Below are 461,373 nucleotides of genomic sequence, written 5' to 3'. Positions count from 1 at the left end.
CTAGATGTTGATAGAGAAAATATTAATTCGGTTCGAGCGGGAGGAATAGTAGGAAAACACGAAGTTATTTTTGGATTCCCGTTTCAGACCGTACGATTAATACACGAATCCATTTCGAGAGAAGCCTTTGGAAATGGAGTAATTTTTGTTGCCGAAAACTTAAAAGGAAAAGATAAAGGTCTTTATAATTTTGAAGATATTTTGACACCTTATTTTACGGTTTAGTTTTTTTAGTATGCCACAAAGGCACTAAGACCCAAAGCTTTTTGTCTCATTTTTGTCATTTCAACTGAAAGGAGAAATCACATGAGGAGCTCTACAAAAATTGACGACTCTCTTTGTGTAAGTACAAATGTGATTTGCTTTTCCTATTGGGTATTACTCGGGTCTCCTTTCAATCGAAATGACAAATCGTACCTAATTATTTCCTGAAAGTCAAAGCTTTCATATATTCTAAATTCATTCTAGCGATTGAAAGTACTGAAATTCCCTGCGGACATTCGATTTCGCAGGCTCTTGTATCAGAACAAGCGCCAAAACCTTCTAAATCCATTTGTTTTACCATTGATAGCGCACGTTTAGGAGCTTCTATTTTTCCTTGTGACAGTATGGCTAAATGCGTTATTTTAGCTCCTACAAACAAAGCTGCGCTGGCATTTTTGCACGAAGCAACACAGGCACCACAGCCAATGCAGGCCGCAGCATCAAAAGCTTCTTCGGCAGTTTCGTAAGAAATCGGAATACTGTTGGCTTCAGGCGCCTGTCCAGTCGAGGCGCCGATAAATCCTCCTGAAGCAATAATAGCATCAAATGCTTTTCGATCTATTTTTAAATCACGCAAAACAGGAAAAGCCTTCGCCCGAAATGGCTCAATATAAAGTGTATCTCCATCTTTAAAACTTCTCATATGAAGCTGACAGGTTGTGGTATTTTTTAATGGTCCATGAGCTCTTCCGTTAATCATAACACCGCATTGCCCACAGATTCCTTCACGACAGTCATGGTCAAACTCAATCACACGCTCGCCTTGCTGAATTAGATTTTCGTTTAAAAGATCCAACATCTCAAGAAAAGACATGTGTTCTGAAACTTTATCAATTTCATAATCCGTAATTTCTCCTTTTGATGTAGCATCAAACTGCCTCCAAATTTTCAGATAAAGTTTCATTTTTTAGTTTTTAGTTTGTTGTACTCCTTAGTTCTTAGTGCTTAATATTGAGCTTTTAGTTTAACTTTTGCAACTCATAACTTTTTATTTTTGACTTATTTATAGCTTCTTACAGTAAGTTCTACGGCTTCAAATTTTAAAGGTTCTTTATGTAGTTCGGGTTTGTTGTTTTGTCCTTTCCATTCCCAGGCAGAGACATAACAGAATTCTTGATCGTTTCGAACCGCTTCACCATCGGGAGTTTGGTATTCTTCCCTAAAATGAGCTCCACAGGATTCTTCACGTTGTAAGGCATCATAACACATTAATTCGGCTAATTCTATATAATCGGCAATTCTGCCTGCTTTTTCTAATTCACTATTCAAAGTATTATCGCCTGTAATTCTGAGGTCTTTTTCAAATGATGCTTTTAATTTTCTAATTTCGATAATGGCTTCTTCCAAATTCTTTCTGCTTCTAGAAAGTCCGCATTTCTCATAAAGTAAACGACCAATTTTTTTATGAAAATAATCAGCAGAAAGGGTTCCGTTAGTATGTAAAAAGCAATCTAACTGTCTTCTCACAGCGTTTTCGGCTTCTTCAAATGCAGGATGAGAAACATCGAATTTTGCTGTATTTAATTCACCTGCCAAATAATTCGGAATCGTATAAGGTGCTATAAAATAACCGTCTACACAAGCCTGAAGCAATGAATTTGCTCCGAGACGATTGGCGCCATGATCGGCAAAATTAGCTTCGCCCAAAGCAAATAAACCCGGAATTGTGGTCATTAATTCATAATCAACCCAAAGTCCGCCCATAGTGAAATGAGCCGAGGGCGAAATAAGCATGGGTTCTGTGTAAGCGTTAATTCCGGTAATCTTTTCATACATCGTAAAAAGATTACTGTATTTGGCTTCAATCTTATCTTTTCCCTGTGCTTTGATGGCATCAGAAAAATCTAAATAAATTGCATTTTTCATGGGGCCGACACCGTGTCCAGCATCGATTCTTTCCTTGGCTGCACGCGATGAAATATCTCTTGGCGCGAGATTCCCAAAGGAAGGATAACGGCGCTCTAAATAATAATCTCGTTCTTCTTCGGGAATTGAATTGGCATTTCTTTCATCATTTACGGTTTTAGGAACCCAGATGCGCCCATCATTTCGAAGTGATTCTGACATTAAAGTCAATTTGGATTGGTTTTCTCCATGTTGTGGGAGCGAAGTAGGGTGAAACTGAATCCAACTCACTCCAGCCATATAAGCGCCTTTTTTATGAGCTCTCCAAACGGCGGAACTGTTGCACCCCATTGCCAGCGTAGATAAATAATATACTTTGCCATAACCGCCAGAAGCTAGTACAACAGCATCGCCAACATGACGTTCTAGTTTTCCTGTTTCGAGGTTTCGGGCAATTATTCCTTTGGCTTTGCCATCAATAACAACCAATTCAAGCATTTCGTGACGAGTGTATAAAGCTACTTTTCCTAATGCTTTTTGACGTTCTAAAGCTTGATAAGCTCCCAACAAGAGCTGTTGTCCTGTTTGTCCTCTAGCGTAAAAAGTTCTCGAAACCTGAACACCTCCAAAAGATCGATTGTTGAGATAACCTGAATATTCTCGTGCAAAAGGAACACCTTGTGCAACGGCATGGTCTATCAATGCGGCAGAACATTCGGCTAGACGATACACATTAGCTTCACGAGATCGAAAATCGCCTCCCTTAATAGTGTCGTAAAACATTCTATAAGTGCTGTCGCCGTCATTTTTGTAGTTTTTGGCAGCATTTACACCGCCTTGTGCCGCGACAGAATGTGCGCGTCTAGGAGAGTCCTGAAAACAAAAAGATTTAATATTATAGCCTTGCTCAGCCAGGGATGCAGCGCATGAAGAGCCTGCGAGACCAGTACCAATGACTATAATAGTAAGCTTTTTTCGATTTGCCGGATTAACAAGTTTGGCTTTAGCTTTATAAGTACTCCATTTTTCAGAAAGTGGCCCTTCGGGTATTTTTGATTCCATCATTTTTAGTATTTAAAATGAATTCATACAAAAGCTTTAAAGTGAACTAAATTTAATATAAAATATTGATATTTAGTTGTTTTTGTATGAATTTATTTAAATGAAAATGAATTTTGCGTACCTAATAAGTGTAGGTTTTATTTCCCGATAATTTCTTTTCGATGTAAAGTTCCCCAGTCTTTTAAAGCGATTATTACGTTTGTTAAAGATCTGCTGTGTTCGGTTCGCGAATATTCTACAGTAGGCGGAAAAGTATCGTAGACTTTTCTGGTTACAAGTTTGTTGATTTCTAAGTCTTTAAGTTCTTTAGAAAGCATTTTATCTGTGATGCCGTTTATGTCTTTAGAAATTTCTTTGAAACGCTTTGGCCTGTCCGATAAAGCAATCAAAATAGGAAGTTTCCATCTTCCACTGAGAATTTCTAATGCATCTCTTACCGGTAATAATGCGGCCATGCATTCCTTCGGTTTGCAGTTTTTTTCGTCTATTTCGGGTATTTTTACCTCCGTTTCCATAAAAATATTGGGTTACTATCCTCAAGTATAGCGCTATCCTTGAGGATAGTACTATAAAATAGATAGCAAATGTAGATAAGTTTGTATCGTAAAACAAACATTATAAATTATGAGCCAGAAAATTCTAAAAATAATTACAAGTACCAACGGAGAGAGTTCTTTTAGTAATCAATTGTCAAATGCAGTTATTCAAAAATTAGCAGTAAATCAGCCAGATACGGAAATTCAGACACTTGATCTAACTCAAACGCCATTGCCATATTTGACTAATTCTCACATAAGTGCGGTTTATACTCCCGCAGAGGAGCATACGCAAGAGCAAACAGCTGTGTTAAAATATTCAGACGATGCAATACAGACTTTATTAGAATCAGATATTATCGTAATTGGCGTGCCTTTGTACAATTTTGGTATTCCTGCAGTTTTAAAAGGATGGATTGATCAGGTAGCGAGAGCAGGGAAAACTTTTAGTTATGCAGATGGAAGCCCAAAGGGGTTGGTTATCAATAAAAAAGTCTATCTTTCAATTGCTTCGGGAGCGATATTTTCTGAAGGTCCTTATAAAAGTTATGATTTTTCAGAATCTTATTTAAGAGCTGTTTTAGGATTTTTTGGAATGACAGATGTAACAACTTTTAGAGTAGAAGGAACAGCAATTCCGGATTTTGCGGGAAATGCATTGCCAAAAGCTTTGTCTACTGTAGAGGAATTTGCTTTTTAAAAATTAATTGAAGCTATTAAACAAATCTGCCAAATCTGCGCGCAAAATTATTTTCGCAGATTTCGCAGATTTATAAAATCAAATCAAACTCAAAAGATTGATATTACTTTTCGATTATCATAGTCACTCCCTGACCGCCTGCGGCACAGATAGAGACTAAACCTCTTCCAGAGCCTTTTTCGTTTAATAGTTTAGCCATTACACCAATAATTCTTCCGCCTGTTGCGGCAAATGGGTGCGCGGCTGCCAAACTGCTTCCTTTTACATTCAGTTTAGTTCGGTCGATGGCGCCGAGAGGTTTCTTTAAGCCAATTTCGGCACTCAATTCAGGACTTTCCCAAATTTTTAAAGTTGCTAAAGTCTGCGCCGCAAAAGCTTCGTGAATTTCGTAGTAATCAAAATCTTGAAGGTTTAATCCTGCTTTTTCTAACATTCTTGAAGCTGCAAATACAGGTGCCAATAAAAGATTATGTTGGTTTTTTACATATTCAATAGCTGCAATTTCTGCAAAAGTAATATAGGCTAACACAGGAAGTCCTTGTTCCTGAGCCCATTCTTCGCTTGCTAGAAGAATACAAGACGCTCCGTCGCTTAAAGGTGTAGAATTTCCAGCTGTCAAAGTACCGTTTACCTTATCAAAAGCAGGTTTTAATTTTGCTAGTTTTTCAAGTGTACTGTCTTTTCTAAGATTATTGTCTGTTTCTAATCCGTTAAAAGGTGTGATCATATCATCAAAAAAACCTTCGTCATAAGCTTTTGTCATGTTCAAATGACTTCTCAAAGCAAATTCATCTTGATCTTCTCTTGAAATTTTATAATGTTTTGCAGTAATTTCGGTATGTCCTCCCATCGAAAGACCGGTTTGGGACTCTTCATTTTTAGGTACTAATGGAGAAAAATCTTTTGGGCGAAGTTTTAAAAATGTTTTGATTTTGCTGCCTAATGTTTTTGCTTGTCTTGCTTCTAATAAAACTTTTCTAAGTTTTTCGCTCACTGCAATCGGCATATCACTTATAGAATCTACACCACCAGCAATTCCAGACTCAATTTGTCCGAGAGCAATTTTGTTGGCAATATAAACAGCACTTTCAATTCCGGTATCACAAGCTTGCTGTAAATCGCAGGCAGGAGTAGCAGGATCAAGGCTAGTTTTCATCACGCATTCCCTAATCAGATTATTGTCATAAGTATGTTTAATTACTGCACCACCAGCAACTTCGCCTAATAATTTTCCTTTTAGGTTGTATTTGTCAATAAGACCATCAAGAGCAGCAGTCATCATTTCTTGATTTCCTACCGTAGAATAGGCGGTGTTAGCACGTGCAAACGGAATTCTGTTATAACCCACAATGGCTACTTTTCTGATGGTATTTGATTTCATATCGGATTTTTATTAAATGAATTTGTTTTTGAAAGTATAAAGATAAAAATAGAAATCGGTCTAAGACTTAATGTAGATTAATATTTTATAAAGAAATAACTTAAGATTATTGCCCGACATATTTTTTTTCCTGCTAATTTATTTCAAAATGTTATATTTATTTAGAATGAATAAAAATAATTTGGAAAACCCGATATTTGAAATTACTTTTGTGCAACAATTATAAAATGAAACCAAATGAAAATAATTTTTAAGAAAAAGGTATGCTTTTTCGTATTGCTTTTGAGCTCATTGAACATGATGGCACAAGAGTTTGGAAAAGTTGCCGGTAAAGTTTCTTTAAGCGGTAATAAGCCAGCAGAAAATATTTCTGTAACCTTAAAAGGCACAAAATATTCGGATGTTACGACAGTTTCCGGACAATACGAAATCACTAGAGTAAAGCCAGGCAATTATACGATTGTAATTCGTGCTGTTGGCGTCGCACCAGTTGAAGACAATATTGTAGTTACAGCAAATAAGACTACCACGAGAAACTTTTCATTAAATGAAAGCCAAGAAGATTTAAATGAAGTAGTTATTACAAAAAATAAATACAAGCAAGACAAACCTTCAATGTCACTTCGTTTACAGACGCCGGTTCTTGAAATACCGCAAAACGTTCAGATTGTAAGCGGACAAACCCTAAAGGATCAGCAGATTACAAGTATGAGCGACGGAGTAATTCGTAACGTGAGTGGTGCTGTTCGTTTAGAGCACTGGGGAGATTTGTACACGAATATTACTATGAGAGGTTCTCAAATTCAGGCTTTTAGAAATGGTTTTAACGTAGTTTCTTCTTTCTGGGGACCATTAACAGAAGATATGAGTTTTGTTGACCATATCGAATTTGTAAAAGGACCAGCGGGATTTATGCTTTCAAGTGGTGATCCAAGCGGATTGTACAATGTGGTGACTAAAAAACCAACAGGAGTTACAAAAGGCGAGGTGAGTGCTATAGTAGGAAGTTATGATTTCTACAGAGTAAGTTTAGATCTTGACGGCAAATTAGACAAACAAGGAAAATTATTATACCGTTTTAACGGATCTGCTCAAAAGAAAGGATCTCATCGTCCGTTTGAGCACAATGACCGTTATGCAATTGCTCCGGTAATTTCGTATCAGTTTGATGACAAAACAAAATTGACATTTGAGTACAATTTTCAATATGCAAATATGACAGAAGTTGGTTCTTACTATGTTTTCGGACCAGAAGCAGGTGGTTATGCAACAATGCCTCGTAATTTTACGATGACACAGCCAGGATTACCAGATACTAATATTCAGGATCACAGTGGTTATTTGCAATTTGAACATAAATTTGATGACAACTGGAAGTTAACAGCACAGACTTCTTACTTTAAATACATTCAGCAAGGTTACAGCTCTTGGCCCAATACTGTTGGTTCAGACAAAAATGCTCTTGGTAACGGAAATATCATTAGAAATGTGGGAATTTGGGATGCAGAAAGCAATATGTACTTGGGGCAAATATTTGTAAACGGAAAATTCAATACAGGTGGCGTTTCTCATAAAATATTAGGAGGAGTAGATTTAGGAAGCAAAGATTATATGGCAGATTGGGGACAATCGCATAATTTAGACACAGCAGCCAATCCTTTCAATGTTTATAATCCAAATTATGGTACCCCGTCAAACGGTTTCCCGCAATTTGATCACGATACTCCTCTTAGCCAGAGAGCAGGCGGACTTTACGGTTCTGATTACGCAGCTGGATATATTCAAGATGAACTAGGTTTCTTTCAGAATAAATTAAGAGTAACTCTTGCTGCTAGATATACATGGATCAGTCAAACGAGCACTTATGATGTACCTCAAGAAGATAGTCATATTACACCAAGAGCTGGTCTAAGTTTTTCCATTACTGATGATTTGGCGATATATGGATTATACGATCAGGCTTTTACACCTCAATCTGGAATTACGAAAAATGGTGATGCTATCAGACCGCTAACAGGAAATAATGTGGAGTTTGGTATCAAAAAAGATTGGTTTGATGGTTCATGGAGTACTACTTTGTCTGCTTACAGAATTATAAAGAAAAATGAACTTACTGCTGACCCTTCAAATGGTCCGAATGATGTCTATAAAGTTATTTTGGGAGAAAAAGAATCACAAGGTGTTGAGTTTGATGTTAGAGGAAAACTTTTTGATGGTCTTAATTTAATTGCTAACTATGCTTTTACAGAATCTATTGTAACTGAGTCAAGAATAGGTAGCATCGCAGCAGGAAGTACCGTTCCGGGATTTGCAAAACATACTGCAAATGCATGGCTAAACTATACCGTTCAGTCTGGCAAATTAAAAGGATTTGGTGCTTCTATTGGTGGTACTTTCCTTGACGGACGTCACACGGATACTTGGAGTGAAGGCCTTGAGGGATTGCCAACTTATTTTAAACTTGATGGTGGACTATCGTATGAAATCGGAAAAGTAAAAGTTACAGCAAACGTATTCAATATTTTAGATAGATACTTATACAGTGGTTCTTACTACAATTGGCTTGAAGCTTATTACTGGCAATCAGAACCAGGAAGAAACTTTAGAGTTGGTGTATCTTACAAATTCTAAGAAGATTTGTTTTAGTTGAAAAAATACAAATCGAAAAAAAAAGCATCTGTTAATTCAGATGCTTTTTTATTTTTGTTGTAAAGAGACAAAGGCGCAAAGGTTCAAAGGTTCAAAGTTTTTTTGACTTTATGAGCTTATAATTTTCTCACTCAGATTTGCTTCGCCTATTCGCTATAGCTCGGGTTGCAGATTGAGCAGATTATTTGTTTAATTATTCTTTTATCTGCTTAATCTGCGAGAGATATATTTCTTTTTAAAATATATTAATGAGAAAAACCAAAAGATATACTAGTAATAATAATCAAAACAACGATTAATGTGATTGCAACATATAGATAATCCTTCTCTAATAAAAATGAAAACAACGAAAGTAAAACCCTTAAAACTGGTGTTAAAAACAGCAAAATAATTCCGGTAAAAATCAATGATTCTCCATTTCCATTAATTGCTCCGTTGTAAATTGCAGCGATGACTTCAAAAATATTTCTGTCATTTTCTTTAAAAACAGAATAATCTTCAATCTGATTTCCGTTATGCAACAAGTACACAATGCCGCCAATAAAAGCTACTGATAAAGAAATCCAGACTCCGTAGCGCAATAAATTTCCGACTATAGCCTGAAAGTCTTTTTCTCCAAATTTTTCTTCTTGTATCATATTAGATTTTTCCATTTAGTCCGTTGTAGATCATGTTAACTGCCAGAACAAAAATCAGGCAGGCAAAAAAGACTCTCAATTTTTTCGGATTTGTTCGTACCAAAACTTTTGCTCCAGCCATTGCACCAAATAAAACGCCAATTACGACTGGCATACAGATACCCGGTTCGATATACCCTTTTTGGATATAAATTACCGAACTCGCCATTGCTGTAACTCCCATCATAAAATTACTGGTTGTGGTAGAAACCTTAAACGGAACACGCATAATATTGTCCATTGCGATTACTTTAAAAGCTCCAGAACCAATTCCGAGAAGGCCCGACATCATTCCGGCAACACCCATCATGCTGAAACCACCGATTACGTTTTTGGTTCCGTAACGCACAATCTGTCCATCATGGGTCGGATAGGTTCCGTCAAGTTTTAACTTTTTAGCTAGTGGGCTAGATTCTAAAACGATATGTTCTTCTTTTTTGCGAAGCGAATTAATTGCAGAAAAAATCAATGTTAATCCGAATAATACAGCTATAAATGAAGTAGGGGCAATGGTCGAAAGAAGTGCACCGCAGACTGCTCCAATCGTAGTGGCAATTTCGAGAAAAATTCCCATTCGCATATTGGTAATTCCTTCTTTTACATAAGCAGCGGCAGAACCCGAGGAAGTTGCGATTACAGAAACCAGTGCGGCTCCAATGGCATAATGAATATCGACACCAAGAATAATTGTTAAGAGCGGGATAATTATGATACCACCGCCAAGTCCTGATAATGAACCGATAAAGCCTGCTAAAAAGGCACCCAGAATCATAATCAGGGTAAATGTAAGTATTGTCATTTAAGATATGTTTTTGTATTTGCTAATTTACGAATACAAATTTGTTCAGGAACTTAAATATAGCTTAAAAATTTTTTTAGTATTCAGTGTTCAGGTTTTTAGTATTCAGTCCTTAGTCCCTAGTTCTTAGTTCTTAGTTCTTAGTTCTTAGTTCTTAGTTCTTAGTTCTTAGTTCTTAGTTCTTAGTTCTTAGTTCTTAGTTCTTAGTTCTTAGTTCTTAGTTCTTAGTTCTTGGTTCTTAGCACTCAATAATCAATTTATTAATAATTAATCATTTAACAACCTATTCATTAGTGGTCAGTTTCTAAGTAATCGATAAAAACTGCGTCTGTCAGTTTTTGAACAATGAGTTCAGAACTGTCAAAATTTAAAACTTTGATAAAGGTTTTTAAAGTAAGCCACAACTGAACACTAAAAGTCTGACTACTAAATACTAAGAACTCCCCACTAAACCTTAAGTCTCAGCTTCGTAGGTGGATAACCGAAAATCCTTTTAAAGGCAATACTGAAATTTGAAACATTTTGATAACCCGAAAGATGGCTTATTTCCTGAATAGAAAGTGTAGTATCTGCCAGATATTGTCTCGCTTTATTCATTCTGATTTCCTGAAGATAACCAAAAACAGTATCACCGAAAATGACTTTAAAACCTTCTTTTAGTTTGGTTTGATTGACTCCGACTTTGCGAGCCAGTTCTACAATAGTGTACGGATTGTCAATATTTTCGCGTATTATCTGTGCAGCGAATTTGATTTTTTCAACATCTCCTCCTGCCATTTTTACGGCTTCTTTTTCATGGTCTAAACTATGATGGCTTAAAGCTATAAGCTCATAGATTTTAGATTCCATGTAAATTTTTCGGGTAAGTCCTTTATAAAAACAGTTTTTGATGTCTTGTATAACACCAAATATTTTGGCTCCGATTTTAATTTCGCCCTTAGAAAGTGCGGTACTGGTGTTTTTTTGAATATTATTCAGAAAATAATCCATCACTTTAGATTCTCCTTCATATTTGGTAAGGATATTTAAAGGAAGATGGATATCAAAAGTATTGTAAACGATGTCTTTTTTGAAATCAATTTTTGCATGATTGTCTTCGGCAGAAAGAAAAGTGATGTTTCCAGACATAGGAGCAGCAAAATCTTTGACAGAACTTGGATTGATATAACCTATTTTTTGATCAGAAAGATTAAAATGCATTTCAAGCAACGACGTTTCTCCATGACCAGAAATAGCCACATCGTCGTGCAGCTGATAATTTCCCTGCAAAATCGACAACTCTTCTGTAATGGTGTGTTCATGAAATAAAATGTCGCCTCTCGGAGTTACAAATTTTATATCCTTTTCACCTTCTAGTTCTATTTCTGTTAGACCAGAATCAAGTTTTTTCTCAGGTTCCAGAAAATCAGCAAAATCATTCGAATCAATCTTAAAAGCCATTTTTTATACTTCTATATTCATAATTAAAACTTCCATTTTCATAAAAGCATCCCTCACTAATCAAATACTTTTGCACTGGCAAATATAATTTATAATAAGTTTAAATAAAAACAGCTTGACATTTAAATTACACCTTTTATTCATGTTCTTAGCGGGTATTTTTTTCGGAAATGCCTGTCCTGTTCATATTCAAATTGAAGACAAACTTGGAAATCCGTTATCCAATATAACTGTTTTGATCGACAGTAAAGCGGTCGGAACGAGTAATAGTTCTGGTATTTTAGAGCTTTCGCTGAAAGAGGGGGTTTATCAGATTGAAGTAGTAAACAAAGCCGGAGTAAAACAGCAAAAGTCTGTTACTGTCAATTGTGACAAAGACAATCTTTTCAAGTTTATGTTAGATACTTCAAACCATGATTCGGCTGATTTAAAAGAAGTTTTGGTACAGAATAAAACCATAAAAACGCAGATTGAAGAATCTCCTTTCTCAGTTCAAGTCATTGATTTGAAAAAACAATACGATAAAGCAGGAGATGTTGGCGATTTTCTAAACCGTGCTTCGGGCGTAAAATTGCGAACAAATGGAAATGTTGGTTCTCAGGTTCAGATTAATTTAGGGGGACTTCAAGGAAAAGCAATCCGTATTTTTAAAGACGGTGTTCCGATTGAATTGTTTGGACACGGTTTCAGTCTCGGGACAATTCCGGTAAACATGCTCGACAGAGTAGAAATATATAAAGGTGTAATGCCAGTTTATCTTGCTTCGGATGCACTCGGAGGCGGAGTCAATTTGGTAAGCAGAACTTCTAATAAAAATTTTGGAGAAGTATCTTATGAAATCGCTTCTTTCAATACACACAGAGCAACGGCAAACTTTTATCTTCAAAACAAAAACAATTTCTACGGTGGATTTAATGGTTCTTTAAATTATTCTGACAACGATTATAAGGTCAACGTTCCGATTCAAAATGCTACAAATGAAGAATTTAAAAATGTAAGACGTTTTCATGATATGACCCGATCCAATTATGCAGAGGCATTTTTTGGAATAAAAGAAAAATCATGGGCAGACGATTTAAGATTGACGCTTATTTATTCTGATTTCTACAAACAAATCCAGAATGATGCACAGATGGTCAATGTTTACGGACAGGCATTCTCAAAAGAAAAAAACTACACGGGAATGGTTAATTACAAAAAGAAGTTTTTTGACGATAAACTAAAAGTAAGTTTCCTGACCAATTACAGTCATTTTAACACCAAATTTGTTGATACAACAACTGTTCGTTACAATTGGAACGGTGAAATTATTGGACGAAATTTACAGCCAGGAGAAATAAGAGCCGGCAATTTTCAGAAACTGAATTACGATTTTGTTTCTTCGAGATTGAACATGGAATATGAACTTTCTGAGCGCAACTTTTTAGAATTTAGTGAATTGTATCAGTACCAAAGAAGAAAGGGAAGTGATCCTTTGGGAGCAATTTCTATTATTGAAGGTGTTGATGTTATGACTGTTCCTGCTGTTTACCAAAAAGACAATATGGCGTTGGCTTGGCGCTCTTTATGGTTCGACAGCAAATTAGAAAGCATTGCTGCTGCAAAATACTACCATTACAATACCAACGGTTATACAACCGATAATTATGGTGCGGCTTGGAAATCGACTAAAGATGACAGTCAGTTTGGATATTTAGGAGGATTGAAATGGGCAGACAAAAACTATTTGATAAAATTCTCTTATGAATATGCTACGCGTCTTCCAGATGAATCTGAAATTTTTGGAGATGCCATCATGATTCGAGAAAATCTGGATCTTAAACCAGAAAAGAGCCAGAATTTAAACTTAAACGGAGAATATTCTATCCTAAACGAAAACAGCAGTCTTACTTTTTCGGGAAGTTTATTCTACAGAAATGCCAAAGACGGAATTTTTCTTCAATATGATATTCCCTTTAGTAGATACATTAATTATGAGCAGACTGAAATAAAAGGTTTTGAATTTGAAACCAATTATGCTCCAGCAAAATGGTTTAACACCGGATTTAATGTAACCTATCAGGATATTAGAAGAGTTGGAATCCAGGAAGCGACTTTTAGGTATCTAAACGATTCGAGAGTTCCAAATGTTCCGTTTTTATTTGGGAATTTCTGGGCCAATACTTATTTCAGAAACCTGTTTAAGGAAGGTGATAATTTGAGTTTTACATGGAATGCCAATTATACCCATCGATTTTTTTTGGTGGCGATTCCGAAAAATCAGGAACCTTCTTTGTTTGGACCTGTTAAGGATTTCCAAACATCCTTAATTATTCCGAAAGACGGAAGAACAGGACAGTTTTCTAATGATGTAGGGGTTTATTATCATTTTGCTTCTCATAAAACAACTGTATCAGCAGAATGCAGAAATATTGGAGATGTAAAACTGTACGATAATTTCAATGTTCAAAGACCTGGAAGATCTTTCCATTTCAAAGTAGTATATAATTTTTTTTAAATAAAACCATAAATCAGATCAATTATGAAAAGAAGCAATTCACTTCGTTCAGTACTGGCAGGAATAGCTGCTTGTATGATTTTATTTTCTTGCAGCAGCAATGACGATAACAACAGTCCAGACAATGGAAGCAACGACGATACTTTGCCAAAAAACGAAACTTGGATCATTTATAACGGCGCAGCCAACTGGAGCGGTGGTATTTATGCTTTAAAAGATAATAAATCTAGAGAAATCAATCTTTCTGGGTTGCCATTTCTTCAGGTAGCATCTTCTTTAGGAGGAAGAACGTTAGATAAAACACTTTTTAAAGTAAATGACGTATCTAATACAAAACAAGGAATCAACAAAATGGGAATTGATGCTACTGGTAAAATAGTAGATCAAGGCTTTTTGCCATCTTTGTCTAACGCTTACGAAACTAACTTTTTAATAGCGGGTCCAACAGAAGGTTACTATTGGGATAAAGTAAGAGGTGGATTGAAATTACAAAAATTCAACCCGACTACTATGGAAAGAACAGGAGAAATTGACTTTTCTTCACTTTCAGAAGGACAACCTTTAGAGTCAATCGGACAATTGATTATCGCAAAAAGAGAAAACAAATTGTATCTTGATTTATTGCTAGGAGATAAAGCAGCAGGAAACTGGCAAGTAACTCCATCAACTAATGAAGTAGCGATTGCAGTTTACGATTTGACAACAAACAAAATCGAGAATGTTACTAAAATGGGCGGAACTACTAACTTAGGAGTATTTATCGATCACGTTTTATGGAGCTTAGACGAAGTTACTGGAGATTTATATATCGGATCTGTTAGTGATATGAAACTACAGGCTTCTGCACTTTCTTCAAAAATCCTAAGAATCAAAAAAGGAGAAGTTAACTTTGATACAACATTTGCACTTGACATGAAAACGTATCAATTTCCTGCTGAGTTCAACAGACTTTTTGCTCACAACGGAAAAATTTATACTACAATCCCATCAAGAGCGGTTTCTTACTACGGTGGCGGACAGCACGGAGTTAGATACAGAGACGATGTTTGGTTTTGGAATGAAATTGATGTTGTTACTAAAAAAGCAACACGTTTAAACATGCCACCTGATAATTTCTATACAACACAAAATCCATTTTTCCATAATGGAGAGATTTATTTCTTATCAAATAGTACTTCAGATGGTTTCTCTGGTGTAAATCAGTATAACCCAGTTACAAAAGAAGTAAAAGAAACTTTCCGTTTAAAAGAAAGCGGAAGAATTATGGGATTCAATATTATCAAAGACTAATTTGATTTTAGTTTATAATGAAGATGGCGCAGCAATGCGTCATTTTTATTTTCTAGACGTTTTAATTTATAGGTATTGATTATATTTGAAAGTATATTAAAAAAATCGATATTGGTAAACAAAATCCTCACGTATTCATTGGCGCATCATAAAAGTCTGTTTTCTGATGTTTCGGGCAGAAATGAATATTTCTACATTCAGACAACAGATCATCCTTATATAAGCGAACCTTACCGTGCAGAAAGTTATGCAATCGAATTTCTAAGAAAGGGCAGCATCATTATGCAGACTCAGCTTGAAAAAGTTATTGTGGAAGCTCCGGCTATAATTACACTCGGTCCTTCTGTAATTCGGGGTTTTTCTAAAAACAGTGAAGAAATCTTAATTGATATCGTATTTTTTAAACCACAGTTTTTTCTCGAAAACCAAGCAGATGTTTTTTTCTTATCCAAATATTCTTTTTTTGAAAACAGTCAGGCGCACGTTTGCAAGCTCGCGGATGCGAATGAGCAAAAATTCGAACAGCTTTTTAATTTAATCAAAGAAACATCAAATACGCAATCAATGCATCAAGCTTCTATATTGCGAAGTTATTTGTACGTGCTGATTTATGAATTGGATACTATTCAACAGAAAATTGAAGCTCCAGAAAATCAAAATCCTTTATTCGAAAAATTTAAAACGACGCTTTTTAAAGATTTCCTGACGCAAAGAAGTGTGAGCTATTACGCAGATATGCTTAATGTAAGCCGAAAATATTTATCAGAAATAGTCAAAAAGAACAGCGGTAGAACGGCAGGCGAGTGGATCAATGAAATAATAATTCTGGAAGCCAAAGTCTTGTTGCAGAATAAGAGTTTGACCATAAGTGAAATTAGCAATCTGCTGCATTTTCCGGATCAGTCTGGATTTGGACGCTTTTTTAAAAATCATTCAGGTCTTTCTCCTTTAGAATACCGTAAGAATCTTTAGAAAAACGACTTTTTGCACAAAACTAAAGACATTCTGCACTTTTACACCTTTTTCAAACTTCTCAATTTTGTTTTTTAAATAGAATAGTTATGGAAAAATCAGCAAAATTTGTGGTTATTATAAATGATAATGTCTTTTGGATGGAAAACAAGGCCATTCAGTTTTACGTAAATTTGTTCGGCGAAAATCTAGGAACAAGATATGCGGAAGAAAAGCTTTCGCAGTCTGAGTTGTTTAAGATTCAGAATGATTTTTCGGTTGAGATTCTAATGGTTTATAATGGAGAAACGCCGCAGTCTTTCGCTAAACTCGATTCATCGAGATTGTCCAATCAAAATGTAGGCACTCTAAAGCCGATTAATTTAAGCGAAATAATCTATTTTGATTCGTCAGATATTAGCGTTCTTCTAAAACGCGCCGAAGAAATCGCCCGCCAACGCAAACAGGATTTGATTTGGATAAAAGCTTTTGCAGTTGACACCGATTTGGTAAAAACACTCAAATCACACAACTACGAAGAATTTAGTCTTGAAGCATCTGTTGAAAATCAATATGCCGAACAGCTTTATTTTAGAAAGAAATTAGCTTAAGGCAAACCTAAAACGAACAGAAGTAACCTTAAAATTACTTCTGTTTTTTTATATTCTGTTATCAACAGCAAAATAAGTCTTTCCGATATTAGCTAAAAGTAAAGCAGCAGCGGCGCTGGTCAAAACCGAATAATCAAAAGGAGCTTTTACAGAAACGGAAATTGCCATGGCAAATGCAAAAACCAGCATTAAAAACGTGGTTCCTAAAGCGGCAATTCTAGTTTTGAAACCGAAAAGCAGCAAAAGCGAGAATAAAATTTCAAGAGACGTTGCAATTCCTCCCAAAACTTCTGCTGTAGCTTTGTTGGCAAACGAATTAAGCGTTTGAGTGTAGGCTACAAAGTTGTCCCAGTTTCCCCAAACGACTCCATTTGAACCCGGAGGACCCCATAATCCGAAACGATCAGCCGTAGCCGAAAGCATAGTGATTGCTAAAACTATTCTCAAAATTAAGCCTGCTTCTAGTATGGTTATGTTTTTCATTAGTATTAAATGATTTGTATTTGAAGTCTTTATTGTTCTTATAAAGTAAGAAAGTTTTCATATTTTTTTATGAACGCATTTTTTTTGCAAAAATTGCCAGTTTAAAAACCTTCCTTCCTAAATCAAAATCATTAATTATGATGATTTACGCTCTTTTCTCATATTTTACATTTGGCTATTGAATAAAAACAACAGATTCTAAAAAGAGAAAATATGAGAGATTATCGTTCGTACGAAAGAGTAGAACCCATTTATTTTAGCGGTGAAATATTTTTTCCTGTCGGATTATTTTTAGCTGCAGCTATGGTTACTTACATACTGCTTTATTTTTTTGGTCTTGGCACAGCCATTTTTTTTAACGTAGTGATAGCCTGGTGTGGCTATTTTTACGTGTATTATTACGGAAAGCTTAATTCTAAAATTACAATTGAGTTTTTAAAAGGAGTTTCTCTGATTATTCTTCTTTTGCTTTTTGTAGATTACGGAGCGTATGCGCTGACAGTTTATCAAAAAACGGGTATTTTTGACGGATTGTATTTCGCAATCTGGATTTCGATTTTGTTGGGTGTTCCGGCTTTTTATTACATTCGTTTGTACAGTTTGCATTATTATAAAAAGAAAAGCCTTGCGGCTATTTATTTTAAATCTTCTTTTGGCGTTTATCATGACAGAGAGTTGCTCATGTATATTGATTCCATTGCATTTGTCAATTCTTCTCAGAAACTAATTTCGAATCTTAAAATTAAAAATCACAATTGTTTTTATTCAGATGAAGAATTAGCGGAAATGAATGCATATTCGAGAAATTATGATTTGAAAAAATCAGCTTTTTCGAGTTTGATCTACATTCCGTTTGATGCAGATCAATTTGAAATGTCTTGGTATTCTTTGATAGAAGACCGATATTATAAAGTAAATGTCAGCTTTCCGTTTCATAAAATTGTTTTGGAACAAGAAAAATACCCGCTGAATGAATCTGAAAGGATTAAAGGAAAAAAAGCCAAACGATTCTATCTTCAGTTGTACCAAAGAGGCGGTTTTAAGCTGTATAATGAAGATGTTGTTTTACTGGATTATGATTGTACTCCGCCTTCAATAATTCAGGACAGTGTAAAACAGGAAAAATTGGCAGATCACCGCAAACGCCATAAATATTATAAGGAACCCGAATATTTTTCAAAACTTATAGATGATATACGAACATCCAATAGTATTGAGAAAAGACAAACGCTTCAGGATAAACTATTGCCGTGGAATCTCAAATTCTCAGGACTTAATCTTGGGAATTACATCGAAACTTACGATGCTTACTTAAAAAATTACAGACTAGAAAAAGAAGATGCGGCACAATTTGCGCCTCGGTATTTGCCTAACGAAATTACTTTTGTTTACAGAGGTTCTTATTTATTTTCGTGGCTAACGATACACATCGATACTTTAAAACTCGATGAATGCATAGATTTTGTTAAAGATGAGGATTCTGATGAAATTTCGTTTTTGCTTCATTTTGATAATCCAGATGGCGAAAATTTAGAGTTTGTTGTTAAAGGCAACGAAAGACAAGTCAGTTTTAAAGACTGGGAAATCGTAATTGACGAGCGCCATAAAAAAAATATGGATGAAGAACAGTATGAAAGGCAAGAGGATGAAAAGAAAAGAGAACTCTTAAAAACGGCCTGGAATTTTGTTTTTGCAAAAAATTACAAAGAAGCTCAAAAAAACTGCGATGCCTTACTGGCAATGGATCCTAAATATGGTTTTGCCTATTTTTTAGAAGCCCGACTCTTATGGTACACAGAAGGTTTTGAGACCTGTTACAGTAAAAGAGATTATTTTTTTGCTAAAACAGCACACGAACCCGCAGCGCTAGCGCATATTTACAATAGTTTTGGCTGTATTTTAGATTTAGAAAAACGGTATGAAGAGGCAGTTGTGTATTTTAAAAAGGCAATCACAATAAATCCCAAAGAACCGATTTATATCTGTAATCTTGGTGAAATGTATTATAAATTAAAGAATCCATCAAAGGCTTTAAGAGAGGCGAAGAAAGCACAAAAATTAGGCTACGAGTCGGATATGTTGACGGAAATTCTCGAAAACAAAGGAAAAATAAGTTCTAAAGAGGAATAGTATAGAAACTAAAAATCACTAAAAATAGTGATGTGCAGTATAATCGATGAACATACTTTTGCCCGTATAAATACAAATTAAAAAATTATGGGACTAGCAGAAAAACGCTTAGCAGAATCTATTAAAACAGAAAAACTTCCAGCTTTTGAGGCAAAATTAAAAGATAAATCAGGTTACGATATAAATGTAGATATCGACTGGAACACATTTATTTCTTATGATGAATATCCGTTGTCAAGACTGGAAATTGTTTTTGATGACATCGAATCTTTTGTGAAAAAAATCTGCGCAGATGATATGGGAAAAGAAGCATTGCAGGATAAAATGGCCACAATTAGTTTGACTAATTCCGAAAACAATGATGATGTCAAAATGGAACTGAAAGACAAAACGTTGTTTCTTACTGTACAATTGGTGCAGTCTTCTTTTAATTCACAAACCGATTCACAGCTTGTTAATTATATAGAGCCCCTTTTATAGGCTTATTTTTGTTTTAAATATTTTGAGAGACGAAAAAGAGGCTGTCTTAAATGATTGGCTTCTTTTTTTTATTTTTTCTAAACAGAAGATTTGTCTTATAAGCTCCGAAGGAGCGAAATATTTATAGCAATATTTTTTTTATTTTATCTACGCAGAAGATTTGTCTTATAAGCTCCGGAGGAGCGAAATATTTATGATAAAAAAACAAACGAATACAATAAAAAGCTCCAGCGGAGCGACATGTTTGTAGTAGCGACATGTTTGTAGCGACATATTTATAGCAATATGTTTACGGTATTATTTGAAGATGTTCCAGCTTTTTCCCTACAAGCGTTTTTTCTCCAACGATTTTAAATCCGATTCTTAAATAAAGATTTTTCGCCAAAGGATTGTCTTTTTCTACTAACAATCCCAATGTTTCATTGTTTTTATGGACATATTCTTCAATCAGGAATTTTAAAATCTCAGAACCGATTCCTTTTCCGTGATGATTTTGGTTGACTCCAAGGGAATCGATATAATACTCTCCAGCCTTAGTTTCTAATTCTGGGTCAAATTCCGGATTAAAACACTTTCGGACATGTTCGACTATCGGTTTGCGCAAAACTTTCAAATCTGACCCTTTATAAACGTTTACAGCGCCAATAATTTCATTATTCGCTACAGCGACAAAACAATTTTGATAAGAATACTGGTTGTTTTCTTTTTCTATAAAATACTGCAGGAAATCTTTCGCGGCAGCGTAATCTTCTTTTTTAAGAAATTTATAAACGATATCTTCCATTGCAAGCAGCAAAAGAGGAGCGATATATGGAGCATCGGATTTTTTAGCTTTTGTAATAATCATCTAGATAGATTTAGTAATGCAAATTTACTTTAAATATAATTGGCGGGTTGAGTAGAATTTTGTGTTCGAATCGGGCAAAATATTTCGATTTGACTAAGCGATTAACAAGAAAAGAAGTATGCAGAATTTATACCAAGATAGTATAAAAATATACCATTTGTAAAAGCAGCGCAGCATGTATCTTTGTTTTTATAATTAAAAATAAACATTTATAGATATGAAAGCAATAGGATTTAAAACCTCGTTAGCGATAGAAAACCAAGAGAGTTTTATCGAATTTGAAACCGAAAAACCAATTCCAGGCGCAAAAGATTTATTGGTAAAAATAAGCGCCGTATCCGTTAATCCAGTTGATTTTAAAGTTCGTCAGAGCGCTGCAAAAGATACTGTTCTTGAAACTCCAAAAATCATTGGCTGGGATGCCGTTGGAGTGGTAGAGGCTGTTGGAGCGGAGGTGAGTCTTTTTAAAATCGGCGATGAAGTTTATTATGCAGGAGATATTACAAAGCAGGGAAGTAATGCCGAATATCAGATTATCGACGAGAGAATTGTCGGAAGAAAACCAAAATCGCTGACAATTGAAGAAGCTGCCGCAATGCCTTTAACAACTTTAACGGCTTGGGAAATCCTTTTTGACCGAATCAGAATCAGTGCTGACAAAGACAAAAGAAAAAGCATTTTGATAATTGGAGGCGCTGGAGGAGTTGGTTCTATTGCGATTCAGCTAGCAAAAAAGATTGCAGGATTAACTGTCATTGCGACTGCTTCTCGACCGGAAACCATTGAATGGTGTAAAGAAATGGGAGCTGATTTTGTGGTGAATCATAAAAACTTAACAGAAGAGGTTAGAGGTGTAGGTTTTCAATATGTTGATTTTATTGTCGATTTTGTAGATACCAATTTGTATTGGGATATAATGGCTGATTTAATTAAACCGCAGGGCCATATCGCTTCAATTACTGGAAGTGCAGAACCTGTTGTATTGAACAAACTTAAAAGCAAAAGTGTTTCTTTTTCTTGGGAGTTGATGTACACGCGATCAATGTTTCAAACTGATGATATTCAGGAACAGCATAATATTCTAAACAAAACGTCAGATCTTTTGGATAACGGAGTTTTAAAGCATACACTAAAAGAAACTTTAAACGGATTAACGGCCGAAAACTTTAAAAAAGCACATAAGCAACTGGAATCTGGAACAACGATTGGAAAAATTGCGATTAAGTTTTAAGGTCTTTCGCTACCGATAAATTTTCATATTTAAAACTGATTTTTATAGGTTTTTATTTTATTTAAGATATTGTTTTTTAGTTATTTATTGGCTTTATGTAATTTAAAACTTTAGGTTTTTATTCTGTTAAATTCGTGATATTTTGGTCTGCTTTAATTGAATTGTTTTAAGTTGTTTTTTTACCGAAAAGGCATAGAGACGCAAAGAATGAGATTTTACCGGATTTGTATATAGTGTAATGCTTTAGGTTAGTATTGTTAAGTAGTTTTAAAAGAATATTTTAATTGTTTTTTTATTAGTTTTTTTTGTTGTGTAAAACAAAACATCAAAACCAGTAAAACATATATTTTTAAAGTGATTTTTTTTGAAAGTCTAAAACGCAAAATAAAACGCAATTAAGTTTCGAAATAGGATGAAATAATAACAAAAAAGCACTATAAATTTTATTTATAGTTGTTGTTTATAGTGTTGATTATTAGTTTTTAAATTAGCTTTGTTTAAATGAAAAGATTAGCATTGGCGTGAGCATAGCAGATTTCTTTTTCTTTCACTTTTTGTCGTTGTTTGAGACGGAAAAGTTTTGAAAAAAAAAACAGTCGTTACGAATACTGAATTACGATGTTTAAAATGATTTTAAATAAGAATGTTGAGGGTAATCGAATTTTTGTATTTTAGTTGAGTTGCAAAAACAGCAATTTATAATTTTTTAAAAACCCAAAACCATTTTTTTTTATGATTTCAAAAAACACAGATTTCGGATTACTGCTTTTACGCATTAGCGTTGGAGGTTTAATGCTTTTTCATGGAGTGGCAAAAATTCTTCACGGCATTTCTTTTTTAACTGAAAATATGGGAGCATTTGGATATGCTGTATACATCGGCGAAGTTTTAGCGCCACTTGCAATTTTGCTTGGCTGGCGTACAAGAATTGCTTCTGTAGTCTTTGTGGTTAATTGTGTGGTTGCGATTGCGGTGGCACATTCTAAAGAAATTTTCTCAATAAGCGAGCACGGAGGATATGCCAACGAGTTGTTGATGTTGTATTTATTAGGAGCGGCGGCATTGTTTTTTACAGGTGCGGGAAAATATGCGGTTTCTAAAAACAATAAATGGGATTAAGGAATTGCGATTCCTTTTGAAATAGAAAAGCTCTGAAATGAATTCAGAGCTTTTTTTTTGCGATTTAATGCATTAAAAACTCAAAAAGCGCTAAGAATACTTGTTTGCTCTTTGTTTTGCTTAAAACGCAGATTTTTTATTTTATTTGATGTGAAAAACGATAACAAGAAAAAGAACTCGACTTTTATTTTCCAAAAAACGTGACAATCTGTTATACTTATCTCATTAACAAATCTCGTCCCGATTCAAGAATACCGTTTTCTCTTACATACGGACTAATTAATGTTTTGGTTTGTCTGTAAATTCATAAAATTGTCTTAAAGGAATGTTAATGTCGAAAAATGGCGTTTTTGCCTTGTTGTTTTTCTTTCGGTCTTTAGTTGCGGAATAATTTGAAAGGTTGATTTTTTTTGCTGTTTTAAGATGATTTTGAATGTCTTGAATTTCTAAGGTTTTTCGAAACCTGCTTTCTGGCATGGCGTATAAGCGATTTTTGTCTAGACTAAAAACTTAACATTGGCGAATTGTTTTTAGCCGTATCTTTGTTTGTGATTTTTTGATGTTAATTTAACAATTTGGTAACATTGAAAATTTGTTTAATTCAAAATTTATTATAATTAATTTTAAATATTAACATATCTATGGATAAAAACGTAGCCGCAAATGAAAACGGTCAGGAGCTGGAACAGCCTTTGGTAGATGTTGCCAACGAAAATGAGCAGCCAGAAGCTTCTCAAGAACAAAAAACAGATGTAAAGCCTAAAGCAAAAAGGACTTCAAAAAAAGCTGAAATTGTTTCTGATGCTGAAGAAAAAACAGAACAAGAAGAAGTTGTTTCTGAAATTCAGGAAGAAGAGGTTGCTGAAGAAAGTAAAACAGAAGCTGATTCTGAAATTAAAAAAAATAAAAAAATGAAAGAAAAAGAAAAAAAGCAGATTGCTGAGAAAAAAGAGAAGCTGAAAAAGAAAAAAGCGGTGGCAAAGAAAAAAGAAAAAGCAAAGGACAAAAAGAAAGAAAAGGCAAAGAAAGCAAGACTTAAAGCTAAAGCCAAAAAGAAAGACAAAGCGAAAAAAGCAAAGGCAAAAGCTAAAGCTAAAAAAATAGCCAAAAAGAAAGCGAAAAGATCAAAATCTAAGAAAAAATAAATAATCGCTTTGCGGATTGATTCCAATAAAAAATGAGGTCTAGTGCCTCATTTTTTATTTTATACCATTATGTGATTTTCTTTTCTAAAATCGATTTTTCAATTTTCTGCAGAAATTCAGGGTCAAATTCAGAATAGGCTCTTAGTCTGTATTTCTCGTCGCGCTGTTTCATTACCATTCTTATTTTCTGCACCATCAACCAGATGGGTTCGTAGCGTTTATGGCCCAGAAGGTATTGTATTCTTAAAATAGAAATTCTGCGATGGGTCAAAGTCATCAATTCGATGCAGATCATCCAGTATCGAATCGGAAGATTGGAATTTTCCATTACGGTTCCGGAACGCAGACTGATTCGGTTTTTGCATTTGCGACATTGAAATTTCAGGTCGATTCTCCTGAAAGAATGTTCGTTATGACCACATTTCCTGCAGACTAAACCGTTTTTCAGACGTTTGTTCTTAAAATCTTCTATACAGGCATCTTCATTAGGATACTTCTCAAAATAGGCTCGTAATTCCATTAATTCGATTCTCGGTTTGAGTGCTAAATATAATGTTTTTAAAAATACAGCAACAAAAAAAAGGAATATCCATAAGAATATTCCTTTCAAAACATGATGTAAAATAAAATTACAATTTGTCTGCGATTTCTTTTTTGTATTTATTCAGGATTGATTTTGTCATTCCTAGGTTTGCTTTTGTAGAATCAACCGCCAAATAAATAAAGTATTCCTGATTGTCTGAAACGTCAATAATATGAATTTGCGATGTTAGCGTAATCATAACATTGTCTATAACCTGACCGTTTAGGTTTAAAGCTTTGATAGCGTTCATTTTTGCTTTTACCACTTCAAGGTTGTAAGCAGATGCTAATTCCGGATCAAAATCAGAAAGTGCAGACTGAGAGTAGTAAGACATTCCGCTTTTGATTTCGGCAACAGAAACAGCAATAAAGCCAGGTACATTTTTCTTTAGATCTTCTCCAAATTGTTTTAAAAAATCTGACATAGTTATGAATTTAAATTTGTTTTTTAAGTATTCTATTTTCTTGGATGTGATGCAAAATTAGACATAGAAAATCATTTAATTATCCGCTATTAATACCTTTTTTGTCATTTTTGAAAAAAAAAGTAACAATATGCATTTTGAAGCCGTTGTGTGAAGTTCTTGATTCGTTTTTTAATTATTTTAAAAACAAAAATGCTTCCGAAAATCAGCTTTTGATTCATTCGGAAGCATTTTTAGTATGCGAAAATCGATTACTTTATTTCTGTAATAAATTCGTCTTGTGGTGTTCTTACTTTTTTCAGATTTACTAACCAGTCATTGTTTGCATCTCTGTAGCCAAGAGGAAGAACTAAAACACTTTTAAGACCAAGTTCGCTTAAGTTTAATAGTTTGTCTACTTCGGCCGGAATAAAACCTTCCATTGGAGTTGCGTCTACTTCTTGTTCTGCTGCTGCCGCGATTGCGATTCCGAACGAAATATAAGCTTGTCTCGCTGCATGATTTGCGTGCCATTCTTGTCCAAGAGGTTCGTACATTCCCCAAAGTCTGTTTTTATATTCGTCCATTGCGTCGGCAGGAATTCCTCTTTCTGCAATAGTTCTGTCAAATACAGCAGAAATTTTTTCAAGGCTGTAACCGTCCCACGCAGCCCAAACCAATACGTGCGATGCATCTGTAATCTGGCTTTGGTCAAAACCTACTGCTCTTATTTTTTCTTTTAATTCTGGGTTTGTGATTACAAAAATTTTATAAGGCTGTAAACCAGAAGAAGAAGGTGCAAGCTTTGCCGCTTCAAGTATATAGTCGATTTTTTCCTGCGGAACTGTTTGTCCGTTCATTTTTTTTGCAGCATAACGCCACTTTAATGCATCTATTAAGGCCATAATTTTTTTATTAATTAAATTCTGTTCAAATGTAAAAACTTTAAGTGTATTTTTGTCATCTGCTTACTAAAAGTAACTGTGACATTTAGGTAACTAACTAACATTTTATGATTGAAGAGCCCAAACATGACCGCATAACATGCAATAAAAACATTATGGCAGTGCACGACGCCATGGATATATTAAATGGAAGATGGAAAATCTCTATTATTGCTTCTCTCTGTTTTAATACTTTACGGTTTACTGATTTGCTTAGAGAAGTAGAAGGCATTTCGGGGAAAATGCTGAGCCGCGAGCTGAAAAACCTCGAAGAAAACCAATTGGTGACTCGAACAGTATTAAACACACAACCGATTACTGTCGAATACAAACTCACAGATTACGGTCATACGCTTAAAGAAGTCATAGATTCGCTAGCAAAATGGGGGTATAACCACCGAAAAAGAATTACCGGAAAAGAATAGATCAGCTTTTCAATTCCGCAGCTTTCTGAAAAAAGCTCTGGCGCTCCAGTTTTTGCTCCGTTTCCTCAATTGCCCTCAAAAGATTATTCTGATTGTCTGTGATTTCGGTTAAGGCATTTTGCATGATTTTCCACACGGGTTGCATTTTTGTTACGAGCTCTTTTCCTTTTACTGTGAGCAGAATAAGGCGTTTTCGTTCGTCTAGTTTGTCTTTTTTAGAACTAATGATTTTGTTTTTTTCCATTTCTTTTAGCAAGCTGATGGTGGAAGGATGGCTATAGCCGATTTCAGAAGCTATTTCGACCACGCTAAGAATTTCTTTTACATGAAGCGTATAAATTACCGGAAACCATTTGGGTTCAAAATCAATATCAAAAGATTTGTAGATCAAGGCGCCGTCTTTACGCAATTGCTCGCTCAAGCGTTGCAGTCTGGTTGAAATAGCCAATATTCCGATTTCGTCTATTATATTCATCTGGATGGGTTTAAATTCAGGTGGCAGAAAACCGTATCGGGCTTCATTAGTGGAAAATCTTTAGGAAGCTCTTCTTGCTCAATTGTCTTAAAATTATTCTTTTCATAAAAACGTAAAGCTGCCTTTAGAATAGGAACAGTTCCCAAATATAGGTCGCTTATTCCGTTTTCACGACTGAAATTGATTAATTCTTCCAACAGCTGCTGTGCAATTCCGAATTCTTTGCCACGGTATTCTTTTTTCACGAACATTTTTCTGATGGCGCCGGCATCTTTACTGAATCTAACCAAAGCAATAGTTCCTGCCAGTTTTTCATCTATAAAAGCTCCAAGAAAACAACCGCCTGGTTCGTAATAAAAATTTCGAATTTTAAGCAAATCCGGTTGGTCTTCCAAAGTTATCGGAACATTAAATTCTTTCTGTTGAATGTTCAGAATCAAATCGACAATTTGTTCTTGATATTCATTTTGTATGGGTTTTAATTGTACTTTCATATAAAAAATAATATAAGTACAAAACTACGTAGTTAGCTACATATATCCAAATAAAAAAACTGCCAAAACGGGCAGTTTTCTAGTTTTTTTATTCTTTACCGATAATGATTACCGCTTTGTAACCCGTTCCGACATTCCATTCGCTTGACGAAATCAGCAATCCTTTGTCATCAAAAACCTGAAATTCGGCTGTGTTGGGAGAAGCAAAACCTTCATTTAGCGCTTCAATGTCTATTTTGTTGATTCCGGGAACCAGATTTATTTTAACGCTTTTAAATTCGCCATCCAAACTCACTTCTGGTTCGATTACTTTATCATTTAAATACACTTTTATTTTATCACCGTCTACAAAAGCGGCGTCTCTGTAACGAATGGTAGATGTCTGGCCAGTTGTTTTAAAGTTTCCTAAAAACTGATTTCGTCTATAGAAAATTCCGGGAGTGTTGGCTTCCTGTTTGTAGATCTGAGTGTTTTTAAAAAGCTCTTCTGGATTTACAATTAATGGATCCGGCTTTTCAACCACAGCTGGCGGATTTACCTTTGGCGAAGGTTCTTTTGGTGGAATCACTTCTTTAACCGCAGGATCTTTTGACGGAATGGCTTTGAATTTATTGTTTAATTCTTGTGCATTACTGTGAAACGAAATTCCAATGATGCCTATTGCAAAAAATATTCTTTTCATATTCTAAAATGTTAATCAGCTTTGACTGATAAGATTAAATTTGTCTTAATTATATAAACATTTAAAGATTTGTTTTATTGTCTAAAACATAAACATTAGGATTTTCTTAAGGTCTTTTTGAAATGATTATTACAATTTATTTTTTAATGATGCATCTTTGCAAATCAAAAATTTATTTAATAATGATTACAATTAATACCGAATATTCGTTTCCCCTAGAAAATGTTTTATTTTCATTTGCGTTAGAATCTGAAGCAGGAACGGTTTTTAACGATTTTCGTACACTAATTACCGGAATCGGAAAAGTAAATGCGGCTTATGAACTTACAAAAGCCATTCAGCATAAAAAACCTTCGTTAATTGTGAATCTTGGCTCTGCGGGAAGCAATTTTTTTAGAAAAGGAGATGTAATCTGCTGTACGAAGTTTATCCAACGCGATATGGACGTACAAGGACTGGGATACGCTAAATATGAAACGCCGCTTTCTGGTTTACCGCCGGTTTTGGAATACGGACTTACAATGGACGATTTAAGCATCGGAATCTGTGGAACAGGAGATAGTTTTGAAATGGGCCACTCACAAGCTCCGTACAACGTTATTGATATGGAAGCTTATGCACTTGCAATGGTTGCCATGAAAGAGAAAATTCCTTTTTTATGTTTGAAATACATTTCTGATGGTGCAGACGACAACGCAGCAGAAGAATGGACCATACAAGTGCATAATGCAGCAACTGCTTTTGGCGGTATTTTAAAACTGCATAAAAAAGATGTTTTACTGTAATGATTGACCCAATGGGTAAATCATTATTTTTCAATTTTCTTACCAGTTTTGATTCAAATCTGTATAAATCTGCTTTAATCTGTATAAATCTGCGTGAAAAAAATCTATACACACAAGTATTTCACGCAGATTTTTAAAAGATTTTAGCAGATCAAATTAGATTTATCTGTTGTGTGAAACTTTTTCCACGGAAGCGCTTTAGTATAAATTTTAATTAATCAGATTTTCTGTGCAGACCACTGTCCGTTTTTTTGAGTTAGAATTAGTCGCAGTATTTCAGTATCCAAATTGTGCAAGATTACGAATTCTACTTTGTCTTTATTTTTAATAGTGTATTGCATTTCATAAACTCTTTTTCTCTTTTCAAGATTGTGATCAAAACTATATTTTTCTAAATTACTGTCAAAATAAGCGTTAGAAAATTCACCGCGTCCTGTTGTTCCGGTAATTACAACTTTGTTGTTTATGTGGTAAAGATCTTCAACCGATTTTTGTAAATCTAGAATCACCGGATTCATTTTATTTTCCTCAATCTGATCTAATTTCTTTTGGTAAGCTGTTCTAGAAAACCTTTCGTCGTTACCGCATATTCCAAAAACAGCCCATTTAATAACAAAAACAGTATCTTTTTCTTTTTCAGTTTTTGCTATTTCGGTCATTACCGTTTTTATTAATCCTTTAGAATTGACTAATTCAGCTTGATTTGGAACAAACAAATCTGTAGTTATAAAAATGTCGTAAGCACAAAATGAAGATAGAAGCAAAATAAAGAAAAAGTATAATAGGTACCTTACTTTTGCTTTTTGTTTTCTTGCTGCGATATTCCCGAATAGCTTTAAGTAACATGCGTTATATTTTTGATGGTTTTGCTAATTCTAATTTGTATCTGAAATTTGATTTTGTTTCTGAAGGAGGAGGAGTGTATTGTACCTCTCCATCAATTATCATGTCCAATTCGTATTTACCAAGAAAAGTGTCTTCAAAATCAAAATATCGGTCCATAAACATTAATCGTGTCGGATCATTTCCAAATTTATCCAAAAATTGATAATTCATAAGCTGTTTATCGTATTTCGCTAAATTTTTGCAGTTTATTTTTAACGGATAATTCTCTTCAATCCTAAACTTGTAATGTGTTACTAGTTGAAGATCCAAATTGGTGTTGTGTTCTGAAATTTCGTTGAGAAGCAAATCACAATCGCCATCAAAAGGAGTTTTGTCTTTTTTGCGGTACAAAATTTCATAATAATAGCTTTCCCAAAAACTGAACGGATCGCCTTTTTGAAGATATGCAGATCGGCTGATATTCCAATAAATTGAATTCTCTGTCATTAATAAATCACTTAAAGGTCTATTTCGGTCAAGGTCGTCAATCAAATAGGATCTTTCGGGATATTTATTACCCATACTCGGAAAATGAGTATAAAACAGATTAGGAAAAAGATCGTCTATATATTCTAAACCATATGGCGCAACAAGAGAGTCGATTTTTTTCTTTACTTCATTAAAAGACAAATCATAAGAGTTTTTAACCGATATTTTGACTTTATAATTGTCGTGAACCACAACAATACCAGAAAAAATGGTGTCGGTTTTGACTATTTCTTTGGAATAAGGACCATCATTGACCCAGGATTTTTGTTGTCTTTCTGTTTGCAGCCTGATATTTCCTTTGCAATTTAGCATAAGATTGATGCGTTGCGGAAAACTGTCTATTCTTTTGAATCCCTCAATTTCGAAATTTTTATGAGAAGCAAAAATGGTATTGTAATCCTCAGGCACTTCTTTGAAATAATAATATTGCTTCTTCTTATTGTATTTTGCAATAATTGGCTTTTTTTTATACGATTCTAATGTCACAAGGGCGTCGGGAACATTTAGTTCGTCACAGGCATCTTTCAGATAAACACGAACCAAATCGGATTGCTGCGCAACAGAAATAAAACCAGCCAGTAAAAAAATAAGTATAAATGCAGGACGACGAATCATGTTGTGATTAGTTTGGTTGCGTAAATGTAAAATCTTTTTTAAGAGTTTCCTTTTTGATATAGATGATTTAAGAATTGAAGAGGTTGGGAGAGGAACCGAAAATTTTTCAAATTTTCTTTTTTGGGTTATTAAAAATGTAAGCAAGTTTTCAAATTTTAAATTGGTTTGTTGTTATTTTGAGATGAAATTTTTGAATAAGTAAGAAAAAAGAACTGTTTGGCGATTTATATCTTTTTCAAAATAATTCATAATTAAATTATTGATTATTAATGTTTTGGTTGTTATTTTGATTGCTTTAATGCTGAATATTTTCATGAATCCTTTAAATAATTAAAAAAAAGTAATTTTAAACTTGACTAATTTGGTAGAATTAATATATATTTGCATCACAGAAAATTTCTGTAGTGATACTTATCCAGAAAGACTGAGGGAATAGGCCCATTGATGTCTTAGCAACCTGTTACCGAATAAGGTGCTAAATCCTTCCCGATTTGCGGGACAGATAAGAAAGATTTCCTCAAAATCTGAATAAGGTCATCATTATTAAAAACTATTATTTTTTTAAGATGAAAACCGAATTACTTTTTTTACATGCCCTTTCTCCACGTTTGAATTTTATTTTCGAAGAAGATAACCGCGTCATTTTCCGAATGCGCAGATACTAGTTTTCTCTTCTTTATTTCCTTTTTAAATAGAATTTGTTAAGGCCTATTAACCAAAGGCCGTGGAATTCTTTTGTCCAATTATTAAACTAAAACCAAAATGAAAAAAAACTTATTAAGCTTAATTTTACTGCTGAGCCTTCTTCCCGGCAGACTTTTAGCACAGGAACGAACGATCAGCGGAACTGTTAGGGATTCTGAAAACGGAGAACCTTTGCCAGGAGTAACAATTAGCGCATCAAACAGTAATAAATCTTCTATAAGTGATGCTGACGGCCGATTTTCTATCGTTGTTTCTCAAAATGATAAAGCTTTGACTTTGACTTATATTGGCTATAAAACATTAGAAAAAGGAGTTAATTCTTCTTTCGAAAATATTCGTCTAACTTCAGAAAATACGGCACTTAAAGAAGTTGTAGTAGTAGGTTACGGAACTCAGAGTAAAAAAGAATTTACAGGTTCTGCAGCTAGAATTACTTCGAAAACAATTAAAGATATTCCGGTTCAGAGTTTTGAGCAAACACTTATCGGAAAAGCTTCTGGTGTAAATGTATCGACTCCGAGTGGAGTTTTAAACGATCCTCCAGTTATTAGGATTCGTGGCGTGAATTCTATTTCCTTGAGTTCTTATCCTCTTGTGGTTGTTGACGGAATTCCGGTCAATACTGGAGATATTTCGACAACAAATTCGGTTGCGAATAATCCGCTTGCGGATATCAACCCTGCTGATATTGAATCTATTGATATTCTAAAAGACGCTGCTTCAACTTCAATCTACGGTTCACGAGCTGCAGGTGGCGTTCTTTTGATTACCACTAAAAAAGGAAAACAAGGAAAAGCAAAAGTTACGTATGATACTTGGGTTGGAATTACAAGAGCAACCAGACTTCCTGATCTTTTAGATGCTGAACAATATGAAACCATAAAAAACGAAGCGGTTTTAAACAGTAAAATACTAACAGGAAATGAAAATAATGCTTCTGTAGCATCGGCACTTTTCTTTCCGTCTTATAATGCAGACGGTTCACGTGTAAATACAAAATGGAAAGATCAGGTTTATCGCGATGCGGTTTCTCAAAACCATAATTTAGGTATTTCGGGAGGAACAGAACATACAAGATATTATTTCTCTACCAATTATTCTAGACAGGAAGGAATTACAAAAGACAATAATTTCGAAAGAAAAGGCGCAAGATTCAATATTGACCATGATGTAAACAAATGGTTGAAATTGGGAGGAAACCTTTCTTATAACAATACTTTCAATCAAGCACAAAATACAGGTTCATTAAGCAGCAGCGGTTTATTGCTTATTGGCGCGGCGCGTCTGGCTTTTGCATTGCCTCCAAACGTATCACCATATAACGCTGATGGCACATATAACTTGAGCTCAACAGGAACTGCAAGTCCAGGAAATAATTTATTCACCAATACTTTATGGCATCCGGGTGCGTTGTTCGAAAACAGTAAATATACCAGTACAAATGATCATTTTGTTGGAAATGTTCATGCAACAATTACCTTTTTTGAAGGTTTCAAATTTGATTCTAATTATGGAATTGACAGATTAAAATCTGAAAATATTACGTATTTAAGTCCAAACTTAGGATCATCTGCCTTTGCAACAGGAGGTTCGGCTACCAATATTGCGGCGACCAGAAACAACTACAATTTCACCAACAGTTTGTCTTTTGACAGACGTTTTGGAGCAAACCATCATGTAGCGGCTTTGGCAGGTTATGATGTTCAGAAATATGAAAACTCTTCTTGGGGAGCAAATCAAACCAATGTCTCTGATCCTTTCTTTGAAAATTACCAAGGAACATGGGGAACAATTCGTTCCTCTGGAAATGGTTTGTCAGAAAGACTTTTCCTTTCTTCTTTCTTCAGATTATCATATGATTATGGCGGAAAATACTTCATTACAGGAAACTTTAGAAAAGATGGGAATTCTGCTTTAGGCGTAAACAGCAAATACGGAAACTTCGGCGGTATTTCTGCGGGATGGTCTGTGAGCGAAGAATCGTTCTTTAAGAACAGCGGTATCGCAAACTATCTGAATTCACTTAAATTAAAAGGAAGTTGGGGTAGAGTAGGAAACGGAAATCTATCATCAGCCTATGCTTCACAAAATTTGTACAGTTCTTCTATTTACGGAACAGCAGCAACTTGGGCGCTATCGCAGGCAGGAAATGAAGATTTAGGATGGGAAACGAGCGACCAAACGAATATTGGACTTGAAGCAGGTTTCTTTAAAGACAGATTGCAATTTACGGCAGATTATTTCAACAATGACGTAAACGGTTTGATTTTAAGCAGTCCACAATCTCCTTCAAAAGGAATTCCGGGCAATTCAATTCTTTCCAACGTCGGTTCGATGTATAATCGAGGTGTCGAATTAGGTTTGAATGCTTCTATTATCAATAAGGAAGATTTTCAATGGAAAGCTTCTTTCAACTATACGCATGTAACGAATAAAGTTACGGCTCTTGCAGAAGGAAACACAGATATTATAGGATATACGCAAGTTACTACAGAAGCCAATAATATCACAAGAGTGGGCTATTCTGCGGGAAGTCTTTATGGAGCCGTATCAGCGGGTGTAAATCCAGAAAACGGACGTCGAATTTTCATTAATAAAAATGGAGAAAAAGTGCAATACAGTGCCGCAGTTCCGTCTGGACAAAGCAACTGGACGTATTTAGACGGGTCTACAGCCGCAGCTATTACAGTGGCAGATTATCAGGTTTTGGGTAATGCTCTGCCAAAATGGTACGGAGGCGTGACCAATAATATTCAATACAAAGCTTTTGATTTTACGGTTGGATTTACTTATTCGGGCGGAAACAAAGTAATGAACAATACCAGAGGAACTTTACTAGATCAGCGTTTTTACAATAATTCGACAGAAGTCTTAAACCGCTGGACAACTCCAGGACAACAGACTAACATTCCGAGATTGGTTTACAATGATGTTATTTCGAACGGTTCAAGCGGATTTGCAATTTCTGATAATGCCGAAAAAGCCGATTTCTTGAGATTGCAACAATTGACAATTGGTTTTTCTCTTCCGAAGAATATTTTAGAAAAAGCGCAATTATCATCGGTTAGAATTTATGCTCAGGCAACCAATCTTTTCTTGATTACTTCGTATTCGGGAACAGATCCAGAGACTTCATCAAACGGAGATTCAACCACTTCTATGGGAGTAGAGAAAAACTCTGTCGGACAAGGAAGAACATTCAGTTTTGGACTTAATGTTGGTTTTTAATAAATAAAATTATATCATGAAAACATATTTCAAATCATACAAAACATCGGTTTTAACTTTATTGCTGTCTGGAATTTTACTGACTTCCTGCGAAAACAATGAAGATCTGAATATCGCTCCAGAAACAACAGTTTCTGACAAGGATATTTTTAAAACTCCGGCAAGAATCGAAGGCTTGGTAAACGGAATTTATAAAGCATTTAAAGGTGCCAGCGTTTACGGAGGCCGAATTTTATTGTATCAAGATCAGCGTGGAGAAGATTTCATCAACATCACAGCAAATAATTTTACAGGTTACGAAAGCTGGAACAACTCTTATAGTTCAGGATCAAATGATATCAACAATCTTTGGGCACAGGCATATTCGGCAATTAATAACGCAAATATCTTGATTGAAGGTTTAGCAGTAAATCAGGGCGTAATTACAGAAGAAAAAGCAAAACAATATATTGGCGAGGCAAAGCTGATCAGAGCATTAGCTTATTATACTTTGGTCATTAATTTCGGACAGCCTTACAATAAAGATGCAGGAGCTTCTAAAGGACTTCCGTTACGCTTAAAAGCAGAAACCGGAACAGCCAATAATGATTTGGCAAGAAGTTCTGTAGCAGAAATTTATACGCAAATTTTGAAAGATCTAAACGAAGCTGAAGCAACATTGCCTCAGAGTTATACAACGGCTGACCTCAATACCACAAGAGCACACGTAAGTACTGCAATTGCTTTAAAAACAAGAGTTTACTTAACGTTGAATAACTGGCCAAAAGTAATTGAAGAAGCGGCAAAATTGGCTCCGCAGACGCAAGCTCCATTTTCTACTACGGCTAGCGAGGTTAAGCATGCATTGCAATCGGATATTACGTTGATTTTTTCTTCAAACTATGCTACAGTTGAATCTATTTTCAGCATTCCGATGAGTTCTTTGGATTCGTACACCGGACAATCGTCTATTGCTTATATTTACAATACCAATTTAGAATATTACCTAAATCCAACGGGAATTTTGGGCGATGCGCAATGGAGAACAACAGATAACAGACGTAATTTGACAAGAACCGTTTCGGGAAAACAATATTTTAAAAAATTTGCAAAACCATCGCCATTTTTAGATTATATCCCTGTAATTCGCTATTCAGAAGTTTTATTGAATTATGCTGAGGCAGCTGCCAAAACAGGAAATCTAACTTTAGCCGCCAATCTTTTAACTGCAGTTCATCAGCGATCTGATGCTTCGTACACGTTTGCATCTTCAGTAACTTCAAATCAGAGCCAATTAATCGAGGCAATCTGGAAAGAGCGCAGAATCGAATTGCTTGGAGAAGGTTTCCGTGGGCCAGATTTACTTCGTAATCTGCAGACACTTCCGGCAAAAGGCGACAACAAATTGCAAACTCAGGCGGTTTCGCCTTCGGATGCTAATTATGTTTTTCCGCCAGCAAACACAGAATTATCAGCAAATAAATTATACTAAAAACCAATAATAATTAACCACGAAACTTTGTCAAAGCAGTCACTTTGGCAAAGTTTTACTAAAAACAATTAAGATGAAAAAGATACTATTAGGTTTAGTTTTGTTTTTTGGGATAACAGAATCTCAGGCGCAAGAAAGTAATTTACAGTTAAAAGGAACTGTTGTAGATACCGTAGCACAATATGTCTATCTGCAGAAATTTCACAATAAAATGTTCACGACTATTGACTCGGTAAAAGTAAAAGACGGAAGTTTTAGCTTTAAAACCAAAGTAAAAACGCCTGAATTGTATGGTTTGAGTGTAAACACAGCTAATAATCCGCTTTATATTTTTTTAGAAAAAGGACCCATTACAGTTAAATTGAGTCCGCAAAAGTATTACAGCATTTCAGTAGTTGAAGGTTCTGCTGCTCAAGATTTGTTTGATGTTTATAGAAAAACAAAAGATGTAGAAATCAGCAAATTCATTACAGAACATCCAAATTCAATAGTTTCTGCATATGTTTTGTACAGAAATTGGTCGTACAGATTGACTCCAGATCAGATCACGCAAAATATTGCTTTGTTGGATAAAAGCCAGCAAAACTCCACTTACGTGAAAGAACTAAAAGAACTGGTAACCGTTTTAAACGGATTGGCTGTTGGTAAAAAAGCCCCTGATTTTACTGCCAATAATCCAGAAGGGAAACCAGTTCGTTTTTCTGAAAACTTAAAAGGATACACTTTAGTCGATTTTTGGGCTTCTTGGTGCGCACCATGCCGAAAAGAAAACCCAAATATTGTAGCGGCTTACAAAGAATTTCACGATAAAGGCTTCAATATTATCGGAATTTCTTTAGATAAAAAGAAAGAAAACTGGATAAAAGGAATTCAAGAAGACCATTTAGATTGGTTGCAAGTTTCGGAATTAACCTATTGGAACAGCACCATTGCTAAATTATACGGAGTTAGAGCTATTCCAGGAAATTATTTAGTGGATTCGAAAGGAGTAATTGTAGCAAGAAATCTTCGTGGAGAAGATTTACAGACAACGCTTAAATCGCTTTTGGATAAATAATTTGCGCTTTTTGTCATTTTCCGTAGATCGATGACAAAACAACATTTATAAAAATTAAAGAGAATAAAATGAAAACCAGATTATTTTTTTCAGCAGCAATGTTGTCGTTGATTATAGCAAACGCCCAAGTCAAAAGTGGTTTTAAAGGACAAGACCCTATTACGGCAGTTTCGACAGTAACGCGTCCTGTGGAGAAACAATGGAAAGGCGTTTTTGATAAAACAGGAGATGAGGTTTACTTCGGAAATGATTTCGCAGGAGCGCGCCTTAACGGAGTTGTAAAACTAGACGACAATACTTTCAGCGTTTTGATTACCCCAGAAAATGCGCCAATAAACGGAAGTCCATGGTATGCTTTTAAAGTTTGGTCAAAAACAGAGAAGGAAATTCAGATTCGGTTTGATTATCCGCCAAACGTAAGACATCGTTACAATGCGAAAATCAGTACCAACGGAAAACAATGGATAGCTTCTGAAAATGGCACTTTCGTGAAAAAGGAAAAAGATTCCAATTATGTTTTGAAAGTAAAAGTCAGCAGAGACACGACTTGGATTGCCGCGCAGGAACTTAAAACTTCGAAAGAAATAAACGAATGGATTTCATCCTTAAAAAATAAAAACAACACTGCCGAAGCTTCGATTGGTGTAACGGCAGAAGGAAGAAAAATTCCAGTTTTCAGTATCGGAAATCCTTCATCTAAAAATAAAATCCTGATTTCAGGACGCAATCATCCGCCAGAAGTTACAGGACATTATGCTCTTGAGGCTTTTGTAGAAAGTTTAACAGCCGATACACCATTGGCAAAAAAGTTCAGAAAGAAATTTGAAGTGTACGTCATTCCTCTTCTGAATCCCGATGGTGTTGATGGCGGTTTTTGGAGACATAATTCGGGCGGAATCGATTTGAATCGCGATTACAATGAATTCAATCAGCCGGAAACCAGAGCGGTTCGTGATTTTCTGAAAAATGAAATCAAAGATTCGAACAAACTTTGGTTTGCGATTGATTTTCACTCTACACATGATGATATTTATTACACAGTCGATCCTAATCTAAAAGGAAATATTCCCGGTTTTGTGCCCAATTGGCTGAATAAAGTAAAAGACGGAATTCCGAATTATACGCCACATGTAAAACCTTTGTATTTTAAACCGCCAACATTCACATTGTTCAGTTATTTGTTTGAAACCTACAAAACAGAAGCTTTGGTGTTTGAAATTGGAGACCATACGCCGAAAGATTTTATTAAAAAGAAAGGAGAAGTTTCGGGAGAAGAATTCATGAAACTGATTTTGGAAAATGTTAAAAATTAAAAGAAATGAAAAAAGTAAAAATTTATATCATTCTAGCGCTAATTGCTTCTGTCTGTTGTTTCAGTCAGCAAAAAAAAGAACTGATTCAGGTTACTGATCTTTTAAAAATCAGAACAGTGACAGATGTTGAGTTGAGTAAAGACGGACAAAATGCCGTTTTTACAGTAAAAAGCATCATCAAAAATCCAGAAAATGCTCTAGATTATGATTACGATACACAGCTTTGGATTACCAAAACCGCCAAAAACAATACACCAAGACAACTCACTTTTGGTAAAGAAACATCAAGTTCTCCTGTTTTTAGTCCAGATGGAAAACAAATTGCTTTTACCCGAAATGTAAAAGGAAAATCGCAGCTTTTTTTGTTTAAAGTGGATGAAGGAGGAGAGGCCGTTCAACTTACAGAATCGAAATACGGCGCTGGAAATCCAAAATGGAGCCCAGACGGAAAACAGATTTTGTTTACGGCATCCATTCAAATCAATGAATTAATCAAGGATTCGGTTTTAAATCCGAAGAAAGAATTACCAATTTGGAGTTTTGAAAAACCAGGATTTTCGGCAAACGAAAACCTGAATCCAAACAAAACCAAAGCCGATCCAAACGGAACTATCGAGGCAATCAGAGCTTATTTGGAAAACAACGAAAAAGATAAAAAAGCAAAAGTCGTAGACAAATTGCATTTTCAAACCGAAACCGCTGTAAGCAGCGAATTACGTTTTACACATATTTTTATTATCGATGCCAAACCAGGATCAAAAGAAAAAGCAGTCACAAAAGGATTTTATTCTCATTCAAATCCGTCATTTATAAGCAATACCAAAATAGCTTTCAACGCAAGCCTCAATGAAAAAAGGCATCCAGACAGGGTTATAGAAAACCGAATTTACACGATAAACACAGACGGAACTAATATAGCGGAGTTGTTGGGAGCAGAAAATACGGTATTCCAGCTGTTGGCCGTTTCGCCTTTGGGAAAACAGTTAGCATATCAGGAAAGCATCAGCAATAATTTATCGATTCCCGTGCTGAAAGTTTTCAATTTAGAAAATCCTTCTGGCAAAAGCAAAGTGATTGAATACGATCGAAATAACAATAATGTTCGTTTTTCTAAAGATGATAAGCAGCTTTATTTTACCTCTTCGAGCAATGGCGGTTATGTGCTTTGTACAGTTCCGCTAAATACTTTAAAAGTAGAAACACTAACTTCTTTCGACCAAGGAATTACAGATTATGATATCAATAATGGTGTTCTTGCTTTCGCGAAAGTTGAGGTTCAGAATCCGTCAGAACTTTATATTTCAGATTTAAAACTAAAAGAACCGAGATTGGTTTCCGAATTCAATACCAATTGGTTGAAAAACAAAGCACTAAGTTTTCCTGAAAAATGCACCTTTACCAACGAAAAAGGTCTTGAAATCGAATATTGGGTTACAAAACCAACTCGTTTTGAAGAAGGTAAAAAATATCCTTTATTAACTGAAATTCATGGTGGTCCGGCATCAATGTTTGGTCCTGGCGATGCCAGTATGTGGCTAGAATACCAGTTTTTTGCGGCCCAAGGTTATGGCGTTTTATATAGTAATCCGAGAGGTTCTTCGGGTTATGGCGAAAAGTTTTTACGATCCAATATTAAAGATTGGGGGCCAGGACCTTCAAGCGATGTTCTTACGGCTTTAGACAAAACTACAGCATTGGGCTGGGCAGATACTAATAAACTTTTTATCACAGGCGGTTCCTACGCAGGATATTTAACCACTTGGATCATCAGTCACGATCAACGATTTAAAGCCGCTTCTGCACAACGCGGGGTTTATGAATTGAATACTTTTTTTGGAGAAGGAAATGTGTGGCGAATGGTTCCGAGATATTGGGGCGGTTATCCGTGGGAAAAAGAAACCAAAGCCATTTTAGAACGTGAATCACCGCTGAATTATGCCGAAAACATCAATACTCCGTTTTTGATTATTCATGGAGATAACGATTACAGAACTGGTGTTACACAAAGTCAGATGCTTTATAAAATGCTTAAGGTATTAGGAAAACCCGTGGAATATGTAAGACAGCCAAATGCAAGCCACGAAATCACCAGAAGTGGCGATAATCGTCAGAGAATTGATCAGTTGCTTCGAACTTTTGAATTTTTTGAAAGATTCAATCAATAATAAAATAGTTAGTTAATTAAAAAGTGATAGGGAAATGAATGCTATTGAGAAAACAAAACCAGTAAGTTTAGAGCGTTATTTTTCTGAGTTCAGAAAAAATACAGTAGGGGTAAATCATAATTTTGAATCGGTTTACGGGCAGCAAGATCTGTTATATGCAGACTGGGTGGCTAGCGGAAGATTATACGGTCCGATTGAAGAGATTATGATCGATAAAATAGGTCCAATGATTGCCAATACGCATTCATTTTCAAGTCAGACGGGAAAAGCTTCTACTTATGCTTACCAATATGCGAGAGATATTATTAAAAAACATGTGAACGCTTTAGAATCTGATGTTTTAGTGACAACTGGAACCGGAATGACGGCTGCACTTTCGAAATTGCAACGCGTTATGTGGCTTCGAAAAAACTATGAAAATGAAAGTGATAAACCAGTAGTTTTTATTACACATATGGAGCATCATTCGAATCAAGTTCCGTGGTATGAGGTCAATGCTGATGTTGTAATTCTGCCAGCTGATGAAAACAATTTGGTCGACCCAGAAATTCTTTCTGAAGAAATAAAAAAATACAAAGACAGAAGTTTAAAAATCGGCTCTTTTACCGCTTGTTCTAATGTTACCGGAATTATTACGCCTTATCACGAATTAGCTAAAATCATGCACCAAAACGACGGACTATGTTTTGTTGATTTTGCAGCTTCGGCTCCTTATGTAAAAATCGACATGCATCCAGAAAACACAGAAGAATATTTGGATGCTATTTTCTTTTCGCCACATAAATTTCTTGGTGGGCCCGGTACTTGCGGTGTTTTGGTTTTTAATGAAAAATTATACCAATCTGATTTTCCTGACAACCCGGGTGGAGGAAATGTAAAATGGACCAATCCGTTAGGAAATTATTGTTACAGCGATGTGATAGAAGTAAGGGAAGATGGCGGAACTCCGGGATTTTTGCAAGTAATGAGAGCAGCTTTGACATTGCAGCTAAAAGACAAGATGAGCGTCGAAAAAATTGCCAAAAGAGAAAAAGAACTGCTGGATTTGTGTTTTTCAAAACTTCAAAAAATACAAGGTTTGTCTGTTTTGGGAGATTTAAAAAGTGAACGTATTGGATGTGTTTCGTTTGTAATTGAAGATATTCATTACAATCTAATTGTAAGACTTTTAAACGACCGTTTCGGAATTCAGGTACGTGGTGGCTGGTCGTGTGCGAGTACCTATGCTCACTACTTGTTTAATATCGACGAAAAGCGATCAAGAGCGATTACGAGTGAGCTTCTTCAGAAAAATCAAACTAATAAACCAGGTTGGGTACGTTTGTCGCTTCATCCAATTATGACCAATAATGAACTTGAATTTATTTGCGATGCAATCGAGCAAATAACGCTACATTATAAAAAATGGAAAAAAGAGTATACGTATAATGCTGCAACAAATGAATTTGAGAGTATTCAAATCAACGAAACAATCAAAGAGGATGTTCAGGAATGGTTCAATCTGGGTTAAAGAAATGTTTGTTATGCGTATGCTAACAAATTCAGAACCTTTTAAGAAATATCAAAAGAGAAGAAACCCGACAGGTTTAAAAAAAAGGCTGTCGGGTTTCTTTGTTTTAGGTTTTATAAAATCACTTTTTAAAAGCTATTTAAGAGATTCGATGATTTTTTCTCTGTGTGTAAGTCCCCAGTTTACCAAAGTTTCTGTAACTGGAAGTACTGATTTTCCATATTCGGTGATTGCATAAATTACCGTAGCAGGTTTCGTATCTTGTTCTGTTCTGCTGATTAGCAAATTGATTTCTAGTTCTTTAAGTTCCTTGCTGAGCATTTTTGCAGAAATGCCGCCAATTTCACGTTGCATTTTTTTAAAATGGATTGTCTGATGCGTTCTGTTGGTTAAAAACCTCAAAATCATAAGTTTCCATTTTCCGCCTAAGACGTCTAGACTGTCACGCATAGCCATAAGTTCTTCAGAACAATTGGCTTCGCGAATAACGCCATTCTCATTAATTTGTGCCATACTAGTTTCTCTTTGGTAACCGGTTACCTTGGGTAAACCCATAACAAAAATAAAATATTAGGCTGATACTTTTGTAAACTAAATGGATAAAAAATGAAAGCAGTAGTATTACAAGAAAATCAAAAATTTAAGCTGGCAACAGTCGCTGTTCCAGAGCCAGAATCGAATGAAATTCAGGTAAGGATTATGTTCGCCGGTTTTAATCCGATCGATTATCAAATGACAGAAGAGGGATCAGAAAGAAAACTGTTGCATTCTCCAATTCTCGGACGTGAATTTTCAGGAATAGTGACAGTAATTGGCGCTCAGGTAACCGAATTTAAAATTGGTGATGCTGTTTTTTGTGGTTCAGGAAGCATGGGTTCAAACGGAACTTATGCTGAATATATTTGCGTTCCGGAAGCAATTGCTGTCAAGAAACCTCAAAATATCTCTTTTGAAGAAGCTGCAGGAATTCCGTCAGCAGGACTTACTGCTTTACAATGTTTTAAAAGAATGAACGCTTCTTTATCAGATTCAATATTGATTACAGGCGGAGCTGGGGGAGTAGGAAAGATGTTTGTTAAACTGCTTATTGCGAAAGGTTTTTCCAATTTCATAACAACAGCAGGAAATGATGAGAGCATAAATTCTTTAATCGATATTGGTGTAAAACCAGAACAAATCATCAACTATAAAACCGAAGACATATACGAAAAAGCCCTTTCGTTAAACGGAAATAAAAAATATGATATAGCTGTAGATTTGGTCGGAAATCATATTGTGGCAATTGTAGCAAAGCTTTTAAAAATCAATGGTACTTATATAAATGTCACAAATTTTTCAACTCCAGAATCGCGAGATATTCTTTTTTCTAGAGGAGCGACAATTCATAACATTTCTAATTATGCATACGGACTCGAAAATCATTTTGAATATTATAAAAATAGTTTGAACGAGATAACAAAGTTAATTGAAGATGAAAAAATCAGTCCGCCCAAAATTTCGCTTATTGGGGAATTGAGTACTAGAACAGTCGAAGAAGCACTTTCTATGTTAAGAGAAAATAAAACACAAGGGAAAAAATTAATAATGCAAATACATACCAAATGAAAACAATTCCAAGACGAGTAGTAACAGGTCTAAAAAACGGAAAATCAATTATCGAACAAGATGAAATCGTTACCAATGTTTCAGAACATTTTCCGGGACTGATTATTTCGGATATTTGGTCAACTGACAGCACTCCTGCAAAATTTGATGAAAAAGTTATTGAAAATACCGCTTTTCCAAATACTCCAAAAAATGGAAGTTATTTCCGTTATGTACAAATTCCGCCCGACAAAGATTTAGGAATTGTTGCTTCCGAAGGCCAGCCACATCCGTTGATGCATCAGACAGACACATTGGATTATATCATCATTATTTCAGGTGAAATTTATTTGATTGTAGACGAAGAAGAAACGTTGTTGCAAGCTGGAGATATCGTCATTCAACGAGGAACGAATCATGCTTGGAGCAATCGCTCTGATTTGCCTTGCATTCAACTAGCTATTTTATTAGATGCAAAAAAAGACTAAATAGCATCTGTTTTGATAGAAAGACTAGAGCAATCGTTACAGTAGTCTATTATTTTGATAGGTTAATAAAAGTTTTAAAGATTTATGATTAAAAATTGAAATTAACTATTTAAATTTGCAGCATCAATGAGAAATAAAAGCCTTAATATGAAGAATTATTATATCAGCAATACAATGATGTGTTGTAATGTTGTTATGTAATTTACTGATTAGGCTTCTCTATAAAAACGATATTATTTATTTTAAAAAGCCTTTCATAACTGTTTGAAAGGCTTTTTTGTTTTGCAAATCTGAAAATAAAAATGATTGAATTAAAAAATGTAACCAAAACGTTTCGTCAGAAAGACAGAGTAGTTTTGGCCTTGTCTGATGTTTCGCTCAAGGTTCCGCAGGGGAAAATTTTTGGTGTTATTGGAACTTCCGGCGCCGGAAAAAGTACTTTGATTCGTTGCGTCAATTTGCTGGAAAGACCAACAATGGGAGAAGTTATTGTAGGCGGAAAAGCTTTAATGAGGCTTTCCGATTCACAATTGGCAATTGAAAGACGGCAAATCGGAATGATTTTTCAGCATTTTAATCTGCTTTCTTCCAGGACAGTATTTGAGAATGTAGCTTTTCCGTTGGAATTAGTCGGTACTTCAAAAAATGAAATCAAAACTCGTGTTTTAGAACTATTGGAATTGGTGGGTTTGGCCGAAAAAGCAAACGATTATCCGGCAAGTCTTTCGGGCGGGCAGAAACAACGAGTAGCGGTTGCGCGAACTTTGGCCAACAATCCAAAAGTTTTATTGTGTGATGAAGCAACGAGCGCACTTGATCCCGCGACAACCCGTTCTATTTTAAATTTATTGAAAGACATTAACAAACGACTGAACATTACAATTTTATTGATTACGCATCAAATGGAAGTTGTAAAATCAATTTGTGATGAAGTTGCCGTAATCAGTCACGGAAAACTAATAGAGCAGGGAAGTGTGGGTGAAATTTTCGCTGATCCTAAACATGAATTGACGAGAGAATTTATTTCTTCTTCGCTTCATATTGAGATTCCGTCTGTTTATCAGGAGAAATTGCAAAAGGAAGACAACGGAAGCTTAAATCCGTTATTGAAATTGGAAATGACAGGAAAATCGGTAAACGAACCTGTTATTTCAGAAGTTTCCAGACTTTTTGATACCGATTTCAAAATCGTAAGTGCACAAATGGATCAGGCAGGCGATGTAAATTTTGGCGTAATGCTGATTGAACTTTCAGGAAAACGCGAAAATTATGATGCTGCCATTCAATATTTTAATTCAAAACACATTAAAACAGAAATTTTAGGTTATGTCTGATTCTCTTATAGATTTATTGTTAAAAGGAACATGGGAAACCATTGTTATGACTTTTGTATCGGGCTTTTTTGGCTTTTTATTAGGGCTTCCAACAGGAATTTTGCTTTTTCTTACCCGTAAAAACCAAATTTTAGAACAGCCTGCTTTAAACAGAACCTTATCGGTTTTGGTAAATGTTTTTCGTTCCATTCCATTCATCATTTTGATTGTTTGGATGATTCCGTTTACCCGTTTCATTGTCGGAACTTCGATTGGAGTAAGTGCGGCTTTGGTTCCGTTGAGTATTGGTGCAGCGCCGTTTATTGCCCGTTTGGTCGAAAACAGCCTTTTGAGCCTTCCGTCAGGATTAATTGAAGCAGCAAGAGCGCTTGGAGCGACACCATTACAGATTGTTTACAAAGTATTGCTTCCAGAAGCGTTGCCATCCTTAATCAATGCAGCAACTATTACGCTGATTACGCTTATAGGTTATTCTGCCATGGGCGGTGCAGTCGGCGCAGGCGGACTTGGGCAAGTGGGTTATCAATACGGATATATTGGTTATGATGCCGTGACTATGAATTCGGTTTTAGCCTTATTAGTGCTTTTGGTATTCCTGATTCAGTTTGCGGGAGATGCGTTGTCGAAACGTTTTGACCATCGATAATTGATTTAAAAATAGAATTAAAAATTAAAACAGATACGATTATTATGAAACTAAATATTTTAAAAACAGCTGGAGTTTTGGCTTTGGCATTTGTTTTATCAAACTGCGGAAAAAGTAAAGACAACAATGACCCGCATTTTATTAAAGTCGGAGTGGCCTCTGGACCAGAATTAAAAGTGGCCGAAGCAGCGAAAAAAGTAGCAAAAGAAAAATACGGATTAGAAGTCGAGTTAGTCGCTTTTAACGATTATGTCGTTCCGAATGAGGCTTTGAGCCAAGGAGATATCGATGCGAATGCTTTTCAGCATAAACCTTATTTAGACGAGCAGTCTAAACAGCGCGGTTACAAATTGGCCATTATCGGAAACACCTTTGTATATCCGATTGCGGCTTATTCTAAAAAAATCAAAACACTTGCAGAGCTTAAAAACGAAAGCACCATCATTATTCCGAACGACCCGACAAACGGCGGACGTTCTTTATTGCTGTTGCAGAAAAACGGTCTGTTGAAACTAAAAGACGGTGTAGGACTATTGCCTAAAGTTACAGACATTGTGAGCAATCCAAAAAACTTGAAAATTTTAGAATTAGAAGCGCCTCAGCTTCCTCGTGCTTTAGATGACGAAAATGTTGCTATTGCCATCATCAACAATACTTTTGCTTCTCAATCTGGATTGGTTCCGTCTCGCGATGCCTTGTTTGTAGAAGACAAAGAATCTCCGTATGTAAACTTGGTGGTGAGCCGTGAAGACAATAAAAACGAAGAAAAAGTAAAACAGTTTTTACAAGCTTTTCAATCTGAAGAAGTTGCAAAAGCAGCAGAACGCGAATTTAAAGGCGGTGCAGTAAAAGGTTGGTAAAAGTTGTGTTATTTTGAAAATAAAAAATGCCTGTAAATGAAATGTTTACAGGCATTTTTTTAAGGAAAATTTATATATAAAATCAAATATAATTATGGCGTAATTATTTGAAGTTTAGTGATTAAGATAAAACAGGTTCCGCAGTAGTTACGGCTGTTTTAGTAGTGAAATTAAGCGTAAGCGGATCAAGATTTCCGTAGAAAAAAGTATCCAGAACTTCCTGAAACACTGGATCAGCATTTGATGTCTGAACAAAAAGACTCATCGAAGAGCGAAGTTTTCGAGCATCAAGTTCGCCAAGAATAGTTTCGGCCGACTTCTTTTTCATCGTTAAAAGAAGTTTGCAGATTTCGATTAAATGTTTAGCCAAAATCGGATGATTAAGAAAAGCCTCGGCTTCTTGTAAATCGGCAACCGCATAATAATCAGAAAGAGAGCTTTTTCCTAGTCCTTTGATTTGCGGAAATATAAACCACATCCAGTTTGTTTCTTTTTTTCCTTTTTTAATTTCAGAAAAGGCAGTTAGATAAAGCTTGTTTTGTGCATCTAAAAAGCGGATCAAATCATTTTTTGCGTAAGTCATATCTTGCTTTTGGTATTAAATGGTTCGTAATTTTTGAGAAAGCGTTTAAGAATTTCTTTGACCAAAAATAGATGCGAGGTCGAATTTTTTAGTTATAGAATTTTTGAGAGTTGTTATATAATTTTAATTGGGTGGAGTAATTTTAGATTTTGATAGTCTTGTGTAAATTACGCAGAGGTTCGTTTTAAATTATGGTTTTCCATAATTTACTTTTGAAATTATTGATGTTATTTGCTTTAAGATTAGTAGCTAAAATCTCTAATCTTATTGATATGTTTAATTTAAAAAATACATTAATGGAAACTATTAAAGCTATTAAACCTGGTCCAAAACCGAAAAAAGAAGATGGGACATTAGATGAACGAAGACGTGTTACTCCTGAAAAAAAGAAAGATTACCCTCCTTTAAAAGAACATGATCATAAGCCAAAGGATTAATGGATTAATTTTAAAAAGAAAGAGACAGTTTATGCTGTCTCTTTTAATAATAGTTGCAAGTTTTGCACATGTTTAATTTGGAATTATAGATTAAACTGAAATAAATTCCTTAATAATTCTTCTGATTTCTTCTTGCCATTTTTTTATTTCATCTTCTACATCAATCAAAATAATGCTACATATTTTATTGTCATGTTCTCCATCTTTTTTCAAATACACTCCAGCGCTACTATGTTTATTATCTCCAGGATAAACCAAAGCTACTTTATTGGCATTATAGTACTCATGATAAACATACATTTGACGTAAGTCATCAGGAGAAGGATTATAACCATTTAGATTTTTCCATTTGGTATCTAGGACAATATTTCCATTATCAGTTTCAATATAGATATCAGGTTTCATTGAAGATCTTCTACCATTTTCGGGCTTCCAGAAAAACTTAGATGTTTGTGCTTTTATTTTAATGAAATCAGTTTTGTTTCTCTTTAAAGTAGAATATATAAATTGTTCCCAAAGCAGATTCATGTCAAACATTAGAGCAAGAACATGGTTTCTTCCTTTGCTCACATCTGGATGATATTTCAATAATATTAGTTTAGCAATTTCAATGGCTTTTTTATAATGCTGGTTTTTTCTTTTATAGATTAATTTTTCAAAAGTAGAATTTGAAATTTTTATATCAGGCATTTCAGGAAAATGCAAAAGTAAAACACCAATTCTGCTGTGTAAATCATTATTGGTATTGAGCAGTTTTAATAATTTTATGGTTTTATAGAGAATAAAGTGCAAGATATGTTCAGTATCATAAGTTGAATGACGTACATAAAAACGTTCCTGATGGATTAGATTGTGTTGAATATGTTTGCTGAATTGTAAACTCCCTTTTAATGCAGTGACATTTCCTTCTTTTTTTTGATACTTTTTTACTAAACCATTGTGCAATAAATATTCTACTTCTTTTATAAATAACTCAAAATATAGATCGAGAATCGTATTATGTTTTATTTTTAAATTACTAGAGCTGGTAGATTTTATATCAAAACTGCCTACTGCTCGCAACATTCCAATTAGTAAATTACGCCATTTACTGTCTTCTGTTTCTGAATGTGGAATTTTGTCTGCCTTTGGTAAAACTTCAATTAGTGTATTTCCAACTTGTAAAACCCCAACATGTTCATTGAATTGAACACCATTATAAACTAATTTATAAAACGGTTTACCATTCCCATAATAACGTTCTAATGCTTCGAATTGCTCTTTAGTGATTTTTTTTTCACCTCGATCAAAACGAAGAATTTCATGTTCAAAAACAACGATATTTTCTTTTGTTTTACTCAAATTATTTATTCATTAAATATTGAATAGCTTGACCAAATTTCATTTTTTCATCAAGCTCATCTCTATAATCAATAATTTCATAAACATTTCTATCCTCAAAATCATTTTCAAAATCATCAAATTTGGCAAAGATATTTGATTCTTTATTCGATTCTTTCAAGTATACAAAGCCCTTTCCTAATACTAGACCAATTTTACTGTAATCTCCAAAGAAATATTCTTGGAGTAAAGGAATGATATTTTTATAAAAAGAATCTATGATAGAATCTTCATCTTTATTAAGTAAGTAGAAGTGACCTATTTTATGATCTTTATCTAATAGTTTTTCAATTCTTAAATTGATTTTTTCAAGTATTTCAAAAGCTTTATGACCAAAAATTTCATTTTGTAATCCGTTTAAATGATAAACAGGAGGCATTTCCTCAAAACAAAAACGTCTTCGTAAAGCGGTATCCAATGATTCAACACTTCTATCGGCAGTGTTCATTGTACCAATAATATACAGATTAGAAGGTACGCCAAATTTTTCCTTACTATATGGTAAAGCAACTTCTAAAGCTTCATCTTTACCTAGTCTTTTATCTTCTTCAAGTAAAGTTATTAACTCTCCAAATATTTGAGAAACATTACCACGATTTATTTCATCTATAATCAAGACAACAGGTTCAGCAGTTTTACCAAACTCTTTGATTGCATTTGTATATACACCACCATTAAATTTTTTTATTATTTCTTCAATATCATATTTTTCTGCTTCAACATCCTCGTCCAATACATCAGTGTCTGGTTTGAATTCTTGTGCTTCAAATTCTTTAAGTCCTTTAAAAATAGCATAAAATTCAGTTATTCTTGGACTTATTTCGACGGTTTCTCGTACTTGTTTTAGAGTAGTAATTTCAGCTACATTATTAAATTTGTCATAAAGTTTTTGTAGGTTTTCTTTTGTAAGCGGTGCAGGTTTTCTATTTGCTATTGAATTTTTTGCTCTTGCTTTTATAGAGTCATTACTATTTATTTCAATTATAGTCACATCTTTTCCTGTCAATGTTTTGTACACATGAGGTGTTTTCGCTTTTAGCGAATCTTGAATTTTTTCTATAAAAGCATCATACAAATCATCAAAGCTGTATCTAAAAGTTTGTCTTTTTGTTTTTTGATATTTTCTATAACATAAATATGCTGCGGTTGCACATGCTCTTTTAAAAAGACCTTCTTGAATGCTGTATTTTAAGAACGGATCATTATCATCAGGTTTAGCAGGTTTTATACCTTCAATAAAATCTTCGTAGCTCATGCTTTGATGAAACGTGGTAAAAACTACCTGTCCATTTTTAATATATTCATCAAACTTAATCTTTAATGTATCTCTTGTTTCAGAATTAATTTCTTCATCAGTTTTTGATTCCAAAATAGACAATGCTTTATTTATAGTATTATACGTTTTTCCTGTTCCAGGAGGGCCGTATAAGATTTGATTTAAGTTGTGTTTTCTTTGTGGTAAAGTTTGCATAGGAACTGTAATTTGATTTTTTTTATTTCTGTGTAGATTGATTTTAGCTATATTGCTAAGAAATTCAGATTCAGTATAAAAAAAGTCTTTTTCTAACTCAAAATTTATTATTGATTGATCAATTTTAGGTTTAATCTTTTTTAGAAAAAACTCTAAATTTTCTAAATAAGTTGTATTGTTTAACTGAAACATTGTTAGAGTATTTTCAATATCTTTTTCCTCCAAAGGTAAATTTGTAGCTCCAGATATGATTCCTTTTACAGTTTCATAAAAACGTCTTGTATCCGGGGTAGATTCTGATTTATAAACAACTTCAATCCAATTACTAATGCTTCCATCATCTTTAATCGTATAAACCAAACCAATTGTTTTAGTCTTATTTTTTGAGTCACCTTTTTTATAAAAGCTTAGCCATAAATATCGACCATCACCAGGAAACCAATATCCTTGTTCTAATCTGTTTTTATTGTTTTGGACACGTACACCGAATTTTAGCTTAGGATCTTTTTCTCTTTCATTAAGAAGGTATTCTAATAACTCGTCATTTAATTGTAAGTTATCCATAATTTTTTTTTTAATTCTAATCATATTTAAAGTCTAGCAAACATAATTAAAAGGATTAAAATAAAAGTAAGGAAAACCGTAATGATAAAAACTCAAAAGTTTTTATACGTATAAAAAACAAAAAATTCAATCTTTATCCAAGGACTAAGGAAAATTTTAAAAACAAACAAACCTTACTCCAAATCCAGATATGGTTTTAAAATCTTCCATTTAAACCCAATTACCCTAGCCCCGATAGAAGTGCAAATCTTTTTGTGCCACTCTCGATAGCTATCGGGAGGCACAAAAGATTGCAACGGATAGTGGGAATTTGCTTCTAAACAAAAAATTAAGCCAGTCCCCTGTCAACTTAACCCCTTATAGATTGCAGAAATCGTTTTACATTCCCAAAACTCTTCCTTTTTTCCGCCCCTTAAACTTAACCTCAGAAATAATCGTCGCAGAAAAAATCAAAGCCCCGCCCAAAAGCAAACGCCAAGAAAGATTTTCGCCTAAAATGAAGAAAGCTCCAATGGCTCCAAAAACAGGTTCAAACAAATAAATTACCGCCACACGTTCTGCAGATAAATAACGTTGTGAAATGTTGGATACCGTGTACATAAAAGCGGTCGAAAACAAGGCACAGTAAACGGCACCCATCCAAAAAGTATTGTTTTCTGGAAACCAAACGGCTTGGGAATCTGCAAGTGCCAGACAAAAAGTAAATAGGGCGCAAAACGAAAACATAGGCACAATCGAGTACAAAAGGTTTTTGCCAGCAGAATGTTTTTCAACCGAAATGAGGTAAACGGCAAAAGCAAAGGCTCCTGAAATCGTAAGCAAATCACCAAAATTGATTGTAAATTTATCTTTTATCGCAATTATAAACAAACCCGTTAATGCGGTGAAAGCGGCAATCCAGATTTTTAAAGGCGTTTTGGTTCTGTAAAGGGCTAATTTAAGTAGCGGAACAATAATTACTGTTAATCCTGCAATAAAAGAACATTGAGATGCATCGGTATATTTTAAGGCAAAAGTCTGCAACTGAATCCCTAAAAACATCGGAACGGCAAGTACGAAACCTGTTTTTACGGCTTCTCGATTGGTGTCTTTAACGTATTTCCAAAAAACAATACTCAAGACGATTACGGCCAAAATGAAACGGTAAAAAAGGAAAACGTTAGGCGAACTATCTCCAATCGCCATTTTAGTGACCGAATAGGAAATGCCCCAAAAAGCCGTGCCGAGTATCAGTAAAATCAATAAAAGTTGTCTTTTTTTCATTTTTAAGATTGTATTACAGAAGCACTTTTTTCATCATTAAATCGGTTTGCTCGTCGTCGCCTAATCTAAAAATATGAGTGTCAAATTGCACAAATCCGTTTTTGGTGTAGAAACTTACGGCTCTGAAATTTTTTTCCCAAACGCCAAGCCATATATATGTCGCTTTTAGTTCTTGGGCAGTCTGTTCGGCTTGCGCGTATAATGCTTGCGCCACTTTTTTTCCGTGAAATTCTTTGGCAACATAAATGCGTTCTGTTTCTAATGCGTTTTGATTTTCTTTTTCGGTTTGGGCGTCGGCAGTGTTTAATTTTAGATAACCGACAACTTTTTCGTCCAGAACAGCCAAATAAAAGTGCGAAGATGAATTGTGGAGTTCAGTTGTAAGCTTTTCGATAGCAAAACTTTCGTCCAGATATTTGTTCATGTTTTCTTCTGAATTTACATCCGAGAATGTTTCAGAAAAAGTTTGTCTTGCAATGGCTTGTATTTGCAGCACATCGCTAACGTATGCTTTTTTTATAATAAGGTTTTCCATATTTTTTGTTTTTTTAATGCGTAAAAAACGATTTTTATTCTTAATAAATGCGTAAATTGCATCAATGGATTTACAGCAAATTAAATATTTTCTGGCTTTGGCTCGCGAGCTTCATTTTTGGAATACTGCCGGAAAAATGAATATTACGCAGTCTGCGCTTAGCCGTCAGATTCAGTCTCTTGAAAATCAGTTGGGCATTCAGTTGTTTGAGCGCAACAAACGCAATGTAAAACTTACTGCAGCCGGCCAATTCTTAAAAGAAAAATGGGAAGTCGAATTGAATAAACTCGAGTTTATTCATCAATCTGCCCGTCAGATTCAGCTGGGAGAAAGCGGTACGATTACCATTTCGCATCCCGATTCGATTTCGGCTTCATTGATTCCTGAAATTTTATCACGTATTTCCGATGCTTTTCCGAAACTTAAAATCAAATTGGTTCAGGTTCTTTATGAAAATCAGCTGGATTACCTTCGTAATTACAAAATCGATTTAGCCATTTTAAGAGATATTAATCATGCCAAAGACATTCAATCCAAAAAAATACATACCGATCATTTAGCGATAGTTGTTCCCGAAGATCATCCGTATCAAACTCCCGAAGACTTAACCAAAGAGACGCTTGCTTCTCAAAAATTTATATTGCCAACAAGCGATGAAGGCAGCAGTTACAGCGATTTGATTCGACGATTATTCAATTCTTTTGAAAATGCTCCAGAAGTGCATCTTCATTCCGAATTTGGATCAACGATAATTGCTTTGGTTCGAAAAGGACTCGGAATTGCGGTTTTGCCTGATTCGTATCTTTTTCACGAAATACCCGGAATTCGATTTATCAAACTGCCTTTAGAAACTGATTTGTACATCAATTGGCGTTCGGAAGATCATAATCCGGTACTGGCCAATGTTTTAAAACTGATTGTTCCATGACGTTATGCTCTTAGCATTTCGATATGAGGAATTCCGTCTTCATCATAAACTTCGCCTTGTTCCACAAAACCAAGTGATTGGTAAAATTTGGACAAATGATATTGCGCCCCAATTCGGATTGGACTTTTTCCGAATTTTTCTTCACAGCCGGCAATAGAAGCTTCCATAAGTTTTACTCCCAAACCTAATCCTCTGTGGGTTGATGCGATTACAACTCGCCCGATAGAAATTTCATTATAAGATAAACCAGCTGGAAGCAAACGGGTTGCACCTGCAAATTCTCCGTCTACATAGTACAACAAATGAAAACTTTTCTGATCTTTATTGTCTAAATCCAGATAAGCACAATTTTGTTCTACAACGAAAATTTCGCTTCTTAATCGAAGCATATCGTACAATTCGTGATTGGTTAATTCATCAAAAGATTTAATTGTATAGCTGGATGTCATTTCTTTATTGTTTTGGTTTTTATTTGATGACAAAGATAGAATAGAGAATAATGTTGTGAAATGCTATTTTTTTATCATGTGATGCTAAAAATGCATTAAACACTAAATTAGATGATTAGTCAATTAGAAAATTAGAAAATTTGGTAATTAGATAATTAGAATTGGTATGTTTTCTTAATTATAAACACTTCCAAGGTTGAAACCTTGGTGTATGTTACTGTTGAATTCTTTTTTCTTTTTTTGAGTTAATCAAACAAACCTAATTGATTATTGTGGCGTATGATTTTGCTTTTTGGAGGTTTTGCATCGCCAAAAACTGTTTTTCCGCCGTATTTATACGATTCGGCTCTTTCTTTTTGTATTAATTCGTCCAAATTATCGTTGGGAGTAAACCCTTTTTCGGCATTCCTTGAAATTTCAGAAAGTTTTCGGATGGCTTCAATTTTATCATTATTTCCGATTTTGGCGCGATTTATTGCTTTTTGAAGCGTATTGATCGTCTCATCGTAAATGTTGATTGGAACAGGAAACGGATGACCGTCTTTACCGCCATGCGCAAAAGAAAAGCGTGCTGGATCTTCAAATCGGGTAGGCGTGCCGTATATTACTTCGCTAACTAAAGCTAATGACTGCAGTGCGCGTGGTCCCATTCCTTTTAAGAGTAAAAGTTCTTCAAAATCTTCGGGTTTATTTTCGTGAGTTGTCCAAAGCATGGCGCCCAGACGTTTCATATTGACATCTTCAACTCGTACATCATGATGTGTGGGCATGCTGAGATGCTGGATTTCTTTCATGATTTTTGTTGGAGATTCTTTGGTAAGTTCCAAAATTCCGGCTCTTGACTTTTCGGCAGTTCCCGCGGTTAGGTTCAGTATGGATCCTTGATTTTCGCCATAAATAAAAGTATGCGGTTCGTTAATAAAAGACTGTAAATCTTTAGAATGCCAATGATATCTTCTAGCGGTTTTAGAATCTGGATTCATTCCCTGCTGAATAACCGCCCATTGCCCTTTATTATCCACAATAAAATTATGTTGATAAAGCTGAAAACCGTCCTGAATTGCCGTATTATCGACTTTGGCAGTCAATCTACTGCAATTGGCGAGTTCGTTTCCATCCAATCCCGTTTTATTGCCCACAAACAAAAGTTCTTGTGGCGTTGCCATCGAATGTTTGCCTTTTCCTCCGCAGATGTAAATTCCAAGCTCTTGCGAATGCGGGTTAACCGATTTTTTTAAAGCACCCAAAACAGAAGTCGTGATTCCAGATGAATGCCAGTCCATTCCCATAACAGCTCCAAAACTCTGAAACCAAAACGGGTTGCTTAGTTTTGAAATTACTTCAGAAGTCGAAAATTCAAGAGCAATAGTTTCAACAATAGCAAAACCCAGTTTAGACATACGGTCGGCAAGCCATAAAGGAACATGGCCATAATGTAATGGAAGATCTGCAGTACCGGAACGTTTCATGTAATTTGGGTTTTATACAAAATTACGGAAAAATACAGAGAAGAAATGTTAACTGAAAGCTGCAGATGATTTTGATGGAATGAAAAACAACTTTGTCAAAGTTTTAAACTTTGACAAAGTTGTAAATAAAGTTTATGATTAATGCGAAACGGCTTTAAGTCCAATAATAGAACCAACCAAAGTGGTAAGGAAAAACAATCTCCAAAAAGCTGCTGGTTCCTTAAAGACAAGAATACCAACCAAAACAGTTCCGACAGCGCCAATTCCTGTCCAGACAGCGTAAGCAGTTCCTAGCGGTAATGTTTCTGTAGCTTTCATTAGTAAAAGCATACTTACGGTTAGCGAAATAAAAAATCCAATATACCAATAATACATTTCTGTTCCAGTTGTTGCTTTTGCCTTTCCGAGACATGATGCAAAGGCTACTTCAAATAAGCCTGCGATGATTAAAATAATCCAGTTCATATAGTTAAAAATTTGTGGTGCAAAGTTCCTTCATGAAATGCAGAAAAAATTTAACAAATGATAAAAAAATCTACTTTTATTAGCTTTAAATACTTTACGCGTAATGATTTTTTCACGCAGATTTACACAGATTTAATTTGAATGGTTAGCATTAAAAAAATCTAATTTAATCTGCTGAAATCTTTTAAAATCTGCGTGAAATACTTTTTGCGTAAGGATTTTTCACGCAGATAAAAATAGATCAAAGCAGATTTACACAGATTTAATTTGAATGGTTAGCATTAAAAAAATCTAATTTAATCTGCTGAAATCTTTTAAAATCTGCGTGAAATACTTTTGGCGTAAGATTTTTTCCCGCAGATTTATACAGATTAGCAGATTTTTAGATATAATTTGATGATTATAATTGAAAAAATCTTAATGGGTTATTTTAATTCTGCTCGAATTCTGCTTAAGCTTACTTGTGTAATGCCTAAATAGGAGGCAATATATCCTAATTGAACTCTTTTAATGATTTCGGGATGATCTTTCATCAACTCTAAATAACGTTCAGATGCATTTTTAAACTGTCTAGAAATCAAACGTTCTTCGGTTTTGATTAATTCTTTTTCGGCAAATTTTCGTCCCCAATTGGCGATGTGAACATCTTGGTCGAATAGTTTTCTTAAATTTTCAGTTTTAAGTTCATACAATTCGCAATCTTCCAAAAGTTCAATAGTTTCATAGCCAGGTTGCTCTTCTACATAACTTTTCATCGAAATTACGGTTTCGCCTTCTTTTCCAAACCAAAAAGTCACTTCGTTTTCTCTTTCAACAAAAGCTCTTACTAAGCCTTTTTTTATAAAATAAATATTTGATTCTATCTTGTTGGATTTTAGTAAAATATGTCCTTTAGAGAAAGCTATTTCGCTGACATTATTTAGCAAAGCCAATTTTGATTGTTCAGGAAGCTGGTATATGTAATCGAGAATTTTGGAAATATCCATCAATGGGATTTTAGAATTTTAGAATAAAGGTAAAAACTAAACGCAAAAGGAATAGTGTTTTAACAAAAAAATCCCATTTCAAAATAGAAATGGGATTTAAAACTGCCTCTGTGATGAGCTATTAAAATCAGAAACAATTTTTTGACCAACAATAACTAATTTATTCCTCCGCCTAAAGCTTTGTACAATAGGACCTGAGAGTTTGCATTTCTAAGCTGAATATCAACAAAATCAAGTTCTGCCTGTAGTTTGTTTTTCTGTGCATTAATGATTTCCAAATAATTAGCATAACCGCTCAAATACAAATCATTTGATACGTTTACGGCTATTTCGAGATGATCGATTTCTTTTAATTTGTATTTCAAAACATCTTCATAAGCTTCATTTCTGTGGAGTAAAGCACTTAATTCATTGAAAGCTGTTGTAACGCTGTTTTGATATTGAAGAAATGAAATTTCCTGTCTTCTGTTCGAAACATAAAATTCTTGTTTAATTTGCCCTTTATTGAAAACCGGAGCTGTTAACCCGCCTAAAATCTGCCAAGCAAAAGAGCCAACGTCAAAAATAGTGTTGAACGAAAACGAATTGAAACCTGCATATCCGCCTAAGTTTAAAGTTGGAAAAAACGCAGCACGAGCCGATTTTGCGTCGGCGTTGCTGGCCAATAATTCAAAATAAGCTTCAGACACGTCAGGTCTTTTGTGAATGATAGAATCGACACTTATTTTCTGATTTAAAACTTGAAGATGCCCTGATAAGAAATCGCTGCTTCTGTCGATTTTTCCGCCATATTCTCCTAAAAGCGTCAACAAAGCTTTTTCAGTTTGGTCGATGCTTAGTTTTAATTCTGAAGCTTCGGCATGAATGTTATTGTTTTGTGCATTAAACTGTTGTACAGCCAATTCAGTCGCTTTTCCGACCGATCTTTGAGCCGAAACGATATCCAATGCTCTTTCTTGCGTTTTTAAGTTGTTATCATAAATTGCGGCTTGTTTGTCTAATGCAATCAGTTTGAAGTACAAATCGGCAATATCGCTTAAAAGACGCGTCTGCAATAATCGCATTCCTTGCTGAGAAGCAAAATAACGTTGTTGCGCCGCTTTCTTACGATTGCTCAGTTTGCCCCAAATATCGGCTTCCCAAGATACTTTTCCGCCCAAAAAGAGATTAGGAGTAACATCTTCGTTGATTCTTTGTTTTTCGTTAATATTTTGAGAAAAATTGGTATCAAAGTTACCAACGCCATCCATGGTATATTTTCCATAACGTGTTCCAGAAGCATCTGCCACAAGATCCAAAGAAGGAAGTTGTGCCAGTTTTGCTACTTTTAAATGCGAATTGGCAATTAAAATTCGTTCCTGCATAATTAAATAATCAGGATTTTTGGCAATTGCTTTTTTTAGTAATTCCTCTAATTTCGAATCCTTAAAAAAGTTTTCTGTTTTTAATGGAATAAAATCATCCTTAGAAACTTCTTTTCGCTGTGCATCAAAATTCTCTGGGAGTTTTGCTGCGTCTAATTTACTGCTGACTTTTGGTGCAGAACACGCAGTCAAAAGCAAAACACCAGTTATTACAACGGCACTTTTGGTTGTCCTTAGAAACTGCACATCAGCATTTTTATATTGATTTAATATATCTTTCATTGTTTAATTTTATTTGTTCAATCTGTTTTTTTAAACACATAGAGACATAGATTTTTCTTTCTCAAAAAAGGTAAAGCGAAAGAAACTAGTTTCTAACACATAGGCTATGTGATTCTTATAAAAGTGAAACCCTTTTTTACGCTTTCCATCCCGATAGTTATTGGGACTATGATTCTATGTGTTTTAAAAAATCACGCATTAAGATTTACTCATTCGTTTTTCCAATTTCGCAAACAGTATGTAAAGTCCCGGAATGATTACAAGACCAAACACAGTTCCGATTAACATTCCGCCTGCCGCAGCTGTTCCGATCGAACGGTTACCAATCGCGCCCGCGCCAGAAGCGATACACAACGGAATCAATCCTGAAATAAAAGCAAACGAAGTCATCAAAATTGGTCGGAAACGAAGTCTGGCTCCTTCAATAGCCGCTTCGACAATATCGCGCCCGATTTTATTCTGTGCCATCGCAAATTCTACAATCAGAATGGCGTTTTTGGCAAGTAGACCAATCAGCATGACGAGTGCGACCTGAGCATAAATATTATTGTCTAATCCGACCATTAAAAGGGCAAGATAAGAGCCAAAAACGCCGACAGGAAGACTCAATAATACAGGGAATGGAAGCAATAAACTTTCGTATTGTGCTGCAAGTAATAAGTAAACAAAAAGAATACAAAGCGCAAAAATGTATATGGTTTGATTACCCGATAGAATCTCTTCACGTGTCATACCAGACCATTCCAATTCAAAACGGCTAGGGAGTTTTTCAGTTGCAATTTTTTCAACCGCGGCAATTGCGTCTCCGGAGCTGTAGCCTTCAGCAGGTTCACCGTTAATCATAGCCGACATGTACATGTTGTAACGTGTTAGTACTTCTGGACCGTAAACTCTTTCAAGTTTTATGAAAGTAGAGAACGGAACCATTTCGCCAGCATCATTTTTTAAATACATATCCAAAATACTTTCCGGATTTTGACGAAACTGTGGACTTGCCTGAACCATTACTTTATACATTTGAGAAAAACGAATAAAATTGGTCGCATAAAAAGAACCTAACATCGTCTGTAAAGTTGACATGGCATTATCAACCGAAATTCCTTTTTTGGCAGCAAGATCGTAATCAATATGAATTAAATACTGAGGGAAAGTCGCATCAAAACTTGAGAATGAGTTCTGAATTTCTGGTGAAGCATTTAATTCTTTGATGAATTCTTTAGTAACTTTATCAGTATTGGTAATGCTTCCTCCAGATTTATCTAACAAACGAAGCTCAAAACCACTGGTATTACCAAAACCAGGAACGGTTGGCGGTGCAAAAATCTCAATCTGTGCATCGGTAATGTTTTTTGTTTTTTCGGTAAGTTCTGCCATAAATTCGGTTACCGAAATATCACGTTCGCTCCAGTCTTTTAGGTTGATCATTCCCATTCCGTAAGAAGCTCCAGCAATTTCGGTTACGATACTGTATCCAGCAAGAGTCGTAACATTGTCAACGCCTTGAATTCCTTTTGCAATTTTGGTTACTTCGTCTAACGCTTTTTCTGTACGTTCTACTGTTGCTCCTTGTGGCGTTGTAACGCTTACGTAAACCATTCCCTGGTCTTCGGTCGGAATAAATCCTGACGCCAAAAATCTAGTTGTTCCCCAAGTTAATACGCAGAAAAGCACTAATAAACCAACCGTAACCGTATTGCGGTCAGCAAATTTCACTAATACTTTGATGTATTTTGAAGTAATGTTATCAAACCAATTGTTGAATCTATGGAAGAATCTGTCTAGTAACGATTTTTTTTCTTTATTTGGATCATGCGGTTTCAGCATAATGGCACAAAGGGCAGGAGTAAGCGTAAGAGCATTAATTCCAGAAATCACGATACTAATTGCCATTGTTAATGAGAACTGTCGGTAGAAAACCCCAACCGGACCACTCAAGAAAGCAACCGGAATAAACACGGCAGCCATTACAATGGTAATCGCGATAACGGCACCTGTAATTTCTTTCATCGCACTAATGGTAGCGTCCATTGGCGACATATGCTCTTCGGAAATTTTTACGTGAACGGCTTCAACGACGACAATCGCGTTATCGACCACAATTCCGATGGAAAGTACTAAGGCGAAAAGTGTCAATAAGTTGATGGAGAATCCCATCATCGACATAAAGGTAAAAGCACCAATAAGCGCAACAGGAACTGCTAATACAGGAATCAAAGTCGATCTCCAATCTTGAAGGAAAAGGAAAACGACAAATGCCACCAAAATAAAGGCTTCGACCAAGGTTCTTAAAACTTCATGAATAGAAGCGTCAAGGAAACGCGAAACGTCATACGCAATGTTGAATTCCATTCCTGGTGGAAAAGAAGAACCTTTTAATTCTGCCATTTTTTCTTTTACGCTCGCAATAACTTCAGAAGCGTTCGAGCCTGGACGCTGTTTTAGCATGATTGATGCAGAAGGTTTTCCGTCGGTTTTAGAAACCATTCCGTAGCTCATCGCGCCAAATTCGATTTTCGAAATGTCTTTTAATTTTAAAATAGTTCCGTCTGAGTTGGCTCTCAACGGAATTTCTTCGTATTGTTTTGGTTCGAAGAATTTTCCGCCGTATTTAATTACGTACTGCAATTGATTATTCATCTGCCCTGAACCTTCACCAACCTTACCTGGCGCAGCAGAAATATTTTGTTTTTGAAGTGAATTGATTACTTCATTTGCCGAAATATTATACGAAAGCATTTTTTCCGGATCCAGCCAGACACGCATCGAATATTCCTTTTGTCCCATGATTTCGGCACGACCGACACCATCAATACGTTTTAATTCCTGAAGAATGTTAATATCCGTAAAATTGAAAATAAACTGTTCATCCTGAGTTTTGTCTGTACTTGTAATGTTCAAGTACATCAACATACTGTTTACTTCTTTTTCAGTTGTAACTCCCGCACGAATAACCTCTTCTGGAAGTTCGTCCAGAATCGTGGTAACCCTGTTCTGCACGTTTACGGCAGCCAAATCGGGATCGGTTCCTACTTCAAAGAAAACCTGAATCAAAGTCAGACCATCATTGGAAGTTACGGTTGACATATACGTCATGCCGGGAACTCCATTTATGGCTCTTTCTAACGGAAGAGCAACAGCATTGGCCGAAACCTCTGCATTTGCTCCTGTATATTTTGCTGTAACGGTTACAGACGGTGGTACAATGTCGGGGAATTGGGTAATGGGAAGCTGAAACAACGCCAGCAATCCCAGAAGGACTATCATAACCGAGATGATTAATGACAATATTTTCCTTCTGATAAATAACTCTATCATTTTAAATTTTTTAGATAAATAATTAAATAACTGTTTTACAAGTCGATATGCAACATTTATTTCATGTTGATTTTATCGCCGTCTCTTAATGATTGTGTTCCTTCTTGTACAATTAGGTCGTCGTTTTTTAGACCGTCATTCAAGATATACACATCATCAAGAGTGGTTTCGACTGTAACATTCGTCATTTTAACTACTCCATCTTTGTTCACGCGGAAAACGTATTGTTTGTCCTGAATAGAAAAAACAGCTTTCTGCGGAATTAAAATTGCATTGGTTTTTGGCTCTGAAATAATCAGTTTTCCAGAAGTTCCATGTTTGATAAATCCTTGCGGATTGTGAAATTTTGCTTTGTATTGAATAGAACCCGTTTGTCTGTCGATTTCTCCGTCGGCGGTTCTTAATTCTCCTTTTTGGTCGTAAACCATTCCGTTGGGCAGAATCAATTTGATATCGCCTTGCGTATTTAGGGTTTTGTCTTCCATCATTTGGAAATAGGTATTCTCTGGAATTGAGAAGTAAGCGTAAACATCGTCTAGTTGAGAAACAGTTGTCAACAAGGAACCATTTTCGACTAAACTTCCTTCTTTAAACGGAATACGATCGATTGTTCCGTCAAAAGGCGCACGAATTGTGGTAAAATTAATTTGCTGATCAATAGCTTTCTTTTCTGCTACAGCGTGTGCAACTTTCGCAGAAGCGGCTTCATATTTTGCTTTAGATAATTCTAATTCTTTATCGGCGATTACTTTTTTATTGAAAAGCGTTTGAGCTTGTTCCAATTCTACAGAGGCAATTCTTAAATCGGCTTTTGCGTTTTTATAAACAGCTTCTGCTTTTAGCAATTGAATCTGGAGTTCGACATCGCTTATTTTAAAAAGGATTTGTCCTTTTTTTACTTTTTGTCCTTCGCTAACATATACTTTGTCTAATAGGCCAGGAATACGAACATGTATTTCTACATTGTTTTTGGCATGGACATCGGCAACAAATTTGCTTGATACGATGGTATCTTTTAGGGTAACTTTATATACAGGAACTGTTTTGATGTTATCTGAATTCTTTTTGTTTTTATCGCCACACGAGACTAAAACGAATAAAGCCAAGGTGCATAAAAGAAATGGATTTTTATAAATGCTCATCATTAGGTTTTTAATTTTGAATAAATTAGACGTTCTCCCTTTCTAACTAAATAGAGGGAGTCTGAATTTGGATTTTGAAAATAGATATGTTTACGGAAGCTCTTTTTAGAAGTTCCGTTTTTTAAGAGTATTTTGATATAAAATGATTTTCCCGTTTACTAGGTGAAGGCAAACGAGGAAACAGTCCAGATTTTTTTTCTGAATTAATTATATAAAAATAGCGAGAAGTTGAAATCTAGAATAATTGGTACAAATGCAGATAAGTATGCCTTTGTACCTGGTATATAGAAGCTATACCATAGATTAAACTCTTTTTATAAAGCTTAAAGTTGATCAGGTTGCTAAAATAAGGAGCTCTTATAGTGCTTTGCTCCAAAGTGGTAGCCCTAGATTTTATTTTCTTTTTAATGTTATAATGAACTTCCAGATTTTTGGAAGAAGAAAAGTCGGGAGTGTGTATAAGATTGTCATCTGCGGCAACACTATCGAGTGCAATGCAATGATTTAGATATGCCTGCTGCTGATATGTTTCGGTGCCTCTAAAAAAAGAAAGCAACGAAAGCAAAACAATATATACGAACTTTATAGGTTTCATTTTATACGTAGCGGCAATTATAGTATTACAACAGAATTAAACAGGTTTAAAGTGCGCCAAATATAATGATTTGAAAAAGAATGATTCTTAAAATTATTTAAAAACTGTAAAAAATTAAGAATATGATAACCTTAAATGCTGATTTTTCATGAAATAAAAAAAATAGCTACTTTATTTATAATTATGATTTTCAATGGAATAAACAAGCGCATAAATCTATCGTTAATTGTATAAAAGACATTACTAATCATGTAAAAAATACTCGATAAGAGGTTTTAAATTTGAAAGATACAAACCTTAAAAGTTATTTTCATGAAATCTTTAGTCAATATTAAAATGTTATCAATCATTACGATAAGCTGTTTTTTGTTTTCCTGCAAGAATAATAATGATGGATACAGCGACGAAATAGAAACAGTACAGACACCTGTCGACAGTACCAATACGGTCCCTGATACTACATCACTTGATAACGCTTCAAATCAGAATGAAGGCGGAAATCCAGACGATTCTAACACAGGAGCATCCTCGATAAGCAGTAATTCAAGTAATGCTTCATCTAAAAGTACTGCCGGAACCGGAAGCGGACCGGGAGAAAGCGCAAAAGACGGTGCAACTTATACCAACACAAAAGCTTCAGATTCTTTGAAAAAGAGTTATAAAAAGAAGAAGTAAGTAAAAAATCAATAAAAAAAAGAAGCTTTTTTCAGAGCTTCTTTTTTTTGTTTAAAATGATATATATAATTTTTAGGTATTTTTGATAAATGATTTTTTTGTGAAACTCTTTAAATTTTGATTATGAAAGCATTAGTTATTGGAGCAACAGGAGCAACTGGTCGATTTTTGGTTGACGAACTTTTAGAAAATCAGGATTATACTGCTGTTGCGATTTTCGTAAGAAAACCTACAGGCAGAAAAAATCCTAAACTTGTCGAGCATGTAATTGATTTTGCACAGATTGAAAACAGCAAAGATTTAGTTAATGGCGATGTTGTTTTTTCATGTTTGGGAACCACTTTAAAAGATGCCGGATCCAAAGAAAACCAGATTAAAATAGATTTTGATATGCCGCTTCAGTTTGCTGAAATCGCAAAAGCAAACGGAGTTTCGTCATTTGTACTGCTTTCGGCTTATGGAGCTTCTGCAAAAAGCAATGTTTTTTATTCACAGTTAAAAGGAAAACTAGAAGATAAAATTGCTGCGCTTAATTTTGAGCAATACATTGTTTTTAGACCAGGACTTTTGTTGCGTCCGGATTCTGATCGTTTGGGCGAAAAGATTTCAGCCGTAATTCTGAAATTTGCCAATTCTATAGGGTTGTTTCGAAAATTCAAACCACTTCCGACAGCTGTTTTGGCGCAAAAACTTGCAATTTCACCCAAATTATTTCCAAAAGCAGATTCGGTTGTAGAACTGGATAAAATTTTTGGACTGAATTTGTAACAAAACAGCAGAACTAGGGTCTAAATGTAAAAACATTTTGACTTGGTGATACTTTTGCTGAAAAGCAGTGCGAAAATGATGTTAAATAAATTAATTTTCTGTTATTTGTACTGGATTTTCTGCTAAGTTTTAAATGAACTTGTTCCTGTTTTGTATGGAATGATAAATGAAGGGAACACAATATTATGGGTTTCATTGAGTTTAAAAATTAGCGACCCTATTTCTGGTATGGACAATAAAAAGTTTATAAAAAGTTTAAAAAAAGGCACCGAAGCTTCTTTTAAGGAGGCCTATTTAAACTATTATGACAAACTAATCAGCGTTGCCAGACGATTTGATTTTTCGATGCTTGCTCCTGAAGATTTTGTGCAGGAAACCTTTGTCAGACTTTATGATAAAAGAGAATTATTAAATGAAGATGTTTTGTTTGATAAACAACTGTTTGTAATCTGCAAAAACATTATTATCAATCACTTAAACAGGGAAAATAAAATTGTTCAGCTTGATCCTCTTAAGATTGAGTTGGGAGAAGAAGAACCTGAAACCGGTGATTTTGAGGAAAGAAGCCGTCAATTGCATGCTTTTATTGAACAGCTTCCCGAACAACAACAAAAAATATTTACACTTCATAAACTGGAAAACCTTAGCTATAAGGAGATTGCAGAACTTACAGATCTTTCTGAAAAGACCATTGCCAATCATATTTACCTTGCCAATAAATTTATTCGAAAAAAAATCGAAAACCATTAGGAACTTTTCTGTTCTCGTTTGTTATAGATAAAAACGGAACATGAAAATGCGTATCGAAGCTTATAAAACAGATATAAAAACAAAGGAAGATGCAGGTTTTATTCTGCTTCTTCTGCAATTTGTTATTTCTGACTGTAAAATGAATTTTGATCTTAAAGATCAAGATCATATCCTAAAAATAGAAACCAGAAGAAATATCAAGGAATTAGTGTACGGTGTTTTTAGCAAACAGGGTTTTTATTGTCAAAAACTTAATACTTCTAAGGTATGGACGAAGAAAAATTAGACAAGGAATTGCAGAAAATCTGGGACGAAAGTCCTGTTTCTCATTCAGCCGAAACAAAAGAAGCTTCTTGGGAAGCATTTCGATCTAAAAATTTTACGCCTAAGAAAAGAAAACTCAAAGCGTGGCATTATTATGTCGCTGCAGCTTCTGTTTTGCTTTTTCTTTTTATAGGAACAGGGATTTACTTTACCGAAAGTCCAATTGAACGGGGAATTTCTACAGCATCAACTGTAATCGAAAATACAAGTTCTGAAGTAAAAACGATAGTGTTGCCCGATAGTTCTAGAGTTGATTTAAGTCCGTTTTCAAAAATAAAATACGCTTCAGATTTTACAGTAAATAGAAAAATAGATATTGAAGGTGAAGCTTATTTTAAGGTAAAAAAAGACAAGAACCATCCGTTTAAGGTTTTTTGCAATGAGACAACAACCACGGTTCTAGGAACTTCTTTTATTGTGAAAGAAGATAAAGATAGCAAGGTTACTGTAGAGCTTTACGAAGGAAGCGTGCAGATGAATGTCAAAGGACTATCTCAAAAATGGATACTAGAACCAGGAGATAAATTTATCTATGGCGATAAAATTGCCGAAGTAGAAGAATTTAACAGATTTACTGATTTTGAAAACCAAAAATTGGCAGGTGTCGGTGATTATATCGAAAAAAGTTACGGCTATAAAATAATTGTGCCTCAGGAATTCGCTAATCAAAGAATCACTGTGAGAATTAATAAAAAAGAAGATTTAAAAACGATTGTTCAATTAATATCAGAAATGTATGATTTAGACTTTGAAATAAACGAAGACTTGAAACAGATTACTTTTCAATAGAAAAGAAAAAGGATGCACTAGCCGCGAAACTACACATCCTCCTCATAATCAGGAAAGCAGGGCGCTTTCCGTATAATAATAATTCAAAAATACAAAATTTCATGAAGCATATAATTTCAGCATGCTTTTTTTTATTCAGTTTAAGTATCTTTTCCCAAAACGTTACGGTCACTGTAGATCAAAATATGACTCTTAAAGAGTTTTTTAGACAAATTGAAAACCAGACCGATTTAAAATTTGCATTTACGGATCAGATTGATACAAGCCAAAAATATTTCTTAAATAAAAAGACTTACACGAATACAGACATCAAAGAATTGATTAAGGAATTGAATAAAAATGCCTCTATTCAGTTCTCCATTGCCGGAAGTAATATTTTTGTTAAACAGAAATCGGCAAAAGCACCCAGAAAAAAAATCAAATTAATGGGGCATGTTTTTGATGAAAATAACGAGCCGGTTATTGGCGCAAATGTATATATCAAAGAACTTGCTTCAGGAGCTACAACAGATCAAAACGGTACTTTTTCGATAGATATTGAAAAAGGAAGTTATACGGTTTTGATCAGTTACGTAGGTTTTCAAAACAAAGAAAAAGAGATTACAGTTTCTGACAATGCCAAAATAGATTTTAAGATGGAAGCCGACAGTCAAGAGTTAGATCAGGTGATTGTGACTACTACAAAAGCGGTTGACATCAAAAATACTCAGATGAGTGTCAATAAACTTTCTATGGCAGAAATCAAAAAAATCCCGGCTCCTATGGGCGAACCGGATCCTTTAAAATCATTGCTTACATTGCCGGGAGTTACAAATGCTGGAGAAGTTTCTTCTGGTTTTAATGTACGTGGTGGAGCTGCCGATCAAAATTTGATTCTTCTAGACGGTGCGCCAGTTTATGGAGATTCGCATATGTTTGGTTTTTTCTCTGTTTTTAATGCAGATGCTGTTAGCAGTTTAGATTTGTATAAAGGAGGAATTCCTTCAAAATACGGAGGACGTGTTTCGTCTGTTCTCGATGTAAACCAGCAGACTGGAGATTTTGAAAATTATAAGGTAAACGGAGGTATTGGTTTGATATCAAGTCGTTTATTGGTGCAAGGGCCGATTAAGAAAGAAAAAGGGTCATTTATTGTAGCGGGACGAACTTCTTATGCGCATTTATTTTTGAAACTTACCGACAATAACAATTCGGCTATGTTTTATGATTTGAATGCCAAATTGAATTATCGATTTAATGATAAAAACTCGCTTTCTTTTTCAGGTTATTTTGGAAACGATGTTTTTGATATAAACGACCGTTTCGCCAGTACATTTGGAAATACAATGGGAATCCTAAATTGGAAACATAAATTTTCTGATGACATCAGCACCAGTCTTTCTGCGTTTTACAGTGAATATAGATTCAATTTAGGCATACCGACTGAAAATTTTGAATGGGACAATACCATTAAAGCTTATGGTTTAAAGTACGCATGGAATCATTCATTGTCTGATAAGCTCAAACTTAACTACGGAATCGACGGACAGTATTACAATTTTAATCCGGGAACTGTACAGCCAACAAGCTCAGAATCTCAATTCAATTACAAACAACTCGATAAGAAATATGCCTTTGAGTCTTCTGCTTATCTTGATTTTGAACATCAGATTACAGAGAAACTTAATCTTCGCTATGGACTTCGTTACAGTATGTTTTATCGTTTAGGAAGCGAAGAAATCAGTACTTACGAAGACGGAAAAGCGGTTGTTTATAATCCGTTATACAATAATTATGAAGAAGGAACCCCAACCGGAAGCATCACTTACGGAAAAGGAAAAACCATCAGTAAATTTGATAATCTGGAGCCTCGCGCGGCTTTATCATTTGCATTTAATGAAAATACCTCTGTAAAAGCGAGCTACAACAGAATGGCACAATACATTCATATGTTGTCTAATACGCAGTCGCCAATGCCTATGAATATCTGGACTCCAAGCGGGCCGTTTACAAAACCACAGCTTTTGGATCAATATGCTATAGGATATTTCAAAAATTTTGATGAAGGAGTTTATTCTTTTGAAGGAGAGTTGTTTTACAAAAATATTCAAAACCGTATTGATTATATAGACGGCGCAGACATTTTGGCGAACAACAATATTGAGCAGGTTATTTTGACTGGAAAAGCGCGTTCATATGGAATGGAATTGCTTTTTAGAAAAAACAAAGGTCTTTTTACAGGATGGGTTTCTTATACGTTGTCTAGAGCCGAACAAAAAACGCCTGGAAGAACGCCGCAGGAACCTGGAATTGCAAATGGTAATTGGTATTTGTCTGGATATGATAAACTTCATAATTTAAATATTGTTGGAAGTTACGAGCTAAGTCCAAAATGGTCTTTTAATGGTAATTTTTCTTTGCAATCCGGACAACCCGTAACGTTCGCAAATGGATATTATGAATTTGGAGGGATAAATATTCCGAATTATTCGCTGCGAAATGAAAACAGACTGCCACTTTACCATCATTTGGATCTTGCAGCAACGTATACGCCAAAACCTGATAAAAAGAAAGGCTGGCAGAGTTACTGGGTTTTCAGTATTTATAATATCTATAATAGAAAAAATGCGGCCTCAATAACATTTACAACAAATGACGATACAGGAGCAAATGAAACCAGAAGACTGTCTATTTTCGGAATGGTTCCAGGGGTTTCTTATAATTTTAAATTTTAATGAAAATGAGAATATTAAATAAAAAACTAATTACATTATTGAGTTTGTTCTGCATACTGCTTTTTTCTTCTTGTGAAGATGTTGTCAATCTAGATTTAGAAACGGCTGAAGCTAAAATTGTAATTGATGCTGAACTTATGTGGAAAAAGGGAACATCGGGCAACGAACAGGTTATCAAAATAAGCAAAATGGCTCCTTATTATAACAATAGTGTTCCAAAAGTTTCTGGCGCGCAGGTAAGAGTAGAGAATACCGACGGTGATGTTTTTATATTTAATGAAACTACGCCAGGTCAATATGTTTGCACTGATTTTGTTCCTGTGATTAACATGACTTATACCTTGTTTGTGACTGCAGAAGGGCAGACTTTTACTGCTGCAGAAAAACTTACCTCAGTAACGCCGATAGATAAGGTAGATCAGAAAAATATACCTGATTTTGGAGGTGAAGACATTATCGAAATGACTTTTTATTATAAAGATCCAGCAGATGAAAAGAATTATTACCTGACAGATTATAAAAGCGAATTCCTTTTGTATCCTGAATATGTACTTCTAGATGATGAATTGTTTAACGGAAACGACATTAGTACAAGATTTTCTGACGAAGACATGAAACCAGGAAATACTGTTGAAATTACACACAGAGGTATTTCAAAAAGCTTTTATAATTATATGAAATTAATCCTAGAAGTTTATGGAGGAAGTCCTTTTTCTGTGCCTCCAGGAAATATTCGAGGCAATATTGTAAATACAACCAATTCTGCTGATTTTGCTCTAGGATATTTTAGGCTTTGCGAAGCAGATCAGGTTTCTTATCTGGTAAAATAAATTTTTACAATAAATAGTCGAATGCATCTGAAATTAGTTTCCAGATTTCAGATGCAGTTTGGCAGTTTAGCAACATCCGGTAATATCGACGACTTTTTTAAGTTTATCCGAATATCTGATATACGTCATGTCTTCTTCACCTAAAAAGATAGAGAACAAAGGTCTTTTCTCATTTTGATATTCTAAAAACGCTTCATAATTCATAAAATCTTCCGAAGCAGTTCCTATAACCTGATTTTCCTTAATTTCACTTTTATTGCTTATATCCGTTAGCTTATCTGCGTTTAAAATCTCATTTGCTCTATTAATTATAAAACAGTTTACTTTTTTAGTTATCATGCATTTTAAATATACATAAGTTTTCAAAAGACCATGTTTTTTCTTAAAAATCTCTTAGGAATGAACCAACATCGCTGATTGGTAAAAAAAATGTGTTATCTTTAAAATTAGAGATATTCCTTTTGTCAGGAAATTTAGAATAATGCAATACAATTTAGAATGAGTAACAAAAAAAGCCTTAAAACAGTATCGTATGGCGAGGTCCTTTGGGATGTTTTTGAGAATGAAAAAAAAATCGGAGGCGCACCACTAAATGTCGCCCTGAGAATGAAAACATTTGGCTGTGACGCTGCTATTATCAGCTGTGTAGGAAACGACGCAGATGGAGATGCAATTATCGAACACATTAAAAATCTCGGACTTGATACCGAATCAATTATAAAATCTGAAGAGTTTGCTACCGGACTTGTTTTGGTGACCTTAGACGAAAGCGGCTCTGCATCTTACATAATTCATTATCCAGCGGCTTGGGATAAAATAAAACCGACTGCCGAAGCAGAAAAACTGGTTTCTGAAGCTGATGTGCTGATATACGGAAGTTTAGTCTGTCGAGATGAGGTATCGCGTACTACTTTAGAACGACTTCTGCAAAATGATGTTTACAAAGTTTTTGATGTCAATTTAAGAAAGCCTCATTACACTTACGAAATTATAGAAAGATTAATGCAGTCTGCTGATTTTGTTAAGTTTAATGATGAGGAAATAATAGAAATAGCAAAAGCGTTGCATTCTCCTTTCAAAACCATTGAAGACAATATTACGTTTATCTCCCAAAAAACCAATGTAAAAGGAATCTGTGTAACCAAAGGAAAAGACGGAGCAACCTTGTATTGGAACGATAAAATGTATCATAATGAAGGATATTCAGTTAAAGTAGCCGATACGGTAGGAGCGGGAGACTCTTTTTTGGCTTCGCTTATCACTTCATTGCTCAGTGGCAAAGAACCTCAAGATGCTATAGATTTTGCATGTGCAGTAGGGGCGTTGGTAGCAGCTTCGCCAGGAGCAAATCCTGAAATTACTCAAAATAAAATAAATGAGCTACTAAAAAAATAGTCTTTTTAAGACTAAAAAAAAGAATATGGAAAATTAACTAGGAAAACAGTTGTTTTTATAGAGAGAAAATTGAAATAAATGTGAAAAATGACATTTATTTTTTTATAAATTTGCTTTAGAGAAGCCACTTTAATCCTTCCAAATAAAACAATACAATCTAATATGAGCGCCAATCTGACTTCTTCAATATCGTCAAGTTTTCTTAGTGATTTAAAAACGCAAACTGCTGATTCTCATAAAAAATTAGAACATCTTCCTGTTTCTTCTTCTATTTTGTCTCCGGACATGAATATTGAAGATTATACGCATTATTTAAGTCTAATGTTGGATGTACACACAAGTACAGAAGAGCATATTTTTCCGTTGCTTTCCGATTTTATAGAAGATTTGGAACAAAGAAGAAAGAAACATTTTATAAAAGATGATCTTTCTTTTCTAAACTATACTAAAAAAGATTTTACAAACGTTTTTAGTACTACAGAAGTAAGCGTTCCCTTTGCTCTTGGAATATTTTATGTTATTGAAGGTTCTACTCTTGGAGGAAGATTTATTCTCAAAAATGTAACTAAAAATCCAAAACTTTCAGAAGAAAAAGGAGTGCGTTATTTTTCTGGTTATGGAGACAAAACCGGAAGTTTCTGGAAATCGTTTCTAGCTATGCTTGAAGCTTACGAACAAAAACATAATTGCGGAAATGATATAGTAGAGGGTGCAGTTTATGCGTTTGATAGTATTTATGAACATTTCCGGACTAAAGATAAAGAATGAAGATTAAGGATATAGTCAATCGTGACATTGTTACGTTAACCAACTGCGAGCATGAACCCATACACATACCGGGGCAGATTCAGCCGCATGGTTTTTTGATTGGGATTGATGTAGAAGGCAAAATAGAATTTTGTACCAAAAATAGTGCTGAATTTGTTGATGTTGCCTATACAGAAATGCTAGGGAAAAAGTTTTCGGATGTTTTTGGACAAGCGGGCGAAAAACAGCTTTTCGAATATATCAACGAAGATAAAATTAAGGATGCTTTTCCGCTTGAGATGGAACTTAACGGAAAATTATTTCAGATAAGCATTCACAAAAGTTTCGATATTTATGTTCTCGAAGCCGAGCTTTTGTTCAGCAGAGAAAAACTTGCCGATGTTTATACGCAGACGATACAGTTTGTAAATCAGATGAATAACACTAGGTCGCTGAAAGATCTGTGTGCGCTTGTTGCTGAGGCTACACGCGAAATAACGGGTTACGATCGTGTAATGATTTATCGTTTTGATGAACAGTATAACGGAGAAGTTTTTGCTGAAAGCTGCAGAGAAGATCTCGAACCATTTTTAGGATTGCATTATCCGCATACTGATATTCCTGCGCAGGCAAGAGAATTGTATATTAGAAACCAGCTCAGATTGATAGTAGATATCGAATATGAGCCGGTTCCGATTTTTACGATTGACGACAAGGAAGATAAAAACCTTGATTTAAGTCTTTCAATTCTAAGAAGCACATCACCCATTCATGTAGAATATCTTAAAAATATGGGAGTTGGCGCCACTTTGACAATTTCACTCATTCATCGTGATCGTCTTTGGGGGCTTATTGCCTGTCATCATTATTCAAAAAAGAATTTGTCTCCCGAAATAAGGCTGGCGGCCAAACTTCAGGGGCAATTCATCACTTCTCAAATTGATATCAGAGAATCTAATGATGAAAATGAGAATGCTCGAAATACGACATTGGCTCTTGAACAATTAACCAGTTTAGAGTTTCCGGTTTTAAAACAAGCTTTAATGAATATTATTGAAGCGCCACAGTTATTGCAGATTTGCAATGCAGCGGGTGTTTCCATAATAAGCAGGGATAAAATTTATAAAAACGGTTTAACACCTTCTGATGAAGAGATTATAAAATTACTGGATTTAATCGTTGATAAAAAGACGAATTCGACATTGGTTACCAATAAAGTAAAAAATGTTTTTCCAGATATTGAACTTTTCGACACAGCAGGAATTCTTTATCACGAGCTTGGAAACAGCGACCATATTATCTGGTTCAGACCAGAAACGGTATCGGAGATTAACTGGGGCGGTGATCCTGAAAAAAGCATCGTAAAAGACAGTAATGGACTTCATCCTAGAAATTCGTTTAATATTTGGAAACAGATTGTAAAAAATCAAAGCAGCAGTTGGAAACAATACGAAATATACGCTGCCACACAATATGCGCACGCACTCCATACACTGCTGATGGTTATTATGCTGAGCGAAGAAGAGGAAAAATACAGAACCCAAAGTGAAATACTGCGTGAAACCAATTCGGAATTGGAGAACATAAACTGGATCAGTACACATGATTTGCAGGAACCGCTACGAAAAATTCAGCTGATTACTTCTAAAATGATGTCTGAATTGGATGTTATTTCTATCGAATCTATTTCTTATTCTTTACAGCGTGTGCTAAATTCAGCAGACCGAATGAGAGTGTTGCTCGAAGATCTTCTTAAATATACCAGAATAAAGAATACAAGGGATACATTACAAAAAATTGATCTGAATCATATTTTGAAAGTTACGAAAGAGGAAATGAGTGAAATTATTTCTGAAGGTAATGCAGTAATAGAAAATGAAAACCTCCCTGAAGTTCATGCAATTGGTTTTTTGATGCGTCAGCTGTTTTCTAATATTATTCAGAATTCTTTAAAATACGCTTCGCCAGAACGAAATTGTGTTATTAAAATTACGGCTTCTCAGGAACCGGAATTGGTAAGTTATTCGGATAAAATTTATTGTCATTGGGTCCGCTTTTCTGATAATGGGATTGGATTTGAACAAAAATATGCTGATTCTATTTTTAAGGTTTTTACCCGATTACACAATCAGCAGGAATATACCGGGTCTGGAATCGGTCTTGCTTTATGTAAAAAAATAATGCAGGCAGTAGGAGGAACAATTCATGCAGAAGGGAAAACCGGTATTGGAACAATAATTACAATTTATTTTCCTTGTGACCCTCTTGATACGCTTTTGTAGTTTGGGAATTCTTTAATAATTAAACTCTAAATTAATTATTTAAAAATAAAAAAGAATCAGCAAAAAAACACCTTAGTCTTGTTGCATTTTTTGCTGATTCGAATAATAAACCAAACTTTGTTCTTATAGTTTTTCTATACATTTCCCATAAGGCACGCAGTTGCATTTTTATTTTTTCTCTTCATTATTCATCTTGTCATCCCATTCCGGTTCCTCGCCTTTAAATTTTTGAGTGTTAGAATCGTAATTTTTGTCATTTGTCAATACTTCATTATGGTCTTTGTATTGATGTTTTCTGGTATCTGTTCGATGGTCGGAACCGTTTCTTTTGCCGTTGTCCGGATTTTGATTATTTGTTTTCATAATTCATCGTTTTTAAGTTTTAATAAAATTACTTGAAATCTATTAGACAAAACTTATAAGATCACGAGTCGTTTTTTACAAAATACCATGTATAAATCGTTTAACATTCATCTAAACTATTTTTTTCAAGATTCAATTTCAAATAGTAATTAAGAAGAAAACAAGCATCGTAATACTTTAAAAAAATCTAAAAGAGTTCCTATCTCCCACAATAAAAACGTACCTTTAAGAAAGAAGCCTTTAAAGCATATCAAACCAGCGAAAAACATCGGTTTTATTTTAAAAATATTCATAATGAAATTACAATTAGAAACACTATATAAAAACAGAGAAAATGTCCATGAACACTTTTTGCAAGATGTTTTAGACGGACTTAATCAGAATCCTAAACATTTGCAGTCAAAATATTTCTATGATAAAAAAGGTGATGCTCTTTTTCAGGATATAATGGCAATGCCAGAGTATTATGTTACAAGATGCGAGATGGATATTTTTCAGAATAAAACGAAAGATCTTGCAACAGAAATACTTGCAGACGGAAGTGCGTTTGACCTTATTGAGCTCGGTGCCGGCGATGCTTCAAAATCATTACATTTATTAAAATACCTGCAGAAAACAGGAGCAAAGTTTACGTATATGCCAATTGATATTTCGGGAAATATATTGGAAGTTTTACATCAAAAATTACAAAGTCATATTCCGAATCTTGATATCAGGCTTCTAGAAGGCGATTACTTTGAGATGCTTCAAAAAGCTTCTAAAGTTTCTTCTCGTAGAAAAGCGGTTCTTTTTTTGGGCAGCAATATTGGAAATATGGAGCTTTCCGAAGCTTCCGATTTTTGTTTTGAATTGAGAAAAAACCTGAACAAGAATGATATTGCTTTAATAGGTTTTGATTTAAAGAAAGATCCGCATACTATTTTAAATGCCTACAATGATCCCAAAGGAATTACGGCTTCTTTTAATCTTAATCTGCTGGAACGCATTAACAGAGAGCTTGATGGTCGTTTTGACCTAGATAAATTTGAACATTTTCAGAATTATGATCCTTTGAGCGGTGCCTGCAGAAGTTATCTGGTAAGTCTGGAAAACCAAAAGGTGAATATCGGAATTCATTCCATAGATTTTAAGAAAGATGAAGTTATTTACATGGAAGTTTCACAAAAATTTTCAGTAGAAGACATTCAGAATTTGTCTGTTTCTAACGGATTTAAACTTAACAAAACAATTATGGACAGCAAAAAATGGTTTGCAGATGCAATCTGGACCGCAGTTTAAGACCATTATATTATGAAAGAAATTGAAACTTATATAGAGACAGGCATTTTAGAACAATACAAAAACGTACGTTCGCATTCAGAAGAAATCTGTCGCCCTTTAGAGATTGAAGATTATGTTGTGCAGCCAATCGTAGATGTAAGTCCGCCGAAATGGCATCTGGGGCACACTACTTGGTTTTTTGAAACCTTTATCTTAGTGCCAAATTTTGCCAATTATGCAGTATTTAATCCGCAGTACAATTTTGTTTTCAATAGTTATTATGAAACTGTCGGAGCGCGAGTGGTGCGTACAGACCGCGGAAATTTAAGCCGTCCGTCTGTAGCCGATGTTTACCGTTATCGTGCTTATGTCGATGCACAGATGGAAAAGTATCTGATGAGCGAAAATTTGAATGATGACATTATTTCGTTACTTGAACTAGGACTCAATCACGAACAACAGCATCAAGAATTATTGTTTTCTGATATAAAGTATATTTTGGGGCATAATCCGCTTTTTCCTTCTTATAGCGAAAAACCTTTTTTTCAGGAAATAAAGATTCCAAAAGGCGGATTTACAGCAATGTCGGCAGGAATTTATGAAATTGGTTTTAACGAAAAAGGTTTTAGCTTTGACAATGAATCTCAAAGACATAAAGTTTATCTTGAAGATTATGAAATTTCCAATACATTGGTAACAAATGCAGAATATCTAGGTTTTATAGCATCTGGCGGTTATTTAGATTTCAGACATTGGCATTCAGAAGGTTGGGATTGGGTAAACGAGCAAAATGCAAAATCGCCATTATATTGGCATTTTATAGACGATAAATGGATGTACTACACACTAAACGGATTAAAAGAAATTGATCTCTTAGAACCAGTATGTCATATTAGTTTTTATGAAGCCTCTGCCTATGCTTCTTGGAAAGGAATGCGTTTGCCGACAGAAGCGGAGTGGGAGGCAGCTTCCGATTTTTTTGACTGGGGCGAGCGTTGGGAATGGACAGGAAGTGCCTATCTTCCGTATCCTGGTTATAAAAAAGAAGCTGGAGCGATTGGCGAGTACAACGGCAAGTTTATGGTAAACCAAATGGTTTTAAGAGGAGCATCTGTTGCAACTCCTAAAAATCACAGTCGCAAAACCTATCGCAATTTCTTCCATCCCAAACATAGATGGCAGTTTACCGGAATACGTTTAGTTAAGTAATAGTAATTTTTAGATTGAATGAACTACAATTTTGATGAAATTATCAATAGAAGAAACACAAATTCTATAAAATGGGATGAAGCCGATTCTCCAGACATATTGCCAATGTGGGTTGCCGATATGGATTTTAAAACAGCTCCAGAAATAACAGCAGCGCTAGAAAATAGAATCTCGCACGGTATTTTTGGGTACAGCAAAACTCCCATTGCATTTTTTGAAGCTGTAATCATGTGGTGGAAAAAAAGACACGGTTTTTCGCTTCAGAAAGAATGGATACTTCCGGTTGCAGGCGTAATTCCGGCAATGTCTGCCGCAATACGTTCGCTTACAGAAAAAGGAGATAGAATAATAATTCAGCCTCCTGTATATAATCATTTTTACAGCACAATAGAAAACTGCGGAAGAGAAATTGTAGAAAATAACTTGATTTACAACGATGGCTTTTATACAATTGATTTTGAAGATTTAGAAAAAAAAGCAGCAGATCCTAAGACGAAACTATTGGTATTGTGCAATCCGCATAATCCGATTGGAAGAGTTTGGACAAAAGAAGAATTGAATCAAATAGCAGTAATTTGTAAAAAGCATGCTGTAGTCGTATTATCAGACGAAATTCATTCTGATCTAGTATTGAGCGAAGAAACGCATATTCCGTTTGCGTCGCTTGATCATTCGCTTATGGGAAATTCAATTACTTTTTCGTCAATAAGTAAAACCTTTAATCTGGCCGGACTGCAGGTTGGATATGTTTTTACAAATAATCAGGAGTTTTACGACGGTCTCAAATCAGTTTTGATAATGCAGGAGATGGAACTTTTAAGTCCGTTTGCCATTACGGCGCTTATTACAGCTTATGAAAAAGGGGAACCTTGGCTCGAAGCATTAAAATTATACGTTTACGAGAACTTTCTTTTTTTGAATGAATATATAGAACGCGAACTTCCTTCAGTAAAAGTAATGCAGCTGCAAGCAACCTATTTGGTTTGGCTAGACATTCGTTCATACAAATTATCATCAGATCAAGTTGCTCAAAAACTTTTTGACAATCAAAATCTTTGGGTCAATTCGGGAACAATGTATGGTAAGGCGGGAGAAGGGTTTTTGCGAATCAATATCGCTTGTCAGAAAAAAATAATGCAGGATGGACTGCAAAGAATAAAAAGAGAACTTTCGGGACATTAAACAAAATTGACCGCAGAAAACGCCAGTAAGTTTATCTGGTAGTTCTTTGCGGTCAAGCTGTTTTAAAATACTGTTTTTTACAAACAGAATTTAGCTTTTTTTACAAGAAAGCAGTATCGGTATTTCCTTTAGCTTTATTCTCCAAAGTATTATAGAATTCGCTATCTATATAAGTAGATTCTTCTCCCCAGCACATAAGTTGCTCTTTGGTAGATTGATAAAACTGCTCAACGTGTTTACGTTCATAATTTTCCATATACATTGGAGAATCTTCCGAAATGCGCACTTGCTGCTTCAAGTCTTGGTAATTTGCTGTTCTCATCGTGATATCTTTTAAATTTATATTTTTTGAACAAGTCTGTATCTATGTGTATGATGCAAATTTAGACTGAAGACCTTTTAAAGTTTTACACAATTTTCCTGAATAGTTATTTAATTTTCAGTTTGTTATATTTTTGATTAAAAGTTTAGATAAAATTATTGTTGTTATTTTATATAAAAATTAAGAAGTGAAAAAAACTATGAATTGATTTTTATAGATTTGTAAAATCTATGCACAATCCAAATTTAGTTTTGGAAAAATTATTAAATCAAAAGACAATGAAATCTGTTACTTCAATATTTTTATTTTTAATGCTGTTCACTAATTCATATTCGCAGCTGAGTTCAGATAAAATATTCGAAAGCTTCAAGCAAGGAGAACGAACAAATTGTTCTTCAATAGCATTTATTAAAGCAGCTTTAAATATATACGGTTTAGATAATCTGTTTGTTTCAGAAAAACAAGAAGATGCTACGTATAAAATAACATTAAAAAATAACGCATCATTTGATCTTAACAATGATGAGCTTAAAAGAGCCAGAATATCTGCCGGTTTTGTATTCATTAAAGACAACTGCGAAAGCGAAAAGATAATTGAGTATGCTGTCCTTACTTATGCGGTTATGGCAAAATACAAGCAAATTATTGACAAGGAATCTACTTTTGATAGGGCTTTGGACGATTTAGAAAGCGGTGAAGTATATACTCCTACAATTTATAAATATTTAGGATTTCAATTGGGAAAACAAATCCAAAAGCTAAAACGCCAGTCTGGAAGCGAATTCTGCGGTGTTGTAGCATGGTCGACAGCACATGCCGTTTTTGTCTGTGAAGATTTTATGGATTACTATGGCAACAAAAAAAGCTTATGGATTAAGTATCCGGGACGTTTTAGGATTATAAAATCGTAGAAACGCTATCACAGATAACATTGAAAAATGTCTTTTCTGTATAGTATTTATCATTCTTTAAGTTGTAAGAATTGTGTTATTTTGCTTACAAAAATAATCTAAAAGAAATAAAAACAATCTTTACAGTAAAAAAGAAATCAATAAAGTTGTGTTTTAACATTATTTACATATTTTTGTTTATATCAACCCAATTACATAAAAAATGAAGAGCAAGATTATTTTATTTAGTTTCCTTTTTATCTTGGCAACCGGTGCTGTTTCAGCGCAGGCTAAAAATGCCCCAAAAAGTATCATTAGTACAACAGCCCTAATTCGCAAATACCACGATCAAAAAGAATTAAGTGGAATGCAAAAAGGAGAACTTTTAGAATTGTACATCGAGCGTATTAAAGTTTTGGTTAAAACTCTTCCATACATCGCATTGGTTACAAAACCAGGTGTTACTATGGCAGATTTAGGTATTCCAGACGATAGTGAGCACAAAAAAGTATTAGATTTGCAAGCTACAGGAACTTCAACATTCCTTGACACTACAGTCGAATTTCAAAGAAAGATGATGCCATATTCTGACAAGGGTAATCTTGTTGCGGCTATCTTATTTTACGAAAACACATTAAAATCTTTACACGAGTTCAACGAATTGAACGAAATGTAAGAATTACTAAAATATTTAGAAACCTCCAAAGTATTCATTTTGGAGGTTTTTTTTATTTAAAATAATAATGAATCCGTTAATTTCGATTAGCACTTTTGGCCTGTCTGATTCCTTTTGGATCTGTCAAATTAAAACGATAAACGAAGCTGAGTCTGTAACGTGCAGCATTTGGTATGCTATTTTCGTTGATGACATAATCGGTTCCAGTAGTTGTGCTTTTGTTTTGACGAAGATTGAAAGCATTAGAAACATCAAACACCAAAGAAGTCTTATCTTTTAATAAATTTTTGCTTAGACCAAAATCGAAAGACTGCAAGGCATCATTTCTGGTTTGTGCATTCTGCTGCGGAGCACGAAAGTTGTAACGTCCCTGAAGACTAAATTTAGCCGGAAGCGTAATTTGTGTACTAAAGCGGCCTGTTATGGTTGCTCCATCAAAATCAAGATTATTTTCATTATAATTTCCCTTTTGTTTGAAGTGGAAAAGATTCATTTCTGTATTTATTTGCAACCATTTTACAGGATTAAACAAAAGAGAAAGCTCGACACCGATTCTTTTTTCGTAATCAATATTAATTGGAGTCGTAAAAAAGATAGCATCTTTTCGGAAAGTGAAATCCTGAATTCGGGCTTTTTCAAATTGGTAATAAACAGAAGGATTAAAGGTGATTTTTTTCCAGTTTTTTAGAAAAGCTATTTCAAGAACATCTGTAAAAGACGGATTTAGTCCAGGATTTCCAACATATTGTGCATTCAAATCAGTAACTTCGTTAAACGGATATAAAGCATATAAAGAAGGACGATTAATGCGTTTGCTGTAATTGAACTGCAGAGCCGAGGCATTAAACTTATAGCTCAAATTGGCAGAAGGGAATAATTTTGCATAATCTTTATGATCACTATATAAATTACTGTTGTCTGTAATAGAAACATTGGTGATTTCTGTACGCAACCCGAGCATATAAGAGAATTTCTTAATTTTGCTGTTAAACTGTGCATAAGCACCTGTGATATTTTCGTTGTAATCCAGATGATTGTCAATATCCTGATAGATTATCCAATCATCATCTTTTTGTTCCTCGGCTTTGTAAACACTAGAAACTTTACGGATTTCTGTTTTAATTCCAGTTTCAAATACCGAACTGCTGTCAATGGGCTGTATAAAATCACTTTTGGCCAAAAAATCTTTACTGCTTCCCGTCGATTTTGTTCTGATTCCAGGGTATAAGTTTTCGAAAGGATAAAATTGCTGCGTTGAGAGATTCCAGTTTTTAACACTGTTCCACCAATCGTATTGAACATCTATAGTCCATTTTTTTGAAGGTTCTTGGAATGTTTTGGTGTAATTGAATTCAAATTGGTTGTAATTCCGTTTTTCTAGTGATTTTCCTTCACGGAATAAAATGCTGTCAATCGCAGAACTCCTATAATCATACATCAAATGTGTCTTGTCATTATCATGTGTCGCATTTTTTAAGAAAGCAGCCGTAATGGTCTGATGTTCACTAATAAAATAATCGGCTCCCAGATAGAGAAGTTTGCCATCATCATGACGTTCTTCGTTCTGATTTCGATCCATATAAGATGTAGCGCCGTTATTGTTTATAGACTGATTTGTAGTGTAAAGTCCAACATAATCTGTTGAGCGTATGCTGAAATTAGAAAAAATATTGATTTTTTCTGATTTGTAATTAATACTTGGATTAAGCCTGCTGTCATTTGGAGAACCTGCAACCAACCTGACCTGGCCGTTAAATCCACTTTTTTTATTTTTCTTTAGAATGATATTAAGAATTCCAGCCGAACCAGCAGCATCAAATCTTGATGACGGATTGGTAATAACTTCTATTCGTTCTATTTGATCTGCCGCAATCTGATCAAGAGCATTGCTTTGTGCAAGTCCAGATTGACGCCCATTGATCAATATCCATACATTGCTGTTGCCACGAAGGCTAACGGTTCCTGACGGGCTAACGGATACGGATGGAACGCTGTTTAAAACATCGTGAGCAGAACCGTTCTGTGACAAAACGTCTTTACCAGGTTCAAAAACCTTTTTGTCCAATTTTAAACTGACAGCTGGCTTTTCATTAGTAATTTCAACAGTATTCAGTTCTACTGCATTTGAATGTAGGAGTATGATTCCGAGATCTATTTTGGATTTATCTGACTCTATTTCGACAGTTTGTACAAAATCTTGATAACCTATAAAAGTAAAGGTCATTGTTAGGTTTTGGACAGGAATTTTTTCGAGTTTAAAAATGCCGTGCTCATCAGTTACCGCGGTCATAATGATTTTCAGAGCGCTGTCTTTTACCGATATTGACACATATGGCAATTCTTCTTGAGTTGTGTGGTCTTTTACCTTGCCAGAAATCGTAAGTTGTTGCGCGCTGGCATAAAATGGTAAAAAAATAATAATAATGGTGGTTAGTAGTGTTTTCATAGCACAAGATTAATAATAAAATATAGTATTTTTCTTAAGGACTTGTCAACGGCTCTGGCGACTTCTGAAATGCACTTTCCATTCAATATTTAATTATATCTTTATCTTATGTATCGACATAGACTCTTTCTTATTTTACTTTTAGTACTTTTTACTTCGTGCAAGTACTACAAGGAATATGTTACATCTGATATAATTTATGATGTTGATTATGATCATCAACAATATGAAGCAGATAAAAATGGAAGTGGAGCTTTTAAGGTTGAGATAGAAATTGAATTGCTCAAATACGAAAATCAATCAGAACCGCTTGGAATGCAGATTAATGGTTTTGGAGCCTTTGATGTTTATTGGGACGGGGTTTTGGTCGGAAAAAATGGCAAGAGAGCGCAATCAGGAAGTGCCGAAAGTCCCGGAACAGAAACCACTTATTATCAAATACCACAGAAATTATCCGTTATTGGAAAACATAAGGTTACATTAGTTGGAACTCAAACTCATTTGCGCGAGGTAAATCGAGAAATTCATCTAAAACTTAAAGATTATCTGCAGCTTCATCGCGCTCCTCTTATCGTGATTTCTTTTATGAATCTTATGGCGGGGGCTTTTCTAATTGCGGCGGTCTACTATTTTTTTCTATATATAAACAGTACTCGAAATGAATCTGCGGTTTTGCTTTTCGGAATAATCTGTCTTCTTTTTTTCTGCTTATTGATTTTAGAATATGCAAAATATTACATTACGATTCCATATAACAATTTTTTTGTACGATTACAAATCATAGGCGGGATAACTTTTGCAATTTCAATACTTATTCCGTGGTATTTTCTGCTGCAGTTTGAGTTTAAAAATAAGAAATTGTTTTTATTTCTCTTATTAATAAGTTTAATCGCAATATACATTTACCATTACGGGCATTACGATATATCGGCAGCATATTTGACTTATGCGGCGCGTATTTTTTCTGTTGTTATTGCAATAATTGCTGTATTTAAGAAAGTCAAAGGCGGTCTGATAGTTGTGGCTGGTTTGCTTGCGGGTGCCGTCGTAAATTATTTTATGTTTTATGATTTCGGACTGTTCATTGCTTTTACGATTATTGTATTGTGTATGCTTTATCTTCATACTATAAAAGCCAAAGCGATTGAAGAAGCTCATAATGCGTCTTTGCTTTTGTCGTCAAGACTACAGCTTGAATTGCTGAAAAAGAACATTCAGCCTCATTTTCTTAGAAATACCTTGACTTCGTTGATTGATTGGGTTGAAGAATCGCCAAAAGAAGGCGTTCTGTTTATTCGTGCCTTGTCTGATGAGTTTGATATCATGAATGAAATTTCTGAAGATGCCCTAATCCCAATTCGCCAAGAAATAGAATTATGCCAAAAACATCTGGAAGTAATGTCCTTTAGAAAAGAGGTTTTTTATGAATGGAAAGAAGAAGGAATTGAGGAAAACGAAAGCGTTCCTCCAGCAATATTTCACACAATAGTAGAGAACGGCATTACGCACAGTGTAAAGCCAAAAAGAGGAAGTATTGTTTTCTGTCTGAGTTTTTTGAGGGAAAATGAATTTAAACAATATACAATGCTCACTATTGCTGAAAATCGAAATAGCAAAAAAGACGAACGCAAAGGCACAGGATTTAAATACATCAAAGCCAGATTGACAGAAAGTTACGGTACAAATTGGTCTTTTGAATCGAAAGCCGTAGAAGGCGGATGGAGGACTATAATTAAAATTTGGGAAAAAAGATGAAAATCCTGATTATAGAAGACGAGGCCAGAATTGCCAAGCGAATTGAGAGAATGACAAGGGATTTCTTTAAAGAAAAAGCAGAAATATTATTGTGTGACGCTCTAGAAAACGGATTGGAAACCATTCAACAACATGCAATCGATTTACTGTTGCTGGATTTAAATCTTAACGGTGAGGATGGATTTGATATTCTGCAGGCTTTTTTAGCAGCATCTTTTCAAACCATTATCATTTCTGCTTATACCGATAAAGCTATTATGGCTTTTAATTATGGCGTACTGGATTTTGTACCAAAACCTTTTGATAAAGACAGATTGGAGCAGGCTTTTTTACGTTATGCTGCAACAGAAAAACAGCCAGGTAATGCTACTCGGTTTTTGGCTGTTAAAAAAGCACGAGCCATCAAATTGATTCCTGTTGAAGAAATTTTATACATTAAAGGAGCAGGAATTTATACCGAATTGCATTTGGCAGATGGAAGAATAGAGCTACATGACAAATCGCTCGAAGCGCTTGAGAAACTGCTTCCATCTTCTTTTGAAAGAATTCACAAATCCTTTATTTTATCGTGGAATGAGGCAGATAAATTAACGGTTGAAGCGGGGGGCAAATACAATATGCTTCTTAAGAATGGAGAACTGCTTCCTGTTGGGCGTTCGAGATATAAAGAAATTAGATATAGGCTGATTTAGCTTTTGAATTAGTTTTCAATTTTCCTTTCGGAAGATTTTCTTGTTGAAAGCCAGCAAAGTACAGAACCAGCGCAAACCATCAATGCACCTTGCCAAAAAGACAATCCCAAAGATGCAGACAAAAGTACCGAAGAAAGGAGTGAAGACAACACGGGAGTAAAATAAGAAGCTCCTGCTAAGGCAGTAACATTTCCGTGTATGATTCCGATATTCCAAGCGGCGTAACCAAATCCCATTGCAGATCCGGCAAGTAAAAGGTAAATTATAGAGGAAAGATTAAAATGCATTTCAGATTGTTCATAAATCAGAAAGTATTTGATCCATAATACAACTGCCACCAGTATGAAAAATAAAGTAATTCCATTTACACCATTTGAAAAACGGATAGTTGCGACACAATATCCTGCCCATAAAAGCGCACCTAAAAAAGCCAATCCGTAACTCAGAGGATTTGTTTGAATGTTCAACAACATTTCGTCAACATTAAAACCTTTTTCACCACCCAAAACCCATACAATGCCCAACATTGATATGATGATGCCCGGAAGAATCAACCAGCCAGCCTTTTTCGAAGTAAAAAGAACCGTTGCAATCATTGTAAATGTAGGCCAAAGGTAATTTACCATTCCGACTTCTATTGCCTGTTTGCTGTTTTGTGAGTAACCTATTGACAAGGCCAGACATAATTCGTAAGACACCATCAACAAAGCACCGATAATCAGATATTTTTTTGGAAATTGTTTTATTGGTGTCCATTTTAAGCTGCAAAATAAAAATAGAGATGCTGTGGTGTAAATCATTGCTGCGCCTGCAGTTGCACCAAAAGAATGGCTTACTTCCTTAATTAATCCTACGATGGAACTCCATAAAATAATGGCACAGAATCCTATGGCGGTTGCTTTTGACTGTTTGGTCATGCTGTAAATTACAATTTTGCTTTTCGTTTAAAGCACAAAGTTTTCGATAAAAATCATAAAATCCAATGATGCAGGTCACACATCAGTCGTGATGTAAATCACAGTGGAGTATTAGAAATCCTGCTTAAAGTTTCCCGTGTAATTCCGAGATAAGAAGCAATAATCGATTTTGGAAGTCGTCCAATCAGCATAGGATACTGCTGTGTGAAAATTTCATAATGCTGTCGGGCATCATTAGAAAGCATAGAAACAAGACGTTTTTGAAAAGCGGCATAAGCCCCTTCGATTTTTTTGCGAAAAAAATAACTCATTTCGGGAATTTCTTTGCAGAGTTTTTCTCGATCGTTAAAAGAAAGAACCAAAACTTCGCAATCCTCAAGAGATTCTATAGTAAGTGTAGCAGGTTTATTTTTGAAATAAGCATCATAATCACTTACCCACCAATCTTCAACAGCAAATCTGATTATTTTTTCTTTTCCGTCTTCTAGAATGTATGAAGCTTTTAAACAACCTTTAGACACCCAGAATTCGTGAGAAACCAAATCTCCGTTGTCGATGATAATGCTGTTTTTTCTAATTTTTTTGGCTTTGAAAAAAGTAAATATATAATCAAATGTTTCTTCACTTATAGGTGATGTTTGTTCGATATGTTGCCTAAACTGCTCCTTCATTTAGTTTTCTATTTGTAAAGTTTCGGTTTAAATTTAATAAATATGTATAAGATAATTGCAATTGAAACTACTTGTTGTTTTTTATGGAAACAGATATGACAAATTACTCGGTTTTGATGCGTATATTTGGAATAGAAAAAAATAAGCCATTTATGAAAAAGATAGGATTTTTATCATTTGGGCATTGGTCGAATCATCCTTCTTACCAAGCTCGTACAGCAGGATATACGCTGCTCCAATCCATCGATTTAGCTGTGGCCGCAGAAGAAATAGGTTTAGACGGCGCTTATTTTCGTGTTCATCATTTTGCGCAGCAACTCGCATCGCCTTTTCCGTTGCTTGCTGCAATTGGCGCAAAAACGAGCAAAATCGAGATAGGAACCGGTGTAATTGATATGAGGTACGAAAACCCATTGTATATGCTGGAAGATGCCAGTGCTGCCGATTTGATTTCTGAAGGACGTTTGCAGCTGGGAATAAGCAGAGGATCACCAGAACAAGTTATCGACGGCTGGAGTTACTTTGGTTACGAACCTCAGAAAGATGAAACTGATGCCGATATGGGACGTCAAAAAGCATTGCAATTTTTGGAAGGACTCAAAGGCGAAGGTTTTGCAGAGCCAAATCCGTATCCAATGTTTCCAAATCCACCGGGACTGCTTCGAATAGAACCACATTCTGAAGGATTGCGAGAGCGAATCTGGTGGGGAGCCGCATCAAATGCGACAGCAGTCTGGGCAGCCGAAAACGGCATGCATCTGCAAAGCTCCACTCTTAAATATGACGAAAACGGCAAGCCTTTTCATGTACAGCAAGCTGAGCAAATCAGAATTTACAAGGAAGCATGGAAAAAAGCCGGTCATCAGCGTGAAGCAAGGGTTTCTGTAAGCCGTTCGATTTTTGCATTAATGAATGATCAAGACAGATATTATTTTGGAGCACAAGGAAAAGGAAGCGACAGTTTTGGTTATATCGAACGTGATAAAAGAGCAGTATTTGGAAAAAGCTATGCAGCCGAACCCGATAAATTGATTAAAGAATTGGAAGAGGATGAAGCAATCAAAGAAGCAGATACTTTACTGCTGACCATCCCCAATACTTTAGGAGTTGACTATAATGTACATATTTTGTCGTCAATTCTTGAGCATATTGCCCCAGCATTAGGATGGCGATAAGTTTTGTACAATAATCTTTAAAAGCCCTCATACACGAGGGCTTTTGTTTTTATCACAATTTATTTTAAGAATGTTCTTCGTTTTGTGATGAAACTGGGGTTAGAATTGCGCTAACTCAATCTTTTTAAGGAAATCCGTTTAAAATGGATAATCTGTCTATTCTTTTGATTGATCCGTCCATATACTGCATACGGGTTTATTTCTACTTTTATTTTTGATTAAAAGCTCAAATTTTCTTTTGATAAAACTTTAGGTTGTTTCATTTAAAAACAATCTTAGTGAGGATTAGTAAAGTTTGTTGAAAGTTAGAACACAAAATAAATTAAAAGGATTAGTTAGTTAGAGATTTTTGTTTGTTTTTATTAAAGAGGGAGGTTAATTAAATGTTTAATCTCCCTTCTTGTTTTTTAGCTTTTATGTTAAATGTGATAATTTTAATTTTTATGATATGAAAAAAATGACTCGTAAGATTAAGGACTTCAGTACCTTAAAAATTGTTTTCTCATTGGTTGCATTGCTGTTTATTTACTCAGTTAAAGGACAGGATAAAACCAATGAAAAAACAAAAAATGCAGCGTCAGTTATAGAAAGATTAATTGGTAATCGTGTCAATGAGTTTGAATTTACCATCATTGAAAGCAATAATAAAGATAAAGACTGGTTCGAGATTGAATCTACGGAAAATCTGGTAAAAGTAAAAGCTCCAAACAATACTACGCTTTGTTATGCTGCATATAATTTTCTTAGAGACATCGGCGCCGTTTTGGTAAGCTGGGAAGGAAACAGGGTAAATCTTCCTAAAACTTGGCCGAAATATGCTAAAAAAGGAGATACACCATTTGAATACAGGGAATATCTAAATGCCTGCACTTTTGGCTACACAACTCCATGGTGGGATTGGAAACGCTGGGAACAGGAGATTGACTGGATGGCTCTACACGGAATCAATCTTCCTACAGCAATGGAAGGGCAGGAAGCCGTTTGGCAGGAATTATGGAAAGAATATGGTTTAACCAATTTACAATTAGAATCTCATTTTGCAGGCCCGGCTTATCTGCCATGGCAACGTATGGGAAATATTAACAGTCTAGAAGGTCCGTTACCGCAAGAATGGTTTGTTAAGAAAGAAGCACTTCAAAAGAAAATCTTAGAAAGAATGAGAGCTTTAGATATGCATCCTGTTGTGCCTGCTTTTAGTGGTTATGTACCTAAAGCTTTCGCCGAAAAACATCCAGAAGCCAAAATAACCGAATTGAAATCATGGTCGGGAGGTGGCTTTGCAAGTACTTTTCTATTAGATTCCAAAGATCCTTTATTCAAACAAATAGGAAAACGCTTTATTGAGATTTACACTAAGATGTATGGAAAATCTAATTTCTATTTAGCCGATTCTTTCAATGAAATTGAGCCTCCAGTTACAGAACATAATAAATATGAAGAACTTTCAAATTATGGAAGCGCTGTTTACGAAACCATAAATGAAGCTGCTCCCGGCGCAGTTTGGGTTATGCAGGGATGGCTTTTTGGCGACAACAAAGAGTTTTGGACTAAAGAAGCTACAAGTGCATTTTTGAGCAAAGTTCCCAATGATAAAGTAATGGTTCAGGATTATGCCAATGATAGATATAAGGTATGGGAAAATCAGGAAGCTTTTTACGGCAAGCAATGGACGTACGGTTATGTACATAATTATGGAGGGTCGAATCCTGTTTATGGAGATTTGAATTTTTATAAAGACGAATTGACCAGTTTGTTGAAAAATCCAAATAGGGGAAATGTCGTTGGTTATGGAGCAATGCCTGAAGGTTTGAATAACAATTCGATTGTTTACGAATACATATATGATCTTCCGTGGAGTAAAGGTGAACAGCCGATAAACGATTGGTTGACGAAATACTTAAATGCAAGATACGGACAGACAACTTCAGAACCTGTTTTTCAGGCTTGGAAATTATTACTGGAATCGGTTTACAATGTTAAATATTGGGAAACACGCTGGTGGAATGACTGGGCAGGAGCGTATTTGTTTTTTAAACGTCCAACGGCAACAATTACAACATTTAAAGGAAATCCTGGAGATAAGAAAAAATTGAAAGAAGCTTTGGATGTTTTAAGTAAAGAAGCTAAAAAGCACGACAAAAAAAATCTTATTCAGTATGATTTAATCGATGTTGCAAGACATTATTATTCGCTTTCTATTGACGAAGATTTAATTGAATGTGTGAAAGCTTATCAGAATAAAGATATTTCAAAAGGAGATCAGCTTTTCAAGAAGATAGAAAAACAAGCTTTGGATATTGATAAGGCAATGTCTGGTCAACCATTAAACAGCTTAGATCAATGGGTAAAATCGGCATCTGATTATGGGAACTCTTCTGAGGTTTCTACATTATATGCAAGAAATGCGAAAACATTGATTACGCTTTGGGGTGGAGAAGGCCATTTGAATGATTATGCCTCAAGATCATGGCGAGGAATGTACAAAGGATTCTATTGGCCAAGATGGAAAATGTTTTTAGAAGCTTTAAAAAATGCAGCTGTAAATAATACTCAATTTGACGAAACAAAAGAAAGAGAATTAATTAAAAATTGGGAAATAAAATGGACAGAAATAAAATAATCTAATACTTAATTGCATTTAATACGTATATATACTGAAAATTAACTTATTTTTTTAATCTGAATTCAAATAATCCTAAAAAATATGAAATGACAAATTACCGAAATCGTTTTATTAGTAAGTTTTTAACTATAGAATTTTAGAAAAATAACTTCGCAAACCCTTATTATCACTGGCTTTATAGAAATTATCCATGTTTATGAATAACTTGTCCATTTGTTAACATTTCATTAGCACTAATTTCGTCAGTACTATTTAACCAATTAACCAATTTCACGATGGAAAAACTTAAACTTTTATTATTAGCCTTTTGCTTTGGCTTCTCAATGAATACATGGGCACAAAAAACAGAAGTGTCTGGTGTAGTTTTAGATGACAAAGGCATTCCACTGCCAGCTGCCAATGTACTGGAAAAAGGTACAACTAATACAGTAACTACAGATTTTGATGGGAAATTTAAAATTTCGGCTTCAAACAAAAATGCCACACTTATATTTTCTTTTATTGGATTTGAAGATCAACCAGTAAAATTAGACGGAACAAAAACAAATTATTCAATTCGATTACAGTCTACCACAACCAATCTAGAACAAGTAGTTGTAGTAGGTTACGGAAAAGGATCTCGTAAAAACCTGACTACTTCTGTAACTTCTGTTAAAGCAGAAGAATTAAACAGAGGGGCCATCAGCGATGTTGGACAGCTTTTACAAGGTAAGGTTTCTGGTTTGAATATCTCATCTAGTGGTGACCCTACAAAAACGGCTTCGGTAGTATTGCGTGGAGCATCTACGTTAAATAGTTCTCAAGGACCATTTTATGTAATAGATGGTATTCCGGGAGTAGATATTTCGGTAATTGCTCCAGATGATATTGCTACGATTGACGTTTTAAAAGATGCGGCTGCAACGGCTATTTACGGTAACCGTGCTGCAAATGGTGTCATCATGGTAACAACAAAAAAAGGAAGTAAAGGAAGAACACAGATTGCATACAATGGTTATGTGGGTTGGGAAGAAGTTTCAAATAATCTGGACATGATGAATGCAGACCAATTGAGAGCTTTTACAACTAAAAATAATTTGAATTTTACTCCAGAAAATGATAAAGGAGCCAACACTAACTGGCAGAAAGAGATTTTAAGACCAGGACGTGCGGCATCTAGCAGCCATAACTTGTCTATGAGCGGTGGCGGAGATCATGGAAACTATACAGCAAGTATTACTTCGTTTAATAAAGAAGGGGTAATGCAGAAAAGTGATTTTTCTCGTATCATCGCTCGTTTATCTGTTGAACAGTTTGCTTTTGATGATAAGGTTAAATTTGGATTAAATGTTACTAATTCTAGTACAAAATATCAAAATGTGCCACAACGTAATACGGTACTTTTGCAAGCAGCGAGTTATCTTCCGGTTTCTCCAGTTAGAAATCCTGACGGAAGTTTGTTTGAAAATTTTGTTAGTCCAGGATACTTTAACCCATTAGCTTTAATTCAGCATGGTACTGACGAAACAAAAACAGAAAACCTTGTAGGTAACCTTACTGCAGAAGTAAAATTACCGTTTGGAATCACTTATAATCTGAATTTAGCGCACCAAAGATTAACTGCATCTCACGGAGAATTTTATGATAGCTATTATTCGCAATACAATAGTGCCAACTTTTACAACAACCCAGATCCACCTTTGACAAAATCTTTAGTGAATTTTGGAGTAAATGGTTCTGCATTAAGAAATTCTTACGAGACTAGAAATAATATTATTGAGAGTTTCTTTACTTGGGACAAAACTTTTGGTTCTCATAAAGTAAAAGCTGTTGTGGGGTATTCATGGCAAGAAAATACTTTAGGAGATGGTTTTCAGGCTACAACAACTAATTTCCCAGTTGACAACGTAGGTTACAATAACCTTGCTCTAAGTAATTACACTTCTGTGAATGGTTATGTGGTAAATTTTGGAGATAGTAAAGCATATCAACAAACACGTTTGATTTCTTATTTCGGACGTTTAAACTACAACTACAAAGACAAATATCTTTTACAAGGATCACTTAGAAGAGATGGTGGATCTATGTTTGGAGAAAATAATCGTTGGGGATATTTCCCTTCTGTAGGTGGTGCTTGGAGATTAGACAAAGAAAATTTCATGCAGAATCAAAGCTTTTTTGGTGATTTGAAACTTCGTGGAAGCTGGGGGGTAACAGGGAACTCATCAGGATTTAATGCTTACACTGCTCAGTTTATTTCTGGAAGTTTAGGAACTTTCTACTACAACGGACAACAAATTGGAGCTTACGGACCTAATCAAGCAGCAAACCCTGATTTGAAATGGGAAAAAACGGCTACAGCAAACATCGGTCTTGATTTCTCAATCTTAAAAGGAAAAGTAACGGGTTCTGTTGATGTGTACGACAAGAAAACAACAGATATGATTTTTAACTACAATGTTAATCCGGTGTTAGTGCCAGTGGGAACAATTGTAGCCAATGGAGGAACAATGTCTAACAAAGGTATTGAGGTGAGTTTAAGCACAACTCCAATTAAAACAGCAAATTTCAGCTGGTCGACAAACTTGAATTTAGCTCATAACAAAAATGAGATTGTAAAATTAACTAGTCCGTTTTTTGTTGGTGGAGATTCTATCCGTCGTGTACAACCAGATGGAGGAGGGCAAACAGGAAGTACATTGCAGATTTTTAAAGAAGGAAAACCATTAGGACAATTCTTTACACTTAAATATGCCGGAAAAGATGCTAATGGAGTTTCTCAATATTATGACAAAAACGGTAATTTGACTACTACGCCTCAAATTGGAGTAGACTATCATTATGCAGGAAGTGCACAGCCAAAATTATTATTAGGATGGGCCAATAATTTTCAATACAAAAAATTTGATTTAAGTATTTTCTTCAGAGGAGTATTTGGCAACAAAATTTTTAATGCAACTCGTGCCGATTTATTCAGACCTAGTACAGCGATGACCAATAATATTTTGGTTGATGCTGGAAACGAGTCGCCAAATGACTTAAACTCATATAAATATTCAGATCGTTTTATAGAAGACGGAAGTTACTTAAGATTAGACAACATGACTTTAGGATACAATTTCGGCAAAGTCAGCAAGTACATCAGCAGTATACGTATTTATCAAACCATAAACAACGTATTTGTTATTACTAAGTACTCAGGAATTGATCCGGAAGTTGAACAAGGAGGAACTGCTCCTGGTGTAGATTCAAATAACTTCTATCCAAAAACCAGAACATACATGTTTGGTTTAAATGTGATCTTCTAAAAATTAAATGCTAAAAATTATGAAAAAGATATTAAAATATTTAGGTCTTCCAGTATTGATGGCTGGTTTAGTATGGTCTTGCGATGATCTTGATGTGCCTATTTCAACACAATTGACTCCTGAAGTATTTCCACAAAACTCAGCGCAGTACATTCAGACAACAGGCCCGGTTTATGCAGCCTTCCGAGGTGAATTTTCATTTGCTTGGTGGTGGTCGCAATCTTTAACAACAGACGAAGCCATTTTACCAGCGAGAGGAGGAAACTGGTTTGACAACAGAAATTATATTGCCATGCATTTTCATGACTGGAATGCAGACAATGGTATCATTGGAAGTCTTTGGGATTGGTCATCTAAAGTAATCGGAACGAGTAATCAGGCTATTTCTATTTTAAGACAAACAATGCCGGAGGGTGCAGAGAAAAAAACTTTGATTTCGGAGTTGAAAACAATGCGTGCGATTTCCTATTATATGTTAATGGATAGCTATGGAGATGTGCCATTAGACACTTTATATGGAGATTTTACTTCTCATGCTAAAACTCCAAGAGCAGAAGTTTTCAGTTTTATTGAAAAAGAGTTAAAAAGCGCTGTTCCAAATTTAAATGCGGCATCTGGAGTTACAACTTACGGAAGACCAAATAAGCAGACAGCCAATGCAATGTTAGCGAAGTTGTATTTGAATGCAAACATTTACACAGGAACATCACGTTACAACGAATGCATTGCAGCTTGCGATCAGGTAATTAATTCTGGTTTGTATGCTGTTGAGCCAAGAGCAACTTACCTGCAAATGTTTTATCCGACCAACGGTCCGGCTATGAAAGAATTTATCTTTGCAGTTCCTTACGATCCAGCAGCGGTAACAGTGGGCTATAACGGACAAATGTATCATGCACGTTATGATGTACCTCGCTCTGAAAGAGCTAAGTTCGGCCTTCCATTTACACCAAGCGCGCCAAGAAGTACACTTCCTGAATTTTACGCTTATTTTAATGATGCAAATGATATCCGCAACAGACAATGGTTGACAGGACTTCAATATATGAATGACGGTGTTACTCCAGTAACAGTTACGACAACCAAAAAAGGATATGATCAGTTTTATACAGGTGCAGACGGAGGAGCAACTTATACATATCAGGTGAATTTAACTCCAAACATTGTACCTCGCCAGAGTGTAACTTTATTTGATCTTGGAAATGATGAAATCGCCTGGAATATGGGATACAGAAATATCAAATTTTATCCAGATGCAACTTCGACAAACCGTAACCAAAAGAACGATGTTCCTTTCTTGCGTTACTCAGATGTGCTTTTAATGAAAGCAGAATCCATTCTTCGTGGCGGAACCGTTACTTTAGGACAAACTGCAGATGCATTAGTAAACATGGTTCGTTCAAATCGTACAACCTCTGTAGCTTTGAGCGGTGTAACGTTAGAAGATCTTTATAGAGAAAGAAGCCGTGAGTTTGCTTGGGAAGCTTGGCATAGAAATGATATGATTCGTTTTGGAAAATATGAAGGATCTTGGGGTTATAAAACCAATGCAGATACCTATCGTCGTGTTTTCCCAATCCCGACCAATGCAATGGTTTTAAATCCTGCTTTAACTCAGAATACCGGATATTAAAAACAAGAGTTTAGTTAAGTACGCATTTTAATTGTGAAAAGGAGAGGAGACTAAAATTCCTCTCCTTTTTAAAAAGACTGATTTCTTAGTTGCTCATGAAAATCAGTTCAGTTTATTTTTTGAATGAAAACAAAGCTTAATCGAATGTCGGTTTTGAAAATTTAAGAAAGTTTAAGCTTTGTAACATTCTGTTATACTTTGAGAATGTTTTTCAATAATAATTCTCGAATAATTCCTATGCCTTAATATTTTCGATTTAGCAATAAATCAAATACTCCCAAAATCCTTTCAAAAAACACATTGCCCCATCAATAAACAGAATAATGGAACTAAACAAAATCTCTAAAATAGGACGTATCGGAATAGGTTTAACGCTTATTTTTTTAGTGTCATGCAACGCCCAGAAAATGGTTTCTTCAAAAGAGAAGCAAATTTCAGATCTGGTTTATCCGTTGTTGGACACCGAAAATTCAAGATGGTTTTTCTTTTCTTCTGCAAGTCGTCCGTTTGGTATGGTAAACCTAAATCCTGATACTGAGATTAAAGGCGATTGGGGAGGTGGCTATAAATATACAACAGATACCGTAAAAGGTTTTAGCCATGTACACGAATGGCAGATGTCGGGCGTATCGGTAATGCCTGTGACAATTTCGACTCAAAACAAACAGACTGTTTTTAAAGACTTTTATTCTAAATTCAGTCATAAAACCGAAATTATAACGCCAGGATATCATTCTTTAAAACTAGACCGCTATCAAATAACAACTGAATTAACCAGTACACCGAGAGTTGGTTTTCATAAATATACTTTTCCTGCGAAATCGCAAAGGGCAGTTCTTTTTAATTTGAACACTGTTTTAGGGCCTTGCGACAATACCAATGGAAAATTAGAAAAGAACAATGACTTTGAGCTTTCTGGCTCTCTGGTTTTAAGCACCAATTTCAGACGTCCTAAGCCATTGACCGTGTTTTTTAAAGTTAAAACCAATACGCCTGTTACCTCTGTAGAAAGAGATAATGCAACAGGAAATTATTTGATTCATTTTTCTAAAACAAAAGAACAGTTGTTGATGAAAGTTGGTATTTCTTATACTTCAATTGAAAATGCCAACAACAACATTGAAAAGGAATTGGCTCACTGGGATTTTAATAAAACAGTTTCAGATTCCAAAAAAGAATGGAGCGATTTATTAGGAAGAATAAAAATTGAAGGAGGAACAGCAACCGATCAAAGAAGATTTTACACTGATTTATGGCATGCTCTGCAAGGGAGAAAAATGATCAGTGACGTAAATGGAGCCTACCCTGATAATACTGGGGAGAATTTTAGGGTGGGACATTTGCCTTTAAACGCAGACGGAAAACCAAAATTCAACCATTACAATTCGGATGCATTTTGGGGTGCACAGTGGACAATCAATAATCTTTGGGGTCTAGTTTACCCTGAAGTCATGGAAGAATTCGTATATTCTTTAATGCAATATTACAAAGACGGAGGCATGATTCCGCGTGGGCCTTCCGGTGGAAATGATACTTATGTAATGACAGGAGCTTCGACCACTCCCTTTATCGTCAGTGCGATTCAGAAAGGAATTGTAAAAGAAAATTTAGAGGAAATTTACATTGCACTTAAAAAAAATCATATGCCGGGTGGTATTATGGAAAAAGCAGGATATGAACACAACACCAATATTGGTGGAGGTTTAAAATATTATTTAGAAAAAGGCTATGTACCGTATCCGCTTCCTGATGGAAATTTCGGAAGTCACGAAGATGGAGCAAGTCAGACTTTAGAAAATGCCTATCAAGATTGGACTTTAGCTCAATTGGCTAAAAAACTCAATCATGAAAAAGATTGTCAATATTTCATGAAAAGATCAGAAAACTATAAAAATGTTTTTGATCAATCAGTTGGATGGATGCGTCCCAAAAATGTAGATGGAAAATGGCGAGAAAATTACGATCCATACCAATACGAAAACGGATTTATAGAATCCAACGGAGCACAATCAACTTGGTTTGTTCCTCATGATATCGATGGTTTAGCCGATTTAATGGGAGGAAAAGAAAATGCCGCAGCAAAATTAAATCAGCAGTTTGAAACCGCTAAAAAACAAAATTATACTTCTGGTACATCCCATGATGCAGAATTGCATCCAGAATTTAGCAGAATTCCAGTAAATTTCGGTAATCAGCCTTCTATGCAGACTTCCAATATCTTTACTATTTTAGGAAGACCAGATTTAACGCAGTATTGGACCAGAAAAGTAGTCAAAGCCACTTTTAGCGGATTGTCTCCAGCAACGGGATATAACGGAGACGAAGATCAAGGTTTAATGGGAAGTTTGAATGTTTTGCTAAAAATTGGATTATTTCAAATGAATGGCGGAACAGACAAAGATGCCGTTTACCAAATAGGAAGTCCGATTTTTAATAAAATCACAATAGATTTAAATCCGAAATATTATTCAGGGAAAACATTTGTCATTAAAGCCAATAATAACAATGCCGAAAATGTGTATATAAAAGACATTAAATACAACAATAAAGCAGTACAGAATTTTACACTCTCACATCAGGAAATTACGAATGGCGGTGAATTAATTTTAGAAATGTCGAAGTAAAGTTTTTGCCACAGATTTCACAGATTTAAAGGATTACTCGCAATCGTAGTAAAAAATCCTTTTAATCAGTAGCAAAAAAAGTTTTTTAGTTCTTAAAGAAATAAGTAATGAAAATATACAATAAAAACATATTTTTAGGAATATCATTTTTGTTTGCAATAACGATTAGTGCACAAAAAAACGTCCACCAATACGTCGATCCGATGATCGGTTCAGAAGGCGTGGGCAGGGTCTTCATCGGCCCTTCGTGCCCTTACGGAATGGTGAAGCCGAGTCCGGACTGTACCTCAAGCCCGAACAGCGGCTGGCTTCCGATGCCTAAAGAAGTCACAGGATTCAGCCAGGTGCATGTGAGCGGAACCGGTGGCGGGCCGAAATACGGAAACATCCAGATTATGCCATTTTCGGGAGCTTTGGATAAAATGGACCAGACTTCTTTCAGAGCAGAAGAAAATGTAAAACGGGGTTATTATGAAACCGTTTTCAAAGAAAACAATATTAAAACAGAAATTACAACTGGAGAAAAAGTCTCGTTTTACAGAATTACGTATCCAAAAAATAAGTCAAAAGAATTAAAAATTGACCCAGGATTTTTCCTTGGAGAAGAAAAAATTCCCGATGCCAGAGAAGCCCAGCAATTTGTAGGTTCTCAGATAGAAATTGTTTCAGATACAGAAGTAAGGGGCTACAGCCGAATTCGAGGAGGATGGAACAACGGAAGAGCGTACACGGTTTATTTTTGGGCCGTTTTCGACCAGCCGATTGCCAAATTTGTCACTTTCAAGGACGGCAAGTTTTACAATAATCAAAAAGCACAGTTTGATTCCGGAAAGAAGACAGGAGCTTTGCTTTCTTTCGGAAATTCAGGAAAAGAGGAACTGAATGTCAAAATCGGAATTTCATTTTTAAGCGAACTGAAAGCAAAAAACAATATAGAAACTGAAATCCCGCATTGGAACTTCAATGCCGTTTTGGCCGCTTTAGAAAACAAATGGGAAGATTTATTAAGCCGAATCAAATTATCGGATGATACTTCGGTAGAGTATAGAAAAATGTTCTACACAGGTTTATATCACACCATGATAATGCCGGTTGATAGAACAGGAGAAAATCCGTTATGGACAAATGACGAACCGTATTACGATGATTTTTATACGATTTGGGACACTTTCAGAACTTCAAGTCCGTTAATTACCTTGATAGATTCTAAACGTAAAGTAGACATCATAAACGCGATGCTGAACATCTACAAGCGCGAAGGTTATATGCCCGAAGGAAGAAGCGGCAACGACAACGGAAGAACTCAAGGTGGTTCTAACGCTGAGGTTGTAATTGCAGATGCTTTTGTGAAAAACTTAAAAGGAATTGATTATGAGTTGGCTTTACAAGCCATGATTAAAGATGCTACAGTGCCTCCGGGAGGAAATGAAGAAAGAGAAGGGCGTGGCGGACTTTTAGATTATCTGAAATTAGGTTACGTTCCCTACGGCACAGACCGAGCAGGAAACAGAACTATTGATTATTCGTATAACGATTATAATATTGCTACAGTAGCCAAAGGCTTAGGTAAAACAGAATTGTACAATCAGTACATGAAACAGACCGAAAGCTGGCAGAACTTATGGCGTGCAGATTATGAAAATAATGGCGCGAAAGGATTCATCATGCCGAAAGACAAAGACGGAAACTGGCTGGATGATGTCGTTTTCGGAGAATCCAAAATCCAAAAACCGACTTTTAAATATACACCTGTAATTATCGAATCGCCTTGGTATGTCTGCCACTGGTGCGTGTTTTTCTACGAAGGAACTTCATGGGAGTATTCATTCAGCCTGCCGCACGATATTCCGGAACTGGTAAAAAAATCAGGTGGAGAAAAAGCTTTCGAAAACCGATTGAATATTTTCTTTGATAATGATTTATTTAATGTTGCCAACGAGCCTTCATTCCTGACGCCTTGTCTGTATCATTGGATTGGAAAACCGTATTTAAGCAGTGACAGAATCAGAACCATCATCAAGAACAATTTCAATACGTCAAGAGAAGGACTTCCTGGCAACGACGATTCAGGAGCGATGTCTTCGTGGCTGGCTTTCCACATGATGGGATTGTATCCGAATGCGGGACAGCCTTATTATCTGATCAATACGCCTTTGATAAAAGAGACGGTTATGAAATTAGAAAACGGCAGAAGCTTTAAAATCACTACCAAAAAAATGAGTGATAAAAACAGATACATCAAAACCGCTTTGCTGAACGGAAAACCATACAATAAGGCCTGGATTTTACACGAAGATATTAATAACGGAGGAGAACTGATTTTAGAAATGGATTCGAAGCCTTCAGCCTGGGGGACAACAATTCTGCCACCAGCAAAATAAAAATGATGAACAAGATGAAAAATATATTTTTAATGATTCTTTTCTGCATCGTTTATCAGAAAGGAATTTCTCAGAATTACATTCCAACATTAAAAAACAATACCCAACTGCATTATGTCTGCAAGCTTCACGGGCAAACGAGAACTTTACAGCTTACGGCTGAAACTTCCAACAATGCATTGGCTTTTAAACTGGAAACAAGAGGCGTAAAAAGTAAAATAGTTATGCTTCCCGAAGCTGTAAAAAACGGAACCGAATTAAGTTTTAATCAGGGAGAATATGCACCGGTTCTGAACTTAAAACCGACAGAAACGTTCTTTATGATTTCGCAGTCTGCTTATCAGGATCTGATAAAAAACGGTTTTTTCGTTTATAACAATACGACTTATGTTCTGGATAAGAATGAAGACAAAAGCGGCGTATCGATTGACGGCAAAATCGTGGATGCATTCCATGTAGTGGCACAGATCGACGAAACCGAGATGTGGATCATCAAAAATCCTGACTTTCCTTTGATCTGTAAAGTAATCAAGAATCCTTTAGGAATCAATCCAATATTGGTAAAAGTAGTGAATTAGTAAAACTGGGGAGATTTTTTTAAACACATAGAGACATAGTTTTGATTGCGTAAAAAGAAGAGGGAAAGAAACTTAGTTTCTCACACATAGGACATGTGTGTTAAAACTTTGCGATTTAGCGACTTTGCGAGATTAAAACATTTTGTATCTCGCTAAAAAAGGAATTAGCTCGCAAAGGCGCAAAGACGCTAAGATTTTTATTAAAGTTTAAGAAAAAAAGGCACTTATTTTCTTGCTGGAGGACTATGTGCATTTATGCAAGTGAAACGCCTCTAACAAGCATTGAAATCTATGTTTAAAACAATTGAAGTAAAAGCTGTTTTTTCATTAATTTAATTTAAGAGAGTATTATGAAACATTCTATGAGCCGTGGAGAATTTATCAGATTAAGCAGTTTATCATTAGGGGGTGTTTTGATGAGTAATACTCTTTTTGCCAATGATTTTTTTGCAAATGGTACAGCCTCAAAAGAGGATCTTCAATTAATGAAAAAACTAGTTCAGAACAACGATAGCAAAGTCAAAAGTTTACTGAACCAGCCATCACAAGATCCTTCCATTAGACTCAATAATTTTCGGGGCATTGCAAATACTATAACTGTAATGTCAGCTTCATTATGCAATTCGGGTTCAGAATATTACAAGTCGCCTCTTTTAGTTGAAAAGATGAATGAAACGATAGCTATTTTGTTAAAAGACCAGTATAGTGACGGAACTTTAGATGCAGGCGGAAATAGACAATCTCCACCAGACACCGCTTTTATTTTAGAATATATATGTCCGGCAGCAGTATTGTTGAATAAAAGTAAACAACGAGATTTGACATTACTTCGCGAAAAAATAAAGCAATTTATTTTAAATGCAGGCGAGGCGATGATAACTGGAGGCGTTCATACGCCAAATCACAGATGGGTTATTTGTGCCGCTTTAGCGAATATTAATGCGCTGTATCCGGATGTCAGATATGTAAACCGAATTGACGAATGGCTGGCAGAAGGAATTTATCTTAACGAGGATGGACACTATTCAGAACGAAGCGGTATTTATTCGGCAGTAATAGATAAAGCTTTAATTACGATGGCAAGATTGCTGAAAAGACCGCAATTATTGGAAATCGTAAATAAAAATTTAATTATATATTTCTATTATACAGAAACTAACGGCGATTTGGTTACTGTCGATTCCAAAAGACAGGATCAATTTATGGCTTTGAAAGTGACGAAATTTTACTGGCAATATCGATATATGGCTATTCGTACTCAAAATCCGATGTTTGTTTATATGGTAAATACAATCGAAAAACTTCCAGAATTTACAAGTGATATTTTATCCGATTCGCTGGCCTTTTTTATGGAAAATGAAGAACTTCAAAAGCAAGTTCCCGCTGTTAGCAATATTCCAAATGATTTCGAGAAGTTTTTTGTTCTTTCGAATTTAGCCAGAATCAGAAGAGAGAAAACATCTATTACGCTATTTGGAGGAAATGATCAGCCGGTTCAGATTGTATCAGGAAGATCATCAAATCCTAATTTTTTAATGTACAGAAAAGGGGAGGCTATTTTAAAATACATGCGTCTTTCGACCTCGTTTTTTAGAATGGGCTATTTTAGCAGCAACGGAATTGTAAAAGAAGGAAACAAATATATTTTGACCGAAACCAAAGAAGCAGATTATTATCAGCCTCTTGCTACTGAATTTCGAAAACCCGATGGAGACTATAAATTATCAGAATCATCGGATGGAAGATTTTGGAACAAAATGGATTTTGAGTCGAGAGCAAAAAGCAATGTCAAAAAACAAATTACCGTAATTGAAATTACGGAGAACAATGGAGCATTAAGTTTGGATTTTAAAGTAGATGGTCCACCAAATGTCGAGGTAACAATCGAAATGTGTTTCAATGAAAAAAGCATTGTAAACGGAGCAACGGCAGATGAAAAGAAGAATTATTTTCTTAAAACAGGTTATGGAGAAGTTGCCACCGCAGGAGATGCCATAAAATTTGGGCCAGGAAAATGCGAGCATTTGAATGTCGAAAATCTGGAAAGCGAACAATACACCTATCATCAGGGAAGTTTACGCACCAATGGAGAGCATGTTTATATAACTGGATTCACGCCTTTTCATCATCAAATGACAATTTTTTGAGATTAGATTGAAATTCTTTACAAATTATAGAAAGTTGTTTTTAAATTTACAGAATTACACTTAAACTATAATATTTTAAATTATGAAACTATCTATTGTAACCTCTTTACTTTTTTGCTGTGTTTGTTTTGGACAAAATAATACGGACAACAGTTTGTATATGAAGTCGGACAAAATTACGTATCTAACAGATATCGGCTCAGAATCAGGAGATTTATATAAAACGATTGGACATCACGGGCCAGCGGTTGAAAACGAGTGGATGGCGTTGCGAATTTACTTTAGCGATAAAGTAGCAATCGACGTTTATTCTAAAGCAAAACCAGGTTTAGAATTAAGAAAAGCAAATTGGTATCCAACACCAGAACAGCAAAAAGAAGGTTGGGGAGCCGATTATTATAAAGTAGCTTCAACTGTTGGTTTAGGAGGAGTAAAACTTTGGGACGGAGATAAATTAGTTCCTTTAAATCCGGTAACCAATCGTTTAGCAAGAGTTGGAAAAACAGATACCACTTCCTGGATGGAAATGATTTCAAGGGGTGTGCCTTACAAAGGAAAAAAAGTGGATATTCTAGTTCGTGTAACGGTATTTTCTGGTAAAAGAGAAGCAAAAGTGGAAGCAGTTTCTTTAACTGGAGAAAAAGTACAATTTGCAACAGGAGTGAACTACTTTAAAGATTCGGCAACGAAAAAAGGAGCGAATTATATCGCAGTTTGGGGAAAACATCCAGAAGACGTTGCTGCCGAAATTGTTGAAGTTGGAGGAGCAATTAAATACAATCCAAAAGATTTTGAAAAAAATACAGATGATGGAACACAGTATTTGTTGATTTCAAAACCAGCAAAAAACATAGAAACAACTATTTTATCTTCATGTGCAAGAGAAACAGAACTAAACACTTTAGATAAATTGGAAGCATACATTAAAAAATAATTGAATTATCCTTTAAGCAAGGACGCGGATTAAACAGATTTACTTCATAAAGACGCGGATAAAAACGGATAATCTATTTATATTTTTAAAAAGATTAATAAAAATCCGTTTTTATCCGCTCCCGACCCTTCGGGATTGCTTTAGCGAATCTGTTTAATCCGCGTCTGATTTTACAGGTTTTCTATTTATAAAAATAGGACAAATAACGGATAATCATAAAATTAAAAATAAAATAAATGTTTAGAATATCGGCTATATTAGTACTACTACTTTCTTTATATTCCTGCAAATCACAGCAGACTACGAAAAAAGAAGTTCAGATTGCTTTTATAGCCGATGCTCATTTACAGGATATTTTTGCCCAATTTGAAGACAGCAATTATCGCGGAATTCCAAATCCGGTAACGGGCGAATATGCCAATATCCGAACCATGAATTCGCAGTTGCATTCTACGAGAATTTTCAATGAAAATTATTTCGCTTTTTTAGAAGCTTTGAATGATATTGTTAAAAAAGGCATTAAACAAGTAGTACTTCCAGGCGATTTCAGCGATGACGGTCAACCTGTTCACGTTCGCGAATTGCGAAAAATTCTCAATGAATATTCCCAAAAACACGGACTTTCTTTTTATGTGACTACAGGAAATCACGATGTAGTAAGACCATTTGCACAAGATGCTGTTAAGACTGATTTTTTAGGAAAAGATGGAAAAGAGCAGATTATCAGCAGTTCTTCCAGTAATTTCAACAAAAACAAAAGTGAATTAGAACCCATTATTACAAACGATATAAAAAACTGGGGTTACAAAGAAACCATTAACGAAATGCGTGATTTTGGTTTTTTTCCAAAGAAAACCGATTTATATTGGGAAACTCCTTTTTCTAACTACAGCTATGAAAATTACAATTTTGAAGAGGCTCAAAAAGAATCCGATTTAGAAAAAAGAACGTATCTAATAAAAAATACTAATTTGTATCTGCCCGATGCCAGTTATTTGGTAGAACCAATTAAAGGAATTTGGCTTTTGGCAATAGATGCAAATGCGTATGTTCCGAATGAAAAATTATCAGGAGAAGCCAATAATCCGCATGATTTTTCTGGAGCGAACACGGGTTACAATAACGTTCTGATTTATAAAAACCATCTTTTAAACTGGGTGAAAAAAGTTTCCGCGGAAGCGAAACAAAACGGAAAAACACTGATTGCTTTTAGTCATTATCCTATGATTGACTTTAATGACGATGCTTCGCCTGAATTAAAACAGCTTTTTGGTGCCAATAAAATGCAATTGCAAAGAGTTCCTGATGAAGAAGTCGCACAACAATTTGCAGATGCTGGAATTCAGGTTCATTTTGGAGGTCACATGCACATTAACGATACAGGCGTAAGAACATCTGCAAAAGGAAATACGTTGTTTAATATTCAGACTCCTTCGCTTGCCGCTTACATGCCAGCTTATAAAATATTGACCATTCATTCTAATTCTGATTTGGAAGTCGAAACTATTGTAATTAGCAAAGTCAATAAATTCAACAGTTTGTTTCCTTTTTATGAAGAAGAATATGCTCATTTAAAAGAAATTAAAAGCAAAGATATTTGGCAGAAAGAAATTCTGAATGCCAAAGATTATGAAGAGTTTACCAATTGGCATTTAAAAGAATTAGTGCGTTTACGCTTTTTACCGGAAGATTTTCCAGCCGATTTTTTAAAATCGATTGAGAATCTTTCAGGAAAGGATTTATTGTTGCTGAATACGAATAAAACTGAAATTGATTCTGTTTTGAAATCCAATTCTTTCACTATTTTCGATTTTGAATCTTGGACAGGATTTGATATGATTTTCGATTTTTACCGCTTAAAAAGTGCTGATGAACTGGCCTTTTCAAAAATTGGAAAAAAAAGACTAAAACAATACAAGCTGATATGCAGTCAGTTAAAAAAATCAAATGATCTAAAAATGGTTTTATGGGCTGAAATATTCAGGAAGACCATGAACGGCGAGCCTTCCAATTATTTTAAAATTGATTTGAAAAATAACAGGATTGATAATTTATCTGTTAAATAATTTTGATATTTATTAAATCAAAAAGATTAAATTGCATATATAATTTATTTCCATGAGACTAAAATTTCTTTTATTATTCCTGTTTTCTGCCTTTTTTTATCATTCTTATTCACAGAATATAAAATTTGCGCATTATAACGATAATAACGGACTGTCTCATAATTCGGTACGACATATTGTACAGGATAAAAAAGGTTTCATTTGGTTCGGAACGTTCTCAGGATTAAATCGTTTTGACGGTTATCAGTTCAAAAACTACATGAGTTCTACGCCTGGAAAAAATAAATTATACAATGATGATATTACGGCTTTAGAACTTGATGAAGATTCTAATCATCTATGGATTGGAACCCGAAAAGGGCTGACGCTTTTTGAGATGGATACTCATGTTTTTACTACTTTTTTTCATAAAAAAGGAGATCCAAACAGTCTTCCTGATGATGAAGTGAGGGCAGTTTATGTTGATAAATTCAAAAGAGTTTGGGTAGGGACCAAGACAAAAGGAATTTATATGTTCTTTTTGAAGGAAAAACGATTTGAGAAGATTCCGCTGAAAGGTTTTGAGTATGTAAAAGAAATTTTTGAAGACAAAAAAGGAAATGTTTGGGTTGGAAGTTACGAAAAGTCATCTGTTGCCAAAATAGCAATGGATGCTAAAGGAGCGGTTGTAAGCATTAATTATTACACGCTTTCTGTGCCAAATTCTAACATCAAAAATCCGTACATCAACTTTATTTATGAAGATGCTAAATCGGATATTTTTATCGGAACCCGAGAAGGTTTATATAAATTGGATAAAACCAGCAATCAGTTTTCTAATTTATATATTGAAAACAAGCAAGTTAGAGGTGCTTTAGGTCCTTATTTTCTTTCGGTTGCACGTGCGCCTGACGGAAAATATTGGGTTGGAACTTTGGGCGGATTATTGGTTTGCGACCAACTAGAAGACATTCAAAGCGGCAATTATAAATGGTATTATTCCATTCTTTCTGATGATACTTCGTTGGTCGATAATTTGATTGCCTCGCTTTATTTTGATAGATCAGGAGTTTTATGGATCGGTACCGAAGACGGTTTGGACAAGTATGATCCGTATGAAAATCAGTTTACTTTAAACAAAGACATTTCACGTTCTATAGGCAATCAAGCGCCTCGTATTAGAGGTTTTGCCAAAACGTATGACGAAAAAGTAATTGTAGCGACTTATCATAACGGACTTTTTATTTCTAACATAAAAGGTTCAACTCCCTTGCACAATAACGGAAAAGATATTGCGAGCATTTATTCTGACGACGGCAGGATTTTTTATTGTGGCCTTTGGGACGGAAATATTCTGGTTTACAATTATATGAATAATTCTTCTCGTGAAATAAAAGCAGGATTTGAGAAATCGCCCGTTTTTGCTTTTAGAAAAATTTCAGATGATAAAATGATTGTGGGGTCTTTTGGTGAAGGAGCTGTAATTCTGAATACAAAAACACTACAAGTTGAAACGTCTAGCAAACTTTTGCCCGATTTTCAGATTAATGCGATAGAAAGGGATGGCAAAAACAACGTTTGGTTTGCTACAGAAACCGGAGTTGTGAAATACAACATCAATACAGAAAAAATAGAAACCTATTCGTCACTTTTTATCAAAGAAAAAGGTGTGCCTCATGACGAAAATGTAAGTGATGTTTTAGTAGATGTAAAAGGAAAAATCTGGGCTTCAACGCGTTTTGGTTTGTGTTTATACAATCCGAAAAAGAATGAGTTTGAACCAATAAAAAATCTCAAAGAACTTTCCGGAAAATGGATTACAGATATTTTATCTGATGCTAACGGAAATCTTTGGCTCAATATCAACAACAATAATATTGCTTTTGTAAAATCTAATCTTAAAGATATTAGCATTTATCACGTAAACAGTGGTAACAGATTGGATGTTTTCAGTTCGAGCGGTTTCTTTTATTTCAATAATTCTAATATTTTTCTGGGAGGTAAAAACGGTATTATTTCTTTTTCACCGCCAACAATGAAGCGAAATAATTGGTCGCCATTGCCTGTGATTTCTGAGTTTAAAATTCAGAACGAAGAGGTATTTCCAGAAATGGAAATCAATGGTGAAGTTCCGCTTTCAAAAGATCTGAATTACGGTAAAGAAATAGAATTGTCCTATAAAAACCGAAATTTTTCGCTTCAGTTTTCGGCTCCGTCTTTTGCAAATGAGAAACTGAATAAGTTTCAATACATGCTAGAAGGTTTCGATAAACATTGGATTACGGCGAACAGTACTTCTAGAATTGTACAATATACTAATCTTTATCCCGGGAATTATACTTTTAAAATCAGATCCAGCAACAGTGATGGATATTGGAGTAAGACGGTTTCTTATAAAATAAAAATCCAACCTCCATTCTGGTTGACACCGACTTCCTTTTTGATGTTTTTTGCCATTTTGTTTGGAATTTTCTATTTCATTAGAAAAGAAATTAAAAACAGAATTCGTTTAAAACAGGAACTGCTTACCGAGAAAGTAAACAGAGAACATGATGTGAAGTTGAATAATGAAAAGTTGCGTTTCTTCACCAATATTTCGCATGAATTAAGAACACCTTTAACGTTGATTTTAGGTCCTGCCAAACAGCTTTTAGACGAAAATAGCAATGCAACTGATTATGAAAAAAGCCGATACAATCTGATTTATCAAAATGCGAGCAGATTATTGAATCTCGTAAACCAAGTTTTGGATTTTAGAAAAGCGCAATCTGGCGAATTAAAACTGAAAGTGACCAAGACGGATATTCTGGCGTACTCTAAAAATATCTTCGATTCCTTTAAGGAAATGGCTTATAACAAAAAGATTAAGCTCAATTTTATTACCGAAGATGAAGAAATAAAGGGCTGGGTAGACAATGATAAATACGATAAAATTCTGTACAATCTTTTATCGAATGCCTTAAAATTTACCAACAAAAACGGAAACGTTGATTTGTATATAAGGTTGAAAGATACTGTTGAAGACATTTTGGTAATTGAGGTTACCGATGACGGAATCGGAATTCCATTAAAAAGTCAGGAGAAAATCTTTAAACGTTTTTATCAAGCGACTAACAGTAAAGCCAATAACACAGGATCTGGAATTGGTTTGTCTTTGGTGAAATCTTTAGTAGCGATTCATAAAGGAACAATTTCTGTAGAAAGCACACAAGGAAAAGGAAGTACGTTTAGAGTCGAAATTCCGATTGATCGCGATGCTTACGAGCATAAAGAGGTTTTTGAATATGCTATTAAAAATGATAATCTGAGCATGCTGATTCCTGAAAAAGCAGCTAAGAAAATCATTCAGAATACAGACCTTAAAGAAAAAATAGTAGTAATTGAAGATAATAACGAACTCAGAAAATATCTAGTGGATTATTTGTCTGATTATTACAAAGTTTATGAGGCAGAAAATGGAATGGAAGGTCTAAAAATCTGCCGACAAATTAAACCAATCTTATGTGTTACAGACGTCATGATGCCAATTATGGACGGATTGGAATTTTGTCGCGAACTTAAAAATGATGAATTTATCAGTCATATTCCGGTCGTAATGCTGACGGCTCTTTCTGAAAACATGGACAAAGTAAAAGGCTATGACACAGGCGCCGACGGTTATTTGGTAAAACCTTTTGAACCTTTATTGCTTAAAACGGTGATAGAAAATATGATTAAATCGAGATTAGAACTGAAACAGAAATTCTCCGGCGAGGTGGAAAGCAAAGTCAGCATGCTGACGCATTCGCCAATCGATGAAGAGTTTATGGAAAAAGTAACCAATCTAATCAACAATAATCTAAGTGAGGTTGATCTTTCAACTGATTTTCTGTGTGATAAACTGGGCGTGAGTTCTTCTAAATTATACAGAAAAATCAAAGAATTAACCGATTTGGCTCCAAACGAATTTATTAGAACCATTCGATTGAAAAAATCTGCTGAACTGCTTAAAACTAAAAAGTATAATGTTTCAGAAGTAACGAATTTGGTTGGGTTTAATGATCCGCTTTATTTTAGTAGATGTTTCAAGAAGCAGTTTGGTTTTCCTCCTAGTAAAATTATTAATTAGTTTTTTTTCGCCACGGATTCACGAATTTTGACTTATATATTGGGATTTTTTCTTTGTTTTAAATAGCACAAATTTTGCGAGTTATTGATAATATAACCCGTGGTTTCAACCACGGGAACGCAACGTATATCTAGAACGCATATTCATAATCACGAATTTTTACAATCCAGCTCTGAAAGAGCCAAAAGCATCAAAGTAGTGCAACGCACTACGGAAGAATAATCGACATGCAATTCAGCCCTGAAAGGGCGAAAGCATATTTTGAGCATTGTGTATTGGGTTGTTATATTCGCAGAGTTGACCTTTCACCCTTTTTTTTGGGCATTCATCCCCGTGTTAACGGGTAGTGCGGTGCAGTACTTTGATGCTTTCACCCTTTCAGGGTGCTATTCATTCCGATGTTAAAGCCTAGTGCGGTGCACTACTTTGGTGTTTTCACCCTTTCAGGGTGTTGTTCATTCTGATTGTAATGCGTAGTGCGTTGCACTACTTTGATGCTTTTGGACTTTCAGTCCAATTTATATTCATGTTGTTTTCAATAATTATCTATAAAAATCTTACAATAATCAAAATTATCCATGTTTTTGATGTATTAATCCATTTTGAAAGAAGTATGTAATTCTATTTTTGTGTTAGTAACTTTTAACTATTTAACCATTATGAAAAAGCATATAGACACCGACAATCCGTTGAAAAATTTAGATGAGTGGGAAGATGATTTGTTAATGCGATATCCTGACCCTTCTGAAGAAAATGAAGAGGTAAAAGAAAAGCAGAAAGAAGAATTCAGGAATTATGTCGATTCGGAAAGAGTAGAAACGGTTAAGGAATTTTACAGAATTAACCATATCTATCAAACATATGACTTTGTATGCAGTAAAGAACAGGAATTTCTGCAATTTAATAGAAAAGAAATGTCAATCTGGGAAGCTGTTGAGTTTTTGAACACACTTGTAGATGATAGTGATCCAGATATTGACTTAGATCAGACACAACACCTTTTACAGACTTCAGAAGCGATTCGCGCAGACGGTCATCCGGATTGGTTTGTACTGACAGGTTTTATTCATGATTTAGGTAAAGTTTTATGTTTGTTTGGAGAACCGCAATGGGCTGTGGTTGGAGATACATTTCCTGTTGGATGTGCGTATTCGGATAAAATTGTATATTCAGAATTTTTCAAAGAAAATCCAGATTATACAGACGAGAGATTTAATACTAAATTAGGAATTTACACTCAAAACTGCGGATTGGAGAATGTAAAAATGAGCTGGGGACACGACGAATATCTGTATCAGATTATGAAAGATTATCTGCCGGATCCGGCTTTGTATATGATTCGTTACCACTCTTTTTATTCTCAGCATAAAGAAAATGCCTATGCACATTTAATGAATGAAAAAGACGTCGAAATGTTTGATTGGGTAAGAAAGTTCAATCCTTATGATTTGTATACTAAAGCTCCTGTTAAACCAGATGTAAAAGCATTGCTTCCTTATTATAAAGAATTAGTTGCTAAATATTTGCCAGAGAAATTGAAGTTTTAAAAGTTTATTTAAACACATAGAAACATAGTTAGTCGTATCGTGAAGATGTGTTCCACACAATCTTGTCATTCCGAGGAACGAGGAATCTTCGCGAGAAACTCCTCAATCAGAATCCACAATCTTTGTAGAGCTACTTGCGAAGATTCCTCGTTCCTCGGAATGACAAACTTTGGGGCTATGTGTTAGAAACTAGTTTCTTTCATTAATCTTTTTAAGAGAAAAAAACTATGTTCCTATGTGTTTAAAAAAATATCATCTAGCTATCTAAAACCAAAATAATGCAGAAAACCAAAATATTTTTTATAAGCCTTTTACTGCTTTTCTCGGCGGGTATTTCGGCTCAGGAAAAAGACCGTAACGATTGGGAAAATCCTCAGGTATTTCAAATTAACAGAGAACCGGCTCGTGCTGCTTTTCTTCCTTATGCAGATGAAACTTCTGCGATAATGGATAAATATGAGAATTCTCCGTGGTATTTTTCTCTAAACGGAACATGGAAGTTTTCTTGGTCGCCAACACCAGACGAACGTCCGAAAGATTTTTACAAGACAGATTTCAGTACACTGCATTGGAAAGACCTTCAAGTGCCTTCCAATTGGGAATTAAACGGATATGGTGTGCCAATTTATACCAATATTACATATCCGTTTGAGAAAAATCCGCCTTTCATTAATCATTGGGATAATCCGGTTGGGTCTTATAAAAGAGATTTTGTTTTGCCTGAAAATTGGAAAAACCGACATGTTTTTCTTCATTTTGAAGCAGGAACAGCGGCTATGTATATTTGGGTCAACGGCGAAAAAGTTGGTTATACTGAAAACACCAAAAGTCCCGCAGAATTTGATATTTCTAAATATTTAAAACCTGGAAAAAACAATCTGGCTGTAGAAGTGTACAGATGGAGCGACGGTTCGTATCTGGAAGATCAGGACATGTGGAGACTTTCAGGAATTGACAGAAATGTGTATTTGTATAGCACAGAAGATGTTCGTATTTCAGATTTCTTTGCAAAACCGGATTTAGATGCGAAGTATAAAAACGGAAGTTTAAATGTTGATGTGAGTCTAAAAAATCTGACTTCGAAAGCGGTAAACAATCAAAAACTTGTGGCGAAATTGGTTGATGCTTCTGGTAAAAATGTTTTCAGTAAAGAATTCAATGTCAATTTTGAAGCATCAAAAATTCAGAATATTACTTTTTCTCAACCTGTTTCAAGTCCGAAATTATGGAGTAGTGAAACACCGAATTTATATACGTTGGTTCTGACCTTAAAAAATGCAAAAGGAGAAATTGTAGAAACGGTTGGAACTCAAATCGGATTCAGAAAAGTAGAATTAAAAAGCGGACAGTTATTGGTAAATGGTGTCCGATTGATGGTTCATGGTGTAAATATTCATGAGCATAATCCTGTAACAGGACATTATCAGGATGAAGCTACAATGATGAAAGACATCAAAATGATGAAACAGCTGAATATTAATTCCGTTCGCTGCAGTCATTATCCGAATAATATTTTATGGGTAAAACTATGTAATAAATACGGTTTGTTTTTAGTAGATGAAGCCAATATAGAAAGCCATGGAATGGGAGTAGAGGGACAGCCTTTAATTTGGATGAATCCAAAAACGAATCCGGGGCATCTTCCAGAATGGAGAGAAGCACATTTAGACCGAATTTATAGCTTGGTAGAAAGAGATAAAAATATGCCGTCGGTAATTATTTGGTCATTAGGAAATGAAAGCGCTAACGGCCCTGTTTTCCACGAAGCATACAAATGGATTAAAAAGAGAGACAATTCTCGTTTGGTTCAGTTTGAACAAGCTAAAGAAAACGAAAACACAGATATTGTTTGTCCAATGTATCCAACAATTGAATACATGAAAGAATATGCGGCAAGAAAAGAAGTGAGTCGTCCGTATATCATGTGTGAGTATTCGCATGCAATGGGAAACAGCAGCGGTAATTTTCAAGAATACTGGGATATCATTCGCGGCAGCAAAAATATGCAGGGTGGTTTTATTTGGGATTGGGTAGATCAGGGCTATAAAAGAAAAGATGAAGCAGGTAGAGAATACTGGGCTTATGGTGGCGATATGGGAAGCCAGAATTACCTGAACGATGAAAATTTCTGCCATAACGGATTAGTGTATGCTGATAGAACACCGCATGTTGGAGCATTTGAAGTGAAAAAAGTCTATCAGAATATTTTATTCAAAGCGGTCGATATCAAAAATGGTGTAATCGAAATTAATAATGATTTCGGATTTACAAACCTGAATAAATACAATTTCAGATACGAAGTTTTAGAAAATGGTAAAGTAATAAAAGAAGGAATAATTAATGTTGCTTTAGATCCAAAAACAAAAAAACAATTCAAGCTTGATTTACCAAAAATAGAATCGAAAGAAGGAACAGAATATTTACTGAATGTTTTTGCTAACACAAAAGAGGGTTCAGAATTATTGCCGAAAAACTTTGAAATTGCCAAAGAACAATTTGTAATAGAAGACAGTAAATATTTCGAAAAATCTGAAAATACAAATTCTGCAAAAGTTCAGGATGAGAAAGATCAGTTTGTATTAACATCGGATAATGTTACAGTTAAAATCAGCAAGTCAACTGGATTGATTTCATATTATAGTTTGAAAGGTGAAGAATATTTCAAACAATATCCGGAACCTAATTTCTGGAGAGCGCCAACCGATAATGACATTGGAAATAAAATGCAGATTAGAACAAATGTCTGGAGAACGGCTGGGAAAAATACTTCTTTAGAAAGCATTCAGCAAACAGAAGAAAATGGAAAAAAATATATCGTTGCTAAATTAACACTAAATGATGTTGCTTCTGATTATACCATCAAATATGCATTAGGAAATAATGGAGATTTAGAGATAAAAGTTGCTTATAAAAAAGGAGCGAATCCGGTTCCGGAATTACCGCGTTTCGGAATGATTTTTACTTTAAAAAATAGCTTAGAAAATCTGGATTATTACGGAAGAGGGCCATTAGAAAATTATCCAGACAGAAAAACAGCATCTTTCAAAGGAATTTATACTAGTAAAGTTGCAGACCAATATGTGCCTTATACACGCCCACAAGAAAATGGATACAAGACGGATATACGCTGGTTTAAATTGTCAAGCAATTCAGGAAATGGCTTGGAAATAAAAGGTCTGCAACCTTTAGGTATAAGTACTCTGAATAATTATCCGAGTGATTTTGACGGAGGAATTTCTAAAAAGAACATTCACTCCAGCGACATTACTCCAAGAAATGAAGTTGTAGTTTGTGTCGACTTAACCCAACGCGGTCTAGGAGGAGACAACAGCTGGGGATTACCGCCTCATGAGCAATATCAATTAACAAAAAGTGAATACAGCTACGGATTTGTTATTAAACCAATTTTTTAAAAGTTTTCAGTGTTCAGTTTTTTAGTGTTCAGTTTATTATCAGTACCCAACAAAAAACGGTACTGATTACTAAAAACCTGACCACTGGCCACTACCATAAGACTGACCACTAAAAACCTGACCACTGACCACTAACTATTGACCACTGAATACTAAATAAAATGAGTAACCCTACAAATGGAAGACTAATCTCTTTAGATGTGCTTCGCGGATTTGTTATGTTTTGGATTATGAGCGGCGAACATATCGTTCATGCTCTAGCCAAAGCTGCGCCAATTCCTATTTTTATTTGGATGTCTTCGCAACTGCATCACGCGGAATGGAATGGAATTACATTTTACGATATGATTTTTCCTGTCTTTCTATTTGTTGCCGGAGTTTCGATGCCTTTCTCTTTTGAAAAGAAAATGAGTTTGACGGGAGTAAAAACACCACAGGAATTACCTTCAAGTGAGAAGCGTAAAATCTATTTATCAATGCTAAGAAGAACCTGTATTTTACTGGTTTTAGGATTTATAGTAAATGGTTTATTGCGATTTGACGGATTCAATCAGACCCGATTTGCAAGCGTTTTAGGCCGAATCGGATTGGCTTGGTTTTTTGCCGGAATCATCTATTTAAATTTTGATTTCAAAAAACAATTAATCTGGTTCTTCGGTATTTTGATCGGCTATTATGCTGCTATGAAATGGATTCCTGTACCCGATTTTGGGGCTGGAGTTTTAACCAAAGAGGGGTCGTTGGAAGGTTACATAGATCGTTTGTTTTTGCCAGGAAGATTACACAGTACGGTTTACGATCCAGAAGGCATATTTTCGACTATACCAGCCATTGCAACAGCTTTATTAGGCGTTTTTATTGGGATTTTTTTAAAAGCAAAATGTCCGTTTTCGATAACAATAAAACTGCTTTTGATGGCTTTAACAGCGGTTGTTTTAATTATTACAGGTCTAATTTGGGATATTAGTTTTCCAATCAACAAACATTTATGGACCAGTTCTTTTGTTTGTTTTGTCGGCGGATTCAGTATTTTGTTTTTTGTGTTTTTCTATGTCATAATTGATTTGCTTGGCTTTAAAAAATGGGCATTCCCACTGATTTTAATCGGTTCTAATTCTATTTTGATTTATATCGCAGCCGAAGGTTCTGTAGATTTTAAACATACCGCAGATTATGTTTTTGGCGGACTTATACAATATGCGTCAGTTATTTGGCAGCCTTTTTTCGCTGCTTTATCCGTAACGATAATACAGATTGTTTTACTATACTTTTTATATAAGAAGAAATGGTTTCTCAAGATTTGATGACATTCCCTGAAGGGGATAAAGCACCACCATAGTACAAAGCACTATGACTATAATACATCTTACTATCTAACCACAAAATAACCACACAATTATGAATGTATTACAAACCGCAGATTACATTGTATTCTTTATTTACTTTGTCATAGTCACGGCTTATGGAATGTATATTTATAGAAGCAAAAAAACGGCTGCAACCAGTTCCAACGAATATTTTTTGGCCGAAGGCTCATTGACCTGGTGGGCAATTGGAGCTTCTTTAATTGCTTCTAATATTTCAGCAGAACATTTTATCGGCATGAGCGGTTCTGGTTTTGCCATCGGACTTGCGATTGCTTCTTATGAATGGATGTCGGCCGCCACTTTAATTATTGTGGCAATGTTTATCCTGCCGATTTATCTCAAGAATAAGATTTTTACCATGCCTCAATTTTTAGCCAAAAGATACAGCGGCACCGTAAGTACTATTATGGCTATTATCTGGCTGTTGATTTACGTATTTGTGAATCTTACGTCTATCATTTATCTAGGTGCTTTGGCGATTTCGTCTATTGCGCCTGTTAGTTTTCAGTTTTGTGTTATTGGTTTGAGTTTATTCTCGGTTATTGTAACTTTAGGTGGCATGAAAGTAATTGGTTATACGGATATGTTTCAGGTTATTGTATTAATTCTGGGTGGATTAGTGACGACTTATTTGGCTTTGACCTTACTTTCAGATCAATTTGGTTTTGGGAAAGACATTTTAAAAGCACTTACGATTATTGCTGATGAAGCACCGGGACATTTACATCTGATTTTAGACGAATCCAATCCGCATTATAATGAACTGCCGGGAATGTCGGTTTTAGTTGGTGGTATGTTGATCAATAATCTGGCGTATTGGGGATGTAATCAGTATATTGTTCAAAGAGCTTTAGGTGCTGATTTGAAAACGGCACGAAAAGGAATCTTGTTTGCTGCTTTCTTAAAATTATTAGTTCCAATTATTGCTGTTTTACCGGGTATCGCCATGTTTGTAATGCATGAAAACGGAATGTTTCAGCAGGAAATGGTGGATGCAGCAGGAGTTTTAAAACCAGATCAGGCCTATCCGACTTTAATGAATTTATTGCCTGCAGGATTAAAAGGAGTGGCTTTGGCTGCTTTAACGGCGGCAATTGTAGCTTCTTTAGCAGGAAAAGCGAATAGTATTTCGACTATTTTTTCTTTAGATATTTATAAAAAATATTTTAATTCTCAAGCATCAGAAAAAAAATTGGTTCGTACCGGAAGATGGTGTGTTGTAGTTTGTATGATCATTGCTGCTTTTGTAGCTCCAGCATTAAAATCATTAGATCAGGCGTATCAGTTTATACAAGAATATGTTGGATTCTTTTCGCCGGGAGTTTTGGCTATTTTTTTGCTGGGAATGTTCTGGAAAAAAACAACTCCGGCAGCTGGATTGGCAGGTGCGTTGTTAACAGTACCACTTGCAGCGATTTTAAAATTCCTGCCAATGTGGACAGAAGGTGCTTTCCCGGATTATCCTTTCTTAGATCGTATGACTATTGTTTTCTTTATCATCGTATTGATAATGGTTGGAATTAGTTTAGCAAAACCAGTTTCTGAAGAAGAAGCTGAAATTCATAAAATAGAAGTCGATAAATCGATGTTTAAAGTATCATCAGAGTTTATCGTTGGTTCTTTTATTATCAGCGGAATATTAGTTGCTTTGTATACTGTTTTCTGGTAGTTTTTGTTTTGCCACGAAGGCACAAAGGCTCAAAGTTTATTTAAAAAAATTAAATTGAAAATTGCTCGCAATCCCGATAGCTTTCGGGAGCAAAAGCGCAAAGTTTTTTTTACCATATAAGTAATATAAGATAATTTAAGTTTTGTCTTAATTGACCTTATATTACTTATATGGTTCACTTTAACTTAGTGTCTTTGTGGCATAAAAAAAAATAGAAATGAAAAGAAATTTTGTAATTGTACTTTTTATTTTTTGTGTTTCCTTAAGTGTATCTGCACAGAAAGTATTTGATGTTAAAAAATACGGCGCTGTTGGAGACGGAAAAACGTTGAATACAAAGGTAATCCAAAAAGCAATTGACGCAGCCAATAAAAGTAAAGGGGGAAAAGTCGTTTTTTCTAAAGGAACCTTTCTGTCGGGTAGTATTATTTTAAAAAATGATGTCGAATTATTTTTTGAAGAAGGAGCTGTTTTGTTAGGAAGTACGAATCCAGATGATTATCCAAAATACGAAGGAATCAGAGCTTTTATTATTGCCAATGAATCCAAAAATATAGCAGTAAACGGAAAAGGAATTATAGACGGACAAGGAAGAGAACTAGCATTGGCAATTGATTCACTGCATCATACGGGAGTTCGAATTGATCCAAAATACAATTACAGAAGAATGCGTCCTGAAGACGGAAGAGGAAAACTGATTTCGTTTGTAAAATGTGATTCGATTACCATGACTCAAATTACTTTGAAGAACAGTCCGGGCTGGACAATGTGCTTTAGAGCATGCAGAAACATTGTCATTGATTTTATGAAAGTAGAAAGTCGCGCGTATTGGAACAATGATGGAATTGACCTTGACGGCTGTGAAAATGCCCGAATTACCAATTGCAATGTAAACGCTGCCGATGATGGAATTTGTTTAAAATCGGAAGTTCCGGGATTGCACAATAACAATATTTACATCGGAAATTGTACCATTAGATCAAGTGCAAATGCAGTAAAATTTGGAACGGGTTCTTATGGCAGTTTCAAAAACGTAACTATAGAAAATATTAAAGTTTTTGATACGTTTAGATCGGCGGTTGCTATTGAATCTGTTGATGGAGCTGAAATTGAAAATATCAAAGTTTCGGATATTACAGCCGTAAATACAGGAAATGCAATCTTGATTCGTTTAGGTCATAGAAATGGAGATAAACCTGGTTATATTAAAAATGTATCGGTAAAAAATGTAAAAGCTCAGATTCCGTTTGGACGTCCTGATATTGATTACGATATGAGAGGACCGGAAGTTGATTATTTCCACAATCCGTTTCCGTCTTCTATTGCTGGAATACCGGGACATTCAATAGAAAATGTGACTTTAGAAAATATTGAAATCGTTTATCCAGGCAGAGCTTCAAAAGGAATGGCGTATCATCCTTTAAGCCGATTAAAAGATGTAAAAGAAAACATCAACGGATATCCTGAATTTACCATGTTTGGAGAACTGCCATCTTGGGGATTTTACGTACGCCACGTAAACGGAATCGAAATGAAAAACATAAAACTGATATTGGATAAGGAAGATTTTCGTCCTGCTTTCGTTTTTGATGATGTAAAAAATCTGACCATGAAAGCTATCGATATTCCATCAGATAAAAATAATCAGATTGTTTTTAAAGATGTTTTATCAAGTAATTTGGACAGCGAAGCTCTAAAAAGAAAAATCGAACCAGAGCAAAATAAATTTGAATTACCAGCACATTAGTAGTTAGCCACTAAGACGCAAAGACGCAAAGTTTTTTGCCACAGATTATAAATTTTGTTTCACGCAGATCTTGCAGATTTTAGCAGATTTAATTTGATTTCTTAAAAAAAATCTGCAGAATCTGCTCAAATCTTTTTAAATCTGCGTGAAACAAAAAACTTAGTGCCTTTGCGCCTTTGTGGCATAAAAAAAAAATTAAAAAATATGAAAAAGAAATCTATAATCGCGCTCATCATTTTCTGCCTTTCGTTAACCGTTTCCGCACAGAAAATTTACGATATTAAAAAATATGGAGCAAAAGGAGACGGAAAAACCAACGATGCAGCAGCCATTCAGAAAGCAATTGATGCCTGCAGTAAAACAGGTGGAAGAGTTTTAATTCCGGCACCTTTTACCTTTTTGGCCGGGCCAATTGATGTAAAATCAAAAGTAGATTTACATATTGAAGCAGGAGCTAAATTATTAGCAAGTCCTGACGAAAAGCTTTATACCAAAAGCGCTTTCAGAACTAATCCGGGAGAAGGAACAATTTGGATTGGAGGAGAAAATATAGAAGATTTTACCATTAGCGGAAGCGGAAAAATAGATGGAAACGGAATTTCTTTTATGGGAGCAGAAGAGGAAGATGCTTATGTTTTAAAGCCATTTAATGTATTAGATCCAAGACCTCACGTATTGACAATCATTGGCGGTAAAAATATTAGAATCAAAGATGTTCATATCGGAAATTCGGCCTATTGGACAGTACATTTGATTGGTTGTAATGACGTTGTAATCAGTGGGATTACTTTGCTGAATAGCTTGAAAGTACGTAACAGTGACGGAATTGATTTGGATCATTCTAAGAATGTCAGAATCAGCGATTGTTATATCGAAAGCGGAGACGATTGCATCTGCTTGAAAAACAGAAGGGAGTTTGAAGAATTCGGAGCCTGTGAAAATATTACGGTGACCAATTGTACGATGACCAGCAGCAGCTGTGCCATTAAAATTGGTTCAGAAAATATGGATGCGATTCGACAAGTAGTTTTCAATAATTGTATTATTAAAAACAGCAATCGCGCATTAGGAATTCAGAATCGTGATGAAGGAACGGTAAGCGATGTGATTTTCTCTAATATTATTATAGAAAGTAAATTAAACACCGATACTTGGTGGGGAAAAGCAGAACCGATTTATGTAACGGCTTTCAGCAGAGCAAAAGGAAATCATAAAGATGCGAACTGGCGTTTTCCAAAAGGCGCGACAGAAGGAAAAGTCGGAGAGATTAAGAATATTTATTTTACTAATATTCAATGCACAGGAGAAAATGGTGTTTTTGTAAGCGGCGAATCAAAAGATAAAATCAAGAATATTGTTTTTGAAAATGTGAGTGTTTTTATGGACAAAACAACTGCTTTTCCTGGTGGATTATACGACAGACGACCTGCAAATGTTGAAGGCTTTGTAAAAGGAAGCACTTCAGGATTTTATTTTGATACTGCCGAAAGTATAAAAGTTCAGAATTGTACCGTTCAATGGGGAAAAAACAAACCGGAATATTTTAAATATGCGGTTGAAAGTAAAAATATTGATGTTTTAAAAGTAGTCAATTTAGATGGGGAAGCGGCTTTTCCAAATAAGTATGAGGCCGTTAAGAAGTAATTTATTCTTGTAGAAAAGTTATAAGTGTAAAATTCACAATAAATCTTTATGGCGTGATACTTTATCATGGCCTTTAAAAGGATTAATTAATATATTGCAAGTATATTCTCAATATAAAAACAGTAAAATGAAAAGAAATGTAATTTCAACATTATTCATAGGAAGTTTGTTGTTAAGTAGCATTTATGCAAATGCTCAAAAAGCGACTTTGGAAGTTGATGCTTCCAAAACGATAACTAAAATTCAGCCAACAATGTTCGGGTTGTTTTTTGAAGACATCAATTTTGCGGCAGATGGTGGACTTTACGCGGAAATGATTAAAAACAGATCTTTTGAATTTGAAAAACCTTTAATGGGATGGGAACAGCCTAACACCAAAAGATCCTCTTTAAACAAAGAATCTGGTAGTGCATTGCCCATTAACATAGCGGCAAATAATACTAATTTTTGTAGAGTTGAGATTAATAACGATAAAGGTTATGCTTTAATAAATGAAGGTTTCAGAGGAATGGGAGTGAAGAAAGATGCGAAATACAATCTTTCATTTAAAGCAGCCAATCATAATGGAGCGATTAAAAAGATTATTTTCCAGCTGATCAATAAAGATCAAAAAGTATTTGGAGAAACCAGTATTGTTCCAAAATCAGATGATTGGACGAATTATACAGCACAATTTACGGCAACTGAAACTGAGGCAAAAGCAAAACTGAAAATCACTTTTCAAGGTACAGGAACAATCGATTTGGATATGATTTCACTGTTTCCGGAAGATACTTGGAAAAACAGAAAGAACGGACTGCGTAAAGATTTAGTACAGCTTTTATATGATGTGAAACCAGGATTTTTGCGTTTTCCAGGTGGTTGTATTGTAGAAGGACGAACTTTATCGGATCGTTACCAATGGAAAAAATCAGTTGGAAATGTAGAAGATAGAGAAACAAAAATGAACCGTTGGAATGTAGAATTCAACCATAAATTAACACCAGATTATTTTCAAAGTTTCGGTTTAGGATTTTTTGAATATTTCCAGCTTTCGGAAGATATTGGAGCAGAACCGCTTCCTATTTTGAGCTGTGGAATGGCGTGTCAATACAATACAGGAGAATTAGCTTTAATGAGCGAATTAGATCCTTATGTACAAGATGCTTTAGATTTAATTGAATTTGCTAATGGAGCAGTTACGACAACTTGGGGTAAAATCCGGTCCGATATGGGACATCCAAAACCATTTAATTTAAAATATATTGGAGTTGGAAACGAACAATGGGGAGTAGATTATATTGAAAGATACAAGGTTTTTGAAAAAGCCATTAAAGCAAAATATCCAAATATTATTATAGTTTCTGGAAGCGGTCCTTCTCCGGACGGAGAGCATTTCGATTATGCCATGAAAGAGCTAAAAGAGTTAAAAGCAGAATTGGTAGACGAGCATTATTACAAAAGTCCACAATGGTTTAGAGAAAATGCAGGCCGTTATGACAACTATGATCGAAAAGGACCAAAGATATTTGCAGGAGAGTATGCAGCGCAGAGTGTTTCGGGAGCAAATCCGAATAACCGAAATAATTGGGAATGTGCTTTCTCTGAAGCGGCTTTCATTACTGGATTGGAAAGAAATGCAGCAGTGGTTCAATTAACGTCATATGCGCCGTTAATGGCACATGAAGATGCTTGGCAATGGACCCCAGATATGATTTGGTTTAATAATTTAGAATCGTATGGTTCAGCTAATTATTATGTGCAGCAATTATTTTCAATCAATAAAGGAACTGATTTGTTGGATATTACTCAGGATGGAAAAGCTTTAATTGGTCAGAACAATTTATATGCATCGGCAGTAAAAGATGTAAATAGCAAAGAAATTATTATCAAATTGGTCAATACAGCTACGTCAAGTCAGGAAGTTAGTATTGATTTGAAAGGTGCAAAATTAGGCTCCAAAGGAAGTTTAATTAGACTCGTAAGTGCAAATTTACAAGATGAAAATACGTTTGCAGATCCTAAAAAAATTACGCCAAAACAAAGTGAATATAAAGTAACAAAAGGAAAACAGCAGTTGAGTCTTCCTGCGTATTCGATAACTGTTTTAAAACTGAAAACGACTTAAGATTGTATAAAATGAAAATAGAAAGGAACTGTCTAAAAAGATAGTTTCTTTTATTTTAAGCTTCGAAGAAGCTCAATATGTATGGCAAAGAATAAATTTTTACAGACTAAAGCTTCGTAGAAGCGAAATGTTTATAGCAACGAGTAAATATTTACAATATAAAGCTCCAGTGGAGCGACACATTTTTATAATCTATAAAATAATGTCGCTGCGCTGGAGTTTTGTTTTAAGACGTTTTTTTCTATTAAACAGCAGTTTTTAAAAGTGTTTTGTTTTCAAGCTCATCAAAAAGGTCAAGCGCATTCTTAAAAGCTTGATCCATACTCAGGTATTTATAATTGGCCAATCTGCCAACAAAATGAACATCAGTCAATTGTTCAGCATCTTCTTTGTAACGGGCGTATATTTCCTTATTTTTTTGAGTTGGAACAGGATAATAAGGTTCTCCTTCGTCTACGATAAATTCCTTTACGATTGTTGTTTTTTTAGATTTCTGATTACCAAAGTGTTTGTATTCAGTTATTCTAGTAAAATCTACATCAGTTCCTGGGTAATTGACCACAGAATTTTCTTGAAAATAAGATGCGTCTATTGTCTCGCTTACAAAATTAATGGAACGATATTCAAGTTTTTCGACCAAATTGTTTTTGAATTCAAAATAACGATCTATTGGCCCAGTGTAAAACATTTTTTCATAATTCTTATATTGATTTTTCACATCAAAGAAATCAGTATTAAGCAGTACTTCTATATTAGGATGATCGAGCATATTTTCGAACAGCTGTGTATAACCGCCGTCAGGAAGAGTTTGGCATTGTTCAGAAAAATAGTGGTCATCAAAATTAGTTCTGAACAAGATTTTTTCTAACAAAGTAATATCCATTTCTGCGGGATATTTATTCCATTGTTTTTTGATATAATTCTTAAAGATTTTTTCATACAGAACGGTTCCTACACGATTAAGAATTGCTTCTTCGCCATTAGACGGATTTACAATCGGTGTACGGTTTTGGCTAAGCCAGTTTTTCATTTCCGCTTCATCTTCCAAATTAAGATTAAACAGTTTATTTACGGTTGTAATGTTGACAGGAATAGGAACAGTTTTGCCATCTATTCGGGCAATTTCTTTATGTTCCCATGTATACCAGTCAGAAAAACGGTTCACATAATGCCAAACCGATTCGTCATTGGTATGAAATAAATGCGCTCCGTATTTAGAAACTAATATCCCGTTTTCGTCTATATAATCGTAACAGTTTCCTCCAATATGATTTCGTTTTTCAATAACGAGTACTTTTTTGCCAATGTTGGCATATCGTTCAGCGAGCACGGCACCAGAAATGCCAGCGCCTATAATAAGGATGTCTATATGTTTCATTTTGCGAAGAATTTATTAATGGATTTTTTATTTAATCGGCTGTTGAATCTCTTAAGATTTGTTTGAATATTCAGATTCACAGCAAAAAGGCTTATAGGATGCTAAAGACAACGATGGACATACTTGCATTGTAAAATGACTAAAGGCAGTTTTATTGTAGTATTGAGTCTGCCAGGATAACAACAGATATTTTATATCGTGGTTGTTTTGGTGTAAGTTGTTTATCATAAAATGTAGGTTCTTTTAATGAAATAGGCGGTAATTTTTATTTCTGATAAGTGGGTACTAAATCAAAAACCAACCTTAACAAATATATCTTTATTAAAAGGCTTATTCTTACAAATAAAAACATGATAGTTATATAATTTGCATTTTTTGTGGATTATCCAAATGTTTTTTGTTGGCTATAAGTAGTGTGATAATGTTATTTTGAAATATTTGTTTCGTTTGTTTAGACCTTTTAAAAGAGCAACGATTGTTATTGTAGAGAATTTCTTTAGAAATAAATCATAACTATTTTTTGTGGTATTGCTTAGATTATGGATATTTGCAAAGAATCAATCTAAATAAAAATAATATCAAAATGCTTTGTTTAAATGCCTTAAAAATGAATTTAAAATCCTCGATTTTCCTAATTGTTTTAATTTTTTTAACCCTTAGTTTAAATGCACAATCACTTCGATTAAAGATTGAAAATGAATCAAATAACCCTATTTCGAATGCTTCAGTTTCATCTGCTAATAAAGTGATTGGAACAACCAATAAGTCAGGCGAAGTCTCAATTTTAATTGCCGAAATAAAAAATCAAACAGTTACAATTACAGCTTCAGAATACGAGCCACTTTCATATGTTTTTTCAAATTTGAATGAAAAAAATATAATTACAATTGTTTTAAATAGCGAAAATAAGCTGCAAGAAGTTGTTGTTACGGCAGGCAGAAAGCAAGAAAATATAGCTACGGTTCCTTCTTCGATAACTATAATGAGCCAAAAAGAGATACAAGTACAAAGCAGTATTAATAGCAATTTATCTTCTATTTTAGGAAATGTTATTCCGGGATTGGGCACGACAACTAATAAGGCTACTAATTCAGGACAAACTTTAAGAGGCCGACAAGTTTTAGTTTTAATTGATGGAATTCCGCAATCGACACCTTTGATGAATGGTGCTCGTGACATTCGTGTGGTAGATGCCAATGCAATTGAGCGTATTGAGGTCATAAAAGGAGCTACTTCGATTTACGGAAACGGTTCTGGAGGAGGTATTATCAATTATATCACAAAGAAAAGTCCGATGGTTGACAGCTTTTCTGGAATTACGACAGTAGGTACGACTTTTAATCCCCTTCATAGTAAAGAAACTTTCGGTTACCGTGTTTCACAGTTCTTTAACGGAAGAAAAGACCGATTTAGTTATGTTATTGGTGGTGCTTTTGATTATACAGCACTGCAAAGAGATGCTGATGGAAAACCATTAGGACAAACAGATGGTTTATCTAATTCGTCTCAGTCCAATGCATTTGTAAAATTAGGCTATGATATTGACGAACATACTAATTTTAATGTAGTTTACAATTTTTACAACAGTACTCAAAATGCTAAATATATCAGTCAGGCTGGGGTTTACGGACAGACTCCTACAATTGGTGTGAGAGGCACAGAACCTGGTAAAAATGCAGGAACGCCATTCAACCACAATTTTATGTTTACGTTTTCAAAAAACAATTTGTTTAACACAACACAATTGGATATATCTGCTTATCTGAATTCCTTTCAGTCTATGAACCGTTATGTTGCCTCGGCAACGGCTTGGTATGGTCCGGGACAAACGATGATTAATTCAAATAAAAACGGAACGAGAATTAACTTAAATACGCCGTTTAAAATTGGTTCTGTTTCTTCTGAAATTACATATGGTATTGACGTATTAAATGATGTTACTTTCCAGGATTTAGTAGACGGACGTGTTTATATCCCGAAAATGGATATGTTGAATATTGCACCTTATGCGCAGTTAAAAGTTGATGTTTTAGAAAACTTGATTTTTAAAGGAGGAGTTCGTTATGAAAATGCAACAGTTCGTGTTGACGATTATAATACAATTGCTTCGGGACCTGGAAATCAAGGAAGTATTTTTGTAGAAGGAGGAAAGATTCCATACAATGCAACGATGTTTAATGCTGGTCTTCGTTTTAATAAATATGAAATATTTAATCCGTTTGTGAGTTTTTCTCAGGCATTTGCGATCAATGAGTTGGGAAGAATTTTAAGAAGCGCAGAAGAAAGTACTATTGCAAGTTTACAAACAGACCCAATTATTACCAATAATTATGAAGCTGGTTTCTCAAGTAAGTTTTACAATTTTAATATAACGGCGGCTTACTATATCAGTACATCAAAATTAGGTGCAAATTTGGTTGAAGTTGACGGTAGATTGGTTGCACAGCGTGAGCCTGAAAAAATTAAAGGATATGAAATAACACTGGATTATCGATTCTCTGATAAATTGAACCTTGGCGGAAGCTATTCGTATGTAGAAGGAGAAGCAGAGTTTGATGACGGAAGCACCGTTTACTTAAACGGATCTCGTATAGCGCCACCTAAGGCGACAGGATACATTAATTACAAACCAACTTCTGATTGGAATTTGCAGTTGTCTTGGGTAAATACAGGTTGTCGCAATCGTTTTGAACCGAATGCAAATGGAAGATACAACAATAGCGAAGGACCAATTTCGACTGTGAATCTGATTAATTTTGCGGGAAGTTATGCATTCAACAAAAACTGGTCGCTGAATTTAGGTGTTGAAAATCTATTAAACAACAGTTACTACACGACTTTAAGTCAATATCGTGCTGTAAATGCAGATTATGTAATGGGCAGCGGTATGACTACCAGTTTAAATTTACGTTATAAGTTTTAAAAATTTTAATAATAAATCATATAAAAAGCTTTGGTTATATTTGAAAACCATTTTTTGTAATAATAGAATAAATGAATAAAACGCTCAAGAAAAATATTGGCTTATTGCACCTTTGGCTCGGACTTACATCCGGGCTAATTGTTTTTATAGTTGCTCTTACCGGAAGCATATTGGTTTTTGAAGATGAACTTGATGAGTTCTTTAATCCTGAATTTTATAAAGTGGCGGCAATTGGCCAAGAAAAACTGCCGGTGGATGGTATTATTTCTCAAGTGCAAAAAGATTTTCATCTTAAAAAAATTGATCGAATTCATTCTTTTTATGATTCCGAAAGAACCTTGATAATTACGGCAACCGATTTAGACAAGACAAAACAGATTTTTTCTATTGATCCTTATAGCGGAAAAGTCTTAGCGTCTGTGCCTGCCAAAAAACGTTTTTTTTCAGTTGTTCTTGATTTGCATCGCCATTTGGTTTTAGGTGATTTTGGACAAGCGGTTACCGGAATCAGCTGTCTCATTTTTGTTTTTATGCTTTTGTCGGGACTTGTTTTATGGTGGCCAAATAAAATCAAAAACCTAAAACAACGATTAACCGTAAAATGGGGCGCTTCATTTAAAAGGGTAAATTGGGATTTTCATTCGACTTTTGGTTTTTATACTTTTTTATTGTTGCTGATTATTTCACTAACGGGTTTAACTTGGTCGTATGATTGGTTTGAGAGTGGCGTTTATTTATTGGCTGATGGAACTACAAAAAAGGGATCTACAAAAGTTGAAAACCCAACAAAGACTGATCCAGAAGGAGACAAAACTTTTTTCTATCAAAATATGTTTTCAAAAACAGACAGTATTTATAGCTTTAAAGGAGATACACAAATCAGAATTCCTTCTGATACCATAAATAGTATCATGGTTATCAAAATGAATCTTGAAAAAGAAATACCAAATATTGCCAGTCTTGCTTATTTTGATAAATATACGGGCAAAATCGTAGAAACAAAACCCTACGAATCGTTTAGTAATGGCGACAAAGTAAGACGCTTAATCTACCCAATTCACACAGGAAGTATTTACGGATATCCGACAAAAATATTGGCGTTTATAGTTTGTCTTTTTGCTGTTACGCTTCCAATTACCGGTTTGTTGATTTGGCTTGGCCGAAAAAAGAAAAAAAAATCGTAATTCTCCTAAATTCACAATTTATTAAATACAAATTGAACTCTAGAAAAGGACGCTGTTCTTTTTTAGAGTTCATTTTTTTTTATCACTAAAGGTTTTTGTTTCTTAAAGGCAGGATTGTATCGGAAATTACCATGAAATCAGGTATTTTTTTTTGTATATGATGTCAGTAAATTTGCCACTAATCAAAAAAAGGACAATGAAAGGCAACAGTATAGACAGTTTTTTAGTAGTGAAATCAGGATTTTTGAAAAATAGAACATCAGGTTTTGTAATACAGTTTTTTTGTGCAATGATGTTTCTTCCCTTTATTGCATTCGCTCAAAAAGCAATAGAACCTGGGCATAAAGATATTAATACGAAATACATCAAAGCTGAAAAGTCACTTTATACTGTATATTATGTGAAAGATAAAGATTGGAGAAATATGGGTTCTTTGACCTATGATATTGTTTCGTCCAATAATCAATTGACTTTAAACAATACTTTCACTCCAAAAGATAATGGAAAGCCTACCACGCGTATTAGTACAGCAGACGGACAGACACTAAAAGCTATCAGTTACGCTGACGAAACAAAGAACGCAAAACTAAATCTTAATTTTGGTGAAACGATTACAGGTAATTTCTATTCGAAGAAAACCAAAAAAGATAAAAAACTGAAGCTTAAGCCTACTGAAGAATATTTTGACTTCAATTGGACCGATCATTTAATCGGAACATTGCCATTAGATGTGGGTTATAAAGCTCGTTTTCCGCAATTTTATTATAACGATGAGTCAAATGTATTGGTCGAATATTATACCATCAAAGAGGTAAAAAGTTTCGTTTATAATTCTCCTCGAACGGGTAAGCATGATACATGGATTGTTTCTGTTTTGGAAGAAAGTACTGGTGGCGTTTATAATTATATTATTGACAAGAAAGACCGCCGTCTTTGGCAACGCGAAATGTCTATGGCCAAAGGAATGTGGGAAATAACAGTTAACGAAGAGTTGGATTATCAGCCAATAAAAAACAAATTCAATAAAGAAGAGGTTGTCAGACAGATTTCTAATGGAAATAGTGTTGTAATTGGTACAGCCTACGCAAGATCCGATTCTGGCAAGAGATTAGGTGGTTTAGTTAATACTGCTAAAAAACAATATGCTCCTAAAGGAACCGAGATTACACTTTTTCCAAGTTCAGCGTATTATGAGGAGTGGATTGAAGTCAACAAGAAAATTCGCAAACAGAAGAAGATGCCAGAAGTTCCTTTGAATAGTGATTTTGGTTATTCTGTAAAAAAAGCCAAAGTTTATGATGATCAAGGACATTTTGAGTTTTCAGATTTGATGCCGGGCACTTATATTGTTATGGTCAGTTTCGATTTTACAAATTCATATAATTATTCCTATGTATCTGGATATACAAATTATTACAATTATTTTGGTTATGCAGGTTCTACAACAAATTATGGTACAGCAAAGCAATCTTATACTGATAAAGCTAATATCGAGAAGCGTATAACTATTGATAAAGATGGCGATAAGAAAGAAGTGAACTTAAAGGAAATGTAATAGAAAGTTACGTAAACTGTGTGTTAGATGCGTCTAAAAACTCCGAGGCATCTAACACAACTAACTGTTTTCAAACATTCAAAACTTGATTTTGTTAGTGATTAATTCGGCTATTCACGAAGCGATGTTTTATCTTCGAGAGTCATTTTAGCAATTTCATCTTTTCGTTTAAAAGTTGCGCCATTATGTTTTTTGATGTATTCTAATAAATCTGATGTCGTTTTAACCATTTGAGGTGTGCCGCCAATTCGATCGTGAAAGCTGATAGAAAGTTGTCTGCGTTTGAATTCACTTTCAGCATAAAGCTGATCAAATTCTGCTTTTACTTGATTAAAGAATTGATCTGAAGAAAAGTTTTTTCCTTCAATCAAAACAATATCATTGCAGCGAATGGTGTACGGAACAACCGTAAAATCTTTTTTGTTGACTTGAATAATGAACGGTTCATCTCGGCTCAAATCGTCTATATGATACGTAAAACCTAATTCCTGAAGTATTTTCAATGTATTTTCGCCACGGCGAAGCCAATTTGCATTATACCCAACAGCAGTAAAACCGGTAACACTTTTGATAGCATCAACACCCGCTTTGATGAATTTTTTTTCTTCGTCGTAAGGCATGGCGTATTGCGAATTCCAGTTCATTCCGTGTGCTGCGGCTTCATGTCCGCGTTGTACAATTTCTTTTGCGAGCTGCGGATTTTGCAAAACTGCCGAACCCACCATATGTGAAGTCACTTTGATTCCGTGTTTGTCCCAATTGTCGAGCATTCTCGGAATTCCTTCTTTATAACCGTATTGATACCAAGTTTCAGCAGGAAAGTCATTGTATCCTTTCTGCATATTCTGTGGAAACGGACTTTCAGCATTTTGTGGCTGGCCTCCCGCTTCAAATTGCATAGAGACAGAAACCACTAATCGTGATCCGTCCAGCCATTTATTTGGTGTTTCTAATTCCATTTTTTCTTCTTTAATAGGATTTGAAAAAGTATCAACAGGATTTGCCATTATAGCAGCACCAGTTAATCCAGTCATTTTTATAAAATCTCTTCTTGTTGTCATTTTTTTGATATTTAGAAATCATCATTTTTTTAAACACATAGAAACATAGTTATGTTTTGTCGAAAAAGGCGTTTCACTTAATTTAAATGCACATAGCTATGTGTTAGAAACTAGTTTCTTTCAATATTCTTTTCTAACATACAAAATCTATGTTTCTATGTGTTTAAAAAATCGCCAATGATTTATATTAAAACTTAATCTGCGCCGTTACACCAGTAAAAAACATATTTTTTCCAGTTCCAGCCGCTTTAAGAAAATCACCTGCTTTAAACCAAGTTGCTTCAACTCTAAAGTAGAGATACTGATTAGGAGTATAAATAATCTCACTTTCCAATTGTTTTCCAATTTCTTTTGCTGTAGTCGAATCTCCTGGATAAATCATAATCGTATTAGGGCCGTAAATTCCATCTTGACTGCTGTATCTCCAAAACATATCGTAATCAATAACCCAATCGATATTTTTTGTCAATTCAAGACTTATAGAAGGATGAAAATCAATTAAGTTTGAAGGCCCAATAACAGAAGCCAATCCAAAATAAGCACCTCTAGGAAACAGCGGATTAAAAGTGTTTAATTGACTATCTCCATTTGTTTTATCACCGCTTATCAATTCGACTTTAAATCCAAATTCAGGATGCAGAACGACAGAAGTAAATCGGTATCCAGTGTTTAAAGAAACCGTCCATGCTTTAATATCTTTCGATTCAATACTTCCAAACTGGTAAAGCGCCTCAGCATCATAACGCCATTCGTCGTATTTTCCCCAGATTCGGGTTCCTACAGAATGACGCATTTCTTTTCCGATTGCATCATCAAAATGGGCGTTTTCTCTGTAATATCCAAGGTAATACAGATCAATATTTTTGATTGCCGGAATTTTATTAATCACAAAATAACTTCCCCAAAACTGTCTTTTTTTATTCGACTCATCATCAAAAATACCATCTTGTGCGACCACATAATGACTGTAGAATAAATCGGCTCGATAATTAATAAAACCTAAAATAGCTTTTACAGCATCAAAAGATTGACGATTATTTGGGCCGTCGCGAACGGCAACCAAACGCTGTGAACCATAACTCAATTCTTGTCTTCCGGTTCTAAAAATCAGTAATTTGTTTTTTTCCGAAATCAGATTCACATCAATAAAACCCTGATGCACTTCAAGCGGATCGCTATCAACCGGACTTGGATCAATTCTTCCGTTGGCATTACTGCTTTGCAATTGAATAAAAGCCCTGAAATATTTACTCGAATGAAAATCGGCATGAAGCAATAAACGATTTAAAATGTAGCCGTCTGGATCTTGTGGATCGTCTCCCCATTTTTCGTTTTTGGCATAGAAATATTGGTATCTGACTTCGCCTCCGAAACTCAGAAAAGTGTTTCCAGAAGAGGAGAGAGGCAGATATTTCATCGTTTTATACCAGCTCTTTTTGACTGTGTCGTGTTTTAAAACCGCATAGTTTTCGTCAAAGCGCAGTGGTTTAAATTCAGGATACGACTGCGCCTGAAGCTGTAAACAAAAAAGAAATAATAAGATGATTTTTTTCATGGCTATTTGCCTAAACTGTTTTTCTTGATATCGTTGTAAGCGTTCGGAATATTGAAATTGTAATGTAGCCAGTTAAAAAGTACATAACCTTTATCAAATTCTTTCATGGTCACAGTTTGCTTAACTTCTTCTAAAGTTTGACCTTTTTGAACCGCATCTTCGACATTTTTCTTCAAAGCATTGACATAGTCAATGGTGTATTTTATTCCTTGTTTATTGGTGATTCTACCATGCCCCGGAACCACAACATCATTTTCGCCAATCATGTCATAAATTTTCTGAAGATTACGAACAGGCTCTAGAAAGTAACCGTCAAACAGCCACGGAATCGTTGGACTTTCAGCAATAAAAGGATTTCCCGCCCACAATACATTTTTGTCCGAATCTTTCAGGAAAACAAACAAATCTGCAGGAGACTGCGCCGTGCCAACATTTAGAATTTCGACAATTTTCCCGCCTCCTAAATCAATTTTCAAACTTTGATTTAAAGCAATTGTAAGATCCGCAGGACGATACACACTTTGCTCAATCCCGCGGTCTTTTCCAAAAAGCATGATCATAAATTGTTTGATTCCGTCGTAATTCTTGGCTAGATTTTCTTTACAGAATTCGTTTTGTATCAAAATAGTTTCCTTTGGAAGCAAATAATTTCCAAAACAATGATCGCCGTGATCGCTTGTATTTACGGCATAAACAATAGGTTTTGGCGTAACAGAGCGAATCAGTTTATACAATTGATCATACAATCGTTTGCTCAGCATCGTTTCAATCAGCAAAACACCTTTATCGCCCACAATAAACCCCGCAGAAGTCGCCTGCGGAATCCCTTTTGTAGTTTCAGTTTCGGTCGTCGACGGCGAAACCGCATAAACATTATCCGAAATTTTGTGCAGTTGTAATGTCACTTTATTCGCATCCCAAATCGGAACTTCTGGAGGCATCGGAAATTGCGCATAAGTTTGCTGGACAGCAAGAAATAGGAAAGCCAGTATTATTAAAATATTTAGTTTTTTCATGGTTGTTTTTTTTATACAAATAGTCAGTATTTTTAGGAGCAACAACAAAAGGCATTTTTAGAAACATAGTTCCTGCTCTCCGTTATATCTTTGCTTTTTTAAAGAAAAAAAGCAAAGGATGCCACTACGATCAGGGCTAAAGAGAAACAATTTGCTTCCTTGGTTTCATTTCTTAATAAGATCCCAATAAAATAAGAAGAAAAAATCCGTTTTTATCCGCGTTTTCACGAAAGCAAATCCGTAAAATCCGCGTGCCATCATCTCTGGTATCCTCCAAAATATTTCACAGGAGACCAATCCGGAATTACAGCCGGAATCTCAGGATTCAAGTTTTTATATTCCGCGGAAGCGTAAACAATCTTGCCATTCACAACGGTCAAAACCGATTCAATTTTGCGAATATCATCTGGTTTAAGCGAAAAATAATCGTCAGAAATAATGGCTAAATCAGCATACATTCCTTTTACCAGTTTGCCTTTTTCTTTTTCCTCGCCCGAAAACCAAGCGCTTCCAGAAGTGTACAATTGCAGGGCTGTGAATTTATCCAAAATCTGATCTTTTGGCCAGAACTGCATTCCCCCAATTGTTTTTCCGGTAAGCAGCCAATGCAAAGACATCCATGGATTGTAAGTTGAAATACGAGTTGCATCGGTTCCCATTCCAACCGGAATTCCTAATTCCAACATTTTCTTGATAGGAGGTAATTGTGTTTTTGGCACGCCATACATTTTGTTGTACAATTCTCCCTGATAATACATTCTGAATTGAACTGCAATTCCGCCACCGAGCTTTTTAACACGTTCCAATTCAGATGGCGTAATCGTTTCAGCATGATCAAAAAACCAGCGCAAACCGTTAAAGGGAATTTCATTATTTACTTTCTCAAAAACATTCAACATTCTTTCAATCGATTCGCCGTAAGTTGCGTGAAGTCTGAAAGGCCATTTGTTTTTTGCTAATAATCGAATGATTGGTTCTAGATCTTTTTCCATTTCGTCAGATAAAACAATTCTAGGTTCTAGAAAATTTTCAAAATCTGCGGCAGAGGCGACGATATTTTCTCCTGCACCTTCTTCGACATAACCATTTGGAACCATTAAATTGTCATTTTTATTGATTTGCGTTTCGGCAACCCATTTCTCATAATCCTGTAATTCTTTACCCTTTTGTTGAGCGAATAAATAATATGAAATTCGGAGAGTCAGTTTGTTTTGTTTGGCTAATTCTAAAGAAGTAACATAATCAGCAGGAAAGTTTTGACTGCCGCCGGCAGCGTCAATTATACTTGTAAGCCCAAAACGATTAAGTTCGCGATTAAACTGCATGGAACTGTTGATGCGTTCTTCCGGACTTAATTTTGTGGTCAATCCCAGAGTGGTGTAAATCGCTTTTGGTGTTTCTTTGGCGTACATCAAACCCGTCAAATTTCCATTAGCATCTTGTTCCAAAAGACTTCCTTCGTATTTTGTATCTTTTGTGTATTTCAAAACTTCAATTCCCTTTTTGTTCAGGAAAGCTTTTCCGTATAAATAAGTGATAAAAACAGGTTTATCAGGAACTGCAGCGTTGATTTCGTCAATTGTAGGTTGTCTTTTTTCTTCAAACTGAAATTCGTTCCAACCTCCAATAACTTTAATCCAAACGCCTTCTGGAGTTCTTGCAGCTTGTTCTTTCAGCATTTCCATGGCACGTTTTAAGGTTTTTACACCATCCCAGCGCAACTCCGAATTGTAATTCAAACCTTCGCGAATCACGTGCATATGACTGTCATTTAATCCTGGAATTACCGTTTTTCCTTTGGCATCAATTAATTTTGTTGTAGAAGATTTATAAGAAGCCAGAATGCTTTTTTCCGTTCCAGTGTCCAGAATAATTCCGTCTTTTATTGCAATGGCCTGCACAAATTCGTTTTGTTTCTGCATTGTTGCAATTTTTCCGTTGTAGATAATCAGATCTGCTTTTTGCTGGCTATGAGATACAAACCCAACAAAAAGTAATACTGATAACAGTAGTTTTTTCATGATTTTAGTTATTTAATCTGTTGAGAGTTATTGTTTAAACACATAGAAACATAGGTTTTTGTAATCTGAAAAAGGCGTTTCACTTGTATAGACACACATAGCTCTATGTGTTAGAAACTAGTTTCTTTTAAAGTACTTTTCTATCAAATAAAATCTATGTTTCTATGTGTTGAAAAAAACAATTACACTCAAATGTTTATTTTATTTAGCAAGAAAGAATGCCAATAAATCTTTTTGAACTTGAGCTGTATTTTCCTGAACCAACCAGTGACCAGCACCTGCGATTTTTGATTCGGCTACATTTTCTGCAACCAATTTGGAATGATCTTTAAGGAAAGCAGCTGCGAAATATTCTCCGCCCATTGCTAATAATGGCATTTTTAGTTTTTTCTTTGCGAATACTAAGTTGTCTTTTCCATCTTGGTCAAATGCACCAAACCATTTAAAAGCTGCAGTTGTGCCACCTTCAACAGCATAAGCTCTAATAAATTCTGCTGATTCTTCGGCAGTAAAAGGATCTTTTACGTGACCTACAACTGGCCAGAAATTCGTTAAGAATTCTTTTTCTTTTCCTTTTACAATATCTCCAGATGCTGGCCAAGCAAAAAATCCAAACCACCATGCAGATCCTTTTACATTAGACCAAACAGGTTCTATTCCTGGCAAAAGTGCATCCATTAAAGCAACTTTTTTCACGCTGTCACCATACTGCGCTGCATAAGCATAAGCCACCATCAATCCGATGTCATGTCCAGCCAGATTAATACTTTTATACCCAAGCTGATCTACCAATTCATGTATATCAGTCGCCATCGTTTTCTTGTCGTAGCCGCTTTCTGGTTTATCAGATTCGCCAACACCTCTTAAATCAGGAGCGATAACAGTAAAATGTTTGGATAATTCGGGCAATAATCGATTCCACATATACCAGTTTTGTCCAAATCCGTGAACTAAAACCAACGGATCTCCTTGACCGCCAATCACGTAGTGTATTTTGATTCCGTTTACGGTCGCCGTAGCATGTTTAAAGTTTGCAGGAGGATTTGCCGGTGCGACTTGGGCTGTTTCGACAGGTTTAGCTTCTGTAGCAGGAGTTTCTTCCGTTTTTTTATTACAAGAAATTAAAGTCAATAATAAAATAGCAAAAGCGACAAGTTGCGCCGATTTGCTTTTTAGGTTTAAGAAAGTGTTGTTCAATAAATTTGTTTTCATGATTTTTGAAATTTTAATTAGTTAAAAAATAATGGGTTATTATGAATTTTGAATTGGAAGTTTTTCAATCCAGTTTTGGATATAAAGTGCGATTTCCTGCCAACCCGGCTGGTTTAAAACAAAGTGGTTTCTCTCAGAGAAAACCTTATAATCGGTTATAGAGTTTTTGTCTGAATATTTTTTGTAGTTGGAATAATTAAGAGATTCTGGAATTGTATGATCTATAGAACCCGCAATGAATAACAATGGCTTATGTGGTGCCCGAAAATCTACTTTTGCGGCTGAAGTTATAGTATCGCGAACAATCAATTTAGATTCTGGTATAGCCGAATCGCAATAGGCTTTTTCCTGCCATTCTTCGGGCATTCCGTTTGTAAATGCATATTGCCACTGACTAAAACTCATCATAAATGTTTTTTTAGGCGAAGTAAAAAAGCCAAGTGGTCCCCATCCGGCTTTCAAAAAAGAGAATTTAAAAGTCATAATTCCCTGTGGAGGAACAGAATGTATGGCAATTGCCGAAGTTGCAAGATTACGCTGTAAAAGAATTTGTGCTACAAGTCCGCCAATAGAATGCCCGATTATGATAGGTTTCTGAGGTAGATTTTTGGCAATATTTTCGAAATGTTCGATTAATTGCGTTAGTCCCAATCCCGCAACCTGCGAATCAGGATGACGTTTGCGAAGCACTTCAACGGGAGCATCTTTGTAAGGCCATGCAGGAGCTAAAGTTTTATAACCTTTGTTTTCGAAAAAAACTTTCCATTCGTCCCAGCATTTATTGCTTACAAATGCACCTGTAATAAAAAGAATTGTAGTAGGGTTTTCAGTCAGCATAATTACCTGTTTTAGTGTTATGCCAAACTGTAAACTAAAATCAAACCTTTTTTTTAAGTCGTTTGTTTCTAATCGTTTATGTGTTGTGTGCTGAATTTTAAAGAACTATATTTCGTCGTATAACGAAAAATGGGCAACGGAATAACGTTCTTTTTAGTTAGAAGTTAGAAGTTAGGAATTAAGAGTTAGAAGTTATTGGTTATGGAATGTTACTTAACTTTAAACTAAAAAATCTTAGCGTCTTTGCGACTTTGCGAGATTAAAATCGTAAGTTTTTTTAACAACAAGAAATTTGCTCGCAAAGTCGCAAAGACGCTAAGTTTTTATGCAATTTTTTTAAACGCATAACTCATAACTTCCTACCTTAAAAATGACTTCTTTTAATGCCGAGTTTTTGCATTCTGGATGCGAGTGTAGTAGGAGGAACTCCAAGAATTTCAGATGCTCCGCCGGCGCCTCTGATTCTTCCGTTACATTTTTCTAAGACATTAATGATGTGTTCTCTTTCGTTTTCTTGAATCGTTTTAAGATACCATTCGTTTGATTTATTGTTTATTTTAATTTCTTCAAAAGCAGGAAGCGGAATATGCTCAATAGTATCTGTTTTTGCTAAAAGGATGCTTCTTTCGATAAGATTTTCGAGTTCGCGAATATTTCCTGGCCATTGATAGGACAGGAGACTTTTTAAAGCACTTTCGGATATTTCCGTTACATTTTTCCCTGTTTTAGCACTATATACAGCAATAAAATGACGTGTCAGCAGTCCAATATCTTCTTTGCGCTCTCGTAAGGGTGGCAATTGAATTGGAAATACATTTAATCGGTAATATAAATCAAGTCTGAAACGGCCGTCTGCCACTTCTTTTTCCAAATTGCAATTGGTTGCCGCTATTATTCTAACATTTACTTTTACTGGAATATTTCCGCCCACACGTTCAATTTCTTTCTCCTGTATCGCTCGCAATAGTTTTGCCTGCATTTCCAAAGGCATATCTCCAATTTCATCTAAAAACAAAGTACCGTTATGCGCTTGCTCAAACTTGCCGATTCTTTTTTCTGTTGCACCTGTAAAAGATCCTTTTTCATGTCCAAACAATTCAGATTCTATGAGGCTTGGTGGTAAAGCAGAACAATTGATTTTTACAAAAGGTTCGTTTTTCCTGCCAGACAATTGTCGAATACTATTGGCAATACTTTCTTTGCCAGTGCCGCTTTCTCCTGTAATCAAAACAGTTGTATCGGCTGGAGCAACTTGCATAATGTGATCGAATAATTTTAAAAGCATTGGACTTTTGCCAACAATAGATTCAAAGCCAGATGTTTTAATGTTTTTCCCTTTTTGGTTATTTAGAGATGCAACGTTTGTTTGATCTAATTTTTTATCAGCATGAACTAAATTTTCAATAGCATAAATCAAAGGTTCCTGAAGCCTTTCGCACAGCGTAAGATGATTTTTATTGTAATTATCGGGTTGTCTGCTGAAAAAAGATAAATAAAGTCCGCCATTTTCATGAAGCGTTAAAGGAACGGGAAGCATTAAGTTTGACATCATGTTCATAGAATTTGCAATCATTTTTTTGATTGGCGTTTTTTCGCATATTCTTATAAAATCTTGGCCATTATAAAATGTTGCGTCTCTTTCTACCTTGCTTTTATTTCTTAATTCATTAATTTCAGATTCTTTTAAAGCAGTGATATTCTGCAGTTCTTCGATTCCTATTTTCTGATACTCATGCAAACCCGTACGTGCGTATCCGAGAACGCGATTTGATAATTTGCTGTCTATGTAAAAAATAGCCATTACAAGATCAAAAGAAATTAGAGATTGTAAAGAAGTGATGATATTTAAAACGCGGTCATCCCAAGTGCCGCTTTTTTTGACAATCGTTTTGAGCTGTTTTTGAAAAAGAAGTTCTTTTCTAATCGAAGATTCTATTCCATGTTCCTGATGGTATTCGGCGATTTCAATGGTAACTAGCAGATCCTTTTCTCTAAAAGGTTTAACCAAAAAACCATAAGGATGCGTCAATTTGGCTTTATTCAGAACTTCTTCGTTAGAATTTGCAGAAAGGTAAATAAAAGGGATATTGGATTCTTTAAGTATTTCAGCTAGTTCGATTCCGGTTTCTTTTCCCGAAAGGAAAATATCCAAGAGAACCAATTCTGGTTTTTCCTGTGCAATATAATATTTGGCATCAGATACCGATCGTGCCATTCCGGTAATAGAATGTCCGGCTTTTTTAAGCATCAATCGCAAATGATTTGCTTCTACAAACTGATCCTCTACAATTAGGATTTTTAGTGGTTTGGCCATTTTATAGAATTAAATTAATCAAGGTTACTTTCGTTAATAGTGAATTTTAAAGTTATTTTGGTACCGTTTGAATTAGTAATCAAAAATTTTCCTTCGATATCAGCAGCTAGTCCATTCATTAATTTTACACCTAAGGAAGGATTACTGTAAGGATCGAAATCGGCAGGAAGCCCGATTCCGTTATCGTGAATGATCAATACATAACTATTGCTTCTGTTTTTTTTAAGCGAAATATTGATGGTGCCATTTCTATGGTCTGGAAATCCATATTTGATTGAATTGGTGACAGCTTCGTTAAAAATAAGACCAATAGGAATCGAATAGGATAGAGGAAGATTAAAGCCGTCTATGTCTAGAAAAAAACGTATGTTGTTTCGTATTTCGAAAGAATCTTTTAGGTATTCTGTTAATTCAAAAATGTACGAAGGCATATCAATTAGCGATAAATTTTCGGATTGATACAATTTTTGATGAATTAATGACATCGCCTGAATTCTGTTTTGGCTGTTATTAATAGCTTGTACAGCTTCTTCATTTTTTAAAAATTCAGTTTGGCTTGCCAAAAGCCCAACCACCATGTGCAGGTTGTTTTTTACTCTATGATGAATTTCACGCAATAACCATTCTTTTTCGACTACCAGATTCTGAAGCGTATTATTCTTTTTATTGATTTCGTTCTGTTGTATTTCGAGCATTTTATTTGTTCTCTTCTTAAACCGGAAACTTTTGTAAAGCAGCCCAAGAATGATCAGTAAAAGCAACAAAAAAATCACCATTGAGTTTCGCAAAAAGACTTCATTCTTAAGTTTGCTTTGTTGCAGAAGCGTTTTATTTCTAAGTTTAACGATATCCTTGTTTCTTTTTTCTGCTTCGTAAATAATTTGCAGCCTAGATGAAATAGGCAGAAAGGACTCCTCTTTTAGGTTTGCTGCTTTATAATAGAAAATGGCCTTTTTGAGAAACTTTATCGAATTGTCAAAATCGGAGTAAGAAAAGTACAATTCGCTGATTTCTCTATAACAATCGCCGATTCTCCTGTTGTTGCCTGATTTTTCAAATAAAGAAGCAGCTTTGAAAATTGGATTCAATCGTTGTGAGATTGGCGAACTGGTACGCATTTTTGCAGACCAGACCATTACCCAAGACTCAGCCAGATCGTCTATCTGATTTGTTTTGTTTAATACCGCGATTGCTTTTCTGGCAATAACTTCTATCATTAAATTATCATTTTTCAATTGATACAACATGGAAAGCTGTAGATAACATTTTCCAGCGTAAATATCAGAATGAAGTGATTTGCTAATAAAAAGAGCATTTTCGGCATATTGGAAAGCCATTTCTAACGCTTTAGGACTATTAAAAGATTCCTGATACCAATCGCTTAATTGCAATAATATTTGTATTTTATTGATAGAAGCAGGTATTGCATCTAATGATTTTTCAGCTTTTATTACTTGCAGCTCGGTGTAAGGCGGTTCGTGCCAAGTATCGGTTGCTGGAACTAGAGTTTTTTCAACCGTATCTACTTGTTTTTTGCTTTTAAAAGGAGACAAAGCATTAACATCTCCAATTGTCAGGAAAACAAGGAGTATTAAAAATGTTTTGAAAGGGTTACGCAACATCTTTTTAAATAATTAATCTGGCTTTGGCTGTACGAAGGTATCGATAATTATGTATGTAAAATTAAAATTTCATAAAATTGATTGCCAACGATATTTCGTCGGAAATCAGTTTTTATGTATTGATGTCTCTTGGTATATAATTAAAACAGAAACAAAAACACATTTTATGGATTTGATTAAATGAAGATGTTAAACTGTTTATTTTCATTTAGTTAGTTTGAAGTCATTGCCAACAGTAATGATTTTGTGGCCAGCCAGAGCATCAAACTCAAAAAGTCAAAGTTATAAAACGTAGTAAGTGACTTCTATTGCCTATTTTTGTAACGAATGAAGTCTAATTTCTTAATATCTGAAAGTGAGTAATATATTTTTTGGCAACAGCCAAATTGGTGTCGTATCTACTTTCTCTGAGCTTGTAAATACCGATTTCAGGGGAGAAACTAATGCGTTATGTTGGTGCAGAAATTTGGATGGTGATTTTAATGAGATTGTAAAAAAACTTTGTTTAAAAGAAAATATTACAGAAGTTTACCCCGAAGATCTACTTGCGCTTCAACTATCAGAAAAGGGGAGTATAGCGAGGGAAATTATCTTAAAAGATTTACAATTATTAACTGATTTTGGAGCTTTGCCTTCTCTTAATTTGTTGAAGTGTTATGAACGTGATGATGAATTTGATTTCATATCCACCGATGTGTATTCCTTTCATGTTGATCGTTCTCCTATTGCAACCGATACTTTTTTATGTACCTACCACGGAGCGGCAAGTGATATTGTTGCTAATTCAAAGGCAGAACAGAAAATTTTAATTCCAGAAATTCGAGAAAAGCTAAGAGCATTGCATGATGGGCCAGACTCAGCATTCGAAAGCTTTTTAAAAGATAATTATTTTGATCTGCATTATCAGATTCATGCAGACGCAGAACCTATCAATTTAGGATTAATGCATCTTTGGCGTTTGGCTGTTGATCATCCGAAACAACAAGTTTTGCCTTGTATCCATAGAGCACCAAGGGAAAACGAAGGAGAATATCGATTGTTGTTGATTTGCTAAAAAATAAAGAAGCCGTTTCAGGATTAATTTTTGAAACGGCTTTTGTCAAAATGAGATTTATCTAAAATAATAAGGCTTTATCTTAGTTCACTCCCGTATTTGGAGATGCTACAATAACTTCATATTTATCTTTTAAAAGATGGGTTACCTGACTTCCAATTAAGCCTGTTCCTCCGATAATAACTATTTTCATTGTTTTGATATTTAGATGATTACATAGCAAAGTTATTTCGTATAAATGAGTAGAAACTTGAACTACTTCAAGAAATAGTTTTCGATTAGAATAACTACTAGGTTTTTGTTTGAATATTTCTTTTTGTACTTTCGTTTAGAAGATTAACTTAAACAAAAAAATAAATGCAGGATGGTCTCAAAGTCCCAAAGACTTTACACTTTAGCTCTTTTCGTTATATAAACCTCATTTATTCTATTCCGTTAATTTTCTTTTTTGTTATTGGTTTTGCAAAGCTTTGTTTTTATTTAGAGCCTATTATGCAAAAACAATTCCCAACATGGCTCTCTACAGTTGTTTACCTCTTTTGTCTTCACTTTTTTATGGTGCTTATTATAAAAGTATTTTTTATGCTGAATTTGCGCAGAATCAGCGTGCATATAGATCACGAAAGATTTATTGTAAATAATCAAGAAAATAAAAAGAAATATTGGAGTCAGGTAAAGTCTTATACATTTCCAAAAGACAAGTACGAATCCAGATCAAATTCGTCTGCTTCAATCGTTATTTTGTCTTTCGGTTTTATGAAGGTAAGTGTTATAAATTGTTCGACTTGGACCTTGTTTAGTAAAACGCGTCGACGTGAAGAACAAGATGCATTTGCCCAATTCAAGAAGGCTGTTGTCTATTTTTGCCACTAAAATCGAGCAGAAGGAATTGTTATTTTTGAGTTAATATTCTATCCAATAATTATCAGTCGTCATTAAATCTCTATTTTTAAAATGTTAAAATATAAGCCACAAATAATGATTAAGAAGTTTTTAAAAAGAACTGCAATTTTTATCGCCTCTCTAGTGCTTCTTTTAGTACTAGTACTCACCATTATTCCTTATTTTTTTAAAGATGAAATAACAGATAAAATAGAAAGCATTGCTAATGAAAATCTAAATGCAGAAGTACGTTTTGACGAAATCGGACTTTCTGTTTTCAAACATTTTCCGGCATTGATTGTCTACGCTAAAAACGTAAATATAGTAAACAAAAAAGCGCAATTTGCTTCATCTAATGTTGTTAAGGCAGAAGCTGCAGCCGTTGGAGTTAATTTTTATAGCCTCTTAAAAGGCAAAATAGTTTTAGATGCTGTTTATTTGGATGATGCCAATTTAAATCTTGAAATTGACCCAAAAGGGAATGCAAATTTCAATATTGTAAAACCTTCTAAACCCTCGGCAGATACTACTCAAACTGAATTTAAAATTAAGAAGGTTGTTATAAATAAAACGAATGTCTCATATAATGATAAAAGTACTCTTTTAAAGTTTAAAGTTCAAGAACTTAACTATAAAGGTACAGGAGATTTAAGTGCAGATTTTTTTGATCTTAATTCTAATGTAAAAATAAAGTCGTTTGATTTTAGCGTGGCGGGCGTCGATTATGTTCGCAGCAAACCAATAAACGCTGAAATTGTAACTTATATAGATACGAAAGCACTGAAGTTTAAGTTTGAACGAAACTCAATCCGTATTAAAAACTTTCCTTTCTCTTTTAATGGTCATTTTGCTTTCATAAAAGGCGGGTACGATTTTGATTTGCGCATGCATTCTAAAAATTCAACATTAGAAGAGATGTTGTCACTTGTGCCGCCTGCTTATGACGAATGGCGTGAACAAATGATTATTACAGGAAACATCAATTTCGGAATTTTTGCGCGAGGTAAATACATGCAGGATCAATCAGAAAAACCAGTAGTTTCGGCAGATTTACAAATTAATAGCGGTACAATTGCTTATAAAAAAATTAAAGAACCGGTAAAAGACATCAATATTTCGGCAAAAGCTTTGATTAGAGATTTAGATATCAATAAATTAAAATTTGATTTAGACAATCTTTCGTTTAATCTTGATAAAAAGAAAACAGTAATTAATTTTCATTCAGAAGGCTTTAAAAAATTGAAGATTAAAACGGCAATAAAAGCAGATTTAGATGCTGCTAAATTTAAAGAAGCTCTAAATCTGAATGAGAATGACATTCGCGGAGACGTTGCAGTTGACTTAAAAGCCGATGGAATATTTTTAAGAGATTTAGGGTTTAGTCCACGCTTGAATAAAGTTGATACGATAATTAAAAGTATTCCGAAGTTTCAGCTAAATCTGAGCTTAAAAAATGGCTATTTAAAAAATGCTAATAAAAACGAGGCTGTAAAAAATGTTAACCTAAATCTTAGTTTAACGGCAAAAGACAGTATTATACGTAATATTTCAGGTAAAGTAACCAATCTGAATGCAGAAGCTCTGGATAATTTTGTTCGAGGGCGCTTTGAACTTCATAAATTATATCCTTTTACAGTAGATACAGAATTAGAGTCTAAAATCAATTTAGCGACGATACATAAATTTTATCCTTTAGACAGTTTGGAAGTCAAGGGAAATCTGAACTTAAAAGTAAGTATGCATGGAATTTTAAACCGTAAGCAGAAGAAATATCCATCATCAAAAGCAATTGTAAATATTAAAAACGGCTATCTAAAATCATTAAAATTCCCGAATATTCCTATTGAGAACATCAATGTAAGTGCTGCAATAACCAGTAATAATGGTACGGGAGAAGATTTGAATGTAAAACTGCAACCAGCAGAATTTGTTCTAGCAGGATCACCTCTTAAAGTGCAGGGAGAAGTCAGTAATCTTTATGATTTAGTTTATAATATCAAAACGCAGGGAACATTAGATGTAGGCAAATTGACACAGATATTCCCAATTAAAGATGTTACTGTTTCTGGAATAATTCAGACCAATCTTATGGCAAAAGGTTCTAAAAAAGATTTGGATGCCAAAAATTATGATAATATCAAAAATGGCGGAAAACTCGAAGCTAAAAACATTGTAATCAAAAGCGCAATGTTTCCGGAAACGTTTCAAATTTCTAAAGGAACATTTAAGTTTTTTAAGGATAAGATGCGTTTTGAAGACTTTAACGCGGCATACGGTAAATCGGATATTGTGTTAAACGGATACATTCACAATGTTTTGCGATATCTTTTTAATAGAAAGTACTTGCATCAATCTAATGAAAAGCTTAAAGCTGATATTGAATTGTCTAGTAATCATATCAATGCGAATGAGTTTTTTGATATGATTGCAAAATACACAGACCAAAAAGCCGAAGAAGAAGCCGCTCAAAAAGCAGATTCTACTACTGTAAATACTGTTATTAAAAAAGACAATCCTAAAAATAAAAACTACGTAATAAGAATTCCGAATACAGCCGATTTAAAAATTACAGCCAAAGTTCATGATCTTCAGTTTGATACTTATAAGGTTAATGATTTTGTTGGAAATCTGATTGTTAATGAACGAAAAGTTCAGATAACTGAGGCAGGTTTTAATATGGCGGGAACCAAAATAGAAATGACGGGAGATTATAAAGCGCAGAACCGTGTGTTGGCTAAATACAATGCGAATTTTAAGGCCAGCAATTTTGATATTCAGCGCGCTTACGCAGAAATTCCAATCTTTGCAGAATTGGTAAGCATGGCAAAAGATGCTTATGGTCTAGTGTCTGTTGATTATAAACTTGGAGGAAGTATTGATCAAAATATGAATATTGATTTTAAGTCTATTGATGGCGAAGGAACATTGACTCTGGAAGATATTAAATTTAAAAACTTTAAAATTTTGAATCATGTCGCTCAAAAAGCAGATGCAGCCGATTTAGAAAAAGCTTCATTTAATAAGATTGCCATACATTCTGTCATTAAAAATAATGTAATGACGATTACGCCGACTACTATGAAAATGGCTGGTTTTAGAGGAAAGCTTGAAGGTCAGGTTACAATGGACGGTAAAATAAATGTCGGTTTCCGATTAGGTCTTCCACCAATGGGACTTATTAATGTTCCAATGAAAATTACAGGTACTGCAGATGATTTTAAAATTTCTACAGGTAAATTTAAAGAGGATGACACTTTAGCTGAGGAAAGCAATTTGAACAACTTACAGGTAAGAGAACGCAGACGATCTAGACGAAAAGATACTTTAAACATACCCGTTGATCAAAGAAAAGTTGATACACTGAAAAATAGATAGAAAGTTTTTCTTCTATCATCTAAAGCTTGAGCGTCAAAACTGAAAAAGCCGTTTCATGTTTAATTTTGAAACGGCTTTAGTCAGGGTATAATCTAAGTAAAAAAATAAACAATTATTTAGTTATGGCCTATACGCCTACAAAGTGGTGAGAAGAATAATTTAAAATCATTGATTTTAGATTGAAAAACAGAGTCGTTACCGAAGATTATTTTTTTCATTTTATTTGGAGATGTTTTTGATAACTTTTGCAGGAATACCTCCAACTATTGTATTATCAGGAACATCTTTTGTAACTACCGCTCCAGCTGCAACTATTGAATTTTCTCCAATAGTCACACCAGAAAGGATAGTTGCTGCGGTTCCAATCCAAGCATTTTTTTTAATATGAACAGCGCCCGGAACCAATGATTGTCTGTTTTGAGGACAAATAGGATGCCCTTCAGAAAGAATGTTGACTCTCGGTGCAATCAAAACATGATCTTCTATAGTTATGCCGCCTAAATCCAATAAAGTGCAGTCAAAGTTGATAAAGACGTTTTTTCCTATTCTGATATTTTTACCATAATTAATGTTTATTGGGGTAAATATGGTAGTGCTCTGGTCAATTTCACTCATGGTAATCTCATTTAAGATAGACCTGATTACTGAAGGATCAGTTGCATTATTTAAAATAAGAAGTTTCTTTTTTGTGGCAGAACATTCTTCGAGAAGGCGATGTGCTTGAGTATTAGATGGAGAGATGGTTTCACCATTCAAAAGCTGTTCAAAAATATCTTCTTTATCTTTTTTTGTATTCATTATAGTTTAAATTAGAAAACATTAAGGCCAACTATTTTAAATTATTTCTAAAAAAAGTATCCAATTTGTCAAATGGAATTTTTTCTAATTTATCGTATAAATCAACGTGAACAGCATCAGCTATGATTAAAAGTTCTTTTGGTTCGGCTGCAACTTTGTAAATATCTTCGCTAAAATATCTTGAATGAGCATTTTCGCCAGCAATAATCAATATTGGTCTTGGAGATATTTCTTTGATGTAGTTCAGTATTGGCATATTCATTAATGAGAAACCATTTGTCTTTGTCCAGGCAGCATTTGAGTTTATTGAACGTTTATGGAAACCTCGTTCTGTTTTATAATAATCATAATAATCTTTTATAAATTGAGGTTCATCACCTTTTATAGTATCCGGATTTGGACAATTTCCATATTCACTTCTACCAGCTTCTGCATCTTTCCAACGCTGTAAACTCATCTGTTCTACTATTTTGGTGCGTTCCTCTAAATTTAATTTATCATAATATCCTTTTGATGCTACTCGTGGTATGTCATACATGCTTGTTGTTGCTACTGCTTTTACTCGTTTGTCGATTGAAACTGCGTTCAATGCAAAGCCTCCGAATCCGCATATTCCAATAATGCCTATTTTGTTTCGATCTACATTTTTTTGTAATCCTAAATAATCTACAGCGCCACTAAAATCTTCGGTATTAATATCAGAAGAAGCAATGTTGCGAGGCTCGCCGCCACTTTCTCCTGTATAAGAAGGATCAAATGCCAAGACTACATATCCACGTTCTGCCATTTGATTGGCATATAGTCCTGAAGATTGTTCTTTAACAGCGCCAAAAGGACCACTTACAGCTAATGCTGGCAGTAATTTTGTCTGCGGATTTTTTGGAAGATATAAATCTCCTGAAAGTTCTATTCCATAACGGTTTTTAAATTTTACTTTTTGTCTCGATACTTTATCACTTAAGTGAAATGTATATTGATCTTGTTCTTTTCTCATGTTTTTTTTACTTTGAACTGATTCTTTTTTTTGTGCGAATGCCTGTCCTATAAATAGTAAAGACACAGCTATAAATACTGGTATTCTCATAATTAATTATATTTTAAATTATAGTACAAAAGTAAAACGGCACCTAATGGCGCCGTTAAAGAATATCAAACTAAAAATTAAGAATTTCAAAACTCGATGTCTCTTAGCGCTTTGGGGTTGGTTCCCGTATGTTTCTTAAAAAAATTATTAAAGTATGTAGGGTATGCAAAACCAAGGGCATATCCAATTTCAGCAATATTCCAATCGGTGTGCTGTAAAAGAGCTTTTGCTTCTGCTGTAATTCTCTCTGTGATATGTGTTGTCGTAGACTTGCCAGTGATTTCTTTAACGGCACGATTTAAATAATTGACATGAATATGCAGGTTTTGAGCATAATCCTGTGCTGTTGTCAGTTTAAGTGGATTATCAGCGCTTTCAATTGGAAATTGTCTTTCAAGAAGTTCCAAAAAGACAGAAGCAATCCTGGCAGTTCCATTTTTACTAACATTATAATTTTCTGAAGGTTGCAGTTTTAAAGATTCGTGAATTATTAGATTAATATAATTTCGTATTAATTCATCCTTGAAGGCATAATCACTTTTTTGTTCATCAATCATTTTTTGAAAAAGAGAATTGAGGAAAATTCTTTGTTCTTCTGATATGCTTAGAACTGGTGTTCCACCGATTTTAAAAAAAGGAGATTGTTGCAGGCTTTCTGAGCGTTCTGAATTTTTTAAAAAATCCTCAGAAAAAAGTATTGTGTAGCCTACATACTTTGTAGAAATAGTTTCCCATGAATACGGAATATTAGGATTGCCAAAAAACAGAATAGTTCCGTCTTGGTCAAAACTTTTATCTGCGTAATGTATTTTACTATGTCCTGTAGTGAGGCAGATTTTAAAAAAGTCTTTTCGACTGTAAACGCGGGTAGCATTGCTGTCATCCTCAATCTGAAAGGCTTTGAATCCTTTCAGTTTAAGTTCATTGTTAAACTCTGAAATTGGACGGGTTGATTTTTGATTCATGCAACAAAATTAATAAATTCAAATTTATTAGTTTGCTGCATTCTCGAAATTGCTAGATAAAATTAAACAAGATATCAACTTGAATTACAGAAATAATTTTGTTTCATTTAAGGTATTACTATAAAAAAAATAATAGCATTTATTTATTGATATAGTAAATAATAATTACAATGATGGCGTTTGCTAGTATATTTTACTTCTTTATAATTACCAGAAATAGGTTCTATCCAATCTTGTCTGATAATGTATAATCCTTTCATTGTTGGATAAAATACAGCTTCTCCTTCTTTATTTAAGACAAGTTCTTTTTCCCAGTTTTCAGGATTAAAAATACGAAGTTTGGTTCCTGCTTTTGAAGGTTTTCCATCCAAAAATGCTTTTACCGTAACTTTTCCATTTTCAAAAATAGAAATCAGATCAAGTTTCTGTACAGGAACATTATCAGAGACAATTCCGTTGCCAATACTATATGCAGCTGCTATATAATCTATTGGCAGCACATTTTCGCCGCCCGAAGCAGAGCGATCTATAACAGGATGTTTATCGTTAATTCCGATAATTCGATATTGGCCTTCACTTTTTGGAGTAAAAGAGGCAGACCAGCAGTCTTTTTGAAGTGTAAGATTTAGGTTTTGTTTTGTTCCGTCAGGATTTAGGATATAAATCAAAAAATCTCCAGCAAGCTTTAGCTCTTTTCCTATATCTCTATGTCTTACGCCATATTCATCCATACTGCCGTAACACAATTCAATTGTTACGGGAGCATTAATCTTGTTACTGCCTTTTACATCAATCCAATAAGCACTTGCCATTACTTTTGGGCTAAAAAGATAGAAGCAGAAAATACAAAACTTTATTAAAAATATATTTTTCATCTAAAAGAAAGCGGTTTAAATAGACTTAGGTAATTTTTATTTTTTTATAAGGAAAAAAGACTGCCCATAAGAACAGTCTTTAGTCTAACTAGTTATTAAGTAATAATTAGAATTTCAAAGCAAAACTGCCTAAAAATTGTGCTGGAGCCTGAGGTGTAAGTCTCACATTCCAAGCTTTTTCGCTAGTCAGGTTATTCACTTTAAAACTAATTCTGTATTTAGGCTGATCGTAATACAAAGCCGCATCTAAAAGAGTATATTCTGGAATTGTCACTTTGGTTGTTTGTGTATTAATAACGTATGACATGCTTCCGTAATTAGCGCCAAAACCAGCTCCCAATCCTTGGAATTTTCCTTCTGGGACACGATAGCTCAGCCATAAATTTACAGTATTAGCTGGACCAGAAAGGGCAGGGCGTAATCCATTAACAGAAGTATCTGCTTTGGTATATTTACTATCGTTGTAAGCATATCCTGCAATAATATTTAAACCATCAAAAGGGTTAGCCGTAAATTCAGCTTCAAAACCTTTGCTCTGCTGTGTTCCATCCTGGATAGAATAATTTGTATCATTTGGATCTTGTCTAAGCGAGTTTTGTACTTTAATATCATAATAACTGATAGTTCCCACTAAACGATGGTTGAAAACATCACCTTTAACACCAAATTCTAACTGGTTAGCTTCTTCAGGTTTAAAAGCGGTTCCGTCAAGAGCCTGTCCGCTTTTATTTAAAAATCCATTCATGTAGTTAGAAAAAACAGATAAATGATCTTTACTGATTTCATAAACAGCACCAAATTTTGGCGAAAGCGAAGTCTGGTTGTAAGGACCCGCAGAAGTACCGTTTGCACCAAGTCCGCCTGCCGTAACTCCAGTGGCAATATTGTAAACACCTAAATATTCATACCGGTCTACACGAAGACTGGCCATTGCTGATAATCTATCCGTTACATTAAAAACATCCGATACATAAACAGCATACGTATTGTCTCTGTTTTTTTCTTTACGTAATGTTCCGCTTCCAGATTCTGCAAGGTTGTCTACCATTTGTTTGTTAGCACCAGAATTTGCTGGGGGATTTGTAAAATCAAATGCAGGAGTGGTGATTGTTAAACGATCAAAATCGTTGTAATTGTTGTAATAATCTAAACCTGCGACAATTCTGTTTCTGAATTGTCCAATTTTAAAGTCACCAATAAAATTCTGCTGAATATCTGTTGCAATGAAATTCGTGTTTCCACTGATAACCTGAACTCTAGCTGTTGTATCACTTAAGGCATTAATAGCCGTAATATAACCGTCGATAGTAGAACGAGCTCTTGAAACGATAGTTTGTGAAGTCCATTCTTCTGATATTTTGTAATTGATTTGAGCAAAAATATTCAGCATCTGTGTATTGTAAACCAAATCATTACTCATAAAAGTTCTTTCGTAAGGAAAAGCGATATCTACAATAGATCTTGTGGTATTGCTTCTGTTGAAAGGATTAAAACGCACTACAGAAGTCCCTTTTTCCTGTCCAAATTCCACATCCAGTAAAAGAGAAAGTCTGTCTGTAATCTGATAAGAAAAACTAGGAGCAATGCTGATATTTTTATTAAAACCAAGATCCTGAAAACTTTTCTGTTGTGTTGTAGCTCCATTAAGTCGGAACAAAGCTGTTTTATCTTCGTTTACTGGCGTGTTTACATCAACTACAAGGCGGTTGAAATTATAACTTCCTCCGGTAAAAGATACTTCACCGCCAAAATCATTATACGGTTTTTTGGTTACACGGTTATAAACACCTCCATAACTACTAGCTACACTAGCACCAAATAGCGTTGCAGATGGTCCTTTGATAGCTTCAATACGCTCTAAATTCGCTGGATCAATAGAAGAGAATGCTGCTCCAGCAACACCATTTCGTGCGTTTGGTTCTGTTTCGAAACCACGAGAACGGAAAGTAACACGTCCTTGATTGGCAATCATTGGAATACCAGCACCAGGTACATTTTTAGAAATACTTCCAAGATCAACAGCAGATTGTTCCATGATTACTTCTTTTGAAACCGTATTATAAACCTGTGGATTTTCAAGGTTTTTCAGCGGTAAACGAGCAACATATTTACTTTCTTTTTTTGAAAATCGGTTTACAGAACCAGAAACTGTAACTTCCTGCAATGCCATAACATTTTCTTTAGGAAGCTGATAATCTACCACAGCAGTTTCTCCAGCATTTACAGTTGTTTCAATCTCTTTCTCAGCAGTTCCTAATGCCTGAATTTTGATTCTGTAATTTCCAGCGGGAATATTTTTGAAACTGTAGTTACCTTGTTCATCTGTAAGAGTAGAACGGTTTAATTCGATAATAGAAACTGAAGTAGAGGCAAACGGCTGACCGTCAACTAAGCTAATCTGTCCAGTAATAGTACCTGTTGACTGGGCATAAACAGAAGTGATGCTTACTAGAAAAAAGACTAGAAAACATTTAAAAATTCGATACATAAATTAAAATTTTGCGTGGATTATATTTGTCACGCAAAAGTAATTTATTATTTATATTTAATCTTAATAAATGGGTGGTGTTTTAAGAAAATCTTAAGCAAGCTAAATATGTGACTTGTTTTATTGAGGAAATTAATTCGAGATTCTTAAACTGGTTTGTAAAACAAAAAAATAATAATTAATTAACGCAACAAAGTTTCATTAATTAGTAAAAAGTATCTTAATTTACAAGATATTCAAAACAATCCATACATGAACAGGCGTAGATTTTTAAAAGGCACTACAGTATTAACAGGACTTTTTACCCTTAGTCCTTCGGTTATTCTTTCCAATGATTTAGAAGCGATAGCTAAAAAAGGCAAAAAAGCAAAAAATATAATCTTTCTGATAAGCGACGGAATGAGTTCTGGAACGCTTCAAATGGCGAATCTGTATTCTCAGAACATTTTAGGAAAAAATGGAAACTGGATGAATCTGTATGCCGAAAATAAAGTTTCAAGAGCTTTAATGGATACTGCATCGGCAAGTTCAGCAGTAACCGATTCGGCTGCCGCAAGTTCTTCTTTTGGAGGTGGGCATCGAGTTAAAAACGGTGTTTTGAATATTGGGCCAAATGGTGAAAAATACCTTCCGATATGGCAGAAATTTAAAAATGCAGGTAAAAAAGCGGGCTGTGTTACTACAGTAACGATAACACATGCTACTCCGGCTGGTTTTTGTGTCAACTCAGACAGCAGAAATGCCGAAAACGAAATTGCAGAAATGTACGCAGATCTGGGATTGGATGTTATGATGGGTGGTGGCGATGAGTTTTTTAATGCTTCAAAAAGAGAAGACAAAAAAGACATTTATAAAATTTATGAGCAGAAAGGCTATCAGGTTTTAAAAGAAAAATCAGATTTAGAAAGTATTAAAAAAGGACAGAAGACGTTAGGTGTTTTTGCTTCTGGTGCGCTTCCATATACCATTGACAAAAACAATATCGCTGAATTGCAAAATACGCCAACTCTGGCAGAAATGAGTGCTGCAGCAATCAATCAGATGAAAGATAACGAAAATGGTTTTGTTCTGATGATTGAAGGAGGAAAGGTAGACTGGGCAGCGCATGCCAATGATATTGCGGCTCTAATACACGATCAGCTGGCTTTTGATGAAGCAGTAAAAACAGCTATTGATTTTGCAGAAAAAGATAAAGAGACTTTAGTGATCATCACAACCGATCACGGTAATGCAAATCCGGGACTTATATACGGAAAAGAAGCAGTAGAAAATTTCAACAGCATTGCCAATTACAAATACACAAACGAATATATATTAAACGCTATTCATGCCGATTTTAATCTGCAGCAAATAAAAGACTGGATTTACCAAACCAATAAAATCAGCCTTACGGATGAAGAAGCTAAACATCTGTTAAGCTTCTATTCTGGGCTTGAAAAACAGGAAACAGGGCTTTACAATTATAAAAAACTGCCTTTTAAGGCCTATTCAGAAATTCAGAAAAAACACAATAATGTGGGTTGGATCAGTATGGATCATTCAGGAGATTATGTAGAACTGGCCATGTATGGTCCGGGTAGTGAACTTTTGAAACCTTTTGTACAAAACATAGAATTACATAATTTAATGCTTAATGCGACTGGAGTTATGGCTTAAGAATGGTGTATTTGAAGGCAAAATGTTCTGTAAAATAATTAAATATAGTTTAGCGCTATTATTAACATAAGTTTAAAAGGTACATTCTTTTAAATCCCAGCATTTTGGTGTACATTGTTTCATATTAAAGCAATGAAAAAATATAATTATGAAAGCAGTACGTTATTTTGGACATAAAGATGTGAGAGTTGTGAATGATTTAGAAAAACCAGTTCCTAAAGGAGATGAGGTTTTGTTAAAAATTGGCGGAGCAGGAGTTTGTCATTCTGATTTGCATATCATAGACGAAGGAACAGTTGGAGATCTTACGTTCACCCTTGGACATGAAAATGCAGGCTGGATTGAAGCTGTCGGAGACACTGTAAAAGATTACAAAAAAGGGGATGCCGTACTGGTTTATGGACCATGGGGATGCGGACATTGCAAACCCTGCCAGCAGTCAAAAGAGAATTACTGTGACCATCAAAGCGAATTAGGTTATGGCGGCGGACTTGGACTAAACGGTGGAATGGCCGAATATATGCTGGTACCATCCTCAAGATTATTAGTGCCTATTTTTGATTTAGACCCTGTAATTGCGGCACCATTGACGGATGCTGCATTAACGCCCTATTCAGCTATTAAAAGATCACTTCCTAAACTTATGCCAGATGAATATGTAGTAGTTATAGGAGTAGGCGGACTTGGACACGTGGCGATTCAGATTTTAAGAGAAACTTCGGGTGCTGCTATAATTGCTTGCGACGTAACAGAAGAAAAGCTGGCATTTGCTAAAGAATTAGGTGCTGCTTATACGGTTAATTCAAAAGATGCAGATGCTGCAGAACAAATTTTAAAAATTACAGGTCTGAAAAAAGCTAAAGTGATCCTGGATTTCGTTGGAGCTACACCAACCATTGAACTAGGAACAAAAGTTGTTGGAATGGATGGTGATCTTACCATTGTTGGTTTAGGAGGTGGCTATTATCAATACAGCATGAATGGACTGCCTTTTGGAGTTACCATGACTAATCCGTATTGGGGATCTCGTACCGAATTGATGGAAGTTGTAGGACTGGCAAGACAGAAAAAAATCCATATCGAAATTGAAAAGTTTAATTTGGAGCAGGCAAATGAAGTCTATGATAGAATGCGTAATGGACAAATCAAAGGACGAGCTGTTCTGGTTCCATAAATGTTCAGATTAAATTAATATAAATAGTATAGAAGGCGTCATTAAAAATGATGCCTTTTTTCTTTCTGATTTTTAAGGTTTATAATGCTGCTGTTTTTCAAATAACTAATTAAAATTTAATTCAAAAATGTTGTACATTTATATAAGTTCTATTGTGTTTTTTTTCATAAATAAATTATTCTATCTGTAGCATAAGTATGAAAATAGTAGCCGTTTCCAAAAGGTTTTTGAGTTCTTTTAAAGAAAGAAAAGGAATTTCTTTTTTACGTGAAAATGATAAAATTATCAGACAGTTTATACTCACCATTTTTTTTATAGGAGTTGGAATCTGGTTTATCAAACATGAAAATTCAGAATTAAAAGAGGTAAATAATGTATTGGCAGATACCAAAAGTTTTTGGGTTGTATGCGGTATTGCACTTGCAGCCTTTTATATTGTGCTTCAGGCATTAATGTATTTTGCTTCTTTTAAAGCAGTTCAGAGCGAAATTTCCTTTAAACAGGCCGTTATTCTCTTTCTTAAACGAAATTTCGTGAGTGTTTTTTTGCCCGCAGGCGGCATTTCTTCTTTAGCATTTTTTACCAAACCTATTGAAAAGAGCGGTGTTAAACCTACTCAAATTCATTTTGCTTCTCTGATATATGGTTTTGTAGGGATTCTTTCGGTGATTATTGTAGCCATACCGGCTTTGATTTATTCATTGTTTCAGGGAACTGTAGGATCTGGAGAATGGTACGCTTTTACAGCAATTGTGGGATTAAGCATTCTTGTTTTTTTTATTTACAATTCGATTATCGCGAAAGGAGCTATTTATCGTTTGATATTAAAGTTTTCTCCTTCAGCAGAAATATTTATTGATGATTTCAGAAACAACAAAATAATTAAAAGGAAGTTCCTGCAGGTTGTTTTTTATTCTGTGCTTATTGAGTTTGTTGGAATTGCACATTTATACGTGGCAATGATTGCACTGGGATTTGCTCCTTCATTAGCAGCAGCTGCAATGGGATATATTATTTCAGTTATATTTTTGATTGTTTCTCCTTTTCTTCGAGGATTTGGAGCCATCGAAATTTCAATGAGTTTTATACTTATTCAGTATGGATTTGAAAATGTCAACGCTATAGCGATTACTTTTTTGTATCGTTTTTTTGAATTTTGGATTCCGTTATTGGCAGGTGCATCACTTTTTCTATTCAGTGCAAACAAACTATTAATGCGAGTTGTGCCTTCTTTTCTACTTTTCATTTTAGGATTGATAAATATAGTATCGGTGCTGACTCCTGCAATTTCAGAACGTCTGCATGTCTTAGAAAATGTTATTCCTATTTCGGCCATTAAAGTGTCAAATTATTTTGTGATAACTGCTGGTTTATTTATGCTCGTAAATGCCGCTTTTATGCTCAAAGGATTGCGTACTGCGTGGTGGTTTGCAGTTTTCTTGACTGGAATTTCTATTATTGGAAATCTTACTAAAGCAATTGATTATGAAGAAGCTTCAATTGCCTTGTTAGTTCTTCTTACTTTGATTTTTACACGAAAAGAATATTATATAAAGAGCAATTCACATTTGCAAAGTATTGGCTTAAAAACGGTTTTAATCAGCATTGCAGCGGTGTTGGTATACAGTATTTTAGGTTTTTATTTTCTGGATAAAAAACATTTTAATATTGATTTTAATTGGCTTGAATCGATTCGATACGGAATGCAGAATTATTTTTTAATCGGAAGTTCTGATTTAGTGCCTTTAGATCGTTTTGCGAGACGCTTTTTACTCTCTATAAATATCTGCGGATTTGTGTCGTTAGGATTTTTAATTTTTGCATTGATCCGCCCTTATACAGTCAAGAAGCAAGTGGTTGAAGATGATTTTGTAACAGCTGATGAACTTGTAAAACAGTACGGGAACTCTTCTCTAGATTATTTTAAAACTTACGATGATAAACTTATCTATATTACAGCAGATAAGAAGTCTTTTCTAGCCTATCGCGTAACCGATAATTTTGCTGTTGTTCTAGAAAATCCTGTTGCAGCATCAAATGAAGAAATGAAACAATGCATCATAGAATTTGATGCTTATTGTTACGAAAACGGATTAAGAAGCATTTATTATCGGGTTCCAGAAGAAAGTCTGGCTTTGTTTCATTCACTGCATAAAAAAAGTTTATTTATAGGTCAGGAAGGAGTAGTAGACCTCAATACATTTACTTTAGAAGGTGGCGCTAAAAAATCACTTCGTAACGCCATAAGCAAAGTAAGAGAAAAAGGATTTACAGCGACAATTCATAATGCGCCTATTAAGGATGGATTGCTGCAGAAAATAAAAGCAGTAAGCGATGAATGGCTTGTTAATACAGGAAGACGTGAAATCATTTTTTCGCAGGGAAGATTTGATTGGGAAGAACTCAAACAGCAGACCATTATCACAGTCGAAAGTGCCGAAGAAAAGATTGTCGCTTTTATAAATGTAATTCCGGATTATGCCAATGGTGAAGGAACTTACGATTTGATCAGAAAAACAAATGATGCGCCCAATGGTATTATGGATTTTATTCTTTTGGAACTTTTTACGTACTTGAAATCTCAGGGCTGTACCTCAGTAAATTTAGGACTGGCAGCGATGAGCGGAATAGAAGAGGCAGAAACTTTTCCAGAAAAATCGATGAAGTTTGCTTACGAACGAATTAAATTCTTTTCGCATTATAAAGGCCTTCGAGATTTTAAGGAAAAATTTTCTCCAATATGGTACAATAAATATTTAGTGTATTCTCATGATTATGATCTGCTTCAGGCTCCATTAGTTTTAAATAAAGTGGTAAAACCATAATTAAAAACTGTGAAAAATATGAATGCAAAGCAGTTAAATTGGGCTAAGATGACAGCTGTATTTTGTATTATAGTTTGCATTGCTGATTTTATGATATTGTTTGTATTAGGAAATTATTATCCTGGATATAGTCAGTTAACAAATACGATGAGTTCTTTGGGAGCCTCGATAAGCCCTGTTTCCAATATAATTTCTTTGTGGTGGATAGCTATCGGAATTGTGTTTGTCTTTTTCGGATTTCAGTTTAGAAAAGCCTTTGACAATAATGCTAAAAATGTAAAAATTGCTTCAGGGTTGATTATGTTGTACGGATTGGGAGAAGGAATAGGCTCTGGTGTTTTTAAAGCCGATAGAATAGGAGGGGAAATGACCAGTTCTTTTATTGTGCATGATATAGCTGGCTCTATTGGTCTTTTGGCAGCATTGCTATTACCGTTGTTTATGCACAAGGTAATTTCAAGAAAAGAGAATCCGTTTTTTTATGGATTGTCATGGATTGTTTTTGTTACAGGAATCATAACCATGCTGTTGTTTACTATTCGTTTTTCTTCAGATGAAACCAGCCTTATTATACATTTTAAAGGATTGTGGCAACGATTGTTTCTGTTGAATCTCTATGTTTATTTTATCGCAATTTCCATTATAATGTATCATAAAAAATGTAGAATTTAATTTCATAATGCTAAAAAGTAATTAAGATGAACAAAATTGTAATTCTCACGCTTTCTATTTTTATTTCTTGTTTCGAGGCATTTGCATCAGCAGCCGATACTATCACAGTTGGAGCATTTGGTAAAGTCACTATCTATAAACCTAAGACAGCTCCAAATGCTGTAGTATTGTTTGTTTCGGGTGACGGAGGCTGGAACAGTGGTGTTGTAGACATGGCGAAAAATATTGTCGATCAGGGTGCATTAGTAGCAGGAATTGATATTCAGCATTATTTTAAAGCCATCAAAAAACAAAAAGTCAAATGTTATTATCCAGCCGGAGATTTTGAAGAGCTGAGCATGATTTTGCAGAAAAAGCTAAAAATGAACCAGTATCTAAAACCCATATTAGTTGGTTATTCTTCAGGCGCAACTCTTGTATACGGAATGCTGGCTCAGGCTCCTGCAAACACTTTCAGCGGAGCTATTGCTTTAGGATTTTGCCCAGACATAGAAACCGACAAAACATTGTGTGATGGAACTGGATTAACTTCTCATGTCTTAAAGGAAGGGAAGGCATATTATTTGGAGAAAACAGAAAAATTAACAGCTCCTTTTATTGTATTACAAGGAACTACAGACCAAGTTTGTAATTATGCCGATACAAAAAAATATATGGATGGACTAAAACAAGGAAAATTAATATCATTATCCAAAGTAGGGCATGGATTCTCAGTTACCAAAAACTGGTTGCCTCAGTTCATTGAAGCTTACAAGGAAGTCTTAAGTATGCCTAATTATGCAAAAAAACAATTGGAGCAGAATTCGTTATTAAAACAACAGCATCTTGCACCGCTTCCATTTGAAATGCCTTTAACTTTAATTCCGACTAAAAATAAGGACGAAAATTCGCCTGTAGCGTTTTTAATCTCGGGTGACGGAGGATGGACAAGCTTTGATCAGTCTTTTGGTGAAGCTCTGGCAGAAAAGGGAATTCCTGTAATAGCGCTCGATGCACAAAAATATTTTTGGAACGCCAAAACCCCATCAGAAACCGCCAATGCAATAGCAAAAGCAACAGAACATTATATGCAGCAATGGAATAAAAAGACCTTTGTACTAGTTGGTTATTCGTTTGGTGCTTCGGTTGTTCCTTTTGCAGCTGCTAATTTTCCAGAATCATTAAAAGAAAAATTAAAAGGTGTTTACGCTTTTTCTCCAGATGTAAAAGCTGATTTTGAAATTCATATTGCTGATATGCTGAGTTTAGAAAGTTCTAAGGATAATTATGATGTAATTTCAGAAATGAAGAAAATCAAAGCCTACAATCCCGTTTGTTTTTTTGGAAGCGAAGAAGATTCCGAAACCCGCAATCGTTTCTCAGAATCTGGTATTAAGACTATTGAAATACCTGGTTCACATCATTTCAATAATGACTATAATAAACTGGCAGAGAGCATTCTCAAAGAAATTAAATAAAAAATTGAAAAAAAAAAGCTCTAAATCACTGATTTAGAGCTTTTTTACGACTTATTTGCTTAAATGTCTTTAAACCAAACAGATTTATTTATAATTATAGAGCATCCCAAGACGCACTTGGATAATAAATAGAGCTTGTAACAGGAGCTTTCCAATATTCTTGGCTGCCTCCGCGGAATGTATGAAGGCTCACAGCATTAATATTACGTTTAGAGTCATTTGTTACCCAGCGAATTTTTTGATTTAATATTTCTGTTCCATTTACATAATATTTCACGTATCCATCAGTATTTGAACCCGTATTCATTTTAACCGATATTTGACAATTGTACGTTACGTTCTCTTGTATGTAGTATTTTTTTCCGAAATCATTACCATATTGTCCAGGCTGATCTCTGTAATAAACATAAGGCTGCAGATAAGCGCCGCTTCCTTTAGCACTGTTTGATCCATTTGGACAATACCACATAAATCTTGCACTACCGCCGTTTCCGTCCCATCCCGGATCACCGCCGGTATTTTGGTCGCCAATTAAGATACCGTAACCGCATTTACCGCCTCTGCTCCAGTAAAATCCAGAGTTAAATCTCATTTGGAACCAAACAGTATAAACTCCCGTTGACCAGACACCATAAGATGTACACAAACCGCCGGGACATGATAAGGTATTTGTCTGTAAAGTAATAGTTCTAGCTCCGGTACTGCCTTTTGCAGTGATGCCAGTTGATACAGCATCTTTTTCGGAAGTTTGCGATACGTCCTTGTCCGTATTTTCGAAAGCTTCTTTGTTAATGCTATATGTTTCATTCAAATCTTGTTCTTTTTCGCAGGAACTAAACGCCAGCACTGCGATAAATACTAAACTGGTAACTTTTAAGATTTTTTTCATTTTTTGAAATTTTAAGGTTAATGAATTGATAGTTAGTGAATAATAGATTAGTGGTTGCATCATTCACTGTGTAAAATTCATTAATTAAAATTTTTAGAGGGAGTAATTAAGTCCGTTTTTACGTACACAAAAATTCAGGTAATGTATTTTGTGTATATTTTTTAGAGTTTGAAAATAATTCCCTTTTAAGAAAGACACAAAAGGACAATGTATAATAATTTGAAAGATTTAGCTTGCTATATAATCTGTTTTCTAATTATTATAATAAAGAGATTCTTTTTAACCTGTTGGGTGAAATTGTAGTTTTTCTATTTTATCACATCAGCATAGATATAAATCTGCCTAAATCTGCCTAAATCTGTTTTAATCTTTCTAAATCTGCGTGAAAAATTAATGCTCAAAAGTATTTCACGCTCCTGATACCCATCTGGATTAAAGGATTTCTGTAAATCAAATTAGATTTTAATTTTTGAATGAAGTTATTTTATTCTATTTCACCCAACGAGTTCTTTTTATTAAATTTATATAATGTAATACCATATTATATAAATTAAAACTTTTTCCCAAGAGTAAAATATTTTTTAGAGCCAATAGTAAGCTTATAAGTAATTGTAGTTATAATGAGAGTTGTAAATAGATTTTGTCTATTACGGAAGTATTATTTGTGATTCACACTCTTAATTTTCTCTTTCATTAGTTTGTAATTTAGTAAAAAATAAAAAATTCAAATATGGACAATCAATCTAATGACATCAGCAAATGCCCTTTTCATAATGGGAGCATGGACAAGCAGGCAGCTTCAGGCACAAAGAATCGTGACTGGTGGCCAAAACAGTTAAAGGTAAATATCCTGAGGCAGAATTCATTATTATCAAATCCGTTGGATAAGGATTTTGATTATGCAGAAGCTTTTAAAAGCCTCGATCTTGAAGCAGTGAAAAAAGACCTACATGCTCTTATGACTGATTCACAAGATTGGTGGCCTGCAGATTTTGGACACTATGGAGGTCTTTTTATCCGAATGGCTTGGCATAGTGCAGGAACTTACAGAGTACACGACGGACGAGGCGGTGCAGGAGCAGGACAACAGCGTTTTGCACCTCTTAACAGCTGGCCTGATAATGTGAGCCTTGATAAAGCAAGAAGATTGCTTTGGCCTATAAAACAAAAATACGGACAAAAAATTTCTTGGGCTGACTTAATGATCTTAACGGGAAATGTTGCCTTGGAATCAATGGGATTTAAAACATTTGGTTTTGCGGGAGGACGAGCCGATGTATGGGAAGCAGATGAATCTGTTTACTGGGGATCTGAAACGGCATGGCTTGGAGGTGACGAACGTTATAAAGATGGCTCTGATGGCGTTCCTAAAGATCATGGAGTAGTTTCATCAGATGATGATCCAGACGGTAAAATTCATAGCCGAAATCTTGAGAAACCGCTAGCAGCAGTTCAGATGGGACTTATATACGTAAACCCTGAAGGACCTGATGGAAATCCTGACCCTATTGCTGCGGCGAAAGATATAAGAGATACTTTTGGTCGTATGGCTATGGACGACGAAGAAACGGTAGCATTAATTGCCGGTGGTCATACTTTTGGAAAAACACACGGTGCAGCTTCTTCAGACCATGTGCAGGAAGAACCAGAAGCAGCTGGTTTAGAATTGCAAGGATTTGGATGGAAAAATAGTTACGGTTCTGGAAAAGGAGCAGATGCTATTACAAGCGGACTTGAAGTAACTTGGACAAAAACACCAACACAATGGAGTAATAACTTTTTTGAAAACTTATTTGCTTTTGAGTGGGAGCTTTCTAAAAGTCCTGCCGGTGCACATCAATGGGTAGCGAAAAATGCAGAACCAATTATTCCAGATGCTTTTGACGCTAATAAAAAACATTTGCCAACAATGCTTACTACAGATTTATCTTTAAGATTAGATCCTGCGTATGAGAAAATATCGCGTCGCTTTTTAGAAAATCCGGACCAATTTGCAGATGCCTTTGCTAGAGCATGGTTTAAATTGACGCATCGTGATATGGGGCCGCGTGCACGTTACCTAGGACCTGATGTACCGGAAGAGGTATTGTTATGGCAAGATCCTATTCCAGCAGTAAATCATACCATGATAAACGAACAGGATGCGGCACAACTAAAAGATAAAATAGTAAATTCAGGATTAAGTGTGTCACAGTTAGTTGCTACAGCATGGGCTTCGGCTTCTACTTTTAGAGGATCGGATAAACGAGGTGGCGCAAATGGCGCCCGTATTAGACTTGCTCCTCAGAAAGACTGGGAAGTAAATAATCCTGCAGCATTAAAAACGGTTTTAGATAAATTAGAAAATATTCAGAGCGAATTTAATGCTGGACAAAGTGATGGTAAAAAAGTTTCATTGGCAGATTTAATTGTTTTGGCAGGAAGTGCTGGTATCGAAAAAGCGGCAAAAAATGCCGGAATTGCAGCAACAGTGCCTTTTACGCCTGGAAGAATGGATGCTTCTGCCGAGCAGACCGACGTAGAATCATTTGGATATCTAGAACCAAAAACAGATGGTTTTAGAAATTATAGAAAAACAAAATCGGTTGTAAAGACTGAAGAACTACTTATCGATAAAGCAAATTTATTGACTCTTACGGCTCCAGAATTAACCGTACTTTTAGGAGGACTTCGTGTACTCGATATTAATACAGATGGTTCTAAAAACGGTGTATTAACAAATCGACCAGGTCATTTGACAAATGATTTCTTTATAAACCTGTTAGATATGGACACGCAGTGGCAATCAGTTTCTAATGATAAAGAATTGTATACAGGAAACGACAGAAGTACAGGACAGCCTAAATGGATTGGAACACGTGCTGACCTTGTTTTTGGTTCAAATGCAGAGTTGAGAGCAATAGCAGAAGTTTATGCTTCAAGTGATGCCCATGAAAAATTTGTAAATGATTTTATTGCAGTTTGGACTAAAGTAATGAATCTGGATAGATTCGATTTAAAAGCATAATCCAACTGAGAAACATAAATTTTAAAAGACGCCCAGAAGGCGTCTTTTTTTATATATGAAAAATTAAATATTGGTTTTTATTCTTTGTAGTTCGGTTGGAGAGTGACCAAATTGTTTCTTAAATGCAAATGAAAAATGCGATAAATTTTCAAATCCAATTTCATAATAAACGTCAACTGGTTTTTTATTTTTTTCTATCAGTTGATAATAGGCCAATTCTAATCTTTTTTTGCTCAGCCAGCGCTGAGGTGTTTCATTAAAAGCTTTATGAAAATCTCTTTTGAATGTGGTCAAACTTCGTCCCGTTAAATAACCAAACTTTTCTAATGACATATTAAACATAAAATTCTTTTCCATAAAACCGATTAAATCAATTTTATGAGGTTCATCAAAGTTTGCTAAAATCGAATCAATGTCTCTATTAATTGTGGTAAGAATTGAAATGGCTTCATTGATTTTTAATGATGCAATGTTTTCAGGAAAGTTCTCCTGCATTTCAAAATACGGAATCAGAGAAGCCAGACAGCTTTCGAGCAGAGGATGTTTGTGAAAACTGAAAATTTTTGGTACCGTATTTTTGTATTTTATATTTTCCTGACCGTAAAATTCCCTAAGCCTTTTTGAAGATAAATGCATAGCAACAGCCTTGTGCGGCAGTCCGTCTTTAGGAATATTGATAATGGTTGCCAGCTGATTTCTAGGAATTAAAAAAGTACTTCCAGGACCAAATACAAAACTTTCATCTGCCTGAATGATTTTAGTTTCACCCGAAATTAACCACACGAGCAAATGATCATTAAATGCCGCTTCCGTTTTAAAGAGCTTTCCAGTATAATTAGAAAGTTTAATTTCAGGATTGATGTAATTTACTTGATAGTCCATAATGCTAGTGTGGTATAAAGATACAAATATTAGTTAAGATCAAGTTTGATTCCAGTCATCTCTTCACTTAATTTCCATAATTGTTTGGCATTTTTTTCGTCAAGCGAATAAGGTTTAATACCGCCTATAACAGCTGTATTTGAGTTTAAAGAGGCTATATCAACATTTTCGCAATAAACGCCTCCAATAGTAGCAAGCAATTTGCTGGTAGCAGCCCAAACCGTTGTCGCAGCGCCTTGTGGAATGGTTTTTAATGAAGCAGCAACTTCTGGCAGTATATTGCCTTCCGCATCGCAATAACCTAATTTTTGAAATAAGTCGATTGGTGCTTCTCTTGCCAACTCTGTTTCCCCAACTGCTCCCGGACACAAAGCATAACTACGTACCTTATGAGCTTTTGCTCTGTTGTCAAATTCCATAGAAAACAGATTAACAGCAGTTTTTGATTGTCCGTATCCCAGTAAAGTTTCATATTCTCGGTAAAAGAAATTGGGATCCTCAAAATTAAAATCAGAAAATTGATGGCCGCCAGAAGATACATTAACCACTCTTGCACCGTTTGCTTTTTTTAAAGCTGGCCATAATCTAGCCGTAAGCTGAAACAAAGCGAGATAATTGGTTGCCAATTGTGATTCAAATCCTCGATAATCTCTTCGCAATGGCACCCACATAATACCAGCGTTATTAATAAGTAAATGAAGCGGTTGGTTTGATCTCAGAAATCTTTCTGCGAAAGCATCAATAGAATCAGGCTGCATTAAATCCATTTTTTCTATAATTACATTTGCAATTCCGTTGAGGTTTCTTTTGGCTTTTTCTATGTCTCTTGCGGGTACAATTACAACTGCACCTGCGCCGGAAAGTGTTTTAACCGTTTCTAGACCTATCCCAGTATTACCGCCAGTTACAATAGCAGTTTTTCCTGTAAGATCAATTCCTTTTATCACTTCATTTGTTGTTGATTTGGCATTAAATCCAGAACCTGTTGGTTGCTGCAATGCTCCGTAATAATTATTCTGTTCCATTTTTTAAATTTTTAATTGTTATGATGAAGCAAAATTAGAGGGAATAAGAAACGGTAACTTTGTTTAAACGTCCTAAAAAGGTTTGTTTAAACGTCCATAATTGTAGATGAGTTTTTTAGAGACAGCTTTTTATACTTATTCCTTTGATATCAAAAAGTTTAACTGCATGGAGTTGTTTTATTGAATGGAAATAAATTTATATTAGCTAAGAAAATAAATATAAACAGAAACTATGATAAGAATATTTTTGATATCCCTTAGTCTTGTATTATTTTTTAGTTGTCAAAATAAGAGTAATCCTATGGTGGAAGATTCTGTTTCTAAAGAAATTGATTCCGTTAAAAGAAGTGGAAATAAAGAAACAATTACACCTCAGAAAGCAATAAAAACAGAAAAGAATGAGAATAAAATAAAGAAAGAAGATAATGAAGTTTATAAACCTGGTGAAGTAGATGTTTTACCGAAATATCCAGAAGGTATTCAAAAATTTTACGCTTTTATAAAGAAGAATTTTGTTGTTTCAGAGGAAATAGTTAAGGATGAAGCTTATGGAGCAGTTTTTGCAAACATGGTGATTGAAAAGGATGGAAGCTTATCTAAAATAGAAATTCTTCATGATTTTGGCTATGGATCTGGCAAGGAATTAGAGAGGGTTTTAAAATTATCATCAAATTGGATTCCCGCAGTCAAAGATGGAAATCCAGTGAGATGTTTGTACAGCATGCCATATTATTTGCAGCCGTAATTAATGACTTTCTTTTTTTGAAAATTTGGATTCTGTCTTTTGTAATAATCTTAAATTCCAAAACGATAATTTATCAGGGAGTCCATGATATTTATAATACTTTGTATAGGTAGTGTTTTTTGTTTTATCTTAAAATAATTGTTGTAATTTTTTATAAAACATATTTTTTTGTGTTTTTTAATTAAGATTACATAATTTGAAAAAGTTTGCTATATTTGAAGTGTTGTTGTTACACTTATTAATTCAAAAATAAAGTGTCAGCAAAATAAAGCAATACTTATAGCTTTAATGGAATCTAATCCATTGAATTAACTTTTTTTAAAAATGAAAATCGATTCATATACTCAATCAAATAAAAAATCATTTCGTACGACAAGTTTATTTTTAGCATTACTACTTTTCTCATTTCATGTAAATGCCCAGTTAAAAACTACAGAAAGTGAAGTAGGTTTAGGCTGGAGTAACAATTCTGTTAATACGGTTATTTTTAGAAATAGTGCACTGACCTCGTTTAAAGGAAATCAATATACAGCTTACTACGATCCGGAGGGCAGAATGGTTTTGGCAAAACGAAAACTAAATTCAAACAACTGGGATAAAGTAATTACACCTTACAGCGGCAATGTAAAAGATGCTCACAACGATATCAGCATTGCAATTGATAGCGATGGTTATCTTCACGTGAGCTGGGATCATCATGATACACGTTTACGTTATGCGAGAAGCAAGAAACCGTTTTCTTTAGAATTAGGTGAAGAAATAGCTATGACTGGTGTGGACGAGAATAAAGTAACGTATCCTGAATTTCATAATCTTTCTAATGGAAATTTATTGTTTTGTTACCGTTCTGGTGCTTCTGGAAGAGGAAATTTGGTTATGAAATCTTATGATGTAAAAACGCAGCAATGGACATCATTACAAAATAACTTGCTTGATGGTGAAAACCAGCGTAGTGCTTATTGGCAAATGTGTATAGGCGAAAAAGGAATTTACATTTCGTGGGTTTGGAGAGAAAGCTGGGATGTATCAACGAACCATGATATTTGTTATGCTTTTTCAGCAGATGGAGGAAAAACATGGCAAAAATCTACAGGAGAAAAATACACTTTACCAATTACAAAAGCAACGGCGGAACATGCCTGGGAAGTACCACAAAACAGCAGTTTAATTAACCAAACTGCAATGACTGTTGACAATCAAGGAAATCCATACATCACTACTTATTGGGACAATACTGGCATTCCGCAATATAAAGTCGTGTATTTATCTGATGGAAAATGGAATTTAATCAATACCGATTTTCATATTAAACCTTTTAGTTTAGGCGGAGGCGGAACTAAAAGAATTCCGATTTCACGTCCTGAGATTTTGGTTGATAAATCGATGCTTTATTTGCTTTTTAGAGATGAAGAACGCGACAATAAAATCACATTGGCTTATGCTGATTTAGGAAATAAAAAATGGCAGTTAACAGATTTAAGTCGTTTTACAGTCGGACAATGGGAACCTAATTTGGATAAAGAACTTTGGAAAGATAAAAAACAACTGCACATTTTTTCTCAAAATGTAAGTCAGGCAGATGGAGAAGGATTAGTAAAAGTAAATCCAGAACCTGTACAGGTTTTGGAAGTCAAAAAATTGCCTGTTTTGAAAAAATAATAATGGATTAAAAAGAATGGTTTTTTAGCATAAGTATAATTTTTTCGTTTAACATTTTTTGAATTAATAATTATGAATAATGTAAACTATCGCCTAATTAGCTCGCTTTTTGGTTGTTTATGCTGATATACCCCTTCTAATTTATTGTAGCGCCCCTCTTGTCTTATAGGTCGTTATCTAAATTTGTGAAGTTGATTTTTATTTCGATGTCGGACATCGATAGTCTTGGTCGAAATAAATTTTGGAGTATTAAATTTTAAAACCTTTGTGTAGTTAAATGAAAAAAATTGTATTAGCACTTGCTTTGTTTTGGAGTTTGCAAAATAATTTTGCCCAGAATAATGAATGGGAAAATCCTCAGATTCTGGACAGAGGAAAAGAAAAAGGCAGAAGTTCTTTCTTGTTATTTAGTAATGAAACGGAACTGAGAGCAAACAATCCTCAAAAATCAGAATTGTATCAGAGTTTGAATGGAAACTGGAAATTCAATATTGTTAAAAATCCTTCTCAAAGACCAATGGATTTTTATGCATCCAATTTGAATGATTCCAATTGGAAAAACATTCAGGTGCCTTCTAACTGGGAACTGCAAGGTTATGATATTCCAATTTACACTAATATTACATATCCGTTTCCAAAAAATCCGCCTTTTATAAATGGCGATTATAATCCGGTTGGAAGTTACAGACGCACTTTTCAAGTGACTGATTCATGGAAAGATAAAGAAATTGTTCTTCATTTTGCTTCTATTTCAGGCTATGCGAGAGTTTTCCTGAATGGAAAAGAAGTAGGTATGACGAAAGCATCCAAAACTCCGGCTGAATTTAATATTACTTCCTTTTTAAAGAAAGGAGAAAATCTATTGGCAGTTCAAGTAATCCGTTGGCATGATGGAAGTTATTTAGAAGATCAGGATTTTTGGAGATTAAGCGGTATCGAAAGAGACGTTTATCTGCAGGCAATGCCTAAAACAACCGTTTGGGATTATTTTGTAAAAAGCGATTTAGACAATCAATACAAAAACGGACTTTTTAATGTAGATGTCACTTTGAAATATTTTGAAAAAAATAAAATAAAAAATCCATCTGTAAAAGTTGAATTGTTTGACAATCAGGATAAAGTAATCTATTCTGAAAGCAAAAAAGTCAATGATAAAGCACAAAATGTAAGCTTTGAAAAAACAATCGAAAATGTAAAATTATGGAGCAACGAGACGCCAAATTTGTATCGATATACCATTACATTATTAGATAACAAAGGAAAAACATTAGAAATTATTTCTAAAAAAACAGGTTTTAGAAAAGTAGAAATTAAGAACGCCCGTTTGCTGGTAAATGGCAAAGTCATTATGGTAAAAGGAGTTAATATTCATGAACACGATGATGTAAACGGTCACGTTCCAAATGAAAAATTAACGCTGAAAGATCTTCAGTTGATGAAAGAACACAACATTAATGCCATCAGAATGAGTCATTATCCGCATGATCCTCATATTTATGAGTTGTGTGATCAATATGGTTTTTATGTGGTTGATGAAGCCAATATCGAAAGTCATGCAATGGGAGCAGAATGGCAGAATTGGTTTGACCAGAAAAAACATCCGGCCTATCTTCCAGAATGGGCGCCAGCACATTTAGACCGTATCGAAAGAATGTTTGCGGTAGACAAAAATCATCCTTCAATTATTGTTTGGTCTTTAGGAAATGAATGTGGTAACGGCCCTGTTTTTTATGATGCTTATGATTGGCTGAAAAAAGTCGATACTACACGTCCGGTTCAGTTTGAACAGGCAGGAGAAAATAGAAATACAGATATTGTAGCTCCTATGTATCCAAGTATTAAAAGCATGAAAAATTATGCAAACTCTGACAAAACGCGTCCGTACATTATGTGTGAATATGCACACGCAATGGGACAAAGCAGTGGTAATTTTCAGGAATATTGGGATATTATCAATAACAGCAAACGTATGCAGGGTGGTTTTATCTGGGATTGGGTAGATCAGGGAATCAAAACTCAAAATGATAAAGGACAAGTTTTCTGGGCTTACGGAGGAGATTTAGGAAGCGTTGCTTTACAAAATGACGAAAATGGTTGTGCCGATGGACTTGTATTCTCAAACAGAACACCAAAACCAGCTTTGGAGGAAGTAAAAAAAGTATATCAAAACATTGAAATTCTTTTGAACAGTAGAACGGAATTAATAATCAGAAATCATTTTAATTATACCAATCTGTCCAATTACAACTTTAAGTATGAATTGATTAAAAACGGTTCAAAGGTAAAATCTGGCGAATTTAGTTTTGATTTAGAGCCGGAACAAAGTAAAAAAGTAGCAATCTATTTAGGTGATATCGATGAAAATTCAGAATATTTTTTAAGTGTTTATGCCCTTTCAAAATACGATGAACCGTTAGTCGCAAAAGGATTTGAATTTGCAAGAGCACAATTTGAAATAGCAAAAGGAAATTATTTTGCATCGAACACCAAACCAAATAATGCCTCTAAATTAAAGTATTCAAAATCAAGCAGTATTCTTTCTTTTGAAACAGAAAATACTAAAGGAGAGTTTGATCTTAAAAAAGGAGAAATTCTGAAATATGCATCAAAAAAAGGAGAGAACGTGATTGCAAATTTCCCAACACCTTATTTCTGGCGTGCTCCAACAGATAATGATTTTGGAAGCGGTATGCCAAATAAATTGGGAATTTGGAAAGAAGCATCAAAAAATCCTACAGTTGTAAGCGTTGTTTTAGACGAAAAAAATACAGCAGGATTAGGAATAAAAGTCGCTTATAAATTAGCGCAAGCCGATGTTCCATATACAGTAGATTATTTGATTCAGAATAATGGTGAAATTAAAATCACATCTTCAATCGATATGACAGGAAAAGATTTACCTGAACTGCCTCGTTTTGGAATGCGTATGAAACTAAACGGATTATTTGATAATTTAAGTTATTACGGAAGAGGCCCTTGGGAAAACTATTCAGATAGAAATTCGGCCGCGTTTATTGGAGAATATTCAGATAAGGTGAGCAATCAATATGCAAGAAATTTTATTCGTCCGCAGGAATCGGGATATAAAACAGATGTCCGTTGGCTGACTTTAAAAAACAATGCTGGACAAGGTTTAAGAATTGATGGAGCACAGCCAATTGGTTTTAGCGCACTGAATATTTCGACAGAAGATTTGGATCCGGGAAAAAATAAGGAGCAACGTCATACGACTGATTTAAACTTAGATTCTAAAGAAGCTGTTTATCTGCATGTAGATTACAAGCAAAGAGGTCTTGGCGGCGATGACAGCTGGGGAAGTCTGCCACATGAGCAATATCGTTTGTTGGGCAAAAAATACAGCTATTCCTATACCGTATCATTGATTGATTAGTTAGTAGTTCGTCTTTTTGGAAAGAAAAACCTATGAGTATACATCATAGGTTTTTCTGATTTTTAAATATTTAAGAATAATGGCCTTTTTAAGGAATAAAATTTTACAACATATGCTTTTTTTAAAATAACAAACATCTATTTATAGATTCATCAAAAACTTAAACTAACCTAACCACGCACATTTTGAAAAATAGAATTCTATTATTTTTAATGCTATTAGTTTGCTTTCTGGCTCAACCACAGTCGGCTGGGGGATTATCTGCTTCTAAATTTGGACAGGAAAAATATACTATTCGCTACATCGGGATAAAAAACGGTCTTGCCAATAACGCTGTTACTTCGGTTTATAAAGACAAAAGAGGCCTGATGTGGTTTGGTACTTATGATGGAATAAGTCGATATGATGGTTATAATTTTTTAAATTTTAGAAATGAACCAAATGATTCTAATTCATTAAATAATAATAGAGTAGTAAGTATTTGCGGCACAAAAGACAAGATTTGGATTGGCACAAAAGGCGGAATAAGTGTTTACAATTATCTAAACAATCGCTTTAGTACAAAATACTATCTGAATGCAAAAACGTCTAAGACTGAACCGATAGATTTTGTGGTCAATAAAATCATGGATTATAAATCGGTTATGTATATAGGAACTGCTGGTCAAGGACTACTTTATTGTGCGGATCAGCAAGAAAAAATTATTCAGATTCCGCTGTATGTAAACGGAAAACTGCAATGGGATTACCATGTGCAGGGAATGGATTTTGATAAATCAGGTAAGTTTTGGTGTTTTGTGCAGGGAGTTGGACTTGTGACTATGGATGTAACAGCAAAAAAACTAGTTGTTGTTTTATCTGATTTCCAGCAGGGGAACTGTATTTTGTGCGACAAATCTTCAAATATTTGGGTAGGAGTTGACGGTGGTTTATTAAAGTACAATTCCCTAAATAAAACACATCGTATTTATGCAAATCAGGAATTGCAAAATCCTATTTCCGATTTGATGTGCAAACCAGACAAAAAAGAACTTTGGATTGCTACCAATGGGAACGGAATAGTAAAATACAGTTATGCATCGGATAGTTTTTCTTTGTTTAATGCCAATTCTGATGAGGAAAAATTGAATAGTAACGCTATTTCCTCGCTTTTTTCGGACAATGAAAATAGAGTTTGGGTTGGAACTTTAAGAGGAGGCGTTAATAAAATTGAGGAAAGAAAAAGTCCTTTTACGACCATTTCTAAAAATGAAAAGATAAAAAATACGATTCCAAGTGATTTTATTCTTTCCTTGTCAGAACAAGATAGTGAACATTTATGGATAGGAACAGATGGAGCGGGCGCAAGTTTGTGGAATAGAAAGACTAATACATTCACAAATTATTCTCATAGCTCCAATAATACCAATTCTATATCTAATAATTTTGTTTCCTCAATCGTAACCGACAGCAGAGGAACTTGGTTTGCGACTTATGGTGGCGGAGTTTGTTTGTTTAATTTACAAACTCATAATTTCAAAAAGTACACCTTTTTTAATCCAAAAGTGGGAGCAAATCAAAAGAATTTCTGGGTGCTTTTTCGTGCTAAGAATAATGTTTTGTGGGCAGCCTCTCCAGATGATGAAGGTTTATACCGTTATAATGAAACGCAGGATAAATTTGATTTTGTTGATGCAAAAATCAGAGGAATTATTTCTATTGCAGAGGATCAAAATGCCAATCTTTGGATAGGGAATTTTACGGATTTAGTCGAATTCAATCCAAAAACAATGCAACGTAAAGTCATTGGTCTCAAATATCCTGTACGATCTGTTATTGCTGTTTCGTCTGAAAAAATGCTTGTGGGAACAGAAGGAGGAGGGCTTTTGATTTTTAATCCGCAGACGCTGCAAAAGAAATTCCTAACCCAGAAAGATGGAATTCCAAATAATTCGGTATTAAATATTGTAAAGGATAATAAAGGAGATTATTGGTGCAGTACGTATAATGGTATATTTGTTTACAATACTCAAACGGGACATATTACAAGTTATCATGATGCTGATGGTCTTCAGAGCAATCAGTTTAATTATAATGCGGCGCTTAAACTTTCAACAGGCGAAATCCTTTTTGGCGGAATCAAAGGTTTTAATATCATAAACACCAAAATTAATACCCAGATTCATGATTTTCCAAAGCTGGTTATCACTACAATAAAAGTAAATAATAAGGTTTATGATCAATCTAACCTAACTTCTTTTGGAATCGATAAACTGAAATTGCCTTATGATGAATCCATGCTCAATATTGATTTTGCTGCTTTAGAATATAGTCTTCCTGAAAAAATTTCTTATGCTTATTTTTTAGAAGGATGGGATTCACAATGGCATTATGTCGATAATATTCGGAGTGCCAATTATTCCAAAATAACAGAAGGAGATTATGTGTTGAAAATCAAATCTACTAATGCTGAAGGAATTTGGAGTAAAAGCGCTATTTCACTTCCAATTACCATATTGCCTCCGTGGTACAGAAGCGGTTTTGCCTATTTTATATATTTACTGATTATTTGTCTTGGCATTTATGTAGTTGACAAATATCAGCGTCAGCAGGCCAAACTTAAATATGAAGTAAAACTTTCGCAGGATTTGGCAAAACAGGAAAAAGAACTGAATGAGAAAAAAATAACTTTTTTTACCAATATTTCCCATGAGTTTAGATCACCTTTAACCATGATTATTAATCCTTTAAAAGATATCATCTACGGAACCGACCAACAGATTGATCCCGGTGCTATTGAAATGGTTTACAGTAATTCAAGAAGATTGTTGAGTTTGGTCGATCAGCTTCTTTTGTTTAGAAAAACAGAAACAGAAACGGGAAAACTTAAAATTGGTCAAATTGATATTGTTGAATTGGCCAAAGAGGTTTTCAGCTGTTTTGTGCATCACGCCAAAGTCAAAAAAATAGATTACAGTTTTAGTATTTCTGAAGAAAAAGTATTGGTTTATGTAGACCGGGAAAAAATAGAAATGGCTCTATTTAATTTGATTTCGAATGCATTAAAATTTACAGAAAAGGAAAACGGAAGTGTTGCGGTTAATTTGCGCTGTACAGATAATGAAGTTATTATAAAAGTGATTGATAATGGCGAAGGAGTTTCAGATGCTGATAAAGAGAAAATATTTAATTTATTTTATCAGTCCAATACTAACATAAAAAACAACCGCAAGGGATTTGGAATCGGACTTTATTTGGTGAAACAATTTGTGAATCAGCATCATGGTGCTGTTAGTTGTTATGATAATGAAAATGGCGGATCTATTTTTGAAATCAAGTTACCACTTGGAAAAGAACATTTTGGAGATATTGAAATTAGGGAAGATTTAAGTGACAGAACCTTATTTTTAGAGGAAGCTATGGAAGATACCGTGATACAGGAAAATGTATTGCAGACTATTGAAGAATCTGAAACAGTCAGTGATTTGATTAAAGACGCCAAAAGTATTTTGGTTGTAGATGATAATGCCCAAATAAGAAATTATTTGAAACGAATATTATCCTCAAAATATCATATTACACTAGCCGAAAATGCTGAAATGGCTTTAACTCTAATTAGAAAAGTACAACCCGATTTGATTATTTCTGATGTTGTAATGGGAGAAATGAATGGAGTTGCTTTTTGTAAACACATCAAATCAGACGAAGAGTTAAAACATATTCCTGTAATATTGCTTACCGGAGGAACTTCCGAAGAGGTAAAACTCAAAGGAGCCGAAGTTGGTGCGGACGATTACATTACAAAACCCTTTGATAATGATTATTTACTGGCCAGAATAAGCGGTATATTAGCGAGACGTGACAGCGAACAGCATTATTTACTTAATTCAGTGACCAAAAAAGAAGCGAATCTAAAATTATCAGATGAAGATAAAAAACTCATTGAGAAGATTGCAGAGATAATTGACGCCAATTTAGATGTAGAGAATTTCAATGTACATGATTTGGCATTTCATTTAGGAATGAGCTATTCTTTGGTGTATAAAAAAATTAAAAAGATTACAGGTAAATCGGTTTCGGAATTTACCAGAAATGTGCGTTTGCGAAAAGTAGCGACCTTATTAATTACAACCGATTTACAGATTAGTCAGGCTGCTTCGATAGCAGGTTTTGGAGATATTAAGTATTTCAGGAAACACTTTCAGCAGTTTTATAATATCAATCCTTCCGAATTTAAGAAGAAGTATCAAAATGTGAAGGATAATAAATATATACTGAATGAAAGTTTTTGGAAATCAGCTTGATAAATAAAATAGAATTTAAAAAAAATAATTAAACATTAAAACTAACGGCTGGGTGCAATGATTTTAAACACATAGAAACATAGATTTTAGAAGATTAAAAAAGGCGTTTCACTAATTTAAATGCACATAGCTTGCCTATGTGTGGAAACTAGTTTCTTTTAATCTCTTTTTTCGACATAAAAATCTATGTTTCTATGTGTTAAAATTTATTTTTTAATTTCATACATCGAGAATACTACTATTAAACATTTAATTAAAAAAAATATAATAATGAAGTTTAGAAAATCAATTTTTATGGCAATAGCTTCTCTTTCACTTGGGGCAATTGGCTGTAAAACAGGAAATGCAAAACAAGAAAACGGGATAAAAGAATCTAAAAAAGAAGTTATTGCTGTCATCGATAAAGTAAATAACAATTGGCAAAGTACTCATCCAGAATTTGGAAATGCTTTTTGGCATGTTTCGGCCTATCATACAGGAAATATGGAAGCTTATAAAGTGACCCAAAACAAAAAGTATTTGGATTATTCATTGGCTTGGGCCGAAAAAAATCAATGGATGGGAGCGAAATCCAATGATAAATCCGAATGGAAATACAATTATGGAGAAACAGATCAATATGTATTGTTTGGAGACTGGCAGATTTGTTTTCAAACCTATATCGATTTGTACAATTTCACAGGAAAAAATGATCCTCAAAAAATTGCAAGAGCAAAAGAAGTGATGGAATATGAAATGAGTACGCCACAAAACGATTATTGGTGGTGGGTTGACGGCTTGTATATGGTAATGCCGGTCATGACAAAGCTCTACAAAGTTACGGGGAATGAAATGTACTTGGAGAAATTACACTCTTATTTGCAATATGCAGACAGTATTATGTATGATGAAGAAGCAAAACTATATTTTCGTGATGCCAAATATGTGTATCCAAAGCATAAAAGTGCAAATGGGAAAAAAGACTTTTGGGCAAGGGGAGACGGTTGGATCTTTGCCGGTTATGCTAAAATTATTCAGGATTTACCAAAGTCGGCTAAACATAGAAATGAATATATCAATCGTTTTAAAGAGATGGCTAAAGCTTTGGCAGATGCACAGCAGAAAGAAGGATACTGGACAAGAAGTATTCTAGATCCAGAACATGCACCGGGACCAGAAACTAGCGGTACAGCTTTTTTTACTTATGGTTTTATGTGGGGAATAAACAATGGATTTTTGGATAAAAAGACCTATCTGCCCGTTGTAGAAAAATCATGGCATTATTTAACCACTTTTGCTTTGCAACCAGATGGAAAAGTAGGTTATGTACAGCCTATAGGCGAAAAAGCGATTCCTGGACAAGTTGTCGATAAAAATTCCACAGCTGATTTTGGAGTAGGAGCTTTTTTATTAGCGGCGTCAGAGGTTTATCGTTATGTGAAATAATTAATTTCGTTTTAATTGTATTTGAAGAGGAAGCTGTCTTTTAAGACAGCTTCTTTTTTTTTAGCTTCGGAGAAGCAATATATTTATAGAAAAGAATCAATTTGAGCAATATAAAGCTAGACAAGAAGTTTCAAAATTGAATTTTATTTTGGAAAAGCTTCGGAGAAGCTACATATTTATAGCAAATAACAGACGTTTACAAAAAAGCTCCAGAGGAGCGACATGTTTTTCACAATCTCTAGTATATGTCGCTCCTCTGGAGCTTTTTATCATTTGTTTTATTAAAGTTCTACAGATATCTTACCCCGCTGGGGTATTGTTGATGACATAATTTTTATAAAGATTCTTTTTATTCAAAAAATATGTTTTGAAGTTGCCTCATTTTTTCATTTTCTAAAGTCATTTAAGATAAATGCTGAGAGATTATACCACATATTTATTTATATCCAGCTTTTAAATAATTATGTATCGTGCATTTTGAAGATGCTTTTTTTGCCATCCATATAAAAAAATCCCGTTTTGCCTCTAAAAATACGGATTTGCCCCTTTTTTAATGTTGTAATTACCCCCTTTTGCTTGCGTGTCTTGGTATAGATTTGTAATGCAAACTATTGATAATTACATGATAATGTGTGTTTAAAAAATTTTGAAAAAGAAAATTGTAAAAAATACACTTATAAAAGTCATTTCTATATTTTGCAGACTTATTAACTTAACATTTAACCAAAACTACAACCAAAAATGACAAACTTTATTAGGAAGATTAAGGCTCCTGATTATAGATCTGGATTTGATTTGAAAAAGAAACTCACACTTCTTTGTGTATTAGTTTCGCTGTCTCAAGTACATGCATTTTCTATTGAGTCGAGTAGCAGCATAGGAGCAGAAAAGGTACAGCCACAAAATAGTATAAGCGGTCAAGTTAAAGATAGTAAAGGTGTTCCGCTTCCGGGAGCTTCGGTAGCGATAAAGGGAACAAAAAAAGGAACTATAACAGATTTTGACGGAAAATTTACTCTAGAAGGAGATGAGAATTCGATACTAGTAATATCGTTCGTTGGTTTTATAACCCAAGAAATAACTGTAAAAGGCAAGACGAATATTAGTGTACAATTAGAAGAAAATGCTGCCTCTCTAGAAGAAGTGGTAGTAGTGGGATATGGTAAAATGAAGAAAAAGGATTTAACAGGATCAATTGTTCAGGTTAAGGCAGACGCTTTAGCAAATCAAAACCCACAAACCGTTCAGGATTTATTAAGAGGTGTTCCAGGTCTAAAAGTTGGCTATGATCCTTCGGCAAAAGGTGGGGGATCTTTGCAGATTCGTGGACAGACTTCTGTTTACAATCCTGATGGTGCCAATCATAATTCACCGCTTATTATTTTAGACGGAATGCAGTTTTATGGAGAACTTTCAGAAATTAACCCTGACGATGTTGGTCAGATTGATATCTTGAAAGACGCGTCTGCAACGGCAGTATATGGATCTAAAGCGGCTGCGGGAGTTATTGTCATTTCTACAAAAAAAGGAAAAACAGGAAAGCCTATCATTAATTTGACGACAAATATGACGATTGTTAACGAAAGTGCCTATCGCAAAGTATATTCTCCAGAAGGATATGTAAAATACCGCCAAGATTGGGAGACTGCTAAGACGTATGGCACCAATACTACAACAGGAAATTACGAGGCATGGATTACAGGGACTGCAGCTGGTAAACCTGGCTATTACACAAATCCTAGCCAATTGAGCGAATACGGTATTACAGAGGCGCAATGGTTGGCCTATCAGCCGGCAGCACAAATACAGGGAAAAAGTTTAAATGAAGTTTGGGGACTACGTCTGGGGATTACTGATGCTAGTCTTTTGAAGAATTTTGCAGAAGGAAAAACACACGACTGGTACAATAGCACTTTTAGAACAGGAATAAATCGCGACAACAATTTAAGTGTTTCTGGAGCAGGTGACAAAGTAAATTATTATATGTCTATGGGATATTTAACATCAGAAGGAGCCATTCAGGGTAATGATTATTCGGCTGTTCGTGCCAATATGAAAGTAGATGCTAAAATTACGGATTGGCTTGAATTTGGAGCAAACGTTAATTTTCAAGACCGTTCTGATGGAGATATATCTGTAGGTACAGGAACTAATTACTGGGATGCCAATATGTTAAGAAACAGCCCGTTTGCTAATTTCACAGAAGTAAATGGTGATTACGCTAGACAGCCAATGGGACCAACAATTGGCGGCTATAATTACTACTATGATCGCCAATATATGGATCTTGACAGAGGATATACAATCTTGAATACTATTTTTAATACAAAGGTAACTTTGCCTTTTGGCATTACATATTCGTTTAATGCAGCACCGCGTTATGAATTCTTCTACAATCGTTATTTTCAGTCGGCTGGAAATAAAAACTGGAATGCCGCTAATATTGGAGTGGATAGAGAGAATGGTAAAAAATTCACTTGGAACTTAAACAACACCATAACATGGGATCATACATTTAATAGTAAACACCATATTATAGCAACATTTGTTCAGGAAGCAGAAGATTTAAAAACATGGTCAGATCGTATTGATGCGAATAACATACAGCCATCAGACGCTTTAGGTTATCATAATATCGCCAATGCGACACTTGCCAATAGTACTTTTACAGCAACAGACACCCATCAGACAGGCGATGCATTAATGGCGAGACTTTTCTATTCCTTTGATGATCGTTATATGATTACAGGAACGGTGCGTCGTGATGGATACTCTGCGTTTGGAGCTTCATATCCTTATGCAACTTTTCCTTCTGTAGCATTGGGATGGAACTTTAATAAAGAAAAATGGTTTCATTGGGAGCCTTTAAGTACTGGTAAATTACGTTTGTCATGGGGTAAAAACGGAAACAGATCGCTTGCTGATCCCTATTTGGCTTTGGCAAATTTAAGTTCAGGTACGGGAGCAACAATGGGATATATCGATGCTTCGGGAAATATTGTCGATATGAAATATCTTGGAATAGACCGTATGGCGAATCCTAATTTGCAATGGGAAAAAACAACCGCTGCAAACATTGGTTTTGATCTTGGTTTCTTAAACGACCGAATTACAAGTACAATAGATATTTATAGATCGGTTACTAACGATATGATTATGAGTCAGCGTTTGCCTGAGTTTACTGGATTTTCTTCAATTGCAACCAATCTTGGAGAAGTTGAAAATAAAGGTATTGAGATAAGTCTTACTACTTTGAATATGAAGCGACCAAATTTTGAATGGACTACTATGGTTGCTTTTTCTTACAACAAAAATATAATCAAGGCATTGTATGGTAATATGGAAGATATTAAAGATGCCAATGGAAATGTTATTGGAAGAAAAGAGGCTGATGATAAAACCAATGGATGGTTTATTGGTAAACCGATTTCTCAAATCTGGGATTATAGAGTAGTCGGAATTTGGCAAAAAGACGAAGCGGTAGAAGCAGCAAAATATGGACAGCGTCCTGGTGATCCAAAAGTTGAAAATAGCTATACTGCTGATGACGTGAACGGAAAGCCAACTTATAATGAAAAGGATAGACAGTTTTTAGGACAAACAACACCACCAATTAACTGGTCGCTTCGTAATGAATTTATATTTTATAAAAATTGGAATTTGGCAATCAATATGTATTCGTACATGGGACACAAATCGCTTGATGGACGTTATATGAATACTTATAATGATGGTAGTTTATACACAAATAACTACAATCCGTTTGTAAATCCGTATTGGACACTTGACAATCCAACGAATGACTGGGCACGTCTTGATGCCAGAGGCCCAGCGGGAGCGGGAACGCAGAAATTATACGATCGCAGTTTTATTCGTTTAGACAATATTTCGTTGGCTTACTCACTTCCTAAAGATCTTATAAATCGTTTACACGTAAGGAATTTCAAAATCTACGCTTCTGTTCAGAATGTGGCAACATGGTCTGCATCTAAAGAATGGAAGTATTATGGTGATCCGGAAACTGGAGGGCTTGCTACGCGAATGTTTAATTTAGGATTTAACGTTTCACTTTAAAAATTAGTCAATAATGAAAAGATATATACAAAATAAAATTTCAAGAATAGTATCTCTAGTTGTGGTTGCTACTCTTTTTGTTTCTTGTTCAGAGGATTTTCTGGAGCCAGATCCGCTTTCGTTTTATGAGCCAGAAGCTACTTTTACTACTGAATCTGGTCTTCAGGCAGTTTTGGCAACAGCTGATAAAGGACTCCGTAATAATTATATTCACTTTAATGCTGCTTCTAATAGTGTGCCCATTGGTACAGAATACGTTTTCTCTGATATGGCAAAGTATGGAAAAACAGATAATACCAGTACTATTTCTGATTTTGCCAATACGATAGTTCCTACAGGAAGTTTTAAAAGAGATACAAACGATGATTTTTACCTAGGGTTTTACTGGACAGAAGCTTACACGGGCATTAAACATGCCAACACGGTATTGACCTATATTGATAATGTAACAAGTTTATCGGAAGAAGTGAAACGCAAATATATCGGTCAGGCTTATTTTCATAGAGCATACCGTTACCTTAATCTGGTATATCAGTTTGGAGATATTCCATTGATTACTAAGATTTTGGATGTTCCAAAGCAAAGTTATTATTCAACTAAAAAAGAAGCCATTATCGAAATGATTACAGCAGATATGGAAAAGGCTGTAGAGTGGGTGCCAGAACAATCAAAACTACCTTATCTAGGCGTAGTGAACAAAGGGGCATGTCGTCAATTATTGATTAAATGTTACTTGGCTTCTGGTAGATTTAAAGATGCCGAAAATCAGGCCGATTTATTGATTAATTCTTCTGGTTATTCTTTAATGCAGGGTTCATTTGGAACTTTTGATGCAGGAGGAAATCCAGCGACATGGACCATTACTAGAAATGTGATTTGGGATTTACACCGACCTGAAAATAAAGTTATTGCTGCTAACAGAGAAGCTATTTTGGTAATGCCAAATAGTGGCGTACAATCCTTTTTACCATTTGCATCGATGAGAATTTTTGGTCCAAACTGGAATTCAGGTACAGTTACTACTCCTGACGGAAAACAAGCAGCAAATCGTTTTGCTTCAAACAATGCCAATTATCAGGCAAATTATGATTATGCAAGAGCTTTAGGACGTGGTATTGCTACGATTAGTGCTTCGTATTATTCACAGCATCCTATGTGGGTGGTTAATGGTGTGGAAGACAAACAAGATCTTAGACATAATAGTACTGTCGGTAACTGGGTAAATATGGAGAATCTCAAATATAGCGACAAAACTTCTGCATTCTATGAGCAAAATTTTAGATTTAGAAATGGTGCTACTATTTTGTCGAAAGATACGCTACGCGAATGGTTTGATTTTCCGTTATACAAAATTTATTTACATGATGTTGCAAATGAAACTAATCCAAATGCAAATGACTTTCAAGGAGCCAGTACAGGAAGTAAAGCACATTGGTACTTATATCGTTTGGCTGAAACTTATTTGTTGAGAGCAGAAGCCCGTTTTTATCAAGGCAATGTTGGTGGTGCAGCTCAAGACGTAAATGTTGTTAGAGCGAGAGCCGGAGCATCACAAATGTATGGAACAGTAACGATTGGAGATATTTGTGCTGAAAGAGGAAGAGAGCTCTATCTGGAAGAATGGAGAAATGTAGAGTTGAAACGTATTTCGCATTGTCTCGCGCTCAGCGGACAAGCAGATGAATGGGGACAGACCTACAGTAAAACGGATTGGGATAAACAATCCGGAACGGATAATGGAGGCGGAAGTTATTGGTGGCAGCGAATTGTTCATTATACCCTTTACAACAAACATCCTAGCGGAATTGTAGTTCCAAACGGAACTAAGTTTTATACCATGGACAAACGTAATAACTACTGGCCAATTCCAAACAGTGCTATAACGGCCAATATCAAAGGAAAATTAAGTCAGAATTACGGTTATGATGGTTATGATCCTAGCGTTAAGGTTTGGGACAAATGGCAGGATGCTGTCGCAGATGAAAGCCAACTTTAATTAGCTTTATAATAAAAAGTATCTAAACTGCAGTGATTTAATTGGAATGGTTATTATTTCGCTGCAGTTTAAGATACATTCTTAAGGATTTAAAGATTCCATTTCTTAAATACTAATTTTTATAATTACCGACTGTTTAAGTATTATCCTCCATTACAAAAGAGGACAATACAAGCAGTCATTACAAGCCACATGAATACTATATTGTGCCTTATGATTTAAAGTATCAGGGTTTTAGCAATATAAAATACCACAATACATTTCAGTACAATTTTACCCGTTAATAAACGCGAAAGGAATTTTTTTGCCCATTTTTTAGGTTTAAAATCGGTGTTTTTGAGAATTTCCTTCGCCAATAATTTTGTCGGTTACCAATGAAAGCATTCAACAAAAATTTTAAAACAATTTTTAAAACAAATATTTCATATGAAAAAACTATACACATTTTTATTATTCTGGTTATCGGTTTTTGTATTCAATATAAATGCACAAGCTCCTAATTTGCCTGTAAAGACAATTTTAGCAACTACATTAAATGGGGCAAAGACTTTTACAAATGCTTCGACTTCAGATATTCTATCATTTCCCTTATCCAATCAAAGTGAATTTACTTTAGAAATAAAAGCCAAAGTCAATTCAGCTGTTGGAAGAGGATTGGATGTTGAAGTTAAGAACACAATCGGTCTCGGATTTAGAACTTCTTTGGATAAAACAACTTTTAATAGTACTACAATTTTATCAACGCCCGAAAATTTAAGTACTTCTGTAGATAATGCTCAGGAACAAACGTATCGATATGCGATAAAAGACGGTGTTGCCAATATTTATCAAGACGGACATTATTTAACTTCTAAAACGCTTGATTTTTTAAATGATACTTCAGGTACCGAAGTAGCATTTGGTGCTGATAATTTGTTAGGAAGATGGGCAGGAGTGACTGGAAATAATGCTGGAAAACCAAACGATTATGGTTGGGCAAATACTGCAGCAAGTCTTCCTTGGAATACCGCTAATTCAACGTCTGGCGTTCGATATTTAGATGTGACTTCTGGACATACTTTTGAATCGGATAATTCGGTTTACAGCGGCAGAATCATGTACATTCGTTGGGATAATGCCAGTTATTCAGGTGCGACCTACAGTTATCCTGTTAAGCTGGAGCAAGGTTTGAGGTATGAATTTTCATGGCTTTATGAATATATTTCCAATGCGACGGCAGGTGTCAAATTAAACGTGGCAATATCATCAGGTGCTGACGGATCAGGAGTTATTGCTTCTAAAACATTTACAACGGGAAGTGCCAATAAATTACGAAAGGGAGATTTATCTTTTGTTTCGAATGTTGATGGGAATTATTATCTAACCATCACAGGAGATTATGCACTTTTTGCTATTGCCGACTTAAAATTGAAATCTTCCAATTTAATCAATACTTGGGACGGTTATTACAATGATAATGCCGGAACTCCCGCTGCTTATGGATGGACCAATGTTGCTTCACCAAGTATTTTTAATACAGCCAACAGTACAAGTGGAGCACGTTTTATGGATGTAACTTCTGGGCATACTTTTGAATCCGATAATTCAGTTTACAACGGCAGATTAATGTACATCAGATGGGACAGTACTGCACTTGAAAACTCCGTTTATTCATTTCCAGTACAATTAGAAGCTTCAAAAGGCTATCAGTTTTCGTGGATATACGAATACATTTCAAATTTAAGTCCAGGTTCTCAAATGACGGTTTCGGTTTCTACAGCTGCAAACGGCGGAGGAACCGTTTTGGCAACTAAAAATTTTACGACAGGAGCTGTTAATAAGCTAAGAAAAGGAGATTTGTTATTTCAATCGCAAAGTGCAGGAACTTATTATATCAATGTTACTGGAGCCAAAGCACTTTTTGGAGTAACAGATTTAAAAGTCCAAGGACAAGAAACAGCCAATATTGTAATTGGTAAAAATTATGCAAGTGGCGCTGTAGATATGGCGATTACTTCGGTTACATTTGAAAATGTTGCTTATGCTCCTGATAAAGTAATTAGCCCGTCACTGCAAACCATAAATATTTCAAGCAATACAACTACAGGAGCTTTTGCGAAATCAAAAGTAGTTTTAAGCGGAACAGCTTCTTTGTATCTTAAAAATGGAAACAATCCATTAATTAACTCGACAGTCAATTTAACATCATTAGATAACAGTTTATATTTTGAAAATGTCAAACCAAGTGACGTCATCAGTTCACAGTTGCAATATGTTTCGGTAAACGGTGCTTTGGCAAGTAACGGTACAAATGTAAATGTTACCAATTATGGTGGGGGAACAGTTGTTTCTCCTTATGTTGCAGATTATCAGCCGTTACAGGTTTTTACTGAAGAAAACTTTGCAGGATCCTCAAAGCAGTATGTTACGGTAACTCCATTTGATAATTTAGGAGCTTTCGACAATGCCATTAAATCATTCAAACTAAAAAAAGGATATATGGCGACTTTCGCTACCAGTACTGATGGATCTGGCTATAGCAGAGTTTACATTGCAGAAAATGAAGATTTGGAAGTACCTGTTTTACCCGTTAATTTAAAAGGAACCATTTCGTTTGTTCGAACCATGAGATGGCATCAGGTTACTAAAAAAGGACTTGCTGGCGGAAGCACAGAAGCGATTAATTCAACCAATATTACTTGGTATTACAATTGGAATACAGGAATGGATACTACGCCAAATGTAGAATATGTTCCAATTCGTCAAACCCAATGGTGGCCTTCCTTTACGCCAGCTTATACTAAAGAAGGATACACTCATTTATTAGGCTTTAATGAACCAGATCGTCCAGATCAAGCCAATATGACCGTTGAAGCAGCCATAAGCAATTGGCCAGCTCTATTGAAATCAGGATTACGAATAGGTTCTCCTGCGACTTCAGATCCGTATAATCCTTGGATGGCTAATTTTATGACTCAGGCTGAAGCTAATAATTACCGTGTAGATTACGTAGCATTACACTGTTATTGGTACAAAACGGCGGCACAATGGAAAAACGATCTGCAATACATCTATGACAAATACAAAAGACCAATCTGGATTACAGAATGGAATATTGGGGCAAACTGGACGGCCAACAATTTCCCTGATGATGTGAATACGCTTACAGATGCCAATGCAACCAAACACAAAAATGATTTAGCATCGATTTTGGCTGTTTTGGAAAGTGCCGATTATGTAGAACGTTATTCTATATACAATTGGGTGCAAGATGCACGAGCAATGTATGTGACGATTAACGACGCTTTTAAAACTAGAAATCCAAATTGGCAAAATTACGTTTGGCTTCAGAGCGCACCAGTAATTTCTAGTACAGCGACCGATTATACAGTTTTAACTCCTGCGGGCCAATATTATGCTAAAAATGCATCGGCGAAAGCCTATAATTCGGCTAAAGAATATGTTCCGTTATGGAAAACAAAAGTAGAAACGTTGAGTTACACACTTTCTTCTGATTATAAAAATATTACCATAAAATGGACAGGAACCAATCAGGAGTTGGTAAACAAATATGTTTTGGAAAGAAAACTAACAGGAGAAACTGCATTTTCAGTTTTTTATGAAACAACAGACTACAATGTTCTTTCAAAAATAGATCTGGTTCGCACTCATGCCGAATACAGAATTAAAGTGGTTGGTAAAGACAATGTGGAGTCAGCTTATTCAGCGATATTGGTTTATGATCAACCTGCGATTCCTGCAATTCCAGAAGATTTTACAGGTGAGGCAGTATCATCGTCAGCAATCAATTTGAAATGGTCGCTTGTAACGGGAGCAGAATCTTATAAAATCAAAAGAGCCACAACTCTTAATGGTACTTATGATATTATAAACGCTTACGTAAAAGACACCATTTTTAATGACACTAATTTAGAAGCAAATACAGACTATTTCTACAAGATTGCATCAGAAAATGCAGGAGGAGAAAGTCAATATTCTGCTGCTATACAAGTTAAAACATTGACAGCTTCAGGTACTTTGAGTGCTAAAAACGCAAATGTAACAGACATAAATTCACTAGGAGAAAGCATTAAAATAATCAGCGCGTATCCAAATCCAAATTTTGGACAGTTTGATATTTTGCTGCCAGTAGACGAGGATAATACTGTAATTGGAATTTATACACTGGATGGCAAGCTGATTTCAACAGCAAACCATACAAACGTAAATGGCAGCATTCATCTGAATATCGAGAATCAACCTTCGGGAATTTATTTGGTAAAAATACAATCACATCCCGATGCAACAGTACGAATTATTAAAAAATAAAATATGAGAATAAATAAGTAAAGCGTAGTGCAATTATTTTTAAACACATAGTCCCGAAGTCTCGGGATAGTTTTTGCAACTGCGTAAAGGCATTTCATTAGCATCAATACACATAGTAAACTATGTGTTAGAAACTGGTTTCTTTCTGTTTTCTTTTTTAGATAAAGAACAACTATCCCGAGACTTCGGGAGTATGTGTTTAATTTAAAAGTTAAGTAAAGTTTGATTTTAATTAATGTAGAGTTGACGAGGGATCTTTCGGGATCCCTTGTTATAATAGAAAGATCTCAGAATTAACAGAGATTATTTAGGATTAAAAAATAGATATAAAATGAGATTTATCGGTAAGTTTTTGGCGTTGGGAATTGTTCTGATGTTGCTTTTTAGTTTTATCAGGTACAAAGAAAAAGTTTTAACCTCTGAAGATTACAAGTTGGTCTGGGCAGATGAGTTTAATACAGATGGCCGTCCAGATGAAAAGAATTGGAATTACGAAACAGGTTTTGTGAGAAATCAAGAAAACCAATGGTATCAAAAGGAAAATGCATTTTGTAAAGATGGTTATTTGATTATCGAAGCCAGAAATGAAAATAAACCCAACCCAGATTTTGTATCTAAAACGCATAAAGATTTTGCTAAAAACAGAGATTCCATAAAAGTGACCTCTTCCTGTTTAATTACCCGCGGAAAGCATTCCTGGAAATACGGACGTTTTGAAATGCGTGCTAAAATTCCAGTTGGTAAAGGAATGTGGCCAGCCTTTTGGAGTTTGGGGGTAAAAGGAAACTGGCCGGCAAATGGAGAAATTGACATCATGGAGTATTACACAGGAAAAATATTGGCAAATGCCGCATGGAAATCAAATGAACCCAATACAGCTTGGGATAGTGAAACATTTAAACTGAGTGATTTTAAGGACAAAGCATGGGCAGATCAATATCATGTTTGGAAAATGGATTGGGATGCGAATTCGATTAAATTATATGTTGACAATCAATTATTAAATGAAATTAGTGTTGGTAAAACCATATACTCAAAAGATCAAGAAATAATTCCATTTCAGCAGCCGCATTATTTATTGGTCAATCTGGCCGTTGGCGGAATAAATGGCGGGGACTTTAGTAAAGCAGATCTTCCGTCAAAGTACAGTATAGATTATATAAGGGTTTATCAAAAAAATAAATAAAAAATGAAATTAAAATTTTCGATAATTATCGGTTTTGTGTGTTCTTTTGTTTTTTCGCAAAACAATTATTTTGTTCCGGGAAAACAGTGGAAAGATACAGATGGAGTACATATTAACGCTCACGGTGGCGGAATTCTTTTTGATGCTGGAACGTATTACTGGTACGGCGAATATAAAACTTCGGGACGTTCAGGAAATACCTCATTGGAAGGAATTAGCTGTTATTCCTCAAAAGATTTGTACAATTGGCATAACGAAGGCATTGTGCTGCGAGTCGAACAAAATCCTAAATCAGAAATTACAAAAGGATGCGTTATGGAGCGTCCAAAAGTAATCTTTAATAAAAAAACAGGTAAATATGTAATGTGGTTTCATTTGGAACTAAAAGGGCAGGGTTATGATGCCGCAAAAGCCGGTGTTGCCATTAGTGATACTCCAAAAGGACCATTTAAATTTGTTAAATCCTATCGTCCAAATAAAAGTGTCTGGCCTTTGGATTATAAAGAAGAATTTAAAACGGCTTTGGCAAATGAAAAACAGTTAAAGTCTTGGAGTCCAGAATGGCTGACAGCTATTCATAACGGAATGCTCGTTCGCAGGGATTTTGATAAAGGGCAAATGTCTAGAGATATGACCGTTTATGTTGATGATGATGAGAAGGCGTATTTAATTCATTCTTCAGAAGAGAATTTGACGCTTCATATTTCAGAACTTACAACTGATTATTTAAATTTTAATGATAAATGGACAAGAGTAGCACCAGCAGGACATAATGAAGCACCAGCTATTCTAAAGAAAGATGGGGTTTATTACATGATAACATCAGGTTGTACGGGCTGGGATCCAAATGCAGCAAGATCTTTTAAATCAAAATCCATTTGGGGACCTTGGGAAACTTTAGGAAATCCGTGTGAGGGTAAAGATGCTGAATTGACTTTTCATTCACAAAGCACTTATATTCTTCCTGTACAAGGCAAAAAGGATCAGTTTATTTTTATGGCTGATCGATGGAATCCTAAAAATCCAATTGATGGAACTTATATCTGGCTTCCAATAGAATTTGAAAACGAAAAACCAATTTTGAAATGGTTGGATAAATGGAATTTAACTGCTTTTACAGAAAATCAATAAAAACAACGGAAAAGTAGTTTAAAATTAATACATTAACTCGTTGGGTGAAATAGAGTAAAATAGCTTCACTCAAGAATTAAAATCTAATTTAATCTGCTGAAATCCTTTAAAATCTGCGTGAAATTCTTTTATTTATAAATTTTTCACGCAGATTCATACAGATTAAAGCAGATTTAGACAGATTTATACATAAACTGATCTAATAGAGTTGAAAAAAAATAATTTCACCAAACGGGTTAATACATTATGAGTTGCTAACTAAACTCATTATTCTAAAAAATATCAAAATGAAAATACAGCAAAACTATTTGAAACAGAAATCACATCATGTTTTTTCAATGTTTATATGTTTTTTATTTTTTTCGGCAACACAGGCTCAGAAAAAGAGAATCGTTAAAGAAGCAATTCCTTTAGACTCTATTAGATTAAGCGATCCGGCAATTTTAGCAGATAAGAAAACCAAACTGTATTATATGACGGGTACAGGAGGATTGCTCTGGAGAAGCAAAGATTTAAAATCATGGAGTGGTCCGTATGATATTGTAAAAACTGATCCTAATTCTTGGATGGGACCCAATCCTATGATTTGGGCGGCAGAACTTCATTTTTATAAAAACAAATATTATGATTTTGCGACTTTTACCAGTAAAGGCAAAATAATAGACAAAGTTGGGGATAACAACATTGAGCGTCGTGCGAGTCATATTTTGGTTAGTGATAAGGCTGATGGACCTTATGTGCCAATGAAAGACGAGATTTATTTACCTGCAGCTAAACCAACGTTAGATGGCACTTTTTGGGTAGATAAAGACGGAAAACCGTATATGATTTATTGCTACGAATGGCTTCAGAATGGTAACGGAACAATTGAAAAAATAGAACTTAAACCAGATTTAAGCGGATCGGTAGGAGAGGGAAAACTACTTTTTAAAGCAAGCGAATCGCCTTGGAGCCGGGAAAAAGATGCGAATGGAAATGACAAACCCAATAAAGTGACAGATGGTCCTTATTTGTTTAAGACCGGAACGGGACGTTTGGGAATGATTTGGACAAGCTGGATTTATGATGTTTATACACAAGGAGTAGCTTATTCTAAAAGTGGGACTTTAGACGGTCCGTGGATTCAGGAAAAAGAACCTATTACACCTCCCAATTTTGGTCACGGAATGTTGTTTCAGACTTTTGATGGCAAGTGGTTGATGTCGGTTCATAGTCATAAAAAAGTTGATGGTAAAACAGTTCGAATTCCAAAATTATTTGAGGTCGATTTGTCTGGAGATCAATTGGTGGTAGTAAAACCTTATATCCCTTAGAACTATTTTTTGAAGAAAACGGATAAATATTTGAAATTAGAAATTAGAAAAAAAATAAGAATGAATAATTTGAAAATGTGGTTTTTAGCCACAATGTTTAGTCTGTCTTTATTTTCACAACAAAAAGAAAATGCTAATAACGTTTTTAAAATTGTTAATCCAGATTATAAGCTAAGTCCTTATACGGGAATGACAAAACAACATTGGAAAGATGCTGGACTTTATTTATTAGAAGGCGCTTTTAGTTACATTCATAATCTGGATGATCCGATGAAGTTCCCCAAACAGCCTGGGAAAAGTTATCCGCAGGATGAAGGCAGAGTACCGACAGAGAAACTGGAAGGATTGAGTAGAACGTTGTTTATCGCTTCTCCGCTTCTTAAAGAAAATCCGAATTTAGTCATCAATAATATTAAAGTTGCCGATTATTACAGACATCAATTCAGCAAATTAGTCGATCCAAAAAGTCCTTCTTATATTACGCCAAGACCTAAAAATGGAGGCCCAAGCCAGAATTTGGTGGAGTATGGAGCAATAGCCATGTCTTTGATTACCAATCCAGAAGTGCTTTGGAAACCCTTACCACAAGAACAGAAAGATGCATTGGCAAAATCGATGCTTAGTTACGGCGATGGTCCTACGGTATCTTCCAATTGGAAGTTTTTCAACATTTTTGTTTTAAGCTTTTTCAAAGAACAAGGTTATGCTGTGAATGAAAAACTACTGGAAGAATATCTGCAAAAATGTTTAAATGATTATAGAGGCGATGGCTGGTACAACGACAGTCCGGCTTACGATTACTACAGTATGTGGGGTTTTCAATTGTATGGAGCGCTTTGGTCTGAATATTTTGGAAATAAATATTATCCTGAATATGCGGCGAAGTTCAAAAGCAATTTTAGAGATCTTAATTCCAATTATCCTTCAATGTTCAGCCAAAATGGGGAGATGATTATGTTTGGACGAAGCATTAGTTATAGAATTGCATCGATTGCCGCTTTTCCTTTTATGGGATTAGAAAATGATTCAGCGGTTAATAATGGATGGTTGCGCAGAATTTCGTCAGGAGTTTTAAAACAGTTTTTAGAAAATCCTGATTTTTTGAAGGACAATGTACCAACACTTGGGTTTTATGGTGCATTTGAACCCGCCGTTCAAGTGTATAGCTGTAGAGGAAGCGTGTATTGGATGGGAAAAGCCTTTATGGGACTTTTATTGCCAGATGATAATCCGTTTTGGACTGCAAAAGAAAATGATGGAGACTGGGAAACTAAATTCAAAAGAGAGAATGTTTATAATAATTTTCTAAACGGTTCCAAGATTTTAATTACAGATTATCCGAATATTGGGGCTTCAGAAATCAGAGCTTGGTGTCATGAGAAAAAGAAAGACGACTGGCAGGGATTCAGATCAACAGAAAATTATAACCGACTTTCTTATAATAGTGCTTTTCTTTGGCAGGCTGACGGTTCTAACGGAGAAGTTGCCATGAATTATGTTTTTAAAAATGCCAAACAAGAATGGGAACCGCTAAGATTGTTTACTTTCAAAAAGTTTGAAGACGGCATTTATTACCGTAATGCAGTTTTAGAAACTAATGAGCGCATTCAGATGAATCTGGCAGATATTCCTTTGTCAAATGGTATTTTAAGGGTTGATAAAAACAGTAGTTCAGATGCTGTTGCTATGCGATTAGGACATTATGCTTTACCGCAATTGGACAAAGAGATTAAAACGACAACAAAGAATGTTGAAGGCAAAATAGTAACCATTATTGATAACGGAAAATACCAATTGGCTATGATTCCGCTTTTAGGTTGGGACAAAGCTGAGGTTGTCTCGTGTAAAGGTTTACATCCTGAAAGTGAAAACAGTAAAGTGATTAATGTTACAAATAACTTTAATCCGAATGATGCGAAATCCAACATTTATGCGACATTGCTTTTGTGGAAAAAATCAGGTGAAAAATGGGAGAAAAAAGATTTTCTTTCTGTAAAAAAATTGGAACAAAAAACGAATACTGTTATAATTCAATTTAATGATGGTACAAAAAAAGTAGTCAATTTTGATATGTAAATCAATATAATTCCCAAAAAGATAAACTTTGCTTTTATTTCAAAAAAAAGTTATTGTGTAATAATTTTCAAATAATAAAGCCAGTAAAAAAATACTGGCTTTTAATCTGAGTAATCTGTATTTTTTTCTCATGAATTTCTATACTCCTTAGGTGTCTTTCCTGTCTTTGTTTTAAACAATTTACTAAAATACTGTGGGTATTCAAAACCGAGAGAATATGCAATTTCTCCGACTGATGAATTTGTATTCATTAGAATACTTTTGGCTTCTTCAATAAGAGCGTAATGAATATGATCTTGTGCATTCATTCCAGTTTCTTTTTTTAATAAATCTGTTAAGTAATTGGGAGATAAATGAACTGCATCTGCTAGATATTTTACTGTTGGAAGCCCGTTCTTTTTTAAAACATTTTTGTTAAAATACTCTTTAATAAGCTCTTCCACTTTTGTCACAATATCTCGATTCGAATTTTTTCTGGTAATAAACTGTCGGCCGTAATAACGTGAACAATAATTTAGCAGGAGTTCAATATTAGACACAATTAAAGTCTGACTGTGATTGTCGATGTTTTCCTGAAGTTCGTTTTGAATCTTTAGAATACAGTCATACAATATCTGTTTTTCTTTTTCTGACAAGTGCAGTGCTTCTGATGTTTCATAAGAAAAAAAAGTGTATTCTTTCATTTTTAATCCCAGAGAAGTATTGCGAATAAGGTCGGGATGAAAAAAAAGTCCCCAGCCCATCATGTCGTCTCTTTTTTCAATTTCATTATCCATCGTCATTGTTTGTTTAGGAGCAATACAGATTAGGCTTCCTTCTTGAAAATCATAAGTCTGCTTGCCATATCGCAGTCCGTTTGCGCAATAATTTTTAAACATTATTGAATAAAAATCACAGCAAATGCGTGTGCCTTCTTCAACATATTCGTCTACTTTGCTAAAATCGATAACCGCTACAAGGGGATGATTGATATTACCCTGCTGCACAAACTTATTTATTTCAGAAATACTTTTTAGATTGATGATTGGTTTCATATTCTCTTCCTTAAAAAAATAAATACTAATTTACTTTTTTACTACTCAATTTTTAATTTTTTATGTCATCTAATTCTTTTACGATTATTTTGTAATAGGTATTGGCTCTTTCTTGTGAAAAATAATCGACAATTAATCCTGCTAAAGCAAAAAGTGCCAATCCAAGACCTAATCCCTGAAGAGTAGAACTTTTAGAGAACCAAAAAATCAGTAATGTTAAAGGAAAAAAAACGGCAGCCACAATTTTTGATATTGTATATCCGATTTGAAAATCCTCAACACGTTTTTTTTCGGTTTTTACAAAAGCATGATGGTCTTTTTCAAAATCCTGTTTATAGGATATTAATCGGTTATTGTTTGCAACAATCATCGAGAAACCAATTGCTGCATAAATTATTCCTACTACAATTAGAGGAACAATTAAACCTTTGGCATTTAATGTGGAGCCAAATTTTCCAAATAAAATGCCACCGATAATGGTGATAACGCCAAAGTTAACGATGAAATAAGCTTCAAATAATTCGCCTGTTATCCAGTTTAATGTATGATTGTAAAGGTTCATGATTTGTATCTGTGCCAAGTTACTGTTTTTCCTAATAATGATATTCCTAAATAACCTCTTAGATGAAGTTTTCCATCTTCAATCCATGCTTTACAGATATAGGTATCACCGCTTGGCGGATCATATATTTTTCCATTAATATACTCTTTTCCATTCCATTCCAAACCTGTTAGGCTAACTATGCCAAGAATGTTTCTGGCTCTTAATTTTACATCTGGGTTTTTGGAGTCTTTTTTAGAAGTTATGCCATCTTTTTCAACAACAAGATTTCCCCATAAAAGTTTGGCGGCATAATTAGCACCATCTTTAAAAAACTCCATTCTGACATCTTTTTTATCAGATTCCCAAACACCAATTACGCTTTTCTCATTAACTTGAGCCTGCATTTTGGAGGATACAGCGAATAGGAGTATAAATAGAATTTTAATCGTTTTCATCATTTTCATTTTATAATTAGAATTTACATTTGACTCATTACGATTTTATCAAATAGCTTATCTCCGAGATAGGTTCTCATCCAGACCATAGGTTTTGCAAATTTTCCAACTCTATAGCGTGTCTTTGGATTGTTGCTGTTTACAATTTTTATGATAGTATCAGAAATAACAGATGGATTGGAAGAACCATTTCCTTCTGCAGACTTTTTAGTTCCTTCAACTATTTTTTCCATCAAATTAGTATAAGCACTTCTTTTGGAGATTTTTGAGAAGTTGTCTAGTAAAACAGAACCAAATTCAGTTGCAATAAAGCCAGGTTCCAAAACCACAACCTTAATATTAAAAGCTTTCAATTCTAATCGCAAGCAGTCGCTTAGGCCTTCAACCGCGTGTTTGGAAGCGTGATACCATGCTCCCATAGGAAAGTACATTTTTCCTCCCATAGAAGATGTGTTGATAATTGTTCCTGAATTTGCTTTACGCATATGAGGTACGACCTTTTGGGTTACTGCTGCAATGCCAAAAACATTTACTTCAAATTGTCTTCTGGCTTCATCTAAAGACACATCTTCGACGGATCCATATAAACCGAAACTAGCGTTATTCCATAATACATCAATCTTTCCTTCTTTTTGAATGATTGTATTTATAGCAGTTTCTATTTCAGATTCATTTGTTACATCCATTTGAATGGGATATCCTCCTAATACTTTTAAATCCTGCATTTGATTAATTCGTCTTGCGGTTGCATAAACTGTATGACCTTGTTTAATAAGTGCTTTTGCTGCTTCTTTTCCCATACCAGAACTTGCCCCGGTAATTAAGATTATTTTTTTCATTTTTTATTTCGTTTAAAATTATTGGACAAAATTAGAATGATAACAGAGGTTAGAATTAATACGAATCCATGATAGTTGTATACTTTTCTAATATAAAAGCTTAAGAAGTTTCAATATTTGCATTTTGTATTTCTACACTTCGCCTTAGTTTTTTGTCGCAGAAAAGATATCAATTCCACATCTTTTGGAGTACTCTATGCAACTCCAAATCAATCCTATTTAAGTTCTCTAAAGAAAAATTATCTGTTTTTCTCATTATTATATTAGTAAAAAGATTAATAGTCTTTAAAATTTGGTTTAAATAGAATAATTATCTGATTTTAATTTATAATAAAAATAATTCATCTTTTATTTTCAAATTTGCAAGGTAAAAAAACTAAACATTGTCATCAAATGAAAGCGAACGTACAAGAAGATTTAAGAATAAACGAAAATCAGAATGTTGGAAATAACCAGAATACAATCAAGAATGATTTTGCATTCACATTAGAGAGCACTTGTTTAGATGAAAACTATCATCCCTCAAGTAAAACGCGTTTGACAACCAATTTTGCAAACTTGGCCAGAGGAGTTAATCGCCAACAAAACTTACGCAATGCCTTAAATATGATTAACAATCGATTCAATGCATTGGCTCATTTAGATAATCCAAAAGCAGATCGTTACCATGTGGAACTTGAAATCCTCACGGTAACGATGAATATTGACGGTAAGAATGGTAGTAATGATCTACCAATGATTGAAGTTTTAAAAACGAATATTATTGACCGTAAGACTGGCCAGCAAATCGAAGGGGTTGCCGGAAATAATTATTCTTCTTATGTTCGGGATTACGATTTCAGTATTTTATTGATTGAGCACAATAAAAATAAATCTACTTTTTCTATTCCTGAAAATTTTGGTGATTTACACGGAAAGCTTTACAAGTGCTTTGTGAATTCAGCCACTTATAAAGAGCACTTTAAGATATCACCGATTATTTGTTTAAGTGTATCGAGCAACAAAACTTATACTCGCACTGAGTATCAGCATTCAGTTCTGGGTTTTGAGTATCTGCAGAATGAGTATTCTCTCACTGATGAATATTTCTCTAAAATGGGCTTAAAAGTTCGTTTTTTCATGCCTGAGAATAGTGTGGCACCAATGGCTTTTTATCATTCCGGAGATCTGCTTGCTGATTATACTGATCTTGGACTAATCAGCTCAATTAGCACGATGGAGACTTTCCAGAAGATTTATCGCCCTGAAATTTACAATGCAAATTCAGTGGCGGGAAAAATCTATCAGCCTAGTCTTAAACACGAAGATTATTCACTGACTCGCGTGGATTATGACCGCGAAGAGCGTAGCCGACTGGCTATTGAACAGGGTAAATATGCAGAAGAACATTTCATTAAACCTTACAAAAGTAAACTGGAAGAATGGTCTGCTAATTTTACCCTTTAATTGATTATAATGCATAAAAATTATACTATTATGAAGAAATTATTATTACCAACTTCAATTGTTGGAAGTTTACCCAAACCTGCCTGGCTTGCACCACCAGAAAAACTTTGGTCACCATGGAAATTAGAAGGCGACCAGCTACTTGAAGGGAAACAAGATGCGTTGCGTATTTCTCTTCAGGAACAACAATTAGCGGATTTAGATATCATTTGTGACGGCGAGCAGACACGCCAGCATTTTGTAACGACTTTTATCGAGCATTTAAGCGGTGTAGATTTTGAAAACCGTAAAACAGTAAAAATCCGTAATCGTTATGACGCGAGTGTTCCAGTGGTTGTAGGTGAGGTTGCACGTCAAAAAGCAGTTTTTGTTGAAGATGCTAAATTTTTACGTAAACAGACTAACAAGCCTATAAAATGGGCATTGCCAGGCCCGCTGACAATGGTAGATACCTTGTACGACGACCATTATAAAAGCCGGGAAAAATTGGCGTGGGAATTTGCGAAAGTACTCAATGAAGAAGCAAGAGAACTTCAAGACGCAGGTGTAGATATTATCCAGTTTGATGAACCAGCATTTAATGTGTTCTTTGATGAAGTAAACGATTGGGGAATGGCAGCATTAGAAAGAGCTATTGAAGGTTTGCACTGCCAGACTGCGGTTCATATTTGCTATGGTTATGGAATACAAGCAAATACGGATTGGAAAAAGACATTAGGTTCAGAGTGGCGACAGTACGAAGAAATTTTTCCGAAAATTCAAAAATCTAAAATTGATGTGGTGTCTTTAGAATGTCACAACTCCAATGTCCCTTTAAATTTAATGGAACTTGTTCGCGGTAAAAAAGTAATGGTAGGCGCCATTGATGTGGCAACTAATACTATCGAAACACCAGAAGAAGTAGCTGATACTCTGCGTAAAGCTCTTGAGTTTGTAGATGCCGAAAATCTTTACCCTTCTACAAACTGCGGTATGGCTCCGTTATCTCGAGACGTAGCTAGAGGCAAGTTAAGTGCTTTAAGCGCAGGAGCAGCAATTATACGCAAAGAACTTGGGATTTAGTCTCAAAATATATTAATAATGGAGTCCGCCTCTACGGAGAAATAATATTTAAAAAACATTGAAGAAATTATTAGAAGTATTAAAAAAAGCAGGTTTCGACGGTTTCCTGTTAATGATAGCCACCATGATTCTGATGGCTTATTTTTTGCCAAAGCCAGGTATGGTCAAAGAACCTGTTTCGCTGGAGGAGATTGCCAATGCTGGCGTTTCCTTGATTTTTTTGTTTTATGGTATGCGACTGAGTGTTGAGAAACTAAAAGCCGGACTTTCCAACTGGAAAATGCACATTGTTGTCCAGTTGACAACCTTTCTATTTTTTCCGCTCCTTGTTTTGGCATTTCGCCCGTTGTTTATCAATAACGGCTTCGAGCTGCTTTGGCTGGGTGTATTTTTTCTGGCAGCTTTGCCGTCCACAGTTTCTTCTTCGGTGGTCATGGTTTCGATAGCTAAGGGAAACATTCCCGCAGCCATTTTCAATGCGAGTATTTCCAGTTTGATCGGAGTAGTCGTTACGCCGCTCTGGGTTGGGCTGTTTATAGCTTCTGCAACAGGCGATTTTGATGTTACTCATATCGTCATAAAGTTGATTTTGCAAGTTTTGCTGCCTGTCATTATTGGCATAAGTCTCAATTCCCGTTTCGGCGCCATTGCCGAAAAATACAAGAAACAGCTCAAATATTTTGATCAGGCAGTTATTCTAACGATTATTTACACGTCGTTTTGCAAGTCATTTTCCGAACATCTTTTCGAAGGTTTCACCGCCCTTGAACTTGCTGGACTCGCTGCCGGGATGATGGCGTTGTTTTTTGCCGTATTCTTTTGTGTCGGCCTACTCAGCCGCCTGCTTGGTTTTTCAGATGAAGACCGTATTACTGTCTTATTCTGCGGGTCTAAAAAGTCATTGGTGCATGGTACCGTTATGTCAAAAGTACTTTTTCAGCACAGTACTATCACTGGCATCGTATTGCTGCCACTCATGCTTTACCATGCCTTGCAATTGATTGCAGCTAGTATCATCGCTCAGGGTATAGCTCGACGAAAAGAAGTCTAATTTTATTTAGGACGCGGTCCATCATTCCCTGTGACAAATAGTGTATTTAGATTTTTATACTGTAAAAGTAAACTTTTTAGTATGTTGTATTTTTAATTTCTGTAAAATGAGATTTTTGTGTTATTTTTGATTATATTTTAAGAATTTTATTCTGTCTTAGAGGGAAATTAAAACCTGTTTAAAGTAAAAATATTCTATGGAGCAGATAGACGATGTTGATTTGCAGTTGCTAAATATACTTCACGATAATTCTAAATATACTGTAAAAGAGCTTGCTAAAATGGTAAATCTTTCGGCGTCACCTGTTTTTGAGCGGATTAAGAGGTTGGAAAACAGTGGTTATATTAAGAAGTATATAGCCCTGCTGGATGCAGAAAAACTAAATAGGGGATTCATCGTTTTCTGTAATATCAAACTTAAACAGCACGATCGTAATATTGGAAATCAGTTTGTTAGTGATATTATGAAAATAGAAGAAATAGTGGAATGCTATAATATCTCAGGAGATTACGATTTTTTAATGAAAGTTTCTGCCAAAGATATGAAGCATTATCAGGATTTTGTCTTTAATAAATTAGGTTCAGTAGAAAGCATAGGGAGTACCCACAGTACCTTTGTTATGTCGGAGATAAAAAATATGTACGGATAGTTCCATGATGGTTTATAATATTTTAGCTTTGGAGTATATTTCATATACATTAATTTTAAGTCATATCATATGCTGTATTTGCAGGAGCTACATACTGGAAATGATTACCGCCTGTATGATAAATATTGATTTGTAAGCCTATTCCTGCTATGGTTTCATTCATTGCCCCAGACCCTAAGACATATCTTACTGTAATAGGATTAGGAATATGCAAAGCCAAACGTATTACATTGATGGTATCTTGGGTGGCGACTAACATCTCTCCTACATTTCCTAGGTTAGAACGAATAGTTACGAGTTCTTCCATAGAGGCATTTCTCCCATAAGCAGCCCAACAAATAGCATTGATAAGGCAATTATTCTGACCTAATAATAAGACAGCTTGAATCTCATTCTGGTAGATACTAAGATGGTCTCTCTGTTGACCAGACCCACCTGAGCGTGCGGGTAAAAAAGAAGAGGAGGTTTTGCTGCCAAAAATAGAATGCATCGTACCTTTTCCTTGGCTACGTTCTTCCATTTTTGTGGAAAACTCCATAGGTGTTACCTCGGAATCCTTGAAAGTCCTTAGTCGGTCAGAAATTTGGGTGGCGGTAAAAATACCACCTAAAGCAGCTCGCTCGGAGCCAGATAAATCTGAAAAGTCATCTGTAGGAGAAGATTGGGTTAGATACTCGGTCATTCGTTTAGCCATTTTCTTTTTCTCTGATTCTGAATCATCACTATCTGACAACTCATCAGCCCAATTATCATAATCCTTTCCAACCTTTTTATGCTTCGGATAATCGCTTAAACGGTAGCTTACCATAGCCTGAGACAACTTATCAGTTTCTGAAGGACTGGTAAAAGCTTCATTACCTTTGGAAATAGTTTTGGAGCCAAATGGATAGTGAATTCTAATAGTTCTCGGGTCGCGTCCAAATGAATCTGCTATCATTTGTAGGGCATTTTGAGGCGAAGTATTGTAAGCTTTGGCTACAGCATTAACTGTAAACTCTGAAACTGAAGTAGAGAGGGCATTCACATTATACTGGCTTAAAATTGCGGTTAAGGGACTTGAAGTAGAGGTTGAAATCTCCTTAATAATATTATCGTGTCCTCGAACATTTATAAGTTTTCCGCCTACTTCAAATGAATACCATCCTCCGCCAGAAATTCCTTTTAATATACCTTGCGTAATAGTTGTAGATCCATTAGGTTTGATTTCATAGATTTTTTCAATGTCATTTTCATCCACTAGAATTAATTGCAATGCCAAGGAAGAAGGTTGAGATATCAAAAGAGAATTGGGAGAATAGGATTGCAGAGGCTGACTTTTTGCCTTAGATCCCATAACATCCGCTTCGTTCTCCAAAGCTGCATCATCATTCACATTCACTTTTCCTTTCATCTGCGTAGTTGGTTTTACCCGCCCTTGTTTTTGTTGAACAACATGCCAGGCTTCATGAGGCAAATGTTTTTCTTGTCCAGATGCAATATGAATATCCGTGCCTTGCGCATAGGCATGCGCCTGAAGTTCTGCTGGTTTATTAGAGTTATAATGTACATTTACGTCATCCATGCTGTAACCCGAAAGATTTTCTATACCGGATTTAAGATTGTCGGGCAAACCGGTGTTGTTTGCTTTTTTTTGTATAGGAACTGTATTATGTGTATTAGCTATTGCCTGCAATTGAAGGGCTTTTTTTACCTGCGGACTATTATCTGCTATTTTTTGTAATTGCATTTGAGCAGCAACCGATGATGGACCTGAATCCGAAATGGGTAAAACAACAGCTTCATTATTTTTTTTCTGTATACTGGCAGGAGTTTGCTGTTTCTTGTTTTCTTTGTTATTGTCCGCGTAAGTATTCATCGTTTGCATTTATTTTAAATTGATTATCACTTTTAGCCAAAAATCAACGCAGATAAAAGGAAAATAATAATTATATATAAATTAATGTAAAGTATTGAAAATAAAAAGGTTATGTGGGTATGTTTAAGTTTTGCTGCCTTTTTATTTTATGGGACTTCTCTAGGTTTTACAAGAGGGAAAATCAGAAATTTCATAGCAAGCAGACCAATAAAAAATCCGCCACCTAATATTTTTAAAACAGTTATAAAGGTGGTTTCGCATTTTCCTGATTCAGACAATCCAAATCCGGCAAATTCAGGATTAAGAAACAAGCATAATACTACACATATAGTGAGCAAAACACATAAAAAAGTTAAAATACCGTAAAACAGTTTACTTTTTTTCCAGTCATCACCTAATTGTTTTTTCTGTCTTAAACAATATAAAGCAATGATAATCAGTGCAACAAATAGTGTTTTTGTAATTATAATAATTAAGTCATCAGAAAACATTTGTTTTTTGTCTTCATTACTAAATTCACAAGGATGATTAAAAAGACATATATACAGTTCAATTTCTTCATTGATTCTTCTTCTCCAAAAAGCTATTCTTCCTTCTTTTACAGGTGGCGTTACTATTGTGGTTTTGATCTTGATGTACATGGTTTTGTCTATAAGGACATTCCACATCTCCGGCCTTCCGTCATCGGAACCCAGTCCCCATATGCCAATCCCTCGAATGCCTTTATTTAAGATAAAATCGTATTTTTCAGATATTGTCTGTACATCGTCAAACCATAATTGGCTGATAGTGTCTTTTTTGTTTTTTACAATATTTATTAATGCGCCATTGTTTTTATCATATAATGGAGTATACTTACCCAAATAATCTTTTACTATGGTATTGTAAAACTTAAATTCAGATCTTTTTGATTTATAATGCCATAGTATTCCATCGTATGTCAGGCAGGCGATAATTTTTTTTGGAGGTATGTTTCTATTCAGATAACGGTCAATACCGGTACCCAAGCTATAATTAGATCCTTTAAGAGGCGCTATTGGACCATAATTGTTTTTTTTTGAAAAGTCTATGATAAAACGATCTACAAAGGGTTCTATTTCTTCTACATCATAATTACGATATTGATCAACTACAGGAAGTGTAATGGTAATTTGATAGGAACGATTTGCATCTTTTAGGGTGTTATGAAACAGGCTTATAAATTGGGTGAAATTATAGCGATTTTGATCTCCGAAATTTTCGAAAAATATATTGACTCCATCAGCATTTTTTTCTTTCAGCAGAAATTTTGTTTCGTTAATCAGGCGTAATTGAGAGTCCTTGTTATTAAGAAATTCATCCAAGCTTTTTTGATTTTTATCGAAAATGCATAATAACACTTTACATCCCTCATTTTTAGCTTTGTTGATTACTTCTGCCGTATCCCAGCCGTTGAGCGTTTTGTAACCGCCTGTTTTTCCATTTAATTCATACCCATAATAGATTAAAGTATTCAAAGCTTTGTAATTGTAATTGAGATAATATTTATTCATCCAGTAAGGATGAAATCCATATACTTCGCTGTTTCGAGCTATTTTTTTCGTTATGATTTTAACAGGGATGTTATTTATTTTTGTTGTCACAATAATTCCGTTTGGATACTGCAGTAAACTGCGTATTTCCTTTATTCTAGCCTGTCTTTTTTCTTCTTCTTTTTCGAGGTCAATTTTTTTCTGAACCATCGGAAGAAGTTTGTCTACCAAATTGTTGATATCAATGTTTGAAATTTTAGTAGAATCTACAGAAGTTGTAAAATCCAAAAACAAACTGTCAATTTGTTTCTGTATCGTACTTATAGGAACATTATTATTTGTGATATAGGTATTGTTTATCGTAGTGTCTCTAGGTTGATCTGGTTTTTGTAGCCGGTTAATAATGGCTATAACGCGTTGTTCTTCGCCTTTTCTAAAATTGGCTCTGAATTTAAAAGCATCCGTAATTTTTTTAAGAAGTGATTTTTTTATTTTAACAGAATCTGCGGGAATCTCAGTACTTACATTTTTCTTACTTGTAGGAGCATTGCTTTTTTCCTGTGCAAAAGAAATTGTACAGGAAAAGCAGCAAAACACGATAATTATTATATAAATAAAACGCATTATTGAAGTAAAATTGTTTATTATTTGTTTTTGATGAATGTTTAAATTTTTTCAAAAATACGTTTTAATATCATTGTAAATTTGTAGTTATGTTATTTTTTTTATAATAAATTAACATGTAATTACTTAATATATTGTATATCAGTCATTTATAATTATTGAGTGTTATTTGTAAATAAAATATTATTTATTTTTTTTGATAAAAATTTTTTTTTTGAAAAAGAAATACTACGTTTGTTTAATATTTTAATTGTATGTATTTGATTTGTAATAGATTATAAAACTGTAAAATTTACTATGATTTACGAAGCTCTAACATGTCTTGCTGAAGAATTAAACGACTTCTTTAAATTAAAATTAAGCATCACCGAAGAGAAAGTCATATTGTCAGGGTTAATCAATGCCGATGGTGTAGTTGCAATTCCAGAAGAAAATAAAATAGTAGCTACACTTGTTAATTTAGAAAAAGAAACATCACAAATCTTACCCTCAAAAGCAGTAACAAACTCTTTTGGAAATCAGAATACACCATTACAAATTAATATTTACGTTTTGTTTTCGGCCTATTTCAGCAGCAATAACTATGGAGAGTCATTACGTTTTATATCGTTCGTTATGGCTTATTTTCAAGGCAAAAATGTTTTCACAAAAAGCAATACACCCAATATGGACCCAAAAATGGAAAAGTTAAGCATTGAGATTGTAGATCTGAGTATGGATGCCTTAAGTAATTTATGGTCGTTGTTAGGTGCTAAATATATGCCTTCAGTCTTATATAAAATCCGCATGTTGCATTTTGATGAATCTGTAGTAAGAGAGTTTAGACCAGGAGTATCAAAAATTGACAATCAAAGTAAAGCTAATTAAGAGATATAGTGATTGCTGAATACGAAATATTAACACAAGTAGAATTCAAGCATCGCTATTTTGTAAGCAGTAAGTTAGAATGTTTTAGCATACAGCCCGATTCTGAGACACATCATTTTTTTTTAAGGTCGGGTCTTCTGTTTAAACCATTCGATAATGGTTTTAAACTGTTCTTTAATTCATTCAATAATCAAGAAACGATTAAAAGAAACGATGTTCTAGATGATTTTGTTTTACGATTTCATATCATATTAAACGATCCTTATTTTTTTAATTATACAGATTGTGGAGCAAAAAAAGGAAATTCAGACTTTTATCACTTTAATAATTTCGCGGGCAAAAAGGAAAGATTCAATATTAAAAACTTACATAATGAAGAATTTGTATCAGTTGAAGATACTATTGAGGAGAATACGTTTGGGCAAAAGTTTTTAAGAAAACCGTTTGGAATTATAGAGCTACAATTGCGATATGATTTGCAAGCACAATATGTGGTACATTTTAGAGAAATAGAGAGTTATTGGCGTTATATAATTGTGGGGCATCATTTTAAAAGCTTATCCCAATTAGCAATTATAGGAAAAGATGTTGCATTTGAAGGTCCCGGAAATATTATTCTTCCGGATAATCGTGAGGGAATAAGCTTTGTTTCCGTATTACCAATCGGTCATAAGCAAAGACCTGACCAGTATTTTAAACTAGTTGATCATTATAAAGAAGACGAAAGCACATTTAATGTTTTAATTAAGGCGCTTCCGGTTCCAGACACGAAGCATATATCGTCAGTAATAGAGAATAAAAACGATAAAAAGTATTATTCAGAAATTTTTATTTACTAAACAAACACATATAATTTATGATAAACAATCCTATGACCCCCGGTGTCTATATTGATGAAAAGAACGCTTTTCCTAGTTCTGCAGTATCAGTAGAAACTGCTGTTCCTGTCTTTATCGGTTATACTGAAAAAGCCGAATGGAATGGTAAATCATTAGTAAATGTTCCAACCAGAGTTACCTCATTTGCAGAATATGTGGAGCGCTTTGGAGGAGGATTTAAAGCAAAATTTAAAATTGTTGATGCTAATCCGGCTATCAAACAAGAAACATTTTCGCTGGACGGCAAGAATAAAGTAGTTGAAATAAACAAAGACAATGTACTTTACTTGTTCAATTCTATTCGCTTGTTTTATGCCAATGGCGGAGGCCCTTGTTATATCTTAACTGTTGATACCTTTAAGGATAAAGAGACATTAGAGATTAAGGCCGATGATTTTTTGGGCTCTACAACAAAATTAGATCCTTTTGAAATTCTGAAAAAAGAGTTTGAACCTACACTTGTAGTTGTTCCAGATGCAATTGCATTAGGAGAGGCGTGTTACAATTCAATCTATACCAAAATTTTAAGCCATTGCGCTACTATGCAAAGCCGTTTTGGACTTTTTGATTTGGTAAAACAACTGCCTTCTGAAGACACAACACCGATTGTTACAAGTTTTCGCGAAGGTATTGGTATGAACGATTTAAAATATGGAGCTGCTTATTATCCTTGGCTTAAATCAGGAGTGGTACAGCCTGGCGAAGTAACTTTTGAAAATCTAGATGACAGTATAGATCTTGCCGCTATACTTCCCAAAAAAGAGGAAGCTGCTTTGAACATTATTAAAATATACAAAACCGCAATTGCGGCAGCAGAAGAAACTCCTCCAGCGGTATACAAAGCTATAAAAGATGTTGAAAAAGCCGAAAAAGCCTTGGAAGATGCAAAATTTGAAGAAGCCAACACCAAAAAAATAGCAATCGATAAGGCAAGAGCAGAATTGACAGCCGTACAAAGTGCAGATTCAGTTGATCCAGATAAGGTTAAAGAAGCCGAAAAAGCTTTGGCTGATTTAATCGCCGATACAGATCAAAGTGATGCTGTAAAAACACTAGAGACTGCAAAAAATGATGCTGAAAAAACATTGGCAGAAGTAAAAACAAATTCAGCAAAAGCCTTAGAATCAGCAAAAGCAGAATTAGAAACTGCAAAAAATGCAGCTACAGTCGATGCCGATAAGGTTAAAGCTGCTGAGAAAAAAGTGGTAAAAGCGACTAATGATCTTTCAGAAAAAGTAATTTTTCCATCAGAAAATGATAAACTGAATTATCATCAATCATTAAAAGCGACCAGCCCAACTTATACAAACATTCTTGAAGAAATCAGATCAAAATTAAATGAGTTGCCACCGAGTGCTGCAATGGCAGGTATTTATACTGCTGTAGACAGTAGCCGAGGTGTTTGGAAATCGCCGGCAAATGTATCTGTAAGCATGGTAAATGCGCCATCAGTAAATATTTCAAGCGAGCAGCAAGAGAGTCTTAATGTTGATGTTGTTGCAGGAAAATCAATTAACGTTATTCGTTCTTTTCCAGGTATTGGAACTTTAGTATGGGGTGCCAGAACTTTAGACGGAAACAGTCAGGATTGGCGTTATATTAACGTTAGAAGAACCTTAATCATGATTGAACAGTCTTTAAAACTAGCGACACGATCTTACGTATTTGAGCCTAACGATGCCAATACATGGGTAACGGTCAAAAGCATGATGTCAAATTTCTTGACCAATTTATGGAAACAAGGCGCTTTGGCAGGAGCAGCTCCTGAGCAGGCATTTGATGTTCAGATAGGTTTGGGCTCTACAATGACGCCTACAGATATTTTAGACGGGAAAATGCTAATTACTGTAAAAGTAGCAATCGTACGTCCTGCGGAGTTTATTATCATAACATTTCAGCAGCAAATGCAGCAATCTTAAATTATAACTATAACCAATTAAAATATATTTATTATGGCAGACGATGGTTCAAAACAATCAGCGGCCACCTGGCCTTTAGTTAAATTTTCATTTCAGGTAAAATGGGACGATGCAGAACTAATTTTTCAGGAGGTAACAGGTTTATCATCTGAGACACAGGTGATAGAATATCGCGGAGGCAGCAGTAAAGTATACTCTACAGTAAAGATGCCCGGAATACAAAAATTTGGAAATGTAACTTTAAAAAAAGGGATGTTTTTAGGCGACAAAGCGTTATGGGATAAGTACAATGCTATTACCATGAATACCTATAAAAGATCGACTATAACAATAAGCTTGCTGGACGAAACAAACGAAGTAGCAATGAGCTGGACTTTGGCGAATGCTTTTCCGGTTAAGATTACCGTTACGGATATGAAATCTGACGGAAACGAAGTAGCAGTAGAATCGATAGAATTGGCACATGAAAAACTAACTATAGTTAAGTAATTAAAAAATGGCATACGTTCCAAAAACACCACCATTTTTTCCTGCAGCATTTTCTTTTAAGGTAAATGTTGTAGGAATTACTGGTGTTTACGAAGGCAGTTTTCAGGAAGTAACAGGAATGGGAGCAAAATTAGGAGTAGAAACTATAAAAGAAGGTGGCGAGAACCGATTTGAACATCGTTTACCCAATCCTGTTAAATATGACAATTTAATTCTAAAAAGAGGAATGGTGTTAAATTCAGGACTTGTTTTGTGGGCAAGAAATTCTATCGAGTATTTTAATTTTATTACAAAAACCGTAATTGTTAATCTATTGGATGAAACAGGCGCTCCAATTGCCTCCTGGTCATTTAATGCCGCTTATCCTGTTTCTTTAAAAATATCCGATTTAAAGGCTCAGGACAATGCTATTGTTATAGAAACGCTAGAGCTTTCGTATAGTTATTTTACGAGAATTTTTTAATTATAATTTATATAAAATAAAACGAGGGTTATGCCAATTGAAATTCGCGAATTAGTTATAAAAGTTAATATTGTAGAAGACAACAAAGCGGTAGACGGTATAGAAACGCATAACTTATCGGATCTAAAAAGACAGATAATAAAAGAGTGTACAGAAAGAGTTATTGCTAAACTAGAAAAAAAATCAGAGCGATAATATGGCATTACTAAAACTAAAAATTGAAGCTTTTTCTGATCCCGAATGCACTAGTTCTGTAGGCGAACCTATAGAAGCCATGTTTAATCCAAACACGTATACCCGTAAATACAAGGCGCAGTATAATGCTCCAAAAGTTATTGGGCAAAACGATAGAACTCTTATTTTTCAGGCATTGGTAGGAAACGATATGACCTTAAAATTAGTTGCTGATGGTACAGGAGTCGTACCGTTGCCAAAAGGGATTTTAGACGTAGACGATTATATTAAAAAAATTAAACAGCTTACATATTCTTATAACGGTTTAAAGCACAGACCTAATTATCTGACCATAGTATGGGGGAGTTTGTCTATGATTTGCGTTTGTAAAGCATTAAATGTAAGCTATAATTTATTTAAAGAAGATGGTACAGCGCTCCGGGCTTCAATTGAGCTTATGTTATCCGGAACATCTGATTTTGTTACTGTTGCTAAAGAAGCTAAAAAGAGTTCGCCAGACTTAACGCACATTCGTACTGTTAAAGCTGGTGACACTTTACCTTTAATGACTTTTAGAATATATGGTGACAGTTCTTATTATATGGAAGTAGCCAAAATAAATAATCTTACCAGTATAAATGCCATAAAACCTGGAGACCAATTGTATTTTCCACCAATAAAAAAATAATGATAAATGCCAATAAAATCACCATTAGATATTTCCGATCCTACCTTAAGGTTGACGATTAAAGCAAATGGAAGCCCTATAAAAGATTCATACCCTGTAGAATCTGTAAATATTACCCATGAATTAAACAGAATATCATACGCCGAAATTTGTCTTATTGATGGAACAGTAGAGTCTACTGATTTTCCTATCAGCGATAGTGCGGATTTGATTCCAGGAAATACAATTGAAATTACAGCAGGTTATGGATCTGATGCCGAAATATCCATTTTTAAAGGTGTAATTGTAAAACAAGCCATCCGTATCAGCGATGGAGAACCTTTTGCCTTAATTATTACCTGCAAGCACAAAGCGGTTACCATGTGTTACAATAAAATGGAAGCACAATTTAGCAGTAAAACAGATAGTGCCATTATGAATGCTATTGCCGGAAATTACAGCTTAAAAGCAACAATCGACAGTACCACGCCAGTTTCTGAAGTGATGTTTCAGAAGCTTTCGACAGATTGGGACTTTATCCTTGCACGTGCTGATTTTAATGGGTTTGTTATTTCATTAGATGGTGACGATATCACAATTGGAAAGCCAAAAGTAGACGGAACTGCAGTGCTTCGCATTGGTTTTGGAGAAGCTATACTTTCATTTGATGCAGAATTATCTGCAGAAAGACAGCCAGTATCTCTACAAGTTAGCAGCTGGGATATCAAACAGCAAAGTTTATTGGTATCAAGTGCCACTGAGCCGGTTCTCAATGAGCAAGGTAATCTGAGTGCTAAAACATTATCAGGTAAACTCAATCAAAAAGAGTTGAAAATTACTTCAAATACACCTCTTACAAATGAAGATTTAACCGTTTGGGGAAATGCCAGTTTATTAAAAATCAGATTGGCTGCCTTAAGAGGAATGGTAAGTTTTATAGGTAACGCAGCGGTAAAACCCGATACTATAATCGAATTAGCAGGTGTGGGAGATCGTTTTAACGGAAATGCATACGTAACGATGGTCAACCATGTTTTAGAAAGCGGAACATGGACTACCAAAGTAAAATTTGGGCTTGATGAAAAGTTTGCCTACGAGAATAAAAATTTCTCTTATCCTAATGCCTCTGGTCAGCTGCCGCCCATTAATGGTTTACAGACCGCTACAGTAAAAAAAATATTTGGCGATCCAGATTCTCAATTCCGCATTTTAATCACATTGCCAAGTAATGCTGAGAATCAAGACGGAATATGGGCGAGAATGGCCAATTTTCATGCTACAAATACAGCTGGGGCAGGTTTTCTGCCAGAAGTTGGAGATGAGGTTATAATAGGTTTTTTAGAAAACGATCCACGTTATCCTGTTATTTTGGGTTCATTATACAGTACCTCCAAAGCCGCAGCAGCGACAGCAGTAGATAATAATAATTACATCAAAACAATTATTACAAAGAGTCAGCTCAAAATGACATTTGATGATGAGAAAAAGATACTCAAATTAGAAACACCGGCAGGAAATTATATCACTTTTAGCGATGATGCCAAATCTATAGAAATTAAAGACCAGCATACCAATTCTATTACAATGGACTCCAATGGTATTTCTGTACAAAGCTTTAAAGATATTGTTCTAAATGCGAAAGGAAAAATTTCTTTAACAGCAGTACAAAATGTCGAGATTGAGGCAAAAATGGATGTAAAAACTACTGGTTTAAATATAAACAATAACGCCAGTATAGGATTTGTAGCTAAAGGAGCTGCTACGGCAGAAATATCTGCCAGCGGACAAACCACTGTAAAAGGTGCGATAGTAATGATAAATTAATTTAAAATATAAATATATGGGAGCCCCAGCCGCACGAATAACAGATATGCACACTTGTCCAATGGTAACGCCAGGATTACCGCCAATACCACATGTAGGTGGCCCAATTGTAGCTGGTGCCCCGACAGTTTTAATAGGTTCTCTGCCTGCTGCAAGGGTAGGTGATATGCTTGTTTGTGTAGGACCTCCGGATAGTATTGTAAAAGGTTCGTCAACAGTGCTTATTTGCGGTATGCCTGCTGCCAGAATGGGCGATACAACAGCACATGGAGGTTCAATTGTACTAGGTTTACCAACGGTTTTGATAGGAGGATAAACAATGGAACTAAAATCATTTTTAGGAACAGGATGGAAATTTCCTCCTTCGTTTAGCAAAGAAACTAAAAATGTAATATTGGTTTCAGATGAAACTGATATTGCAGAAAGTCTTCACATCTTATTGAGTACAGATCCAGGCGAAAGATTAATGAGACCTGAATATGGCTGCAACCTTAGAAAATTTATGTTTGAGCGACAAGACACCTCCTTTGTTACGGGTTTAAATAATACCATTAGTAAGGCCATTTTAAATTTTGAAGCCCGAGTAGATTTTATTGATGCCAAAGTAGTAACTCGTAATGAGTTGGATGGGGTATTGCATATAGAAGTCAATTATAAAATAATTATAACAAACACAAGGCACAATATTGTATTTCCCTTTTATCTTCTTGAGGGAACTAATTTATAATAAAGAATATGAGTAGCGAGATATTCATGACATCAAATCAAGGGATCAGCCAGGCGCAACGCATGCTTGATACTTTGATGCCGGATTATTTTAAAATTGATTCAAGGGACATTCCGGAAATGATCAGTTATATTCATAAAATTGCGCCTCAGTTTAATTATTATAATGCACAAACAAACGGAATAGACGGAACCTGGGAAGATTTTCTATATAATGATCCTTATCTCGCTGTATTGCTTGTTAGCAGAATAAATGTTGTAGATATCAGTAGTCAGTTCAATACCATAAAAAAAAATATTGAATATGATAGTCACAGTAACTTGCTTTCTGAGCGATTAAACAGATTGACTGAGTTAATCGATTTTTTATTTGATGTAATTGCCCAATTATCAAAGCTGCAACATTTATTAAATTCTTTGCCTATGCCTAATGACATAGGAGAAGTATTGATGAACATTCAACCTATAAATGAAGAATCAGTCAAGTTAAAAAATTATTGTGAAGAGGCTTCTTTAGTATTTATCAGCTTCAAAAATCCTGATCCATCTCCAAAATTATCTGGGCATAAAAAAAAAGAAGATGTTAGTTTAGAGATCCTTTTAGAAAGCTCTAATAAGGAAAAAATAACGGGATCAATTCGTTTTTTAAATACCTTGTTTGAGTCTGTTATAGCTAAATTTAATATTTTAGTAAGGGCATCAAGATCATATATTTCAAGAAATAGCATAGCAGAAGCTCAATTTTTACCGCAGATTGCTTTATTAATAAGCTTTTTGGATTTGTATAAGTCGGCACAATTAAAAATTAATGATTTTAACCGCAGGCATCTTGAATATTATTATAAAGATGTATTGGAATTAAAGTCTAAAAATGGCCATCGGGACCAAGTTGACATAATTATTGAACCAGAAATAGGAGTAAAGCGACTAGAAATTATGCCTTCAGAATTATTAATAGCCGAGATTCCAAATGAAGAGCAGCCTATCATTTACGAGTTAAATAATCCAATCACCTTATCTGCCGCTAAAATAGTCGAAACAAAAACGATTTTTGTTAGTCAATTTGCACAAGTAGCTTCCAAGAATATTGAAATAGACAATATAATTGAAAATCAGGTTTATCAAGCTTCCCCAAAGGTGTTTTCTGTAGCAGACTATCAAAAAAACAAAGACAATTATATTTCGTGGCCATGTCTTGGTGAAGATCAGCAGGGAAAGTTGGGCAATATGCGAACGATGGAGAATGCTGATTTAGGAATATTCATTGCATCGCCGCTTTTGTATTTACCAGAAGGAGAGAGAACCATTAATATAAAAATTAAATTAGAGCCTAAAAGTTTTGAAGAAGTGCAGGCTTATTTTTCTTCATACAGAGATACCATTAATAACAACAAATATTATTATGGTGATAAAACTGATGAGGCTAAAAAAAGTGTAAAAACTATAGAAACGATTATTTATGAACTTTTATCAAGCGCATTTGTTATAACCTATACTTCGACAAAAGGCTGGGAAAAGGTAAAAAAGTATTTTGTAAAGTTTAATTCACCGCCTAATGGAGAAGAAGCGATTGAAATTATTTTGAGATTGAATGCTGTTGAAGAACCAATTGATAATTATAACCAAGGAATTCATGATCTTAAATTTGATTCAAAATTTCCAATAGTTCGCATTGGGCTAAATAATTTCAGCAAACATTATGCCTATAGTTTTTTGCAGGACATATCAATAGAACGTATTACAATTAAAAGTGAGGCCAAAGGATTCCGTTCGCTACTCTTGCAAAACAGTATTGGTCTGGTGAGTCCTACAAGTCCTTTTCAGATTTTTGGGCCACAGCCTATATTGGGTTCGTTTCTCGATATCAAGAACACCAATGTTTTTAATCGATACTTAACTGATTTCTCTATAAATATAAGTTGGCTGAACTTACCTAAGGAATATGGAGGTTTTGAAACGTATTATAAAGAATATCCGGACCCTTTTAGAAATAATTCTTTCGGTGTTAGCCTTAAGGCATTAAAAACGCAAAATTTATATTTAGACACTAAGAACCAGCAACAAAAAGAATTGTTTAGCATTAATAGCAATGGTTTTTTAAGTGATTTTACAGTAATCGATAAAATAGATTTTAGCAAGTTGGATTTTATTAATGAGCCGTCGTTGGTGGCTTCAGACAATAATAACCCATTTGCCGTAGATGGAACTTTAAGGTTAGAACTTTCTTCTCCACAAGAAACATTTGGACAAGAAGTCTTTACCAAAATTTTTCCTGAAGCCGTTATGAGCCAGGCTAAAAAAAAAGCACTAAAACAAGCTTTGCCCAACCAGCCGATTATCCCAATTATAAAATCGATAGCAATGGATTATTCGCTTGAGTACTCAGAAATTCTTGATGGAGCTGCAAATCGTGAAAACTGTAAAATCCAGCTTATTCATGATTATCCGTTTGGATATGATTACATCTACCCGAATAAGTATAAAAAGCAGACTAAGTTTATGCCTGAATTTTTAGATTACGATAATTTATGCATTGGTTTAAAGAATGTTGAGCCTAAATCAGAACTTAATTTGCTGTTTAGATTCGAGGACTCCAGTTTTCATTATACCTTAGAAAAGACAGAATTAATATGGAGTTATCTTAAAAACAATACATGGATTCCCTTTTCAAGCAAAGACATTATTTTTGATACTACCAATAACTTTATGGGGTCGGGCATTATTAGGATTTTTGCTCCATCCAGTATTCCATCAGGAAATACGATAATGAATCCAGATTTATTTTGGATTAAAGCCACGACTTATGATGGCGTTGCAACTAAACCTAATTTATTAGGGATTGCTTGTAATGGCGTTGTGGCAACGAGAAAATATTTACCCGAAAATTATACTAAAAAAGGAGTTTCTATTCCGCCATATTCCATTAAAGGATTCGAAAAAACAATTAAAGGCGTTAGTGCTTTATGGCAGTTGTTTAGTTCTATTAACGGAGAACCTCCTGAAAGTACCGATAAATTCTACACAAGGGTAAGCGAAAGATTAAGACACAAACAACGGCCGGTTCAAAACAGAGATATTGAACAAGTTGTATTAGAAAATTTTCCAGAAATAATGATGGTAAAAAGTTTTAATACAGAAATAGAGGGTTATGAAATTGTAGATGGAACCAATTTGCATTTAGTATTAATTCCTAAAGAATCCAGAAACAATCATCCTTTTAAAGATGTTCCAAGAGTGAGTTTGCTAACGCTTTTTGACGTAAAGGCATTCCTTGATAGACTTATTTCTCCTTTTATAACGATAGAAGTTGGAAATCCTATTTATGAAAGAGTAAAAGTAATTTGTGAAGTTGTTTTAGTAGATAAGGCAAAAGAAGATTCGGGAAATTATCTACGTAGACTAGCCAAGGATATCAATAATTACATAGCACCGTGGCTTTATGATAAATATGATGATTTCAAAATAGGAAATCGTATATACAAATCAGATTTGTTGCTGTTTATCAAAACACGTCCTTATATTGAGTATGTAAGCGGATTTTCGCTAATTCATTTTTACAAAGAAAGGCAATCGTCAGATGATGTTTCGGTTTCAAGAATGATTGATAGCGCCTCGTATGACATACAATATATAGAATGCTCGTCTCCAGCTTCAGTATTTGTACCTTCCGAATATCATGTGCTAAGAATGCTAGATAAACCAGTTCATAAACCAGCTATGCAGTTGGGTATTGCAGATTTTATAGTGGGCGAAGAACTTTTAATAGAAGAAGAAGTTACAAGAATACCAAAAACAGATTCGTCAAATTCTGAATTTGATGACAATGATGAACTTTTTAATTTTATAATTAATCCTAACATTTAAATAGCATGGCAGACAACGAGATAAAAAAACTACACGGAAGAGCTGAGTTAATAGAATATTTTAAAAATGGTAGAATTCCTAATGAAACACATTTTAAATCGCTAATCGATTCTGTAATCATTCAGCACGATGACGGAATATCTAAAGATGAGGAAAACGGGTACAGCATAACCTCTTTAGGAACATCGTCCAGATTAATTACTTTTTACAAAAACATTGATCGTTTAGAGCCTTTTTTCTTTGTAGAAAAAGATTTATTAGACAAGCCAAGTTTAAAATTCCGCTCAGATACTTTAAAATCTACAGCAACAGAAGAGGATAAAACATTTTACTTTCATAACGACGGAAGTTTAGGAATAGGAAATAAAAGCAAAAATAACTTTAAACTGGATGTCAATGGTTTCACCGCCTCTAAAGGAAGAACAGGAACCTACAATACAAAAAAAGAAATTCCGGCTAATGGAGAATGGCACGATATCACCCCAGAATTAGATAATTGCCAGGCTTTTGAAATCGTAGCCCGAGCAGGAATAAAACATTCTGGAAAGTTTTCTATTATGCATGCGACAGCGTTGAGCGCATTTGGAAAATCGCAGTCTAAGATTAGAAAAACCAGAGCGTATTATGGATCATTCTGGTCTATTTGGAATAAACTGAATCTACGCTGGCATGGCACAACACATAATTACAAATTACAAATGCGTTCTAACTCCAATTTTGGTTCAGGTGCCATGATTTATTATACGATATGCGAATTATGGGATGATGAACTTTTTGTACCTCTAAATTGTTATTATCCAAAGAAACAAGATGGTTTTGTTGATAAGCAAGACCAGAACAGAAGAACTTAATTACGACGCTAGAATATCTCATAATATGATTGAACCTCGGTTTATAAATAAAAACATAGATGCTGTTTCTGATTTTGAAGTCATTTTAAAACAGGCAATTGATTTAGTTCAGAGACTGACAGGACATCTATGGACAGACTACAATATTCATGATCCGGGAATTACCCTTCTAGAACAATTATGTTTTGCACTAACTGATTTGCATTATAAAACAACATTAAGTACCGAAGACATTCTAACCAACACAAGAGGGCTAATAAACAGAAATCAGCACGCCTTTTTTGAGAAAGAACATATTCTGACTTGTAATCCTGTAACGGTTAATGATTTTAGAAAAGTTATTTTAGACAAGGTTAAGGAAATAAACAACATTATGTTTAATCCAGTTCTATCTGTGCACAGTAATCATTACATAAAAGGATTGTATAGGATTGTGGTAAGAGCCAATGAGACTATAACCAATCAGTTTGTTACAGATAAGGAAGCAGAAGAAGAGTTTAAAGAAAAAATTAGAAAACTAACACTTTCTAAACGTAATATCTGCGAAGACATAATGGGAGATATTATTATCCTAAAATGTCAAAAAATAACAATTCATGCCAATATAAATATCAAATATACCTCAGTTCCGGAGGAAATACTGCTTAGAATCTACAATAAGATTGAATCTATATTGAATCCAAAAATCCGATTTTATTCTAAATCTGAATTGCTGGACATGGGCTATACTACGGAACAGATTTATAACGGTCCATTATTAGAGAACGGAGTACTATTAGAAAAAGAACTAAAACCAATTGCAACAGAAATAGATCCTATTGATGTTACCAATGCCATAACGATATTAGATGGTGTGAGTTATATTCAAAATTTGACAATAGAGGATACGGACGATTTTGATGTTGTAGATACAGAAGTAGCTGAGAAAGGTAAAGTAGAAAAAAAGGATAGTTTTCCGTTTAAATTGAGGAAAGATCACTTTGCCTATTTAGAGAAAGATACTTTTTTGAAAAATGTAAAATTGTACTCAGATGATTATCGTATTCCGATCAATGAAGCGCTTTTTTTAGAATTGTATGAGCATAGAGAGCCTCTAAAAACTCAGGTGCGAAAGGAGTACGCAAATAAAAAACAGGCTCGTAATATTAAAGCAGGTACTTACAAAGATGTAGGAACGTATTATTCTATACAAAATTACTTTCCTGCTATCTATGGGTTAGGACCAAACGGATTATCTAAATCTGAAACGAAAGAACGAAAAGCAGTAGCAAAACAGCTCAAAGCTTATCTGCTTTTCTTTGAACAAATACTTGCAAATTATTCGGCACAACTAGCAAATTTAGGCAATCTCTATTCGACCGATTTAAGCTCTAGTAATCAAAAATCATATTATATACAGGATCTTTACAATGTTCCTGATATTAGAGATATACTAAAGGAATACAATCAAAATGGAGATAATCGTGCTTCTTTTGTAGATGAAATGAAGTGGGAAAAATTTCAAAGCGATGAAGATAATGGCTATATGAAAGCATTGCTAAAAGCTGTAGAAACGCCGGAAATCTATACAGATAGAAAAAATAGAATATTAGATCATTTACTAGGACGCTTTAATCGTAAACTAAGCATATATCCTATACTGCAGTATTTTAATAGCTACATTGGAGGAAGTAGCTTAGAGCGTGATACATTTGTGCTGCAATGGAAAGCAAATATTTTAAATCATTTGCTCCATATAGACCAAGGCAAAATTAAAGGCTACGATTATTCTTCTCAGATAAATTTAATGTCGGGTTTTGAATATAAGATATCCTTATATCTCAATGTTAATCATCTTGAATATCCAAGTGTAACAAAATTCAAATCGAAGAAAGAAAGTCTTATGCGTCGCAGGCTGACAAATGCTTTTAATAATACAGAAAAAAAGTACACAATTACAGCAGTTAAGCCTACTTCTACGGTTCAAGAGGAACAAGAAATAGACATTATCGAATTTAATGATGAGAACCTTACTGTAGTGACCAATTCGGCAGAAAATATAGAACTGGCTGAAAATTTAGAGGCAGACAACATAGACCAATCCTATATATTCAGTTCGCAGACTATTTCGGTATTAGAGTTCGGAATCATGAGGGAAAATTATAAAATAATTCCGAAAGACGGTAAATATATTATTATATACAAACCACCTCAAAAAGACGCCATAACCCCAGAAGAAAAATGGCAGGTAATCGGTAGCTATAAAATAAAAAGCAAAGCAATAAGCGCGTTGAATGAAGTAATAGAATCTCTGAAGAAACTAAGTGTAGAATCAGAAGGTTTTCATTTGGTGGAGCATTTATTGATGCGGCCTAAGTTGGATCAGCATAATTTTGGCTTTAGCTATTATGAAAGTGCAGATAGTGTATTTTTTAAAAATGACGAGTGGACGAGTTTTGAAGAAAGGGAAAAACGTCTGACAAAACTGAAAAATGCAGTATTGAATTTAGGAAGAACAACTGCTGGTGACGATTTTGATTTCAAAGTCAAATTTATGGACGACAATCATTTCAGTATTGTAAACACATCCGTATTCAGTAAAAGGAAACAAGATTTAAATCCAAATCTTAAAAAAGTCATAGCCGAAATCAATAAAATGCAAGAAAACAAAATCTTCAGATATCCTCGTATTGAACTTAATGCAAAGCTATCAGGAAGAAAAGTCATCAATGAAAACTTTTATAGCCTGAAGGCAACAGTTGTTTTACCAGCATGGCCCGCCCGTTTTCAGGATAAGGAATTTAAAATGTTTACAGAAGATTTAATAAAAGCGATTGCACCGGGATATTTAATCTTAAACTTTAAATGGCTTGGCATTTCTAGGATGCAAAAGTTTGAAAATCTTTATTTTGAATGGCTAGAAGCAATTAAAACCAATTCAGATCCAAACGCGAGATTAGAATCATGTGAAGCTTTGACGAATTGGTTGCTGGAAACAGACATCAAAAAACAAAAATAAAATATGAAATTTTAATGAAGGCTCAGAAACACATCATACAACAGCAAATTGTTGAGGTAGAATTTTATGATAGATCTGCCACACAAGATGTGTTTGCCCAATTCAGCAGACTCTTTAAAACTAAATTAGGAGACATTACCAATACACTTTTAGATAACACCGTAAATGCTCATAATTTCATTAAGATAGACCAGTTGGAGTTACAAATAGGTACGTTGACATACCCATTTACCGATGATGAGTTTGCGGATCTTTATGAGCAGGCATTAGAAAAAGCTTTATTTGATTATGCTACACTCCATACCATAAATAATCCTGATGCAAAACTAGAAAACACTCAAAATTTCATGTTAAGCTGTATTGAATTGTTGCATTTTTTTTTGAGCAATGGGGCATTGCCATGGTGGGCAAGTGGTGATATATTTACAAAACCCGATAAAACTTTTTTAAGATTGTTTAGCGAAAATCCTGAGCAGCTAAAAGATTTGCTTTTAAAAACAGGAGTAGAGCAGCAGGTAAGAAAACGACTTTCGCATCAATTTAATGATGAAATAATTATAAAAATCATTACCCTTATACTACCATCGCAAGCCAATTTTATCAGCCAATACTTTGATAATGTATTAAAAATACAGAAACAGAAACAAATTGTTAAAACGCAGGAAAAAGTATTTGGACAAGCATTATGGTATTTTATTCTGACCTATCTGTTAGTAGATATGGGAACTTATTTTGAACGCAGGCTTTTTGTAAAAAGAACACTGACTCAAATGGCATCTCATTTTAATATATCGTATGAGGCTATCTTAAAATTATTGGCAGATGCCATTGAGACAAATCCTGATTTAATTCCATCAGATAAAAATTTTACGCTATTTATAAAAGAACTTAGAGAAGAAACAAAAACAGATTTAATTGTAAATGAGTCTTTAGATTTTGATGTGCATTTAGAAAAAGCAGTTAACAAAAATCATTTCGAAGCACTCCATTATTATTTCTTTTTTGGCTCATTGCCTGTGGAATATGGTTATTATCCCCCTGAAAAAATCAGTTTGTTATTAGATACAATTATCAAAAAACATCCGAAAGAGTTCATCAATGTATTTAGAAAACAGCAAAACATAACACAATTTACAGAGCGTTTAATGCTAGTGGCACCAGAAGCCGCTTTGTTGACCATAATTCGCATTATGGAACCCGTAAATTCTGATTTTATCATAAATTATTATCAAAACACTGTAAAAATCCAGAACAGAAAAAATGTTATTAAAACCAATGAAAGAGAATTAAAAAAAGCAATCCTGAAATTTATTTTTTCTTTTCTCTTTACTTCACATGGCAGTTTGTTTAGCGCTAAAATGTTTGTAGAAAATAATATCAAAAAGCTGGCACAACATTATAATATCGAGTACAAGACGTTATTGCTACTAATGGTTCAAGGTATGGCAGAAGCTCAGGCAATTGTAAAAGATCAGTCTTCGCTGTTCTTTATTTTTACCGAAATTCTGGGAGAAATACGAAACAGCACAACAAACAAACTAGCTGTAGAAACAAATATATTGGAGCAATTAGAGAATAAAGAAGGCACAAAAAAAAGAAGAAAAGAAAAAATAGACATTGCATACGCTGATAACATTTTATTACAAGATCTATTTCTGTTTTGGTTTACACAAGGTACTATACCGTGGTGGGCAAAAGAACAAAAAACAACCACCATAGCTGCATTATTTCAGGAACTGGTAAATGCAGAACCAACAGTTGCTTTGCTGGTTATCAAGCAAGCCGTTCAGATGGGTTTTAAAAAACAGGAAATACTTAACAGCATTTCAAAATCGGTATTACAACTTTTGACTATACTTCCCCAAAACGAAAATGTCTTAAAAATATGGAACGAGTTCCAGCAATTAGAGACAATGGCGGAAATGGGTATTTCGACAAATCGTTTTCGTAGTTTTTTACTAAAGTCAATATTGGAAGCCTATCATCAATTACAATTTAATTCGTTCGATACCCGACTTTTTTATGCAATTTTAATAAACTACCTAAAAAACGAAACAGGAACCTCAGAAGATAAATTAGAAAAATTCTTTGCAATACAATTTAAAGAAAACAAATTACCTCATCTAAAAAGTTATATAAGAGATAGTACTAATCAGAAAAACAGACTTTTAGATATTTATAAATCAGCTTTGTTTCTAGATAGAAATACATTGTTTACAACCAGCGATTTAGAGAGAAACGACCAATTCTCTTATCATGAATTTAAGCTATTGACGAAATCAAACGATATGCTAAAAATGTCATTGACTACGCTGATAGATAAGGCGTATGATATTGTAAAATATTATCTGCTTCACAACAAATTACCCGATGATATAAATATTGATAATCAATTGGTTATTTCAAAAATCATAGAGAGATTAATTATTGTAATTTTTGAACAGGATCAGAATTTGTTACATAACCTGATGCGTCAAGACAATACATCGGCTGTGGCCAAAATGACGCTGCATACTAATTTCTCAAAATACAGCAATCAGCAAGGGCGTAATATTGCAAATCTGCTTAGTGAATATGAAGAGAAGGATTTTTTAGTGTATATAAAACAAATCTGGAAACAAGATCAGGCATTTGTAAATCTAAACGAAATAATCTATTTTATTAAACACCAAAGCAGTGATCTTACACAGCAACAATTACATAAACAAGTACTGCAGTTAGCTAATACGACTTTGCATTATGCAACTCTTTACAAAGGAGCAGAATTTACTACGATGATAAAATCATTGGCAGACAACACCTTACATGATCTCATTACCAGCCATATTTATATCCTGAATTTAGCCATTAAAGATTCTTTCGAACGCGAAAAGATGTTATTGTATTTTAGAGAGTTCAGTTTTTATTGGGCATCACAAAAAAATACAGAAAATGCCAATCTGTTTTTTTATAGATTTCTAGCATTCTTAAATTATAAAAAAAACTGGGATATAAAACATCTCTATCAGCAGCTTATAAAGGTTTCAAATGCTATAAAACAGCTTAACAATATTTTATTAGAAAATACGATAGCAAGAATGCAAAATGATACGCAAATCTATCTTACTCAGGATAAATACAAACACGAAATCCTGTACAATCTTAAAGATGAGGTTTTAAAGAAATTTGATTTAGAAGAGCATGTTACGATAGAAGAAAAGAAAACGGAGTCAGAAATAATTTATGAAGATGAAACCATAAAGCTAAAAGAATGGGAGAAGATATATATCGAAAATGCCGGATTAGTTTTAGTACATCCGTTTTTGAGTACTTTGTTTGATCGTACCGGCTTAGTAAAAAATGGTGAATTTGTTAGTGATGAGGCCAAATTTAGAGCGCCACACTTATTACAATATATTGTTAACCATGAGCAGGAAAGCCCAGAACATGCTTTACTGCTTAATAAAATTTTATGCGGTATAGACTATCAGGAAGCTGTAACATCCGGAGTTGTCTTAACTGAAATAGAAATCAATACCGCCAATGAACTGCTTTATGTGGTGACACAACAGTGGGAAAAATTAAAAAACACCTCAATTAAGGGACTTCAGGAAAGTTTTTTGCAACGCAGTGGATCTTTATGTTTATCAAGCGAAGGATGGACTTTAGTTGTAGAAAACAAGGCTTATGATGTGCTGTTGCAAACACTTCCTTGGGGATTAAGTTTTATTAAAAATTCGTGGATGACCGAACCAATATTTGTAGAATGGAGTCAGATGTCTTAAAACAAAACGCCGATACGCTTACGGCAGAATTGCAATGGTTAGAAGAAATAATCAATGTGAGTATGAAATTGTATTGGAACGAGGAGTGCAATTATGAAAGTATTACAGAAATACTTCCTCCTGATTTATCCGATAATGATTCTCCATACGCCGGAATTTTAAAACATTATCAAATTAATTTTTCGGAACGCGTTATTTTGTTACTCGCGCTGTCCGTTCAAATACAGCCTAAATTACTGGATGTTTTTCTGGTAAAAAATGCAGCTTACGATAAAGGTTTTACAGAATTCGGAGGCTTAAAAGGGCAAAATTTTGGCGGTTTTTTGCCAACAGGAGAAACAGCAGTTTTTTTACTAGCTCCTAATAATCTTGAGAAAAGATTTAGAATTTCGGAGTTATTCTCCGATGATCATAAATTTAAAAAGTTCAATATTTTAAGTCTTGAATCGAGTCCTGCAAACGAACCTTTTTTAAGCGGTGCACTGACAATCTCATCAGAGTATCTAAGCTATTTTACTAAAGGAACTTCGCATAAACCCGATTTTAATGCTGGTTTTCCAGCTAAACGCATTACAACTCAGGTCATCTGGGAAGACTTGGTTATCGAAAAAACCACACTGACAGAAGTAATGGAAATTAAAGACTGGATAGTCTACGGGCAAACATTACTAAACGATTGGGGTTTGCATAAAAAGATTAAACCAGGTTATAGAACTTTATTTTACGGCCCGCCGGGAACTGGTAAAACCATGACAGCCTCATTGTTAGGAAAATCAACTGGATTAGAGGTGTATCGAATCGATTTGTCAATGGTTGTCTCTAAATTTATTGGTGAAACCGAGAAAAATCTCTCTAATATTTTTGATCAGGCAGAACATAAAAACTGGATATTGTTTTTTGATGAAGCCGATGCACTCTTTGGCAAAAGAACCCAAACCAGCAGTTCAAACGACAGATATGCTAATCAGGAAGTATCGTATTTATTGCAGCGTATCGAAGACTTTCCTGGAGTTGTTATTTTGGCAACCAATCTTAAAGCCAATCTTGACGAAGCTTTCAGCAGACGTTTTCAATCGATGATACATTTTCCAATGCCAAGTGCTCCACAGCGAAAAAAACTATGGGAAAAAGCTTTTGCCGAAAATATTATTCTGGAAAACGATGTTAATCTTGATGAAATTGCTCAAAAATTTGAACTGGCAGGCGGAGCGATAATAAATGTACTAAGATATGTATCGCTAATAGCAATAAAACGAGGAGATAACAAGGTTACGAAAAAAGACATTATAAGCAGTATTAGAAGAGAATTTGGTAAAGAAGGAAAAATAGTCCATTAAATATAAATTTTAAAATTTAAAATCAAAGAATATGAGCTTGATAAACATATTGCTTAAAATGGATCCATTACTAATGCTGGTACTATTTATGCTGCTATTTTCTGGAGCAGGAATAATAGGGACTTATCTGGTACGGAAATACAGCAAACTGGGAATTGGCCAATCGCATAACGAAGGCATCGCAAATGGTTTTGCTATGACAGGTGGATTGTACGGGTTATTACTGGCATTTGTTGTTTTTCTGGTTTGGGACCAGTACGACGAGGCACAACAAAACGCTGATATGGAAGCAAGCTTGTGTAAAGGACTTTACAGAGATATTAAATTTTATCCCGCAGATAACAATCACGATGCACTTTTACAAAAGAAAGAACTGACGGATTCTTATATGTTTTATTTAAAAAATGTCATTAGAGAAGATTCATTGCTGAATAACAAAGGAAAAGAATCTCCAGAATACATAGATTACCGATATACAAAAACGGTAAAATCATTTAATACTTTTTATAAAACGTTGGAGCAGATGCGCGACACCGTAAGTTATAGAAATGAAAGAATAGAAGCAATGTTCAAACAGCTTAATGACTTAGGGACCTACAGAAATTTAAGAAGCCTAGCAGTCGACTCCGAAATTGATTTTTATATTTGGGTACCGCTTTGGCTTGGTGGCATTATCATCATGTTGTTTGCTTACTTAATGAATATCGAAAACAAAACACTGCACATTATCATAAATGGATTAATAGGCGCCTTTATCGCACTGGTTTTTTACATCATCGTACTCTCAGACCATCCTTTTAATGGCAGAATGCGCATTGATATTGGTAAGAATTTAGAACAGATTATTGAATGGGAGCGAATAGGGATGATGGAATGATTTTGATTCGAATTCTGTAGAATATATGGTAAAATTATGTATTTATGTAAAACTTTGCAGTTCTCATTTTTTTTATTTCATCGTCAGATCGTAATGATTCATTTGTTCCGGAGTATAGAAATAGACATTTGTATCACTAGATAATTGTATAACAATGTGTCCAGAATACAATACATCCTCGTTTTTCTTGGCATTTTAAAATCCTTTTTACTTTTAATTACATTGCAGATGACTGTTGAGTTTTATTAAAGTCTTAAGCTTTTGACTTGTAAAAGGTTACATGAAGCGAGCTTTTGTTGCAACTTTAAAACTAAAAAATAACTCTGACCACTTTAATTCTGGTATTTAAGTAGATTAAAGAAAATTAAAAATTCTGATATTTATTTTTAATCGGTTTTAATTGTTTTCTTTAAAATTTAATTTCACTTTAAGCTTCCTCCGATTCAAAGCCTCATTATGGTTTAATCAAGTCGTGTCCCTACACTTGCAATGATGGATTGGGTTAGTTTTAGGCTGCTCAAATCATCCTCATTAAGTTTAGCAAGTGCATCGTAAAAAATCTGTGTTTCCAGCGAACGATTACTGCTTTTTGTTGAGTAGGCAACTTTGGCCAAAGCTTTCGCCTTTTTAAGTTTATCGTCGTCTGTGTTTTCGTCAAGTATGGCAGTTTTGATAGCTTTAACGCCACTAGGTGTACTAACCCAACGCGTGTGCGCACTCCAAGATTTATTCAACACACCGTTAAGCTCAACTGTGAGCAATTTCTTGGCGTCTATTAATTCTTCGGATGCTTCTTTACCACTTTTCCAGGGGATGAAATCTAAAACGGGACTAATGAAGTTCATAGCCTTCTTAGCAATATGACCAGGATACTCATCAATATCGATATTACGGCTAGCGACCTGAATCTCGATAATGGATTGCAGGCATAGCTCCGGGTGCAATTTTCGACCTTCTTTATTTAATTCTCCGCCGTTGTACACCATGGCGGGTCCTTTTGGAGTATACATTATTCCCCTGTATAAGGCTTCAAGTTCATCTTTAAATCGTGAGTGATCGTCGTTGTCCTTAATCGCCTTATCGAGTAACTCATACTTTGTACGGGCAATCATAAAACCCTGTCTCAGAGCTTTCATACGTTTATTAAAACTAGCCTCATTACGCAAGTCGCCTACGACAGAGCCGACAGATTCTCCAAGCTTTCCCATTTTTTTTTGAATCATCTCTTTAGCTTCTTCGTATTTTTCTTGTAGCTCGCCAATTTTGGAATAAACTTCGTATATATTTTGCACATCGTCAGAGGTGAGCTCGCTTAGCCAGTTGGACGACGATGTTTCATCCGGTTTCTCTTCTTCAATCGGTTTTTCTTTTTCCTTTTTGCCACTGCCCTCCAATGCCAAGCCTGCCAATTTCTTTCCACCTTTGCCCGCCAGGCCCAAGCCCTTTAATCCGAGCTTTGCACCATAGCCAATCATTTCGGATTTTTCTTTTTGGGTAAGGCTCTCCCAGTATTTTTTTAAAGCAGCGCGACGAATTTCGGCTTTATAATCAGTTTTTTCGCCCGAGAAAATGGTCGAGCCTTTCTCTTTACCCTTTTGGCCATACTTGGTTTCCCAATCTACCCCCAATTCCCTCATATTATTCAAAATCGCGACAGCCTCTTCCTTCAAGTCATTCATGCGTTGATCATGCGCAGGTCTTTTGCTCTTTTCCAACACCAACTGCGCCACTGGTCCGCTGATTTTTGCTTTGGCTTGCAAGGGTGTTTGAAAAGCGCTGGCCTGCAAAGCTTTTGCACCCATTACATCGGCCTCATTCTCCAAACCTGCATCATCATTAACATTTACATTGCCTTTCATCTGCAAAGTAGGTTGTACACGTCCTTGTTTTTGCTGAACGACATGCCAGGCTTCATGAGGTAAATGTTTTTCCTGTCCGGATGCAATATGAATATCTGTTCCCTGCGCATAAGCATGTGCTTGTAATTGGGCAGGCTTGTCAGAGTTGTAATGCACTTTTACATCATCCATGCTGTACCCCGAAAGGTTTTCAATTCCGGATTTCAAATTATCAGGTAAGCCGGTGTTATTTTCTTTTTTCTGTAGGGGTAAATCAAATCTGCCTTGTAAATGTTCTTCTTCGATACTTTGTTTTTGTATTGGAATAGCTTTCATCTGAAGCTCTTCTTCTTCAATGTCTTGTTTTTGTACTGTAATAGCTTTCATCTGAAGTTCTTCCTCTTCAATGCCTTGTTTTTGTATTGGAATAGCTTTCATCTGAAGTTCTTCCTCTTCAATGCCTTGTTTTTGTATTGGAATAGCTTTCATTTGCAGTTCTTCCTCTTCAATGCCTTGTTTTTGAACTGGAATAGCTTTCATCTGAAGTTCTTCCTCTTCAACGTCTTGTTTTTGAATTGGAAGGGAAAAATTAGCATTTGCTATAGTTTGTAATTGCATGGCTTGTTTTACCTGTAAACTATTGCTTGCCATTTCTTGTAATTGCATTTGAACTGCAGTTGCTGAAGAAGAAAAGGGAGCTTTAGTTTTATTTTTTTTCTGAACAGTATACTGTGACGTTTGCTTTTTGCTTTGCGGTGTTTTGTCGTTGTAAAAATTCATAGCCAGCTTTTTTAACTTTTAAGATTCTTTCTATTTAATAATCAATACTTATTGATGTTAACTGTTTCAAATATAGTACTTTATAGTTTATTTTAATAAGAAATTATAAACAAATTATATGCTACGAAGTTTTTTCTTTTTATTATAGAGTTAACACTCACTACTTGCTTTATATCGAATTCAGGCAGGAAGAAATTGATTGCGTGTTTATCGATTTGAAGAATATATTTTTACGAAATTGAACTCGTTGGGTAAACTTTTTTTTTCAATTCTATCATATCAGCTTAGATATAAATCTGTCTAAATCTGCGCGAAAAATTAATACTTTTGCAGATCAAATTAGATTTTAATTTTGATTGAAGCTATTTTATTCTATTTCATCCAACGAATGAAACTTAGTATTTTATAATAGGAATTTAAATGTTCTTGCCTGTGTTGCGTTTTCTATTTTTCATTCCAGAAATAAAATATTTTTTTTGTTTTAGCTAAATACTGTTGAAGTTAAATTAAATTTTCTCTTCCAAATTCTGCTAATTTTTGAACAATTGGAAGTGTTTTTAATCCCTTTTGTGTTAACGTGTATTCGACCTTTGGAGGAATTTCGGCATAGGCTTTCTTGTTCACTAAATCATTCTTCACCAAATGATTTAATTCCTGAATAAGCATTTTTTCAGAAATTCCCGGAATAGATCTTTTTAATTCACCATATCTAATAATCTTGTTATTAATCTGATACAATATTATTAATGACCATTTTCCACCCAGTAATGCCAATGAGGCTTTAACGGGACATTTCTCGTCTGACGAATCAAAATTTATTTCTTTGTTTTTCATTGATAATCAATAAATTTTACTTTTTAGTAAGTATCTTACCAAAATGTATGTACTTGTATAGTGGTAGGCGTCTTTATATATTTGATCAAATTTAATGTTTCTAATGTAATGATTATGAAAAATGCTGCTGCAGATTGGTATCTGCCATTAAAAAGTAAATATCCGCTGGTTTCAGATGAAGAATGGCTTTTGCTTAATAAATTTGGAAAGTTCAAAACTATTAAAAAAGGACATAATTTTTTGTCTTCGGGAGAAATCGCTCGCTATTCTGCATTTGTAATTTCAGGTCATTTTGCCTATACAATCATTGATGATGAAGGAAATGAGAAAATTATAAAATTTGGGTTAGCAAATGATTTTTTAGCGAACTGCCAAAGTTTTTACAATAAAACGCCCTCTGTGATGAGTATAATCGCCTTAGAAGATTCTATTATTTGTAGAATCAATATCAAACAGATGCAGCCATTATACAATATTCATATGTGTATAGCAGATGTCAATCTGGCAATTTATCAGGAAGCAGCACAGCAGACTTTCGAACATCAATATATGCTTTCTTTTAAAAGTCCATTAAAACGATATAAATTTTTGATGGAGAAAAGACCAGAAATCATCAGAAAAATATCAATCAAAAATATCGCTAAATATTTATATGTGAGTCGAGAAGCTATTAGCAGAGCTAGGCTTTCGCTTAAGAACAATGAAGGGCTTTTATAAAAATCTATTGGTCAAAAAGTCGTCTAGAATGCCATTAAATTTTTCAGGATGTTCCATCATTGGAGCGTGGCCACAATTTGAAATCGGAATTAATTCTGCATCTGGAAGCATACTTTGAAAATCTTTTGCGACATCAAAAGGCGTAATCGTATCTTCTTTTCCCCAAATAAGTAGAACTGGAATTTTTATTTGAGGCAGAAGTTCATTGACCTGATTGTGTTGCGCTTTTTTAGCTGTTTTGATAATCTTAAAACACTTGATATTGTCCTTGACAATTTCAAATACGTCATCAACAAGTTCTTTGGTTGCAACAGCTGGATTATAAAATGTATTGGCAGCATGTTTTTGAATATAAGAATAACTGTGTCGTCTTGGAAAACTTCCTAAATTATTGTTTTCATATAATCCGGAACTTCCTGTCAAAATCAGAGCTTGAACATTGGCAAGATTGCGATACGTATAGATAATAGCAACATGGCCTCCTAAAGAGTTGCCAACCAATATTACATTTTTTAGGTTTAATTGTTTGATATAATTTTCCAGCCACTGAACAAGATATTCGAGCTCGTCTTCTTTATGATCGTCAAATAAAGGAAGATTTGGTGCAAAAATATTATACGAAGATTTAAAGTAATCTGTCACCGTTTTCCAATTGCTTAACTCTCCAAAGAGCCCGTGAAGTAAAATAATGCTTTGTTTCATTTTTATATTTTTGACAAAGCTATTTCAAGCCAAAATCTATTTAAGTGATTACAATCACAAAATGAGTACAGAACAATAAATTTTGAATCTCGGCAGTTTTAATGTTTTTCTAATAAGAAACAAATGGTAGTTCTAATTTTTAATTCTAATTTGGCTGGCCACTTAAAATACCACTTTTTCATATCATGAAAGATAATCTAAAGGAATATATCTCGAAATACATTTCACTTTCAGAATCTGAAATGACCCATTTTTGCGACTTGTTTCAAAGTAAATCGGTCGGAAAAAAAAGTTTCTTATTAAAAGAAGGTGATGTATGTGATTTTGAAGGATTTGTGACAAAAGGACTTTTTAGAATATATCGAACCCATCCAAATGGTGTGGAGCAGATTCTGTATTTTGCCATTGAAAATTGGTGGCTAACCGATTTGGATAGTTTTACAAATGGGAGCTTTTCCAAATTGCATATTCAGGCATTAGAAGATAGCGAAGTTTTACTCATTTCAAAGAATGATAAAGAATATGCTTACGATAATATTCCGCAGATTGAAAAGTTATTCAGGATTATGACCCAAAAAACGCACATTGCCCTACAGCATCGTATGATGAATAATCTCAGTAAAACTGCAGATCAGCTTTATCTGGATTTTATCGAAAAATATCCGCAACTTTCTCAACGTCTAACCAATCTGCAAATTGCGGCTTATTTGGGAATAAGTCATGAATTTTTGAGTAAAATCAGAAAAAAACTATTCATAAATAAATAGGTCGCTGTATTTATTGAACTTGTTCAATGTTTTTAAAGTAAAACAGGATGCATATTTGCATAATGGCGATTTTAAGTTTTTAAGACTTGCCATTTATATAAATAGAAAAATCATGGACAAAAGAAAATTCTTAAAAAACGGATTCTTAGGTTTAGGTGCCATTGCAGTGATTCCATCAGTTATTTCTTCGTGCTCAAGGGACGAAAATGAAGAGGGAGAAGCAGAGGTAATAGCACCTCCCGTTAATGGACAAAGCTGTCAGGTTTCGCCTGTTGAAATGGTTGGACCTTTTCCCATTAAAACTCCTGCACAATTGGCACAGTCAAATATAATAGGAGATAGAACAGGAGTGCCTTTATTAATGAAGATTACCATTCAGGACCAAAGTAATGGATGTTTGCCTCTTGCAGGTGTTTTGGTAGACGTTTGGCAATGCGATAAAGACGGAAATTATTCGCAATATGGAGGAAATCAATTGCAGGCGACCAATTATAACAGTCAAAATTTTCTTCGCGGGAGACAAACTACCGACAGCAAGGGAGAAGTATCTTTTATTAGTGTTTTTCCAGGTTGGTATCCAGGCAGGGCGCCACACATACATGTTGAAGTCTTAACTGCTGGAGGAGCTTCGCTTCTGGTTACACAAATTGCTTTTCCTGTTACCGCATATTCAACAGTATATGCTTCAAATGGATATAATGGCGCGCCGGACAGATCCAATACTCAAGATTCTCTGTTTTCTGATAGTTTAAGCCGAAATATGGCAGATAGCGTAACAGGAAATATCAGTGATGGTTATACGTTATCAAAAGTAATAACGGTTTCTTAAATAGCACACTTATATTATAAATTGAGCAAAGATAAAAATGCTTTTTGTCTTTGCTCAACAAATATAATCTCAATTCGTATTTACTATTTATTATTTAGAAATCGTGAGATTTCAACCATAGTTTTAGCGTCATCTGGCCAACCCAGTTTCATCATTGTTACAATAAATTCTTCTCTGCGTAAAGCAGCATTCAAAGAACTGTGAGCTTGTTCTATAGCTTTCTTAATTTCTGCTAAATTTAATGAAGTAGAATAAGAGGGCTGTCCTGGCTGAAATCGATAGGATTCTTGCAGATTTCCTACATAATATGGGTCAAACCCAGTCTCTTCAATCAGCTGTTTTACAACTTTTGAACTATTTTCATCTGCTGCTGCAAAAGGAACAGCCAAGCGTTCTTGCATTCCCGAAGGATAACCATTGTTTTTTAGAACAGCTGCGCCAACAGAATTCCACGCCTTAGCGACTGGTAATCCAAGTTTTTCCGAAACCCAAATACTTTCTGGTTTACCTTCTAGAATTTCATCAATACTACCATCACGAACAGGGTAGTAATTACCTGTGTCAATAATGATGGTTCTTTCGTCAATATTTTCCTTTATTGTTTTAGCAATATTGTTGATCTGGCTGAAGGGAATCGATATAATTAAAACATCTTTATCAATTATTGCCTCTTTAGTTATTCCTGCCGTTGCTCCAAACGCCAAGGCTTCTCCTGAAACCGTTTCTGGTCCTTTAGAATTTGCAATTGTTACTTGATGCCCATTTGCACTTAGTTTTTTTGATAAAACAGAGCCAATTGCGCCAGCTCCTATAATCCCTATTTTCATTTTAAAATTATTTAAATTGTTGCGTTATGCATTTTAATCTTTCGATTCCATTCGAATGTCAAACAAAAGTAGAGGCTTTTTGTTTACTTTTATCACCTAGTTTCAAAAAGTAACAGTAACCTCAAGGTAACAAAAAAAATGGGTTGTATTGAAAGTGGTTTTAGAAAGGATTATAAAAAAGAAATGATGGCGGTTCAGGATTCCATGGATGTTTTAAATGGCAAATGGAAAATAACCATTATAACTTCTTTGTGTTATTACAGAAAAAGAAGATTTTCGGATATTCTAAATGATATAACAGGAATATCTAATAAAATGCTTAGCAAAGAACTTAAAGATTTAGAAATTAATAAATTGGTTAAAAAAATAGTTCTGGAAACCCGTCCAGGTACCGTCGAGTATGAACTGACTGAGCATGGCAGATCTTTACAGATTATTATCGAGAATCTAACAGAATGGGGAATGAGTCATCGTCGTCATATTATTGAAGGTTGATGAAGCTAAAAATCAAGGATAGATAATTCCGGTAACCTCTTCTGCATATTTCCATAGTTTTTGTGCTTCGATTAAGTCAAGCGCAAAAGGTTCTATGGCAGCTTTTTCGGGATAGCCCCGAATTCCTCCGTCTTGATCTGGACCTACTAGATCACCGCCATTTATCTCAGGACTTGCTGCAGCAAATAGAGATGGTAGTGCACCTTTCCAAGTAGGCATAAGCTCTCCATAAACTTCAATCATGTGATTATATTCTTGTTGTGTAATAAAACGGGAAAGATTTGTCTGGGTACCACCAGGATGTGAAGCAACAGATAAAATGTCTTCGCCGGCTTTTTCGATTCTGCGTTGCAACTCAAGAGTAAACAATAGATTGCCTAATTTACTTTGCGCATATTCTCGATTGGGATCATATTTTTTTTCGATTTTCAAGTTGGAGTAATCAATTTTACCAAGGGTATATACTAAGCTGCTAACCGTTATTATTCTTGATTGCGGAGTTGCCTTTAAAGTATTAAATAAATGGCCTGTAAAAGCATAATGTCCAATTACATTGGTTCCAAATTGAAGTTCAAATCCCTGCGCAGTAAAAGATGCTGGAGGTGCCATAACTCCTGCATTGTTGATTAGGATATCTAATTTCTGATATTTGCTCTTAAAAATTTCAGCAGCTTCTTTCACTGAATTGAGGTCTGATAAATCTAATTTAAGCACCTCTATACTGCCTTTATGATTAGTTTTTGATATTTCTTTTGCCGCGCTTTCGCCTTTTTTCTCATCACGGCAAGCCAATATAACATTTGCTCCTTTTTCATAAAGAGCAAGTGCAGTTTCATATCCTATTCCTACATTAGCCCCAGTGATTATAACTGTTTTTCCTGTCTGATCAGGGATGTTTTCTTTTGTCCACATAACATTAATATTTTAATATGGAGTTAAAGTTATTAAATAAATCTTATAGTAGAAAACGTAACGGGGGCAGGCTTTCCCTTCTTTTCGAGTTCTGATGAAGAAGTATTTCGATACGTAGGTCAATATGGTTGATTCCAAGATTAAGTTTCTAATCTTTCTAGTAAAAAAATGATTAAATGAGTTCATTTAACAATTCATCAAGCAATTTTATCCATTCGTCAAGAAAGTTTATTCAGCGAGCAACATGCTGATAGTTTTGTCTTCATTAATGTAATAAAAATTAAAATGAAGATAAAAAAAATCATTGCATACGCCTCGTTATGTATGTTGTCGTTAGGATTGCAGGCTCAGAAAAACATTTCAGGAAAAACGACCTATAATCAAAAGCCACTTTCGGGTGTAAGTGTTATTCTTCTTAAAGAAGATTCCAGTTATTTAAAAGATGTTGAAACAGATTCAACCGGAAGTTATACAATCGAAAACATAAAAGAAGGCGGCTATAAATTGTTGTTTTCATTGATTGGTTATAATAAGAAAACAATCGACATAAAAGTAGTTTCAAAAGACGTACAGATGTCTGAAGTTGATTTGGAAATGGAAACTTTTGTGATGAATGAAGTTACCGTAAAAGCAAAACGATTGGCGTTTAAAGTTGAACCAGGAAAAACGACAGTTAACCTTTCTGAGGCGTCATTGGGGTCTAACGGGTCTCTTTTGAATGCACTCGAAAAAATTCCGGGAATATTGATTTTGAATGATGGAACAGTTCTTCTTAACGGAAAAGCAGGTGCCAACGTAATGATTGATGGCAAACTGACTTATCTCACAGGAGAAAATCTGTTGAATTTACTTCGCGCTATGCCCAGCAGTGCTGTCGATAAGATAGAAATGGTATCGCATCCTTCTGCTCAATACGATGCTGGAGGAACTAGCGGATTTATAAACATTAAAAGCAAACAAAAAACAGACAATGGATTAAATCTTAATGTCTCATCAAACATTGAAACGGGAAAATATCTGAGACAGAATCAAAATCTTTCTCTGCAGCTTCATAGAAAAAAATATACTTTTTATACTAATTATGCATTTAATAACGGGCAAGATTTTATCTTAATCAATTCTTCACGAGAATATCTAAAAACCAAAACGGCCCATACAGATGCAGCAATTCTAGGTATGGATGCGGACAGAAAATTTAAATCACATTCGCATTATTTTAAATCTGGAATTGACTACCAATTTTCAGAAAAACTATCGCTAAGCTCAGATGTTTATGGAAATTGGTTTGATAAAAATAAGAATGAAACGGCTTTATCTGAATTTTTTCAAAGCTCTGGCTTGAAAGATTTTTCGCTTTATACCCAAAATGAACAATATTCAAATCATAGCAATTTAGGTAGTGGAATGAGTGTTTTGTATAAAATTAGTCAAAAAGTAAAATGGGAAAATGTTTTTAATTTTCTTGTTTTCGAACAAAAAGAAAAGCTAAATCAGAATAGTACAATGAATACTGCTTCAGAAGGTAATTCTGAAAATGGACTTCAGGGAAAAATGGGAGGAAAAATACAAATCTCGAATCTGCAATCTGACTTTAACTGGAAGATGTCTGATAAATATACCTTTCATTCAGGCCTTAAATATTCATCGATTACTATTGATAATAGGGCGCTGTATAATTCTTTTGAGTCTGGGGAATGGATAGAAGATGAAAAACTAAGCAGTAGTTTTTTGTATAAAGAAAATATACTCGCAGGCTATTTGCAGTCAGGACAGAAATGGTCAAAACGTTTTTCTACTGAAGCTGGACTTCGCGTAGAATTAACAGATACCGAAGCACGATACAAGACTGGGATAATGGACTCGACACTTGTTCGGAATTATGGAGGGCTTTTTCCGACTTTCTCAGCAAATTATATCGTTACGGAAAATAACACACTGGCATTTCAGTACGGAAGACGTATTGTCCGTCCAAATTATAGAGATCTTAATCCTTTCACAGAAGTAAATGATCGATATTTACAGGAAAGAGGAAATACAGCGTTACGACCTGAGCGGGTAAATAATCTAGAAGTTTCATGGCTTATAAAAAAGCAATATGTATTTAGCTTTTTTTATACCACACGTAAAAATCCGATTACCAAAAGTTATCTTACGGAACCAGAAAGTGATGTGACAATTGTAATGCCTCTCAATCTAAAGCAAAGTTATTCGTTAGGAGTAAGAGCGAGTCTTAATAATATCAAACCAATTGATTGGTGGATTCTGCATTTAAATGGATCATTGACTTATAAGGAATTCCATTGGCAGGAAATGGAGTTTATCTATAATAATAATCTCTGGACACCAACATTTCAATTTAACAATCAATTTGCTTTGCCAAAGGAGTGGGCTGTTGAAGCAACAGGATATTATTATGGAACAATGGCAGAGGGACAGGCTAAAATTGGTTCCATAGGTTCTGTGTCATTAGGTGCACGAAAGAGTTTCTTTGAAAACAAGTTGAGTTTATATGCGTATTTCAATGATGTATTTTTAACAAATCGCCAGAATATCAGTCTATTTAACAGCGTTATTTCTGGAGATTATAGAGAAAGGAGAGATACTCGTATGATAGGAATTACTCTTTCGTGGCGATTTGATTCTGGTAGTTCGTCAAAATCAATACGAAAAATTGATAATATGGAAGAAAGTAAACGTATCAATTAGTAAATTAGAACCATCAAAATGAGTGAAAATAAAAAAATAGTAATTGATTGGATTTATCCCGCCGTTTGGGGAACGCTGATGTATAATGTACTCAGAGCAGTTACCGATCTCACGCATCACGGTATTTTCTGGGAAGGCGAAATGAAACTTCACTTAACAGCATTATTGCTTTCTATTTTTACCTGCTATTTATGCAATTTTGTATGGAGGAGAAGACTTTACAAAACAGATGAAGTTAACAGAATGGGAAGAGATTACCTTTTTATTCTTGCAGAATTGCTATTTTGGCTTAACCTTTTATTAATAATCGGGCAGGCGATAGGGGTTTTATTTATGGGCTCCGGCTGGATAGATTATATGCTGATTAATGTAATCTATCTGCCCTTGCTGCTTATTTTTTACACACTGATTCGCAATACTATTACGGAGAAAAATGCAAATAAAAAAAATCTCATACTCGAAAAATTAAAAGTAGAAAAAAATGAAGCGGAGCTTGAGTTTCTAAAATCTCAGTATCATCCACATTTTCTTTTTAATGCCTTAAATACTATTTATTTTCAGGTAGAGGATAATAATGCCGAAGCGAAGAAAAGTATTGAATATTTATCAGAATTACTTCGATACCAGCTTTATGATGTCAATCAGGAAGTGATGTTTCATCAGGAAATAAATTATTTACGTTCTTATATTGCTTTTCAGCAGCTTAGAACAACCGATAAATTAAAAGTAAATATTGATATAGACGATGCTTTGAAGGAACAACGTATACATCCGTTATTATTTCAGCCTCTTTTAGAAAATGCATTTAAGTATGTTGGAGGATTGTATCAGATAGATTTTAAACTGAAGCTTAAAGAAGACCAGCTGTATTTTGAGTTAAGAAATTCGGTTTCAGATGCATTGGTTGCTTCAGCAGTAAAAGACAGCGGTATTGGACTTAACAATTTGAAGAGAAGATTGGAATTACTTTATCCAGGAAAACATCAGTTAGAAATCTGTAATTACAAAGACTCTTTTCAAGTAACGCTCATTTTATCATTTAAATAATAAAGATTATGTCACATAAAATACAAATAAGAGAATTCGATTATCAAGATAAAGACGAAGTCATGGAAATTTTTAAGCAAAATGTTCCAAGATATTTTGCAGTAAGCGAGATCAAAGAATTTGAAGATTATTTGGAATCCGATATTGAAAAATACTTTGTAGCAGAAATTGAAGGAGAAATTGTAGGGGCAGGAGGAGTGAATTTTGCAGATAATAAAACGATTGGACAAATGTCTTGGGGATTTATCAAACCAAAATTCCATGGATGTGGGTTTGGTAGTAAATTGGTAAAGCATCGAATAGATTATTTAAAGTCAATCATAACAGTAGAAAAAATTGCTTTAGGAACATCTCAACACACTTATAAATTTTATGAGAAAAATGGATTTGTATTAAAAGAAGTTCGCAAAGATTATTGGGCAAAAGATTTTGATTTGTACGATATGATTTATGATAACGAACACAAATAAGTATATTTTTTTGACTGAAATAGTAAGCAGAAATCCAATTGATTGATTTGTAAAAAGATAGAAAGAAGTATGAAGTTAAAGTGTATTATAACAGATGATGAACCCATGGCCCGTAAGGGAATTAGAGGTTATATTGAAAAAACAGATTTTCTTTCACTGGCGGGAGAATGTGAAACAGCAATTGAACTTAATAGTTTTTTGAAAAAAGAATCTGTGGATGTTATATTTCTTGATGTTGAAATGCCTGGGCTTACTGGTATGGAGTTTCTTTCGTCTGCAGTAAATCTTCCTAAAATCATTATAGTTTCAGCTTATGAGCAGTACGCTCTAAAAGGATATGAAATGAATGTTTTTGATTATCTATTGAAACCTGTTTCTTATGAACGTTTTCTAAAATCGGTTAATAAAGTGTACAATCAGCACGAAAAAGAACTTAAGAATGTATATGTAGATCACATCTTTGTAAAGGTTGAAAAGAAAACAAAAAAAATGATGTTGAAAGACATTCTTTTTATTGAAAGTATGGAAAATTATGTCGTGGTTCATACAGCAGTTTCAAAAGAAGTGGTTTACTGTACCCTAAAAACAATTTCAGACAATCTTCCGTCTGAAACGTTTTTTCAAACTCATCGTTCTTTTATTGTTAATACTGAACAGATTCAGGCAATTGAAGGTAATATTCTTGAAATTGGGAATCACAAAATACCGATATCCAGAAATTTGAAAGACGAAATCTACAATAAGTATATTTCTAAAAATTTTGTTTCGAGAAACAAAGAAGATAGATAGCTGTTATTTAGGAATAATAAATCAAAGATTAAAAAATAGAGTAACAAAAGAAAATAATGGTTAATTGTAAGAAAGAAATTCTAAAAAAACTGTGTTATACAGATCTTGTATAAGGAAGAATAAATAAAAAACTGAATCTACAACTTTTAAATAGCGAGATTGAAGAATTGATTTTGAATATTATATCAGAAACAGACTTTACTGCATTTGAAAAGACTGGAAAGAATTTTTATATTAGTAACTATGAAAGAAATACAAGACTGACCATAAATTCATTTACGTACAGAATAATTACAGCAGACAAACTGAATAAAATAAAAGAGAGAAAGTAGTTAGTTCAAGTATAATTAGTTCCAGTTGCGATTAGGATTAAACCATTTTTTTTGCCTCAGTTAAAACAATAATAATGTCTTTCTGCAAAATGTAATGCACCACGATTCTTCCATAAAATTTGAAATGGCAAATTGGTTGAAAATTCTCCGTTTTTTTGCGATATAAAAGGCATCAAGTCCAGCTTATTGCAAACTTAGATCAGCAGTTAATAATTTCTTTTAGAGATTTTGTAATCATACTTAAATTATTTTGTTTGTTTATACACCAAACCTCTTTGTGTTTTTTTACCGCGTTTTTAACAGCTTCAAAAGAATGTGCGGAATAAAAAACAATTGGAATTTTCTTCAATCCTTTAATACTTCGGAGCAGTTCTAGAAATTCGCTTCCTTCAATATAAGGCATATGGTAATCAATAAAAATCAAGTCTGGAAAATTATTTGTTTCATTCAATTTTCTAAGCACTTGCAGAGCATTATTTTCAATTGTGCTATTAATTTTTTCATCTACAGCCTTTATAGCCGTCATCAATAACTTCGAATCATCTGTATGATCAACCAGTAAAATATTTTTATATCTCATAAAATAAAAGCGAATTTAAAAGACAGGCAACAGGCTTGATTTATTTAATTTCAGAAAAAAAATACATAATTCCCACATTAGAAAATCGAACTCTCTACATTATATCTGGCCAACGTGACCATAACCGTTTTTATTTGGTTATGAAATTATTCTAGATGAATTGTTTGGTATAGGGCTAATAATCGCATTGATTATCCTTTTTTTTTGAAGAAAGTGATAATTTATTTTTTAGTTAAAAATAAAGAGCTTCTTAAAATTTGAGAAAAATGCAACAGTTTTCGATTGCAAGGTAGAAAAAGGGCTTTGAAGTTAGATATTATAACTTTTAAGAATATTTTACTCCTATGTAATCTTGGAATGATACAGTTAAATCAATCAAATTTGCAATCGTTATAAAAACACTTCTATTTAAGATGTTGATAGGCTTTTTGGGGGAAGTCTATGATTCTTTTTATTTAATCCTTCTTGAGGTTGAAGAATCAATATCAATAATCTAAAAGTCGTTAGTATAATAAAAAACTAACTGTCTTAATAGATATATAGGAATTCAATTACTGGCTTACATGCCAGTGATTGAAACTATAGATAACTTACTGATGCCGTCTTGGTCTCTGTGAAAGCATGTTTTTATCATTTGCCCTCCCTTGGCGAGTGGGACTTTCTGAGTTTTGAAGATCTAAATATAAATAAATTTTTAGTGTATAATTATCAATTTTCTTTAATGGCGGTTAAAAAATCCTATAAATCAAATATCTTTTTTTATGACTATAAATTCAAATTCACCTCCTGTTTTTTTATCAAAGTATAATTTACTCTCCTAATTTCAGCGAAAATGTAATCAATCGATTAAGATTATTTTAGAGTAAAAAACATCAAATTTATTTACCCACTAGTACTTATTTAATTATACGATATGAAAAAAAAATACTCATCAAATTTTATTCTTTTAATTTCTTTTGTGTTATCATGCTCTCTAAATGCTTATCCTGTTTTTGGCAAGCCTGTATTTCAAAACAATAATTATCCTATATCTCATTGTAATTGTATTCCGGTAGCTGAAAGACACCGAGTATGGCTTAATCTGACTAACAATCAGGGGCTTTTTAAGCAGCTTTTAATTGGCTATATGCGAGGAGCAACTAATGGTTATGATCATAATTATGATGCTGTTACTATGGATGCAAATAAATATGCTGATTTTTACAGCATTAACGAAGGAAAGAAACTGGTGATTCAAGGACGTGGCTTGCCATTTCTTCTTAGCGATACAGTTCCTCTTGGCTACAGGTCTGAAATTGTCGGAGATTTAAGTATTTCGATTGATCACGCAGATGGTGATTTAGCTGATTTGGACATTTATCTAGAGGATAAAAAGACTGGTATTATGCATAATTTGAAAGAAAGTAATTATACATTTTCAACAGAAAAAGGAGCTTTCTTAGATCGTTTTGTAATTCGCTATGCTGCACAGGTAAATTTAGAAAACGCTCAATTTGATAATAATCCTGAAAATCTAGTAGTTGTTTCAAAGAATAAAGTTATCACATTAAAATCTTATGGTAACGCTGTGGAGCAAGTTTCAATTTATGATGCAGCAGGTAGGCTTATTTACAATATTTCGGAGATAAAAACATTTGATTTAGAGATAGATGACATCCAATCCGGCAGTCAAGTATTATTAATCAGAATATTTTTTGAAGACGGGAGGAAGGCATCAAAAAAAATAATATTTTAATTTTACATCATAATCATATTTTCTAGCGGCAGTTTTTTTAAAATTCTGTCGCTTTTACGGTTTTATCATATCTGTTTAATAACTATTAACTTTAATTATATTTGACATGGATATTGATTGTTTGTCGACTTTAAGGTGCTGTTTTGCAGTTTCTTGACCAATATCTAATCATTTTGATTTACTTCAAATAATTACAACCAAAGGGTTTCAATTAAACTTTTTCAATTAGTTTGTGATTAATTTGAATTTTACAGGTTGAAAAAATATATTGGAATTTTTCTCAAAATAAATTCCATTTTCTTTTTTGTCAAATTTTACTTGGTAATTATGAATCAAGGTAGTTTGTGCAATCACATTTACCTGATAAGTATCTCCAATTTTATTTGCTTTGGATATATCCTGAACAATACCATTAATCACAACCGATTTAGGAACAATAGCAGTGTCATTTAATTCAAAACTAACGACATATCCTCTCTCATTATTCTTGTTATAATTTTTATAGGTTTGGTTTTGAATATCTAAAAGTTGTCTGGAACAGGAAAAAAGAAAAAAAAGGCCGAAATAAAATAAGAGAAAGAAGGTTTTAGGAATACTATTTTTCATAATTTTAGCGTTTTGCAACCACAAATTTAACTTAAATTAAACGATTGAAAAAATAATGAAATTAAAATATATTGTTAAAGCATTAATTATAGGATTGGTTTTTACAGCTTGCAGCAAGGATTCTGATTCTAATGAAAATACAACTACCGAGTCAAACGAGATTAATGACTTTGTTTGGAAAGCTATGAATTCCTGGTATTACTGGCAACCCAATGTTGCCAATTTGTCTGACAGCAAAATCGCTTCTACCGCAACATATAACAATCTTATTAACGGAAAAACTCCCGATGCGCTTTTTTATTCACTCCTATATCAAAGAGGAACTGTCGATAGATTTTCATGGATTGAAAACAGTAACGAGATAGTACAGGTTTCAAAAATTGCAGAAGTCGAAAAAAAAGGTGGTTTTAATTACGCAATCTACCCTAAAGATGCATCCAATACAAATATGGTAGCTTTAATTAACTACATTGTGCCTGGCTCACCAGCAGCTTTGGCAGGATTGAAAAGAGGCGACGTCATTACAAAAATAAATGGAAGCCAGCTTACTGCAAGTAATTATGACCAGCTAGAAAACACACAATTGACAATTACTTTGGCAGCAAGCGTGCAATTTTCAAGCGGTGGTTTAGTAACCACAGACAAAGCAGGAACTGTGAGTGTATCAAAAGCCGAAATTGATGAAAACCCAGTTGCTTATTACGAAAAGAAAGTTTATGGAGCAAAGAATATTGGTTATCTGGTTTTTAATGGTTTTAAATCTGATTATAATGATGAACTCAATTTGGCTTTCGCTAAAATGAAATCGGATGGAATTAACGAATTGGTTTTAGATTTAAGATACAATGGAGGAGGTTCATTAGAAACGGCAGTTGCCTTGGCTCAAATGATTAATGGCAGTTTTACCAATAAGCCTTATATTTACTTAGACTTCAATAATAAACATAATAGTGAAGACGGCTATGAAAATCTTTCCGAAAAAGTAAACATTTTTAACTTGGTTGATAACAAACCAACTTTTCAGAGAGAAGAAAGCATAAACAGCCTTACTTTGCCAAAAATATATGTGCTGGTAAGTTTTCAAACCGCTTCTGCCAGCGAGCTCACCATACAATGTCTAAAAAAATACATTAGCGTAATCACAATAGGAGAAGAAACAGTTGGGAAATTTGTAGGCTCAAACACATTATATGATTCTCCTGCTTATAATTATATATCCTATGCCAATCGAAACACTAAACACAAATGGCAATTGCAACCCATTACTTTTTCATATTACAACAAAGACAAAGATGCAAATCCAGAGAAAATTGTACCTGATTACGAAATTAATCCATATAGCACTTTCTTAAATCTGGTTGAATTTGGAAATGTAAAAGATCCTTATTTGAATAAAGCTCTCGAATTAATCACAGGCCAAACTATGCGAACTACAGCAAAAGACGCCAATCCTTCTTTGTCCTTAAGAATTGACAATCTTGCGGCATTCAATCCTACAAATACTGCTAAAGGTTTGTATATAGAGAATTTTAAAAGTTTGAAAAAACAATAAAAGGAATAAATAAGTTTTTGCCTCAGTTGAGGAACAATTAATAATTGAAAGGTATTAGTGCGGAAAATTCAAATAATGATGAGATGAGAAACTATTTAAACCGAATTGATTATTTATTAATGTAATTGGGATAATTACTTTAAGTTTATTTCCATGGCTTTAAAACTGTTTTATAAGGTGGAACGATGACAGCATCATCGTTCCATTCTTTTTTAATTGATGTATTCCTCATAATTATTGCTTCAATTTATTGAGGAATTTGTTCAATTAAAATTTCATTTCCTGCTTTGTCGAAATAAGTACAAGTCATTTTTTCCATACATACTGCCCATTTTTCAATACCCGATTTAGCACAATCACTGCAAAAAGTTGGATAGTCTGTTTTGCCTTGTTGATGTGCTTTGATATCTGTCTTAAATTGTTCAATATTTGAAACTTGGGAAATAAGTAAAGCATTATAACTAGCATTTGATGAAGTTTTATAGTTATTTATGCCGTAATAATCAGTATGTCCGTCAGATACAAACGTTTCATAATAGGTAACTCCTAAATTTTTGATGTCTTGAATGTACGCAGGAAAATCTGCACCTGATTTTACTTTACTATGCGCTGTTTTTACTTGTTCTACTGTAAACATTTTTTCTTGTTTTTTAATTGTTAAACGTTTTGTTGAATTACATGCAATCATAATGGTCAAAGTAGATGATATGACCGTCGATTTTAAAATTAATTTTACCATCCTTTTGTTTGCATTAAGATTACAATGCAAAGGTGCGATGGTGAAATATCCTGTAATTGTAAAAAATCGTTTTTCTACAAGAATCGTTTGAAGTTTTCAGGTGTATCACCAGTAAATTGTTTGAAATCTTTGATGAAATGTGCTTGGTCGAAGAAGTTGTTTTCGTAACAGATTTCAGTCAGTGTTTTAGTTTTATTCAGATTATCAAGAACTGAATTAAATCGAACAATGGAAGAAAATTTTTTAGGAGTTGTTCCAACTACTTTTCTAAAACGTTTTTCAAATGCACTTTGACTGATAAATAATTTTTCATTTAGCTCTTTTATGCGGACAGCTCCATTATTTTGGTAAATGAGTTTAATTGCTTCAACAATTAATCTGTCTGTTTGATTATCTTTTAGCTCCGACAACAAAAATTGTTCTATGATTTTTATCCGAAGTTTGTCTGTGTTCGCTATTGCCAGCTTTTCTTCAACTTCGGCTATAGAATTTTTATTAAAAATAGTATCAAGAGAAAGACTTAAATTAAAGAGTTCGTATGCAGGATGGGACGCAAAATGAGTAAAACCAATTTCAGTAAAATAAACTAAAACGGTACCTATGTCTGTCGAATTTTTGAAAATCTTGTAGCTGTCTGTAATTCCTGTAATCCCTGAAGAAGTTAGATTAGTTTCATTCTTTTCTTTTATTGTTTTAAGATGCCCTTTGTATTGAAAACCGATTACTAGCTCTGGAGACGGAAAAACTTTATATTCATTTTCCAATTCATTCTCCGATACTACAAAATACTTAATATAGGGCTTTAATTGTTCGGTCGGAAAATGCTTTTCAAATTTCATACTATTGCTTTTTGATTCAATAAAGTTATACAATACTAAATAAAAAATGAATACTTAGAATTATAGATTTACGGCAAATCAAAATTTATTTTGAAATAGTGAAAATTTGGGAAGAATAAAAAAGTAGAACTGTGAACCAAGCGTAGATAAGATGAATCAATGATTACCATGTTCAGCATTAGACGTTTAAATTTAGCCCAATGATAATCACAAATGAAAGAGAGAAAACCTCCAAAAATTAGTAGATTTTTTGGAGGTTTTTATTTTGAAGAATTCGCATAATTTTCATTCTACCATAAGGCTAGTAACTGTTATTACAGGTTTTGTTTGTTGTTTTTTGTGAGGTCAAAATTTAAATTAGTATTCAGTATGACTCCATTGTTATTCTGAAAAACATTTTTTCCTTCTATCTGTCTTCCCAACTGTAGGGTTTGATTGAGGTAACCGCCTTCAATTCTTATGTTTTTATTGAATCTATATCCTAATAAAATGCCAATTCTGTTCTGATCAAAAACATTCATATTTACATTTTTGCCAAATCCAATAAAAATTTCGTCATAAAAAGCTAGGTAAGGTGTTTTATCTTTAATATCATTTCCTTTTAAAGGAATCTGAACCCTGATCATATATCGAATTCTGTTTAATAAAGGAAACTCGTCTTCTTTTGTTTCGTCTGCTGCGCTGTATCTGCCTACAAATCTTTGCTCTAGCATAAATCTATGCGAAAAGTCAAAGATTCCTTCTTTATGATTCAGTTGCATCATTTCAAAAATTCTATGTTCGGTAAAGTCTTTTCCCATTCCATTGAGTGTTATTTCTCCATAAGGATAGGTTTCGATCCAGCCATAACCAGCCCGGAATTGAATTTTTGTGTTTAAGTTATAATTTATGCCAACCCTTAGTAGGCTCTGCTGCCATTGGGTAATCATTTCATTTCTTCTCCATTGGTATTCAGTATGTATTCCGAATTTTTCGGAGATCTTGAATGTCCCAAAAAAATTATACCATCCAATGCTGTTGTTTGTATTGATGCGATTATTCTGCCCGATTACTGCTTGTAAAACGCCTACTGAAAAAATGAAGGCTAGTATTTTTTTTTCATTCATAATTATTTTAAAAACTCAAGTGTTCCATCTGTCAAATTATAAAATACACCGACAATTTTTATTTCTCCTTTCTCTTCCATTTCTCTAAGAATTGGGCTTTTTTTGCGAATTTGATCTATAGTGTAGAGTACGTTATTTTCTGAAACGTATTTTACAAAACTATCATTTTTAGATAATTTTTCACCTTTAAAATCCTGGCTCATTGCTACAGCAGGTTTAATTTTTGAAAGCATGGCGGTAATATTGCCCAATTTTACATCATCAATTGCACCTTTAATAGCTCCGCAGTGCTGGTGTCCCATTACTAAAACCAATTTTGCTCCTGAAACTTTGCAGGCAAATTCCATACTGCCTAGTAAATCTTCATTTACAAAATTACCTGCCACACGACCCACAAAAATATCTCCTAGACCCTGGTCAAATACATCTTCAACTGGTACACGGCTATCAACACAGCTTAATACAACTGCTTTTGGAAATTGTCCTGGCGCTGATTTTCTAGCTTGCTTGCTATGATCACGCACCGTTGTGCTACCTTTTTGAAAACGTTTGTTACCTTCTATAAATTCCTGTAAAATTGCATCAGGGGTAAGTCTGGTTTGCTCTTCCTTAGTCATTACATGAGAAACTACAGGTTTGACATCATTTTGGGGAGAAGGTAGACTTGATTTTTCTGAATTTGTTTTGCCGTTGCAAGAAACCAAAAGTACTGCTGTGCAAAGCATTACCAATGGTTTAAACTGATTTTTCATATTTTTGTTTGAGTTAAGTCCGCCTACTTTGTAAATCGGTGTTCGGCATGTCCGTATATTCTAGCTTCAATATATAACAGGAAAACAGGCTTTTTCCCTACCGGAAAAGTTTCTTAGAATGCCCTTCGTTTGAAAAACAAGCGAATTAAAAAATCTTAAATTAATTTCAGATGAAGTTTAAATGCAATAGTAATTTCCGGATTTCGTGAATTTCTGACATCTCATGTCATTGAATTATAGGGGAAAGAAAGATGTCTATTATTGTCCATTAAAGTCAAACAATGTCCAATAAAAAACCCGCTAAAAGCGAGTTTCTGTTTGTTTTGAGAATTATTCATTCTTCAATTTTGTGACCCTTACTTAACAATTTACAAACCATTTTATGAATGATTTAAAGAAATTAGCCTGGTTTTAAGTGAATTTGTAAGATAATTATTTAGGTTTTATCAAGAAGTGGTTTGTATGTATCGTAGAGGTTTAATGTTCGTGCTACTCACGGCAAGGAATCCCTTAGCTGTTGTAGGTTGTTTTTTAACTTTTCTTAAAAATTTTGTATTTTGGTTTTTCGTAATCTGTTATGTCCAAAATAATATCATAAACACCTGTTAAAATTTCTATATTATCTCCTTTTGGAATTATTCCGTCGCTCATATCTTTTCCAAAATTTAAAGTCCAATCGTCATTAAAACGAAATTTAAACTCTCCTGTTTTTAAAGTCATATTTTTAATTGTCCAAATTCCTTTTGTTTCAGTTTCAACAAGTTTTGCATCAGGGCCATCCCAGCCTTTTTCTGTTGCACTTCCTGCAATTCCCCAGGAAGGAAATATTTTTTTTGCTTTTTTTAGTTGATTTCCTATATGAAAATTTAATGACTCTATTTGTGAAGTCTCGTTTCTTTCAAAAATTACATCACCCATTAATTCTTCAGCGTAAAATAAATTTTCTTTTACAGGATATAGAATAGTTGTGGGCCCGTTTCCACTTTGTAATTTTAATTTATTGTTTTCAACTGTAAGGTAAACTATAAAATTGTTTTCTACTTGATAAGTTCCCACATATTGCTTTAAAGTTTCTGAGCTTATATTGGCTACAATTGGAATTTTATAATCTTTATCGTATAAATTATACAAAGTTTTCATAATAGCATAAGTGGCAGTGTCTAAACCTCTTTCTGTATTTGTAAGCAGTATAATGCAAATATCATCTTCGGGAATTTGAACAAAATTGCTGCAAAAACCGGCTGCATAACCACTATGGCCAACTGTCATTTTTTTAAACATCGGCTTTGTAATCCAACCATAGCCATAATTGTTTTTGAAAGGTGTATATGCTTTTTCTAAACTTTCTTTGGAGATAATCTTGTAATTTTTTAGTCCATTATAATATTTATTTAAATCTTCAACAGTTGAGTATATTCCACCAGCAGCAAAAGGCATAGGCGGATCATAAACAATCGATGGTTTTTGTTCTTTTTCAGAAAAAATTTCATAGCCAGTGGTTTTATTTTCACTTTTTAGATTTTTAAAAGCAAAACCACTTTGCTTCATTTTCAATGGTTTAAATATGTATTTTTCAACTGCTTTTTCGTAACTTATTCCAGTAACTTTTTCAATTACATAGCCTAGAAAATAATATCCTGAGTTAGAATAACTCCAATCAGTTCCAGCAGGAAAATCCAAAGGTTTAGTTTTTTGAAATTCAACAAATGATTTTTCTGTTTGGTCTTTCATATCATTGCCTCTGGTATATTCATAAATTCCAGAGGTATGGGTTAGCAAACTTTCAATTGAAATAGTACTTGCATCAGGATAATCCGGATAGAACTTTGAAAGTTTATCCTGTAATGAAAGTTTTTTTTCTTCTACTAATTTTAAAATTACCGTTGCTGTAAAAGTTTTTGTAATGGAATATATTTGGAAAATGCTGTTAGAGTTATTTTCCTTTTTTAAATCTACATTTGATAATCCGTAACCTTTATTTAGTAAAGTTTCTCCTTTTTCAGAAATAAAAACAGAACCGTTAAATAGATTTTGTTGATTGTAAAATTCAAAAAGCTGTTCTAATTTTTCTTTCTTACTTTGCGTAAAACCCAATTGTGTTATAAATAATAAAATAAAAGTGATTGATTGAATTGATTTCATGTTTTTTTGACTTTTTATTGAATTCTAACTAGCGGTTAGTCCTTTGTGACAGTTGGGTAAAATTATAATAAAAGATTACAAATAAAAATGCCTTACTGAATTTCAAGCAAAATTGAGAGTACAAGTTATATTCATTCCTTCATTATAAAGCATTTTTGAGTCTTTTGAGGTGTAATTTTTCATTTGAGATTTTCATTGTCAAATTCCATAAAACTAAAATTATTGTTAACATAAAGATAAAAAAATTGTAAGTCTAATGTTTTACAGTGTTGAGGAGCGGTTTGAATCCAGTAAGGTCAACTCTACAGGAAAACCAAACCATTTGTTTTTAGAGGTGTTAACTGGTTAAATCGACATAAAAAGGTCAAAAAAAAATCCCATTTCGTTAGAAATGGGATTTTAAGTTTGTGACAGGGACAGGACAAATTACGACATCTTTTTTGGATGATTTAAAGATATTGGCTTTCTATATGTAGTGTCTGTCTTCCATTGGCTTTATAAATTTGGTTTAGATGTTCTGCTGGGGATAAATGTAAAATTTACTTTGTTTACCAAATAAATTTTATTAAAATGTTTGCAAATAACTATTAATTAAAATAGTAAGCATTAAATTTTAAAAGAGAAAGGCATCTTTTCTGTTTCTCCTTCCCTAATTAGGAAGGTGTTTTTTTTTGACCAATATCTGTTCAAAATATTTATCATATGACTTAAACTCCTCTTCCGTAAAGACATGGGGCTCTACATTAAACTCGTCAAGCAGTTTTTTAAAAGCATAATCTAAATTTACTAAATCTTAAAATACCCATTAAGATTTTATGAACGGTAAAGTCATGTGAAAAAGGAATTCTTGGACGAAAGTAAACTGTAAAAATTCTGAATTTGTATTTTTTAAAACTTTTTCCTCTTTTAAGATTTTTCGTAATTTATTAGATTCCTTTTAAGCTACATGGCCAATGTTTTTATAATTAATTTTTATATTTGATTATTAAATTGATTAAAAATGGGTGAAAAAAACAAACCATACGCCTTGATAACAGGCGCAAGCAAAGGCATTGGAAAATCTATTGCTTATGAATTGGCCAGACAGGGATGTCCACTTTTGCTTGTCGCAAGAAGCGAACAGGAATTAAAAGCGCTTTCTGAAGATCTTCAATTAAAATATGGCATCAATGCCGCTGTTTTACCCCTTGATCTTTCTGTGAATGGAGCATCGCAAAAAGTAGCCGATTGGATAAAAGCGAATAGCTGTAGAGTCGGTTTTTTGGTCAACAATGCCGGTTATGGAGTGTGGGGCGATTTCAGTAGGTCTGCTCTAATCGATCAGTTGGGCATGATGCAACTGAACATGAACGTGATGGTAGAACTTTCGCACTTGCTAGTGCCTATACTGTCACAGGAAAAACAAGCCTACATATTAAATATATGCAGCACTGCTGCCTATCAGGCCGTGCCTACATTAGCGGTTTATTCGGCTACAAAGGCTTTTGTTTTGTCGTTTACCCGTGCGCTGCGTTTCGAATTGGCTCCAACTTCAATTTCAGTAACCTGTTTTAGTCCAGGTCCAGTGGATACTGGTTTTGCTTCAAGAGCTGGTTTGGATGCTCTTAGCAAAATGGCTCAAAAATTTAATATGCAACCGGATGAAGTCGCAAAAATGGCAGTTAAAGCAATGTTCAATAAAAAATCAGAAGTTATTCCAGGTTTTGCGAATATCATTTCAGTGTATGCCAATCGCTTACTGCCAAAGGCTTTCATCGAAAAAACAGCAGCTGGGATTTATAAAGTTTAATTTTTTTTCAAAAAAAAATAAAAAAAATATTGATTGTAAAAGAAAAATTATAGTATATTTGTTTTAAATATCTACTAATTCGATAGAATATGTGTAATAAAAGAAATATGTTTAATTTTCCTAAAGGGCAGATGCACGCAATGCGAATGTGTTGTTGCTGTTGTTGTTGCTAAACTTTTAGGTAAAAATTCAAACTTATTTTTCATTTATTAAATATATAATATCATGGTATCTTCATATAAAACATTTACCCTAGCTGATCAATTGACTGATGAGCAGATCAGCTTTTTTAACCAGCACGGTTTTATCCACTTCAAAAAATTTATAAACCCAGAAACGGTTGCAGCAATCATTGATGCTTCGAAAGAAGTCGAGCAGAAATGGATTGAAAAGGATCTTCAAAAAGTAAACGGTGTTCCTATTAAATATGGAAAAGATTTAGATGGATCTCCTATAGTGCAGCGTTTTGCTTTTATCAATCAGCACCATCAAACTTTAAGCGGTCTATTGCTTGATCCGAGATTGGATGGTTTATTGCCATTGGCAGGCGATGGCGCACGATTGGGCACCGAAGAAAAAGACGGAATGGTTTTCAACCATTATATCAACGGGCCAGAAAGCAAGTTTGCTAAAATGGGCTGGCACACAGACGGTTTAAGAGATGTTTTTTATGGTACGAAATTAAACCCGATGCTGAATGTGGGTATTCACTTAAGCACTTTAAAACCAGAGAACGGTGGCCTTAAAATCATTCCCGGTACCCACAAGCAAAGTCTTTACCAGATGCTTTTTCGCAAAAAATACTTTTTAGACCATAAGGCAGATCCAGAGGAAGTTTCCATCAATCCGGAAGCGGGAGATTTAACCATTCACGACGGCCGTTTGTGGCACAGGGTTGCAGAATCGGCTGTACGCGGTGAAGAAAGCAGAAGAAGGGTTATTTATGTTCCGATAATAGCAGGAAAATATGCTCCTAAAAACGAGAACAGCCCAACGGTTTTCTATCAACGCTTTGCAGGAATTGTTAAATAGGCATGCTGTTTGTCCTTGCATTTAGTTATCTTGTTAGATCAGGTAAGCTAAAAACAACTACCGATTTTTTTAAGAATATGAAGCGGAAAATAAAACTAAAAATTATAAAACTGGAATTAGGCATGCTATAAAGGCTACCGAATATTGGGTTGATATGGGAAAAGAAATACAGTTTGAAGGCAAAAGTGCCCTTGCACAAAGGATATTTTCAGATCGCAAGCGAACCAACATTTTAAAAAGAGCTGAACAGTCAGCGATTGTATTTTTACTTCCAAAGCTGCCTGGATTCGTTTCGCCAAATTTACTTACGCTACTAGGAACACTTGGCTCGGGATTTGTTTTCCTGGCTTTTGTTTTAGGCGCTTATGCGGCAGAGTGGTATCTGCTATTCGGGATTATCGGGTTGGCTGTAAATTGGTTTGGCGATTCTTTAGACGGAAGACTGGCTTATTATAGAAATATTCCCCGACGCTGGTATGGTTTTGCCCTCGATATTATTGCCGACTGGATTGGTATTGCATTTATAGGTTTTGGCTACTATATTTATGCTGAAAATGGCACACAGATTATAGCTTTTGCTTTTGTGGCATTGTATGGCTGGTCGATCATCATCAGCCAGCTGCGCTACAAAATTACAGATGAGTACAGTATAGATTCTGGCTTTGTAGGCCCTACAGAACTCCGATTCATAATTGCTTTCATTTTAATTGCAGAAGTTTTATTCCATGGATCAATTGCCTTTCTGGCTGGCTTAATCACTCTTGTTTTGCTCATAATTAACATTGTAGACAGCATAAAGCTTTTAAAGCAGGGCGATTTAAAAGATAAAAACCAAAACTGATGTTTACAAAGAAAGCCATTTTGACTTTTCTAAAGGCGCAGGTTGCGGCATTTTTAGGTGGCATTGCAGATTATGGCTTAATGATTGTATTAACAGAAGCTTTTAAACTGCATTTTGCGTTTTCTATTTTAGTCTCCGGGACCGTTGGCGCCATTATCAATTTCAGCATCAATAGATTTTGGGTATTTAAGAATCAATCAGGTTACAGCATTCCCATCAATAGCCAGCTTTTAAAATTTGGGCTGGTGGTACTGGGAAGCATTTCATTAAAATCATTTGGTACGCTTTTTTTACAAAATGCATTTCAGATCGATTATAGAATTGGAAGAGTCATCACGGATCTTTTTGTTTCGTATGGCTTTAATTATCCACTGATCAAATATTGGGTTTTTAGGATAAACGAAAAACAGTCTGTAATCGAATCAAATTAATATATTTAATTTTGTTATGAAGAAATTATTATTTAAATATTCTACAAAATCACTAATCGTTATAACGATTTTAGCAGGCATAATTTCTGGTGATGTATCGGCTCAAACCGATAATCCGTCGCCATTGCATTTTCCTACGCCCAAAAATATAGATGATATGGTGTTTTACATACAGCGGGACCCAAATACAAATACAGCAGTTTATGCCATAAACTATCAGGAAAATGGAGAAATAAACAAAAGCAATCCTATAAAAGCATATTGGATTCGATACGCTGAGAAAGGAGAAAAAAAAGATTTTACTTATATACAGCGAAAATTTGCTTACGGATTAGAAAGCAAGGCCCTAAACAATGAGGAGTTTGATCTTCAATTCGTTTCCTATAAGAAGCTGCACCTAACCTTGAAAAAGATAGCTTCAGATCAGAAATATCATGTTTTTGCGCATGTAAATCAGAAAAGAATACAAATAGAAAAAATATTCGTGCGCATCGAAGGAGGTTCTTTTTGGCTGCCCAACGTAAAGTATGCCGAAGTTACCGGAATTGATGCTCTCTCGAATAAGAAAATTACGGAAAGATTGCTGTTAAAATAATACGACTCTGCAGCTTGAACAATCTTTCTTTAAATATTTAGCGCTTTGAATTGCCTCACTGATTTTACGCATCTCAAGATTTAATGCTGCTGGAACTAATTTTTTTATATAAAGAATAAATTCATTGATAACCGACAGACAAGTATTGATGATGCAGAAAGCAATGCAATTACGCTCAATAGGATTATTTATTTGGCAGACAATTGCTCTGGCATTTAGCATTTCCATGCTGTATTTAATGTTCTTATTGTTTAAGTTTTTGCGAAAAAAGGCTAGGTAGTTAAGCAGGTATAATCGGTAAAAACCTGATTTTGTTATATTTAGACCTTGTTTAGGCAGGGGCGGTGTTCTGATGAATTTTATCTTAATTCATTTGCTTAAAAAATAAATTTTATCATTACTCCCACTACAGCTGCTATTGCAATGATGACAGGCTCTTGGATTTTCTTAATATACAGTAAAGAAAGAATGACGAAAAAAGCGATCAAAGCAGTCGGAACATCTATGATGCTTCTTTTCGCAATTACAATTACCGATCCAACCAGAGCACCTAACACTGCTGCTGTGATGCCTTCCACAAAGGCCTTTACGCTTTTGTTATGGACTATTCTTTTAAAGAATGGAGCAAGCGAAATGGTGAATAGATAGCAGGGAAGGAAGGTTGCCATTGCTGCGGCAATAGCGCCTGCAACGCCATCTACTAGGTATCCTATAAAACCTACTGTTATGACAACTGGACCAGGTGTAATCATTGCGACAGCCACCGAATCCAGAAACTGCTGCTCTGTCAGCCATTCGTTTTCAACCACTACTACTGAATGCAGAAAGGGAACGATCGCCAATCCGCTTCCAAATACAAAGGCACCTGCTTTGGCAAAGAAAATAAAAATCTTCAAAAGTGTTCCGTTTTCAAAATCCCATATTCCGGATAAAAAAACAATGGAGATGTTTGCTGTTTTTGAAATTTTAGCCATAGGGCGGGCTTTGATCAGCATATAGATTAAACCGGCGGCAATGAATACCAGAATCTGCTCGCGTTCGGTTACATAGGTTACTGCCAGTAAGATAATAAAGAACAGCCAGAGCAACCATTTTTCCTTCAAGGATTCCAGGCTGAATTTTCCAATTGATTTGATTGTAAGTCTGTATGCGCTCAGGGTGATTATTCCAATAACGCCTGCACCTACACCATAAAAAACCGATTGGATCCAAAACAGTCCGCCGTAGAGCTGGTAGACAATGCCAAGAGCCAGCACCATCAGAAAAGAAGGCAGCACAAAAGCGAATCCGGCCAGAGTGGCACCCAGAAAGCTGTAGTGGACATAGCCGATATATATACCCAGCTGCGCAGCTAGAGGGCCAGGAGCAAGCTGTGCTAGCGCCAGACCTTCTTTGTATTCTTCTTCGGAAATCCATTTCCTGTATTCCACCAAATCTTGATGCATATAGCCGACAAGGGCGACAGGCTCTCCAAAACCGATTGAGCCCAGCCTTAGAAAATACAGAGTGAGCTCTCTTAAAGAATATTTTGATTTTTGAGTTATAACAATGATTTTAAAAAGAAATGCCAACTTGAAAACCGGCAGTAAAAGAAGCTGGATGCCCATTGCCAAAGCGCACGGGCAGAGGCAGTGCGAGAAAATAACTGCAGTTTGGGCCTTTAAGCACAATCTTGCTCAGAACCGGGGTAAAACCATATCTTCCCGAAGATTCGAAAGCGGCTCTTCCTGCAAAGGTATATCCTTTTCCCAAGGTAGCCAGAATTCCGGGATGAAACAGAAGATTGGTTACCTTGCTGCTTCCCTGATCATCTTTTATATTAGGTACAACTTCAAAAGAAAATCCGATTTTTTCATTTTTCCACAAGTTTACTCCCACTGGAACCCCCACTGCATAATAATCCCTGAAATTAAGCGTTGTTTCGTCCTTGTTTATGGTCACAATAGGATGCATGATCCCGACGTAGGCCGATATCTTATGAAAGCTGTTTTGTGAAAACGAAGAGGCTGAAAGCAGCAGCATTAAAAAGCACTGCAGATTTTTTAATGGCATTGGTTTTTGTTTTTAGAATATAAAAACAAAGCTACCGCTATCAGATGGCAGTGAATAGAACGTATCTTACGTTTTGTATATTGCTTACTTTTTCTGGATTTTTTTTCGGTGGGCAGATGGATTGTGTCCTGTATGAAGCTTGAAAATCCTGGTAAAATGGCTCTGATCGGAAAATCCTGTCATGTAGGCGATTTCAGTAAGGGTATAGTCTGTACCCTCAATGAGGCTGATTGCTTTTTCAATTCGCTGCTTTCTGACATATTCTCCAAAATTCAGATCTTCAAAGTGCTTGGAGAATTCCCGAGAAATATATGAAGGATTTAGGTCCAGTTCGCTGGAAATTTTTTTAAGGTCGAAAGCAAACTGCGCATCAATCTGGTCCTGGATCATGTTTTTCAATTCCTTTACCCAGGAAGGGGTTTTTGCAGATTTGCTGTCTTTTAAAAACTTGCTGTAGACTTCGTGCAGCAGCTTTTCAAACGGGCTGTTCTGCAGGTGCTTCTCTTTGTACATGTGCACAGCCCAGCTGTATAGCGCATCATAGAGGATCATGCCTGTTTCAAGCAATTGACCGTCATCTGAGATATTGTGGGCAAGTCCTGCAGAAATTGCCCAAAGCCCAGCTGACTCGGCTGCAATCTCATGCCGATCGGTATCGGCCCCCCGCACAATTGATGCAATTATTGACACGGCAGGATCGTTTATTGCATATTTTTTTATTATATAGTCAAAAGTGCACTGATCGTGGTAGTGCGTGAATTCTACATCTGGGATATCAAAAGGGACAGCATTCAAACGTGAGGCCTCCGAGATCACCTTGCCAAAAGGCACGAAAATAAATTCAGCATCAGCATCCACAAAGTTTTTGATAAGCCATGGACAGGCGATTCTGTCTATTTTAGGTCTTTCTCTTGTGATCCATTTCATAAAAAGTTCCGGTTTTAATCTGACGCATGCTAATTTACACTTTTATCATCTAATTCTGCCCGTCGGACCAGTTTAATGGATTTAGGGTAAAAACAGGGTCTGCAGAAAGGGCGGCTGACGGTATAGTTAGCTTAGGAAGACAGCAAAGACTATTGCGTAAAATTTATCGATGCATGCCGAATTATTTAATTGGTTTGCCTATGCTTCAAATTTATGGCATTAAAAGAGTAGGAAACCATCAGATAGCTCCAGAATGCGGTTTTGTCTGTTTCTTGTATTTTTGGGAGATTCTCCATGGAGCCTCTCGACTGGAAAATAGAAAAGGCGCAGTTAAGCTCTAATTGTTTTATCGGAATGTTTCGTTGAATAGTATTTTGTTGTAATAATTAAGATTAATTATTTGACAAGTATTATCATAAATTAAAGGATAATGAATTCTTTAATATGAAATGATTGTTTATTTTGCTAGTTTTTGCTTTAACTGTTTAATTTCTCTGTTTTTATTATTAATCTCATTTTTCAGGAAGCTATTTTGCTCTCTTAACAATTCTGATTGTGTTTCTAAAGATTTTATTAACTTGTAAATATTTGTATCATTTTCTATATCATTTTTCTTCATTTGATCAATCTTTACTTCTTTCTCTTCTCCAATTAATGTAGTTAAGTCAGTAGATAAAATAGTAGATATTTCTTTTAAAATTTTGATATCAATTTTATATTTATTGTTTTCAATTTTAGAATAGGTTGATTGGCTTATTCCTAACTTTTCGTATATTACTACAGATTTAATGTCTTTTGTTAGTCGTATTTTTCTAATTAATTCACCTATATTCATAAAATTTTAAAGAATTTTAATTTACATGTAATTTTTGTAAATGTATTAAAAATCTTAATATTCTTTTATTACTAAGGAAAAGAATTTTTTTAATTTTCATAAAGTTTTAACAAGAAATATAATTTGCCCAAACGAAGTATTTTTTATTCTTATTTGTAATATTTTATTTAGTTTAGGAATTCTATATTTTACTAATGAATAGATAGACAAGCTTTAAGTTATTATTTTTCATTGATTATTAATATAAATTTTAAAGTTATGAAAAAACTAGAATTAAAAAATCTTACAGTAAAAAAACTAAGTAAAAGTGAGTTAGAAAACGTAAAAGGGGGAGATCAGGGGAAAGATCCAACTTCTGGACCATGTAATCAATCTTCAACTTGGCCAGTGAAGTGTACTTCAAAAGCTTGGAACTGCACTACTAATTAAACAAGGAATAAAATTATAAAGAGTGATTTTCATAATTTATGAAGATTACTCTTTTTAATTACTGTGAATCAAAGTTTTTTATGATATGGATGAAGTGATATTTAAAATAGAGAGTAATATATGGGAATTAGTACCAGATGAAAATAAAATTGGCATAATGGATGGTTTATCTGGTATAGCTCTATTTTATTATAATCTATATGAAGTTTTTAAAAATGAGGATTATAAAAATAAATTATTAATAATTATCGATAAAATTAATAAGTTAATACATGAAGAGCACACATCAGCTACTCTTTGTAGTGGAATTGCAGGATATGGATTAATGCTTTTAAGAATAAAAAATAATTTTATTGATGTTGATGAAGAATATTTTACAAACATTGATTTATTTCTTCAATGTGAACTTAATGAGTTGACATCTGAAAATAAATATGATTATTTACATGGCGCAATGGGTATTGCTAAATATTTTTTAGAACGTTACAAAACTAATAAGAATGATTTAGTAATTGAAATTCTATATAAATTTTCACAAGAATTTATTGAAAAAATTAATACGAAGTTTGAAGATGTTCTACGAGAGCCTCTGTTTACTGATCAACACTGTTATTATTTTGGTTTAGCTCACGGAGTTGCTGGATATATAAATTTTTTAATTGATTTAAAAAGAAGTTTTGTGGAAATGAAATTAGATATTAAAAAACCATTATATATAATTTCAGATTTCTTAACATACTATAAAAGGGTACATAGTAGTTCAAAACAATTTTATCCTAATTTAATTATTTTAGAAACTGATCTTCAAATAGAACCTATTGTAAGTTGGTGCCAAGGAGATTTAGGTATATCTAACGCATTATTTAACTTAGGTCTCTATTTTAACGACAATTCTATAAGATGCGAAGCAATTGAAGCAGTTAGCAATGTGAGTCGTATTTTACCAGTTGATTCAGGAGTAAAAGATTATACGTTTTGTCACGGTTCAATAGGTGTAATTCTTCAGTATGATTTGGCTTTGTCTAATATGAATATAGATTTAAATGATTCGATTAAAGAATGGAATAATAATTTATCTCAACAGACAAATAATTTTAATGAGTTATTAACATATTACGATGGATCATATATGAAAGAAATTAACCTTTTAAATGGTTTAGCAGGTTTGGGTATGGGGATACTAACTTTACAAAAGCAAAGTTCATTCCAATGGTTGGATATATTTAATTTACATTAATAGTTATATACATAAATAAAACAAATATAGTAATCCAATAAGGCACATGATTTTTTTTGATAATATAGTAAAACGAGTTGCAAATTTTTCGATTCAATCATACGAAGAGAATAGAAAGAACAAAATCAACTTTTTTAAAACTAATGAGTTATTTAGACTTTCCATTTTAATCTCATCAAGAACATTATATGAAGATGTTATTAAAAGTAAGGATGATAAAATTAAAAAATCGTTATCTAAATATTTTATCAGGGCACATTTTAATCCTACACCATTTGGTGTTTTCAATAGTGTTGGAACTCTTAAATGGGGAAATTCAACCGTAATAATAAATGACAAGGTACTTGCATTAAATGTGAAGTATGACAGTTTGTTTTTTTCAAATCATTTAAATTCTATTTCTGGGAACGAATGGTTAAAAAAAATGTATTGTATTAATCCCTCGATACATTTTTTGAACAATTCAAAAATAAGTTTTTTTAAATCAGATATAAATAATGGTGATAAGGTGGAGCAACAACATGTTGAAATTGATTATGATAGTGATTTAGAATGGTTAATAAACAGGTTTAAAAAACTTACAGTTCTTGAAGATGTTTTAAATGAGATAATTTTAGAGGGGTTTGAAATAGACGAGGTGAAATCGTACTTGAAAAATGTTGTAGATTGCGGATTGATTATTGACTATTTTCTTTTTTATCCGTACGCGGAAAAATTATCAAAACCTAATAAATCCCTAGATTCAAAATTGGTGAGAAAAGATTTTTATATACTAGCAGAATCAAATGAAATTAAAAATTTTTCTCAGCAATACTTAGGTGAACAAGATCGTTTTTTTAAATTTGAAAATAATGAGGGTAAGTACTCGCATGCAGTCAATACATACGATAAAGAAGGAGGTACTTTAGATTTTGATTTTAAAGAAAAAATAGGACGCTACATTGAGTTTACTATTCAATACAACTCCCATACTTCTTATAGAAATGATACATTAAAAAAGTTTATTGGTAAAATAGGTGAGCGTTATAATGATGGATTTATACCAATAAGTAAAATTTTTAATCCATATTCAGGATTAGCATACACATCCCTTTTGGAATCTTATGATTTAAAATTAGATCAAGAAGTTCTACGAAAGATTTTAGCAGAGACAGAAGATGATATATATTTGAATTTGCCCTTAAATTCAAATAAAGAAAAAAAGACAAATAAACTGCCTGCTTCATTTAGTGTTATGGCTGAAGGATTAATTTGTAAAAAAACAAAAGCAAAAATCTTGTATATAAAATCATTAGGATCTAGTTCAGCTTTAAATTTAATAGCACGATTTAGTGATATTACAAATAGTATTTGCCAAGAGATTGTTGATTTCGAGAAAGAAATGAATAGTGAAAAAATTTTAGCAGACATTAACTGTATTGGTACTTTTAGAAGTATAAACGTAACGGCTAAAAAACAATTTTATGACTTCTCTATTCCAATCAATACATCATTCGATGGCGAAAATGCCATATTACTTTCTGATATATTTGTACATTTAAATGGAGGGGATTTAAGACTTGTATCCCAAAAATATAAAAAGGAAATTCTACCTAAAATAACCTCTGCATTAAATCCTATTCTTTCTGATTCAGAGATATATAGGTTTTTATGTGATTTTGAATACTACAATCAAGAAATGTATGGAGTTATTTTTAATTTTAATTCATATAGTTATTTTAAGCCTTATGTTCCTAGAATTTATATGGAAGAGAACGTGTTGCTTTCTCCTGCACAAATATTGCTGGTAGATAAAGATTATACATTTGTTGAGTTTATAAAATATTTATTAGAAAAGATTGAACATTATAATTTCTCAACATTAATTAATATTGTGGAAAGACAGGGAGTACTTGTGCTTGATACCGAAGATGAAGATGATATAAAATTTCTTTATGAGAAAATTAAAGAAAATAAGTTCACATATATATCTGAGTCATTGTATGAATCTTTTAATCCGCTTGTGATAGATAATGGTAATTCAAATTATTCTCATGAATTGGTAATAGGTGTAAAAAACACTAGTTATTTCAGAAATGTAGTTGCCTATGATAATATTGATGAAATTTCGAATAACAATGTAAATATTCCAATAATTTCTGATTGGTTATATGTTGAAATGTTTTCAAATTCTTATTCAAATAAAGATATTTTAAAATATGTTTATAATGAGATTCTTGAAAATACTGCAGTTAGTTTATTCTTTTTTGTTAATTATTACAATCCTGATAAATGTCTGAGGTTACGATTTAAAACTAATTCTCACGAAAATAAAGAAAATATAATCGGTAAAATACATGAGTTGAAAAATATAAATCTTATTAGTAAGTATCATATATCTCTTTATGACCAAGAGATACACAGGTATGGAGGTGTAAGGTTAATGGAATTGGCAGAAGATATATTCAATCTAGATAGTTTAAATCTTTTAGTCACAATTGTAAATGGAGAATTAAATGATGATTTAATTAAAGTGATGGCAATATTAAAGATAAAAAGCTATCTTGAATTGTTTGAATTCTCGCTGGATGAAATGATTGACTATTGCGAAGATTTAATTAATATGTTTCAAAATGAATTTAAGCTGACTTCAGATTTAAGAAAGTCATTTAATAAAGAATTTTTAACAATTAAATTTCTGATTAATGAATTTGAGTTCTCCAATTATTTAAATAATGAAAAGATTAAAAAGAGCATTGAAGTTGAACTAGATGATAATTTTGACAAGAAAAATTATGTCTCAATTTTGATTCATATGAGTATGAACAGGCATTTTGAAGACAATCAAAGGTTTAATGAGTTTAAGACCTATTATTTGACTAAGTCTTTTTTAAATCAAATGAAATTTACAAAAAAAGGACAATGAGAAAGTTAAGATTGCTTTTGTGTATCCTGTCTTTACAGATTGGGTATTCTCAAAATAATGTAAGTGAAGTTAAGAAGCTAATGACGACTGCTAAAGTTTGGGGTTTTTTGAAATATTATCATCCAAATGTTGCAAATGGAAGTAAACAATGGGATAATCAACTTATACAAATTTTACCTCAGATAGAAAAGTCAAAAACAGCACTTGAATTCTCAAAAATTATTGAAAACTGGGTAGATTCATTAGGAATGGTCAAGGAAATTAATATTGTTCCGTCTAAGGATGTTATTTATTATGATCGTAATTTTGATTTATCTTGGATAGTTCAAAATGAATTATTTTCTAAAGATCTTTCTCAAAAACTTAAATTAATAGAAGTTAATAGGTATCAAGGGGTGCCGTATTATGTTGGAAACACTGAAGCGGGAAATATATTTTTAATGAATGAAAAGTCAATTGATTTTCAGTGGAGTAATAAGAGTCTACGTTTATTAGCTCTTTTTCGATATTGGAATATTATTGAATATTTCTACCCCTATAAATATTTGATGGATAAAAGTTGGAGCAAAACCCTTGAAGACATGTTGCCTAATTTTTTAAATGTTAACAATGAAGACGATTTTAAATTAGCAATGTTAAAATTGGTTGTCCGTATAAATGATACTCATTCATCATTTTATTACACAATGTCTAAAAATATTGGGAAAATGAGAAAATTTCTTCCTATGAGTTGTGTCATTCTGGATCAAAAAATGGTGGTGACAGAAATTTTAAGCGATACGTTAGCGGAACATTATGATATTAAGATTGGTGATGTGATTAACAAAGTTGATGGAAAAACTATTGCGCAAATTATTAGAGACGAAAGACCATATATAAGTGCGTCAAATGAATCAGCATATGTTCTGAATCTGGTTTCTGAAATTTCTTCTGGTTATAATGATTTTATAGATTTAGAGTTCACGCGCAACAAAATTACCACTAGCAAAAGAGTTGAATGTTTTGACTATAATATATCACACAGTAATGAATTTAAAAAATCGAAAAAGGAAAAATTCTATGTGCTAGAAGATAATATAGGTTATGTAAATATGGGCAAACTCAAAATATCTGAAGTTCCTCTAATGATCGATAAGTTACGTGACACACAAGCCATAATTTTAGATTCCAGGAACTATCCAAAGGGGGCTAATTTTGAAATTTCTAAATTTCTAAATTCAAGCCCAAAACCTTTTGCTAAATACACAATTCCTGATCTCAGTTACCCAGGTAAATTTTATTGGCTGCAAGAATTATCTATTTGCGGGATAGAAAATAAAAATAATTACAAAGGTAAAGTGATTATTTTAGTAAATGAGAATTCGTTAAGTCAATCTGAATGGGCAACGATGTGTTTTCAAACCGCGGATAATGCTAAAGTAATAGGCAGTCAAACAGCGGGAGCAGATGGTAACACCAGCCATATAGATTTTGTTAAAGATTACGATGCGCCTTTTTCAGGAATAGGCGTTTACTATCCTGACGGTAAAGAAACCCAGAGAATTGGAATCGTTCCTGACATAGTTGTAAAACGTAGTATTTCAGGTATACAACAGGGAAAGGACGAAGTGTTGGATCGAGCAATTTTCTATATTAAAAATGATAAATAAAATTTTGGATATTAAAACGAGAATTGGAGAGGGAATAAATCGATTTTAAGTCCCAGTTGGGTTGTAATTAATAATCTTATATGTGAGAGTAATTTAATTAATGTAAGATGGACCGTTATCTAAATGAGATTCCATTATTAGTCTTTTAAAAAGTAGTTGAATGCAATTTAGGGGAATTTGATATTTAATTTTCACCTCTATTCTTAGTAGAGGTAGTAAAAAAATGGCGCCAATTGTCTTCAATTGGCGCCATTTGGCTTTGTGACGGGGACAGGACAAATTACAACATCATTTTTGGATGATTTGAAGAAATTGGCTTTCTATATGTAGTGTCTGTCTTCCATTGGCTATGTAAATTTGGTTTAGATGTCCTGTTGGGGATTGATGCAAAAATTATACAAACTCAATTGGTTTATGCCATCATAATAATATACAATTCTTCAAATATTATAGAGGATTTGAAAAGGTTGTTTTTGTTATGGTAGAATTGGCTTTCTTTGGCTTATTAGGACTACTGTCTTGGAATTTATATTAATGATTTTTAGGAGCTTTCCCGAGATTAAAAAAACAGATAGTTTTTTGGACGCACTGGATTTTCCCTATTAAATAGTAAATTACTACTTTCTTTTTCAATTTGTGTAATCACTTAAATCTATCATTAGATGATAGACGCTTTTTTGTTTGCCATGAGAACTTTTGGCTAAGTAAAAGGCAGTAACATTACTAAATTTTGCGGAAATGTCTTCCAAACCTCTTGTCTGGTCAATTTGCCAGCGTGCATCATAGGGGCAGTTAATAATGTCATTCTGATATGAGGTCCAGGTAGAATCAAAATTAGGCGAAGGCCCTTTGTAATACACAATCATATAGTAACTTTCAAGATACGTATTATATGTAAAACATTTGTTTATGTGTTTTTCCGTTAAGGCTTTGTCACGACCTGTAAGAACGAATGCCTCACATAATGCTATATTAGACCCATTGGATTGAAACATTACATCTGTTTCTCCGGAACCTTTTCCTGATGCAGATTTGCCTGAGCGTCCCTGATCGTGGCAGCTCCATCCCCAAATCTGGAACCGCAGTCGCAAAGTTGCAATAAGTAAGTCATTATATTTATCTTCATGAGGAATATTGCGGATAGCATCAATTTTTTCAAGCATAATTTTACCTGCTTCAATAATCTCATGCAGCACGAACTCGCTTAAATTTCTTTTATTATTTACATTATCAGGTGTAACTTTTGCTAAGTCTTGAGGGATAAGGGATTTAAGGTTGTTAAGACTTAGCTTGATAGAGGTAAGGGTTTTGTCATGTGTTGCCTCATTCATGATCTTTTCGACCTCAGGTTTTATTACTTCACCATTTTCAATAAGATAATTTTTAGCAGCAACACTGTAGCCGAATGCCATTTCATGAAGTTCTCTTTCGAGGTAGTAGTTATAGATAACAGGAATGAGTTCCTGATTAAATTTATAAGGGTTTGAGAGTGTATTTAAGGTCTGGTCAAATCTTGAAGCATCTTTGTTGGCTACAAAATGATATATATTGGTACTTGATATTTGTTCATCTATTTTTTGAAGAGCACTTTTTTCTTCATCGGAAAGACTTTTTAAGAAATCCTCCCATTCTTTGTTGGCATTATTTAATGATTGTATATTCATTTACTTTATGGATTTTAATGTTTCGGCATGATAGAGGTAATAGGCATAAGTAACGTTTTTGGGATCTTCTGAGAGAAGTCCCCTAAACAAAGTTGCGGCATTATCATAATCTTTGTCATTATAAAGCTTGAACAGGGCTTGGTAAAATTTCTTCTCCAGTTGTAAGTTCTTATCTACAGGGCGGATCGCATATTGGTTTTTAGGAATCTCCAGTTTGCATAATTCCGCAAAATCTTTTTCTTTGAAGGCGAGCAGCAGATTAATTCTAAAGATGAATTTTTCTGTTTCCGCAGGGCGATGTCTTTTCTTTTCAAAATGAAGCTTTATCTTTTCTATGAGAGGCTTTGCTAATTCCCAATGGGTATCGGAATTTATTGCTTCAATTAATGCATTTTCATATTCTGTAACCGTTCTACGGCTATCAATAAAATTATCTATATTGATATTGTCTATCAATTCCGAGATAATAGTACGAGTATGATTTGACTCTATGCTATTTATTGCGGAAAGCATTTTTCCTAACTCAACGCTATTACGATAAAGTTGCTTGATGAAATCTTCTCTTTCGCTAGCTTCAAAATGATTTAACGATTGATGAAGCAGGTCGTGAAGATCATGTTGGTACTGATTATATTTGAAGAAAATAAATGTGTCATCTAATACATCAATCCTGCCATTTGCAATATCGTTGGTGCTAAAGCTTAGAAAATATACATTTATGTATTCTTTTAATTTCCTAAGGACTTCACCAACAGGAAGACCTTCGAGTTCAAATTGATTTTTTTTGTTATTAATGGCCATGTAGGCGATGGTCACTGAAGTTAAGAAAATCCTTATTTTAATTTTTTCTTCACGATTTTCATCCTCATAATATTCCTTTTGAGGATTTAACGCTAATGCATTTTCAAAATTTTCTTTAAACAAATCAAGCAGGTCTTGCTTCTCAAATTGTAGAAAAAGATAGCCCCAATCAATTATTTCAAAAGCAAACGGATTGTCCTGACGATGGGCTGGGATTTTAACAGTTCCCGGCTGATCGAAATCTTGTCTTTCGATTTCCTTAGCTGTATAGAACCATGTCAAATGAGCATATAAAGCTTTAATCAAATCTTTGGATGACTCCTCCAAGATAGCTGTTTGTTCTGCCTTGATTTCAATTTCGGAAACGCGGCTGTTCATTAATCTTACAAGCTCAATGCATAAATCAAATACGCCGGATTTGAAACATAAATATGGAGACTGTGTCTGTATAGTTTCTCCCAGTTCAATAATGAAAAATTGCCTCATCTGCGGAATTAGATAAAACATCATCCTGGGTAAAACTAACGGTTGTGGATAACTGCGGAATGATGTTATTCTTTTTGAAGAGAGTTTTCCCAATGCTTTCTCATATCTTACACGATACATAGAATGTACTATTGCTACATTTGTACCTGTAGTATTATTAGCGAAAAGTTTGTTGGAGCAATCTTTCATAATTATTGCAAGTACTTCTGCCTGTTTTTGGTCTATTGAATGTAAAGCTGAGTAGTGTTCAAGCATCATATCAAACATTTCCAGCCATAAATGATTTTTGGCATCCCATACAGCTTTAGTCCTGTCATCATGTTTATAGGAGTTCTCCAACAGTTCCGGGTCCAATTCAATCTTGTCGATAAGTGAGAAAGCTAAAGCCGCTAAATCCTGGTGTGTCAAAAGGTAAGGAATTAACATTGGAAAAGCACGCGGGATTTCGCTATATAATGTCCAAATAAGAGCAGGCTTTTCCATATCTGTCAATAATCTAATGACATGTTCGTATGGTTTAGGATGCTTGTCAAAATCCATAATTATTTGCAAAAGAAGACAGGAGTAGCTTCTGGTCTTCTGATTATCGTTAATCTCTTGGAAGAATCGTCCCAACAAAGCAGTACTTTCTACAAAATTGTGCACACTATCATAATTGAAGTGAACTGCTGGTATCTTTTGTCCTATTTTCTTTCCTCTATAACTCTCGCTATCCAACCATATTTTTGTGAATTCAGTTTCTGATTTTTCGAAATCACGTTCAGTCTGTAAAATATTGAGAGCCAAGTCGCGGAGCTCTTTACCATCTTGCGGTGTAAGAAACCGATCTAGTTTATCTGCCCAAAGATCGGTCATTATAAGCAACTTGAAATATTTTTCCCTATAGTCAGGATTATTTTCCTTGAGCAGAATCCAAAGTGTTGATGCAATTTCATTTCTGAGATGCCGCAGTAGTTCGCTGCTTTTCCATGAAAATGTTGCAGTATCTTTTTGGGACAGAAGGCCTCTTTCAATAAAGTAGTTAATGGTTAGCTTTTTATTTGAGTTGCCCTCAACGATACCTTTAAGTTTTTTTGCATCGATACTAAGTGAGACATTTTTAAAACATTTCTCATAATAGATTCTTAGACAGGGAATCAGGTCAGAAAATTGTTTAGGGGTTTTAATTTCTTTTCCATTGCTTTTTTCATCATCTATATTCCAAAAAAAATAACGTACAACAGATGGCAAAACTATATCCCCCATGCTGGTTCGTATCAAATGGGACTTCTCAAAATCTTCATAGGTTAAGGCAGTTTTATGGGTTTGATTATATTTTTCGATTATAGCAATAAAAGTACCTTTAGTCCTGTCAGTATATTGAAGGTTCAAAATGATCTTACCAATTATAAGCGAGAGGTTATATTTGAGATTGTCTCCTGTAATATTTTGATCGACATAAGATTTATAAGCATTATTTCCGTGGGCTAAACTCGAAATACGAATGCTTAAGGAATTTAATTTGGTTTCTGCCGAAAATGAGTTTAAAAATTTCATAACCTATTATTAGTAATGCAAAGCACATTTTTCCTAGCAAGATACTTTATTTTTAGTTTTTTCTCTTGTCTTATTATTACTTATTTTTCAGATAATTCTGCTGATAGAGTCTCTTTTGTTAGACTTTGGTAAAGCTAGAGTATATTAAATTTAATAAATTTTTCAGGCTACTTGAAATTTTAAATAAGATACTGCTATTAGATACAGTAAAGTATAATTTTTTATTACATTTGTTTCATGGCAACAGCTGAACAAATAAAATCACTTTTACAATCTCACTATAAAAATGATAATGAGAGATTTACTTCCATTGCCCTGCAGTTAGCGGCTCATGAGGCAAGGCAGGGGCATCTTACAATTGCAAAAGATATTAAAGCCCTTGTTGACAGATCAAAGACTGATGGGTTTAAAGTCATTAGGATCAACCCTGATTTGAGTGACTTAGTTCTAGTATATTATCCTGAAAATAAGCTCAGCGAACTGATACTTTCCAATGATGTGAATGATAAGCTACAAAGAATCATCAAAGAGTACAAACAGCGAGACAAGATTCAAAAATTTGGACTTCAGAATAGAAGGAAAATACTTTTGTCTGGGCTTCCAGGTACTGGAAAGACGGCCACTGCGTCTGCAATTTCCGGAGAACTAAAAATTCCGCTGTATGTAATTATGATGGATAAGCTTATGACTAAGTATATGGGCGAAACTGCATCAAAATTACGTCAGATTTTTGATATGATGATTTCCAATCGAGGTGTTTATCTTTTTGACGAATTTGATGCTATCGGAGCTGAAAGAGGAAGAGACAATGAAGTTGGGGAAATGCGAAGAGTGCTAAATTCATTTCTTCAATTTATTGAGCAGGATTCCTCTGAGAGCATTATATTTGGAGCTACTAACAATATTCGCATATTGGATTCTGCACTTTTCAGAAGATTTGACGATATAATCAACTATACCTTACCGGGTAGGAATGATATTGAAGAGCTTATTAAATTAAAATTAAGCAAATACCTTGGTAATTTTTCATTAGATAATGTTATTGCAGCTGCCTCTGGCCTGAGCCATGCAGAAATAACCAATGCCTGTCATGATGCCTTGAAAGAAATCATTCTTACGGACAAAAACCTAGTAACACAAAAGTTGCTCATACAGATGATAAAAGACAGAAAGATAAATTTCAATCTTTAATTTCTGCCCATGAGCGACGACCATAAGCCACATCTATTTGTAAAAGATGTATTTACTTCCCAAAAGTTTACCACTACCCAAAAAGGAAATTCAAGCAAGGCACTTCCAGAGCGAGATCGTACAAATCACGGAAACAATCTTCTCTCAGCCATAAATGAGATATGGGATCAGCATATCTTTGAAAGCGCAAATAGAAAAGAAAAAGAACTGCCAAGTGCAGAAGGGGAGTATCTTACTTTCAAGAGCTCGGCAAATGATAATCTTAAATTGGAATCTCTTGACTCCAAAGGTGCAAAGCTTTTGAATGTGAAGCGTGACAGTGAAACTCATGAGCAAATTGCCACAATTTTCATTCCCGAGGATAAGATTGGTGGTCTTGTTAAGAAGGTCGAAGAATATCTTACAGAAAATTTTAGATATAAGGGAGAGGATACGGGAAAACCCAAAAATCAGGCACTTATAGATACTATTGATAGCGTACGAAGAGCTACAATAGAAAATCTTTGGAGCAGTTCAATTGAATTTCTGCCAAGGGATCAACAGATCTGGTGTGAGCTTTGGCTTGACACGGAGGAAGTGTCTGTAGAAAGCATGCTTAAAACGTTAGGTCGGGTAAATAAACTATTTGGAATCGAATCAACGGGCCAGTTTTTTACTTTTCCACAGCGAACTATTGTTATTGTTAGGGCAAATTATATACAGTTAGCGGAACTTATAAAATCATTTCCACTGATTGCTGAAATAAGAAAAGCAGAGGAGCCTAACAGCTTTTGGCTTAATGAAATTACAATTGCAAGAGAAGATTGGATAGCAGATGCACTCCAAAATACTGATTTTACAAATGAGAATAATTTCGTGACAATTCTCGATAGCGGTATCAATAACGGTCACCAGCTCTTAGAACCTATCTTAGCGGACAAAGACAGGCATGCTGCTGATGCTTCCTGGGGAATTTCAGATAATAATGGACATGGGACAATGATGGCAGGAGTAGTGGGGTATGGTAATCTAAATTCATTTTTAGAAAACCCTTATGCGAATTATGTCAGCCATCAGATTGAGTCGGTAAAGATACTTCCTGTTAATGGAAATCATTTTTATCAGTATCCGTTTGTGATGTTGGATGCCATCAGCACTGTACAGATTGTAAATCCTCAGTACAGAAGGATTTATTGTATGGCTGTCACAAGCGAGTACCAAAATGACTTTGGCAAACCTTCTACATGGTCAGCGGTTCTTGACAATATTATTTTTGGAGACGATGATCAAGATAAAAAAATATTTGTTGTAAGTGTAGGAAATGTGAGGGAAGAGGAGGATTGGAAAAATTATCCTGAGAGTAATCTTAATTTGGCAGTGGAAAGCCCTGCACAATCTTGGAACTCTATAGGAATAGGAGCCTTCACAGAGAAGGTTTTTCCTGACGGGCAAACTCTGGCGAGCCACTCAGAACTTTCTCCTTTTAGCAGGACTTCGAGTTCTTGGGATAATTCATGGCCCATTAAGCCTGATGTAGTTTTTGAAGGGGGAAATATTGAAGGATCGGCCATTGGCAACGTTGCATTGCATGATGATCTTGAACTACTGACCACTTCACGTGTTGCGGCAACCAATAATTTCACTACAATTAATGCTACTAGTGCCGCCACAGCGCTGGCTTCCAATTTTTTGGCAAAACTCAGGGATTACTATCCTGACGCATGGCCTGAAACCTGCCGGGCATTGATGATACATTCGGCACGATGGACACAAGGCATGTATGATCAGTTTGGATTTGAAGCCAGTAAGAAAAGCTCTGAAGCATTAAAAATGTTAAGGATTTTTGGCTATGGAGTACCCAATCTTGAAAGGGCGGTAAGCTGTAAATCTAATTATCTTACCTTCATTTCTGAAGAAGTGCTGCAGCCTTATGAGAAAATTGGAAGTGATATAAAAACAAAAGACATCCATTATTATGAATTTCCATGGCCAAAAGAAATTCTTGAAAATTTAGGAGATGCTTCTACAACACTTAGAATAACCCTTTCTTATTTTATAGAACCCAATCCGGGCGATAAAGGCTATTCTACAAAATATTCCTATCAGTCCACAGCACTGCGTTTTGTACTCATTAATCCAGGTGAGGATTTTGACAATTTTAAGCTGCGTACCAATAAAATCAACCAAGATGCCCTTAAGACTGAGTTAGGTATGGACATGAAGGAATCACTTGACTCTGGAACTATGGAAAAAGAAAAAGGTAGTGATAGGTGGTCACTTGGGGCAGACAATGTTTTCAAGGGATCAATACACAGTAATTATTGGACCGGAACTGCAGTAGAGATAGCTTCTTGTAACAAGCTGGCTATCTATCCTCAAGCTTCAGGTTGGTGGAAACAGCTTAAAAGGCAAGGAAAACACAATAGCACTATCAGGTATTCGCTTATAGTTTCTATTGAAACGCCTGAAAACTCACAAGATATTTATACGCCGATTGCAACAAGATTAGCGCTGGAGAACCATGTCAAAGTATAAAAAAAGATAACAAAAGTATTTAGGTGATCATTGGACTAATTATATTTTTGTTGCAGGATTGCGCGTAAAAATAAAACCTTTTTTAGGGTTGGGATAGAGCGTTTATACTTGATTTTATAATATGGACAAGGGACTTGGCTAATTCTTATGGGAACCTAGCACAGGATTTAATTTTTTAGCCAATTCAATTTCAAGTACCCCTATCAGGGTTTTCATTTCTTCTTCGAGAACTATGTAGTTTAATTTTAGATTGCCATACAGCAGGGTGTCGTACCAATAGGTCAATTGCAGGCTTCCAGTCTCGCCATTTACAGAATGACCCAAATGATTGACAAACCTGTAATGGAATTTATCTTTTACTTTACCAACATAAAGCGTACCACTGGATTCTCTTCGAATTTTCGGTATTTCCGCAATTTTTCTTTTTCTGGTAAGTCTACTAATGCTTTCCAGTGCATGCTGCAAGGTTTCATTTTTTAATTTTTCGGTATCGAAACTGAACCAATATAAGACCGGTTTATTTTTTGGCAGGCTTTCATATAAGGCTTTAAATTCCATGCATTTTGAAAACGTCTGGGTCTGCCTGAAGTTTTCAGCAAGATAAGTACTATCTATATCGATCGATTTGATTTCTAGGCCATTATTTGCAAGAGCATCAAGGTATGTGGATAATTTATTAATTTGATTACCAACGATGTTTTGTATAGTTTCTTTCATGCTTTTCTTTGTATATTGTTACTGTATGCAGTTTCCAAAACAGTCTTGCATTTTCTCATGCTATTTCTAATTTTGCCCTTTAACAGGATTTTCGTTTGTAGGTTGTGCTATATCGCTAAGATGTCTTTTAGACAGTCTTGTCAATATTTCAGTAAAACCAATACCCATTGTTTCTTCAATTGATCTTATCCAGCCTCTGATGAAAATGTCTTCGATTCCATCATCATTGAAATGTTGCCATTGTTTACAAATTTAAACAGTACTTTAAACAGTAGAAAATAACCCATTTATGCATTTTTTATATTGCTTGGCATAAAAAATAAACTATTTGTTTCTGTTGATCTAAGGAAACAGCCTCACAGTAAATAGTCAGACTGTAACCTTTAACCCATTTTTTAATACCTTAGAAGAAGACTTTAGAAATGGGATTTTTTTTTACATTATGCCGGCTTTTCAAATATTTCTTCAGCAGTAGTTCGAGTGAGTCCATTATCCTCTAGAAATCTTTTAACAAAAAAACGGCACATCCCACTGTATTCACTGCCTTTATTGGTAAGTGCTGACATTGCATTATAGTTTTCTTTAAAGATTTCTAGAGCGAAAGGGTCTTTTTCCGCATTATAACGCTCGAGCGCCTTCTGCGCCATACCGATGTATACTAATAAGATAACTAATTTGTCACTTCTGGATTTTACAAGATCACGTCGCTGCAAAACGTAGACATCTATTGATTTCAGACCCATATCGCTAATTCCTTTAATCAAGGCATATTTTTCATCATACTCGAAGTGCTCTTCAGGTTTATCAACGCAGGGATTTAGCAATAGTCTATACGGCTCTTCTTTATCTAATCTCTGTCGGGTTGAAGTAACTCTTTTTCTCGGGTTTCTCAACGGAAATTGGTCAAGTTTACCTCTGGAAATATTGTCATTCTCCAAGACTTGTCCTTGGTCATCAACAGTCTTGTTTTTTCGTGATTGGTTACAATGCTGGCAAGAAATCAGCAGATTGTCCCAGTCGTTTGCAAGCCAGTAATATCCAGGGGTTTCCGGTTTTTTCCCTTCCACTCTTCCTTTTGGCCTAAAGTGCTCAACGTCTCCATCGGAAACTTTAGCATAATCTGATTCGCAATATGCGCATTTGCGACCAAAGACGGCCTTTAATGCATTCTTAATTTCGGGGCTCCTATATTTTGTGAAATTAAAGTTTTTTGTCTGATTTGTGTGTTTATAGTGATTGATTGCACTTTTGGTTTCTTTATGCCAAACATTATCTGGGACAAGTAAACATGCGGGAGCTGGTCCTTTTTCAACAAATATCATAACCAATCAAGATTTTTTTCATTAATAATTTTTTGAACCTCCTCAATTGTATCCTGCTTTAATTTCTCTTTAGTTTGAAAACCATTTTTGATAATGTTTTTTGCATAGTTTTCATTTAATAATTTAAATAATGCCTGTATCTGAGGTGTTGAACCAATTAATTCATTATCATATAATGTCTTTGAAATGGAGTCGATTTCTTCGTTTTCAGCTTCGGTTCTGAATTTTTCAGGTTTTAGCAGCAGTCTATAGTAATATTGGAATTTAATTTCGGTTTCGCGTCCCGTAGTATCTAGAAGTCCAAATAAATCTGAGGTCAGCAGCTGATCAATTCTTAAGAGATTATGATCCGGAAGCATCTTACAATCTAAAGCTGTAACATTTCTTTTTTCGTCAGTTATAAGCACTATTACTTCACCATGATCTAAACCTCGCAGGCAGAGCGGTTCGTGCGTTGAAACAATAAATTGCAGTTTAGGAAAAGCCATACGCAGGGATGATACAATACGTAGCCTCCATTTGGGGTGAAGATGATTCCCGAGTTCATCAATCAGTACAAGGCCTGCTGTTTCATGAAAATGTGTCCTGTGCAGTGAAAGGCTTTGCATGATATCGCATGCCATTGCTATCATACTTTTATAGCCGTCGCTAATTTCAGATAACCTCACATTTCCCAGGAATAATTCAGAAGCAGATCTAATAAATTTTATTTTACCTTTGATATCAAGCAGATCTATTAAAACTGGGATGATCCTTTCTTCAAAATTCTCTTCACTCTGATCAAGTATCCATCTTTGCGCATCAACCAGTGAGAGACTGTAGTCAAACATATTGGCAATATTAACCAAGGAAGGTTCTGCATTATGCGGCTGCAAGTTTCCTTTTGGAAGCAGTCTGGTTGCGCCATACGCCAAAAGTATGGATGGTGCCGTTTCAGGTTTGCTGAAAAATGCATCTGCATCAAAATGGAGTTCGTAAGGATCTTCTCTTTCATATGAAAAGATTTTAACAAAACCAGGTCCCTCGGCATCACGTTTGTAAAGGTCTTTTGGGTTTAAATCTAGCCTTGCAAACTCTTCAGGTCCACATAGTGTCATTGCAATTGCCTGTAATATTGCACTTTTCCCAACACCATTATCTCCCAGCATCAATAGCCAGGACTCCCTGTCATTTAAATCATTGGCAGGAACAAAATTTAGGACTAGGCGCTCTATTGATTTAAAATTAGAAATCTCAATCGACTTAATAGTAAACCGGTCTATCTGTATTGATGAGTGTTCTTTTGATTTAATAAAGGATTCATCTGTAGGAATATGTTTTTCATTGATTTGTAATTCTATATAATATGGCTTTGGCAGCCAGCGGGAGAGTACAGTTCTTAATACAGCACTGTATTCATATTTTGAATATTCTGAAAATATCTCTTTGGTTTTAAGTAGAAACTCCTTTTTTAGATTTTGAGTCATAACATCAAAATTATTCATTTCGTTTGTTAATTCTCTTGCCGCATTACGTCTTGCCTCTACTAAAGGTTTCCTGTTAAGGTTAAGTACTTGAATTGTAATTTTCCCTTTATGATTGATTCCCATCACATATCCATCTTCTGAAAAATGCAAATATTCAGATGGGTTGTCAAAAAAAGGATCGATAAGTAAAGCACGTTCTTCTCGAAGTAATTCACCTTTTGTCATAATGGGAACTCTCTCAAAATGTTCTTCTATCGGAAAAATATTTCTTTTGTTTACTGAACAGATTTGACAGCTAGGGATAAGATTTTCCCAATCATAAGCAAGCCAAAAGTAGTGATCAGGAGAATATTCTTTATCAAGTCCGACAGCTCCGTTTTTAGGTCGAAAGTGATCAATCTGCATACTAGATGCTATTCCTGTTTTAGTTTCACAGTAAGCACATTTATTGTGAACAATGTCAACCAATATTTTTCTTAAAGGTGACAGCAACTGCGTATTATATTTAATTCGTGCCTGACTAGTGCTATAAATGAAATTTTCAATTCTTTCAATTTCTTTATCAATTTTTTTATAATAGAGAAATTCAGGCTTTTCCGGTCGATTTAATTTGATCATTTATGATGGGTATAAATTTTTATGTTTAAAGATTTTAAGCGAAATGAATTCCTTACAGGAAATTTTTGGCAACAGATAGATATAGATTTATATTTATATTATCTGATCTTTTAACTCATACTGTTCGTACACTTTCTCATAGTTTACGTAATAACAATTCTCAAAAGGGATTCCTCTGTAGCTGAATCTGCAGAAAATATGAGGGTAATTATAATATTCATCACCATCGATATCATAGCTAATAATGTCGGAGAAATTTATCTGACCAATTTTCCGAACCTTTACACTGTCTTTATCCGGATCGGAGTGCTTTTCCAATCTCCATTTTCCATCTGGTAATGGGCAGATACCGTATATACCAATTACAAATTCCATCCCTCTATGATAGAGCTGATGTATTTCTGCTGCAAACCAGGAATATTCATTAAATTGATCCGGCTCATTTGAATCAGGATATTGTGTACCCTGAAAGTCTCTTAAAAGCATTTTCGAGCTCAGCTTGCGGTTTTCAGGGGCATAATCCAGCCAACTGCTGAAATTTTTTTTTATCTGTTTTTTCAGATCTAAATCTCGGATAAGGATCTCTTCATCAGATTTTACATTTATTATGAAATTTGGGTAATATTTTTCCAATAATGATTTATGATTTAAAATTTTGGATTGAACGGTATTCCATCCCCAATAAATAATTTCAAAGCCTGTATTTAACTGTTCTTTTAGATCTTCGCAAAATTCATCAACATCTGGATGATCTTTGTAAGTAGACATGATGTACAGTTTAGTTATTCTTATTGCAAGGTTTTTTGAAATTACCGAGCTGACATCTTTTTTTATATCATTCAAGAGCTCATTCTTCAAGGTGCTTTCACGTCTGCTTAAATCCTTTTTCTTGCACTGGATGGCAGTATCTTTTTCAACAGAGAATACATCGATCCCTTTCTGCAGGTTGCCATGACCGCCAAATTTTTTATAAGTGTTGGTTGATTCAATTTTATTAAACAGATCGCAGATCATATTTTCAAATATTTCTGGATTATTGGGAGGGGCGAGCTGATGTGTGTCCATTTATTGTAAGGATATTTCTGTGTTTTCTTTCATCAAATATATTTAAAGTTTGTAGAAATCAAAGTGAAGAAAGCCTTTTATTTAAAGTATTTTACTACTTTAACAAAATGAAATTATTTGTTAGAAAAGGGAAAGTTAATTGATCTCAGAGTTCTGCTTGTATAATAAAAAATTACTATATTAAATCCTCCTGTTAAGCAAAAAGCCTTTCACGCTTAATTTCCTGAAATGAGTAAATGGGAATTTTTATGTTATGCAAATATTTTACTGGCAATTGATAGGATGAAATTACAATTGCAGAAACGGTATATCCATTTAAATCAACATTTATTTTTTTAGAAAGCTGCTCTAAGTTATCCGATATGAATCCACCTCTTTTAATATGCTTTGGCAATTGCTTTTCAAGATAGTTTTTAGAATCAAAATGAAAATCATACATAACTTTAGCCTGTTTGGTATTTTTGCACTCAATCAGATAAACTATTTTTTTGCTGTGATCAATAGTTAAAAGATCAATGTCGCCATAGTCTCTGTCAGCATTAGGGAAAACACTTTTTCTAATTTTAATTTCATTTTCGATAACCTGCAGGGAGGTGTTTTTAAACCATTGTAATACTTTAGTTCTAAATTCATTTGATTTTATATTTAGCCGCTCATTTAATAATGCCGTTATATTGGGGTGAACAAGTTCATCAACTTTTAATGTTCCATTGTAGAATATTGCCTTTAAATTATCTGATGCCATGACAAGGTGCCTTGCACTCCATAATAGCACCTCTGAATTTCCTTGTTTTAATTTTATTATGGGTCTTCGAATATAGGATAGTTTTCTGTTAAATCGCCAGATCCATGTTTCTTTAGCATGATGCCCCTCCGGCACATTTTCTATTTTGCCTCTGGATTCTAATTGCATAAAAGATAGAAATGCCTGAACTTCCGTCTTTGAAAGGTTTGAGTTTGAAATTACTAAATCTGTAAGTTCATTTTCGGTACAGCTCCACCAAGAACATTCCTTCGAAAAGCAGTAACCTGCCATGAATTCGGCAATCATGCCAATTTGATAAAAGTCTATTCCTAAATCTTTTTCGAACAGATTTGTAATTTTATCGTAATATGCCTCTTTTTCCATATCAATTTCAGGATTTGGCTCATCACTTTGAAAATGACTTTCGAAATCTTCGTTAATTCCCTGAATTTCATCTAAGATTATGGAGTCTTTGTAACCTGCCAAAATTGTATCGTGAAAATCGTGATCCATCCCCAATCGTCCAGATGGAAGCAATCCCATTTTTGGGTTATCAATCCCCAGAGAGATACTATCTCTGGTAGTTCCATAGAAAATGATTTCATTAATCATGGCCAATAAAAAATCGACATCATCAATATTTAGTATTTTGCTGCCTTCAGGCGATTCCGCGATAGTATATTCTATTAAACTTCTCAAAGAATGTGAAGATTTGACCACGTTGTTGTAATCTTCTTTATATTCCGTAATTACGTCCTGATATTTTTCAAAGCATTTTATCCGAGCAGGTAGATCTAAGTCCCACGAACTTGAACTTTGAATAATCGATTCATGCCTTAACATTAAGTCGACAAGGAGTTCTTTTGCGTTATAATCTTTTAAGCACTCCTTTAGTTTACGGGTCAAAGTATTTATCAATTCATTTAAGAAAGGAACTTTATCTATATCATTTATTTTTTCAGGAACCTGATACGAAAGATTCATCCATTTTATCTGGCTCTCAAGAACTACCGAGATATCAGCATCTTGTATATATCTTGGTTTGGGTATGTATTTGTCAAATCTTTTGAAGTCATTTTCTTTATGGGAAGTCAGCAGCATTTTTTTACTGTTTAGCGGCATTTGAGACACTAAGAATCTCTCTTTTTCTTCCGGAGTAAATTCTTTAAGCCCATAACCGCGCTGTAAAACATTGAATGATTTTAAAACGGCATCTATTAAAATCTGTTCCCCGTAGTTATCTTTTCTATGTAAAGCGGAAAATATTTCAATGGGAATTTTAAGCTTAATCTTTCGTAGGTATATGTCGGCTTCATATTTAACATTAATTTTTACTCCCTTTTCAATCTCAAATCCTGAAGACAGAATAGATTGCAGTCTTTCATCAAATGACAAAATAAATTCAATCGGAAGATTGCCCAGATTTTCCAGGTAAGGACTCAAAGTGCTGGCAAATTCATTTAGCCAGTAAACCATAGACTCAATAAAATTGCTGCCTACGGTCCCGACTCTCTGATCATAGCTGAACCAGATCGGAAAAGGGTAAGCTTCTAAAACTATTCGTAATTTTCTATTGTATATTTCTTCAGAAGTGTAAATTGGAGCATAGTCTTTTGTTTTAACCACCGGCAGGTTTCTAAGTTTAATTTCCGAATCATCTCCGATTTTATTTTCTACCTGCATAACAAAATGCCTGTCGGTTTTTTGCGCAGATTCAGCAATTATTTTCGCTTGAGTGCTAAAATCAAAGGTTACAAAGTTAGGTGCCGCATCATCTGTTGGAAAAAATGAGTCTTGATTTCTTTTATACCATTGAAAATATGATAATATAGAAAATATCGGCATCATTTTCATGTCAGCTTTGTCAGCTCTTTCTTCGGCTTTGGCATATTTCCATAAAGTTAATTCATCTGGTTTCCAATGATAGAATATGCGCTCAAGGTCAAAAAAGCTGAATGCTATTTGATATTTGGTTTCCTTTAGGTATTCGATAGGATACGAATGGACTTCATCTATTTCATGACCTGCAAAAATAGTTATTGAAAGAAACTCACTTTCTTTATTTTTGAGGTTAATTTTGGCTGCCGCAATAGTTGAGTCTGCCCTTTGTTTTATATCATTATCCTGATGTTTTGAAATAAATCTTACATACGCATATTTGTTGGCATCCATCTGCCACAATGATTCATTGCTTTGCAGTTCCAGACCCAAATCTACACTGTCCCACATAACATTGAGATATTTATAGGACTCATTTAAGACCATTTTGGCATAGCATGAATTTAATGCTTCAGTCTGGCCTTTCAATTCTATCTGCTTCCTAATGAAAATGTTTAAACTGTACATCTGCGCAGAAGGAAGTGCCAAATAAAATTTATCTTCAAGTTTAATAAAAGGCCTTCTTACTAGTACAGTGTCTTGTCCCTTATTTTTAATAAAATCTTCGCGTGTGGCAACAAAATGAAGTATGACATCCTGCTCAATATGGAGCTTTTCATAAATTTTATCAATATCTTCTCTGGTAAACTCAAACAGATCTTTATGATTTTTGAATACACTGCTTTCGGGAAAATAGATATCACCTTTCCAGTCATCTTCGAAAAGGTATCGTTTAAGCCCTATATTTTCTGCAATCATATTGTGAATAAACAGCATAAAGTATGCTCCGTCATGAATGGTTCGTTTCAATTCTGGAGATAAATCATTTTCCCAAGCAAATATTGAATTAAAAAGCATTTGGTTTATTAAAGTGCTATCTTTAGCTATTCCGGGAAATACAATATTGTTGCCATTGAAAAACATGAAATTTTCCGTTCCACATGCTTCGGCAGGATCTTCTCTATAATCTGCCGCATAGTCATTGCCGATTAATCGTTTTACAGAATCGTAATCTATTTCTTTGCCATCTGTTTTTAAGTGTGAACAGATTAAATCTTGTATGCTTTCCAATCTAATGAGTTTGGATTGGTTAATCGGTAACAGCTGAACTAGCGAAATCATCTTCAATAATTCAGAGGTATCATGTATTTTGAGGTAGTTTAGAAAAGTATCTGTCGAAATTGTCGATTCAGAGTTTATACAGCATTTTTTATATTTTTGACCACTCCCACATGGGCATGAATCATTTCTTCCAATTTTCATTTTGATTATATTAGTTAGTTCCTAAATTTACAATAAAAAATGAGGTTACTAACTGAATTATATTCAATTGCCTTAAAGATTGTTTATAAATTGAATTGGGTTTAAATATGAGCATTAAACTTCAAAAGGCTTACCAGTTTTTAAATCAAGTGAGTAAGTTTTATTGAGTTGAAAAGCAGATGTTTAGTTCGTTTCTAATATTTATGAGGCTACTGAGTTTTTACTTTTTTTATAAGCTTGCGCCACAAATCTGCTATGAAATCAACGAATAAATAAATGATCATTAGAATCGCCTGAGGTATGTGTGTAAAAAGAGGTGCTTAGTTCATTTCTGGATCTATCATTTATATAGAGTTTTTTTGCACTAATTTTAAAGAATAGCTATCTAAACAATACAATTATTTTTTTTCAGTCGTTTTGTTCTTCTCGATAAATTTTACAATATGAATATTTGCTATAAGTCGAAGAAAGTATAATATTTCTTCTGCCTGCTCAACTGTTACATTCATTCCTTCCTTTTTAAGCATTTTCTGTGCTTTTTCTGGAGATATTTTTCCCTTGTTTTGCTCATCTCTATAATTCATAATTTAGTTTTCTAGTGTTAAATTATTCTTAATATAAAAATAAGTTAAATGTTTTTATGTCTGTAAATCAACATGTTAAGTTTGGTTTAAATCCTGACTAGTCACCTCAACAGGATGTCTAAACCGTGTATTTAAGTAGGATAAAACGTATGAAAACTACATGAAAAGCATAAAAAAAACGCTAAAACCTAAGTTTTAACGTTTTTTTAGTAGTGACGGGGACAGGACAAATTACAACATCATTTTTGGATGATTTGAAGAAATTGGCTTTCTATATGTAGTGTCTGTCTTTCATTGGCTATGTAAATTTGGTTTAGATGTCCTGTTGGGGATTGATGCAAAAATTATAAAAACTCAATTGATTTATTGCATTAAACTAATATATAAATTTACAAAATTTATGGAGGATTTTAAAAGAATGTTTTAAGTTAAGGAAGGGTTGTCTTTCTTTGGCTCTATGAATTACTTTATGTGATTTAGGTTTTGTGGCACAAAAGTAATCCCTTTCAATCTATGCCATATCCTACATGCAAGAGCTGGTGCAGGTCGCCCACCAGATGAAAAACAATAAGTATTTTGGTTTTGATTTCCTCCTTGTTGAGATTTTTATTGTTTTAGAGCTCCTTTATAGTTTGATCTAGCATATAAATAATATTGCTTCCTGATGTCTCTAACACTTCCTGACCTTTGTCAATATTTGCCTAATGATAGGGCTTCATATAGTCATAGGTTTTATGGCCTTTGATATCATCCATCCAGTTGGTCGCATCTTCAATACTCATTCCGTCCAGGTAGCCCAAAATAATTTTCTTTGTAGTATCGTCCAGATAATTAAAAGCCACTTCTGCAACTAAAGAATGTCCTTTTTTGCCCCATGTTGCAGTTTTTTATGGCAGCAGTGAAAGGGTCACCATAAAGGCAATTGCTATATTTTTTTTCATAAGTATAAAGTTTTGGTTCATCGAAAGCAGAAAAAACGTACGTTTTTTTTTACTTAACTGTCTTAAAGTATTTAGTTTTTAAGATGATAAGATTGAAAATAATTGAGTATTATGTTTTGAAAATCAGGTACTTATACGCTGGTTCAATTCGTTGAAAATTATTTATTTTACAGGAAGTTTCCAAAATATCTGCAGCGGGTTTAATATTGAATACAACAACACAAAAGTACTATGGCACAAAGACCGACCTTTATTTTAAGAGGAAGAATTGTAAAGATGAACAACGATCTGACCGTTATCAATGATTGAATTAAATAACAGTTATTAAAACAGATAAGATGTCTTCACAAAACGGATAAAACTTATAATCTAAGAGGACTTTCGATTTAGATAATTTGATTGATAATTTCATGTGAAAATAATAATCAATTGTATTTTTTGAAAAAAAACTAAAAAAAATATTATGATAGAAGAAATTGACAAAAGAAATTTTTCAGCTTTCAAAAATGTTGAAGAAAGAGGGGAGCACTTCATAAATTACGCAAAATCAAAATCATTAGATTTAAATGGTGGAAATATAGAATCTTTACCGGAAATAAATACATGGACTGGAAATTTACTTTCAATAAGAACAGAACAGCCTATCTTTTTAGAAGGTAATCTTATTGAAAGAGCGTTGGGATATCTTCAAGAGCAGAAAGAAAGTTTCGGTTTTGAACCATCATCTGTAGCGGAATACTTTCCTGACTCTAACATAGCTGAAACAAGTACAGGATTTAAGATTGTAAATGTTCATCAATATTATAAAGGAATACCCGTATTCCTTGTTAATAGAGCAGTAATTTTTAATAAAGAGGGAGGATTGGAATCTGCTGTTGGTGACAGTGTTTCAATTTCTGAAGCTATTGATATCAATCCAAAGGTCAGCGTTATTGAAGCTATCAATATCGTTGTTGAACACATTAAAACAAATATATCTGAACCTGAAAAGGATTGGTTAGGAGAGCCCATAGAGAGTTCATTCGATATTTCATCAAATTTTGTTGCTAAAAAGTTAGTAGAATTTACCCAGCTCACATGTATTCCCACAGTTCTTGACAAAAGTATTTTTGCTGATTTCATCCGTGCAAATCTGGTGATATTTTACATTGGACCAAATGCAGAATTGGCATGGAGATTCACAATTACAATAGATGATCATGGACTGCAATTTGATGTAGTTGTATCAGCATCAGATAAAAGTAAAGTTGAAATTTTATATTTGAAAAAGATTTCGCTTCACGCTAGTTCTATAGGTTATGTGCATAAAAAAAATGGAGGCTATCCCAAAGAGCCAGTAACATTTCCTCTAAAAAGAAATGCTTATCCGATTCCCGAAAACGGAACTCCACAGAATTTTAAAGATTGGGTTGACAAACTTGAAACAAGAGGAGCAAATGTTGTTGCGTTCCAAGGCGATACTTTAAGCTATCTTAAAGGAATTGTTGATAATTTAAACCAAGTTGTATTTGAAACTGCAGATCCAAAAGAGCAACAAACTTTAAATATGTTTTATTTTTGTAATTACTTGCATGATTTCTTTTTTCTTTTAGGATTTGATTCTAAAGCAGGAAGTTTTGAAAATGACGATCCGGTAGTTGCTAGAGCATTTAACCAACCAATTTCTGGAACAGCAAATATGTCAACTCCAGTTGATGGATCTTCCCCTATAATGAATATGGGATTAGTAGGAAGCTCAGGACGTCATACTGCATTGGACTCAGATGTAGTTTTTCATGAATATGTACATGGTGTAACTAATCGTTTAGTTGGGGGTAAAATGAATGATAGGGCATTACAAGAAGATCAAAGCAGGGCTATGGGAGAAGGATGGAGTGATTATTTTGCGTTATCAATTAATAATTATTTTACTGATATTGAGAAAAATGTAACTGGCGATTGGGTAACTAATAGAGCAGCGGGGATAAGAAATCGCCCATATGATGATAATTATGATAGCTTTTTAACTTATGGTAAAATAAAAAATGTGTCAGGGGAGCATACTAGAGGAGAATTATGGTGTGCAACTCTAATGCATTGGACAAGGCATTTATCTAATACTATTGGAAAAGACAAAGCATATTACATCTGTTGGCAATCCATCGTTGATGGGCTAAAGTTAATAAACGCAAATCCAAGTTTTATAGACGCAAGAAACGGAATATTAAAAGCAATAGATTCTATTCAAGAAAATGATTTTATAAAAGCAACAGACAAAACTGAATCTATCAAACAATTTTGGAAATCGTTTGCAAAATTCGGAATGGGAGTGAAAGCTTCTAGCTCAGGTCCATGGGTAATTAATATAATTGAAAATTTCGATATAGTCTAGGTAAAACATAGAACAACAAGCAAAATGGAAACAATAATTATTACATTGCTTTTAGCCGGTATTTTAGCCGGCTTGATTCAGTTTTTTGTGGATTTTAAAGGCTTGCCAATATTTCAAACAGCATCCAATTCCACTAATTTTGATGTTGAGGAGAAACTTAGTTTTTTAGAAAAATTATACAGATTTGTTAAAGACCATTGGCAATTTTTCGGTTACTTAACCATTGGCACTGCAGGTGCGTTTTTAACACCTCTAATAAATGAAGCGACTAATAACCGTCTTGGCATTGATGTATTTAAAAATTATGCAGAATGTATTTTAAAACAAGTAGAAGGAAAGCCAGTTTGCTTGATGCCGAATGGATGGTATTACCTAATCCTTTTTGGCTATGGTATCGTTTTTGGCTACTCCAGTGTTCGAATCATTAGAAGTATTGGTTCTTTAGTGCTGGGCAATATTTCCTTTAAACAGGATGAGCAACAAAAAAAACTTGAAGAAGCGCAAAAGCAGATTAATGACTTAAAAGAAAAACTAAATACCTTAACTGTTCAAATACCTAAGCCAGCTGCGTTCGAATTTGCACCACAATCTGAAAACCCCAACCAACTTACGATTGACTATTTTAATGAAGCACAAAATGAATTAGATAAACGTTCATATTATTCTACTATTGACACTAAAAATATTGATTCTCTTTTTACGGAATTGAATCAATTATTAGAAAACACACATAAGGCAAAACTAAAATATCAACCTTCTCTTCACTTATATCCTATTGTTGATCGTTATCAAGATGGACAATTAAAAAGCATTTATTCAGGTAAATCTTTTTCTTTAGAGACTATTCTTTCAATGGATGCACAAGTTGACAAAGCTAGAGCCGAGGTCATTGCAAATTTTAGTGCCTTGGAATTGCCAACTGATGAGTTTGAGTCTAACTTAGAAGATAGTCTTCCTTATAATTGTGAACATGTTGTTCCACAATCATGGTTCAATAAAGAAGAACCTATGAGAGGTGATATTCATCATCTATTTACTTGTGAAATGAAATGTAATAGCTTTAGAAGCAATAATCCATATTTTGAATTTCCTGATTATGGCAGCAATTATGCCGAATTAATAAGAGACGAATGTGGAAAACTAGAACAAAATCGATTTGAACCCGAGATTAATAAAGGAGTAGTTGCAAGAGCAGTACTTTATTTTTTAGTTAGATATCCTGGAAAAATTAATGAAGGCATGGGCTATACCTTATCTGATGTTCCTATGTTGCTTAAATGGCACAATGATAATAATGTGACCATATATGAATGTCATAGAAACCAGATTATTTATAAGTCGCAAGGAAATAGAAATCCATTTATTGACTTTCCTGAATTGGCTGACAAAATTAATTTTAAATCGGCTTTTTAGATTAAGCAATTAGAACGAAATTTTAGTGATGATATGTTTAATTCAATTGAATAAAATAGGTAATAAGTATGAAGCGTATTTTATAATTATTCTTTTTTGAATTTGATTATTGGAACCTAAAAAAATAGAAAAATGAAACACAAAATTTATTTGTCTGCGACTGACACTGATGTTGAAACACTAAAGTTGCTTTTTGTAGTAAGGATGCCTGACAGTTTAAATTCGTTATTCAAACTTCTTTATTGATAAAGAAGATAAAGACGAATATATAAGACAGGGAATAGACCAATTTTTTACTTTAGTCAAGCAGCAGTTATAATTAAAAAAATGAGAACGTGAAATTCAAATAATTTTGAAATATTAAACCGTTTTAAAATAAGATTTCATTTTATGAGATAGACCGGTAATTAGAAAAAATTAGATGTTATAAAGTCATAATTTCTCTTTATTCTTGGTGTTCGAATCCTGTTAAGCTATAGAATGATAAATTAACTATTTGTTCTATTTTTCATATAATCTATTTTGATTTCTTTTATAATATTAAAGAGAGAGTCTGATGCATTAATATTTGCATAACCATAATAGCAGAATTATTTTGTTTCCATTACAACTTTTACAATAAATAGATTATCTCGAAAGTTTGATAATGATTTTACAAATTCTAAGTGCAAATTAAGTAAAAATACCCATAATTATCTGGTTAATAATTTGTTGTTTTACATATAGATTCCAATGTTTTTTAATTCTAACTTGCGGAAATTGTTTTTGTAAGGTGATTTTTCGAAGATGATTTTTGACGAAAATAGATATGTGGAGGCTCTACGTTCATAATAATTCTCATTATAAAGCATTTTAAATTAGTTTTCAGATCTAACTTGTTGAGAAATGCTGTTTGGAAGTGTAAATCTATAAAAATATTTTCAACTTAAAATTTATAAATTATGGCAAAAACTTTACGAATTAATCTTACGTTAGACGAGGTAGAGATACTAATACGTAGTATGGAAAGCTCTTCATCTCCAAGCGTTCTAAAGAAAAAAGATAAGCTAGCAGTTAAATATCTTGCACAAACAATACTATTAGATTCCGCAAATCTATCCCCATTTTCTGAAATTACGAAAGCTATTTCATTGCTAACAGGTAAATCTCAGGACAAAATTATTTTAACATCTAAACTTAGTAATCTAGGCCTTACACCTATAAAAATTGGACAACTACGTGCACATTTAAATGCATATATAAAAAAACAAGGAGGTAACTCTTTTATCACTGAGACAGAAATGAGTAGCTCTGTTACCGTTTCAGATTTAAATACGCTTGTAGAATCTAAAATTCCTTAAATATGATAAAAAATAAGTTCATTTTAATAAGCTTGCTGATTATCATTGGATGTAGCAATTCTTTTGGACAGGTAAATTCAGTTAATAAAGCCAATGATACAATCGCAAGTATAAGGTTATTGCAAGTAAAAGATACCACTTTTTATATTAAACCAAAAAATGACAGCATTGTGACAATTCTAATGCCCAAAGAAAAAAAAGTACAAATAACTTTAAAACATATTAAGATAGATACCACAAGTCCAGCATGGTATGCTAAATTATCTTTAAGGCAGTCTTTTCAAAATAAAAACGATAAAGCTGAACCTGCTTATGTTACACTTATATTTCCAAAAGATTCCGCATCCTCACAAAACTTTAGTTTTGCACTAGGATACAATGTATTAAGCGGTAGAGGAGAAATGTCTCTCAATCCATTTATTGAGTGGCAAAAGAATAATCTTAGTGATAAAGAGCAAAATGCATTTCTAGCGGGATTAAATTTCCAGACACCCTTATGGAAAATCTTTGATGTGGATATGAATAAAATTAAGGCGTGGACTGTATACACAATTGCAACTTTAAATTATAAGCATGATTCTGAGAAAAAAACGGAAGGAACTCAAGCTAGCTTATATTTTACGCCTTCTTTTGCTGGAAAAGATAAGGCTATTACTTTATTACCTGATGTTTTTAGCAATAATTCGGTACTAGATTACTATTATAATATCTATGGAGGATTTGAATATGAGAATCGATCGCAGGTATCAGATCCTTCGTATAAAGGTACAACTGGACGTTGGTATCTTCGAATTACAGGTACCTTTTATCCATTACCTAAAATACTAGACAAACGATTGGAAGTAGTTCCTGACTTTACCCATCGGAATGCTTTTTCAAATACCAGTGTAGTTGAAGAAAGGATTAATAATTTGACCAAATTATCAGTGAATTTTGTAATAGTGAGTAAAGAGAAATCGAAATTCGCAGATGTAAAACTTGGATTTGAATATAAAAAAGGTTGTGATCCTACGGTGGGATTTGATAAACAAAGAATAAATACGCTAGTTCTCAAAATTAAAATATAATCAAGTGTCATTATGATGATATTTTATCTAATATGAATTAACCTCATTAAATAAAAAAAATAAAATACGCATCGCGTTGTATATGATTAAGTTACTGCTTTTAGGTTATTTATAAACAGAAAGTATAACTGCATTATGATAAGGTGTATTTTAGCAAACCATTTCATATGAGATGTAAATGGAGAGGAGAAGAAGAATTGGTACTGACGAATGGTTATGTGATTAAAAGATAGTATACTTTTAATTGAATATATGGAATTAATCAAGTTCTGACAATTGTAAAGGTTTTAGAGGTCGTGCTCACGAAGCTTCCTGTTCCAGATGAGAATGTTTCCTGGCAGCAGATAATAGATTGCCGATCTGATCCTGATTCTGCCGCCAGATTTACAGCGCTCAGGGTCTGGATGCAGGATATCAGTCGGCAGGATTATACAAGACATGAAATCAGCGAACGAATTGATTACCTTCTCAATGAATATAAAATGCATTTAAAATTTCACAAATTAAAGTACGCCCATAGCGGCATGCGTATTTTTGTAGCTGCAGCGGCCGATATTATAGAGAATGTGGTTAAACTTAATATTGGCAAAATTGCAAATACAATGTTTTCGCTTAGTGAAAAAAAAAATCGAACTTTACGAAGCTGAAATGCAGGCGCCGGGAAGGGAAGTAGCATATCTTTCTGCAGCTAAAAAAATATAAAGAAGATGCTGCCGCTGTTGGCAGAATTGAGTTGTTTGTTAATATTGAAAGATTATTTGATGAATTTAGACCCGAACGAATTGAGTATCAGTTTTTTTGATGCTCTGGGAGGAGATGCAGTATGGATAAGATATCGTGGAAACGACCATTTATGGCATAATATCTTGATTGACGGAGGTTATATAGGATCTTACGAAGAGATATTTAAACCAGTCCTGGATGCTATTTCCCTATCGGGGGAATTTGTAGATTTATGGATAATTACCCATATTGATCTGGATCACATCGGCGCAGTTATTAGCTTTATTGCGGATAAAACTCATAATGAAAACCAAGAATTGATAAAGTTATTCTGGTTTAACCATGCAGAATTTAGAATGCCTTCACTAGACGGTAAAGTAGGTTATAAGCAGGGAATTGCGCTTCGAAGCTATCTGGAAAGTACGGGCAAACTGCTCAAAGAAAAAATTACCATTGAAACCGGAACAGTGGATTTTTACGGTCTGGAGCTTACCCTTTTGGGACCGACCTTAGAAAAAATTGCAGCTGCAGATCTGGATTGGAATAAAAGAGAGGTAAAGGGAGGAGCAAAAATTTCTCGTCGACAAAGTGATCATCATAAGAAAATTGAGGAGTTTACAGCAACCGAATTTACAGAAAATGCAGATATTGTAAACGGATCTTCCATCATATTTTTGCTGAAATTCAAATCAGTCCGCGGCTTGTTCCTAGCTGACGGACATCCTTCAGATGCGGTAAACGGACTTAAAACCCTGGGTTATACAAAAGAGAATCCCATAAAAGTAAATTTTGTAAAAGTGTCCCACCATGGAAGCAAGAATAATACAAGTCCCGAGCTATTAACTTTGATTGATACAGCTGTATACGTAATTTCTGCAAACGGAATAAGCAATAAGCATCCAGATAAAGAAACAATGGCAAGGATTCTACATCATCATCAGCAAAACGGCCGCGGTCTTGAATTTAAGTACACCTCGGGCACTGACCAGATCAGATCAATATTTAATTCGGATGAAAATCCCGAGCAGCGCTTTAATTTCATCCAGACCTTTATTGAAGAAGATCATCCGGCAATTATTTTAAATTATCCAGCTTTAAATAACAGCATATGAAAAAGGAGTTGTTTCAGTATGCCACGGTAAAAATCAAATGCAAAGAGGAAACGGGTACAGCCCTTTTGTATTCCCCAGGAGAGGCATTTGATTATATTTATGTTTTTACGGCCAAACATTGTCTTGTGGGGGAAAATTTTGATCAGGATTTCGTCAATGAGGATATAACGATAGAAAAGATTTTTAATCCTGCCGACAACACTTGGCATTCTTACACTGTTTCCCAAACTGATAAAATAGTCTGCACCAGCAGCAATGAACTTGATCTTGCTTTGATCATAATTCCAAAAACAAATATAGAAGAATTGTCGGGAGTAAAGTATTTTTTTCCGATAATTGACAGGGCATCTTTAACTGGGGAATGTCTTATCAGAGGATTTGCTGATTTCAACAGCGGACAGGAAGATCGTCCCTACGAGCTCAATTTCGAAGAGTATTCTAAAGACAATAAAAATTTGTTCAGCTTAAATTTTGATGGATCTCTTGATACACGATATCAGTCAGCGGTTTCAAATGTCCAGGGACTTTCAGGAAGCGGTGTGTTTACCTTGATCAAAGGCAGCCTGTATTTGATGGGGATACTTCATACTTATGAGGAAAAAAGCCGGTTTTTTGCTACAGCAATTATGACCTACAACCATCTTGTGCCGAAAGATTTTGAAAAATTGACCGCTGTAGATCCGGAGGAAAATGATGCGGTAATTGAGGCATTTGATAAAATAGAAGCAAACAGGTCGGCGGTAGATATTAAAACTCGCAGCACTATAGGCGAGGTTCATATTGCAAGAGATATGAAAAGGCCGCTGCAAATTCTTAGAGACTCCGGGATGCTGGTGCTTCACGGAAAAGCCGGTACGGGAAAATCGGCGATGGCTAAAGGTTTGATCTATGAATTAGAAAAAAGCGGCGACACCGCAGTTATTGTCTTTACCTCCGAGCAGCTTGCTGCGCCCTCGCTTCATGAAGCTATCCATAAGGCGGGTTATGGCGTCAGCATACAGCAGATACTGGAGAGTCCCCTGGCAGGGAAAAGAGCCGTTTTCTGGATTGAGAGTTTTGAGAAACTTGCAGAAAGCGGATTTGGAGGGGCGTTTACAGAACTTTTGGCCTTAGCCAAAAAGAGTCCGCACATTGTAATGGTGGTTACGATTCGCGATTATATGCTGCAGAAGTTTAAAATTTTTTACAACCACGAATTTCCGGGGTCAGATCTATTTTACCAGATTATTGAGTTTAACGAGCAGGAAATGAAGCAGATAGAAGCGTCTTTACCGCAAATCAGCCTGCTGCTTAAAAATAAAAAGCTGACCCATCTGCTTCGAACGCCATACTATCTTGATAAAGCGCTGCGAATCTACCCAATGGTTAAGGACGCGGAAAGCCTTGATGAGGCCGGCTTTAAAAAACTAATGTGGGAGGAGATCATAGAGGCGGGCGACAGCAAAAGAGGGACCGTGTTTGCCGCAATCGCCCTGAAAAGAGCCAAGGCTATGGAACTCTATACCTTTTATGAGCCTGACCACTACACGCAGGCGCTTGTAAAAGATAATATAATCTATTCAGAGCCGGGAGAACTTCAAAACAGGTTTTCTCCTTCTCATGATATACTGGAGGATTGGGCGCTGGTGCGCTACATTAAGCAGGAGCGGCAGAACGCACAAACCGAAGCAGATTTTCTTTCAAGCCTTGACGGCAGTCCTGCTGTGCGCCGGGCATTCCGGTTATGGCTTGAAGATTTTTATACCGAGAACCCTGCAGATGCCGATGATTTCAGCAGAGGTGTTCTAATGAGTGCGGCAACGGGAGATTCGTGGAAAAACGAGTTGACAGTCTATATATTGCGTTCGGGCAACGCTTCGGGGCTTTTTTACTGCTTGAAAGAGTATTTTCTTGAGGATAATGCCAGAGAGCTGCTTCATGTTATTTACCTGCTGCGAACATGCTGCAAGAGCATCAGAGAGGCAGGCGATCTTGAAGACCTTATCCCTTTAGGCTCCGGATGGGATGCTGCGATTGATTTTGCGGCCTCCAATAAAGAAACCCTTTACGAAATTCCGCAAATGCAGCAAGAACTTCTGGACCTCATTTTTGACTGGGCCCTTCAGCTTGCCGAATTCAACCCTGTGCTGCTTCCTTCCGGTTCACAAAGTGTGGCGGTTCTTCTGGAGGACTATTTAATAAAACATCAGGATGTATTTTCTGATTATTCAAGAAACACAATCCCTAAAAACAGCTTTAAAAAAGCGCTTAAAATTTTTCTAAAGCTTGCTTCAAAGGCCCAGCCGGGGGTAAAAAAACTGCTTGATGCAGTTGTGGATCCCCACGGCAATAAAAATGAGTGGCATCATAAAGGCATGCTGGAATATGCAAAAGAACTGATAATTGAAGATGTAAGCGGTGAGCAGATCTGCAGGTTTTATCCTGATATAATATTATCTGAGGCGGTGCAGACCTGGATTGAAAAGAAAAGGGAGTCGCATCCTGGCAGTCTGATCAGCATGCTGGAAATTGAACACGGGCCTGATTACTGGGGGTTAAGCGATGATATTGATTATGATTCTTCCAGTGCATACCGGACTTTTTTTTACTGGATGTTCCTCCATCATCCCGATAAGGCGGTATTGTTCCTGACAAGCTTTTTAAATGATGCCTTTAAAAAAAATTATCAAGCAAGGGCGCGTGATTCTGACCAGAGAAAGCAGATAGAGCTGCACTTTAAAGAACATGGAAGCAGAAGCTATTACGGAAGCTTGGAATACTGGACCCTTTACAGGGGATTTAATTCTTCTGCTATGCTGATAAGTTCGCTTCTAATGGGACTTGAAAAGGGACTTCTGGATTTGGCTTCAAATGGAAGCGAAAGCTGTAAAAAGGTTAGGGAACTAAATATACAGCTGGTGCTCAATTCAAATAACACTTCGGTTCTGGCTGTGGTAAGCAGCGTAGTACAGGCTTATCCCGGCCTTCTTGATCCGGTTACTGCTGTGCTGCTTGGGAACCGTCAGCTGCTGGAATGGGATTCCTCCAGATATGGCTCGGATCTGATGGGGCAGAATTTTTATTATGGTTCTGATCTGTTTTTGAAAAAAGAGAGGATTGCGTCCGATAAAAAACCGCATAGAACCGCCCACCGCCGTGGGTTGATTGGTTTTACAGGCAATTACATTTTCAGCTGCCAGACCATGAATCTTCAGATTTTTGAACAGCTGGATGTCTTATGGCAGGAGATTCCGCAGTGGGATGTTTCATGGCGCAAGGCTTTATTTGAAATGGATGTAAGGAAGTATAAATTCAACACTGTTGATGTGCCGGGATCAAAAGGAGTGATTGAAATAAGTCCGGGATATGACACAGAAGTTGAAGCGTCTATTAATGATATTCAAAACATGCCATTTCCAGAGATTGGCACGCTTTGGGCCTCAAAAGTGTTTGATAGGGACGAAACAGTGGACATTTCATATGCGTCGTGGAAAAAAGGCTACAATTACCTGCAGGGCAGAGAAGAGGAATTTGATATCATGACTGCACCGGGTAAAATGGCATGCCTGGGACTTCGCGATTATTTTAATGAGCTCAGTGAGCAGGAGAAAATCTGGTGCCATGGCAAATTAACGTCGCTTGGCAGGGAGCTGGCCCGGAATATTCCAGGATTTGCCCCGGATCTTACAACCAGTTTAATAGACCAGAAAGCGGTATTGTACGGCATACCGCTGCTCTTTAAGCTTGCCTTGGACAAAGAAGCCGAGAAGCAGGCCAGAGAGCTGGTTTTTCAGCTTCTTACAGCGCGCATTGAAAACAGGTTTAAGCACTTCCTATATATCAGCATAAGCGAAAATTTGTGGAAATTAAGACCCGAATTCTCTTTAAACTGCTGGTATGGGCTTTTTGGATATTTAGAGAAAAGCAATGCAGAATATAACAGTAGAAAGGGGCACTTTTTTGTGTACCAGGAAGAAAAAGTTCCAATCTGGAAGGAGCAACTTCAGAACGCTGTTACTGTAGATGAGCCTTTTACTGCTTCCTGTGTTATCCCGGAGCTGGATAATGCTTCCCGCTGGCATCTTGAAGGCATACTTGAAATGATTGCCTGCGATACAGAGATTCAGGAGCAGAAGCAGTTTATTGCCGAAATGCTTTCCCTGCATCTTTCCCAGCTAAAGGTTCAGCAGCGTGATTACGATGAGTTTTATGAATGCAGGGCTGTATTTAAAAAGTTTTATTCCAAGTTTCTTCTGCATTGTCCCAAAAAGTATTCAGAAGGGCTTTTTGTCCAGCTTTTGGACAAGACCCTTATTGGTCCTGAAAGAAAAGATTGCCTTAAGGATCTGCTGTTTATTAAAGATCTGCTTAAGCACCTGCCGCTGGAGGTAATTTCCGCAGATTCCGAATCGCATACAGTGAAGCAGTTCTGGTTTTTATGGCACAGGCTTCGTGACTGGATTTTATCAAACGGCCGTATATTCCTCATTTCAGTTCTCCTTCTGGATATAGGCTGGAACGGGCATATCGAGAAGTGGGACAATCTTAAAGGGGAAGAGCAGTTCTACAAAGATTTCATCATTAGTTGCGGCAGTTATGCCGTCAATGAATGCATTGATCTTCTTTCCGGGGCGGGCTTCAGGAATTTTATGCCACATTCGGTTTCATGGCTGGGGGCGGTTTTGAAAACTGATCTGTATGATGCCCCTATATATAGGAAACTGGAACGTTTTGTCCACAGGGCATTTTTCAATTACGCAGCCATGATAAAAGGAAGCGCTGTTTTGAGTAAAGAATTTCTTTACCTGCTCGATCTTCTTATAGCCAAGGGCTCTCCTAAAGCTTACATTCTTAAGGAAGAAATGATCCAGTACAAATAATTTAATGCAAAGCTTTAAATCTGCCTTAAAATTGATGTTCGAATCCTGTTAAGTTATCGAATGCTAAATCAACTATCCGTGCTGTTTTTTATATAAATATATACACTAGAGAAATTTTGCTATTATTCTTAAGAAGGAAAATAAAAGCAAAAATGACTCAAAGGCATTGTGTTTATTAGTATAAATAAAAAAATGGCGCCAATTGTCTTCAATTGGCGCCATCTGGCTGAGTGACGGGGACAGGACAAATTACAACATCATTTTTGGATGATTTGAAGAAATTGGCTTTCTATATGTAGTGTCTGTCTTTCATTGGCGTTATGAATTTGGTTTAGATGTCCTGTTGGGGATTGATGCAAAAAATTATAAAAACTCAATTGATTCATGGCATTAAACTAATATATGAATTTACAAATATTATGGAGCATTTGAAAAGATTGTTATAGTTAAGGCAGGATTGTCTTTCTTTTACTCTATGAATTATTTTTATGCAATTTAGGTTTTGTGGCACAAAAGTAATCCCTTTCAGGACGCAACCTTGCTACTGGGTTAAGAACGGGGAGGTACCAGTGCTCTTGAAATAAGACAGAAGCTTACGGCCTTTTGGAAAAAAAACGAATGAGAAGCCATAAGGATCGGATGCTGAAGGGATAATCAAATCCAATCTAATATTCTTATTCAAGTTTTTTTTTTTTTTTTATATATATAATACTGAAAAACAAGTATTTATACTTGTTTCTGGTTTTGTAGTTTCTATAAATTTACTGTGTGTATTACACTTGATTCGATCGCAGTCTTTGGGTTTTAATTAGCGGTCAGTATTTTCATTTATTAAGAAGCGTATTATAGGGATTATATTATCTATTTCTATTACTTGGATCATAAATTTTAAATTACCAATTAAAAATATTCATTATGGCGGATGATTATAAAAGTGAACTGGTGGATGCTGTTCAGAATGCCAAGAAAGAATTTCTGGATTTGCCCGGTGTTATAAAAATCGAGCAGGGATTTAGGTTTAAAAATGGATGGATTACCGATGAGGAGGTAATCTCTGTGGAAGTAGCGGAGAAAATGAATGAAAAGACACTGATGGAACTTGCAGTGACGTCTCTTCCTAAGAAATTTATGGGATATGGCATCGATGTGGTTCCGGCCGGATTCGAGGAGCAGCTTAAATATCTGGGAGTGGATACGAGCTTTTGGGCCGCCCCGAAACCGGGTGCATATCGTGAACCGCAAAGCTTGGAACTCCCTCGGGTAGTTGAATATATGGAAGCCATCTTTCACGTAAGCCCTGATTCCGGTTGGCCAAATCTGAAGAATTTTCTGGGAAGGGTCACCAACAAGCTTACCGCTACCATGTATGAATGGGAGGCCGAACATATAAGTAAGGCAATCTTCGAAGCGGTGCAAAATTGTAACGGCAGCCTTAAAATGGTGACCCAGAACGACGGCACGGATAAAGCAGTGGATAATATGAAAAGCCGTTTGGGAAGTAAATTTGAACATGTATGGTCATCGGTTGGAAAGGGCAAACTGATAGCGAGCGACTATCATATCAAAGTGGCGACGAGGGATGATGAAGAGTTCTGGTTAAGCAGCGGCAATTGGAAAAATTCAAACCAGGCAGATATCGATCCGGCAGGTAAGGATCAGACCATTCCGGAGCCACTTGCCAAACACAACCGAGAATGGAATGTTGTCATAAAAAATTCTACGCTGGCTACAATTTTCAGAAAGTACATTGATTGGGATTTTGAGGAAGCGCAGCGTGTGCCATTTGATGTGAAAGAGAAGCTTGCAAATACGTATGTTTATATACCTAAAGGGCTCTGTCCTCCGGTTCCTCCGGTCGTAAGATATTTTGATCCGCTGCCTGTCAACCGCGTACTTGATGTACAGCCTCTTTTGACTCCTGATAGGGATTCTGACAACCAGCGCATGTTTCTGCACCATGCAACAGAAATGATTAGAAGCGCAAATAACAGCATTGATATTGAAAACCAATCCTTTTCACTTCTCGAGACTAATGATCCTGTTTATGAAAGCTTTTACAGGGCTATCGTGGAAAAGCAGGACAGTGGAGTTGCGGTGAGAATAATTTTTAGGGATCCTAGGGAATTTGGCCCCAAAGGCCAGGCTGGTTTGGTAAAGACACTCACAAGGCTCAAAAAATTTGGATTCAATACCGGTAATATCAAGGTCCAGTGCAGATGCCATACAAAAGCCATTATAGTTGATTCCTTGGATGATGTAAATGCAAAGGTTTTATTCGGAAGCCACAATTTTACGACAACAGGGGCGATGTACAACCGAGATGCGAGCTTATTGATAAGGGACAGTGAAGTGGCACGCTACTTTCAGGAGATTTTTGATTTCGACTGGAGTGTGCTTGCAGTTCAGGAAACTCATGAAAGCATTACCACACTTAAGCTCGCCTTAGCATCAGAAGCGGCACCGGAAGGATTTCAGAAGGTCCTGCTTTCTGAAATTTTAGGGGAAGCTTAAATGCACGTGCCATTTAAAAATCTCAAATATCCAAAATATGAAAAAAGTTAGCATAGTTGTGAATAAAAATTGGGAGGTGGAACCAGTTCTGGCCTCGATGTGCAGTTACGAGTTCAGGCCGTCCGGGCTGCCGTTTCCGGAAGTTTTGCAGAGCAACAAAGACAAAGGTTATCGCGTTGATAATATCGATATGCTGACGTTCAATGAAAAGTCAGCTAGGGCAGTATTCCGATTTTATGAAAAGACTTTAAGTGCTAATAATCCTGAAGTAACAATGGAAGTTATGGTATGGTGCATACAGGATTTTATGAAGCCGAATGAAAACCCTTCCTCATCAGAGGAAAAAAATAGATTTCTTCCTGCATTACTTTCTGCAGCAGATGCTAATCTGGTGATTGCGGTGGGAACGGCAGGCTATCTCGCTGATGTTTCTTATGCTGGCTGTGTAGTAGTTGGGGGCAGGTTTTTTGTCCATGACGGCCATCCAAGTGAAGATGAGAATCCAGCCAGCAGAATGAGGTCGGAAAAGTTCGATAAGATTCTGCCTGTCACATTCAACGAAGAAATCTTTGGGCTGATAGACGGAGATTTCAAAAGAAAAGTTGAATCACGATTCCTGAAGGTGCCTATAAATCCTTGCGTACGTACAGCTTGTCTGGCATCAAAATTCTATACGGCGGTTGGAACCGTGAATGTTACAGATTATTCGGAGTATGCATGGAAAGACCACGAGACGATAGATGCGCTGCGCAGGATTGATAAAAACCTGCCGATCGGTTCTATGGAAACGACCCACGGGATAATCAGGATTAATTCCGGTGCCCCGACGATTTTTGTGTCGGCAATAACGGATAGGGAAGGGCATTTTGATCTGGAGGTCACGCCAGGACAGAATTACGTAGCTTCATTTAATGCCGGCATTGTTTTGAGCCACCTGATTGTTTCGCTTCACCAATTTACTTTACAGGGAAAGAAATTCTCAGTTTAGCGGGTTTATTCCGCATAGTATATAAGGAGTATATTGTCCCTGCTCCTTGCGGTGGGATTGAATAAGTTTAAATTAAACCAATAAAATCTAAGATTTTGCTGCTGTTTATGGCAGCTCCTAAATTGATTGGAATCTGAGTGGTAACAATCTTTTTCTTTTTGATTGGGACTTTTTCTATTATACCTTCTGCCGTGAATTGCGGACCTTCATATAAGATTCCGAGTAAAAATATACGGTATTTAACAAAATAGTGATTGTCGTTTCTGTCCAGATACTGGCCGATATTGTAAATCAGGATTGGCGATCCGCTGGATCCGGGTATAGATGCTGCATCTATTAAAAACTCCTCGTAACCGCAGTATGGCAATCTGGGATTGGTTGCGGTTATGCCTTTTCTTACGATTGGTTTGTTGTTATAGGTATCCCAGAGTGCGTCAGGATATCCGAGCATGATAATTTCCTCAATTGCGCAAAGGGTGTCAATTTCTTCTTGCGATGGAATAAGGCTGGCGTCGAAAGACCCATAAAAGAAATCTTCTTTTATTAGATGCCTAATCGATTTTATCGGCAAAATGCACAAATCAATTTCCGCATCAGGATGTGGTATCCAATGGGATTCAAAGTTCTCAAGAAAAATTGTAAGATGTTCAGTATTTAATGGTTCTCCGTTTTGATCTTTTTTTGTTAAAGTAAACTGCCCATTTTTAACCTCTTCAACTACATGCCAGTTGGTGACAATCGCTAAGCTGTCCAATGTTTCCGGAGTCTGCGGATTGAAATCGAAAAAGAAACCTGTTCCGGTTCCTCCATTTTTGTCGAAGGTTTCAATTTTAACAGTTGATGATGATATTAGATCACTGATTGACATATCTGCACTGGTTCTATCTGAGAGGTCTTTTCGCATTTTTTTATGTTTCCTGTTTGATTTTTTAAAGGTATAGATTATTTAGTGGCTGCTTAATTAACTTTGGAATATTTGATAAAAGCCTCTACCTCATGATACAGAGTAATAATTTCTGCGATGATTTTTGATTCCTTCGAATTCTGTTGTCCACGCAAATATCTCTAATGCATAGCTTATAAATTAAAGCGAAGCTTTTACGAATAATAATTAAATCTAGAATTCATATTTAAGTTGGTTATGCTAAAATGAAGTTGGAATCTTCAGCGAAAAAATCCTCACACCTTTTTTTTGTCATTCGATAGCCGCGGTCTCCGAAATAATAGTATTTTAAGCAATCTATCATAGTACTAGAGCCTCGCTTATCATATTCTTTAATCGATCTGGCACGAGTTAAATCTATATTTTGGGATCTTGATGCAGGGCTCCCACCTTTATGTAAAGGTGTAGATTTGTTTACCACCTCGAAATGGCCGAATTTACCGGTCGGAGGGTGAATAAGGTATTCCACTTCGTATTCTTCATGATTTTCCTTAGGAATTTTAATGTTTTTTATCCTTTCATAAATGTATTGAGCTTCCTGTTTAAGGGGGGGCGTTTTAAAAATATTTTTTTCATAAGACCAAATGAAATAATCTAAATCAGAGAATACAATCTGAGGTAGTGTTTTGCCTGTGTACTTTCCAATATTTGATGAAGTAAATACCATAACAATTTATCAATTTAGAATTTAATTTGTGAATATCATTAGTAAACGAAAATTAATCAACAGGTTTGGATTTCTAACTAGCTTTTATTTTGTTTGTTATGAGCGTGTTGGCGAATCTAGAAAAGTTGCTGTTTCATTTGCAACATATTCTACTTTAAATATACTTTTTATAAATTAATTACAAAAACTTTTTCATCATTATGTCCCTCTGCCGACCGTTACCTAATCTAAAAATATATCCGTAAAATTTTATAAAATCTAAATACTTTCTCAAATTGTGTTCTGTAATCCCTGATAAAAAGGTTTTGATTTAGAGAAATATTTCTTTGCAGTTCAAGCTCTCTCAAACTTGAAGGCCTATTTTTTTTTAGGAATTTTAAAATATGCAATTATGCACTTGCAAACTTTTCTAATTCAGAAATTTCTGCAGAAACGCTATCTAAAATTATCTTCTTTTTTTGTTCAAAATCACTCGAACTTATGAATGTTCTTCTTAAATAGATTCTTACCATTACGACATTCATATTCATGAACGAAAACTCTTTATTGACATTTTCCCATTTCGATTTAAAATCATATTTGCCGCTACTTTTTTGTGCTATCAAAATACATTTTAGATCCGAATCCTTAAAAGTCTTGTTTTGATAAATATCTGTTGTTGCATATATCTTGTTGGGAACAAGTTGAGTTAGTTTTTCATTAATAGTTTCCTTTAAACTTTTTATTTCATCAAAGTCACCGAACTTATCCTTGCTGAGTATGATTTTTACTTGATAGACCCTTTTGAATAGTTTTCTCTTCAATAAATCTTCTAAAACTTCTTTTTCGACTTCTTCTACGCTTACCTCTTTTTTAACAGTGTAATTTAAAAAAACTTCATCACTGTTTTTAATATAAAAATCCATTAAATACTGTATTGTTTCCTTTTTATCCAAGAGTTTTGTCCCCTTTTTTTTGCTTGAGTTACTTGCGTAGGCCAGCATTGAATTGGCTGATCTATTTGTCTTATGAAAATACACCTGGTTGTATAAATGAGATCTAGATTGGATAAATCTCAGCATTGAGTCCAATCCACTTTCTTTATAAGCTAAACATACATTTTTATCAGAATCGATAGTTGCCATGAAGGAGGAGAAAATCCTATTGATATCATAAATTCCGTAGGTTACTCCTGAAAAATAACTATCCCTTAAAAGATAATCCATTCTATCAGCATCAATTGGAAAAGATGTGATTATCCGGGAAAAGAAAGAAGTATAATTATTATCTTTTGAATCTGTAAGCTCTAGTAGATTTTCAAAATCAGGCTCGATCAGTTTTACTATCCTTTCAGCCTTTAAATTCTCAATGATGACCTTAGCTGACGGGGAAAATTTATTTACATCATTTATGTTTTCATTTTTTAATTCGTCAATCAAAATAAAGACAAATGCACATGATATAATTTCATGTTCCACTTTATTATTGTTGGCTACAATAAGCTTTTCAAATCCACTATAGTAGTTTTGAAGCACTGAAGAGTGATTTACAATCTTTAAAAAAGCATCCTTACTTATTGCAAATTCATCGAAAAGATGGGATAAAGGGCCATGGCCGATATCGTGAAGAAGTGCAGCCAGCCTTAGTTCTTGATAATAGATTTCTTCCCGTTCCTGTAAATTATTTAGATTAAAAAAACTAGTTTCACCTTTTATAGAATATTTTTCTTTTTTCTTCTGTCCCGTAGCAAAATTTTCCTTACAGGAATCAAATATTTTTCCTGCTAAATGCATTACTCCTATAGAGTGTTCAAATCTTGTATGGTTTGCAGAAGGAAATACATAATACAAAAATGTGTTTTGTTTTACTCTTCTTAATCGCGTAAAAATAGGCTGTTTTATTACCCATTTTTCGATTTCCGATAATTTAATATCACCATGCAATGGATCAAGGATGCTTCCGTAGTAATTATCTCTGTAATTGTCAATCATAATATTCTATTTACTTATAAAACTAACTTATTCTAAAAAACTCTACCAATACTCTTTGCATCATTTTTTGGACTCTATCCAGTGTAAAAATATAAACTTTTTTAGGGATGAGAGAGGGGGTTTATACTTGATTTTATACTATAAAAAAGAGAATGCTAATTCTTATGCGAACCCAACACGGGTCTTAATTTTTTAGCCAATTCAATTTCAAGTACCCCAATCAGGGTCTTCATCTCTTCTTCGAGAACTATGTAGTTTAATTTTAGATTGCCATACAGCAGGGTGTCGTACCAATAGGTCAGCTGCAGGCTTCCAGTCTCGCCATTTACAGAATGACCCAAATGATTGACAAACCTGTAATGGAATTTATCTTTTACTTTACCAACATAAAGCGTACCACTGGATTCTCTTTGAATTTTCGGTATTTCCGCAATTTTTCTTTTTCCAGTATGTCCGCTAATGCTTTCTAGTGCCTGCTGCAATTTGTAATCATTCAATTTTTCCGTTTCGAAGCTGAACCAATATAAGACAGGTTTGTTTTTTGGCAGGCTGTTATATAGGCTTTTAAATTCCGTGCATTTTGAAAACGTCTGGGTCTGCCTGTAGTTTTCAGCAAGGTAAGTGCTATCTATATCGATCGATTTGACCTCCAGGCCATTTTTTTCGATAGCATCAAGATAAGTGCTCAATTTATTAATTTGGTCGCCAATGATCTCTTGTATGGTTTCTTTCATGCTTTTCTTTATGTATTGTTGCTGTATGCTGTTTCCAAAAAAGTATCTAATTTCCTAATGCTATTTTTAATTTTACCATTTTTCTTGAGTTTCATTTGTAGCTTGTACTATATCCATAAGATGCCTTTTAGAGGGTCTTGTCAAAATTTGAGTAAATCCAAAACCCATTGTACCTTGAATGGACCTTGTCCAGCCTCTTACGAAAATGTCTTCAATTCCATCATCATTGAAATCCGCTCTAAATTGTTCCAATAATGAGGTTTCAAAGCCTTTTATTTTGGACTTTAAATTGCAAGTGTCAGAAGATGTTTAAATAATTCATTTAATTTATAATACTTCCTGCCTTTAAATAATATGAAAGCTATTTTGACTGTTTTGTAAGTTTATAGTGCTCTTTTAACTTAAAAATTCTCTCCAGTAAACTGGCAGCAGATTGGAGCGAAAGTGTCTTGATGATAAATATCCAAGGTAGCTGAAATGGCCGGCAAAGATCGAAAAGTCTTTTTCTTCCCATAATAATGTCTTTTCTTCCAGCATCTCCTCTCGGTATTTTTCAAAATCATCATATAGTTCAATGGAACACTTAGCATGTCCGCTTTTTCGGCTCATATTGTCTGTGAATAGAAAATCTTCTGAAGTGGATTCGGGAAACCAGATCTGCAGATTAATATTTGGATAATTTTCAGTTATTAGTTTTTTTACCAATTCATAAAGTTCAGGCTCTTTTAATATTACTGACCATTCCGCCAGCAGGGGAAGAAGCATTGACGAATTCGCTTCGGATCTGCTATTTCCCAAATGAATGTCTGCCAGTTCTTCGTAATCGGTCCTAAACAATGGAACAAATCCTTTCAGCCTGTAGCTGTCATTAAGTCCAATAACCAGAGTGGTTATCCAATTTTTTGCAAATTCCAGTTCATTTGCCTTTCCAAGGAGTATCAAAGCTAAAGAGATCTCTATCAGATGTTCGTCATATTCCGGGTATTTTGCAGGCGGATTATTAGCAATTAAAGATTTCAATCCTATTGCATATTCATTCACATTTGACTGGCAAACTTTGGCATAGTCTGTATTTTTGATGATCGCATGCATACGTGCTTCCGTAATTTCCGTTAAAGCAATCGTGCAGAGTATGCCAATCTGTTCCCAAACGGTCAATGAATATTCGAGCTGATTCCTGGAGTATCTGAACAGGGAATGTTTGACATACAAATGTTCCCTGGTCTTAATAAAATACTCGCGTCCGATATTTATTTTTATGGTGTGGATGTTATAAAATTCATCCAAAACATAATCATTTTCCAATAGATCATTTTTACGGATCCAATTCCAGCTCAACAATAAAGTCCTCTCGGAAGCGATAACCGCCTGTTTTAAATTTCCGGCATCTTTTGACCATTTAAAGACCATGCTGAAGCATACCCGTGCAATTCTCAGAACCTTAAGAACATTTTTTTTCTTATCGGCCTTGCTTTCAAACAGTTTTTCCAGTAAGGTGTAGTAATGATGGCAATCATAGTCTGCCAAATCGATGAAGGCAAGAGTCTTGCGCAGCAGTATCTTGAATTCGCTTGGGAAAAGTTGCTCGGCTAGCAGCTGTCCGTCAATATGCGATGCTATAGTATCAATGCCCCAAAAATCAAATTCAATTTTATCTGGCTGCGCGTACTCATCAATATAGCTGTTCCAGTTTAATTGAACCGTCTGTTCCAGTACTCCGTTGGTGGCTACGATAATTTTTTTCGGCAGTGCCCTTTGGCCTTTAGTCAGTATTTTGGGAATGTATACGTCAAGGACCTCATTTAAGGTCTGCCTTATGGAATTCGGGTTGCTGTCCCAAACGTTTCTTGTAATATTGCCTTGTTTGACGGCAAATAAAAATACTTTTTTGATTCCATCGCTATCTAAGCCCATAGCAGAAATATCGACCCCGTACTGCCTTCCCTTCTGCGGTTTGGAAATGGGAACGATATTCATGCTGAAAAGCAGGTCAGATAGCAATGAATCCAATTCCCCGTCTTCCTTCAGAAGTTCCAAATATTCTTTTAGAATGAATTTCATATTTCCCTTTTATAATTTCTGTAAATAGTCCTGATTTTTTCCTGGCCGATTGCATCTATATATTCCCCTCTCGGAAATTCTGCATTGTATTGGAATTTTGCCATTTCTGTTTTTCCCGTGTATTGTCCCCGATATTTTGAAAACATTCCTTTTCCGGTCCTAAGCTGTATGGTTGTGCACATGCTTAGGAAAGAGTTTTTGCCTTCGGAAACAGACTTATGTTTGCTTTGGAATTCCTTCTGGTATAAACTGTTATATAGCTTAAGCCTTTTTTCGGACGGATTGAATTCATTTATAAAATCCAGCTGATTTATTTTTTCAAAATAGTTTTTATTGGGTTCTATAATCTCATCTATTGCCTTCTGTACTTTCTTGGAAGAGCTTTTTCTTTCTTCCTCAAGATATTCTACAGTGGAGGGATAGTTGAATAGCACATAGTCGTTGAAAATATGCTTTATAAAAGCAACACATTGATCATCATCTATTCTAGCTTTCAGAATGGAGAAAACCGATGAGCGTATCAGTTCTTTAAAGTATAGGTAACCGACAATTTTCATGACGATAAATTGAATGTCCAGACAACTCAGCTGTGCAAGATAACTTTCGTCCAATTCCATATTTTCAAATTGGTAGTGCGGCAGTTCCATCAGCATTTTGCTGACAGCAGCATGCAATGCCGTTTCATTGCTGTTTAGCCACATGGTAATCATCTTTCGGAAATAGGCCTCATTTTCTTCGTGTAGCTGTTCGATGGTATCGTTAAAACTGATGATCTGCGCATCCCGGCCGCTATCAGCCAGCAGCCATTCTCTCAGGAATTTTTCAATAGCCTCAGGATTGGCCGCAATAAGTTTCGGAAGAACAGAATAGTTTAACTGGTTTATAACTGCATGCTGAGCAGGGGGAACTGATATGAGATTGGATAGGATATCTGCAAATAGGCCCGATTCCGTCTGGTAGTCCAATTCGTAGCTGAGAAGCCGCGTTATCTCAAATCTAACATCCTCTGACTCTGATTTTGACAATAAAATGAAATAGTCCCTTGCCTCAGGTATTATGTCGATAAGTTTCCCCAAGGCCATAACAATATGCAAATGGATTGGCGCTTTATTACTTTCAATATCTGATTTGACCAGACTGATGATGAAGTTCCTAAAATTGCCGCTTTGCTTTATCTCGTCTTTTGTAAGGGTGGACAGAAAAGCATATCCCTGGCTTTTTAGAGGCTGTGAATCGTTCTTTAATAGAAATTCCGTTTCCCCGAATTTATCGAACGCTATCCCTGACCTGCTTATTCCGGTTAAAGCTGACGGAATCAACTTCTGCAATTGCGGATTTTCATGAATCTTAAGCTTGCTGTAAAATTCCAAACCTTTATCTGGCAGAAATTCACAAAGTCTGTTTACCGCATCAAAGATTTGGTAGGACATGGCATTTTTTTCAATTTGTCTAAATATGTCTGGCAGGAGGACTATAAAATGATCCACATCAATATCTTCCTGATGCAGATTACTGCATAACGATCTGTATTCATTCCAAAACCCATTTGTGTTTAATGAGTTTTCCAGACTGGATAATATTTTACTCATAATTTCCTCGTGCTGAATTTAAGGTTTAATGCATTTTGATAAAAATGGTTTTCGATGATAGTTTAGACAGTAAGCTATCACTCGGTATTCGGTTTTTTTAGCCTAGTCGTCTAGCGGCTTATATTCATAATCCCAATCATCAAAATCATCTACGTTTATTTTAAGTAGGGTAGGCCTAAACGAATTCTCGTTTAAATAGTGGTAAAACAGTTTCATAAAAGCGGAATTGCTTTTGATTTTGTCTAACTCAATAATGTTGATGGCTGGTTTGGTCATACGTGCGATAAATGGCAAAACGGTGCTTAATGAGCTTAAATTGTCATAATCAAGATTTTCAAATTGCAATGCTCTGATATTGTAGGATTGCGTCTGGCCGTCGATTTCAAATTCATATGCATTCAGGTCCTCAGAACCTAGAAGCTCCATGCGAAATTTTGTGTTTCTGAAATTAAGATCGTTTTCATATTTCTCAATGCGTTCCCAAAATTTGGGTGAATTATTTTGAAGTTCTTTGACCAGGCGACTGCATTTAGAAAGAAAAACTACCTCGCCTGAAATGATTTGAAAACCCGGTCCCTCGGATCCGTCAGAAAATTGGGTATAAGTCTTTGAAAAATAAATCAGACTGCTGAACTTCTTATAAACTGTTTCTTTGAATGTCTCATATAAAGCTATCTTCAACATGGTTTGGATCAGCAATTTCTGAAGATCGTCGGGTAATATTGGAAATAGAACTTCACAGTGCGGTATATTGCGAAACTGTTTTTTAACTGGAAGATTTACAATATTATTTTTCAAGATCATTTTCTCCAGTTTTTCGATTTTTTCAAACAATTGGATATCTCTTTTTTTTGCCGGCTGCAAATGGGGGAAATACCTGTTCCTTACTGAAGGGCAGTACGGCAGCTGATTTTGAATGTCATCCCATGAAAATAATGTCACGTTTATTCCATCAGTTAAGCTGGCATTAATGCATGCCTGCTGCAATGTTATATCTTTTTTCAAGGTTGTTGCAAAAAACAGCTGTTCAATTGGAAATGGAAAATCCTTTATTTGTTCTAAAGTTTCCGCAAGTTCATTTAAGAGATCATTTACAACGGTCTTTTTATTTCGGTTGATATCTTTTTTTTTGGCCTGGATTCCGATCTTAAGCTTTGGGCTATAAATATCTATGCCATCCTGTTTATTGCCTTTTGAGCCATACTCCTCAAAAGTTTCTGTCGAATAGACTGCGTTAAACAGATCTTTAAGGAATGTTTGGAAGCCGATTTCGTCTCCTATAGGTTCGTATTGAAATTTCATTTTTGCTTTTTTAGTGTTATGGCCTCACATGTTTTCTGAAAGACCGGACAATCTCAAATATTCCTATGCTGACAAATATTCTGGAAAGGAAATCAAACAGCGCTGTCCATTTGCCCAGAGCACTTACTTCAGACATAAAATCAATCCTGTGCAGCGGATTGATAAACTGGGGAAAGAAAGGAAGCAATTCTTTGCAGAAATAGCCCAAGCCATTTAGGCTTGCATCCGCAACTGTCTCTTTAAGGCTAGCTGTAAAAAAAATAAAAAATAGGAAAGCAATGCCTGTGGTTGCCATACAAGCCCTTATCCAATCAGTACCATGGCCGCTGTAAAGCTGCGATACCGCAATTGCAGCACGCGATCCGATGTCGCCATCATTTACTTTTGATGAGTGCTTTAGATACTTAGAAAGATAATTCTGCGCGATTTTATAATAATATGCCTTATCCTTGCTGTTGTTCTGGCGTACTGCGGCCGCATACAAATCATTGTAGACGTTGTAATAATTCAGGTAATCGCCCTTCGCCTTAACATCAGGCATTTTTGCATGAAGGAGCTTGACGGCCGAAAGGTCAGAATTTATGATTTCAATCTGGTACTGGTCAAATAGTATGGATTTAAGCTCCAATATTCCAGGCGATGAGTTAAGTATTTGGAACTTTGTCTCAAATGTATCCAAATAAATAAGAAAGTCGGTGCAGTCACGCCTTTCCATAAATTTACGGAAACCGTATAGAGGAAAATTGCCGGTAAGCAGCTGCAAGGCTCCCATTTGAAAAGCCATCTGAGAAATGAACTGCAGCTCGCGCGCATCAGGCTGGGGGGAATTTCGGTATGCCTCAATGTGTGGAGACAGCGAGTTTTCCTTAAAACCTTGGACTCCGACAGGCATTATATTTGAAAAGTATATTTTGCCGCTATTGTTCAATTCGTAGATCGCTATCTTTTTATTTTTGATTCGGGTAAAATCTAATCTGGACGTTAGGTTCAGGTATCCCGTCAAATTGATAATGTTGATGCTGCAGCTTTTGGCAAACGTGGTTATTCCGGATTGTGAAATAACGGACAGCGTATGAATAAGAAGAAACATGCCAGTAAAAGAAAAACTTGTTTTTTCGTTTATGGGCTTAATGTCGAGAAGCCTTATCTGGCCGCCTTCAATCATAATTCCATTAATGGCTTCGATTCTATGGAAAATAAGATAATCTATAACGCAGTATTGAATAATATAGGCTTTTTCAAACTGGCAGTTTTCCAAGTTGAAATTGCGGGATTTTATGAAAATGATCCTAAAGTCTTTTGCGAAAGTGCATTGCTTGAATTCAACGGAATCTTCGAAACTCGTTCGGTCTATAATGATATCTTCAAATGTGCAATTTAGGAATGTGACGGTTTCCTTTACATTTATATCAAGTATAATTAAAGTGCCTGTTATGTTTTTATGGGCGATCAGCTTTGTCCCATAGACGGTCGTCGAGGAAATTTTCTTCGTATCACTGAGTAATTCTATAATTTCTAAAGCACTAATATTTTCCATTGGCCCCATCTGCTTGTTCTTTTTAAACATTCATTTTGAAACTTATCATAACTTTAATTAATATTTCAAGGCAATTATTTACGATTTTAAAATCACAAAAACTTAATTGAAAAGCTGATTCTTAAATTCTTTTGCAAAGTTTGCGCTGAAAAATATTAACGACTTATTTTCCGTATATAACTTGCTTAATCATTTCAGTTTATCATACCACAATTTATGATCTGATGCCGGTACAGCCATTTTTAAAAGAATCTGCGGTCTTGACAAGCCTACATAAACGATTCTAAGCTCCTCAAGATCTTTTGGCTTTAAAATCTTTGGATTCGATTTTATGATAGTGTCATAATTTTTGCCAGCCCTTTTTGCTAACAGCAGCAAAACAGCTTGAAAAGTTTTGCCTTTCACTGAGTGTACGGTGCCAAAATAGAATGGATAAAGCTGATCGCTATTTAAATCTTCACCAAAATAATCGTCAATATTTACATTTCCAAATTGTGCTTCAATTTCAAATTCAATATTAATTGAAGACTTTTTCAACGCATCATTCGCTTCTTTAATCCATAAAGCTATCGTTTTATCCTTTGTTTCTGGAAGAGCGTTTATAAATTTAAAAACTTCATTCCTATGATTTTTAATGCCTGCCACTGAAATTACATCTGCTAAAAACTGCGAGCTGCAGTAGAAGCGGTTATCATGGGGACGATTAAGTGCCTCGAAATACCCTTTTTCCATCAGTTTATATCCTTTGCTGAATGAGGCGTTTTCGTACATATGTTTTCCTTTAAGTATGTTTTTCACATGATAGTGGTTCATAACCCAAGGCAATGTTGCAAAATCATGAATATCCGAAGTAAGACCCAGATATTTTGAACTTGCAGTTCCTCTGTACAGAACGGCCGTATTTTCTTTGTCAATCGAGATATTATTTGCCTCACATTCCCGAAGGAAGTTTTTTAAAATTTCCTTGAAACTTTCCGCGCTTTCCTGAAAAGTAATAATTGTTTTGTCTTTTGCTGTTTTTTTCTTTGGCAAAATATAACTTTCAATGGATGGTTCCAGCACAGAATCTTTGACTTTATCATTTACCGCTTTTATATCTTCGAAAGTAGATAGATTCTTTATGAAATTGCAGATCAGCTGCGAGCTTCTGCGGTTTTCATCCAAAAGTATTTTATCCCATAAGGAATATTTCAAATCAAATAATTCGGGATGGGCATGGTTCCACTCAAATATGGACTGGTCGCAATCTCCGACAAGCATAATATTTCCAGCTCCATTTTGATTTAGCAAATCAATGATTTTCATCTGAACATCATTTGTATCCTGACATTCGTCAATAAGAAAGTGTGAAAATTTTTCAGCAAGATTCTGCGCAATTGCGGGATATTTTTGAAGCACCTTTAGGGAAATATAATTGGCATCAGATTGGTTGGCATACCCTTTTTTGAATAATGCATTTTTAGACCTGATAATCCCCAAGATGTTTCCGTTTACATTTCCATCCTTTCTGAAATAGCTCCAGATAAAATTAAACGCCTGATGGGGAGCAATCGGAGTAAGCAGATCGTTGGAGTCAAAAGTGGTCTTGTCAAAATATTGGTCATAATCTCTTTCACCCCTTCTGACACTCCACGCGCCATGAGGTTCGCCAACTAGTTCCGGCCTTGAGTCACAGCCCATAATGAGATGCCCGAATGGCAGAAATATAAAGGTATTTATAAAACTGTCAATTGTACCAAGAAAATGCGGATGTTTTAATGGCACTGGGGTAAAAAAGACCTTAGACAGCTTGTCTTCAATTTCCTGACAGGCAATGTTGGTGAAAGATATGATGCAGAGTCCTCTTTTGTCTTTGCCATTTTCCTTAAGGAGCCGCGATATGCGCGCTGCAATTGAAAATGTTTTTCCGCTTCCTGGGCACGCTTTTACTACTACAGTTCCTTTACCATAATTTAATATCTTTTTCTGCCCTTCAGATAAATTGCTGTACATAATTAAATTTTTTGGTCAATTACCCATCTAACGGCATTTTGGAGATAATTGGGAACGGAAAAATTCTTGCGAGTTGCTGGATCTTCATCTAAGGTGTATGAAAGATTTTCGGCAAGCTCAGATTTATCCTTATTGGATTTAAGCTTTTTAAGAATATCGGCAGCCAACAAAAATTTATCGGATTTTGCATCAACATAATTTGCAGAATGCATGCCATTATAAATAGCAGCAATAAGCGAAGCATTAAAATCAGACTCGGTTATAAGTTCATATTCAAAAGTGTGTTCCGCCAGTTCCACATGAAGGTTTTTGCCAGCCAGTTTTTGGGCTTTTAATGCCCGGTCAGAGAATTTGTTGAATTTAGTGGATAGAACACTTTTTATAAAGGCTTCTTTAGACTCATAACCTGCAATTTTTAAGGAGTCAGCGGGATTATAATTCAAAACTCTATTATTTTGATCGACCAAATTTAGAGTTTTCAGCTCATTTAAAATTGTTTGAGCCTGTGCCTTTGCAATAGTTTCAGCTTTGCTAATGAAATCTCCTGCTTTTATGATGCTTCTGTCATCGTCAGTTATGATAGCGCAGTAAGTGGCCAATCTCTCAATTTCTTTTGTGCTGTTGAAAAGATTTGCAAAAGGTTCAAATGCAACGCCGTTAATGTTGACAATTTCAATACCGTTTTTGTCCAAATCATAATCCGGTCCCATCATTGACGCAAAAACAGGAAGCAGCAACGCTTCAGAGATTCCTTCGACCAAAATGCAGCCGCTCGCGAAGAAGAGCTGTGATTTGGTTACGTCCAAAAATTTTCTCAGGTACGCCTTATTTGGTTTGGTGAGTTTGGAGTTTTTCGTGCTGAAGAACTCAGTATTATTGGATGTGTTTTTTTGGAGGATCAGTAGATTGTCTAGATCTGATTTAGCTGCTATTGTTGGGGAGTGTGAAGTAATAAATATCTGCACTCCGAGATCTTGAAGCGTATTCAGATAATTGAAAAATGTATTTTGCCTTTGCGGATGCAGATGCGCTTCAGGTTCTTCAATAAGGAGGGCGTAATAATGTTCAATTTTTTGATCTCTACGGCTCTTAAGATCACCCAATACGGCAGAAGCCAGAATGATATTATTGTCTCCCAAACCATTTTGGCTGATATCAAAGTATTTCTGAAGATGGATATCCTTTCCAAGTACCGTATCCGAATATACAGGTTTGCGGGTAAGAAATCCCTTTACTATGTTATCATATTTGTACTCTAATAGTTTTAAATGTATTTTCGAACTTTTCTTCTTGATATCGGCTTTGTCCAAATGCTCATTTATAAACTGCTGCCCGGTGTTTATCAACCCTGTCCAGTCATCGTTTTTAAGTACGCTCTCAAGTGCCTGCGAAAGCTCGTTCTTTTTAACTTCGGTTAGCGGAATTTTTTTTGTACCGGCGGGATCAGGTTTATCATAAGAGGTCAAATCTCTGAAAAGCGATGTTACCTTGTTGTTGGCCGCGTAAGGGCGTAACTCCTGTTCCGCATTTCTTAGGGGCTCGAGATAAGAATAATAGATCTGCTGGAGTTCAGACATTTCAACGGTTGCATTGTCGCCGCCAACAACTTTCCATTTCAGTTTATTGTTCCCTAAAGCATCTTTTTCGATTTCGTATCGAAAATGGATTCTTAACTTAATGTCGCTTGCATTTTTAGGATTTTGCCATAGCAGCGAATGAAATAAAATTCTGTCCTGGGCATCTTCAATTTTAAAATCCATTAAAAACTCGATCGGTTCCAGGACATCAGAAATAATTTTTTTATTGATATAGAAATCCTCGGGGTTTTTTATGCCAATGTCTCTCCATTGCCTGCCCAAGCTTAAACAAATCCGAACAGCATCCATTACAGTGCTCTTGCCTGCATTATTTTCCCCAATAATAATATTTATTCCTTTATTAAATTCAAGATCCAAATGTTCAATAGACCTGAATTTTGTGATTGATAGTCTTTCAATATACATGGTTAGGTGGTTAGTTTTAGGCCTTAAATATATCGAATATTGTTTTTAAGTTGTTACGGTTTTCCGTAAAGTCAATTTTTAATCCACAGCATTCTACATTTTAGATTCTGCCTAGTTCATTATGTTTTTATAAATGATGACAATTAAAATTTGCAAGTAAGTGCTGTTTTCACTTGAAACAGATAAAAATGGTTGAAAGGATAGTGTCAGCCATCTTCTGCATGCGCATAACTGACTCCTTTATCCTTCCGGCATCCCTTCAGAATTTAACGAGATTTTCAAGATGTAAAATAATCAAGTAAATGCAGCATTTTAAATGATTGATCCTTTTTGCTATAGATGTTTTTCTTTTTTTCACATTTCCCTAAGAATTGGTGAGAATCTGACTTAATCTTTTAAAGCCAATCTTCAAACTCGGCATTGTTATAGTTATGGTAACTTTAGAACTATAGATTTAAAAATAGAATTAATGTTTGTTAAGCTTGACTAAGTTTAGCAAATAAAATCCATAAACAAAATGCTATTTTTTTAGAAAAATATGCTATTGATTTTAAAGGTGTTGTATATTTTTTTATAGTTTATGGCGTTTTATTTAATACAACTATTAATAAGCACATATATTAAAAGCATTCAACAGTAAATCAAATAAATACAATAAATTACTATGAAGGCAGCCTATTTATATGTTCGTGTAAGTACGGACGAACAAAAAAGAAAAGGTTATTCCCTGCCGGAGCAGGAGGACAGGTTGTTGAAATATTGCAAATATTATGATATCGAGGTTAAAGGAATTTATCGCGAAGATTATTCAGCCAAGAATTTCAATAGACCGGAATGGAACCGATTGTTTTCAGAAATCAAAAAGAAATCCTCAGGAGAAGACAAAAATATATTATTTATCAAATGGGATCGATTCAGCCGTAATGTTGAGTATGCCTACGAAATGATAGGGAAGCTCCGGAAATACAAAGCAACTGCAAAGGCTATTGATCAGCCAATTGATTTCTCTGTGCCAGAAAGCACAGTAATGCTGGCTGTATATTTGGCTGTTCCGGAAGCAGAAAATGCCAGAAGGGCTCAAAATACGTCAAATGGTATTCGTCGAGCGAAGCTGATGGGACGACATCCCAGTAAGGCACCATTAGGATTTATCAATTTGACAATGATGGATGGTAAAAAAGGTATTGCTCCTAAAGAGCCTGAAGCTGAAATTATAAAATGGGCTTTTTATCAAGTTGCGAGGAACGATCACAAAATATCCACAATCATTAAAATAGTCAATGATAAAGGATTAGTATGCTCAAGATCACACTTTTTCAGGATTTTACATAATCCTGTCTATTGCGGGCTTATACCGGTAACACTTGACTCTGGTAATGAGGGAGTGGTAAAAGCATTACACGAGCCATTGATATCCGAGTCATTGTTTAATCAGGTTCAGTCTGTTATTAATACAAGAAGAAGAATTACTGCCAAGAAAGATGATTTACAATCATTATTTTTTCTTAGAAGCTTTTTAATATGCCCTGTTTGTAATCGAAAACTTTGCGGAAGTGTTTCAAAAGGCAGATCAAAAAACTATCCATATTATCATTGTCATAATGGATGTAGAACAAGAATAAATGCATTATTCCTTAATGACTGCTATTATAACAAGCTTCGAGAATTAATGCTCTCAAAGAATGCAGTTGAATTATTTAAAAAAGTTTTGGAAGACCAGAATATAAAAACACAAAAAGCAAGTTATTTATGCACCCAAAAGGTATTGGAGAGGAAAATAAATGAGGAGGAGCTGACCCTTTCTCGAGGCAGAAAATTATTTATAACTGGAATATTAAAAATTGATGACTACAACCAATTAAGAAAAGAGAATCAAGTCAGCACTAAAAATCTTAAAAAGGAAGTGCATGATATTGCCGTTAAATTAAAAGGGATTGATAGAAAAAATCAAATAGAAGAAAAAGCATTAGTTGAAATCTTTCAAAGATTTTCTGAATTTGAGGCTTCAGATAAAAGACATCTTGTAAACCTTATTCCACCGACGGAAATTAATTTTAAAACAGGAGATCTATCTTTAGGCTTAAATCAAGCATTTTTAAAAATATTATCAAAAAAGAGAAACCGAAAAAACAATAGAAAAAATGAATTTCATTGAGAAGAATGTTTCAGTAGAGAAAGCCGTTATTATTCTTTCCAAAAACGGCATTCAGGTAGATGAGAAGGAAGCTAAAATTATTTTGGAATTACTGTATTTAGTATCAAAAAATTACGACAAACCAAAAGAGAAAAAAATCCTATATCCTTAACGGGATTTCGAACCATCGTTCAGCTTCGATTAAATCTCTGATAGCGCCACTTTAAGACTGTTTATTTCAAACAGACTAAGAATTTCCTGTGAAAAATTCGAACCACAAATATTAGGCTGTGAAGGCTTGAAAAATCTATATGTTTGAGCATAAAAAAAGAGACAACTATTAACTAGTTGTCTCTTTTAGTGACCTCGACTGGATTCAAACCAGTAACCTTCTGAGCCGTAATCAGATGCGCTATTCAGTTGCGCCACGAGGCCTTATTTGTTTTCAATTCAGCTATTTTTTGTAGCTTTGTTGATTGCTTATTGCGGGTGCAAAGATAGACATAAATGTGAGATAAACAAGGGAAAAATAACATAAAATTGAAAAAAAATGAAGATTGAAAATTATATACGTGATATTCAGGACTTTCCTAAAGAAGGAATTTTGTTTAAAGATATTACTCCTTTACTAAATAACCCTCAGGCAAGAACTGAATGCCTAAAAATTTTAGTTGATTCTCTAAAAGGACAACAAATCGACAAAGTGGTAGGAGCAGAGTCTCGAGGCTTTTTTTTCGGAATGTTACTGGCAAATGAACTTAATGCTGGATTTGTTCCTGTTCGAAAACCTAAAAAACTTCCTCACGAAACTATTTCTGCTTCATATGAATTAGAATACGGCATTGATACTTTAGAAATGCATAGAGACGCAATACAAAAAGGAGATCGTATATTGATTCACGATGATGTTTTAGCGACTGGCGGTACCGCAAAAGCAGTTTGTGATTTAGTAACTGAATTGGGAGGTGAAATTGTACAATGCAATTTTTTAATGGAGCTTTCTTTTCTAAACGGAAGAGATAAATTAGGAAAATTCCCTATTTTCGCGGCGTTAACTTACTAAATTAATTTATGAAATTTTTCTACGTTCCAGTTTTACTATTGCTTCTAGCTTCATGCAATCAGAAAGAAAAAAATGATAGTGCCGCAAATAGGGATTCAATAAAAATAAAACCAGCTTCAAAGCCCACTGTAGTGCAATCAAAATTTAAAAGTGCGCTTAAACCTGGTGAAGATTTAGAAATACATAAAATTTACAGCGATGTTGTAGAGTTTGTAGACTATAATACTGATTTTGATTATTATTTTATTGATGTAAAAAAGAACGGTGAATTAATAGGATTAAATACAAATAGCGATGATATTGCATTTAATAGAGGTGACATTTTGGAGGTTAAATGGAAGATCGACAGCATTTTTATTGCAGGTGATGGAGGAACACTTGAATTTACAGAATGGCTTGTAGATGCAAAAAAAATCAAAGATGGCAATGTGACCTTGTTTAAGAAAAAGCACCCAAAGCCAATTAAAATTTACGAAGGAGAGAACGATAGTTTATCTGATAGTTATAAAAGTTATATCTACACTATTATCGAATATTATCTAGCAAACACAGATAATGAAGTACTAAAGGAAAATTTAAAAGATCCAATCATCAATCTTATTTATTGGATTGAAGATGGAGAAAAAAATGGAAGAAGCTATACAGTTATCAAGATTTCAGATGATTTGGAAAATCATAGCAACATCATTCAATCGCTTTATTTTGATAATGAAAGCAGAAAGTTGTACGAATATGATTCTTCAAACGATAAGTTAATTGAATTCAAATAGGTTACACAAACACTATTTTATGCTTTATAGCGTATAAAACCAATCCGATACGGGTTTTTATTTCGAGTTTATCAAAAAGAGATTCTCTGTAACCATCAATAGTTTTGGGACTTAGACACATTTCAGAAGCGATTTCTTTATAGGTCATTTCGGTACAGGCATGTTTGATAAAAACAAGTTCTTTTTCCTTGAGACTGATTTTTTTGTTATCGCTGTTGACTTTGTTAATGAGCATTCCCGAAACGAGCTCCGTAAAATAGAAACCCTTTTCGACCACGCATTCAATAGCTTCCTTAAAAATTTCTGGCGAGGTGTCTTTCAAAAGATATCCTTTTGCTCCATTGGTAATCATTTTGATTATGATTTCTTCATCGTCATTTACAGATAATGCGATTACTTTTAGGTCAGGTCTGTTCTCTTTTAGCCATTTCATTGTACTTAAGCCATCAAGAACTGGCATATTTACATCAAGTAGAATAAGATCAATTGTCTCAGAATTATGATTCTCTAGATAGTTGATAAAGACTTTTCCGTTTTCGAAACGTTCAATAACTTGGTATTCGCCAAAACTTTTAATCAGTAACTCGAGAGACTGAGAAAAAAGCAGATGATCGTCTACGATTATGATTTTGCTTTTTGAATTAGTTTTCATCACATTGTGTTAAGGGATATTCTAATGTTACACTGGTTCCGGTTTGGTCTGATGCTAAAATGAGTCTGGCTCCAATCAATTTAGCTCTCAGTTTCATATTATTGAGTCCTAAACCAGAAGTTGAGTTTTCAAGATTATAGCCAATTCCGAAATCTTTTAAGGTTAATCTAAAATTTTTTGATGTTGTTTCAATATGAACATCAAATAAATCGCTTCTTGAATGTTTTAAGCTATTATGAAGCGCTTCCTGAAAAATACGATAAATAATGAGTTCGTGCTCTTCGTTTATGCTAGGTATTTCTCCAATTTGATTGAAATTGTATTTGATTTTTTTCAGTTTTTTAATTCGTTCCAGATCTTGTTGGATAGCTTCCAGAAAATTGTTCTGAAGTAAATTGTCTTTGTTGATAATTCGAGAAAGAATCCTTAGTTCGTCCAGAGATTTGGCTAAAACTCCTTTAAGATCTTTAAGTTCGTTTATCTCAACATTTTTATTGCTGATAGAAATATTGAGTTGCATAATGGCAACAGAAATTATCTGGCCAATATTGTCGTGTAGTTCTTTACTGATTTCAGAAAGAGTCTGATCCTTAATCTCAATCCGTGTTTTGATTAATTCGGATTGAAAATACAGTTCAGATTCCATTTTATCTACTAAATAACTGTTCTTTTTCTTCAAGAAATAAAAGAAAATAATCAGCAGAATAACCAGTAAAGTAAAAAAAACAATGCCTAAGGAAATAACTAGTAATTGTATTTCTTTTCGCTCCATACAAATCCAACTATAAAACAGCCGTGCATTAAAAAATTTAAAATGAACAATACCAGGCTAAATATTGATTCATCTTGTTTTATTAAAAACCAGTTAATAGCAAGCATGAAGGGAACAAATGGAACGTGAAAAACCAAAATTCCCAAGATATACCAAAAAAAGACTGATTTTTTAAAGTTCAAAATTTTGTCCGAATTAAAAATTTCTACCAAATATAAGCAGGATAAAATCATTATCAGCAAAACTCCAATTGCAAAACTGTAAGTAAAAGATTGATTGATGTCTTCCTTAAAATATAAAAGGTTTAAAAAGAACGAAACGATAAACAGGATTAAAAATAGTACGGCAGAGATTCTGTTGTTAATTTTCGTGAGTAAAGATCTTATCAGCAGCAGATAGGCAATAAAACTGGCAAACGTATAAAAATTATAAACATAATAATTTAGCAAACCTGTCCAGTAAGTAAAATAATAGCCTATTATTTCTATCAATACTGCAAACCAGATTAAAATTACTAAAAATTTAGCTTTATTACCAGGGAGTTTCGGTAACGAAAGTATTCCGATTACCCCTGATAATAAAGCCATATAAATAATGTAAGATCTTAAAAATTCGAACATAGTTTTTATTAGTATAATAAGCTTGGCGGTCTGCCGATATTTCCGTAATTCATTGGTTCAAGGCTTTGTATGTCTGCAGATGATTCCTCAACTTCTACAAAATTCTGAATCTTTGCAGTTTCATTTTTTTCAACTTTTTTGCCTGTGGGAACCAAAAATAAAGTTGTCAAACCTGCTTTTTCGCCGTGTTTTTCATCATCAGGATAAACGCCAAAGTAAAATCGGATTCCGTCAACTGAATAGCCTTCTTCTGCTCCTTGGGTTTTTACATAATGAATGTATTTTTCTAATTCTTCGATAGAATACCAGATGGCATTGGCATCTTCTTTTTGCTTTTTGTTTGCAGTAAGTGAAGCTCTTTTGTTGTTGTAATTCACATTTAACTGCTTTGCAAATTCTTTTGAGATTAATTGACTTGGTTTTGAGGGAGGATTTTTCATGGGTTTATTAATTTGTTTATGGGTTAATTAATTAGTTAACTGTTCCTTTTTATATTGATTGTGCCGACAAAACTATAGGAAACATAAAATAACAACAAGGGGAAAAATACCCTTTTTTGACTTGGGTAAATGTATTTAAAAAAATGTTTCGAAATAACCTTTTCTTATATTTTGTAATAAATTACTCTTATATCTATGATGTCATTAGAGAAAAATATTTCAATTTTAGTTGAGTTGAAAATACCGATTCCATTAGATGTCTTTTCACTTCATCAATTATCTAAAAAAATCAAAATCATGAGAACTGTAAAACTAGGAGCAAAGGGATCTGAAGTTTATTATTTGAATGAGCTTCTTCTAAAGCTGAAATACAATGCTTAATCCGCAACAGTTCGTGAATTCTGAGGCAAAAGACATTTTATTTAAAATTTGTATGAAAATTTTTTTTTTATCGGTACTGGAGAATATCTTCGTTTAGAAAAGGCTAGAAATCTTTCTCAGGACAAGAAAGTTGTAGATGTGGTAAATAGTTCGGCTTCTTGGGGATTGTTTCAAATAATGGGATTTAATGCAGTTTTTCTGTGATACAAAAGCATTGATGAGTTTGTGAAAAAAATGAATAAAAGTGAAGGCGAGTATTTAAAAGCTTCTTGAAAAGAATAATTTGATTGCTCTTTTGAGGAATAAAAACTGGGCTTCGTTCGCGCTTAAATATAACGGCCCTGCCTATAAAACCAATAAATATGATGAAAAATTAGCGCGTGCTTATGCAAAATATTTTAAATAAATGGCCTTAGCAAACTTGTAAAATTTCGATTTGAAATGAAACAAAAAAACCTGACAAAATCCGAAAATATTTGTCAGGCCTTATTATTTGTTTTGAAGTTTTATCTCAAACTTGCTCCAAGCTCTGTTTCAAAAGTCTGTTGCAATTTAGACATGATTTTGTCAATCTGAGAATCAGTCAATGTTTTGGTATTGTCTTGAATTGTAAAGCTTAAAGCGTATGATTTTTTCCCTTCCGGAAGTTTATCGCCTTGATACACATCGAATAAATTAATGTCTTTTAAAAGTGCCTTTTCAGTTTGCTTGGCAAGATTAAAGATTTTTTCGTAAGTAGTGCTTTCATCAATAAGCAACGCCAAATCTCGGCGTACTTCAGGATATTTCGGAATTTCTGTATACTTAATTTTTCCAGTAATGATTTTTAAAATCAAATCCCAGTTAAAATCAGCGAAGTAAACATCTTGTTTAATTCCGAAATGCTTTAAAATAGGTTTTTTAACAACACCCATTTCAACTAAAATGTCATTATTGTAAGTAATGGAAGTTCCTTCAGAAAAAATATCAGATTGAACAGGAGCGTTCGAAACTTTCTCGATTCCTAAACGATTTAAAACCGCTCTTACATATCCTTTTAATAAAAAGAAATCTGTTCCTTTTTGAGGATTTGTCCAGCTTTCTTTGTTTCTGTTTCCTGAAATAGATAACGTCAAGTGTTTGTGCTCTTCGTAGCCATTCAAGAATTTGTGATATGATTTTCCGAATTCAAATAATTTTAGATCTGAATTTTTTCTGTTGATGTTGTACGAAACAGCTTCTAAAGCAGAGAACAGCAAAGACTGACGCATAACAGCTAAATCACTGCTCAACGGATTTAGCATTGTTACATTGTGTTCCTCTTTTAAAACCGAAGATAATTTTGCATAAGCTCCTGTCGTCAAAGAGTTGGCCATCATTTCATGAAATCCTTGAGAGTTCAATTGTGAAGCGATTGCGTTTTGTACTTTATAATCTTCTGTTCTTGGAGAATTTGATACTGTAGCATTGAATTTTTTAGAAAACTCAATATTATTGTAGCCGTAAACTCTTAGAATTTCTTCAATAACGTCAATCTCGCGTTGTACATCAACACGGTAAGCTGGAATTGTTAATCCTAAACCAGTATCAGAAACGCTATTCACTTTAATATCTAAAGAAACCAATATTTTCTTGATGGTATCTTTTGGAATTTCCTGTCCAATGATTTTATAGACATGGCTGAAATTCAATAAAACAGAGAAATCTTCTACTTTTTTAGGATAAACTTCAACTACATCAGAAGTTACTTTTCCTCCAGCAACTTCCTGAATTAAAAGCGCTGCACGTTTTAAAGCGTATTCTGTTATAGTAGGATCGATTCCTCTTTCGAATCTGAAAGAAGCATCAGTATTTAATTGATGTCTTTTGGCTGTTTTACGAACGCTTACAGCATCAAAATAAGCACTTTCTAAGAAAATAGAAGTAGTTCCGTCTGAAACTCCTGATTTTTTTCCTCCAAAAACACCAGCAATACAAAGTGGTCCTTTTTCGTCGCAAATCATTAAATCTTCAGCATGTAAAGTTCTTTCAACATCGTCAAGAGTGACAAACTTAGTTCCTGCAGGCAATGTTTTTACAATTACTTTTCCGTTGATTTTTGCCGCATCAAATGCATGAAGTGGCTGTCCCAATTCGTGTAAAACATAATTGGTAACGTCAACAATATTATTTTTTGGTGTCAATCCAATAGCTTTTAAGCGATCTTGTAACCAAGCCGGCGAATCCTGAACTGTAATTCCAGAAATAGTAACACCACAGTATCTTGGCGCCAATGCTGGTTCTTCAACATTAACATCAATTTTCAAGGTACGCATATCTACTCTGAAATTGCTTACAGAAGGCGTAATCAATTCAACGTTTACGCCACGTTGTAACATTCCTGCTCTTAAATCACGGGCAGTACCATAGTGGCTCATTGCATCGGCACGGTTTGGTGTCAATCCGATTTCAAAAACCTCATCATTAGCAATCTGAAAAACTTCTGCAGCTGGAGTTCCAGGAACAAGATCTTCGGCTAGAACCATAATTCCGTCATGACTGTTTCCTAGACCTAATTCGTCTTCGGCACAAATCATTCCGTGGCTTTCTTGTCCTCTTATTTTTCCTTTTTTGATGGTAAATTCAGCTCCTTCTTTGTCATATAAAATGGTTCCAATCGTTGCAACTGGAACTTTTTGCCCAGCAGCTACATTCGCAGCGCCACATACAATTTGTACAGGCGCTTCTAAACCAATATTTACAGTTGTAACTTTTAATCTATCGGCATCAGGGTGTTTTTCGCAGGTAAGTACGTGTCCTACAACAACTCCTTCCAAACCGCCTTTAATCGATTGGTATTTTTCAACAACTTCTACTTCAAGGCCCAGATCAGTAAGTAATTCTGAAGTTTGCTCAGAAGTCCAATCTGTTTTAATGAATTGTTTTAACCAGTTGTAAGATATTTTCATTTGAGTTTTATTCTTTTTATGAGGATACAAATATAAGGATTGCGCTGCTGAGTAAGAAAAAATTAATTATTTTTTTAACAGCATCATCTCCGCGGCATTTATGAAATTAATACTAAAGTCTTTAGATTAATTCTTCAACGTATTTTTTGATGTTTTCTGATATCTTTTTTGTTGGAAGATCATTCTCATCATTTCCAAAAGGATCTTCGATTTCTTCTGCAATAAGCTCAAGACTCGCCAAAACATAAAATATAAATACAACGACTGGCGCTACAAAATAACCTAGACTTACAGAATAACCAAAAGGAAGCGTCATGGTATAAAAGAAAATAAACTTTTTGATAAAAGCGCTATAAGAGTAGGGAATAGGAGTGTTTTTAATTCGCTCGCAGGCTCCACAGATGTCGGTAAAAGCGACTAGCTCTTCATTTAAAGTGATAAGCTGGTCGCCAGTAATCTTCTTAGCATCGTAAAGATCATTAATCTTATGATACATAATTTTTTTCAGCTGATTTGGCTTGTGTTTATGAAGGTCAATTTCTAAATCGACATCATCAAAAAGTTGCTTGCTGGTATCTTCGTCTTTTAAATGAAGCTGCAGAATGTCTGCATACATCGGAATATATTTTCTAAAAAACTTGCGATCGTTTTCATCTTTTAAAATAACCGAAAGCTTTATAGCCAGATTACGGCTACTGTTCATAAGGCCACCCCATAACTTGCGTCCTTCCCACCAGCGGTCATAAGCTGTATTGGTTCTGAAAACAAGTAATAAAGAGATTACAAAACCCAACATTCCGTGCATAAGTGGAATGTTGTGTATGTAATGATTTTTTGTGATTTTAAAATAATGAATTTCGACATAACCAACCGTTGCGGCATAAATCCCGATTGCAAGCATAATCGGAAGCAGTTTTCTAACCGTGTCAGATTTATGAAAATGAAATATAAATGTAAACCAGTCTTTGGTATTGTACGAAATCATTTAAGTTTGTTTTGAAACAAATTTAAATTAAAAATTAATATTTCCAGCTAATTCTTTTAGGGCAATTTCAGATAATTTTGCTTCGTATTGTGCATTGCTGTAACGTACTTTTGCATTGACATAATTAAGCTGTGCTGTTCTAAAATCGATAGTTGTTATGGTTCCGATTTTGAATTTGTCAAGCGTAATATCTAAGTTCTGCTTTGCAATGGCTTCATTATCTTCTTCTAAATCAATTAATTCTAAATTGGTCAGATAAGTTTGAAAAGCCGTGCTTAGCTGAGTATCCAAAATTAAATTCTGTTGTTCTATAGCAATCTTAGTATTTTCAATCTGCAGTTTGGCAACTTTCTCATTGCGATGCTGATTGAAACCGTCAAAAATATTCATTGAGGCATTAAATCCGTAATTTAAACCTCTATTAGACGTTTCACTTGTAAATCCTAAACTAGACTGACTTTCAGAGAAATTGTATCCACTTGTTAAACGTAACACAGGATAACGGTCGGCTCTTACCTGTTTTAATTGTAATTCGGCAATCCGTTTATTGATAATCTGTGCTTCAAGTGCTGGATTTTGTTTTTTTGCCAATTCCATTAAATCTACTAAAACCAGTTTATTGTCAACAGTTACTTCATCTGTAACCTTGAAATCAATTTTTGGGTCACGTGCGAGATATTGATTTAGCAGTATTTTAGCATTCGCATACGATTCTTTTTGTCTTAACAGCGCAACTTGATCAGAATTTAAATCGACCTGAGCATTTAGAACTTCCAATTTTGAAGCTTTTCCGATGCTAAAACGGTTTTGGGCCAAAGTAAGTCTTTGTTTTGAGATTACAATTGTAGTATCTAAAGCCGCTAATTGTTGTTGTTGCTGTACTAAATCGTAATAAGCAGAGTTTACTTGGCCAATTTTCACTAAAATGGTTCTTTTAAGCTCAGCATCTCCTAATTTTTGAAGTTCCTTCAACTGGTCATGTCTTGCAAACATTTTCATTCCGTCAAAAACAGTCCAGCCTAAACTTACACCATAGGTCAAGCTGTTGTTTTTAGCGTTGTCAAGTTTAGTAGTCGTTCCGTCCTGACGTGTTTGAGACGAATTCATGATACTATTATTATCAACAACATTTGCAGTTGCAGTTGGTAGCATACCAGAATTTCCAAACGTTACGTTAGTTTCGCTGATTTTAGTATTGTTTTTAGCAATCTTAATTTCAAAATTATTTTCTAATGCTATTTTCATAGCATCTTCAATAGTTAGAACTTCTTGGCCAACGATATTCGCCGAACAAAAGAAGCTCGCAATCAAACTAAAGAATAAAACCTTAATATTCATATATTTTTTGTTTGCCTTAAAAATTGTCTTTCAGTTAAATAGCAGAGCAAATTTAAGGTTTATAATTATTTACTTTCTCTTTCGTATTCATCAATTTTGTCAAATTCCGGATAATGTTTTCTGGCTTTTGACCACATAAAATAAATTGCAGGAATAACGAATAGTGTCAATGCTAGAGAAAATATAGTTCCTCCAACGATTACAACTCCCATACCGATTCTGCTGGTTGATGCAGCTCCAAGTGACATTGCAATAGGAAGTGCTCCCAAAGCAATTGCTAAACTAGTCATTAAAATCGGACGTAAACGCGCTTCAGAGGCTTCTAAAATTGCTTCCATTTTTGGCTTGCCTTGTTCGCGAAGCTGGTTCGCAAATTCGACAATCAGAATACCATTTTTAGTCACCAAACCAATAAGCATTACAGTACCAATCTGACTGAAAATATTCCAAGTCTGATTGAACAGCCATAATGAGAATAAAGCTCCTGCAACTGCCATCGGAACCGTCAAAATGATGATGAACGGATCGATGAAACTTTCAAACTGTGCCGCCAGAATTAGGAAAATCAACAATAAAGCCAATCCAAAAGCAAATGAAGTATTAGAAGAACTTTCGACGAAATCTCTAGATTCTCCACTCAAATCTGTTGTAAAACTTTCGTCAAGCACTTTTGCTTTAATTCGGTCCATTTCTGCAATACCGTCACTAATGCTTTTTCCTGGAGCTAATCCTGCAGAAACAGTAGCAGACATATAACGGTTATTGTGATACAATTGAGGAGGATTGCTTTGTTCTTCTACATTTACAACGTTATCCATCTGGATCAGTTGTCCTTTGTTGTTTTTTACAAACATTGAAGTTAAGTCTAAAGGCTTAGAGCGATCTTTTTGGTCAAACTGTCCTATAACTTGATATTGTTTTCCGTTTTTAATGAAATATCCAAATCTTTGTCCGCTTAAAGAAAGTTGCAGAGTTTGTGCAATGTCAAGGATTGAAATACCAAGACTTTCTGCTTTTTCGCGGTTAATGCTAACATTGATTTCAGGTTTGTTGAATTTTAGGTTTACATCAGAAATAGAAAAAATATCGCTTTTCCCGACTTCATCCATAAAAACTGGAATTTTTTCTCTCAGTTTTTCAAAATTCGGTGCCTGAATAATATATTGAATTGGAAGTCCGCCTCGTCTGTTTACAGCAATTGTAGGCTGTTGAATAACAGAAGTTTTAGCATCAGGATATTGTTTTGTCCATTTAGTAAGTTTATCAGCTATATCTTTTTGAGATTTTGCACGTTCATCTGGCTGTTTTAATGATAATCTGATAAAGCCAGTATTTGTTGCAGATGCTCCAAAACCAGGAGCTGTGATTACAAGGCTTACCTTTTTTTCAGGTATAGAATCGTCTACCAATTGAGAGATTTCCTGCATGAAACGATCGGTATATTCATAAGAAGAACCTTCTGGCGTTGTCATACGCATTGTTACAGAACTTCTGTCATCATATGGAGCTGTTTCTTTTGGCAATATGGTGAAAAACAAATAAATCAATCCAAAACAAGCAATAAGTATTGGAAAACTTAGCCATTTTCTATCCATAAATTTTGAAAGTGCTTCAGCATAACTGCTGTTCATTTTTTCAAAAAATGGTTCAGTTTTAATATAGAATTTTGATTTTTTCTGCTCACCGCCTTTCATCAAGTAAGCATTAAGCATCGGAGTCAAAGTCAAGGATACAAAGGCAGAAATTAATACCGCAGCACCAATTACTACACCAAATTCCCTAAAAAGCCTTCCGACGAATCCTTCAAGGAAAATTACGGGTAAAAATACGGCAGCCAAAGTAACCGAAATCGAAATTACCGCGTAGAAAATTTCATTAGAACCTTTAATAGCCGCTTCGATAGGAGACATTCCTTCTTCGACCTTTTTAAAGATGTTTTCAGTTACAACAATTCCGTCATCGACAACAAGACCTGTTGCCAATACAATTGCCAAAAGTGTTAATACATTGATTGAGAATCCAAAAAGCCACATTATGAAAAAAGTTGCAATTAAGGAAACAGGAATATCAATTAAAGGCCTAAAGGCAATTGCCCAATCTCTAAAGAATAAATAGATAATCAAAACTACGAGAACAATCGAAATTCCTAAAGTCTCGGCAACCTCCAAAACCGATTTCTTTACGAAAACCGTATTGTCAAGAGCGATATTTAATTTGATATCTTTTGGAAGGTCTTTTTTTAACGCCTCGTATTTTTTATAAAATTCGGCAGAAATGTCAAGATAATTTGCACCCGGCATCGGAACGATTGCAAGACCAATCATTGGAAGTCCAGATTGGCTTAGTTTGGTTTCAATATTCTCGGGACCTAATTCAGCGCCTCCAATATCGCTCAAACGTACAATTTTATCTCCATTGGTTCGGATGATAATATTATTGAATTCTTCCGGTTTTGAAAGATTTCCAATCGTTTTTACAGTCAGTTCGGTATTGTTTCCAGTTAATTTTCCTGATGGAAGTTCAACATTCTGCGCATTTAGCGCAGTACGTACGTCGGCAACCGTACATTTATAAGCTGTAAGTTTTGCTGGATCAATCCACAAACGCATAGCGTAGCGTTTCTGCCCCCAGATTTGGACACCACTTACTCCTGGAATAGTTTCAAGACGTTGCGAAATTACATTTTCTGCGTAATCGCTTAATTCTAAAGAGTTTCTAGTGTCACTTTGAACTGTCATCGAAATGATTGCGTCACTATCTGCGTCAGCTTTAGAAACAACTGGCGGAGCATCAATATCTTGAGGTAAACTTCTAATGGCTTGTGATACTTTATCACGAACATCATTTGCCGCTTCTTCCAAATCTTTATCAAGATTAAACTCGATAGTAATGTTGCTGCTTCCTTGATTACTAGAAGAAGTAATATTTCGGATACCGTCAATGGCGTTTACTGCTTTTTCTAAAGGCTCTGTAATCTGCGATTCGATGATGTCTGAATTGGCTCCCGTATAATTGGTTCTAATAGAAACCTGTGCCGGATCAATAGATGGAAATTCTCGAACACCTAAAAAGGTATAACCAATGAAACCGAATAAAATAATCAAAAGATTCAGTACGATGGTTAAAACAGGTCTTCTTATACTTGTAGTTGATAAACTCATATTGTGATTTAGATTTTAGATAGTTGATTTTAGATTTCTGATGTTTAATCTCAATCCTATCCCAAATAATGGGACTAAAATCTCTAATTATTTAACTTTAACTATAATTGGCGCTTCATTTTTTAAAGACATCACACCGCTAGTAATCAGCGTATCGCCAGCCTTTAATCCTGATAAGACCAAAATAGACGCATCTGTTCTTGTTGTTGCTTCTACCATTACTTCTTTGGCTTTGCCATTTTCAGAAATGTAGACTTTTTTACCGCTTTGTACCGGTATGATTGCCTGAGTAGGAATTACAATAGCGTCTTTTATGATATTTAATGGCAGTTTTACATCAGCAAATGTTCCTGGGAAAATTTTTCCGTCAACATTGTCTGCAATGGCGCGAATTTGAAGTGTTCTGGTTTCGACAGCGACTTCAGGCTCTATAGCATAAATTTTTGCATTATACACTTTTTCAGAACCAGAAACCGTAAAGTCTATGACAGAACCGCTTTTAACTTGCGATGCATATTTTTCTGGAATAGAAAAAGTAATCTTTAGTTTTCCTGTGTTTACCAATTTGGCAACTAATACTGTTGGAGTAATATATGTTCCTGGCGAAATAGAACGTAAACCTATTTTACCAGAAAATGGAGCTTTTACAGAAGTTTTAGCAATCTGTGCTCTTATCAATTGGCTTTGTGCCTGTGCAGAAGCATGATCTGCTCTTGCAACGTCATATTCTTCTTGGCTTATGGCTTCTTTTTGAAGCAGTAATTTGGCTCTTCTCTCATTTTCCGAAGTAAGGCTTTCTTTAGTAGTAGCTTGTCTTAGTTGGGCTTTTAACTCAATATCATTGACTTTAAAAAGGACTTGGCCTTTATTTACATAAGTTCCTTCATTAAAGAAAATCCCTTCTACAATTCCAGAAACTTCACTGTGAATTTCTATTTGCTCATTTGCTTCGATAGAACCCGATAATGAAAGGTTATTATCAAAGGTAGAAGTTTTTACCACCATACCAGTTACGGTTGTCGGCTTGTCTTTGTCGTTGAATTTTTTAGAATCATCATTCTTACTTTTATTTGATACTATTCTGTAAGTAATAAATCCTCCTATCACAATGACTAGCAGGGCGTAAATGAGATGTTTTAATTTCATAAGAAATAAGGTAATTAGGAATTTTAGGTTTTGTTTTAGTAAGCTTGCAAATTTAGCTTTTTGGGGCGAAATCGAAAGTGCTTAGCCTTTTATTTAACATTTGCGTGTACAAAGGCTTTCATTAGACTAAAAATGTTAGCAATGGTTTAATTTATATTTAATTTTTTTTGAACTTTTTTACTTAATCGTCTTTTTGTATGATTTTTTTATTCTTGAAACGTTCTTTTGACACTTAATCGCTTCTTCGGAGATTGATGTTTGCAAATTTAAACTTGTTAATTTTTTTGATTCTAAAATGACGAAGTCAAGCAAAGTCATGCGTTTAATATTTTTTTTGTTTTTTGTCTGATTTTTTTTGCACTTTATCGATATAATTTGTAACATTGATAATATTAAACAAAACCTAAAATTTTAAATGCTATATAACAGCTATATGTTGTTTTTAGTGTTAAATGAATGTTTGAAATGTGATGATTTAAGATTTTTATGTATTATAGGTTGTAAAAATATTAACAATTGTTTATCTTTTAAGGAGTGTTCAATTAAATGTTCTTTGCATGAAGAAAAAAATATTTTTAGGGTTATGGTTTTCATTATTATTCGCCGCAATTGCCTATTTATTCTGGCAAAACGAATTTCAATATAGTCTTCCGACTCCAATTCCGAAAAATCATCATAAAGTCGCTTTAGGTTCAAAAATTGAACTTGCTCAATGTTGTGTATTCGACAACAAGCCTGTATTTATTCACTTTTTTAATCCCGATTGCCCTTGTTCGCGCTTTAATGTGCCACATGTAAGTGACTTGATCAAAAAGTATAAAAATCAGGTTAATTTTAAGATTGTAGTGTTAAACAAAGAAAAGACTTTTACTATAAAAGAAATACAGGATAAGTTTAATGCAGAAATCCCAGTTTATTTTGATCAGGAGATAGCCGTAAAATGTGGCGTTTTTTCTACTCCCCAAGCTGTTTTACTAGATGCTGGCCATAATTTATATTATAGAGGGAATTACAATAAAACCAGATACTGTACAGATGCAGAAAGCAATTATGCCCAAATGGCTATTGACTCTTTATTAAAAAAAATTAATGCCCCATCATTTAATGCTTTAGCTCTTAGAGCTTACGGATGTTCGTTACCAAAATGCACTAAATAAATCTATTTTAACCTAAATCTTTAACCTATGAAAACAAAAGCCAGTTTGAATGAACAAGATTATCTGCACAATTTTATGTCGACCATGACGCAGAAATCGGACTCAATTATTAATTATGTGCTAGCTGCTTATTTTTTGCTTGGAGTTGGATTGTCTTTTAAATACGATACCTTCGAAATAGGAGCAGGAGTAGGAACGCTCAATTTGTTGGCCTACTATTCTGCAAAATTCTTTCTTAAGGAATCTAAGTTTTATCAGTATGTTTTATCGGTAGTTTTGGCTATTTTTATGGCGCAATACATTTATCAGATGCATGGTCTGTTCGAAATGCATTTTACAGTATTTATTGCGAGCACTATTTTGATTATTTATCAGAATTGGAAACTCCAGATTCCGCTTACGCTTTTAGTTGTCCTTCATCATGTTGGGCTCGCATATCTTCAGAATTTTGTTTACAATGACACAAATGGACTGCAAGTTTACTTTTCGCAAGTGAATTTTGATTTAGAAACCTTGATTATCCATGTAGTTTTGGCTGCAGTCGTTTTTTTTATGAACGGATATTGGGCTTACTATTTTAAGACTCACAGCCAAAATCATATTTCTAAAATTTCGGATGAATATGAACTAGAAAATATGAAACTTGCTTCTGCAAAGTACAGTTCTATGAGCGCTACTAAAGATTATAATGATTTTATCCACAGAACAACTTTAGATCTTAAATTGCCCGTGAGTTCCGTTCTAAAGCTCATTGATGTTTCTAAAGGGCATACCGACAATGATCAACTGCTTACTTATCTCGACATGATGCGTGAAAGTGCCAAAAAAATTGATGATTTGGTCAATGACATTCATGTAAAATCAACTGGTGCTAGAAGCTAATCCGTATCATTTTATGTTTAAATATGACTTACAATCGGCAGCCCCAATGCTGATTAGTTTGAGGAAATCTTTCGATGTTTTTTTGAAGAATGAAACTGTTGTGAATTCACTTGAAAAAGTTGGTTCAGAAACTGAATTCGGCAAAGAAGTGGCGCGCATTATGAATGAATACGGAGACAATCAGAATGTTAAAAATCTTGATTTTCAGTACAAAAAAATCATTCTGATAGCCAACGATATTCGTTACTTAAAACTGATTCACGACGAGACACTGCCTGACTGGCTTGAGGATGAATTGGAAACAGTTTTTCATAAAATAAAAAAGATTTTATTGGTTCTGGAAATAGAACTCAATTAGAAAGTTTACAAATTCGTTGTAACAAGAAGTTCAATTGTATAGTAATTAAAAATACCAAGATTATGGATTCTAGAATTATCCGCCCGACGCCGTCTGAGAGAGAAGTAGATTGGAATAAAAACAAAGTGCTGCTCAGCAAGACAGATAAAAGAGGTACAATTTTATATGCTAACGAAGATTTTATAGATGTTTCTGGGTATGACGAGTTTGAGTTAGTTGGGCAACCGCACAATATTATACGTCATCCTGATATGCCAAAGGTGATTTTTAAGTTTTTGTGGGATAGCATAAAATCTAGCGAAAACATTCATGTTATCATCAAAAACATGGCAAAAACAGGACGTTATTATTGGGTTGTAACAGATTTTAAGGTAATCGCGGATACAGATGGTGAAATTGTAGGCTTTTTTGGAACACGAAAAGCGGTGCCAAATGATATTATTCTAAAATTTATTGAGCCTTTGTATAAGAAATTAATTCAGATTGAAGAAGTAGGAGGGATTGAAGCTTCTGAGGAATATCTTGTTGGCTTTCTGGAAGAACGCAAAAAAACTTATACGGAATACATAGATAATCTGATTGCAACAGGAAAAGATGATAAGAATAAGGTAAGCAAAGGTCTTTTTAACGGATTTTTCGATAAGAAAAACAATCCGAAAAAGTAATTTATATACTTCATTGCATCTCCAGAAATATTCAAAATTTAAATTTGCCCCCCAACAAATCTAAAATCAAAAGCTATAAAACATAGTTGAATATTTTGTGCTTAAGTTGCTTAAGCCGATGTGATGAAGTTTTTTTAAAATTTTCTAGGCGGCTAAGCTTTTGAGGTGCTAAGGTCTTCGTTTTTGGTTTGAGGTTTGGAGTTTCATATTTAGGTTTAGAGTTAGCCTTTGTTGAAGCTTAGCGTCAGAAACTTAGCATCTCAGAAGCTTGGTGCTTAGCTAATGTAATTCCAGATATTCTTCTTTTTGGTCAGTTCGATAAAAATAGATTTCAAAATGGCATGTTCCGGTTTTTGAAGAGCCGGATCTTCTTTTAAAACTTTCATGGCATAATTTCTTGCCAAAGACAAGATATCACGGTCTCGAACTATATCTGCAATCTGAAGATTAAGGACACCGCTCTGTTGCGTTCCCATTAGATCACCTGGACCGCGCAGTTTAAGGTCAACTTCTGCAATTTCGAATCCGTCATTGGTTTTGACCATAGTTTCCATTCTGATTTTACTGTCAGAGCTTAATTTATGACCAGTCATCAAAATGCAATAGCTTTGCTCTGCGCCACGACCAACGCGTCCACGAAGCTGGTGAAGTTGTGATAGTCCAAAACGTTCGGCGCTTTCGATGATCATAACGCTGGCATTTGGCACATTAACACCAACCTCAATAACGGTTGTGGCTACCATTATATTGGTTTTTCCTTCCGAAAAACGTTTCATTTCTGCATCTTTATCTGCTGGTTTCATTTTTCCATGAAGAATAGAAATCGAATATTGAGGCAACGGAAAATCACGTGAAATGCTTTCGTAGCCGTCCATTAAATCTTTGTAATCCATTTTTTCAGATTCCTGAATTAACGGATATACAATATAAATTTGCCTTCCTTTTGCTATTTCGTCGCGAAGAAATTTCCACACTTTCAAACGATTGGTGTCAAATCGATGAACGGTCTGAATCGGTTTTCTGCCGGGAGGCAATTCATCAATAACCGAAATGTCCAAATCGCCGTATAGACTCATCGCAAGAGTTCTCGGAATTGGGGTCGCGGTCATGACCAAGATGTGAGGCGGAATATCGTTTTTCTTCCATAATTTAGAACGCTGTTCAACACCAAAACGGTGCTGTTCGTCAATTACGGCAAGACCTAAATTTTGAAATTTGACTTTATCTTCTAACAAAGCATGAGTACCGATTAAAACTTGAAGACTTCCATTTTCAAGCTCTTCATGAATAATCTTTCGCGCCGCAGTTTTGGTAGAGCCTGTTAAAATTTTGATGTTTAGGTTTAAAGTCTGTGCGAGTTCTGAAAGTCCTAAAAAATGCTGATTGGCCAAGATTTCTGTTGGAGCCATTAAGCAGGCCTGAAAACCATTGTCCAATGCCAGCAACATACTCATAAAAGCGACAATCGTTTTTCCTGAACCAACATCACCTTGCAGTAATCGGTTCATTTGGGCATTGCTGCCCATATCGGTTCTGATTTCTTTTATTACCCTTTTCTGCGCGTTCGTTAAACTGAAAGGCAGATGATTCTGATAGAATTCATTAAATAATTCACCAACTTTTGTAAAAGGATGCCCTTTAATTTTATGCTTTCGAATCAGATTTTTGGTAATGAGCTGTAATTGAATAAAAAACAATTCCTCAAATTTTAAGCGGAACTGTGCTTTCGCCAAAATCTCGGCACTTTTTGGAAAATGAATGTTGAATAAAGCTTCTCTTTTCGGAATCAGTTTTAATTCTTCAATCAAATAAGGAGGAAACGTTTCTGTAAACAACGCCTGTGTTTCAATAAAAAGCTGTTCCATCAGTTTATTGATGGTGCGATTAGAAATACCTTTATTGGTAAGCGCTTCTGTTGAAGGATATACAGGTTGCATAGCCGAACGAAGGCTTTTTTCGTGTTCGCTCAGCAGTTCTATTTCCGGATGCGCCATGCTGAATTGACTTCCGTACAAAGAACATTTTCCAAATATCACACAAGGTTCATTCAGCTTTAAACTTTCTCTGATCCATTTATGGCCCTGAAACCAATTTAATTCAATTTGCCCTGTATCGTCTACAAATGAAGCGACAAGACGTTTTTTATTTTTAGCAAACTCAACTGTTTTTATGTTGATTATTTTTCCGATAATCTGTACTTCTGAGCCCGTATTCTGTAATTCATTAATTTTGTAATAACGCGTTCTGTCGATATATCGATTCGGAAAAAAATTGACTAAATCTCCATATTTATGAATTCCTAGTTCCTTGCGAAGCAGCTGACCCCGAGTGGGACCAACGCCTTTTAAGTATTCGATAGGAGTTTCTAGGAGATTATTAGACATTAAATTATTTTAGATTTTAGATTGCTGATATTAGATTTGGAAAAATTGGAATTTGTAATTTATCAGTTGGAGTTTTATTTAAAAGCGAAGATAGATTTTAATTAGGAATTTTGAAAATCAATTATGAAGCTTAAGATTTTGAATGTTAAGTTATCGTTAGCATGAAAAAATAAACGCAACCATTTTAAAGATGTAAAATCTTAATAATAGTTAACCTTTAAAACTTTAAAAAAAATGAAAAGAATTACACTTTTAGCGGTATTGTTTATTTGCCTTGTTTCTTGCTCAAATGATGAATCTAGTGTCAAATCAGAAATAACACTAACCGATTATTATGGAAAATGGGTAAATGTTCAAAATGAAGCGACTTGGAATGATGAGTATGTTTTTAATACAGACGGTACTTTTACAAGAGTTAAAACCGTAAACAGTATAACCACAAATTTATCAGGTACCTTCGAAATTTTTGAAAGAGAGGGTAGAGCTAATTTCCAATTAACTTATTCTGCTGCTTCAAATTTGCTTTACAGCTGCAGTAATGGTTTTGGGGGTGACAAAGAGCTTTTGTATATTTATAACGGAAATTTAGAAAACGCAGGAAAAATGTGTGATTATGAATTAAGGTATAAAAAGGCAAAATAATACGAATGATATTCTTAAAAACTCCATTATAACTTAACGGAGTTTTTTATTTTTACGACAGTATTATTTTAATGAAAAAGATAATTACTAGATTTGTTAAAGCATTCAATCATAGTATAAGCCCCAAAAGATATGAGTAAAGAAGAAAAAGTTCCTTTTGAAACTATAGTGTTTTCAGGTGTTACATTCAAAGTAAAAAACAGACATCAAGCCCACGAAATTATCAGCAATCTTACCGATTTTAATAATCAGAATATTTACAATGTTTTTGAAGATACTTGGCGTTTTCCTGATTATGAAAAGAATCCTGTTTTCTTGTTGGCAGAAGATGATGTACAGATGGATATTCTTGAAATGGAATTCAGTACAGATGAATATCCGGATATTTTTATTCTTGGCTTTATCTTTAAAAAAGACCTGACAGTCAATAAATTGATAAGTGCTTACGATACAGACAACTCGCCAGCATTAATTGTATTAGGAAAAACGACAACAATCAATATTACCTTGTTTGGTAGTGTGCATTATCTTGGCGGAGGTTTGCAGTGTGACGTTCTTTTAGGAGAATACAATCACGGTGAGCTTTTTGTAAAAGGAGACGTTTCGGCATGGCTTATATACGCTGATGATATGAACATGCATTTTGAAGGTTTTAATAACGTGCAAGCTGTTATAAATGCAGGTCGTCCGGATATTTCAATCTGCAGCAGACTTACCGATACTGATGGTTCCATTATATTGATTGAAAATTATTTTCCGTCTACTCACAAATTATCAGACATCGTTGCCGATTCTTATCTTGAGCATGACGAAGTGTATGATAGAGAAACATTGGTTTCAGATTATTATGATACTGTTTTTAAGAAAGGAGATTCACTTATTGATCACAGCAAAGAAGAGCGTTATTCATACAATGGTTTTAGGGATGCTTTTATTGATATGATCCAAACATTGTCTGATAAACTCGAAACAGAAAACGAGGAAAGTTTGTTTTGCAATTACGAAGATACAGATTACAGTTTCGTTCATTTTGAATACGATAATAAACAATACAGTCAAATTTCGGCAACTATTGTAAACGGCTTCAATATCAGAATGCGTGGTTTATGGTGCATCGATACGCAGGAAATAATGTTGTTGCTGGAATATTTGTATGATGATGAAAGCACAAAATACCAATGGATGAATGATGAAACTGCTGAAGGAATTGAGTTTTATTCGATTAAACACGCTATCATTACAGCTTTTGAAGTTTTAAATAAAGATTACGAAGAATCTGATGAAGAAGAATATGAAGAAGAATATGAAGAAGATGCTGATGAGGAATTTTCTTTAGAGGAGTTTTCATCTCAGTTTGGTGCGTATAAAATTCCAGAGGATTTGGTGAAATTATGTGATTTTCAATCTCAGTATGGAGAAGAAACTTTTTCAGAATGTTTCTATCTTCATTCAATTGATAAAACCGGATTAAAGACTTGGTCTGAAGATGAAGCATTTTACGATAGTTTTATTGAATTTGCTCGTGCGAACGGTTCAGGCAGTTCTTACGCTTATTGGCTTGTTGACTCGGATTTGAATAAATGTCCGATTGTGGTTTTTGGAGATGAGGGAGGTATTCATGTTGTGGCTGAAAACACTCAAAAACTGATTTCGCTTCTTACTTACGATACAGAAATTTCAGTCGATCATGATAAGGCGTATTTTTATAAAGATGAAGATTATTATGAAGAAAGCGAAAATATAAATGAATTTAGAGATTGGGCAAAAAAAACTTTTAATCTGTCTGTTATAGAAACCGATGAAGATGCTGACGCCATTACCAATGAAGCAAAAAAAATCTACGGAAAGAAACTGAATGATTTTTTAACAAAATTTGATATCGAAACTTACGACGAAGAGGATATGTAAACAGGAAAGAAACCAGTTGGAATAATTATCTTTGCAAAAAATAAATTAAATGATCACACATTTGGCACTTTTAAGAGGCATCAATGTTTCGGGGCATAACATGATTAAAATGGAAGCTTTAAAAACAATGCTCGAAAATATAGGTTTTCAAAACGTTCGAACTTATCTACAGTCCGGAAATGTATTTGTGGATACCGAAGAAGAAAGCGCTTCAAAAGTTGGCTTTATGATCAAACAGGAAATTTTTAAAGTGTTTGGTCATGAAGTTCCTGTGATTGTAATTACAAAAGAAGATTTGGAATTGTGTTTCAAAAACAATCCTTATTTGAATGAAAAAGAGGTAGATACCAAAAAGCTTTATGTAGCATTTGTTTCTATTCCGTTAAAGAAAGAAAGCATACACGATTTAAAAATAAGCCAGTTTAAGCCAGATGAAGCTGCTATAGACGGAAATCGTGTTTTTATTAAATATGCGGTCGGCGCTGGAAAAACACGTTTTGATCAGAAATATATTGAGAAAAAACTAAATGTTACGGCAACCACCAGAAATTGGAATACGGTTACCAATTTGCTGAAAATGTACGAAGAATAATTTCAGATTAATCTCTTATCCATTTTTGCATTACGGGAAAAGCGTTTTTATTTTCTTTTAAGGCTCGTTCTTTGCCTAAAGCCAGTCCAATCCATTCTAAGAAAGGAAGCCCGATATAAGTTTCTGACGAAAAATTAGCAATAAGCCAATCTGAATCATTTTTGTATCCTGCGGGATGAAAAACAAATTCAAGAGGCAATTCCAAATAATTACATGCAGCAAAAGACCAAAGTATAGCAGCCATTTCTTCTCCGGCTGTTGGCCAATTCTTATCTATTTTGTCGGTTCCGATAAGATTTCTCATATTAGAAGAAGTTACGGCAAGATGTCCGGCTTCGTGTAGAATGTCTCCAGGGTATAAAAGTTTATCATAATCGATATAAATGCAGTTTGGACCAAGGTCAAGTCCTGGTAAAAAAGAATTATCAAGTTTTTTTTCGGTTATCTCGATTCCGATTTCTTGAATAAATTTTAAAGCTTTCTGTAGATTACGATCTTGTTGTACGCTCATTTTATCTAATTTGGATTGGTGTTTTTTTCAAATAAATAGTATCGGCATTATGAAGACTTCCTTTTCTGGCTCCTCCGCCAAATGGATTCATTACCTGAATAGACTGAGATTCATAACCCTCTTTTTCAATAGCTTCATTCACTATAACCGGCGGAGCTTCAAAACCAAAAAATGTAAATTGTCGGTAACGTTTTTCATTTAATGAAAAATAACCATTGTTTTCGCTCAAAGTCTCTCCAACCGTACAATTTTCAATCGGTTGTTTGGATTCTGCATCATAAATATATCCAACAATCTGCGGTCGTTCGCATCTGCTTACAAGACAGCTTTGTAAAGAAATAGAAATTGTAATTAAGAATGTAAAAAGTATAAATTGTCTGCGCATCATTTTTTTATTAAGTCACAATACCAAAATCCAAAATCGAAAGCACTTTCAGCATTGGTATCACAAGCTTTGTTGGTACTTTCAACGTTTTTTGGTTTTTCATATTTTCGGTATACGGTTTCGCCAATTTCAAAATCAATCGGTTTAGAGAAAAGAGGCCCGTCAAAAGTAAAGGTATGAAATTCTCCATTTTCCCCACATACATCAACGTTTTCGGGCAAGTCATTTAGAAAATCCTGATCAATGATTCTTCCCACAAAACTTTTATCCAGATAACGTTCGTTTACACAAACGACAATCGTTTTGAATTTCAATGAAATAAACTCCTCAATGAGTTCTTTGGTTGGGATTTTCCATAGCGTAAAAATACCTTCAAAACCAATTTTTGCAAGTTGTTCTTCACGATATTTTCGTAAGTCTTCCAAGAAAATATCACCAAAAACAGCATAATTAATTCCTTGATTTTTAAGGTCGGATAAAGTTTTGTTCATTACATCTTCATAAACTTCCATAGAAGGCATTTCTGGAATCTCCATAATTCTCAAAGGAAGTCCAATGCTTTGAGCTTGTGCTTCTAGAAGTTCTGTACGAATTCCATGCATAGAAATGCGTTGGTATTTTTGATTGACACTCGTTAGCAAATACTCAATTTTATAATCGGGATTCTGCTGGATTTTGTACAATGCCAAAGCAGAATCTTTACCGCTGCTCCAGTTAAATATAGCTTTTTTTACTGTTGACACTATTGTGGATTTTATGAATGTAAACTTACAAATTTCATTCGATTAGTTGCTAAAAGGTTTGTAACTTTGGGATTTCGCCTTTAATTTTACTTCAATGAGATATTTTCTTTTATTATTTACCTCTTTCCTTTTTGCACAACAATCTAAAAACGTCGACTTTAAATCTGTGACGGGACAATTGTCATTAAAGGCAAAAGAAAAAACAGTTTCAGGCTCAGTCGATTATCATTTTGAAATTTTGAATTCGTGTGATACCATTTCGCTTGACGCTAAAAACATGGAATTTTCAAACATAAAGATTGATGAAAAAGAGGCAGTGTTTTTAAATACGTCAAAACAGTTAAAAGTTATTTATTCTTTTCAAAAAGGAGAACACAAACTGACTTTCAATTATACTACAAAACCAAAACAAGCATTATATTTTGTTGATATTGAAAACGATAATGTACAGATTTGGACGCAAGGTCAAGGAAGATATACCAGCAATTGGTTTCCGAGTTTTGATGATGTAAATGAAAAAGTGATTTTCGGTCTCGGAATAACATTTGATAAAGATTACGACGTCGTTTCAAACGGAGTTTTAAAAGCAAAAACACCAAATGAAACCACAAACCATTGGCAGTTTCAGATGGAAAAACCGATGAGTTCTTATTTGCTGATGCTTGCAATCGGAAAATTTGATAAGAAGGAACTCAAATCAAAAAGCAAGGTTCCGCTTCAATATTATTATGAACCAAAGGACGAAAATCGTTTTGAACCCACATACCGTTATTCTAAAAAGATTTTTGATTTTCTTGAAAAAGAGATTGGTGTAAAATATCCTTGGCAGATTAACAGGCAGATTCCGGTACGTGACTTTTTGTATGCGGGAATGGAAAATACGACTTCGACTCTTTTTACGACTCGCTATGTGGTAGATTCGATTGGTTTTGCAGATCGAAATTATACCAACGTTGATGCGCACGAGCTGGCGCATCACTGGTTTGGCGATTTGATAACAGCCGAAAGCAGTACACATCATTGGCTTCAAGAAGGTTTTGCAACCTATTATGCGCTTCTTGCCGAAAGAGAAATCTATGGTGATGATTATTTTTACTCCAAATTGTATGATACGGCACAACAACTTAAGTTTGCTTCAAGAACCGATACTATTCCGGTTTTAAATGCTAAAGCCAGTTCTCTTACTTTTTATGAAAAAGGTGCTTGGTCATTGTTTTTTCTTCATCAATCAATTGGCGATAAAGCCTTTAAAAAGGCTATAAAAAGCTATCTCAATAAATATGCTTATCAAAGCGTAAACACAGAGAATTTCTTTGACGAAATCAGGAAAGTTTCGGATTTTGATCTTGAAAAATTCCAAAAGACTTGGCTAGAATCTACTGCTTTTGATACTCCTGCAGCAAATGCTTTATTGAGTGAAAATAAGGTTACTCAGAAAAGATTAGAAATAGACAAACTGAAAAAAATACCTTTTGCAGAGAAAAAAGAGATTTTTAAGGCTATTTTGGAATCGAATATATACGAATCGGTTAAAAAGGCAGTCATTGATCAGCTGGCTAGCGAAAAATATGAAGATAAAAAAGAGCTTTTGCTTTTGGCGCTTCAAACAAATAATATTCAAGTTAGGCAGAGTATTGCGGAGACGATGACTAAAATTCCAGAAGATTTTAGACTTTATTATGAAACACTTTTAGACGACAAATCATATCAAACGCAGGAAATAGCATTGTATTGGTTATGGCGCAATTTTCCGAATAATCGCAAGGAATATTTGGATAAATCACAATCATGGATTGGTTTTAACGATTTTAATTTAAGGACTTTATGGCTTTCTTTGGCTTTGTCGACATCAAATTACAGTCAAAATCCAGATGCGTTGGCAAACGAGTTGCTTTTGTTTTCAACTTCAAAATACGAAGCAGGGACCAGACAAAATGCTTTGGAAAAACTAATTGCTTTCAAAATTATTAACGACCAGGTTTTGAGTAGTTTAGTAAGTGCAACCACACATCATATGTGGCAGTTTTCAAAATTTGGAAGAGATACAATTCGCCTTTTGCTAAAAAATCCAGAAATGCGTGCTTCATTTGAGAGAATTTTAACTAATTTGAGCCCCGATGAACAGTTTCAGTTGAATCGTTTGTTGAAAGAATAAAAAATTAGAATTATACAAGACAGAAAATAGAATAGAGAAAATAGAATATAGAGTAAAAAGTAAAAGAGAAGATAGCAAATAACAAAATAGCCATTTACTCTATTCTTAAAAAAAAATAACCCCAAAAACTCACAACCTAGTAAAAAAATGAGAGCATTAGTTATTTCTGGTGGCGGTAGTAAAGGTGCATTTGCCGGCGGTGTTGCCCAGTATTTAATAGAAGAAAAAAAGCATGAATACGATTTGTTTTTAGGAACATCAACAGGAAGTCTTCTGATTCCGCATTTGGCTCTCGGGCATATTAAGAAAATCCATTCTGTTTACACCAATGTTACCATGGCCAGTATTTTTAATATTTGTCCTTTTGTGGTAAAAGTAAAAGACGGAATTGACATCGTCACCATTAATCACTTTAACGTTTTGAGACAGTTTTTCAAAGGCAAAAGAACCTTTGGAGAAAGCAAAGGACTAAGGAAATATATTCAGAATAATTTTTCGATTTCAGATTTTAATAAACTTAAAAAAATGGATAATGATGTGATTATTACTGTGACTAATTTTACTAAAAACGAATCTGAATACAAATCAGTAAAAGACTGTACTTATGAGGAGTTTTGCGAATGGTCTTGGATTTCTAGTAATTATGTTCCTTTTATGAGTTTGGTTGAAAAGAATAACTGCGAATATGGAGACGGTGGATTCTCTAGTTTGGTTCCAATTCGTGAAGCAATCAATCGCGGAGCCACAGAAATTGATGTAATTGTTCTTGAAACAGAAATAAATACCACAAAGACCGTTATTGGTAAAAATCCGTTTTCGCTTATGATAGATTTGTTTCGAATTGCTTTGGATCAGGTAGAGAAACACGACATTGCTATAGGAAAACTTATGGCAAGCAATAAGAATGTTAAACTTAACTTATATTACACTCCGATAAAACTGACCGATAATGCGTTGATCTTTAATAAAGATGTTATGAAAAAATGGTGGGAGCAAGGTTATGAATATGCTCAGAATAAATCGGAAGTAATGAGTGATAACAAGATATTGATTTGAAAAAAGTAGCTCTCTTAATTTGTCTTATTTTGAGTTCTGGACTGTGGAGCCAAAGTTTGTGCAGAGCTCAAATGCTGCCAAAAGAAGATTTGTTTTCAAAGAATGAATTAAGCAACTATTCTAGGTATGATTTTTCGAATTTATGGAATCAAACAGAGAATGACTTGGTTTTCGGTATTATTGGTGATAATTATGAGAGAATACTAATCAAGTTTTTTTCCATAAAAAAAAGCAAAGAAAAATCAAACGAGTATTTGGTTTCAGGCAAAACTAAAGTTAAATCAAACATTTGCAGTTTTAAAGGAAAGATAACTATCAAGAGAATCAATGAACTTAAACAACCAAAGTTTGGTGTCGATGACGAATATAAAAATGCCGGAATAAAAAAGCAGGGATTGTTAACGGCGGTTTATGAATTTGTTGAAGATGAAAAACAAAATGGTTCGGGCAAGTTTTCTGGAAAGCTAGAATCGATATGGTATTTGGATAAGAATGATTTGATTCAGTATAATAATATTGAAATCGATTCAGATAAATATTTCAATAATGCCTTTGTTGGAATTTGGAAATCTAATACTACTGGAAGAGAAAAAATATGCAATTGGGGAGATTACAGAGTTCCAAATGTAAATTGTTATTTTGATATTGGAGCTGCAGAAATAAGTGTTTCAGAAAAGTATCAAAAGAATGGCTGGTTGATAAAACCAAAAACGAAATGGTGGTTGTAAAAACAAACAGGATTTATTGATTTGTTTCAATAAATCCTGTCATATTAATTTTAATACCAAAGATCAGCAACTTCATTTTTTATAAAACTCAAAGCGGCATTACTTGGAGATTGTTTTTCTAGTAATTCGTTCAAAATAACTTCACGAAGTTTATCTGCATTTTCAATTTTATCGCTCATAGTCGCTTTACGAATCATTTGAATAGTAGCGTTTTTGGCAGTCGTGATAATAGTCCAGCATTCTTCAGACACATAAATCTGCTGGGTTAAATTATGTTCAAATTCCTGCTCTATATGGTCAATCAAGTAGTTTTCGTAATCGTGTTTGGCACTTGAAATCGGTGCTACTCTGATTAATAGTTTAGTAAGATTGATGCGCTCCAAAAATAAAGTCATACGCTCGTAGGCCTGAAGGCGAATAGGCAATGACTCTGTATGAGCTTGTTTGTTTAATAAAAAAGCACGTTTTTTATCATTGTTTTTGATGTGTAATTCAAAAAAACGGTAGGCAACAATTCCTGTTACCAAAGCTGGCAATGTGTAACTCGCTAGTTCGATTATTTTATTAAAATCCATTTTTATAATTTTTCAGCAAAAATATACTTTTTGTGGAGAAATACATTTTAAATTTTTATCAATAAACAAAAAGTAAGAGTTATTTTTGCGGCTTGTTTTTCTAAGCTTTGTAATACACATTTATGGATTCATCAATTATATTTTTTCTTTGTCTTGCAGCTTTTGCTGCAGGATTTATTGATGCTATTGTTGGCGGTGGCGGACTGATTCAAACACCAATGGGATTAATTTTACTTCCTAATCTTCCCGTTTCAACAGTAATCGGAACTTTAAAGATTCCGGCTTTCAGCGGTACTGCTTTTGCTGCTTTTCAGTATCTTAAAAAAGTGGTTATCCAATGGAAGCTGTTGCTGATAATGATGTGTTTGGCTGTTCCTGCAGCATTTTTAGGTTCAACTGTTTTGACTTTGGTAAGTAATGATTTTATGAAACCGCTTTTATTAGTTGTTTTGTCGTTATTGTTCATTTATACATACGCAAAGAAAAATTTTGGACAACATGTTGCTAAAGATCATTCAGAAACTAAGCAGATTATTTATGCTGTCGTGATCAGTATGATTGTAGGTTTTTATGACGGATTTATTGGTCCAGGAACGGGCAGTTTTTTTGTCGTTGCATTTATTGCACTTTTAGGGTTTGATTTTCTTCACGCTTCCGCGAATGCCAAAATGGTAAATCTCGCTACGAATTTTGGTTCAATCTGTTTGTTCATGATAAAAGGAAAAATCATCTGGGCAATCGCAATTCCGATGGCAATAAGCAACGGACTTGGAGGCTGGCTTGGCGCTAAACTGGCGATTAATAAAGGAAATGGTTTTATTCGAATTTTCTTTTTGATTGTTGTGGTTGGAACTTTAATCCGATTTGCTTATGATGTGTTTTTTAAATGAGATACTAAGATTCTGAGGCGCTAAGATGCTAAGTTTTTTAGTAGGTGTTGGTTAAAACCAAGTGACAATTCTAACTTTGAGTTAACTATATTTTAAATAGCTAAAACTATTAATTATGAATGAAATTATCGAAGATTTTGAAGATTTTTATAATGATTTGCCTGATGATACCATTCTTAAAGAGCTTCAGAAAAGTGAGGATGATATAAGAAACGGTAGAACTATTTATTATTCCGAGTTTAAAGAAAAGTTACAAAAGAAGTACAATACTAAAAATTGATTTTTCAAATTATTTAAAGAAGGCAAATTGTTTAAATCTAGCCCCGATAGAGGCGATATCCTCGTAGCGGAGCGAAGAGATAAAGCCGAAAGCGGGAAACCATGTCTTAAAAAAGCCAGTTCTTCGGCTTTAAAAAAAACTTAGAACCTTAGCATCTCAGTATCTTAGGAACTTTCTTTTTAAATTCTTAATTTTGCATAAAAGGAGAAAAATTACATGCAGAAATATATTGACCAGCTCAACGAAGCACAGAGAGCACCTGTTTTAAAGAAAGACGGGCCGATGATTATTATTGCTGGTGCAGGTTCTGGAAAAACCAGAGTTTTAACGATTAGAATTGCTTATTTGATGCATCAGGGAATTGATGCTTTCAATATTTTGTCGCTGACTTTTACCAATAAGGCGGCGCGTGAAATGAAGCACAGGATTTCGGATATTGTGGGAGCAACGGAAGCCAAGAATCTTTGGATGGGAACTTTCCACTCGATATTTGCTAGAATTCTTCGTGCAGAGTCTGATCATTTGGGGTATCCTTCGAATTTTACTATTTACGACTCTCAGGACTCGGCTCGATTAATTTCTTCTATTATTAAAGAAATGCAGCTAGACCGTGATATCTATAAACCAAAACAAGTTTTAGGGCGTATTTCGAGTTATAAAAACAGTTTGATTACGGTAAAAGCCTATTTCAATAATCCGGAATTGGTTGAAGCCGACGCTATGGCAAAAAGGCCACGATTAGGAGAAATCTATCAGCAATACGTGGAGCGCTGTTTTAAGGCTGGTGCAATGGATTTTGATGATTTATTATTGAAAACCAATGAATTACTTACTCGTTTTCCTGAGGTTTTAGCCAAATATCAAAACCGTTTTCGTTATATTCTGGTAGATGAGTACCAAGATACAAACCATTCTCAGTATTTGATTGTTAGGGCTTTATCGGATAAATTTCAGAATATTTGCGTGGTTGGTGATGATGCGCAGAGTATTTATGCCTTTCGTGGTGCGAATATCAATAATATTTTGAACTTCCAAAAGGATTATGAAGGAGTAGTGATGTTTCGTTTAGAGCAGAATTACCGTTCTACACGAAATATTGTGGAGGCGGCAAATACTGTGATGGAACATAATAAAACAAAACTGGATAAGGTAGTTTGGACAGCAAACGAATTTGGACCAAAAATTAAAGTTCATAGAAGTTTGACAGATGCTGAAGAAGGACGTTTTGTAGCCAGTACTATTTTTGAGCAGAAAATGCAGAACCAGCTTCATAACGGATCTTTTGCCATTTTGTACCGTACCAATGCACAATCGCGTGCGATGGAGGATGCATTAAGAAAAAGAGATATTCCGTACCGAATTTATGGAGGATTGTCATTTTACCAGCGTAAAGAAATTAAAGATGTTTTGTGTTATCTACGCCTTGTTCTAAATCCGAAAGATGAAGAAGCACTGATTCGTGTCATTAATTATCCAGCGCGTGGAATTGGAGATACAACCATAGAAAAACTAACTATTGCGGCCAATCACTATAAACGTTCCATTTGGGAGGTTATGGTGAATATTGATAAAATTGATTTAAAACTGAATGCCGGTACCAAAAACAAACTGAAAGATTTTGTTACAATGATTCAGAGTTTTCAGGTAATCGACCAAAATCAGGATGCTTTTTATATTACAGACCATGTGGCAAAAAAAACTGGTCTTGTTCAAGAATTGAAAAAAGATGCTACTCCAGAAGGAATGGCAAAGATTCAGAATATAGAAGAGCTTTTAAACGGTATTAAAGATTTTACAGAAGGACAAAGAGAAATTGACGGAGCTCGAGGAGCACTTTCTGAATTTATGGAAGATGTTGCCTTGGCAACCGATTTAGATAAAGATACTAATGACGATGATCGTGTAGCGTTGATGACGATTCACTTAGCAAAAGGATTGGAGTTTCCTCACGTTTTTGTGGTGGGTATGGAAGAAGATTTGTTTCCGAGTGCCATGAGTATGAGTACAAGAAGTGAATTGGAAGAAGAGCGCCGTTTGTTTTACGTTGCCTTAACTCGTGCAGAACATCAGGCGTATTTGACATATGCACAGTCCCGTTATCGTTGGGGAAAACTGACAGATAGTGAACCATCACGTTTTATTGAAGAAATTGATGGGCAATTTTTAGAATATTTAACGCCAGCCGAAACGAATTATCGCTATAAATCACCAATTGACGGCGACATTTTTGGTGATGTAGATAAATCAAAACTCCGATTAAATAAACCGGTAGGAGGAACTCCACCTAAACACATTACAGATAATAGCCCGAAACCAGATTTGAATATTAGGAAGTTAAAACCGGTTTCTGGTAATGCGCCAAGCAGCGGGAATTCAAATTTGTTTGACAGCAAATTAACAGTAGGAAATATTGTGATGCACGAACGTTTCGGAAAAGGAGAGGTAGTAAACCTTGAAGGCGTTGGTGCAGATAGAAAAGCTGAAATCAAATTTGAAGTAGGCGGAATTAAGAAATTGTTGCTAAGATTTGCTAAGTTAGACGTTGTAGGATAAATAAAGTTTCAAGTTTCAGGTTTTGAGGTTTCAAGTTTTTGAAGCGCATACTTGAAACTTAAAACAAATAAAAACTTGAAACAAAAAGAAAATGGCTGAATTTATTAAAATATATCCAGATAAACCTAGTGAAGCGGCGATTGCAAAAGTTGTAAAAGTGCTTCAGAATGGCGGATTGGTAATTTATCCAACAGATACTGTTTACGGTCTTGGCTGTGATATTACCAATTCTAGAGCTTTAGAAAAAATTGCAAAAATTAAAGGAGTAAAATTAGAAAAAGCGAACTTTTCGTTTATTTGTCACGACTTGAGCAATCTTTCAGATTATGTACGTCAGATCAATACTTCGACTTTTAAAATTTTGAAGAGGGCGTTGCCAGGGCCTTATACGTTTATCTTGCCAGGAAATAACAATCTTCCTAAAGAATTTAAAAAGAAAACAACCGTTGGTATTCGTGTTCCTGATAATAACATTATTTTAGAAATTGTTCGTCAATTAGGAAATCCTGTTGTTTCGACTTCTATCCGTGATGAAGATGATGTTATAGAGTACACAACTGATCCAGAATTGATTTTTGAAAAATGGCAGCATCTGGTTGATCTTGTAATTGATGGCGGATACGGAGATAATGTAGGATCAACAATAATCGATTTGTCTGAACATGAGCCTGTTATTGTAAGAGAAGGAAAGGGAGATATTGATATTTTGTAAAAAATTACTTCTATTGTGTAATAGTCTTGAAATAATTGACTAACTTTATTACCAGTTAAAATTTAGTTAGTTAATTATAAAATAACGCTATTCTTAATTTTTAATTAATTGGTTATTAAAAAATTAAGAATATAAAAAAAGCAGGTCGAAGGACCTGCTTTTTTATTTTATAATGTATTACAAGGATTATTTTGCTTGTTTTTTCATTTCTTTTTCAATCATATCATAGAACTGATCGATTTTTGGCATAACCACAATACGAGTTCTTCTGTTACGAGCTTTGTTCTCTGCAGAGTCGTTTGCTGCTAAAGGCACGTATGAACTTCTACCAGCTGCAATTAATTTAGCAGGATTTACACCTAGATCGTTTGTTAATACACGAACGATTGAAGTAGAACGTTTCACACTTAGATCCCAGTTGTCTAAGATAACTCCGTTGCTTTTGTATGGAACGTCATCTGTGTGTCCTTCAACCATACATTCGAAATCAGGTTTGTCGTTAACAACTTTTGCAACTTTAGCTAAAACAGACTTAGCTTTGTCGCTTACGTCATAGCTTCCGCTTTTAAATAATAATTTATCTGCAATAGAAATAAATACAACTCCTTTTTCTACATTGATTTCGATGTCTGGATCATTAATTCCAACTGAACCTTTTAAGCTTGTAACTAATGCTAAAGTAACACTGTCTTTTTTAGTTAAAGCATCCTGAAGTCTTGAAATTTTCAAATCTTTCTCTTTTAAGCTCTCTAGAGATTTTTCAAGATTTTCTGCTCCTTTAGTAGTTAAAACCGTTAAATCTTTAGAAGTACTTATAAGGTCTTGATTATGTTGCTTGTAGCTTTCAGCAGTAGCAGCTAATCCCGCTTTTTCTTCTAAACAAGTGTTTAGTTTAACAGTGCAGGAATTTAATAGATCTTGAATCTCTTTGTTCTTAGCTTCCAAAGCCGCATATTCTTTTTTAGAAACGCACGACGTTAAAGCCATTAGTACTGATAGTGCTATTACTATTTTTCTCATAAATTTAATTTTAATTAGACTTGATTACAAATTTAGTTTTAAATATTTTGAATACTGTTAAAGATATCTTTAAATAAGGTTATTTTCCTGATATAATAAAGGAAAACGATACTTTTTACGGTATAGTATTGCTGTATCTGAAAATCTTTTCGTTTTTTTAAATATTTTAAAGATAAGCAATAAAATGAAAAATGCGCCTTCAAAACAGCAAAAGTATGTCCGAATTTGCCTTGTGTAAGAAATCGAATACCTGCTATTCCGTCTAAAATCATTCTGAAGAAAATCACAAAAAACAATCCTCTTTTTGGCAGATTTTTAACCAACATTAATAATGAATTCCTAAAGTTCAAATAGGTCTTTTTTGGATTTCCCTGTTGCAAAGTTGCTCCGCCAACATGGAACACTTTTGATGCTGGATTGTATTTTATGATATGGCCTTCGTTTGAAGCGCGCCAGCACAAATCTATTTCTTCCTGATGCGCAAAAAAGCTTTCGTCAAAACCTTCAAGCTGATGATAAACATTTTTTCTTATAAAGAAACAAGCTCCGGAAGCCCAGAATAATTCACAATCATCATTATATTGTCCGTTATCTTTTTCTACAGTTTCGAAAATTCTTCCTCTACAGAACGGGAATCCGTATTTATCAATAAAACCGCCCGCTGCACCAGCATATTCGAAGTATTCTTTATTTTTATAATCAAGAATTTTAGGTTGAATAATAGCGGTTTGTTTTTCGTTCTCAAAAGTTTCTAAAATTGGTTTAAGCCAATTTTCGGTTACTTCAATATCTGAATTTACTAATGCGTAAATTTCAGCATCAATATGTTTTAAGGCATCATTGTAGCCTTTTGCAAAACCATGATTACCCGAATTTTTGACAATCTTAACGGTAGGGAATTTTTCTGTAACGAATTCTATTGAGTTGTCTGTAGAATCGTTATCGGCAACGTAAATGGTTGCGCCATCTGAAAATTGAATAACAGATGGTAAAAATTGCTCCAGCAATTTTACTCCGTTCCAATTTAAAATGACAACTGCTATTTTATCCAAAAGTATTGTAATTATTTATTTTTAATGGTTTTCTTTATAGTCTGGCAGGTTTCTTAAAAACTCGTATTTTTCGTTTTCAAAATCCATTTGACAATAAAAATGGTTTAGTCCGTTTGTGACATTCAAAAACCGTGCCTGCATTGTCATATTATAACGTGCAATTTGGTCAAAAGTTGCCTGAGATATTTTTACTTCTGGCGCTTTGCATTCTACTAAAATATGTATAGAACCGTCTGAATTAAATACTACTACATCATAACGTTTTCTTAATCCGTTGACAGTTAAAACTTTCTCTACGTTTATCAAAGATTTTGGGTATTTTTTTTCATTCATTAGATAATGAACTACATGCTGACGGACCCATTCTTCGGGCGTAAGAATTATAAATTTTTTCCTGATTTCATCAAAAATAGACACTTTATTTTCGCTATTTTTGAATCGGAAAGTATAAGCTGGAAAATTTAGTTTAAGCATAAAGCAAAAATATAAAATAGTTTCAGGTTTCAAGTTTAAAGTTTCAAGTTTTGAAACGATAACTTGAAACTTTAAACTTGAAACAATATTTAATGGACGAAGTAATAAAAATTGTTAACGATATAAAGGCAGGTAATATTAAGCCAATCTATTTTTTAATGGGTGATGAACCTTATTATATAGATAAGCTGTCTGAATATATTGAACAGAATGTTTTAGCCGAAGAAGAAAAAGGATTCAATCAGACCGTTTTGTACGGAAGGGATGTTTCTGTAGATGATATTGTTTCGACGGCTAAACGTTATCCAATGATGGCTGAACGTCAGGTTGTTATTGTTAAAGAAGCACAAGATTTGTCTCGAACTATTGATAAAATAGAATCGTATGTAGATAATCCGATGACGACTACAGTACTTGTTTTCTGTTATAAGTATAAAACGTTGGACAAGCGTAAAAAAGTAACCAAACTGTTGGCACAGAAGGGAGTCGTTTTTGAAAGTAAAAAATTATATGAAAATCAGGTTGGAGATTGGATAAAACGTATTCTGGCTGGAAAAAAATATACAATCGACCCAAAAGCAAATGCCATGCTGGTAGAATTTTTAGGTACTGATTTGAGTAAAATCAATAATGAACTAGAAAAACTGCAGATTATTCTACCGAAAGGAACCATGATTACGCCACAACATATTGAAGAGAATATTGGATTTAGTAAAGATTATAATGTATTTGAACTTCGAAAAGCGATTGGAGAGCGCAATCAGTTAAAAGCATACAAGATAGCTGAGAATTTTGCACATAATCCCAAAGAATATCCGCTTGTTATGACTACAGGTTTGGTTTTTGGCTTTTTTGTTCAATTATTAAAATACCATGGCTTGAAAGATAAAAATCCAAAAAACGTTGCAGCGGCTATAGGTGTAAATCCGTTCTTTCTCAAAGAATACGATTTGGCTATTAAAAATTACCCAATGCGAAAGGTGAGTCAGATTGTGGGGGCTTTACGAGATATCGATATTAAAAGTAAAGGCGTGGGTGCCAATGCTTTGTCTCAAGGCGATTTGTTAAAAGAAATGCTCTATAAAATATTTAATTAAATCGCCTAAAATTCACGATATTTGCATTTCGAAAAAATTGAACTACTAAAATTATACGCAATTATGGGAATGAATAAAAATACTGTTTTAGGATGGGCAACTTTTATTATGGTGCTTATGGGTTTTTTGCTTATAGGTCTCGGCGCTTTTAGATATAGCGATGTTTCCGGATGGGGATTTGGTGCTGTTGGAGTAGGTTTTTTAGCTAATGCATGGGTTTTTAATGCTTTAAAAGGAAGAGTTTAATTCGATTTCAATAAGAAAATATAAAATAATTTAATTAAAAATAAAAAATGTCAGACGATAAGAAAGTAATTTTCTCAATGCAGAAATTGAGTAAAACCTATCAAGGAGCAGACAAACCAGTTCTTAAGAATATTTACCTTAGTTTCTTTTACGGAGCTAAGATTGGTATTTTGGGACTTAACGGTTCTGGAAAATCTTCTCTTTTAAAAATTATTGCAGGTGTAGATAAGAACTATCAAGGAGATGTGGTTTTTCAACCTGGTTATACAGTAGGATATTTAGAGCAGGAGCCAATTCTTGATGATTCTAAAACGGTTATCGAAATTGTTCGTGAAGGTGCTGCAGAAACGATGGCAGTTTTAGAAGAATATAACCAAATTAATGATTTATTTGGTCTTGAAGAAAACTATTCAGATCCAGATAAAATGGACAAATTGATGGATCGTCAAGCGGCATTGCAAGATAAAATTGATGCTCTAGGTGCTTGGGAAATCGATACAAAATTAGAAATCGCAATGGATGCGTTGCGTACTCCAGAAGGCGATACTCCAATCAAAAATCTTTCCGGTGGAGAGCGTCGTCGTGTAGCTTTATGTCGTCTGTTGTTGCAACAGCCAGATGTACTGCTTCTGGATGAGCCTACCAACCACCTTGATGCTGAGTCAGTTCTTTGGTTAGAGCAGCATTTAGCACAATATGCTGGAACTGTAATTGCTGTAACACACGACCGTTACTTCCTTGATAATGTTGCTGGATGGATTTTAGAGTTGGATAGAGGAGAGGGTATTCCGTGGAAAGGAAACTATTCTTCTTGGTTGGATCAAAAATCGAATCGTTTAGCGCAGGAAGAAAAAGTAGCTTCTAAACGTAGAAAAACTTTGGAGCGTGAGTTGGAGTGGGTTCGTCAAGGTGCAAAAGGTCGTCAGACTAAACAGAAAGCGCGTTTACAGAACTACGACAAATTATTGAATGAAGATCAAAAACAACTAGACGAGAAATTAGAGATTTATATTCCAAATGGGCCTCGTTTAGGAACAAATGTTATTGAGGCTAAGAAGGTTGCAAAAGCATTTGGTGATAAATTGTTGTACGATAATTTGAATTTTACTTTGCCACAAGCTGGTATTGTTGGAATTATCGGACCAAACGGCGCTGGTAAATCTACTATTTTCAAAATGATTATGGGAGAACAAGCTACAGATAGCGGTGAATTTACGGTTGGTGAAACTGTAAAAATTGCTTATGTAGATCAGTCACACTCTAATATTGATCCGAATAAATCGATTTGGGAAAACTTTGCTGATGGTCAGGAATTAATTATGATGGGAGGAAAGCAAGTAAACTCAAGGGCTTATTTGTCACGTTTTAATTTTGGTGGCGGTGAGCAAAACAAAAAAGTTTCGATGTTGTCTGGTGGAGAGCGTAACCGTCTACATTTGGCAATGACATTGAAAGAAGAAGGAAACGTACTTTTACTGGATGAGCCAACGAACGATCTTGACGTAAATACACTTCGTGCTCTTGAAGAAGGTTTGGAAAATTTTGCAGGTTGCGCAGTAATTATTTCGCACGACAGATGGTTTTTAGATAGAATCTGTACACACATCTTGGCCTTTGAAGGAGATTCTGAAGTTTATTTTTTCGAAGGAAGTTTTACTGAATATGAAGAAAATAAAAAGAAACGTCTTGGTAACGACTTAACGCCAAAACGTATTAAATACAGAAAATTAATTAGATAATTTTAGTTAATTTACAATTTTTGAAAATCCCAAATTCCAAATTTATCGGAGTTTGGGATTTTTTAGTTAGGATTTGAAATGTATTCGAAAAGTAAACCCGACAGGTTTTAAAACCTGTCGGGTTGTACTAAAATGTATTAAATTGGAATTTGGAATTTTTAAATTGGAATTTAAAAATTTAAAGAAACTTTGATTTCAATTCAGTAGTGGGAAGCATGCAACTTTCTTTTTTGCCATACCAATTGTATCTATTTTTGGCAACATAATCATAAATTTTATCGCTAATAAAAATGGGTACAATTCTAAAAATCAAAAGCAGTTTCCAAAACCCGCCAAAATTTTTTGCTATTTCAATTACGGCCGAAGATTTATAGAAATAGGCAGTTCCTGGATTGTATAAAATTATACTATCCATTTTTGAAAAACTAATTCCTAAGTATTTGCAAATTTTCGTTCCTAATTCTGACTGTAATGCCACAAATCTGAAAACATCCTTTTTGTCGTGCTTGATAATAAACTGAACAGCAGAATCACAGAGATTGCAAACTCCATCAAAAAGAATGATTTTTTTATCTTTTGGAAGACTTTCCATTAAAAATAGAAATTTAGATTTAATATTTTAAGTTCTGGTATGTATAAAAATGACTAGAATGAACAATAAACAGAGTAAAAAAGATGATTATATTGAAAATCTATTGATATTTTGTTTTTAATAATTTTTGGATATCAAAATTGAGCTTCATAAATTAATTTTAATCTATTTTTAGAAATAATCAACCTAATTTATTATCTATTAAATTATCGTGCCTTAAATCGCTTTGTTTTAGTTTTGGTCTTTTTTTTACTGTTTTCTAAGTTAAGAATTAGCCTCTATAACTAAAAAATTACTTTTTTACAGCTTCGACTAATTCTAATTCATCCAAACTTACTTTCGAAGTAAAAATTCCATAATTTACAGTTGCTTTATTTTTTTCAATCAAATCGATACTTCCGACAGATCTTCCATCAAGCATTCTTACTCGATCACCAACTTTTAAAATTGGTTTTGGTTTTTCTACTACTGGTTTGAGTTTCTTTTCTTTTTTCTCTTTTCGAATCTCTTCTACTTTTACAGTTACTTCAGCAATAATTTCTTTTTGTTTTTCAACTTTTGCTTTTGTTTCTTTTGGAGTTGCCTTTTTGCGTTTAGAATTTTCAATCTCAACAATTTTCAAAAATTCACCAATAAGTTCTTTTTTGTTTTTGTTGTTGAAATATTTTTCAGCGATATCGTCAATTTTTTGTCCAATGTAAATTACTTTCTGATTGCTATCATATAATTCCTGATAGCTTTCTAATTTTTGTTGGATTTTGGTATTGATGTTTTCCATCTTTTTGCTTTCTTCACGAGCGCGTGTTTCTTCTTCTTTTAAATTCAAAGAAGTTTTTTCCAGTTTTGAACGTTCTTTCTGAAGAGTAGCAATGGTTTTGTCAAAACGAACTTTTCCAACTTCAATTTTCTTTTTCGCACGATTGATTAGTCCAAAAGGAATACCATTTTTTTGAGCGACCTCAAAAGTGAACGAACTTCCCGCTTGACCCAAAGCCAATTTGTACATTGGTTCAAGAGATTTTTCGTCAAACATCATGTTCGCATTTGTCGCGTATGGTAATTCGTTTGCGAGAATTTTTAAATTAGAATAATGCGTTGTAATAATTCCGAAAGCTTCACGATGATAAAATTCTTCCAAGAAAATTTCCGCTAAAGCACCACCCAATTCAGGATCAGAACCTGTACCAAATTCGTCAATCAAAAACATGGTTTTATGATTACATTTCTTTAAAAAGTAATTCATGTTTTTTAAACGATACGAATAGGTGCTTAAATGATTTTCAATAGATTGATTGTCTCCAATATCCGTTAAGATTCTATCAAATAAGAAAGTTTCACTTCGCTCGTGAACTGGAATCAAAATTCCCGATTGCAACATTAATTGCAATAACCCAACTGTTTTTAAAGAAATGGTTTTCCCTCCGGCATTTGGCCCAGAAATTACAATAATTCTGTTTTCTTGTTTTAGCTCAATTGTCTGTGGATGAGTTACTTCCTTCTTTTGTTTGTTGTTTAAATACAAAATCGGATGATAGGCTTCTCTAAAAAACAATCTTCTTTCTTCTGTGATTGTTGGGAGAATTCCATTTATGCGATTTGCATATTTTGCTTTTCCAGCAACAACATCAATGTCGCTTAAAAAATCCTGATATTCGATTAATAATGGAAGGTAAGGACGAATTACATTAGATAGATTTTTTAGAATTCTTGTAATTTCTTCTTTCTCTTCATATTCCAAATTGGCTAATTCTCTAGAATATTTCAAAGTCGCTTCCGGTTCGATGTAGGCAATGCTTCCAGTTTTAGAACTTCCTAAAATTGAACCTTTTACCTTACGGCGATACATAGCCAAAACCGCTAAAACTCTACGGTTTTGTACAAAGCTTTCTTTGATGTCATCTAAATAACCTAAGCTGTTGTACTGAGTTAAGGCAACGCCAAAACTTTGATTTACCTTGCCTCGAACCAGATTCATATTTTGGCGAATGCCAGCCAAAGCGGGAGAAGCATTGTCTTTGATTTCTCCATATTTGTCAACAATAGCGTCAATTGCTGTTAAGATATCTTTCGTCAATTCAACGCGGGAAGCTCTTGCATTCAGATTAGGATAATAATCATCAAACTTTTTTAAGAAGTTCAATAAGACATTTACTGTTGCAGAAAGGTTGGCAATTTTTCTAAAACTACCAACTTCAAGAAAACTGTCTTCGATTGCGAGAAATTTTATTTCATGAGAAATTGCATCAAATCCGTGGTTTGGAATTGCGTTGTTGTTTTGAAAAGAAGAAACATACTCTGATGTCTGCATCAAAGCCTGCATCAATTCTTCTTTATTTCTGAATGGTTTTATTTCTAAAGCTTTTTCTTTTCCAATATCTGTGTTACATCCATCTGAAATGGTTTCGAGTACGGTTGGAAATTGTAAGTCTTGTAATGTTTTTTCGGTAATACTGATCATTTAATAACTTTATGAAAGTAAAGGCAAAAGTACAAAAACATTATCATTGAAATCTAAAATTATAGTGCTATAAATATGATTTTTAGTATTAATTTCTGAAATTCGCAAAAAAAAAGTTATGGACGTAAAAATGCATTCTTCTTGGAAACCTGTTTTGAATGAAGAATTTGAAAAACCATATTTCAGTACTTTAATTGATTTTGTAAAATCAGAATATGTAGCAAATGTTTGTTATCCGAAGGGCAACCAGATTTTTTCGGCATTCGATCATTGTCATTTTGATGAAGTGAAAGTGGTCATAATTGGGCAAGATCCTTATCACGGACCAAATCAGGCAAACGGTTTGTGTTTTTCTGTGAATGATGGAATTCCATTTCCGCCTTCTTTATATAATATCTTCAGAGAAATTGAAACTGATTTAGGAAAACCTCTTCCCAAAACTGGAAATCTAGAACGCTGGGCCGATCAAGGTGTTTTTCTGTTGAATGCAACCTTAACAGTAAGACAGTCGGAAGCGGGAAGTCATCAAGGTAAAGGTTGGGAAAAATTTACAGATGCTGTGATTAAGAAAATTTCTGAGGAAAAAGAAAATGTAGTCTTTTTACTTTGGGGAGGTTTTGCACAAAAAAAAGCATCTTTGATTGATGCTTCAAAACATCATATTTTAAAATCTGGACATCCTTCGCCACTAAGTGCAAATAGAGGATTTTGGTTTGGAAATAAACACTTTAGCCAAACAAATGATTTTTTAAGATCAAAAGGATTGGAGGAAATCGAGTGGTAGTTTTTTAGAAGTGACAAAGGGGCAAGCTTTGCTTTTTTTCTCAATTTTGTCATTTCGACTGAAAGGAGAAATCGCACTAGAAACTCTACAAAGATTGAATTTTACTTTGCGGAAATTCTAGTGCGATTTCTCCTTTCAGTCGAAATGACAGAAAAACTATTTTTTTATAATTTCTTCTAAGACCGCTTTCTTTTCGTAATTAGTCACTTTTAAAATTATTTCTTTATTCGTGACTGTTTTTCCTTCAATTATATATAATTTTCCACCTTTAGACGGAACATTACTTTGATCAAAATCGACATCTCCGTAGGTCAGAGTGTTTTTGATGTCATCTTTATTGACCCACTTTTCATTTAAAACCTGGATTGCTTTAGGTGAATACTCAAATGGTTTTGTTCTTAGATTATTTAAAACTCGAGCATTTGGAAAATAGTTGCATCGGGTATCTTTTCCGATAAAAACCATAGAAACAACAAAACTTCCAATTACAAGACCAATTAAATAATAAGCAAAACGATGTATAAACTTCATGAAATATTTTTTTTGCAAAGGTACATTAAAGTTCCTTTAAAATACAAGTAAATTAATATCGTTATCAGGTAAATCAAACCAGTCGCCAATAGCTTTGTTTGTTAGGATTCCGTGATAAAGATAAATTCCGTTCTTCAGCCCTTTGTTGCATCTGATGGCACTTTCGATTCCGCCATCTTCAGCAATTTGATGCAGATAAGGAGTTAAAATGTTACTTATTGATAATGAAGCGGTTTTAGAATATCTAGAAGGAATATTGGGTACGCAATAATGTAGAACATTGTTTTTAATGAAAGTCGGTTTTTCGTGAGTCGTAACTTCCGAAGTTTCAAAACAACCGCCTGTATCGATGCTTACATCTACAATTACGGCGCCTTTTTTCATATGTTCTACCATAGTTTCGCTAACTACGATTGGACATCTTTCTTTTCCACGCATAGCTCCGATTGCAACATCACAGCGTCTTAACGCTTTTAAGAGACCTTTTTGTTGTATGGTTGAAGTGAAAATTCTCTGACTTAAATTATTTTGAAGACGACGAAGTTTTGTAATCGAATTGTCAAAAACTTTTACATTGGCACCTAATCCGATTGCGGTTTTTGCCGCAAATTCTCCAACAGTTCCAGCTCCTAAAATTACAACTTCGGTAGGAGGTACGCCTGTAATATTTCCAAATAAAAGTCCTTTTCCGAACTCATTTGTAATCATTAATTCGGAAGCGATTAGAATCGAAGCCGTTCCTGCAATCTCGCTTAAAGATTTCACAGCGGGGTAAGATCCGTCTTCATCTTTAATATATTCAAAAGCAAGAGCCGTGACTTTTTTCTGCGCTAAAGCTTCAAAGTATTCTTTCTTTTTAGTTTTAAGCTGAATAGCCGAAATAATAACGGTTTCGGGATTTATCATTTCAATTTCTGCCAAAGTTGGCGGTTCAACTTTTAAAAGAAACGGACAGCCAAAAACCTTTTTGGTGTCTCTTGTAATTTCTGCACCTGCATCACTGTATTCTTTGTCGGTGTAACTTGAACTTTCGCCTGCGCCAGATTCAATCATTACACGATGACCTTCATAGGTTAATGAATTAACAGCATCCGGAGTTAAACAAATACGACGTTCCTGATAACTTGTTTCTTTAGGGATTCCTATAAAAAGTTCTCTTTTAAAACGTCCCACCTCAAGCTTTTCTTCTTGTGGCAGCAATTGTTGTTTTGTAAACGGAGTTAAGGTTATTGACATGTGTGATGCAAAAAATTAAGGGTACAAATTACGTAAAAAGATTTAAAATTAATGCAAAAATTCTGCTAATACTGCAATCAGAATGTTAAGATATTTTTTTCTCCATTTTAATATCGGCTCTTGCATAAACTCCTTTTTCTAAAGGAATTTCATAAAAACCAAACTTCCTGTACAAATGAATCGCGGGAAGAAGTATTGTGTTCGAATACAAAAAGAGGGTTTGAATATTGTTCTCTTTGGCAACATTGATGCAATGTTCCAGAAGTTTATTACCAATTCCTAATCCTTGCGCTTTATCCGAAACGGCCATTTTGCTTAATTCGAAGGTTGAATCATTTACTTTCATTAATGATGCAGTTCCAAGAATTTCATCGTTGTATTTTGCGTAAAAAATCATTCCACCTTTATCGATTATTTCTTCCTGAGGATTTGAAAGTGTTAAGTGATCTTTTTCTTCTACTTTGAAATATTTTTCAAGCCAGGCAATATTTAAAGTTTTGATGTGTTCTTTTAGGTCCGGAGAAAAGGGGATTATGTATATTGTGTTATTCTTCGTCATTACATTCTGTGTTTTTTCTTATCCATTCAGAACCAATGTATTTTCTTTCAGCTTCTTCTCCGTATTCAAGGTCAAAAACTTGATTTAAAGAATTGTCTTTTAATACAAGTTGTTCTAATGCAACAATAATTGTGTTCTCAGTTGACGATTCGTCATCAGTCAAAAATATCCAATCGCCTTCATCATCATGATAAACTCTAATTATGGGTTTTCCGTCAAGCCATTGCTTTGTGGTAAAAGCGCTTAGATTTTTTGGTTCTAGAAATTTAAAATTGCTGTTTCTATCTAATAGAGGTTGTCTGTATAAAAATTCTTCTTCAAAATTTTCTTCCCAAGGGAATTTATCATTTCGATCTGTCCAAACAAGTTGAAGGGTTGGAAAATCATTTCTATCGTAAAAGTTTATTGCAGTACCAAAATAATCATCAATACTTTGTGTAGCAACTTTTAAAAATTGAGCTTTGCTATTGTCAAAAATTCTATCGAAATAGTTTTTTTCGGTTATAATAGATTCTCCGGCTTTAATTATTTCAGCAACATTATTTATTATTTTATGAAGGAGAGAAGTTGATAATCCAAAACAAATAATTTCTGGATGATTGTATTTTTGCCATAATCCTATACTATAAGCAAATGAAGGTAAGTAATCAGTTGCTTCAATCATTATGACTTGAAGGCCATATTTTTCAATATTGACTTCAATATCTTTTCTTAGTTCATCAGGGTCAATACAATTGTGTTTTTCTTCGGGAGTCATAAACCTTTATATTAATTCTAAATTTCTTTTTCCATCCTCTAACAACTCAATATTTAGGGTCGAATATTCTTCCGGAAGCAGATTTGCAATTTTTTCAGACCATTCGATAAAACACCAATTGCCAGAATAGAGATAATCATCAACTCCCATGTCTAGCGCTTCGGTTTCGTTTTTTATTCTGTAGAAATCAAAGTGGTATACTTTTTTACTGTCTGGAATTTGGTATTCGTTTACTAAAGAAAAAGTTGGACTGCTGGTGGCGTCTTTAACTCCTAAAGTTTTGCACAATTGCTTGATTAGCGTTGTTTTTCCAACTCCCATTTCTCCATTAAAAAGAATGATTTTTTTAGGGTTTGAAGCAATAATCTGCTCGGCGGTTTGTTGAATTTGGTCTAATGAAAAAATGATATTCATTGCTTTGTATGTTTTTGCCACGAATTTCACAAATTTTCACGAATTAAAATATACTTTTTGTGTAAAAATTTGTTAGTGTAAATCTGCCAAATTCGTGACAATCTTAAAATTATTTAGGATTGAATACCAAAAACGGAATGATCATTTCTTCTAGCGAAATACCGCCGTGCTGGTAGGTGTTTTTGTAATAACTTACATAATGATTGTAATTGTTTACATAGGCCAGAAAGAAATCGTTTTTGGCAAAAATAAACGAACTACTCATATTAATAGCAGGAAGGCCAAGTGTTTTTGGTTCCTTCACGACATACACATCTTTTTGTTCGTAGGTCAAACTACGTCCAGTTTTATAACGTAAGTTTAAGCTTGTGTTTTTATCACCCACAACTTTCGACGGATTCTTTACGTTTATCGTTCCGTGATCTGTTGTCAATATTAGTTTGAAACCCAATAACTGCGCTTGCTGAATAATTTCGAGTAAAGGAGAATTCTTAAACCAGCTTAAGGTCAATGAACGATACGCTTTGTCGTCAGAAGCTAGCTCTTTAACTACTTCCATTTCGGTTTTAGCGTGCGAAAGCATATCCACAAAATTGTAGACAACAGTTACTAAGTCATTTCCTTTTAAAGCTTTGAAGTTTTCTGCCAGTTTTTTACCGCCTGCGTAGTTTGTGATTTTAAAGTAATCTTCCTTAATATTTAAACCAAGACGTTTTAGCTGAGCTGATAGAAATTCGGCTTCATAAAGATTTTTTCCTCCCTCTTCAATATCATTTTTCCAATATTGCGGAAACTGTTTTTCCATTTCTAGAGGCATAAGTCCTGAGAAGATAGAATTACGGGCATATTGCGTTGCAGTCGGCAGAATTGAAAAATACGGAACCTCTTTTTCGAGTTTATAATAATTAGAAATAACGGTTTCAAACGACTTCCATTGGTCGTAGCGAAGATTGTCAATAACTACAAAAAGGACGGGTTTGTCTTTCTTTTTAATTTCAGGAACAACCAGTTCTTTAAATAAAGTATTCGACATAATTGGTTTTTCTGCTTTTGGAGCAAACCAGTCTTCGTAGTTTCGTTCAATATATTTTCCAAATTGTGAATTGGCTTCTACTTTCTGAGATTCCAGAATTTCGATCATCGCTGTATCGTTGATGTCTTCGAGTTTTAATTCCCAAAACAATAACTTTTTATACAATTCAATCCAGTCTTCATAAGAATTAACCATTGCCAATTCCATTGCAATTTTTCTAAATTCTTTCTGATAATCTAAAGTTGTTTTTTCTGTAATCAGTCTCGAATCGTCCAAGTTTTTTTTCAGACTAAGCAAAATCTGATTTGGATTTACTGGTTTAATCAAATAGTCGGCGATTTTAGAACCAATGGCTTCCTCCATAATGTATTCTTCCTCGCTTTTGGTAATCATAATCATCGGAATCGCAGATTTTTTCTCTTTCATTTCAGAAAGCGTTTCCAAACCGCTCATTCCGGGCATATTTTCATCCAAAAAAACAATGTCAAAATTCTCTTCTTCAAACAGTGTCACTGCGTCAAGACCGTTATTACAGGTAGTCACGCTGTAGTTTTTCTTTTCTAGAAATAATATATGTGGTTTCAAAAGATCGATTTCATCATCGACCCAAAGTATTTTTATCTTATCCATAAATTAATTTAATTTTACTGCAATTTAAAGCTATAGAACTTAAAAAGTATTAAAAATAGTATAAAATTATCGAAGATTTATGTCGATTTTTAGTTGAATTTTACTTTTTTCAGAAACACTCTCCTGAAAATCACAATTATTCGGTATCCTATTTTTAAACAAAAAACACCAAACTCTTTGTTGTTATTTACTTATATTTGTTGACCAAAAAAATAACCTAGTAGTGACGCAAATTAATAAGTTAAAAATATTCAATGATCCTATATACGGCTTTATTACGATTCCGAACGAGCTTATTTACGACTTAATCCAGCATCCGTATTTTCAGCGTCTGCGTCGTATTTCTCAAATGGGACTTTCGTATTTGGTGTATCCAGGAGCAAATCATACACGTTTTCATCATGCCTTAGGTTGTATGCATTTGATGCAGAAAGCTGTAGATACACTTCGTTTTAAAGGTGTTGCAATCTCAAGTGAGGAAGAATGTGCATTATTGATAGCGATTTTGCTGCATGATATAGGGCATGGTCCTTTTTCTCATGCAATGGAAAGTAGTATTGTAGAAGATGTTCATCACGAAGCGATTTCGCTTTTGTTTATGAATCAGCTAAACGAAGAATTTGAAGGAAGATTAAGTCTTGCCATTCAGGTTTTTAAGGGCGAATATCATAGGAAATTCATGTTGCAGCTGATTTCTAGCCAGTTAGATATGGATCGAATGGATTATCTAAAACGCGACAGTTTTTATACTGGAGTAGCAGAAGGAAATGTCAATTCTGAACGATTGATTCAGATGATGAATGTAGTAGACGATGTTTTGGTAATAGAAGAAAAAGGGATTTATTCTGTAGAAAAGTTTCTTCTTTCAAGACGATTAATGTACTGGCAGGCTTATCTACATAAGACTAGTTTGGTCGCTGAATTGATTTTGATGAAAGTTTTAAAAAGAGCAAAAGAACTTACTTTGAAAGGAATTGCACTTCCTTGCAGTGAACCGCTTTCTTATTTTATGAATAACAAAGTGACATTGGATGACTTTGATGCCTCAAAACTGGAACTGTTTTCGCAACTTGACGATTTTGACATTATAAGTGCTCTAAAAGCTTGGCAACGACAAGATGATTTTGTCCTTAGAACGTTAAGCAAAATGATCATTAACAGAGATTTACTCAAAATAAAAATGAGTGTCGAAAAAATTCCGATGGAAGAATCTCAGGCATTAAAAGAGGAATTTGCAGAAATGCATCATATTAGTCAATTAGAGGCGGGATATTTTATTTTTCGTGGGAAAATTAAGAACCAGGCGTATAGTAAAGAAGCCGAACCTATAAGGATTTTGAAAAAAGATAGGACAATTGAAGACGTTGTTGAAGCTTCTGACCAGCTGAATCTGAAATCGTTATCGAAATTGGTGACAAAATATTACATCTGTTTTCCAAAACAACTTATCTAAAATTAACATTTAAAACCTATTTTTTATATTTTTGTCGCGATGAAATTTACAGCAGAACAAATAGCAGGAATTTTAGAAGGAGAAGTTGTTGGTAATCCCAATGCAGAGGTTTCTAAACTTTCTAAGATAGAAGAAGGCGATGAAGGGTCGCTTACTTTCTTAGCAAATCCGAAATATATAAACTATATATATAGTACAAAAGCTACGGTTACTATTGTTAACGATAGCTTTGTTCCAGAGCAAGAAATTACAACTACACTTATTAAAGTTGAAGATGCTTATTCGGCTTTCTCTAAACTTTTACATTTTTACAATCAAGTAAAACTGAATAAAACGGGCATTGAGCCACAGTCATTTATGTCTGAGGGAACTAAATATGGAGAAAATTTATATTTAGGAAGCTTTAGCTATATTGGACAGAATGTTGTTTTGGGGAATAATGTGAAGATTTATCCAAACAGTTTTATTGGTGACAATGTAACTATTGGAGACAATGTATTTGTTTTTGCAGGTGCTAAAATTTATTCCGAAACAGTAATTGGTAATAATTGTACAATTCACTCAGGAGTTATTATAGGCGCAGATGGTTTTGGTTTTGCGCCAAACGAAGATGGAGAGTATGATAAAGTACCTCAGATTGGAAATGTTATTATTGAAGATAATGTAGATATTGGTGCCAATACCACTATAGACAGAGCTACTCTTGGTTCTACTATAATTAGAAAAGGGGTAAAATTAGACAATCAAATTATGATTGCCCACAATGTGGAAATCGGTAGAAATACCGTTATCGCAGCACAGACCGGTGTGGCTGGTTCTACAAAAATTGGCGAGAATTGCATGATTGGAGGACAGGTTGGTATTGCAGGACATTTAACTATTGGAAATAATGTTAAACTTCAGGCACAGTCTGGAGTGGGACGAAATATAAAAGATGACGAAGTTTTACAAGGCTCGCCATCACTTGGATACAGCGATTTTAATAAATCTTACGTTCATTTTAAAAACTTTCCGAAGATTGTTGCCGAAGTTGAAGAATTAAAAAAACAAATAATAAACCCAAAAAATGGAAATAATGGTTAAACAGAAGACCATCAAAAATGAAATTTCGCTAACAGGAGTTGGTTTACACACTGGAAAAGAAGTTACAATGACTTTTAAACCTGCTCCTATTAATAATGGTTTCACTTTTGTAAGAGTAGATTTGCAAGGCCAGCCAGTCATTGAGGCTGATGCTAATTATGTTGTTAATACTCAAAGAGGAACAAATCTTGAGAAATTAGGTGTAAAAATTCAGACTCCTGAACACGTTTTAGCTGCAGTTGTTGGCTGCGATTTGGATAATATCATTATTGAATTGAATGCCTCTGAACTTCCAATTATGGATGGTTCATCAAAATATTTTGTAGAAGCAATTGAAAAAGCTGGAATCGAAGAGCAAGATGCTAATCGTAATGTTTATGTGGTAAAAGAAGTTATTTCGTTTACTGACGAAGCTACAGGAAGTGAAATTCTTGTAATGCCAAGCGATGAATATCAAGTTACTACAATGGTAGATTTTGGTACAAAAGTATTGGGTACTCAAAATGCTACACTTAAAAGCATCTCAGAGTTTAAATCTGAAATTGCAAGCTCAAGAACTTTTAGTTTCTTGCATGAATTGGAATCTTTGTTAGAAAACGGCCTTATTAAAGGTGGAGATTTAAACAACGCTATTGTTTATGTTGACAAAGAAATCTCTGAGTCTACAATGGAGAACCTTAAAAAAGCATTTGGTAAAGATGAAATTTCTGTAAAACCAAACGGTGTTTTAGATAATTTGACTTTGCATTATCCAAACGAAGCCGCGAGACATAAACTTCTTGATGTTATTGGAGATTTGTCTCTTATCGGAGTTCGTATTCAAGGAAAAATTATTGCAAACAAACCGGGACATTTTGTAAATACTCAATTTGCTAAAAAATTAGCAAAAATTATCAAAATAGAACAGAGAAATCATGTTCCTGTATACGACTTGAATCAGGAGCCATTGATGGATATTCATAAAATCATGGCAATGTTGCCTCACAGACCTCCATTTTTATTAATCGACAGAATTATCGAAATGTCTGATCGTCATGTAGTTGGTTTGAAGAATGTAACGATGAATGAAAATTTCTTCGTTGGACATTTCCCTGAAGCTCCGGTTATGCCTGGTGTGTTAATCGTAGAAGCAATGGCGCAAACAGGAGGGATTTTGGTTTTAAGTACTGTTCCAGATCCTGAAAACTATTTAACATATTTCATGAAAATTGACAATGTTAAATTCAAGCATAAAGTATTGCCGGGAGACACTTTAATTTTCAAATGCGAATTGATTTCTCCTATCAGAAGAGGGATCTGTCATATGCAGGCAAATGCTTATGCAAACGGAAAATTAGTTACTGAGGCAGAATTAATGGCGCAAATTGCAAGAAAACAATAATAATTTATTCAAATTTATTGTTTAGGTTTGTTGCCCAAAATCAGACTATTTTAATCTAAAATATAAAATATACAGATGAATCAACCATTAGCATATGTTCATCCTGGCGCTAAAATCGCTAAAAACGTTGTAATCGAACCATTTACAACTATTCACAATAATGTTGTTATTGGTGATGGTACTTGGATTGGTTCAAATGTAACCATTATGGAAGGTGCCCGTATAGGTAAAAATTGTAATATTTTTCCAGGTGCCGTAATTTCTGCAGTACCTCAGGATTTAAAATTTGGGGGCGAAGATTCTCTTGCCATAATTGGAGACAATTGCACAATTAGAGAATGTGTAACTATTAATAGAGGTACAATTGCTTCTGGACAAACTGTTATTGGTAATAATTGCTTAGTAATGGCTTATGCGCATATTGCGCATGATTGTGAAATCGGAAATAATGCCATTATCGTAAACGGAGTTGCTCTTGCAGGTCACGTTGTAGTGGGAAATCACGCGGTAATCGGTGGTTTGGCAGCGATTCATCAGTTTATTCATATTGGTGATCACGCTATGATTTCTGGAGGATCTTTGGTTAGAAAAGATGTTCCTCCTTATACAAAAGCAGCTAAAGAGCCATTGTCTTACGTTGGAATTAACTCGGTTGGTTTAAGAAGAAGAGGTTTCAGCACTGAAAAAATTAGAGAAATTCAGGAAATTTATAGAATTTTATACCAAAAGAATTACAATACAACTCAAGCTTTAAGCATAATTGAAGCAGAAATGGAAGCGACTCCAGAAAGAGATGAAATTCTTGATTTTATCAGAAATTCTTCTCGCGGAATTATGAAAGGTTACTCAGGAAATTATTAATTTTAGAGTTTAGATTTCTGATTTTAGATTTCTGAACTGAAGAATAAAAAACATTAAAAAAGGTGTTGATTTTAAGTTTTTAATGAATCTAAAATCGACATTCTAAAATCTAAAATAAAAAGTACAAATGGCATCTACATCAGATATTAGAAACGGATTGTGTATTAAATTTAATCACGATATCTATAAAATTATTGAATTCCTTCACGTAAAACCTGGAAAAGGTCCAGCTTTCGTAAGAACAAAATTGAAAAGTTTAACTTCAGGTAAAGTTTTGGATAACACTTTTTCTGCAGGTCACAAAATTGATGTTATCCGAGTTGAAACACACACATTCCAGTTTTTATATCCAGAAGGTGATGAGTTTCACTTTATGAATACTGAAACGTTTGAGCAGATTTCATTAAACAAAAACATTTTGGATGCTCCAGATTTGTTGAAAGAAGGAACAAACGTAATGGTTCAGATTAATACAGAAACAGATTTACCATTATCAGTAGATATGCCAGCATCTGTAATTCTTGAAGTTACTTATGCAGAACCAGGTGTAAAAGGAAATACAGCTACAAACGCTACAAAAAATGCTACAGTAGAAACTGGTGCGTCTGTAAACGTTCCTTTGTTTATCAATGAAGGGGATAAAATTAAAATCGATACAGCTTCTGGTTCTTATATGGAGCGTGTAAAAGAGTAATTTTTTAATTAAGATAATTTGACAATGAGTCAATTAGATAATTTGTGAATTGACATAATTTTGTATATTCACATTCTAATTGACTCATTTTCTAATTAACATTTTTTTTAATTAAGATAATTTGACAATGAGACAATCAGATAATTTTCGGATTAACACAATTTGTGTATTGATTTTCTAATTGGCTCATTTTCTAATTGACAGTTTTTTAAATTAAGATAATTTGACAATGAGACAATCAGATAATTTTCGGATTAACACAATTTGTGTATTGATTTTCTAATTGGCTCATTTTCTAATTGACAAATTTTCTAATTATAACATATGAAATTTCAAAAGAGTCATTCTTTAAAAGAAATTGCTGATTTGCTTAATTGCGAATTTATTGGTGATAAAGATTTTCAGGTTTTAGGCATGAACGAAATTCATGTTGTAGAACCTGGTGATATAGTTTTTGTTGACCATCCCAAATACTATGATAAAGCTTTGCAGTCTGCCGCAACAATAGTTTTAATTAATAAAAAAGTTGATTGCCCAGAAGGTAAGGCGCTTTTAATTTCTGATGACCCCTTTAGAGATTTTAATATCCTGACAAGACATTTTAAACCTTTTCAATTTGCAAATGTAGCAATTGCTGCATCTGCAGAGATAGGAGAGGGCACTGTAATTCAGCCCAATACTTTTGTTGGGAATCACGTAAAAATTGGAAAAAATTGTCTGATTCATTCTAATGTTTCTATTTACGATCATACTGTAATTGGAGATAATGTGATTATACATGCTGGAAGTATTTTAGGAGCAGATGCTTTTTATTATAAAAAACGGCCTGAAGGTTTTGACCAGCTTGTTTCAGGCGGAAGAGTTGTTATTGAAGACAATGTCGGCATAGGGGCGCTTTGTACTATCGACAAAGGTGTTACGGGTGATACCACTATTGGAGCCGGGACAAAATTAGACAATCAAGTGCATGTTGGTCATGATACAGTTATTGGCAAAAAATGCCTAATTGCATCGCAGACAGGTATTGCAGGCTGTGTAATTATTGAAGATGAAGTGACATTGTGGGGACAAGTAGGAACTACGAGTGGTATTACAATTGGTGCAAAAGCAGTTGTAATGGGGCAGACCGGTGTTACTAAATCGGTAGAAGGAGGAAAATCGTATTTTGGTACTCCAATTGAAGAATCAAGAGAAAAGTTAAAACAATTAGCAAATATTAAGAAGATTCCTGAGATTTTAAGTAAATTGAAGTAATATGTCTATAAAAGAATTTGTTCAGAAATTTTATAAGTCAGATGCCTTAATTGATAGCGAAATTCTAAAAACATATCTGCATCCTGACGTTTTGCTGGATTGGAACAGCAGTAAAGGCTTTATTCAGATGGATTATGATGCCATTGTTGAAATGGCTAATGATTTGAGTCGTGCTTATGTTCGGTCTAAAGTTAGGATAAGCCACATATTAGAAGAAGGTGATTTGGTTTCGGTACGTTATTCTCATTTCGTTAAGACAATCGAAAACCCTCGAGAAGAAATGTTATTAGCACATTTTGCGACTATCTGGCAGATCAAGGATGATAAATTGTTTCGAGGTTATCAAATGAGTCAATTTTCTTAATATTTTTTTGACAATAAAAGGGCTAAAATCGATTACAAAACCTTATTTTTGCAACACAAATTTAAAAACTACATAAAATATATATCATGAGTGTTTTAGTTAATAAAGATTCCAAAATAATTGTTCAGGGATTTACAGGAAGCGAAGGAACTTTCCACGCTTCTCAAATGATTGAGTACGGTACTAATGTTGTTGGTGGTGTAACTCCAGGAAAAGGAGGTACTTTACATTTAGACCGTCCAGTTTTTAATACAGTAAAAGATGCTGTAGATCAAGCTGGTGCAGATACTTCTATCATTTTTGTTCCGCCAGCTTTTGCTGCTGATGCAATTATGGAAGCTGCTGATGCTGGAATTAAAGTAATTATTGCTATTACAGAAGGAATTCCTGTAGCAGATATGATTAAAGCAAATAACTACGTAAAAGAAAGAAATTCAAGATTAATCGGACCAAACTGTCCAGGAGTAATTACTCCAGGTGAGGCTAAAGTTGGTATTATGCCAGGTTTCGTTTTCAAAAAAGGAACAATTGGAATCGTATCTAAATCTGGAACTTTAACTTACGAAGCTGCTGATCAAGTTGTAAAACAAGGTTTAGGAATTACTACAGCTATCGGAATTGGTGGAGACCCAATTATTGGAACTACAACTAAAGAAGCTGTTGAATTATTAATGAACGATCCAGAAACCGAAGCAATCATTATGATTGGTGAAATTGGAGGTCAATTAGAAGCTGATGCTGCAAGATGGGTAAAAGCTGACGGTAACCGTAAGCCAGTTATTGGATTTATCGCTGGAGAAACTGCTCCTGCTGGTAGAACAATGGGTCACGCAGGTGCAATCGTTGGTGGTTCTGATGATACAGCTGCTGCTAAAAAACAAATTATGAGAGACAACGGAATTCACGTTGTTGATTCACCAGCTGAAATTGGTAAAAAAGTAAAAGAAGTACTTGGATAATCACCAAATATTCAAAATAATAAATTCCAAAAAAGTCTCAATATTTTGTTGAGACTTTTTTACATTTTTAAAAGACTGAGGTAAAATAGAATAATCAAGCATCTTAGAACCTCAGTGTCTTAGTAGCTTAAAAAAAAAATATGAGTAAAGAATTAGAAAAGTTTAAGGTAAGCAACAGTTTTACTTTTACGGTTGAAGATAGCTTAGAACAAATTTGCAATGCTCCTGATGGAAGCGCAGGGATTTTTGTGGTTTATGCTGTTGAAGGAAATGAAAAAGAACTAATTATGGTTGGTTCTACTGGAACAGTTCAAAATGATGGGACTTTAAAAACCAAAAACGGCGGTCTATATGATAAAATCGTAAACGGTCATCAATTTGCAAAAACAGGAAGAAAATATTCATGGCCGGCTCAAATGAAATTAGAAAATATAGCTGCTTTGGAAGTTTTTTGGTATGAAACTTTTAATGCAGATACAAAAGCGATTCCAACTTCTGTTGAGGGACGAGTTTTGCAGAATTTCTTAGATGAAAATGGTAAACTTCCGAGATGGAATGTTGCATTCTAAAAAAAAACATTTTTGAAGTAAATAGTTTGAGCCTTGCTAAAATTTAGCGAGGCTTTTTTTATTTCTAATTGGTTTTACATTCAAAAACTCACAATGTTTTAACAATGAGAATTTCAAAATTAAAGCAACGTTAATTTAATATTAAGAAAAAAAAGCATGTAGAAAGTGTTAAATTTGAAAAAGGAAGGCTTTTTTTGCGTTTAAATTGGTTTTTCAATTTAAGCTTTTATATATTTATCGAACAAAAACAAAAAAAAATGTTAAAATTTACGTTTTAAGCTAAATTAACTTTTGCTGCCAAAATGTAAATTAACGTTTTTTTTAGATATTCAACCTAGACGCGCAAGTTTATAGATGATTTACTTTAATAATCTTTCTATGCTTGGTCTTGTTTTTAAATCCATAAATTATGAATCACACTTTGAAAAAAAATGCGGTAGATGATTTTACTCTTTGGAGTAATTTGAAAAATGATGATCAGAGGTCTTTCTCATTGCTATTTGAGAGATATTACAGTGATTTGGTGAATTATGGAAATTCGCTTTCTCCTTTTTCAGAAAAGGTTCAGGACTGTGTACAAGATGTTTTTGCGGATATTTGGCTTTATAGAAATTCGCTTCAGGAACATGTTGTCGTAAAAGCCTATTTGTTGTCTAGTGTTAGAAAAAGAATTGCTCGTTTATTTGAGCGTGATCATATTTTTAGAAAAACAACTTCTACAGATGTTATTGAGTTTTTGTTTGATTTTTCTATAGAAAATGATCTTGTTGAAGACGAAGTAACCGCAGAAAGAGTTTTATACCTAAACAAGCTTTTGAATGAACTTCCTTCGCGTCAGAAGGAAGCTTTGTATCTGCGTTACCATCAAGGGCTTTCAGTTGATCAAATAGCAGAACTTTTGAATATAAATTATCAATCTGCTAACAATTTAGTCTATCGTGGCTTGTTAACGTTGCGAAAAGAATGGAAAGGCGGCATTCCGATAATTGTACTGTTTTCAGGGGTTTTTCAGATTTCTTAAAAAAATATTAAAAAAAGTCACAATTTAGTGAGTATATAAAAAGAAAGCTGTCCTCTATGTTTTTGTAACCTTAATTATAAGATGCAAAAACGTAACAATTATACAGATATAGAAGATTTCCTGTCTGATGAATCTTTTCAATTATGGATTTTATCTAAAATTGACGAACAAGGCTGGGAAGAATGGACTTTGGAGAATCTTCAAAGAGCAAAACTTGTGGAAGACGCAAGACTTTTATTGCTTTCCATGAAAGTTCCAAATATGGAGTTGACTTCGGATCAAATTCACGAAGGACTAAAAGCAACTTGGAAAAAAATTGAAGATAAAGAAAATAATCTTCGAGAAAACACCTCTTTTTCTAATTCCTTTAGATATTGGTTGGCAGGAGCTGCCGCAATTCTAATCTGCTTTTTTTCTATTAGATTTTACCAAAAAGATATTGTAGCAGGCGATTCTGTAATTACCTATAAAGAATTGGTAGAGGATAATGCCGAAGGGCTGGTAGAACAAACCAATAATACAGAAAAAGCGCAAATAATCACACTTTCAGACGGCAGTTCAGTTTTGCTGCAACCAAATAGTAAATTGAGTTATCCAAAAATATTTTCTGGAAGCGAAAGAAAAGTCTATTTATCTGGAGAAGCTTTTTTTGAAATCAGCAAAAATCCCAAAAAGCCATTTTTTGTTTATGCCAACGAAATCGTAACAAGAGTTGTTGGAACAAGTTTTAGAATTAAAGCCTATCCTGATCAGCAAAATGTTGAAGTTTTAGTTCGCACCGGAAAAGTGAGGGTAAAGTCAAATGATTTAATTGAGACTTCGAAAAGCGATGAAATTGAACTTTTTCCGAACGAAGCGGTACGTTTTACAAGAAATGATTTGGTCTTTAATAAAATCACCAATATTACTGAAGACCAGATTTTGGTTAAGAGTATCGGGAATATCGAGCAATTGAGTTTTGAGTTTACGGATATTCCGGTAGATCAGATTTTCAAAACAATCGAACAGGCTTATCAGGTAAGTATTGATTACCCAAAAGACAAATTGTTGGACTGTCGATTGACAACTTCCTTGAGTGATCAGCCATTGCCAGAAAAACTGAAAATTATCTGCAAAAGTATAGGTAATGATACTAATTATGAAATGAACGGAAGTCAAATCGTAATTACCTCGCAGGGATGCAATTAATAGAAAATAAAAATTTCCAAAATAAAGCTATTGTCAAAACTAAAAAAATGTGTAACTGCCTATGTAAAAAACAAATGCGTTAAAAAAAGTGCCGAAAATGCTGTAACATTTCCGACACTTAATGAAGTAAATAACTTTCTGTAAAAAGTTATTTATGATGTTTCTTAAAATACACTCGAATAGTATTAATCAAAACAAACCAAAATTATGAAAAAACCAGTTGTCAAGCAACGATTACTCCACCAAATCATGAAAATAACGCTATTTCAGTTTGTCTTAGCACTTGTATTTTCAAGTGTTACTATGGCAAATAATGCAAATGGGCAAAAAAAATTAGATACTAAAGTTACAATTACAGTTGAAAATTTAACTTTAGATAATGCATTGTCTAAAATTGAGAAATCTGCCCGTGTAAAATTTTCTTATAACTCGAGACTTCCTCAGCTTAGTCAAAAGGTAAGTATAGAAGCCGATCAGGAAACTTTAGCCAGTATTCTGAGCCGAATTCTAGTTCCTTTTAATATAACTTTTTCCGAAGTAAGCAATCAGATTGTGCTTCAGAAAGGGAGCGCAGAACCATTTACAAATTTGAACAACCCAGATTCATTGTTTGATGTTTTGGTTCCAGGACCAATTATTAAAGGAAAAGTAACAGACCAAACAGGAAGTCCGCTTCCAGGAGCAACCGTTACTGCAAAAGGAAGTAAAGTAACAGTTCTAACAGATTTTGACGGAAATTTCGTAATAGAAGTTCCTGCAAATTCAGATGGACTTGTTATTTCTTATGTTGGGATGGAAACTAAAGAAATTGGTATATCAAATACAACTCCAACAATTGTACTTGCAGAAGCAGGTCAGAATTTGAAAGAAGTTGTAGTTACTACAGGTTACGAAAAGACATCGAAAAGAACTTTTACCGGAGCCATCAGTAAAATTTCTGCAACAGAATTAAAAGTAGACGGGGTAGTAGACGTAAGCCGTATGATTGAAGGTAAGGCGGCAGGGGTTACTGTGCAAAACGTTACAGGAACTTTTGGTACAGCTCCGAAAATTACAGTTCGTGGATCTTCTTCTATTTTTGGAGATACAAAACCATTATGGGTAATTGATGGCGTAGTTCAGGAAGATATTATCAATATGTCTTTTGCAGATTTAGCTTCAGGTAATTCAGAAACTTTATTAAGTTCTTCTGTTGCTGGTTTAAATGCAAATGATATTCAAAGCATTGAAATTCTGAAAGATGCATCTGCAACCTCAATTTATGGTTCAAGATCATTAAACGGAGTTGTGGTTGTTACAACTAAACAAGGGCGTAGAGATTCTCCTTTAAAAATTACTTATGGTTTAGAGCAAACTGTTAGAACAGTACCAAATTACAGCCAATATGATATTTTGAATTCTCAGGAAACAATGAGTATTTTGAAAGAAATGGAAAGTAAAGGATATTTGGACTTGCCAACAACTGTAAACGGAAGATATGGTGGGGTTTACAACATTATGGGTAGAGCTATCAATACTTACAATCCAGAAACGGGAACCTATTTGGTGAACAATGACCCTGTAAGCAGAAATAACTTTTTGAAAAAATATGAATTAGCCAACACAGACTGGTTTAAAGTGTTATTCAGGCCATCTATTACACAAAATCACTCTTTAAGTTTTTCTGGTGGTGGCAAAAACAATACGTTTTATGCTTCATTAGGATATTATACAGATCCGGGATGGACAATTGCTGATGATGTGAAACAAATATCTTCAAACATCAAAGGAACATTTTATGTTAATGACAGATTAAATGTCACTCTTTCTACTATGGCATCTGTTCGTGATCAAGGTGCGCCAGGAAGTTACGAAAGTGAAAAAGATGTTGTTTTCGGAAAAGTAACGCGTGATTTCGACATCAATCCATTTAACTATGTTTTAAATACAAGCCGAACTTTAAGACCGTATGACGAAAACGGAAATTTAGAATACTACAGAAATAACTGGGCTAAGATGAACATCATCAACGAATTGGAAAATAACTACATGGAGATTCAGGTTAAAGATATTCGTTTTCAATTGGATTTAGATTATAAAATCAGTAAAAACTGGAATTATAATTTAACAGGTTCTGCTCGTTATGCTAATACAAGCCGTCAGCACAAAATTCTAGAAGCTTCAAACGTTGCCGCTGCATATAGAGCGGGAACGCCAGAAGGTGATGATGGTGTAAATACATTGGTAAGAGATCAAAATATCTTTTTATACCAAAATCCAAATGATTTGACAGCTCCAAAAGTTTCTGTTTTACCAAACGGAGGTTTTTTAAGAAAGTTTACAAATGATATGACTTCTTATAATGTTAGAAATAGTGTGAATTATAGAAATACATTTAATGATAAACATGAATTAGAAGGATTATTTGGAACTGAGTTAAGAGTTGTAGATAGAAATAGTGATAATTTCACAGCTGCTGGTTTACAATACGATAGAGGATTAACCGCTTTTACCGATCCGAGATTAATTGAAAAAATCATTAATGGAGGAGATTCTTACTACGGATTTAATGCAGAAAGAGAAAGAACAGTTGGTTTCTTTGGTAAAGTAGGATATACTTACGATCGTCGTTATACTGCTTCTGTCACAGGTCGTTATGATGGTTCTAACAGACAAGGAAATAGTGATTCTTCTAGATGGCTTCCGACCTACACTTTTAGTGGAAAATGGAATGTTGCCGAAGAAAAATTCATGAAGGATATAGAATCAGTAAATACCCTTGCACTTAGAGCTTCTTATGGTTTGACAGCTACTGCTGGTCCGGCTACTAACTCTTTGGCTATTTACAAAAGTTATATTACTGATCGTTTCAATTTAAATGACAGAGAATCTGGAATTAATATTGAGGAATTGCAAAATGGTGATCTTACTTGGGAAAAACAATTTGAAACCAACATTGGGGTTGATTTAGGAATGTTTAACAACAGAGTTCAACTTACAACAGACGTATACAGACGTAAAGCGTTTGATTTGGTTGATTATGTGATTACTTCAGGAATTGGAGGGCAAAGAGTAAGACAAGGAAACAATGCTGACATGGAGACTAAAGGTATTGAAGTTGGTTTTACAACTAAAAATATTGATGCAAAAGACTTTAAATGGTCTACTACATTGAATTTCTCAGTTTATGATCAGAAAATTACAAAACTGCAAAATACACCGACTGCTTTTGATTTGATTGACGCAAATGGAGGGAATACAGTTGGACATCCACGTAATTCATTGTATTCTTATCAATTTACAGGATTGAACAACCAAGGTCTTCCAACGTTTAAAATGCAAGATGGCGCTGATAGTAATATTACTGGCGCAGATTTCCAAGACAATATTGATGTTACGAAATATTTGAAATATGAAGGTTCAATTGAGCCAAATAAATCAATCGGTTTTGCCAATACGTTTACTTATAAAAATTGGTCTTTATATGTGTTCTTCGTAGGATCTGGAGGAAACAAAGTTCGTTTGAACCCAGTTTATGATAGTACTTATGACGATTTAACAGTTTTCACTAAAGACTTTACCAATCGTTGGATTAATCCAGGAGATGAACAATACACTAATATTCCGGTAATTGCTGACAAGCGTCTAAATACAGATTATGGAGGAGCACGTACTTTAGCAAGAGCTTATAATACTTACAACTATTCGGATGTTCGTATTGCGGATGGTGATTTTGTGAGATTGAAAAATATCTCATTAAGCTGGGAATTCCCTAAAGATTTCAAGAGAAAACTTGGTGTTAGTACGTTTACGTTAAAAGGTTCTGCTGTAAATCCTTGGTTGATTTATTCAGACAAAAGGTTAAACGGTCAGGATCCTGAATTCCGTAATTCTGGAGGAGTTGCAATGCCAGTTACCTCTCAATATACTTTTACTTTAAATGTTTCATTATAATATTTAAAAACATGAAAAAACTTAAAATAGCTTTATCTCTTTTAGTACTTATAAGTATTGTAAGTTGCGATGATTTCCTTTCTGAAAAGCCAGATAATAGAACCGAAATAGATACACCAGAAAAAATCTCCGAATTATTGGTAAGTGCTTATCCACAAATGAGTTACTTTGATATTGCAGAGACCATGTCTGATAACGTATTTGACAGCCAGCTGCCAGAAACAATTTTAAAAAATGAGCAGAGTTACAATTGGGAAATGCAGACAGAAAACTCTCAAATTGATACCCAAGCTTATTACTGGGATGCTTGCTACAAAGCAATTGCTCATGCCAACAAAGCGTTAGAAGCTATAGAAGAATTAGGAAATCCAGCGACTTTAAATCCTCAAAAAGGTGAAGCGCTTTTAGCGAGAGCATATTCACATTTTATGCTGGTTTCTTTTTGGTCACAACGTTATAATCCAGCAACTGCTGCAACAGATCTTGGAATTCCGTATGTAACAAAACCAGAAAAGGAATTAGTTGCAAAATACACACGTAATACAGTAGCAGAAGTATTTCAATTTATAGAAAAAGATCTTGTAGAAGGTTTGAAATATGTAACAAATGATTACAAAGAGCCGAAATTTCATTTCAATAAAAATGCTGCTAAAGCTTTTGCTAGCCGTTTTTATTTGGTTAAAGGAGATTGGGATAAAGTAATTGAAATGTCAGATGATTTTGCTGCAAGACCAGTTGGAAAACTAAGGAATTATGCGGCTTACCAACTTTTAGCCCTAGAAAACCAAAGAATTGCTTATGCTAGTGTAGGTGAAGAAACTAATTTATTAATAGCTTCTCCAAACTCAATCGTTCGTAGATCGTCATATCAAAATAGATTTTACCTTTCTGCGGCAAGATATCCTGAAATTTTTGGGTCTGCTACGAGTCTTTTTAACAAAACATGGTTGTATAGTTTTTATTCTTCAAACAACAGTATAACAGTCTATGTACCTAAGTTTTATGAATATTTTAAATATACTAACGTTACGGCTGGAATTGGAGAGCCTTATACAGCAGAAGTCTTGTTGAGTAATGATGAGTTTTTCTTAAACAGAATCGAAGCTCATGTAATGAAAGGGCAGATTGCTGTGGCTAATGACGAATTAGAGTATTTCTTATCTACAAGAACGACAGGGTATAACGCAACCACAGATAAGTTGACAGAAGCTAAAGTTGTAGCAAAATATCCAGTAATAGCAGATGAGTACACGCCGTTTTATGCAATGACACCAGTCCAAACATCTTATGTAAAAGCAATTGCAGAAACAAGACGAAGAGATTTTGTACATGAAGGGATGAGATGGTTTGATGTGAAACGTTTCAATATCGTAGTTACGCATGAGACGTACAATAGGCCGGTTAATATTTTAATAAAAGATGATAAACGTCGTGCTTTGCAGATACCGCTTCATGCATCAGCAACAGGTGTTGAGTTAAATCCTAGATAATCTTTAAAATCAATTCTTATGAAATTTTTAAAATATAATAAAATAGCTGTTCTAGCATTGGTTTCTGTACTTTCATTTTCATGTGCTCACGAAGATCAGCCTTCAGAAAGTCAGTTAGATTTTAATCAACCAGCAAAAACAGCATTAGATAATTGGATTGATACTAATTATTTAAACCCATATAATATTAATGTACAATATAAATGGAATCAAAACACGGTAGACAACAGCCGATTTTTGTTTCCACCTACATTAGAAAAAGTACAGCCGGCATTAGAAATTGTACAGACGATTTGGTTAAAAAGTTATGCTACGATTGGTGGAGCAGATTTTGTAAAAAAAATAGCCCCAAGAGAAATTGTCTTAGTTGGTGGAGTAAACTTAAACAGTGTTGGAACAAGAACACTTGGTTTGGCCGAAGGCGGTCAGCGAGTAACATTGTTTGAAACAGACTATATCAACAAAAGTAATCGTGCCAATGTAACAGAGTTTATTCATACTATTCAACATGAATATATTCACATTTTAAATCAGAATAAACCGTTCGACGAAAAAGCATGGTCTGCAATTACTCCTGTAGGTTATACAGCAGATTGGTACAATTATTCTATTCCAGTTTCTAATGAGATTGGTTTCATTACTAGTTATGCTAGGTCAAATATCAATGAAGATTTTGCAGAAACAGCAGCGATGATTTTGATTTATTCTAAGGCAGAATATGCTGCTTTTTTAGCTAACATTAAAAGCGCAACCGCTTTGGCAGCTTTAAAAGCAAAAGAAGCATTGGTAGTAAAATATTTTAAAGAAGCCTATAATATGGATTTTTATGCTCTTCGTGATGAAGCGGAAAAAAATACAACTGCAGTAGTAAACAATTAAAAAAACAGTATTATGAAAGTAAAAAATATAATTAAATACTTATTTGCAACTTTTTTAATGCTGCAAATAACTGCTTGTAATAATGATAGTACAGAAGCAGAACCTTTATTTGATAAAAGTCCGACCGAACGTTTAAATGCAAGAAAAGCTGAATTGAATAATGCTCTTTTATCTTCTGAGTTTGGGTGGAAAGCGGTTTATTTTACAGACAATACAGTTCTAGGTGGTTATACACACTTATTTAAATTCAGTGCTGATGGAAAAGTAGATATGGCATCCGATTTTGATAGTGATTCAAAGATTTACAAAAGTGAATATGATATTCAGCTTGGCAGTACTGTAAGCTTAGTTTTTACAACTGCTAACAGAATACATTTATTATCAGAATCAGATAATTATCCAATTCCTGCTTTAAGAGCAAAAGGATATTTAGGCGATTTTCAATTTTTGTATTATGGACAAGAAGATGGACAAATCATCTTTAAAGCCAATAGAAATGGTATGGAAATTCGTTTTGTAAAAGCGACTGCACAAGATTGGACCGATTTGCCTAAAAATTTGGTAATGGAGCAAAATGTAATTGGCGCAGCATCAAGACCATTGTTTAGATTACTTGAAACTAACGATGGTGCAACAAAACACCAATTTGATTTCTCATTTTCAGCAGTTACTCGTTTTGCAGAAGCAAATTCTTTAGAAGCTGGCTTCTCTTTTAGTTATGAATTAGGAATTGGTTATTCGCCAACGGGAATCGTAGTAAACCCAGCTGTAGAAGTTGGAGGTCAAAAATTAAGTGTATTTACATACAATGATGCTGACGGAAGTTTTACAGCTACTGGAACAGGCGGTGTAAGTGCAACTATAAGATATTCAACCAAGCCTCTTGTAATAACTGATGATTACAAAAACTTGTTGTCTGGAAAACCACAGTTAGTTTTAGGTTATATTGCTGCAAATCTTTATACAGCACCAACTACTTCTATTTTGTGCAGATCTTTACTAGATAAAGCAAATGCAACCTTGCCAGCAAATCAAAAAATAAGCAGAGTTCAGATTTATTTCAATTCCGCTTTTGGAAATTATATTGAATACCGTTTTAATGGAGGAAGACCAAGTGTTTATCACAATTTTACGACTAGTGAAAACGCAACAAATAAAACACTTGTATTTACGCACGATTCTTGGGATAACGGGGCAGCTTATATACCAGCTCCAGCATTTTTAAAAGAACTTGATGATGAGTTTTTTAATCCTAATGGTATGTATATTAAGAAAGAAAACTTCACAATTACATATAGTAATCCAATTTGGACTATTACAAGCTTTAGTACAAATTTCAGGATAACTACTTATCAATTGTAAAGGGTTTGGTTTAATTTTTTAAAAGAAACAGCTCTTTAACTGGGCTGTTTTCATAAACTAAAATAATTATAATAAGAAGATATTTTTAGAGTAGAATCTTTAGTGTGTTGATTATTATGTTTCTTTATGCCGAAACAAAATCACATTTAAAAATTTTAGTTTTATTTTTTTATTTTGGAGAAGGCGGTTCAGTTATTGAGCCGCTTTTTGCTTTTTATTAATCATTTAAATGTTAAAAACAAAAGGACAATTTTTACATTTCAAATTTTATTAAATGCCCAAATACCCTATATTTGTATTTCAAAAAAATAAAAACGAATACCTTAATATGAAATTACTAGAAGGAAAAGTAGCAATCATCACTGGCGCTAGTCGCGGAATCGGAAGAGGAATTGCTGAAGTTTTTGCTAAAAATGGAGCAAATGTAGCATTTACATACAGTTCGTCTGCAGCTTCTGCTGAAGCTTTAGAAGCAGAATTAAATGCTTTAGGAATAAAAGCAAAAGGATACCAATCAAATGCAGCTGATTTTAACGAAGCACAAACTTTTGTAGATGCAGTCTTAGCAGATTTCGGAACTGTTGACATCCTAATCAACAATGCAGGGATTACAAAAGACAATTTGTTGATGCGTATGTCTGAAGCAGATTTCGACCAAGTAATCGATGTAAACTTGAAATCGGTTTTTAATATGACAAAAGCGATTCAGAAAACGTTCTTAAAACAACGTGCTGGTTCTATCATCAACATTAGTTCTGTTGTTGGAGTTTCAGGAAATGCAGGTCAGACAAACTATGCAGCTTCTAAAGCAGGAGCAATCGGATTTACTAAATCTGTAGCATTAGAATTAGGTTCACGTAACATTCGTTGCAACGCAATCGCTCCAGGTTTTATCGAAACCGAAATGACTGCAAAATTATCTGAAGATGTGGTAAAAGGATGGAGAGAAGGTATTCCGTTGAAACGTGGAGGAAGCCCAGAAGATGTTGCAAATGCTTGTCTTTTCTTAGCTTCTGACTTAAGTGCATATGTTACAGGACAGGTTCTTAACGTTTGCGGAGGAATGCTTACTTAATAGTCTTCAGTGTTCAGATTTTAGTATTCAGTTTTCGTTAATTCTTGAATAACTGAACACTTTGAAAGTCGTACTACGGCTTCTTAAATTTTGATTACTAAAAAAACTGATTACTGAACACTAAACAAATATGACTACAAACTCAATTTTATTAGTATTACTTTCTTTAGTAATAGCGGGTGGTTTGTCGTACTTTCAATACTTTTTTAAAGCCAAAAACAAATCAAATCTGATTTGGTTTTTGGCTTTTTTGCGTTTTCTAGCGATTTTCGGATTACTGGTTTTATTGATAAATCCGGTAATTTCTAAAAGTTCGCTCGAGATAACCAAAACGCCTCTTGCAATTGCAGTAGATAATTCTAGTTCGATTATAGCGTTAAAGTCTGATAAAAAAGCAGTTGAATTGTATCAGAAGTTGGTTTCGAATCCTGCACTAAAAGAAAAATTTGAAATCCAAAGCTATCAATTTGATGCTGATTTTAGAATTTCAGATAAATTTGATTTTAAAGGAAATCAAACTAATTTAGATGAAGTTGCTAAAAATCTAAAAAACATTAATAAAAATCTGATATTTCCAACCGTAATAATTACCGATGGAAATCAGACTACAGGAAACGATTATGTATATCGATTTGATCCTGCTAATAAAGTTTATCCTTTGGTTGTGGGAGATACAACCACGTTTTTTGATTTAAAAATCAATCAACTCAACGTTAACAAATACGCTTTTCATAAAAATAAATTTCCGGTTGAAGTTTTTCTTCAGTATGCTGGTACTAAAACAGTAAATGCCGATTTTATTATTTCTCAAGGAAATTCTGTGGTAGCAAAAGAGAAAATAACATTTTCGCCATCAAAAAAAACAGCTTCTTTGAATATATTACTGCCAGCGGATAAAGTTGGTCTGCAGATTTTTAGAGCCAACATTTCTTCTAGTGCAAAAGAGAAAAATAGCTATAACAACATCAAGAATTTTGCTGTCGAAATTATAGATCAAAAGTCGACTATTGCAATAGTTTCTTCAATAAACCATCCGGATATTGCAGCTCTTAAACGTTCAATTGAAGTTAATGCACAACGTAAAGTAATTTTAGTTAAGCCTAACGAAATAAATCAGTTACAAGATGCATCTGTACTTGTTTTATATCAGCCAAATGCAGCTTTTAAAGCAATTTTTGAGAATAACAAAGCAGCAGGAAGAAACACTTTTATAATTACTGGAAACAATACAGATTTTAATTTTCTCAACCAGCAACAGAATAATTTGGTCTTTAAGATGAGCAATCAGCGAGAGGATTTTCTGTGTGATTTTAAATCTGATTTTAATCTTTTTGCAATCGAAAATATCGGTTTCGAAAACTTTCCGCCGTTACAAAATCCTTTTGGCACTATTACAACAAATGGAAATGTTTCAGTACTTCTTTCTTCAAAAATCAGAAATGTTTCTACAAATGCTCCAATGTTGGCTTTTGTAGAAAACCAAGGGAAAAGAACTGCTTTTCTATTAGGAGAAAATAGCTGGAAATGGCGTTTGCAAAGTCATATCGACAATCAATCATTTGAGAAATATGATGTTTTTGTTGATAAAATAATTCAGTTTCTGACAACTTCTACTTCAAAAAAATCATTGGTGGTTACTCACGAAAGTTTTTATAATTCGGGAGAAGAAATTATAATAAATGCGCAATATTTCAATAAAAATTATGAGTTTGACGAAAAAGCAAGATTAACTATTTCGGTTACAAATGCCTCAACCAAACAGAATAAAAACTACGATTTATTGAAAGGAAACAATTCTTTTTCTGCAAATTTAGAAGGGCTTCCGGCAGGAAAATATAATTTTACAGTAAAAGAATTAAATTCAAACACTTCATATTCAAGTCATTTTGAAATATTAGATTTTGATATCGAAAAACAGTTTGTAAATCCAGATGTCTCAAAATTAAAGCAATTGGCGTTGCAGACAAACGGAAAAGCTTTTTTCGAAAATCAAGCAGATGATTTGATTAATACACTTTTAGAAAATAAAGAGTACAAATCAATAGAAAAAAACGTTTCAACTAAAACTCCGATAATTGACTGGGTATGGTTATTGATCTTAATTGCTACTTTATTAACAATTGAATGGTTCGTTAGAAAGTATAATGGTCTTTTGTAGTTTTTTTACATGATAAACTAACTTTGTAATATGTCTAATTTTTCTGCAAATAATAATCAAAAAGAAGATGTTGTTTTTGATAAATTTAAAAATCAACTTGAAAAAAATGGCTTGATTATTCAGTCAATTGATGAAGATGGGTTTATCTATGTAAATATTGGAGAAACTGATCTGAAAGTTAGTTTAGAAAATGTTAGACGAAATTATGAAAGAGATTTTGATGAAAGGCATATTACTAATTTAGTAGAGGTAATTGTGCAGCATTCATTTAATAGTGAAGATTGGGAACAAGTAAAAGACAAAATATATTTGCAGTTTGTTCCAAACGACTTTGAATTTGAAAATATAATAAACGAAAAAGTTACTAATGAATTTAGCAAAGTCTTTGCTTTAAATCTAAATAATGGTTTTTCATTTATAACTAATGATGATTTGTCAGATTGGAAAATAGACTCTGTCGAATTAGAAAAACAAGCCGATTTTAATTTAGGAATGCTATTAGATAAAGTAAAGATAGAATTTGAAGATATAGAAAATCATAAACTAGGAATGGTTAATATTAATGAAGTATCACTGAAAAGCTCTTGTCTTTTTTCTTCTAAAATGAAAAATCTAGTTGAAAATAATATTGGTTTTCCATTTTATGCCGTGATTCCAGTAAGTGACTTTTGTTATATTTTTGCAGAAGAAGATTTTGAATATTTTTCGCAACGTCTTGGTTCTGTTGTTCTTGATGAGTATAATAATTCAGGATATCCAATTACAACCGAAATTTTAAGATTTTCAGAGGCCGGTGTTGAAGCAATTGGAAAATATTAATAGAAAATAAATGGATTTTAGGTTAAAAGTATTTTACACTGTTGCGCTTCGTCTTAATTTTACTAAGGCGGCTACAGAGTTGTATATATCACAGCCTGCAGTTTCAAAACACGTTCAGGAGCTCGAAGAGACTTATAAGACTAAGTTGTTTGAACGAAAAGGGCCTAAAATTGCCTTAACTCCTGCGGGAGAAATTCTTCTAAAATATACCAAATCTATTTCTGAAATCTATCGTGAAATGAGTTTTGAAATGAGTTCTTTCGTCGATGAACGCCAAGGTTCATTGCGACTGGGGGCGAGTACAACTATTTCTCAATATATTATTTCGCCTGTCTTAGCTCGTTTTCATCAGAAGCAGAGAGATATAAAAGTCAATTTGCTTAATGGAAATACAGAACAGATTGAGAGCGCCCTTATCAATAAGGAAATTGAAATTGGAATTGTAGAAGGGCAATCTAAAAATCAGTCTATAAAATACATTCCGTTTCTAAAAGATGAATTGGTTTTGGTTTGCAGCAGTAAAAATCCTCTAGCAAAACAAAATGAAATTCTAATAAATGATTTAAAATCAATGAAATTCATAACTCGTGAACGTGGTTCAGGAACACTTGAAGTTATTGAATTTGCTCTAAAAAAGAATAATTTAAAACTAGCCGATTTACAAATTGAAATGCAGTTAGGAAGTACAGAAAGCATTAAGTCGTATTTGCTAAATTCTGATTGTTTTGCTTTTATGTCTATTCATGCGGTAAGTAAAGAATTGAAAAACAAAGAATTGATTGTTTTAGATGTCGAAAATTTGGCCATCGAAAGATACTTTTACATTATTACCCTTTTGGGAAAACCAGATCCTATATCAGAATTGTTTATAGAAAATATTTCTTCTTATTATAATCTGAAGTTATAGCGGATTGTAATTTACGATTGGCGATTCTGCTTTAAACAACAGAACTTTGCAGGGTAATTATCAGTTATCCTATTTTGAAGACAAGTCAGCACACAGCATCACAATTATTTGAAATTAATCATTATTTACAACAAGCAATTTTTATTGTTGTAGTATTTCTGTGTTTATTTTCAATCATTTCCCCTCCAATTGCATTATTAATTGGAGTTGTACTTGTGAATCTTTTTGGGAATCCGTTTATTGAATTCAATCATAAAGCCATTACATTTTTACTACAATTTTCTGTTGTTGGCCTCGGATTCGGAATGAATGCATCAAGTGCTTTTTCGGCTGGAAAAGAAGGATTTGTACTTACAATTTCATCCATTTTCAGTACTTTGATTTTTGGTTTCCTGTTAGGTAAATGGCTTAAAACCGAGAAAAAAACATCTCATTTAATCTCATGCGGAACGGCAATCTGCGGGGGTAGTGCAATCGCTGCGATTTCTCCAGTAATCAAGTCCAATGAAAATCAAACGTCAATTGCTTTGGGCGTTATTTTTATATTGAACTCTGTTGCGTTATTTGTTTTTCCATTTATAGGACATCAGTTTGGCTTATCTCAAAAAGATTTCGGTTTATGGTGCGCCATTGCGATTCATGATACAAGTTCTGTTGTAGGAGCTGCAAATAAATATGGTGCCGAAGCTTTACAGATTGCCACAACAGTAAAACTGGCAAGAGCATTATGGATTATTCCTATTTCAATTTTGACTGCAGTAATTTTCAAAAACAAAAACAGCAAAATTAAAATTCCTTATTTTATTGGATTATTTGTACTGGTAATGCTGTTAAACTCATATGTTCCAAAAGTTTCTGTAGTTGCGCCTTGCGTAGTAAATATCGCTAAGATTGGATTAACGGTAACGCTCTTTTTAATTGGGGCAACACTTAATGTAAATACTTTAAAATCAGTAGGAGTAAGGCCTTTGTTACAAGGAGTTTTATTATGGGTATTTATCACGGTTTTAAGTTTAACAGCAATACTCTATCTGGGTTGATTTATTGTTTTATTTTCGAAAACTTAACGGCTGGTTTGCCAACAAGGGTATATTTTTTTCCTTTAAAAGAAAAACGTTTTTCGATTACAAAATCAAACTCTTTTTTAGTTTTTGCCATTGCAGCAATTTCTTCAGGAACTTCGACTTCATAATCGTCCTCAGTATTCTTTGGTTTTCTGTAAGTGCCAGAGGTTGTAATAATAAAGTCGCGAAAGAATTTTTTACCATTATCAGTAACAATAGTATAAGAACTTGACCAATCTGAATTAGGACTGTTGGAAAGTGAATAATAATCTACTGTCATTAAAGGCTGGTATTTGCCATCAAATCCAGCAATAAGACACAAATAACCGTAGTAAGGTGCGCCCGGACCACCATTAGAATGTCGTATGGTAAAGGCGTATTGATCTTCGCCTATTTGCACCAATTTTGGTTTTGGAGATTGTGAAAAAGAGCCAAATGCAGTAATGGCAGGTTGAAAAGACTTCATTTCCCAAGAATTTCCATTTTTAGCAAATTTTGCCAAACCTAATAATCCACCTGTAAAACGACTGACTTGTGAACCATCTTCGTCACCTATTGAATGATTAAAAAACAGTAATTTAAATTGATTCCCTTTTGAATCTGAATAGTCAATGTTTTCAAGTATTCTTGTGGCAACGCCTTCAGAGTAGGGAAATGATTGGTCTCCATTTATTTCATTAACATCAAGATACGTTTCAGATTTACAGGTTTTACAAATCCAGTTTATAAATGTGTTTTTATCTGGATAATGAAATATTTTACCTGGGAACAATTTCTGTGTGGTTTTTTCAGCATTAAAAGGATCCGTGACTTTTAATGTTCTTGAAGCACTTAATATTGTATCGCTGACTTTTTTTAGATAAGTTTCTTCACTTTGAGAAAGTATAGAAGTAGAAAATCCGAACAAGAAAAAAACTAAATATATAAGGCGCATAAAATTTTATTAAAGTAAAAGTATTACAAAAATAGGTAATTGTTTTGTAGTATAGTTTAGAAATACATCAATAAAATAACTTGAATTCATTAAAATTGAAAATATCATAATATTCGTTCTCATAATTTTGAATTATGTGTATAAATAAGGTAAATTTGGCCCCTCAAATAAAAACAAATGAAAAACTACAGAATGAAACCAAGACTAATCGGTTTATTAGCATTAGCAATTGGTTTTTTAACCTTATCGTGGGGAATTGTTGGCCACGAACGTATTAACAAAGCAGCTGTAATGGCTTTGCCACAACACCTTCGAGTTTTCTTTTATAATCATATCGATTTTATTACTCAGGAGGCTTCTGTTCCTGATATTCGTAAATACGCTCTAAATTATAAAGATGAGAATCCAAGGCACTATTTTGATATGGAGAATTTTGGAGCTGTAGACAGTTTTCCGAAGAATTTAGAAGAAGCAAAGAAAAAGTATGACGCTAAATTTTTAAATGATAACGGAATTTTACCATGGTATATTGAAGATATGATGATAAAATTGACTAAAGCATTTAAAGAAAAAAACAGAGCCGAAATTTTATTTCTTGCAGCTGATTTAGGACATTACATTGGTGATGCTCACATGCCATTGCATACTTCTGCCAATCATGATGGGCAATTAAGCGATCAAAAAGGAATTCATTCTCTTTGGGAAAGCAGATTGCCAGAGTTGTTTGCTAAAAATTATAAATTAAACGTTCCGGAAGCACATTATTATGAAGATATTCATAAGGCGATTTGGGACATGATTCATGATACACATAGTTTGGCAAAACCATTGTTGGATATCGATAAGAAATTAAGAACTTCAACTCCACAGAATCAAGTGTTTAAAATGGATGCTGAAGGGAAAATAATGAAAAGCAAATACAATACTGCCGTTTTCTCTGATCAGTATGCTGAAAAATTGCACAAAGAACTAAATGGAATGGTTGAAAGCCAAATGAAAAAAGCAATTACGGCAACAGCAAGTTTTTGGTACACGGCTTGGGTAAATGCAGGAAAACCTGATTTAAGCGATTTGGATTCGCCAGCCGTTACACAAAGAAATTTTCAGGCATTAAAAGATGATACACAACTTTTTCAGAGCGGTAATCTTTTTGGAATGAAAAATCAGAATGATTAATTTTTTTTTAACTTTGATTTTCAGTCCGTACTGAAGTGCCATAAAAAAACTCAAGTTTCACCAACTTGAGTTTTTTTTTATTTTTAGCGAGCTTTCGCATATAATTTGGCATTCTTTGCGGCTAAACTTAAATCTTTGAACTGATATTCCTTTTCTTTTAAAACATAAGAAGCGGCTTGATAGTATGAAATGGTTTCATTGACTAAATTTATGTTTTGTGATTTTAACGGAATTTCATCATAATGAATCTGACATTCGGATGAAACATTTTTGTTCGGATCCAGTTTTAGCTGGAATTGTTTGATTTGTTGCTTTGGAGAAAGAATAGTCAACACATTGTCTTTTATGAAGCCCAAATCCTGATAAGTTGCAATTAATGCTCTCGGCTGATAATCGGGTTTAAAAACATCTTGTCCAAAAAACTTGCTTTCATAATCAAAATTCAACAAACCGAATAAGGTCGGCATAAGATCAATTTGCGACATTAATTTCGTGTATTTTTCAGGTTTCATATCTGGGCTGTAAATCAAGGCTGGAATCCTGTATTTGTCTAGCGGAAGTTCTGTTTTTCCTGCGCTTGATGCACAATGATCGGCTACAATTACAAAAACTGTATTTTTATACCATGGTTGTTTTTCGGCAATTTCAAAGAATTTTCGCAAGGCATAATCGGTATATTTTACACCGCCATCACGAGATTTTATATTGCCTGGAATGTCAATTTTATTTTCAGGATAAGTAAACGGTCTGTGATTGCTTACTGTCATGATATGATTAAAGAACGGCTTGTTTTCTTTTGCTTCGGCGTTCATAACTGTAATTGCTTTATTGTACATGTCTTCATCGCAAACGCCCCAGACATTTGAAAAAGTAATTTCTTCAGGCTTAAAATTCGATTTGTCTATAATTTGATACCCATTTCCAGAATAAAAATCCTGCATATTGTCAAAAAATGCATCTCCGCCGTAAAGGAATTTTACATTGTATCCTTTTTGTTTGAAAACGACTCCGGTAGAGAATTTGTTTTTATTGTCTTGTCTTTTTACAACACTTTCGCCTGCGGTTGGAGGAAGGCACAAAGTAACGGCTTCAAGTCCGCGGACAGTTCGGTTTCCTGCTGCATAAACATTGGTGAAAGCAAGACTTTTTTGTGACAAACTGTCGAGAAATGGAGTAATATTTTGTTCGTTTCCATACATTTTCATGAAATCTGCACTTAGACTTTCAACGGTAATCAAGACAACATTTTTTCGTTTTTCCAAAGAATCATTTTTAACCTCTTGTTTGGTGTTATTTCCTGAAATTGAGGGCAATTGCTGTTTTAAAAGTGCAAATGCTTTTTGATTCGGAATGGTTTTGTAAAATTTGAAATAATCTAGTTTGTTGTTCTGAAAAGCCAAATAGAATTTATAGATTCCGTTAGATTGCAATTCGTTAACAAAAATATTTTTAGAGTTTTCTGTTTTGGCTAAACTAGGAACTGCAAACAAAGAGAAAACAAATAAAGTGCAGTAAATGGCAGTGATTTTAAATTTATCAGAAATGTTTGGAATTTCATCAATATAGTTTCGCGAACGCTTGATAATAAAATAAGTAATAGTTCCAGTAATAATAGACAATGCTGAAAATATTGGAACAACAGGATACGACTGCATAATATTCCCTATAACTTCATTCGTATAAATTAGATAGTTAACGGCAATGAAATTATATTTTACTCCAAATTCGTTCCAAAAGAAAAACTCACTGATTGCATTTTGTAAAATCAGCAAAACATATAGAAAGATTACAAAAGCAAACAGCCAAAATCTTATTTTAGAGCGATATTTCGGTAAAAAAAGAAGTACAGAAAACAGTGCTGTTTTTATTAAAACAAAGATTAAGACAATTTTCGGCAAAGCCCCGCCGTATTCGTCAAAAATACTTTTTCCGGATGCAATATAAATCAGAAGTGCAATAAAACCTCCTAAGATAATATAGCCATATGGCTTACTGTATTTAGAGTTGGAAATAAAAATAAGATATAGCCACAAAAAAGTAGAAGCCAAAATAAACACAAAAAAATCCGAAATTAAACCTAAGCTAAAGATTTTTAGGCTTTCAGGGAAAGTGAAAGAACTTTGTGTGATTGGGTGAAATAGAAGCACTATTCTAAGAACGAAACTTACAATAAAGTACAATAGAGCTAGATTGTAAAAAGGCGAAAGTTTTTTATAAAATGTCATCTAATTATTTTTTTACAAAATTAATTTCGAATCATTAACGGCAGATTAAGTTCGACTTTAACCTTACTTAGCGTTAACTTAAAGTTTGCTTAAGATATCGGTTTTCTTTATATCTTTATTCTAACAGTTTAGCTGTGATTTTTAAATAATATATCTTTGGAACAGAAAAAAGAATGCGAATCTTAATAAAATACGATAAATGCATATTTTAATAGTTGAAGACGAATTAGGAATTGTTCAATTTCTTAAACAAGGATTGCAAGAAGAAGGTTATCAGATAACAACTGCAAGTGATGGTTCTAAAGGTTTTGAGCTCATACAGAGTCAGAAATTCGACTTGATTCTTTTAGATTGGATGATTCCAAAAATTAACGGACTGGATCTTTGTAAAGCTATCAGAATCAAAGATCAACAAACTCCAATTATATTTTTGACCGCCAAAGATACCGTTCAGGAAACTATCGAAGGCTTAAAAGCCGGAGCAAATGATTACATCAAAAAGCCATTTAGTTTTGAAGAGTTGGTAGAGCGGATTAAAGTTCATTTTAGAAACAAAAAACAAACAGAGAATCTGACCCTTGGTAATATTACAATGGATTTGACGAGGCATATTGTTTTAAAGGACGAAGAAGAAATCGCAATGACGCAGCGTGAATTTGAATTACTAGCTTACTTAATAGAGCATAAAGGGAAGGTTTGTACCAGAAATCAGATTTTGAGAGACGTTTGGGAAATCAATTTTGAGTATGATACTGGTGTTATAGATGTTTTTATGAATGCTATTCGAAAAAAACTGAATCTTAAAATTGAAGAAGATTATATAAAAACTATTAGAGGCATTGGCTATATCGCCAATGATTAAAAATGATGTCATTATCTTTTAAAAATAGAATTGCTTTAAATTATATTGTAGGGACAGGACTTTTGGTTTTGGCTGTTTTTTCTGCTATTTATTTCATTGTAAAACTCACTGTTTACAATCATATTGATGAGAATTTGAATATAGAAATTCAGGATCACTTAAAAGAACTTAGGATAGAAAACGGGAAAGTTATCTTTATGGATGCTGAAGAATGGGAGGAAAGAGAACATAATTCAGTAGATGTAAATCCTGTTTTTGTTCAGTTTTTGGATTTGAACAAAAAAATAATTGAGAAATCTCCAAACTTGAAGCACGAAAAGTTGATTTTTCACGAGAGCAAAGAGCATCTTCAGTTATTTGACACCAAATTGTTAGGAAATAAAATCCGACAGATTCAGGTGCCACTTCACATAAAATCTCAGAAAATTGGGTATTTAATTATAGCAATGTCGCTTTCAGATTCGTCTAAAGTTTTAGATAATCTGATGGATACGCTATTGATTACTTTTCCGATTATTTTATTGATTTTATTTTTTCTCGCCAGGTTTTTTGCAGGCAGAAGCATAAAGCCTATAAACGATATTATTCAGACTTCCGAAATTATCACAAAAGACAATCTAAAAACAAGGATTCCGTTGCCAAAAACACGAGATGAATTGTTTACGCTTTCTAAAACAATTAATAATTTATTGAATCGAATTGAAGACGCAATTGAGCGCGAAAAACAATTCACTTCAGACGCTTCGCACGAGTTAAGAACACCTTTGACTGTTATTAAAGGAACGCTTGAAGTATTGATTCGTAAACCAAGAGATAGTAAGGAATACGAAGAGAAAATAAATTATTGTATTAGAGAAGTTGATCATCTAAATTCATTAGTTGATCAATTGCTTTTAATGGCAAGATTTGAAAATCAGAAACAGAATATTCATAAAGAAAATATCTATCTAAATGCAGTCATTTTAGATGTCTTGACGTTGAATGCAGAGAAAATAAAATCGGAGAAAATCAATGTGGTTTTAGATACCTCAGAGGATTTTTATGCTTATTCGGATAATTATTTAATAGTGACGATTCTTCGCAATATTATCTCAAATGCGATTAAATACTCGAAGAATGACACAGAAGTTAAAATTTCATTATCTCGAGAAAATAGTAAAATCAATTGCACTATTTCAGATCAAGGAATCGGAATTGCAATGAAAGATCTTGAATCTATTCTGAATCCATTTTTTAGATCTGATTCCTTAAATCATTCAGAAATAAAAGGTACCGGTCTTGGTTTGTTTATCGTAAAACGAATGACCGATTTGCTTCAGATTAAGTTCAAAATCGAAAGCGAAATCGGAAAGGGCACTAAAGTTTTGTTGGTTTTTGATGAAGATGACAATTCTTTAAAGTAATTTTAAATTTAGTAAGTATAATGCGGTCTAAAGCGTTTTTTAACAATAAACTGTTGTTAAGTTAAAATAAAAATTGCTTTTTAATTATTTTATCTAGTATATTTGCAACCGAATCAAAGAAGTAAAAAACAAACAAATCATGATTTCAATTCAATTACATCATCATCATCTACATTATTGCTCTCAAGCGATGTGTTAATGATATGCGTGTAAATCATCATATTTTAAAACCCGTTTGAGTACATCAAACGGGTTTTTTTATTCCGCCTCTTTGTACTCAAACTATTAACCAAACAAACAACTAAAAAATGAGTACTTTAAAAATTGCAATTCAAAAATCAGGTCGTTTAAACGAAGATAGCATTCAAATCTTAAAAGACTGCGGTATCTCAATCAACAACGGAATCGACCAGTTAAAAGCCGAAGCTTCTAATTTTCCTCTTGAAGTTTTATATCTAAGAAATTCAGACATTCCGCAATATTTAATTGATGGTGTGGTAGATTTAGCAATCGTTGGTGATAATCTTTTAGTAGAAAAAGGAAAAGGAATTGAAGTGGTTCAAAAACTTGGTTTTTCTAAATGTAAAGTTTCGGTAGCAGTTCCTAAAACTTTTGAATACAATTCTGTACAGGATTTGGCAGGTTTGCGTATTGCGACTTCTTATCCTAACACAGTTAATGAATATTTTAGTAAATTCGGTTTAACCGTAGATATTCACCAAATCTCTGGTTCTGTTGAGATTGCTCCAAATATCGGACTTGCAGATGCTATTGTTGATATCGTTTCAAGCGGAAGTACATTATTCAAGAATAACTTAAAAGAAGTTGAAGTTATCTTAAAAAGTGAAGCTGTTTTAGCTGTTTCTCCAAAAGTATCTCCAGAAATTCAAAAACACATTGATACATTAAAATTCAGAATTCAGGCCGTTTTAAGAGCAAGAAATTCGAAATATATCTTGATGAACGTTCCAAATGATAAAATTGATGCAGTTGGAAAAATCCTTCCGGTTTTAAGAAGTTTAACAGTTCTTCCACTAGCACAAGAAGGCTGGAGTAGTGTTCACTCTGTAATTGATAAAGACACTTTCTGGGACGTAATTGATCAATTAAAAGAAGTAGGTGCAGAAGGAATTTTAGTTTGTCCAATTGAGAAAATGGTTCTATAAAGAAAAGAAATTCCAATACAAAAATTCCAAATTCCAAGTTTAGCGTTGAATTTTAAAATAAAGAATTGGAATTTGGGATTTTAGAAATTTGGAATTTAATATTGAAAATATTATGAATAAAATAAACAATCCAAAACCAGAAAGCTGGTCAGATATATTAAAAAGACCAACTCAGACTATTGATGATATTGAGGTTACAGTAAAAGAAATATTCAAAGAAGTTCAGAAAAAAGGTGATGAAGCTGTAGCAAAATATACTTCAATTTTTGACGGAATTTCATTGGAGAATTATGAAGTAACTCCGGAGGAAATTACAGAAGCAATTAATTTAATTCCGAGTGAATTAAAAGAAGCGATTGAGTTAGCAAAAAACAACATTTATAAATTTCACAAAGCACAGAAAACGGATAGAGTTGAAGTTGAAACGATTGAAGGCGTAAACTGCTGGCAGGAAAAAAGGCCAATTCAAAAAATCGGTTTATATATTCCTGGCGGAACAGCTCCTTTATTTTCAACGGTTTTAATGCTCGCAGTTCCTGCTGAAATTGCGGGCTGTAAGGAAATTGTATTATGTTCCCCTCCTGATAAAAAAGGAAAAATAAATCCGGCGATTCTATACGCCGCGAATTTATGTGGTGTTACTAAAATTTTAAAAGTTGGCGGGATTCAGGCTATTGCTGGCATGACGTTTGGTACACAATCAATTCCCAAAGTATATAAAATCTTCGGTCCAGGAAATCAGTTTGTGACAGTTGCAAAACAATTAGCGACTCAATTTGGCGTTGCAATCGATATGCCGGCCGGGCCATCAGAATTGTTAATTGTAGCCGATGATACTGCTGTTCCAGCTTTTGTAGCTTCGGACTTATTATCTCAGGCAGAACACGGAACAGATAGTCAGGTAATATTAGTTTCGACTTCAAAAAAACTGATTGACGAAGTAGAAAAAGATGTTCAGTCGCAATTAGAAGTATTGCCTAGAAAAGCTATTGCAGAAAAAGCAATCGAAAATTCGAAATTGATTTATGTTGAAAACGATCAAACCGCTTTAGATTTAATCAATGAATATGGTCCGGAACACTTTATTATCTGCTCTGAATATGATGATTTCTATTGCAACGGAATCGTAAATGCAGGTTCTGTATTTATTGGAAATTACACTCCTGAAAGTGCAGGAGATTATGCTTCAGGAACCAATCATACACTTCCAACAAACGGTTACGCTAAAAATTATAGCGGTGTAAACCTGGATAGTTTTATGAAATCGATGACATTCCAGAAAATATCTGAAAAAGGAATTCAAAATATAGGAAAAGCGATTGAAGCTATGGCTGAAGCCGAAGGATTACAAGCACATAAGAATGCTGTTACCTTAAGATTGAAGAGTTTGGAGTAAATTTAAAGATAAAAGAATATAGAAAATAGAAAATTTATAGGTCAGATGAGAAGTCTATTCTCTTTATTCTAAGCTCTATATTCTAAAAATTAAGAAAATGAAATTCGATATAAATACAATAACAAGAGAAAATGTAAAATCCTTAAAACCTTATTCTTCCGCAAGAGATGAGTTTGAAGATTTTGATACTGCCAATATGATTTTTTTGGATGCCAATGAAAACCCATATCAAAATGGGGTAAACCGTTATCCAGATCCACAGCAGAATTCGGTTAAAGCGATTTTAGCTAAAAATAATAACACCAAGCAAAGTCAGATTTTGTTAGGAAACGGAAGCGATGAAGTTTTGGATTTACTCTTCAGAGCTTTCTGTGAGCCTAAAAAAGACAATATTATTTCGTTGCCACCTACTTATGGAATGTATGGTGTTTTGGCAAATATCAACGCAGTAGAAAACAGAGAAATTCTTTTAACTACAGATTTTCAGCCACAAGTTGAAAAGATTTTAGAAGCGGTTGATGAAAATACAAAAATCATTTTTTTATGTTCACCAAATAATCCAACCGGAAATTCATTTTCAGACGAAAGTGTAGTGAAATTACTTCAAAACTTTAAAGGTTTAGTGGTAATTGATGAAGCTTATATTGATTTTTCTGAAAAAGAAAGCTGGCTGACAGAAATTGATGAATATCCAAATTTGGTCATTACGCAGACTCTTTCAAAAGCGTATGGTTTGGCTGGAATTCGTTTAGGAATTTGCTACGCTTCAGATGAAGTAATTTCAATTCTGAATAAAATCAAACCTCCATATAATGTAAACGAGCTAACACAGCAAAGAGCCAAAGAACGTTTAAAAGATTCAGAAAAGATAAAACAGGAAATAGCTTCTATTATTAAGCAGAGAGAAGATTTAATTAAAGTTTTACTTGAAGTAGGTTTTGTCGAAAAAATCTATCCGACGGAAGCCAATTTTGTTTTGGTAAAAGTAGATGAAGCTAACAAAAGATACGATCAGTTAATCGAAAAAGGCATTGTAATTCGCAACAGAACTACTCAGCCTTTATGCGAAAATTGTCTTCGTTTCACAATCGGAACAGAAGAAGAAAATGCTGTTTTAATAAAAGAATTGAAGTTGTTGAACTAAAAAATATTTAGCCACAGATTATACAGATTAAAATGATTTTTCTGTTGCCACGAATTACGCAAATTAACACGAATTAAATTAATGAAAATTCGTGTAATTCGTGGCAAAGGATAAATGCAAACAGAATAAAAAAATCCTTTTTAATCTTTGAAATCTGTGGCAAAAAAACTAACACATGAAAAAAGTACTTTTTATCGATCGTGACGGAACGATTGTTTTAGAACCTGAAAATTATCAATTAGACAGTTTGGATAAACTGGAGTTTTATCCAAAAGCTTTTCAATATCTGGCTAAAATTGCTAATGAATTAGATTACGAATTAGCAATGGTAACCAATCAGGACGGATTAGGAACAGATAGTTTTCCTGAAAATACCTTTTGGCCAACGCAGAATTTTATTTTAAAAGCCTTTGAAAATGAAGGAGTTGTTTTTGATGAAATCTTTGTGGACAGAACTTTTCCAGAAGAAAATGCACCTACACGTAAGCCAAGAACCGGAATGTTGACAAAATATTTGAATAATCCGGAATATGATTTAGAGAATTCTTTTGTTTTAGGTGATCGTTTAACTGATGTGGAGTTGGCAAAAAACCTTGGCGCAAAGGCCATTTTCATGAATGATACTGACGGAGCAGGAAGTAACGAAATTTCGGCAAAACGTGAAGAATTGAACGAAACAATCGTTTTGCAAACAATGGATTGGAAGAAAATCTATGAGTTTTTAAAATTAGAAGCACGTTCAGCTTCAATCACAAGAAAAACAAACGAAACAGATATTTATATCAATCTAAACCTTGACGGAACAGGAAAAAGCAAAATCGATACGGGAATTGCTTTTTTTGATCATATGTTAGATCAAATCTCACGTCATGGTCAAATGGACTTGGAAATCCTTGTGAAAGGTGATTTAGAAGTCGATGAACACCATACAATTGAAGATACAGCAATCGCATTGGGAGAAGTTTTCGCCAAAGCGTTAGGTAATAAATTAGGAATTGAACGTTATGGTTTCTGCTTGCCAATGGACGATTGTTTAGCACAAGCAGCAATTGACTTTGGAGGGAGAAACTGGCTGATCTGGGAAACGGAATTTAAACGTGAAATGGTGGGTAAAATGCCAACTGAAATGTTTTATCATTTCTTTAAATCATTCACAGACGGTGCAAAAGCGAATTTAAATATCAAAGCAGAAGGAATCAACGAACATCATAAAATTGAAGCCATTTTTAAAGCTTTCGCAAAAGCAATAAAAGTAGCCGTAAAAAGAGACACTGAAAAAATGATTCTGCCTTCAACGAAGGGAATGCTTTAAAAAAGGTTGAAAATTGTTTCAAGTTTCAAGTTTCAGGTTCTGTATAGTAACATGAAACTTGAGACTTGAAACCTGAAACATAAACTAATGAAAATAGTAATTATAAATTACGGAGCAGGAAATATTCAGAGCATCATGTTTGCTATTGAAAGATTGGGTTTTAAAGCTGTTTTGAGTAATAATCCAGACGAGATTAAATCGGCAGATAAAGTGATTTTTCCTGGTGTGGGCGAGGCAAGTTCGGCTATGAGCAAACTTCGCGAGAGCAGTTTAGATAGTTTGATTCCGGAATTGAAACAACCTGTATTAGGAATCTGTCTTGGAATGCAGTTAATGTGCAATAAAACCGAAGAAGGAAATACAGAAGGTTTAGGAATTTTTGATGTTGATGTTTTGAAATTCTCCAACAACGTAAAAGTGCCACAAATGGGATGGAATCAGATTTATGACTTAAAAACCGATTTGTTTAAAGGAATTTCTGAAAATGAATTCATGTATTTGGTTCACAGTTTTTATGCGCCAAATTGCGATGAAGCCATTGCTACAACGAATTACGACGTAGAATATGCATCGGCTTTGCAAAAAGATAATTTTTACGGAACTCAGTTTCACCCAGAAAAAAGTGGTGATGTTGGAGAAAAGATTTTAGGCAATTTTTTGAAAATGTAAATTATGGCTAAATCTTTTATTGAAGATTCAACAAAAAAGCTCAAAGAATTAATATTCGAATATGAAGATTTTCTTAAAGATGATTTAGTTGAATATAAGGCAAATAATTTATGTACAAATGCTTGGCATATTATCGATTGGATTCTTGTAGAATTTGTAAATATACATGGTTATCAAAACATTGGAGATTTAAGGATTTCACTATATCCAAGATGTAACTCTCTAAAAATAATGCATGATATAGCAAACTCTTCAAAGCATAATAATCTTGATAGACCTAAGGCATTTATAAAAACAACAAATATACATGAAGGTGATTTTTGCAAAGAAGACTTTTCGAGTGATGATTTTGATGTTTCAAGATTGGAAATTGAATTAGAAGATGGAACTATATTAGATTTTAATGAAGAAATTAAAATTGTTATTGAGTTTTGGAAAAGTTATTTCAGTAATGATTTAGCAATAGACGTTAATTAAAAAAATAAAAAAAATTTCAGTTTTAGAATCTAAAATCTAAAATCAGAAATCTAAAATATCAAAAAATGAGAATAATACCAGCTATAGATATCATTGAAGGAAAATGTGTTCGTTTGTCCAAAGGTGATTATGATACCAAGATAATTTACAATGAGAATCCGCTTGAAGTGGCAAAATCATTTGAAGCGCACGGAATCGAACATCTGCATTTAGTTGACTTAGACGGTGCAAAATCAAGCAAAATTGTCAATCATAAGATATTAGAACAAATCGCAACACAAACAAGCTTAAAAATTGATTTTGGTGGCGGGTTAAAATCAGATGATGATTTGAGAATTGCTTTTGAAAGTGGTGCAAACCAAATTACAGGAGGAAGTATTGCTGTAAAAAACAGAGCAATTTTCGAAAAATGGATTTCAGAATACGGTTCCGAAAAAATTATTTTAGGTGCTGATGCAAAAGACGAAAAAATTGCGGTTTCTGGCTGGTTAGAAGAATCAAACGAAGATTTAATACCATTTATTCAAGATTATCAGTCAAAAGGAATTCAGTACGTTATATGTACTGATATTGCTAAAGACGGAATGCTTCAAGGCCCAAGTTTTGATTTGTATAGCAAAATTTTAGCAGAAGCTAAGGGAGTAAAATTAATCGCTTCTGGCGGAATTTCAACTTTTGACGAATTACCAAAACTAGCCGAATTAGGCTGTGAAGGAACCATCATCGGAAAAGCGATTTACGAAGGGAGAATTAGCCTGAAACAGTTAGAAGATTTTATAATTAGAAAATTGAGATAATGTGCCAATTAGATAATTAGAAAATTATTTTGCGTTCAGTGAAATTATCTAATTATCTAATTTTCAAATTATCTAATTTATAAATTGACACATTAAATAAATGTTAGCAAAAAGAATCATACCTTGTTTAGATATAAAAAACGGAAGAACCGTAAAAGGCGTTAATTTCGTTGACTTACGTGATGCTGGAGATCCGGTAGAATTAGCTGAAATTTATTCTGCTGAAGGCGCAGATGAATTGGTTTTTCTTGATATTTCAGCTACTGAAGAACGTCGCAAAACGTTAGTGAATATGGTAAGAAGTGTAGCGGAAAAAATCAATATTCCGTTTACTGTTGGCGGTGGAATTTCATCTGTAGAAGATGTTGAAATTCTGTTGAATAATGGAGCTGATAAAGTTTCTATCAATTCATCGGCAGTGAAAAATCCGCAGTTGATAAATGATTTAGCACAGAAATTCGGAAGTCAGTGTGTTGTTGTAGCAATCGATGCCAAACAAATCGACGGACAATGGATAGTACATTTAGTTGGTGGAAAAGTTCCAACAGAATTAAATTTATTTGATTGGGCAGTAGAAGTGGCTGAACGCGGAGCTGGCGAAATCTTATTCACTTCAATGGATAACGACGGAACTAAAAACGGATTCGCAAACGAAGCTTTAGCTAAACTTTCCCAATTAGTAAATATTCCAATTATCGCTTCTGGTGGTGCCGGAAATATACAGCATTTCGTAGATTCGTTTCAAGAAGGAAAAGCAGACGCCGCTTTGGCAGCAAGTGTTTTTCATTTTAAAGAAATCGAAATCAAAGCTTTGAAACAAGAATTAAGAAACAATGGAATTGAAGTAAGATTGTAAAAAATCTCAGTTTTGAAATTCCAAATTTCAAAAAATCTAAAAATAACATGATTTTGGAAATCTAAAATCTAAAATCTAAAATCTAATATTAAAATGGACATCGATATCAAAAGCGCACACGGATTAATTCCGGCTATAATTCAGGATTCAGAGACGAAAAATGTTTTGATGCTGGGTTATATGAACGAAGAGTCGCTTCAAAAAACAATAGAAACACAAAAAGTAACTTTCTTCAGCCGTTCCAAACAAAGACTTTGGACAAAAGGCGAGGAGAGTGGTAACTTTTTAAATTTAGTAAGCATCAAAAATGACTGCGACGGAGATACACTCTTGATTCAGGCAAAACCAGTTGGGCCAACTTGCCACACTGGCGCAGATACTTGCTGGCAGGAACCAAATGAGGAAAATTATGGTTTTATTTCTCAATTAGAAAACACGATCAAAACACGTAGAGAAAATGCTGATTCGGAGAAAAGTTATGTAGCTTCTTTGTTCGAAAAAGGAATTAATAAGATTGCTCAGAAAGTTGGTGAAGAAGCAGTAGAAGTTGTAATTGAAGCAAAAGATAATAATGATGATTTGTTCCTTAGCGAAAGCGCCGATTTACTTTTTCATTATTTGATTTTATTGCAAGCAAAAGGATATCAATTAAATGATGTTGTGGATGTTTTGAAGAAACGTCAAAAGTAATATTTAGAACAAGTCTTGTCATTTCGACCGAAGGGAGAAATCGCACTAAAAACTCCGCAAAGTATATCTCCAATCTTTGTCGATTCACTAGTGCGATTTCTCCCTTCGGTCGAAATGAGAGAAAAATATGTTATTTTAGTATCAAATAATATTGATATGAGATTAGTTGTATGTTTGCTTTTATTATTAGTTCCGACTTTAAACTATGGTTTTAAGAAAAATGTTACGCCATATTCAATAGTGATTTCTAAAGCTGTTTTAATAGTTGATGGAACTATCTCTAAGGTCTCAAAAAAAGAATATCAATTTACGATAAGTGAATTTGTTAAAGGAAAATCAAACTTGAAAATAAATGTAGTTATTTGGGAAGAATGGTTATGTGATCCTAGAATTAAAGAATTAAAAGCAGGACAGAGATTAATTTTGTTTTTAGAAAAACTGCCAAATGGTAATTTTTATCCAATTAATGAGAGTACTGGAGAATTATATGTAGATGATAATAGTTTTCCAAATATATTTCTCCCTAAGGATTTTTCAAATCCAACAGTTTTAAAGAAAGGTATTGCTATGTTTCTGGAAACCTATACGTTTTATGGAAACTTTAATGATAGATTTTATCAAAATTGCTATTTTGTACGTAATAAATCCATTTTTGAAGTTTATAGAATAGCAAAAAACAATACAGCTTTTAAGTTTTTAGTTGATAACGCGGAGTATTTTAAACCAACAGAAGCAATTATTCTACTAAATAATTAGTTATTCCAAAAACTCAAAAACAGCAAATTCTTCTGGCTGATGAAAACCAAATTTACCACTTTTATATGTTTGTAAGGCTTGATATTCTGTAGTGTTTCCATAATCGATTCTAAAAAGATTTCCTTTCCATTTGGTGTTCTTTTTAGGTTTCTTAAAACCTCCAGTTTTAATTTTTTCCAAACTAGCAAAAGGAATTTTTATTTCGGTAGAAAAACCTTCAAGTGTTGTTTTGCTTGCTGCTTTTAGACCAGAAATGTCATAATCTGTAGAAGTATTCCATCCTCCGCATTCAGAAGAAATGCATTTTAGCAACATATCATAATAGGTTGAAAAAGCATTTACACCAATTTCAACATAGTTTTGTCCGTCTCCGTCGGGATCAATAAAGATTTCAACCAAATCATCTGTTTCATAAATTTTAGAATCTTTTGGTTGCCGTTTTCCTATAATTTTGGAGTCTTCAGTACGGCATGCTAAATAAAGGTTTTTATCATTCCACGCAAGTGATACAAAAGTATTTTGAGAAGCTTTTTCGCCTGTATTATGAATTTTAAAAGGACCTAAAAATGGAGTTTTCCATTCGGATAAATTTCCGTCTATTTTAATCTTTTCATTTGTTTTATGAATGAAGATATTCTGGGCGTAATTTGTAGAGGTAATAACTATAAACCAAAAACAGTAAAAAAGTTTGGTATTCATCAAAAGTAGTAGGATTTTAAAAACGCTAAAATACAGAACTTTAATGAATTTTAACACCTATAGTCCCAAATCAAAAGTGTTAAATTCTCAAATGAGTGACAAGATTGTTTACATTTGTCAGAATTATCGAATGGCTTACGTTTCTATTTTTTAAAAATTGCAATAATGAAAAAATACATTGGCAGCGCTTTAATTGCCTTTTTTATCGGTTTTATTTCTAATGCCCAAGGTCTTCTAAATAAATCCGAAACTACTTTCACACACCAGGACACTTTACGCGGAAGCATCACAAAAGAAAGAGCTTGGTGGGATTTAAAATACTATCATTTGAATGTAAAAGTAAATCCTTCTGAAAAATCAATTTCTGGATCTAATACGGTTCGTTATACTGTTTTAACAGAGAACAATAGAATGCAGATTGATTTGCAGCAACCAATGAACATTACAAAAGTAACTCAGAACGGAAAAGATTTAAAGTTTGAGAGAGATGGAAATGCTTTCTTTATTACTTTAAATGAAAAACAAAAAGTAGGTGATACTAAAGAGATTGTAATTTCATATAACGGGAAGCCTAAAGAAGCTGTTAGAGCTCCTTGGGATGGTGGGTTTTCTTGGAAAAAAGATAAAAACGGAAAAGATTTTATCGCTACATCTTGTCAAGGTTTAGGTGCGAGCGTTTGGTGGCCATGCAAAGATCATATGTATGATGAAGTAGAAAACATGTTGATCAGTGTAAATGTTCCTGGAGATTTGACAGAGGTTTCTAACGGAAGATTGCAAAGCGTTAAAAAAGAAAAAGACGGAACGAAAACATTTAATTGGTATGTCTCAAATCCAATCAACAATTATGGCGTAAACATCAATATTGGTGATTATGTAAATTTCTCTGAAGTATTTAAAGGAGAAAAAGGCAATTTAGATTGTAGTTATTATGTATTGAGAGATAATTTGGCTTTGGCTAAAGAACATTTTAAAGATGCTCCAAAAATGCTGAAAGCTTTTGAAAATTGGTTTGGACCTTATCCATTTTACGAAGACAGCTATAAATTGGTTGAAGTTCCTTATTTAGGTATGGAACATCAGAGTTCTGTTACTTACGGTAATGAATATAAAAAAGGATATTTAGGACGTGATTTAAGCGGAACCGGCTGGGGATTAAAATTTGATTTTATCATTATTCATGAATCTGGCCACGAGTGGTTTGCTAACAATATCACATACAAAGACATTGCCGATATGTGGATACACGAAAGTTTTACCAATTATTCTGAAAGTCTCTTTGTAGAATATTATTACGGAAAAGAAGCTGGAGCTGAATATGTAGTTGGATGCAGAAAAAACATACAGAATGACAAACCAATTATTGGTCATTATGATGTAAATAATGAAGGTTCTGGAGATATGTATCCGAAAGGAGCTAATATGCTGCACACTATTCGTCAGGTAATTAATGATGATGCAAAATGGAAATCGATTTTAAGAGGTTTGAATAAGACTTTTTACCATCAGACCGTTACTTCTAAGCAGATTCAAGATTATATTAATGAGCATTCGGGAGTAAACTTCAATCGCGTTTTTGCTCAATATTTGACTACAACTAAAATTCCAGTTTTTGAATATATGTTTAAAAACGGAACTCTAGGATATCACTGGACGAATTGTGTAGCTAAATTTGATATGCCGGTAAAAGTCAAGATAAATGGAGAAGAAACTTGGCTGATACCAACAACTGAATGGCAGTCTGTAAAAACTACAAATGAGGATAGAAAACTGGAAGTAGATAAAAACTTCTACGTGACTACTTCTAATATAATCGAATAAAAATTCGATAAATTTCAATTTTAAAATCCCAAATTCCTCCCGAAGCATCGGGATTGAAGTTTGGGATTTTTTGTGACAAATAAATCCGATAGATTTTTAAAACCTGTCGGGTTTATTATAGTTTGTCATTTCGACCGAAGGGAGAAATCACACTCGAAACTCTGCAAAGATTGGCGATTACCTTTGCGGAAATACTAGTGTGATTTCTCCCTTCGGTCGAAATGACAAAAAAGCCTTAAGGGCTTTTTTATTAGAATTTAAAAAATTGGAATTTAAATTTATCTATTGTTCAATTTCGCTTTCTCCTTAATAATATCAGCAATTTTTCGGTTTTCGATTTTGCTTTCAAGCCATGAAATAATATCAAGATATAAAAAAGCTCTTTTTTCGTAAGTGCTTTTCTCTAATTCAACAAAACGAGTATGCATTTTCTTGAATTCTTTTTTAATGTCTGCCGGATAAAAATTATTTAGGTTTCTCAAAAATTTAATAATCTCTTTTTGCACTTCATGTAAATCATTCATTTTAATTAAAAACTTATAAGTATTCTTAAGGTGATTTTCTAAATAATAATCTTTTCCGATTTCATAATGAGCAATCAAAGACAACAATCTGGCAAAGCACATAAGGTCTTCGCGCATGGTTAAGTTCTTGTTATTGATGATTTTATCAAGATAAAAAATGCATTCGTTGTATTTTTCATTTCCAAAATAAATAGATGCTATCTTATAGAAAAACAACATTTCGTGATGTTCGTCAAGATGATCGCTATGAAGTTTTATTTTTTCTAAAATTTCTGGAATCAGATATTCGCTTTCAGCAAAAGTTCCAGCTAATATGTGTAAATTTAGCTTGTTGTTGTAGACATACAGAAAGGATAGCGATGCAATATTGTCATTTACAGGAAATTTAGGATCAGCGATAGTTTCCTCAAGTTTATTCAGATATTTTTTGAAATTAGATTTATATTTCAACATATAAAGCGATTCCAGAAAATAGTGATTTCCTTTTAAGAAAAACACCGGATTAAGATAAATCATATTCGGATTATCGTAAAACAGCGTCACCCATTTATAAGCAAATTTGTAGCTGGCCAAAAAATCCTGAACCAAGAAACTTCTCCAAAGACTTGCATTATAAAACCAATATTTTTCACGGAAACCAAATTTGCTTTCATCCAGTTTCGCGATATGTTTGTTAAAATAATCGTCTATATATTTATACTCTGCATCACTTTTTACATAGCCGGTTTTTAACATGATTCCGTACAACTGAAGCGATAAGTTTGATAGTTTGCTCGAAATCGTATTGCGATAATTCAATTCTTTTGCCTGAACAACCAATTCGTCGGCACGACCTTGAATACTTCGGGTAATATATTGTGATTCGATCAGTTTTTCGAATTCAACAATTTCATACGCCATATATTTTTCGTCATTCTCTAAGGCTTGCTGTTTTGTCTTGTCGAGAATCTTCAAACTCTGTTTGTACAATCCTTTGTTGTAAAGAATAACTGCAAAATCCATTTGTTCGCGCAATTGATAGCGAATGTTCTGGCTCGGAATATTCAGCCTGATGCTTACTAAAATTTGCTTGTATAGATATGATTTTAAGTTAGATAGCTGCACTTTTTGTATAATGCCGCTCTTCAGAATAAGTTTTTCATCATAAGTTTCAGATTTATCCAAAATATTAAACAATTCAATAAATTTTGTATTAGAACTGGTTTCTAATCGGCTTGCAAAAATTTTAAATTGTCTTTTCTCTGATTTTGAAAGTGATTTTATTAATACAAATAAGAAATCTTTTTGATGGTTAGCCATTGTAAAAAATAATAGTGTAACTTACTGATATTTAGGTTATTGATATAGTATAAATTGTTTTATGAACAGTATAATTTCATTAAAATGAATTTCGCACTGCGTTACTTCAATATATATTTGTTATCAAGATGTGAAATTACATTAAATAAATGAATATGAATAGAGAGAAAGTTCAAATTTTTGACACCACTTTACGCGACGGCGAACAGGTCCCAGGATGTAAGTTAGATACTAAACAAAAGTTAGTTATCGCAGAACGACTAGATCAGATGGGAGTTGATATCATCGAAGCAGGCTTTCCCGTGTCAAGTCCAGGCGATTTTTTATCGGTCTCTGAGATTTGTAAAATTGTCGAAAACGCAACAGTGTGCGGACTTACAAGAGCCGTAAAAAACGACATTGATGTTGCGGCAGCCGCACTTAAAAATGCTAAAAAACCTAGAATCCATACAGGAATCGGAACTTCAGAATCTCATATCCTCCACAAATTAAACACTACTCCAGAAGATATTATTGCCAGAGCAAAATTTGCTGTTGCGCATGCGAAGTCATATGTAGAAGACGTTGAATTTTATGCAGAAGACGCAGGTAGAACTGATAATGCATTTTTGGCTAAAGTTTGTGAAGAAGTTATTAAATCGGGAGCAACTGTTTTAAATATTCCTGATACAACAGGATATTGCTTACCGGAAGAATACGGAGCAAAAATCAAATATTTAAAAGAAAACGTAAAAGGAATCGAAAACGTAATCCTTTCATGTCACTGTCATAATGATTTAGGAATGGCCACTGCAAATTCAATCGCAGGAGCTATAAATGGAGCAAGACAAATTGAATGTACTATTAATGGTATTGGAGAAAGAGCTGGAAATACGGCACTTGAAGAAGTGGTAATGATTTTCAAACAACATCCATATTTGAATTTAGATACAAATATCAATACAAGAGAATTAAATGCAATGAGTCGTTTGGTTTCTGAAAGCATGGGAATGATTGTACAGCCAAACAAAGCGATTGTTGGTGCCAATGCATTTGCTCACAGTTCAGGAATTCACCAAGATGGCGTTATCAAAAACAGAGCAACTTACGAAATCATGGATCCGCTTGATGTAGGAGTAAATGAATCGTCTATTATATTGACAGCTAGAAGCGGAAGAGCAGCTTTGGCTTACCGTGCCAAAAAAGTAGGGTATGAACTTACAAAAGTACAATTAGACATTGTATATATTGAGTTCTTGAAATTTGCTGATATCAAAAAAGAAGTTGTTGATTCTGATATTCATCAAATTATTGAAGCATCTAAAATAGAAGGAGATTTAATTAGAAGCTAATTATTAAAATAGGAACAATAAAGGATTTAAATACATAAAGAACGAGACGTTATGAATTTGAAAATTGCAGTTTTGCCGGGAGATGGAATTGGGCCTGAAGTTATTTTACAAGCCAAGAAAGCATTATATGCTATTGGTGAAGTTTACAATCATGAATTTGTTTTTGAAGATGCGCTGATGGGAGCTGTTGCAATCGATAAAACAGGAAATCCGTTGCCGGAACAAACCTTAAATCTGTGTTTAAATACAGATGCAGTTTTGCTTGGTGCAATTGGTGACCCAAAATATGATAATAACCCAAATGCAAAGGTTCGTCCGGAACAGGGATTGTTGAAACTTCGTAAAGAATTAGGGTTGTTTGCTAACATTCGCCCGATTAAACCTTATAAAGCGCTAATTGAAGCTTCTCCTTTAAAAAGAGAAATTATTGAAGGAGCTGATTTTACAATTTTCAGAGAATTAACAGGTGGTGCATATTTTGGTACAAAAACACTTAATGAAGAAGGGACACACGCCTCAGATTTATGTGAATATTCAGAAGAAGAAATTACCAGAATTGCACATTTGGCTTTTAAATCGGCGCAAAAACGACGTAAAAAGCTAACAATGGTAGACAAAGCAAATGTTTTGGAAACTTCAAGATTGTGGAGAAAAGTAGTTCAGAACGTTAGCGAAAATTATCCAGATGTTAAGCTTGACTTCTTATTTGTTGACAATGCAGCAATGCAGTTGATTTTAAATCCGAAACAGTTTGATGTGATTTTGACGGAAAATTTGTTTGGAGATATTTTATCTGATGAAGCAAGCGTAATTACTGGATCAATCGGTTTATTGCCATCAGTATCTTTAGGAGAAAAAAATGCTTTGTTTGAGCCAATTCACGGATCATATCCCCAGGCAAAAGGAAAAAATATCGCCAATCCAATTGCTTCTATTTTAGCAGCAGGACTTTTGTTAGAACATTTTGGATTAACTAAAGAAGCTAATGTAGTTTATAAAGCGGTAGAGAAAGCAATTGAGTACAAAGTAGTTACTGTCGATTTGAAACCAGATTCTAAATTTGGAACAAATGAAGTAGGAGAGTTTGTTTCGAACTTTATTTTCAGTAAAGATGATTTACTGTATTTTAATAATGACAATGTTAGTATTGGACAATCTACAATTGTTTAATATTTTTTGTTAAAAAGTAAAGATAATAACAAGAAGTATTGAAAATGTTGAGATTTTATTTTTTTAGTTCCTTGAGTTTTTATACTTTTGTAACGTTAAAAAAATAAAATGATGCAAATCTCAATTATTATTACTTCTGTCGTTGTTGTCAATGTGTTTCGCACATCTGCATCGGGAATGTTATAAATATAATTGAAAAACTATATTAGAAACCTTCCAAATACTGGAAGGTTTTTTTTTGAATAAAAATTAAAAATAAAACAAAACAATAATGGAATTAAATAAGTACAGCAAGACCATCACTCAAGATCAAACACAGCCTGCGGCGCAAGCGATGTTGTACGGAATTGGTTTAACTGAAGAAGATTTGAAAAAAGCACAAGTCGGAATTGTGAGCATGGGTTACGATGGTAACACTTGTAACATGCACTTGAACGATTTAGCAAAAGATGTTAAAAAAGGTGTTTGGGATGCAGATCTTGTCGGACTTATTTTTAATACCATTGGTGTCAGTGACGGTATCTCTAACGGAACAGAAGGAATGCGTTATTCATTGGTTTCACGCGACGTAATTGCCGATTCGATTGAAACGGTTGTTGGAGCGCAATGGTACGATGGTGTAATTGCAATTCCGGGCTGTGATAAGAATATGCCAGGTGCGTTAATTGCAATGGGAAGATTGAACCGACCTGCAATGATGGTTTACGGTGGATCGATTCACTCAGGAAAATGGAAAGGTGAATCATTGAATATTGTTTCTGCTTTTGAAGCTCTAGGTAAAAAAGTTAGAAATGAAATTACTCCAGAAGATTTTAAAGGTGTTATTCAGAATTCTTGCCCTGGACCAGGTGCATGTGGGGGAATGTACACTGCAAATACAATGTCGTCTGCGATTGAAGCTTTAGGAATGAGTTTGCCTTACAGCTCTTCTAACCCTGCTTTGAGCCAAGAAAAAAGAGACGAATGCGCTGCTGCCGGAGCTGCAATAAGAATTTTATTAGAAAAAGATATTAAGCCAAGAGACATCATGACTCGCAAAGCTTTTGAAAATGCTATTACAATTGTAGCAGTTTTAGGAGGTTCTACAAATGCGGTTATGCACTTGATCGCAATGGCACATTCTGTTGGTATTGAAGTTACTTTAGATGATTTTCAGGCAATTAACGACAGGACGCCAGTGTTGGCAGACATGAAGCCAAGTGGTAAATATATGATGGAAGATATTCACGCTGTTGGAGGTATTCCTTCAGTAATGAAATATTTATTGAAAGTGGGACTTATTCATGGAGATTGTTTGACCGTAACTGGAAAAACGGTAGCAGAAAATTTAGCTGAAACTCCAGATTTGCAAGACGGACAAGAAGTTATTCACGAGATACAAAAAGCATTAAAACCAACAGGAAATATTCAGGTATTATATGGAAATCTTGCTTCTGAAGGTGCTGTAGCAAAAATCAGTGGAAAAGAAGGAGAATATTTTGAAGGTCCAGCCGTGGTATTTGAAGGTGAATTTGAAGTAATTCCAGGTCTTCAGGCCGGAAAAATTAAACCGGGAAGTGTAGTCGTCATCAGGTATTGCGGACCAAAAGGTGGTCCAGGAATGCCTGAAATGCTAAAACCTACATCGGCAATTATTGGAGCAGGATTAGGAAGCAGCTGTGCTCTTATTACAGATGGTCGTTTTTCTGGAGGTTCGCATGGATTCGTGGTAGGTCACGTTACACCAGAAGCCTATGATGGTGGAGGTATTGCATTTGTTAAAGACGGTGATTTAATTGCCATTGACGCTGTAAAAAACACTATCGATTTAAAAATATCTGATGAAGAATTTGCAGCCCGCAAAGCGAGTTGGATTCAACCTCCTTTAAAAGTTGACAGAGGAGTTTTGCTTAAATATGCTAGATCGGTTTCTAGCGCATCTACAGGTTGCGTTACCGATAAATAATCGACAAAAAAGTGAATTTGAAAAGCTCAAGTTCTAAAAAATAATTACCACAATGGGAAAAATAAGAATATCAGGCGCTGAAGCCGTTATTAGATGTTTACTAGAAGAAGGCGTAGATTTAATTTATGGTTATCCAGGAGGAGCCATAATGCCGGTTTATGATGAATTATATAAGTTTCAAGATCAATTGCACCATGTGTTAGTGCGTCATGAGCAAGGCGCTACTCACGCGGCTCAGGGATATGCTAGAGCAACAGGAAAAGTAGGGGTGGCTATTGCTACTTCAGGGCCTGGAGCTACAAATTTAGTGACCGGAATTGCAGATGCGCAGATTGATTCTACGCCTATGGTTTGCATTACAGGACAAGTTGGAAGACATTTGTTAGGTTCTGATGCTTTTCAAGAAACAGATATTATCGGAATTTCAACTCCAGTCACCAAATGGAATTTTCAGGTTACTGAGGCTTCTCAGATTCCAGAAATTATGGCCAAAGCATTTTATATTGCACGTTCTGGCCGTCCAGGTCCAGTATTGGTAGATATAACTAAGAATGCTCAGTTTGACGAATTTGATTTTAGTTATGAAAAATGTACTGGAATAAGAAGTTATAATCCGGTTCCGAAATTGAAATTGGATAAAGTTGCTGAAGCAGCAGCTTTGATTAACAGTGCCAAAAAACCTATGATTGTTTTTGGACAAGGGATTATTCTTGGTAGAGCTGAGGCTGAATTTAAAGCTGTGGTAGAAAAATCAGGAATTCCTGCTGCTTGGACAATTCTGGGGCTTTCTGCACTTCCAACAGATCATCCTTTAAATGTTGGAATGTTAGGAATGCACGGTAACTATGCACCAAACATAAAAACAAACGAATGTGATGTTTTAATTGCTTTCGGAATGCGTTTTGACGATCGCGTTACAGGAAATCTGAATACTTATGCAAAACAAGCTAAAGTAATTCACTTCGAAATTGATCCTGCAGAGATTGATAAGAATGTAAAAACAGAAGTTGCTGTTCTAGGCGATGTAAAAGAATCGTTAGCCGCTCTTTTGCCATTGATTGATCAAAAATCTCATGAAGCTTGGCATAATGAATTCAAGGAATTGCACAAAATCGAATTTGATACTGTAATTAAAGAAGAATTGAATCCGAGCAATGATAAAGGAATTTCTATGGGTGAAACCGTTGAAATGATCAACAAACATTCAAAAGGAGATGCTATTATCGTAAGTGATGTTGGTCAGCATCAAATGTTTGCTTGCCGATATGCGAAATTTAATTCATCAAAAAGTAATATTACTTCTGGCGGTTTAGGAACAATGGGATTTGCGCTTCCGGCGGCAATCGGAGCAAAAATGGGACAGCCAGAAAGAGAAGTAGTTGCAATTATTGGTGATGGTGGTTTTCAGATGACTATTCAGGAGCTAGGAACTATTTTTCAAACTAAAGTACCAGTAAAAATTGTCATCTTAAACAATGAATTTTTAGGAATGGTGCGTCAATGGCAGGAATTGTTCTTTGACAACAGATATGCTTCTACAAGAATGACAAACCCAAATTTTGTTGCTATTGCAGAAGGTTATCATATAAAATCTAAAAAAGTAACACAAAGAGAAGATTTGGATGCAGCTGTAGCTGAAATGCTGGCTTCAAAAGATTCTTATTTCTTAGAAGTTATGATTGAAAAAGAGAATAACGTTTTCCCAATGATTCCAACGGGAGCATGTGTTTCTGAAATTAGATTAAGCTAAGAAAAAGGTTTCAGGTTTCAAGTTTTAAGTTTCACGTTCTCAGCAGAACTTGAAAGGTGAAACTTGAAACAAAATAAACTAAAAAAAAATGGAAGATAAAACATTTACAATATCCGTATATTCAGAAAATACTGTGGGTTTATTGAATAGAATATCTGGAATATTCTTAAAGCGCCACATTAATATATTAAGTCTAAACGTTTCAGAATCAGAAATAGAGAATGTTTCAAGATTCATTATAGTAGTAAATACTACAGAAAAATGGGTTCAGAATATTGTTGGGCAAATCGAAAAACAAATTGATGTTATAAAAGCATTTTATCACACAGATGAGGAGACTATTTTCTTAGAAAATGCTCTGTTTAAAATCGCTTCGAGTTTGTTATTTGATGAAAAACAAATACAAAACATCATAAAAGATAGCCAGTCAACAATTGTTACTGTTTCGAGAGATTTCTTTGTGATTTCTAAATCAGGAAGGCGTTCAGAAATAGAAGAATTGTACAATAAGTTTAAGCCTTACGGTATCATGCAATTTGTACGTTCTGGCAGAATTTCAGTTTCTAAAGAAAAAATGGAAATTTCATCGCTTTTAGAAACATTCAAATAGTATTATTTTACAAGCAGTTTAGCTGTTAAACATTAATAATTTTAAATTACACAACATTAATATTTTAAAACAAAATGGCAAATTATTTCAATACATTACCACTTAGATTACAATTAGAACAATTAGGAGTTTGTGAATTCATGGAGCAATCAGAATTTGCAGACGGAATTGCGGCATTAGCTGGAAAAAAAGTTGTAATCGTGGGCTGTGGAGCGCAAGGTTTGAATCAAGGATTAAATATGAGAGATTCTGGTTTGGATATTTCTTATGCATTACGTGCAGATGCAATAGCTGAAAAAAGAGCTTCTTTTAAAAATGCTTCAGAAAACGGTTTTACTGTAGGAACTTATGAAGAATTGATTCCAACTGCAGATTTAGTTTGTAACCTTACACCAGACAAACAGCATACAGCGGTAGTAAATGCTATTATGCCATTAATGAAACAAGGTTCTACATTAGCTTATTCTCACGGATTTAATATTGTAGAAGAAGGAATGCAGATTCGTAAAGATATTACTGTAATTATGTGTGCTCCAAAATGTCCTGGATCTGAAGTTCGTGAAGAATACAAAAGAGGTTTTGGTGTACCAACACTTATTGCGGTTCACCCAGAAAATGATCCAAACGGATTTGGTTTAGATCAAGCAAAAGCATATGCAGTAGGAACAGGAGGACACAGAGCAGGAGTTTTAAGATCATCTTTCGTAGCAGAAGTAAAATCAGATTTAATGGGCGAGCAGACAATTCTTTGTGGTTTGCTTCAAACAGGATCTATTTTATGTTTTGATAAAATGGTCGAAAAAGGAATCGATGCTGCATACGCTTCAAAATTAATTCAATATGGATGGGAAACTATCACAGAAGCTTTAAAACACGGAGGTATTACAAATATGATGGATCGTTTGGATAATCCTTCAAAAATTAAAGCATACGAAATTGCTGAAGAACTAAAAGAAATCATGCGTCCGTTATTCCAAAAGCATCAAGACGATATCATTTCTGGAGAATTCTCTAGAACTATGATGATCGACTGGGCTAACGACGATGTTAACTTATTAAAATGGAGAGCTGCAACTGGAGAAACTAACTTCGAAAAAACAGCACCACAGGAAGCTCCAATCTCAGAACAAGAATATTTTGATAATGGTGTTTTAATGATTGCGATGGTTAAAGCTGGAGTAGAATTAGCTTTTGAAACGATGACAGAAGCAGGAATTATCGAAGAATCAGCTTACTATGAGTCATTACACGAATTGCCATTAATCGCAAATACTATCGCAAGAAAGAAATTGTTTGAAATGAACCGCGTAATTTCTGATACTGCTGAGTACGGATGTTATTTGTTTGATCACGCTTGCAAACCGTTATTGACAGATTACATGAAAAAAGTTGAAACTAATATCATCGGTAAACCGTTTTCAACTTCAAATGGTGTAGATAATACTGTACTTATTGCAGTAAACAAAGCGATTCGTCAGCACCCTATCGAAGAAGTAGGTGAGTGGTTGAGAGAGTCTATGACTGCAATGAAAAAAATTGGATAATTAAGAAATTGGGAATTCCCGAGCTTTTTAAGTTCGGGATTTGCACTGTATCGTAGTTTTATATAATATTTTGAATTAGTAAGCACTTATTAATGAAATGGATATAGATGCAAAAATGCATTCACTTAACTTCAACGTGTAAGTTAAGTGAAGCAGATCCCTATCAGGGGTATATTTTATACTTGTTGAAATTTCTGTTTTGATTAATAATGGTGCTGCTATTTTCAAAATATTTTTTGTTTTGGATGCACTGTAAAATATTAATTGTTATTGAAATTTGTTAAATTAGAAAAGGCATAATATTATAGTTATTATGCCTTTTTTTCGATTCCATTTTAGATTAGAAAAACATTTTTTTGTGAAAAACATATAAATATGTCTTATTTTATTAATGAAATGCTTTTTTTTGATAAAATTAATAGAATAAATAATTTTAAGAATACGAGCAGATTTAATACTTTTATAAAAAAATTCAACAAACGATGAGCTATTACAAAATAGAAAACTTAGAACAGTATTTTAAGCATTATAACAAATCAATAAGAGAACCAAGAAAATTTTGGGGAAAAATAGCTGAAGAAAATTTTACGTGGTACCAGCAATGGGAGAAAGTTGTTGATTTTAATATGGCTGAAGCTGAAGTAAAATGGTTTACGGATGCTAAAGTTAACATTACCAAAAATTGTATTGACAGACATTTAAGCAAAAGAGGCGATAAGACGGCGATTATTTTTGAGCCAAACGACCCTGCTGAAGATGCTTTACATATATCGTATAATGAATTGTACGAGAGAGTTTCAAGAATGGCAAATGTCTTGCGCGAACAAGGTGTTCGTAAAGGCGACAGAGTTTGTATTTATTTGCCGATGATTCCTGAGCTTGCGGTTGCCGTTTTTGCATGTGCAAGAATTGGGGCCATTCATTCCGTTATTTTTGCTGGTTTTTCTGATTCTGCAGTTGCTGCGAGAATCAACGATTGCGAATGTAAAATGGTAATTACTTCTGATGGAGGTTATAGAGGAAATAAGACAATTGATTTAAAAGGAATTGTTGACGAAGCATTAAAAACTTGTCCTTCTGTTTCTAAAGTCTTGGTTGTGAAAAGAACGAATAATGAAGTAAAAATGCAAGAAGGTCGTGACGAATGGTTACAGCCTCTTTTGGATGCTGCTTTAGACAACAGTGTTGCAGAAATTATGGATGCTGAAGATCCGTTATTCATTTTATATACTTCTGGATCTACAGGAAAACCTAAAGGAATGGTTCATACTACAGCCGGCTATATGGTGTATACAGCCTATACTTTTAAAAACGTTTTCAGCCACGAGGAAAATGATATTTTCTGGTGTACCGCAGATATTGGCTGGATTACTGGACATTCTTATATTTTATACGGACCGTTACTTAATGGAGGGACAACTGTAATTTTTGAAGGTGTTCCATCTTATCCTGATTTTAGCCGTTTCTGGGAAATCATCGAAAAACATAAAATTACACAATTCTATACGGCACCAACTGCAATTCGTTCGTTGGCAAAAGAAAGTTTAAATTACATTCAAAAGTATCCGCTTAAATCCTTAAAAGTAATCGGATCTGTTGGAGAACCAATTAACGAAGAGGCTTGGCACTGGTTTAATGACCACGTTGGAGATAAAAGATGTCCGGTAGTTGATACTTGGTGGCAGACAGAAACGGGGGGAATTATGATTTCGCCAATTGCTTTTGTAACTCCTACAAAACCAACATACGCAACGTTACCATTACCAGGAATTCAACCTGTTTTGATGGATGAAAAGCGTAATGAAATTGAAGGCAATCAAGTTGTTGGAAGTTTATGCATTAAATTTCCATGGCCTGGAATTGCAAGAACAATCTGGGGCAACCACGAACGATATAAAGAAACCTATTTCTCAGCTTTCCCCGGGAAATTTTTTACAGGAGACGGCGCTTTAAGAGATGAAGTAGGATATTACAGAATTACGGGAAGAGTAGATGATGTCGTAATCGTTTCTGGACATAATTTGGGAACAGCACCAATCGAAGATGCAATTAATGAGCATCAGGCTGTTGCAGAGTCCGCAATCGTTGGATTCCCTCACGAAATAAAAGGAAATGCTTTGTACGGATTTGTGATTCTTAAGGAAACTGGAGAAGTTAGAAATAAAGAAAACTTAACAAAAGAGATTAATCAGTATATAGCGGATCACATTGGGCCAATTGCAAAACTGGACAAAATTCAGTTTGTTTCGGGGCTTCCAAAAACGCGTTCTGGAAAAATTATGCGTAGAATTTTACGCAAAATAGCTGAAGGTGATTTCTCTAACTTTGGGGATACTACAACTCTATTGAATCCTGAAGTTGTGGAGCAAATCATGAAAGACAGAGTTTAAAAATTCATTAAATAAAAACAAAATGCCTCTTATAAAATAATTTAAGAGGCATTTTCTTTATGATTTGATAAAGTTTTTTTAGGTTTTATTTTATTCCCAATCTCGATTTTAGTTTCAAAAACAAAAGCCCGATTCGGTATGCATCTTCAGAAGATGAATTTCTGTCACTTTTTGGGATTTTGTAAATTTCGCATAAATCATCAAGTGAAAACTGTTTGTCGTTGATATCGGTCAATTTTCGATACATCACATCGACATCCAAAGCTTCGTTTTTTAAACGCCCGCAATCTAATCTTTCCAATGAAGCGTTCAGCATTTCGATATCAAAATTTATGTGATGCCCAACAAGTACAGCATTCCCAATAAAATTTACAAATGCTTCAAGCGCATCTGGCTCAGGCATTTTTGTCATTTTGCTTTCAATGATAAATTCATTCGAAAGCCCGTTGTCTTGTAAGAATTTGTATTGGAGCAGTACAGTTTCAAAATTTTCTTTTATTACGATGCTATCATCAATAACAGAAAAAGCTCCCAAAGATAAAATAACATCTTTATTCGGATTTAAACCAGATGTTTCTGTTGACAACACAACAAATTTATTTGGTTTGGTTTCGAATTTAGTCAAATAATCTTTCCAGAAATCCGGATAATCTTTATTTATATTTTTAAGCCAGTCTATCATATTATTATGAGAATTGTGTCAATTGAAATTTACTCTTAATCAGTTCCTCAAGATCCTTCATTGGAGTTAAAGCATTTTTTAATTTCTCTTTATCTGTTTTCGACATTTCTCTTAAATTAATATATTGGCCAGAGTCGTCATTTTTTAATCCTTCTACAGTTCTAAATTTTGAAAGCGTTAGAAAAGCTTCAGCACAACTTAAATAAATCTCAGCATTTTTAGAATCTGTTATCGCTAATTGTTTGAATCTTAAATAGGTGTTTTGAATTCCTTTTATGTTTGCATTTAATATTAATAAACGGGCACTGTCAATTAAAGGCATTAATGCACGAGTTTTTATATCGAATTTGTCTCTATGCGGACCATCTTCCTCAACAATAAATTTCTTAAAGAAGCTTAATGGAGAATTTCTTTTTAAAGCATCATTACCTAAAAAATCAAAAAACAAAGTATTGTTTACAGCATTCTTGAAAATTACGCTTTCTATTGCTTCCTCAATTTTTGGCTCTCCAAAAACAATTTCGTAATCAAAGAAAATACTGCTAAGATCATTACTATTTTCACCTGGAGTATTCATCCAACTGTTGTATTGTTTTGTCCAGTCACTCAATGATTTACACCATAACATATTGCTTCCCATATGGCCGTTAGGACAGTACTCGTATCCCACTTTTTCCAGAATAGCTGTTGTTCTTTTGGCTAATCTTAAGAAATAATCTTTTACCTCACGATACTTTTCAGGAGTAACATCTTCAAAAATCAGAATGCTATCTTGGTCCGTAAGTAGAAGTTGCTCTTTACGTCCTTGACTACCAATACTTAACCATGCGAAACGAGCAGGAGGTGATCCTAAATCTAAAATTGACAGTTCAACTGCACGTTTAATGATGGCAAGATTTATTTCGCTCGCAATATTGCTGACATGCGATATAGGAATATTTTTTTGGATTGAATTCTGAATTAAATCAGATAATCTATCACGGATTTGTTTTAGGTCTTTTGGTAATTGCGAACGCTTAATTTCTTTAATTAAAACACCCGGATTACTGGCTTGAGCCACAATGAGATCATGTTCAGAAATGATTCCTTTTACAACAGATTTACTAGTTCCGTCTTTTGTGACACATAAATGAGTAACGTTGTATTTTAGCATCAATAATTGAGCCTCTGCCAAGGAAACATTTTCAATTACAGTAACAACTGGAGATGACATAATTTTGTCAATAGTATCGGTAATCTGAAAACGTCCCGTTGCAATTTTTGAAGACAAATCAGCATTTGTAACGATACCAATAGGATGATTTTTTTCGCAGATTACAATATTATCGACCATAGAATCAGTCATTAAAATCGCAACATCTTTGATTATATGATTTGCCTCGGTTGTTAAAGGCGAATTATTGTAATTTAATGATTGAATGTACTGCATTTCAGATTGTTGGTCTAGAAAATCAACATCTGAAATAAGTTTACCATTTGAACTTACATTATCTTTTGTGTGTCTTGAATTTACCGCAAAACTTTCCAATAGAAAATTCAAAACATCCGAATTATTAGCAACAAAAGGTCTAAAAACTGCGATTGGAATAGCATAAATGATACTTTCTTCACGAGCTTTAGCCGTCATCATGTAGTTATTTTTAGCAAAAAAAGGACGAAGACCAAAAATATCGCCTTCGTGGCATTTATTTATAATGGTTTCTTCGGCGTCTGCAATAGTAGTAAGATTGATAATTCCCGAAGCTACAACATAAAAGCTTTCGTGGAGCGGATCGTTATTTTGAAAAAGTACGGCATGTTTTTCTAAATTGATGACACGTATATTGGTAGCGATATCTGATAATTCGTTAAACGTTAAATTATCAAATGGTTTGTATTCTTTCAAAAAATCTGCAATATGCTCAGCGACTGTATTCATACGTCTGATAATTTATTTTGAGTTTTTAATTGTAAAAATAATAAAATTAAACCTTACAATGAAAGTATCTTCCTGAGAATCTATAGATTATTAAAAAAATGTTAAAGCTTAGTGATTTAAAAGTGCCGTAAAATCTTTTTTTAATTTAAAATTCTGAAATATTGTAAGGAGAATGGATTGCAATGTAAAATTTTAAAACTTTTTTATTCTGTTTTTATTTTACGATGGCAGGAGATGTTTCGAAATAATTTGCATTTAGTTAAATATTTTGATAAGCTGAACACGGTGAGTTTTAAAATGTTCTATTTTACATAATATAAATTATAGGTCAAAATTAGTATGCTGAAAACACAGCATTATTCGTATAATTTACTTAAAATGACTTCTTTGGGAACAACATCAGCGCCGCCTCGTTTTGAAAACTGCATTGTTCCATCATTTACTAACAATACTGCGCTGGCAGAAATATTATTCTTGCCTTCAATTTTTATTTGTGCTTTATCGCCAAGTGTATACACAACTCCGGTTATGTCAAAAACTTCTGATTGCAGTTTCTTATTGTCGCTGATGACTTCGGCGGTTCCATAAATTTTATAATTTGATTGAGCAATTGTAATTTTAAGAAAATATTCTTTACTGCAACTTTTGCAGTTTTCTGAGCTCCAGGTACCAGTAAATTGATTGGTTTGCGAAAATGAATTTGTAGAAATTATTAACAACAGTAAAATAAAATATCTCATTTAAAATTTTTTAAAGCATTCCAAATATAAAAAAAAAGCATCACAATCGTAATGCTTTTTTTCTGAGCTGTTTATTAGAGTTTTTTCAGATAGACCGATTTTCCATTCAATGAAACTTCAATTTGATTTGTTTTTTCATTAAAAGTCGTTCGCAATGCATTTCCTTTAAAAATGGTCACATCGCCATAAACTTTTCCGGTTTCGTCAGATACATACTCAAAAACTACTTTTTTGTTATCGGGTTCAATCCCTAATTTGTAGCTTGAGAATTTTGTTCCTCGTAAATCAAAATCTTGCTGAGAATCAATAATTTTTCCGTCGGCGTAGAAGTTTGTAATTGATTTGTTCAATGTAATGTCTGGATAATAACTATTTACTTTTTTTAATAATTCATATTGCTCAATACTCACTTCTTCATTTTTTGATGAGATGTTTTGAGCAGATAAAATACTTGTATATACAAACAATAGTAGTAAAATGAATCTTTTCATGATGTTTTTAGATTAAAGATTAATAAATAACTGATTTCAAAAATCAATGAAACAGCCTGTTTTTGCTGTAATTGCTATTACATTACTATACAAGTTACGAAATCTTTACCTTTGCAGAAAATTAAAAGCCGTTTTTTAAGATAATGACAACAAAAAAATACTTCAAACTGATTCTTATTCTGGGTTCGCTAACTGCATTAGGCCCTTTTTCTATAGATATGTATCTTCCTGGTTTTTCGGGAATTGCAAAAGATTTAAATACCACTGTTGCAAAAGTTTCTATGAGTTTATCGAGTTATTTTATCGGAATCTCTATTGGACAATTGTTATATGGTCCATTATTGGATCGTTTCGGTCGCAAAAAACCATTGTTTATTGGACTTCTGGTTTATATTATTGCTTCGTTAGGCTGTATTTATGTTGCTGATATTGATGCTTTTATATTGCTTCGTTTTATTCAAGCAATTGGCAGTTGCGCCGCAACGGTGGCTTCTGTTGCTATGGTTCGAGATTTATTTCCTGTTAAAGATATTCCGAAAGTTTTTTCGCTTCTTATGCTGGTTGTTGGGCTTTCGCCGATGCTGGCTCCGACAATTGGAGGTTATGTAACCGAAGATCTTGGATGGCATGCTGTGTTTTTTATTCTGATGTGTATGGGAATTGTAATTTTGATTGCTTCCCAAGTCGGACTTCCTGATACTTATAAACCTGATACTTCTATTTCGTTAAAACCAAGACCTATTATAACTAATTTTCTGAGTGTTATAAAAGAACCGCAGTTTTACACTTATGCATTTACGGGCGCAATAGCATTTTCGGGCTTGTTTTCTTATGTTGCGGCATCACCAATAGTTTTTATGGATATTTATAAAGTTGATGCCAAATTATATGGCTGGATTTTTGCCTTTATGTCGGTAAGTTTTATAGGATCAAGTCAGTTGAATTCTATGTTGTTAAAGAAATTTTCGAGTGAACAAATGATTTTTGGAGCTTTAATATCTCAGTCAGTAATTAGTATAATTTTTTTGATTCTCTCTTTGAGCAATCTTTTAGGATTGAATGAAACAATCGGAATGTTATTTTTATTTTTGGCTTGTTTAGGTATCTCAAATCCGAATACTGCAGGTTTGACTCTTGCTCCATTTGCCAAAAATACCGGAAGTGCATCTGCTTTAATGGGAGCTATTCAGTTAGGATTAGGCGCTTTAGCTTCATTCGCTATCGGTGTTTTTGTAAAAGATTCTGTAACTCCAATGGTTGGGATTATGACAGCGACAACAATTACTGCTTTTATTGTTTTGAATATCGGAAAACGATTTATCAAAAATAAAGTTGCGATTTCTGATAGTGATGATGTTATGGTTGGTCATTAGATATAGAAATTCCAATACTGAAATTCCAAATTCCAAAAAATAGAAGGGAAATTCCAATACTAAAATTCCAAATTCCAAAAAAAATAGAAGGGAAATTCCAATACTAAAATTCCAAATTCCAAAAAATAGAAAGGAAATTCCAAAACTTGAAAAGTTTGTTTTAGTCACAATAAATGAAAAGCCGAAATCTAAGATTTCGGCTTTTTTATAACGTATTCCTTTGGAATTTGGAATTTTAGTATTGGAATTTTTAAAACTAATTTTGTAGTTTCTTATCTGGTCTGATAATCATTCTAAGTGATTGATCTTTTGCAAAATACGCCACCATCCAATTCCAGAAAGTGTTTAGTCTATTTCTGTAAGTAATCAAAGAAATTAAGTGAATAAACAACCAGATTATCCAGGCAAAGAAACCTTTAAAGTGCCATTTCGGGCTTGGTAAATCTACAACTGCTTTTGCTTTTCCGATAATTGCCATAGAGCCTTTGTCGTTGTAAGCAAATGGTTTAAGCGGTTTGTTTGCGACCATTGCTTTAAAGTTTTTAGCTAGATTTAATCCCTGTTGTATAGCAACTTGTGCAACCTGCGGATGTCCGTCAGGGAAATTTTTATCTCCAGCTGTAATGGCAGTATCCCCAATTGCATAAATGTGATCCACTCCATTAACTTTATTAAATTCATCTGTTGCCATTCTTCTTCCACGACCATAACTTTCTTTCGGAATTCCTTCAAATATTTTAGCAGAAACTCCTGCGGCCCAGATTAAGTTTTTGGTTTTGATAGTGTCTCCGTTTTCAAATACTACGGTATCATCAACATAGTCCACAACTTTGGTATTCAGTTTAACCACAACTCCCAGTTTTGTCAATGCTTCTAGAGTATCTTTTTGAGATTTTTTACTCATTGGCGCCAAGAGAGCATCGCCACCATCAACCAAATAAACATTACTTGCAGAAGTGTCTAATTCCGGATATTCTTTTAAAAGGATATTTTTACGCATTTCAGCAAACATACCAGAAACCTCCACTCCAGTTGGCCCCCCTCCTGCCACAACAATTGTAAGTAATTTACGTCTTTTGCGCATATCTTTGCAGATGGCAGCTTTTTCGAGGTTTTTAAGCAATGTATTGCGCATTACGATGGCATCATTTAAGGTTTTCATCGGAATTGCGTTTTTCATTACGTTTTCCATGCCGAAATAACTTGTCTCAGCTCCTGTTGCAAAAACAAGATAATCGTATTCTAAATCTCCATTGCTTAAAGTGATTTTCTTCTCAGCTGGAGAAACCGATAATAATTCGCCTAGACGAAACTGCAGATTTTTTTTACCTGCAAAAAATTTTCTAAAAGGATAGCTAATGCTCGATGGCTCTAAAAATGCCGTAGCTACTTGATATATAAGGGGTGGGAAAAAGTTATAATTATTCTTGTCTACAAGTGTTACTTGTATTTGAGGCTGATTTACAAGCTCTTTTGCTAGATTGACTCCTGCAAATCCGCCTCCAATAATGACTATTTTCATATAGGTTGTAATTAAGTAGGATTATAAAATAATTCCTTATAAAAGTACAACTTTAATATACAATGACAAAAGTCATATTTACTACTTTTTAATTTTTTTAACTGTTTTCTCAACTATATCGATTTTGTTCTGTAAGACATAACTTGCTATTAATTTTTCGATTAGTTCTTCTTTGGTTAAATGATGAAAAACGGTTTTTACTTTTGTCTTTAAATCAGCTGAAAGTTCGTGATTTGGTTTTGTTTTAAAGATTTGTCTGGCCCACAAAAGCATGTTGTTTTCTTCGACACTAGCAGCAGAAGGTTTTTTGAATTCAGAAAATTTGATCCCTAATTCTCTTTCAAAATCGGCAATTTCAAAAACCTCTTCTTGCTGTAATACTGTTAAAGAAAGTCCCTTTGCCCCTGCCCTTGCGGTTCTTCCGCTTCTGTGAACGTAGTTTTCGTATGTGTCAGGCAAATGGTAGTTAATTACATATGAAATCTCTTTTACATCTATTCCTCTTGCTGCCAAATCAGTTGCGACCAAAATATTGATGTGTCCTTCGCGAAATTGTTCCATAATTCTATCGCGAATTCCTTGCGTTAAACTTCCGTGAAGCGCTCCAGAAGAAAATTTATTGATTGCTAGATTTTTGGCTAATTTATTCACTGCAGCTTTAGTTTTGCAGAAGATAATTCCTCTTTCTCCGTCTCTAGAATTCAAAAAATGCATCAAGACTTCCAATTTTTCAATTGGATCAACAACAATATATTCATGATCAATTCCTTCGTTACCAACAGTTTCCATGTTTGCACTTATTTGAACTACATTTTTGTTCAAATAATTCTGAATCAATTGTTTAATAGTTCCAGGAAGTGTTGCCGAAAATAATAATGTACGGTGTTTTTTGGGTAATTCTGCGATAATTTCATCCAAGCTTTCTTTTAGTATAGCCACCATTTCATCGGCTTCATCCAAAATCAAATATTCAGTAGTTTTTAAATCAATCGCTTTACGCTGCATTAAATCGATTAAGCGTCCAGGAGTTGCTACTACAATTTGAGCGCCTTCTTTTAATCTCTCGATTTGCGGTTTTATGGGAGTTCCTCCACAAATGGACGCAATAGATATATTTGAAATATATTTTGAAAAAGCTTCTAGATTTCTAAAAATCTGTTGTCCTAATTCTCTCGTCGGAACTAATATTACAGCTTGTACTGCAGTTGATTCTGTATTCACCAATTGCAATAATGGCAAACCAAATGCGGCCGTTTTTCCTGTTCCTGTTTTGGCTAAACCCACAATATCGTGATTTTCGCTCAAGAATAACGGAATTGTTTTCTGTTGAATTTCTGTTGGGTCAACGATATTTAATTCGCTTAAAGCTTTTAAAATCGGAGCTGAAATTCCTAATGTAGAGAATGGTTTAGACATAGTTTTAGTTTTTTTGTTTCATGTTTCATGTTTCAAGTTACACAGAAACTTGGTATGTTTGGCAAAAGAGAAATCGCATTAGAATAAATTAATTCTTTAATGCGATTCCTCCTTTAAATTTATTTCTTTTTGTTCTAGATTCCAAAAACTTGAAACATGAAACCCGAAACTAATAAAACCTTTAAATTATCAATCTGGCTCGTTCATGATTTTCTCACGATACTTTTTACCAATTAATAAAGTCAATCTTTGTTTGTAATCGTCAACCAGCCATTCGCGGTAGTTTTTACTGCACTGGCTCAGACATTTAGAATAACGTTTGATTCGGTCTTCAATATCATCTTCTAATTCTCTTGAAAGCATTTTAGCTTCCTGAAGCGTTTCTGTATTGTCCACACACATGCTTGCGTGCTGATCCAATGATTTATCCAAAACTACTTTTGAACGTAGATTTTGTTTGATAATTAATTTATGCTCTTCATCAACATCAAAAGAAACATCAGCAGTTTTACTGAATTTTGCACGTAATTCTGGTGGCATGCTATATTTGAAAAACATTTCGATTTCGTGATCATCACGAAGATTTTCCAAGTAAAATTCTGGAGATTTAAAAATATGCTGCCAGTTTACAGGATCGCTCCATAAACCAAAGCGAGCGGCATTGTTTCCTAAATCGATAACCGCAAATTCATCTTTTCCAGGAAGTTTACGTGAACCACGACCAATCATCTGAAAATATAAAGTCAGAGATTTAGTTGCTCTGTTCAAAATAATGGTTTCTACAGTTGGCTCATCAAAACCTGTAGTCAAAATTCCGACAGAAGTCAAAATAGCATCTGGAGTCTTTTTAAACCATTGCAAAATATCCTTACGTTCTTCAGAACTACTTGTGTTGTCTAAGTGTCTGATGTCATAACCTGCTTCTCTAAAGGTTTCATATACGTATAACGAAGTATGAATACCATTGTTGAAAATTAAAGTTTTCTTTCCTAAAGAGCGTTCTGTGTAAGCATGAAGCAGTTTTTCCTGCATTAAAGTATTGGTATATAAATCGTCTGAAGATTTTACGGTATAATCTCCGTTGATACCTACTTTTAGAGAAGTAAGACCTACGTCATAGCTATAAGTTGTTGCTTTGGCCAAAAATCCTTTGTCAATCAACGAAGCAATAGTATCACCAACAATCAGTTCGTGATAACTTTGATGCATTGGTAATTTGATATTCGAACTTAAAGGTGTAGCTGTAACTCCAAGTATAAAGGCATTTTTAAATGAATTCAGCAATTTTCTGAATGAATTATAATGCGCCTCATCAATAATCACCAAACCAATATTGTCAAGATGAAGTTTTTCATCATTGATACGGTTTTTCAAAGTTTCAACCATAGCCACAAAACAAGAAAAGTCATTCTGATCTGGCAACTCTTTTACTTTACTGTTAATGATTTTATTGGTAACTCCAAAACCAGTAAGCATTTTTGAAGTCTGTTTGCACAATTCAATACGATGTGTTAAAACCACTACCTTCTTGTCATTATTAGATAGATAACGACGAACGATTTCAGAAAATATAACTGTTTTTCCACCTCCAGTTGGAAGCTGGTACAACAAATGATGCTTTTGGGGCGCATTGTCTAAACGATCAAAAATGGCATCGATGTCGCCTTTTTGATATGCATAAAGTTCTTTTTTATCTTCTCTTTCTATTTCTAACGTGTTTTGAGACATTGTTTATTTTTGGATTTTTGCAAAAATACACCTAAAAAACAGTTATTCATCCTATTTTAACCTAAAATAATGTTTTTTTTAAAAGAAGATTTTTTTATGGGAAGTGTTTTTAAAAGTCTATTTTATCTAAAAGTGCTTCAAAATCACGTTTGTTTTTCCATTTTTGCTGCGAAGTTTCTTGTTCAATCCCAGAAATTCTTTCCTTAAAATCATTAAAAATTCCATTTGAAATAATAAAATTCACAGATTGCTCAAAAGAATTAAATATGCTTTTGTAAAACAATTCCTGTTTAATTATATTTTGAGAAGAAAATGTTTGCGCAATTTCGATATTGTACAACATAATATCTGCTATAATAAAAGAATCGACCCCCAACATTATAAAATGTTTGATGATTTTTTGTGCAACAGAACGACGCATTTTTGCTTTTGGACGCCATTTTGCATTCGGTTTTTTGACAGGAAAATATTCGTGAGAGATTTTAACTTTTGCTTCCTGCAACAACTTATCTTCTTTCGGATTAAAAACAAAATCATAATACACTTTTACAGGACTGAATTTTTCATACAATTCTACAAGCTGTTCTTCGAGTTGCTCTTTTGTTAATTCTCCTAAATATTTTTTTAAATCTCTTTTGCTCATAGAATAAAGATAATTTTCAATTTTTTAAATTCCAAATTCTAATACTATTATAGACAGATCATTCGAAAAGATAAACGTTGTCAAAATACAAGTTTAAAACTAATTTAATTTTGATTTTTTAAATTCTAAAATCAAACCATAATCCTTAATTTTGCAGGCATTAATCCTAAAAATAAATACATGCTTAAGATTTTCAAAGTTACTGCAATTTTAGAGGGAATCTCTTATTTAGTTTTGTTTGCCAACATGCTGCTTATAAAAAACAACAATCCCGAACTATACCATACTTTATTACGTCCGTTAGGAATGACACATGGTGTTCTTTTTATCGGTTATATCATTTTGGCTTTTCTGATAAAAAAATCAATGAATTGGGACTTAAAAACGTTTGCGATTATTCTAATTGCTTCGCTTGTTCCGTTTGGGACTTTTTATGTTGAGAAAAAATATTTAGAAAATAATGCATAAGCTTTTGGATAAAATATTCAATTTTTTATATCCTCTTTTTAGAGACTGGGGAATGAGTCGTAATATTGCGTCATATTTCAGTCTCTTTCTCAATATTTTAGTTTTAATCGCTCTGGCATACATAATTTATTATGCTGCCAAGTTTCTTTTGGTTACAGTGACAGCAGTTTTTGCTCAACGTACCAAAACAAAGTTTGACGATTATTTAATTCAGAATAAAACCACTCGATATACAGCCTATTTAATTCCGTTTTTCTTTATTTATAAAGCGGTTCCGGTAATTTTGGATAAATATGAATATTGGGAGCTTATTTTTGGAAAAATAGTCGGCGTTTACATTGTATTGCTCGGATTATGGATTGTTCGAACTATTTTTAATTCACTTCGAGACTATTTAAAACAAAAACCTGAGTACAGCGACAAGCCAATCGACAGTTTCGTACAGGTAATTATGATTGTACTCTGGATTTTTGGAGTTGCTCTTATTATTTCAACCTTGTTCGGAATTAAGAAAGGTGAATTATTAACCATTCTCGGAACACTTTCTGCAATTATCATCTTGATATTTAGAGATACCATTCTCGGTTTTGTTTCAAGTGTTCAAGTTGCCATAAACGATATGGTGCGTATAGGAGACTGGATAACAATGGATAAATTTGGTGCTGACGGAGACGTAATCGAAATAAATCTGACTACTGTAAAAGTCAGGAATTTTGATAATACAATAACCACGATTCCGACTTACGCCTTAAGTTCTGATTCTTTTCAGAATTGGCGCGGTATGCAGAAATCAGATGGAAGACGAATTAAAAGACACGTTCTAATCAAAAGCAGCACTATTCGTTTTTTAAATGATGAAGATTTAAGACAATTGCGAAAAATTCAGCTGATAACTTCTTATATCGACAGCAGACAAGCTGAAATTGAGAAATACAATGACCTTAGAGGAATTGATAAAACGCTTTCGCTAAATGGTCGAAATATGACCAATTTAGGTTTGTTTAGAAAATACATCATGCAGTATCTCGTAAACCATCCGGGACTGAATAAAGACATGCATATTATGTGTCGTCAGCTCCAGTCGACTGCACATGGCGTTCCGTTAGAAATTTATGTTTTTTCGAGTGATAAACGTTGGGCCAATTACGAATACATAATGGCAGATATATTTGACCATGTCATGGCATCGGTTCGTTATTTTGATTTGGAGATTTTCGAACTCCCGTCACAAATCGGACGATTAGATTAAGATTTTGAATATTCAAAAGGCAACCGTAAAGAATGCAAAGCGGTAAGTTTGTATTCATTACGGTTGATTTAAACGAAAGTTATTCTAAAATTACGTTTCGTCCTTATTTTTTCACTTCTTCAAAAGTAAATTCAGGATTTTCATAACTCAGAGTTCCATTAATAAAACAAGGAAGATTCATGTAGATTCCCACTACGCCTTTTCCTTGAATGAGTTTGTCTTGGTTTCGCAACAAAGCCAGCGGAACTCTCTTCCAGCTGCCACCGTTAGAAATGTAATGGAAATCTCCTCTCAAAGTATCTCCGCTGATATTTCCTCTTACATCGCCAGAATCTTTTCCTATTTTGTAGTAAGCCCTTTCATATCTTCCAAAAAAACGTTTTTCGCTTATTTTAAGAACCAATGTGGCGGTGTCTTTTCCGTTAACGGCTTGGTAGTAGGCTTCGTTGTACTTATTTTCTTTTGATGTACAAGAAGAAATCGAAATCAGTAAAATAAATATAGATGCTATTTTCATTTAATATTGTTTTTTAACGCTATAAATTACATAAGTCTGAATCAATAAAACGTAAATTTCTTACAGTAAGTATTGGCTTTATTTTTTTTCGGATAAAACAAAAATAGCACATTTTGTATTTGATTTTTTCTTAAATTTAAATAAAAACCCCATGGAAGATAGAGACACTTTTTTAAGAGAATTCAGAGGCGAAACTTTAGGAACTGTAAGTGCTCAATCTTCTCCAGATGAAATATTTCAGAACCAGACAATCAGGCCGATTCTAAAACTGCAGAATGATTTGTTTATCGCCGTTTTTATAAATTATGTCAACAAAAATAAAAAAGATTTTTATTCTTATACGGTAGAAAAGAAACTTCAGACTATTGAAAACTCAATTCAAAAAGATATTAAATTTAGAAATTCGCTTAAAGGAATCGTAATGGCTCTTTTTACAGTCGATGAATATGACACTTACATTCAGAATTCATCAAATCTAAATAAACGAATGATGAATTTATTGATTGAAAGACTTAAGAGTCAGGTGCAATTGTTTGAAGTGGAATCGAATTAAACAACTATAATAAATGTTTTTAATGGGAGAACACCTCATTTTTGAAGAAAAATGTGGGATTCGGAAGTTCTCGATGGAAAAAGACTTGTCGTTGTGATATAACAAAAAGGGTTTGGCTTTTAAAAGTCAAACCCTCTTTTGTTAAAACTTTAAAGGCTTATTCTTCAGAAAGCATAAGTTCTTTAATGTATTTTACAGGAGCGCTTCCAAAGCTTAAGAATTTCTCATGAAACTTCTTTAAGTTGAATTTATCTCCTTGTTTCTTTTTAAGTTCTTCTCTAAGATTGTAAATTTCTGTATAACCTGTAAAGTAAGAACAAAGTTGCACTTGAGATAAGGTAACACGTTTCCATTTTCCATCTGCTTCTGCCTGCTGTTGAAAAGCTTCTCTAGTCAGCAGTTTTATCGCATCATCTTTAGACATGTTTTTCGTATGTACACTAATGTCTAAGATTGTATTGCAGGTTGTTCTCAAGTTCCATTTGTAATACATCAACCACATTTCGTCTGAGTTTTTATAACCGCTTTCCAACATCATTTTTTCCGCATACACGGCCCAGCCTTCTATCATTGCACCGTTTCCAAGTATAGATTTGATAATGCTTGGAGATTGGTTGCTGTAAACCAATTGGGTATAATGTCCTGGAATTGCCTCGTGAATATTTAAAATCTGTAAAATATAATCGTTGTATTCTCTTAGATAACTTTCTGCATTTTCTTTTGTCCATCCAGACATGCTGCCTACGTTGTAATAAGTATTTGCATTTTTGTCATATGGCCCTGGCGCAGAGATTGAGGCGCCTGCAACGCCTGCCATATAAGCTGGCTCTTTACGAACAACTAATGGTTTTGATGGATCAATGTATAATAAGTCTTTTGCTTTGACATACGCCGTAAGTTCCGGAATCTGTTTTTCTATTTCAGATTGGAATTTCTCTGGAGTAGTATGTTTCAGCGAAATCTGATCGATTACCTGTTTTATTAATTCTAATTTATCGGTTGGTTTTACAGCATTTCCTTTATACTTAGCCCAAAGTTTGTCGGCCAACACAAACATTTTATCATGAAGGTCTTTTTTGTGATCAATAGCGATTTTGTATATTTCATCAGCATTATAACCCGATTCAATATCAAAAGCGAATTTTTTAGCATATAATGCGTTTCCTAATCTAAAAGATCGAGGAGTATTGTTTGGCAATTTTTTAAGCCAATCGGTGTAATCTGTAATTGCTTTGAGAGAAACCGCTGCTTTTGCTGTCATTTCTTTTTTCTCATCTTCTGTAAGTTTGCTTTTTTCTAAAGCAGATTTCAAATCCTCTTTAAATGCCGAAGAGCCTCCTAGATTTTGGGCAATCGCAAGTTCAGTATGTTCTACAGTCGGATTTTTTATATTCTTTTTGGCAGCTTCATAATAAGCCGGAATGTTGTTCATTTTTGTATTAAAAGTATGAAGTCTTACTTCAAGTGAATCATAACTTCCGTTCAGAATTTCAGCAAATGCCCCGCAAACATTATATTCTGACGGATCCCACTCGCCAGATTTTAATTCATTATTATAAAAAATCGCACTTTCTAACTGATTTTTTATCATTTTTAAATCAGTTTTATTATTGTCTGAAAGTTTTTCAATATCAAATTGTTGCAACGAATCAAGATTTGCTTTCGCGAAAGCAATTTCTCTTGAATTTTGTTTTTGATTAGGAATAATCAAAACGCTATCGAGTTTGTGATATCCCGCTCCTGATGCCCAGCCTGGATAAACATTCCATAATGCAATTACGAAACGATCTTTATACTGGTCGAATTTTTTGTTTAAATTTTGATCTTCGCCAGATTTACTGTTTTTATTGCAGGAAATCAGCAATGCAATACTTAAAAATGAAACAATGAGTTTTTTCATAGTCAATTTAGATTGTATTAGTTGGTGTTTGTAATTAATATTGCAGCAGTTCTTTTAGTATGGTTTCAAAACGATTTCTAGGCAAAAACTGGTCTTCAAGCGCTTTTGTAAAAGGAATTGGCGAATCTAAGCTTGCTACTCTTCTAACGGGAGCATCAAGATATTCAAAACAATTTTCCATTATTAATGCCGATATGTCGCTCGCGATACCTCCAAAAAGTGTATCTTCTTGATAAATAATAACTTTTCCAGTTTTTTTGACAGATTCAAAAATAGTTTCGGTGTCTAATGGTTGTAATGTTCTTAAATCGATTAAGTCGGCTTCGATTTCCGGGTTTTGAGCCAAGGTGTCTAAAGCCCAGTGAACAGTAGCACCAAAAGCAATTATAGTAATGGCTTTTCCTTCTTTAACCAAGGCTGCTTTTCCTAGTGGAATTGTATAATAATCTGTTGGAACATCTTGATAGATACTTCTGTACAATAATTTATGCTCGAAGAATAAGACAGGATTCGGGTCAAGTATTGAGGTATTCAATAATCCTTTGGCGTCATACGGAAATGCAGGGTAAACAACTTTTAACCCTGGAGTTTTGGTAAACCAAGCTTCATTGGTTTGAGAATGAAAAGGCCCAGCCTGTGTTCCGGCTCCGCACGGCATTCTTACCACAACATCGGCATTCTCGCCCCAGCGGTAATGCGATTTTGCCAAAAGATTCACAATCGGATTAAAACCTGTCGAAACAAAATCGGCGAACTGCATTTCTACAATTGATTTATAACCGTTTATCGATAATCCCATCGCTGTAGAAACAACCGCACTTTCACAAATTGGAGTGTTTCTGACTCTGCCCTTTCCGAATGCATCAACAAAACCTTCTGTTATTTTAAAAGCACCGCCATATTCTGCAATATCTTGCCCCATAAGTACTAAATTTCTATGGCGCCACATAGACTGCTCCAAACCATTTCTGATAGCGTCTATAAAACGAATATTCTTAACTTCTTCTCCGTGGCTATATTCTTCATAATCAAAAGGTTTGTAAACATCATCTAATTCTCCATTATAAGTAGGAACAATTTCTGGTTCGGCATTAGCGACAGCAAGGTTTTCATCAATTTCTTTTCTGATTTCTTCTTTCCACTGCTGATCAATTTCTTCTGTCAGAATTTTGTTTTCAATTAAATAATCTTTATAATTATTGACAGGGTCTCTTAATGCCCATTGTTTCATTAATTCATCTGGAACATATTTCGTGCCGCTTGCCTCTTCATGTCCACGCATCCTGAAAGTTTTAAACTCTAATAAAACCGGATGCGGATTCTCCTGCATTTCTTCTTTTAATCTCTGTATTTTATTATATACTTCCAATATATTATTTCCGTCAAGAATATAGCTTTCAATACCATAACCAATTCCTTTGTCTGCAAGGTTTTCGCAATAATATTGCTCGTTTGTAGGGGTCGAAAGTCCGTAGCCATTATTTTCGATTACAAACATAACCGGAAGCTGCCAAACTGCTGCAATATTAAGCGCTTCATGAAAATCGCCCTCACTTGTAGCGCCTTCTCCCGTAAAAACGGCCGTCACTTTATTATTTTGTTTTAATTTATCAGCCAAAGCAATTCCATCGGCAATTCCTAGCTGAGGACCAAGATGCGAAATCATTCCAATAATATTATAGTCCTGAGTTCCAAAATGAAAACTGCGATCTCTTCCTTTGGTAAATCCATTGGCTTTTCCTTGCCATTGCGAAAATAATCGATGCAGCGGAATCTCTCTAGTGGTAAAAACCCCAAGATTACGATGCATTGGCAATATATATTCAGATTGATTTAATGCGGCTGTAATTCCTACTGATATTGCTTCTTGGCCTATTCCAGAAAACCATTTAGAAACTTTCCCCTGACGAATTAAAATCAGCATTTTTTCTTCAATCAAACGCGGTTTCAGCAGTTTTTTATATAAATCTAATAATTGATAATCGCTTAAATTTTGTCTGTAAAAAATCATCTATTTTCTTATTTTTTTGTGTTTCAAATATAACAAATTACTCTAGTTTTATACATTTAGCATTAAGAATTTTGTCAGAAATAGGCTTTTTAGTAAACAGACAGCTTATGATTTTCTAAAATATTCTCTACCTTTGTTAGCCGAAGGCGTTTATGAAGCCTTCATCTTAAAATAAAAATGTAAAGTATGCAAAACATTCCTAGTGTAGACTTACGTGATTTCCTTTCGGACGACCCGAAACGTAAACAAAAATTTGTAAATGAAATCGGCAGTGCATTTGAAAACATTGGCTTCGTAGCCCTAAAAGGTCATTTTCTTGATGACCAATTGGTAGACGAACTTTATGGCGAAATTAGAAACTTTTTCGCCTTGCCAATCGAAACTAAGCATAATTATGAAATTCCTGGAATTGGCGGTCAGAGAGGTTATGTTTCTTTTGGAAAAGAACATGCTAAAGGACGCAAAGAAGGAGATTTGAAGGAGTTCTGGCATTTTGGCCAGTATGTAGACCAAGATTCTAAATGGGCTTCTGAATACCCAGACAATGTTGAAGTTAAAGAACTTCCTCGATTTAATGTGGTTGGTAAAGAGGCGTATCAAAAATTAGAAAAAACAGGTGTTTATGTTTTAAGAGCTTTGGCCTTGCATTTGGGTCTTGATGAATTTTATTTTGACGATTATGCAAAAGAAGGAAACTCAATTTTAAGACCAATCCACTATCCTCCAATTACTTCTGAGCCGGAAAATGCTATTCGCGCCGCTGCTCACGGAGATATCAATTTAATTACTTTATTGATGGGGGCTCAAGGAAAAGGACTTCAAGTACAGAATCATGATGGCGAATGGATTGATGCCATTGCAGCTGATGATGAACTTGTAATTAATGTTGGCGATATGCTTTCAAGACATACCAACAACAAACTTAAATCAACGATTCATCAGGTAGTAAATCCGCCGAGAGAATTATGGGGAACTTCTCGTTATTCGATTCCGTTTTTTATGCATCCAGTAAGCGATATGCGTTTGGATTGCCTTGAAAATTGCATCGATGAGGAAAACCCAAAAAAATACGAAGACATTTCTGCAGGAGAATTTCTGCATGAACGCTTGGTAGAATTAGGATTGATTAAAAAATAATCATTCCTAATTCAAAAATTATAAATTCCAAATTCCAAATAAGTTAATTTTGGGATTTGGAATTTGATTTTTACAAACCCTTAAATTTTGAAATTTAATACGTTATGGATTTAAAAGATCAGTTGAAGAATTTGTTTCCGGATCACGTTGAATCAAATGAACCTGAGCAAACTCAGGAAAGCGAGCATGTTCTGTATGTTCAAAAGGAACCTATGATCTGCAAGTTTGAAAAACGAAAAGGAAAACCAACTACTATAATCGAAGGTTACGAAGGAACAGATGAAGACTTTAAAATTCTGGCCAAAGAAATCAAAACAAAATTGAGCGTTGGAGGTACTTTTAAAGACGCTTCAATTATCATTCAAGGCGATTACCGCGACAAGATTATGGCGATTTTAAAAGAAAAAGGATTTAAGACCAAACGTGTAGGAGGTTAGAATTATAAAATTCCAATTTTAGAAATTCCAAATTCCAAAAAGAACTTAGAGACTTAGTATCTCAGAACCTTAGCAACTAAAAAAAAATGATACAATCATCAGAATTAATACTCAATCCAGATGGAAGTGTTTACCATTTAAATCTTCGTCCGGAACATATTGCTCACGATATAATATTCGTTGGAGACCAAAACAGAGTTGAAAAAATCACGCAATTTTTCGATTCAATCGAATATTCAACTCAAAAAAGAGAATTTAAAACCCAAACCGGAATTTACAAAGGAAAAAGAATCTCTGTACTATCTACCGGAATCGGCCCAGACAATATTGACATTGTTTTAAACGAATTGGACGCCTTGGTAAACATCGATTTAGAAACCCGTAAGCCAAAAGAAAAACTGACATCTTTAAATATCATTAGAATAGGAACTTCGGGTTCTCTTCAGGAAGATATTCCGGTTGACAGTTTTGTAATGTCTAAATTCGGATTAGGACTAGACAATATGCTTCGTTCTTATCTTATTGATGACGTTTCGATTACAGAGATTGAAGATGCATTTGTAAATCACACAAATTGGGATGCCCGAAAAGGAAAACCATATGTAACCAAATGTTCTGAAGAACTAGAAAAATTAATCGAGTCTGATAAAATATCCAAAGGAATTACGGCTACTGCAGGCGGATTTTATGGCCCGCAGGGACGTGTTTTACGTTTGAATATTCAGGACGAAGAACTGAACAACAAAATGGATAATTTTAGCTTTGAAGGAACTAAAATCACAAATCTCGAAATGGAGACTGCTGCAATTTACGGACTTTCGGCACTTTTAGGACACAATGCTTTATCTTTAAACGCAATTATAGCCAATCGTGCATCTGGAACTTTCAGCGAAGATCCGTATAAAGCTGTTGACGAACTGATTGCTTATACTTTGAATAAATTAGCTGAGAAATAATTAGATAATTCGTTAGTTGAAAAATTAGATAATTTTTAAAAATATAAATTATGTTTTTGAGAATAGCGCGACATACCAATGATTTAAAGAAAATTGAAGATTTTTATGTAGATATTTTAGGTTTTGAATTATTGGGTGGTTTTGAAAAACACCATAATTATGATGGAATATTTATTGGGAAATCGGGATTAGATTGGCATTTTGAATTTACGCAATCCAATGTAAAAGCCAATCATTCTTTTGACGAAGATGATATCATTGTGCTTTATCCAAAAACAATTTTGACTTATAACGAATTAATAAACAAGCTTGCATACAATAAAATTCCAACCATAGAACCGGCCAATCCATTTTGGAGGGAAAATGGAAAAATGATTCAGGATCCAGATGGCTATCGAATCGTAATATCATCATTAAAAGCCATAATAAACGAGATAGAATAATGTCTGAAACTCATAAAAAAATACTATTTAAATATTACAGCGATTATCTAGACGAAGTAGTTTCTGAAACCATGTGGGCAGAAATTATAGATTTAGAAAAAGGACTTTTTAAACTGGATAACATTCCGTTTTTCGGACCCTTGATTGCAACAGATGATCTTTTTTATGCAGAATATGATGAAGATGAAGAGCGTTATATGCACAAGAAAACAATTCAGAATTCAGGGAATTCAATTGTACAGATTGCTATTTTAGAAAAAGGATTTGATAAAGAAGTAATTCGTGAAAAGCTCAAAAATCTAAATTGTTTGTCTGAAGGTCTGAATGAGACTTTTTTTGCTGCCGAAATCACTAAAGATGTTGATTATTCGCTTGTAAGAAGTCTTTTGAACGAATATGAATCGCAAGAAATTATCGAATATGCAGAACCTTGCCTTTCAGAAAAACATCGAGCAGACTTATTAAAAAACTAAATTTGAGAATACAAAACAACTTAAATAAATGAAAACTGTAAAAATTGCTGGCGTTCCTGAACACTTCAATCTCCCATGGCATTTGTGTATTGAAAATGGTGAATTTGAAGAAGAAAATATCGATTTACAATGGAAAAACATTCCAGAAGGCACTGGCAAAATGTGTCAGATGTTACGTGAGGGAGAAACCGATATTGCTGTAATATTAACAGAAGGAATACTTAAGGATATTACCGCAGGAAATCCGAGCAAAATCGTGCAGGTTTATGTGCAATCGCCTCTTATCTGGGGAATTCATGTGGCAGCACAATCAGGTTTTCAAAGCTTAGAGGATCTTAAGAATAAGAAGGTTGCAATTTCTAGAATAGGTTCTGGTTCACAACTCATGGCTTATGTTAATGCCAACGAGCAAGGCTGGGAAACCGAAACGATTGAATTTGAAATCGTTAATACAATTGACGGAGCTGTTGAAGCGCTTACGAATAAAAAAGCAGATTATTTTATGTGGGAACGTTTTATGACGAAACCGCTTGTTGATCAGGGAATTTTCAGACGTATCGCCGACTGCCCTACTCCATGGCCTTCATTCGTAATTGCTGTCCGTGATGAATTCTTAAAAAAGAATCCTAAAATTGTCGAGAAAATTCTTGAAATAATTAACAAAACCACTGTTGATTTTAAGGCAATTCCTGAAATAGACAAAACCTTAGCGGAGCTTTTTAAACAAAAACCAGAAGATATTCGCGAATGGCTGGAGCTTACACAATGGTCACAGAAAAATCTTACTGAAAAATCTTTTGATAAAATTCAAAATCAACTTTTTGATCTGGGAATTATTGATAAAAAAAGTATTTTTGTAGAAACCGTCAAAGCTGTATAATACAGGCTTTTTGATTCGTATGATGAAATTCCCTAAAATTGACTTTCCGCGTTTAAAATCCAAGTTGCAGGTGAAATCACCCTGGGACAGGATTATTATTATGCTGTTGAGTCTGTTAATTACGATTCCGATTTTCATCATACTGCATCAAAATTTAATAGATCTGGAGTGGGCTTTCAATCTGGATCGCGTTTTTATTTTTATTTTTGTTTTTGCAGCAGTCTTTTTTCTTTTAATGTTGCTCAGAACGATTATTATTCTGTGTATTGCTATTTACTTGCTGGTTTTGTTCTACGGAAGTGTAATTGGGAATTATGGTTTCAGCGAAATTTCAGAAGATTACAATTCGATGATTTACACCATGTCAGACAATCCATATCCTCAGGATATTGTGGTTGCTAAACTGTTGCCTTTTCCAAATAAATCAAAAATTATAAGCGCTATTGAATATCAAAATCCGAAAGTTCGAAATTTTGCTATTATGGCTACTTCTAAACATTTTAAAAAAATCAAAGGTTATTCTGATTACCGAACTATTATTCAGTGTTTTGCTGTTTTTAAAGAAATAAACAGCCGATGGAACTATGTAAATGATCCAAAAGACGGTGATTACATTGCAACAGCGAGTGAATCGCTAGAATATTTTTCGGGAGATTGTGACGATCATTCTATTTTGATGGCAGCCGCAATTCGTTCAATCGGAGGAACTCCGAGGCTTATTCATACGAAAGGACATATTTATCCCGAAATTTTAATCGGTTCTTCACTTGATTTGGAGAAAGTCAATTATCTCATAAAAAATGTGCTGTTTCCACGAGAAAGCTACGGCAAAAAACTGCATTACCACATTGACGAGCGCGGGCAAGTCTGGATGAACTTAGATTATACAGCAACTTATCCGGGCGGCCCTTTCATGTACGAAGAAATTTTAGGGGCGCTTACTTTGAATTAGTTTTTGTTTCAAGTTTCATAGGTAAAACGAAAGAAAACTACAAAACAAAAAGTTTATAAATAATTGGCTGTTAATAATTTACTAATGTTTTTTTTTTGTATCTTTTTCGTGTTTAACCTTTTAATCACAAAATCATGAGAAATTCTAAATTGTTTACTATCGTAATTGCCATTGCTGTTGTATTATTAGTTTCATGTACAGGAAAAAGAAATAAACTGATCAATTCATGGAAAGTAACAGCGGTTGAACCCAAAATGACCCTTTCTGATTCTGCCAAAAATGCAATCATCACAAACGGAATGTTGACATTCACAAAAGATGGGCATGTTACAGGATATTTATTCAGTGAAATAACAGATGGGACTTATGCGCTGACAAAAGGAGGTAAAAGTCTTGTTATTAAAGACGAAGTTGGTACTCCCTACCCATGTGAAAGTACGATAACGAATGATAAATTGGTATTGGATACGAAAGAAATGAAGTTGACGCTCAAAAAAATATAAACTAATATAATGGCTTTTTAAGAGCCAGAAAATTATACAAAAAACCATTCTTATTCCATTTAAGAATGGTTTTTGATTTTTAGCACTTTATTAAATATCTTTGCACTTCTTCAAAACAATATATAGCAAATGTGAAAAACAATTTCTTTCAGACTATTTAAAGCGCAGCCATAATTTTTGGCTTGCTTCATTATTCATTTTATTTAGAAAGAAATTATGCTTATCATTCGCGATTTATGCTGCCAGCATGAAAATACAGATGTATTGTTCAAAAACATCAGTTTTACTATTAATCAACATGAAAAAGTTGCTTTGATTGGCAATAATGGTGTTGGAAAATCTACTTTATTAAAAATTATTGCTGAAGAATCTGGATATTTTTCAGGACAAATTGCATATGCAGCAAAACCTTATTTTGTAACACAACTGTTTGGACAGTTCAATCATTTTACCATTGCAGAGGCATTAAATATAAAGCCTAAACTCAAAGCGATAAAAGAAATACTAGACGGTCTGGTTACCGAAGAAAATCTTGAAATCTTAGGCGATGATTGGAGTATCGAAGAGCGATGTACAGAAGCACTGAAGTACTGGAAGCTTGAAAACTTAGACCTGGATCAAAAATTAGAAACCTTGAGCGGTGGTCAAAAAACAAAGGTTTTTCTTGCCGGAATCATGATTCATCAGCCGGATTTTATTTTTCTTGATGAACCCAGCAATCATTTGGATTTTGAAGGAAGACGATTGCTTTATGATTTTATAAAATCGACTTCGGCTACATTATTGGTTGTGAGTCACGACAAAATGTTGCTTAATATTCTGAATAAGGTTCTTGAAATGAACAAAAACGGAATTACAACTTATGGCGGAAATTATGAATTCTTTAGACAACAGAAAGAAATTGAACAGAATTCGTTAAAAGAGGATTTGCACAGCAAAGAAAAAGCTTTGCGTAAAGCCAAGGAAAAAGAAAAAGAAACTCTAGAGCGACAACAAAAACTTGATGCACGCGGAAAAAAGAAACAAGAAAAATCTGGAACCGCTCGTATCATGATGAATACGCTTCGTAATAAGGCAGAAAACAGCAGTTCTAAGATAAAAGACGTTCATTCTGAGAAAATCAGTGGATTATCGCAAGGTTTGAGAGCACTACGTTCGGCTCTTCCGGCTTTGGAGCAAATGAAATTCGGTTTTGATAATACTTCACTTCATAAAGGAAAAATACTTGTAAAAGCTTCAAATGTCAATTTTAGTTATGTGAATGAACGGCTTTGGAAAGAGAATCTAGATTTTGAAATAAGCAGCGGTGAACGTGCCGTTGTAAAAGGTTTGAATGGTTCGGGAAAAACGACTTTAATTAAGATTATTCTGGGCGAAATAATTCCGTCAGAAGGAAATATTTACTTGGCAGATAAAAAAGCAATTTATATCGATCAGGATTATTCTTTGTTGCAAAACAATTTAAAAATTTATGAGCAGGCACAAGTGTACAACGATTCGGCATTGGAAGAGCATGATGTCAAAATGCGTCTTAATCGTTTTTTGTTTTCTCCGAATGACTGGGACAAGCCTTGTATTGCTTTAAGCGGAGGCGAAAGAATGCGTTTAATGCTCTGTTGTTTAACAATGAGTAAAAAGGCTCCGGACTTAATTATTTTGGACGAACCGACCAATAATCTTGATATTCAGAACATTGAAATCCTAACCGCTGCTGTTAATGAATATGAGGGAACCTTAATTGTCGTTTCTCATGACAATCATTTTTTAGAGGAAATAAAAACGACCAAAACTATTTTGCTTTAAAGTTTCTATAAATGTTGAACTCATTTTTTAAGCACTATGTATTTGAAAATCAAAATTCTGACAAAAAAAATCGTAATTTGCAGTAAGAAGGATTTCTAAATATTCGGATAAATCGTTCTGCTGTCAATAATTAAATTTAACCTAGTTAATTATGAAATCACGAAACAGAATTTTTACAGCTTTACTTTCATTTATTTTATTAAGCAGCCAAACCGTTCTGCCTTGTACTAGGGTAGTTTATGAAGGTTTGAATGGTACTATAATTACAGCAAGATCCATGGATTGGCGTGGTGAAATTCCTGCCAATCTATGGATTTTTCCTAGAGGAATAGAACGTTTTGGCGAAGTTGGAAGTAGTTCGATAAAGTGGAAATCGAAATACGGCAGTGTAATTACCAGCTCTTGGGATATTGCTTCTTCTGATGGTATGAATGAAAAAGGTCTCGTAGGCAATCTTTTGTGGCTGGTTGAGTCACAATATCCAAAATTTGTGAAGAACGGAAATGTGAAAGGTCTTGCGGTTTCTTTATGGTTACAGTATGTTTTGGATAATTTCTCTACTGTTTCTGAAGCAGTTACTGCATTGGAAAAAAATGAATTTGTGATTACTTCTTCGCATATTCCGGGGACCGATATTTTTGCAACTGTACATTTATCAATTTCTGATTCGTCTGGTGACAATGCCATTTTTGAATACATCAATGAAAAATTGGTCATTCACCACGACAGAAAATATACAACAATGACCAACTCACCTATTTTTGACGAACAGTTGGCTATCAACACGTATTGGAAAAGTATTCCAGGAACTGTAATGCTTCCGGGAACCAATAGAGCTGCAGATCGTTTTGTGAGAGCTTCTTATTATATAGACGCAATTCCGAAGACAGATAACGTGAGAAGAGCACTGGCAAGTGTTTTTGGTGTAATTAGAAATTGCTCAGTGCCGTTGGGAATTTCCTCTGAAACTGAACCTAACATCTCCTCTACTCGTTGGAGAACGGTTGCTGATCAAAAAAATCTGGTTTACTATTTTGACAATGTTCTGAATCCGAATGTAATTTGGGTTGAATTCAGTAAAATTGATTTCAGCGAAAAAGGAAAAATCAAAAAATTAAGTTTAGCCAACAATGAAAACTATTCGGGAGAGTCTTTGCTGAATTTTAAAGAAGCGAAACCTTTTCAGTTTGCTGGATTAGATTAAGCCAAATTCATTTCATGTCTGAATTTTTAAAGGAAATTGAAAAAAATATTGTGCAGTCAAATGACTTCATTATATTTGCAGTCAAATAACTGCGCAATGGAAATTAGAAGAGATGTTTTTCAGGCGATAGCCGACCCGACTCGACGAGCTATTTTGAGTTTAGTCGCCATACAAGCAATGACGCCAGGTGCAATTGCTGCCAATTTTGATTCGTCTAGACAGACCATTTCAAAACATATTCAGATTTTAAGTGAATGCGAATTACTTCATCAAACACAAAGCGGTCGTGAGATTTATTATCATTTAAATCCTCAAAAAATGAAAGAAATCGACAGTTTTATTGAGCCTTTCAGAAAAATGTGGGAGGAACGTTTTGATAAGCTAGAAGTAATTATGAAAAACTATAAAAAATAAAAACCATGGAAAAGATAACTAAAATTCACGCTGAAGAACACAGACAAGATCTTGTAATTACAAGAGAATTTGATCTGCCTGTAGAACTTATATTTAAGGCTTATACCGAAGCAGAGATTGTGGGGCAATGGATGGGCACAAAAGTTCTGAAATTGGAAAGCAGAAAATATGGCGTGTGGCAGTTTGAAACCAGTGATCCTAACGGAAACGTAGTTTTTACAGCACATGGTGTTGTTCATGATTTTGTTCCTAACGAAAAAATTGTACGCACTTTTGAAATGGAAAACAGCAACTTCGCTCCTCAACTTGAGTTTTTGGAATTTGAAAAAATAAATGATGAAACCAGTAAATTGACGATGCAGATTATTTACAAATCTATCGAACATAGAGCTGCTCAATTAAAATTGCCATTTGCACAAGGCCTAAATATGGCGCACAATCGTCTTGAAGAAATTCTGCTAAACTTAAAATAAAAAATCATGAGCAAACGAAACAAGATTATTTACTGGATTGCCACGCTCTGGCTGGCATTAGGAATGACATCAACTGGAATTGTGCAATTAATGCAGTTACCAGAAGAAACAGCAATGATGAAACATTTAGGTTATCCACTTTATTTTTTGAAGCTTCTAGGTATTTGGAAACTTCTAGGTGTCATTGCCATACTTATTCCTAAATTTGTTGTTCTAAAAGAATGGGCTTATGCCGGTTTTTTCTTTGCAATGTCTGGAGCCGTTGTGTCGCATCTTGCTTGTGGAGATGGTATTAAAGAATTATTTGGCCCTTCATTATTAATTATTCTGACTCTGATTTCGTGGTTTTTTAGGCCTGAAAGCAGAAAATTTGCTTCTTTCAATTAAAATTTTAAAAACATGAAAAATGAACTGACAAAAGACCAGCAGGAAGAACTTCTAAAAGTACTTCAGATACGTTTCGAGAAAAATAGTCATCGTCATCAAAATCTTGAATGGAACAAAATTGAACAGAGACTATTAGCATCTCCTCAAAAATTATGGTCACTTGATGAAATGGAACGAACTGAAGGCGAGCCAGATGTAATCGGTTACGACAAAAAAACAGACGAATATTTGTTTGTTGACTGTTCTCCTGAAAGTCCAAAAGGACGCAGAAGCATTTGTTATGATCATGAGGCACTTGAAAAAAGAAAGGAAAATAAACCAAACGACAGCGCTGTAAACATGGCTCAAGAAATGGGAATTGACCTTTTGAATGAAGAAGAATACAGAACATTGCAAACCATTGAGAAATTTGATTCCAAAACGTCAAGCTGGATCAAAACACCATCAGAAATTAGAAAATTAGGCGGAGCTGTTTTCTGCGATTTTCGTTATAATACAGTGTTTCTGTACCATAATGGAGCCGATTCTTATTATGCAGCGAGAGGATTTCGTGGCATGCTTAAGGTTTAGGATTTTAAAATAAAAACATTTCCGTCATTTTGGTTTATACAACATCCAAATTGGCTACTTCCCTCTCCTGCTTTCGTTGCAGTTTTGCATTATAATTTTAAAACATAAAAAAATGCAAAACACAATTTTTATTACAGGAGCATCAACAGGATTAGGAAAAGCAGCAGCAAAATTATTTCAAAGCAAAGGCTGGCAGGTAATTGCCACTATGCGTAATCCTGAAAAGGAAAACGAATTGAACAAACTGGAAAATGTCGTGGTACTGCCTCTCGATGTTAGTGATTCAGTTCAGATTGATCAAATCGTTAAAAATGTGACAAACAAATATTCCGTTGATGTAGTGCTGAACAATGCTGGATATGGCTTAATTGGAGCTCTTGAGGCATTAACAGACGAACAGATTTCGAGGCAGTTGCAAACCAATTTAATGGGAGTTATCAGAATTTCCAAAGCTTTTACGCCACACTTTCGTGAAAAAAGAAAAGGCCTTTTTCTGAATATAACTTCTACTTTTGGTCTGATTGGATTTCCAACCTGTTCGGTTTACAGTGCCACCAAATTTGCGGTTGATGGATTTTCAGAAAGTTTGGCATCTGAATTAGCACAATTTGGAATCGAGGTTAAAGTAATCGCTCCTGGAGGCATGCAGACTGATTTTGCCGTTCGTTCTATGGAAGTCGGCAGCCACGAAGCTTATGAAAAGCTAACAGCAGAAGTAAGTAAAGGATACAGTCCTGAAAAATTGGCTAATTATACGAAAGTAGAAGATGTTGCCAAAATTGTTTACGAAGCTGCTACAGATAATAAAAAGCAGTTACGTTATGTTGCGGGTTCTGATGCAATTGCGCTTTATGACGAAAGATTAAAACTTGGTGCCGAAGCACAAGTGGCAAATATAAAATCAATGTTTACTTTTTAATTTTTTGAAGTATGAAAAATCAAGCAATAGAACTCACTACCTTCAAATTAAAAGGTTGTACGATAGAGGAATTTATAAAAGCCAACTTAGAAATTGACATTTTTTTGAAACGTCAGAAAGGTTTTCGTTCTAGAACAATTTTTGAACTGAAAAAAGGCATTGTACACGATATGCTTTTATGGGACAGCACGGAAGAAGGAACAGAAGCCATGCATTTGCTTATGAGCGAATTAAGCGATTCTGTTGTGCACGATATGATTGATCAGGGCACGGTAAGCTGGAATATTGCGCCAATAGAACATTTTGTAAGTTTGTAAACGTATTAAGAAAAGCAAAATGAAAATAAAACCTAAAGTATTTAATACACTTGCCGAACTGCATAAAGCAATGGGGCAGCCTTCGCCTGCTCATCCGCTTATTAGCATCATAAATTATGGAGAAGCGGTCTTTGATCCAGCAGATTTTGAACACGGAACAATACTGGATTTTTATAAAATCTCATTTAAAACCAGTTTCAATGGAAAAATTAAGTACGGGCATGGTTTTTATGATTTTGAAGCAGGCGGAATGTCGTTTGTAGCTCCCGGACAACTCTTAAAACTTCAGGAAGAAGAAGCAGATTACAGCGGACTTTCGTTGCACATTCATCCCGATTTTATTCGTCCTTATTCTTTGAATGCAACAATCAAGCAGTTTGGTTTTTTCAATTATACGGCTTCTGAAGCTTTGTATTTGTCTGAAAAAGAAAAGGAAACCATTTTGGGAGTTTTTAGCAACATTCAGCAAGAGCTAAACGAAAGAATCGATGCTTTCAGTCAGGATGTAATCATCACTCAAATTGAGCTTTTGCTGCATTACAGTAATCGGTTTTACAACCGCCAGTTCATTACGCGAAAAGCAGTTAATAATGACCTACTGGCCAAGCTCGAGACATTGTTGAATTCTTATTTCAACGATGAAAAAGCTTTATTAAACGGTTTGCCAACTGTCGCTTTTGTAGCAGAAGAATTATATGTTTCTCCAAGATATTTAAGCGACTTGCTTCGAAATCTCTGCGGACAAAATACCCAGCAGTTTATTCACGATAAATTGATTGAAAAAGCAAAAGAGTATCTAACAGCCGGAAATCTCTCCATTTCTGAAATTGCCTATAAACTTGGATTTGAGCATCCGCAATCATTTAATAAATTGTTCAGAAAAAAGACAAACTGTACGCCGGTCGAGTTTCAGCAGTCTTTTTATAAAAACTAGCGATTCAATTGGCAAATCTTTGATTTTCAAACAAAAACCTTCAAAGTCTCTACGATTTAGAAGGTTTTTTTGTGCGTAAACTGGAATTTAGCTATTTTTAAAAACTTTATTATATTTCCGAATCAGTTGTTTTTAATCTTATATGACCAGAAGTTATATTGCATTTTTATTATTTCTTTCTTTGTATTGCCATGCATCTCAATATCCTGCGGTTTCTGGTGCCGTAAATCGAGAAAAGTTTTTTTTGGCTAAAACAAAAATTAGATATTTTCTGGATAAGGGAAAAGAATTTTTATATAAACCCGAAAGCTTTAAAAAAGATATGGACAGTGCCAAAGCTAATTTCAATAAAGCTTTTGCACTTAGTAATAGGATTAAAGATCATAATCTCATTAACGAATGCATTGTGGGATATTCTGAGATTTTGTTTGAAGAAAATAACTATTCGCAAGCCGAAAAAAACTTGCAAAAAGTTATCGATTATTATCATAAAACAAAGCAATTTGAAAAAGAAGCAGCTACATGGCAGATGCTTGGCGCCAGATTATTCTGGAAGACTCCAAGAAGTTTTGAAACTCTAGAAAATGCTGTTAAAATATTTGATAAAGCCACCATTTTATATAAAAATTTGGGACTTCAGGATAAATTTGCTTTCATTCTCAAATACAAAGCCGATGCGCATTTAAATCAAGGAAGATTAGATCTTGCAGAAAAAGAATTGCTTCAGGTTTTGGAAGTTTACAACAAAACAGGTTATAAAAAACTGCATTTTACTTACGATCTTTTAGCAGATGTTTATCGACTAAAAGGTGATTTGGGAAAGAACCTTTATTATTCACAGCTTTGTGTTAACAGTATGGAAAAGGCAAGAGATTTTCGCTTCGCTCCTGTTTTTTACCAACAGCTTGCTATTGCCTACAAGGATTTAGGCAAACATGACACAAGCATTGATTTAATGAAAAAGGCGATTGTTTTTCTAAAATCTGAGAAAGAAATGGATTATTCTAATCTGTATGAGTTTATCGATTTATTAAGCAAAGAACTTGTACAGGAGAAAAAATACAAGGAAGCGTTGCATCAGGTTCAGAAAATACTAAAAGAATATCCGCCCAAAAAGAAAACCGATCAGGCCAGAATGCACGGTTCATTGGCTTATTGCTATAATAAAATTGGACAGGTTCAAATTGCCGAAACCAACTTTAAAAAGATGATTACTTTGTATGAAGAAAATACTTCTTCAACTATGTATGTAGCTAATTTGTCTGGTGCATATTTTGAGTTCGGGAAGTTTTACGAAGAACATAAAAAGTACGATCAAGCGAAGTATTATTTCGAGAAATCACTTAATTTTTCTAATGGAATTGTAGAGCTTTCGCAGGTTAAAGAAGCTAATTTATACCTTTTTAAAATTGATTCTGCAAACGGAAAATACAACAGTGCCATTAAATATTTTCAAAAATTCAAGAATCTGAATGATTCTATTTTTAATGAAAAAAAGAACAAACAGATTGAAGAACTTCAGATATTATACGGCCTTGAAAAGAAAGAAAAAGAATTTTCTAATTTAAAACTTGCAATGGATGCTCAAAGAACGACAAATATCAAGTCACAAAGCACCATTAAATTTGGTATCTGTGTCGTTGTTTTTCTTTTTGTAAGCACTATGCTTTTCTGGGGCAGTTATAAATCAAAACAAAAAAACAATGAACTTTTGATCAGTCAAAAAAATGAAATTGATCAAAAAAATATAGCATTGCAAAAACTGTTAAACGAAAAGGAATCATTGATGCAGGAAATTCACCATCGGGTAAAAAACAACCTTCAGATTGTGATGAGTCTTTTAAATTCGCAGTCTTCAACTTTAAAAAATCAGGAAGCATTTGATGCCATTCAAAAGAGCCAACATCGATTATTTGCTATTTCATTATTGCATCAAAAACTATACAGAACAGATATTGTGAGAGAAATCGAAATGGAAAATTATATTAACGATTTGATGGTGAATTTTGGTCTTACTTTCGATATGCAACATATTGATTCTGATATGCAAATTGACCCGATACTTCTCGATGAAGCTCAAGCAGTTTCTGTTGGACTTATTTTGAATGAAACAGTTACAAATTCAATTAAATACGGTTTTCCAGAGAAGAAAAAAGGTCTTATTTCTGTAAAACTGCAGTCGTTGGAAAATTACAGGGTAATACTTCAAATCAAAGACAACGGAATAGGTTTTCCCGAAGATTTAAATTTTGATACCACTGCTACTTTAGGAATCAGTCTGATAATCGGTTTAGGGCAACAACTTGACGGTCAAGTTTCGTTTTTTAATGATAATGGTGCTGTTGTTGAAGTTGACTTTGTAAGAAATACTATTTCGTAATAAGCTTAAAATAAAATATTTATTAACAGAAAACCCCAAAATAATTTGGGGTTTCTTTCTGATAGGCTTATTCTTTACCATGGACTTTCTTCACTTTCGTCTTCGATATCATTGCTGAAGAATTTGCCTGTTGGGCCGTTTTTATCCGTTATAGTATGTTTAACGATAAAATTCGCCGCGCTTTCTACAGAACCTGGACCGCTGAAGTGATTGAAATCGGTTGCGGTATAACCTGGATCTATCGCATTTATTTTAAAAGGCAAATCTCTTAGTTCGTATGCCAAAGTAATCGTAAAAGCGTTTAAGGCAGCTTTAGACGCAACATACGAAACGCCTTTAATAGCGTAGTATTTCCAGCTTGGGTCACTGTGTAACGTAAGAGAGCCAAGTCCTGATGTTATGTTACTAATTCTTGGATTCTCTGATTTTTTGAGTAAATCCATAAAAGTTTGCGTAACATTAATAACTCCAAAGAAATTAGTTTCAAATGTTTCGCGAATTCCGTTTAAACTTGCTATAGACGCTTCTTGTGGCAAAGCACCCAGAATTCCTGCGTTATTAATTAAAACATCAAGTTTTCCTTGCTCCTGCTCTATTGTATTTTTAGCTGCAAGAATACTTTCTGCATTTGTTACATCAATCTGAATGGCTTTGATGTTTTTATAACCGTTTTCGGTTAAATCATTCACAACCTCTATTCCATTTTCTAAATTGCGGCTTCCTAAATAAACAAAATATCCTTTTTCTGAAAGCTGTTTGGCCGTTTCCAATCCAATGCTTCTATTTGCTCCTGTAATCAATGCTGAATTCATTTTTTATCTTTTTAAAATTATCTGATGCAAAGTTTCAATAATAAAAAAAGAAAACATTTGCCATATGGCAAAAAGCGATTTAGCGAATGTTTTTTCTAATTCGGCTTAAAGAAGATTGTGTGATTCCGAGATAAGAAGCCAGATAAGACAGCGGAATTTTATTGATTACATTTGGATATTTTTCCATAAACGAAAGATAACGAGTTGTTGCATCTTCTGAAACGAGCGGACTTCTTCTTTCAATTTTCAGCATCAGGGCTCTCGAAATTATCTTATGAACAATCGCATCCCAGCCTATAATGGTTTGTAACAGTTCTTCCCAGTCAGCTTTAGAGAAAACAATCATTTTACAATCGGTAACGGCCTGAACATAAGCAGAAGAGCAAATACTGTTGTTGAAACTCTCTAAGTCAACCACTAGATTGTTTTCTTCGATAAAATATTTGGTGATTTCGTCGCCTTTATTGTTGTAATAGCAAACTCGCATTATTCCTTCTAAAATAAATCCGACTTGTACGGAAACCTTTCCAGCTTCCGAAAAATAATTATCTTTTTTGATTTCAATTTCCTCTGCTTTTCTAGAAATCAAATCGATTTGCTGTTGGTTTAAATTGCCATACTGCAAGATGTATTCTACTAGTTCTTTCATGACGGAAAGTTAAGGATAGCTTTTTGGCAAAAAATTGTCATTTGGCAAAAAAATAAAAACTATTGTTATTCTCTGTTGCCTATTTAAGTTCGTAAAATCTTTTCCATTGTTTTGCCTTTCGCCAATTCATCAACTAATTTGTCAAGATATCTGATTTTTTGAATCAACGGCTCTTCGATTTCTTCTATGCGATAACCACAGATAACGCCAGTAATTTTCACAGCGTTCGGATTCAGTTCAGGAGCTTCGGCAAAGAAAGTTTCAAAGTCGGCTTTCTTTTCAATTTGCGCTTTAAGTTGTTCGTCACTGTATCCTGTTAGCCATTTGGTTACTGTATCTACTTCTTCTTTAGTTCGTCCTTTTTTTTCGGCTTTTTGAATGTATAAAGGATACACACTTGAAAACAGTAATTTATATATTCTTTCGTTATTCATCTTTGCTTTATATTAGTAGAACAATTAACTTATTCTTCAATTGGATTATAATTGCTAAATCGGACTAGATAATCATTAGACCCTTGATATTTTCCGGAATAAAGTTTTATTTCTTTATTCCCACGAATGATAAAACTCTCAACATCTCCATCCATAAAATTAACTTTAGCAAATTCAGTCAAGCTGTCTTTTGTAAGTTTTAGAAAGGTCGTGGTCGAACCTCCGTAAACGCTCAAAGCATCTATACAATTTAGATTTTTATTATAGTTGAGATTTGGATAGTTGTCGGAGTTTTTTATTTCTATAAATTTATTCTCTTTTTTTGAAAAAATGAACAATTTCCGAATATCATTAGAGCCTCTGGCCGCTACTGCATAATGAATTGTAAAATCGTTTAAACCATCATTATTAAAATCTTCTATCTCTGGAAGCATCGGAATATCGCTTTCTTTATTTAAAATATAATTCTGGATGTTTTTCCAGCGTTGGTTCTGCTTCTGAAAAAGCGCTATAGAAACCTTTGTAATTGTGTCAGTCGAATTTTGAGTAATCTCAATTTTGTATTTTCCTTTTGCAGCAATTGTCAAACTGTCTATAAAAGTTTCTTTGAACTCCTCTACTGTTTCGTCATCTTCATCATCTGCGCTTTTAATGACAGTTTCTTTGTAAATGCTGTCTTTTGAGTCTTTACTTTCATTAGTTTTCCCCGTTTTATCTTTACAACCAATAAATAAGATAAAAACAATAAGTGTCAGCAGGTTTTTCATTTATATATTTTTAATTTGTCTTAAAATTATAAAAATTAGTAAAGTGATGGTTCTAGAGTGTTATAAATTATTCAAAGATATCGAAAAGCGTCCTGGAATGTTTATTGGAGAGCTTTCGCTTGACAGGATTAATCTTTTTGTTACAGGATATTATACGGCTCTTATTGAAAATAATCTTATTGCTGAATCAAAAAATGAATCTTTCTTTGATTGGACTGCACAAAAATTGGGTTATTACGAATCGACTGCTGGCTGGGCCAATATGATTCTGGCATACAGTCTTGGTTTTGATCCAAAAGAAATTATTTGGGAAGATTTTTTTGCCCGTCAGATTGCAAAAGAAGAGCATATTCAATCAATAAAATTGTTTTATGAACTGCTTGAAGAATTTAAAAATGAGATGAGCGAAGAAAATAATACTACACCATAATAGAATTAAAACTATATTTATAATTCCAAATCTATTTTTAAATGCCACAGATGTTTATGAAAAAAAATATTCTTTTTGTACTGTCAATTTTAATAACATTAATTATTGGAATCGTAATCGGTAAAACCAAAGTCTTTGAAAAACAAGCGGAAGAAGAACATAAAAAAGTAGTAATTGATACGCAAGAAATAAATTTTCAAAAACGATATGAAAATGAACATCCAACCTATACCGTTTTTGGCGGGCCTCCGGATCCTAAAGATCAGTACAGGTATATAATTGCTAAGTTGTATAATTTTCGTTTTTCTGTAAATGGAACATCCTGTACCAATATAGTGGACCATAGTGCAGATGTAAGGCATAACAATAGAACGGATAGCATTTTGCAAAGACGAATCGGGAAAAATTGGAGAGATCGTTTTGAAAATAGTGTTGACAGTTTGTATAAAGTAGATTCTTTAGCGATTTCGATAACTGAAAAAAGCATTTTAGTCAAAAACGCAATCAAACAAAAGGAAAAGACGAATAAAGCGAAATACATCAGCTACAAAACGTATCCAACAACTAATAAAAATCTGAAAATCGTAAGCGTCGAATGGTACGGAAAGATTTATAGAGATTCTATCAAAGTTAGTTTTTTAAGAGCAATTGTTGATCTCAAAAATAAAAAAGTGACCGAAATTGAAAAAGCAGAAAGAGAAGGAAATCAATTTATGTTCTAATGATAAATTGTTGTTGTAAAGTATTGATTTTTAAACAATAATTCAATATTTATTCTAGAATTAATTTAACTTTATTACACAAAACTAACCTCATTAAATTCAAAGAAAATTATGGAAAATTCATCAAACGATAAAGCCCCAAAAGTTACCGGAATTGGCGGTATTTTCTTTTTTTCGGACAATCCTAAAGAAACTCGTGATTGGTATTCTAAGAATTTGGGAATCGAAACCAATGACTGGGGAGCAACTTTTGAATCGAGAAAATTGGCTAATCCAGATGAAACGGAATCACTACAATGGAGTCCGTTTAAGAAAGATGATTCCTATTTTTCTCCTTCTAAAAAAGAGTTTATGATCAATTATCGTGTTCAGAATATTGAAGGACTTGTTGAACAGCTCAAACTAAATGGTGTGACAATTCTTGATGCTATTGAAACTTATGACTACGGAAAGTTTGTACATATCATGGATGCAGACGGAAATAAAATAGAACTTTGGGAACCCGCTTAAATAACCTAATTTTTGCACAAAAAAAGCATGATAATTACTAAAAAGAATAAACTTCCGCTTTACCTTACTTCTGTTTTGGTACTGTTGTTCGTGATTGTATTTTCATTTTTTAAATTATTCCCTAAAACAGAAGAAATAAAAAATGTAACTTTTATTGCTTCGAATATTTCTTACAGCAATAACAAAGCTTCAATTCTAGTGAAACTGAATGACTCTATTATTGCTAAATCGGAAGACATCAAAATAATGAAGAACCCTGTTTTGAGTTTAAAAGACGGTTTGTATACTATTGAAGTTTCAAATCTTCAGAATGAGTTTACAATCAAAAGGGAATTCCAAATTATAAACGGTCAGAAAAAGTACATTTATATCAGCTTTACCAAGCTTTTGTATGATGAATTTCTGCCTATTTATAAACAGGAATATTTCAAAAGATATGTAAAAAATAAAAAGTTTACGACTGAAGAAAAAACAGAAATCTGGAAACAAGTAGACCAAAAGTTCACTACAAAGTCTCTTAAGGTGTTAGGATATTTAGAAGAAAATCCTTCTTTCGAAGTAAAGATTTTAGATGAACGTTATATGATAAATTAGCAATTAGATTTTAGAAATCAACTCTTTACCTCCACAGTTGAGTACAAAAACATCAAAAGTCTTTTTGTTCTTTAGCAATTTGAGAACTTTGTTTTTTTGTTTCTCGAAGATGCAGGAGTTAACATCAATCATTAGCATTGTTTTTTCAATTTTATTAAAAGCAATAATAAATCCTCGCTGTACAAATATCGTATACGTTTTATAATCAAAATCTTCGTTGAAATTGCCATAGTTTTTCAATGCAAAATTTTGAATTTTATATTTCTGCTGCACAAAATCTTGATCACTTGT

The 461,373-nt window shown here is 34.3% G+C and carries 367 protein-coding genes, 1 tRNA gene, 2 pseudogenes and 1 riboswitch (2 of these 371 running past the window's edge); of the genes and pseudogenes, 229 read left to right on the top strand and 141 right to left on the bottom strand.

The features are described 5' to 3' along the window. Positions 1-225 carry the 3' end of a 4-hydroxy-tetrahydrodipicolinate reductase gene (locus ACFFLS_RS21880; protein WP_379687457.1) on the top strand. It extends 525 nt beyond the left edge of the window, so 225 of the gene's 750 nt are visible here — the last part of the coding sequence; its start codon lies beyond the left edge, outside the window; the stop codon is at positions 223-225. A 196-nt stretch (positions 226-421) separates the two neighbouring features. Here ACFFLS_RS21880 and ACFFLS_RS21875 read toward each other — a convergent pair whose 3' ends face one another. From ACFFLS_RS21875 to ACFFLS_RS21865, 3 genes are all read right to left on the bottom strand, one after another. Then, positions 422-1,168, bottom strand: a complete 747-nt coding sequence (locus tag ACFFLS_RS21875) for a succinate dehydrogenase/fumarate reductase iron-sulfur subunit (protein WP_379687456.1) — start codon at positions 1,166-1,168, stop codon at positions 422-424. Positions 1,169-1,263: 95 nt separating this feature from the next. Next, a complete protein-coding gene (locus ACFFLS_RS21870) occupies positions 1,264-3,174 on the bottom strand; it encodes a fumarate reductase/succinate dehydrogenase flavoprotein subunit (protein ID WP_379687454.1) in 1,911 nt (636 codons plus the stop codon). 134 nt (positions 3,175-3,308) lie between these two features. Then, the gene (locus tag ACFFLS_RS21865) at positions 3,309-3,686 is read right to left on the bottom strand and encodes a winged helix-turn-helix transcriptional regulator (RefSeq protein ID WP_379687453.1); all 378 of its coding nucleotides are present in this window, start codon (positions 3,684-3,686) and stop codon (positions 3,309-3,311) included. A gap of 109 nt (positions 3,687-3,795) precedes the next feature. Between ACFFLS_RS21865 and ACFFLS_RS21860 the strand changes: the two genes are divergently transcribed. Next, a complete protein-coding gene (locus tag ACFFLS_RS21860) occupies positions 3,796-4,407 on the top strand; it encodes an FMN-dependent NADH-azoreductase (RefSeq protein ID WP_379687451.1) in 612 nt (203 codons plus the stop codon). A gap of 103 nt (positions 4,408-4,510) precedes the next feature. Here the strand turns inward: ACFFLS_RS21860 and ACFFLS_RS21855 are convergent, their stop codons facing one another. Further along, complete coding sequence (locus ACFFLS_RS21855; protein WP_379689648.1) at positions 4,511-5,788, bottom strand: acetyl-CoA C-acetyltransferase; 1,278 nt, start codon at positions 5,786-5,788, stop codon at positions 4,511-4,513. Between the two features lie 237 nt (positions 5,789-6,025). Between ACFFLS_RS21855 and ACFFLS_RS21850 the strand changes: the two genes are divergently transcribed. Beyond that, on the top strand, positions 6,026-8,419 hold the full coding sequence (locus ACFFLS_RS21850) for a TonB-dependent siderophore receptor (protein ID WP_379687447.1): 2,394 nt from the start codon (positions 6,026-6,028) through the stop codon (positions 8,417-8,419). Between the two features lie 263 nt (positions 8,420-8,682). On the opposite strand, the gene ACFFLS_RS21845 is transcribed toward ACFFLS_RS21850, so the two are convergent. From ACFFLS_RS21845 to ACFFLS_RS21835, 3 genes are all read right to left on the bottom strand, one after another. Continuing rightward, positions 8,683-9,090, bottom strand: coding sequence for a DUF1634 domain-containing protein (locus tag ACFFLS_RS21845; protein ID WP_379687446.1), 408 nt, complete (start codon positions 9,088-9,090; stop codon positions 8,683-8,685). After that, positions 9,077-9,913: a sulfite exporter TauE/SafE family protein gene (locus tag ACFFLS_RS21840; protein WP_379687444.1), complete on the bottom strand. Its 837-nt coding sequence runs from the start codon at positions 9,911-9,913 to the stop codon at positions 9,077-9,079. Before ACFFLS_RS21840 ends, ACFFLS_RS21845 begins: the two co-directional genes overlap by 14 nt. 447 nt (positions 9,914-10,360) lie before the next feature. Next, positions 10,361-11,353 (bottom strand): helix-turn-helix transcriptional regulator, encoded by a 993-nt coding sequence (locus ACFFLS_RS21835; RefSeq protein ID WP_379687443.1) that lies wholly within the window; start codon positions 11,351-11,353, stop codon positions 10,361-10,363. A gap of 115 nt (positions 11,354-11,468) precedes the next feature. On the opposite strand from ACFFLS_RS21835, the gene ACFFLS_RS21830 reads away from it, so the two are divergent. From ACFFLS_RS21830 to ACFFLS_RS21815, 4 genes are all read left to right on the top strand, one after another. Further along, positions 11,469-13,850, top strand: a complete 2,382-nt coding sequence (locus ACFFLS_RS21830) for a TonB-dependent receptor (protein ID WP_379687442.1) — start codon at positions 11,469-11,471, stop codon at positions 13,848-13,850. Between the two features lie 24 nt (positions 13,851-13,874). Continuing rightward, positions 13,875-15,140, top strand: a complete 1,266-nt coding sequence (locus tag ACFFLS_RS21825) for a DUF4374 domain-containing protein (protein ID WP_379687440.1) — start codon at positions 13,875-13,877, stop codon at positions 15,138-15,140. Between the two features lie 111 nt (positions 15,141-15,251). Further along, complete coding sequence (locus ACFFLS_RS21820; RefSeq protein WP_379687439.1) at positions 15,252-16,112, top strand: helix-turn-helix domain-containing protein; 861 nt, start codon at positions 15,252-15,254, stop codon at positions 16,110-16,112. 89 nt (positions 16,113-16,201) lie between these two features. Beyond that, entirely contained in the window at positions 16,202-16,702 is a 501-nt protein-coding gene (locus ACFFLS_RS21815; protein ID WP_379687437.1) for a hypothetical protein, read from the top strand. 48 nt (positions 16,703-16,750) lie between these two features. On the opposite strand, the gene ACFFLS_RS21810 is transcribed toward ACFFLS_RS21815, so the two are convergent. After that, entirely contained in the window at positions 16,751-17,185 is a 435-nt protein-coding gene (locus ACFFLS_RS21810) for a DoxX family membrane protein (RefSeq protein ID WP_379687436.1), read from the bottom strand. 213 nt (positions 17,186-17,398) lie between these two features. Here ACFFLS_RS21810 and ACFFLS_RS21805 point away from each other — a divergent pair, with 213 nt between their 5' ends. Both ACFFLS_RS21805 and ACFFLS_RS21800 read left to right on the top strand, forming a co-directional pair. Continuing rightward, positions 17,399-19,315 (top strand): hypothetical protein, encoded by a 1,917-nt coding sequence (locus ACFFLS_RS21805; RefSeq protein WP_379687435.1) that lies wholly within the window; start codon positions 17,399-17,401, stop codon positions 19,313-19,315. Between the two features lie 87 nt (positions 19,316-19,402). After that, complete coding sequence (locus ACFFLS_RS21800; protein WP_379687434.1) at positions 19,403-19,795, top strand: hypothetical protein; 393 nt, start codon at positions 19,403-19,405, stop codon at positions 19,793-19,795. A 289-nt stretch (positions 19,796-20,084) separates the two neighbouring features. Here ACFFLS_RS21800 and ACFFLS_RS21795 read toward each other — a convergent pair whose 3' ends face one another. After that, positions 20,085-20,642 (bottom strand): GNAT family N-acetyltransferase, encoded by a 558-nt coding sequence (locus ACFFLS_RS21795; protein ID WP_379687432.1) that lies wholly within the window; start codon positions 20,640-20,642, stop codon positions 20,085-20,087. Positions 20,643-20,859: 217 nt separating this feature from the next. Between ACFFLS_RS21795 and ACFFLS_RS21790 the strand changes: the two genes are divergently transcribed. The 3 genes from ACFFLS_RS21790 (at position 20,860) to ACFFLS_RS21780 (ending at position 24,137) form a co-directional block, all read left to right on the top strand. Further along, positions 20,860-21,873, top strand: coding sequence for a zinc-binding alcohol dehydrogenase family protein (locus tag ACFFLS_RS21790; RefSeq protein WP_379687431.1), 1,014 nt, complete (start codon positions 20,860-20,862; stop codon positions 21,871-21,873). A 732-nt stretch (positions 21,874-22,605) separates the two neighbouring features. Further along, on the top strand, positions 22,606-22,992 hold the full coding sequence (locus tag ACFFLS_RS21785) for a DoxX family protein (protein WP_379687430.1): 387 nt from the start codon (positions 22,606-22,608) through the stop codon (positions 22,990-22,992). Between the two features lie 641 nt (positions 22,993-23,633). Next, positions 23,634-24,137: a hypothetical protein gene (locus ACFFLS_RS21780; protein ID WP_379687428.1), complete on the top strand. Its 504-nt coding sequence runs from the start codon at positions 23,634-23,636 to the stop codon at positions 24,135-24,137. Between the two features lie 76 nt (positions 24,138-24,213). Here the strand turns inward: ACFFLS_RS21780 and ACFFLS_RS21775 are convergent. From ACFFLS_RS21775 to ACFFLS_RS21765, 3 genes and pseudogenes are all read right to left on the bottom strand, one after another. Further along, a pseudogene (locus ACFFLS_RS21775) lies at positions 24,214-24,657 on the bottom strand (transposase family protein); the annotation flags it as partial. Positions 24,658-24,766: 109 nt separating this feature from the next. Further along, on the bottom strand, positions 24,767-25,144 hold the full coding sequence (locus ACFFLS_RS21770; protein ID WP_379687427.1) for a hypothetical protein: 378 nt from the start codon (positions 25,142-25,144) through the stop codon (positions 24,767-24,769). 251 nt (positions 25,145-25,395) lie between these two features. Further along, positions 25,396-26,028 (bottom strand): nitroreductase family protein, encoded by a 633-nt coding sequence (locus ACFFLS_RS21765; RefSeq protein WP_379687425.1) that lies wholly within the window; start codon positions 26,026-26,028, stop codon positions 25,396-25,398. Between the two features lie 107 nt (positions 26,029-26,135). Here ACFFLS_RS21765 and ACFFLS_RS21760 point away from each other — a divergent pair, with 107 nt between their 5' ends. Continuing rightward, on the top strand, positions 26,136-26,492 hold the full coding sequence (locus ACFFLS_RS21760) for a winged helix-turn-helix transcriptional regulator (protein ID WP_379687423.1): 357 nt from the start codon (positions 26,136-26,138) through the stop codon (positions 26,490-26,492). A gap of 1 nt (position 26,493) precedes the next feature. On the opposite strand, the gene ACFFLS_RS21755 is transcribed toward ACFFLS_RS21760, so the two are convergent. The 3 genes from ACFFLS_RS21755 to ACFFLS_RS21745 all read right to left on the bottom strand — a co-directional run bounded on the left by ACFFLS_RS21755 (position 26,494) and on the right by ACFFLS_RS21745 (position 28,143). Beyond that, the gene (locus ACFFLS_RS21755) at positions 26,494-26,967 is read right to left on the bottom strand and encodes a MarR family winged helix-turn-helix transcriptional regulator (RefSeq protein ID WP_379687422.1); all 474 of its coding nucleotides are present in this window, start codon (positions 26,965-26,967) and stop codon (positions 26,494-26,496) included. Next, positions 26,964-27,461 carry a GNAT family N-acetyltransferase gene (locus ACFFLS_RS21750; RefSeq protein WP_379687421.1) on the bottom strand — a complete coding sequence of 166 codons (498 nt, stop codon included), beginning with the start codon at positions 27,459-27,461 and terminating at the stop codon, positions 26,964-26,966. Before ACFFLS_RS21750 ends, ACFFLS_RS21755 begins: the two co-directional genes overlap by 4 nt. Positions 27,462-27,549: 88 nt before the next feature. Further along, on the bottom strand, positions 27,550-28,143 hold the full coding sequence (locus tag ACFFLS_RS21745) for a hypothetical protein (protein ID WP_379687419.1): 594 nt from the start codon (positions 28,141-28,143) through the stop codon (positions 27,550-27,552). A 182-nt stretch (positions 28,144-28,325) separates the two neighbouring features. On the opposite strand from ACFFLS_RS21745, the gene ACFFLS_RS21740 reads away from it, so the two are divergent. Next, positions 28,326-28,928, top strand: a complete 603-nt coding sequence (locus tag ACFFLS_RS21740) for a 5'-methylthioadenosine/S-adenosylhomocysteine nucleosidase family protein (protein WP_379687418.1) — start codon at positions 28,326-28,328, stop codon at positions 28,926-28,928. Positions 28,929-29,146: 218 nt separating this feature from the next. Here ACFFLS_RS21740 and ACFFLS_RS21735 read toward each other — a convergent pair whose 3' ends face one another. Together ACFFLS_RS21735 and ACFFLS_RS21730 are read right to left on the bottom strand one after the other, a co-directional pair. After that, on the bottom strand, positions 29,147-29,692 hold the full coding sequence (locus ACFFLS_RS21735; RefSeq protein ID WP_379687417.1) for a hypothetical protein: 546 nt from the start codon (positions 29,690-29,692) through the stop codon (positions 29,147-29,149). A gap of 85 nt (positions 29,693-29,777) precedes the next feature. Continuing rightward, the gene (locus ACFFLS_RS21730; protein WP_379687416.1) at positions 29,778-30,917 is read right to left on the bottom strand and encodes a hypothetical protein; all 1,140 of its coding nucleotides are present in this window, start codon (positions 30,915-30,917) and stop codon (positions 29,778-29,780) included. 408 nt (positions 30,918-31,325) lie between these two features. Continuing rightward, a riboswitch (SAM riboswitch) is annotated at positions 31,326-31,426 on the top strand. A gap of 253 nt (positions 31,427-31,679) precedes the next feature. Here ACFFLS_RS21730 and ACFFLS_RS21725 point away from each other — a divergent pair. From ACFFLS_RS21725 to ACFFLS_RS21700, 6 genes are all read left to right on the top strand, one after another. After that, positions 31,680-34,850 (top strand): SusC/RagA family TonB-linked outer membrane protein, encoded by a 3,171-nt coding sequence (locus tag ACFFLS_RS21725; protein WP_379687414.1) that lies wholly within the window; start codon positions 31,680-31,682, stop codon positions 34,848-34,850. A 16-nt stretch (positions 34,851-34,866) separates the two neighbouring features. Next, positions 34,867-36,321 carry a RagB/SusD family nutrient uptake outer membrane protein gene (locus ACFFLS_RS21720; RefSeq protein WP_379687413.1) on the top strand — a complete coding sequence of 485 codons (1,455 nt, stop codon included), beginning with the start codon at positions 34,867-34,869 and terminating at the stop codon, positions 36,319-36,321. 73 nt (positions 36,322-36,394) lie between these two features. Next, entirely contained in the window at positions 36,395-37,378 is a 984-nt protein-coding gene (locus tag ACFFLS_RS21715) for a redoxin domain-containing protein (RefSeq protein WP_379687412.1), read from the top strand. A gap of 68 nt (positions 37,379-37,446) precedes the next feature. Continuing rightward, entirely contained in the window at positions 37,447-38,691 is a 1,245-nt protein-coding gene (locus tag ACFFLS_RS21710) for a M14 family metallopeptidase (RefSeq protein ID WP_379687411.1), read from the top strand. A gap of 5 nt (positions 38,692-38,696) precedes the next feature. Then, positions 38,697-40,856, top strand: a complete 2,160-nt coding sequence (locus ACFFLS_RS21705) for a S9 family peptidase (RefSeq protein ID WP_379687409.1) — start codon at positions 38,697-38,699, stop codon at positions 40,854-40,856. 34 nt (positions 40,857-40,890) lie between these two features. Further along, positions 40,891-42,366 (top strand): aminotransferase class V-fold PLP-dependent enzyme, encoded by a 1,476-nt coding sequence (locus ACFFLS_RS21700; RefSeq protein ID WP_379687408.1) that lies wholly within the window; start codon positions 40,891-40,893, stop codon positions 42,364-42,366. Between the two features lie 135 nt (positions 42,367-42,501). On the opposite strand, the gene ACFFLS_RS21695 is transcribed toward ACFFLS_RS21700, so the two are convergent. Further along, entirely contained in the window at positions 42,502-42,879 is a 378-nt protein-coding gene (locus ACFFLS_RS21695) for a winged helix-turn-helix transcriptional regulator (RefSeq protein ID WP_379687406.1), read from the bottom strand. 93 nt (positions 42,880-42,972) lie between these two features. On the opposite strand from ACFFLS_RS21695, the gene ACFFLS_RS21690 reads away from it, so the two are divergent. The 5 genes from ACFFLS_RS21690 to metQ all read left to right on the top strand — a co-directional run bounded on the left by ACFFLS_RS21690 (position 42,973) and on the right by metQ (position 47,278). Then, positions 42,973-43,971 (top strand): NADP-dependent oxidoreductase, encoded by a 999-nt coding sequence (locus ACFFLS_RS21690; RefSeq protein ID WP_379687405.1) that lies wholly within the window; start codon positions 42,973-42,975, stop codon positions 43,969-43,971. Then, positions 43,968-44,438, top strand: coding sequence for a cupin domain-containing protein (locus ACFFLS_RS21685; RefSeq protein WP_379687404.1), 471 nt, complete (start codon positions 43,968-43,970; stop codon positions 44,436-44,438). Before ACFFLS_RS21690 ends, ACFFLS_RS21685 begins: the two co-directional genes overlap by 4 nt. 302 nt (positions 44,439-44,740) lie before the next feature. Further along, positions 44,741-45,772, top strand: a complete 1,032-nt coding sequence (metN, locus tag ACFFLS_RS21680; RefSeq protein ID WP_379687402.1) for a methionine ABC transporter ATP-binding protein MetN — start codon at positions 44,741-44,743, stop codon at positions 45,770-45,772. Continuing rightward, positions 45,765-46,418, top strand: coding sequence for a methionine ABC transporter permease MetI (locus tag ACFFLS_RS21675; protein ID WP_379687400.1), 654 nt, complete (start codon positions 45,765-45,767; stop codon positions 46,416-46,418). The genes metN and ACFFLS_RS21675 overlap by 8 nt, the downstream gene beginning before the upstream one ends. Before the next feature lie 44 nt (positions 46,419-46,462). Further along, positions 46,463-47,278: a methionine ABC transporter substrate-binding lipoprotein MetQ gene (gene metQ, locus ACFFLS_RS21670; RefSeq protein ID WP_379687399.1), complete on the top strand. Its 816-nt coding sequence runs from the start codon at positions 46,463-46,465 to the stop codon at positions 47,276-47,278. Between the two features lie 121 nt (positions 47,279-47,399). Here the strand turns inward: metQ and ACFFLS_RS21665 are convergent, their stop codons facing one another. Beyond that, positions 47,400-47,861, bottom strand: coding sequence for a DUF1810 domain-containing protein (locus tag ACFFLS_RS21665; RefSeq protein ID WP_379687397.1), 462 nt, complete (start codon positions 47,859-47,861; stop codon positions 47,400-47,402). A gap of 296 nt (positions 47,862-48,157) precedes the next feature. Here ACFFLS_RS21665 and ACFFLS_RS21660 point away from each other — a divergent pair, with 296 nt between their 5' ends. Further along, on the top strand, positions 48,158-48,298 hold the full coding sequence (locus ACFFLS_RS21660) for a hypothetical protein (protein ID WP_379687395.1): 141 nt from the start codon (positions 48,158-48,160) through the stop codon (positions 48,296-48,298). 90 nt (positions 48,299-48,388) lie between these two features. Here the strand turns inward: ACFFLS_RS21660 and ACFFLS_RS21655 are convergent, their stop codons facing one another. The 4 genes from ACFFLS_RS21655 to ACFFLS_RS21640 all read right to left on the bottom strand — a co-directional run bounded on the left by ACFFLS_RS21655 (position 48,389) and on the right by ACFFLS_RS21640 (position 53,511). Beyond that, positions 48,389-49,639, bottom strand: coding sequence for an McrC family protein (locus ACFFLS_RS21655; RefSeq protein ID WP_379687394.1), 1,251 nt, complete (start codon positions 49,637-49,639; stop codon positions 48,389-48,391). A 1-nt stretch (position 49,640) separates the two neighbouring features. Next, on the bottom strand, positions 49,641-51,713 hold the full coding sequence (locus ACFFLS_RS21650; protein ID WP_379689645.1) for an McrB family protein: 2,073 nt from the start codon (positions 51,711-51,713) through the stop codon (positions 49,641-49,643). A 378-nt stretch (positions 51,714-52,091) separates the two neighbouring features. Then, positions 52,092-52,976 carry a DMT family transporter gene (locus tag ACFFLS_RS21645; protein ID WP_379687389.1) on the bottom strand — a complete coding sequence of 295 codons (885 nt, stop codon included), beginning with the start codon at positions 52,974-52,976 and terminating at the stop codon, positions 52,092-52,094. Between the two features lie 13 nt (positions 52,977-52,989). Next, positions 52,990-53,511 carry a GNAT family N-acetyltransferase gene (locus tag ACFFLS_RS21640; protein WP_379687388.1) on the bottom strand — a complete coding sequence of 174 codons (522 nt, stop codon included), beginning with the start codon at positions 53,509-53,511 and terminating at the stop codon, positions 52,990-52,992. Between the two features lie 64 nt (positions 53,512-53,575). Here ACFFLS_RS21640 and ACFFLS_RS21635 point away from each other — a divergent pair, with 64 nt between their 5' ends. Then, a complete protein-coding gene (locus tag ACFFLS_RS21635) occupies positions 53,576-54,439 on the top strand; it encodes a LysR family transcriptional regulator (RefSeq protein WP_379687387.1) in 864 nt (287 codons plus the stop codon). 2 nt (positions 54,440-54,441) lie between these two features. On the opposite strand, the gene ACFFLS_RS21630 is transcribed toward ACFFLS_RS21635, so the two are convergent. The 8 genes from ACFFLS_RS21630 to ACFFLS_RS21595 all read right to left on the bottom strand — a co-directional run bounded on the left by ACFFLS_RS21630 (position 54,442) and on the right by ACFFLS_RS21595 (position 64,506). Continuing rightward, the gene (locus ACFFLS_RS21630; protein WP_379687385.1) at positions 54,442-54,888 is read right to left on the bottom strand and encodes a GNAT family N-acetyltransferase; all 447 of its coding nucleotides are present in this window, start codon (positions 54,886-54,888) and stop codon (positions 54,442-54,444) included. Between the two features lie 245 nt (positions 54,889-55,133). Next, positions 55,134-56,357 carry a DUF763 domain-containing protein gene (locus ACFFLS_RS21625; RefSeq protein WP_379687382.1) on the bottom strand — a complete coding sequence of 408 codons (1,224 nt, stop codon included), beginning with the start codon at positions 56,355-56,357 and terminating at the stop codon, positions 55,134-55,136. 138 nt (positions 56,358-56,495) lie between these two features. Beyond that, positions 56,496-56,822 (bottom strand): DMT family transporter, encoded by a 327-nt coding sequence (locus ACFFLS_RS21620; RefSeq protein ID WP_379687381.1) that lies wholly within the window; start codon positions 56,820-56,822, stop codon positions 56,496-56,498. A 425-nt stretch (positions 56,823-57,247) separates the two neighbouring features. Continuing rightward, positions 57,248-57,808, bottom strand: a complete 561-nt coding sequence (locus ACFFLS_RS21615; protein ID WP_379687380.1) for a Crp/Fnr family transcriptional regulator — start codon at positions 57,806-57,808, stop codon at positions 57,248-57,250. Positions 57,809-57,963: 155 nt separating this feature from the next. Then, positions 57,964-59,454, bottom strand: coding sequence for a TolC family protein (locus ACFFLS_RS21610; protein ID WP_379687379.1), 1,491 nt, complete (start codon positions 59,452-59,454; stop codon positions 57,964-57,966). 198 nt (positions 59,455-59,652) lie between these two features. Continuing rightward, positions 59,653-62,769: an efflux RND transporter permease subunit gene (locus tag ACFFLS_RS21605; protein WP_379687377.1), complete on the bottom strand. Its 3,117-nt coding sequence runs from the start codon at positions 62,767-62,769 to the stop codon at positions 59,653-59,655. A 56-nt stretch (positions 62,770-62,825) separates the two neighbouring features. Continuing rightward, a complete protein-coding gene (locus ACFFLS_RS21600; RefSeq protein WP_379687375.1) occupies positions 62,826-63,914 on the bottom strand; it encodes an efflux RND transporter periplasmic adaptor subunit in 1,089 nt (362 codons plus the stop codon). A 232-nt stretch (positions 63,915-64,146) separates the two neighbouring features. Continuing rightward, positions 64,147-64,506, bottom strand: coding sequence for a hypothetical protein (locus tag ACFFLS_RS21595; protein WP_379687374.1), 360 nt, complete (start codon positions 64,504-64,506; stop codon positions 64,147-64,149). A 312-nt stretch (positions 64,507-64,818) separates the two neighbouring features. Here ACFFLS_RS21595 and ACFFLS_RS21590 point away from each other — a divergent pair, with 312 nt between their 5' ends. The 7 genes from ACFFLS_RS21590 (at position 64,819) to ACFFLS_RS21560 (ending at position 71,356) form a co-directional block, all read left to right on the top strand. Then, positions 64,819-65,181 (top strand): hypothetical protein, encoded by a 363-nt coding sequence (locus tag ACFFLS_RS21590; RefSeq protein WP_379687372.1) that lies wholly within the window; start codon positions 64,819-64,821, stop codon positions 65,179-65,181. A gap of 123 nt (positions 65,182-65,304) precedes the next feature. Next, a complete protein-coding gene (locus ACFFLS_RS21585; RefSeq protein WP_379687371.1) occupies positions 65,305-65,949 on the top strand; it encodes an NAD(P)H-binding protein in 645 nt (214 codons plus the stop codon). A gap of 228 nt (positions 65,950-66,177) precedes the next feature. Next, positions 66,178-66,699 carry an RNA polymerase sigma factor gene (locus ACFFLS_RS21580; protein ID WP_379687698.1) on the top strand — a complete coding sequence of 174 codons (522 nt, stop codon included), beginning with the start codon at positions 66,178-66,180 and terminating at the stop codon, positions 66,697-66,699. 40 nt (positions 66,700-66,739) lie between these two features. Then, complete coding sequence (locus ACFFLS_RS21575) at positions 66,740-66,985, top strand: hypothetical protein (RefSeq protein WP_379687369.1); 246 nt, start codon at positions 66,740-66,742, stop codon at positions 66,983-66,985. After that, positions 66,967-67,812 carry a FecR family protein gene (locus ACFFLS_RS21570; protein ID WP_379687368.1) on the top strand — a complete coding sequence of 282 codons (846 nt, stop codon included), beginning with the start codon at positions 66,967-66,969 and terminating at the stop codon, positions 67,810-67,812. Before ACFFLS_RS21575 ends, ACFFLS_RS21570 begins: the two co-directional genes overlap by 19 nt. A gap of 101 nt (positions 67,813-67,913) precedes the next feature. Beyond that, on the top strand, positions 67,914-70,526 hold the full coding sequence (locus tag ACFFLS_RS21565) for a TonB-dependent receptor (RefSeq protein ID WP_379687366.1): 2,613 nt from the start codon (positions 67,914-67,916) through the stop codon (positions 70,524-70,526). Between the two features lie 5 nt (positions 70,527-70,531). After that, positions 70,532-71,356 carry a DUF4249 domain-containing protein gene (locus tag ACFFLS_RS21560; RefSeq protein ID WP_379687364.1) on the top strand — a complete coding sequence of 275 codons (825 nt, stop codon included), beginning with the start codon at positions 70,532-70,534 and terminating at the stop codon, positions 71,354-71,356. 66 nt (positions 71,357-71,422) lie between these two features. Here the strand turns inward: ACFFLS_RS21560 and ACFFLS_RS21555 are convergent, their stop codons facing one another. Next, entirely contained in the window at positions 71,423-71,695 is a 273-nt protein-coding gene (locus ACFFLS_RS21555; RefSeq protein WP_379687363.1) for a hypothetical protein, read from the bottom strand. Between the two features lie 159 nt (positions 71,696-71,854). Between ACFFLS_RS21555 and ACFFLS_RS21550 the strand changes: the two genes are divergently transcribed. From ACFFLS_RS21550 to ACFFLS_RS21540, 3 genes are all read left to right on the top strand, one after another. Next, entirely contained in the window at positions 71,855-72,751 is an 897-nt protein-coding gene (locus ACFFLS_RS21550) for a carbohydrate kinase family protein (RefSeq protein ID WP_379687362.1), read from the top strand. Positions 72,752-72,913: 162 nt separating this feature from the next. Then, complete coding sequence (locus tag ACFFLS_RS21545; protein WP_379687360.1) at positions 72,914-73,519, top strand: biliverdin-producing heme oxygenase; 606 nt, start codon at positions 72,914-72,916, stop codon at positions 73,517-73,519. Beyond that, positions 73,516-75,780: an ATP-binding protein gene (locus ACFFLS_RS21540; RefSeq protein WP_379687358.1), complete on the top strand. Its 2,265-nt coding sequence runs from the start codon at positions 73,516-73,518 to the stop codon at positions 75,778-75,780. The genes ACFFLS_RS21545 and ACFFLS_RS21540 overlap by 4 nt, the downstream gene beginning before the upstream one ends. A gap of 168 nt (positions 75,781-75,948) precedes the next feature. Here ACFFLS_RS21540 and ACFFLS_RS21535 read toward each other — a convergent pair whose 3' ends face one another. Then, positions 75,949-76,143, bottom strand: coding sequence for a hypothetical protein (locus ACFFLS_RS21535; RefSeq protein ID WP_379687357.1), 195 nt, complete (start codon positions 76,141-76,143; stop codon positions 75,949-75,951). Between the two features lie 294 nt (positions 76,144-76,437). Between ACFFLS_RS21535 and egtD the strand changes: the two genes are divergently transcribed. From egtD to ACFFLS_RS21520, 3 genes are read left to right on the top strand one after another with little or no spacing between them, the layout of a single operon-like run. After that, positions 76,438-77,421, top strand: coding sequence for an L-histidine N(alpha)-methyltransferase (egtD, locus tag ACFFLS_RS21530; RefSeq protein ID WP_379687355.1), 984 nt, complete (start codon positions 76,438-76,440; stop codon positions 77,419-77,421). Between the two features lie 12 nt (positions 77,422-77,433). Beyond that, on the top strand, positions 77,434-78,612 hold the full coding sequence (gene egtB, locus ACFFLS_RS21525) for an ergothioneine biosynthesis protein EgtB (protein WP_379687353.1): 1,179 nt from the start codon (positions 77,434-77,436) through the stop codon (positions 78,610-78,612). 18 nt (positions 78,613-78,630) lie between these two features. Then, positions 78,631-79,794, top strand: coding sequence for a MalY/PatB family protein (locus tag ACFFLS_RS21520; RefSeq protein ID WP_379687351.1), 1,164 nt, complete (start codon positions 78,631-78,633; stop codon positions 79,792-79,794). A 100-nt stretch (positions 79,795-79,894) separates the two neighbouring features. On the opposite strand, the gene ACFFLS_RS21515 is transcribed toward ACFFLS_RS21520, so the two are convergent. Further along, positions 79,895-80,116, bottom strand: a complete 222-nt coding sequence (locus ACFFLS_RS21515) for a hypothetical protein (protein ID WP_379687350.1) — start codon at positions 80,114-80,116, stop codon at positions 79,895-79,897. A gap of 278 nt (positions 80,117-80,394) precedes the next feature. Here ACFFLS_RS21515 and ACFFLS_RS21510 point away from each other — a divergent pair, with 278 nt between their 5' ends. Next, complete coding sequence (locus ACFFLS_RS21510; RefSeq protein ID WP_379687348.1) at positions 80,395-81,027, top strand: hypothetical protein; 633 nt, start codon at positions 80,395-80,397, stop codon at positions 81,025-81,027. A 202-nt stretch (positions 81,028-81,229) separates the two neighbouring features. After that, positions 81,230-81,682 carry a hypothetical protein gene (locus ACFFLS_RS21505; RefSeq protein WP_379687347.1) on the top strand — a complete coding sequence of 151 codons (453 nt, stop codon included), beginning with the start codon at positions 81,230-81,232 and terminating at the stop codon, positions 81,680-81,682. Between the two features lie 76 nt (positions 81,683-81,758). Here the strand turns inward: ACFFLS_RS21505 and ACFFLS_RS21500 are convergent, their stop codons facing one another. Further along, positions 81,759-84,128 (bottom strand): TonB-dependent receptor, encoded by a 2,370-nt coding sequence (locus ACFFLS_RS21500; RefSeq protein WP_379687345.1) that lies wholly within the window; start codon positions 84,126-84,128, stop codon positions 81,759-81,761. A 108-nt stretch (positions 84,129-84,236) separates the two neighbouring features. Here ACFFLS_RS21500 and ACFFLS_RS21495 point away from each other — a divergent pair, with 108 nt between their 5' ends. Beyond that, on the top strand, positions 84,237-85,883 hold the full coding sequence (locus tag ACFFLS_RS21495; protein WP_379687344.1) for a histidine kinase: 1,647 nt from the start codon (positions 84,237-84,239) through the stop codon (positions 85,881-85,883). Continuing rightward, positions 85,880-86,575: a LytR/AlgR family response regulator transcription factor gene (locus ACFFLS_RS21490; RefSeq protein ID WP_379687342.1), complete on the top strand. Its 696-nt coding sequence runs from the start codon at positions 85,880-85,882 to the stop codon at positions 86,573-86,575. The genes ACFFLS_RS21495 and ACFFLS_RS21490 overlap by 4 nt, the downstream gene beginning before the upstream one ends. Positions 86,576-86,583: 8 nt before the next feature. Here the strand turns inward: ACFFLS_RS21490 and yddG are convergent, their stop codons facing one another. Both yddG and ACFFLS_RS21480 read right to left on the bottom strand, forming a co-directional pair. Then, on the bottom strand, positions 86,584-87,492 hold the full coding sequence (yddG, locus tag ACFFLS_RS21485; protein ID WP_379687340.1) for an aromatic amino acid DMT transporter YddG: 909 nt from the start codon (positions 87,490-87,492) through the stop codon (positions 86,584-86,586). A gap of 98 nt (positions 87,493-87,590) precedes the next feature. Beyond that, on the bottom strand, positions 87,591-88,163 hold the full coding sequence (locus ACFFLS_RS21480; RefSeq protein WP_379687338.1) for a Crp/Fnr family transcriptional regulator: 573 nt from the start codon (positions 88,161-88,163) through the stop codon (positions 87,591-87,593). A gap of 152 nt (positions 88,164-88,315) precedes the next feature. Here ACFFLS_RS21480 and ACFFLS_RS21475 point away from each other — a divergent pair, with 152 nt between their 5' ends. The 18 genes from ACFFLS_RS21475 (at position 88,316) to ACFFLS_RS21390 (ending at position 125,192) form a co-directional block, all read left to right on the top strand. Further along, positions 88,316-89,338, top strand: a complete 1,023-nt coding sequence (locus tag ACFFLS_RS21475; RefSeq protein WP_379687337.1) for an LLM class flavin-dependent oxidoreductase — start codon at positions 88,316-88,318, stop codon at positions 89,336-89,338. Between the two features lie 448 nt (positions 89,339-89,786). Further along, positions 89,787-91,958, top strand: coding sequence for an alpha-N-acetylglucosaminidase (locus ACFFLS_RS21470; RefSeq protein WP_379687334.1), 2,172 nt, complete (start codon positions 89,787-89,789; stop codon positions 91,956-91,958). Between the two features lie 278 nt (positions 91,959-92,236). Further along, positions 92,237-95,248, top strand: coding sequence for a SusC/RagA family TonB-linked outer membrane protein (locus ACFFLS_RS21465; protein ID WP_379687332.1), 3,012 nt, complete (start codon positions 92,237-92,239; stop codon positions 95,246-95,248). Positions 95,249-95,267: 19 nt separating this feature from the next. Continuing rightward, entirely contained in the window at positions 95,268-96,881 is a 1,614-nt protein-coding gene (locus ACFFLS_RS21460; protein WP_379687330.1) for a RagB/SusD family nutrient uptake outer membrane protein, read from the top strand. A 323-nt stretch (positions 96,882-97,204) separates the two neighbouring features. Further along, a complete protein-coding gene (locus ACFFLS_RS21455) occupies positions 97,205-99,505 on the top strand; it encodes a GH92 family glycosyl hydrolase (RefSeq protein WP_379687328.1) in 2,301 nt (766 codons plus the stop codon). A 107-nt stretch (positions 99,506-99,612) separates the two neighbouring features. Then, positions 99,613-101,886 (top strand): GH92 family glycosyl hydrolase, encoded by a 2,274-nt coding sequence (locus tag ACFFLS_RS21450; protein ID WP_379687327.1) that lies wholly within the window; start codon positions 99,613-99,615, stop codon positions 101,884-101,886. A 14-nt stretch (positions 101,887-101,900) separates the two neighbouring features. After that, entirely contained in the window at positions 101,901-102,464 is a 564-nt protein-coding gene (locus ACFFLS_RS21445) for a hypothetical protein (RefSeq protein ID WP_379687326.1), read from the top strand. A 350-nt stretch (positions 102,465-102,814) separates the two neighbouring features. Continuing rightward, complete coding sequence (locus tag ACFFLS_RS21440) at positions 102,815-104,611, top strand: hypothetical protein (RefSeq protein WP_379687324.1); 1,797 nt, start codon at positions 102,815-102,817, stop codon at positions 104,609-104,611. Positions 104,612-104,693: 82 nt separating this feature from the next. Continuing rightward, positions 104,694-105,545: a DUF4861 family protein gene (locus ACFFLS_RS21435; RefSeq protein WP_379687323.1), complete on the top strand. Its 852-nt coding sequence runs from the start codon at positions 104,694-104,696 to the stop codon at positions 105,543-105,545. Positions 105,546-105,781: 236 nt separating this feature from the next. Further along, positions 105,782-107,611, top strand: a complete 1,830-nt coding sequence (locus tag ACFFLS_RS21430) for a metallophosphoesterase (RefSeq protein WP_379687321.1) — start codon at positions 105,782-105,784, stop codon at positions 107,609-107,611. A 52-nt stretch (positions 107,612-107,663) separates the two neighbouring features. Then, positions 107,664-111,698, top strand: coding sequence for a two-component regulator propeller domain-containing protein (locus tag ACFFLS_RS21425; protein ID WP_379687319.1), 4,035 nt, complete (start codon positions 107,664-107,666; stop codon positions 111,696-111,698). Between the two features lie 659 nt (positions 111,699-112,357). Beyond that, positions 112,358-113,245, top strand: coding sequence for an inositol oxygenase family protein (locus ACFFLS_RS21420; RefSeq protein WP_379687318.1), 888 nt, complete (start codon positions 112,358-112,360; stop codon positions 113,243-113,245). A gap of 278 nt (positions 113,246-113,523) precedes the next feature. Further along, positions 113,524-116,658: a beta-galactosidase, LacZ type gene (gene lacZ, locus ACFFLS_RS21415; protein WP_379687316.1), complete on the top strand. Its 3,135-nt coding sequence runs from the start codon at positions 113,524-113,526 to the stop codon at positions 116,656-116,658. A 161-nt stretch (positions 116,659-116,819) separates the two neighbouring features. After that, positions 116,820-117,962: an acyltransferase family protein gene (locus ACFFLS_RS21410; protein ID WP_379687314.1), complete on the top strand. Its 1,143-nt coding sequence runs from the start codon at positions 116,820-116,822 to the stop codon at positions 117,960-117,962. A 94-nt stretch (positions 117,963-118,056) separates the two neighbouring features. Next, positions 118,057-119,694, top strand: a complete 1,638-nt coding sequence (locus ACFFLS_RS21405) for a sodium/sugar symporter (protein ID WP_379687312.1) — start codon at positions 118,057-118,059, stop codon at positions 119,692-119,694. A 217-nt stretch (positions 119,695-119,911) separates the two neighbouring features. Then, positions 119,912-121,441: a glycoside hydrolase family 28 protein gene (locus ACFFLS_RS21400; RefSeq protein WP_379687311.1), complete on the top strand. Its 1,530-nt coding sequence runs from the start codon at positions 119,912-119,914 to the stop codon at positions 121,439-121,441. Positions 121,442-121,645: 204 nt separating this feature from the next. Continuing rightward, the gene (locus ACFFLS_RS21395) at positions 121,646-123,085 is read left to right on the top strand and encodes a glycoside hydrolase family 28 protein (RefSeq protein ID WP_379687310.1); all 1,440 of its coding nucleotides are present in this window, start codon (positions 121,646-121,648) and stop codon (positions 123,083-123,085) included. Between the two features lie 127 nt (positions 123,086-123,212). Beyond that, a complete protein-coding gene (locus ACFFLS_RS21390) occupies positions 123,213-125,192 on the top strand; it encodes an alpha-L-arabinofuranosidase family protein (RefSeq protein WP_379687309.1) in 1,980 nt (659 codons plus the stop codon). A gap of 244 nt (positions 125,193-125,436) precedes the next feature. On the opposite strand, the gene glf is transcribed toward ACFFLS_RS21390, so the two are convergent. After that, entirely contained in the window at positions 125,437-126,570 is a 1,134-nt protein-coding gene (gene glf, locus ACFFLS_RS21385) for a UDP-galactopyranose mutase (RefSeq protein WP_379687307.1), read from the bottom strand. 607 nt (positions 126,571-127,177) lie between these two features. Between glf and ACFFLS_RS21380 the strand changes: the two genes are divergently transcribed. From ACFFLS_RS21380 to ACFFLS_RS21370, 3 genes are all read left to right on the top strand, one after another. Beyond that, on the top strand, positions 127,178-129,493 hold the full coding sequence (locus ACFFLS_RS21380) for a TonB-dependent receptor (protein ID WP_379687305.1): 2,316 nt from the start codon (positions 127,178-127,180) through the stop codon (positions 129,491-129,493). Between the two features lie 71 nt (positions 129,494-129,564). Further along, entirely contained in the window at positions 129,565-130,677 is a 1,113-nt protein-coding gene (locus ACFFLS_RS21375; RefSeq protein ID WP_379687303.1) for a PepSY-associated TM helix domain-containing protein, read from the top strand. Positions 130,678-130,873: 196 nt separating this feature from the next. Next, a complete protein-coding gene (locus ACFFLS_RS21370) occupies positions 130,874-132,232 on the top strand; it encodes a DUF3108 domain-containing protein (RefSeq protein WP_379687302.1) in 1,359 nt (452 codons plus the stop codon). Between the two features lie 110 nt (positions 132,233-132,342). Here the strand turns inward: ACFFLS_RS21370 and ACFFLS_RS21365 are convergent, their stop codons facing one another. The 8 genes from ACFFLS_RS21365 to ACFFLS_RS21330 all read right to left on the bottom strand — a co-directional run bounded on the left by ACFFLS_RS21365 (position 132,343) and on the right by ACFFLS_RS21330 (position 143,870). Continuing rightward, positions 132,343-133,293 (bottom strand): polysaccharide deacetylase family protein, encoded by a 951-nt coding sequence (locus tag ACFFLS_RS21365; RefSeq protein WP_379687300.1) that lies wholly within the window; start codon positions 133,291-133,293, stop codon positions 132,343-132,345. Between the two features lie 187 nt (positions 133,294-133,480). Then, positions 133,481-134,848, bottom strand: coding sequence for an alginate export family protein (locus tag ACFFLS_RS21360; protein WP_379687299.1), 1,368 nt, complete (start codon positions 134,846-134,848; stop codon positions 133,481-133,483). A 2-nt stretch (positions 134,849-134,850) separates the two neighbouring features. Then, the gene (locus ACFFLS_RS21355; protein WP_379687297.1) at positions 134,851-135,864 is read right to left on the bottom strand and encodes an MBL fold metallo-hydrolase; all 1,014 of its coding nucleotides are present in this window, start codon (positions 135,862-135,864) and stop codon (positions 134,851-134,853) included. Positions 135,865-136,121: 257 nt separating this feature from the next. Then, complete coding sequence (locus ACFFLS_RS21350) at positions 136,122-137,885, bottom strand: amidohydrolase (protein WP_379687296.1); 1,764 nt, start codon at positions 137,883-137,885, stop codon at positions 136,122-136,124. 201 nt (positions 137,886-138,086) lie between these two features. Then, positions 138,087-139,097 (bottom strand): alpha/beta fold hydrolase, encoded by a 1,011-nt coding sequence (locus ACFFLS_RS21345; RefSeq protein ID WP_379687294.1) that lies wholly within the window; start codon positions 139,095-139,097, stop codon positions 138,087-138,089. 39 nt (positions 139,098-139,136) lie between these two features. Further along, entirely contained in the window at positions 139,137-139,934 is a 798-nt protein-coding gene (locus tag ACFFLS_RS21340; protein ID WP_379687293.1) for an alpha/beta hydrolase, read from the bottom strand. A gap of 364 nt (positions 139,935-140,298) precedes the next feature. Then, on the bottom strand, positions 140,299-142,248 hold the full coding sequence (locus ACFFLS_RS21335; protein ID WP_379687292.1) for a sigma 54-interacting transcriptional regulator: 1,950 nt from the start codon (positions 142,246-142,248) through the stop codon (positions 140,299-140,301). Between the two features lie 14 nt (positions 142,249-142,262). Then, positions 142,263-143,870, bottom strand: coding sequence for a sensor histidine kinase (locus tag ACFFLS_RS21330; RefSeq protein WP_379687290.1), 1,608 nt, complete (start codon positions 143,868-143,870; stop codon positions 142,263-142,265). A 355-nt stretch (positions 143,871-144,225) separates the two neighbouring features. Between ACFFLS_RS21330 and ACFFLS_RS21325 the strand changes: the two genes are divergently transcribed. After that, on the top strand, positions 144,226-144,924 hold the full coding sequence (locus ACFFLS_RS21325; RefSeq protein ID WP_379687289.1) for a DUF1826 domain-containing protein: 699 nt from the start codon (positions 144,226-144,228) through the stop codon (positions 144,922-144,924). A gap of 82 nt (positions 144,925-145,006) precedes the next feature. On the opposite strand, the gene ACFFLS_RS21320 is transcribed toward ACFFLS_RS21325, so the two are convergent. Next, a complete protein-coding gene (locus ACFFLS_RS21320; RefSeq protein WP_379687287.1) occupies positions 145,007-145,117 on the bottom strand; it encodes an NAD-dependent epimerase/dehydratase family protein in 111 nt (36 codons plus the stop codon). Between the two features lie 389 nt (positions 145,118-145,506). Between ACFFLS_RS21320 and ACFFLS_RS21315 the strand changes: the two genes are divergently transcribed. Beyond that, positions 145,507-145,797 carry a hypothetical protein gene (locus tag ACFFLS_RS21315; protein WP_379687286.1) on the top strand — a complete coding sequence of 97 codons (291 nt, stop codon included), beginning with the start codon at positions 145,507-145,509 and terminating at the stop codon, positions 145,795-145,797. Between the two features lie 105 nt (positions 145,798-145,902). Further along, positions 145,903-149,181 (top strand): AsmA family protein, encoded by a 3,279-nt coding sequence (locus ACFFLS_RS21310; protein ID WP_379689643.1) that lies wholly within the window; start codon positions 145,903-145,905, stop codon positions 149,179-149,181. 219 nt (positions 149,182-149,400) lie between these two features. Here the strand turns inward: ACFFLS_RS21310 and ACFFLS_RS21305 are convergent, their stop codons facing one another. The 5 genes from ACFFLS_RS21305 to ACFFLS_RS21285 form a co-directional block, all read right to left on the bottom strand. Continuing rightward, on the bottom strand, positions 149,401-149,979 hold the full coding sequence (locus ACFFLS_RS21305; protein ID WP_379689641.1) for a DapH/DapD/GlmU-related protein: 579 nt from the start codon (positions 149,977-149,979) through the stop codon (positions 149,401-149,403). Positions 149,980-150,010: 31 nt separating this feature from the next. Beyond that, the gene (locus tag ACFFLS_RS21300) at positions 150,011-151,063 is read right to left on the bottom strand and encodes an alpha/beta hydrolase (RefSeq protein ID WP_379687280.1); all 1,053 of its coding nucleotides are present in this window, start codon (positions 151,061-151,063) and stop codon (positions 150,011-150,013) included. Between the two features lie 86 nt (positions 151,064-151,149). Continuing rightward, positions 151,150-152,028: a helix-turn-helix domain-containing protein gene (locus ACFFLS_RS21295; RefSeq protein WP_379687279.1), complete on the bottom strand. Its 879-nt coding sequence runs from the start codon at positions 152,026-152,028 to the stop codon at positions 151,150-151,152. A gap of 143 nt (positions 152,029-152,171) precedes the next feature. Beyond that, the gene (locus tag ACFFLS_RS21290) at positions 152,172-152,840 is read right to left on the bottom strand and encodes a hypothetical protein (RefSeq protein ID WP_379687278.1); all 669 of its coding nucleotides are present in this window, start codon (positions 152,838-152,840) and stop codon (positions 152,172-152,174) included. Positions 152,841-153,009: 169 nt separating this feature from the next. Further along, on the bottom strand, positions 153,010-155,391 hold the full coding sequence (locus ACFFLS_RS21285) for a TonB-dependent receptor domain-containing protein (protein ID WP_379687276.1): 2,382 nt from the start codon (positions 155,389-155,391) through the stop codon (positions 153,010-153,012). Between the two features lie 252 nt (positions 155,392-155,643). Between ACFFLS_RS21285 and ACFFLS_RS21280 the strand changes: the two genes are divergently transcribed. The 5 genes from ACFFLS_RS21280 (at position 155,644) to ACFFLS_RS21260 (ending at position 163,175) form a co-directional block, all read left to right on the top strand. Beyond that, positions 155,644-157,047: an alkaline phosphatase gene (locus ACFFLS_RS21280; protein ID WP_379687275.1), complete on the top strand. Its 1,404-nt coding sequence runs from the start codon at positions 155,644-155,646 to the stop codon at positions 157,045-157,047. A 148-nt stretch (positions 157,048-157,195) separates the two neighbouring features. Continuing rightward, the gene (locus ACFFLS_RS21275; RefSeq protein ID WP_379687273.1) at positions 157,196-158,221 is read left to right on the top strand and encodes an NAD(P)-dependent alcohol dehydrogenase; all 1,026 of its coding nucleotides are present in this window, start codon (positions 157,196-157,198) and stop codon (positions 158,219-158,221) included. 197 nt (positions 158,222-158,418) lie between these two features. Continuing rightward, positions 158,419-161,046, top strand: coding sequence for a bifunctional lysylphosphatidylglycerol flippase/synthetase MprF (gene mprF / locus ACFFLS_RS21270; protein WP_379687271.1), 2,628 nt, complete (start codon positions 158,419-158,421; stop codon positions 161,044-161,046). An 18-nt stretch (positions 161,047-161,064) separates the two neighbouring features. Continuing rightward, the gene (locus ACFFLS_RS21265; protein WP_379687270.1) at positions 161,065-161,718 is read left to right on the top strand and encodes a DUF998 domain-containing protein; all 654 of its coding nucleotides are present in this window, start codon (positions 161,065-161,067) and stop codon (positions 161,716-161,718) included. Between the two features lie 26 nt (positions 161,719-161,744). After that, positions 161,745-163,175 (top strand): AcvB/VirJ family lysyl-phosphatidylglycerol hydrolase, encoded by a 1,431-nt coding sequence (locus tag ACFFLS_RS21260; protein ID WP_379687269.1) that lies wholly within the window; start codon positions 161,745-161,747, stop codon positions 163,173-163,175. Positions 163,176-163,269: 94 nt separating this feature from the next. Here the strand turns inward: ACFFLS_RS21260 and ACFFLS_RS21255 are convergent, their stop codons facing one another. After that, positions 163,270-164,064, bottom strand: a complete 795-nt coding sequence (locus ACFFLS_RS21255) for a polysaccharide lyase (protein ID WP_379687267.1) — start codon at positions 164,062-164,064, stop codon at positions 163,270-163,272. Positions 164,065-164,794: 730 nt separating this feature from the next. Here ACFFLS_RS21255 and katG point away from each other — a divergent pair. Beyond that, on the top strand, positions 164,795-167,071 hold the full coding sequence (katG, locus tag ACFFLS_RS21250; protein ID WP_379687265.1) for a catalase/peroxidase HPI: 2,277 nt from the start codon (positions 164,795-164,797) through the stop codon (positions 167,069-167,071). A 63-nt stretch (positions 167,072-167,134) separates the two neighbouring features. Here the strand turns inward: katG and ACFFLS_RS21245 are convergent, their stop codons facing one another. Further along, complete coding sequence (locus ACFFLS_RS21245) at positions 167,135-167,953, bottom strand: helix-turn-helix domain-containing protein (RefSeq protein ID WP_379687263.1); 819 nt, start codon at positions 167,951-167,953, stop codon at positions 167,135-167,137. 29 nt (positions 167,954-167,982) lie between these two features. Then, positions 167,983-168,978, bottom strand: a complete 996-nt coding sequence (locus tag ACFFLS_RS21240; protein ID WP_379687261.1) for an SDR family NAD(P)-dependent oxidoreductase — start codon at positions 168,976-168,978, stop codon at positions 167,983-167,985. Positions 168,979-169,279: 301 nt separating this feature from the next. Here ACFFLS_RS21240 and ACFFLS_RS21235 point away from each other — a divergent pair, with 301 nt between their 5' ends. From ACFFLS_RS21235 to ACFFLS_RS21180, 12 genes are all read left to right on the top strand, one after another. Then, positions 169,280-169,723, top strand: coding sequence for an energy transducer TonB (locus tag ACFFLS_RS21235; protein WP_379687259.1), 444 nt, complete (start codon positions 169,280-169,282; stop codon positions 169,721-169,723). 324 nt (positions 169,724-170,047) lie between these two features. Continuing rightward, the gene (locus ACFFLS_RS21230; RefSeq protein ID WP_379687258.1) at positions 170,048-171,382 is read left to right on the top strand and encodes a BNR repeat-containing protein; all 1,335 of its coding nucleotides are present in this window, start codon (positions 170,048-170,050) and stop codon (positions 171,380-171,382) included. A 277-nt stretch (positions 171,383-171,659) separates the two neighbouring features. Beyond that, entirely contained in the window at positions 171,660-174,773 is a 3,114-nt protein-coding gene (lacZ, locus tag ACFFLS_RS21225) for a beta-galactosidase, LacZ type (RefSeq protein WP_379687256.1), read from the top strand. 185 nt (positions 174,774-174,958) lie between these two features. Then, positions 174,959-179,056, top strand: a complete 4,098-nt coding sequence (locus ACFFLS_RS21220; protein ID WP_379687254.1) for a hybrid sensor histidine kinase/response regulator transcription factor — start codon at positions 174,959-174,961, stop codon at positions 179,054-179,056. Positions 179,057-179,326: 270 nt separating this feature from the next. Continuing rightward, a complete protein-coding gene (locus ACFFLS_RS21215; protein WP_379687252.1) occupies positions 179,327-180,481 on the top strand; it encodes a glycoside hydrolase family 88/105 protein in 1,155 nt (384 codons plus the stop codon). Between the two features lie 741 nt (positions 180,482-181,222). Next, the gene (locus tag ACFFLS_RS21210) at positions 181,223-184,555 is read left to right on the top strand and encodes a SusC/RagA family TonB-linked outer membrane protein (RefSeq protein WP_379687251.1); all 3,333 of its coding nucleotides are present in this window, start codon (positions 181,223-181,225) and stop codon (positions 184,553-184,555) included. Positions 184,556-184,568: 13 nt separating this feature from the next. Further along, the gene (locus ACFFLS_RS21205) at positions 184,569-186,551 is read left to right on the top strand and encodes a RagB/SusD family nutrient uptake outer membrane protein (protein WP_379687249.1); all 1,983 of its coding nucleotides are present in this window, start codon (positions 184,569-184,571) and stop codon (positions 186,549-186,551) included. A 426-nt stretch (positions 186,552-186,977) separates the two neighbouring features. Continuing rightward, positions 186,978-190,859, top strand: a complete 3,882-nt coding sequence (locus ACFFLS_RS21200; protein WP_379687248.1) for a glycosyl hydrolase — start codon at positions 186,978-186,980, stop codon at positions 190,857-190,859. A gap of 331 nt (positions 190,860-191,190) precedes the next feature. Beyond that, positions 191,191-192,045, top strand: coding sequence for a glycoside hydrolase family 16 protein (locus ACFFLS_RS21195; protein ID WP_379687247.1), 855 nt, complete (start codon positions 191,191-191,193; stop codon positions 192,043-192,045). A gap of 3 nt (positions 192,046-192,048) precedes the next feature. Next, positions 192,049-193,176 carry a family 43 glycosylhydrolase gene (locus ACFFLS_RS21190; protein WP_379687245.1) on the top strand — a complete coding sequence of 376 codons (1,128 nt, stop codon included), beginning with the start codon at positions 192,049-192,051 and terminating at the stop codon, positions 193,174-193,176. Between the two features lie 287 nt (positions 193,177-193,463). Continuing rightward, positions 193,464-194,489 (top strand): glycoside hydrolase family 43 protein, encoded by a 1,026-nt coding sequence (locus ACFFLS_RS21185; protein ID WP_379687244.1) that lies wholly within the window; start codon positions 193,464-193,466, stop codon positions 194,487-194,489. 60 nt (positions 194,490-194,549) lie between these two features. Next, entirely contained in the window at positions 194,550-196,565 is a 2,016-nt protein-coding gene (locus ACFFLS_RS21180) for a DUF2264 domain-containing protein (protein WP_379687242.1), read from the top strand. A 128-nt stretch (positions 196,566-196,693) separates the two neighbouring features. Here the strand turns inward: ACFFLS_RS21180 and ACFFLS_RS21175 are convergent, their stop codons facing one another. The 4 genes from ACFFLS_RS21175 to ACFFLS_RS21160 are packed head-to-tail and all read right to left on the bottom strand — an operon-like array spanning position 196,694 to position 199,437. Then, entirely contained in the window at positions 196,694-197,599 is a 906-nt protein-coding gene (locus tag ACFFLS_RS21175) for a helix-turn-helix domain-containing protein (protein ID WP_379687241.1), read from the bottom strand. 52 nt (positions 197,600-197,651) lie between these two features. Beyond that, complete coding sequence (locus ACFFLS_RS21170; RefSeq protein ID WP_379687239.1) at positions 197,652-198,179, bottom strand: hypothetical protein; 528 nt, start codon at positions 198,177-198,179, stop codon at positions 197,652-197,654. Then, the gene (locus ACFFLS_RS21165; RefSeq protein WP_379687237.1) at positions 198,158-198,601 is read right to left on the bottom strand and encodes a DUF2147 domain-containing protein; all 444 of its coding nucleotides are present in this window, start codon (positions 198,599-198,601) and stop codon (positions 198,158-198,160) included. The genes ACFFLS_RS21170 and ACFFLS_RS21165 overlap by 22 nt, the downstream gene beginning before the upstream one ends. Before the next feature lie 20 nt (positions 198,602-198,621). Then, positions 198,622-199,437, bottom strand: coding sequence for an oxidoreductase (locus tag ACFFLS_RS21160; RefSeq protein ID WP_379687236.1), 816 nt, complete (start codon positions 199,435-199,437; stop codon positions 198,622-198,624). 393 nt (positions 199,438-199,830) lie between these two features. On the opposite strand from ACFFLS_RS21160, the gene ACFFLS_RS21155 reads away from it, so the two are divergent. The 4 genes from ACFFLS_RS21155 to ACFFLS_RS21140 all read left to right on the top strand — a co-directional run bounded on the left by ACFFLS_RS21155 (position 199,831) and on the right by ACFFLS_RS21140 (position 203,645). Beyond that, positions 199,831-200,883: a DUF1852 domain-containing protein gene (locus tag ACFFLS_RS21155; protein WP_379687235.1), complete on the top strand. Its 1,053-nt coding sequence runs from the start codon at positions 199,831-199,833 to the stop codon at positions 200,881-200,883. 30 nt (positions 200,884-200,913) lie between these two features. Then, positions 200,914-201,945 (top strand): methionine synthase, encoded by a 1,032-nt coding sequence (locus ACFFLS_RS21150; protein WP_379687234.1) that lies wholly within the window; start codon positions 200,914-200,916, stop codon positions 201,943-201,945. Between the two features lie 58 nt (positions 201,946-202,003). Beyond that, on the top strand, positions 202,004-202,996 hold the full coding sequence (locus tag ACFFLS_RS21145) for a bile acid:sodium symporter family protein (RefSeq protein ID WP_379687232.1): 993 nt from the start codon (positions 202,004-202,006) through the stop codon (positions 202,994-202,996). A 196-nt stretch (positions 202,997-203,192) separates the two neighbouring features. Continuing rightward, on the top strand, positions 203,193-203,645 hold the full coding sequence (locus tag ACFFLS_RS21140; protein ID WP_379687230.1) for an Lrp/AsnC family transcriptional regulator: 453 nt from the start codon (positions 203,193-203,195) through the stop codon (positions 203,643-203,645). A gap of 55 nt (positions 203,646-203,700) precedes the next feature. Here ACFFLS_RS21140 and ACFFLS_RS21135 read toward each other — a convergent pair whose 3' ends face one another. Continuing rightward, positions 203,701-205,500: an eCIS core domain-containing protein gene (locus tag ACFFLS_RS21135; protein ID WP_379687229.1), complete on the bottom strand. Its 1,800-nt coding sequence runs from the start codon at positions 205,498-205,500 to the stop codon at positions 203,701-203,703. Positions 205,501-205,646: 146 nt separating this feature from the next. Continuing rightward, entirely contained in the window at positions 205,647-207,635 is a 1,989-nt protein-coding gene (locus tag ACFFLS_RS21130) for a glycosyl hydrolase family 18 protein (RefSeq protein ID WP_379687227.1), read from the bottom strand. 297 nt (positions 207,636-207,932) lie between these two features. Here ACFFLS_RS21130 and ACFFLS_RS21125 point away from each other — a divergent pair, with 297 nt between their 5' ends. Genes ACFFLS_RS21125 through ACFFLS_RS21050 form a run of 16 tightly spaced genes read left to right on the top strand, consistent with a single transcriptional unit; the run spans position 207,933 to position 229,333 of the window. Continuing rightward, positions 207,933-208,502, top strand: a complete 570-nt coding sequence (locus tag ACFFLS_RS21125; protein ID WP_379687226.1) for a contractile injection system cap protein — start codon at positions 207,933-207,935, stop codon at positions 208,500-208,502. A gap of 8 nt (positions 208,503-208,510) precedes the next feature. Beyond that, positions 208,511-209,341, top strand: coding sequence for a hypothetical protein (locus ACFFLS_RS21120; RefSeq protein ID WP_379687224.1), 831 nt, complete (start codon positions 208,511-208,513; stop codon positions 209,339-209,341). A 17-nt stretch (positions 209,342-209,358) separates the two neighbouring features. Continuing rightward, positions 209,359-211,299, top strand: coding sequence for a phage tail sheath C-terminal domain-containing protein (locus ACFFLS_RS21115; RefSeq protein ID WP_379687222.1), 1,941 nt, complete (start codon positions 209,359-209,361; stop codon positions 211,297-211,299). A 33-nt stretch (positions 211,300-211,332) separates the two neighbouring features. Beyond that, positions 211,333-211,788: a phage tail protein gene (locus ACFFLS_RS21110; protein ID WP_379687221.1), complete on the top strand. Its 456-nt coding sequence runs from the start codon at positions 211,333-211,335 to the stop codon at positions 211,786-211,788. A 7-nt stretch (positions 211,789-211,795) separates the two neighbouring features. Further along, complete coding sequence (locus ACFFLS_RS21105; protein ID WP_379687219.1) at positions 211,796-212,251, top strand: phage tail protein; 456 nt, start codon at positions 211,796-211,798, stop codon at positions 212,249-212,251. 30 nt (positions 212,252-212,281) lie between these two features. After that, entirely contained in the window at positions 212,282-212,446 is a 165-nt protein-coding gene (locus ACFFLS_RS21100; RefSeq protein ID WP_379687218.1) for a DUF5908 family protein, read from the top strand. A gap of 1 nt (position 212,447) precedes the next feature. Beyond that, positions 212,448-213,113, top strand: a complete 666-nt coding sequence (locus ACFFLS_RS21095; protein WP_379687217.1) for a CIS tube protein — start codon at positions 212,448-212,450, stop codon at positions 213,111-213,113. A 6-nt stretch (positions 213,114-213,119) separates the two neighbouring features. After that, entirely contained in the window at positions 213,120-214,916 is a 1,797-nt protein-coding gene (vgrG, locus tag ACFFLS_RS21090) for a type VI secretion system tip protein VgrG (protein ID WP_379687214.1), read from the top strand. Between the two features lie 16 nt (positions 214,917-214,932). Then, the gene (locus ACFFLS_RS21085) at positions 214,933-215,232 is read left to right on the top strand and encodes a PAAR domain-containing contractile injection system baseplate protein (protein WP_068842361.1); all 300 of its coding nucleotides are present in this window, start codon (positions 214,933-214,935) and stop codon (positions 215,230-215,232) included. 3 nt (positions 215,233-215,235) lie between these two features. Continuing rightward, entirely contained in the window at positions 215,236-215,643 is a 408-nt protein-coding gene (locus ACFFLS_RS21080; protein ID WP_379687212.1) for a gp25 family contractile injection system sheath assembly initiator, read from the top strand. Between the two features lie 8 nt (positions 215,644-215,651). After that, positions 215,652-219,506, top strand: a complete 3,855-nt coding sequence (locus ACFFLS_RS21075) for a baseplate J/gp47 family protein (RefSeq protein WP_379687210.1) — start codon at positions 215,652-215,654, stop codon at positions 219,504-219,506. Positions 219,507-219,511: 5 nt separating this feature from the next. Then, positions 219,512-220,357 (top strand): contractile injection system tail -fiber like adhesin, encoded by an 846-nt coding sequence (locus ACFFLS_RS21070; RefSeq protein ID WP_379687208.1) that lies wholly within the window; start codon positions 219,512-219,514, stop codon positions 220,355-220,357. Next, positions 220,317-223,355 carry a contractile injection system baseplate wedge protein gene (locus tag ACFFLS_RS21065; RefSeq protein WP_379687206.1) on the top strand — a complete coding sequence of 1,013 codons (3,039 nt, stop codon included), beginning with the start codon at positions 220,317-220,319 and terminating at the stop codon, positions 223,353-223,355. Before ACFFLS_RS21070 ends, ACFFLS_RS21065 begins: the two co-directional genes overlap by 41 nt. 14 nt (positions 223,356-223,369) lie before the next feature. Next, the gene (locus tag ACFFLS_RS21060; protein WP_379687205.1) at positions 223,370-227,119 is read left to right on the top strand and encodes a contractile injection system tape measure protein; all 3,750 of its coding nucleotides are present in this window, start codon (positions 223,370-223,372) and stop codon (positions 227,117-227,119) included. After that, complete coding sequence (locus ACFFLS_RS21055; protein WP_379687204.1) at positions 227,101-228,456, top strand: ATP-binding protein; 1,356 nt, start codon at positions 227,101-227,103, stop codon at positions 228,454-228,456. The genes ACFFLS_RS21060 and ACFFLS_RS21055 overlap by 19 nt, the downstream gene beginning before the upstream one ends. A gap of 58 nt (positions 228,457-228,514) precedes the next feature. Next, positions 228,515-229,333: a bestrophin-like domain gene (locus ACFFLS_RS21050; RefSeq protein ID WP_379687203.1), complete on the top strand. Its 819-nt coding sequence runs from the start codon at positions 228,515-228,517 to the stop codon at positions 229,331-229,333. A gap of 461 nt (positions 229,334-229,794) precedes the next feature. Here ACFFLS_RS21050 and ACFFLS_RS21045 read toward each other — a convergent pair whose 3' ends face one another. Together ACFFLS_RS21045 and ACFFLS_RS21040 are read right to left on the bottom strand one after the other, a co-directional pair. Further along, a complete protein-coding gene (locus ACFFLS_RS21045) occupies positions 229,795-231,951 on the bottom strand; it encodes an eCIS core domain-containing protein (RefSeq protein ID WP_379687202.1) in 2,157 nt (718 codons plus the stop codon). Positions 231,952-232,452: 501 nt separating this feature from the next. After that, entirely contained in the window at positions 232,453-232,785 is a 333-nt protein-coding gene (locus ACFFLS_RS21040) for a winged helix-turn-helix transcriptional regulator (RefSeq protein WP_379687201.1), read from the bottom strand. 114 nt (positions 232,786-232,899) lie between these two features. Between ACFFLS_RS21040 and ACFFLS_RS21035 the strand changes: the two genes are divergently transcribed. After that, positions 232,900-233,502 (top strand): Crp/Fnr family transcriptional regulator, encoded by a 603-nt coding sequence (locus tag ACFFLS_RS21035; RefSeq protein ID WP_379687200.1) that lies wholly within the window; start codon positions 232,900-232,902, stop codon positions 233,500-233,502. On the opposite strand, the gene ACFFLS_RS21030 is transcribed toward ACFFLS_RS21035, so the two are convergent. Then, the gene (locus ACFFLS_RS21030) at positions 233,497-234,204 is read right to left on the bottom strand and encodes an alpha/beta fold hydrolase (protein WP_379687199.1); all 708 of its coding nucleotides are present in this window, start codon (positions 234,202-234,204) and stop codon (positions 233,497-233,499) included. The two genes, ACFFLS_RS21035 and ACFFLS_RS21030, sit on opposite strands and share 6 nt — an antisense overlap. Before the next feature lie 185 nt (positions 234,205-234,389). Between ACFFLS_RS21030 and ACFFLS_RS21025 the strand changes: the two genes are divergently transcribed. Beyond that, positions 234,390-234,971 carry a Crp/Fnr family transcriptional regulator gene (locus tag ACFFLS_RS21025; protein WP_379687198.1) on the top strand — a complete coding sequence of 194 codons (582 nt, stop codon included), beginning with the start codon at positions 234,390-234,392 and terminating at the stop codon, positions 234,969-234,971. Positions 234,972-235,083: 112 nt separating this feature from the next. Next, positions 235,084-235,800 (top strand): dioxygenase family protein, encoded by a 717-nt coding sequence (locus tag ACFFLS_RS21020; RefSeq protein ID WP_379687197.1) that lies wholly within the window; start codon positions 235,084-235,086, stop codon positions 235,798-235,800. Positions 235,801-235,883: 83 nt separating this feature from the next. Here the strand turns inward: ACFFLS_RS21020 and ACFFLS_RS21015 are convergent, their stop codons facing one another. After that, positions 235,884-236,627, bottom strand: a complete 744-nt coding sequence (locus ACFFLS_RS21015) for an NADPH-dependent F420 reductase (protein WP_379687196.1) — start codon at positions 236,625-236,627, stop codon at positions 235,884-235,886. A gap of 138 nt (positions 236,628-236,765) precedes the next feature. Here ACFFLS_RS21015 and ACFFLS_RS21010 point away from each other — a divergent pair, with 138 nt between their 5' ends. Beyond that, positions 236,766-237,122: a winged helix-turn-helix transcriptional regulator gene (locus tag ACFFLS_RS21010; protein ID WP_379687195.1), complete on the top strand. Its 357-nt coding sequence runs from the start codon at positions 236,766-236,768 to the stop codon at positions 237,120-237,122. A gap of 12 nt (positions 237,123-237,134) precedes the next feature. Here the strand turns inward: ACFFLS_RS21010 and ACFFLS_RS21005 are convergent, their stop codons facing one another. Next, a complete protein-coding gene (locus ACFFLS_RS21005) occupies positions 237,135-238,034 on the bottom strand; it encodes an oxidoreductase (protein WP_379687194.1) in 900 nt (299 codons plus the stop codon). Between the two features lie 285 nt (positions 238,035-238,319). Here ACFFLS_RS21005 and ACFFLS_RS21000 point away from each other — a divergent pair, with 285 nt between their 5' ends. From ACFFLS_RS21000 to ACFFLS_RS20980, 5 genes are all read left to right on the top strand, one after another. Then, a complete protein-coding gene (locus tag ACFFLS_RS21000) occupies positions 238,320-240,740 on the top strand; it encodes a TonB-dependent receptor (RefSeq protein ID WP_379687193.1) in 2,421 nt (806 codons plus the stop codon). An 18-nt stretch (positions 240,741-240,758) separates the two neighbouring features. Next, positions 240,759-241,787, top strand: coding sequence for a sensor histidine kinase (locus ACFFLS_RS20995; RefSeq protein WP_379687191.1), 1,029 nt, complete (start codon positions 240,759-240,761; stop codon positions 241,785-241,787). An 8-nt stretch (positions 241,788-241,795) separates the two neighbouring features. After that, positions 241,796-242,257, top strand: a complete 462-nt coding sequence (locus ACFFLS_RS20990; RefSeq protein WP_379687190.1) for a GNAT family N-acetyltransferase — start codon at positions 241,796-241,798, stop codon at positions 242,255-242,257. 69 nt (positions 242,258-242,326) lie between these two features. After that, on the top strand, positions 242,327-243,046 hold the full coding sequence (locus ACFFLS_RS20985; RefSeq protein WP_379687189.1) for a LytR/AlgR family response regulator transcription factor: 720 nt from the start codon (positions 242,327-242,329) through the stop codon (positions 243,044-243,046). A gap of 119 nt (positions 243,047-243,165) precedes the next feature. Beyond that, positions 243,166-243,378 carry a DUF3781 domain-containing protein gene (locus tag ACFFLS_RS20980; RefSeq protein WP_379687696.1) on the top strand — a complete coding sequence of 71 codons (213 nt, stop codon included), beginning with the start codon at positions 243,166-243,168 and terminating at the stop codon, positions 243,376-243,378. A gap of 199 nt (positions 243,379-243,577) precedes the next feature. Here ACFFLS_RS20980 and ACFFLS_RS20975 read toward each other — a convergent pair whose 3' ends face one another. Next, entirely contained in the window at positions 243,578-243,958 is a 381-nt protein-coding gene (locus ACFFLS_RS20975) for a response regulator (protein WP_379687187.1), read from the bottom strand. Positions 243,959-244,871: 913 nt separating this feature from the next. Between ACFFLS_RS20975 and ACFFLS_RS20970 the strand changes: the two genes are divergently transcribed. Then, a complete protein-coding gene (locus tag ACFFLS_RS20970) occupies positions 244,872-245,693 on the top strand; it encodes a RemA C-terminal-like gliding motility protein (protein WP_379687186.1) in 822 nt (273 codons plus the stop codon). 225 nt (positions 245,694-245,918) lie between these two features. Here the strand turns inward: ACFFLS_RS20970 and ACFFLS_RS20965 are convergent, their stop codons facing one another. After that, positions 245,919-246,299 carry a hypothetical protein gene (locus tag ACFFLS_RS20965; RefSeq protein ID WP_379687185.1) on the bottom strand — a complete coding sequence of 127 codons (381 nt, stop codon included), beginning with the start codon at positions 246,297-246,299 and terminating at the stop codon, positions 245,919-245,921. Positions 246,300-246,354: 55 nt separating this feature from the next. Between ACFFLS_RS20965 and ACFFLS_RS20960 the strand changes: the two genes are divergently transcribed. Beyond that, complete coding sequence (locus ACFFLS_RS20960; protein ID WP_379687184.1) at positions 246,355-247,851, top strand: S41 family peptidase; 1,497 nt, start codon at positions 246,355-246,357, stop codon at positions 247,849-247,851. 247 nt (positions 247,852-248,098) lie between these two features. Here ACFFLS_RS20960 and ACFFLS_RS20955 read toward each other — a convergent pair whose 3' ends face one another. The 5 genes from ACFFLS_RS20955 to ACFFLS_RS20935 form a co-directional block, all read right to left on the bottom strand. Further along, complete coding sequence (locus tag ACFFLS_RS20955; protein WP_379687183.1) at positions 248,099-248,488, bottom strand: DUF1398 domain-containing protein; 390 nt, start codon at positions 248,486-248,488, stop codon at positions 248,099-248,101. A 176-nt stretch (positions 248,489-248,664) separates the two neighbouring features. Then, positions 248,665-249,429, bottom strand: a complete 765-nt coding sequence (locus ACFFLS_RS20950) for a helix-turn-helix domain-containing protein (protein ID WP_379689637.1) — start codon at positions 249,427-249,429, stop codon at positions 248,665-248,667. A gap of 314 nt (positions 249,430-249,743) precedes the next feature. Further along, positions 249,744-250,535 (bottom strand): DUF2490 domain-containing protein, encoded by a 792-nt coding sequence (locus ACFFLS_RS20945; protein ID WP_379687180.1) that lies wholly within the window; start codon positions 250,533-250,535, stop codon positions 249,744-249,746. Between the two features lie 2 nt (positions 250,536-250,537). Beyond that, positions 250,538-251,287, bottom strand: coding sequence for a carbonic anhydrase family protein (locus ACFFLS_RS20940; RefSeq protein WP_379687179.1), 750 nt, complete (start codon positions 251,285-251,287; stop codon positions 250,538-250,540). A 531-nt stretch (positions 251,288-251,818) separates the two neighbouring features. After that, the gene (locus ACFFLS_RS20935) at positions 251,819-253,429 is read right to left on the bottom strand and encodes a serine hydrolase (protein WP_379687177.1); all 1,611 of its coding nucleotides are present in this window, start codon (positions 253,427-253,429) and stop codon (positions 251,819-251,821) included. A gap of 1,000 nt (positions 253,430-254,429) precedes the next feature. Here ACFFLS_RS20935 and ACFFLS_RS20930 point away from each other — a divergent pair. The 5 genes from ACFFLS_RS20930 to ACFFLS_RS20910 all read left to right on the top strand — a co-directional run bounded on the left by ACFFLS_RS20930 (position 254,430) and on the right by ACFFLS_RS20910 (position 258,117). Beyond that, positions 254,430-255,218: an SDR family NAD(P)-dependent oxidoreductase gene (locus ACFFLS_RS20930; RefSeq protein ID WP_379687176.1), complete on the top strand. Its 789-nt coding sequence runs from the start codon at positions 254,430-254,432 to the stop codon at positions 255,216-255,218. Between the two features lie 225 nt (positions 255,219-255,443). Next, positions 255,444-256,250, top strand: a complete 807-nt coding sequence (locus ACFFLS_RS20925) for a phytanoyl-CoA dioxygenase family protein (protein ID WP_379687174.1) — start codon at positions 255,444-255,446, stop codon at positions 256,248-256,250. Positions 256,251-256,404: 154 nt separating this feature from the next. Then, complete coding sequence (locus ACFFLS_RS20920) at positions 256,405-257,091, top strand: CDP-alcohol phosphatidyltransferase family protein (RefSeq protein WP_379687172.1); 687 nt, start codon at positions 256,405-256,407, stop codon at positions 257,089-257,091. Then, positions 257,091-257,522, top strand: a complete 432-nt coding sequence (locus ACFFLS_RS20915; protein WP_379687171.1) for a GtrA family protein — start codon at positions 257,091-257,093, stop codon at positions 257,520-257,522. Before ACFFLS_RS20920 ends, ACFFLS_RS20915 begins: the two co-directional genes overlap by 1 nt. A 16-nt stretch (positions 257,523-257,538) precedes the next feature. Beyond that, positions 257,539-258,117 (top strand): DUF4833 domain-containing protein, encoded by a 579-nt coding sequence (locus ACFFLS_RS20910; RefSeq protein ID WP_379687169.1) that lies wholly within the window; start codon positions 257,539-257,541, stop codon positions 258,115-258,117. A 377-nt stretch (positions 258,118-258,494) separates the two neighbouring features. Here the strand turns inward: ACFFLS_RS20910 and ACFFLS_RS20905 are convergent, their stop codons facing one another. The 4 genes from ACFFLS_RS20905 to ACFFLS_RS20890 all read right to left on the bottom strand — a co-directional run bounded on the left by ACFFLS_RS20905 (position 258,495) and on the right by ACFFLS_RS20890 (position 261,931). Then, positions 258,495-259,724 carry a chromate transporter gene (locus tag ACFFLS_RS20905; RefSeq protein WP_379687167.1) on the bottom strand — a complete coding sequence of 410 codons (1,230 nt, stop codon included), beginning with the start codon at positions 259,722-259,724 and terminating at the stop codon, positions 258,495-258,497. Next, positions 259,672-260,169: a hypothetical protein gene (locus tag ACFFLS_RS20900; protein WP_379687165.1), complete on the bottom strand. Its 498-nt coding sequence runs from the start codon at positions 260,167-260,169 to the stop codon at positions 259,672-259,674. The genes ACFFLS_RS20905 and ACFFLS_RS20900 overlap by 53 nt, the downstream gene beginning before the upstream one ends. Before the next feature lie 84 nt (positions 260,170-260,253). Continuing rightward, on the bottom strand, positions 260,254-261,096 hold the full coding sequence (locus tag ACFFLS_RS20895) for a chromate resistance protein ChrB domain-containing protein (protein WP_379687164.1): 843 nt from the start codon (positions 261,094-261,096) through the stop codon (positions 260,254-260,256). 457 nt (positions 261,097-261,553) lie between these two features. Then, positions 261,554-261,931: a helix-turn-helix domain-containing protein gene (locus ACFFLS_RS20890; protein WP_379687162.1), complete on the bottom strand. Its 378-nt coding sequence runs from the start codon at positions 261,929-261,931 to the stop codon at positions 261,554-261,556. 258 nt (positions 261,932-262,189) lie between these two features. Here ACFFLS_RS20890 and ACFFLS_RS20885 point away from each other — a divergent pair, with 258 nt between their 5' ends. From ACFFLS_RS20885 to ACFFLS_RS20870, 4 genes are all read left to right on the top strand, one after another. Then, on the top strand, positions 262,190-262,360 hold the full coding sequence (locus tag ACFFLS_RS20885) for a TIGR04149 family rSAM-modified RiPP (protein WP_379687161.1): 171 nt from the start codon (positions 262,190-262,192) through the stop codon (positions 262,358-262,360). A gap of 85 nt (positions 262,361-262,445) precedes the next feature. Then, positions 262,446-263,597, top strand: a complete 1,152-nt coding sequence (locus tag ACFFLS_RS20880; protein ID WP_379687159.1) for a lanthionine synthetase LanC family protein — start codon at positions 262,446-262,448, stop codon at positions 263,595-263,597. A gap of 46 nt (positions 263,598-263,643) precedes the next feature. Beyond that, a complete protein-coding gene (locus tag ACFFLS_RS20875) occupies positions 263,644-266,502 on the top strand; it encodes a lantibiotic dehydratase (RefSeq protein WP_379687158.1) in 2,859 nt (952 codons plus the stop codon). Further along, positions 266,499-268,151: a S41 family peptidase gene (locus ACFFLS_RS20870; protein ID WP_379687156.1), complete on the top strand. Its 1,653-nt coding sequence runs from the start codon at positions 266,499-266,501 to the stop codon at positions 268,149-268,151. Before ACFFLS_RS20875 ends, ACFFLS_RS20870 begins: the two co-directional genes overlap by 4 nt. 629 nt (positions 268,152-268,780) lie before the next feature. On the opposite strand, the gene ACFFLS_RS20865 is transcribed toward ACFFLS_RS20870, so the two are convergent. Continuing rightward, entirely contained in the window at positions 268,781-269,815 is a 1,035-nt protein-coding gene (locus tag ACFFLS_RS20865; RefSeq protein ID WP_379687154.1) for a hypothetical protein, read from the bottom strand. After that, positions 269,816-272,638, bottom strand: a complete 2,823-nt coding sequence (locus ACFFLS_RS20860) for a hypothetical protein (RefSeq protein WP_379687153.1) — start codon at positions 272,636-272,638, stop codon at positions 269,816-269,818. Between the two features lie 237 nt (positions 272,639-272,875). Here ACFFLS_RS20860 and ACFFLS_RS20855 point away from each other — a divergent pair, with 237 nt between their 5' ends. After that, positions 272,876-273,829, top strand: a complete 954-nt coding sequence (locus ACFFLS_RS20855; RefSeq protein ID WP_379687151.1) for an AAA family ATPase — start codon at positions 272,876-272,878, stop codon at positions 273,827-273,829. 9 nt (positions 273,830-273,838) lie between these two features. Continuing rightward, on the top strand, positions 273,839-276,343 hold the full coding sequence (locus ACFFLS_RS20850) for a S8 family peptidase (RefSeq protein WP_379687149.1): 2,505 nt from the start codon (positions 273,839-273,841) through the stop codon (positions 276,341-276,343). Positions 276,344-276,481: 138 nt separating this feature from the next. On the opposite strand, the gene ACFFLS_RS20845 is transcribed toward ACFFLS_RS20850, so the two are convergent. The 7 genes and pseudogenes from ACFFLS_RS20845 to ACFFLS_RS20815 form a co-directional block, all read right to left on the bottom strand. Next, a complete protein-coding gene (locus ACFFLS_RS20845; RefSeq protein ID WP_379687148.1) occupies positions 276,482-277,060 on the bottom strand; it encodes a hypothetical protein in 579 nt (192 codons plus the stop codon). A gap of 440 nt (positions 277,061-277,500) precedes the next feature. Next, the gene (locus ACFFLS_RS20840) at positions 277,501-278,382 is read right to left on the bottom strand and encodes an HNH endonuclease family protein (RefSeq protein WP_379687146.1); all 882 of its coding nucleotides are present in this window, start codon (positions 278,380-278,382) and stop codon (positions 277,501-277,503) included. Beyond that, the gene (locus ACFFLS_RS20835; protein ID WP_379687145.1) at positions 278,379-280,466 is read right to left on the bottom strand and encodes an AAA family ATPase; all 2,088 of its coding nucleotides are present in this window, start codon (positions 280,464-280,466) and stop codon (positions 278,379-278,381) included. Before ACFFLS_RS20835 ends, ACFFLS_RS20840 begins: the two co-directional genes overlap by 4 nt. A gap of 93 nt (positions 280,467-280,559) precedes the next feature. After that, the gene (locus ACFFLS_RS20830) at positions 280,560-281,531 is read right to left on the bottom strand and encodes a hypothetical protein (RefSeq protein WP_379687144.1); all 972 of its coding nucleotides are present in this window, start codon (positions 281,529-281,531) and stop codon (positions 280,560-280,562) included. 193 nt (positions 281,532-281,724) lie between these two features. Beyond that, complete coding sequence (locus ACFFLS_RS20825; protein WP_379687143.1) at positions 281,725-285,417, bottom strand: YecA family protein; 3,693 nt, start codon at positions 285,415-285,417, stop codon at positions 281,725-281,727. Between the two features lie 398 nt (positions 285,418-285,815). Further along, positions 285,816-286,001, bottom strand: a complete 186-nt coding sequence (locus ACFFLS_RS20820; RefSeq protein WP_278009842.1) for a hypothetical protein — start codon at positions 285,999-286,001, stop codon at positions 285,816-285,818. Positions 286,002-286,702: 701 nt separating this feature from the next. Then, positions 286,703-286,864, bottom strand: a pseudogene (locus ACFFLS_RS20815) (S1/P1 nuclease); the annotation flags it as partial. A 541-nt stretch (positions 286,865-287,405) separates the two neighbouring features. On the opposite strand from ACFFLS_RS20815, the gene ACFFLS_RS20810 reads away from it, so the two are divergent. The 9 genes from ACFFLS_RS20810 (at position 287,406) to ACFFLS_RS20770 (ending at position 303,326) form a co-directional block, all read left to right on the top strand. Then, a complete protein-coding gene (locus ACFFLS_RS20810) occupies positions 287,406-289,313 on the top strand; it encodes a M36 family metallopeptidase (RefSeq protein WP_379687142.1) in 1,908 nt (635 codons plus the stop codon). A 24-nt stretch (positions 289,314-289,337) separates the two neighbouring features. Then, entirely contained in the window at positions 289,338-290,726 is a 1,389-nt protein-coding gene (locus ACFFLS_RS20805) for an endonuclease I family protein (RefSeq protein WP_379687141.1), read from the top strand. A 941-nt stretch (positions 290,727-291,667) separates the two neighbouring features. Further along, the gene (locus tag ACFFLS_RS20800; protein ID WP_379687140.1) at positions 291,668-292,066 is read left to right on the top strand and encodes a hypothetical protein; all 399 of its coding nucleotides are present in this window, start codon (positions 291,668-291,670) and stop codon (positions 292,064-292,066) included. A 2-nt stretch (positions 292,067-292,068) separates the two neighbouring features. Next, on the top strand, positions 292,069-293,133 hold the full coding sequence (locus ACFFLS_RS20795) for a hypothetical protein (protein WP_379687139.1): 1,065 nt from the start codon (positions 292,069-292,071) through the stop codon (positions 293,131-293,133). A 296-nt stretch (positions 293,134-293,429) separates the two neighbouring features. Beyond that, entirely contained in the window at positions 293,430-293,780 is a 351-nt protein-coding gene (locus tag ACFFLS_RS20790) for a hypothetical protein (protein ID WP_379687138.1), read from the top strand. Positions 293,781-293,894: 114 nt separating this feature from the next. Beyond that, complete coding sequence (locus ACFFLS_RS20785; protein WP_379687137.1) at positions 293,895-294,968, top strand: ComEC/Rec2 family competence protein; 1,074 nt, start codon at positions 293,895-293,897, stop codon at positions 294,966-294,968. Next, complete coding sequence (locus ACFFLS_RS20780; protein WP_379689634.1) at positions 294,965-299,827, top strand: NACHT domain-containing protein; 4,863 nt, start codon at positions 294,965-294,967, stop codon at positions 299,825-299,827. Before ACFFLS_RS20785 ends, ACFFLS_RS20780 begins: the two co-directional genes overlap by 4 nt. Positions 299,828-300,742: 915 nt before the next feature. Next, positions 300,743-302,338, top strand: coding sequence for a phospholipase D-like domain-containing protein (locus tag ACFFLS_RS20775; RefSeq protein WP_379687133.1), 1,596 nt, complete (start codon positions 300,743-300,745; stop codon positions 302,336-302,338). Positions 302,339-302,375: 37 nt separating this feature from the next. Continuing rightward, a complete protein-coding gene (locus ACFFLS_RS20770; protein ID WP_379687132.1) occupies positions 302,376-303,326 on the top strand; it encodes a hypothetical protein in 951 nt (316 codons plus the stop codon). 67 nt (positions 303,327-303,393) lie between these two features. Here the strand turns inward: ACFFLS_RS20770 and ACFFLS_RS20765 are convergent, their stop codons facing one another. From ACFFLS_RS20765 to ACFFLS_RS20720, 10 genes are all read right to left on the bottom strand, one after another. Beyond that, on the bottom strand, positions 303,394-304,230 hold the full coding sequence (locus tag ACFFLS_RS20765; protein WP_379687131.1) for a S1 family peptidase: 837 nt from the start codon (positions 304,228-304,230) through the stop codon (positions 303,394-303,396). Between the two features lie 235 nt (positions 304,231-304,465). Then, the gene (locus ACFFLS_RS20760) at positions 304,466-304,936 is read right to left on the bottom strand and encodes a hypothetical protein (RefSeq protein ID WP_379687128.1); all 471 of its coding nucleotides are present in this window, start codon (positions 304,934-304,936) and stop codon (positions 304,466-304,468) included. 389 nt (positions 304,937-305,325) lie between these two features. Further along, positions 305,326-306,906, bottom strand: a complete 1,581-nt coding sequence (locus ACFFLS_RS20755; protein WP_379687127.1) for an HD domain-containing protein — start codon at positions 306,904-306,906, stop codon at positions 305,326-305,328. Positions 306,907-307,061: 155 nt separating this feature from the next. Further along, positions 307,062-307,640 (bottom strand): hypothetical protein, encoded by a 579-nt coding sequence (locus ACFFLS_RS20750; RefSeq protein WP_379687125.1) that lies wholly within the window; start codon positions 307,638-307,640, stop codon positions 307,062-307,064. A 396-nt stretch (positions 307,641-308,036) separates the two neighbouring features. After that, positions 308,037-309,701, bottom strand: a complete 1,665-nt coding sequence (locus tag ACFFLS_RS20745; RefSeq protein ID WP_379687124.1) for a hypothetical protein — start codon at positions 309,699-309,701, stop codon at positions 308,037-308,039. Then, entirely contained in the window at positions 309,698-311,290 is a 1,593-nt protein-coding gene (locus ACFFLS_RS20740; RefSeq protein ID WP_379687123.1) for a hypothetical protein, read from the bottom strand. The genes ACFFLS_RS20745 and ACFFLS_RS20740 overlap by 4 nt, the downstream gene beginning before the upstream one ends. A gap of 102 nt (positions 311,291-311,392) precedes the next feature. Beyond that, positions 311,393-312,592 carry a hypothetical protein gene (locus ACFFLS_RS20735; RefSeq protein ID WP_379687122.1) on the bottom strand — a complete coding sequence of 400 codons (1,200 nt, stop codon included), beginning with the start codon at positions 312,590-312,592 and terminating at the stop codon, positions 311,393-311,395. Positions 312,593-312,608: 16 nt separating this feature from the next. Next, a complete protein-coding gene (locus ACFFLS_RS20730) occupies positions 312,609-314,159 on the bottom strand; it encodes a hypothetical protein (RefSeq protein ID WP_379689632.1) in 1,551 nt (516 codons plus the stop codon). A 159-nt stretch (positions 314,160-314,318) separates the two neighbouring features. Continuing rightward, on the bottom strand, positions 314,319-316,121 hold the full coding sequence (locus tag ACFFLS_RS20725; protein ID WP_379687120.1) for a UvrD-helicase domain-containing protein: 1,803 nt from the start codon (positions 316,119-316,121) through the stop codon (positions 314,319-314,321). A 2-nt stretch (positions 316,122-316,123) separates the two neighbouring features. Further along, positions 316,124-318,124: an ATP-dependent nuclease gene (locus tag ACFFLS_RS20720; RefSeq protein WP_379687119.1), complete on the bottom strand. Its 2,001-nt coding sequence runs from the start codon at positions 318,122-318,124 to the stop codon at positions 316,124-316,126. A 664-nt stretch (positions 318,125-318,788) separates the two neighbouring features. Here ACFFLS_RS20720 and ACFFLS_RS20715 point away from each other — a divergent pair. Further along, the gene (locus ACFFLS_RS20715) at positions 318,789-320,279 is read left to right on the top strand and encodes a recombinase family protein (RefSeq protein WP_379687118.1); all 1,491 of its coding nucleotides are present in this window, start codon (positions 318,789-318,791) and stop codon (positions 320,277-320,279) included. Then, positions 320,266-320,430, top strand: a complete 165-nt coding sequence (locus tag ACFFLS_RS20710) for a hypothetical protein (protein ID WP_025572058.1) — start codon at positions 320,266-320,268, stop codon at positions 320,428-320,430. Before ACFFLS_RS20715 ends, ACFFLS_RS20710 begins: the two co-directional genes overlap by 14 nt. 189 nt (positions 320,431-320,619) lie before the next feature. On the opposite strand, the gene ACFFLS_RS20705 is transcribed toward ACFFLS_RS20710, so the two are convergent. Continuing rightward, positions 320,620-320,693: transfer RNA gene (locus ACFFLS_RS20705), tRNA-Arg, on the bottom strand. Between the two features lie 115 nt (positions 320,694-320,808). Between ACFFLS_RS20705 and ACFFLS_RS20700 the strand changes: the two genes are divergently transcribed. Beyond that, positions 320,809-321,321 (top strand): adenine phosphoribosyltransferase, encoded by a 513-nt coding sequence (locus tag ACFFLS_RS20700; RefSeq protein ID WP_379687116.1) that lies wholly within the window; start codon positions 320,809-320,811, stop codon positions 321,319-321,321. A gap of 8 nt (positions 321,322-321,329) precedes the next feature. Next, positions 321,330-322,091, top strand: a complete 762-nt coding sequence (locus ACFFLS_RS20695; protein WP_379687114.1) for a hypothetical protein — start codon at positions 321,330-321,332, stop codon at positions 322,089-322,091. A gap of 1 nt (position 322,092) precedes the next feature. Here ACFFLS_RS20695 and ACFFLS_RS20690 read toward each other — a convergent pair whose 3' ends face one another. The 3 genes from ACFFLS_RS20690 to ACFFLS_RS20680 form a co-directional block, all read right to left on the bottom strand. Then, entirely contained in the window at positions 322,093-322,743 is a 651-nt protein-coding gene (locus ACFFLS_RS20690) for a response regulator (protein WP_379687112.1), read from the bottom strand. Continuing rightward, the gene (locus ACFFLS_RS20685; RefSeq protein ID WP_379687110.1) at positions 322,733-323,515 is read right to left on the bottom strand and encodes a sensor histidine kinase; all 783 of its coding nucleotides are present in this window, start codon (positions 323,513-323,515) and stop codon (positions 322,733-322,735) included. Before ACFFLS_RS20685 ends, ACFFLS_RS20690 begins: the two co-directional genes overlap by 11 nt. A gap of 628 nt (positions 323,516-324,143) precedes the next feature. Further along, positions 324,144-324,575, bottom strand: a complete 432-nt coding sequence (locus ACFFLS_RS20680; RefSeq protein WP_379687108.1) for a hypothetical protein — start codon at positions 324,573-324,575, stop codon at positions 324,144-324,146. Positions 324,576-324,770: 195 nt separating this feature from the next. Between ACFFLS_RS20680 and ACFFLS_RS20675 the strand changes: the two genes are divergently transcribed. The 3 genes from ACFFLS_RS20675 (at position 324,771) to ACFFLS_RS20665 (ending at position 325,362) form a co-directional block, all read left to right on the top strand. After that, positions 324,771-324,956 (top strand): hypothetical protein, encoded by a 186-nt coding sequence (locus tag ACFFLS_RS20675; protein WP_379687106.1) that lies wholly within the window; start codon positions 324,771-324,773, stop codon positions 324,954-324,956. A gap of 48 nt (positions 324,957-325,004) precedes the next feature. Continuing rightward, positions 325,005-325,160 carry an N-acetylmuramidase domain-containing protein gene (locus ACFFLS_RS20670; protein WP_379687104.1) on the top strand — a complete coding sequence of 52 codons (156 nt, stop codon included), beginning with the start codon at positions 325,005-325,007 and terminating at the stop codon, positions 325,158-325,160. 79 nt (positions 325,161-325,239) lie between these two features. After that, positions 325,240-325,362: an N-acetylmuramidase domain-containing protein gene (locus tag ACFFLS_RS20665; protein WP_379687102.1), complete on the top strand. Its 123-nt coding sequence runs from the start codon at positions 325,240-325,242 to the stop codon at positions 325,360-325,362. 100 nt (positions 325,363-325,462) lie between these two features. On the opposite strand, the gene pheT is transcribed toward ACFFLS_RS20665, so the two are convergent. From pheT to ACFFLS_RS20640, 5 genes are all read right to left on the bottom strand, one after another. Further along, entirely contained in the window at positions 325,463-327,883 is a 2,421-nt protein-coding gene (gene pheT / locus ACFFLS_RS20660; RefSeq protein ID WP_379687101.1) for a phenylalanine--tRNA ligase subunit beta, read from the bottom strand. 121 nt (positions 327,884-328,004) lie between these two features. Further along, positions 328,005-328,868, bottom strand: a complete 864-nt coding sequence (locus tag ACFFLS_RS20655; RefSeq protein WP_379687100.1) for a bestrophin family protein — start codon at positions 328,866-328,868, stop codon at positions 328,005-328,007. A 27-nt stretch (positions 328,869-328,895) separates the two neighbouring features. After that, entirely contained in the window at positions 328,896-330,206 is a 1,311-nt protein-coding gene (locus ACFFLS_RS20650; protein WP_379687098.1) for a TolC family protein, read from the bottom strand. A 65-nt stretch (positions 330,207-330,271) separates the two neighbouring features. After that, positions 330,272-333,367 (bottom strand): efflux RND transporter permease subunit, encoded by a 3,096-nt coding sequence (locus tag ACFFLS_RS20645; RefSeq protein WP_379687097.1) that lies wholly within the window; start codon positions 333,365-333,367, stop codon positions 330,272-330,274. Between the two features lie 87 nt (positions 333,368-333,454). Then, positions 333,455-334,513, bottom strand: a complete 1,059-nt coding sequence (locus tag ACFFLS_RS20640; RefSeq protein ID WP_379687096.1) for an efflux RND transporter periplasmic adaptor subunit — start codon at positions 334,511-334,513, stop codon at positions 333,455-333,457. 557 nt (positions 334,514-335,070) lie between these two features. On the opposite strand from ACFFLS_RS20640, the gene ACFFLS_RS20635 reads away from it, so the two are divergent. The 4 genes from ACFFLS_RS20635 to ACFFLS_RS20620 all read left to right on the top strand — a co-directional run bounded on the left by ACFFLS_RS20635 (position 335,071) and on the right by ACFFLS_RS20620 (position 337,575). Further along, positions 335,071-335,670: a TlpA family protein disulfide reductase gene (locus ACFFLS_RS20635; RefSeq protein ID WP_379687094.1), complete on the top strand. Its 600-nt coding sequence runs from the start codon at positions 335,071-335,073 to the stop codon at positions 335,668-335,670. A gap of 27 nt (positions 335,671-335,697) precedes the next feature. After that, on the top strand, positions 335,698-336,552 hold the full coding sequence (locus ACFFLS_RS20630; protein ID WP_379687093.1) for a hypothetical protein: 855 nt from the start codon (positions 335,698-335,700) through the stop codon (positions 336,550-336,552). A 13-nt stretch (positions 336,553-336,565) separates the two neighbouring features. Further along, positions 336,566-336,910 carry a hypothetical protein gene (locus tag ACFFLS_RS20625; protein ID WP_379689630.1) on the top strand — a complete coding sequence of 115 codons (345 nt, stop codon included), beginning with the start codon at positions 336,566-336,568 and terminating at the stop codon, positions 336,908-336,910. Between the two features lie 62 nt (positions 336,911-336,972). After that, positions 336,973-337,575, top strand: a complete 603-nt coding sequence (locus tag ACFFLS_RS20620) for a PAS domain-containing protein (protein ID WP_379687090.1) — start codon at positions 336,973-336,975, stop codon at positions 337,573-337,575. A 275-nt stretch (positions 337,576-337,850) separates the two neighbouring features. Here ACFFLS_RS20620 and recG read toward each other — a convergent pair whose 3' ends face one another. Further along, positions 337,851-339,959 carry an ATP-dependent DNA helicase RecG gene (gene recG, locus ACFFLS_RS20615; protein ID WP_379687089.1) on the bottom strand — a complete coding sequence of 703 codons (2,109 nt, stop codon included), beginning with the start codon at positions 339,957-339,959 and terminating at the stop codon, positions 337,851-337,853. A gap of 234 nt (positions 339,960-340,193) precedes the next feature. On the opposite strand from recG, the gene ACFFLS_RS20610 reads away from it, so the two are divergent. From ACFFLS_RS20610 to ACFFLS_RS20600, 3 genes are all read left to right on the top strand, one after another. Beyond that, complete coding sequence (locus ACFFLS_RS20610; RefSeq protein WP_379687087.1) at positions 340,194-340,601, top strand: hypothetical protein; 408 nt, start codon at positions 340,194-340,196, stop codon at positions 340,599-340,601. Positions 340,602-340,733: 132 nt separating this feature from the next. Beyond that, positions 340,734-342,509: a hypothetical protein gene (locus ACFFLS_RS20605; protein ID WP_379687086.1), complete on the top strand. Its 1,776-nt coding sequence runs from the start codon at positions 340,734-340,736 to the stop codon at positions 342,507-342,509. Between the two features lie 49 nt (positions 342,510-342,558). Beyond that, a complete protein-coding gene (locus tag ACFFLS_RS20600; RefSeq protein ID WP_379687085.1) occupies positions 342,559-343,101 on the top strand; it encodes a DUF1697 domain-containing protein in 543 nt (180 codons plus the stop codon). 7 nt (positions 343,102-343,108) lie between these two features. On the opposite strand, the gene ACFFLS_RS20595 is transcribed toward ACFFLS_RS20600, so the two are convergent. Genes ACFFLS_RS20595 through ACFFLS_RS20585 form a run of 3 tightly spaced genes read right to left on the bottom strand, consistent with a single transcriptional unit; the run spans position 343,109 to position 344,740 of the window. After that, on the bottom strand, positions 343,109-343,612 hold the full coding sequence (locus ACFFLS_RS20595) for a hypothetical protein (RefSeq protein WP_379687083.1): 504 nt from the start codon (positions 343,610-343,612) through the stop codon (positions 343,109-343,111). Between the two features lies 1 nt (position 343,613). Then, positions 343,614-344,000: a hypothetical protein gene (locus tag ACFFLS_RS20590; RefSeq protein ID WP_379687082.1), complete on the bottom strand. Its 387-nt coding sequence runs from the start codon at positions 343,998-344,000 to the stop codon at positions 343,614-343,616. After that, positions 343,997-344,740 (bottom strand): Dph6-related ATP pyrophosphatase, encoded by a 744-nt coding sequence (locus tag ACFFLS_RS20585; RefSeq protein WP_379687081.1) that lies wholly within the window; start codon positions 344,738-344,740, stop codon positions 343,997-343,999. The genes ACFFLS_RS20590 and ACFFLS_RS20585 overlap by 4 nt, the downstream gene beginning before the upstream one ends. 94 nt (positions 344,741-344,834) lie before the next feature. Here ACFFLS_RS20585 and ACFFLS_RS20580 point away from each other — a divergent pair, with 94 nt between their 5' ends. From ACFFLS_RS20580 to ACFFLS_RS20570, 3 genes are all read left to right on the top strand, one after another. Continuing rightward, positions 344,835-346,895, top strand: a complete 2,061-nt coding sequence (locus tag ACFFLS_RS20580) for a M1 family metallopeptidase (protein ID WP_379687079.1) — start codon at positions 344,835-344,837, stop codon at positions 346,893-346,895. Between the two features lie 147 nt (positions 346,896-347,042). Beyond that, the gene (locus ACFFLS_RS20575; RefSeq protein ID WP_379687077.1) at positions 347,043-347,951 is read left to right on the top strand and encodes a patatin-like phospholipase family protein; all 909 of its coding nucleotides are present in this window, start codon (positions 347,043-347,045) and stop codon (positions 347,949-347,951) included. Between the two features lie 29 nt (positions 347,952-347,980). Continuing rightward, positions 347,981-348,679, top strand: coding sequence for a hypothetical protein (locus tag ACFFLS_RS20570; RefSeq protein ID WP_379687076.1), 699 nt, complete (start codon positions 347,981-347,983; stop codon positions 348,677-348,679). Positions 348,680-348,729: 50 nt separating this feature from the next. Here ACFFLS_RS20570 and ACFFLS_RS20565 read toward each other — a convergent pair whose 3' ends face one another. Then, complete coding sequence (locus tag ACFFLS_RS20565; RefSeq protein WP_379687074.1) at positions 348,730-349,254, bottom strand: DUF7935 family protein; 525 nt, start codon at positions 349,252-349,254, stop codon at positions 348,730-348,732. A gap of 122 nt (positions 349,255-349,376) precedes the next feature. On the opposite strand from ACFFLS_RS20565, the gene ACFFLS_RS20560 reads away from it, so the two are divergent. The 4 genes from ACFFLS_RS20560 to ACFFLS_RS20545 all read left to right on the top strand — a co-directional run bounded on the left by ACFFLS_RS20560 (position 349,377) and on the right by ACFFLS_RS20545 (position 353,689). Next, the gene (locus tag ACFFLS_RS20560; RefSeq protein WP_379687073.1) at positions 349,377-350,144 is read left to right on the top strand and encodes a sulfite exporter TauE/SafE family protein; all 768 of its coding nucleotides are present in this window, start codon (positions 349,377-349,379) and stop codon (positions 350,142-350,144) included. A 115-nt stretch (positions 350,145-350,259) separates the two neighbouring features. Next, entirely contained in the window at positions 350,260-350,424 is a 165-nt protein-coding gene (locus tag ACFFLS_RS20555; protein WP_379687071.1) for a hypothetical protein, read from the top strand. A 216-nt stretch (positions 350,425-350,640) separates the two neighbouring features. After that, positions 350,641-352,977, top strand: coding sequence for an ATP-dependent helicase (locus tag ACFFLS_RS20550; protein WP_379687070.1), 2,337 nt, complete (start codon positions 350,641-350,643; stop codon positions 352,975-352,977). Positions 352,978-353,068: 91 nt separating this feature from the next. Continuing rightward, positions 353,069-353,689, top strand: coding sequence for an L-threonylcarbamoyladenylate synthase (locus ACFFLS_RS20545; RefSeq protein WP_379687069.1), 621 nt, complete (start codon positions 353,069-353,071; stop codon positions 353,687-353,689). A 186-nt stretch (positions 353,690-353,875) separates the two neighbouring features. Here the strand turns inward: ACFFLS_RS20545 and ACFFLS_RS20540 are convergent, their stop codons facing one another. The 3 genes from ACFFLS_RS20540 to ACFFLS_RS20530 are packed head-to-tail and all read right to left on the bottom strand — an operon-like array spanning position 353,876 to position 356,235. Further along, positions 353,876-354,709 carry an OmpA/MotB family protein gene (locus ACFFLS_RS20540; protein ID WP_379687068.1) on the bottom strand — a complete coding sequence of 278 codons (834 nt, stop codon included), beginning with the start codon at positions 354,707-354,709 and terminating at the stop codon, positions 353,876-353,878. Between the two features lie 38 nt (positions 354,710-354,747). Continuing rightward, positions 354,748-355,761, bottom strand: coding sequence for a glycosyltransferase (locus tag ACFFLS_RS20535; RefSeq protein WP_379687067.1), 1,014 nt, complete (start codon positions 355,759-355,761; stop codon positions 354,748-354,750). Between the two features lie 21 nt (positions 355,762-355,782). Next, positions 355,783-356,235, bottom strand: coding sequence for a type I restriction enzyme HsdR N-terminal domain-containing protein (locus tag ACFFLS_RS20530; RefSeq protein ID WP_379687065.1), 453 nt, complete (start codon positions 356,233-356,235; stop codon positions 355,783-355,785). A gap of 92 nt (positions 356,236-356,327) precedes the next feature. On the opposite strand from ACFFLS_RS20530, the gene holA reads away from it, so the two are divergent. The 3 genes from holA (at position 356,328) to ettA (ending at position 359,317) form a co-directional block, all read left to right on the top strand. Further along, positions 356,328-357,332, top strand: coding sequence for a DNA polymerase III subunit delta (gene holA, locus ACFFLS_RS20525; RefSeq protein WP_379687063.1), 1,005 nt, complete (start codon positions 356,328-356,330; stop codon positions 357,330-357,332). Between the two features lie 63 nt (positions 357,333-357,395). Beyond that, positions 357,396-357,578: a CAL67264 family membrane protein gene (locus ACFFLS_RS20520; RefSeq protein WP_091497659.1), complete on the top strand. Its 183-nt coding sequence runs from the start codon at positions 357,396-357,398 to the stop codon at positions 357,576-357,578. 47 nt (positions 357,579-357,625) lie between these two features. Continuing rightward, positions 357,626-359,317: an energy-dependent translational throttle protein EttA gene (ettA, locus tag ACFFLS_RS20515; protein WP_379687062.1), complete on the top strand. Its 1,692-nt coding sequence runs from the start codon at positions 357,626-357,628 to the stop codon at positions 359,315-359,317. Between the two features lie 178 nt (positions 359,318-359,495). On the opposite strand, the gene ACFFLS_RS20510 is transcribed toward ettA, so the two are convergent. Both ACFFLS_RS20510 and ACFFLS_RS20505 read right to left on the bottom strand, forming a co-directional pair. Beyond that, the gene (locus ACFFLS_RS20510) at positions 359,496-359,909 is read right to left on the bottom strand and encodes a thiol-disulfide oxidoreductase DCC family protein (protein WP_379689629.1); all 414 of its coding nucleotides are present in this window, start codon (positions 359,907-359,909) and stop codon (positions 359,496-359,498) included. A gap of 292 nt (positions 359,910-360,201) precedes the next feature. Then, a complete protein-coding gene (locus ACFFLS_RS20505) occupies positions 360,202-362,367 on the bottom strand; it encodes an endonuclease MutS2 (RefSeq protein ID WP_379687061.1) in 2,166 nt (721 codons plus the stop codon). Between the two features lie 118 nt (positions 362,368-362,485). On the opposite strand from ACFFLS_RS20505, the gene ACFFLS_RS20500 reads away from it, so the two are divergent. Next, positions 362,486-363,151: a uracil-DNA glycosylase gene (locus ACFFLS_RS20500; protein ID WP_379687059.1), complete on the top strand. Its 666-nt coding sequence runs from the start codon at positions 362,486-362,488 to the stop codon at positions 363,149-363,151. A 156-nt stretch (positions 363,152-363,307) separates the two neighbouring features. Here the strand turns inward: ACFFLS_RS20500 and ACFFLS_RS20495 are convergent, their stop codons facing one another. The 6 genes from ACFFLS_RS20495 to porX all read right to left on the bottom strand — a co-directional run bounded on the left by ACFFLS_RS20495 (position 363,308) and on the right by porX (position 368,311). After that, positions 363,308-363,682 carry a DUF4258 domain-containing protein gene (locus ACFFLS_RS20495; protein WP_379687057.1) on the bottom strand — a complete coding sequence of 125 codons (375 nt, stop codon included), beginning with the start codon at positions 363,680-363,682 and terminating at the stop codon, positions 363,308-363,310. A gap of 36 nt (positions 363,683-363,718) precedes the next feature. Further along, positions 363,719-364,918 carry an alanine dehydrogenase gene (locus ACFFLS_RS20490; protein WP_379687055.1) on the bottom strand — a complete coding sequence of 400 codons (1,200 nt, stop codon included), beginning with the start codon at positions 364,916-364,918 and terminating at the stop codon, positions 363,719-363,721. A gap of 85 nt (positions 364,919-365,003) precedes the next feature. Further along, positions 365,004-365,477, bottom strand: coding sequence for a GNAT family N-acetyltransferase (locus ACFFLS_RS20485; RefSeq protein ID WP_379687053.1), 474 nt, complete (start codon positions 365,475-365,477; stop codon positions 365,004-365,006). After that, positions 365,464-366,234, bottom strand: coding sequence for a DUF4262 domain-containing protein (locus tag ACFFLS_RS20480; protein ID WP_379689626.1), 771 nt, complete (start codon positions 366,232-366,234; stop codon positions 365,464-365,466). The genes ACFFLS_RS20485 and ACFFLS_RS20480 overlap by 14 nt, the downstream gene beginning before the upstream one ends. A gap of 6 nt (positions 366,235-366,240) precedes the next feature. After that, positions 366,241-366,648, bottom strand: coding sequence for a tRNA (adenosine(37)-N6)-threonylcarbamoyltransferase complex ATPase subunit type 1 TsaE (gene tsaE / locus ACFFLS_RS20475; protein ID WP_379687049.1), 408 nt, complete (start codon positions 366,646-366,648; stop codon positions 366,241-366,243). Positions 366,649-366,757: 109 nt separating this feature from the next. Beyond that, positions 366,758-368,311 (bottom strand): T9SS response regulator signal transducer PorX, encoded by a 1,554-nt coding sequence (gene porX / locus ACFFLS_RS20470; RefSeq protein WP_379689625.1) that lies wholly within the window; start codon positions 368,309-368,311, stop codon positions 366,758-366,760. 223 nt (positions 368,312-368,534) lie between these two features. Here porX and ACFFLS_RS20465 point away from each other — a divergent pair, with 223 nt between their 5' ends. The 20 genes from ACFFLS_RS20465 (at position 368,535) to ACFFLS_RS20370 (ending at position 392,801) form a co-directional block, all read left to right on the top strand. Further along, on the top strand, positions 368,535-369,764 hold the full coding sequence (locus ACFFLS_RS20465; RefSeq protein WP_379687048.1) for an HD domain-containing protein: 1,230 nt from the start codon (positions 368,535-368,537) through the stop codon (positions 369,762-369,764). A gap of 39 nt (positions 369,765-369,803) precedes the next feature. After that, the gene (gene lpxD, locus ACFFLS_RS20460) at positions 369,804-370,847 is read left to right on the top strand and encodes a UDP-3-O-(3-hydroxymyristoyl)glucosamine N-acyltransferase (protein WP_379687046.1); all 1,044 of its coding nucleotides are present in this window, start codon (positions 369,804-369,806) and stop codon (positions 370,845-370,847) included. After that, on the top strand, positions 370,840-372,228 hold the full coding sequence (locus tag ACFFLS_RS20455) for a bifunctional UDP-3-O-[3-hydroxymyristoyl] N-acetylglucosamine deacetylase/3-hydroxyacyl-ACP dehydratase (protein ID WP_379687044.1): 1,389 nt from the start codon (positions 370,840-370,842) through the stop codon (positions 372,226-372,228). Before lpxD ends, ACFFLS_RS20455 begins: the two co-directional genes overlap by 8 nt. A 75-nt stretch (positions 372,229-372,303) precedes the next feature. Then, positions 372,304-373,089 carry an acyl-ACP--UDP-N-acetylglucosamine O-acyltransferase gene (gene lpxA, locus ACFFLS_RS20450; protein WP_109193375.1) on the top strand — a complete coding sequence of 262 codons (786 nt, stop codon included), beginning with the start codon at positions 372,304-372,306 and terminating at the stop codon, positions 373,087-373,089. A gap of 127 nt (positions 373,090-373,216) precedes the next feature. After that, complete coding sequence (gene efp / locus ACFFLS_RS20445; protein ID WP_379687043.1) at positions 373,217-373,783, top strand: elongation factor P; 567 nt, start codon at positions 373,217-373,219, stop codon at positions 373,781-373,783. Between the two features lie 324 nt (positions 373,784-374,107). Beyond that, entirely contained in the window at positions 374,108-375,037 is a 930-nt protein-coding gene (locus tag ACFFLS_RS20440; RefSeq protein ID WP_379687041.1) for a UDP-3-O-(3-hydroxymyristoyl)glucosamine N-acyltransferase, read from the top strand. A 1-nt stretch (position 375,038) separates the two neighbouring features. After that, entirely contained in the window at positions 375,039-375,401 is a 363-nt protein-coding gene (locus tag ACFFLS_RS20435) for a nuclear transport factor 2 family protein (RefSeq protein WP_379687039.1), read from the top strand. Between the two features lie 86 nt (positions 375,402-375,487). Further along, positions 375,488-376,360, top strand: coding sequence for a succinate--CoA ligase subunit alpha (gene sucD, locus ACFFLS_RS20430; RefSeq protein WP_379687037.1), 873 nt, complete (start codon positions 375,488-375,490; stop codon positions 376,358-376,360). Between the two features lie 140 nt (positions 376,361-376,500). Then, positions 376,501-376,929 carry a hypothetical protein gene (locus ACFFLS_RS20425; RefSeq protein WP_379687034.1) on the top strand — a complete coding sequence of 143 codons (429 nt, stop codon included), beginning with the start codon at positions 376,501-376,503 and terminating at the stop codon, positions 376,927-376,929. Between the two features lie 409 nt (positions 376,930-377,338). Next, positions 377,339-377,950 (top strand): RNA polymerase sigma factor, encoded by a 612-nt coding sequence (locus ACFFLS_RS20420; RefSeq protein WP_379687032.1) that lies wholly within the window; start codon positions 377,339-377,341, stop codon positions 377,948-377,950. A gap of 81 nt (positions 377,951-378,031) precedes the next feature. Then, complete coding sequence (locus ACFFLS_RS20415) at positions 378,032-379,138, top strand: FecR family protein (protein WP_379687031.1); 1,107 nt, start codon at positions 378,032-378,034, stop codon at positions 379,136-379,138. A gap of 207 nt (positions 379,139-379,345) precedes the next feature. Beyond that, a complete protein-coding gene (locus ACFFLS_RS20410) occupies positions 379,346-383,071 on the top strand; it encodes a SusC/RagA family TonB-linked outer membrane protein (RefSeq protein WP_379687029.1) in 3,726 nt (1,241 codons plus the stop codon). A gap of 11 nt (positions 383,072-383,082) precedes the next feature. Then, complete coding sequence (locus ACFFLS_RS20405) at positions 383,083-384,561, top strand: RagB/SusD family nutrient uptake outer membrane protein (RefSeq protein ID WP_379687027.1); 1,479 nt, start codon at positions 383,083-383,085, stop codon at positions 384,559-384,561. A gap of 18 nt (positions 384,562-384,579) precedes the next feature. Next, positions 384,580-385,440, top strand: coding sequence for a substrate import-associated zinc metallohydrolase lipoprotein (locus tag ACFFLS_RS20400; RefSeq protein WP_379687026.1), 861 nt, complete (start codon positions 384,580-384,582; stop codon positions 385,438-385,440). A gap of 12 nt (positions 385,441-385,452) precedes the next feature. Next, on the top strand, positions 385,453-386,802 hold the full coding sequence (locus ACFFLS_RS20395) for a DUF4302 domain-containing protein (RefSeq protein ID WP_379687024.1): 1,350 nt from the start codon (positions 385,453-385,455) through the stop codon (positions 386,800-386,802). A 328-nt stretch (positions 386,803-387,130) separates the two neighbouring features. Continuing rightward, complete coding sequence (gene fabG / locus ACFFLS_RS20390; protein ID WP_379687023.1) at positions 387,131-387,877, top strand: 3-oxoacyl-[acyl-carrier-protein] reductase; 747 nt, start codon at positions 387,131-387,133, stop codon at positions 387,875-387,877. Between the two features lie 130 nt (positions 387,878-388,007). Beyond that, positions 388,008-390,035 (top strand): hypothetical protein, encoded by a 2,028-nt coding sequence (locus ACFFLS_RS20385; RefSeq protein WP_379687021.1) that lies wholly within the window; start codon positions 388,008-388,010, stop codon positions 390,033-390,035. 30 nt (positions 390,036-390,065) lie between these two features. Next, positions 390,066-390,854 carry a hypothetical protein gene (locus ACFFLS_RS20380; protein ID WP_379687019.1) on the top strand — a complete coding sequence of 263 codons (789 nt, stop codon included), beginning with the start codon at positions 390,066-390,068 and terminating at the stop codon, positions 390,852-390,854. 10 nt (positions 390,855-390,864) lie between these two features. Next, positions 390,865-391,761: a LysR family transcriptional regulator gene (locus ACFFLS_RS20375; protein WP_379687018.1), complete on the top strand. Its 897-nt coding sequence runs from the start codon at positions 390,865-390,867 to the stop codon at positions 391,759-391,761. Positions 391,762-391,835: 74 nt separating this feature from the next. Beyond that, complete coding sequence (locus ACFFLS_RS20370; protein ID WP_379687017.1) at positions 391,836-392,801, top strand: YeiH family protein; 966 nt, start codon at positions 391,836-391,838, stop codon at positions 392,799-392,801. A gap of 1 nt (position 392,802) precedes the next feature. On the opposite strand, the gene ACFFLS_RS20365 is transcribed toward ACFFLS_RS20370, so the two are convergent. Beyond that, positions 392,803-393,759: a hypothetical protein gene (locus ACFFLS_RS20365; RefSeq protein WP_379687016.1), complete on the bottom strand. Its 957-nt coding sequence runs from the start codon at positions 393,757-393,759 to the stop codon at positions 392,803-392,805. 177 nt (positions 393,760-393,936) lie between these two features. Between ACFFLS_RS20365 and ACFFLS_RS20360 the strand changes: the two genes are divergently transcribed. Next, positions 393,937-394,935, top strand: a complete 999-nt coding sequence (locus ACFFLS_RS20360) for a zinc dependent phospholipase C family protein (protein WP_379687014.1) — start codon at positions 393,937-393,939, stop codon at positions 394,933-394,935. Between the two features lie 83 nt (positions 394,936-395,018). Here the strand turns inward: ACFFLS_RS20360 and ACFFLS_RS20355 are convergent, their stop codons facing one another. Beyond that, positions 395,019-397,160, bottom strand: coding sequence for an LTA synthase family protein (locus ACFFLS_RS20355; RefSeq protein WP_379687012.1), 2,142 nt, complete (start codon positions 397,158-397,160; stop codon positions 395,019-395,021). Positions 397,161-397,359: 199 nt separating this feature from the next. Here ACFFLS_RS20355 and ACFFLS_RS20350 point away from each other — a divergent pair, with 199 nt between their 5' ends. From ACFFLS_RS20350 to ACFFLS_RS20295, 12 genes are all read left to right on the top strand, one after another. Then, the gene (locus tag ACFFLS_RS20350) at positions 397,360-398,022 is read left to right on the top strand and encodes a response regulator transcription factor (RefSeq protein WP_379687011.1); all 663 of its coding nucleotides are present in this window, start codon (positions 397,360-397,362) and stop codon (positions 398,020-398,022) included. A gap of 2 nt (positions 398,023-398,024) precedes the next feature. Beyond that, positions 398,025-399,425 (top strand): sensor histidine kinase, encoded by a 1,401-nt coding sequence (locus tag ACFFLS_RS20345; protein ID WP_379687010.1) that lies wholly within the window; start codon positions 398,025-398,027, stop codon positions 399,423-399,425. 308 nt (positions 399,426-399,733) lie between these two features. Beyond that, positions 399,734-400,591, top strand: a complete 858-nt coding sequence (gene hisG, locus ACFFLS_RS20340) for an ATP phosphoribosyltransferase (protein ID WP_109193396.1) — start codon at positions 399,734-399,736, stop codon at positions 400,589-400,591. A 112-nt stretch (positions 400,592-400,703) separates the two neighbouring features. After that, on the top strand, positions 400,704-401,987 hold the full coding sequence (gene hisD / locus ACFFLS_RS20335; protein ID WP_379687008.1) for a histidinol dehydrogenase: 1,284 nt from the start codon (positions 400,704-400,706) through the stop codon (positions 401,985-401,987). A gap of 97 nt (positions 401,988-402,084) precedes the next feature. Further along, positions 402,085-403,131 carry a histidinol-phosphate transaminase gene (gene hisC, locus ACFFLS_RS20330; RefSeq protein ID WP_379687007.1) on the top strand — a complete coding sequence of 349 codons (1,047 nt, stop codon included), beginning with the start codon at positions 402,085-402,087 and terminating at the stop codon, positions 403,129-403,131. Between the two features lie 175 nt (positions 403,132-403,306). Further along, on the top strand, positions 403,307-404,443 hold the full coding sequence (gene hisB, locus ACFFLS_RS20325; protein ID WP_379687005.1) for a bifunctional histidinol-phosphatase/imidazoleglycerol-phosphate dehydratase HisB: 1,137 nt from the start codon (positions 403,307-403,309) through the stop codon (positions 404,441-404,443). A gap of 87 nt (positions 404,444-404,530) precedes the next feature. Then, on the top strand, positions 404,531-405,112 hold the full coding sequence (gene hisH / locus ACFFLS_RS20320; RefSeq protein ID WP_379687004.1) for an imidazole glycerol phosphate synthase subunit HisH: 582 nt from the start codon (positions 404,531-404,533) through the stop codon (positions 405,110-405,112). 3 nt (positions 405,113-405,115) lie between these two features. After that, a complete protein-coding gene (locus ACFFLS_RS20315) occupies positions 405,116-405,589 on the top strand; it encodes a hypothetical protein (protein WP_379687002.1) in 474 nt (157 codons plus the stop codon). Positions 405,590-405,654: 65 nt separating this feature from the next. After that, positions 405,655-406,386, top strand: a complete 732-nt coding sequence (hisA, locus tag ACFFLS_RS20310) for a 1-(5-phosphoribosyl)-5-[(5-phosphoribosylamino)methylideneamino]imidazole-4-carboxamide isomerase (RefSeq protein ID WP_379687001.1) — start codon at positions 405,655-405,657, stop codon at positions 406,384-406,386. A gap of 100 nt (positions 406,387-406,486) precedes the next feature. Further along, entirely contained in the window at positions 406,487-407,242 is a 756-nt protein-coding gene (gene hisF, locus ACFFLS_RS20305; protein WP_379687000.1) for an imidazole glycerol phosphate synthase subunit HisF, read from the top strand. 87 nt (positions 407,243-407,329) lie between these two features. After that, a complete protein-coding gene (gene hisIE / locus ACFFLS_RS20300) occupies positions 407,330-407,932 on the top strand; it encodes a bifunctional phosphoribosyl-AMP cyclohydrolase/phosphoribosyl-ATP diphosphatase HisIE (protein ID WP_379687694.1) in 603 nt (200 codons plus the stop codon). A gap of 156 nt (positions 407,933-408,088) precedes the next feature. Continuing rightward, positions 408,089-408,688: a hypothetical protein gene (locus ACFFLS_RS20295; RefSeq protein WP_379686998.1), complete on the top strand. Its 600-nt coding sequence runs from the start codon at positions 408,089-408,091 to the stop codon at positions 408,686-408,688. Here the strand turns inward: ACFFLS_RS20295 and ACFFLS_RS20290 are convergent, their stop codons facing one another. Further along, positions 408,689-409,387: a carbohydrate-binding family 9-like protein gene (locus ACFFLS_RS20290; RefSeq protein WP_379686997.1), complete on the bottom strand. Its 699-nt coding sequence runs from the start codon at positions 409,385-409,387 to the stop codon at positions 408,689-408,691. It lies immediately after the preceding gene. Positions 409,388-409,552: 165 nt separating this feature from the next. On the opposite strand from ACFFLS_RS20290, the gene ACFFLS_RS20285 reads away from it, so the two are divergent. Further along, positions 409,553-411,208, top strand: coding sequence for a M1 family metallopeptidase (locus ACFFLS_RS20285; RefSeq protein ID WP_379686996.1), 1,656 nt, complete (start codon positions 409,553-409,555; stop codon positions 411,206-411,208). A gap of 278 nt (positions 411,209-411,486) precedes the next feature. On the opposite strand, the gene ACFFLS_RS20280 is transcribed toward ACFFLS_RS20285, so the two are convergent. After that, positions 411,487-413,031, bottom strand: a complete 1,545-nt coding sequence (locus ACFFLS_RS20280) for a hypothetical protein (RefSeq protein WP_379686995.1) — start codon at positions 413,029-413,031, stop codon at positions 411,487-411,489. Positions 413,032-413,186: 155 nt separating this feature from the next. Here ACFFLS_RS20280 and ACFFLS_RS20275 point away from each other — a divergent pair, with 155 nt between their 5' ends. The 7 genes from ACFFLS_RS20275 (at position 413,187) to acs (ending at position 423,771) form a co-directional block, all read left to right on the top strand. Next, positions 413,187-414,362 carry a 2-isopropylmalate synthase gene (locus tag ACFFLS_RS20275; RefSeq protein WP_379686993.1) on the top strand — a complete coding sequence of 392 codons (1,176 nt, stop codon included), beginning with the start codon at positions 413,187-413,189 and terminating at the stop codon, positions 414,360-414,362. 51 nt (positions 414,363-414,413) lie between these two features. Then, complete coding sequence (gene leuB, locus ACFFLS_RS20270; protein WP_379686992.1) at positions 414,414-415,532, top strand: 3-isopropylmalate dehydrogenase; 1,119 nt, start codon at positions 414,414-414,416, stop codon at positions 415,530-415,532. Positions 415,533-415,803: 271 nt separating this feature from the next. Beyond that, complete coding sequence (gene ilvD / locus ACFFLS_RS20265; RefSeq protein WP_379686991.1) at positions 415,804-417,477, top strand: dihydroxy-acid dehydratase; 1,674 nt, start codon at positions 415,804-415,806, stop codon at positions 417,475-417,477. 52 nt (positions 417,478-417,529) lie between these two features. Beyond that, positions 417,530-419,227, top strand: coding sequence for a biosynthetic-type acetolactate synthase large subunit (ilvB, locus tag ACFFLS_RS20260; RefSeq protein WP_379686989.1), 1,698 nt, complete (start codon positions 417,530-417,532; stop codon positions 419,225-419,227). An 88-nt stretch (positions 419,228-419,315) separates the two neighbouring features. Beyond that, entirely contained in the window at positions 419,316-419,837 is a 522-nt protein-coding gene (gene ilvN / locus ACFFLS_RS20255) for an acetolactate synthase small subunit (RefSeq protein ID WP_379686987.1), read from the top strand. Between the two features lie 74 nt (positions 419,838-419,911). Next, positions 419,912-421,381, top strand: a complete 1,470-nt coding sequence (gene ilvC, locus ACFFLS_RS20250) for a ketol-acid reductoisomerase (RefSeq protein WP_379686986.1) — start codon at positions 419,912-419,914, stop codon at positions 421,379-421,381. 482 nt (positions 421,382-421,863) lie between these two features. Further along, positions 421,864-423,771, top strand: coding sequence for an acetate--CoA ligase (gene acs, locus ACFFLS_RS20245; protein WP_379686985.1), 1,908 nt, complete (start codon positions 421,864-421,866; stop codon positions 423,769-423,771). Between the two features lie 85 nt (positions 423,772-423,856). On the opposite strand, the gene ACFFLS_RS20240 is transcribed toward acs, so the two are convergent. From ACFFLS_RS20240 to ACFFLS_RS20225, 4 genes are all read right to left on the bottom strand, one after another. Then, positions 423,857-424,453 carry a 3'-5' exonuclease gene (locus ACFFLS_RS20240; protein WP_379686984.1) on the bottom strand — a complete coding sequence of 199 codons (597 nt, stop codon included), beginning with the start codon at positions 424,451-424,453 and terminating at the stop codon, positions 423,857-423,859. Positions 424,454-424,457: 4 nt separating this feature from the next. Continuing rightward, entirely contained in the window at positions 424,458-426,371 is a 1,914-nt protein-coding gene (locus tag ACFFLS_RS20235; protein WP_379686983.1) for a DUF294 nucleotidyltransferase-like domain-containing protein, read from the bottom strand. A gap of 356 nt (positions 426,372-426,727) precedes the next feature. After that, entirely contained in the window at positions 426,728-427,111 is a 384-nt protein-coding gene (locus ACFFLS_RS20230) for a hypothetical protein (protein ID WP_379686982.1), read from the bottom strand. Between the two features lie 74 nt (positions 427,112-427,185). After that, a complete protein-coding gene (locus tag ACFFLS_RS20225; protein ID WP_379686981.1) occupies positions 427,186-427,602 on the bottom strand; it encodes a hypothetical protein in 417 nt (138 codons plus the stop codon). 143 nt (positions 427,603-427,745) lie between these two features. Between ACFFLS_RS20225 and ACFFLS_RS20220 the strand changes: the two genes are divergently transcribed. Continuing rightward, entirely contained in the window at positions 427,746-428,975 is a 1,230-nt protein-coding gene (locus tag ACFFLS_RS20220) for a multidrug effflux MFS transporter (RefSeq protein ID WP_379686980.1), read from the top strand. A gap of 256 nt (positions 428,976-429,231) precedes the next feature. Here ACFFLS_RS20220 and ACFFLS_RS20215 read toward each other — a convergent pair whose 3' ends face one another. The 4 genes from ACFFLS_RS20215 to ACFFLS_RS20200 all read right to left on the bottom strand — a co-directional run bounded on the left by ACFFLS_RS20215 (position 429,232) and on the right by ACFFLS_RS20200 (position 434,284). Beyond that, entirely contained in the window at positions 429,232-430,497 is a 1,266-nt protein-coding gene (locus ACFFLS_RS20215) for an NAD(P)/FAD-dependent oxidoreductase (RefSeq protein WP_379686979.1), read from the bottom strand. An 81-nt stretch (positions 430,498-430,578) separates the two neighbouring features. After that, positions 430,579-431,913 (bottom strand): DEAD/DEAH box helicase, encoded by a 1,335-nt coding sequence (locus tag ACFFLS_RS20210; RefSeq protein WP_379686977.1) that lies wholly within the window; start codon positions 431,911-431,913, stop codon positions 430,579-430,581. Positions 431,914-432,102: 189 nt separating this feature from the next. Then, on the bottom strand, positions 432,103-433,641 hold the full coding sequence (locus ACFFLS_RS20205) for a DEAD/DEAH box helicase (RefSeq protein ID WP_379686975.1): 1,539 nt from the start codon (positions 433,639-433,641) through the stop codon (positions 432,103-432,105). 109 nt (positions 433,642-433,750) lie between these two features. Then, positions 433,751-434,284: a DUF6155 family protein gene (locus ACFFLS_RS20200; RefSeq protein WP_379686973.1), complete on the bottom strand. Its 534-nt coding sequence runs from the start codon at positions 434,282-434,284 to the stop codon at positions 433,751-433,753. Positions 434,285-434,464: 180 nt separating this feature from the next. Here ACFFLS_RS20200 and ACFFLS_RS20195 point away from each other — a divergent pair, with 180 nt between their 5' ends. After that, positions 434,465-434,752 (top strand): DUF3817 domain-containing protein, encoded by a 288-nt coding sequence (locus ACFFLS_RS20195; protein ID WP_379686972.1) that lies wholly within the window; start codon positions 434,465-434,467, stop codon positions 434,750-434,752. Further along, the gene (locus tag ACFFLS_RS20190; protein ID WP_379686971.1) at positions 434,745-436,001 is read left to right on the top strand and encodes a mechanosensitive ion channel family protein; all 1,257 of its coding nucleotides are present in this window, start codon (positions 434,745-434,747) and stop codon (positions 435,999-436,001) included. Before ACFFLS_RS20195 ends, ACFFLS_RS20190 begins: the two co-directional genes overlap by 8 nt. Before the next feature lie 103 nt (positions 436,002-436,104). On the opposite strand, the gene ACFFLS_RS20185 is transcribed toward ACFFLS_RS20190, so the two are convergent. After that, positions 436,105-436,518: a hypothetical protein gene (locus ACFFLS_RS20185; RefSeq protein WP_379686969.1), complete on the bottom strand. Its 414-nt coding sequence runs from the start codon at positions 436,516-436,518 to the stop codon at positions 436,105-436,107. 151 nt (positions 436,519-436,669) lie between these two features. Between ACFFLS_RS20185 and ACFFLS_RS20180 the strand changes: the two genes are divergently transcribed. Beyond that, complete coding sequence (locus tag ACFFLS_RS20180; RefSeq protein WP_379686967.1) at positions 436,670-437,071, top strand: glyoxalase; 402 nt, start codon at positions 436,670-436,672, stop codon at positions 437,069-437,071. Between the two features lie 157 nt (positions 437,072-437,228). Here the strand turns inward: ACFFLS_RS20180 and ACFFLS_RS20175 are convergent, their stop codons facing one another. Continuing rightward, positions 437,229-438,971, bottom strand: a complete 1,743-nt coding sequence (locus ACFFLS_RS20175) for a DUF885 domain-containing protein (RefSeq protein ID WP_379686966.1) — start codon at positions 438,969-438,971, stop codon at positions 437,229-437,231. A 34-nt stretch (positions 438,972-439,005) separates the two neighbouring features. Next, the gene (locus tag ACFFLS_RS20170; protein ID WP_379686964.1) at positions 439,006-440,982 is read right to left on the bottom strand and encodes an alpha-ketoacid dehydrogenase subunit alpha/beta; all 1,977 of its coding nucleotides are present in this window, start codon (positions 440,980-440,982) and stop codon (positions 439,006-439,008) included. Positions 440,983-441,168: 186 nt separating this feature from the next. On the opposite strand from ACFFLS_RS20170, the gene ACFFLS_RS20165 reads away from it, so the two are divergent. The 18 genes from ACFFLS_RS20165 (at position 441,169) to ACFFLS_RS20080 (ending at position 456,164) form a co-directional block, all read left to right on the top strand. Beyond that, on the top strand, positions 441,169-442,119 hold the full coding sequence (locus ACFFLS_RS20165; protein WP_379686963.1) for an isopenicillin N synthase family dioxygenase: 951 nt from the start codon (positions 441,169-441,171) through the stop codon (positions 442,117-442,119). 104 nt (positions 442,120-442,223) lie between these two features. Beyond that, a complete protein-coding gene (locus tag ACFFLS_RS20160; RefSeq protein WP_379686961.1) occupies positions 442,224-442,556 on the top strand; it encodes a translation initiation factor in 333 nt (110 codons plus the stop codon). Between the two features lie 86 nt (positions 442,557-442,642). Beyond that, complete coding sequence (locus ACFFLS_RS20155) at positions 442,643-443,512, top strand: nucleoside phosphorylase (protein WP_379686959.1); 870 nt, start codon at positions 442,643-442,645, stop codon at positions 443,510-443,512. Positions 443,513-443,562: 50 nt separating this feature from the next. After that, complete coding sequence (locus tag ACFFLS_RS20150) at positions 443,563-443,955, top strand: VOC family protein (protein WP_379686958.1); 393 nt, start codon at positions 443,563-443,565, stop codon at positions 443,953-443,955. Beyond that, positions 443,955-444,428 carry a DUF4265 domain-containing protein gene (locus tag ACFFLS_RS20145; protein WP_379686957.1) on the top strand — a complete coding sequence of 158 codons (474 nt, stop codon included), beginning with the start codon at positions 443,955-443,957 and terminating at the stop codon, positions 444,426-444,428. The genes ACFFLS_RS20150 and ACFFLS_RS20145 overlap by 1 nt, the downstream gene beginning before the upstream one ends. Before the next feature lie 28 nt (positions 444,429-444,456). Beyond that, positions 444,457-445,308, top strand: a complete 852-nt coding sequence (locus tag ACFFLS_RS20140) for a substrate-binding domain-containing protein (protein ID WP_379686955.1) — start codon at positions 444,457-444,459, stop codon at positions 445,306-445,308. Between the two features lie 19 nt (positions 445,309-445,327). After that, positions 445,328-446,260 carry a transglutaminase-like domain-containing protein gene (locus ACFFLS_RS20135; protein ID WP_379686953.1) on the top strand — a complete coding sequence of 311 codons (933 nt, stop codon included), beginning with the start codon at positions 445,328-445,330 and terminating at the stop codon, positions 446,258-446,260. A gap of 134 nt (positions 446,261-446,394) precedes the next feature. Beyond that, positions 446,395-446,763 carry a hypothetical protein gene (locus ACFFLS_RS20130; RefSeq protein ID WP_379686951.1) on the top strand — a complete coding sequence of 123 codons (369 nt, stop codon included), beginning with the start codon at positions 446,395-446,397 and terminating at the stop codon, positions 446,761-446,763. Positions 446,764-446,979: 216 nt separating this feature from the next. Then, on the top strand, positions 446,980-448,566 hold the full coding sequence (locus ACFFLS_RS20125) for an ABC-F family ATP-binding cassette domain-containing protein (protein ID WP_379686950.1): 1,587 nt from the start codon (positions 446,980-446,982) through the stop codon (positions 448,564-448,566). 151 nt (positions 448,567-448,717) lie between these two features. Then, the gene (locus ACFFLS_RS20120; protein WP_379689623.1) at positions 448,718-449,770 is read left to right on the top strand and encodes a linear amide C-N hydrolase; all 1,053 of its coding nucleotides are present in this window, start codon (positions 448,718-448,720) and stop codon (positions 449,768-449,770) included. A 96-nt stretch (positions 449,771-449,866) separates the two neighbouring features. Continuing rightward, positions 449,867-450,184: an ArsR/SmtB family transcription factor gene (locus ACFFLS_RS20115; RefSeq protein WP_379686948.1), complete on the top strand. Its 318-nt coding sequence runs from the start codon at positions 449,867-449,869 to the stop codon at positions 450,182-450,184. 5 nt (positions 450,185-450,189) lie between these two features. Continuing rightward, the gene (locus ACFFLS_RS20110; RefSeq protein WP_379689621.1) at positions 450,190-450,657 is read left to right on the top strand and encodes an SRPBCC domain-containing protein; all 468 of its coding nucleotides are present in this window, start codon (positions 450,190-450,192) and stop codon (positions 450,655-450,657) included. 6 nt (positions 450,658-450,663) lie between these two features. Continuing rightward, complete coding sequence (locus ACFFLS_RS20105) at positions 450,664-451,044, top strand: DoxX family protein (RefSeq protein WP_379689620.1); 381 nt, start codon at positions 450,664-450,666, stop codon at positions 451,042-451,044. A 12-nt stretch (positions 451,045-451,056) separates the two neighbouring features. Beyond that, complete coding sequence (locus ACFFLS_RS20100) at positions 451,057-451,614, top strand: DUF4256 domain-containing protein (RefSeq protein WP_379686946.1); 558 nt, start codon at positions 451,057-451,059, stop codon at positions 451,612-451,614. Positions 451,615-451,726: 112 nt separating this feature from the next. Beyond that, positions 451,727-452,533 carry an SDR family oxidoreductase gene (locus tag ACFFLS_RS20095; protein ID WP_379686945.1) on the top strand — a complete coding sequence of 269 codons (807 nt, stop codon included), beginning with the start codon at positions 451,727-451,729 and terminating at the stop codon, positions 452,531-452,533. 11 nt (positions 452,534-452,544) lie between these two features. Further along, complete coding sequence (locus ACFFLS_RS20090; RefSeq protein ID WP_379686944.1) at positions 452,545-452,850, top strand: hypothetical protein; 306 nt, start codon at positions 452,545-452,547, stop codon at positions 452,848-452,850. Positions 452,851-452,869: 19 nt separating this feature from the next. After that, entirely contained in the window at positions 452,870-453,784 is a 915-nt protein-coding gene (locus ACFFLS_RS20085; RefSeq protein WP_379686943.1) for a helix-turn-helix domain-containing protein, read from the top strand. A 142-nt stretch (positions 453,785-453,926) separates the two neighbouring features. After that, on the top strand, positions 453,927-456,164 hold the full coding sequence (locus tag ACFFLS_RS20080) for a histidine kinase dimerization/phosphoacceptor domain -containing protein (RefSeq protein ID WP_379686941.1): 2,238 nt from the start codon (positions 453,927-453,929) through the stop codon (positions 456,162-456,164). Between the two features lie 74 nt (positions 456,165-456,238). On the opposite strand, the gene ACFFLS_RS20075 is transcribed toward ACFFLS_RS20080, so the two are convergent. From ACFFLS_RS20075 to ACFFLS_RS20060, 4 genes are all read right to left on the bottom strand, one after another. Next, complete coding sequence (locus ACFFLS_RS20075; RefSeq protein ID WP_379686939.1) at positions 456,239-456,976, bottom strand: SDR family NAD(P)-dependent oxidoreductase; 738 nt, start codon at positions 456,974-456,976, stop codon at positions 456,239-456,241. Between the two features lie 79 nt (positions 456,977-457,055). Next, complete coding sequence (locus ACFFLS_RS20070) at positions 457,056-457,625, bottom strand: Crp/Fnr family transcriptional regulator (protein ID WP_379686938.1); 570 nt, start codon at positions 457,623-457,625, stop codon at positions 457,056-457,058. A gap of 83 nt (positions 457,626-457,708) precedes the next feature. Continuing rightward, a complete protein-coding gene (locus ACFFLS_RS20065) occupies positions 457,709-458,059 on the bottom strand; it encodes a DUF2200 domain-containing protein (RefSeq protein WP_379686936.1) in 351 nt (116 codons plus the stop codon). A gap of 29 nt (positions 458,060-458,088) precedes the next feature. Next, positions 458,089-458,826, bottom strand: a complete 738-nt coding sequence (locus ACFFLS_RS20060) for an XAC2610-related protein (RefSeq protein ID WP_379686935.1) — start codon at positions 458,824-458,826, stop codon at positions 458,089-458,091. Between the two features lie 46 nt (positions 458,827-458,872). Here ACFFLS_RS20060 and ACFFLS_RS20055 point away from each other — a divergent pair, with 46 nt between their 5' ends. From ACFFLS_RS20055 to ACFFLS_RS20040, 4 genes are all read left to right on the top strand, one after another. Beyond that, a complete protein-coding gene (locus tag ACFFLS_RS20055; RefSeq protein WP_379686933.1) occupies positions 458,873-459,256 on the top strand; it encodes a hypothetical protein in 384 nt (127 codons plus the stop codon). Positions 459,257-459,312: 56 nt separating this feature from the next. Beyond that, positions 459,313-459,978, top strand: a complete 666-nt coding sequence (locus ACFFLS_RS20050) for a hypothetical protein (RefSeq protein WP_379686931.1) — start codon at positions 459,313-459,315, stop codon at positions 459,976-459,978. A 111-nt stretch (positions 459,979-460,089) separates the two neighbouring features. Next, positions 460,090-460,488 carry a VOC family protein gene (locus ACFFLS_RS20045; protein WP_379686929.1) on the top strand — a complete coding sequence of 133 codons (399 nt, stop codon included), beginning with the start codon at positions 460,090-460,092 and terminating at the stop codon, positions 460,486-460,488. A gap of 27 nt (positions 460,489-460,515) precedes the next feature. Then, positions 460,516-461,082: a hypothetical protein gene (locus ACFFLS_RS20040; RefSeq protein WP_379686927.1), complete on the top strand. Its 567-nt coding sequence runs from the start codon at positions 460,516-460,518 to the stop codon at positions 461,080-461,082. A gap of 3 nt (positions 461,083-461,085) precedes the next feature. Here ACFFLS_RS20040 and ACFFLS_RS20035 read toward each other — a convergent pair whose 3' ends face one another. Then, positions 461,086-461,373: the 3' portion of a hypothetical protein gene (locus ACFFLS_RS20035; protein WP_379686925.1), read on the bottom strand. It continues 261 nt past the right edge of the window; the window shows 288 of its 549 coding nt (coding positions 262-549); its start codon lies off the right edge, out of view; it ends in the stop codon at positions 461,086-461,088.

The organism is Flavobacterium procerum (assembly GCF_042431625.1).
Lineage (GTDB): Bacteria > Bacteroidota > Bacteroidia > Flavobacteriales > Flavobacteriaceae > Flavobacterium > Flavobacterium procerum.
Note: the sequence above shows the minus strand (reverse complement) of the source record. Positions and strands in the feature narration are given on the sequence as shown.

Excerpts from the sequence above, each read along its gene's own strand:
- ACFFLS_RS21875 (WP_379687456.1), bottom strand. The coding sequence starts at position 1,168 with ATGAAACTTTATCTGAAAATTTGGAGGCAGTTTGATGCTACATCAAAA.
- ACFFLS_RS21870 (WP_379687454.1), bottom strand. The coding sequence starts at position 3,174 with ATGATGGAATCAAAAATACCCGAAGGGCCACTTTCTGAAAAATGGAGT.
- ACFFLS_RS21865 (WP_379687453.1), bottom strand. The coding sequence starts at position 3,686 with ATGGAAACGGAGGTAAAAATACCCGAAATAGACGAAAAAAACTGCAAA.
- ACFFLS_RS21860 (WP_379687451.1), top strand. The coding sequence starts at position 3,796 with ATGAGCCAGAAAATTCTAAAAATAATTACAAGTACCAACGGAGAGAGT.
- ACFFLS_RS21855 (WP_379689648.1), bottom strand. The coding sequence starts at position 5,788 with ATGAAATCAAATACCATCAGAAAAGTAGCCATTGTGGGTTATAACAGA.
- ACFFLS_RS21850 (WP_379687447.1), top strand. The coding sequence starts at position 6,026 with ATGAAAATAATTTTTAAGAAAAAGGTATGCTTTTTCGTATTGCTTTTG.
- ACFFLS_RS21845 (WP_379687446.1), bottom strand. The coding sequence starts at position 9,090 with ATGGAAAAATCTAATATGATACAAGAAGAAAAATTTGGAGAAAAAGAC.
- ACFFLS_RS21840 (WP_379687444.1), bottom strand. The coding sequence starts at position 9,913 with ATGACAATACTTACATTTACCCTGATTATGATTCTGGGTGCCTTTTTA.
- ACFFLS_RS21835 (WP_379687443.1), bottom strand. The coding sequence starts at position 11,353 with ATGGCTTTTAAGATTGATTCGAATGATTTTGCTGATTTTCTGGAACCT.
- ACFFLS_RS21825 (WP_379687440.1), top strand. The coding sequence starts at position 13,875 with ATGAAAAGAAGCAATTCACTTCGTTCAGTACTGGCAGGAATAGCTGCT.
- ACFFLS_RS21815 (WP_379687437.1), top strand. The coding sequence starts at position 16,202 with ATGGAAAAATCAGCAAAATTTGTGGTTATTATAAATGATAATGTCTTT.
- ACFFLS_RS21810 (WP_379687436.1), bottom strand. The coding sequence starts at position 17,185 with ATGAAAAACATAACCATACTAGAAGCAGGCTTAATTTTGAGAATAGTT.
- ACFFLS_RS21805 (WP_379687435.1), top strand. The coding sequence starts at position 17,399 with ATGAGAGATTATCGTTCGTACGAAAGAGTAGAACCCATTTATTTTAGC.
- ACFFLS_RS21800 (WP_379687434.1), top strand. The coding sequence starts at position 19,403 with ATGGGACTAGCAGAAAAACGCTTAGCAGAATCTATTAAAACAGAAAAA.
- ACFFLS_RS21795 (WP_379687432.1), bottom strand. The coding sequence starts at position 20,642 with ATGATTATTACAAAAGCTAAAAAATCCGATGCTCCATATATCGCTCCT.
- ACFFLS_RS21790 (WP_379687431.1), top strand. The coding sequence starts at position 20,860 with ATGAAAGCAATAGGATTTAAAACCTCGTTAGCGATAGAAAACCAAGAG.
- ACFFLS_RS21785 (WP_379687430.1), top strand. The coding sequence starts at position 22,606 with ATGATTTCAAAAAACACAGATTTCGGATTACTGCTTTTACGCATTAGC.
- ACFFLS_RS21780 (WP_379687428.1), top strand. The coding sequence starts at position 23,634 with ATGGATAAAAACGTAGCCGCAAATGAAAACGGTCAGGAGCTGGAACAG.
- ACFFLS_RS21770 (WP_379687427.1), bottom strand. The coding sequence starts at position 25,144 with ATGTCAGATTTTTTAAAACAATTTGGAGAAGATCTAAAGAAAAATGTA.
- ACFFLS_RS21765 (WP_379687425.1), bottom strand. The coding sequence starts at position 26,028 with ATGGCCTTAATAGATGCATTAAAGTGGCGTTATGCTGCAAAAAAAATG.
- ACFFLS_RS21760 (WP_379687423.1), top strand. The coding sequence starts at position 26,136 with ATGATTGAAGAGCCCAAACATGACCGCATAACATGCAATAAAAACATT.
- ACFFLS_RS21755 (WP_379687422.1), bottom strand. The coding sequence starts at position 26,967 with ATGAATATAATAGACGAAATCGGAATATTGGCTATTTCAACCAGACTG.
- ACFFLS_RS21750 (WP_379687421.1), bottom strand. The coding sequence starts at position 27,461 with ATGAAAGTACAATTAAAACCCATACAAAATGAATATCAAGAACAAATT.
- ACFFLS_RS21745 (WP_379687419.1), bottom strand. The coding sequence starts at position 28,143 with ATGAAAAGAATATTTTTTGCAATAGGCATCATTGGAATTTCGTTTCAC.
- ACFFLS_RS21740 (WP_379687418.1), top strand. The coding sequence starts at position 28,326 with ATGATTACAATTAATACCGAATATTCGTTTCCCCTAGAAAATGTTTTA.
- ACFFLS_RS21730 (WP_379687416.1), bottom strand. The coding sequence starts at position 30,917 with ATGATTCGTCGTCCTGCATTTATACTTATTTTTTTACTGGCTGGTTTT.
- ACFFLS_RS21725 (WP_379687414.1), top strand. The coding sequence starts at position 31,680 with ATGAAAAAAAACTTATTAAGCTTAATTTTACTGCTGAGCCTTCTTCCC.
- ACFFLS_RS21720 (WP_379687413.1), top strand. The coding sequence starts at position 34,867 with ATGAAAACATATTTCAAATCATACAAAACATCGGTTTTAACTTTATTG.
- ACFFLS_RS21715 (WP_379687412.1), top strand. The coding sequence starts at position 36,395 with ATGAAAAAGATACTATTAGGTTTAGTTTTGTTTTTTGGGATAACAGAA.
- ACFFLS_RS21710 (WP_379687411.1), top strand. The coding sequence starts at position 37,447 with ATGAAAACCAGATTATTTTTTTCAGCAGCAATGTTGTCGTTGATTATA.
- ACFFLS_RS21705 (WP_379687409.1), top strand. The coding sequence starts at position 38,697 with ATGAAAAAAGTAAAAATTTATATCATTCTAGCGCTAATTGCTTCTGTC.
- ACFFLS_RS21700 (WP_379687408.1), top strand. The coding sequence starts at position 40,891 with ATGAATGCTATTGAGAAAACAAAACCAGTAAGTTTAGAGCGTTATTTT.
- ACFFLS_RS21695 (WP_379687406.1), bottom strand. The coding sequence starts at position 42,879 with ATGGCACAAATTAATGAGAATGGCGTTATTCGCGAAGCCAATTGTTCT.
- ACFFLS_RS21690 (WP_379687405.1), top strand. The coding sequence starts at position 42,973 with ATGAAAGCAGTAGTATTACAAGAAAATCAAAAATTTAAGCTGGCAACA.
- ACFFLS_RS21685 (WP_379687404.1), top strand. The coding sequence starts at position 43,968 with ATGAAAACAATTCCAAGACGAGTAGTAACAGGTCTAAAAAACGGAAAA.
- metN (WP_379687402.1), top strand. The coding sequence starts at position 44,741 with ATGATTGAATTAAAAAATGTAACCAAAACGTTTCGTCAGAAAGACAGA.
- ACFFLS_RS21675 (WP_379687400.1), top strand. The coding sequence starts at position 45,765 with ATGTCTGATTCTCTTATAGATTTATTGTTAAAAGGAACATGGGAAACC.
- metQ (WP_379687399.1), top strand. The coding sequence starts at position 46,463 with ATGAAACTAAATATTTTAAAAACAGCTGGAGTTTTGGCTTTGGCATTT.
- ACFFLS_RS21665 (WP_379687397.1), bottom strand. The coding sequence starts at position 47,861 with ATGACTTACGCAAAAAATGATTTGATCCGCTTTTTAGATGCACAAAAC.
- ACFFLS_RS21660 (WP_379687395.1), top strand. The coding sequence starts at position 48,158 with ATGGAAACTATTAAAGCTATTAAACCTGGTCCAAAACCGAAAAAAGAA.
- ACFFLS_RS21650 (WP_379689645.1), bottom strand. The coding sequence starts at position 51,713 with ATGGATAACTTACAATTAAATGACGAGTTATTAGAATACCTTCTTAAT.
- ACFFLS_RS21645 (WP_379687389.1), bottom strand. The coding sequence starts at position 52,976 with ATGAAAAAAAGACAACTTTTATTGATTTTACTGATACTCGGCACGGCT.
- ACFFLS_RS21640 (WP_379687388.1), bottom strand. The coding sequence starts at position 53,511 with ATGGAAAACCTTATTATAAAAAAAGCATACGTTAGCGATGTGCTGCAA.
- ACFFLS_RS21635 (WP_379687387.1), top strand. The coding sequence starts at position 53,576 with ATGGATTTACAGCAAATTAAATATTTTCTGGCTTTGGCTCGCGAGCTT.
- ACFFLS_RS21630 (WP_379687385.1), bottom strand. The coding sequence starts at position 54,888 with ATGACATCCAGCTATACAATTAAATCTTTTGATGAATTAACCAATCAC.
- ACFFLS_RS21625 (WP_379687382.1), bottom strand. The coding sequence starts at position 56,357 with ATGAAACGTTCCGGTACTGCAGATCTTCCATTACATTATGGCCATGTT.
- ACFFLS_RS21620 (WP_379687381.1), bottom strand. The coding sequence starts at position 56,822 with ATGAACTGGATTATTTTAATCATCGCAGGCTTATTTGAAGTAGCCTTT.
- ACFFLS_RS21615 (WP_379687380.1), bottom strand. The coding sequence starts at position 57,808 with ATGGATATTTCCAAAATTCTCGATTACATATACCAGCTTCCTGAACAA.
- ACFFLS_RS21610 (WP_379687379.1), bottom strand. The coding sequence starts at position 59,454 with ATGAAAGATATATTAAATCAATATAAAAATGCTGATGTGCAGTTTCTA.
- ACFFLS_RS21605 (WP_379687377.1), bottom strand. The coding sequence starts at position 62,769 with ATGATAGAGTTATTTATCAGAAGGAAAATATTGTCATTAATCATCTCG.
- ACFFLS_RS21600 (WP_379687375.1), bottom strand. The coding sequence starts at position 63,914 with ATGATGAGCATTTATAAAAATCCATTTCTTTTATGCACCTTGGCTTTA.
- ACFFLS_RS21595 (WP_379687374.1), bottom strand. The coding sequence starts at position 64,506 with ATGAAACCTATAAAGTTCGTATATATTGTTTTGCTTTCGTTGCTTTCT.
- ACFFLS_RS21590 (WP_379687372.1), top strand. The coding sequence starts at position 64,819 with ATGAAATCTTTAGTCAATATTAAAATGTTATCAATCATTACGATAAGC.
- ACFFLS_RS21585 (WP_379687371.1), top strand. The coding sequence starts at position 65,305 with ATGAAAGCATTAGTTATTGGAGCAACAGGAGCAACTGGTCGATTTTTG.
- ACFFLS_RS21580 (WP_379687698.1), top strand. The coding sequence starts at position 66,178 with ATGGACAATAAAAAGTTTATAAAAAGTTTAAAAAAAGGCACCGAAGCT.
- ACFFLS_RS21575 (WP_379687369.1), top strand. The coding sequence starts at position 66,740 with ATGAAAATGCGTATCGAAGCTTATAAAACAGATATAAAAACAAAGGAA.
- ACFFLS_RS21570 (WP_379687368.1), top strand. The coding sequence starts at position 66,967 with ATGGACGAAGAAAAATTAGACAAGGAATTGCAGAAAATCTGGGACGAA.
- ACFFLS_RS21565 (WP_379687366.1), top strand. The coding sequence starts at position 67,914 with ATGAAGCATATAATTTCAGCATGCTTTTTTTTATTCAGTTTAAGTATC.
- ACFFLS_RS21560 (WP_379687364.1), top strand. The coding sequence starts at position 70,532 with ATGAGAATATTAAATAAAAAACTAATTACATTATTGAGTTTGTTCTGC.
- ACFFLS_RS21555 (WP_379687363.1), bottom strand. The coding sequence starts at position 71,695 with ATGATAACTAAAAAAGTAAACTGTTTTATAATTAATAGAGCAAATGAG.
- ACFFLS_RS21550 (WP_379687362.1), top strand. The coding sequence starts at position 71,855 with ATGAGTAACAAAAAAAGCCTTAAAACAGTATCGTATGGCGAGGTCCTT.
- ACFFLS_RS21545 (WP_379687360.1), top strand. The coding sequence starts at position 72,914 with ATGAGCGCCAATCTGACTTCTTCAATATCGTCAAGTTTTCTTAGTGAT.
- ACFFLS_RS21540 (WP_379687358.1), top strand. The coding sequence starts at position 73,516 with ATGAAGATTAAGGATATAGTCAATCGTGACATTGTTACGTTAACCAAC.
- ACFFLS_RS21535 (WP_379687357.1), bottom strand. The coding sequence starts at position 76,143 with ATGAAAACAAATAATCAAAATCCGGACAACGGCAAAAGAAACGGTTCC.
- egtD (WP_379687355.1), top strand. The coding sequence starts at position 76,438 with ATGAAATTACAATTAGAAACACTATATAAAAACAGAGAAAATGTCCAT.
- egtB (WP_379687353.1), top strand. The coding sequence starts at position 77,434 with ATGAAAGAAATTGAAACTTATATAGAGACAGGCATTTTAGAACAATAC.
- ACFFLS_RS21520 (WP_379687351.1), top strand. The coding sequence starts at position 78,631 with ATGAACTACAATTTTGATGAAATTATCAATAGAAGAAACACAAATTCT.
- ACFFLS_RS21515 (WP_379687350.1), bottom strand. The coding sequence starts at position 80,116 with ATGAGAACAGCAAATTACCAAGACTTGAAGCAGCAAGTGCGCATTTCG.
- ACFFLS_RS21510 (WP_379687348.1), top strand. The coding sequence starts at position 80,395 with ATGAAATCTGTTACTTCAATATTTTTATTTTTAATGCTGTTCACTAAT.
- ACFFLS_RS21505 (WP_379687347.1), top strand. The coding sequence starts at position 81,230 with ATGAAGAGCAAGATTATTTTATTTAGTTTCCTTTTTATCTTGGCAACC.
- ACFFLS_RS21500 (WP_379687345.1), bottom strand. The coding sequence starts at position 84,128 with ATGAAAACACTACTAACCACCATTATTATTATTTTTTTACCATTTTAT.
- ACFFLS_RS21495 (WP_379687344.1), top strand. The coding sequence starts at position 84,237 with ATGTATCGACATAGACTCTTTCTTATTTTACTTTTAGTACTTTTTACT.
- ACFFLS_RS21490 (WP_379687342.1), top strand. The coding sequence starts at position 85,880 with ATGAAAATCCTGATTATAGAAGACGAGGCCAGAATTGCCAAGCGAATT.
- yddG (WP_379687340.1), bottom strand. The coding sequence starts at position 87,492 with ATGACCAAACAGTCAAAAGCAACCGCCATAGGATTCTGTGCCATTATT.
- ACFFLS_RS21480 (WP_379687338.1), bottom strand. The coding sequence starts at position 88,163 with ATGAAGGAGCAGTTTAGGCAACATATCGAACAAACATCACCTATAAGT.
- ACFFLS_RS21475 (WP_379687337.1), top strand. The coding sequence starts at position 88,316 with ATGAAAAAGATAGGATTTTTATCATTTGGGCATTGGTCGAATCATCCT.
- ACFFLS_RS21470 (WP_379687334.1), top strand. The coding sequence starts at position 89,787 with ATGAAAAAAATGACTCGTAAGATTAAGGACTTCAGTACCTTAAAAATT.
- ACFFLS_RS21465 (WP_379687332.1), top strand. The coding sequence starts at position 92,237 with ATGGAAAAACTTAAACTTTTATTATTAGCCTTTTGCTTTGGCTTCTCA.
- ACFFLS_RS21460 (WP_379687330.1), top strand. The coding sequence starts at position 95,268 with ATGAAAAAGATATTAAAATATTTAGGTCTTCCAGTATTGATGGCTGGT.
- ACFFLS_RS21455 (WP_379687328.1), top strand. The coding sequence starts at position 97,205 with ATGGAACTAAACAAAATCTCTAAAATAGGACGTATCGGAATAGGTTTA.
- ACFFLS_RS21450 (WP_379687327.1), top strand. The coding sequence starts at position 99,613 with ATGAAAATATACAATAAAAACATATTTTTAGGAATATCATTTTTGTTT.
- ACFFLS_RS21445 (WP_379687326.1), top strand. The coding sequence starts at position 101,901 with ATGAAAAATATATTTTTAATGATTCTTTTCTGCATCGTTTATCAGAAA.
- ACFFLS_RS21440 (WP_379687324.1), top strand. The coding sequence starts at position 102,815 with ATGAAACATTCTATGAGCCGTGGAGAATTTATCAGATTAAGCAGTTTA.
- ACFFLS_RS21435 (WP_379687323.1), top strand. The coding sequence starts at position 104,694 with ATGAAACTATCTATTGTAACCTCTTTACTTTTTTGCTGTGTTTGTTTT.
- ACFFLS_RS21430 (WP_379687321.1), top strand. The coding sequence starts at position 105,782 with ATGTTTAGAATATCGGCTATATTAGTACTACTACTTTCTTTATATTCC.
- ACFFLS_RS21425 (WP_379687319.1), top strand. The coding sequence starts at position 107,664 with ATGAGACTAAAATTTCTTTTATTATTCCTGTTTTCTGCCTTTTTTTAT.
- ACFFLS_RS21420 (WP_379687318.1), top strand. The coding sequence starts at position 112,358 with ATGAAAAAGCATATAGACACCGACAATCCGTTGAAAAATTTAGATGAG.
- lacZ (WP_379687316.1), top strand. The coding sequence starts at position 113,524 with ATGCAGAAAACCAAAATATTTTTTATAAGCCTTTTACTGCTTTTCTCG.
- ACFFLS_RS21410 (WP_379687314.1), top strand. The coding sequence starts at position 116,820 with ATGAGTAACCCTACAAATGGAAGACTAATCTCTTTAGATGTGCTTCGC.
- ACFFLS_RS21405 (WP_379687312.1), top strand. The coding sequence starts at position 118,057 with ATGAATGTATTACAAACCGCAGATTACATTGTATTCTTTATTTACTTT.
- ACFFLS_RS21400 (WP_379687311.1), top strand. The coding sequence starts at position 119,912 with ATGAAAAGAAATTTTGTAATTGTACTTTTTATTTTTTGTGTTTCCTTA.
- ACFFLS_RS21395 (WP_379687310.1), top strand. The coding sequence starts at position 121,646 with ATGAAAAAGAAATCTATAATCGCGCTCATCATTTTCTGCCTTTCGTTA.
- ACFFLS_RS21390 (WP_379687309.1), top strand. The coding sequence starts at position 123,213 with ATGAAAAGAAATGTAATTTCAACATTATTCATAGGAAGTTTGTTGTTA.
- glf (WP_379687307.1), bottom strand. The coding sequence starts at position 126,570 with ATGAAACATATAGACATCCTTATTATAGGCGCTGGCATTTCTGGTGCC.
- ACFFLS_RS21380 (WP_379687305.1), top strand. The coding sequence starts at position 127,178 with ATGAATTTAAAATCCTCGATTTTCCTAATTGTTTTAATTTTTTTAACC.
- ACFFLS_RS21375 (WP_379687303.1), top strand. The coding sequence starts at position 129,565 with ATGAATAAAACGCTCAAGAAAAATATTGGCTTATTGCACCTTTGGCTC.
- ACFFLS_RS21370 (WP_379687302.1), top strand. The coding sequence starts at position 130,874 with ATGAAAGGCAACAGTATAGACAGTTTTTTAGTAGTGAAATCAGGATTT.
- ACFFLS_RS21365 (WP_379687300.1), bottom strand. The coding sequence starts at position 133,293 with ATGACAACAAGAAGAGATTTTATAAAAATGACTGGATTAACTGGTGCT.
- ACFFLS_RS21360 (WP_379687299.1), bottom strand. The coding sequence starts at position 134,848 with ATGAAAAAAATCATCTTATTATTTCTTTTTTGTTTACAGCTTCAGGCG.
- ACFFLS_RS21355 (WP_379687297.1), bottom strand. The coding sequence starts at position 135,864 with ATGAAAAAACTAAATATTTTAATAATACTGGCTTTCCTATTTCTTGCT.
- ACFFLS_RS21350 (WP_379687296.1), bottom strand. The coding sequence starts at position 137,885 with ATGAAAAAACTACTGTTATCAGTATTACTTTTTGTTGGGTTTGTATCT.
- ACFFLS_RS21345 (WP_379687294.1), bottom strand. The coding sequence starts at position 139,097 with ATGAAAACAAATTTATTGAACAACACTTTCTTAAACCTAAAAAGCAAA.
- ACFFLS_RS21340 (WP_379687293.1), bottom strand. The coding sequence starts at position 139,934 with ATGCTGACTGAAAACCCTACTACAATTCTTTTTATTACAGGTGCATTT.
- ACFFLS_RS21335 (WP_379687292.1), bottom strand. The coding sequence starts at position 142,248 with ATGGCCAAACCACTAAAAATCCTAATTGTAGAGGATCAGTTTGTAGAA.
- ACFFLS_RS21330 (WP_379687290.1), bottom strand. The coding sequence starts at position 143,870 with ATGTTGCGTAACCCTTTCAAAACATTTTTAATACTCCTTGTTTTCCTG.
- ACFFLS_RS21320 (WP_379687287.1), bottom strand. The coding sequence starts at position 145,117 with ATGAAAATAGTTATTATCGGAGGAACAGGCTTAATTGGAAGTCAGGTA.
- ACFFLS_RS21315 (WP_379687286.1), top strand. The coding sequence starts at position 145,507 with ATGCTGAATTTGCGCAGAATCAGCGTGCATATAGATCACGAAAGATTT.
- ACFFLS_RS21310 (WP_379689643.1), top strand. The coding sequence starts at position 145,903 with ATGATTAAGAAGTTTTTAAAAAGAACTGCAATTTTTATCGCCTCTCTA.
- ACFFLS_RS21305 (WP_379689641.1), bottom strand. The coding sequence starts at position 149,979 with ATGAATACAAAAAAAGATAAAGAAGATATTTTTGAACAGCTTTTGAAT.
- ACFFLS_RS21300 (WP_379687280.1), bottom strand. The coding sequence starts at position 151,063 with ATGAGAATACCAGTATTTATAGCTGTGTCTTTACTATTTATAGGACAG.
- ACFFLS_RS21295 (WP_379687279.1), bottom strand. The coding sequence starts at position 152,028 with ATGAATCAAAAATCAACCCGTCCAATTTCAGAGTTTAACAATGAACTT.
- ACFFLS_RS21290 (WP_379687278.1), bottom strand. The coding sequence starts at position 152,840 with ATGGCAAGTGCTTATTGGATTGATGTAAAAGGCAGTAACAAGATTAAT.
- ACFFLS_RS21285 (WP_379687276.1), bottom strand. The coding sequence starts at position 155,391 with ATGTATCGAATTTTTAAATGTTTTCTAGTCTTTTTTCTAGTAAGCATC.
- ACFFLS_RS21280 (WP_379687275.1), top strand. The coding sequence starts at position 155,644 with ATGAACAGGCGTAGATTTTTAAAAGGCACTACAGTATTAACAGGACTT.
- ACFFLS_RS21275 (WP_379687273.1), top strand. The coding sequence starts at position 157,196 with ATGAAAGCAGTACGTTATTTTGGACATAAAGATGTGAGAGTTGTGAAT.
- mprF (WP_379687271.1), top strand. The coding sequence starts at position 158,419 with ATGAAAATAGTAGCCGTTTCCAAAAGGTTTTTGAGTTCTTTTAAAGAA.
- ACFFLS_RS21265 (WP_379687270.1), top strand. The coding sequence starts at position 161,065 with ATGAATGCAAAGCAGTTAAATTGGGCTAAGATGACAGCTGTATTTTGT.
- ACFFLS_RS21260 (WP_379687269.1), top strand. The coding sequence starts at position 161,745 with ATGAACAAAATTGTAATTCTCACGCTTTCTATTTTTATTTCTTGTTTC.
- ACFFLS_RS21255 (WP_379687267.1), bottom strand. The coding sequence starts at position 164,064 with ATGAAAAAAATCTTAAAAGTTACCAGTTTAGTATTTATCGCAGTGCTG.
- katG (WP_379687265.1), top strand. The coding sequence starts at position 164,795 with ATGGACAATCAATCTAATGACATCAGCAAATGCCCTTTTCATAATGGG.
- ACFFLS_RS21245 (WP_379687263.1), bottom strand. The coding sequence starts at position 167,953 with ATGGACTATCAAGTAAATTACATCAATCCTGAAATTAAACTTTCTAAT.
- ACFFLS_RS21240 (WP_379687261.1), bottom strand. The coding sequence starts at position 168,978 with ATGGAACAGAATAATTATTACGGAGCATTGCAGCAACCAACAGGTTCT.
- ACFFLS_RS21235 (WP_379687259.1), top strand. The coding sequence starts at position 169,280 with ATGGTGGAAGATTCTGTTTCTAAAGAAATTGATTCCGTTAAAAGAAGT.
- ACFFLS_RS21230 (WP_379687258.1), top strand. The coding sequence starts at position 170,048 with ATGAAAATCGATTCATATACTCAATCAAATAAAAAATCATTTCGTACG.
- lacZ (WP_379687256.1), top strand. The coding sequence starts at position 171,660 with ATGAAAAAAATTGTATTAGCACTTGCTTTGTTTTGGAGTTTGCAAAAT.
- ACFFLS_RS21215 (WP_379687252.1), top strand. The coding sequence starts at position 179,327 with ATGAAGTTTAGAAAATCAATTTTTATGGCAATAGCTTCTCTTTCACTT.
- ACFFLS_RS21210 (WP_379687251.1), top strand. The coding sequence starts at position 181,223 with ATGACAAACTTTATTAGGAAGATTAAGGCTCCTGATTATAGATCTGGA.
- ACFFLS_RS21205 (WP_379687249.1), top strand. The coding sequence starts at position 184,569 with ATGAAAAGATATATACAAAATAAAATTTCAAGAATAGTATCTCTAGTT.
- ACFFLS_RS21200 (WP_379687248.1), top strand. The coding sequence starts at position 186,978 with ATGAAAAAACTATACACATTTTTATTATTCTGGTTATCGGTTTTTGTA.
- ACFFLS_RS21195 (WP_379687247.1), top strand. The coding sequence starts at position 191,191 with ATGAGATTTATCGGTAAGTTTTTGGCGTTGGGAATTGTTCTGATGTTG.
- ACFFLS_RS21190 (WP_379687245.1), top strand. The coding sequence starts at position 192,049 with ATGAAATTAAAATTTTCGATAATTATCGGTTTTGTGTGTTCTTTTGTT.
- ACFFLS_RS21185 (WP_379687244.1), top strand. The coding sequence starts at position 193,464 with ATGAAAATACAGCAAAACTATTTGAAACAGAAATCACATCATGTTTTT.
- ACFFLS_RS21180 (WP_379687242.1), top strand. The coding sequence starts at position 194,550 with ATGAATAATTTGAAAATGTGGTTTTTAGCCACAATGTTTAGTCTGTCT.
- ACFFLS_RS21175 (WP_379687241.1), bottom strand. The coding sequence starts at position 197,599 with ATGAAACCAATCATCAATCTAAAAAGTATTTCTGAAATAAATAAGTTT.
- ACFFLS_RS21165 (WP_379687237.1), bottom strand. The coding sequence starts at position 198,601 with ATGATGAAAACGATTAAAATTCTATTTATACTCCTATTCGCTGTATCC.
- ACFFLS_RS21160 (WP_379687236.1), bottom strand. The coding sequence starts at position 199,437 with ATGAAAAAAATAATCTTAATTACCGGGGCAAGTTCTGGTATGGGAAAA.
- ACFFLS_RS21155 (WP_379687235.1), top strand. The coding sequence starts at position 199,831 with ATGAAAGCGAACGTACAAGAAGATTTAAGAATAAACGAAAATCAGAAT.
- ACFFLS_RS21150 (WP_379687234.1), top strand. The coding sequence starts at position 200,914 with ATGAAGAAATTATTATTACCAACTTCAATTGTTGGAAGTTTACCCAAA.
- ACFFLS_RS21140 (WP_379687230.1), top strand. The coding sequence starts at position 203,193 with ATGGAGCAGATAGACGATGTTGATTTGCAGTTGCTAAATATACTTCAC.
- ACFFLS_RS21135 (WP_379687229.1), bottom strand. The coding sequence starts at position 205,500 with ATGAATACTTACGCGGACAATAACAAAGAAAACAAGAAACAGCAAACT.
- ACFFLS_RS21130 (WP_379687227.1), bottom strand. The coding sequence starts at position 207,635 with ATGCGTTTTATTTATATAATAATTATCGTGTTTTGCTGCTTTTCCTGT.
- ACFFLS_RS21125 (WP_379687226.1), top strand. The coding sequence starts at position 207,933 with ATGATTTACGAAGCTCTAACATGTCTTGCTGAAGAATTAAACGACTTC.
- ACFFLS_RS21115 (WP_379687222.1), top strand. The coding sequence starts at position 209,359 with ATGATAAACAATCCTATGACCCCCGGTGTCTATATTGATGAAAAGAAC.
- ACFFLS_RS21110 (WP_379687221.1), top strand. The coding sequence starts at position 211,333 with ATGGCAGACGATGGTTCAAAACAATCAGCGGCCACCTGGCCTTTAGTT.
- ACFFLS_RS21105 (WP_379687219.1), top strand. The coding sequence starts at position 211,796 with ATGGCATACGTTCCAAAAACACCACCATTTTTTCCTGCAGCATTTTCT.
- ACFFLS_RS21100 (WP_379687218.1), top strand. The coding sequence starts at position 212,282 with ATGCCAATTGAAATTCGCGAATTAGTTATAAAAGTTAATATTGTAGAA.
- ACFFLS_RS21095 (WP_379687217.1), top strand. The coding sequence starts at position 212,448 with ATGGCATTACTAAAACTAAAAATTGAAGCTTTTTCTGATCCCGAATGC.
- vgrG (WP_379687214.1), top strand. The coding sequence starts at position 213,120 with ATGCCAATAAAATCACCATTAGATATTTCCGATCCTACCTTAAGGTTG.
- ACFFLS_RS21085 (WP_068842361.1), top strand. The coding sequence starts at position 214,933 with ATGGGAGCCCCAGCCGCACGAATAACAGATATGCACACTTGTCCAATG.
- ACFFLS_RS21080 (WP_379687212.1), top strand. The coding sequence starts at position 215,236 with ATGGAACTAAAATCATTTTTAGGAACAGGATGGAAATTTCCTCCTTCG.
- ACFFLS_RS21075 (WP_379687210.1), top strand. The coding sequence starts at position 215,652 with ATGAGTAGCGAGATATTCATGACATCAAATCAAGGGATCAGCCAGGCG.
- ACFFLS_RS21070 (WP_379687208.1), top strand. The coding sequence starts at position 219,512 with ATGGCAGACAACGAGATAAAAAAACTACACGGAAGAGCTGAGTTAATA.
- ACFFLS_RS21065 (WP_379687206.1), top strand. The coding sequence starts at position 220,317 with ATGGTTTTGTTGATAAGCAAGACCAGAACAGAAGAACTTAATTACGAC.
- ACFFLS_RS21060 (WP_379687205.1), top strand. The coding sequence starts at position 223,370 with ATGAAGGCTCAGAAACACATCATACAACAGCAAATTGTTGAGGTAGAA.
- ACFFLS_RS21055 (WP_379687204.1), top strand. The coding sequence starts at position 227,101 with ATGGAGTCAGATGTCTTAAAACAAAACGCCGATACGCTTACGGCAGAA.
- ACFFLS_RS21050 (WP_379687203.1), top strand. The coding sequence starts at position 228,515 with ATGGATCCATTACTAATGCTGGTACTATTTATGCTGCTATTTTCTGGA.
- ACFFLS_RS21045 (WP_379687202.1), bottom strand. The coding sequence starts at position 231,951 with ATGAATTTTTACAACGACAAAACACCGCAAAGCAAAAAGCAAACGTCA.
- ACFFLS_RS21040 (WP_379687201.1), bottom strand. The coding sequence starts at position 232,785 with ATGAAAAACAAAGAAATAAATTTTGATTCGTCAGACGAGAAATGTCCC.
- ACFFLS_RS21035 (WP_379687200.1), top strand. The coding sequence starts at position 232,900 with ATGAAAAATGCTGCTGCAGATTGGTATCTGCCATTAAAAAGTAAATAT.
- ACFFLS_RS21030 (WP_379687199.1), bottom strand. The coding sequence starts at position 234,204 with ATGAAACAAAGCATTATTTTACTTCACGGGCTCTTTGGAGAGTTAAGC.
- ACFFLS_RS21025 (WP_379687198.1), top strand. The coding sequence starts at position 234,390 with ATGAAAGATAATCTAAAGGAATATATCTCGAAATACATTTCACTTTCA.
- ACFFLS_RS21020 (WP_379687197.1), top strand. The coding sequence starts at position 235,084 with ATGGACAAAAGAAAATTCTTAAAAAACGGATTCTTAGGTTTAGGTGCC.
- ACFFLS_RS21015 (WP_379687196.1), bottom strand. The coding sequence starts at position 236,627 with ATGAAAATAGGGATTATAGGAGCTGGCGCAATTGGCTCTGTTTTATCA.
- ACFFLS_RS21010 (WP_379687195.1), top strand. The coding sequence starts at position 236,766 with ATGGGTTGTATTGAAAGTGGTTTTAGAAAGGATTATAAAAAAGAAATG.
- ACFFLS_RS21005 (WP_379687194.1), bottom strand. The coding sequence starts at position 238,034 with ATGTGGACAAAAGAAAACATCCCTGATCAGACAGGAAAAACAGTTATA.
- ACFFLS_RS21000 (WP_379687193.1), top strand. The coding sequence starts at position 238,320 with ATGAAGATAAAAAAAATCATTGCATACGCCTCGTTATGTATGTTGTCG.
- ACFFLS_RS20995 (WP_379687191.1), top strand. The coding sequence starts at position 240,759 with ATGAGTGAAAATAAAAAAATAGTAATTGATTGGATTTATCCCGCCGTT.
- ACFFLS_RS20990 (WP_379687190.1), top strand. The coding sequence starts at position 241,796 with ATGTCACATAAAATACAAATAAGAGAATTCGATTATCAAGATAAAGAC.
- ACFFLS_RS20985 (WP_379687189.1), top strand. The coding sequence starts at position 242,327 with ATGAAGTTAAAGTGTATTATAACAGATGATGAACCCATGGCCCGTAAG.
- ACFFLS_RS20975 (WP_379687187.1), bottom strand. The coding sequence starts at position 243,958 with ATGAGATATAAAAATATTTTACTGGTTGATCATACAGATGATTCGAAG.
- ACFFLS_RS20970 (WP_379687186.1), top strand. The coding sequence starts at position 244,872 with ATGAAAAAAAAATACTCATCAAATTTTATTCTTTTAATTTCTTTTGTG.
- ACFFLS_RS20965 (WP_379687185.1), bottom strand. The coding sequence starts at position 246,299 with ATGAAAAATAGTATTCCTAAAACCTTCTTTCTCTTATTTTATTTCGGC.
- ACFFLS_RS20960 (WP_379687184.1), top strand. The coding sequence starts at position 246,355 with ATGAAATTAAAATATATTGTTAAAGCATTAATTATAGGATTGGTTTTT.
- ACFFLS_RS20955 (WP_379687183.1), bottom strand. The coding sequence starts at position 248,488 with ATGTTTACAGTAGAACAAGTAAAAACAGCGCATAGTAAAGTAAAATCA.
- ACFFLS_RS20950 (WP_379689637.1), bottom strand. The coding sequence starts at position 249,429 with ATGAAATTTGAAAAGCATTTTCCGACCGAACAATTAAAGCCCTATATT.
- ACFFLS_RS20945 (WP_379687180.1), bottom strand. The coding sequence starts at position 250,535 with ATGAATGAAAAAAAAATACTAGCCTTCATTTTTTCAGTAGGCGTTTTA.
- ACFFLS_RS20940 (WP_379687179.1), bottom strand. The coding sequence starts at position 251,287 with ATGAAAAATCAGTTTAAACCATTGGTAATGCTTTGCACAGCAGTACTT.
- ACFFLS_RS20935 (WP_379687177.1), bottom strand. The coding sequence starts at position 253,429 with ATGAAATCAATTCAATCAATCACTTTTATTTTATTATTTATAACACAA.
- ACFFLS_RS20930 (WP_379687176.1), top strand. The coding sequence starts at position 254,430 with ATGGGTGAAAAAAACAAACCATACGCCTTGATAACAGGCGCAAGCAAA.
- ACFFLS_RS20925 (WP_379687174.1), top strand. The coding sequence starts at position 255,444 with ATGGTATCTTCATATAAAACATTTACCCTAGCTGATCAATTGACTGAT.
- ACFFLS_RS20920 (WP_379687172.1), top strand. The coding sequence starts at position 256,405 with ATGGGAAAAGAAATACAGTTTGAAGGCAAAAGTGCCCTTGCACAAAGG.
- ACFFLS_RS20915 (WP_379687171.1), top strand. The coding sequence starts at position 257,091 with ATGTTTACAAAGAAAGCCATTTTGACTTTTCTAAAGGCGCAGGTTGCG.
- ACFFLS_RS20910 (WP_379687169.1), top strand. The coding sequence starts at position 257,539 with ATGAAGAAATTATTATTTAAATATTCTACAAAATCACTAATCGTTATA.
- ACFFLS_RS20905 (WP_379687167.1), bottom strand. The coding sequence starts at position 259,724 with ATGGGCATCCAGCTTCTTTTACTGCCGGTTTTCAAGTTGGCATTTCTT.
- ACFFLS_RS20900 (WP_379687165.1), bottom strand. The coding sequence starts at position 260,169 with ATGCCATTAAAAAATCTGCAGTGCTTTTTAATGCTGCTGCTTTCAGCC.
- ACFFLS_RS20895 (WP_379687164.1), bottom strand. The coding sequence starts at position 261,096 with ATGAAATGGATCACAAGAGAAAGACCTAAAATAGACAGAATCGCCTGT.
- ACFFLS_RS20890 (WP_379687162.1), bottom strand. The coding sequence starts at position 261,931 with ATGAATATAGGTGAATTAATTAGAAAAATACGACTAACAAAAGACATT.
- ACFFLS_RS20885 (WP_379687161.1), top strand. The coding sequence starts at position 262,190 with ATGAAAAAACTAGAATTAAAAAATCTTACAGTAAAAAAACTAAGTAAA.
- ACFFLS_RS20880 (WP_379687159.1), top strand. The coding sequence starts at position 262,446 with ATGGATGAAGTGATATTTAAAATAGAGAGTAATATATGGGAATTAGTA.
- ACFFLS_RS20875 (WP_379687158.1), top strand. The coding sequence starts at position 263,644 with ATGATTTTTTTTGATAATATAGTAAAACGAGTTGCAAATTTTTCGATT.
- ACFFLS_RS20870 (WP_379687156.1), top strand. The coding sequence starts at position 266,499 with ATGAGAAAGTTAAGATTGCTTTTGTGTATCCTGTCTTTACAGATTGGG.
- ACFFLS_RS20865 (WP_379687154.1), bottom strand. The coding sequence starts at position 269,815 with ATGAATATACAATCATTAAATAATGCCAACAAAGAATGGGAGGATTTC.
- ACFFLS_RS20860 (WP_379687153.1), bottom strand. The coding sequence starts at position 272,638 with ATGAAATTTTTAAACTCATTTTCGGCAGAAACCAAATTAAATTCCTTA.
- ACFFLS_RS20855 (WP_379687151.1), top strand. The coding sequence starts at position 272,876 with ATGGCAACAGCTGAACAAATAAAATCACTTTTACAATCTCACTATAAA.
- ACFFLS_RS20850 (WP_379687149.1), top strand. The coding sequence starts at position 273,839 with ATGAGCGACGACCATAAGCCACATCTATTTGTAAAAGATGTATTTACT.
- ACFFLS_RS20845 (WP_379687148.1), bottom strand. The coding sequence starts at position 277,060 with ATGAAAGAAACTATACAAAACATCGTTGGTAATCAAATTAATAAATTA.
- ACFFLS_RS20840 (WP_379687146.1), bottom strand. The coding sequence starts at position 278,382 with ATGATATTTGTTGAAAAAGGACCAGCTCCCGCATGTTTACTTGTCCCA.
- ACFFLS_RS20835 (WP_379687145.1), bottom strand. The coding sequence starts at position 280,466 with ATGATCAAATTAAATCGACCGGAAAAGCCTGAATTTCTCTATTATAAA.
- ACFFLS_RS20830 (WP_379687144.1), bottom strand. The coding sequence starts at position 281,531 with ATGGACACACATCAGCTCGCCCCTCCCAATAATCCAGAAATATTTGAA.
- ACFFLS_RS20825 (WP_379687143.1), bottom strand. The coding sequence starts at position 285,417 with ATGAAAATTGGAAGAAATGATTCATGCCCATGTGGGAGTGGTCAAAAA.
- ACFFLS_RS20820 (WP_278009842.1), bottom strand. The coding sequence starts at position 286,001 with ATGAATTATAGAGATGAGCAAAACAAGGGAAAAATATCTCCAGAAAAA.
- ACFFLS_RS20810 (WP_379687142.1), top strand. The coding sequence starts at position 287,406 with ATGATAGAAGAAATTGACAAAAGAAATTTTTCAGCTTTCAAAAATGTT.
- ACFFLS_RS20805 (WP_379687141.1), top strand. The coding sequence starts at position 289,338 with ATGGAAACAATAATTATTACATTGCTTTTAGCCGGTATTTTAGCCGGC.
- ACFFLS_RS20800 (WP_379687140.1), top strand. The coding sequence starts at position 291,668 with ATGGCAAAAACTTTACGAATTAATCTTACGTTAGACGAGGTAGAGATA.
- ACFFLS_RS20795 (WP_379687139.1), top strand. The coding sequence starts at position 292,069 with ATGATAAAAAATAAGTTCATTTTAATAAGCTTGCTGATTATCATTGGA.
- ACFFLS_RS20785 (WP_379687137.1), top strand. The coding sequence starts at position 293,895 with ATGAATTTAGACCCGAACGAATTGAGTATCAGTTTTTTTGATGCTCTG.
- ACFFLS_RS20780 (WP_379689634.1), top strand. The coding sequence starts at position 294,965 with ATGAAAAAGGAGTTGTTTCAGTATGCCACGGTAAAAATCAAATGCAAA.
- ACFFLS_RS20775 (WP_379687133.1), top strand. The coding sequence starts at position 300,743 with ATGGCGGATGATTATAAAAGTGAACTGGTGGATGCTGTTCAGAATGCC.
- ACFFLS_RS20770 (WP_379687132.1), top strand. The coding sequence starts at position 302,376 with ATGAAAAAAGTTAGCATAGTTGTGAATAAAAATTGGGAGGTGGAACCA.
- ACFFLS_RS20765 (WP_379687131.1), bottom strand. The coding sequence starts at position 304,230 with ATGCGAAAAGACCTCTCAGATAGAACCAGTGCAGATATGTCAATCAGT.
- ACFFLS_RS20760 (WP_379687128.1), bottom strand. The coding sequence starts at position 304,936 with ATGGTATTTACTTCATCAAATATTGGAAAGTACACAGGCAAAACACTA.
- ACFFLS_RS20755 (WP_379687127.1), bottom strand. The coding sequence starts at position 306,906 with ATGATTGACAATTACAGAGATAATTACTACGGAAGCATCCTTGATCCA.
- ACFFLS_RS20750 (WP_379687125.1), bottom strand. The coding sequence starts at position 307,640 with ATGAAAGAAACCATACAAGAGATCATTGGCGACCAAATTAATAAATTG.
- ACFFLS_RS20745 (WP_379687124.1), bottom strand. The coding sequence starts at position 309,701 with ATGAAATTCATTCTAAAAGAATATTTGGAACTTCTGAAGGAAGACGGG.
- ACFFLS_RS20740 (WP_379687123.1), bottom strand. The coding sequence starts at position 311,290 with ATGAGTAAAATATTATCCAGTCTGGAAAACTCATTAAACACAAATGGG.
- ACFFLS_RS20735 (WP_379687122.1), bottom strand. The coding sequence starts at position 312,592 with ATGAAATTTCAATACGAACCTATAGGAGACGAAATCGGCTTCCAAACA.
- ACFFLS_RS20730 (WP_379689632.1), bottom strand. The coding sequence starts at position 314,159 with ATGTTTAAAAAGAACAAGCAGATGGGGCCAATGGAAAATATTAGTGCT.
- ACFFLS_RS20725 (WP_379687120.1), bottom strand. The coding sequence starts at position 316,121 with ATGTACAGCAATTTATCTGAAGGGCAGAAAAAGATATTAAATTATGGT.
- ACFFLS_RS20720 (WP_379687119.1), bottom strand. The coding sequence starts at position 318,124 with ATGTATATTGAAAGACTATCAATCACAAAATTCAGGTCTATTGAACAT.
- ACFFLS_RS20715 (WP_379687118.1), top strand. The coding sequence starts at position 318,789 with ATGAAGGCAGCCTATTTATATGTTCGTGTAAGTACGGACGAACAAAAA.
- ACFFLS_RS20710 (WP_025572058.1), top strand. The coding sequence starts at position 320,266 with ATGAATTTCATTGAGAAGAATGTTTCAGTAGAGAAAGCCGTTATTATT.
- ACFFLS_RS20700 (WP_379687116.1), top strand. The coding sequence starts at position 320,809 with ATGAAGATTGAAAATTATATACGTGATATTCAGGACTTTCCTAAAGAA.
- ACFFLS_RS20695 (WP_379687114.1), top strand. The coding sequence starts at position 321,330 with ATGAAATTTTTCTACGTTCCAGTTTTACTATTGCTTCTAGCTTCATGC.
- ACFFLS_RS20690 (WP_379687112.1), bottom strand. The coding sequence starts at position 322,743 with ATGAAAACTAATTCAAAAAGCAAAATCATAATCGTAGACGATCATCTG.
- ACFFLS_RS20685 (WP_379687110.1), bottom strand. The coding sequence starts at position 323,515 with ATGGAGCGAAAAGAAATACAATTACTAGTTATTTCCTTAGGCATTGTT.
- ACFFLS_RS20680 (WP_379687108.1), bottom strand. The coding sequence starts at position 324,575 with ATGAAAAATCCTCCCTCAAAACCAAGTCAATTAATCTCAAAAGAATTT.
- ACFFLS_RS20675 (WP_379687106.1), top strand. The coding sequence starts at position 324,771 with ATGATGTCATTAGAGAAAAATATTTCAATTTTAGTTGAGTTGAAAATA.
- pheT (WP_379687101.1), bottom strand. The coding sequence starts at position 327,883 with ATGAAAATATCTTACAACTGGTTAAAACAATTCATTAAAACAGATTGG.
- ACFFLS_RS20655 (WP_379687100.1), bottom strand. The coding sequence starts at position 328,868 with ATGATTTCGTACAATACCAAAGACTGGTTTACATTTATATTTCATTTT.
- ACFFLS_RS20650 (WP_379687098.1), bottom strand. The coding sequence starts at position 330,206 with ATGAATATTAAGGTTTTATTCTTTAGTTTGATTGCGAGCTTCTTTTGT.
- ACFFLS_RS20645 (WP_379687097.1), bottom strand. The coding sequence starts at position 333,367 with ATGAGTTTATCAACTACAAGTATAAGAAGACCTGTTTTAACCATCGTA.
- ACFFLS_RS20640 (WP_379687096.1), bottom strand. The coding sequence starts at position 334,513 with ATGAAATTAAAACATCTCATTTACGCCCTGCTAGTCATTGTGATAGGA.
- ACFFLS_RS20635 (WP_379687094.1), top strand. The coding sequence starts at position 335,071 with ATGAAGAAAAAAATATTTTTAGGGTTATGGTTTTCATTATTATTCGCC.
- ACFFLS_RS20630 (WP_379687093.1), top strand. The coding sequence starts at position 335,698 with ATGAAAACAAAAGCCAGTTTGAATGAACAAGATTATCTGCACAATTTT.
- ACFFLS_RS20625 (WP_379689630.1), top strand. The coding sequence starts at position 336,566 with ATGTTTAAATATGACTTACAATCGGCAGCCCCAATGCTGATTAGTTTG.
- ACFFLS_RS20620 (WP_379687090.1), top strand. The coding sequence starts at position 336,973 with ATGGATTCTAGAATTATCCGCCCGACGCCGTCTGAGAGAGAAGTAGAT.
- recG (WP_379687089.1), bottom strand. The coding sequence starts at position 339,959 with ATGTCTAATAATCTCCTAGAAACTCCTATCGAATACTTAAAAGGCGTT.
- ACFFLS_RS20610 (WP_379687087.1), top strand. The coding sequence starts at position 340,194 with ATGAAAAGAATTACACTTTTAGCGGTATTGTTTATTTGCCTTGTTTCT.
- ACFFLS_RS20605 (WP_379687086.1), top strand. The coding sequence starts at position 340,734 with ATGAGTAAAGAAGAAAAAGTTCCTTTTGAAACTATAGTGTTTTCAGGT.
- ACFFLS_RS20600 (WP_379687085.1), top strand. The coding sequence starts at position 342,559 with ATGATCACACATTTGGCACTTTTAAGAGGCATCAATGTTTCGGGGCAT.
- ACFFLS_RS20595 (WP_379687083.1), bottom strand. The coding sequence starts at position 343,612 with ATGAGCGTACAACAAGATCGTAATCTACAGAAAGCTTTAAAATTTATT.
- ACFFLS_RS20590 (WP_379687082.1), bottom strand. The coding sequence starts at position 344,000 with ATGATGCGCAGACAATTTATACTTTTTACATTCTTAATTACAATTTCT.
- ACFFLS_RS20580 (WP_379687079.1), top strand. The coding sequence starts at position 344,835 with ATGAGATATTTTCTTTTATTATTTACCTCTTTCCTTTTTGCACAACAA.
- ACFFLS_RS20575 (WP_379687077.1), top strand. The coding sequence starts at position 347,043 with ATGAGAGCATTAGTTATTTCTGGTGGCGGTAGTAAAGGTGCATTTGCC.
- ACFFLS_RS20565 (WP_379687074.1), bottom strand. The coding sequence starts at position 349,254 with ATGGATTTTAATAAAATAATCGAACTAGCGAGTTACACATTGCCAGCT.
- ACFFLS_RS20560 (WP_379687073.1), top strand. The coding sequence starts at position 349,377 with ATGGATTCATCAATTATATTTTTTCTTTGTCTTGCAGCTTTTGCTGCA.
- ACFFLS_RS20555 (WP_379687071.1), top strand. The coding sequence starts at position 350,260 with ATGAATGAAATTATCGAAGATTTTGAAGATTTTTATAATGATTTGCCT.
- ACFFLS_RS20550 (WP_379687070.1), top strand. The coding sequence starts at position 350,641 with ATGCAGAAATATATTGACCAGCTCAACGAAGCACAGAGAGCACCTGTT.
- ACFFLS_RS20545 (WP_379687069.1), top strand. The coding sequence starts at position 353,069 with ATGGCTGAATTTATTAAAATATATCCAGATAAACCTAGTGAAGCGGCG.
- ACFFLS_RS20540 (WP_379687068.1), bottom strand. The coding sequence starts at position 354,709 with ATGAGAAAAATAGTAATAGCACTATCAGTACTAATGGCTTTAACGTCG.
- ACFFLS_RS20530 (WP_379687065.1), bottom strand. The coding sequence starts at position 356,235 with ATGCTTAAACTAAATTTTCCAGCTTATACTTTCCGATTCAAAAATAGC.
- holA (WP_379687063.1), top strand. The coding sequence starts at position 356,328 with ATGGACGAAGTAATAAAAATTGTTAACGATATAAAGGCAGGTAATATT.
- ACFFLS_RS20520 (WP_091497659.1), top strand. The coding sequence starts at position 357,396 with ATGGGAATGAATAAAAATACTGTTTTAGGATGGGCAACTTTTATTATG.
- ettA (WP_379687062.1), top strand. The coding sequence starts at position 357,626 with ATGTCAGACGATAAGAAAGTAATTTTCTCAATGCAGAAATTGAGTAAA.
- ACFFLS_RS20510 (WP_379689629.1), bottom strand. The coding sequence starts at position 359,909 with ATGGAAAGTCTTCCAAAAGATAAAAAAATCATTCTTTTTGATGGAGTT.
- ACFFLS_RS20505 (WP_379687061.1), bottom strand. The coding sequence starts at position 362,367 with ATGATCAGTATTACCGAAAAAACATTACAAGACTTACAATTTCCAACC.
- ACFFLS_RS20500 (WP_379687059.1), top strand. The coding sequence starts at position 362,486 with ATGGACGTAAAAATGCATTCTTCTTGGAAACCTGTTTTGAATGAAGAA.
- ACFFLS_RS20495 (WP_379687057.1), bottom strand. The coding sequence starts at position 363,682 with ATGAAGTTTATACATCGTTTTGCTTATTATTTAATTGGTCTTGTAATT.
- ACFFLS_RS20490 (WP_379687055.1), bottom strand. The coding sequence starts at position 364,918 with ATGTCAATAACCTTAACTCCGTTTACAAAACAACAATTGCTGCCACAA.
- ACFFLS_RS20485 (WP_379687053.1), bottom strand. The coding sequence starts at position 365,477 with ATGACGAAGAATAACACAATATACATAATCCCCTTTTCTCCGGACCTA.
- ACFFLS_RS20480 (WP_379689626.1), bottom strand. The coding sequence starts at position 366,234 with ATGACTCCCGAAGAAAAACACAATTGTATTGACCCTGATGAACTAAGA.
- tsaE (WP_379687049.1), bottom strand. The coding sequence starts at position 366,648 with ATGAATATCATTTTTTCATTAGACCAAATTCAACAAACCGCCGAGCAG.
- porX (WP_379689625.1), bottom strand. The coding sequence starts at position 368,311 with ATGGATAAGATAAAAATACTTTGGGTCGATGATGAAATCGATCTTTTG.
- lpxD (WP_379687046.1), top strand. The coding sequence starts at position 369,804 with ATGAAATTTACAGCAGAACAAATAGCAGGAATTTTAGAAGGAGAAGTT.
- ACFFLS_RS20455 (WP_379687044.1), top strand. The coding sequence starts at position 370,840 with ATGGTTAAACAGAAGACCATCAAAAATGAAATTTCGCTAACAGGAGTT.
- lpxA (WP_109193375.1), top strand. The coding sequence starts at position 372,304 with ATGAATCAACCATTAGCATATGTTCATCCTGGCGCTAAAATCGCTAAA.
- efp (WP_379687043.1), top strand. The coding sequence starts at position 373,217 with ATGGCATCTACATCAGATATTAGAAACGGATTGTGTATTAAATTTAAT.
- ACFFLS_RS20440 (WP_379687041.1), top strand. The coding sequence starts at position 374,108 with ATGAAATTTCAAAAGAGTCATTCTTTAAAAGAAATTGCTGATTTGCTT.
- ACFFLS_RS20435 (WP_379687039.1), top strand. The coding sequence starts at position 375,039 with ATGTCTATAAAAGAATTTGTTCAGAAATTTTATAAGTCAGATGCCTTA.
- sucD (WP_379687037.1), top strand. The coding sequence starts at position 375,488 with ATGAGTGTTTTAGTTAATAAAGATTCCAAAATAATTGTTCAGGGATTT.
- ACFFLS_RS20425 (WP_379687034.1), top strand. The coding sequence starts at position 376,501 with ATGAGTAAAGAATTAGAAAAGTTTAAGGTAAGCAACAGTTTTACTTTT.
- ACFFLS_RS20420 (WP_379687032.1), top strand. The coding sequence starts at position 377,339 with ATGAATCACACTTTGAAAAAAAATGCGGTAGATGATTTTACTCTTTGG.
- ACFFLS_RS20415 (WP_379687031.1), top strand. The coding sequence starts at position 378,032 with ATGCAAAAACGTAACAATTATACAGATATAGAAGATTTCCTGTCTGAT.
- ACFFLS_RS20410 (WP_379687029.1), top strand. The coding sequence starts at position 379,346 with ATGAAAAAACCAGTTGTCAAGCAACGATTACTCCACCAAATCATGAAA.
- ACFFLS_RS20405 (WP_379687027.1), top strand. The coding sequence starts at position 383,083 with ATGAAAAAACTTAAAATAGCTTTATCTCTTTTAGTACTTATAAGTATT.
- ACFFLS_RS20400 (WP_379687026.1), top strand. The coding sequence starts at position 384,580 with ATGAAATTTTTAAAATATAATAAAATAGCTGTTCTAGCATTGGTTTCT.
- ACFFLS_RS20395 (WP_379687024.1), top strand. The coding sequence starts at position 385,453 with ATGAAAGTAAAAAATATAATTAAATACTTATTTGCAACTTTTTTAATG.
- fabG (WP_379687023.1), top strand. The coding sequence starts at position 387,131 with ATGAAATTACTAGAAGGAAAAGTAGCAATCATCACTGGCGCTAGTCGC.
- ACFFLS_RS20385 (WP_379687021.1), top strand. The coding sequence starts at position 388,008 with ATGACTACAAACTCAATTTTATTAGTATTACTTTCTTTAGTAATAGCG.
- ACFFLS_RS20380 (WP_379687019.1), top strand. The coding sequence starts at position 390,066 with ATGTCTAATTTTTCTGCAAATAATAATCAAAAAGAAGATGTTGTTTTT.
- ACFFLS_RS20375 (WP_379687018.1), top strand. The coding sequence starts at position 390,865 with ATGGATTTTAGGTTAAAAGTATTTTACACTGTTGCGCTTCGTCTTAAT.
- ACFFLS_RS20365 (WP_379687016.1), bottom strand. The coding sequence starts at position 393,759 with ATGCGCCTTATATATTTAGTTTTTTTCTTGTTCGGATTTTCTACTTCT.
- ACFFLS_RS20360 (WP_379687014.1), top strand. The coding sequence starts at position 393,937 with ATGAAAAACTACAGAATGAAACCAAGACTAATCGGTTTATTAGCATTA.
- ACFFLS_RS20355 (WP_379687012.1), bottom strand. The coding sequence starts at position 397,160 with ATGACATTTTATAAAAAACTTTCGCCTTTTTACAATCTAGCTCTATTG.
- ACFFLS_RS20350 (WP_379687011.1), top strand. The coding sequence starts at position 397,360 with ATGCATATTTTAATAGTTGAAGACGAATTAGGAATTGTTCAATTTCTT.
- ACFFLS_RS20345 (WP_379687010.1), top strand. The coding sequence starts at position 398,025 with ATGATGTCATTATCTTTTAAAAATAGAATTGCTTTAAATTATATTGTA.
- hisG (WP_109193396.1), top strand. The coding sequence starts at position 399,734 with ATGAGTACTTTAAAAATTGCAATTCAAAAATCAGGTCGTTTAAACGAA.
- hisD (WP_379687008.1), top strand. The coding sequence starts at position 400,704 with ATGAATAAAATAAACAATCCAAAACCAGAAAGCTGGTCAGATATATTA.
- hisC (WP_379687007.1), top strand. The coding sequence starts at position 402,085 with ATGAAATTCGATATAAATACAATAACAAGAGAAAATGTAAAATCCTTA.
- hisB (WP_379687005.1), top strand. The coding sequence starts at position 403,307 with ATGAAAAAAGTACTTTTTATCGATCGTGACGGAACGATTGTTTTAGAA.
- hisH (WP_379687004.1), top strand. The coding sequence starts at position 404,531 with ATGAAAATAGTAATTATAAATTACGGAGCAGGAAATATTCAGAGCATC.
- ACFFLS_RS20315 (WP_379687002.1), top strand. The coding sequence starts at position 405,116 with ATGGCTAAATCTTTTATTGAAGATTCAACAAAAAAGCTCAAAGAATTA.
- hisA (WP_379687001.1), top strand. The coding sequence starts at position 405,655 with ATGAGAATAATACCAGCTATAGATATCATTGAAGGAAAATGTGTTCGT.
- hisF (WP_379687000.1), top strand. The coding sequence starts at position 406,487 with ATGTTAGCAAAAAGAATCATACCTTGTTTAGATATAAAAAACGGAAGA.
- ACFFLS_RS20295 (WP_379686998.1), top strand. The coding sequence starts at position 408,089 with ATGAGATTAGTTGTATGTTTGCTTTTATTATTAGTTCCGACTTTAAAC.
- ACFFLS_RS20290 (WP_379686997.1), bottom strand. The coding sequence starts at position 409,387 with ATGAATACCAAACTTTTTTACTGTTTTTGGTTTATAGTTATTACCTCT.
- ACFFLS_RS20285 (WP_379686996.1), top strand. The coding sequence starts at position 409,553 with ATGAAAAAATACATTGGCAGCGCTTTAATTGCCTTTTTTATCGGTTTT.
- ACFFLS_RS20280 (WP_379686995.1), bottom strand. The coding sequence starts at position 413,031 with ATGGCTAACCATCAAAAAGATTTCTTATTTGTATTAATAAAATCACTT.
- ACFFLS_RS20275 (WP_379686993.1), top strand. The coding sequence starts at position 413,187 with ATGAATAGAGAGAAAGTTCAAATTTTTGACACCACTTTACGCGACGGC.
- leuB (WP_379686992.1), top strand. The coding sequence starts at position 414,414 with ATGAATTTGAAAATTGCAGTTTTGCCGGGAGATGGAATTGGGCCTGAA.
- ilvD (WP_379686991.1), top strand. The coding sequence starts at position 415,804 with ATGGAATTAAATAAGTACAGCAAGACCATCACTCAAGATCAAACACAG.
- ilvB (WP_379686989.1), top strand. The coding sequence starts at position 417,530 with ATGGGAAAAATAAGAATATCAGGCGCTGAAGCCGTTATTAGATGTTTA.
- ilvN (WP_379686987.1), top strand. The coding sequence starts at position 419,316 with ATGGAAGATAAAACATTTACAATATCCGTATATTCAGAAAATACTGTG.
- ilvC (WP_379686986.1), top strand. The coding sequence starts at position 419,912 with ATGGCAAATTATTTCAATACATTACCACTTAGATTACAATTAGAACAA.
- acs (WP_379686985.1), top strand. The coding sequence starts at position 421,864 with ATGAGCTATTACAAAATAGAAAACTTAGAACAGTATTTTAAGCATTAT.
- ACFFLS_RS20240 (WP_379686984.1), bottom strand. The coding sequence starts at position 424,453 with ATGATAGACTGGCTTAAAAATATAAATAAAGATTATCCGGATTTCTGG.
- ACFFLS_RS20235 (WP_379686983.1), bottom strand. The coding sequence starts at position 426,371 with ATGAATACAGTCGCTGAGCATATTGCAGATTTTTTGAAAGAATACAAA.
- ACFFLS_RS20230 (WP_379686982.1), bottom strand. The coding sequence starts at position 427,111 with ATGAGATATTTTATTTTACTGTTGTTAATAATTTCTACAAATTCATTT.
- ACFFLS_RS20225 (WP_379686981.1), bottom strand. The coding sequence starts at position 427,602 with ATGAAAAGATTCATTTTACTACTATTGTTTGTATATACAAGTATTTTA.
- ACFFLS_RS20220 (WP_379686980.1), top strand. The coding sequence starts at position 427,746 with ATGACAACAAAAAAATACTTCAAACTGATTCTTATTCTGGGTTCGCTA.
- ACFFLS_RS20215 (WP_379686979.1), bottom strand. The coding sequence starts at position 430,497 with ATGAAAATAGTCATTATTGGAGGCGGATTTGCAGGAGTCAATCTAGCA.
- ACFFLS_RS20210 (WP_379686977.1), bottom strand. The coding sequence starts at position 431,913 with ATGTCTAAACCATTCTCTACATTAGGAATTTCAGCTCCGATTTTAAAA.
- ACFFLS_RS20205 (WP_379686975.1), bottom strand. The coding sequence starts at position 433,641 with ATGTCTCAAAACACGTTAGAAATAGAAAGAGAAGATAAAAAAGAACTT.
- ACFFLS_RS20200 (WP_379686973.1), bottom strand. The coding sequence starts at position 434,284 with ATGAGCAAAAGAGATTTAAAAAAATATTTAGGAGAATTAACAAAAGAG.
- ACFFLS_RS20195 (WP_379686972.1), top strand. The coding sequence starts at position 434,465 with ATGCTTAAGATTTTCAAAGTTACTGCAATTTTAGAGGGAATCTCTTAT.
- ACFFLS_RS20190 (WP_379686971.1), top strand. The coding sequence starts at position 434,745 with ATGCATAAGCTTTTGGATAAAATATTCAATTTTTTATATCCTCTTTTT.
- ACFFLS_RS20185 (WP_379686969.1), bottom strand. The coding sequence starts at position 436,518 with ATGAAAATAGCATCTATATTTATTTTACTGATTTCGATTTCTTCTTGT.
- ACFFLS_RS20180 (WP_379686967.1), top strand. The coding sequence starts at position 436,670 with ATGGAAGATAGAGACACTTTTTTAAGAGAATTCAGAGGCGAAACTTTA.
- ACFFLS_RS20175 (WP_379686966.1), bottom strand. The coding sequence starts at position 438,971 with ATGAAAAAACTCATTGTTTCATTTTTAAGTATTGCATTGCTGATTTCC.
- ACFFLS_RS20170 (WP_379686964.1), bottom strand. The coding sequence starts at position 440,982 with ATGATTTTTTACAGACAAAATTTAAGCGATTATCAATTATTAGATTTA.
- ACFFLS_RS20165 (WP_379686963.1), top strand. The coding sequence starts at position 441,169 with ATGCAAAACATTCCTAGTGTAGACTTACGTGATTTCCTTTCGGACGAC.
- ACFFLS_RS20160 (WP_379686961.1), top strand. The coding sequence starts at position 442,224 with ATGGATTTAAAAGATCAGTTGAAGAATTTGTTTCCGGATCACGTTGAA.
- ACFFLS_RS20155 (WP_379686959.1), top strand. The coding sequence starts at position 442,643 with ATGATACAATCATCAGAATTAATACTCAATCCAGATGGAAGTGTTTAC.
- ACFFLS_RS20150 (WP_379686958.1), top strand. The coding sequence starts at position 443,563 with ATGTTTTTGAGAATAGCGCGACATACCAATGATTTAAAGAAAATTGAA.
- ACFFLS_RS20145 (WP_379686957.1), top strand. The coding sequence starts at position 443,955 with ATGTCTGAAACTCATAAAAAAATACTATTTAAATATTACAGCGATTAT.
- ACFFLS_RS20140 (WP_379686955.1), top strand. The coding sequence starts at position 444,457 with ATGAAAACTGTAAAAATTGCTGGCGTTCCTGAACACTTCAATCTCCCA.
- ACFFLS_RS20135 (WP_379686953.1), top strand. The coding sequence starts at position 445,328 with ATGATGAAATTCCCTAAAATTGACTTTCCGCGTTTAAAATCCAAGTTG.
- ACFFLS_RS20130 (WP_379686951.1), top strand. The coding sequence starts at position 446,395 with ATGAGAAATTCTAAATTGTTTACTATCGTAATTGCCATTGCTGTTGTA.
- ACFFLS_RS20125 (WP_379686950.1), top strand. The coding sequence starts at position 446,980 with ATGCTTATCATTCGCGATTTATGCTGCCAGCATGAAAATACAGATGTA.
- ACFFLS_RS20120 (WP_379689623.1), top strand. The coding sequence starts at position 448,718 with ATGAAATCACGAAACAGAATTTTTACAGCTTTACTTTCATTTATTTTA.
- ACFFLS_RS20115 (WP_379686948.1), top strand. The coding sequence starts at position 449,867 with ATGGAAATTAGAAGAGATGTTTTTCAGGCGATAGCCGACCCGACTCGA.
- ACFFLS_RS20110 (WP_379689621.1), top strand. The coding sequence starts at position 450,190 with ATGGAAAAGATAACTAAAATTCACGCTGAAGAACACAGACAAGATCTT.
- ACFFLS_RS20105 (WP_379689620.1), top strand. The coding sequence starts at position 450,664 with ATGAGCAAACGAAACAAGATTATTTACTGGATTGCCACGCTCTGGCTG.
- ACFFLS_RS20100 (WP_379686946.1), top strand. The coding sequence starts at position 451,057 with ATGAAAAATGAACTGACAAAAGACCAGCAGGAAGAACTTCTAAAAGTA.
- ACFFLS_RS20095 (WP_379686945.1), top strand. The coding sequence starts at position 451,727 with ATGCAAAACACAATTTTTATTACAGGAGCATCAACAGGATTAGGAAAA.
- ACFFLS_RS20090 (WP_379686944.1), top strand. The coding sequence starts at position 452,545 with ATGAAAAATCAAGCAATAGAACTCACTACCTTCAAATTAAAAGGTTGT.
- ACFFLS_RS20085 (WP_379686943.1), top strand. The coding sequence starts at position 452,870 with ATGAAAATAAAACCTAAAGTATTTAATACACTTGCCGAACTGCATAAA.
- ACFFLS_RS20080 (WP_379686941.1), top strand. The coding sequence starts at position 453,927 with ATGACCAGAAGTTATATTGCATTTTTATTATTTCTTTCTTTGTATTGC.
- ACFFLS_RS20075 (WP_379686939.1), bottom strand. The coding sequence starts at position 456,976 with ATGAATTCAGCATTGATTACAGGAGCAAATAGAAGCATTGGATTGGAA.
- ACFFLS_RS20070 (WP_379686938.1), bottom strand. The coding sequence starts at position 457,625 with ATGAAAGAACTAGTAGAATACATCTTGCAGTATGGCAATTTAAACCAA.
- ACFFLS_RS20065 (WP_379686936.1), bottom strand. The coding sequence starts at position 458,059 with ATGAATAACGAAAGAATATATAAATTACTGTTTTCAAGTGTGTATCCT.
- ACFFLS_RS20060 (WP_379686935.1), bottom strand. The coding sequence starts at position 458,826 with ATGAAAAACCTGCTGACACTTATTGTTTTTATCTTATTTATTGGTTGT.
- ACFFLS_RS20055 (WP_379686933.1), top strand. The coding sequence starts at position 458,873 with ATGGTTCTAGAGTGTTATAAATTATTCAAAGATATCGAAAAGCGTCCT.
- ACFFLS_RS20050 (WP_379686931.1), top strand. The coding sequence starts at position 459,313 with ATGAAAAAAAATATTCTTTTTGTACTGTCAATTTTAATAACATTAATT.
- ACFFLS_RS20045 (WP_379686929.1), top strand. The coding sequence starts at position 460,090 with ATGGAAAATTCATCAAACGATAAAGCCCCAAAAGTTACCGGAATTGGC.
- ACFFLS_RS20040 (WP_379686927.1), top strand. The coding sequence starts at position 460,516 with ATGATAATTACTAAAAAGAATAAACTTCCGCTTTACCTTACTTCTGTT.